Source organism: Streptomyces sp. Tu 3180 (assembly GCF_009852415.1).
In the GTDB taxonomy this organism is placed as follows: Bacteria; Actinomycetota; Actinomycetes; order Streptomycetales; family Streptomycetaceae; genus Streptomyces.
The window spans coordinates 3,905,546-4,362,283 of record NZ_WOXS01000002.1 but is presented as its reverse complement, the minus strand read 5'-3'; the positions used below and the strand labels follow the sequence as shown (position 1 = coordinate 4,362,283).

The 456,738-nt window shown below is 72.7% G+C and carries 403 protein-coding genes, 18 tRNA genes, 3 rRNA genes, 1 other RNA gene, 4 pseudogenes and 2 riboswitches (1 of these 431 running past the window's edge); of the genes and pseudogenes, 203 read left to right on the top strand and 226 right to left on the bottom strand.

Going from position 1 to position 456,738, the window contains the following annotated elements:
- The 4 genes from GL259_RS20540 to GL259_RS20525 all read right to left on the bottom strand — a co-directional run.
- Window positions 1-352, bottom strand: partial view of an ABC transporter substrate-binding protein gene (locus tag GL259_RS20540; RefSeq protein ID WP_159534837.1) — the 5' end (the start) only. The gene continues 2,327 nt to the left of window position 1, outside the view; the window shows 352 of its 2,679 coding nt (coding positions 1-352); the start codon lies at window positions 350-352; the stop codon falls past the left edge of the window.
- Window positions 353-707: 355 nt separating this feature from the next.
- On the bottom strand, window positions 708-1,922 hold the full coding sequence (locus GL259_RS20535; protein WP_159534836.1) for an FAD-dependent oxidoreductase: 1,215 nt from the start codon (window positions 1,920-1,922) through the stop codon (window positions 708-710).
- A 92-nt stretch (window positions 1,923-2,014) separates the two neighbouring features.
- Complete coding sequence (gene sigJ / locus GL259_RS20530) at window positions 2,015-2,959, bottom strand: RNA polymerase sigma factor SigJ (RefSeq protein WP_159534835.1); 945 nt, start codon at window positions 2,957-2,959, stop codon at window positions 2,015-2,017.
- Window positions 2,960-3,079: 120 nt separating this feature from the next.
- Window positions 3,080-3,826, bottom strand: a complete 747-nt coding sequence (locus GL259_RS20525; protein WP_159534834.1) for an SDR family oxidoreductase — start codon at window positions 3,824-3,826, stop codon at window positions 3,080-3,082.
- 146 nt (window positions 3,827-3,972) lie between these two features.
- Here GL259_RS20525 and GL259_RS20520 point away from each other — a divergent pair, with 146 nt between their 5' ends.
- Window positions 3,973-4,767, top strand: coding sequence for a TetR/AcrR family transcriptional regulator (locus GL259_RS20520; protein ID WP_159534833.1), 795 nt, complete (start codon window positions 3,973-3,975; stop codon window positions 4,765-4,767).
- Window positions 4,768-4,823: 56 nt separating this feature from the next.
- Here GL259_RS20520 and GL259_RS20515 read toward each other — a convergent pair whose 3' ends face one another.
- Window positions 4,824-5,507: an ABC transporter ATP-binding protein gene (locus GL259_RS20515; RefSeq protein ID WP_159534832.1), complete on the bottom strand. Its 684-nt coding sequence runs from the start codon at window positions 5,505-5,507 to the stop codon at window positions 4,824-4,826.
- Window positions 5,504-6,589 carry an ABC transporter permease gene (locus tag GL259_RS20510; protein ID WP_159534831.1) on the bottom strand — a complete coding sequence of 362 codons (1,086 nt, stop codon included), beginning with the start codon at window positions 6,587-6,589 and terminating at the stop codon, window positions 5,504-5,506. The genes GL259_RS20515 and GL259_RS20510 overlap by 4 nt, the downstream gene beginning before the upstream one ends.
- A 172-nt stretch (window positions 6,590-6,761) precedes the next feature.
- Here GL259_RS20510 and GL259_RS20505 point away from each other — a divergent pair, with 172 nt between their 5' ends.
- Together GL259_RS20505 and GL259_RS20500 are read left to right on the top strand one after the other, a co-directional pair.
- Window positions 6,762-8,123 carry a sensor histidine kinase gene (locus tag GL259_RS20505; protein WP_159534830.1) on the top strand — a complete coding sequence of 454 codons (1,362 nt, stop codon included), beginning with the start codon at window positions 6,762-6,764 and terminating at the stop codon, window positions 8,121-8,123.
- Entirely contained in the window at window positions 8,120-8,755 is a 636-nt protein-coding gene (locus tag GL259_RS20500) for a response regulator transcription factor (protein ID WP_159534829.1), read from the top strand. Before GL259_RS20505 ends, GL259_RS20500 begins: the two co-directional genes overlap by 4 nt.
- A 324-nt stretch (window positions 8,756-9,079) precedes the next feature.
- Here the strand turns inward: GL259_RS20500 and GL259_RS20495 are convergent, their stop codons facing one another.
- A complete protein-coding gene (locus GL259_RS20495; RefSeq protein WP_159534828.1) occupies window positions 9,080-9,796 on the bottom strand; it encodes a ferritin-like domain-containing protein in 717 nt (238 codons plus the stop codon).
- A 235-nt stretch (window positions 9,797-10,031) separates the two neighbouring features.
- Here GL259_RS20495 and GL259_RS20490 point away from each other — a divergent pair, with 235 nt between their 5' ends.
- Both GL259_RS20490 and GL259_RS20485 read left to right on the top strand, forming a co-directional pair.
- The gene (locus GL259_RS20490) at window positions 10,032-10,661 is read left to right on the top strand and encodes a flavin reductase family protein (protein ID WP_159534827.1); all 630 of its coding nucleotides are present in this window, start codon (window positions 10,032-10,034) and stop codon (window positions 10,659-10,661) included.
- Between the two features lie 113 nt (window positions 10,662-10,774).
- A complete protein-coding gene (locus GL259_RS20485; protein ID WP_159534826.1) occupies window positions 10,775-13,918 on the top strand; it encodes a BTAD domain-containing putative transcriptional regulator in 3,144 nt (1,047 codons plus the stop codon).
- On the opposite strand, the gene GL259_RS20480 is transcribed toward GL259_RS20485, so the two are convergent.
- Window positions 13,896-14,690: an ABC transporter permease gene (locus GL259_RS20480; protein ID WP_159534825.1), complete on the bottom strand. Its 795-nt coding sequence runs from the start codon at window positions 14,688-14,690 to the stop codon at window positions 13,896-13,898. The two genes, GL259_RS20485 and GL259_RS20480, sit on opposite strands and share 23 nt — an antisense overlap.
- A complete protein-coding gene (locus GL259_RS20475; RefSeq protein WP_159534824.1) occupies window positions 14,687-15,658 on the bottom strand; it encodes an ATP-binding cassette domain-containing protein in 972 nt (323 codons plus the stop codon). Before GL259_RS20475 ends, GL259_RS20480 begins: the two co-directional genes overlap by 4 nt.
- Window positions 15,659-15,858: 200 nt before the next feature.
- Between GL259_RS20475 and GL259_RS20470 the strand changes: the two genes are divergently transcribed.
- Window positions 15,859-16,218, top strand: a complete 360-nt coding sequence (locus GL259_RS20470; protein ID WP_159534823.1) for a hypothetical protein — start codon at window positions 15,859-15,861, stop codon at window positions 16,216-16,218.
- A gap of 301 nt (window positions 16,219-16,519) precedes the next feature.
- On the top strand, window positions 16,520-17,446 hold the full coding sequence (locus GL259_RS20465; RefSeq protein WP_159534822.1) for a hypothetical protein: 927 nt from the start codon (window positions 16,520-16,522) through the stop codon (window positions 17,444-17,446).
- Window positions 17,447-17,493: 47 nt separating this feature from the next.
- Here GL259_RS20465 and GL259_RS20460 read toward each other — a convergent pair whose 3' ends face one another.
- On the bottom strand, window positions 17,494-18,984 hold the full coding sequence (locus GL259_RS20460) for a SulP family inorganic anion transporter (RefSeq protein WP_159538806.1): 1,491 nt from the start codon (window positions 18,982-18,984) through the stop codon (window positions 17,494-17,496).
- Window positions 18,985-19,512: 528 nt separating this feature from the next.
- On the opposite strand from GL259_RS20460, the gene GL259_RS20455 reads away from it, so the two are divergent.
- Window positions 19,513-19,839: an antibiotic biosynthesis monooxygenase gene (locus GL259_RS20455; protein WP_159534821.1), complete on the top strand. Its 327-nt coding sequence runs from the start codon at window positions 19,513-19,515 to the stop codon at window positions 19,837-19,839.
- A gap of 71 nt (window positions 19,840-19,910) precedes the next feature.
- Here the strand turns inward: GL259_RS20455 and bla are convergent, their stop codons facing one another.
- Window positions 19,911-20,909, bottom strand: a complete 999-nt coding sequence (gene bla / locus GL259_RS20450; RefSeq protein WP_159534820.1) for a class A beta-lactamase — start codon at window positions 20,907-20,909, stop codon at window positions 19,911-19,913.
- A gap of 151 nt (window positions 20,910-21,060) precedes the next feature.
- Complete coding sequence (locus tag GL259_RS20445) at window positions 21,061-22,686, bottom strand: penicillin-binding transpeptidase domain-containing protein (RefSeq protein ID WP_159534819.1); 1,626 nt, start codon at window positions 22,684-22,686, stop codon at window positions 21,061-21,063.
- An 86-nt stretch (window positions 22,687-22,772) separates the two neighbouring features.
- On the opposite strand from GL259_RS20445, the gene GL259_RS20440 reads away from it, so the two are divergent.
- Together GL259_RS20440 and GL259_RS20435 are read left to right on the top strand one after the other, a co-directional pair.
- On the top strand, window positions 22,773-23,741 hold the full coding sequence (locus GL259_RS20440; protein ID WP_159534818.1) for a LysR family transcriptional regulator: 969 nt from the start codon (window positions 22,773-22,775) through the stop codon (window positions 23,739-23,741).
- A complete protein-coding gene (locus tag GL259_RS20435; protein WP_159534817.1) occupies window positions 23,738-24,625 on the top strand; it encodes a serine hydrolase in 888 nt (295 codons plus the stop codon). The genes GL259_RS20440 and GL259_RS20435 overlap by 4 nt, the downstream gene beginning before the upstream one ends.
- Window positions 24,626-24,727: 102 nt before the next feature.
- Here GL259_RS20435 and GL259_RS20430 read toward each other — a convergent pair whose 3' ends face one another.
- Together GL259_RS20430 and GL259_RS20425 are read right to left on the bottom strand one after the other, a co-directional pair.
- The gene (locus GL259_RS20430) at window positions 24,728-24,931 is read right to left on the bottom strand and encodes a cold-shock protein (protein WP_159534816.1); all 204 of its coding nucleotides are present in this window, start codon (window positions 24,929-24,931) and stop codon (window positions 24,728-24,730) included.
- 242 nt (window positions 24,932-25,173) lie between these two features.
- On the bottom strand, window positions 25,174-25,554 hold the full coding sequence (locus GL259_RS20425; RefSeq protein WP_159534815.1) for a MerR family transcriptional regulator: 381 nt from the start codon (window positions 25,552-25,554) through the stop codon (window positions 25,174-25,176).
- A gap of 552 nt (window positions 25,555-26,106) precedes the next feature.
- Here GL259_RS20425 and GL259_RS20420 point away from each other — a divergent pair.
- Window positions 26,107-26,478, top strand: a complete 372-nt coding sequence (locus GL259_RS20420; protein WP_159534814.1) for a DUF6479 family protein — start codon at window positions 26,107-26,109, stop codon at window positions 26,476-26,478.
- Window positions 26,479-26,569: 91 nt separating this feature from the next.
- Window positions 26,570-26,728, top strand: a complete 159-nt coding sequence (locus GL259_RS20415) for a hypothetical protein (protein ID WP_159534813.1) — start codon at window positions 26,570-26,572, stop codon at window positions 26,726-26,728.
- A 20-nt stretch (window positions 26,729-26,748) separates the two neighbouring features.
- Here GL259_RS20415 and GL259_RS20410 read toward each other — a convergent pair whose 3' ends face one another.
- A complete protein-coding gene (locus tag GL259_RS20410) occupies window positions 26,749-27,537 on the bottom strand; it encodes an Ig-like domain-containing protein (protein ID WP_159534812.1) in 789 nt (262 codons plus the stop codon).
- A gap of 264 nt (window positions 27,538-27,801) precedes the next feature.
- On the opposite strand from GL259_RS20410, the gene GL259_RS20405 reads away from it, so the two are divergent.
- A complete protein-coding gene (locus GL259_RS20405; protein ID WP_159534811.1) occupies window positions 27,802-28,188 on the top strand; it encodes a hypothetical protein in 387 nt (128 codons plus the stop codon).
- Between the two features lie 127 nt (window positions 28,189-28,315).
- Here the strand turns inward: GL259_RS20405 and GL259_RS20400 are convergent, their stop codons facing one another.
- From GL259_RS20400 to thrS, 3 genes are all read right to left on the bottom strand, one after another.
- Window positions 28,316-30,019, bottom strand: a complete 1,704-nt coding sequence (locus GL259_RS20400) for a glycoside hydrolase family 13 protein (RefSeq protein ID WP_159534810.1) — start codon at window positions 30,017-30,019, stop codon at window positions 28,316-28,318.
- 337 nt (window positions 30,020-30,356) lie between these two features.
- Window positions 30,357-31,349 carry a nucleoside hydrolase gene (locus tag GL259_RS20395; RefSeq protein ID WP_159534809.1) on the bottom strand — a complete coding sequence of 331 codons (993 nt, stop codon included), beginning with the start codon at window positions 31,347-31,349 and terminating at the stop codon, window positions 30,357-30,359.
- A 56-nt stretch (window positions 31,350-31,405) separates the two neighbouring features.
- Window positions 31,406-32,659, bottom strand: coding sequence for a threonine--tRNA ligase (thrS, locus tag GL259_RS20390; RefSeq protein ID WP_159534808.1), 1,254 nt, complete (start codon window positions 32,657-32,659; stop codon window positions 31,406-31,408).
- Window positions 32,660-32,960: 301 nt separating this feature from the next.
- Here thrS and GL259_RS20385 point away from each other — a divergent pair, with 301 nt between their 5' ends.
- Window positions 32,961-33,770 (top strand): hypothetical protein, encoded by an 810-nt coding sequence (locus GL259_RS20385; protein WP_159534807.1) that lies wholly within the window; start codon window positions 32,961-32,963, stop codon window positions 33,768-33,770.
- Window positions 33,771-33,829: 59 nt separating this feature from the next.
- Here GL259_RS20385 and GL259_RS20380 read toward each other — a convergent pair whose 3' ends face one another.
- Window positions 33,830-34,600, bottom strand: a complete 771-nt coding sequence (locus GL259_RS20380; protein WP_159534806.1) for a GAF and ANTAR domain-containing protein — start codon at window positions 34,598-34,600, stop codon at window positions 33,830-33,832.
- Between the two features lie 214 nt (window positions 34,601-34,814).
- The gene (locus GL259_RS20375) at window positions 34,815-36,158 is read right to left on the bottom strand and encodes a helix-turn-helix transcriptional regulator (RefSeq protein ID WP_159534805.1); all 1,344 of its coding nucleotides are present in this window, start codon (window positions 36,156-36,158) and stop codon (window positions 34,815-34,817) included.
- A 98-nt stretch (window positions 36,159-36,256) separates the two neighbouring features.
- Between GL259_RS20375 and GL259_RS37725 the strand changes: the two genes are divergently transcribed.
- Entirely contained in the window at window positions 36,257-36,421 is a 165-nt protein-coding gene (locus GL259_RS37725) for a hypothetical protein (protein ID WP_166461535.1), read from the top strand.
- Window positions 36,422-36,533: 112 nt separating this feature from the next.
- Here the strand turns inward: GL259_RS37725 and GL259_RS20370 are convergent, their stop codons facing one another.
- Window positions 36,534-37,619: a hypothetical protein gene (locus GL259_RS20370; protein ID WP_159534804.1), complete on the bottom strand. Its 1,086-nt coding sequence runs from the start codon at window positions 37,617-37,619 to the stop codon at window positions 36,534-36,536.
- A 63-nt stretch (window positions 37,620-37,682) separates the two neighbouring features.
- Window positions 37,683-38,828, bottom strand: coding sequence for a PP2C family protein-serine/threonine phosphatase (locus GL259_RS20365; protein WP_243762586.1), 1,146 nt, complete (start codon window positions 38,826-38,828; stop codon window positions 37,683-37,685).
- Between the two features lie 303 nt (window positions 38,829-39,131).
- On the opposite strand from GL259_RS20365, the gene GL259_RS20360 reads away from it, so the two are divergent.
- The 3 genes from GL259_RS20360 to GL259_RS20350 all read left to right on the top strand — a co-directional run bounded on the left by GL259_RS20360 (window position 39,132) and on the right by GL259_RS20350 (window position 41,821).
- Window positions 39,132-39,629 (top strand): hypothetical protein, encoded by a 498-nt coding sequence (locus GL259_RS20360; protein WP_159534802.1) that lies wholly within the window; start codon window positions 39,132-39,134, stop codon window positions 39,627-39,629.
- A gap of 220 nt (window positions 39,630-39,849) precedes the next feature.
- Window positions 39,850-40,734: a cyclic pyranopterin monophosphate synthase MoaC gene (locus tag GL259_RS20355; RefSeq protein WP_159538804.1), complete on the top strand. Its 885-nt coding sequence runs from the start codon at window positions 39,850-39,852 to the stop codon at window positions 40,732-40,734.
- 85 nt (window positions 40,735-40,819) lie between these two features.
- A complete protein-coding gene (locus tag GL259_RS20350; RefSeq protein WP_159534801.1) occupies window positions 40,820-41,821 on the top strand; it encodes an endonuclease/exonuclease/phosphatase family protein in 1,002 nt (333 codons plus the stop codon).
- A 68-nt stretch (window positions 41,822-41,889) separates the two neighbouring features.
- Here GL259_RS20350 and snpA read toward each other — a convergent pair whose 3' ends face one another.
- Window positions 41,890-42,570 (bottom strand): snapalysin, encoded by a 681-nt coding sequence (gene snpA / locus GL259_RS20345; protein WP_159534800.1) that lies wholly within the window; start codon window positions 42,568-42,570, stop codon window positions 41,890-41,892.
- 195 nt (window positions 42,571-42,765) lie between these two features.
- Between snpA and GL259_RS20340 the strand changes: the two genes are divergently transcribed.
- Window positions 42,766-43,707, top strand: coding sequence for a LysR family transcriptional regulator (locus tag GL259_RS20340; RefSeq protein WP_159534799.1), 942 nt, complete (start codon window positions 42,766-42,768; stop codon window positions 43,705-43,707).
- 66 nt (window positions 43,708-43,773) lie between these two features.
- Here the strand turns inward: GL259_RS20340 and GL259_RS20335 are convergent, their stop codons facing one another.
- Window positions 43,774-45,843: a PhoX family protein gene (locus GL259_RS20335; RefSeq protein ID WP_159534798.1), complete on the bottom strand. Its 2,070-nt coding sequence runs from the start codon at window positions 45,841-45,843 to the stop codon at window positions 43,774-43,776.
- Between the two features lie 278 nt (window positions 45,844-46,121).
- Between GL259_RS20335 and GL259_RS20330 the strand changes: the two genes are divergently transcribed.
- From GL259_RS20330 to GL259_RS39530, 4 genes are all read left to right on the top strand, one after another.
- Entirely contained in the window at window positions 46,122-48,464 is a 2,343-nt protein-coding gene (locus GL259_RS20330) for a VWA domain-containing protein (protein WP_159534797.1), read from the top strand.
- A 133-nt stretch (window positions 48,465-48,597) separates the two neighbouring features.
- Window positions 48,598-50,214: a methionine--tRNA ligase gene (gene metG, locus GL259_RS20325; RefSeq protein WP_159534796.1), complete on the top strand. Its 1,617-nt coding sequence runs from the start codon at window positions 48,598-48,600 to the stop codon at window positions 50,212-50,214.
- A gap of 119 nt (window positions 50,215-50,333) precedes the next feature.
- Window positions 50,334-50,699 carry a PH domain-containing protein gene (locus GL259_RS20320; protein ID WP_159534795.1) on the top strand — a complete coding sequence of 122 codons (366 nt, stop codon included), beginning with the start codon at window positions 50,334-50,336 and terminating at the stop codon, window positions 50,697-50,699.
- A 420-nt stretch (window positions 50,700-51,119) separates the two neighbouring features.
- Window positions 51,120-51,437, top strand: coding sequence for a hypothetical protein (locus tag GL259_RS39530; protein ID WP_347814620.1), 318 nt, complete (start codon window positions 51,120-51,122; stop codon window positions 51,435-51,437).
- Between the two features lie 66 nt (window positions 51,438-51,503).
- Here the strand turns inward: GL259_RS39530 and aspS are convergent, their stop codons facing one another.
- A complete protein-coding gene (gene aspS / locus GL259_RS20310) occupies window positions 51,504-53,267 on the bottom strand; it encodes an aspartate--tRNA ligase (protein WP_159534794.1) in 1,764 nt (587 codons plus the stop codon).
- Between the two features lie 156 nt (window positions 53,268-53,423).
- Between aspS and GL259_RS20305 the strand changes: the two genes are divergently transcribed.
- Window positions 53,424-55,580 (top strand): SpoIIE family protein phosphatase, encoded by a 2,157-nt coding sequence (locus tag GL259_RS20305; RefSeq protein WP_159534793.1) that lies wholly within the window; start codon window positions 53,424-53,426, stop codon window positions 55,578-55,580.
- Between the two features lie 167 nt (window positions 55,581-55,747).
- Here GL259_RS20305 and GL259_RS20300 read toward each other — a convergent pair whose 3' ends face one another.
- The gene (locus GL259_RS20300) at window positions 55,748-56,719 is read right to left on the bottom strand and encodes a pirin family protein (RefSeq protein WP_159534792.1); all 972 of its coding nucleotides are present in this window, start codon (window positions 56,717-56,719) and stop codon (window positions 55,748-55,750) included.
- A gap of 136 nt (window positions 56,720-56,855) precedes the next feature.
- Window positions 56,856-57,320 (bottom strand): SseB family protein, encoded by a 465-nt coding sequence (locus tag GL259_RS20295; RefSeq protein ID WP_159534791.1) that lies wholly within the window; start codon window positions 57,318-57,320, stop codon window positions 56,856-56,858.
- 163 nt (window positions 57,321-57,483) lie between these two features.
- Between GL259_RS20295 and GL259_RS20290 the strand changes: the two genes are divergently transcribed.
- From GL259_RS20290 to GL259_RS20265, 6 genes are all read left to right on the top strand, one after another.
- Complete coding sequence (locus GL259_RS20290; RefSeq protein ID WP_159534790.1) at window positions 57,484-59,310, top strand: acyl-CoA dehydrogenase; 1,827 nt, start codon at window positions 57,484-57,486, stop codon at window positions 59,308-59,310.
- Window positions 59,311-59,433: 123 nt separating this feature from the next.
- On the top strand, window positions 59,434-60,732 hold the full coding sequence (locus GL259_RS20285; protein ID WP_159534788.1) for a M18 family aminopeptidase: 1,299 nt from the start codon (window positions 59,434-59,436) through the stop codon (window positions 60,730-60,732).
- 81 nt (window positions 60,733-60,813) lie between these two features.
- Window positions 60,814-61,065 (top strand): DUF6458 family protein, encoded by a 252-nt coding sequence (locus GL259_RS20280; RefSeq protein WP_159534786.1) that lies wholly within the window; start codon window positions 60,814-60,816, stop codon window positions 61,063-61,065.
- 130 nt (window positions 61,066-61,195) lie between these two features.
- Entirely contained in the window at window positions 61,196-61,537 is a 342-nt protein-coding gene (locus GL259_RS20275; RefSeq protein WP_159534784.1) for a hypothetical protein, read from the top strand.
- Between the two features lie 317 nt (window positions 61,538-61,854).
- Window positions 61,855-62,475 carry a hypothetical protein gene (locus tag GL259_RS20270; RefSeq protein WP_159534782.1) on the top strand — a complete coding sequence of 207 codons (621 nt, stop codon included), beginning with the start codon at window positions 61,855-61,857 and terminating at the stop codon, window positions 62,473-62,475.
- 122 nt (window positions 62,476-62,597) lie between these two features.
- Window positions 62,598-64,928, top strand: a complete 2,331-nt coding sequence (locus GL259_RS20265; RefSeq protein ID WP_159534781.1) for a hypothetical protein — start codon at window positions 62,598-62,600, stop codon at window positions 64,926-64,928.
- Between the two features lie 18 nt (window positions 64,929-64,946).
- Here the strand turns inward: GL259_RS20265 and GL259_RS20260 are convergent, their stop codons facing one another.
- Window positions 64,947-66,770: an NHL domain-containing thioredoxin family protein gene (locus tag GL259_RS20260; protein WP_159534780.1), complete on the bottom strand. Its 1,824-nt coding sequence runs from the start codon at window positions 66,768-66,770 to the stop codon at window positions 64,947-64,949.
- A 247-nt stretch (window positions 66,771-67,017) separates the two neighbouring features.
- On the opposite strand from GL259_RS20260, the gene GL259_RS20255 reads away from it, so the two are divergent.
- Window positions 67,018-67,512, top strand: coding sequence for an LURP-one-related family protein (locus GL259_RS20255; protein ID WP_159534779.1), 495 nt, complete (start codon window positions 67,018-67,020; stop codon window positions 67,510-67,512).
- Between the two features lie 203 nt (window positions 67,513-67,715).
- Here the strand turns inward: GL259_RS20255 and GL259_RS20250 are convergent, their stop codons facing one another.
- Window positions 67,716-68,531: a carbon-nitrogen family hydrolase gene (locus GL259_RS20250; protein ID WP_159534778.1), complete on the bottom strand. Its 816-nt coding sequence runs from the start codon at window positions 68,529-68,531 to the stop codon at window positions 67,716-67,718.
- A gap of 218 nt (window positions 68,532-68,749) precedes the next feature.
- On the opposite strand from GL259_RS20250, the gene GL259_RS20245 reads away from it, so the two are divergent.
- The gene (locus tag GL259_RS20245; RefSeq protein WP_159534777.1) at window positions 68,750-69,574 is read left to right on the top strand and encodes a maleylpyruvate isomerase family mycothiol-dependent enzyme; all 825 of its coding nucleotides are present in this window, start codon (window positions 68,750-68,752) and stop codon (window positions 69,572-69,574) included.
- Window positions 69,575-69,680: 106 nt separating this feature from the next.
- Here the strand turns inward: GL259_RS20245 and GL259_RS20240 are convergent, their stop codons facing one another.
- Together GL259_RS20240 and GL259_RS20235 are read right to left on the bottom strand one after the other, a co-directional pair.
- Window positions 69,681-70,991: an MFS transporter gene (locus tag GL259_RS20240; protein ID WP_159534776.1), complete on the bottom strand. Its 1,311-nt coding sequence runs from the start codon at window positions 70,989-70,991 to the stop codon at window positions 69,681-69,683.
- Window positions 70,988-71,641 (bottom strand): GntR family transcriptional regulator, encoded by a 654-nt coding sequence (locus GL259_RS20235; RefSeq protein WP_159534775.1) that lies wholly within the window; start codon window positions 71,639-71,641, stop codon window positions 70,988-70,990. Before GL259_RS20235 ends, GL259_RS20240 begins: the two co-directional genes overlap by 4 nt.
- A gap of 197 nt (window positions 71,642-71,838) precedes the next feature.
- On the opposite strand from GL259_RS20235, the gene GL259_RS20230 reads away from it, so the two are divergent.
- Window positions 71,839-72,738, top strand: a complete 900-nt coding sequence (locus tag GL259_RS20230) for a D-alanyl-D-alanine carboxypeptidase (RefSeq protein ID WP_159534774.1) — start codon at window positions 71,839-71,841, stop codon at window positions 72,736-72,738.
- Between the two features lie 49 nt (window positions 72,739-72,787).
- Here GL259_RS20230 and GL259_RS20225 read toward each other — a convergent pair whose 3' ends face one another.
- Window positions 72,788-73,810 (bottom strand): helix-turn-helix domain-containing protein, encoded by a 1,023-nt coding sequence (locus tag GL259_RS20225; RefSeq protein ID WP_208026499.1) that lies wholly within the window; start codon window positions 73,808-73,810, stop codon window positions 72,788-72,790.
- 109 nt (window positions 73,811-73,919) lie between these two features.
- Between GL259_RS20225 and GL259_RS20220 the strand changes: the two genes are divergently transcribed.
- Window positions 73,920-74,960, top strand: coding sequence for a saccharopine dehydrogenase NADP-binding domain-containing protein (locus tag GL259_RS20220; RefSeq protein ID WP_159534772.1), 1,041 nt, complete (start codon window positions 73,920-73,922; stop codon window positions 74,958-74,960).
- 138 nt (window positions 74,961-75,098) lie between these two features.
- On the opposite strand, the gene GL259_RS20215 is transcribed toward GL259_RS20220, so the two are convergent.
- The 4 genes and pseudogenes from GL259_RS20215 to GL259_RS20200 all read right to left on the bottom strand — a co-directional run bounded on the left by GL259_RS20215 (window position 75,099) and on the right by GL259_RS20200 (window position 81,208).
- On the bottom strand, window positions 75,099-76,526 hold the full coding sequence (locus tag GL259_RS20215) for a dihydrolipoamide acetyltransferase family protein (protein ID WP_159534771.1): 1,428 nt from the start codon (window positions 76,524-76,526) through the stop codon (window positions 75,099-75,101).
- Between the two features lie 10 nt (window positions 76,527-76,536).
- Window positions 76,537-77,514 carry an alpha-ketoacid dehydrogenase subunit beta gene (locus GL259_RS20210; protein WP_159534769.1) on the bottom strand — a complete coding sequence of 326 codons (978 nt, stop codon included), beginning with the start codon at window positions 77,512-77,514 and terminating at the stop codon, window positions 76,537-76,539.
- A gap of 1 nt (window position 77,515) precedes the next feature.
- A complete protein-coding gene (gene pdhA, locus GL259_RS20205; RefSeq protein WP_159534767.1) occupies window positions 77,516-78,733 on the bottom strand; it encodes a pyruvate dehydrogenase (acetyl-transferring) E1 component subunit alpha in 1,218 nt (405 codons plus the stop codon).
- Between the two features lie 880 nt (window positions 78,734-79,613).
- Window positions 79,614-81,208, bottom strand: a pseudogene (locus tag GL259_RS20200) (protein kinase).
- A 346-nt stretch (window positions 81,209-81,554) separates the two neighbouring features.
- Between GL259_RS20200 and GL259_RS20195 the strand changes: the two are divergent.
- Complete coding sequence (locus tag GL259_RS20195; RefSeq protein ID WP_243762338.1) at window positions 81,555-83,210, top strand: protein kinase; 1,656 nt, start codon at window positions 81,555-81,557, stop codon at window positions 83,208-83,210.
- 109 nt (window positions 83,211-83,319) lie between these two features.
- Here GL259_RS20195 and GL259_RS20190 read toward each other — a convergent pair whose 3' ends face one another.
- A complete protein-coding gene (locus tag GL259_RS20190) occupies window positions 83,320-83,859 on the bottom strand; it encodes a bacterial proteasome activator family protein (RefSeq protein WP_159534763.1) in 540 nt (179 codons plus the stop codon).
- Window positions 83,860-84,561: 702 nt separating this feature from the next.
- On the opposite strand from GL259_RS20190, the gene GL259_RS20185 reads away from it, so the two are divergent.
- Window positions 84,562-84,939, top strand: a complete 378-nt coding sequence (locus GL259_RS20185; protein WP_159534761.1) for a hypothetical protein — start codon at window positions 84,562-84,564, stop codon at window positions 84,937-84,939.
- Between the two features lie 135 nt (window positions 84,940-85,074).
- Here the strand turns inward: GL259_RS20185 and GL259_RS20180 are convergent, their stop codons facing one another.
- The gene (locus GL259_RS20180) at window positions 85,075-86,058 is read right to left on the bottom strand and encodes an NAD(P)H-quinone oxidoreductase (protein ID WP_159534759.1); all 984 of its coding nucleotides are present in this window, start codon (window positions 86,056-86,058) and stop codon (window positions 85,075-85,077) included.
- 181 nt (window positions 86,059-86,239) lie between these two features.
- On the opposite strand from GL259_RS20180, the gene GL259_RS20175 reads away from it, so the two are divergent.
- Together GL259_RS20175 and GL259_RS20170 are read left to right on the top strand one after the other, a co-directional pair.
- Window positions 86,240-87,262, top strand: a complete 1,023-nt coding sequence (locus tag GL259_RS20175) for an ATP-binding cassette domain-containing protein (RefSeq protein ID WP_159534757.1) — start codon at window positions 86,240-86,242, stop codon at window positions 87,260-87,262.
- Window positions 87,259-88,098: an ABC transporter permease gene (locus GL259_RS20170; RefSeq protein ID WP_159534755.1), complete on the top strand. Its 840-nt coding sequence runs from the start codon at window positions 87,259-87,261 to the stop codon at window positions 88,096-88,098. The genes GL259_RS20175 and GL259_RS20170 overlap by 4 nt, the downstream gene beginning before the upstream one ends.
- A 117-nt stretch (window positions 88,099-88,215) precedes the next feature.
- On the opposite strand, the gene GL259_RS20165 is transcribed toward GL259_RS20170, so the two are convergent.
- The 6 genes and pseudogenes from GL259_RS20165 to pdhA (GL259_RS20140) all read right to left on the bottom strand — a co-directional run bounded on the left by GL259_RS20165 (window position 88,216) and on the right by pdhA (GL259_RS20140) (window position 95,323).
- Window positions 88,216-89,313 carry a potassium channel family protein gene (locus tag GL259_RS20165; RefSeq protein WP_208026498.1) on the bottom strand — a complete coding sequence of 366 codons (1,098 nt, stop codon included), beginning with the start codon at window positions 89,311-89,313 and terminating at the stop codon, window positions 88,216-88,218.
- Complete coding sequence (locus GL259_RS20160; RefSeq protein WP_159534751.1) at window positions 89,310-90,704, bottom strand: molybdopterin molybdotransferase MoeA; 1,395 nt, start codon at window positions 90,702-90,704, stop codon at window positions 89,310-89,312. Before GL259_RS20160 ends, GL259_RS20165 begins: the two co-directional genes overlap by 4 nt.
- Window positions 90,701-91,632 (bottom strand): annotated as a pseudogene (locus GL259_RS20155) (NTP transferase domain-containing protein). Before GL259_RS20155 ends, GL259_RS20160 begins: the two are co-directional and overlap by 4 nt.
- 117 nt (window positions 91,633-91,749) lie before the next feature.
- A complete protein-coding gene (locus GL259_RS20150) occupies window positions 91,750-93,180 on the bottom strand; it encodes a dihydrolipoamide acetyltransferase family protein (RefSeq protein WP_159534749.1) in 1,431 nt (476 codons plus the stop codon).
- Window positions 93,180-94,184 (bottom strand): alpha-ketoacid dehydrogenase subunit beta, encoded by a 1,005-nt coding sequence (locus GL259_RS20145; protein ID WP_159534747.1) that lies wholly within the window; start codon window positions 94,182-94,184, stop codon window positions 93,180-93,182. Before GL259_RS20145 ends, GL259_RS20150 begins: the two co-directional genes overlap by 1 nt.
- Window positions 94,181-95,323, bottom strand: coding sequence for a pyruvate dehydrogenase (acetyl-transferring) E1 component subunit alpha (gene pdhA / locus GL259_RS20140; protein ID WP_159534745.1), 1,143 nt, complete (start codon window positions 95,321-95,323; stop codon window positions 94,181-94,183). Before pdhA (GL259_RS20140) ends, GL259_RS20145 begins: the two co-directional genes overlap by 4 nt.
- A gap of 205 nt (window positions 95,324-95,528) precedes the next feature.
- Here pdhA (GL259_RS20140) and GL259_RS20135 point away from each other — a divergent pair, with 205 nt between their 5' ends.
- On the top strand, window positions 95,529-96,014 hold the full coding sequence (locus GL259_RS20135; protein WP_159538802.1) for an Lrp/AsnC family transcriptional regulator: 486 nt from the start codon (window positions 95,529-95,531) through the stop codon (window positions 96,012-96,014).
- 21 nt (window positions 96,015-96,035) lie between these two features.
- On the opposite strand, the gene GL259_RS20130 is transcribed toward GL259_RS20135, so the two are convergent.
- Both GL259_RS20130 and GL259_RS20125 read right to left on the bottom strand, forming a co-directional pair.
- On the bottom strand, window positions 96,036-96,626 hold the full coding sequence (locus GL259_RS20130) for a TetR/AcrR family transcriptional regulator (RefSeq protein WP_159534743.1): 591 nt from the start codon (window positions 96,624-96,626) through the stop codon (window positions 96,036-96,038).
- Window positions 96,623-98,137, bottom strand: a complete 1,515-nt coding sequence (locus GL259_RS20125; protein ID WP_159534741.1) for a 3-hydroxyacyl-CoA dehydrogenase — start codon at window positions 98,135-98,137, stop codon at window positions 96,623-96,625. Before GL259_RS20125 ends, GL259_RS20130 begins: the two co-directional genes overlap by 4 nt.
- 232 nt (window positions 98,138-98,369) lie before the next feature.
- On the opposite strand from GL259_RS20125, the gene paaN reads away from it, so the two are divergent.
- Window positions 98,370-100,061, top strand: coding sequence for a phenylacetic acid degradation protein PaaN (paaN, locus tag GL259_RS20120; protein WP_159534739.1), 1,692 nt, complete (start codon window positions 98,370-98,372; stop codon window positions 100,059-100,061).
- 8 nt (window positions 100,062-100,069) lie between these two features.
- Here the strand turns inward: paaN and GL259_RS20115 are convergent, their stop codons facing one another.
- The 3 genes from GL259_RS20115 to GL259_RS20105 are packed head-to-tail and all read right to left on the bottom strand — an operon-like array spanning window position 100,070 to window position 103,150.
- Complete coding sequence (locus GL259_RS20115; RefSeq protein ID WP_159534736.1) at window positions 100,070-100,819, bottom strand: TrmH family RNA methyltransferase; 750 nt, start codon at window positions 100,817-100,819, stop codon at window positions 100,070-100,072.
- A gap of 10 nt (window positions 100,820-100,829) precedes the next feature.
- Window positions 100,830-102,101, bottom strand: a complete 1,272-nt coding sequence (locus GL259_RS20110; RefSeq protein WP_159534733.1) for an HTTM domain-containing protein — start codon at window positions 102,099-102,101, stop codon at window positions 100,830-100,832.
- A complete protein-coding gene (locus GL259_RS20105; protein WP_159534732.1) occupies window positions 102,098-103,150 on the bottom strand; it encodes a DUF5819 family protein in 1,053 nt (350 codons plus the stop codon). Before GL259_RS20105 ends, GL259_RS20110 begins: the two co-directional genes overlap by 4 nt.
- Window positions 103,151-103,528: 378 nt before the next feature.
- On the opposite strand from GL259_RS20105, the gene paaA reads away from it, so the two are divergent.
- From paaA to GL259_RS20080, 5 genes are read left to right on the top strand one after another with little or no spacing between them, the layout of a single operon-like run.
- Window positions 103,529-104,611, top strand: a complete 1,083-nt coding sequence (gene paaA / locus GL259_RS20100) for a 1,2-phenylacetyl-CoA epoxidase subunit PaaA (RefSeq protein WP_159534730.1) — start codon at window positions 103,529-103,531, stop codon at window positions 104,609-104,611.
- Complete coding sequence (gene paaB, locus GL259_RS20095; protein ID WP_093764322.1) at window positions 104,608-104,895, top strand: 1,2-phenylacetyl-CoA epoxidase subunit PaaB; 288 nt, start codon at window positions 104,608-104,610, stop codon at window positions 104,893-104,895. The genes paaA and paaB overlap by 4 nt, the downstream gene beginning before the upstream one ends.
- On the top strand, window positions 104,892-105,626 hold the full coding sequence (paaC, locus tag GL259_RS20090; protein ID WP_159534728.1) for a 1,2-phenylacetyl-CoA epoxidase subunit PaaC: 735 nt from the start codon (window positions 104,892-104,894) through the stop codon (window positions 105,624-105,626). The genes paaB and paaC overlap by 4 nt, the downstream gene beginning before the upstream one ends.
- Window positions 105,620-106,156 carry a 1,2-phenylacetyl-CoA epoxidase subunit PaaD gene (paaD, locus tag GL259_RS20085; RefSeq protein ID WP_159534726.1) on the top strand — a complete coding sequence of 179 codons (537 nt, stop codon included), beginning with the start codon at window positions 105,620-105,622 and terminating at the stop codon, window positions 106,154-106,156. Before paaC ends, paaD begins: the two co-directional genes overlap by 7 nt.
- Window positions 106,156-107,214: a 2Fe-2S iron-sulfur cluster-binding protein gene (locus GL259_RS20080; protein WP_159534724.1), complete on the top strand. Its 1,059-nt coding sequence runs from the start codon at window positions 106,156-106,158 to the stop codon at window positions 107,212-107,214. Before paaD ends, GL259_RS20080 begins: the two co-directional genes overlap by 1 nt.
- Before the next feature lie 43 nt (window positions 107,215-107,257).
- Here the strand turns inward: GL259_RS20080 and GL259_RS20075 are convergent, their stop codons facing one another.
- The 5 genes from GL259_RS20075 to GL259_RS20055 all read right to left on the bottom strand — a co-directional run bounded on the left by GL259_RS20075 (window position 107,258) and on the right by GL259_RS20055 (window position 112,336).
- Entirely contained in the window at window positions 107,258-107,587 is a 330-nt protein-coding gene (locus GL259_RS20075) for a rhodanese-like domain-containing protein (protein ID WP_159534722.1), read from the bottom strand.
- 53 nt (window positions 107,588-107,640) lie between these two features.
- Window positions 107,641-108,477 (bottom strand): hypothetical protein, encoded by an 837-nt coding sequence (locus GL259_RS20070; protein WP_159534720.1) that lies wholly within the window; start codon window positions 108,475-108,477, stop codon window positions 107,641-107,643.
- Between the two features lie 154 nt (window positions 108,478-108,631).
- Window positions 108,632-110,068 carry a DUF2252 domain-containing protein gene (locus GL259_RS20065; RefSeq protein WP_159538800.1) on the bottom strand — a complete coding sequence of 479 codons (1,437 nt, stop codon included), beginning with the start codon at window positions 110,066-110,068 and terminating at the stop codon, window positions 108,632-108,634.
- Window positions 110,069-110,354: 286 nt separating this feature from the next.
- Window positions 110,355-110,987 carry a response regulator transcription factor gene (locus tag GL259_RS20060; protein ID WP_159538796.1) on the bottom strand — a complete coding sequence of 211 codons (633 nt, stop codon included), beginning with the start codon at window positions 110,985-110,987 and terminating at the stop codon, window positions 110,355-110,357.
- Window positions 110,987-112,336, bottom strand: a complete 1,350-nt coding sequence (locus GL259_RS20055) for a sensor histidine kinase (RefSeq protein WP_159538798.1) — start codon at window positions 112,334-112,336, stop codon at window positions 110,987-110,989. Before GL259_RS20055 ends, GL259_RS20060 begins: the two co-directional genes overlap by 1 nt.
- A gap of 255 nt (window positions 112,337-112,591) precedes the next feature.
- On the opposite strand from GL259_RS20055, the gene GL259_RS20050 reads away from it, so the two are divergent.
- Complete coding sequence (locus tag GL259_RS20050) at window positions 112,592-113,347, top strand: ABC transporter ATP-binding protein (RefSeq protein ID WP_159534718.1); 756 nt, start codon at window positions 112,592-112,594, stop codon at window positions 113,345-113,347.
- Window positions 113,341-115,794: an FtsX-like permease family protein gene (locus GL259_RS20045; RefSeq protein ID WP_159534716.1), complete on the top strand. Its 2,454-nt coding sequence runs from the start codon at window positions 113,341-113,343 to the stop codon at window positions 115,792-115,794. The genes GL259_RS20050 and GL259_RS20045 overlap by 7 nt, the downstream gene beginning before the upstream one ends.
- A 243-nt stretch (window positions 115,795-116,037) precedes the next feature.
- On the opposite strand, the gene GL259_RS20040 is transcribed toward GL259_RS20045, so the two are convergent.
- Window positions 116,038-116,121, bottom strand: a tRNA-Leu gene (locus GL259_RS20040).
- Between the two features lie 537 nt (window positions 116,122-116,658).
- Here GL259_RS20040 and GL259_RS20035 point away from each other — a divergent pair.
- From GL259_RS20035 to pknB, 6 genes are all read left to right on the top strand, one after another.
- Window positions 116,659-117,504 carry a DUF3662 and FHA domain-containing protein gene (locus GL259_RS20035; protein WP_159534714.1) on the top strand — a complete coding sequence of 282 codons (846 nt, stop codon included), beginning with the start codon at window positions 116,659-116,661 and terminating at the stop codon, window positions 117,502-117,504.
- Between the two features lie 10 nt (window positions 117,505-117,514).
- Entirely contained in the window at window positions 117,515-118,024 is a 510-nt protein-coding gene (locus GL259_RS20030) for an FHA domain-containing protein (RefSeq protein ID WP_159534712.1), read from the top strand.
- A gap of 132 nt (window positions 118,025-118,156) precedes the next feature.
- Window positions 118,157-119,689 carry a Stp1/IreP family PP2C-type Ser/Thr phosphatase gene (locus tag GL259_RS20025; RefSeq protein WP_159534710.1) on the top strand — a complete coding sequence of 511 codons (1,533 nt, stop codon included), beginning with the start codon at window positions 118,157-118,159 and terminating at the stop codon, window positions 119,687-119,689.
- Window positions 119,690-119,716: 27 nt separating this feature from the next.
- Entirely contained in the window at window positions 119,717-121,165 is a 1,449-nt protein-coding gene (locus GL259_RS20020; protein ID WP_159534708.1) for an FtsW/RodA/SpoVE family cell cycle protein, read from the top strand.
- Window positions 121,162-122,628, top strand: a complete 1,467-nt coding sequence (locus tag GL259_RS20015) for a penicillin-binding transpeptidase domain-containing protein (protein ID WP_159534706.1) — start codon at window positions 121,162-121,164, stop codon at window positions 122,626-122,628. The genes GL259_RS20020 and GL259_RS20015 overlap by 4 nt, the downstream gene beginning before the upstream one ends.
- A gap of 169 nt (window positions 122,629-122,797) precedes the next feature.
- A complete protein-coding gene (gene pknB / locus GL259_RS20010) occupies window positions 122,798-124,813 on the top strand; it encodes a Stk1 family PASTA domain-containing Ser/Thr kinase (protein WP_159534704.1) in 2,016 nt (671 codons plus the stop codon).
- 247 nt (window positions 124,814-125,060) lie between these two features.
- Here pknB and GL259_RS20005 read toward each other — a convergent pair whose 3' ends face one another.
- From GL259_RS20005 to GL259_RS19985, 5 genes are all read right to left on the bottom strand, one after another.
- Entirely contained in the window at window positions 125,061-125,819 is a 759-nt protein-coding gene (locus GL259_RS20005; RefSeq protein ID WP_159534702.1) for a class E sortase, read from the bottom strand.
- Window positions 125,820-125,832: 13 nt separating this feature from the next.
- Window positions 125,833-127,017, bottom strand: a complete 1,185-nt coding sequence (locus GL259_RS20000; RefSeq protein WP_159534700.1) for a class E sortase — start codon at window positions 127,015-127,017, stop codon at window positions 125,833-125,835.
- Window positions 127,014-127,652: an aminodeoxychorismate/anthranilate synthase component II gene (locus GL259_RS19995; RefSeq protein WP_159534698.1), complete on the bottom strand. Its 639-nt coding sequence runs from the start codon at window positions 127,650-127,652 to the stop codon at window positions 127,014-127,016. The genes GL259_RS20000 and GL259_RS19995 overlap by 4 nt, the downstream gene beginning before the upstream one ends.
- Window positions 127,649-127,810 carry a hypothetical protein gene (locus GL259_RS19990; protein WP_159534696.1) on the bottom strand — a complete coding sequence of 54 codons (162 nt, stop codon included), beginning with the start codon at window positions 127,808-127,810 and terminating at the stop codon, window positions 127,649-127,651. The genes GL259_RS19995 and GL259_RS19990 overlap by 4 nt, the downstream gene beginning before the upstream one ends.
- Window positions 127,811-128,002: 192 nt before the next feature.
- Window positions 128,003-128,782: a DUF881 domain-containing protein gene (locus GL259_RS19985; RefSeq protein ID WP_166461534.1), complete on the bottom strand. Its 780-nt coding sequence runs from the start codon at window positions 128,780-128,782 to the stop codon at window positions 128,003-128,005.
- A gap of 141 nt (window positions 128,783-128,923) precedes the next feature.
- Between GL259_RS19985 and crgA the strand changes: the two genes are divergently transcribed.
- A complete protein-coding gene (gene crgA, locus GL259_RS19980) occupies window positions 128,924-129,178 on the top strand; it encodes a cell division protein CrgA (protein ID WP_159534694.1) in 255 nt (84 codons plus the stop codon).
- 303 nt (window positions 129,179-129,481) lie between these two features.
- On the opposite strand, the gene GL259_RS19975 is transcribed toward crgA, so the two are convergent.
- Window positions 129,482-130,372: a rhomboid family intramembrane serine protease gene (locus GL259_RS19975; RefSeq protein WP_159534692.1), complete on the bottom strand. Its 891-nt coding sequence runs from the start codon at window positions 130,370-130,372 to the stop codon at window positions 129,482-129,484.
- Between the two features lie 105 nt (window positions 130,373-130,477).
- Window positions 130,478-131,005 (bottom strand): peptidylprolyl isomerase, encoded by a 528-nt coding sequence (locus GL259_RS19970; RefSeq protein WP_159534690.1) that lies wholly within the window; start codon window positions 131,003-131,005, stop codon window positions 130,478-130,480.
- Window positions 131,006-131,342: 337 nt separating this feature from the next.
- Between GL259_RS19970 and GL259_RS19965 the strand changes: the two genes are divergently transcribed.
- On the top strand, window positions 131,343-132,041 hold the full coding sequence (locus GL259_RS19965; RefSeq protein ID WP_159534688.1) for a DUF5324 family protein: 699 nt from the start codon (window positions 131,343-131,345) through the stop codon (window positions 132,039-132,041).
- A 122-nt stretch (window positions 132,042-132,163) separates the two neighbouring features.
- Here the strand turns inward: GL259_RS19965 and GL259_RS19960 are convergent.
- Window positions 132,164-132,236 (bottom strand) — tRNA-Ala (locus GL259_RS19960).
- A gap of 182 nt (window positions 132,237-132,418) precedes the next feature.
- Between GL259_RS19960 and GL259_RS19955 the strand changes: the two genes are divergently transcribed.
- On the top strand, window positions 132,419-132,967 hold the full coding sequence (locus GL259_RS19955) for a DNA-binding protein (RefSeq protein WP_159534686.1): 549 nt from the start codon (window positions 132,419-132,421) through the stop codon (window positions 132,965-132,967).
- 129 nt (window positions 132,968-133,096) lie between these two features.
- Entirely contained in the window at window positions 133,097-134,812 is a 1,716-nt protein-coding gene (locus tag GL259_RS19950; RefSeq protein WP_159534684.1) for a serine/threonine-protein kinase, read from the top strand.
- A 56-nt stretch (window positions 134,813-134,868) separates the two neighbouring features.
- Here GL259_RS19950 and GL259_RS19945 read toward each other — a convergent pair whose 3' ends face one another.
- Window positions 134,869-136,101, bottom strand: a complete 1,233-nt coding sequence (locus GL259_RS19945; protein ID WP_243762584.1) for a hypothetical protein — start codon at window positions 136,099-136,101, stop codon at window positions 134,869-134,871.
- 329 nt (window positions 136,102-136,430) lie between these two features.
- A complete protein-coding gene (locus GL259_RS19940) occupies window positions 136,431-136,559 on the bottom strand; it encodes a DLW-39 family protein (RefSeq protein WP_003999697.1) in 129 nt (42 codons plus the stop codon).
- Between the two features lie 337 nt (window positions 136,560-136,896).
- On the opposite strand from GL259_RS19940, the gene GL259_RS19935 reads away from it, so the two are divergent.
- Window positions 136,897-137,268 (top strand): DUF6344 domain-containing protein, encoded by a 372-nt coding sequence (locus tag GL259_RS19935; RefSeq protein WP_159534682.1) that lies wholly within the window; start codon window positions 136,897-136,899, stop codon window positions 137,266-137,268.
- 359 nt (window positions 137,269-137,627) lie between these two features.
- On the opposite strand, the gene GL259_RS19930 is transcribed toward GL259_RS19935, so the two are convergent.
- From GL259_RS19930 to dnaA, 10 genes are all read right to left on the bottom strand, one after another.
- The gene (locus GL259_RS19930) at window positions 137,628-138,248 is read right to left on the bottom strand and encodes a LysE family translocator (protein WP_159534680.1); all 621 of its coding nucleotides are present in this window, start codon (window positions 138,246-138,248) and stop codon (window positions 137,628-137,630) included.
- 169 nt (window positions 138,249-138,417) lie between these two features.
- Window positions 138,418-138,494, bottom strand: a tRNA-Ile gene (locus GL259_RS19925).
- A 121-nt stretch (window positions 138,495-138,615) separates the two neighbouring features.
- Entirely contained in the window at window positions 138,616-139,362 is a 747-nt protein-coding gene (locus tag GL259_RS19920; protein ID WP_159534678.1) for a DUF3566 domain-containing protein, read from the bottom strand.
- A 17-nt stretch (window positions 139,363-139,379) separates the two neighbouring features.
- Entirely contained in the window at window positions 139,380-141,971 is a 2,592-nt protein-coding gene (gene gyrA, locus GL259_RS19915; RefSeq protein ID WP_159534676.1) for a DNA gyrase subunit A, read from the bottom strand.
- Between the two features lie 42 nt (window positions 141,972-142,013).
- Window positions 142,014-144,083: a DNA topoisomerase (ATP-hydrolyzing) subunit B gene (gene gyrB, locus GL259_RS19910; protein WP_159534674.1), complete on the bottom strand. Its 2,070-nt coding sequence runs from the start codon at window positions 144,081-144,083 to the stop codon at window positions 142,014-142,016.
- Between the two features lie 433 nt (window positions 144,084-144,516).
- Window positions 144,517-145,071, bottom strand: a complete 555-nt coding sequence (locus GL259_RS19905) for a DciA family protein (RefSeq protein ID WP_159534672.1) — start codon at window positions 145,069-145,071, stop codon at window positions 144,517-144,519.
- Window positions 145,068-146,189, bottom strand: coding sequence for a DNA replication/repair protein RecF (gene recF, locus GL259_RS19900; protein WP_159534670.1), 1,122 nt, complete (start codon window positions 146,187-146,189; stop codon window positions 145,068-145,070). The genes GL259_RS19905 and recF overlap by 4 nt, the downstream gene beginning before the upstream one ends.
- Before the next feature lie 36 nt (window positions 146,190-146,225).
- Window positions 146,226-147,101, bottom strand: a complete 876-nt coding sequence (gene gnd / locus GL259_RS19895; RefSeq protein ID WP_159534668.1) for a phosphogluconate dehydrogenase (NAD(+)-dependent, decarboxylating) — start codon at window positions 147,099-147,101, stop codon at window positions 146,226-146,228.
- A gap of 224 nt (window positions 147,102-147,325) precedes the next feature.
- On the bottom strand, window positions 147,326-148,456 hold the full coding sequence (gene dnaN, locus GL259_RS19890) for a DNA polymerase III subunit beta (protein WP_159534666.1): 1,131 nt from the start codon (window positions 148,454-148,456) through the stop codon (window positions 147,326-147,328).
- Window positions 148,457-149,329: 873 nt separating this feature from the next.
- Window positions 149,330-151,315: a chromosomal replication initiator protein DnaA gene (gene dnaA / locus GL259_RS19885; RefSeq protein ID WP_159534664.1), complete on the bottom strand. Its 1,986-nt coding sequence runs from the start codon at window positions 151,313-151,315 to the stop codon at window positions 149,330-149,332.
- A gap of 375 nt (window positions 151,316-151,690) precedes the next feature.
- Between dnaA and rpmH the strand changes: the two genes are divergently transcribed.
- The 9 genes from rpmH (at window position 151,691) to GL259_RS19840 (ending at window position 158,704) form a co-directional block, all read left to right on the top strand.
- Window positions 151,691-151,828 (top strand): 50S ribosomal protein L34, encoded by a 138-nt coding sequence (gene rpmH / locus GL259_RS19880; RefSeq protein WP_003956500.1) that lies wholly within the window; start codon window positions 151,691-151,693, stop codon window positions 151,826-151,828.
- A 21-nt stretch (window positions 151,829-151,849) separates the two neighbouring features.
- Complete coding sequence (gene rnpA, locus GL259_RS19875) at window positions 151,850-152,221, top strand: ribonuclease P protein component (RefSeq protein WP_159534662.1); 372 nt, start codon at window positions 151,850-151,852, stop codon at window positions 152,219-152,221.
- On the top strand, window positions 152,218-152,592 hold the full coding sequence (gene yidD / locus GL259_RS19870) for a membrane protein insertion efficiency factor YidD (RefSeq protein WP_159534660.1): 375 nt from the start codon (window positions 152,218-152,220) through the stop codon (window positions 152,590-152,592). The genes rnpA and yidD overlap by 4 nt, the downstream gene beginning before the upstream one ends.
- 3 nt (window positions 152,593-152,595) lie before the next feature.
- Complete coding sequence (gene yidC / locus GL259_RS19865) at window positions 152,596-153,870, top strand: membrane protein insertase YidC (protein ID WP_159534658.1); 1,275 nt, start codon at window positions 152,596-152,598, stop codon at window positions 153,868-153,870.
- 19 nt (window positions 153,871-153,889) lie between these two features.
- On the top strand, window positions 153,890-154,402 hold the full coding sequence (locus GL259_RS19860; RefSeq protein ID WP_159534656.1) for a R3H domain-containing nucleic acid-binding protein: 513 nt from the start codon (window positions 153,890-153,892) through the stop codon (window positions 154,400-154,402).
- A 123-nt stretch (window positions 154,403-154,525) separates the two neighbouring features.
- Window positions 154,526-155,245: a 16S rRNA (guanine(527)-N(7))-methyltransferase RsmG gene (gene rsmG / locus GL259_RS19855; RefSeq protein ID WP_159534654.1), complete on the top strand. Its 720-nt coding sequence runs from the start codon at window positions 154,526-154,528 to the stop codon at window positions 155,243-155,245.
- A gap of 352 nt (window positions 155,246-155,597) precedes the next feature.
- A complete protein-coding gene (locus GL259_RS19850; protein WP_159538790.1) occupies window positions 155,598-156,674 on the top strand; it encodes a ParA family protein in 1,077 nt (358 codons plus the stop codon).
- On the top strand, window positions 156,671-157,768 hold the full coding sequence (locus tag GL259_RS19845; protein ID WP_159534652.1) for a ParB/RepB/Spo0J family partition protein: 1,098 nt from the start codon (window positions 156,671-156,673) through the stop codon (window positions 157,766-157,768). The genes GL259_RS19850 and GL259_RS19845 overlap by 4 nt, the downstream gene beginning before the upstream one ends.
- 318 nt (window positions 157,769-158,086) lie before the next feature.
- Complete coding sequence (locus GL259_RS19840) at window positions 158,087-158,704, top strand: GNAT family N-acetyltransferase (RefSeq protein ID WP_159534650.1); 618 nt, start codon at window positions 158,087-158,089, stop codon at window positions 158,702-158,704.
- 87 nt (window positions 158,705-158,791) lie between these two features.
- Here the strand turns inward: GL259_RS19840 and trxA are convergent, their stop codons facing one another.
- The 7 genes from trxA to GL259_RS19805 all read right to left on the bottom strand — a co-directional run bounded on the left by trxA (window position 158,792) and on the right by GL259_RS19805 (window position 168,625).
- On the bottom strand, window positions 158,792-159,124 hold the full coding sequence (trxA, locus tag GL259_RS19835) for a thioredoxin (RefSeq protein ID WP_010032728.1): 333 nt from the start codon (window positions 159,122-159,124) through the stop codon (window positions 158,792-158,794).
- A gap of 44 nt (window positions 159,125-159,168) precedes the next feature.
- Window positions 159,169-160,137 carry a thioredoxin-disulfide reductase gene (gene trxB / locus GL259_RS19830; protein ID WP_159534648.1) on the bottom strand — a complete coding sequence of 323 codons (969 nt, stop codon included), beginning with the start codon at window positions 160,135-160,137 and terminating at the stop codon, window positions 159,169-159,171.
- 192 nt (window positions 160,138-160,329) lie between these two features.
- Entirely contained in the window at window positions 160,330-161,238 is a 909-nt protein-coding gene (locus tag GL259_RS19825; protein ID WP_159534646.1) for a zf-HC2 domain-containing protein, read from the bottom strand.
- Window positions 161,235-161,960 carry an RNA polymerase sigma factor SigM gene (gene sigM / locus GL259_RS19820; RefSeq protein WP_159534644.1) on the bottom strand — a complete coding sequence of 242 codons (726 nt, stop codon included), beginning with the start codon at window positions 161,958-161,960 and terminating at the stop codon, window positions 161,235-161,237. Before sigM ends, GL259_RS19825 begins: the two co-directional genes overlap by 4 nt.
- Before the next feature lie 24 nt (window positions 161,961-161,984).
- Window positions 161,985-163,706, bottom strand: a complete 1,722-nt coding sequence (locus GL259_RS19815) for a protein kinase family protein (protein ID WP_159534642.1) — start codon at window positions 163,704-163,706, stop codon at window positions 161,985-161,987.
- A 141-nt stretch (window positions 163,707-163,847) separates the two neighbouring features.
- Window positions 163,848-166,193, bottom strand: a complete 2,346-nt coding sequence (gene murJ / locus GL259_RS19810; RefSeq protein WP_159534640.1) for a murein biosynthesis integral membrane protein MurJ — start codon at window positions 166,191-166,193, stop codon at window positions 163,848-163,850.
- A 44-nt stretch (window positions 166,194-166,237) separates the two neighbouring features.
- Window positions 166,238-168,625, bottom strand: coding sequence for a DUF6049 family protein (locus GL259_RS19805; RefSeq protein ID WP_159534638.1), 2,388 nt, complete (start codon window positions 168,623-168,625; stop codon window positions 166,238-166,240).
- Window positions 168,626-168,880: 255 nt separating this feature from the next.
- Here GL259_RS19805 and GL259_RS19800 point away from each other — a divergent pair, with 255 nt between their 5' ends.
- On the top strand, window positions 168,881-170,323 hold the full coding sequence (locus GL259_RS19800) for a CCA tRNA nucleotidyltransferase (protein ID WP_159534636.1): 1,443 nt from the start codon (window positions 168,881-168,883) through the stop codon (window positions 170,321-170,323).
- Window positions 170,324-170,423: 100 nt separating this feature from the next.
- Here the strand turns inward: GL259_RS19800 and GL259_RS19795 are convergent, their stop codons facing one another.
- From GL259_RS19795 to GL259_RS19780, 4 genes are all read right to left on the bottom strand, one after another.
- On the bottom strand, window positions 170,424-170,912 hold the full coding sequence (locus tag GL259_RS19795) for a hypothetical protein (RefSeq protein WP_159534634.1): 489 nt from the start codon (window positions 170,910-170,912) through the stop codon (window positions 170,424-170,426).
- Window positions 170,913-171,034: 122 nt separating this feature from the next.
- Entirely contained in the window at window positions 171,035-172,297 is a 1,263-nt protein-coding gene (locus tag GL259_RS19790) for an MFS transporter (protein WP_159534632.1), read from the bottom strand.
- Between the two features lie 80 nt (window positions 172,298-172,377).
- A complete protein-coding gene (locus GL259_RS19785) occupies window positions 172,378-173,460 on the bottom strand; it encodes an inositol-3-phosphate synthase (RefSeq protein WP_159534630.1) in 1,083 nt (360 codons plus the stop codon).
- Window positions 173,461-173,507: 47 nt separating this feature from the next.
- Window positions 173,508-174,191: a PadR family transcriptional regulator gene (locus GL259_RS19780; protein ID WP_159534628.1), complete on the bottom strand. Its 684-nt coding sequence runs from the start codon at window positions 174,189-174,191 to the stop codon at window positions 173,508-173,510.
- A 397-nt stretch (window positions 174,192-174,588) separates the two neighbouring features.
- On the opposite strand from GL259_RS19780, the gene GL259_RS19775 reads away from it, so the two are divergent.
- Together GL259_RS19775 and GL259_RS19770 are read left to right on the top strand one after the other, a co-directional pair.
- The gene (locus tag GL259_RS19775; protein ID WP_208026496.1) at window positions 174,589-177,270 is read left to right on the top strand and encodes a transglycosylase domain-containing protein; all 2,682 of its coding nucleotides are present in this window, start codon (window positions 174,589-174,591) and stop codon (window positions 177,268-177,270) included.
- Window positions 177,271-177,369: 99 nt separating this feature from the next.
- The gene (locus GL259_RS19770; RefSeq protein WP_159538786.1) at window positions 177,370-178,878 is read left to right on the top strand and encodes a glycosyltransferase 87 family protein; all 1,509 of its coding nucleotides are present in this window, start codon (window positions 177,370-177,372) and stop codon (window positions 178,876-178,878) included.
- A 117-nt stretch (window positions 178,879-178,995) separates the two neighbouring features.
- Here GL259_RS19770 and GL259_RS19765 read toward each other — a convergent pair whose 3' ends face one another.
- The 3 genes from GL259_RS19765 to GL259_RS19755 form a co-directional block, all read right to left on the bottom strand.
- Window positions 178,996-180,027: an alanine racemase gene (locus GL259_RS19765; protein WP_159534626.1), complete on the bottom strand. Its 1,032-nt coding sequence runs from the start codon at window positions 180,025-180,027 to the stop codon at window positions 178,996-178,998.
- Window positions 180,028-180,110: 83 nt separating this feature from the next.
- Window positions 180,111-181,232, bottom strand: a complete 1,122-nt coding sequence (femX, locus tag GL259_RS19760) for a peptidoglycan bridge formation glycyltransferase FemX (protein ID WP_159534624.1) — start codon at window positions 181,230-181,232, stop codon at window positions 180,111-180,113.
- 168 nt (window positions 181,233-181,400) lie between these two features.
- Entirely contained in the window at window positions 181,401-181,715 is a 315-nt protein-coding gene (locus GL259_RS19755; protein WP_159534622.1) for a hypothetical protein, read from the bottom strand.
- A gap of 317 nt (window positions 181,716-182,032) precedes the next feature.
- Between GL259_RS19755 and rpsF the strand changes: the two genes are divergently transcribed.
- The 4 genes from rpsF (at window position 182,033) to rplI (ending at window position 183,716) form a co-directional block, all read left to right on the top strand.
- Window positions 182,033-182,323, top strand: coding sequence for a 30S ribosomal protein S6 (gene rpsF, locus GL259_RS19750; protein ID WP_004985983.1), 291 nt, complete (start codon window positions 182,033-182,035; stop codon window positions 182,321-182,323).
- 76 nt (window positions 182,324-182,399) lie between these two features.
- Entirely contained in the window at window positions 182,400-182,972 is a 573-nt protein-coding gene (locus tag GL259_RS19745) for a single-stranded DNA-binding protein (RefSeq protein ID WP_159534620.1), read from the top strand.
- 42 nt (window positions 182,973-183,014) lie between these two features.
- On the top strand, window positions 183,015-183,251 hold the full coding sequence (gene rpsR / locus GL259_RS19740; protein ID WP_003949403.1) for a 30S ribosomal protein S18: 237 nt from the start codon (window positions 183,015-183,017) through the stop codon (window positions 183,249-183,251).
- Between the two features lie 18 nt (window positions 183,252-183,269).
- Window positions 183,270-183,716 carry a 50S ribosomal protein L9 gene (rplI, locus tag GL259_RS19735; RefSeq protein WP_159534618.1) on the top strand — a complete coding sequence of 149 codons (447 nt, stop codon included), beginning with the start codon at window positions 183,270-183,272 and terminating at the stop codon, window positions 183,714-183,716.
- 176 nt (window positions 183,717-183,892) lie between these two features.
- Here rplI and GL259_RS19730 read toward each other — a convergent pair whose 3' ends face one another.
- On the bottom strand, window positions 183,893-185,230 hold the full coding sequence (locus tag GL259_RS19730) for an MATE family efflux transporter (protein WP_159534616.1): 1,338 nt from the start codon (window positions 185,228-185,230) through the stop codon (window positions 183,893-183,895).
- Window positions 185,231-185,689: 459 nt separating this feature from the next.
- On the opposite strand from GL259_RS19730, the gene dnaB reads away from it, so the two are divergent.
- Window positions 185,690-187,168, top strand: a complete 1,479-nt coding sequence (gene dnaB, locus GL259_RS19725) for a replicative DNA helicase (RefSeq protein ID WP_159534614.1) — start codon at window positions 185,690-185,692, stop codon at window positions 187,166-187,168.
- Window positions 187,169-187,192: 24 nt separating this feature from the next.
- On the top strand, window positions 187,193-188,575 hold the full coding sequence (locus tag GL259_RS19720; RefSeq protein WP_159534612.1) for a serine hydrolase domain-containing protein: 1,383 nt from the start codon (window positions 187,193-187,195) through the stop codon (window positions 188,573-188,575).
- Window positions 188,576-188,641: 66 nt separating this feature from the next.
- Here the strand turns inward: GL259_RS19720 and GL259_RS19715 are convergent, their stop codons facing one another.
- Together GL259_RS19715 and GL259_RS19710 are read right to left on the bottom strand one after the other, a co-directional pair.
- Window positions 188,642-189,094: a GNAT family N-acetyltransferase gene (locus GL259_RS19715; protein WP_159534610.1), complete on the bottom strand. Its 453-nt coding sequence runs from the start codon at window positions 189,092-189,094 to the stop codon at window positions 188,642-188,644.
- Window positions 189,095-189,185: 91 nt separating this feature from the next.
- Window positions 189,186-189,650, bottom strand: coding sequence for a MarR family transcriptional regulator (locus GL259_RS19710; RefSeq protein WP_159534608.1), 465 nt, complete (start codon window positions 189,648-189,650; stop codon window positions 189,186-189,188).
- A 140-nt stretch (window positions 189,651-189,790) separates the two neighbouring features.
- Here GL259_RS19710 and GL259_RS19705 point away from each other — a divergent pair, with 140 nt between their 5' ends.
- Window positions 189,791-190,999, top strand: coding sequence for an MFS transporter (locus GL259_RS19705; protein ID WP_159534606.1), 1,209 nt, complete (start codon window positions 189,791-189,793; stop codon window positions 190,997-190,999).
- Between the two features lie 102 nt (window positions 191,000-191,101).
- Complete coding sequence (locus GL259_RS19700; RefSeq protein ID WP_159534604.1) at window positions 191,102-191,524, top strand: heme-binding protein; 423 nt, start codon at window positions 191,102-191,104, stop codon at window positions 191,522-191,524.
- A 77-nt stretch (window positions 191,525-191,601) separates the two neighbouring features.
- Here GL259_RS19700 and GL259_RS19695 read toward each other — a convergent pair whose 3' ends face one another.
- Window positions 191,602-192,468, bottom strand: coding sequence for a GNAT family N-acetyltransferase (locus GL259_RS19695; protein WP_159534602.1), 867 nt, complete (start codon window positions 192,466-192,468; stop codon window positions 191,602-191,604).
- A gap of 156 nt (window positions 192,469-192,624) precedes the next feature.
- Between GL259_RS19695 and GL259_RS19690 the strand changes: the two genes are divergently transcribed.
- Window positions 192,625-193,254 (top strand): haloacid dehalogenase-like hydrolase, encoded by a 630-nt coding sequence (locus tag GL259_RS19690; RefSeq protein ID WP_159534600.1) that lies wholly within the window; start codon window positions 192,625-192,627, stop codon window positions 193,252-193,254.
- A 10-nt stretch (window positions 193,255-193,264) separates the two neighbouring features.
- Here the strand turns inward: GL259_RS19690 and GL259_RS19685 are convergent, their stop codons facing one another.
- From GL259_RS19685 to GL259_RS19665, 5 genes are all read right to left on the bottom strand, one after another.
- Complete coding sequence (locus GL259_RS19685; RefSeq protein ID WP_159534598.1) at window positions 193,265-193,747, bottom strand: NUDIX hydrolase; 483 nt, start codon at window positions 193,745-193,747, stop codon at window positions 193,265-193,267.
- An 86-nt stretch (window positions 193,748-193,833) separates the two neighbouring features.
- Window positions 193,834-194,739 carry a LysR family transcriptional regulator gene (locus GL259_RS19680; protein ID WP_159534596.1) on the bottom strand — a complete coding sequence of 302 codons (906 nt, stop codon included), beginning with the start codon at window positions 194,737-194,739 and terminating at the stop codon, window positions 193,834-193,836.
- Window positions 194,740-194,965: 226 nt separating this feature from the next.
- The gene (locus GL259_RS19675) at window positions 194,966-196,195 is read right to left on the bottom strand and encodes a cystathionine gamma-lyase (RefSeq protein WP_159534594.1); all 1,230 of its coding nucleotides are present in this window, start codon (window positions 196,193-196,195) and stop codon (window positions 194,966-194,968) included.
- The gene (locus GL259_RS19670; protein ID WP_159534592.1) at window positions 196,192-196,683 is read right to left on the bottom strand and encodes a low molecular weight protein-tyrosine-phosphatase; all 492 of its coding nucleotides are present in this window, start codon (window positions 196,681-196,683) and stop codon (window positions 196,192-196,194) included. Before GL259_RS19670 ends, GL259_RS19675 begins: the two co-directional genes overlap by 4 nt.
- Window positions 196,680-197,066: a phage holin family protein gene (locus GL259_RS19665; RefSeq protein ID WP_159534590.1), complete on the bottom strand. Its 387-nt coding sequence runs from the start codon at window positions 197,064-197,066 to the stop codon at window positions 196,680-196,682. The genes GL259_RS19670 and GL259_RS19665 overlap by 4 nt, the downstream gene beginning before the upstream one ends.
- 60 nt (window positions 197,067-197,126) lie before the next feature.
- Between GL259_RS19665 and GL259_RS19660 the strand changes: the two genes are divergently transcribed.
- From GL259_RS19660 to GL259_RS19645, 4 genes are all read left to right on the top strand, one after another.
- Window positions 197,127-197,444, top strand: coding sequence for a cupin domain-containing protein (locus GL259_RS19660; RefSeq protein ID WP_142194348.1), 318 nt, complete (start codon window positions 197,127-197,129; stop codon window positions 197,442-197,444).
- Window positions 197,445-197,594: 150 nt separating this feature from the next.
- Entirely contained in the window at window positions 197,595-197,807 is a 213-nt protein-coding gene (locus GL259_RS19655) for a DUF5326 family protein (RefSeq protein ID WP_159534588.1), read from the top strand.
- Window positions 197,808-198,103: 296 nt separating this feature from the next.
- Entirely contained in the window at window positions 198,104-198,838 is a 735-nt protein-coding gene (locus GL259_RS19650; protein WP_279578652.1) for an IclR family transcriptional regulator C-terminal domain-containing protein, read from the top strand.
- Between the two features lie 98 nt (window positions 198,839-198,936).
- On the top strand, window positions 198,937-199,371 hold the full coding sequence (locus GL259_RS19645) for an SsgA family sporulation/cell division regulator (RefSeq protein ID WP_159534586.1): 435 nt from the start codon (window positions 198,937-198,939) through the stop codon (window positions 199,369-199,371).
- A 137-nt stretch (window positions 199,372-199,508) separates the two neighbouring features.
- On the opposite strand, the gene GL259_RS19640 is transcribed toward GL259_RS19645, so the two are convergent.
- Window positions 199,509-200,915 (bottom strand): YibE/F family protein, encoded by a 1,407-nt coding sequence (locus GL259_RS19640; protein ID WP_159534584.1) that lies wholly within the window; start codon window positions 200,913-200,915, stop codon window positions 199,509-199,511.
- Window positions 200,916-200,987: 72 nt separating this feature from the next.
- Window positions 200,988-201,178: riboswitch (TPP riboswitch) on the top strand.
- Between GL259_RS19640 and thiC the strand changes: the two genes are divergently transcribed.
- From thiC to GL259_RS19620, 4 genes are all read left to right on the top strand, one after another.
- Window positions 201,171-202,967, top strand: coding sequence for a phosphomethylpyrimidine synthase ThiC (gene thiC / locus GL259_RS19635; RefSeq protein ID WP_159534582.1), 1,797 nt, complete (start codon window positions 201,171-201,173; stop codon window positions 202,965-202,967). Its footprint overlaps the riboswitch before it by 8 nt.
- Window positions 202,968-203,205: 238 nt before the next feature.
- The gene (locus GL259_RS19630; protein ID WP_159534580.1) at window positions 203,206-204,147 is read left to right on the top strand and encodes an aminoglycoside phosphotransferase family protein; all 942 of its coding nucleotides are present in this window, start codon (window positions 203,206-203,208) and stop codon (window positions 204,145-204,147) included.
- Window positions 204,148-204,429: 282 nt separating this feature from the next.
- Window positions 204,430-205,533 (top strand): hypothetical protein, encoded by a 1,104-nt coding sequence (locus tag GL259_RS19625; RefSeq protein ID WP_159534578.1) that lies wholly within the window; start codon window positions 204,430-204,432, stop codon window positions 205,531-205,533.
- A gap of 54 nt (window positions 205,534-205,587) precedes the next feature.
- Entirely contained in the window at window positions 205,588-207,018 is a 1,431-nt protein-coding gene (locus GL259_RS19620; RefSeq protein WP_159534576.1) for a VWA domain-containing protein, read from the top strand.
- 136 nt (window positions 207,019-207,154) lie between these two features.
- Here the strand turns inward: GL259_RS19620 and GL259_RS19615 are convergent, their stop codons facing one another.
- From GL259_RS19615 to GL259_RS19605, 3 genes are all read right to left on the bottom strand, one after another.
- Window positions 207,155-208,015 carry a hypothetical protein gene (locus GL259_RS19615; protein WP_159534574.1) on the bottom strand — a complete coding sequence of 287 codons (861 nt, stop codon included), beginning with the start codon at window positions 208,013-208,015 and terminating at the stop codon, window positions 207,155-207,157.
- A 183-nt stretch (window positions 208,016-208,198) separates the two neighbouring features.
- The gene (locus GL259_RS19610) at window positions 208,199-209,290 is read right to left on the bottom strand and encodes a metallophosphoesterase (RefSeq protein ID WP_159534572.1); all 1,092 of its coding nucleotides are present in this window, start codon (window positions 209,288-209,290) and stop codon (window positions 208,199-208,201) included.
- A 226-nt stretch (window positions 209,291-209,516) separates the two neighbouring features.
- The gene (locus tag GL259_RS19605; protein WP_159534570.1) at window positions 209,517-210,629 is read right to left on the bottom strand and encodes a LacI family DNA-binding transcriptional regulator; all 1,113 of its coding nucleotides are present in this window, start codon (window positions 210,627-210,629) and stop codon (window positions 209,517-209,519) included.
- A gap of 440 nt (window positions 210,630-211,069) precedes the next feature.
- On the opposite strand from GL259_RS19605, the gene hisC reads away from it, so the two are divergent.
- The 5 genes from hisC (at window position 211,070) to GL259_RS19580 (ending at window position 219,708) form a co-directional block, all read left to right on the top strand.
- Entirely contained in the window at window positions 211,070-212,149 is a 1,080-nt protein-coding gene (gene hisC, locus GL259_RS19600) for a histidinol-phosphate transaminase (protein ID WP_159534568.1), read from the top strand.
- A gap of 238 nt (window positions 212,150-212,387) precedes the next feature.
- The gene (locus GL259_RS19595) at window positions 212,388-213,893 is read left to right on the top strand and encodes a cytochrome ubiquinol oxidase subunit I (protein WP_159534566.1); all 1,506 of its coding nucleotides are present in this window, start codon (window positions 212,388-212,390) and stop codon (window positions 213,891-213,893) included.
- Between the two features lie 19 nt (window positions 213,894-213,912).
- The gene (gene cydB / locus GL259_RS19590) at window positions 213,913-214,917 is read left to right on the top strand and encodes a cytochrome d ubiquinol oxidase subunit II (protein WP_159534564.1); all 1,005 of its coding nucleotides are present in this window, start codon (window positions 213,913-213,915) and stop codon (window positions 214,915-214,917) included.
- A 12-nt stretch (window positions 214,918-214,929) separates the two neighbouring features.
- Window positions 214,930-218,463 carry a thiol reductant ABC exporter subunit CydD gene (gene cydD / locus GL259_RS19585; RefSeq protein ID WP_159534562.1) on the top strand — a complete coding sequence of 1,178 codons (3,534 nt, stop codon included), beginning with the start codon at window positions 214,930-214,932 and terminating at the stop codon, window positions 218,461-218,463.
- Window positions 218,464-218,655: 192 nt separating this feature from the next.
- Window positions 218,656-219,708, top strand: a complete 1,053-nt coding sequence (locus GL259_RS19580) for a M23 family metallopeptidase (protein ID WP_159534560.1) — start codon at window positions 218,656-218,658, stop codon at window positions 219,706-219,708.
- Between the two features lie 37 nt (window positions 219,709-219,745).
- Here GL259_RS19580 and GL259_RS19575 read toward each other — a convergent pair whose 3' ends face one another.
- The 5 genes from GL259_RS19575 to GL259_RS19555 form a co-directional block, all read right to left on the bottom strand.
- On the bottom strand, window positions 219,746-220,633 hold the full coding sequence (locus tag GL259_RS19575; protein WP_166461531.1) for a Cof-type HAD-IIB family hydrolase: 888 nt from the start codon (window positions 220,631-220,633) through the stop codon (window positions 219,746-219,748).
- Between the two features lie 109 nt (window positions 220,634-220,742).
- Entirely contained in the window at window positions 220,743-221,645 is a 903-nt protein-coding gene (locus GL259_RS19570; protein ID WP_159534556.1) for an LLM class flavin-dependent oxidoreductase, read from the bottom strand.
- 113 nt (window positions 221,646-221,758) lie between these two features.
- The gene (locus GL259_RS19565) at window positions 221,759-222,217 is read right to left on the bottom strand and encodes a hypothetical protein (protein ID WP_159534554.1); all 459 of its coding nucleotides are present in this window, start codon (window positions 222,215-222,217) and stop codon (window positions 221,759-221,761) included.
- A gap of 6 nt (window positions 222,218-222,223) precedes the next feature.
- On the bottom strand, window positions 222,224-222,772 hold the full coding sequence (locus tag GL259_RS19560) for an RNA 2'-phosphotransferase (protein ID WP_159534552.1): 549 nt from the start codon (window positions 222,770-222,772) through the stop codon (window positions 222,224-222,226).
- Window positions 222,773-222,898: 126 nt separating this feature from the next.
- Entirely contained in the window at window positions 222,899-224,656 is a 1,758-nt protein-coding gene (locus GL259_RS19555) for an SDR family oxidoreductase (protein WP_159534550.1), read from the bottom strand.
- A 296-nt stretch (window positions 224,657-224,952) separates the two neighbouring features.
- Here GL259_RS19555 and GL259_RS19550 point away from each other — a divergent pair, with 296 nt between their 5' ends.
- The 5 genes from GL259_RS19550 to GL259_RS19530 all read left to right on the top strand — a co-directional run bounded on the left by GL259_RS19550 (window position 224,953) and on the right by GL259_RS19530 (window position 228,815).
- Window positions 224,953-225,915, top strand: a complete 963-nt coding sequence (locus tag GL259_RS19550) for an ABC transporter ATP-binding protein (protein ID WP_159538782.1) — start codon at window positions 224,953-224,955, stop codon at window positions 225,913-225,915.
- Window positions 225,905-226,819: an ABC transporter permease gene (locus GL259_RS19545; RefSeq protein WP_159534547.1), complete on the top strand. Its 915-nt coding sequence runs from the start codon at window positions 225,905-225,907 to the stop codon at window positions 226,817-226,819. Before GL259_RS19550 ends, GL259_RS19545 begins: the two co-directional genes overlap by 11 nt.
- Complete coding sequence (locus tag GL259_RS19540) at window positions 226,816-227,727, top strand: ABC transporter ATP-binding protein (RefSeq protein ID WP_159534545.1); 912 nt, start codon at window positions 226,816-226,818, stop codon at window positions 227,725-227,727. The genes GL259_RS19545 and GL259_RS19540 overlap by 4 nt, the downstream gene beginning before the upstream one ends.
- A gap of 10 nt (window positions 227,728-227,737) precedes the next feature.
- A complete protein-coding gene (locus GL259_RS19535; RefSeq protein WP_159534543.1) occupies window positions 227,738-228,457 on the top strand; it encodes an ABC transporter permease subunit in 720 nt (239 codons plus the stop codon).
- A gap of 271 nt (window positions 228,458-228,728) precedes the next feature.
- Window positions 228,729-228,815, top strand: a tRNA-Ser gene (locus GL259_RS19530).
- A 15-nt stretch (window positions 228,816-228,830) separates the two neighbouring features.
- Here GL259_RS19530 and GL259_RS19525 read toward each other — a convergent pair.
- From GL259_RS19525 to GL259_RS19485, 9 genes are all read right to left on the bottom strand, one after another.
- Window positions 228,831-229,643: an HAD family hydrolase gene (locus GL259_RS19525; protein WP_159534540.1), complete on the bottom strand. Its 813-nt coding sequence runs from the start codon at window positions 229,641-229,643 to the stop codon at window positions 228,831-228,833.
- Window positions 229,640-230,917, bottom strand: coding sequence for a serine--tRNA ligase (gene serS, locus GL259_RS19520; protein ID WP_159534538.1), 1,278 nt, complete (start codon window positions 230,915-230,917; stop codon window positions 229,640-229,642). The genes GL259_RS19525 and serS overlap by 4 nt, the downstream gene beginning before the upstream one ends.
- Window positions 230,918-231,466: 549 nt before the next feature.
- The gene (gene pheA, locus GL259_RS19515) at window positions 231,467-232,399 is read right to left on the bottom strand and encodes a prephenate dehydratase (RefSeq protein ID WP_159534536.1); all 933 of its coding nucleotides are present in this window, start codon (window positions 232,397-232,399) and stop codon (window positions 231,467-231,469) included.
- Between the two features lie 81 nt (window positions 232,400-232,480).
- Window positions 232,481-233,779: an iron uptake transporter deferrochelatase/peroxidase subunit gene (gene efeB / locus GL259_RS19510; protein WP_159534534.1), complete on the bottom strand. Its 1,299-nt coding sequence runs from the start codon at window positions 233,777-233,779 to the stop codon at window positions 232,481-232,483.
- 6 nt (window positions 233,780-233,785) lie between these two features.
- Window positions 233,786-235,831: a copper resistance protein CopC gene (locus GL259_RS19505; RefSeq protein WP_159534532.1), complete on the bottom strand. Its 2,046-nt coding sequence runs from the start codon at window positions 235,829-235,831 to the stop codon at window positions 233,786-233,788.
- A 13-nt stretch (window positions 235,832-235,844) separates the two neighbouring features.
- Window positions 235,845-236,342 (bottom strand): copper chaperone PCu(A)C, encoded by a 498-nt coding sequence (locus GL259_RS19500; protein WP_159534530.1) that lies wholly within the window; start codon window positions 236,340-236,342, stop codon window positions 235,845-235,847.
- The gene (locus GL259_RS19495) at window positions 236,339-236,995 is read right to left on the bottom strand and encodes an SCO family protein (RefSeq protein WP_159534527.1); all 657 of its coding nucleotides are present in this window, start codon (window positions 236,993-236,995) and stop codon (window positions 236,339-236,341) included. Before GL259_RS19495 ends, GL259_RS19500 begins: the two co-directional genes overlap by 4 nt.
- Window positions 236,996-237,087: 92 nt before the next feature.
- Complete coding sequence (locus GL259_RS19490) at window positions 237,088-237,849, bottom strand: YcnI family protein (RefSeq protein ID WP_159534525.1); 762 nt, start codon at window positions 237,847-237,849, stop codon at window positions 237,088-237,090.
- Window positions 237,850-238,060: 211 nt separating this feature from the next.
- A complete protein-coding gene (locus GL259_RS19485; RefSeq protein ID WP_159534523.1) occupies window positions 238,061-238,873 on the bottom strand; it encodes a hypothetical protein in 813 nt (270 codons plus the stop codon).
- 220 nt (window positions 238,874-239,093) lie between these two features.
- On the opposite strand from GL259_RS19485, the gene GL259_RS19480 reads away from it, so the two are divergent.
- Window positions 239,094-239,558 (top strand): ATP-binding protein, encoded by a 465-nt coding sequence (locus GL259_RS19480; RefSeq protein ID WP_159534521.1) that lies wholly within the window; start codon window positions 239,094-239,096, stop codon window positions 239,556-239,558.
- 177 nt (window positions 239,559-239,735) lie between these two features.
- Here the strand turns inward: GL259_RS19480 and GL259_RS19475 are convergent, their stop codons facing one another.
- Complete coding sequence (locus tag GL259_RS19475) at window positions 239,736-241,199, bottom strand: aminopeptidase P family protein (RefSeq protein WP_159534519.1); 1,464 nt, start codon at window positions 241,197-241,199, stop codon at window positions 239,736-239,738.
- 150 nt (window positions 241,200-241,349) lie between these two features.
- Window positions 241,350-242,746, bottom strand: a pseudogene (locus GL259_RS19470) (PP2C family protein-serine/threonine phosphatase).
- Between the two features lie 621 nt (window positions 242,747-243,367).
- Here GL259_RS19470 and GL259_RS19465 point away from each other — a divergent pair.
- Window positions 243,368-244,036 (top strand): bifunctional DNA primase/polymerase, encoded by a 669-nt coding sequence (locus tag GL259_RS19465; RefSeq protein ID WP_159534517.1) that lies wholly within the window; start codon window positions 243,368-243,370, stop codon window positions 244,034-244,036.
- A gap of 487 nt (window positions 244,037-244,523) precedes the next feature.
- Here GL259_RS19465 and GL259_RS19460 read toward each other — a convergent pair whose 3' ends face one another.
- The 3 genes from GL259_RS19460 to GL259_RS19445 all read right to left on the bottom strand — a co-directional run bounded on the left by GL259_RS19460 (window position 244,524) and on the right by GL259_RS19445 (window position 247,325).
- Complete coding sequence (locus tag GL259_RS19460) at window positions 244,524-245,489, bottom strand: DUF5926 family protein (protein ID WP_159534515.1); 966 nt, start codon at window positions 245,487-245,489, stop codon at window positions 244,524-244,526.
- A gap of 233 nt (window positions 245,490-245,722) precedes the next feature.
- Window positions 245,723-246,232 (bottom strand): ATP-binding protein, encoded by a 510-nt coding sequence (locus GL259_RS19455; protein WP_243762336.1) that lies wholly within the window; start codon window positions 246,230-246,232, stop codon window positions 245,723-245,725.
- Window positions 246,233-246,497: 265 nt separating this feature from the next.
- Window positions 246,498-247,325 carry a glycerophosphodiester phosphodiesterase gene (locus GL259_RS19445; protein WP_159534511.1) on the bottom strand — a complete coding sequence of 276 codons (828 nt, stop codon included), beginning with the start codon at window positions 247,323-247,325 and terminating at the stop codon, window positions 246,498-246,500.
- Between the two features lie 318 nt (window positions 247,326-247,643).
- Here GL259_RS19445 and GL259_RS19440 point away from each other — a divergent pair, with 318 nt between their 5' ends.
- Together GL259_RS19440 and GL259_RS19435 are read left to right on the top strand one after the other, a co-directional pair.
- Window positions 247,644-249,170: a trypsin-like peptidase domain-containing protein gene (locus GL259_RS19440; RefSeq protein ID WP_159534509.1), complete on the top strand. Its 1,527-nt coding sequence runs from the start codon at window positions 247,644-247,646 to the stop codon at window positions 249,168-249,170.
- Between the two features lie 64 nt (window positions 249,171-249,234).
- A tRNA-Ser gene (locus GL259_RS19435) sits at window positions 249,235-249,321 on the top strand.
- 150 nt (window positions 249,322-249,471) lie between these two features.
- On the opposite strand, the gene GL259_RS39335 is transcribed toward GL259_RS19435, so the two are convergent.
- The 3 genes from GL259_RS39335 to GL259_RS19420 form a co-directional block, all read right to left on the bottom strand.
- A complete protein-coding gene (locus tag GL259_RS39335) occupies window positions 249,472-250,761 on the bottom strand; it encodes a hypothetical protein (RefSeq protein WP_159534507.1) in 1,290 nt (429 codons plus the stop codon).
- A gap of 330 nt (window positions 250,762-251,091) precedes the next feature.
- Window positions 251,092-251,523 (bottom strand): hypothetical protein, encoded by a 432-nt coding sequence (locus GL259_RS19425; RefSeq protein WP_159534505.1) that lies wholly within the window; start codon window positions 251,521-251,523, stop codon window positions 251,092-251,094.
- 83 nt (window positions 251,524-251,606) lie between these two features.
- Window positions 251,607-252,473: a bifunctional DNA primase/polymerase gene (locus GL259_RS19420; RefSeq protein ID WP_159534503.1), complete on the bottom strand. Its 867-nt coding sequence runs from the start codon at window positions 252,471-252,473 to the stop codon at window positions 251,607-251,609.
- Between the two features lie 360 nt (window positions 252,474-252,833).
- Between GL259_RS19420 and GL259_RS19415 the strand changes: the two genes are divergently transcribed.
- The 3 genes from GL259_RS19415 (at window position 252,834) to GL259_RS19405 (ending at window position 255,828) form a co-directional block, all read left to right on the top strand.
- Entirely contained in the window at window positions 252,834-253,157 is a 324-nt protein-coding gene (locus GL259_RS19415; protein ID WP_159534501.1) for a hypothetical protein, read from the top strand.
- 331 nt (window positions 253,158-253,488) lie between these two features.
- Window positions 253,489-254,049, top strand: a complete 561-nt coding sequence (locus tag GL259_RS19410) for a SigE family RNA polymerase sigma factor (RefSeq protein ID WP_159534499.1) — start codon at window positions 253,489-253,491, stop codon at window positions 254,047-254,049.
- A gap of 135 nt (window positions 254,050-254,184) precedes the next feature.
- Window positions 254,185-255,828: a long-chain fatty acid--CoA ligase gene (locus tag GL259_RS19405; RefSeq protein ID WP_159538780.1), complete on the top strand. Its 1,644-nt coding sequence runs from the start codon at window positions 254,185-254,187 to the stop codon at window positions 255,826-255,828.
- Between the two features lie 91 nt (window positions 255,829-255,919).
- Here GL259_RS19405 and GL259_RS19400 read toward each other — a convergent pair whose 3' ends face one another.
- A complete protein-coding gene (locus tag GL259_RS19400; protein WP_159534497.1) occupies window positions 255,920-257,149 on the bottom strand; it encodes an MFS transporter in 1,230 nt (409 codons plus the stop codon).
- 139 nt (window positions 257,150-257,288) lie between these two features.
- Between GL259_RS19400 and GL259_RS19395 the strand changes: the two genes are divergently transcribed.
- Window positions 257,289-257,867: a TetR family transcriptional regulator gene (locus tag GL259_RS19395; RefSeq protein WP_159534495.1), complete on the top strand. Its 579-nt coding sequence runs from the start codon at window positions 257,289-257,291 to the stop codon at window positions 257,865-257,867.
- A gap of 105 nt (window positions 257,868-257,972) precedes the next feature.
- Here GL259_RS19395 and GL259_RS19390 read toward each other — a convergent pair.
- Together GL259_RS19390 and GL259_RS19385 are read right to left on the bottom strand one after the other, a co-directional pair.
- Window positions 257,973-262,783: pseudogene (locus GL259_RS19390) on the bottom strand (PAS domain-containing protein).
- A gap of 262 nt (window positions 262,784-263,045) precedes the next feature.
- Window positions 263,046-263,546 carry an SSI family serine proteinase inhibitor gene (locus tag GL259_RS19385; protein WP_159534493.1) on the bottom strand — a complete coding sequence of 167 codons (501 nt, stop codon included), beginning with the start codon at window positions 263,544-263,546 and terminating at the stop codon, window positions 263,046-263,048.
- Between the two features lie 178 nt (window positions 263,547-263,724).
- Between GL259_RS19385 and GL259_RS19380 the strand changes: the two genes are divergently transcribed.
- Together GL259_RS19380 and GL259_RS19375 are read left to right on the top strand one after the other, a co-directional pair.
- Window positions 263,725-263,815, top strand: a tRNA-Ser gene (locus GL259_RS19380).
- Window positions 263,816-264,013: 198 nt separating this feature from the next.
- Window positions 264,014-264,086: transfer RNA gene (locus GL259_RS19375), tRNA-Arg, on the top strand.
- A 246-nt stretch (window positions 264,087-264,332) separates the two neighbouring features.
- On the opposite strand, the gene GL259_RS19370 is transcribed toward GL259_RS19375, so the two are convergent.
- Both GL259_RS19370 and GL259_RS19365 read right to left on the bottom strand, forming a co-directional pair.
- Window positions 264,333-264,881 carry a potassium channel family protein gene (locus GL259_RS19370; protein ID WP_159534490.1) on the bottom strand — a complete coding sequence of 183 codons (549 nt, stop codon included), beginning with the start codon at window positions 264,879-264,881 and terminating at the stop codon, window positions 264,333-264,335.
- A 48-nt stretch (window positions 264,882-264,929) separates the two neighbouring features.
- A complete protein-coding gene (locus GL259_RS19365; protein WP_159534488.1) occupies window positions 264,930-265,367 on the bottom strand; it encodes a hypothetical protein in 438 nt (145 codons plus the stop codon).
- A 193-nt stretch (window positions 265,368-265,560) separates the two neighbouring features.
- On the opposite strand from GL259_RS19365, the gene GL259_RS19360 reads away from it, so the two are divergent.
- From GL259_RS19360 to GL259_RS19325, 8 genes are all read left to right on the top strand, one after another.
- Entirely contained in the window at window positions 265,561-266,439 is an 879-nt protein-coding gene (locus GL259_RS19360; RefSeq protein WP_159534486.1) for a DUF2797 domain-containing protein, read from the top strand.
- A gap of 70 nt (window positions 266,440-266,509) precedes the next feature.
- Window positions 266,510-267,412: an amidohydrolase family protein gene (locus GL259_RS19355; protein WP_159534484.1), complete on the top strand. Its 903-nt coding sequence runs from the start codon at window positions 266,510-266,512 to the stop codon at window positions 267,410-267,412.
- Between the two features lie 101 nt (window positions 267,413-267,513).
- Entirely contained in the window at window positions 267,514-268,254 is a 741-nt protein-coding gene (locus tag GL259_RS19350) for a response regulator transcription factor (protein WP_166461530.1), read from the top strand.
- On the top strand, window positions 268,251-269,828 hold the full coding sequence (locus tag GL259_RS19345; RefSeq protein ID WP_159534482.1) for a HAMP domain-containing sensor histidine kinase: 1,578 nt from the start codon (window positions 268,251-268,253) through the stop codon (window positions 269,826-269,828). Before GL259_RS19350 ends, GL259_RS19345 begins: the two co-directional genes overlap by 4 nt.
- A 14-nt stretch (window positions 269,829-269,842) precedes the next feature.
- The gene (locus GL259_RS19340; protein WP_159534480.1) at window positions 269,843-271,312 is read left to right on the top strand and encodes a bifunctional glycosyltransferase family 2/GtrA family protein; all 1,470 of its coding nucleotides are present in this window, start codon (window positions 269,843-269,845) and stop codon (window positions 271,310-271,312) included.
- Window positions 271,309-273,450, top strand: coding sequence for a glycosyltransferase family 39 protein (locus GL259_RS19335; RefSeq protein WP_159534478.1), 2,142 nt, complete (start codon window positions 271,309-271,311; stop codon window positions 273,448-273,450). Before GL259_RS19340 ends, GL259_RS19335 begins: the two co-directional genes overlap by 4 nt.
- Window positions 273,451-273,581: 131 nt before the next feature.
- On the top strand, window positions 273,582-275,120 hold the full coding sequence (locus GL259_RS19330; protein ID WP_159534476.1) for an MFS transporter: 1,539 nt from the start codon (window positions 273,582-273,584) through the stop codon (window positions 275,118-275,120).
- A gap of 94 nt (window positions 275,121-275,214) precedes the next feature.
- Complete coding sequence (locus tag GL259_RS19325; protein WP_159534474.1) at window positions 275,215-275,988, top strand: TetR/AcrR family transcriptional regulator; 774 nt, start codon at window positions 275,215-275,217, stop codon at window positions 275,986-275,988.
- Between the two features lie 15 nt (window positions 275,989-276,003).
- On the opposite strand, the gene GL259_RS19320 is transcribed toward GL259_RS19325, so the two are convergent.
- A complete protein-coding gene (locus GL259_RS19320; protein WP_159534472.1) occupies window positions 276,004-276,474 on the bottom strand; it encodes a PPOX class F420-dependent oxidoreductase in 471 nt (156 codons plus the stop codon).
- 60 nt (window positions 276,475-276,534) lie between these two features.
- A complete protein-coding gene (locus GL259_RS19315; protein ID WP_243762335.1) occupies window positions 276,535-276,903 on the bottom strand; it encodes an STAS domain-containing protein in 369 nt (122 codons plus the stop codon).
- A gap of 232 nt (window positions 276,904-277,135) precedes the next feature.
- Here GL259_RS19315 and GL259_RS19310 point away from each other — a divergent pair, with 232 nt between their 5' ends.
- Together GL259_RS19310 and GL259_RS19305 are read left to right on the top strand one after the other, a co-directional pair.
- Window positions 277,136-277,867, top strand: a complete 732-nt coding sequence (locus GL259_RS19310) for an ANTAR domain-containing protein (RefSeq protein WP_166461529.1) — start codon at window positions 277,136-277,138, stop codon at window positions 277,865-277,867.
- A 46-nt stretch (window positions 277,868-277,913) separates the two neighbouring features.
- On the top strand, window positions 277,914-278,615 hold the full coding sequence (locus GL259_RS19305; RefSeq protein WP_159534466.1) for a GAF and ANTAR domain-containing protein: 702 nt from the start codon (window positions 277,914-277,916) through the stop codon (window positions 278,613-278,615).
- Here the strand turns inward: GL259_RS19305 and GL259_RS19300 are convergent.
- The 3 genes from GL259_RS19300 to GL259_RS19290 form a co-directional block, all read right to left on the bottom strand.
- On the bottom strand, window positions 278,598-279,419 hold the full coding sequence (locus GL259_RS19300) for a YceI family protein (RefSeq protein ID WP_159534464.1): 822 nt from the start codon (window positions 279,417-279,419) through the stop codon (window positions 278,598-278,600). The genes GL259_RS19305 and GL259_RS19300 overlap by 18 nt on opposite strands.
- A 91-nt stretch (window positions 279,420-279,510) precedes the next feature.
- Entirely contained in the window at window positions 279,511-282,015 is a 2,505-nt protein-coding gene (locus GL259_RS19295; protein ID WP_159534462.1) for an MFS transporter, read from the bottom strand.
- 13 nt (window positions 282,016-282,028) lie between these two features.
- Window positions 282,029-282,550, bottom strand: coding sequence for a MarR family transcriptional regulator (locus GL259_RS19290; protein WP_159534460.1), 522 nt, complete (start codon window positions 282,548-282,550; stop codon window positions 282,029-282,031).
- 238 nt (window positions 282,551-282,788) lie between these two features.
- Here GL259_RS19290 and GL259_RS19285 point away from each other — a divergent pair, with 238 nt between their 5' ends.
- Entirely contained in the window at window positions 282,789-282,983 is a 195-nt protein-coding gene (locus GL259_RS19285) for a hypothetical protein (protein ID WP_159534458.1), read from the top strand.
- 145 nt (window positions 282,984-283,128) lie between these two features.
- Here the strand turns inward: GL259_RS19285 and GL259_RS19280 are convergent, their stop codons facing one another.
- The 8 genes from GL259_RS19280 to GL259_RS19250 all read right to left on the bottom strand — a co-directional run bounded on the left by GL259_RS19280 (window position 283,129) and on the right by GL259_RS19250 (window position 287,760).
- On the bottom strand, window positions 283,129-284,031 hold the full coding sequence (locus GL259_RS19280) for an RNA polymerase sigma factor SigF (RefSeq protein ID WP_159534456.1): 903 nt from the start codon (window positions 284,029-284,031) through the stop codon (window positions 283,129-283,131).
- Between the two features lie 246 nt (window positions 284,032-284,277).
- A complete protein-coding gene (locus GL259_RS19275) occupies window positions 284,278-285,279 on the bottom strand; it encodes an RNA polymerase sigma factor SigF (RefSeq protein WP_159534454.1) in 1,002 nt (333 codons plus the stop codon).
- Between the two features lie 132 nt (window positions 285,280-285,411).
- Window positions 285,412-285,705: a Dabb family protein gene (locus GL259_RS19270; protein WP_159534452.1), complete on the bottom strand. Its 294-nt coding sequence runs from the start codon at window positions 285,703-285,705 to the stop codon at window positions 285,412-285,414.
- A complete protein-coding gene (locus GL259_RS37715; RefSeq protein ID WP_166461528.1) occupies window positions 285,705-285,881 on the bottom strand; it encodes a hypothetical protein in 177 nt (58 codons plus the stop codon). Before GL259_RS37715 ends, GL259_RS19270 begins: the two co-directional genes overlap by 1 nt.
- Before the next feature lie 103 nt (window positions 285,882-285,984).
- Window positions 285,985-286,069, bottom strand: a tRNA-Ser gene (locus GL259_RS19265).
- 45 nt (window positions 286,070-286,114) lie between these two features.
- The gene (gene tadA, locus GL259_RS19260; protein ID WP_159534450.1) at window positions 286,115-286,546 is read right to left on the bottom strand and encodes a tRNA adenosine(34) deaminase TadA; all 432 of its coding nucleotides are present in this window, start codon (window positions 286,544-286,546) and stop codon (window positions 286,115-286,117) included.
- A 56-nt stretch (window positions 286,547-286,602) separates the two neighbouring features.
- The gene (locus GL259_RS19255) at window positions 286,603-287,148 is read right to left on the bottom strand and encodes a hypothetical protein (protein ID WP_159538776.1); all 546 of its coding nucleotides are present in this window, start codon (window positions 287,146-287,148) and stop codon (window positions 286,603-286,605) included.
- 408 nt (window positions 287,149-287,556) lie between these two features.
- On the bottom strand, window positions 287,557-287,760 hold the full coding sequence (locus GL259_RS19250) for a hypothetical protein (RefSeq protein WP_159534448.1): 204 nt from the start codon (window positions 287,758-287,760) through the stop codon (window positions 287,557-287,559).
- A gap of 137 nt (window positions 287,761-287,897) precedes the next feature.
- On the opposite strand from GL259_RS19250, the gene upp reads away from it, so the two are divergent.
- The gene (gene upp, locus GL259_RS19245) at window positions 287,898-288,533 is read left to right on the top strand and encodes a uracil phosphoribosyltransferase (RefSeq protein WP_159534446.1); all 636 of its coding nucleotides are present in this window, start codon (window positions 287,898-287,900) and stop codon (window positions 288,531-288,533) included.
- Window positions 288,534-288,574: 41 nt separating this feature from the next.
- On the opposite strand, the gene GL259_RS19240 is transcribed toward upp, so the two are convergent.
- From GL259_RS19240 to GL259_RS19230, 3 genes are all read right to left on the bottom strand, one after another.
- Entirely contained in the window at window positions 288,575-289,183 is a 609-nt protein-coding gene (locus GL259_RS19240; protein WP_159538774.1) for a LytR C-terminal domain-containing protein, read from the bottom strand.
- A 145-nt stretch (window positions 289,184-289,328) separates the two neighbouring features.
- Entirely contained in the window at window positions 289,329-289,625 is a 297-nt protein-coding gene (locus tag GL259_RS19235) for a type II toxin-antitoxin system VapB family antitoxin (RefSeq protein WP_004943146.1), read from the bottom strand.
- Between the two features lie 131 nt (window positions 289,626-289,756).
- The gene (locus GL259_RS19230; RefSeq protein WP_159534444.1) at window positions 289,757-290,479 is read right to left on the bottom strand and encodes a siderophore-interacting protein; all 723 of its coding nucleotides are present in this window, start codon (window positions 290,477-290,479) and stop codon (window positions 289,757-289,759) included.
- A gap of 75 nt (window positions 290,480-290,554) precedes the next feature.
- Between GL259_RS19230 and GL259_RS19225 the strand changes: the two genes are divergently transcribed.
- From GL259_RS19225 to GL259_RS19205, 5 genes are all read left to right on the top strand, one after another.
- Complete coding sequence (locus tag GL259_RS19225; RefSeq protein WP_159534442.1) at window positions 290,555-292,696, top strand: penicillin acylase family protein; 2,142 nt, start codon at window positions 290,555-290,557, stop codon at window positions 292,694-292,696.
- Window positions 292,689-293,297, top strand: coding sequence for a GNAT family N-acetyltransferase (locus tag GL259_RS19220; RefSeq protein WP_159534440.1), 609 nt, complete (start codon window positions 292,689-292,691; stop codon window positions 293,295-293,297). The genes GL259_RS19225 and GL259_RS19220 overlap by 8 nt, the downstream gene beginning before the upstream one ends.
- On the top strand, window positions 293,294-293,773 hold the full coding sequence (locus GL259_RS19215; RefSeq protein WP_159534438.1) for a cupin domain-containing protein: 480 nt from the start codon (window positions 293,294-293,296) through the stop codon (window positions 293,771-293,773). Before GL259_RS19220 ends, GL259_RS19215 begins: the two co-directional genes overlap by 4 nt.
- Complete coding sequence (locus GL259_RS19210; RefSeq protein ID WP_208026494.1) at window positions 293,770-294,540, top strand: glucose 1-dehydrogenase; 771 nt, start codon at window positions 293,770-293,772, stop codon at window positions 294,538-294,540. Before GL259_RS19215 ends, GL259_RS19210 begins: the two co-directional genes overlap by 4 nt.
- A 175-nt stretch (window positions 294,541-294,715) precedes the next feature.
- Window positions 294,716-296,539, top strand: coding sequence for a copper resistance protein CopC (locus tag GL259_RS19205; protein ID WP_159538772.1), 1,824 nt, complete (start codon window positions 294,716-294,718; stop codon window positions 296,537-296,539).
- Here the strand turns inward: GL259_RS19205 and GL259_RS19200 are convergent.
- From GL259_RS19200 to GL259_RS19185, 4 genes are all read right to left on the bottom strand, one after another.
- On the bottom strand, window positions 296,513-297,475 hold the full coding sequence (locus tag GL259_RS19200; protein ID WP_159534434.1) for a DUF72 domain-containing protein: 963 nt from the start codon (window positions 297,473-297,475) through the stop codon (window positions 296,513-296,515). The two genes, GL259_RS19205 and GL259_RS19200, sit on opposite strands and share 27 nt — an antisense overlap.
- Before the next feature lie 103 nt (window positions 297,476-297,578).
- The gene (locus GL259_RS19195) at window positions 297,579-297,989 is read right to left on the bottom strand and encodes a four-helix bundle copper-binding protein (protein ID WP_208026620.1); all 411 of its coding nucleotides are present in this window, start codon (window positions 297,987-297,989) and stop codon (window positions 297,579-297,581) included.
- A 158-nt stretch (window positions 297,990-298,147) separates the two neighbouring features.
- Entirely contained in the window at window positions 298,148-298,762 is a 615-nt protein-coding gene (locus tag GL259_RS19190; RefSeq protein ID WP_243762334.1) for a DUF4396 domain-containing protein, read from the bottom strand.
- A 368-nt stretch (window positions 298,763-299,130) separates the two neighbouring features.
- A tRNA-Ser gene (locus GL259_RS19185) sits at window positions 299,131-299,218 on the bottom strand.
- A gap of 72 nt (window positions 299,219-299,290) precedes the next feature.
- Here GL259_RS19185 and ffs point away from each other — a divergent pair.
- From ffs to GL259_RS19155, 6 genes are all read left to right on the top strand, one after another.
- An RNA gene (gene ffs / locus GL259_RS19180) (signal recognition particle sRNA small type) lies at window positions 299,291-299,389 on the top strand.
- Window positions 299,390-299,475: 86 nt separating this feature from the next.
- On the top strand, window positions 299,476-301,770 hold the full coding sequence (locus GL259_RS19175; protein ID WP_159534428.1) for a DNA polymerase III subunit gamma and tau: 2,295 nt from the start codon (window positions 299,476-299,478) through the stop codon (window positions 301,768-301,770).
- Window positions 301,771-301,903: 133 nt separating this feature from the next.
- The gene (purD, locus tag GL259_RS19170) at window positions 301,904-303,199 is read left to right on the top strand and encodes a phosphoribosylamine--glycine ligase (RefSeq protein WP_159534426.1); all 1,296 of its coding nucleotides are present in this window, start codon (window positions 301,904-301,906) and stop codon (window positions 303,197-303,199) included.
- 333 nt (window positions 303,200-303,532) lie between these two features.
- Window positions 303,533-305,311, top strand: coding sequence for a hypothetical protein (locus GL259_RS19165; protein WP_159534424.1), 1,779 nt, complete (start codon window positions 303,533-303,535; stop codon window positions 305,309-305,311).
- 231 nt (window positions 305,312-305,542) lie between these two features.
- Window positions 305,543-307,051, top strand: a complete 1,509-nt coding sequence (locus GL259_RS19160) for a N,N-dimethylformamidase beta subunit family domain-containing protein (RefSeq protein ID WP_159534422.1) — start codon at window positions 305,543-305,545, stop codon at window positions 307,049-307,051.
- Window positions 307,052-307,206: 155 nt separating this feature from the next.
- Window positions 307,207-308,106, top strand: coding sequence for a phosphoribosylaminoimidazolesuccinocarboxamide synthase (locus GL259_RS19155; protein WP_159534421.1), 900 nt, complete (start codon window positions 307,207-307,209; stop codon window positions 308,104-308,106).
- Between the two features lie 46 nt (window positions 308,107-308,152).
- Here the strand turns inward: GL259_RS19155 and GL259_RS19150 are convergent.
- The 8 genes from GL259_RS19150 to GL259_RS19115 form a co-directional block, all read right to left on the bottom strand.
- Window positions 308,153-308,225 (bottom strand) — tRNA-Gly (locus tag GL259_RS19150).
- Window positions 308,226-308,248: 23 nt separating this feature from the next.
- Entirely contained in the window at window positions 308,249-308,869 is a 621-nt protein-coding gene (locus tag GL259_RS19145; RefSeq protein ID WP_159534420.1) for a response regulator transcription factor, read from the bottom strand.
- Window positions 308,866-310,140 (bottom strand): sensor histidine kinase, encoded by a 1,275-nt coding sequence (locus GL259_RS19140; RefSeq protein ID WP_159534419.1) that lies wholly within the window; start codon window positions 310,138-310,140, stop codon window positions 308,866-308,868. Before GL259_RS19140 ends, GL259_RS19145 begins: the two co-directional genes overlap by 4 nt.
- A 29-nt stretch (window positions 310,141-310,169) precedes the next feature.
- Window positions 310,170-310,985 (bottom strand): ABC transporter permease, encoded by an 816-nt coding sequence (locus GL259_RS19135; RefSeq protein WP_159534418.1) that lies wholly within the window; start codon window positions 310,983-310,985, stop codon window positions 310,170-310,172.
- Window positions 310,982-311,938 (bottom strand): ABC transporter ATP-binding protein, encoded by a 957-nt coding sequence (locus GL259_RS19130; RefSeq protein WP_159534417.1) that lies wholly within the window; start codon window positions 311,936-311,938, stop codon window positions 310,982-310,984. The genes GL259_RS19135 and GL259_RS19130 overlap by 4 nt, the downstream gene beginning before the upstream one ends.
- A 132-nt stretch (window positions 311,939-312,070) precedes the next feature.
- Window positions 312,071-312,143 (bottom strand) — tRNA-Gly (locus tag GL259_RS19125).
- A gap of 80 nt (window positions 312,144-312,223) precedes the next feature.
- Window positions 312,224-312,295: transfer RNA gene (locus GL259_RS19120), tRNA-Gly, on the bottom strand.
- A 164-nt stretch (window positions 312,296-312,459) separates the two neighbouring features.
- Complete coding sequence (locus GL259_RS19115) at window positions 312,460-312,777, bottom strand: Lsr2 family protein (RefSeq protein ID WP_159534416.1); 318 nt, start codon at window positions 312,775-312,777, stop codon at window positions 312,460-312,462.
- Window positions 312,778-313,129: 352 nt separating this feature from the next.
- Between GL259_RS19115 and purS the strand changes: the two genes are divergently transcribed.
- From purS to purM, 7 genes are all read left to right on the top strand, one after another.
- Window positions 313,130-313,393 carry a phosphoribosylformylglycinamidine synthase subunit PurS gene (purS, locus tag GL259_RS19110; protein WP_159534415.1) on the top strand — a complete coding sequence of 88 codons (264 nt, stop codon included), beginning with the start codon at window positions 313,130-313,132 and terminating at the stop codon, window positions 313,391-313,393.
- Window positions 313,390-314,070: a phosphoribosylformylglycinamidine synthase subunit PurQ gene (gene purQ / locus GL259_RS19105; RefSeq protein WP_159534414.1), complete on the top strand. Its 681-nt coding sequence runs from the start codon at window positions 313,390-313,392 to the stop codon at window positions 314,068-314,070. Before purS ends, purQ begins: the two co-directional genes overlap by 4 nt.
- Window positions 314,067-316,325 carry a phosphoribosylformylglycinamidine synthase subunit PurL gene (purL, locus tag GL259_RS19100; RefSeq protein WP_159534413.1) on the top strand — a complete coding sequence of 753 codons (2,259 nt, stop codon included), beginning with the start codon at window positions 314,067-314,069 and terminating at the stop codon, window positions 316,323-316,325. Before purQ ends, purL begins: the two co-directional genes overlap by 4 nt.
- Before the next feature lie 163 nt (window positions 316,326-316,488).
- Window positions 316,489-317,286 (top strand): maleylpyruvate isomerase family mycothiol-dependent enzyme, encoded by a 798-nt coding sequence (locus GL259_RS19095; RefSeq protein WP_159534412.1) that lies wholly within the window; start codon window positions 316,489-316,491, stop codon window positions 317,284-317,286.
- A 49-nt stretch (window positions 317,287-317,335) separates the two neighbouring features.
- Entirely contained in the window at window positions 317,336-318,115 is a 780-nt protein-coding gene (locus tag GL259_RS19090; RefSeq protein ID WP_159534410.1) for an META domain-containing protein, read from the top strand.
- 62 nt (window positions 318,116-318,177) lie between these two features.
- A complete protein-coding gene (gene purF / locus GL259_RS19085; protein WP_159534408.1) occupies window positions 318,178-319,704 on the top strand; it encodes an amidophosphoribosyltransferase in 1,527 nt (508 codons plus the stop codon).
- A 33-nt stretch (window positions 319,705-319,737) separates the two neighbouring features.
- The gene (gene purM, locus GL259_RS19080; protein ID WP_159534406.1) at window positions 319,738-320,805 is read left to right on the top strand and encodes a phosphoribosylformylglycinamidine cyclo-ligase; all 1,068 of its coding nucleotides are present in this window, start codon (window positions 319,738-319,740) and stop codon (window positions 320,803-320,805) included.
- 94 nt (window positions 320,806-320,899) lie between these two features.
- On the opposite strand, the gene GL259_RS19075 is transcribed toward purM, so the two are convergent.
- Entirely contained in the window at window positions 320,900-321,148 is a 249-nt protein-coding gene (locus GL259_RS19075) for a DUF3073 domain-containing protein (protein ID WP_159534404.1), read from the bottom strand.
- A gap of 342 nt (window positions 321,149-321,490) precedes the next feature.
- Window positions 321,491-322,579 (bottom strand): Glu/Leu/Phe/Val dehydrogenase dimerization domain-containing protein, encoded by a 1,089-nt coding sequence (locus GL259_RS19070; RefSeq protein WP_159534402.1) that lies wholly within the window; start codon window positions 322,577-322,579, stop codon window positions 321,491-321,493.
- A 221-nt stretch (window positions 322,580-322,800) separates the two neighbouring features.
- On the opposite strand from GL259_RS19070, the gene GL259_RS19065 reads away from it, so the two are divergent.
- Window positions 322,801-323,643, top strand: a complete 843-nt coding sequence (locus tag GL259_RS19065; protein WP_159534400.1) for a hypothetical protein — start codon at window positions 322,801-322,803, stop codon at window positions 323,641-323,643.
- A gap of 530 nt (window positions 323,644-324,173) precedes the next feature.
- Window positions 324,174-324,380 carry a developmental transcriptional regulator BldC gene (bldC, locus tag GL259_RS19060; RefSeq protein WP_003949541.1) on the top strand — a complete coding sequence of 69 codons (207 nt, stop codon included), beginning with the start codon at window positions 324,174-324,176 and terminating at the stop codon, window positions 324,378-324,380.
- 444 nt (window positions 324,381-324,824) lie between these two features.
- On the opposite strand, the gene GL259_RS19055 is transcribed toward bldC, so the two are convergent.
- The 4 genes from GL259_RS19055 to GL259_RS19040 form a co-directional block, all read right to left on the bottom strand.
- Window positions 324,825-325,049, bottom strand: a complete 225-nt coding sequence (locus tag GL259_RS19055; protein ID WP_159534398.1) for a DUF6274 family protein — start codon at window positions 325,047-325,049, stop codon at window positions 324,825-324,827.
- A gap of 205 nt (window positions 325,050-325,254) precedes the next feature.
- Window positions 325,255-325,329 (bottom strand) — tRNA-Asp (locus tag GL259_RS19050).
- Between the two features lie 118 nt (window positions 325,330-325,447).
- The gene (gene hrpA / locus GL259_RS19045; RefSeq protein ID WP_159534396.1) at window positions 325,448-329,431 is read right to left on the bottom strand and encodes an ATP-dependent RNA helicase HrpA; all 3,984 of its coding nucleotides are present in this window, start codon (window positions 329,429-329,431) and stop codon (window positions 325,448-325,450) included.
- A gap of 148 nt (window positions 329,432-329,579) precedes the next feature.
- The gene (locus GL259_RS19040) at window positions 329,580-329,840 is read right to left on the bottom strand and encodes a hypothetical protein (protein WP_159534394.1); all 261 of its coding nucleotides are present in this window, start codon (window positions 329,838-329,840) and stop codon (window positions 329,580-329,582) included.
- Window positions 329,841-330,117: 277 nt separating this feature from the next.
- Here GL259_RS19040 and GL259_RS19035 point away from each other — a divergent pair, with 277 nt between their 5' ends.
- Entirely contained in the window at window positions 330,118-330,318 is a 201-nt protein-coding gene (locus GL259_RS19035; RefSeq protein WP_159534392.1) for a DUF1918 domain-containing protein, read from the top strand.
- 97 nt (window positions 330,319-330,415) lie between these two features.
- On the opposite strand, the gene GL259_RS19030 is transcribed toward GL259_RS19035, so the two are convergent.
- The 4 genes from GL259_RS19030 to GL259_RS19015 form a co-directional block, all read right to left on the bottom strand.
- Window positions 330,416-330,489: transfer RNA gene (locus GL259_RS19030), tRNA-Phe, on the bottom strand.
- A 24-nt stretch (window positions 330,490-330,513) separates the two neighbouring features.
- A tRNA-Asp gene (locus GL259_RS19025) sits at window positions 330,514-330,588 on the bottom strand.
- 37 nt (window positions 330,589-330,625) lie between these two features.
- Window positions 330,626-330,698, bottom strand: a tRNA-Glu gene (locus tag GL259_RS19020).
- A gap of 80 nt (window positions 330,699-330,778) precedes the next feature.
- Window positions 330,779-332,356: a metallophosphoesterase gene (locus GL259_RS19015; RefSeq protein ID WP_159534390.1), complete on the bottom strand. Its 1,578-nt coding sequence runs from the start codon at window positions 332,354-332,356 to the stop codon at window positions 330,779-330,781.
- Window positions 332,357-332,441: 85 nt separating this feature from the next.
- Here GL259_RS19015 and GL259_RS19010 point away from each other — a divergent pair, with 85 nt between their 5' ends.
- From GL259_RS19010 to GL259_RS18995, 4 genes are all read left to right on the top strand, one after another.
- The gene (locus tag GL259_RS19010) at window positions 332,442-332,792 is read left to right on the top strand and encodes a metallopeptidase family protein (protein WP_159534388.1); all 351 of its coding nucleotides are present in this window, start codon (window positions 332,442-332,444) and stop codon (window positions 332,790-332,792) included.
- 73 nt (window positions 332,793-332,865) lie between these two features.
- A complete protein-coding gene (locus tag GL259_RS19005; RefSeq protein ID WP_159534386.1) occupies window positions 332,866-333,408 on the top strand; it encodes a hypothetical protein in 543 nt (180 codons plus the stop codon).
- Window positions 333,409-333,706: 298 nt separating this feature from the next.
- Window positions 333,707-335,881: a DEAD/DEAH box helicase gene (locus tag GL259_RS19000; RefSeq protein WP_166461527.1), complete on the top strand. Its 2,175-nt coding sequence runs from the start codon at window positions 333,707-333,709 to the stop codon at window positions 335,879-335,881.
- A gap of 152 nt (window positions 335,882-336,033) precedes the next feature.
- Window positions 336,034-336,106 (top strand) — tRNA-Lys (locus tag GL259_RS18995).
- Between the two features lie 258 nt (window positions 336,107-336,364).
- On the opposite strand, the gene GL259_RS18990 is transcribed toward GL259_RS18995, so the two are convergent.
- On the bottom strand, window positions 336,365-336,808 hold the full coding sequence (locus tag GL259_RS18990) for a hypothetical protein (protein WP_159534382.1): 444 nt from the start codon (window positions 336,806-336,808) through the stop codon (window positions 336,365-336,367).
- Between the two features lie 221 nt (window positions 336,809-337,029).
- Entirely contained in the window at window positions 337,030-337,329 is a 300-nt protein-coding gene (locus GL259_RS18985; protein ID WP_159534380.1) for a hypothetical protein, read from the bottom strand.
- Between the two features lie 524 nt (window positions 337,330-337,853).
- Here GL259_RS18985 and GL259_RS18980 point away from each other — a divergent pair.
- From GL259_RS18980 to GL259_RS18970, 3 genes are all read left to right on the top strand, one after another.
- Window positions 337,854-338,987, top strand: a complete 1,134-nt coding sequence (locus GL259_RS18980) for a dihydrofolate reductase family protein (RefSeq protein WP_159534378.1) — start codon at window positions 337,854-337,856, stop codon at window positions 338,985-338,987.
- Between the two features lie 62 nt (window positions 338,988-339,049).
- A tRNA-Met gene (locus tag GL259_RS18975) sits at window positions 339,050-339,123 on the top strand.
- Window positions 339,124-339,419: 296 nt separating this feature from the next.
- Window positions 339,420-339,577, top strand: a riboswitch (cyclic di-AMP (ydaO/yuaA leader).
- A gap of 12 nt (window positions 339,578-339,589) precedes the next feature.
- The gene (locus GL259_RS18970) at window positions 339,590-340,621 is read left to right on the top strand and encodes a M23 family metallopeptidase (protein WP_159534376.1); all 1,032 of its coding nucleotides are present in this window, start codon (window positions 339,590-339,592) and stop codon (window positions 340,619-340,621) included.
- A 70-nt stretch (window positions 340,622-340,691) separates the two neighbouring features.
- Here GL259_RS18970 and GL259_RS18965 read toward each other — a convergent pair whose 3' ends face one another.
- From GL259_RS18965 to GL259_RS18950, 4 genes are all read right to left on the bottom strand, one after another.
- A complete protein-coding gene (locus tag GL259_RS18965; protein WP_243762582.1) occupies window positions 340,692-342,068 on the bottom strand; it encodes a PrsW family intramembrane metalloprotease in 1,377 nt (458 codons plus the stop codon).
- A gap of 106 nt (window positions 342,069-342,174) precedes the next feature.
- Entirely contained in the window at window positions 342,175-343,041 is an 867-nt protein-coding gene (trmB, locus tag GL259_RS18960) for a tRNA (guanosine(46)-N7)-methyltransferase TrmB (protein WP_208026493.1), read from the bottom strand.
- Between the two features lie 83 nt (window positions 343,042-343,124).
- A complete protein-coding gene (gene lhgO, locus GL259_RS18955; RefSeq protein ID WP_159534372.1) occupies window positions 343,125-344,366 on the bottom strand; it encodes an L-2-hydroxyglutarate oxidase in 1,242 nt (413 codons plus the stop codon).
- Between the two features lie 104 nt (window positions 344,367-344,470).
- Window positions 344,471-345,898, bottom strand: coding sequence for an MFS transporter (locus GL259_RS18950; protein WP_159534370.1), 1,428 nt, complete (start codon window positions 345,896-345,898; stop codon window positions 344,471-344,473).
- Window positions 345,899-346,614: 716 nt separating this feature from the next.
- On the opposite strand from GL259_RS18950, the gene GL259_RS18945 reads away from it, so the two are divergent.
- Complete coding sequence (locus GL259_RS18945; protein ID WP_159534368.1) at window positions 346,615-348,744, top strand: asparagine synthase-related protein; 2,130 nt, start codon at window positions 346,615-346,617, stop codon at window positions 348,742-348,744.
- A 286-nt stretch (window positions 348,745-349,030) separates the two neighbouring features.
- Here GL259_RS18945 and GL259_RS18940 read toward each other — a convergent pair whose 3' ends face one another.
- Window positions 349,031-349,786, bottom strand: a complete 756-nt coding sequence (locus tag GL259_RS18940) for a TetR/AcrR family transcriptional regulator (protein WP_159534366.1) — start codon at window positions 349,784-349,786, stop codon at window positions 349,031-349,033.
- A gap of 377 nt (window positions 349,787-350,163) precedes the next feature.
- Between GL259_RS18940 and GL259_RS18935 the strand changes: the two genes are divergently transcribed.
- Together GL259_RS18935 and GL259_RS18930 are read left to right on the top strand one after the other, a co-directional pair.
- Entirely contained in the window at window positions 350,164-351,543 is a 1,380-nt protein-coding gene (locus GL259_RS18935; RefSeq protein WP_159534364.1) for an NAD(P)/FAD-dependent oxidoreductase, read from the top strand.
- A gap of 172 nt (window positions 351,544-351,715) precedes the next feature.
- Window positions 351,716-353,371 (top strand): SpoIIE family protein phosphatase, encoded by a 1,656-nt coding sequence (locus tag GL259_RS18930; protein WP_159534362.1) that lies wholly within the window; start codon window positions 351,716-351,718, stop codon window positions 353,369-353,371.
- A 63-nt stretch (window positions 353,372-353,434) separates the two neighbouring features.
- Here GL259_RS18930 and GL259_RS18925 read toward each other — a convergent pair whose 3' ends face one another.
- Window positions 353,435-354,709 carry an MFS transporter gene (locus tag GL259_RS18925; RefSeq protein WP_159538768.1) on the bottom strand — a complete coding sequence of 425 codons (1,275 nt, stop codon included), beginning with the start codon at window positions 354,707-354,709 and terminating at the stop codon, window positions 353,435-353,437.
- Window positions 354,710-354,831: 122 nt separating this feature from the next.
- Between GL259_RS18925 and GL259_RS18920 the strand changes: the two genes are divergently transcribed.
- The 4 genes from GL259_RS18920 (at window position 354,832) to rrf (ending at window position 361,202) form a co-directional block, all read left to right on the top strand.
- Window positions 354,832-355,380, top strand: a complete 549-nt coding sequence (locus GL259_RS18920; protein WP_159534360.1) for a MarR family transcriptional regulator — start codon at window positions 354,832-354,834, stop codon at window positions 355,378-355,380.
- A 675-nt stretch (window positions 355,381-356,055) separates the two neighbouring features.
- Window positions 356,056-357,580, top strand: a 16S ribosomal RNA gene (locus GL259_RS18915).
- A gap of 310 nt (window positions 357,581-357,890) precedes the next feature.
- Window positions 357,891-361,011, top strand: a 23S ribosomal RNA gene (locus GL259_RS18910).
- Between the two features lie 74 nt (window positions 361,012-361,085).
- Window positions 361,086-361,202 (top strand): 5S ribosomal RNA (gene rrf / locus GL259_RS18905).
- The 16S, 23S and 5S rRNA genes sit together here, the layout of an rRNA operon.
- A gap of 50 nt (window positions 361,203-361,252) precedes the next feature.
- Here rrf and GL259_RS18900 read toward each other — a convergent pair.
- Genes GL259_RS18900 through GL259_RS18880 form a run of 5 tightly spaced genes read right to left on the bottom strand, consistent with a single transcriptional unit; the run spans window position 361,253 to window position 365,211 of the window.
- Window positions 361,253-361,456 carry a hypothetical protein gene (locus tag GL259_RS18900; protein WP_159534358.1) on the bottom strand — a complete coding sequence of 68 codons (204 nt, stop codon included), beginning with the start codon at window positions 361,454-361,456 and terminating at the stop codon, window positions 361,253-361,255.
- A gap of 25 nt (window positions 361,457-361,481) precedes the next feature.
- Entirely contained in the window at window positions 361,482-362,189 is a 708-nt protein-coding gene (locus tag GL259_RS18895; protein WP_159534356.1) for a response regulator transcription factor, read from the bottom strand.
- A complete protein-coding gene (locus GL259_RS18890; protein ID WP_243762333.1) occupies window positions 362,186-363,448 on the bottom strand; it encodes a sensor histidine kinase in 1,263 nt (420 codons plus the stop codon). Before GL259_RS18890 ends, GL259_RS18895 begins: the two co-directional genes overlap by 4 nt.
- A 45-nt stretch (window positions 363,449-363,493) precedes the next feature.
- The gene (locus GL259_RS18885) at window positions 363,494-364,294 is read right to left on the bottom strand and encodes an ABC transporter permease (RefSeq protein ID WP_159534352.1); all 801 of its coding nucleotides are present in this window, start codon (window positions 364,292-364,294) and stop codon (window positions 363,494-363,496) included.
- Window positions 364,291-365,211 (bottom strand): ATP-binding cassette domain-containing protein, encoded by a 921-nt coding sequence (locus tag GL259_RS18880; RefSeq protein WP_159534350.1) that lies wholly within the window; start codon window positions 365,209-365,211, stop codon window positions 364,291-364,293. Before GL259_RS18880 ends, GL259_RS18885 begins: the two co-directional genes overlap by 4 nt.
- A 94-nt stretch (window positions 365,212-365,305) precedes the next feature.
- Between GL259_RS18880 and GL259_RS18875 the strand changes: the two genes are divergently transcribed.
- Entirely contained in the window at window positions 365,306-365,881 is a 576-nt protein-coding gene (locus tag GL259_RS18875; RefSeq protein ID WP_159534348.1) for a GNAT family N-acetyltransferase, read from the top strand.
- 39 nt (window positions 365,882-365,920) lie between these two features.
- Here the strand turns inward: GL259_RS18875 and GL259_RS18870 are convergent, their stop codons facing one another.
- From GL259_RS18870 to GL259_RS18840, 7 genes are all read right to left on the bottom strand, one after another.
- Window positions 365,921-367,417 (bottom strand): TraM recognition domain-containing protein, encoded by a 1,497-nt coding sequence (locus tag GL259_RS18870; RefSeq protein ID WP_159534346.1) that lies wholly within the window; start codon window positions 367,415-367,417, stop codon window positions 365,921-365,923.
- Window positions 367,418-367,464: 47 nt separating this feature from the next.
- On the bottom strand, window positions 367,465-368,874 hold the full coding sequence (locus GL259_RS18865) for an ATP-binding protein (RefSeq protein ID WP_159534344.1): 1,410 nt from the start codon (window positions 368,872-368,874) through the stop codon (window positions 367,465-367,467).
- Between the two features lie 13 nt (window positions 368,875-368,887).
- Window positions 368,888-370,447 (bottom strand): SCO6880 family protein, encoded by a 1,560-nt coding sequence (locus tag GL259_RS18860; RefSeq protein ID WP_159534342.1) that lies wholly within the window; start codon window positions 370,445-370,447, stop codon window positions 368,888-368,890.
- On the bottom strand, window positions 370,444-371,766 hold the full coding sequence (locus GL259_RS18855; RefSeq protein ID WP_159534340.1) for a hypothetical protein: 1,323 nt from the start codon (window positions 371,764-371,766) through the stop codon (window positions 370,444-370,446). The genes GL259_RS18860 and GL259_RS18855 overlap by 4 nt, the downstream gene beginning before the upstream one ends.
- Entirely contained in the window at window positions 371,756-372,589 is an 834-nt protein-coding gene (locus GL259_RS18850; RefSeq protein WP_159534335.1) for a hypothetical protein, read from the bottom strand. The genes GL259_RS18855 and GL259_RS18850 overlap by 11 nt, the downstream gene beginning before the upstream one ends.
- Window positions 372,590-372,788: 199 nt before the next feature.
- Window positions 372,789-373,097: a hypothetical protein gene (locus GL259_RS18845; protein ID WP_006136301.1), complete on the bottom strand. Its 309-nt coding sequence runs from the start codon at window positions 373,095-373,097 to the stop codon at window positions 372,789-372,791.
- Between the two features lie 242 nt (window positions 373,098-373,339).
- Window positions 373,340-373,945, bottom strand: a complete 606-nt coding sequence (locus GL259_RS18840; RefSeq protein ID WP_159534334.1) for a TetR/AcrR family transcriptional regulator — start codon at window positions 373,943-373,945, stop codon at window positions 373,340-373,342.
- Window positions 373,946-374,016: 71 nt separating this feature from the next.
- Between GL259_RS18840 and GL259_RS18835 the strand changes: the two genes are divergently transcribed.
- The 3 genes from GL259_RS18835 to GL259_RS18825 all read left to right on the top strand — a co-directional run bounded on the left by GL259_RS18835 (window position 374,017) and on the right by GL259_RS18825 (window position 377,089).
- On the top strand, window positions 374,017-374,931 hold the full coding sequence (locus tag GL259_RS18835; protein ID WP_159534332.1) for an oxidoreductase: 915 nt from the start codon (window positions 374,017-374,019) through the stop codon (window positions 374,929-374,931).
- Window positions 374,932-375,221: 290 nt separating this feature from the next.
- Window positions 375,222-376,169, top strand: a complete 948-nt coding sequence (locus GL259_RS18830; protein ID WP_243762581.1) for a bifunctional lytic transglycosylase/C40 family peptidase — start codon at window positions 375,222-375,224, stop codon at window positions 376,167-376,169.
- Window positions 376,170-376,381: 212 nt separating this feature from the next.
- Complete coding sequence (locus GL259_RS18825) at window positions 376,382-377,089, top strand: phosphatase PAP2 family protein (RefSeq protein WP_159534330.1); 708 nt, start codon at window positions 376,382-376,384, stop codon at window positions 377,087-377,089.
- 59 nt (window positions 377,090-377,148) lie between these two features.
- Here the strand turns inward: GL259_RS18825 and GL259_RS18820 are convergent, their stop codons facing one another.
- On the bottom strand, window positions 377,149-378,714 hold the full coding sequence (locus GL259_RS18820) for an FAD-binding oxidoreductase (RefSeq protein WP_159534328.1): 1,566 nt from the start codon (window positions 378,712-378,714) through the stop codon (window positions 377,149-377,151).
- 226 nt (window positions 378,715-378,940) lie between these two features.
- On the bottom strand, window positions 378,941-379,102 hold the full coding sequence (locus GL259_RS37710) for a hypothetical protein (protein WP_166461526.1): 162 nt from the start codon (window positions 379,100-379,102) through the stop codon (window positions 378,941-378,943).
- Between the two features lie 106 nt (window positions 379,103-379,208).
- Here GL259_RS37710 and GL259_RS18815 point away from each other — a divergent pair, with 106 nt between their 5' ends.
- Both GL259_RS18815 and GL259_RS37705 read left to right on the top strand, forming a co-directional pair.
- Window positions 379,209-380,051, top strand: coding sequence for a hypothetical protein (locus GL259_RS18815; RefSeq protein WP_159534326.1), 843 nt, complete (start codon window positions 379,209-379,211; stop codon window positions 380,049-380,051).
- A 94-nt stretch (window positions 380,052-380,145) separates the two neighbouring features.
- Window positions 380,146-380,325 carry a hypothetical protein gene (locus GL259_RS37705; RefSeq protein WP_208026492.1) on the top strand — a complete coding sequence of 60 codons (180 nt, stop codon included), beginning with the start codon at window positions 380,146-380,148 and terminating at the stop codon, window positions 380,323-380,325.
- 20 nt (window positions 380,326-380,345) lie between these two features.
- Here the strand turns inward: GL259_RS37705 and GL259_RS18810 are convergent, their stop codons facing one another.
- Window positions 380,346-380,777 (bottom strand): metal-sensitive transcriptional regulator, encoded by a 432-nt coding sequence (locus GL259_RS18810; RefSeq protein WP_159534324.1) that lies wholly within the window; start codon window positions 380,775-380,777, stop codon window positions 380,346-380,348.
- A 239-nt stretch (window positions 380,778-381,016) separates the two neighbouring features.
- Between GL259_RS18810 and GL259_RS18805 the strand changes: the two genes are divergently transcribed.
- Both GL259_RS18805 and GL259_RS18800 read left to right on the top strand, forming a co-directional pair.
- Window positions 381,017-381,637: a DUF47 family protein gene (locus GL259_RS18805; protein WP_159534322.1), complete on the top strand. Its 621-nt coding sequence runs from the start codon at window positions 381,017-381,019 to the stop codon at window positions 381,635-381,637.
- Window positions 381,638-381,646: 9 nt separating this feature from the next.
- Window positions 381,647-382,645, top strand: a complete 999-nt coding sequence (locus tag GL259_RS18800) for an inorganic phosphate transporter (protein WP_159534320.1) — start codon at window positions 381,647-381,649, stop codon at window positions 382,643-382,645.
- Window positions 382,646-382,819: 174 nt separating this feature from the next.
- Here GL259_RS18800 and pstB read toward each other — a convergent pair whose 3' ends face one another.
- The 11 genes from pstB to GL259_RS18745 form a co-directional block, all read right to left on the bottom strand.
- Entirely contained in the window at window positions 382,820-383,596 is a 777-nt protein-coding gene (gene pstB / locus GL259_RS18795; RefSeq protein ID WP_159534318.1) for a phosphate ABC transporter ATP-binding protein PstB, read from the bottom strand.
- 51 nt (window positions 383,597-383,647) lie between these two features.
- Window positions 383,648-384,709, bottom strand: a complete 1,062-nt coding sequence (pstA, locus tag GL259_RS18790) for a phosphate ABC transporter permease PstA (RefSeq protein WP_159534316.1) — start codon at window positions 384,707-384,709, stop codon at window positions 383,648-383,650.
- Complete coding sequence (gene pstC / locus GL259_RS18785) at window positions 384,706-385,713, bottom strand: phosphate ABC transporter permease subunit PstC (RefSeq protein ID WP_159534314.1); 1,008 nt, start codon at window positions 385,711-385,713, stop codon at window positions 384,706-384,708. The genes pstA and pstC overlap by 4 nt, the downstream gene beginning before the upstream one ends.
- 133 nt (window positions 385,714-385,846) lie before the next feature.
- A complete protein-coding gene (gene pstS / locus GL259_RS18780; RefSeq protein ID WP_159534312.1) occupies window positions 385,847-386,974 on the bottom strand; it encodes a phosphate ABC transporter substrate-binding protein PstS in 1,128 nt (375 codons plus the stop codon).
- 251 nt (window positions 386,975-387,225) lie between these two features.
- Window positions 387,226-387,711: an NUDIX hydrolase gene (locus GL259_RS18775; RefSeq protein ID WP_279578625.1), complete on the bottom strand. Its 486-nt coding sequence runs from the start codon at window positions 387,709-387,711 to the stop codon at window positions 387,226-387,228.
- A gap of 19 nt (window positions 387,712-387,730) precedes the next feature.
- Window positions 387,731-388,966, bottom strand: a complete 1,236-nt coding sequence (locus tag GL259_RS18770) for a CHAD domain-containing protein (RefSeq protein ID WP_159534308.1) — start codon at window positions 388,964-388,966, stop codon at window positions 387,731-387,733.
- Entirely contained in the window at window positions 388,947-391,181 is a 2,235-nt protein-coding gene (locus tag GL259_RS18765; protein WP_166461524.1) for an RNA degradosome polyphosphate kinase, read from the bottom strand. The genes GL259_RS18770 and GL259_RS18765 overlap by 20 nt, the downstream gene beginning before the upstream one ends.
- Before the next feature lie 279 nt (window positions 391,182-391,460).
- Window positions 391,461-392,327: a hypothetical protein gene (locus GL259_RS18760; RefSeq protein WP_159534304.1), complete on the bottom strand. Its 867-nt coding sequence runs from the start codon at window positions 392,325-392,327 to the stop codon at window positions 391,461-391,463.
- Window positions 392,324-393,352: an ABC transporter permease gene (locus tag GL259_RS18755; RefSeq protein ID WP_159534302.1), complete on the bottom strand. Its 1,029-nt coding sequence runs from the start codon at window positions 393,350-393,352 to the stop codon at window positions 392,324-392,326. Before GL259_RS18755 ends, GL259_RS18760 begins: the two co-directional genes overlap by 4 nt.
- Entirely contained in the window at window positions 393,349-394,245 is an 897-nt protein-coding gene (locus GL259_RS18750; RefSeq protein WP_159534300.1) for an ABC transporter ATP-binding protein, read from the bottom strand. The genes GL259_RS18755 and GL259_RS18750 overlap by 4 nt, the downstream gene beginning before the upstream one ends.
- On the bottom strand, window positions 394,242-394,685 hold the full coding sequence (locus GL259_RS18745; RefSeq protein ID WP_159534298.1) for a GntR family transcriptional regulator: 444 nt from the start codon (window positions 394,683-394,685) through the stop codon (window positions 394,242-394,244). The genes GL259_RS18750 and GL259_RS18745 overlap by 4 nt, the downstream gene beginning before the upstream one ends.
- Before the next feature lie 110 nt (window positions 394,686-394,795).
- Between GL259_RS18745 and GL259_RS18740 the strand changes: the two genes are divergently transcribed.
- The 5 genes from GL259_RS18740 to GL259_RS18720 are packed head-to-tail and all read left to right on the top strand — an operon-like array spanning window position 394,796 to window position 399,320.
- Complete coding sequence (locus tag GL259_RS18740) at window positions 394,796-395,347, top strand: RNA polymerase sigma factor (protein ID WP_159534296.1); 552 nt, start codon at window positions 394,796-394,798, stop codon at window positions 395,345-395,347.
- Entirely contained in the window at window positions 395,344-396,219 is an 876-nt protein-coding gene (locus GL259_RS18735; RefSeq protein ID WP_159534294.1) for a zf-HC2 domain-containing protein, read from the top strand. The genes GL259_RS18740 and GL259_RS18735 overlap by 4 nt, the downstream gene beginning before the upstream one ends.
- 49 nt (window positions 396,220-396,268) lie before the next feature.
- Window positions 396,269-397,141: an ABC transporter ATP-binding protein gene (locus GL259_RS18730; RefSeq protein ID WP_159534292.1), complete on the top strand. Its 873-nt coding sequence runs from the start codon at window positions 396,269-396,271 to the stop codon at window positions 397,139-397,141.
- Window positions 397,138-398,661 carry an ABC transporter permease gene (locus GL259_RS18725; protein ID WP_159534290.1) on the top strand — a complete coding sequence of 508 codons (1,524 nt, stop codon included), beginning with the start codon at window positions 397,138-397,140 and terminating at the stop codon, window positions 398,659-398,661. Before GL259_RS18730 ends, GL259_RS18725 begins: the two co-directional genes overlap by 4 nt.
- Window positions 398,658-399,320, top strand: coding sequence for an ABC transporter (locus tag GL259_RS18720; RefSeq protein WP_243762332.1), 663 nt, complete (start codon window positions 398,658-398,660; stop codon window positions 399,318-399,320). Before GL259_RS18725 ends, GL259_RS18720 begins: the two co-directional genes overlap by 4 nt.
- A gap of 186 nt (window positions 399,321-399,506) precedes the next feature.
- On the opposite strand, the gene mshD is transcribed toward GL259_RS18720, so the two are convergent.
- On the bottom strand, window positions 399,507-400,442 hold the full coding sequence (gene mshD, locus GL259_RS18715; protein WP_159534288.1) for a mycothiol synthase: 936 nt from the start codon (window positions 400,440-400,442) through the stop codon (window positions 399,507-399,509).
- A gap of 158 nt (window positions 400,443-400,600) precedes the next feature.
- On the opposite strand from mshD, the gene GL259_RS18710 reads away from it, so the two are divergent.
- Window positions 400,601-402,430 carry a bifunctional metallophosphatase/5'-nucleotidase gene (locus GL259_RS18710; protein ID WP_159534286.1) on the top strand — a complete coding sequence of 610 codons (1,830 nt, stop codon included), beginning with the start codon at window positions 400,601-400,603 and terminating at the stop codon, window positions 402,428-402,430.
- Window positions 402,431-402,505: 75 nt separating this feature from the next.
- Here GL259_RS18710 and GL259_RS18705 read toward each other — a convergent pair whose 3' ends face one another.
- Together GL259_RS18705 and GL259_RS18700 are read right to left on the bottom strand one after the other, a co-directional pair.
- Complete coding sequence (locus GL259_RS18705; RefSeq protein WP_159534284.1) at window positions 402,506-402,688, bottom strand: DUF1737 domain-containing protein; 183 nt, start codon at window positions 402,686-402,688, stop codon at window positions 402,506-402,508.
- Window positions 402,689-402,982: 294 nt separating this feature from the next.
- On the bottom strand, window positions 402,983-403,243 hold the full coding sequence (locus tag GL259_RS18700; protein ID WP_159534282.1) for a hypothetical protein: 261 nt from the start codon (window positions 403,241-403,243) through the stop codon (window positions 402,983-402,985).
- A gap of 10 nt (window positions 403,244-403,253) precedes the next feature.
- Between GL259_RS18700 and GL259_RS18695 the strand changes: the two genes are divergently transcribed.
- Window positions 403,254-403,904 (top strand): hypothetical protein, encoded by a 651-nt coding sequence (locus GL259_RS18695; protein ID WP_159534280.1) that lies wholly within the window; start codon window positions 403,254-403,256, stop codon window positions 403,902-403,904.
- Between the two features lie 243 nt (window positions 403,905-404,147).
- On the opposite strand, the gene GL259_RS18690 is transcribed toward GL259_RS18695, so the two are convergent.
- The 6 genes from GL259_RS18690 to GL259_RS18665 all read right to left on the bottom strand — a co-directional run bounded on the left by GL259_RS18690 (window position 404,148) and on the right by GL259_RS18665 (window position 411,823).
- Window positions 404,148-406,226 carry a pectinesterase family protein gene (locus GL259_RS18690; RefSeq protein ID WP_159534278.1) on the bottom strand — a complete coding sequence of 693 codons (2,079 nt, stop codon included), beginning with the start codon at window positions 406,224-406,226 and terminating at the stop codon, window positions 404,148-404,150.
- Window positions 406,227-406,311: 85 nt separating this feature from the next.
- A complete protein-coding gene (locus GL259_RS18685) occupies window positions 406,312-407,772 on the bottom strand; it encodes a HAMP domain-containing sensor histidine kinase (RefSeq protein WP_159534276.1) in 1,461 nt (486 codons plus the stop codon).
- Window positions 407,773-407,824: 52 nt separating this feature from the next.
- Entirely contained in the window at window positions 407,825-408,559 is a 735-nt protein-coding gene (locus tag GL259_RS18680) for a response regulator transcription factor (RefSeq protein ID WP_159534274.1), read from the bottom strand.
- Between the two features lie 133 nt (window positions 408,560-408,692).
- Complete coding sequence (locus tag GL259_RS18675) at window positions 408,693-409,784, bottom strand: trypsin-like peptidase domain-containing protein (protein ID WP_159534272.1); 1,092 nt, start codon at window positions 409,782-409,784, stop codon at window positions 408,693-408,695.
- Window positions 409,785-409,908: 124 nt separating this feature from the next.
- Window positions 409,909-410,937, bottom strand: coding sequence for a LacI family DNA-binding transcriptional regulator (locus tag GL259_RS18670; protein WP_159534270.1), 1,029 nt, complete (start codon window positions 410,935-410,937; stop codon window positions 409,909-409,911).
- A 106-nt stretch (window positions 410,938-411,043) separates the two neighbouring features.
- Window positions 411,044-411,823 (bottom strand): response regulator transcription factor, encoded by a 780-nt coding sequence (locus GL259_RS18665; RefSeq protein WP_159534268.1) that lies wholly within the window; start codon window positions 411,821-411,823, stop codon window positions 411,044-411,046.
- Between the two features lie 228 nt (window positions 411,824-412,051).
- Between GL259_RS18665 and GL259_RS18660 the strand changes: the two genes are divergently transcribed.
- The 7 genes from GL259_RS18660 (at window position 412,052) to GL259_RS18630 (ending at window position 417,511) form a co-directional block, all read left to right on the top strand.
- Window positions 412,052-412,972, top strand: a complete 921-nt coding sequence (locus GL259_RS18660) for an alpha/beta fold hydrolase (protein WP_208026491.1) — start codon at window positions 412,052-412,054, stop codon at window positions 412,970-412,972.
- A gap of 40 nt (window positions 412,973-413,012) precedes the next feature.
- Window positions 413,013-413,267 (top strand): MoaD/ThiS family protein, encoded by a 255-nt coding sequence (locus tag GL259_RS18655; RefSeq protein WP_159534266.1) that lies wholly within the window; start codon window positions 413,013-413,015, stop codon window positions 413,265-413,267.
- Between the two features lie 3 nt (window positions 413,268-413,270).
- A complete protein-coding gene (locus tag GL259_RS18650) occupies window positions 413,271-414,503 on the top strand; it encodes a hypothetical protein (RefSeq protein WP_159534264.1) in 1,233 nt (410 codons plus the stop codon).
- A 348-nt stretch (window positions 414,504-414,851) separates the two neighbouring features.
- Window positions 414,852-415,592, top strand: coding sequence for a DUF2993 domain-containing protein (locus tag GL259_RS18645; RefSeq protein ID WP_159534262.1), 741 nt, complete (start codon window positions 414,852-414,854; stop codon window positions 415,590-415,592).
- A gap of 401 nt (window positions 415,593-415,993) precedes the next feature.
- Window positions 415,994-416,839, top strand: a complete 846-nt coding sequence (locus tag GL259_RS18640; RefSeq protein WP_159534260.1) for a sulfurtransferase — start codon at window positions 415,994-415,996, stop codon at window positions 416,837-416,839.
- A 42-nt stretch (window positions 416,840-416,881) separates the two neighbouring features.
- Window positions 416,882-417,169 (top strand): DUF1416 domain-containing protein, encoded by a 288-nt coding sequence (locus tag GL259_RS18635; protein ID WP_004986406.1) that lies wholly within the window; start codon window positions 416,882-416,884, stop codon window positions 417,167-417,169.
- 81 nt (window positions 417,170-417,250) lie between these two features.
- A complete protein-coding gene (locus tag GL259_RS18630) occupies window positions 417,251-417,511 on the top strand; it encodes a DUF3099 domain-containing protein (RefSeq protein WP_159534258.1) in 261 nt (86 codons plus the stop codon).
- 30 nt (window positions 417,512-417,541) lie between these two features.
- On the opposite strand, the gene GL259_RS18625 is transcribed toward GL259_RS18630, so the two are convergent.
- A complete protein-coding gene (locus GL259_RS18625) occupies window positions 417,542-417,904 on the bottom strand; it encodes a DsrE family protein (RefSeq protein WP_159534256.1) in 363 nt (120 codons plus the stop codon).
- Between the two features lie 158 nt (window positions 417,905-418,062).
- Here GL259_RS18625 and GL259_RS18620 point away from each other — a divergent pair, with 158 nt between their 5' ends.
- The 6 genes from GL259_RS18620 to GL259_RS18590 all read left to right on the top strand — a co-directional run bounded on the left by GL259_RS18620 (window position 418,063) and on the right by GL259_RS18590 (window position 422,754).
- Complete coding sequence (locus tag GL259_RS18620) at window positions 418,063-418,782, top strand: hypothetical protein (protein WP_208026490.1); 720 nt, start codon at window positions 418,063-418,065, stop codon at window positions 418,780-418,782.
- Window positions 418,779-419,612, top strand: coding sequence for a hypothetical protein (locus tag GL259_RS18615; protein ID WP_243762331.1), 834 nt, complete (start codon window positions 418,779-418,781; stop codon window positions 419,610-419,612). The genes GL259_RS18620 and GL259_RS18615 overlap by 4 nt, the downstream gene beginning before the upstream one ends.
- Window positions 419,609-420,496 (top strand): hypothetical protein, encoded by an 888-nt coding sequence (locus GL259_RS18610; protein WP_159534252.1) that lies wholly within the window; start codon window positions 419,609-419,611, stop codon window positions 420,494-420,496. The genes GL259_RS18615 and GL259_RS18610 overlap by 4 nt, the downstream gene beginning before the upstream one ends.
- A gap of 229 nt (window positions 420,497-420,725) precedes the next feature.
- The gene (locus GL259_RS18600; RefSeq protein ID WP_159534248.1) at window positions 420,726-421,301 is read left to right on the top strand and encodes an FABP family protein; all 576 of its coding nucleotides are present in this window, start codon (window positions 420,726-420,728) and stop codon (window positions 421,299-421,301) included.
- A 40-nt stretch (window positions 421,302-421,341) separates the two neighbouring features.
- On the top strand, window positions 421,342-421,779 hold the full coding sequence (locus GL259_RS18595) for a transcriptional repressor (protein ID WP_159534246.1): 438 nt from the start codon (window positions 421,342-421,344) through the stop codon (window positions 421,777-421,779).
- Window positions 421,780-421,788: 9 nt separating this feature from the next.
- Complete coding sequence (locus GL259_RS18590) at window positions 421,789-422,754, top strand: folate-binding protein (RefSeq protein WP_159534244.1); 966 nt, start codon at window positions 421,789-421,791, stop codon at window positions 422,752-422,754.
- 21 nt (window positions 422,755-422,775) lie between these two features.
- On the opposite strand, the gene dtd is transcribed toward GL259_RS18590, so the two are convergent.
- Window positions 422,776-423,201 (bottom strand): D-aminoacyl-tRNA deacylase, encoded by a 426-nt coding sequence (gene dtd / locus GL259_RS18585; RefSeq protein WP_159534242.1) that lies wholly within the window; start codon window positions 423,199-423,201, stop codon window positions 422,776-422,778.
- Window positions 423,202-423,378: 177 nt separating this feature from the next.
- Between dtd and GL259_RS18580 the strand changes: the two genes are divergently transcribed.
- The 3 genes from GL259_RS18580 (at window position 423,379) to GL259_RS18570 (ending at window position 426,603) form a co-directional block, all read left to right on the top strand.
- On the top strand, window positions 423,379-424,014 hold the full coding sequence (locus tag GL259_RS18580; RefSeq protein ID WP_159534240.1) for an aerial mycelium formation protein: 636 nt from the start codon (window positions 423,379-423,381) through the stop codon (window positions 424,012-424,014).
- A gap of 78 nt (window positions 424,015-424,092) precedes the next feature.
- Window positions 424,093-425,067, top strand: coding sequence for an asparaginase (locus GL259_RS18575; protein ID WP_159534237.1), 975 nt, complete (start codon window positions 424,093-424,095; stop codon window positions 425,065-425,067).
- 279 nt (window positions 425,068-425,346) lie between these two features.
- Complete coding sequence (locus tag GL259_RS18570) at window positions 425,347-426,603, top strand: GNAT family N-acetyltransferase (protein WP_159534235.1); 1,257 nt, start codon at window positions 425,347-425,349, stop codon at window positions 426,601-426,603.
- Between the two features lie 164 nt (window positions 426,604-426,767).
- Here the strand turns inward: GL259_RS18570 and GL259_RS18565 are convergent, their stop codons facing one another.
- The gene (locus GL259_RS18565; protein WP_159534233.1) at window positions 426,768-426,953 is read right to left on the bottom strand and encodes a hypothetical protein; all 186 of its coding nucleotides are present in this window, start codon (window positions 426,951-426,953) and stop codon (window positions 426,768-426,770) included.
- Window positions 426,954-427,133: 180 nt separating this feature from the next.
- On the opposite strand from GL259_RS18565, the gene GL259_RS18560 reads away from it, so the two are divergent.
- A complete protein-coding gene (locus GL259_RS18560; RefSeq protein ID WP_159534231.1) occupies window positions 427,134-428,042 on the top strand; it encodes a GntR family transcriptional regulator in 909 nt (302 codons plus the stop codon).
- 39 nt (window positions 428,043-428,081) lie between these two features.
- Here GL259_RS18560 and GL259_RS18555 read toward each other — a convergent pair whose 3' ends face one another.
- Window positions 428,082-428,270, bottom strand: coding sequence for a hypothetical protein (locus GL259_RS18555; RefSeq protein ID WP_159534229.1), 189 nt, complete (start codon window positions 428,268-428,270; stop codon window positions 428,082-428,084).
- Between the two features lie 138 nt (window positions 428,271-428,408).
- On the opposite strand from GL259_RS18555, the gene GL259_RS18550 reads away from it, so the two are divergent.
- The 5 genes from GL259_RS18550 (at window position 428,409) to GL259_RS18530 (ending at window position 435,290) form a co-directional block, all read left to right on the top strand.
- Window positions 428,409-429,290: a winged helix-turn-helix domain-containing protein gene (locus tag GL259_RS18550; RefSeq protein ID WP_159538758.1), complete on the top strand. Its 882-nt coding sequence runs from the start codon at window positions 428,409-428,411 to the stop codon at window positions 429,288-429,290.
- Window positions 429,290-430,045, top strand: coding sequence for an HAD family hydrolase (locus GL259_RS18545; protein ID WP_243762330.1), 756 nt, complete (start codon window positions 429,290-429,292; stop codon window positions 430,043-430,045). The genes GL259_RS18550 and GL259_RS18545 overlap by 1 nt, the downstream gene beginning before the upstream one ends.
- Window positions 430,046-430,319: 274 nt before the next feature.
- Window positions 430,320-432,509 (top strand): aminoglycoside phosphotransferase family protein, encoded by a 2,190-nt coding sequence (locus GL259_RS18540; protein ID WP_159534225.1) that lies wholly within the window; start codon window positions 430,320-430,322, stop codon window positions 432,507-432,509.
- 23 nt (window positions 432,510-432,532) lie between these two features.
- Window positions 432,533-433,153: a TetR family transcriptional regulator gene (locus GL259_RS18535; protein ID WP_159534223.1), complete on the top strand. Its 621-nt coding sequence runs from the start codon at window positions 432,533-432,535 to the stop codon at window positions 433,151-433,153.
- Between the two features lie 40 nt (window positions 433,154-433,193).
- On the top strand, window positions 433,194-435,290 hold the full coding sequence (locus tag GL259_RS18530) for an AAA family ATPase (RefSeq protein ID WP_159534221.1): 2,097 nt from the start codon (window positions 433,194-433,196) through the stop codon (window positions 435,288-435,290).
- A 17-nt stretch (window positions 435,291-435,307) separates the two neighbouring features.
- Here GL259_RS18530 and GL259_RS18525 read toward each other — a convergent pair whose 3' ends face one another.
- Complete coding sequence (locus GL259_RS18525) at window positions 435,308-436,195, bottom strand: NAD(P)-binding domain-containing protein (RefSeq protein WP_159534219.1); 888 nt, start codon at window positions 436,193-436,195, stop codon at window positions 435,308-435,310.
- Window positions 436,196-436,245: 50 nt separating this feature from the next.
- On the opposite strand from GL259_RS18525, the gene GL259_RS18520 reads away from it, so the two are divergent.
- On the top strand, window positions 436,246-436,608 hold the full coding sequence (locus GL259_RS18520; protein ID WP_159534217.1) for a helix-turn-helix domain-containing protein: 363 nt from the start codon (window positions 436,246-436,248) through the stop codon (window positions 436,606-436,608).
- A 267-nt stretch (window positions 436,609-436,875) separates the two neighbouring features.
- Here the strand turns inward: GL259_RS18520 and GL259_RS18515 are convergent, their stop codons facing one another.
- Complete coding sequence (locus tag GL259_RS18515; RefSeq protein ID WP_159534215.1) at window positions 436,876-437,475, bottom strand: DinB family protein; 600 nt, start codon at window positions 437,473-437,475, stop codon at window positions 436,876-436,878.
- Between the two features lie 260 nt (window positions 437,476-437,735).
- Here GL259_RS18515 and GL259_RS18510 point away from each other — a divergent pair, with 260 nt between their 5' ends.
- The 4 genes from GL259_RS18510 to GL259_RS18495 all read left to right on the top strand — a co-directional run bounded on the left by GL259_RS18510 (window position 437,736) and on the right by GL259_RS18495 (window position 440,422).
- The gene (locus GL259_RS18510) at window positions 437,736-438,401 is read left to right on the top strand and encodes a maleylpyruvate isomerase family mycothiol-dependent enzyme (RefSeq protein WP_159534213.1); all 666 of its coding nucleotides are present in this window, start codon (window positions 437,736-437,738) and stop codon (window positions 438,399-438,401) included.
- Window positions 438,402-438,629: 228 nt separating this feature from the next.
- Entirely contained in the window at window positions 438,630-439,235 is a 606-nt protein-coding gene (locus GL259_RS18505) for a helix-turn-helix transcriptional regulator (protein ID WP_159534211.1), read from the top strand.
- A gap of 77 nt (window positions 439,236-439,312) precedes the next feature.
- Entirely contained in the window at window positions 439,313-439,948 is a 636-nt protein-coding gene (locus GL259_RS18500; protein ID WP_159534209.1) for a hypothetical protein, read from the top strand.
- Between the two features lie 141 nt (window positions 439,949-440,089).
- Entirely contained in the window at window positions 440,090-440,422 is a 333-nt protein-coding gene (locus GL259_RS18495; RefSeq protein ID WP_208026619.1) for a DUF2516 family protein, read from the top strand.
- Window positions 440,423-440,560: 138 nt separating this feature from the next.
- Here the strand turns inward: GL259_RS18495 and GL259_RS18490 are convergent, their stop codons facing one another.
- The 3 genes from GL259_RS18490 to GL259_RS18480 all read right to left on the bottom strand — a co-directional run bounded on the left by GL259_RS18490 (window position 440,561) and on the right by GL259_RS18480 (window position 444,288).
- Window positions 440,561-441,859 carry a fused response regulator/phosphatase gene (locus GL259_RS18490; RefSeq protein ID WP_159534207.1) on the bottom strand — a complete coding sequence of 433 codons (1,299 nt, stop codon included), beginning with the start codon at window positions 441,857-441,859 and terminating at the stop codon, window positions 440,561-440,563.
- 280 nt (window positions 441,860-442,139) lie between these two features.
- On the bottom strand, window positions 442,140-443,237 hold the full coding sequence (locus GL259_RS18485) for an NlpC/P60 family protein (RefSeq protein WP_159534205.1): 1,098 nt from the start codon (window positions 443,235-443,237) through the stop codon (window positions 442,140-442,142).
- 259 nt (window positions 443,238-443,496) lie between these two features.
- The gene (locus GL259_RS18480; protein ID WP_159538754.1) at window positions 443,497-444,288 is read right to left on the bottom strand and encodes a class I SAM-dependent methyltransferase; all 792 of its coding nucleotides are present in this window, start codon (window positions 444,286-444,288) and stop codon (window positions 443,497-443,499) included.
- A 288-nt stretch (window positions 444,289-444,576) separates the two neighbouring features.
- Here GL259_RS18480 and mshA point away from each other — a divergent pair, with 288 nt between their 5' ends.
- The 3 genes from mshA to GL259_RS18465 all read left to right on the top strand — a co-directional run bounded on the left by mshA (window position 444,577) and on the right by GL259_RS18465 (window position 447,292).
- Entirely contained in the window at window positions 444,577-445,917 is a 1,341-nt protein-coding gene (mshA, locus tag GL259_RS18475; RefSeq protein ID WP_159534203.1) for a D-inositol-3-phosphate glycosyltransferase, read from the top strand.
- Complete coding sequence (locus GL259_RS18470) at window positions 445,910-446,410, top strand: YbjN domain-containing protein (RefSeq protein WP_159534201.1); 501 nt, start codon at window positions 445,910-445,912, stop codon at window positions 446,408-446,410. The genes mshA and GL259_RS18470 overlap by 8 nt, the downstream gene beginning before the upstream one ends.
- A 75-nt stretch (window positions 446,411-446,485) precedes the next feature.
- Window positions 446,486-447,292: a hypothetical protein gene (locus GL259_RS18465; protein ID WP_159534199.1), complete on the top strand. Its 807-nt coding sequence runs from the start codon at window positions 446,486-446,488 to the stop codon at window positions 447,290-447,292.
- On the opposite strand, the gene GL259_RS18460 is transcribed toward GL259_RS18465, so the two are convergent.
- Window positions 447,274-448,122 carry an AraC family transcriptional regulator gene (locus GL259_RS18460; RefSeq protein WP_159534197.1) on the bottom strand — a complete coding sequence of 283 codons (849 nt, stop codon included), beginning with the start codon at window positions 448,120-448,122 and terminating at the stop codon, window positions 447,274-447,276. The two genes, GL259_RS18465 and GL259_RS18460, sit on opposite strands and share 19 nt — an antisense overlap.
- 50 nt (window positions 448,123-448,172) lie before the next feature.
- On the opposite strand from GL259_RS18460, the gene GL259_RS18455 reads away from it, so the two are divergent.
- The gene (locus GL259_RS18455; RefSeq protein ID WP_159534195.1) at window positions 448,173-448,589 is read left to right on the top strand and encodes a DUF2000 domain-containing protein; all 417 of its coding nucleotides are present in this window, start codon (window positions 448,173-448,175) and stop codon (window positions 448,587-448,589) included.
- A gap of 96 nt (window positions 448,590-448,685) precedes the next feature.
- Here the strand turns inward: GL259_RS18455 and GL259_RS18450 are convergent, their stop codons facing one another.
- Window positions 448,686-449,585: a phosphorothioated DNA-binding restriction endonuclease gene (locus GL259_RS18450; protein WP_159534193.1), complete on the bottom strand. Its 900-nt coding sequence runs from the start codon at window positions 449,583-449,585 to the stop codon at window positions 448,686-448,688.
- 96 nt (window positions 449,586-449,681) lie between these two features.
- Here GL259_RS18450 and GL259_RS18445 point away from each other — a divergent pair, with 96 nt between their 5' ends.
- Complete coding sequence (locus GL259_RS18445) at window positions 449,682-450,527, top strand: hypothetical protein (protein ID WP_243762329.1); 846 nt, start codon at window positions 449,682-449,684, stop codon at window positions 450,525-450,527.
- A gap of 87 nt (window positions 450,528-450,614) precedes the next feature.
- On the opposite strand, the gene GL259_RS18440 is transcribed toward GL259_RS18445, so the two are convergent.
- The 4 genes from GL259_RS18440 to GL259_RS18430 all read right to left on the bottom strand — a co-directional run bounded on the left by GL259_RS18440 (window position 450,615) and on the right by GL259_RS18430 (window position 453,718).
- Window positions 450,615-450,860: a hypothetical protein gene (locus GL259_RS18440; protein ID WP_159534191.1), complete on the bottom strand. Its 246-nt coding sequence runs from the start codon at window positions 450,858-450,860 to the stop codon at window positions 450,615-450,617.
- Window positions 450,861-451,070: 210 nt separating this feature from the next.
- Window positions 451,071-452,525: an FG-GAP-like repeat-containing protein gene (locus tag GL259_RS18435; RefSeq protein ID WP_159534189.1), complete on the bottom strand. Its 1,455-nt coding sequence runs from the start codon at window positions 452,523-452,525 to the stop codon at window positions 451,071-451,073.
- Between the two features lie 184 nt (window positions 452,526-452,709).
- On the bottom strand, window positions 452,710-452,841 hold the full coding sequence (locus GL259_RS38810; protein ID WP_243762328.1) for a DUF397 domain-containing protein: 132 nt from the start codon (window positions 452,839-452,841) through the stop codon (window positions 452,710-452,712).
- Window positions 452,804-453,718: a helix-turn-helix transcriptional regulator gene (locus GL259_RS18430; RefSeq protein WP_159538750.1), complete on the bottom strand. Its 915-nt coding sequence runs from the start codon at window positions 453,716-453,718 to the stop codon at window positions 452,804-452,806. The genes GL259_RS38810 and GL259_RS18430 overlap by 38 nt, the downstream gene beginning before the upstream one ends.
- 178 nt (window positions 453,719-453,896) lie before the next feature.
- On the opposite strand from GL259_RS18430, the gene GL259_RS18425 reads away from it, so the two are divergent.
- Entirely contained in the window at window positions 453,897-454,439 is a 543-nt protein-coding gene (locus GL259_RS18425) for an ATP-binding protein (RefSeq protein ID WP_243762327.1), read from the top strand.
- 244 nt (window positions 454,440-454,683) lie between these two features.
- A complete protein-coding gene (locus GL259_RS18420) occupies window positions 454,684-456,027 on the top strand; it encodes an FG-GAP and VCBS repeat-containing protein (RefSeq protein WP_159534185.1) in 1,344 nt (447 codons plus the stop codon).
- Between the two features lie 39 nt (window positions 456,028-456,066).
- Here the strand turns inward: GL259_RS18420 and GL259_RS18415 are convergent, their stop codons facing one another.
- The gene (locus GL259_RS18415) at window positions 456,067-456,492 is read right to left on the bottom strand and encodes a VOC family protein (RefSeq protein ID WP_159534183.1); all 426 of its coding nucleotides are present in this window, start codon (window positions 456,490-456,492) and stop codon (window positions 456,067-456,069) included.
- Window positions 456,493-456,738 lie beyond the last annotated feature (246 nt).

The window sequence follows — 456,738 nt, the reverse complement described above, 5'->3', positions numbered from 1 at the left end:
CGCACATGACGTGGAAGTGCGGGAAGCGGTCGGGGGTCATGTGCTGCGGAGTGGTGCGGTACAGCTGCGTCCCGGCGCTGACGGAGAGCAGCCGGGCGTCGGCCTCCTCGCCGGTGCCGGCCGGCAGGTGGGCGAACGGCACCCGCTGCCGCAGCGCTCCGGTGAGGGCGGCGACGACACGGTCCGCGGCGCTCCGGTACGACGCCCGCGGCACGCGCAGGAGGAACAGCGGCGGACTGGTCCCCAGCCTCGCCCGGTTCTCGTACGCGGGGGCCACGGCGACCCGGAACTCCCGTATGAACTCGATGGACTGGTCGTTGGGGAAGGAAGGGTCGTCGAGAGGTGTGGTCATGCGGAACTCCCCCGTGTTCAGCCTGATCGACACGCGCCGGGAACGACACCGGCTCCTGACTGGCTTCTGACTGATTCCTGACCGACTCGGCCTTCTGCGAGCGGAGTTGAGAGGAAGCGGTTGAGAAGAGAAGGCCGAGAAAAGGAAGTTGAAGGATAGCCGCGACGTGTCAGGGGTCACAACGGGTCGCGGGGGGCGTTCCTCCGGCCCTCGCACGCGCCTCCTGCTCCCCCGCACGCGCCCCTCCGTCCCGGACCGGGCGACCGGCCCGGGCGGGGAGCGCGGGGCCGGTCCCCGGTGTCCGCTCCGGGAGGAGGGCGCGGGGCGGTGGCCGGGGCCTTCTCGTCCGCGCGGTTCAGGCCGACGCCTCGGCCGCCTCGGCCACCGGGACCACCGAGCCCGCCGGGACCGGCTTCCGCACGACGCGGCGGCGCCGGGCCGGCATGCCGAGCGTCGGACGGGCGACGCTCCAGGCCGCGCCCTTGCAGACCAGCTCCTTGTAGACGGCCGCGAGCCGGCCGGTCAGGGCCGCCCGGACGGCGCGGTCGTCGGCGGTGACGTACTGGATCAGGCCCTCCCCGCGGCCCAGCGAGATGCACTGGTTGAAGTAGCGGATCGGCACGTTCGGGAGCTTCCCGCCGGTCAGGCGCGCCACGATGGCGTCGGCCGCCTGCCATGCGGTGGGGCCGCCCGAGGCGCACGACATCCGCAGCGGCTTGCCGCCGGGGCCCATGGCCATGGCCGCGTCGCCGACGGCGTACACGTCCGGGTGCGAGACCGAGCGCATGGTCCCGTCGACCACGATCCGGCCGGTGCCGGTGACCTCCAGGGCGGTGGCCCTCGCGATCGGGTGGACGGCGAACCCGGCGGTCCACACGATGACCGCGGCCGGGACGGATGTGCCGTCGGCGGTGTCGACGCGGTCGGCCCCGACGCCGGTGACGGTGGCGTGCTCGTGCACGGTGATGCCGAGTTCGCCGAAGACCTTCCGCAGGTGCAGGCGTCCCTTGGGCGAGAGCCAGTCGCCGAGGCCGTCGCGGGCGACGAGGGCGACGTCGAGGTCCGGACGGGACTCGGCGATCTCGGTCGCGGCCTCCAGGCCGGTGAGGCCGCCGCCGACCACGACCACGGGCTGTCCGGCGTCCAGGCGGGCCAGGCGCTCGCGCAGCCGGAGCGCTCCGGGGCGGCCGGCGATCTCGTGGGCGTGTTCGGCGGCGCCGGGGACGCCCCGGTCGTTCCAGCCGCTGCCGAGGGCGTACACGAGGGTGTCGTACTCCAGCTCCTCGGCGCCGTTCTCGCCGGTGACGGCGACGGCCCTGCGGTCGACGTCGACGCCGGTGACCTTCGCGAGCCTCAGTGCGACGCCGGTGCCCGCGAACATCTCGTCGAGGGGGCGGGGCCTGAGGTCCTGGCCGACCGCGAGCTGGTGCATCCGGACGCGCTCGACGAAGTCGGGCTCGGCGTTGACCAGGGTGATGGCGACGTCCTCGCGGCGCAGCCGCCTGGCGAGGCGTCCGGCCGCGACGGCTCCGGCGTATCCGGCTCCGAGGACGATGATGCGGTGCTGCATTGCGGTGCTCCTGTCGTCGGCGGTTCGCCCCTTGAACCGGGCGGCCCGCCGTTTCCTGACAGGACTGCGATGTGACGCGCGTCACATGAATGTCAGAAGAAACGGAGCAGGGGTTCTCCGTGGTCGGCGGCCGCCCACCGCCGGGTCGCGCGCTCCAGCTTGTCGGGGTTGACCTGGTTGCGGATCGCGGTGATGCCCCCGGGGGTGACCGCCAGGCACATGACGCCGACGACCCGGCCGTCGAGCACCGCCACGAGGGCGGGGTCGCCGTTGGCGGTCGCGGCGTAGACCCCGGGCGAGCCGCCGATCAGGTCGCGCTTGGCCTTGCCGGGCTTGAACAGGCCCCGCACGAACTTCGCGACCGCCACGGCGCCCTCGAACGCCTTGGTGCGGGCCGGGACCTTGCCGCCGCCGTCGCCGATCGCGACGGCGTCCTGGGTGAGCAGCCGCACGAGCGGCTCGGTCCGGCCGCTGGTGGCGGCCGCGAGGAACTCGTCGACGACCCGCCGGGCGGTGGCCTCGTCGATCTCGGTGCGGGCCTTGCCGGCCGCGACGTGCTTCTTGGCGCGGTGGAAGATCTGCTGGCTGGCGGTCTCGGTGATGTCGAGGATCCCGGCGATCTCCCGGTGCGGGTAGTCGAAGGCCTCCCGCAGCACGTACACCGCCCGCTCGCCCGGGGACAGCCGCTCCAGCAGGGTGAGGACCGCGTACGAGAGCGACTCGCGCTGTTCGGCGGTGTCGGCGGGGCCGAGCATCGGGTCTCCGGCGAGCAGCGGCTCGGGGAGCCATTGGCCCACGTAGGTCTCGCGCCGGGCGCGGGCCGAGGTGAGCTGGTTGAGGCACAGGTTGGTGAGCACCTTCGTCAGCCAGGCCTCGGGCACCTCGATGCGGCGGACGTCGGCGGCCTGCCAGCGCAGGAACGTTTCCTGCACGACGTCCTCGGCCTCGCTCGCGGAGCCGAGGAGGCGGTAGGCGATGGCCTCCAGGCGGGGCCTGGACGCCTCGAACCGGTCCACGTCGTTCACGGTCAGGGCCATGGCCCGGATCCTAGTCCGCGCGGTGCGCGACGGCCGCCGGGCACCGCGGCCCGCGCGGCCCGGCGGGGAGCACGGGGAGAAGGAAAAGGAGGGAAAGGGGACGGGAGGGAGGGGAGGACGTCAGGCCAGGCCGCCGTTGGCGTACAGGACCTGTCCGTTGATCCAGCGCGCCGGGCCGGCGAGGAACGCGACGGCCTCGGCGATGTCCTCGGGCGTGCCCAGGCGCTCCAGCGGGGCCGCCTTGGACAGCTCGTCGACCGTGGCCCGGTCCTTGCCCTCCAGGAACAGGGGCGTGGCGGTGGGGCCGGGGGCCACGGCGTTGACGGTGATGTCCTTGCCGCGCAGTTCGCGGGCCAGGACGAGGGTCATGGCCTCGACCGCGCCCTTGCTCGCCGCGTAGGCGCCGTAGGAGGGGAACCGGAGGCGGGTGATCGAGGTCGAGAAGTTGACGACGGCGCCGCCGGCGCGCACCCGCCGGGCCGCCTGCTGGGAGACGACGAAGGTGCCGCGGACGTTGGTGCGGTGCATCCGGTCCAGGTCGTTCAGGTCCAGCGTGGCGATCGGCGACAGCCGCATGACGCCCGCCGTGTGGACGACCACGTCGATCCCGCCGAACTCCCGCTCCACGGTGTCGAACGCCTCCGCCATGGCGTGCTCGTCGGCGACGTCGCCGCCGACCGCGATCGCCCGGCCGCCCGCCGCGGTGACCGCGGCGACCGTGTCGTCGGCGCGGGTCTTGTTGCCGGCGTAGTGCACGCCGACGGCGAGGCCGTCCCCGGCGAGGCGCTCGACGACGGCGCGTCCGATGCCGCCGGAGCCCCCGGTGACCAGGGCGACGCGGGTGGTGGTGCCGGTGGTGCCGGTCATGGTGATCCGTCCTTCGGTGAGGTGCGGGGAAGCGGGCCGGGGCCGGCGCCCGAGAGGGCGCGACCCGACAGCCGCATCGGTGATAACCGAGCTGACACATCAACGCTAACACATCACCGATGCACCGCAAGTGTTATCGTCGATGCATGGCAACGGTGGGGACGGGGACGGAGCAGCCCCGCGAGCGGATCCTGCGGGCCGCGGCGGCACTGCTCGACGAGGGCGGACGGGAGGCGGTCTCCACGCGCGCGGTCAGCGCGGCCGCCGGCGTGCAGGCGCAGACGATCTACCGGCACTTCGGCGACATGCAGGGACTGCTCGACGAGGTGGCCCGCCGGGGATACGCGTCCTACCTGGCCGCCAAGCGGGCCCCGGACGGGGACGGCGATCCCGTGGCGCGGCTGCGGCGCGGCTGGGACATGCACGTGGCGTTCGGCCTGGCCCATCCGGCGCTCTACCGGCTGCTGTACACCGAGCCGCGGCCCGGCCAGCAGTTCGCGGTCACCGGTGACGCCCAGCAGGTGCTGCTGGGCATCGTCGAGCGGGTGGCCGAGGCCGGCCGGCTGCGCACGGGCGTCGAGGCGGCCGCCGCGATGATCCACTCCGCGGGCATGGGGGTGACCCTCACCCTCATCGCCGCGCAGGCCGACGGCAGGCTCGCCGACTACGACGGCCTGTCCGAGAGCGTCCGGGAGGCCGTGCTGGGCTCCGTGCTCGCCCCGGCCGACGGCACCGGCGCCCCGCAGGGTGCCGGGACCCGCCACGCGGCCGTGCACGCCGTCGCCCTCAAGTCCCTGATGCGCGACGGGGTGCGGTCCCTGACCTCCGGGGAGCGCGCCCTGCTCGGCGAGTGGCTGGACCGCATCGCCGCCGAGGACCGTGCGGGAGCCGGGGACCGGCCGGAAGCCGGGGACCCCGCGGGAGCCGCCGAGCCGGCGTGACCCTCCGGCGCCGGCGGCGTCCCGGGTCGGCGGGGCAGCGGGTCGACGGCGGACGGTCAGCGGGTCGGCGTCGGGAGGCTGAGGCGCCCGTCGTGGACCTCGGCGATCCGGTCGACGGCGGTGAGGTGGGTGCGGTCGTGGGTGACCAGCACGGTGGCGGTGGCCCGCTGGTGGGTGAGGCGGGTGAGCAGGTCGATGACGGCGGCGCCGCGTTCGTGGTCGAGGGCGCTGGTGGGTTCGTCGACCAGGAGGACGGTGGGGTCGTTCATCAGGGCGCGGGCGATGTTGACGCGCTGGCGCTGGCCGCCGGAGAGCTGGTGGGGACGCCGTGCGGCCTGGCCGGTCAGGCCGACGGCCTCGAGCAGTTCCATGGCCCGGCCGCGGGCCTTCCCCGGTGGGCGGCCGTCGATCCGGGCCATGACCTGGAGTTGCTCGGCGGCGGTGAGGGAGGGCAGCAGATTGGGCTGCTGGAAGACGATCCCGATCCTGCGGCGGCGCAGGTCGGTCAGCTCGCCGCGGGTCATGCCGGTGGTGGGGGTGCCGTCGACGGTGACGGTGCCGGCGTCGGGGGTGACGAGGGTGGCGGCCACGGCCAGGAGGCTGGACTTGCCGGACCCGGACGGCCCGATCACGGCGGTCAGGCTGCCCCGGGGCACGTCCAGGGTGACCCGGTCCAGGGCGGTCAGCCGGGTCTCGCCGTCGGGGTAGGTGAGGGTGACACCGGTCAGGTTCAGGCTCATCGGGCGCCCCCCAGGGCGGTCAGCGGGTCGACGGAGGTGATGCGGCGGACGGCCAGGGCGGCCCCGAGCACACCGAGCAGGACCATCACGGCGGCGGGGACCAGGACGGTGCCGGGGGTCAGCAGGAACGGCACCGTGCCACCGGCGGCGAGGGCCCCGAGGACGGCGGCGAGGCCGGTGCCGATCAGGGTGCCGCCGGTCAGCAGGACGGCGGCCTGGCCGAGGGCGTCCCGCAGCAGGCTCCCGGTGGAGGCGCCGAGCGCTTTGAGGACGGCGATGTCCGTACCGCGCTGGATGGTCCAGACGGTGAAGAAGGCCCCGACGACCAGGGCGGAGAGGACGAACAGGAAGCCGCGCATCAGTTGCAGGGAGCCGTTCTCGGAGGCGTAGGAGCCGATCGCGGACAGCGAGTCGTCCCTGGACACCGTCCTCGTGCCGGCGGCCCGGTCGGCGGCCGGCACGTCGGCGCCGGAGGTGGTGGACAGGGCGATCACGGTCGCGGCCGGGTCGCCGCTCCCGGTGGGGGGCGCGGTCTCCCGCCAGGTGTCGAGGCCGGTCCAGATCACGGGTGTGTGGCTGAAGAAGGCGTCGCCCTCGACCGCGGCCACCGTCAGCCTCCGCCCGGCCAGGGCGAAGACGTCCCCGGGCTCGAGGCCGAGGTCGCGGGCGGCCGTGGCGGACACCACCGCCGTGCGCGCGCCGAGCCCGTCGCTGCCGGGGACCAGCGGGGAGCCGGGCCGGACGCCGAAGGCGGACACCCCGGTGCTCCGGTCCCCGGCGGTGGCCTCGGTGGTGGTGATGCCCAGCGGTTCGGCGCCGGTGACACCGGGGGTTTCGGCCCAGTGCCGCCACTGCTCCTCGGTGACGGTGGAGTCGGTGTACGACAGGTCCTGCCCGTCGCCGGGCGCGTCGAAGGCGATGCGGTCGGCGGGCAGGCCGGTGATCGCGGAGACGTTCCGCTGCCCCAGCCCGGCGGTCAGTCCGGACAGCAGCCCGACCAGCAGGGTGATCAGCACGACGACGGCCCCCATCAGGGCGAAGCGCCCCTTGGCGAACCTCAGGTCTCTCCAGGCGACGAACACGGCTTCGGCCTGCCCTTTCCGGTGGTGCGGACGGTGTGCCCCCACCCTCACCGTCACCCTCCTGCGGGGGCATCCGGCGGGCGGCCTCACTTCACGGATCGAAAGGCGCCACCCGGTTTACACCTTTCGATGGAGGCGTCGAGGCCGGTCGCTTCCTTAGGCTGGGAGGACTGTGAACGTCCCCACCCCCGCTCCGACCCCGACCACCCGGACCCTGGACCGGTGTCTGCACCTGCTGGTCGTCGGCCTGCTCGCCCTGACCGCCGGGCGGGCCGTGGCCGACGGCCGCCCGCACGCCGGGGCGGTGGTGGGCACGGCCGCGGCGTGCGCCCTGGTCTACGCGGCCGGCCCGCTCCTGCCCCGCGTCCGCCGCTCCCGGCCGGCCGCCGCCGGGTGGCTGACCGCGGTCGGCGCCGTGTGGGCGGGGCTGCTGGTCCTGTCCGCCGACGGGGTCTGGGTCGCCTTCCCGCTGTACTTCCTCCAGCTCCACCTGCTGCCGCGCCGCGCCGGTCTCGTCGCGGTCGCCGCGACCGCGACGGCCGCGACCACCGCCTTCGCCGCCCACCAGGGCGCCTTCAGCGCGGCCATGGTCCTCGGGCCCGCACTCGGCGCCGCCGTGGCCGTCGCGGTCGTGTGGGGCTACCAGGCCCTGTACCGCGAGAGCGAACGGCGCCGCCGGCTGATCGAGGAGCTCACCGCCACCCGCGCCGACCTCGCCGCCGCCCAGCACACCGCCGGGGTGCTCGCCGAACGCGAACGCCTGGCCCGCGAGATCCACGACACCCTCGCCCAGGGACTGTCCAGCATCCAGCTGCTGCTGCGCGCCGCCGAACGCGCCCTCCCCGACCGGCACGAGGCCGCCGCCCGCCACATCGGGCAGGCCCGCCGGGCCGCGGTGGACAACCTCGCCGAGGCCCGCCGCTTCGTCGCCGCCCTCGCCCCGCCCGCCCTGGAGGGCACCACCCTGGCCGGCGCCCTGCAGCGCCTGTGCGCCACCACCACCGCCCGGCACCGGCTCCCCGTGCGCTTCCACCTCACCGGCGACCCGGTCCCGCTGCCGACCGCGCACGAGGTCGCCCTGCTGCGCATCGCCCAGTCGGCCCTCGCCAACACCGTCCGCCACGCCCGCGCCGGCACCGCCGAGGTCACCCTCAGCCACCCCGGCGGGCACATCGCCCTCGCCGTCGTCGACGACGGCACCGGCTTCGACCCCGAGCGGCTGCCCGCGCCCGACCCCGGGAGCGGCGGCTTCGGGCTGGCCGCCATGCGCGCCCGGACGCACGCGCTCGGCGGCACCCTCACCCTCGTGTCCGCCCCCGGACGGGGCACCGCCCTGACCGCCCGGCTGCCCCTCTCCCCCGCCGGGACCGAGCCGGAGCCGACGGGGAACCCGGAGACCGGGCCGGAGCCGAAACCGGAACCGGAACCGGAGCCGGAGCCGGAGCCGGAGCCCGCTGCCGACGCCGGCCCCGAGTCCGACCCCGCACCCGCACCCGCACCCGCCCCCGCACGCGAACCCGAGGCCCGCCCGTGACCGACACCCCCATCCGCCTCCTCCTGGCCGACGACCACCCCGTGGTGCGGGCCGGGCTGCGCGCCGTGCTGGAGACCGAACCCGGCCTCACCGTGGTGGCCGAGGCGGCCACCGCCGAGGAGGCCGTCGCCCGCGCCGCCGAGGGCGACGTGGACGTCGTGCTGATGGACCTGCAGTTCGGCAGGGGAATGGGCGGCGCCGAGGCCACCGCCCGGATCACCGCCCGGCCGGGCGCCCCCCGCGTCCTGGTCGTCACCACCTACGACTCGGACGCCGACACCCTCCCCGCCATCGAGGCCGGCGCCACCGGCTACCTCCTCAAGGACGCCCCTCCCGAGGACCTGGCCGCCGCCGTGCGCACCGCCGCCGCCGGGCGCACCGCCCTGGCCCCCGCGGTCGCCGACCGGCTCGTGAACCGGCTGCGCACGCCGGGCACCGCACTGACCCGGCGCGAGACCGAAGTCCTCGCGCTGGTCGCCGAGGGCCTGTCCAACCAGGCCGTCGGCCACCGGCTCCACCTGACCGAGGGCACCGTCAAGTCCCACCTGGCCCGCGTCTACGCCAAGCTCGGCGTCGACTCACGCACCGCCGCCGTCGCCACCGCCACCGGCCTCGGCCTCATCCGCCGCTGAACGGCGTTCCGGCCCGGCGCCCCGGCGTCCGGCGGCCTGCCCGCCGGCGTCCACGCCCCGCCGCCCCCCGGTGCCCGCGCAGCGCGGAGCGCTCGGCGGGCGTCAGGGGGCCCTCGCCCCGGGGCTGGGGCCGGACGGACCCGCCGCCCGCGGGGCGGGACCGTTCGGGGGACGAGTTCCACCCGGTCCCGGCCGGTCCGGGGAGGCCCCGGTCCACCCCGCCGGTCCCCGAAGACGCGGGCCACCGGTCCGGCATCCCAGCCCCTCCCCCCCGGGAGGCGGGCGGGAAGCGGTGGGCCGTCCGTGCTGTCGGCCCGTGCCCGTTCACGCGTCCGGGCGGGGCGCCAGCACCGCGGAGACGACCGCACCGGACGAGGCGGCGACCTCGGCCGTGAAGCGCAGGCGCCCGAGGCCGAGTCGTCGCAGCGCCGGACCGTGGTCGACGGCGACGACGAGGGAGACCGCGAGCAGGAGGAGTCGCCACAGGGCCATCACCGGGCGGCGCGCCGCGCGGGGCAGCTCCGCCAGGGAGGCGTGCAGCCGCTCGCAGTGGAACGGGACGTGGCGCTGCTCGTCGGCGAGGATCCGTCCCGCCACGTCCGAGGTGAGCGAGTCGTCGGCGCCCTCGTGCAGGGCCCGGTAGTAACGCAGTGCCACCACTTCCGCGATCATCAGCATCAGCAGTTCCGTGCGCAGGCCCAGGAGGCGCCGCAGCCGTACGAAGACCGTGTCGCTCCAGTGACCGGCCAGCGTCGGTACGCCGCCCGCGGCCAGCAACCGGGCGAGGAGGCGGGCGTGGTTCTGCTCCTCGGCGACGAAGAGCCGGACCGCCCGCGCGTAGTCGCCGTCGCCGGCCTCGTCGGCCTTGCCGACCAGGTTGGCGCCGTCACCGTCCTCGCCGACCTGGAAGCGCTGGACACTGGCCCACACCGCCGGGTGCAGCGTCGCGCCCTGCCCCCAGTCCGGGTCCCCCTGGGCGTGCCTGCGCGCCAGCTCGTCCTCGAACCGCCTTGTCCACTCGGCGAAGCCGCCCGTGCGCACCCGGTCCCCCTCCCCGGGGCACGGCCGCCGCGCCCCTGGAGAGGGACGACGCCGGCGGAGGCGGAACCGTTCCACCGCCACGGCCGCGGCTTCCGGTGCCGCCGTGGGCCCGCTCTCACCCGGCCCTCCGGGCCGCCCGGAGGGCGGTGCCGCTCCACGGGCCGGTCGCCCCTCCGTCACCGGCGGAGGACACTTCGACGGGCACCGAAGTGTTCCGCCCCTAGCGTCCCGGGGCATGACGATCGACACCCACCGAGTGGTCCGGCCGAGCATCCTCTACTTCGGCACCCCCGTGGTCCTGCTGACCACCGAGAACGACGACGGCACCGTCAACCTCGCCCCGGTCTCCTCCGTCTGGGCGCTGGGACAGCACGTCGTCCTGGGGCTGGGCACCGAGAGCCAGACCGCGCGCAACCTCGCCGAGCGCCCGGAGCTGGTGATCAACGCGGCGTCACCGCAGCTGTGGGAGCACGTGGAGCGCCTCGCCCCGCTCACCGGGGCCGACCCGGTGCCGCGGAGCAAGCGGGCGGTCTACCGGCACGAGCGCGACAAGTTCGCCGCGGCCGGGCTCACCCCGGCCGGCTCCGACCTCGTGAGGCCGCCGCGGGTCGCCGAGTGCGCCCTGCAACTGGAGGCGCGCGTCCGCGGCACGACGCCCGGCGGGGCGGGCCTCTTCCTCAGCGTCGAGTGCGACGTGCTGCGGGTCCACGCCGACGAACGCATCGTCGTGCCGGGCACCCACCACATCGACCCCGCCGTCTGGAGCCCCCTCATCTGCAACTTCCGCCACTACCACGGCCTCGCGCCGGAGGTCGGCCGCGGCTTCCGCTCGGAGACCGCGGGGACCACCACCCGGGTGGCATGACCGCGCGGCACCGCCTCGGTGCCGGCGCCCCGGACGGGCCGGACGGGCCGGACGGGCCGGACGGGTCCTCGCCGGCACCGGCGCGTTCGGCGGGCGCTGGCTAACCTTCAGGCGTGACCACCGAGTTGACCCTGCTGTCCCAAGTCGCCTGTCGCGGGCGGGAGATCACCGCACCCCGGTTGCGCGGGCTGCTCGCGTTGCTCGCCGGCGACCTGCGCGCCGGTTGCAGCACGGGGCGGCTGGTGGAGGGGCTGTGGCCGGACGAGCTGCCGGAGCGGCCGGGCAAGGCGGTGCAGGTCCTGGTGTCCCGGGTCAGGGCGCAGCTCGGTGCCGATCTCGTCGAGAGCACGCCGACCGGTTACCGGCTGGCGCTGGACGAGACACAGGTCGACAGTTCCGCGCTGCTGCTGTACGAGGCGGCGAGCGCCGAGCGCGCGAGGGCGGGGGACCCGAAGGGCGCCCTGGCCCAGGCCGAGGCGGGCCTGGCGCTGTGGGACGGAAGCGTGGGCGCCGGGGCGGGTGCGGACCTGCACGATCCGGTGGTGGCGCTGCGCGCCGACCGGGTCCGGGCGCACCGCTCGCTGGTCCGCTCCCGCGCGCTCGCCCTCGCCCGGCTGGGGCGCCGGCAGGAGGCGGCGGCACCGCTGGCCGGACTGGCTGGGGAGTCGCCGCGGGACGAGGAGGTGCTGGCGGAGCTGCTGCGCTGCGACGCCGCCACCGCCGGCCGGGCCGCGGCGCTGACCCGCTACGACGCCTACCGCCGCGCGCTGCGCGACGAGCTGGGCACCGATCCGGGCCCCGGGCTCCGTTCCGTGTACCAGGAGCTGCTGAAAGCGGACGCGCCCCTGGTCCGCCACGGCGTGCCGCACGAGCCGAACCCCCTGCTGGGGCGGGACGCCGACCTGGCCGCCGTGGCCGATCTGCTGCGCGAGGTCCGGGTGGTCACCGTCGTCGGTCCCGGCGGGCTGGGCAAGACCCGGCTCTCCCACGCGGTGGGGCGGGCGGCCGAACAGCCCGTCGTGCACTTCGTCACCCTGACCGGTGTCACCGCGGACGACGACGTGGCCGGTGAGGTGGCCTCGGCCGTCGGCGCCGGCGAGGGCCGGCAGTTCACCGGCGGCCGGGACCCGGTGAGCGGCATCGTCGCCGCGCTGGGTCCCGGGTCCGCGCTGCTGGTGCTGGACAACTGCGAGCACGTGATCGCCGGTGCCGCCGCCCTCGTCCAGGCACTGGTGTCGCGGTCGAAGGAGCTGCGGGTCCTCGCCACCAGCCGGGCCCCGCTGGGCCTCAGCTCGGAGGCCGTGTACGCGCTGCCGGAGCTCTCCCTGGCCACCTCGGTCGAACTCTTCGAGCAGCGGGCGCGGGCGGCCAGGCCCGGCGTCGGTCTGCCCGCCGACCGGGTGGCCGAGATCTGCCGTCACCTGGACGGGCTGCCGCTGGCCGTGGAACTCGCCGCCGCCCGGGTGCGGGTGCTGTCCGTGGCCGACATCTCCCGCCGGCTGCGGGATCGTTTCGCGCTGCTGCGCGGCGGCGCCCGTGACGCTCCCGAGCGGCACCGCACCCTGCAGGCGGTGGTCGAGTGGAGCTGGAACCTGCTGGAGCCCGACGGCCGGGCGGCACTGCGCGCGCTGTCGGTGTTCCCCGGCGGCTTCACCGAGGAAGCGGCGCAGTACGTGCTCGGCGAGACCGGGGACGCGCTGGTCCTGCTGGAGCAGCTGGCCGGCCAGTCGCTGATCAAGGTGGGTGACAGCCCGTCGGGGGTGCGCTTCCACATGCTGGAGACGCTGAGGGAGTTCAGCGCCGCCCGGCGGGCCGAGGCGGGCGAGGAGGAGGTGGTGACCGACCGGTTCCTGGCCTGGGCGCGGGACTTCGGCCGCGAGCACCACGACGTGCTGTTCGGCGGCCACGCGTTGCTCTCCTGGCGCCGTGTCCGGGCCGAGCAGGACAACCTCGTGCTGGCGCTACGGCACGCGCTGGCCCGTTCCGACGGGCCCGCCACCGCGGCCCTCACCGCCGTGCTGTCGTCGTTGTGGGCCACCGACTCCAACTTCGCCCGGCTCGCCGGCCTCGCCACCGAGACCGCCGGGCCGCTGTCCCACTTCCGCCCCGGGCCCGAGAGCCCCGAGGACGTGGAGCCGGCCCGCAGCGCGGCGACGGTGTGTGCCGCCAGCCTCTTCATGGGCCTGGGCCCGCACGCCGTACGCCAGCTCGTCACCCTGCGCCGGCTGCCGCCCGCGCCGCCGGACACGCTGGTGCGGGCGCTGGCCGTCGTGCTGTGTGCCGTCCCGGAGATACGCCCGCCCGAGTACGCGCGGCTGGAGGAACTCTGCGGGGCCGACGCGCCCCTGCTCGCGGGCATCGCGGCCGGCGTCGCCAGTTACGTGTGGGAGTCCGAGCACCAGCCGGAGCGCGCACTGGAGTACGCCCGGCGGATGCTCGACACGCTGTCGCCGGCCGGCAATCCGGCCATGCAACTGCTCGGCCACGGACGGGTCAGTGAGCTGTACCTCCAGGCCGGGCAGGGCGCGAAGGCGTACGACCACCTGCGGGCCGGGCTCGACGCGCTCGGCGAGTTCGACGACTGGCTGGACACGGCCGGAATCCGCTGGGGGCTGGTGCTGGCCAGCCTGCACCGCGGGGACGTCGACGAGGCGGAGTACTGGCTGGGGCTCGCGTCCCTGGACCAGCCGCCGGAGTCGGCCCGGATCTACACGCCCGATCTGGCGGCCCGGGCGGAGATCGCGCTGGCCCGGGGGCTGACGGAGGTCGGGCTGGGGTTGTGGCGGCAGGCCATGGAACGGGCGGGGGAGGACGGCGCGCTGTGTGCCGACGATCCGTTCGTGGTGTCGTGGTTGCTTCGGATGCAGGCGGCGGCGGTGGCGGCGCACGCGCAGCACGGCCGGCTGGAGCCGGTGGCGGGACTGGCCGGGCAACTGCGGGAGCGGCTGCTGGGGATGCTGTCCGTCTCCGGTGAACGGGCTCCGGTGGAACTGCCGGTGTACGGCACGGTCCTGCTGGCCCTCGGCTTCGCCGGGCTCTCCCGGGGCGACACGTCGGCCGTGCGGCTGCTGGCGCTGGCCGAACGGATGCCGGTGGTGCGGGAGTTCCCCACCCTCGCCCTGTCCCGGGCCCGGGAGGCGGCCGAGCGGGCCGACAGGGCGGCGTACGCCGACGCGGGGTCGGAGTACGCCGCCCTGGGGCGGGAGGAGCTGAGGGCGGCGGCCCTGCGGGAACTCACCGCCGGGGCTCACGGTTGAACTGCGACCTGGACCACCAGTAGCCCAGCGCGGTCAGCGCCGCACACCAGACGAGGGTGAGGACGGCGTTCTTGGTGCCGATCCCGGTGCCCATGAGGAGGCCGCGCAGGGTCTCGATGAAGGGCGAGAAGGGCTGGTACTCGGCGAACCAGCGGAACCAGCCCGGCATGGCGTCCAGCGGCACGAAGGCGCTGCCCAGCAGCGGCAGGACCATGAGCGGCTGGGCGGCGTTGCTGGCCCCTTCGGCGTTGGGGGACGCCAGGCCCATGCCGACCGCGAGCCAGATCAGCGCCACGCTGACCAGCGTCAGCAGCCCCGCCGCGGCGAGCCACTCCAGCGGCGACGCGTCGGGCCGGAAGCCGATGGCCAGTCCGACGCCCAGCACCACGACCAGGGCCATCAGCGCCTGGATCACGCTGCCGGCGACGTGGCCGATCAGCACGGAGGCGCGGGAGATCGCCATGGTGCGGAACCGGGCCACGATGCCCTCGGTCATGTCCATGGCCACGGACACGGCGGTACCGATCGCGATGCCGCCGATGGTCATCATCAGGATGCCGGGGACGAGGTAGGCGACGTAGTCGGCGCGGTTCGCCGTGCCGCCGTTGATGCCGGCGCTCATCACGTTGCCGAAGACGTACACGAAGAGCAGCAGCAGGATGACCGGGGTGAGCAGCAGGTTGAGGGTCAGGGAGGGGTAGCGGCGGGCGTGCAGGAGGTTGCGCCGCAGCATGGTGAGGTTGTCGCGGACGGTGTGGGTGGCGGCGCTCATCGGGCGGTCTCCTTGTCGGCGGGCTGAGCGGGAACGGGGCTGCCGGTGAGGGCGAAGAACACGTCGTCCAGGTCCGGGGTGTGCACGGACAGTTCGTCGGCCTCGACGCCGGCGGTGTCGAGCCAGTCGAGGATGGCGCGCAGCTCGCGCTGGCTGCCGCCGCTGGGGATGTGCAGGGTGAGGGCCTGGTCGTCCCGGGTGGTCTCGCGCAGGGCGTTCGCCGCCTGCCCGTAGGCCACCGGGTCGGAGAAGCGCAGCCGCACATGGCCGCCGGGGACGAGCCGCTTGAGCTCCTCGGCGCTGCCCTGGGCGACGAGCTTGCCGCCGTTGAGCACCGCGATGCGGTCGGCGAGCTGGTCGGCCTCCTCCAGGTACTGGGTGGTGAGGAAGACGGTCGTGCCGCCGGAGACCAGTTCGCGGACGATCTGCCACATGGTGTGGCGGGAGCGCGGGTCGAGCCCGGTGGTCGGCTCGTCGAGGAAGATGATCCGCGGGTCGCCGACCAGGGTCATGGCGATGTCGAGGCGGCGCTTCATGCCGCCGGAGTAGGTGGAGGCGGGCTTCTTCGCGGCGTCGACGAGGTCGAAGCGCTCCAGCAGGTCGGCGGTGACCCGCCGGCCCTCACGCTTGGAGAGGTGGTGCAGGTCCGCCATGAGGAGCATGTTCTCCTCGCCGGTGATCAGCCCGTCCACCGCGGAGAACTGCCCGGTGACCCCGATGGCCGCCCGCACCTCGTCCGGTGCCGTGGCGACATCGTGGCCGGCGACCTGGGCCTGGCCGCCGTCGGCGGAGATCAGCGTGGACAGGATGTTGACCGCCGTGGTCTTGCCGGCGCCGTTCGGCCCGAGGAGGGAGAAGACCGTGCCGGCGGGCACCTGGATGTCCACGCCGTCGAGGACGGTCTTGTCCCCGTAGGACTTGTGCAGCCCGGTGGCTGCGATCGCGAGTTCGTGGTCCGTCGTCGTCATGCCGCAGAGCGTGCCGCCGGGGCGGTTCAGCACGGCTTCAACGCGGTTTCAGCGTCCCCGGGAGGGCGTGGGGGTGCTGAAACCCGCGGGCCGGCGGGGCCGGTGCCCCCCGCTCCGGCCCCGGGCGCCGGAAGCGACCGGCACGTCGACGGGGGTCCGGGTCACCCCACCGCGTCCTCGCTCGGCTAGGCTCTTCCACCATGTCGCACCCGGATGGTCTGCTCGTCGGCATCGCCGCGATGGTGGAGACGGAGCAGGACAGTCAGATGTCCCTCACCGTGGTGGTCCCCGGTGCCGTCATCACGGGACGGCTGGCGCCCGAGGCCATGTGGCGGGAGCGCGTGGCCGAGGTGCTGCGGGACTCCGACCGGCTGGGGCACTTCGCCGCGCCGTTCACCGCGTCCGCCGAGCGCCCCGCCCCGCCCACCCACCTCCACTTCCACGTCGCCAAGATCCTCCAGGGGAGCTACGGCATCCCGGACACCGGCGGCATGTACCGCGTCGCGATCGCCGAGGTGAGCGCGTGGACCGTGGGGGCCATCGGCTACTCCGACGAGTGACGGCCGCGGCGCCGGGCCCGTCCCGGCGCACGCCCGCACACGGACGTCCCCGGCGGTGCGGCCGCCGCCCCGGACCACCGGATCCCCGGTGATGTCTCCGGCGTCCCGCCGCGGCCAGGGCCGTGGCGGGGCGACGTGCGGGCTCACGGCATTCCCGCGAGGCGCGCAGAGAATGTGCGCAGGAGTGGCACACGGGCTGCACACAGTGGCGCGTGGGGCTCGTTAGCGTTGCTGTTCCTGCTCCGGTCCCTCGCCCCGCGCCCCCGGCGGGCGTCGGTGTGCCAACCCAGGAAGACAGCGGATGGACTACTGCTCCACGTGTCGCCGGCATCTGAACGGCGCCCTGGTGTGCCCCGGCTGCGGGGCCTACGCCCCGGACATCGCGCCCGGCGTGATCGGCGGCCACGCCGCCCCGGGAGCGGCGGCCTCCACGGCCTCGGCGGTCCCCGCGGCCACGACGGCCGCCGCGGCGCCTCCCGGGCGTACGGACGCCGGCCGTCCCGGTGACGGGACGGCGGTGGGGCCCGCCCCCGTGGAGGAGGTGCCGCCGGGCGACGCGCCGCCGGCGGTGTCCGCACCCACCGGACGGGCGGCGCGGCGGCGGCAGCTGGCCCGGTGGAGGAAGACCCAGCGGCGTGCCCTGGTCGCGACGGCCGTCGCCCTCGTCGGCGGTGGGCTGACCCTCGCCTCGATGGACCGGGGGGCCGGCGACCGCGCCCAGGCCGCCGCGGCACCCGACGTCACGGGCATGGGCGGCGCGAAGGGGCCCGCGGACCGGTACGACGCCCCCGGGTCCGCGACCCCGCCCGGCACCTCCCCGTCCGCGCCGGGGCGTTCCGCGCAGTCGCCCTCGGCCGGTGACGGGGACCGGCGTCCGGACGGTGCCGCGCCGGCGTCCACCGCACCGTCCGGCGCCCGCGCGGACGGCGCGGCCGCCGCGCGCACCCGGGCACCGGCGCCGCCCCGGACCACTGCGCCGGCCTCCGCCCCGGACACGGGCACCGGCCCGGTCTCCGGCACCGGCGCGTCCGGTTCCGGGGACTCCGGCACCGGGGACGCCGGCACGGCGACCCGGCCGACGGCCCCGCCCCCGGCGGCCGACGACACCGGCGGGACCGGCGGCGCGGACCAGAGCGGCTCGCAGCCCGCGCCCTCCGCGCCCTCCGACCCCTCGACGGCCTCACCGGACCCGTCCCGGCTCTGCCTGCTGGTCGTCTGCCTCGGCTGACGCCGGGACGGCGCCCGTGCCCGCGTGCCACCGGGATCCGCGACGCGTCAGTGCCCGCCCACGAGCTCGCCGCTGAGCTTGCCGTGGAGACGGGCACTGGGACCGTTCAGGCCCGTGATCTCGACGGTCTTGCCCCGCTGGGCGTACTTGGTCCCGACGGCGTCCAGGGCGGCCACCGACGAGGCGTCCCAGATGTGGGCGGACGACAGGTCGATGACGACCCGCTCGGGGTCGCCCGCGTAGTCGAAACGGCCGACGATGTCGTTGGACGAGGCGAAGAACAGCTCGCCGGTGACCCGGTAGACCACGGACGTGCCGTCCGGATCGGTGACGGCGGTGACCTCGGCGAGGTGGGCGACCCGCCGCGCGAAGATCACCATGGCGGTGACCGAGCCGACGACGACGCCGACGGCCAGGTTGTGCGTGGCCACCACGGTCACGACCGTGATCACCATGACGGCGGTCTCCCCGGCGGGCATGCGCCTGAGGGTCCTCGGCGCGACGGAGTGCCAGTCGAACGTCGCGAACGACACCATGACCATCACCGCCACCAGCGCGGCCATGGGGATGTCGGAGACGACCGGCCCGAACACGACGCACAGCACCATCAGGAACGCGCCCGCGAGGAAGGTCGACAGGCGGGTCCGCGCCCCGGACACCTTCACGTTGATCATCGTCTGGCCGATCATGGCGCAGCCGCCCATGCCGCCGAGGAAGCCGGTGACGATGTTGGCGATGCCCTGACCGACCGACTCCCGGGTCTTGGAGGAGTGCGTGTCGGTGATGTCGTCGACCAGCTTCGCCGTCATCAGCGACTCCATCAGGCCGACCAGCGCCATCGCGAAGGCGTACGGCGCGACGGTGGTCAGGGTGTCCAGGGTGAACGGCACGTCGGGCAGGCCGGGGACGGGGAGGGCGGACGGCAGCTCGCCCCTGTCGCCGACGGTCGGCACGGCGATCCCCGCGGCGACCGTGACGACGGTGAGGATCACGATGGACACCAGGGGCGCCGGGACCACGGTGGTGACCCTCGGGAAGAGCACCATCAGGGCCAGTCCGGCGGCGATCAGCGGATACACCGGCCAGGGGACGCCGGTCATCTCGGGGACCTGGGCCAGGAAGACGAGGACGGCCAGGGAGTTGACGAAGCCGACCATCACCGAGCGCGGGACGAACCGCATCAGCTTCGCCACGCCCAGCACGCCGAGGACGATCTGGAGGACACCGGCGAGGATCACCGCGGCGACGAGGTGGCCGAAGCCGTGCTCGCGGTTGAGCGGGGCGATGACCAGGGCCACGGCACCGGTGGCCGCGGAGATCATCGCCCGGCGTCCGCCGACGAACGCGAGGGTGACGGCCATGGTGAAGGAGGCGAACAGGCCGACGGCCGGGTCGACGCCGGCGATGATCGAGAAGGAGATCGCCTCCGGGATCAGCGCGAGCCCGACCACCAGGCCGCCCAGGATCTCGGTCCGCCAGACCTTCGGGTCGTTCAGCCAGTCGGGGCGCGCGGCACGCAGCCGTGCGGCGGGGGACAGCGCGGGAGAGGGCAAGGAAGCAGTACCTGTCGTGCTCGGGCACGCCCCCGTGAGGACGGGGGTGGACGTGCGGGCGGGAAGAAGAACGAGGAAGAGGGGGAACACCGGGGCCGGTGGCGGCACGGAGGGGCCGGTCCGGCCCGGTCCGGGGGATCCGGGGTGCTCCGGCGGCTGCCCGGGCGCGTCCGGAGTCCGCGGTCCGGGGTGTGAGGTCCGGGGTCCGGGGTCCGGATCAGAAGCGGGACGTCACGGCGGACAGACGGCGGCGGTGCCGGGCACCATGGTCTCGCGCACGTGGGTCTCCCGCCGGTTCCGGATGAGCTGGGCGATGGGCTTCGCGAGGGGCGTCGCGACGGGCTCCGCCGCGCCGGGGGCGTCGTCGGCCCGGGCGGCACGGCCCTCATCGCCGGACGGCGATTCTACCTTCCGGCCCCGCGGGGGACCGGTCCCGTCGTCCCGCTCCCGGCCCGGGCGGCACGGTGGCCCCCTTCCGTACGGCTCCGGGCGCGCTGCGGAAGAATCACGGGCATGAGCATCGTCAAGATCAACGTACTCACCGTTCCCGAGGAGCAGCGCGAGACGCTGGAGCAGCGGTTCGCCGCGCGGGCGGGGGCGGTGGAGGGCTCGGACGGGTTCGAGTGGTTCGAGCTGCTGCGGCCCGTCGAGGGCACCGACACCTACCTCGTCTACACCCGCTGGCGGACCGAGGAGGACTTCCAGCGCTGGATGGCCGGGCGCGGCCAGGCCGCGCACGGCGGGGGCGGTGAACAGGGCGAGCGGCCCAGGCCGGCGGCCACGGACGCGACGCTGTGGTCCTTCGAGGTGGTCCAGCAGACCGGGCCCAAGCAGGGCTGACGCCGCCGTGACCGGTGCGGGCGGCGTCGGCCCCGCCGGTGCCCGCACCGGTCACGGCCGGAGCGCCCGGGTCAGCTGAGGGCGGCGAGCGTGCGGCGGGTGGCCTCGGCGATCAGCGGCTCGCTGGGGGCGGCCCCCCGGTCGGGGCGGTCGGTCAGGACGGCCAGCACCAGCGGCGCGGCCCGGGGCGGCCAGAGCACGGCGACGTCGTTGGCCCGGCCCCATTCGGCGGTGCCGGTCTTGTCGCCCACCGTCCAGCCCCGGGGCGCTCCGGCCCGGATGCGCCGGTCGCCGGTGGTGTTGCGGACCAGCCAGTCCTTCAGCAGGTCGCGCTTCGCGGCGGGCAGGGCGTCACCGAGCACCAGGGCGCGGTGGTCGGCGGCGACCGCGCGAGGGGTCGTGGTGTCGTGCGGGTCCCCGGGCGGGTTGGTGTTCAGCTCGGGCTCGTAGTGGTCCAGGCGGCTCACCCGGTCGCCGAGTCCGCGCAGGTAGGTGGTGAGCGCGCGCGGGCCGCCGAGGTGGCGCAGCAGCAGGTTGGCGGCCGTGTTGTCGCTGTAGCGGACGGCGGCGTCGCACAGGTGACGGACGGTCATGCCGGTCGCGACGTGCTTCTCCGCGACCGGCGAGTGGGCGGCGAGGTCGTCCCGGGTGTAGGTGATCCGCTGGTCCAGGCGGTCGAGCGGGTCGCGGTCCAGGACCGCGGCGGCGGCGAGCGACTTGAAGACGGAGCAGAGCGCGAAGCGCTCGTCGGCGCGGTGGACCACCGTCGCGCCGGTGTCCGTGGCGACGGCGTACACCCCGACGCGGGCGCCGTACTCGCGCTCGAGGGCGGCGAGGCTCCGGGGGTCCACCGGGGCGGGGGCGCTGCGGCCCGGCGACGCCGACGAGCCGGGGGAGGTGGGGGAGGCGGGGGTCGCCGCGCCCCGGCCGCGCTCGCGCGCGGGAGCGGCGGTGGCGCATCCCGCCACGGGGGCGAGGGCCGCGGCCAGCAGCAGCGCACGGCGGGAGGGGCGGGCCGGTGCTGCGGGACCGGGGGAGCCTGCGGGGCGGGCGGGCGGTTCGGCGGGCACGTGGGGCACTCCGTTCACGGGTTCGCGGGGGTGGTGTCACGGGTTCGTACGGGGCGGGTCCGGGTCCGTGCGGGACGGTCCACGGGTCCGTACCCGGGGAGCGGGGTCCGGGCGGCGCGCGGGTGCGGCGCCGGTCGGGGCACGGGGGCGGTCAGGACGCGGGGGCGGCGGCCAGCAGGTCGCGGAGCACCGGGCCGGCCGAACCGCCTCCGGTGACGCCCTCCTCGACCACGGCCACACCGCCGCGGTGGGCGACCATCCAGCCGTTGTTCTCCTGGTCGTCGGAGACCTCCGCGGTGCCGGTCTTGGCGCCGATCTCACCGGGCAGGCCGGCCAGGACGCGCGCCGTGCCCCCGGTGACCGTCGCCCGCGTCAGCTCGCGCAGCTGGGCCACGACCCGCGGCGGGAGCGGGGTCGTGGCGGTCGTGTCCTCGGTGCCGGCGACCAGCGAGGGCTGGTGGAAGGTGCCGGACACGGCCGTGGCGGTGACCGACGCCATGATCAGCGGGTTGGCCTGGACCCGGCCCTGCCCGATCATCGACGCGGCCTTCTCCGTCTCGTCGCGCGGCACCGGCACGGACCCGTCGTAGGAGGGGACGCCGACGTGCCAGGTCTGGCCGACGCCGAAGTACCTCCTCGCCACGTCCCCGAGCTCGCCGTCGCCCAGCTTGCCGCGCAGACCGATGAACGCCGTGTTGCAGGACTCGGTGAAGGCCTCGCGGAAGGTGGCGCCCCGGTGTTCGGAGGTCTCCACGTTCTGGAACCGCTTGCCGACCGTGAGGTACCTGGGGCAGTCCACGACGTCGTCCGGGGCGACCGCGCCCTTGAGCAGCAGGGCGCTGCTGGTGACGATCTTCCAGGTGGAGCCGGGCGCGTAGGTGCCGGAGAGCGCGCGGTTGAAGCCGGACGCGGGCGTGTTGGCGACGGCGAGGATCTCGCCGTCGTCGACGCGCAGGGCGACCAGCGCGGCGTTCTTCCCGCCGGCCTCGCCGAGGGCGCGTTCCGCGGCCGCCTGCCAGCCGGCGTCCAGGGTGGTGCGGACGGGGCCGTCGTCCTTCGCGGTGGTCCTCCCGCCGAAGGACGCCTCCGTGCGCACCACCTCCCCCGTGGCCCGGTCGACGAGGTGGACGGCGCCGCGCGGTCCACCGCCGTCCGGGCCGCCCGCGAGCCGGGCGAGGACGGGGGCGAGCGAGGGGTGGGTGCCGGCCGACAGGGTCTCCCCGTCGCGGTCGAGGGCCCGGACGGGCCCGGTCTCCTCGCGTTCCAGGCGGAACTTGTGGCCGTCGCCGAGCCGGGGGTGGACGAGCGACAGCCTCCAGTCCACCTTCCAGGCACCGTCGTTCTGCTCCCGCAGCGGCAGTTCGGAGGTGTACGTCCAGGTGCCGAGGCCGGTGACGGGCATGCGCGCGGTGAAGGGCACCGTGACGGTGCCCTCGCCGGTCTCCTCCGGGTCCTCCGCGACGAGCTTCGGCCCGGTGATGTCGAGTCCCGCGGTGAAGCTCCGCAGCACCTGCCGCGCGCGGTCGGGTGCGGTCGTCCGGGCGGCGGCTTCCGGCAGGCGGCCGGCGGCCCAGTCGGCGAGGAACGCGCGGGCCTCGGCCACCGCCTCCGGGTCGGGACCGTCCTCGTCCGCGAAGGGGCCGAGTCCGGCCGCGTACGCCCCGCCCGCCGCGACCGCGGCCACCACCGCCACGGCGGCGAGGGCCCCGGCCGTCCTGCGCGGGCGGCGACGGGGGCGGCCGTAGGGGGTGGGGTCGGCGTGGGTGTGGGTGTCCATGCCCCCGAGGACAGCAGCGTCCGGGGCCGTCCGTCCAAGTCCCGTATCGATCATGAATCGATAAACGCTCGATATGATGACTGGTCGTGGACCTGGTGCGGCACCTGGAGTGCTTCGTGGCTGTTGCAGAAGAGTCACACTTCGGACGTGCCGCGGCCCGTCTGGGGATGGCCCAGCCGCCGCTGTCGCAGCGCATCCGGCGGCTGGAGCGGGAGCTGGGCGTCCGGCTGTTCGAGCGGACCAGCCGTCAGGTGACGATCACCGAGGCGGGAAGCCTGCTGCTGGCGGAGGCCCGTGAGCTCCTCGCCCGCTCCGAGTCCTTCCTGGCCACCGCGCGCCGCGTCCGGGACGGCGAGACCGGGCTGCTGCGGGCCGCGCTGTCCCCGGACCTCTCCGGTGAGACCGTCGCCGCCCTGCTCGCGGACTTCGGGCGGCGCCACCGCGGCCTGGAGCTGGAGCTGCACGAACTGCCCACCGCCCAGCAGCTCGCCCGGCTCGCGGCGCACGAACTGGACGTCGGCGTCGTCAACCATCCGTGTGACGTCTCGGGCCTGGAACTGGGCCCGGTGCTGCGGCGCGAGCTCGGCGTCCTGCTGCCGCGCGGGGCCGCGGCGGCCGGGCTCGACGAGGTCCCGCTGGCCACGCTGAGCGGCTACGACCTGATCCTCTTCCCCCGCACCGCCGCCCCCGCCCTCTACGACGACCTGCTGACCACCTGCGCCCGGGGCGGCTACACCCCCGCCGCCGTACGCCACGGCCAGGGCGCCAGCTTCGTGCGCGGACTGGTGCTCTCCGCCGGGGCCGTCGCCCTGTGCCCGCGCGACGCCCAGCCGCTGCCCGCCGGGGACGGGGACCCGGACGTCGTGTGGCGGCCGCTCACCGGGGCACCGCTGGCCTGGCGGCACTCCGCCGCCTGGCCCGAGGGGCGCGGGGACGCCGCCGTGCAGGCCTTCGCCGAGGCCGCCACGCACGCGTTGCGCACCACCGCCGGCGCGGTCCCCGACGCGCCGACCCGCCCGCTGCACCTGCGTCCGGCATCGGAGTACTGGCTGTGACCGACGCCGTCGCCCGCATCCACGCGGCCTTCGCCGACGCCGGGGTCACCGGCCGGCTGCACGCCGTCGGCATCGACTCCGGCGCGCAGCTCGACGCCGGGGCGGACCGGCCGGTGTGCACGGCCAGCGTCCACAAGCTGTGCCTGCTGGTCACGCTGCACGAGCACGCGGCGGCCGGACGGCTGGACCTCACCGAGCAGGTCGAGTGCCCGCCGGAGGGGCGCGCCGCGGGCCCGACCGGACTGGCCGCCATGCTGGACGCGGCCCGGCTGTCCCTGCGCGACCTGGCGTTCCTGATGATCACGGTCAGCGACAACACCGCCGCCGACCTGCTGCTGCGCCGCGTCGGCCTCGACGCCGTCAACGCCACGACGGCCCGGCTCGGCCTCACCCGGACGCGCGCCGTGCACAGCTTCGGCGAGATGCTCGCCACCATCAAGGAGGACGCCGGTCCCGGCGGCGCCCGGGCGCTCGCCGACCCGCACGTCGTCACCCGGCTCCGGGCGCTCGACCCGGCCCGCACCAACCGCAGCACGCCGCGCGACATGACCCGGCTGCTGGGCGCCGTGTGGCGGGACGAGGCCTGCACGCCGGAGCACGGCGCGGCCATGCGGCGGATCCTGGGGCTCCAGGTGTGGCCGCACCGCCTGGCCTCCGGCTTCCCCTTCGACGACGTCCACGTCGCCGGCAAGACCGGCAGCCTGCCGACCGTGCGCAACGAGGTGGGCGTCGTGGAGTATCCCGACGGGGGCCGTTACGCCGTCGCCGTGTTCACCCGGACCGCGCACACCGCCGCCGTCCTTCCGGCGGCCGACGCGGTCATCGGCACGGCGGCACGGATCGCGGTGGACGCGCTGAGAGCGGAGGAACTGCGGACGGGCTGAGGCCGTCCGCAAAAACCCCGGGCCGTCCCGGGGAAGAGGGAGGGAACACGGAACAGGGGCCCGCACCGAAGTGCGGGCCCCTGTGAAATCCCTGCGTGCGGGTCAGGCGGGGACGATGTTCTCCGCCTGCGGGCCCTTCTGGCCCTGGGTGACGTCGAAGGTCACCTTCTGGCCTTCCTGGAGCTCACGGAAGCCCGTGGTGGCGATGTTCGAGTAGTGGGCGAAGACGTCGGCGCCGCCGCCGTCCTGCTCGATGAAGCCGAAGCCCTTTTCCGCGTTGAACCACTTCACGGTACCGGTGGCCATATCAAATCTCCTGAGACAGTGCTGGGAACTCGCACTTCACGAATCCCCTCATCGTCGCGATGATCACCTGCCCGGAGACCCGGTAGCAAACTGGCAACCACAACTGCAACTGACGTCAGCCTAGCACGGGGAACAGCCGGAACGAGGAGAAGAAAATTACCGGCGAAAAATCGCCGGTAATTTCACGGAGAGAGATCTCCGCGGAGGAAGTTGAATTTCTGCTCCGGCGGGGACAGATTTTTTCACTCCTGTCCGCGGACGACGCCTCCGTCGCCCCGGCGCAGCTCCTCGTTGGCCCGTTCGGCCTGTTCCAGCCGCTCCTCCAGGCCGATGATGCGGCACGCGGCGTCGACCGGCGTCCCCTGGTCGACGAGTTCGCGGGCCCGGGCGGCCAGCCTCAGCTGGTGACGCGAGTAACGGCGGTGACCGCCCTCGGACCTCAACGGGGTGATCAGCCGCGCCTCGCCCAGAGCGCGGAGAAAAGCGGGTGTGGCTCCGACCAGTTCCGCGGCCCTGCCCATGGTGTAGGCCGGGAAATGATCGTCGTCGAGCCGGTCGGCGACGGGGAGTCGGATTTCGTCCGGCTGCCGGCCGTCGGCGTACGGCTGACTCTCCGGGGTCATACGCACCTTCCCGCGGACCGCGAGAGAAACGGTCCGCCGCGGGGACGGGTTCCCCACAGGGGAACTCTAGTCGGCTCGGTGGAAAAACTGCCGCGGCGAGGACAGATGTGCCGCTCCCGCACCGCTCGACCGGGTGAGGCGGTGTGGGTGACGTGGGCGTCGGCCGGTCGGTTCCGCCGGCCCCGGTGGCCTGCCGGCCCCGGCGGTCCGCTGATCCCGGCGGTCCGCCGGCCCCGGTGGCCGGGCCGCCTCTTCCGCGGTCCGTCGCGCACGGGAGCGGACGGTCCCGTCCGGTCCGCCCGGCCCGCGGGGCACCGAGGCGCGGGGCGCGGTCTCCTGGACGGTGCGGGGGCGCGATGCGGGAAGGCCGGACCGGGCCCCGAGCTGCACACGTGGGGACGCGACGGCCCGTCCCGGCCTTCCTCTGGCCGCAATCTGCCATCCCGCGGGACGGGCCGCCCTCCGGGACGGCCGAACGAGGGGGCCGGCGGCTCGCCCCTTCCCCCGGACATTCCGGGCGCTTTATCTCATTTCCTCGTCCATAATCGGACCATGAGCACGGCAGCGTATGAACTTCTGGCCGCAAGTCAGCACGTGTGGAACCTGCTGGCGGCCTTCATCGGCGGGCTGGTGGTGGCCGGCGCACTGATCTGGGCCGTACGTGTCGGTATGCGGGTCATGGACCGCGAGGAGCACCGCCCCACCCCCGAGGAGCAGCCGAAACTGCCGGACGGCGGTGCGGTGCGCGAGATGCGGGAGGTGCGGGAGCCGGACGAGGTGCCGCTTCTGCCGAAGAGCGGCTCACGGCTCATGCCCTACGAGCTCCATCACGCCGGAACCAGGACGGGCAAGGACCAGGTCCGCAAGCGCTGGATGCCCGGCTCCAGCGGCGGCTTCGGCAGCGGCGGTCCCGGACACGTCTGACCGCTCCGTCCCGGGGAGGCCCTTCCCGGGAGGCGACGACACGGCCGGACGGCGACGCGGGCGCGGGGCGGCCGGGGCCGCGGGAGCGACGGTGCGCGCGGCCCCGCCGGCCGTCGGGGCGTCCGGGTGCACCGACGAGGAGCCGGAGCCCGCCGAGCCGCCCGGCGAGTCCGCGAGGGCCGCCGCGCGCAGCACCCACGACCCGCCCGGCGACGCCCGCCCCGAGGTGGAGCGGGCGGTGCGCCACTGACGGGCCGGGCGGGGCGTGCGCTACCGGCGGGGGGTGCGCCGCGGGGCGGGGTCCGTGCCCCCCACCGTGATCTGGATCTGCTCGCTCACCGCGCTCACCCCGTTCAGGACGGCGGTGGCCTGGAGCCGGTCGGGGCCGGCCGGAAGGGCCGGACCGGGCGTGCAGTCCCAGTGGCCGTCGGGCCCGGCGGTGGCGGTGCACACCTCGGCGCCGTCCCGGTCCGAGACGGTGACCTGCGCGCCCGGATGGGCCGTGCCGGCGATCTCCGGTCGCGGGCCGAGCGGCACCCCGGACTCCGGGCGGGTCAGGACCGGCTCGGCCAGCCCCACGGTCACCTGACAGCCGCCGGTGGCCCTGACCGCGCCGTTCGCGTCGGCCAGCCGCAGGACGCAGCCGTCCGGCCGGGTCCCGGGCACGGCGTCCGCGGGCACCGCCAGCACGAAGGGGAAGGCCCCCTCGCGCCACGGCCGCTGTGCCGAGGTCGCGGTGTACGCGGCGGTCCGTCCGCCGGCGGCCACCGAGCCCCGGTAGCCGGGGGCGTCGAGGGGCGCGCCGGTCACCCGGGTCCCGGCGGGGGCCGTCAGGGTGAGCGTGGAACCGGTGCCGGGCAGCGGCCCGGTGAGGCCCGTGACCTCGACGGTGCCCTCCCGCCCGGGCGGGATCGTCACCTCGCCCCACAGGACCGGGGCGCCGTGCGCCGGAGCGGCGCGGTCGTCGGCCGCGGCGTACGGCCCGGCCGCCGGCCACGCGCCCGCGAGGAGGGCGGCCGCGGTCAGCACGGCCGCCGCTGTCTTCCCTGACCTGTTCATCGTCGGCGGGCTCCTTGTACGGACGACGGGGTACGGACGGGCCTCGGGCCGCGGACACGGCTACCGCTGCGTCCGCGGGCGTCACGGACACACCCGGGAGCGATTCTGGCGGGGTGTCCGCGCAGGTCGCCCCCGGTGGTGGCCCGTACGGGTGGCCCTCCGCGCGGGTCCGCCGGTGTCCGGCCGGCGACGGTGTAGCGGCGGGCGGGACATCGCGGCAAGGTGGATGAACCAGGAGGAAGTGGGCACAGGAGGTGTTCCGACGTGATCACCGAGCTTGCCGTCGAACGAGTCGAGTTCACGTGCGGTACCTGCTGGTACCGCTGGAGCGTGGACTACGACGTCCAGCGCAACCTGGACGGACGCGGGGACGAGTGGGAGTACTTCTACCGGGACAACGCCGCCGTCCCGTCCCCGTACACCCCGGAAGGGGCCCCGCCCTGCGAGCACTGCGGACGCCACTGGGTCGGCCACCTGGTCGCCCGGCGCCCCGTCCCCCTGCCGGGCGCCGAGGACGCGCCGCGCAGCCGCGTCCCGGCAAAGGGACTGCTCCGTCCCGAGCGTCACCTGGCCCCGCTGCTGGAGGCCGGCGACCACGCGCAGCCGGCCCCCGGCCCCGCGCCGGGCCCGCGGTCCACGGATCCGGTCTGAGCCGGCCGGTCCCGGCCCGCCCCGCCCGGGACGCCGCGGTCGATCCCGTCCCGGGACGCCGCGGGTGACCCCGCCCGCGGTCCCGCCCGGCCCGGGGAGGGACCGGCCGGGACCGCGCGGTGCCGGCTCAGCGGATCAGCCACGCCGTCGTGTCGGGGCCCAGCCGGCCGTCCTCCAGGGGCGCGCTGGTCAGCAGGACCTCGCCCGCGGGGAGGCCGACCGGGCCAGGGGACAGGTTGGCCACGCAGCGCCAGCCGTCGCCGCGGTCGAACTGGAGGACCCCGTCCGGGGTCTCCTCCGCCCAGGTCAGCGTCTCGCCGTCGATCAGCTTGCGGCGCAGGCGCAGCGCCGTGCGGTACAGCTCCAGGGTCGAGCCCTCGACCCCGTCCTGGGCCTCGACGGCGTACGCGGCGAAGCCGGGCGGCTGCGGCAGCCAGGCACCGCCCGCGCCGAAGCCGTACGACGGTCCGGTGGTCGTCCACGGCAGCGGCACCCGGCATCCGTCGCGGCCCTTGCGGACCCGCCCCGTCTGTTCCCAGATCGGGTCCTGGAGGACCTCGGTGGGCAGGTCGGCGACCTCGGGCAGACCGAGCTCCTCGCCCTGGTAGACGTACGCCGAGCCGGGCAGCGCCAGCATCAGCAGGGTGGCGGCGCGGGCCCGGCGCAGCCCCGCCTCCGGGTCGACGGCGGGGGCCTTGCCGCCGGACAGCAGCCAGGCGTTCTCGTCCGTGCCCGGCGGCAGCATCAGGCGGGAGGCGTGGCGGACCACGTCGTGGTTGGAGAGCACCCAGGTGGCCGAGGCGCCGGCGGCGTGGGCGGTCGCCAGCGACTCGGTGATGACCTGACGGAGCTCGCCGGCGTCCCACGGCGTCTTCAGGTACTCGAAGTTGAAGGCCTGGCCCAGTTCGTCCGGGCGGGCGTACAGGGCGCGGCGGGCTCCGGGGACCCAGGCCTCGGCGACGGCCATGCGGGGCGGGGAGTAGGCGTCGAGGATCTTGCGCCAGTCGCGGTAGATCTCGTGCACCTCGTCGCGGTCGTAGAAGGGGTGGGTGCCGGGCGGGAACTCACCGAGGGCGGTCTCACTGCTCAGCTCGGGGGCTCCGAGGTCGCGCAGCGGCTCGCTCAGGTCCTTGACCAGGGCGTGCGCGACGTCCACGCGGAAGCCGTCCACGCCCCGGTCGGACCAGAACCGCAGGGTGGTGCGCACGTCGGCGCGGACGTCCGGGTGGCCCCAGTTGAGGTCGGGCTGCTCGGCGGCGAACAGGTGCAGGTACCACTGCCCGTCGGGCACCCGCTGCCAGGCGCTGCCGCCGAAGACGGACTGCCAGTCGGTGGGCGGCAGTTCGCCGCCCGGGCCGCGGCCGTCGCGGAAGACGTAGCGGTCGCGGGCCGGTGAGCCGGGGCCGGCGCGCAGCGCCTCCTGGAACCAGACGTGCTGGTGGGAGGTGTGGTTGGGGACGATGTCGACGATCACCTTCAGGCCGAGCCGGTGGGCCTCGGCGACGAGCTCGTCGAAGTCGTCGAGGGTGCCGAGGCGCGGGTCGACGTCGCGCGGGTCGGCGACGTCGTAGCCTCCGTCGGCCAGCTCGGAGGGGTAGAAGGGGCTCATCCACAGGGCGTCCACCCCCAGGGCGGCGAGGTGGGTGAGGCGCCGGGTGATGCCGCGCAGGTCGCCGAGTCCGTCGCCGTCGGCGTCGGCGAAGCTGCGGGGGTAGACCTGGTAGACGACGGCCTGCCGCCACCAGTCGGGGTTCTTGGAGGAGAGGTCGGGGGTGGCGCCGGGGGCGGGGTACGGCGGCCGGGGGTCGGGCGTGGTGGGGCGATCGGTCACGCGGTCTCCTCTGGGTGCGTGCGGGTGACGGGAGGATGTGTCCACAACACCGTAAAAGCGAACACACGGGTGGAGTGGAGCAATTCCCTCCCGGTGTGGCGCGGGAAACCTTCGTCCCGTTGCGCGGAACCCTCCGGGGTGCTCGGCGCGGGAGGAGCGGCGGGAGCGGCCGGCCGGCGGGCGCGGGTCCGCCGAGGCCGCCGGCTCCGGCGGCGAGCACCCCCCGCCGGACGGCGCGGAACCGCACGTCCACGGCGAGAGCCCTGCCCCGGAGCGGTGACCCGCCGTCAGCGCCCCGCCATCAGCGACCCGCCGTCAGCGCCCGGCCCGGCGGACGTCACCCGGCGCCGTTCCCCGGCCCCCCGACCGTCGCCAGGTAGAGCTTCACGTACCGCTCGACGTCCACGTCCAGTCCGACGTCCACCAGCGGCTGCTCACGCGTGCCCTCGTGGATCTCGGACTCGCCGGCGCGCGGCCGGCGGTCGACCACCGTCTGGCCGCGGGTCGGGCCGGGGGCCAGGGAGACCTCGACGGGGAGGCGGTGGGTGGTCAGCCCCTCCGGGTCGACGACCGCGCACAGCGCGCCCGCGTCGCCGAGGCCGCCGGCGTCCTCGGCCGGGTCGCCGGGGCGGCTGCCCGGGGTGGCCGGGCGGTGGGCGAGCAGCTCGCCGGCCAGCCGGGCGCCCGGTTCGGTGCTCGCGCGCAGCCGGCGCACGTCCGCCGCCGGGACGACGACCCGGGTGAACACGTCCAGGCCGTACATCGTGATCGGCACCCCGGCCGTGAGCAGGACCGCGGCGGCCTCCGGGTCGTGCCAGACGTTGAACTCGGCGACCGGCGTGGCGTTGCCGGTGCCCGCCGCACCGCCCATGAAGACGATCCGCTCGAGGTTGCGGGTGACCTCGGGATGGGTGCGCAGCAGCAGGGCGATGTTGGTCAGCGGGGCGGTCGGCACCAGGGTCACCGGGCGCGGGGAGGCGAGGATCTCGCGCCGCAGCAGGGTCACCGCGTCCACGTCGGCCGGGGTGCGGCGCGGGGCGGGCAGACCGAGGTCGCCCATGCCGTCGTGGCCGTGGACGTGGCGCGCGGAGCGCGGTGCCTCGATCAGCGGGCGCTCGGCGCCCCGGGCCACCGGGACGTCGGGCGCGCCCGCCTGCTCCAGCACGGTCAGCGTGTTGCGGACGACGCCGTCCACGTCCGTGTTCCCGGCCACGCACGTCACCGCGCGCAGGTCGATCCCCGGGTGGCGCACGGCGAACAGCAGGGCCAGGGCGTCGTCGACACCGGTGTCGCAGTCGATGACCACCGGGATGGGCTGACCGTTCGTCACGGCGAGGGCTCCTTCCACCGCTCCTGCTGCGGGCCTGCGTGCCTGTGCCTGTGACCCTACGCGGCGTCCCAGAGGCCGGTGCCGCGTCGTGCCGCCCGCTCGGCGATCCGCCGCAGCAGCTCCTCGGCGGGCAGGGTCCCGGGCCGCCGCCCGTCCCTGAGCCGTACGGCGGCCGAACCGTCCGCGGCCTCCCGCTCCCCGAGCACCGCCTGGTACGGCACGAGCCGGGCCCGCCGGATCCGGGCGCCGAGGCTGCCCCGCCCGGGTCCGGCCACCTCGGCCCGCAGCCCCAGCTCACCGGCCCGCCGCACGACGTCGTACGCCCGCTCCTCCTGCGCCTCGCCCACCGGCAGCACCACCAGCTGCACCGGTGCCAGCCACACCGGGAAGGCGCCGCCGTGCACCTCCAGCAGGTGCGCCACCGCCCGTTCCACGCTGCCGACGACGCTGCGGTGCACCATGACCGGGCGGTGCCGGGCGCCGTCGGGGCCGGTGTAGCGCAGGCCGAAGCGTGCGGGCTGGTGGAAGTCGATCTGCACGGTGGACAGGGTGGACTCCCGGCCCGCCGGGTCCGCGATCTGCACGTCGATCTTGGGGCCGTAGAAGGCGGCCTCCCCCTCGACGGCCTCGTACTCCAGGCCGGCCGCGTCCAGCGCCTCGCGCAGGAGCGCGGTGGCCCGGTCCCACAGGGCGGGGCCGGCGACGTACTTGCCGCCGCCGCCCGGCAGGGAGAGGCGGTGGCGGACGGCCCGGATGCCGAGGTCGGCGTAGGCGCGGGAGATGAGGCCGAGGGCGGCGCGGGCCTCCCCGACGGCCTGGTCCGGGGTGCAGAAGACGTGTGCGTCGTTGAGGTGGATGGCCCGTACGCGGGTCAGGCCGCCCAGCACGCCGGACGGCTCGGAGCGGTACATGCCGCCCAGCTCCGCGATACGCAAGGGGAGTTCCCGGTAGCTGCGGGAGCGGGAGCGGTAGATGAGGGCGTGGTGGGGGCAGAGGCTGGGGCGCAGCAGGACCTGTTCGGCGCCGAGTTCCATGGGCGGGAACATGTCGTCGCGGTAGTGGTCCCAGTGCCCGGAGATCTCGTACAGCTCGCGCTTGCCGAGCACGGGCGAGTGCACGTGCCGGTAGCCGGCCGCGCGCTCCGCCTCGCGGACGTACTCCTCCAGGGTGTGCCGCACGAGGGCGCCGTCGGGGAGCCAGTACGGCAGTCCCGCGCCCATCAGCGGGTCGGTGTCGAACAGGCCGAGCTCGCGGCCGAGGCGTCGGTGGTCGTGCACGGTGGTCTCCTCGGGTCGTGAGGCGAGCACCACGCGCGACGAAGCCCCGGGGCACTCGCCCCGGGGCTTCGTCGGTGGTCATCCGTCAGCGCGCCGGGACGTTCTCCGGCGTCGTCGTGAGCGACGGATCGGCGCGCTTCATGCGTCGGACGCTAGCAAGGGGGCCGGGAGACCGGCGAGCGGATTTCCCCGCCCGCGGCCGGTCCGCCGGGGCCGTCTCACCCGGACGGACCGCCGCGCTGGTGGGGCGGCCCGCCCGGTGGTGCCGTAGGAGCACCGATCCGGTCCCGGCCGGCCCGGCCCCAGGCCCCGTGCTCCACCAGGAGGCACCCCGATGACCCACGCCCCGGCCACCGCCCGTGCCCTCCTCGCCTCGGCGTTGTCGGTGACCGCCCTGCTGACCGCGGTGGCCTGTTCCGCCGGCGGGCGGGAGACGGCCCGGTCGGTCCCCGCCCCGTACACCCCCGCCCCGGCACCGTCCTCCTCCCCCGCCGCCCCGGCCGCCGACCAGCCCACGTCCGCGCCGCCGCCCGCGCTGGGCGAGGAGCAGGTCCGGGCGGCGCTGATCACGGAGGTGGACCTGGGGGAGCCGTGGGTGCCGACCCGGGGCGCGGCGACCTGGCGGGACGGCATGCTCAAGGCGGACACGGAGAACGCCGACTGCCGGCGGCTGCTCGACGCCCTCTACACGGAGGAGCTGTACGGCGCGCCGACCGGGCCGCGCGCCGTGGTGACGCTGGACGACTCCTACAACGACAGCCAGCTGCGCTACCAGATCGCCACGCACCCGCCCGCCGACGTGGACCGCGTCCTGACCTGGCTCGGCACGCTGCCGAAGACGTGCGAGCGGTTCACGGCGACGACCTCCCGGGCCGGTGCGCAGGACGTCGAGGTGGAGGAGCTGTCGCTGCCGGAGGTCGGGGACGCGCGGCAGGCCCTGCGGGTCACGATGGCCGGCGAGACGGCCGACGGCGAGCCGACGTACCTCACCGTGGACCTCGCGACGGTCCGGGTCGGCGAGAACGCCGTCGTCCTCACCAACGGGGGGTTCGGTGAGGTGCTGTCCGAGATCACACGGGCGGTGACGCACCTCGGGGCGGACCGGCTGGCGGAGATCGGGCGACAGGCCCGGGTACGGGTCTGACGGCACGGACACGGGCCCGGCACCGTGGACGCGGGCCGGGGGCGCGGGTCCCGGCGTGTTCAGGGGGCGTCGAAGCGTCTGCGGTGCGCCACCACGTCCCGGGCCACGTCCAGGGCGGTGCGGCCGTGGGCGAAGGCGTCGCCGCGCAGGCGGGCCAGGGCCTCGTCGGCGCCGACGCCCAGCTGGGCCATGATCATGCCGACGGCCTGGTAGATCGTGTCCTGGTCGGCGGCCAGTCCGCTCAGCCAGGGCTCGCCGCCCTGGGACTCGTACTCCTCGCCGTGCGGCAGCGCCATCAGCGCCACCGTCATGACACCGGCCACCAGCCGCGCCACGTGCAGCTGGTCGCCGGTGAGTCCGCCGGGGGTGGCGCGGTAGAGGTCGAGCGTGCCGACGCACACGGAGTCGCTGCCCAGGGGGAGCGCGTACACGGCCCGTACGCCGGCGGCGAGGGCCTGCTGGGCGAAGACGGGCCAGCGGTGGGCGCAGGGATCGGCCGCGAGGTCGCGGACGAGCACGGGCTCACGCGTCTGGAGGGCCCGCCGGCAGGGGCCGTCCCCCAGGGTGGCCTGGAGCTGGGCGAGATACGCGGCGTGCGTGCTGCTCGCGCCGAGCTGCACGGGCATGCCGACACTGCGCAGCGACACGCTCGCGCCGTCCACCGGCAGCAGTTCGACGGCCATCGCGCACAGCCGGCCCGGCACCTCCCCCGGCTCGGCACCGCGCACCCGGGCGGCGATCTCCTCGGCCGCCCGCTCGTGACCACGGTCACCAAGCCCCCGGGAGCGGCCCGGATCCGGGTCGCCGCCAGGGTCCTCCCTGGGGCGCACGGCTACCGCCTCCCTCGTACGTCACCGGCCGAACGGTGCCCCGACTACCCTCCCCGACCGGGGCGAAACACACCCCCGGACCGCCCCGGGACCCGGTCGCGCGAGGCGCGGTCGGGCGTGGCGGGAGCCGCGCCGCGCGGCCCGGCGGACGGCCGGTGCGGTGCGCCGCGCCCGGGGGAGGCGGTCGGCCGGTGCGGGCTGCCGCGCCCGCCGGTCACACCGGTGGCTGCGCGGGCGCCGGTCCCAGGGTCGTCGTGCCCGGGGCCGTGCGGTGGCCGAGGCCGGTGCGGTAGGCGTCCAGGGCCGCCTCGACGCGGCCGGTGCGGCGCAGGAGGTCGCCGAGGAGGCGGCACAGGTCGGCCAGGTCGCCGGCGGCGCCCGCGCGTTCCAGCAGGCTCATCGCGCGGACGTAGTGCTCCTCGGCCCGCTCGGTCTCGCGGGCGTCCTCGGCGATGATGCCGAGCAGCCGGTGCGCCGCCGCCGCGTGCACCGCGCCCCGCTCGGGGGAGAGACCGCCGAGCACGTCCCGCAGCAGGTCCGCCGCCTCCCGGGAGCTGCCGCGCCGGTGCAGCACGTCGGCCAGCTCGACGGTGACCTGGCTGCTGTAGAGGGACGCCCGCCTGGCCGACAGCATCCGCAGCGCCTCGCGCAACTCCGTTTCCGCGTGCTCCAGCCGGCCGTTCTGCGCGTACACGTACCCGCGCATCCAGTGGCAGTTGGCCAGCTCGGTGCGCAGCTGCAGTTCCCGGTACAGCTCCGCCGCCTTCGCCAGCGAGGCGTCGGCCTCGGCGACGCGGCCCTCGGCGAGCAGGGTGCGGGCCACCGACCGGTGCATGCGCGCCACCAGCGCGGGGTCCCCGGACTGCGGCGCGAGGGCCAGCGCGAACTCCGCCGCCTGGGCGGCCCGCGCGTGCGCGCCCATGTCCATGTACGGGCCGATCGCGCTGGCGTACAGCAGCAGCAGCGCGTCCGGGTCGTGCAGCCCGCCCCGGTTCAGCTCGTCGAGCGTGGACTCCAGCAGGTAGACCGCGTACCGCAGTTCCCCCGCGAGGTAGTGGGCGACGGCCCGGCCGCGCAGCGCCGGCGCCCGGACGGGCAGCGGCGCGTCGGCGAGGCACTCCTCCGCCCGCTCGAAGTACTGGCGCCCGGCGACCAGCTCCCCCGTCTCCAGCGCGCACTCCCCGAGCCCCAGCAGCGCGGCGGCCTGCTCCTCGGCCAGGCCGTGCGCCTCCGCCTCGGCCAGCAGCGCGGCGTACTCCTCCACCGCGGCCTCGGCCTCCCCGACGGCGAGCGTGCGCTGCGCCCCGGTGAGCCGCAGCCGCAGCTCGGTGACGAGCCGGGCCGAGCGGCCGGTCGCCAGCTCGTCGAACGCGACCCCGAGCCGGTCCGCGAGATGCCGCAGGGCGTCGTCGGAGGGACGCACCCGCCCGGACTCCAGGGTGGAGATGTAGGCGGGCGTGTACACCGGCTCGGCCAGCTGCCTCTGGGTCAGTCCGCGCTCCACGCGCAGCTTCTGCACCCGGCGCCCTATGGTTCCCGGGTCGTCCCGCTCAGCCACGCCCAACTCCCCCAGCCCCCCTTGCCGTTCGCGACCGACAGCCCCTAGGTTAAACCGCGAATTAAGCATGCTTAACCCACCGCTGTTGCGAGGTCGCCGTGCTGGAACGCACACGCATCACCGGGCGTTACGCCAGAGGCTTCGCCGCGGCCGTCGCCGCGGTCGTCGCCCTGGTCCTGGCGGCCAACGCGGGCCCGGCCAAGGCCGTCCACCACGAGCCCGGCACGCGGACCACGGCCCCGGTGGAAGCGGCGGTCCGCTAGGGCCCGCCCGCGCGGACCACGCCGGAGGCGCGCGACGGCCCGCCGGGACGCGGACCCCCACGGACACCGCCCCCGGCCCGTCCGGCCGCGGGCGGACGTCCCGGCCGGCCGCTCAGCCCTGCGTCTGCAACTGCCGCATCTGCCGCTGCACGTGGTCCAGGGCGCCCTCGCGCCGCCCGGGCACCCGGCTCCGCAACTCCGCCAGCGCCGGGCCCAGCTCACGGGCCCGTGCCGGTTCGCCGATCCGGCCCCACTGGTGGTGCGCCCGGTCCACGGCCGCCTCCACGGCGGGCGCGTCCGCCGCCTGGCCGGCGGCCAGCCGTGCGGTGGCCACCGCCAGCCAGGCGCGGCAGCTGCGCACCGCGTCGCCGGCCAGCATCGCCAGGTCCGCCCTGACCTCGGCCCAGTGCAGCGCCTCCTCGGAGGCGGGTCCGTGCGCCAGGCCGGCGGCCTGCTCGAGGCGCGCGGCGAGCGCGTCGGCGTCCGCGTGGCGGCCGGAGCGCACGGCGTCGGTGAGGGCGGCGTGCGGATCGCCCGGGACGGGCCCGCGCTGGGCCAGCACCAGGTCGGCGCCCGCGCTCTCCGGGGCGGTCCGCGTCAGCGCCAGCCGGTGCAGCTCCTCCTCCGGGGGACGCCGTCCGCTGCGCAGGATCGTCGCGACCGCCTTCATGTACGAGGGCTCCGCGACGCCGCGGCGGGACGGCGGCGGCGCGACGCGACCGTAGACGGCGTTGTTGCGGCCGCAGTCGAGGGGGATCCCGGCCGGGCCCGGCGGCCGGGACGAGCACAGCGCCTGCCAGGTCTCCGCGTCGGCGTGCAGGTCGAGGATCAGCGTCGTCGCGCCCGTCGGCCGCAGCCGCAGTTCCTCCCGGAACCAGTGCCAGGGGAACGCCGTGTACCGCACGGTGGACGCGGTCGTCCGGGCCAGCGCCAGGTGCGGCAGCCGCTGGCGGCGGTCGAGCTGGAGCTGGCCGGCGACGTACACGGTCAGCGGTCCGGGGGCGGCGGCCGCCGCGCGCAGCCGGGTCAGCACGGCCTGCGGGTCCAGTGGATCGGCGAGTTCGACGACGTTCGCGGTGTCGGTGCCGGCGAGCACGGCGGGCGGCACCGCCGCGAGGACCGGAAGCACGGACGCCGCGTCCACCAGCCGCCCGCGGCCGAGCGGCGAGGCCGCCAGCAGCAGCACGGTCCCGGGCATGGTCCCTCCCCCTGTCGATCAGCTACGGCAGCACGGTAACCGCTGCGGCTGCGAGAGGGGGCCTCAGGACGGTGAACGTCCCCCTTCGGGGCCTTCGCCCCCCGCCGCGCGCCCGCGCCGCACCGCGAAGGCCGTGGTGTCGTCGACCAGGTGACCGCGGCTGTGCCGCAGCGTCCCGTCCCGCACGAGGGCGACCAGCCGGGCCGGCCGGGTGACGCGCGGATCCTCCACCACCGCCCGCGCCACGTCGGCGGCGAGGCCGTAGAAGGTGCCGTCGGCGTCCCGGGCCTCGGTCACCCCGTCGGTGACCAGCAGCAGGGTCTCGTCGGCGGCGACCGGCACCCGGCGCACGCCCGGCGGGCCCGGCGCGAGGTCGCCGTAGCCGAGCGGGAGCCCCCCGCCGCTGGGCAGGTACCGCACGCCGTCGGGGCCGACGGCCAGCGGGGGTTCGTGGCCGAAGACGACGATGTCCACCACGTCGGTCCGGTCCGCCGGGAAGCCGAGCAGCACGGCGGTGGCGAACCGGTCGCCGTCGCGCCGGCCGAGCGCCGCGGTGTACTCGCGGTGCCGCAGCATCCGGGTCTCCAGGCGGTCCGCGACGCTCGCCAGTTCCGGCTCGTGGTAGCCGGCCTCGCGGAAGGTGCCGAGCAGCACCGACGCCGTCTCGACCGCGCCCAGCCCCTTGCCCTGGACGTCGCCGACGAGGACCCGGGTGCCGTGCGGGCCCGGCTGGATGTCGTAGAAGTCGCCGCCGACGCGGGCCTGGACGTCCGCGGTGAGGTAGACGCCGGCGTGCTCCAGGCCGCCCCAGCCCGGCGGCAGGGGGCGCAGCAGGGTGCGGCGGACGGTGTCGGCGACGTCCCGGATGTGCAGCGCGCGGCGCTCCCCGCGCACCCGCACCGCGCAGGCCAGCGTGGCGAGGGCGCCGCCGACGGTGACGAGGATGAAGTCGGGCAGCCCCGACTGGTACTGGTGCGGCCAGGCGCCGTCCACGAGCGTGTAGGTGACGGCGGCGAGCACCGCGAACACGGCCGTGGTCCACACCCCGCAGATCGCGGCGGCGATGCCCGGGACCAGCACGATCCAGGAGATGGTCCGGAAATCGCCGGTGGTCCGGTAGTCCACCGCGGGGACGACGACCAGCAGCAGCGACGGCGGCAGCCAGGCGATACTGCGGCCCCGCACGCGCAGCGTCTCGTGCCGGTGCACGACGTCACGGCGGCCAGCCCGGGGGTACCGGTCGTGCGGGCCGTGTCCCCCGTCGCCCTGACTCACGGCCCCAGCGAAACACGCGGCCGCACGGCCCGCATCCGGTCCCCCGGGGGGCGGACTCCGGGAGCGGTTCCGGCGGCGGATACGGCAGTGGGCCGGGCCGCGGGTACGGCAGTGAGCCGGGCGGCGGGCACGGCGGCGGGCCGGGCACGGGGGACGAGGGCCGACTTGCCGTCGGCCCCCGGCAGGTGTGCCCTGGTAGGCGGGGGCGAGGAGAGACGAGGAGAGAGGAGTGCTCCCATGGCTCACGCGGTACCCGGACACCGGGGCATGGGGTCCGCGGGCGGGCGGTCCCGCACACCCGACCTCTTCGGGGAACGGACCCACAGGATCGCCAGGGTGGTGACCCCCCTCGTCCTGGGGCTGGTCTTCGGCTTCTGGGCGGCGGCCAACCGGCGCTACGGCGGGCCCATCACCGGCTGGAACCTCCTGTTCGGTTTCCTGTCCGCGCTCGCGTTCTTCGTCCTCTACCTGGCCGTTCAGGCCCTCGCGCCGAAGCTGCGGCGCGGACTGCGGGCGGTGCCCTGGGCCGCCTTCGCCGGCAGCGCGGTCGGCTTCCTGGTCAGTCAGTCCGGCGAGACCGTGCTGCGGTCCATATGGCTGGGGCTGGTGGTCGCGGCGGGCCTCTTCGTGCTCCTGTTCTACCGCTACTACGCACGCGAGGAAGCCGCGAGGACACGGGAGGCCACCGTGCCGCGGGACGACGCGCCCGTGGGACGGGTGGGCCCGTTGGGATGAAGCCCCCCGGCGCGGGCCGTGCCGGGCGTGAGGCGTCCGTTCGGCCCGCCCGGTACACCCGTACGCGCCCCCAGCGCTCGCGCACCGGCTCCCGGGCGCCTTGCCTGGAGTGGTGACACTCCGCGACGAACTCCCCGGTGACGGCTCCTCCGGCGGCGCCCCGCGCCGCGCCGCGCGCCCCTGCGGCGGGCCCCGCTGCCGCGAGCGGCCGCACGCCCGGCTGCGGGCCGCCCTGTCGGCGGCGCTGATCGCCCTGGCGTGCCTGCTCGCCCCGTGCGGCGCGCTCGCGGCCTGGGCGGCGTTCGGACTGGCCGACACCGGGCGGTACGTCAGCACGATGGCACCGCTGGCCGCCGACCCCGACGTGCGCGACGCGGTCGCCGACGCCGTCGGGGACGGAGTCGTGCGGAAGCTGGACGGGGGGCCGGCGAGCAGCGCGCTCGGGCCGTTCGTGCGGGACGCGGTGCGCTCGTTCACCCGCACCGAGGCCTTCCGCACGGCGTGGCGGGAGGGGAACCTGGCCGTCCACGACGCGGTGCTGCGCGCCGTGCGCGACGACGGGGCCGTCCGGGGACCGGTCACCGTCGACCTCGCCCCCGTCGCCGCGCGGGTGAAGGAGCGGCTCGCCGCCGACCACGTGCCGCTGGCCCACCGCATCCCGGTCGAGCACACCGAGGTCGCCGTGGTGCCGGCCGGGGAGGTGGCCGGGCTCCGGAAGGGGTACCACGTGCTGGACGCCGCCGCCTTCTGGCTGCCGCTCGCGGCCGTCGTCCTCGCCGCCGCCGGGATCGCCGTCGCCGCCCGCCGCCGCCGCGCGCTCACCGCGACCGGCCTCGGCACGGCCCTGGGCGGCGCCCTGCTCGCCCTCGCGGTCGCCCTCGGCCGCCGCCTCACCCTGGCCGACCTGCCCGACCGGATCCACCGCCCGGCGGCGGGCGCGGTCTACGACGCCCTCACGGCCGGCCTGAGCACGGTGTCCTGGCTGCTGCTCGCGCTCGGCCTGACGGTGGCCCTGGCCTCCTGGTCGGCGGGCCGCCCCGGCCGCCGCCGTGCCGCACCGTCCGTCGGGACCCCGGCTCCGCCCCCGTCCCGGAGCCACGTCTGACACCGGCCCGGCAACCTCCCGTCGCCCTCCTTCGTCTTCGGGGGAGGATTCGGGCATCGCATCCGCGAGCGGAGGGCCGGGAGCTTTGGACACTGCGACTGCCGAGTGGACGGACGCCGGGGGCGGGACCGGACGGCGAGGCGGCGGGCGGCGGGCGGCCGCCTGGTGCGCCGCCCTGTCGTTCGCCGGGGTGAGCGCGGTCGTCGGCTGCCGGATCGCCGACACCGACGGCGTCACCCCCGTGCCGCAGCTCCTCGCCTTCCTGCCCTGGCTGCTCGTGCCCACCGCCGCCGGGCTGCTGCTCAGCCTGCTCGCCCGGTGGTGGACCGGCGCCGTGTGGGGCGTGGTCCTGCTCGGGCTGCTGGCCTGGTTCATCGAGCCGTACGGGAAGACCGGCGAGCCGGCCGGACGGCCCGTCGCCGGACTGCGGGTGCTGACCTCGAACGTGGAGTTCGGGCGGGGCACCGGCTCCCTGATCGACGCCGTGCGCCGCGAGGAGCCCGATCTCGTGTTCGTCCAGGAGTGCGAGTACACCTGCGACGCCGCACTGAAGCGGGAGCTGACGGACGCCTATCCGCACCGGCGGGCCGTGCCGGGCGGGGGGTCCGAGGGCTCCGTCGTCCTCAGCCGCTTCCCGCTCCGGGACGCCGACGGCGTCCCCGGCACCATGGGCATGCCCGGCGCCGTCGCCGACGTCGACGGGCACACCGTACGGCTCCAGCTCGCCCACCCCATGCCGCCGCTCCCCGGCGGGACGGACCTCTGGCGGCGGGAACTCGACGGGCTGCGCGCCGTGGCCGCCGCCGACCGGGCCACCCCGACCGTGCTCGCCGGGGACTTCAACGCCTCCCAGGACCACGCCGCCTTCCGCCGCATCCTGGACACCGGTCTGCGCGACGCGGCCCGGCTGGACGGAGCCGACCGGACGCCGACCTGGCCGGCCCGCACCACTCCGGCGTTCGGCGTCCAGATCGACCACGTCCTGGTGTCCGAGGAGTTCACCGCGAGCCGGGCCCGCTTCCTCGACCTCGCCGACACCGACCACCGCGCGCTGGTCGTCGACCTCACGCTGCACGGCGGCCGGTGACACACCCGCGGGCCGCCCCCGAACGGGGACGGCCCGCCGTCGTGCCCCGCCGTCGCGGGGACCGGCCGCTACCGTGAGGACTTCTGCAGCGCCTTCTCCGCCTCGTCCAGCGCGGCGGCGAAGCCGTTCGCCCACAGCTGGTTCACCCGGGACCGCTCCGCGGAGTTGGGATAGGCGTTGGTGCAGGACGGACCGGGTCCGCCGCCGGACATCAGCTCGCTGCACGGACCCGAGTAGTGGTCCGGCAGACCGAGCACGTGGCCGGTCTCGTGCGCGGTCACGCGCGTGGAGTCGTAGGTCTGGTTCTGCCGGTAGTCGAGGAAGATGTAGCCGCGGCCGTGGCCGTCGGTGGAGGCGTACGAGCCGCGCGGGTCGTTGCCCTCGTAGTACGAGAAGTCGGCGCCCGAGGTGCCCGCCTGGAGTCTCACGTTCGACACCGAGCTGTTCCAGATCTGCGTGCTGCGGGCTATCTGCGTGGCGAACGAGGGCGCCCGGGAGGCGTTGTAGACGACGGTGACGGCCGCCGTGCTCCTCGGGGCGGCGGCGCGCTTCTCGGCCGCCGACTTCAGTACGGCCTCGAAGAAGGCGCGGTTGGCCGCGTCCTCCTCGGCGGAACCGGCGTAGGCGGCGAACGCGGCGCCGGCGTCCGGGGCGGTGGCCGCCGAGGCCGGTACGGCCGTACCGAGGCCGAGGGCCGCGAGGCTCAGGCCGGCGGCGGTGAGCACGGACAGGGGCATGCGCATGCGCATCGATGACTCCTGGGGGTGGGGGTGAGTCACGTGTCACCGGCGAGTGTCCGCGCCCGTACGGCGGCTGTGATGATGGCAACCGGAGATAGGCCCGCGCTATCCCTTCGGATACGTCGCCGTCTGCCCAACTCCGCCTGTTCGAGCGGCTTTTGTGGATCTGGTGAAACCTGAACTTCCGCTTTACCCTTCCAGGGCATGGAGCTTGAGGTCAGGCACCTCAGGGCGCTGTGCGCCATCGCCGACACCGGCAGCCTGCACCGAGCCGCACGCCAGCTCGGCGTCGCTCAGCCGTCGTTGAGCACCCAGTTGCGGCGCATCGAGCAGGAGCTGGGCGGTGCGCTGTTCGTCCGCGCGCACACCGGCTGCCGCCCCACCCCGCTGGGCCGGCTGGTCCTCAGCCGCGCCCGCCCGCTCGTGGCCGAGCTGGGCTCCCTGGTCACCGAGGCCCGCGCCGCCGCCGTCGGCGGACGGAACCTGCGCATCGGCTCCACCGCCAGCCGGGCGCTGGCGGGCTGGCTGCGCCGACTGCGCCGGCACGTCCGGGAACCCACCCTGCACATGGACGTCTCCGCCAACGCCCTGCTGCGCATGGTGGCCGAGGGCCAGCTCGACGTGGCCTTCGTGCACGAGGTGGAGGGGTGCCCGCTGCACGTCCCCCCGACCCTGCGCACCCGGGTGCTCGTCGAGCGGGAACCGCAGTTCGTCTCCCTGCCGGCCGACCACCCGGCCGCCGCGCACCCGGTCGTCCACCTGTCCGACCTGGCCCGGGACCGCTGGATGATCGACCCGACGGTCGACGGCGAGTGGGACGCCGTGCGCCGCGTCCTGCGCGCCGCCGGCCTCGACCCCCCGGTCCTGCACGGCGACTACCACACCGCCGCGTCCCTGGTCGCCACCGGCGAGGTCGTCACCGTCTGCCAGCCGACCTCGCCCTCCCGCCCCGAGACGGCGGTCCGCCGGCTGCACGGCGACCCGCTCGGGGTGCGGCTGCTGCTGGCGGCCCGGACGGACACGGAGCTGGAGGGCGTCTACCCCGACCTGGCCGAGGCGTACCGGGAAGCGGCGCGTCAGGCGCCGGCGTACCGGGAGTGGCTGGAACGCGGTGGGTCGGGGTCACCCGCTCCAGCCCTCCCGTGACGGCACGCGTACCCCGGCACGGGGCGCGGGAACGTCACGGCGCCGCGGCGCCGTGACGCCCGGGCGTCAGACGCCGATGTCCCGCCCGTCCGCACGCCACACCGCGACCACGGCGGGACGGACGTAGCTGCCGGGACCGTCGGGCCAGGTGCTGGCCGGCTTCTCCACCGACGCGCCGTCGACCTCGCCCGGGTGCTGCACGGCGACCAGGACGCGCCGGTCCTGGATGATCGGACCGCAGGTCTCCGCACCGTTCGGCACGGTCAGGAACTGCTTCAGCTCACCGCGCCGGTCCCCGCGCGTGGCGACGCCGAAGAGGCCGTCGTGGGAGCCGAGGGCGCTGCCGTCGGTGGAGATCCACAGGTTGCCGTGGTCGTCGAAGGCGACGTTGTCCGGGCAGGAGATCGGGCTGACGGACTCCTTCGGGAAGCCGGCGAAGTAGGTCGCCGGGTCCTCCGGGTCGCCCGCGACCAGGAACAGCGACCAGGCGAAGCGGGTGCTCTCCGGCCGGTTCCAGCGCTCGGTCAGCTCCAGCACGTGGCCGTGCTTGTTGGCGTTGCGCGGGTTGGCCTCGTCGGCGGCGGCGTAACCGGCCTTGCCGCGGTTGGAGTTGTTGGTGAGCGCGACGTACACCTTGCCGGTGACCGGGTTGGGCTCGATGTCCTCGGGGCGGTCCATCTTGGTGGCGCCCACCTTGTCGCCGGCCAGCCGCGTGAAGACGAAGACCTCCTCGGCGGTCATGCCCTCGACGTGCGAGACGGCGCCGTCGGCGGTGGCGGTGGCCAGCGGGATCCACTCGCCGCTGCCGTCGAACTCGCCGTCCTTCGGGAGCTTGCCGGTGCCGTCGATCTCGATGGCCGGGGAGTCGCCGGTGAGCTTGGCGACGTACAGCGTGCCCTCGTCGAGCAGCGTCAGGTTGTGCTCGCGCGCCGAGCGGCTGTCGCCGTGCCGCATCCGCTTGCTGCTGACGAACTTGTAGAAGTAGTCGAAGCGCTCGTCGTCACCGGAGTACACGACCGGCCGCCCGTCGTGCGTCAGCCGCACGGTCGCGGCCTCGTGCTTGAACCGGCCGAGCGCGGTGTGCTTGCGCGGGGTGGAGTCCGGGTCGTACGGGTCGAGCTCGACGACGTACCCGAACCGGTGCACCTCGTTCGGCTCCTGGGCGACGTCGAACCGCTTGTCGAAACGCTCCCACTTGCGCTCGGTGGCGCCGGTGCCGATCCCGTACCGCTTGTCGGTGGCGCGGCTGCTGTTCGCGAAGTACTGGTTGAAGTTCTCCTCGCCGTGCAGCGTGGTGCCCCACGGGGTGGTGCCGCCGGAGCAGTTGTTGAGGGTGCCGAGCACCTTGGTGCCGCTCGGGTCGGCGGAGGTCTTCACCAGGTCGGACCCGGCGACGGGCCCGGTGAGCCGGAACTCGGAGGTGGCGGTCAGACGCCGGTTGAGGTGGTGCCGGGTGACGGGCGTCAGGTTCCCGCCGCGACGGTCCTCCTCCACCGCGACCACCGCCAGGCCGTGCGCGGCCCAGGCGATCTCCACCTGCTCCCGGGTGGGGTTCTCCGGGTCGTAGTCCCGGAACATGAGGATCTCGTCGGTGTACTCGTGGTTGGCGACGAGCAGCTGCCGGCCGTGCTCGCCGCGGAGCGGGAGCAGCGCCAGGAAGTCGCAGTTGTACCCGAACTGACCGGCCTGCGCCTTGGCGGTCTGCTTCTCCGGGTCGAAGGCCGGCGCGCCGCGCAGGATGGGCTCGCCCCAGCGGATGACCACGTCCTGCCGGTAGCCCTCCGGCACGGTGACGGCGTCGGCGGTGTTGGGCGCGACGGGCGTGAACCGCAGCCCGCGGGCACCCTCGGGTTTGCGGGGACCGCCCTTGGCGGCGGGGGCCGCCTGCGCCTCGGGCGCGCCCGCGACGCCGACCGCGCCGGCACCGGCCGCGGCGACCGTGACGACGGCGGCGGCCCGCATCATGGACCGGCGGCTGAGGGCGCCGGCGATGACGTCACCGACGTACTCGTTGGAGCTGGTGTTGGGCACCTCGTGGAAGCAGGCGTCACCACACCGGAAACGACAGGTCATGGCGGACCGGCCGCCGGGGTGCGATCCGGACGGCGTTCCGATCAACGGCAGCAGCTTGCGCACGTCTTCTCTCCTTGGGTGCCCGTGGTAGTCAGCGCGACCGTAGGAGCACATATGTGCGGTAGCCGGACACCCGGGTGAACGGAAGGTGAAGCCGCGGCGGCGCTAAGGGAGTTGCGCGGGCCGGCCGCCCCGCCCCGTCGGCAGGCCGGATGCCGCCCTTGACAGGCACGGCGGCGGACCCCCGACCCTGCCCAAGATCGCCCACGAGGGCCGCTAACCTTACGTGTCCGTCCTGGCCAGGGATTGACGGGCATCAACTCACGCGAAGGGTTGCGCACATGGGCATTCTCACTCTCCTGCGGAACGCGTTCGGACGGTCACGCAAAGCGAGGGCCGCCGAAGCGGAGGGTGCGGCGCAGGCCGCCGAGGCGGAGGGTGCGGCCGCCCCGGCCACCTCGGCGTCGCCCGAGCCGGCCGCCCCGGCGTCGCCCGAGCCGGCCCCGGAGCCCGCCGCCGGCACACCCGCGGCCCCGAAGCTGCCGTCCCCGTCCTCCGAACCCACCCCGCCGTCCCGCACGGCCTCCGTCCCGGAACCCCGCGAGGAGCACGACCTCGTCGCGGCGGCCTTCGACAACGTGTCGGTGCCGAGGCCCACCCGATCGGACGACCACCCGGCCCCGGCGGCCCCCACCGCGGAGGCACCGGCCGCGGCGGAGCCGACGGAGCCGGAGAGCACCGCCACGGCCGCCGAAGCACCGGCCACCACCGCGGAGCCGGAGACGGCACCGGAGGCGACCCCGGAGGCGAAGCCCGCACCGGAAGCCGAGGCGGAACCCGAGCCCGAGGCCGAGGTCCAGCCGGAGACGAAGGCCGAGCCCGAGGCCGAGGTCACCCCCGCGCCCGAGGCCGAGGCCCAGCCGGCATCCGAGGTGGAACCCGAGGGCGAGGTCGCCCCCGAGCCCGAGGTGAAGCCGGAAGCCGGGACGACTGCGGAGCCGAAGCCCGAGCCGGAGACCGAGCCCGCCCCCGAGCCGGAGACGAAGGCCGAGCCCGAGGCCGCCGCGAAGCCGGAACCCGAGGCGGAAGCCGAACCCGAAGCCCAGCCCGAGCCCGAAGCGGAAGCCCAGCCCGAGGCGGAGTCGGAAGCCGAGACGAACCCGAAGCCCGAGGTCGAGGCCGAGGCGGAACCGCAGGCCGAGGCGAAGCCGGAAGCCGAGGTCGAGGCGGAGCCCGAGGCACAGCCCGAGCCCGTGAGCGAACCCGAAACCGAGGCACCGGCCGCAGCCGCGGAGACGACTGCGGAGCCGAAGCCCGAGCCGGAGACCGAGCCCGCCCCCGAGCCGGAGACGAAGGCCGAGCCCGAGGCCGCCGCGAAGCCGGAACCCGAGGCGGAAGCCGAACCCGAAGCCCAGCCCGAGCCCGAAGCGGAAGCCCAGCCCGAGGCGGAGTCGGAAGCCGAGACGAACCCGAAGCCCGAGGTCGAGGCCGAGGCGGAACCGCAGGCCGAGGCGAAGCCGGAAGCCGAGGTCGAGGCGGAGCCCGAGGCACAGCCCGAGCCCGTGAGCGAACCCGAAACCGAGGCACCGGCCGCAGCCGCGGAGACGACTGCGGAGCCGAAGCCCGAGCCCGCCCCCGAGCCGGAGACGAAGGCCGCGCCCGAGGCCGCCGCGAAGCCGGAACCCGAGGCGGAAGCCGAACCCGAAGCCCAGCCCGAGCCCGAAGCGGAAGCCCAGCCCGAGCCCGAGGCCGAGACCCAGCCCGAGGTGGAGCCGGAAGCCGAGGTCGAGGCGGAGCCCGAGGTCGAGGCCGAGGCGGAACCGCAGCCCGAGCCCGAGGCGGAACCCGCCCCGGAACCGGCAGCCGAGATCGAGCCCGCCCCCGAGGCCGAGCCCGAGGCCGAAGCCGAGGCCGACCCCGAGCCCGAGCCCGAGCCCGAGCCCGAGCCCGAAGCCGCCCCCGCCGAAAGCGACACCGAAGGCGAAGACGACGGCGAAAGCGACGGTGCGGCCGAAACCTCCGGACCCGCCACCCCCGCGGAGCGGATCCGTTCCGCCGCCCCCGCCCTCGCCACCGCCTACGGGGCCGCCGCCGGCGCCCTCGACAAGCAGGGCCTCACCGGCACCCGGGCCAAGGTCTACCTCGTGCTCGACCGCTCCGCCTCCATGCGCCCGTACTACAAGGACGGCTCCGCACAGGCCCTCGCCGAGCAGACGCTCGCCCTCGCCGCCCACCTCGACCCCGAGGCCGCGGTCAAGGTCGTCTTCTTCTCCACCGAGCTCGACGGCACCGGTGAGCTCACCCTCACCGACCACGAGAACAAGATCGACACCCTGCACGCCTCCCTGGGCCGCATGGGCCGTACGAGCTACCACGCGGCCGTGGCGGAGGTCCTGGCCCTCCACGACAAGGCGGCCCCCGGCACCCCCGCCCTGGTGATCTTCCAGACGGACGGCGCCCCCGACGCGAAGACCCCGGCCACCCAGGCCCTCACCGGGGCCGCCGAGACCCACCCCGCGGTCTTCTTCTCCTTCGTCGCCTTCGGTGACCCGGAGAACAAGGCCTTCGACTACCTCCGCAAGCTCAAGACCCCCAACACGGCCCACTTCCTCGCCGGTGAGACCCCGAAGGAGCTCACCGACAAGGAGCTCTACGAGGCCGTCCTGGCGTCCTGGCGCCCGTAGGGACACGCGCGGCACACACGGAGGAGCACGCGACACCCCCGGGGGGGTGGACGAGGCAGGGAACCGGAGCCCTCTCGTCCACCCCCCGAAACGCGTGTGAGTCGATCTCCCCGCGGCCAGTAGGATTTCGACCATGGCGGCCACTGGATCCGAGAAGCAGGGGGCGAAGGCGTACTACGTCTCGACCCCCATCTACTACGTCAACGACGCTCCTCACCTGGGCCACGCCTATACGACCGTCGCAGGCGACGTGCTCACCCGCTGGCACCGTCAGCGCGGCGAGAAGGTGTGGTACCTCACCGGCACGGACGAGCACGGTCAGAAGATCATGCGCACGGCCGAGGCCAACGGGGTCACCCCCCAGGCCTGGGCCGACAAGCTCGTCACCGAGTCCTGGAAGCCCCTCTGGGAGCACCTCGACATCGCGAACGACGACTTCATCCGCACCACGCAGAAGCGGCACACCGACCGCGTCCAGGAGTTCGTCCAGGATCTCTACGACAAGGGCGAGATCTACAAGAGCAGCTACGAGGGCCCGTACTGCGTGGGCTGCGAGGAGTACAAGCTCCCCGGCGAGCTGCTCGACGGCGAGGGCGAGTACGCGGGCCAGAAGCTGTGCCCGATCCACAAGAAGCCGGTGGAGATCCTCAGCGAGGAGAACTACTTCTTCAAGCTGAGCGAGTACGGCGACAAGCTGCTCGCCCACTACGAGGCCAACCCGGGCTTCATCCAGCCCGAGTCCGCGCGCAACGAGGTCGTGAACTTCGTCCGCCAGGGCCTGCAGGACCTCTCCATCTCCCGCTCGACGTTCGACTGGGGCGTGCCGGTCCCGTGGGACGACAAGCACGTGATCTACGTGTGGGTCGACGCGCTGCTGAACTACGCCACGGCGGTCGGCTACAACGAGAACCCGGAGAAGTTCGGGGCGACCTTCCCGGCCGACGTCCACCTGGTCGGCAAGGACATCCTCCGCTTCCACGCGATCATCTGGCCGGCGATGCTGATGGCGCAGGGTCTCCCCCTGCCCGGGAAGATCGCCGCGAACGGCTGGCTGATGGTCGGCGGCGAGAAGATGAGCAAGTCCAACCTGACCGGCATCAAGCCGCAGGACCTGACCTCGCACTTCGGCGTGGACGCGTACCGCTGGTACTTCCTGCGGGCCATCGCCTTCGGCCAGGACGGCTCCTTCTCCTGGGAGGACTTCTCCGCCCGCTACACCAGCGAGCTGGCCAACGACTACGGCAACCTCGCCTCCCGCGTGGCGGCGATGGTCGGCAAGTACTTCGGCGGCGAGCTGCCGGCGTCGACGGCCGACGGCGAGGCCGAGAAGGCGATCCACGACGGCCTGGCGAAGGCGGTCGCGGAGGCGGACCGGAAGATCGGCGACGAGCTGGACTTCCAGGGGGGCATCCTGGCCGTCTTCGACTTCGTCAAGCAGGTCAACGGCTACATCACCGAGCAGGAGCCCTGGAAGGTCGCGAAGGACACGTCCGACGAGGGCCGGGCCCGCCTCGCGACGATCCTCTACACGGCGGCGGAGTCGCTCCGCGCGGTGGCGGTCCTGCTGAACCCGGTCATGCCGGAGACCTCCCGGAAGCTCTGGGACTCCCTCGGGGCGGAGGCCTCCCTCGGCGCCCTCGCGGACCAGAGGGTCCAGGAGGCCGGCACCTGGGGCCGGCTGCCCGCCGGCTCGACGGTCACCAAGGGCGCGGTCCTGTTCCCGCGTCTCGAGGAGAAGCCGACCGCGTAACGCGCTCGCAACAGCAGGGGCCCGGGAAGCGGTGGAGCCTTCTCCCGGGCCCCTCGTTTTGCGAAGATCACGTGAAGGCGGCCGTCCGGCCGCCGCCACTCACGTGGGGGGTTTCATCCATGGCACTCTTCGGCAACGCGCACACCGTCGACCCGGCGCAGGCGCAGCAGGACTACGCCCGTCTGCTGGGCCACGGCGAGCAGGTGCACGCCGCGTTCCTGCTGATCCGCGACACCATCCTGTTCACCGACCGCCGCCTGATCCTGGTCGACAAGCAGGGCATCACCGGCAAGAAGGTGGAGTACCACTCCGTCCCGTACCGCAGCATCACCCACTTCGCGGTGGAGACCGCCGGCACCTTCGACCTCGACGCCGAGCTGAAGATCTGGATCTCGGGCTCCCCGACCCCGCTCCAGAAGACCTTCACCAAGGGCGTCGACATCTACGAGGTCCAGGCCATCCTCACCCAGTTCGTGGCGCGCTGACCCAACGCCCCCGGTCGGCGGGAACGTTTCTCCCATCCTCGAACGGATGAATGACCCGCATGTGCCGGATGCACTGACCATGAGCGCCGTGGTTTGCGCTCATGGTCACAGCGACACACGAGGCCTCCCACCGGCTCTTCCAGGAGCATCCGGAGGCCCTCGCCCCCGTCTTCGAGGCACTGGGCCTGCCGCCGCCCTCGAAGCCGGACTTCCGCGAGCTCTCCCCCGACGCCACCGAGATCCGGCCGGTCGAGCGCCGCGCGGACACGGTGCTCAGGTTCGAGCCCGAGATGGGAGAACACTTCGTCCTGGCGGTGGAGGCCCAGACGAAGAAGGACCCGGACAAGGCGAAGAGCTGGGCGTACTACATCGCGTACCTGCACGCGAAGCACGCCGAGCGCCACGAACTACTGGTTCGAGGTGGGGGAAGTCGGCCTGGAGGACACTCCGGGCAAGGAGAACCGGAGAAAGCTGATGCAGAACGTCATCACCCATTTCCCTGGGTACAGGACGCTGTTCGAGGAGAAGTACCTCGAAGGCAAGGCCGAGGGCGAAGCCAGAGGCGAGGCCAAGGGAATTCTCCGGGTTCTGGAGGTGCGCGGACTCGCGATCTCCGACGACGTCCGCGAACGCATCACCACCTGCACCGACCTCGACCGCCTCAACGACTGGCTCGACCGGTCCGGCACGGTGGAGCGGGCGGAGGACCTCTTCACCGAGGAGAGCCCGGCTTCCTAGGCCCGCACACGGCGAGGGGCCCGGAACCGATGTGGTCGGTTCCGGGCCCCTCCGCTGCTGCCGGGGTTACTTCGGCTGCGGCTTGCGCACCGTCAGGTGGAGTTCCTTCAGGCGGGCCTCGTCCAGCTCCGTCGGCGCGCCCATCATCAGGTCCTGGGCATTGCCGTTGAGCGGGAAGGCGATGGTCTCGCGGATGTTCGGCTCGTCGGCGAGCAGCATGACGATGCGGTCGACGCCGGGCGCGATGCCGCCGTGCGGCGGGGCGCCGAAGCGGAACGCGCGGAGCATGCCGGCGAACTTCTCCTCGACCGTCTCGCGGTCGTAGCCCGCGATCTCGAAGGCCTTGAGCATGATCTCCGGCTCGTGGTTCCGGATGGCGCCGGAGGACAGCTCGACACCGTTGCAGACGATGTCGTACTGCCAGCCCAGGATGTCCAGCGGGTCCTGGGTCTGCAGAGCCTCCAGGCCGCCCTGCGGCATCGAGAAGGGGTTGTGCGAGAAGTCGATCGTGCCGGTCTCCTCGTCCTTCTCGTACATCGGGAAGTCGACGATCCAGCAGAAGCGGAAGACGTTCTCCTCGAACTGCCCGGCCCGCTTGGCGGCCTCCACCCGCACCGCGCCCATGATCTTCGAGACCTCGTCGAACTCGCCCGCGCCGAAGAACACCGCGTGCCCGGGGGCCAGGGAGAGCCGCTTGGTCAGTTCCGCGACGTTCTCCTCCGTCAGGAACTTCGCGATCGGGCCGGTCAGCGAGCCGTCCTCGCCGACCCGCACCCATGCCAGGCCCTTCGCGCCCTGGGAGACCGCGAAGTCGCCGAGCTGGTCGAAGAACTTGCGGGGCTGGCCGGAGACGTCCGGCACCGGAAGCGCGCGCACGTGCTTGCCGGCGAACGCCTTGAACTCCGAGCCCTCGAAGACGTCGGTGATGTCGACGAGCTCCAGCTTGGCGCGCAGGTCCGGCTTGTCGGAGCCGTACTTCAGCATCGCCTCGCGGAACGGGATCCGCGGGAACGGGGACGTCACGTGACGGCCGTTGCCGAACTCCTCGAACAGCTCGGTCATCAGCTTCTCGATCGGCTGGAAGACGTCCTCCTGCTCGACGAAGGACATCTCCACGTCGAGCTGGTAGAACTCGCCCGGCGAACGGTCCGCGCGGGCGTCCTCGTCACGGAAGCAGGGCGCGATCTGGAAGTAGCGGTCGAAGCCGGAGATCATCAGCAGCTGCTTGAACTGCTGCGGCGCCTGCGGCAGCGCGTAGAACTTGCCCGGGTTGAGGCGCGAGGGGACCACGAAGTCGCGGGCGCCCTCGGGGGAGGTGGCGCTCAGGATCGGCGTCGTCATCTCGTTGAAGCCCAGCGCCGTCATCTTCTGGCGGATCGCCGAGATGACCTGCGTACGCAGCATGATGTTGCGGTGCATGCGCTCGCGGCGCAGATCCAGGAAGCGGTACTCCAGGCGCCGCTCCTCGTTGACACCGTCCTCGGTGTTGATCGTGAAGGGGAGCGGGGCGGCGGCGCCCAGCACCTCCACCGTGCCGACCTCGACCTCGACCTCACCGGTCGGCAGCTCGGGGTTGACGTTCTCCGCGCCACGCGAGACGACCTTGCCGTCGACGCGGACCACCGTCTCCTTGGACAGCTTGTCCAGCGCCTCGTACGCCTCCGTGCCCGGGCGGGCCACGAGCTGCGTGATGCCGTAGTGGTCGCGCAGATCGATGAAGAGGATGCCGCCCAGGTCGCGCCGATTGTGCAGCCAGCCACTCAGCCGGACGTCGGTGCCGACGTCAGAGGCGCGGAGCTCGCCGCAGGTGTGGGACCTGTACCGATGCATCGTCGTTCATCCAGTCTTCGCGGATCGGGGTCTTCGTTTCACGTGAAACTCCCCCAAGCCTACCGGCCGACCCGCGATCACTTCCCCGTCATTCCCGCTCGAGCGCGCGTGCGACTTCAGTAGCACCTTTCGGCACCATCTTCCTAAAGTAGGGCAATGCACATCGCTGAGCCCTTGCCCTCCCTGGAGGACGTCCTCGCCGTTCTCGACACCGGTCTGTGGCACTGGGACACCGCGGCCGGGATGGTCACGGTCGACGCCGTGGCGGCGGAGCTGCTCGGACTGCCCGCCGAACGAACCACCCTCACGGAGGCCCAGGTCCGGGCCCGTCTGCACCCCGTCGACTGGAACGAGATCACCGGGGTCGTCCAGCTCGCCGTCGCCGAGGGCACCCTCGCCGAGGTGCGGATCCGGATCATGGACGACCAGAACCGGATCGTCCGGGTGGTGCGCAGCCGCTCCAAGCCCGTCTTCGACCGCGCCCGCAAGGCCTACGTGCTGACCGGCATCCTTCAGGAGGTCACCGAGCCCGCCCCGGGGACGCCCGCCGGACGCCGTGCGGTCACCGGCGACTGGCGGCGGTCGCGGGAGGCGTTCCTGCTGGACGCGGGCCGGGCACTGGCCGAGGCGCGGTCGACGCAGGAGGTGCTGCGGGTCGCCGCCAATCTGTCGATGCCGGGTTTCTCCCCGGACGGGCTGGCCGTCTTCGGCGTGGAGGGCGACCGGCTCACGATCATCGGCCACCACGGGCAGGAGCCCGGCGACGAGGGCCCCTTCACCTACATGCCGCTGGACACGGACTATCCGGCCGCCGAGGTGGTACGGACGGGCCGCGCGGTCTACATCTCCTCCCCGGAGCAGTACCGGCTGCGCTACCCGCTCACCTGGCCGCTCGCCCAGCGCTTCGGCCGCCGGTCCTGGGCGTTCCTGCCGCTGACCGTGGCCGGGCGCCCGATGGGCGCGTGGATGGCGGGCTTCGCCTACCCGGTGGCCTTCACCCCCGACGAGCGCTCCGTGCTGACCACCGTGGCCCGCATGCTGGCCCAGGCGCTGTCCCGGGCGGGCACGGCCGAGACCGAGCGGGCGCTGACCGACGGGCTGCAGCGCTCGATGCTGCCCAACCTCGGTCCGCAGCGCATCCCGGGCATGAACGTCGCCGCCCGCTACGTCCCCACCGGCGGCGGGCTCCAGGTCGGCGGCGACTGGTACGACGTGATCCCGCTGCCGAGCGAGCGGTTCGCGCTGGTCATCGGGGACGTCCAGGGCCATGACGTACGGGCGGCCGGGCTGATGGGCCAGCTGCGGATAGCCCTGCGGGCGTACGCGTCCGAGGGGCACCGCCCCGACGCCGTGCTCTCCCGCGCCTCCCGCTTCCTGCACGGACTCGGCGGGGCGGACCCCGCCGAGCTGCGCTTCGCCACCTGTCTGTACATCGAGGTCGACCCCGTGACCGGGGTCCTGGAGGTCGCCCGCGCCGGGCACCCGGAACCGATGATCCGCATGCCCGACGCGACGGTGCTGACCCGGCCGACGGCGGGCGGACTGCCGCTGGGCATCGACCCGGACGCCGACTACCCCACCACCCGGCTGATCCTGGAATCCGGCGAGACCCTGCTGGCCTGCACGGACGGTCTGATCGAGACCGGCGGCCACGACACGGACACCGGCCGGCAGCGGCTGCGCGGCATCCTCGAAGGGCACCGGGGCACCCTGGAGGAATTGGCCGACGCCCTGGTGCAGGGGGTGCACGGCCCCTCCTCGCACCACACCACCGGCCCGCTGGCCGACCGCCGCGAGGACGACATCGCCATGCTGCTGCTGTGCCGGCAGGGCGAGGGGTGCGGCTGCGGCGCGGAGACCGACACGGTACGTCCGCTGGTGCGCCGCACGATGCTGACGGTGGCACAGGCCGAGCCCGAACGGGTCGCGGTGGCCCGGCAGCAACTGCGCGAGCTGCTGCACGACTGGTCGTCGCCGGACCAGGTGGACTCGGCGGTGCTGCTGCTGTCGGAGATGCTCACCAACGTCCTCGTGCACACCGACACCGACGCCCTGCTGCTGGCCGAGGTCACCGGCGGGGGGAGCCGCCGCCGGATGCGCATCGAGGTCACCGACGCCGGTGACGACCTCCCGCACAAGCGCAGACCGGGTGAGCTGGCGTCCTCCGGCCGCGGCCTGGTCCTGATCGAGCTCCTGGCCCACGCCTGGGGGGTCGATCCCCGCGGCGAGGGCAAGAGCATCTGGTTCGAGCTGTACGAGACGGACGAGACCGGACCCGACGGCGCCCGGCCCGACGGCGCCGGGCCCGGCTGAGCGACCGGCCCGCGGCCGGGATCACCGCCGGGTCCGGGCGGTCCTCACGCGCCGTCGTCACCGGCGGCGGGCCCGCTCCCGGTCCGGACGCGGCCGCACGCACGCGGACGGGCCCCGTCCGGCCGGGGACGGGGCTCGTCCGGCGTGGTGCCGACGGGGACGCGGGGCTACAGGCCGCCCTCGGACATCCCGTGCACCGCCGGGATCGTCCCGAGCCGGCCCTTCTGGAAGTCCTCGAACGCCTGCTGGAGCTCCTCGCGGGTGTTCATCACGAACGGACCGTAGTGGGCCATCGGCTCCCGGATCGGCTGCCCGCCCAGCAGCACGACCTCGAGGTCCGGCGTGTGGGAGTCCTGCCTCTCGTCCGCGCGGACGGTCAGCGAGGAACCGGCGCCGAAGACGGCGGTCTGGCCGAGGTGGACCGGACGGCGCTCGGTGCCGACCGTGCCGCGTCCGGCCAGGACGTAGGCCAGGCCGTTGAAGTCCTCGCGCCAGGGGAGCGTGACCTCCGCGCCCGGAGCGAGCGTGGCGTGGATCATCGTGATCGGCGTGTGCGTGATGCCGGGGCCCTGGTGGCCGTCCAGCTCGCCGGCGATGACCCGCAGCAGCGCGCCGCCGTCGGGGGAGGTGAGCAGCTGGACGCTGCCGCCGCGGATGTCCTGGTAGCGCGGCGCCATCATCTTGTCCTTGGCCGGGAGGTTCACCCACAGCTGGAGGCCGTGGAAGAGCCCGCCGGACAGGACGAGCTGCTCCGGCGGCGCCTCGATGTGCAGCAGGCCGGAACCGGCCGTCATCCACTGGGTGTCGCCGTTGGTGATGCTCCCGCCGCCGCCGTGGGAGTCCTGGTGGTCGAAGGCCCCGTCGATGATGTAGGTGACGGTCTCGAAGCCGCGGTGGGGGTGCCAGGGGGTGCCCTTGGGCTCGCCGGGCGCGTAGTCCACCTCACCCATCTGGTCCATCATGATGAACGGGTCGAGATGGCGGTAGTTGATCCCGGCGAACGCCCGGCGCACCGGGAAGCCCTCGCCCTCGAAACCGCTCGGCGCGGTCGTGACGGCGAGCACGGGACGTGCCACGGCATCGGTCGGCGCGGTCACGCGGGGCAGCGTCAACGTGTTCTCGACGGTCACTGCGGGCATGTCGGTACCTCCTCGTGTACGACCATTTTAGTTGAGCGTTGAACTTTCTGCCACCCCCAACAGAGAAAGCCCGGAGGGCATTCCCTCCGGGCTCGGTGCGGGCATCACGCGGATCGGCCGTCCGCGCGACCGGCGCCTAGCCGTACATCCGGCGCATCGCGAACTCGACCATCTGCTCCACGGCCTTCGCGTCGAACACCATGCGGTGCTCGCCCTCCATGTCGAGCACGAAGCCGTAGCCGGTCGGCAGCAGGTCGATCACCTCGGCGCCGGTGATCACGAAGTACTTGGACTCCTTGCCCGCGTACCGCCGCAGCTCCTTGAGCGAGGTGAACATCGGGATCACCGGCTGCTGGGTGTTGTGCAGGGCGAGGAACCCGGGGTTGTCGCCGCGCGGGCAGTACACCTTGGACGTGGCGAAGACCTGCTGGAAGTCCTCGGCGGCCATCTGACCCGTGGTGAACGCGCGCACCGCGTCCGCGAGCGAGGGCGGGGACGGCTCCGGGTACAGCGGCGCCTGCTGCCCGTACCCGCCCTGCATCTGCTGCTGCGGCGGGACGTAACCCTGCTGTGCCCCAACGTTCTGGTCGTAGCCGTACATGCCGCACAGACTACTGATCCGGCGGGAGGGCTGGGTCACAGATGTCCGGATCGGGGTTGCTTCTTATTACCGGCGGGTAGCATCATCGTAGCTACTTGTCGGTACGTGAATCAGTTGCGAGGAGTCAGTGCCTCGCCGATCCCTCTCTAACGGAGCCGTCGCCATGGGGCACTACAAGTCGAATCTCCGCGACATCGAGTTCAACCTCTTCGAAGTACTCGGGCGCGACAAGCTGTACGGCACGGGCCCGTTCGAGGAGATGGACGTCGACACCGCGAAGAGCATCCTGGAGGAGCTGACCCGCCTCTCGGAGAACGAGCTGGCCGAGTCCTTCGCCGACGCCGACCGCAACCCGCCGGTCTTCGACCCGGAGACCAACACCGCACCGGTCCCCGCGTCCTTCAAGAAGAGCTACCAGGCCTTCATGGACTCCGAGTACTGGCGCCTCGGCCTGCCCGAGGCGATCGGCGGCACCACCGCTCCCCCGTCGCTGATCTGGGCCTACGCCGAGCTCGTCCTGGGCGCCAACCCGGCCGTGTGGATGTACTCCTCCGGCCCGGCCTTCGCCGGGATCCTCCACGACGAGGGCAACGAGGTCCAGAAGGGGATCGCCCGGATCGCCGTCGAGAAGCAGTGGGGCTCCACCATGGTCCTCACCGAGCCGGACGCCGGCTCGGACGTGGGCGCCGGCCGCACCAAGGCCGTGCAGCAGGAGGACGGCTCCTGGCACATCGAGGGCGTGAAGCGCTTCATCACCTCCGGTGAGCACGACATGTCGGAGAACATCCTCCACTACGTGCTGGCCCGCCCCGAGGGCGCCGGCCCCGGCACCAAGGGCCTGTCCCTCTTCCTCGTCCCGAAGTACCTCTTCGACTTCGAGACCGGCGAGCTGGGCGAGCGCAACGGCGTCTACGCCACGAACGTCGAGCACAAGATGGGCCTGAAGGCCTCCAACACCTGCGAGATGACGTTCGGCGACAAGCACCCCGCCAAGGGCTGGCTGATCGGCGACAAGCACGACGGCATCCGCCAGATGTTCCGCATCATCGAGTTCGCCCGCATGATGGTCGGCACGAAGGCGATCTCCACGCTGTCGACGGGCTACCTGAACGCGCTGGAGTACGCCAAGGAGCGCGTCCAGGGCCCGGACCTGGCCAACTTCATGGACAAGACCGCGCCCAAGGTCACCATCACCCACCACCCCGACGTGCGCCGCTCGCTGATGACGCAGAAGGCGTACGCGGAGGGCATGCGCGCCCTCGTCCTGCACACCGCCTCCGTCCAGGACGCGATCGCGGTCAAGGAGGCCGCGGGCGAGGACGCCTCCGCCGAGCACGCGCTGAACGACCTGCTCCTGCCGATCGTCAAGGGCTACGGCTCCGAGAAGGGCTACGAGCAGCTCGCCCAGTCGCTGCAGACCTTCGGCGGCTCCGGCTTCCTGCAGGAGTACCCGATCGAGCAGTACATCCGCGACTCCAAGATCGACACCCTGTACGAGGGCACCACGGCCATCCAGGGCCAGGACTTCTTCTTCCGGAAGATCGTCCGCAACCAGGGCGCGGCCCTGAACTCGCTCGCCGAGGACATCAAGAAGTTCCTCGCCCTCGGCACCGGCGGCGAGGAGCTGGCCGGCGCCCGCGAGCACCTGGCCAAGGCCGCCGTCGAGCTGGAGGCCATCGTCGGCCTGATGCTCACCGACCTGGCCGCCACCGAGCAGGACGTCAAGAACATCTACAAGGTGGGCCTGAACACCACCCGCCTGCTGATGGCCTCCGGTGACGTGATCGTCGGTTACCTGCTCCTGCGGGGCGCGGCGGTCGCCGCCGAGAAGCTCCAGACGGCCTCCGGCAAGGACCGGGCCTTCTACACCGGCAAGATCGCCGCGGCGAAGTTCTTCGCGGCCAACGTCCTGCCCGGTGTCACCCTGGCCCGCAAGGTGGCCGAGGGCGTCGAGCTCGACCTGATGGAGCTGGACGAGGCGGCCTTCTAGGTCCCGCCCACGGATCGCGCGGATCCGCGCAGGCCCCACGAAGCCCGCGCGGACCGCGCAGACCGCACGAGGGCCCGCTCCCGCACAGGGAAGCGGGCCCTCGCCCTCGTTAAGGTGAGTCCCATGAGCGCACCCTCCCGCTTCGACCGCGGCCACACCGACGACCTGATGTCCTTCCTGGCGGCGAGCCCCACGCCGTACCACGCGGTGGCGAACGCCGCCGAACGGCTGGACAGGGCCGGTTTCCGGCAGGTCGCCGAGACGGACGCCTGGGACGGGACCAGCGGCGGCAGGTACGTCCTGCGCGGCGGCGCGATCGTGGCCTGGTACGTCCCCGAGGGCGCCGAGCCGCACACCCCCTTCCGCATCGTCGGCGCGCACACCGACTCCCCGAACCTGCGGGTCAAGCCCCGCCCCGACAGCGGGGCGCACGGCTGGCGCCAGGTGGCGGTGGAGATCTACGGCGGTCCGCTGCTCAACTCCTGGCTCGACCGCGACCTGGGCCTGGCCGGCCGGCTGACCCTGCGCGACGGCTCCACCCGTCTGGTCGACGTCGCCCGGCCCCTGCTGCGGGTCCCCCAGCTCGCCATCCACCTGGACCGCTCGGTGAACTCCGACGGCCTCAAGCTCGACAAGCAGCGGCACCTCCAGCCCGTCTGGGGCATGGGCGACGACGTCCGCGACGGCGACCTCATCGCCTTCCTGGAGGAGACCGCGGGCATCCCGGCGGGCGAGGTCACCGGCTGGGACCTGATGGTGCACTCCGTGGAGCCGCCGGCCTACCTGGGCCGCGACAAGGAGCTGGTGGCCGGCCCGCGCATGGACAACCTGCTGTCCGTGCACGCGGGGACGGCCGCGCTGGCGGCGGTCGCCACCGACCCGGCCGGACTGTCGTGCATCCCCGTCCTCGCCGCCTTCGACCACGAGGAGAACGGCTCCCAGTCCGACACCGGTGCCGACGGCCCGCTGCTCGGCACCGTGCTGGAGCGCTCGGTGTTCGCGCGCGGCGGGTCGTACGAGGACCGGGCGCGCGCCTTCGCCGGCACCGTCTGCCTCTCCTCCGACACCGGTCACGCCGTCCACCCCAACTACGCGGAGCGGCACGACCCGACGCACCACCCGCGCGTCGACGGCGGCCCCCTCCTCAAGGTCAACGTCAACAACCGCTACGCGACGGACGGTTCGGGCCGGGCCGTGTTCGCGGCGGCCTGCGAGAAGGCGGACGTCCCCTTCCAGACGTTCGTGTCCAACAACTCCATGCCGTGCGGCACCACCATCGGCCCGATCACCGCGGCCCGGCACGGCATCCGGACGGTCGACATCGGCGTGGCCATCCTGTCGATGCACAGCGCGCGCGAACTGTGCGGCGCGAAGGACCCGTTCCTGCTGGCGAACGCCCTCGCGGCGTTCCTCGACGGTTAGTCAAGTCCCCCACGGTGCATGAGGAACGCCCGCCCGGGTACCCGGTGACGACCGGAAGCACCGGACAGGGAGGCGACACTCATGGGCCTCGGCGGATGCATCATCCTCATCGCCGTGGGAGCAATCCTCACGTTCGCGACCGACTGGGACATGCAGGGTGTCAACCTTGACCTGGTCGGCGTCATCTTCATGATCGTCGGTCTGATCGGCGTCGCGACGTTCAGCAGCATCGCCCGGCGCAGGCGGGTCGTCGTACCGCCCGCCACACCGGTCGTCGACGACACCACCCGTCCGCACCACCGCGACGGCTACAGCGACGGCTACGGGGTCTGATCCACGACCGACGGGACGACCGGGCACGAGGGCGCGGGGGAGACGGGTCCCCGCGCCCTCACCGCCGCCCGGACGGTTTTCGAAGAAACACCCGTCCATCTCGGGAACTAACTCAGTAATGTACTGAGTTATGGACTTCACCGTTATCGCGCACGCCGTAGAGGTGGATCACGGCATCAAGCGGCTCTCCATGCGCTTCATCAAGAAGTACGCGGCGCCGGAACGGCAGCGGTTGAGCGCCGAGCTCTGCGAGGAGATCTCGAAGGAGCTCGACAAGCTCGGGCTCATCACGCTGCCCCGGCGGCTGCCGACATCCGAGAACGCGTTCGTGTTCGTGATCGAGAAGAACGGCGCCCTCGGCCAGACTGTGGCCGTTGCCTCGACCCTCGCCGCCCTCGACAAGCTCGGCCAGAGCCCGCTACCCCGGCTCTTCGACAACTACACCGAAGCGCGCGCCCAATTGACCTCCTGATGCCCTGATCGGATCGCCTCTGACCGATAGAGGTCCAGGTTCGACCGGATGCCGGAATCCGCTTGGTGGGACACCTTCGGGTCAGTAGTTTCATCGGTGCGCGAAGCGAGGCGCCTGCAACGCGCGAGCACCGCCGTTGCAGCGGAGGCTCCCTGACATTCCTTGCCATGCAATGGAGTTGAGCCTTGAGCGCTTCCGATGAACCCGCCGTCGTCCCCGCCGCCGGCGGCGGGACGGATCACATACCTTCTTCGTTCGCGAACGCGAACAACCCGCCCCGGAGTGTCTATGTCACCGCCCTGTCCGGAGGTCCGGACATGGCCATCGCCGGGTGGCTCCACCTGTCGTACGAGACCCTGGAATCGAAGGAACCGATCAGCGCCTGGGCCGAGTTCCACGAGGAGCTGTACGCGGACCCCGCACTGAACGTCAGACGCGGTGACATGCTTCGCGCCAGGAAACTCGCGGCCGGACAGGGGAGACCGCGCCTCAGCTCGGCCCGGCGTGGGCCGAGCCGGGCCGAGCAGTGGAGCTACCGGCATGTCCTGCGACGCGGGCTGGAGGTCGTCGCCCGGTTGCCCGGGACCACGGTCGGCACCGCCCTCGGAGCCGGGATGAGCGCCGTCGCGACGACCGAGGCCCTCCTCGACGGGCTGTCGTCTCGCCACCGCGGAGACGGCTCGGCCGCCCTGGCGCTCATCCGCACCCACACGGCCGTCACCCGCTGGTACGAACTCACCCCCCGCCCGGCCCCGGCCGCCCCGGGGCTGGTCCAGGGCCCGCCGTACGCCCTGGCCGCGGCGGGCGGCCTGCTGGAGGCCGCCGAGTTCGTCGCGTACTGCGCCTACCAGCACCACGCCCGGTTCCACAACCGCCGGTTCCTGTGGGAGTGGCTTCCCGAACTGCTCCCGGGCGCCCTGCGTCCCCTCCGGATCTGACGCCCACCGGATCCGACGAGCACTACCGATCGAGCGCCGGGCCCGCGCCGGATTTCCCTCCGGCCGCCGGGCTCGGCTGCCCGCCCCTGTCATTCCGCTCCCGTGTCCCGGAGGACTCACCCATGCCCGTTCACGCCCCCCGCTCCTTCACCGTGCAGTGGGGCTCCGAATCCGTACTGGTTTCCAACGTCGAGCCCGAGCTGCCGGTCGCCACCGCGGACGCGGACCTCGCGAAGGTGGTCGAGGCGGGCCGGGCCAACCCGGTGACGCTGCTGCCGGAAGCCGCCTGGCAGGCCGTCGCCCGTGCCACGACCAGCCCCGACGGCGTCGCCGTGCAGCTGAGGCCCACTGTCGCCGAGCCCGCCGGACTGCTGATGGTGGAGAACGTCGACGGCGCGACCCTGCACTCGGTCGTCACCCGCGTCCACCTCAGCGAGGTGCTGCCCGGCATCCAGCCCCGCACTGGGATGGAGGTCATGGAGATCCCGGACCCCCAGGTCCAGGGAATCACGGACGCCGACCGCCCCTGCGCCATCGTGCGCTACCGGTACCAGGACCTCACCCACCTGCGGAACCACGTGTGGCAGACCATTCACGGCACGCTGTCCCTCAACAGCTACGCACCCTCCATCCTGGCCCGCAAGGTCACCCGCAACCTCATCACGCACCCCGTCGAGATCACCTTCGAGGACGGCACAGAGTCCTTCCACGCCCTGGTCGTACGGGACGGCATCACCCGGCTCGCCAGTGCCTGGGCCGTCCTCGCCGGGCCGGACGCGGACGCGGCGGAGGCCGCCGGGCTCGCGGTCGACTCCCTCTTCGGCAAGAGCGCCACAGCACCGGCCGCGCAGGGCGACAGCCCGCTCGGGCAGCGCCTCGCCGCGAACCGGGAGAAGTGGCGCCGGACGCTCCGGGAGGAGTTCACCCGGGGCATCGCCGAGGAGCAGCCCGGGACGCGCACCGCCCAGATCGCCCAGACCTCCGTCCTCCCGGCCCAGATCGCCGTCGGGGCGGAGGGGCACCCCGGGCATCTGCTCGCCGCCGAGGACATCTTCGATGACGCGATCCGCTCCGTGCTGGCCTCGGTGCACGTCGAGTTCAAGCAGTGGGACACGGCTGCCCAGAACGTCGAGGTCGCCACACGCGCCCTCAAGCGCGTGATCCAACTGGGCGACTCCCTGGTGCCCAAGGACGATCTGCAGATCGTCTACGGTCTGGCCGTCGGCCGCATTCCCGTCGAGGAGTTGCCGAGGGTGTTCGCCGGCGACGCGGGCGCCGAGCCGCCCGGCACCGCCCTGTGGCGCAGCGTCTACCTGGTGCACGCCCTGACCCGACCGGAGCTGCTGGAGCCGCTGAAGGACCAGGCCAAGGCCATTAAGGGCGGAAAGCGCATGGGTCTGAAGGGGTTCGCGGAACTGCTCGGTCCGCTGATCGACCTGCCGTGGCGCTCGTACAAGAAGCACGTCACCACCCAGGCACGCAACGCCTGGAATAACGGCGGTGTCCTGACCTCCGACGTCATCCAGGAGTGGGAGCCCCGCCCCACGGACGACTTCACGAGCCTGGTGAAGCCCGCCCTGGCCGGTGACACCGACGCGCGCTGCACCCTGGCCGTGGCCGGAGGCGTGGCGCTGATCGCCGACAAGCTGCTCACCAGGAACGTCGGTTCGGCCCTCATGGCAGCCAAGGAGAAGGGCGGCGTCCCGTTCCGCGCCGACGTCAACCAGGTCATCGAGGACCTGTCCCAGCAGCACAACGAGCTGGGGCTGTGGACCCTCGCACTGGCCGCGAACCGGTTCCGCAGCGACGCCCTGCCGGAGAACGCCGTGACAATGCGCCAGCTCATCCATAAGCAGAAGACGGAGGGCGAGCCCGGCACGCCGTACGTGCACTTCAAGGTGGACCCGGACAGCCCCGACCGGATCGAGCGTGATGCCGACGGGGTGCCCGTGATGCTGCACCAGTGGGACGTCGTCTGGGCCTCGAACCCGGAACGCGCCCTCAAGGCGCATCCGCCGAAGGCACCCCTCGTGCCGCACCCGTCGGGCCCGGTGACCGGCCCGGCGCAGGGGGCCGTCGGAACCGGATCCCCGGGAGCCGACGGGAGTACGACAGGCGGGGCCGGCGGCGACGGCACGGACACCGGCACGAACGCCCCGCCCACGGACCCGAACGGGCCGCACGCGATGCACCGGCCCGCCAGCCAGCGCGCCGCCGAGCACCGGCAGGTCCTGCGGCAGAGCATCACGGGCGCCCGGGACTCCCTCGACCGGCTGCTCCTCCTCGAACCAGAGGTCGGCAACCACACCCCCATCGTCCCGGTGAACGTCCTGGACGAGCTCCACACACTGCTCATCGGCCTGCAGACGGACGTGGAAAACCTGCGCCGGAAGGCCACCCGGGAGGAGCTGGTGCCGGAGGACGAGGAGGTGCCGGAGGAAGCGGGGGTGTGAACTCCCGCCGGACAGCCCTTAGGCGTCGTTCATCCCGGCGAGGACCAGAGGAAGACGGTCCACGCCCGTCGCGGTGAGGCGGACGGGGACGTCCCAGTCCTGCTGGTGGACGTGACAGGCGGGGTATTCGTTGGCCGCGTCGTCGTCGCAGGAGGCGGCCATGGCGGAGACGTGCAGCACGCCCTCCGTCACGGAGGGGTCGAGTTCGAGGGTGCGGGACAGGTCCGTCCCCGCGCCCTCGCCGCCGCGCAGCAGCTCCGGCGGGGTGGACGAGACAAGCAGGCGGGTCGAGGGACCGTAGCGCGTGTCCGGCTTCCGGCCCGCCGGGACCTGGAAGACGACGTCCAGCCGGAGCCGTCCGGGGGCGACTTCGGCCTCCTCCCACTGAGTGCGGTGGGCCGCGTCCGGCACCTTCACCACCTCCCCCGGCAGCCGAAGCCGGGTCAGCCGGTGCCGGGCCGACTCGACGACCACGATGTCGTCACCGGCCAACACGGCGTCACCGGGCTCGCGCAGGTCCGTGGCCAGGGTGGTCACCTCGCCGGTCGCCGGGTCGTAGCGGCGCAGCGCGTGGTTGTAGGTGTCGCTGACGGCCACCGAGCCGTCGGGCAGCGCTGTCACCCCCAACGGATGCTGGAACAGCGCCTGCCCGGCTGCCCCGTCACGGTGTCCGAAGTCGAACAGGCCCGTGCCGACGGCGGTGTGCACCGACCCGTCCGGCTCCACCCAGCGCAGGGCGGAGGTCTCGGAGTCGGCCAGCCACAACCGCTCCGGCGTCGCCGCGAGCCCCGACGGCTGCGCGAACAGGGCCTCGTCGCCGGGGCCGTCGACCAGTCCCTCGTCGGTCGTCCCCGCGGTGACGGCGACGGTCCCGTCGCCCGGGTCGTACGCCCACAGCTGGTGGATGCCGGCCATCGCGATCCACACCCGGCCCCGCCACCAGGCGACGTCCCAGGGGGAGGAGAGGTTCACCTCGCGGGCCGGCCCCGAGGTGGCGTCCCCCCGTCTCCACGGGAAGCCGGTGCCGGCGAGCGTGGTGACCCTCCCCGTCCCCGGGTCGAACCGCCGCAGGGCGTGGTTGACCGTGTCGGCGACCACCACGGTGCCGTCCGGCAGCAGGGCGAGCCCCTGCGGCTCCTGGAACCGCGCCCGGTCCGGACCCCCGTCCGTCATGCCCCGGCTTCCTTGGCCGATCCGCCGCACGACGGTCTCCCCGTCCTCCGCCAGCTCCACCAGCTGGTGCCGGGCGGTGTCACCGACCAGGAGGTTCCCCGACGGCATCAGCAGCGCCTTCCCCGGGAACCGCAGCGCGGTCGGCTCGGGTTCCGGCGCCACGTACGGCCCGTCGCCCCTCCTCAGCGTGCCCTTCGCCGCGTGCTCGGCCTCCAGCTCCGCCACCAGCCGCCCGAGGGCGGCCACATGCCCCTCACCGGCGTGCTGCGCGACGACGTACCCCTCCGGGTCCACGACCACCAGCGTCGGCCAAGCCCGCACCGCGTACTGCTTCCAGGTCGCCAGCTCCGGATCGTCCAGCACGGGGTGCCCGACCCCGTACCGCTCGACGGCATCGGCCACCGCCCGGTGCTCCGCCTCGTGCACGAACTTCGGCGAGTGCACCCCGATGACGACGACCGTGTCCCGGTGCTTCTCCTCCAGCTCGCGGAGCTCGTCGAGGACGTGCAGGCAGTTGATGCAGCAGAACGTCCAGAAGTCCAGGACGACGATGCGTCCCCTCAGGTCGGTGAGGGCGTACCGCTTCCCGCCCGTGTTCAGCCAGCCGCCCTTGCCGGTCAGCTCGGGAGCCCGGACGCGGGCGCGTCGGCGGGGTGCGGAGTGGTTCATGCGTCCAAGGGTGACACCCGGCACCGGCGATCGGCCGACCGCGTGCCGGAGCTGCCGGACAACGCGTAGCGCGCGGGAAGACCGTCCTCGACGCGATCCGGCGCGCACATACACGTGCGGGGCGCGCCCGTGCCGTCTCGGCTTCCGCACCGGCGCTTCCGCGCGCAGCGGACGGGCACGAGGCGGGGGTCATCCCGTCGGCCCACCGGCGGCGTCGGGGCACGGAGGGCGGGGAAGCCCTGGTGTCATGAGATTCCTCGTACGCGACCGGATCCTCGGGATCGGCGACGACTACTGGATCGAGGACGACCGGGGCAACAGGGTCTTCCTCGTCGACGGCAAGGCCCTGCGGCTGCGGGACACCTTCGAGATGAAGGACGCCCAGGGGCGGGTCCTCATCGACATCCGGCAGAAGATGTTCTCCCTGCGGGACGCGATGGTGATCGAGCGGGGCGGTGAGCCGCTGGCGACCGTCCGGCGCAAGCGGCTGTCCCTGCTGCGCAACCACTACCGGGTGTCCCTGGCGGACGGCGGCACCGAGCTGGACGTCAGCGGACGGATCCTGGACCGGGAGTTCGCCGTCGAGTACGACGGCGAACTGCTCGCGGTGGTCTCCCGCCGCCTGCTGTCCGTCCGGGACACCTACGCCGTCGACGTCGTCCGGGAGGACGCCGACCCGGCGCTGCTGATCGCGGTGGCGGTGTGCGTGATCCACCTGGCGGAGAAGGAACGCGAGGGTTAGGGCCTGTTGTTCGGATCATGCCGCGGACGCGGGGCCCGGCACGCGCGTCCGCGGCGTTGTCGTCACCCGCCGACGCTCCGCGTCGACTCCCTCCCCCGCCTTGCAGCCGCACGCACCAGGCCCCGCTCACGGCGATGACACGTCACCGCCGATGCCCCGCGACCTGATCCACACGACAGCCCCCAGGGCGGAGCCGGGACGGCTCAGCGGCGCGGGCGGTCCAGGCCGAGGACGCGGTCCTTGAGGGCCGGGAAGCGTTCGCGGGTGCCCGCCACCGTCGCCGGGTCGAAGTCGACCGTGAGGACCTGCTCGCCGGGGCCCGCCTCCGCCAGGACCTCGCCCCAGGGATCGACCACGATCGAGTGACCCGCCTGCGGGACCCCCGCGTGCGTCCCGGCCGTCCCGCACGCGAGGACGAACGCCTGGTTCTCCACCGCCCGTGCCCGGGCCAGCAGCGTCCAGTGGGACCGGCGGCGCTCCGGCCAGCCCGCCGGGACGACGAAGGTCTCGGCGCCGGCGTCGACGAGCCCGCGGAAGAGTTCGGGGAAGCGGAGGTCGTAGCAGGTGGCCACGCCCAGGGTGGTGTGCGGCAGGCGCACGGTCACCAGTGCGTCGCCCGCCCCCATCAGCACGGCCTCGCCCTTGTCGAAGCCGAAGCGGTGGATCTTGCGGTAGGCGGCGGCCAGGTCGCCGGAGGGGGAGAAGACGAGCGAGGTGTTGTAGAGGGTCCCCCCGTCCGCGGCGGAGCCGCCGGAGGCAGCGCGCTCGGGGACGGAGCCCGCGTGCAGCCACACGCCCGCGTCGCTCGCGGCCTTGGCCATCGCCTCGTGGGTCGGCCCTTCGAGCGGCTCGGCCTCGCGCCCGAACTCCTCGTAGGCGAAGGCGCCCGTGGTCCACAGCTCGGGCAGCACGACGAGATCGGCCCCGGCCTGGTCCCGGACCATGTCGGCGACCCGGCGCCGACGCGATTCGACCGGTTCGCCCTCGTTCACGGCGACTTGGAGCAAGGAAGCGCGCACACTACCACCGTCCTGGCATTCGGCCCGCGCACACGGGCCTACGATCGTCACACGAAAGCACTGCCGGGGTGCCTCGGAGCAGCGTAACTTGGGGGTCCCCCTTGTTCGAGCGCCGTCGAGAACCTGGGGGCTCCCGAGACGTCCGCCGAGTGCAGCCACCGCCCACTGGCACCGCCGCCACAACCTGCCCGTGTACCGACCGCCGAGGGGTCCCGTTCGTGAGTCTGCATCCCACCCTCCAGCCCTACGCCGACGCCTGGACCCACTCCATCGAAGCGATATCCGAGCTGGTGCAGCCGCTCGTGGAGGCCGACTGGAACCGGCGCACGCCGTGTCCGGGCTGGTCGGTCCGCGACGTGGTCTCGCACGTCATCGGCCTGGACTCCGAGATGCTCGGCGACCCGCGGCCCATCCACACGCTGCCGCGCGACCTGTTCCACGTCACCAACGAGCACCAGCGCTACATGGAGATGCAGGTCGACGTGCGCCGCCACCACACGGCGCCGGAGATGACCGCCGAGCTGGAGTACATGATCATCCGCCGCAACCGCCAGCTGCGCAACGAGTCGCGCGACCCGGGCACGAAGGTCCGCGGCCCGTACGGCACGGACCTCACGCTGGAGGAGTCCATGCGCCGGCACGCCTTCGACGTGTGGGCGCACGAGCAGGACCTGCGCAACGCCCTCGGCCGCCCCGGCAACCTCGACTCCCCCGGCGCGCACGTCGCGCGTGACGTGCTGCTCGCCGAGCTGCCGCGCGTGGTGGCCGAGGACGCGCAGGCGCCGCGCAGCTCCGCCGTGGTCTTCGACGTCCACGGGCCGGTGGAGTTCCTGCGCACGATCCGCGTCGACATCCAGGGCCGGGGCACGCTGGAGACCGCCCCGGCACTGGGCCCGGCCGCCTCCCTCACCCTGGACTGGGAGACCTACGTCCGCCTGGCCTGCGGCCGGGTGACGCCGGAGGCGGTCGCGGACCGCGTGAAGGCGGAGGGCGACCCGGACCTGACGGCGGCGATCCTGCGGCACTTCGCGGTGACGAAGTAGCGCCGGGAGCGCGTCGGCCCGCCCCGGTGGCCGGGGCGGGGCCGCTCCGGCCGGAGCGGGGCCCGGGGGCGGCGGCCCCCGGCACGCCCGCACCGGCGCCGGACGCCTACACGGGCACGTGCACCGTCTCCACCCGGCTGGCGACGAGCCGCTCCCGCTCCCTGCGCGCCGCCCGCCTGCGCAGCCGCAGGATCTGCGTGACGCCCAGCGCCTGGAGCACGAACACGGCCGAGAAGGCGACGGTGTAGTCCTCCCCGGTGGCGTCCAGCAGCACGCCGATCGCGAACAGGGTGGTCATGGAGGCGACGAAGCCGCCCATGTTCGTGATCCCGGACGCCGTGCCCTGCCGCTCCGGCGGGTTCGCCGGACGGGCGAAGTCGAAGCCGATCATCGAGGCCGGTCCGCAGGCCCCCAGCACCGTGCACAGCACCACCAGCAGCCACATCGGCACCGTGTCCGCCGGGTAGGCCAGGGTCACGGCCCACAGCGACGCCGTCGCGCCCACCGTCCCGAGCGCCAGCGGCAGCCGCGCCCCGTGGTGCCGGGCGATGATCTGGCCGTAGACGAGCCCGACGGCCATGTTGGACAGCACCACGAGGGTGAGCAGCTCACCGGCGACCGCCCGGGACAGGCCCTGCGCCTCCACCAGGAACGGCATCCCCCACAGCAGCAGGAACACCATCGCCGGGAACTGGGTGGTGAAGTGCACCCACAGGCCCAGCCGCGTCCCCGGCTCCCGCCAGGAGGCGGCGATCTGGCGCCGTACGTAGGCGGCGCCCTGGTGCGGGACGGGCTCCGGCTCGTGGCCCTCGGGGTGGTCCTTCAGGAACAGCACCAGCAGCACGAACACCACGGCACCGGCGAGCGCGCTGCCCGCGAACGCCGCCGTCCAGCCGATGCCGTGCAGCAGCCGGGCCAGGACCAGCGTGGAGACGAGGTTGCCCGCCATGCCGACCAGCCCCGCCATCTGCGCGACCAGCGGGCCGCGCCGGGCCGGGAACCACCGCGTGCCCAGCCGCAGCACGCTGATGAACGTCATCGCGTCCCCGCAGCCGAGCAGCGCCCGCGAGGCGAGCGCCATGCCGTACGACGGGGAGAAGGCGAACCCGAGCTGCCCCGCCGTGAACAGCACGGCGCCGATGCCCAGCACCTTCTTGGTGCCGAGCCGGTCGACCAGCAGTCCGACGGGTATCTGCATGCCCGCGTAGACCAGCAGCTGGAGGATGGAGAAGGTGGACAGGGCGGAGGCGCCCACGTCGAAGCGGTCGGCGGCGTCGAGGCCGGCCACGCCCAGGGACGTGCGGAAGATGACGGCGACGAAGTAGACCGAGACGCCGATCCCCCACACGGCCAGCGCGCGCCGTCCGCCCGGGGGATCGCCGGGCAGGGTGCCGGCGGCCGCGCCCGTGCCGCTCATCGCACCTCACCCCGGGCCAGGTGGGAGAACCAGCCGACGTGCCGGTGGACCACCTCGACGGCCGCCTCCGCGTCCCCGGAGCGCAGCGCACGGAGGATCTCCTCGTGCTCGGCGAGGGTCTTGGCGATGCGGTCGGGGTGGGAGTGCATCACGGCGACGCCCATGCGCAGCTGGCGGTCGCGGAGCTGGTCGTAGAGGCGGGAGAGGATCTCGTTGCCGCCGCTGCGGACGATCTCGGCGTGGAAGCAGCGGTCGGTGACGGAGGCCGCGGCGAAGTCCCCGGCGGCGGCCTGCTCCTTCTGCCGGGCGAGCAGCAGCTCCAGGCGCTCGATGAGGCCGGGCGGCGCGGGCACGGCCTTTCTGGCGGCGTGCTCCTCGACGAGCAGCCGCGTCTCCACGACGTCGGCGATCTCCTGCGCGGAGACCGGCAGGACGAGGGCGCCCTTCTTCGGGTAGAGCTTGATCAGCCCCTCGGCCTCCAGCCGCAGCAGCGCCTCACGCACGGGGGTGCGCGAGACCCCGACGGCCTCGGCCAGCTCTCCCTCGGTGAGCAGCGTCCCGCCCTCGTAACGGCGGTCCAGGACGCTCTGCTTGACGTGGGTGTAGACGCGGTCGGCGGCGGGCGGTTGCTTCACGGAGGCCACGGTCATGCCGACAGGATAGATACAACACGTACGCATGGAAGCATGCGTCCAGGATGCGGACCGGAAAGTGCCGGAGAAATCACCCCGTCACCCTTACAACCATCCGTGCCGCACACGAGTCGGACTGGTGCGGCCCTTTGTGCGCGGTCGCACCTCAACTCGGCCGGTCCGCACGGCCATCCAAGGTAATCGGGGTAACAGACTTGAAGATCGACATTCAGGGCGTCCGCCTCCGCAGAGCCGTCGGCGCCGCCATGACCACCGGTGCCGTGCTCGCCTCCGGCGCCCTCTACGCCGCTCCCGCACAGGCCGCCGCCGCGCCCACGATCGTCGCCAAGGGCGGCTACGTGATGAACAACGCGAACGGCACGTCGCTGTACACCAAGGCGGCGGACACGCGCCGTTCGACCGGCTCGACGACGAAGATCATGACCGCGAAGGTCGTGCTCGCGCAGAAGAACCTGAACCTGGACGCCAAGGTCACGATCCAGATGGCGTACAGCGACTACATCGTCAGGAACAACGCCTCGTCGGCGCGCCTGATCGTCGGCGACAAGGTCACCGTGCGCCAGCTGCTGTACGGGCTGATGCTGCCGTCCGGCTGCGACGCGGCGTACGCGCTCGCCGACAAGTTCGGCACGGGCACGACGCGGGCGGCCCGCGTGAAGTCGTTCATCGGCAAGATGAACGCGGAGGCGCAGAAGATGGGGCTGAAGAACACCCACTTCGACTCGTTCGACGGCATCGGGAACGGCAGCAACTACTCCACGCCGCGCGACCTGACGAAGATCGCCAGCAGCGCGATGAAGAACTCCACGTTCCGCACGATCGTCAAGACGAAGAAGTACACGGCGAAGACGATCACGAAGACGGGCAGCACCCGCACGATGGCGCCGTGGAACAACACGAACACGCTGCTCAGCAACTACAGCGGCACGATCGGCGTGAAGACCGGCTCGGGTCCGGAGGCCAAGTACTGCCTGGTCTTCGCCGCGACGCGCAACGGCAAGACGGTCATCGGCACGGTCCTGGCGTCGTCCTCGGCCACCCAGCGCGAGACGGACGCGAAGAAGCTCCTGGGCTACGGCTTCGGCAAGATCTGACGCCCGCGCACCCGTGTGACAGGGGCCCACCGGTGCCGGTGGGCCCCTGTCACGTCCGGGCGGCGGCGCCGGTCGTGGTGCGCCCCGCGGCCGGCTCAGGGGCGGTGTGCCGCTCGTCGCCGGGGCCGGGGCGGTTCCTCGAACGGAACGCGCGGCGGTAGGTGTCCGGGGGCACGCCGACCGTGCGGTTGAAGTGCCGGCGCAGCGTCGTGGCGGTGCCCATGCCGACGGCCGCCGCGACGGCGTCGATGCCGTCGTCGGTGGTCTCCAGCAACTCCTGTGCACGGCGGACGCGTTGGGTCAGCAGCCACTGCAACGGGGTGGTGCCGGTCACGGCCCTGAAGTGGCGGCCCAGGTGACGCGGGCTCATCCGCGCCCGGCGGGCCAGGTCCTCCACGGTCAGCGGCCGGTCGAGCCGTTCGAGCGCCCAGGGGAGCAGCCCGGCGAGGGGGTGGTGGTCCGGGGCGGGCACCGGGGTGGTGACGAACTGGGCCTGGCCGCCGTCCCGGTGCGGCGGCACGACCAGGCGGCGGGCGACCGCGTTGGCGACCGACGAGCCGCGGTCGAGGCGGACCAGGTGCAGGCACAGGTCCATGGCGGCGGCCTTGCCGGCGGAGGTGAGCACCCCGCCGTTGTCCACGTAGAGGACGTCCGGGTCCACCTCGACCTCCGGGTGGCGCTCGGCCAGGACCCGGGTGTGCGCCCAGTGCGTGGTCGCGCGGAGCCCGTCCAGCAGGCCGGCGGCGGCCAGCACGAAGGCGCCCGTGCACAGGGAGACCAAGCGCGCGCCCGCCTCGTGGGCCGCGCGCACCGCGTCGACCAGCTCGGCGGGCGGGGCCTCGTCGACGTCGGCCCAGCCCGGGACGATCACGGTGTCGGCACGGGGGAGCCGGTCGAGGCCGTGGTCGGGTTCGAGCAGGAACCGGCCGGCCCGCACCGGGCCCGGCCCGCAGACCACGAGGTCGTACCAGGGGCCCGTCACCCCGGCCGGGGCGGAGCCGAACACCTCCAGCGCCAGGGCCAGTTCGAAGTGAAGCATCCCGTCGGTGACGGCCAGCGCGACAGTGTCCACGTCCGGAATTGTACGGGGCGTGTCGTTCCGGACACTCGTGCGGGGCGCCCGCCCCCGCCAGGATGGTCGCCACGGAGCAGGACGGATCACCGGAGCAGGGGGAGCACTCATGGCGGCGGGTCTCGGGGTCGTGGTGTACGGCGCGTACGGACACACCGGGCGCTTCGTGGTGGAGCGGTTGCGGGAGCGCGGGTTCGTCCCGGTCCTCTCCGGCCGCGACGCCGACAGGCTGAAGGCACTGGCGTACGGCACCGGGTCGGCCGTCCGCCCGGCGGCGGTCGACGACCCCGCCTCGCTCGACCGGGCGCTGGCCGGCGCGGCCGCCGTGATCAACTGCGCCGGTCCCTTCGCCACGACGGCCGCCCCCGTGATCGAGGCGGCACTGCGCGCCGGGATCCCGTACGTGGACGTGGCGGCCGAGATCGAGGCCAACGTCGACACGTTCGCGCACTTCACGGACCGCGCCCGCGCCGCGGGAGCCGTGGTCGTCCCCGCGATGGCCTTCTACGGCGGCCTCGGCGACCTGCTGATCACCGCCGCGATGGGCGACTGGACGGCGGCCGACGAGGCGCACGTCGCCTACGGGCTGAGCGGGTGGCACCCCACCGCCGGGACGCGCGCCGCCGGCGCGGTCTCCCGGCAGCGGCGGGACGGCCGGAGCATCCGCTACCGCAACGGGCGGCTGGAGTACCACCGGGACGACCTGCCCACCCTGGAGTGGCCCTTCCCCGACCCGATGGGTCCCCGGGCCGTCGTCGGGGAGTTCACGATGGCCGACGTCGTCACCGTGCCCAGCCACCTGTCCGTCCCCGACGTGCGCACCTACATGACGGTCGAGGCGGCCCGGGACATCGCGGCCCCGGACACGCCGGAACCGGCCGCGGCCGACGAGCACGGGCGGTCCGGTCAGACCTTCCTCGTCGACGCGGTCGTGCGCTCCGGCGGCGGCGAGCGGCGCGCCGTGGCACGGGGCCGGGACATCTACGCCGTCACCGCGCCGCTCGCGGTGGAGGCGGTCGACCGCATCCTCACGGGACGGACCAGGACGACCGGAGTCGCCTCCGCCGGAGAGGTCTTCGACGCGCCCGGCTTCCTCCGCGCGCTGTCCCCGCACATCGACCTGGAACTGTTCTCCGGGGAACGCTCCTGAGCCCTCCCGGGGGGGCGGGGCCGGGGAGGTGTCTCCGGTGCGCGTGCTCCGTCGGGGCCGGGCCGGTCACGGCAGGAGGGGCGCCGCAACACGGGTTGCGGCGCCCCTCCTGTGCCGGGCCTCACCGGCCCGCGGGACTCACGCCCAGGTGATCAGGCGCTTCGGCTGCTCCAGGATCGCGGCCACGTCGGCCAGGACCTTGGAGCCCAGTTCGCCGTCGACGAGGCGGTGGTCGAAGGACAGGGCGAGCGTGGTGACCTGACGGGGCTTCACCTTGCCCTTGTGGACCCACGGCTGGGGCTTGATCGCGCCGACCGCGAGGATCGCGGACTCGCCGGGGTTGAGGATCGGCGTGCCCGTGTCGACGCCGAAGACGCCGACGTTGGTGATCGTCACCGTGCCGCCCTGCATCGCGGACGGGGAGGTCCTGCCCTCCCGGGCCGTGGACACCAGTTCGCCCAGGGACTCGGCGAGCTGGGGCAGCGTCTTGGCGTGGGCGTCCTTGATGTTCGGGACGATCAGGCCGCGCGGGGTGGCCGCCGCGATGCCCAGGTTGACGTAGTGCTTGACCACGATCTCCTGGGCCGCCTCGTCCCAGGAGGCGTTGATGTCGGGGTTGCGCCTGATCGCGACCAGCAGGGCCTTGGCGATCAGCAGGAGGGGGTTCACGCGCAGGCCCGCGAACTCCTTGTCCTCCTTCAGCTCCTCCACCAGCTTCATCGTGCGCGTCACGTCGACCGTCACGAACTCCGTGACGTGCGGCGCGGTGAACGCCGAACCGACCATCGCCGCGGCCGTGGCCTTGCGGACGCCCTTGACCGGGATACGGGTCTCGCGGGCGGTGTCGTACGCCACCGGCGCGGGAGCCGCCGCCGGGGCGGGGGCGGGCGCCGGGACCGCCGGCTGCTCCGGGGCCGGGGCCGCCGGCGGGGCCGCCACCGCCGCGTGGACGTCCTCGCGGGTGATGATGCCGTCCGGGCCGGTCGGGGTGACCGTGGCCAGGTCGACGCCGAGGTCCTTCGCCAGCTTGCGCACCGGCGGCTTGGCCAGCGGACGCTGCTGCGGAACCGGCTCGGCGACGGGCGCCGGCGCCGGGGCGTGGCCGTTCAGTTCCGTCTGGACGGCCGCCGCCGCCTGCCGGGCGGGCATCTCCGGTGCGGCCTTGCGCGGGCGGCGGCGCGTGGAGGACGTCGCCACGCCGTAGCCGACCAGTACGGGCTGGCGGCCCGAGCCCTCGGCCTTCGGCTCCTCGGGCGCCTGTTCCGGCGCGGCGGGGACGGGTGCCTCCGCCGCGGGCGCCGCGCCGCCCGCGACCTCCACCGCGATGATGGACGTGCCCACGTCCACCGTGGTGCCCTCGGGGAAGCGCAGCTCGCGGACCACACCGTCGTAGGGGATGGGCAGCTCGACGGCCGCCTTCGCCGTCTCGACCTCGCAGACCACCTGGCCGTCGGTGACCGTGTCACCCGGCTGGACGTACCACTTGAGGATCTCGGCCTCGGTGAGGCCCTCGCCCACGTCCGGCATCTTGAACTCGCGTACGGACGCGTTCGTCATCGTCGTCACGACCCTCTCCTCAGTACGCCAGCGAGCGGTCGACGGCGTCCAGCACCCGGTCCAGGTCCGGGAGGTAGGACTCCTCCAGGCGGGCCGGCGGGTACGGGGCGTGGTAGCCGCCCACCCGCAGCACCGGGGCCTCCAGGTGGTAGAAGCAGCGCTCCGTGATCCGCGCGGCGATCTCCGCGCCGGAACCGAAGAACACCGGCGCCTCGTGGACGACGACCAGGCGGCGCGTCTTCTCCACCGACGCCTGGATCGAGTCGAAGTCGATCGGGGAGACCGAACGCAGGTCCAGCACCTCCAGGGAGCGGCCCTCCTCGGCCGCCGCGTCCGCGACCTCCTGGCACAGCTTCACCATCGGGCCGTAGGCCGCCAGCGTCAGGTCGCCGCCCTCGCGCACCACGCGCGCGGTGTGCAGCGGGCCGGGGATCGCCTCGGTGTTCACCTCGGCCTTGTCCCAGTAGCGCCGCTTGGGCTCGAAGAAGATCACCGGGTCGTCGCTCTGGACGGCCTGCTGCATCATCCAGTACGCGTCCGACGCGTTGGAGGGGCTGACGATCTTCAGGCCCGCCACGTGCGCGAACAGCGACTCGGGGGACTCGGAGTGGTGCTCCACCGCGCCGATGCCGCCGCCGTAGGGGATGCGCACGACGACCGGCAGCTTGACCTTGCCCAGCGAGCGGGCGTGCATCTTCGCGAGCTGCGTGACGATCTGGTCGTACGCCGGGAAGACGAAGCCGTCGAACTGGATCTCCACCACCGGGCGGTAACCGCGCAGGGCCAGGCCGATCGCCGTGCCGACGATGCCCGACTCGGCGAGCGGGGTGTCGATGACGCGGCTCTCGCCGAAGTCCTTCTGCAGCCCGTCCGTCACCCGGAACACGCCGCCGAGCTTGCCGACGTCCTCGCCCATGACGACGACCTTCGGGTCCGCGTCCAGGGCACGCCGCAGCGACTCGTTGATCGCCTTGGCCAGGGCCATCTTCTCCGCCATGTCACTTACCCCCGTCTTCGTCCGCGAACGACGCCTGGTAGGCGGCGAACTGTGCCCGCTCCTCGTCGACGAGGGCGTGTCCGTCCGCGTAGACGTTCTCGAAGATGGCGAAGTGGTCCGGGTCCGGCATGGCACGGACCGCTTCGCGCACGCGTTTGCCCAACGCCTCGCTCTCGGCCTCCAGTTCCTCGAAGAACCCCTCGTCCGCGTGGTTCGAGGCCTCGAGGTAGCGGCGAAGGCGCAGGATCGGGTCCTTGGCCTCCCAGGCCAGGCGCTCCTCGTCACCGCGGTAGCGGGTCGGGTCGTCGGAGGTGGTGTGCGCGCCCATGCGGTAGGTGAACGCCTCGACCAGCGTCGGGCCCTCGCCGGCGCGGGCCCGCTCCAGGGCCCACTTGGTGACGGCCAGGTTCGCCAGCACGTCGTTGCCGTCCACGCGCACGCCCGGGAAGCCGAACCCCTGCGCGCGCTGGTACAGCGGCACGCGGGACTGCTTCTCGGTCGGCTCGGAGATCGCCCACTGGTTGTTCTGGCAGAAGAACACCACGGGGGCGTTGTAGACCGCGGAGAAGGTGAAGGCCTCGGCCACGTCGCCCTGGCTGGAGGCACCGTCGCCGAAGTAGGCGATCACCGCGCTGTCCGCGCCGTCCTTGGCGACGCCCATCGCGTACCCCGTGGCGTGCAGGGTCTGGGAGCCGATGACGATCGTGTACAGGTGGAAGTTGTTGCCGTTCGGGTCCCAGCCGCCGTTGTTGACGCCGCGGAACATGCCGAGCAGGTTGGTCGGGTCCACCCCGCGGCACCAGGCGACGCCGTGCTCGCGGTAGGTGGGGAAGACGTAGTCGTCGTCGCGCAGCGCCCGGCCGGAACCGATCTGCGCCGCCTCCTGGCCGAGCAGCGAGGCCCACAGGCCCAGCTCGCCCTGGCGCTGCAGGGAGGTGGCCTCGGCGTCGAAGCGTCGGGTGAGCACCATGTCGCGGTACAGACCGCGCAGCTCCTCGGCGGTGATGCCGTCGACGTACTTGTCGAACTCGGCGTTCTTGACGCGCCTGCCCTCGGGCGTCAGCAGCTGGACGAGGGCGGGCTCGGCGCTCTTCCCGGCGTCCTTCCGGGCGCCGGCGGCCTTCTTCGTGGTGCTGGTGGTGCGCTTGGTGCCGGTGGTGCCGGCCTTCGTTCCGGCGCTGCGTCGCGGTGTGCGCGCGGCAGTGCTCTCCACGGTCACGTGTGCTCCTCCGTCGGTCCGGCCCCCGGGGTTGCCGGTAGGCCAGTGCGGCTCACCTGTTCTCGACCACCGGGCACGGGGTAGGTGCCGCTCGACCGGGAACAGGCGTGACAGGTGCCCCGGCGAGCGCCCTGCAACAAGCACGTTACCCAGTGCTCCACATATCTGTGAAACCTCCTCTGACCTGCGTTTTTGCTTGGATTTCCAAGTAAATCGGCAAGGCCTGGAAGCGCGCTGGTCACAGCCTTGCAGGAGGCCGGAGCAACGGCACGTTATCCCGGTCACCCCGGACACGGGAAGGGTTGAGCCCCGCGATCGGCGTCGATTCGAGCACGCTCGGCGACCGGGAACGACCGTATGTGACAAGACGCAGCTCAGGGGCGCGCGGGATCGCCCCGACATCTTCCGCGTGTCGCGCCTCCGTGGACCACCCCCGTACCGAACGCGTCCCCGCCGGGCGCACCGCTGCGCCTGCCACGACCTGTTACGGCGCGCCACGGTCCGCCGCGGCGGTGCACCGGCCGGCGTCCTGCGTGCGGGGCTGCGGCGGGGCGGGGGCGCGGGGACTTCCACCCGTTCGACGTGCTCCACCGGGGGAGGCGCCACCCGGGCGGTGGCGGCGGTGCGCCGGACGGGGGGAACGGGTGGGAACGCCTCGACGGCTTCCGGGTGCTCCGCCGGCACCACGAGCGCGGCGGCACCCGCACGGCTCCCGGCCGCCGCGGCACCGCAACACTGCGGCACCACGGCACCGGCGGTGCGGTGGCCCCGGGAGCACGACGCGGCGCGTTCAGGGGAGCGCTCGCCAGGGGGATGGTCCGCGAGAGGGGTGATTCGCGGAGGGAGAGGGACCGACGCGGCCGGGCCGACCGGCCGCGCGTCAGCCGCCGATCCCGTCGCCGCCCTCCGAGCCGCCGTTGGTCGAGCCCTCGATCACCCCGGTGCCGCCCGTCGGAGGGGGCGACTGGGTCTCGGGATCCGTCGGCGTCTGCGGTTCCGAGGGCTCACCGCTCGGCTCGCCCGTCGGCTCGTCCGTGGGCTGGTCCGTCGGCTCCTCCGTCACCGTCTGCGGCGGCGTCTGGGACGGCGTGTACGACTGGTTCCAGTCGCCGCCCGTCCCCGTGCCGGTGCCAGGGTCCGTGCCGGGGTCGGTCGGCTCCTCGGTCTCCTCGTCGCTCGGGGACTCGCTGGGCTTCTCCTCCTCGGTGGTCTGCGAGGTGGTCGGCGACTTGGTGGTGTCGCCCCCGCCACCGCCACCGCCGCCGCCGCTGTTCAGCGCCAGCGCGACGCCCGCCGTGATGGCGATCACCGCGAGCACCGCGAGGATCCACAGCTTGCCGCGTCCGCTGCCCTGGTTGCCGTTGCCCTCGAAGCCGCCGTCGTCCCCGCCGCCGTACCCGGTGGGCAGGATCGGCTGCGGGATCGCCGCCGTGCCGGAGACGTCCGGGTGCGGCATCACGGTCGTGCCCGCGAAGCCCGCCGCCGGGGTGTGCCGGCCCTCGTGCGTGTCCACCGGGCCGGTGTTCCAGGTGCCGGTGTGGCCGCCCTGCTCGTAGAGCATCTGCAGCGCGTACTGGACCAGCCCGCGCATCTCCTCGGCCGTCTGGAAGCGGTCGTCGGGGTCCTTGGCGAGGGAGCGCATGACCAGCCCGTCCAGCTCCGGCGGGCAGGCGTCCGAGGCCTCCGACGGGGCGTGGGGATGTCCTGGACGTGCTGGTAGACCACCGACAGCGGCGTCTCACCGGTGAAGGGGGGCCGCAGCGCCAGCAGTTCGTACATCAGGCAGCCGGTGGCGTACAGGTCGGAGCGGTGGTCGACGGCCTTGCCGAGCGCCTGCTCCGGCGAGAGGTACTGCGGGGTGCCCATGACCATGCCGGTCTGCGTCATCGTCGTGGACGCGCCGTGCAGCGCGCGGGCGATGCCGAAGTCCATCACCTTCACGGCGCCGTTGTGGGTGATGATGACGTTGGCCGGCTTGATGTCGCGGTGCACGATGCCGTGCTGGTGCGAGTAGGCCAGCGCCTCCAGGACGCCCGAGACGATGATCAGCGCCTGCTCGGGGCCCGGCGCCTCCGCGTTCATCAGCAGGTCGCGGATGGTGCGGCCCTCGACCAGCTCCATCACGATGTACGGCACCGACTGGCCGCCGACGGCGTCCTCGCCGGAGTCGTACACGGCGACGATGGCATGGTGGTTGAGGCCGGCCACCGACTGCGCCTCGCGCGTGAAGCGCGCCTTGGACACCGGGTCCTCGGCGAGGTCGGAGCGCAGCAGCTTGACGGCCACCGTGCGCCCGAGGCGCACGTCCTCGGCCGCGAACACCTCGGCCATGCCGCCCCGGCCGAGCCTGTGGGTCAACCGGTACCGGCCGTCGCCGACAAGCCCGCCGTTACCCCAGTTGTCCGGCGCGTCCGACATGCCGCCGCCAGTCGCCTCGGGGTCGGACGGGCCCTGAGCGCGCTGCTGCTGTGCCATCAGTCCTCGCCGTCGTTTCTGCCCGCGGTGCGCGCGGTGTTGTTACGGTCTCCGTCGGCCACGCTACAGCCTCCGCGCAAGCCTCCGGTCCGGGACGGGTCGCCAGGACCGGCACGAGACGGACCGGTCATCAAACCCGCACTCCGTACTGTCGTGCAAATTCTGTGTACCGGCCGCACGACCCCTGTAACGCTTCCGCGACGCTTCTTTCGCGTACGGTCACGGAACGGGCACCGCGCTTGACGTGTCAGTGCCCTGGGGCAGACTTGGCCGGGAATAGCACATGGGATCTACGACGGATCGGTCACCGACGGCGGCGCCGGAGAGGCCACGGGGGAAGCGGAACATGAGCCAGGACGGCGCACAGGGCCGAGGCGCGGGACGGGCGCTCGCCGGCGGGCGGTACCAACTGCGGGACCTGCTCGGCCAGGGCGGCATGGCCTCGGTGCACCTGGCCTACGACAGCGTGCTCGACCGCCAGGTCGCCATCAAGACGTTGCACACGGAACTCGGCCGGGAACAGGCCTTCCGCGAGCGCTTCCGCCGCGAGGCCCAGTCCGTGGCGAAACTCACGCACACCAACATCGTGTCGGTCTTCGACACCGGCGAGGACGACGTGGACGGCATGACGATGCCGTACATCGTCATGGAGTACGTCGAGGGCCGCCCGCTCGGCTCGGTGCTCGACGAGGACGTGCGGCAGTACGGCGCGATGCCCGCCGACAAGGCGCTGAAGATCACCGCGGACGTGCTGGCGGCGCTGGAGATCAGCCACGAGATGGGGCTGGTCCACCGGGACATCAAGCCGGGCAACGTGATGATGACCAAGCGCGGTGTGGTCAAGGTCATGGACTTCGGCATCGCCCGCGCCATGCAGTCCGGCGTGACGTCGATGACGCAGACCGGCATGGTCGTCGGCACCCCGCAGTACCTCTCGCCGGAGCAGGCGCTCGGCCGGGGCGTGGACGCGCGCAGCGACCTGTACTCGGTCGGCATCATGCTGTTCCAGCTGGTCACCGGGCGGCTGCCGTTCGACGCGGACTCGCCGCTGGCCATCGCGTACGCGCACGTGCAGGAGGATCCGCCGACGGCGTCCTCGATCAACCGTTCGCTGCCGCCGGCCGTGGACGCGCTGATCTCCCGCGCGCTGAAGAAGAACCCGAACGAGCGTTTCCCCAGCGCGGAGTCCATGCGCGACGAGTGCCTGCGGGTGGCGCAGTCCTTCCACGCGGCCCCGCCGAGCATCGTCCCCGGCACGCAGGCGCCCAGCGGCGCGGGCGTCGGCTCCGCGGTGTTCCCGCCGGTGGACCAGGCGACCCCGGCGCCCACGGGCAACGTCCAGACGCCGTACCAGCCGGCCCCGGCGCCGCACCAGAACCCGTACGGCACCCCGGCACCGTCCGCCCCGTCCCCCGCGTACGGCTACCCGCACCAGGGCGGCTACCAGGCGCCCGCCCCGTCGGCCTACTCCCCGCAGCAGGGACCGTCGACCCCGCCGCCGTACACCATCGCGCCCCACACCCCGGCCCCCGGCGGCTCGGGCGGCGGCCGGAGCAACAAGCCGGTGATCATCGGCTCGGTCGTCGTCTCCCTCCTCGCCGTCGGCGGCCTGGTCGCGGCCCTGACGCTGAACGGCGGCGGTGGCGAGGAGAACCAGGGCAAAGGCGGCGCCTCGGCGTCGGCGTCGGCGAGCAAGGCGGCGGGCTACCGCGGGCCGGACACGACGAAGACGATCGACAAGGAGGAGTGCGAGGAGCCGGAGGAGTCGTACAACGACCCCGAGAAGATCCGGCTCCCCGACTTCAGGTACAAGTACATCAAGTCGGTGAAGGAGTGCTTCCAGGCCGCCGGCTGGGGAAGCTTCAAGATCGTCAAGGTCGACGAGAACACCTACGGCGAGGGCTCCGTCAGGGACCAGTTCCCGCCGGCGGGCACGGACGTGGACCCCGGGAACATGCCCGAGATCACCCTCAAGGTCTCGACGGGCAACCCCCCGTCCTGACCTGACCCCCGGCCGTACCCGCGCGGGGCGCGAGGGCCGTACGGGGCGTGACGGCGTAATGAAGGGGCCCGGCACCGGATGCCGGGCCCCTTCCCGTGGTCAAGGACGCTTACAGGTACGGCCCGCCCGAACGGGGGCCCGGGTGGGCGTCCTCGTGGCCGTCGCCCACGCCCGGCGGGAGGGCGCGGCGCATCTGTTCCAGCTGGGCGCGCGCGGCCATCTGCTGGGCGAAGAGCGTGGTCTGGATGCCGTGGAACAGGCCCTCCAGCCAGCCCACCAACTGGGCCTGGGCGATCCGCAGTTCGGCGTCGCTCGGGGTCGCCTCGTCCGTGAAGGGCAAGGAGAGCCGCTCCAGTTCCTCGACCAGCTCGGGTGCCAGACCGTCCTCCAGCTCCTTCACCGAGCTGGCGTGGATCTCCTTGAGCCGGGCCCGGCTGGCCTCGTCCAGAGGAGCGGCGCGCACCTCCTCCAGCAGTTGCTTGATCATGCTGCCGATCCGCATGACCTTCGCGGGCTGCTCCACCTGCTCCGTCACCGGGGTCTCGCGGGAGTCCTCGTCCCCGGTGCTGCCGCTGAGCGCCATACCGTCCTGGCCGACGACCAGGATCTGCGGGTTCTCCGGCGACCGTTCGTTCCTCGGCATCTCCATGCCGCCATTCTCTCGCACGCCGGTGCCTCCCCACGGCGGTGCCCCCGGAGATGCTCGATCCGCCGTGCCGGAGCGGGCGGACGCGCCACTCGGCCGTGCGGGGTCGGGGGTCGACCCGACGGACGTATCCGGAATGCCGGGATCGTGGCGCGATGGGAGGCTGTTGGCGTCCATCCGGCCCATCTAGCCGGCGGTGCGCACGCGCACCGGCCGGCGCGGGAGGTCACGACCGTGGCTCCAAGGCTGCGCACAAGGGGGGCGACGGGGGCGGGCAACGTCCTGCGGGCGGGGGTCGTCCTGGGGGCGGGGATCGCCCTGGGGACGGGAGCGGTGACGATGCCGTACGGCCCCGTCACGACGCCCTTCGGCATGCCCGCGGCGCACGCGGCGGAGGGACCGCCGGGCGCCGGTGCCGGTGCCGGCGCCGGCGCCGGCGCCGGGCAGAGCGACGGCCTCACGTCCCGTTCTCCCTCTCCTTCCTCCTCCCCCTCCTCTTCCGCCTCTCCCTCCGCCTCCGCCTCTCCCTCCGCCTCCCCCTCGGGCGAGCCGTCCCGGGCCGGGAGCCGGGCCGGTGAGGGGCGGGAACGGCCCGAGCCACGGAGGAAGGCGGCCGAGGAGGCTCCGCACGGCACGGGGAAACGCGGAAAGGGCGAGGCGAGGAAGCACGGAAGGGACGAGGCCCACGACGGGGGCCCCGGCGCCGTGCCGAGGAAACCGGGCGCCCCGCCGAGGAGACCGGGCACCGACGCCGGGATCGAGTGGCCGGACGCGGCGGGCGTCGGCCGTCTGCCCGACGTACCGCGCCGGGAGGACGACGACACCGTGTTCCGGGCACCCGGCAGCGGCGACATCGTCCCCCGGAGACCGAGGGCACCGAGGACGCCGACGTCGCAGGCGGCGGTTCCCGTGTCCTCCTCGCCGTCGCGGACACCCGCGCCGGACTCCGTCACGAGCGCCGAGCGCCCCATGGAGCCCGCCCTGCGGATCCTGCCGCTCGGCGGCGGACTGGTGCTCATCGGCCTCGGCCTGGGCCTCGCCTTCGTCGCGCTGCGCATGCGCCAGAGCAGCGGTCTGTCCTGACCGGGCGCGGAAACGGCCGCCCCTGCGGCGGACGCGGCCGGCGTACCGCGCCGAGCGCGGGACCGGACCCCGCCGTGGCGTCCGGACGGCCGACGCCGGCGCGCCCGGGCCCCGTGCCCGGCGTTCCGGCGCCGCTCAGCGCGGCGTGACCAGCAGCACCTTCCCGATGTGGCCGCTGTCCTCCACGACCCGGTGGGCGGCGGCCGCGTCCGGCATCGGGATCTCGCGGTCGATCACCGGACGGACGTGGCCGTCGGCGACGAGCGGCCACACGTGTTCCCGCACGGCCGCCACGATCGCCGCCTTCTCCTCCAGCGGACGGGCCCGCAGCGAGGTGGCGCTGATGGCGGCGCGCTTGCGGAGGAGGGCGCCGATGTTCAGCTCCCCCTTGACGCCGCCCTGCATGCCGATGATCGCGAGCCGGCCGTTGACGGCGAGGGCCCGGACGTTGCGGTCCAGGTACTTGGCCCCCATGTTGTCGAGGATGACGTCCGCGCCGGCGCCGTCGGTGGCCCGCTCCAGTTCGGCGACGAAGTCCTGCTCGCGGTAGTTGATGAGGATGTCGGCGCCCAGTTCGGCGCACCGCTCCAGCTTCTCCCCGGTGCCCGCGGTGACGGCGACCTTCGCGCCGACGGCCTTGGCCAGCTGGATCGCCATGGTGCCGATGCCGCTGGAGCCGCCGTGCACGAGGAGGGTCTCGCCGGGGCGGAGGTGGGCGACCATGAAGACGTTCGACCAGACCGTGCAGACGACCTCCGGGAGCGCCGCCGCCTGCTTGAGGCCGAGCCCCGCCGGGACGGGCAGCAGTTGCCCGGCCGGGACGGCGACCTTCTCGGCGTAGCCGCCGCCGGCCAGCAGCGCGCAGACCTCGTCGCCGACGGCCCAGCCGCCCACGCCGGGGCCGAGCGCGGTGATCCGCCCGGAGCACTCCAGGCCGGGGTACGGGGACGCGCCGGGCGGGGGGTCGTAGAAGCCCTGCCGCTGGAGGACGTCGGCCCGGTTGACGGCCCCGGCCACCACCTCGACCAGGACCTCGCCCTCACCGGGCACGGGATCGGGGACCTCGTCCCACACCAGCGCCTCGGGCCCACCGGGTTCGGGAATCGTGATCGCATGCATGAGGGGGACGGTACTCCTGGGGGCGGGACCCGGGGCCCCCGGCCGCCCGTCCCGGGTCCGGGGCCGGATCCTCCCCGGCCGCCGGGCCGGTCCGCGGGAAAACCGGGTGCGGGACCGATGAGTTCGCGCGACGGTGAAAGTCCCCCTTGCGTAGCCCACGCCCGCGGAAGGACCCGAAAGCATGAGCACCCAGACGTCCGGCCTGGCGATCGAGACCGCCGGCCTGGTCAAGACCTTCGGTGAGACACGGGCCGTCGACGGGGTGGACCTCGCCGTACCGGCCGGCACGGTGTACGGGGTCCTCGGACCGAACGGCGCAGGCAAGACCACCACCGTGAAGATGCTCGCCACCCTCCTGCGGCCGGACGGCGGCGAGGCCCACGTCTTCGGCCACGACGTCGTGCGCGAGGCCGACGAGGTGCGCGGCCGGGTGAGCCTCACCGGCCAGTACGCGTCCGTGGACGAGGACCTCACCGGCACCGAGAACCTGGTGCTGCTGGGCCGGCTCCTGGGACACCGCAAGCCCGCCGCCCGCAGCCGCGCCGCCCAGCTGCTGGAGGCCTTCGGGCTCACGGACGCGGCCGGCAGGCAGGTCAAGCACTACTCCGGGGGCATGCGGCGGCGCATCGACATCGCCGCGTCCATCCTCAACACCCCCGACCTGCTGTTCCTCGACGAACCCACGACCGGTCTGGACCCGCGCAGCCGCAACCAGGTGTGGGACATCGTGCGCGCGGTCGTCGCCCAGGGCACGACCGTGCTGCTGACCACGCAGTACCTGGACGAGGCCGACCAGCTGGCGTCCCGGATCGCCGTCATCGACCGCGGCAAGGTGATCGCCGAGGGCACCAAGGGCGAGCTGAAGGCGTCCGTCGGCGCCGGCACCGTCCACCTGCGGCTGCGGGACCCCGGACAACGGCCGCTCGCCGCGGACCTGCTGCACCGCGTCCTCGACGCGCAGGTGCAGGCCGAACCGGACCCGGTGGCGCTGACCGCCCGCCTCGGTACGGCCGCCGGCCACGACACCGCCGCCGAGCAGGCCGCCCGCGCACTGGGCGAACTGGCCCGCGCCGGCGTCACCGTCGACGACTTCTCCCTCGGCCAGCCCAGCCTGGACGAGGTGTTCCTCGCCCTCACCGGCCACGACACCCACGTGTCCGGCTCCGACCACACCCACGACCCGAAGGACGAGGTGGCGGCATGAGCACCGCGACGAGCACCGAACTCTCCCCGGTCAGCGCCGACTCCCTCGCCGAGCTGCTGGTCGCCGGGGAACGCCCGCCGCGGCCCAGCGCCTGGTCCGCCTCGCTGACCTTCGGCTGGCGCGCGGTCCTGAAAATCAAACACGTGCCGGAACAGCTCTTCGACGTCACCGCGTTCCCGATCATGATGGTGCTGATGTACACGTACCTGTTCGGCGGGGCGCTGGCCGGGTCGCCGAAGGAGTACATCCAGTTCCTGCTGCCGGGCATCCTGGTGATGTCGGTCGTGATGATCACGATGTACACCGGCGTCTCGGTCAACACGGACATCGAGAAGGGCGTCTTCGACCGGTTCCGCAGCCTGCCGATCTGGCGGCCGTCGACGATGGTCGGCTATCTGCTCGGCGACGCCCTGCGGTACACCATCGCGTCCGTCGTGATGCTGACCGTCGGCATGATCCTCGGCTACCGCCCCGACGGCGGGGTCGCGGGCGTGCTCGCCGGCATCGCGCTGCTGGTGCTCTTCTCGTTCGCGTTCTCGTGGATCTGGACGATGTTCGGGCTCATGCTGCGCACCGAGAAGTCGGTGATGGGCGTCAGCATGATGGTGATCTTCCCGCTCACCTTCCTGTCCAACGTCTTCGTCGACCCGAGGACGATGCCGGGCTGGCTCCAGGCGTTCGTCAACAACAGCCCCGTCACCCACCTCGCGTCCGCGGTGCGCGGACTGATGGCGGGCGACTGGCCGGCGGACGAGGTCGCCTGGTCGCTGGGCTGGGCGGGCCTGTTCGTGCTGGTCTTCGGGCCGGTCACGATGCGGCTCTACAACCGCAAGTGACGCGCCCGCGCGACCGCGAGGGGCACGGAGCCGCGACCGAGGGCGGCGCGGCTCCGTGACCGCCGGGAGCGCACGGGGTGCCGGGTCCGCGGGGTGTACGGGCCCCGCGGACCGTCCTCAGGGGCGGGGGAGCGGGCGGAAGTCGGGCGCGACCTGGGTGCCCGGCGTCGCCCGCACGATCGTGATCAACCGGTCCGTCAGTTCCAGCGTCCCGACGTCCGGATCGTCGTAGCCGAGCACCCGGTGCCCGCGCACGACGCTCACCACCAGGTCGTCCGTCTCGCGAGGCGTCCTGCCCACCTCGGCCTTTATGACCGGCCGTTCGACGATGTCGAGCCCGGAGCCCTGCTGGATGAGGTCCTCCATCACCATGCCGGCCGAGGGGCTGAGCACCGAGAGGCCGAGCAGCCGCCCGGCGGCGCTGGCGCTGGTGATGACCGCGTCGGCACCCGACTGCTTGAGCAGCGGGGCGTTCTCCTCCTCGCGCACCGCGGCGACGATCTTCGCGCCCCGGTTGAGCTGCCGCGCCGTCAGCGTCACGAGGACGGCGGTGTCGTCGCGCTGCGTCGCGATGATGATCTGCCGCGCCTTGTGCACCTCGGCCCGCTTCAGCACCTCGCTGCGCGTGGCGTCGCCTATCACGCCCGCGTAGCCGTCCGCCGCGGCCGCGTCGATCGCCTTCCCGCTGGGGTCGACCACCACGACCAGTTCCTTCTTCAGCCCCGTCGCGCAGACGGTCTTGATCGCGGACCTGCCCTTGGTCCCGAACCCGACGACAACGGTGTGATCGCGCAAGGTGGACCTCCAGCGGTTCAGTCGCCACTCCTCCCGGGTGCGTTCGGTGAGGGCTTCGAGGGTGGTGCCGACCAGAATGATCAGGAACAGCACGCGCAGCGGCGTGACGATGAGGATATTGGTGAGACGGGCGGTGTCGCTGACCGGCGTGATGTCGCCGTACCCGGTGGTGGAAAGGGTGACGGTCGCGTAGTAGAAGGCGTCGAGCAGGTCGAGGGAGCCGTCGGAGTTGTCGTTGTAGCCCTCGTGGTCGGCGTACACGATGAACGCCGTCGCCACGAGCACCACCAGGGCCATCGACAACCGTTTGGCGACCTGGCGGATCGGATGCTCCACCATCTTCCTCGGGAGTTTCACCCGATGGGTCACCAGATGTTCGTCGGCCTGGCGAGCAATCGCGTCCTGGCCCGGAAGTTTCACGTGAAACACACCCCGATTCCCCCGGACGCCCAGGGCAGGTCGAGCAGTTCCGCCTCCTGGCCGGGCCGTGAGCCCCCCGGAGGCACGACGGCGAGCGCGTCGGCCGCCGCGATGCCGCGCAGCATGGCCGGGCCGTTGTAGAGCAACGGCAGGGCCCGGTCGCCGCGCAGGGAGACCGGGACGAGCCGGGTGTCGTACGGGTGCCCCTGCACGGCGTCCCGCAGGGGCAGCGTGTACGACTCAGGGGCCGGGCGGGCGGCGAGGGTCCGCAGCAGGGGCTCGGCGAGCGTGAGCAGGCCGGAGACGGCGGCGAGGGGGTTGCCGGGCAGGCCGACGAGATGCTGGTTCTCCCTGGTGCGGGCCAGGAGCATGGGGTGGCCGGGGCGCACCTGGACGCCGTTCACGAGGAGTTCGGCGCCGATGCGGCGCAGCGTGGGGTGGACGTGGTCGACCGGGCCCGCGGCGGTGCCGCCGGTGGTGACGACGACGTCCGCGCCGGACGCCGTGAGCGCCTCGTACAGCGCGTCCTCGTCGTCGCCGATCCGGCGGACGGCGGTGACCTCGGCGCCGAGCGCGCGCAGCCAGGGCGGCAGCATCGGGCCGAGCGCGTCCCGGATCAGTCCGTCGTGCGGCAGGCCCTCGCTCAGCAGTTCGTCACCGAGGACGAACACGTCGGCGCGGGGACGGGGGACGACGCTGAGCGTGTCGTACCCGGCGGCCGCGGCCATGCCCAGGACGGCCGGGGTCACCTGGGTGCCGACGGGCAGCAGCTGGTCCCCGCTGCGGCACTCCTGGCCGCGGGGGCGGATGTCCTGGCCGTGCGTGACCGTGTGCGGCGCCGCGGCGGCCGCGGCGACGTGCAGACGGCCCGTGGCGTCGGTGCGCCCGTGTTCGCTGCGGAGCACGGCGGTGGTGTCCGGGGGGATGCGGGCGCCGGTGGCGATGCGGACGGCCTCGCCGTCGGTGAGCGGGGCGTGCTCGGCGTGCCCGGCGAGGACCCCCTCGTCCCGTACGTGCCAGGGGCCCGGGCCGGAGACCGCCCATCCGTCCATCGCCGAGGTGTCGAAGGAGGGCAGGTCGGTGAGGGCCATGAGGGGAGCGGCCAGGGTGAGGCCGAGGGCCTCGGTCAGGGGCACGGCCACCGGGGTCAGGTACCCGGTGCGGCCGCCACCGCGGCCGTGGCGTGCGGCGCGCCCGGCGATGGCGCGGGCCTCGGACCAGACGGTGGCCCGGTGGTGGCGGGGGGCGCCGGGGCGCTCGTCGCCGGCGGACCGGCCGTTCGGCGCGTGGGCTCCGGCAACGCGTCCGGTGTCTTCCTTCACGAGAGCGAGCGCCTCCTCGACGTCGAGGTCGTCGGCGTCCTCGTCGGCCCGGGTCGCATGCGCGGTCATCCCGCGTCCGGGCGGGTGTCGGGGCCGCGTCCGGCGCGACGTCCGCGGACCCGGTGCCGGCGGTCTCCTCGTCCGACCAGCGCAGCGCGAGGGCGGCGGCCTTGCGGGCGGCCTCGGCGACGGCCTCCCGGTCACCGCCCGCCCGCGCGGCCGCGTAGCCGACGAGGAAGGTGGTCAGCGGGGCGGCGGGCCTGGCCACGCCGTGGGCGGCGTCCCGGGCGAGGTCGAGCAGCACGCCGGTGTCGACGTCCAGGTCGATGCCCAGCTCGTCCTTGACTGCGGAAATCCATTCGTCCAACACGTACCCATGCTCCCTGATGCGTGACCTGGCGGTGGCGATGTCGTCCCAGGTGTCGCAGTCGAAGGACGCCATCGGGCCGGAGATGCGGGTGAGGTCGAGGGCGGCGGTCAGCCGGCGCAGGGGCAGCCCGCTCAGGCCGCCGTGGCGTTCGGTGAGCGCGGTCAGTTCACGGCGCAGGACCGGACTGCGGTACGCGGCCACGAGCGGCTGGTCCCGGCCCTCGGCGTCGGTCAGCACCACGCCGTCGGCCGTGGAGCGGCGGAGGGTGTCCCCCAGTCCCTCGACGGTGCGCCGGTCGAGGAACGGCAGGTCGGCGGAGAGCAGGACGACGTGGTCCGCCGTGGTGTGCCGCAGCCCGGCGTCGAGCGCGGCGAGCGGTCCGCCGCCCGGCGGCTCCTCGCGGGCCCAGACGACGGGCCGTGCGGTGGGCCGGGGATCGGCGACGACCACCGTGGTCCGGGCGGCGGCACAGGCCGTGAGCACCCGGTCGAGCAGCGCCCGCCCGCCCACCCGCACCCCGGGCTTGTCCGCGCCCCCGAGCCGTCGGGCGGCGCCGCCGGCGAGCACGACGGCGTCGTACGCGGCGCTCTGCGCGGTCCCGTCCGCGGCGCCGTCCGCGACGGGCACCGGGGTCCGGGCGGGGCCGGTGCCGGGGTCGCCGGGGTGCTCGAACTCGGTCACCCCCCGAGTATGCGCGCCCCCGCGATCACGGGGAACGCGGGGGCACGGTCGAAACAGCGGGAATCACAACGTCCGCAACAGCACCGCCGGTTGTTCCACGCAGTCCGCCACGTACCGCAGGAAGCCCCCCGCCGTGCCGCCGTCGCAGACCCGGTGGTCGAAGGTGAGCGAGAGCTGCACGACCTGCCGGACGGCCAGCTCGCCCTCGTGCACCCACGGCTTGGGGACGATGCGGCCGACGCCGAGCATGGCGGCCTCGGGGTGGTTGACGATCGGTGTGGAGCCGTCGACGCCGAAGACCCCGTAGTTGTTCAGCGTGAAGGTGCCGCCCGTGAGTTCCGCGGGCGTCAGCGTCCCGGCCCGGGCCGCCTCGGTCAGCCGGGCGAACTCCGCGGTCAGCGATTCCGCGTCCCGTGCGTGCGCGTCCCGGACGACAGGGACGACGAGTCCCCGGTCGGTCTGCGCGGCGAACCCGAGGTGCACGTCCGCGTACTGGACGATCTCCCTGGCCTCGGTGTCCACGCTGGAGTTGAGCTCGGGGAAGCGGGCCAGCGCGGCCGTGCAGATCCGGGCCAGCAGGGCGATCACGGAGATCTTCGGTCCGCCGGACGCGTTCATGGCGGCCCGCGTGCGCATCAGTTCGGTCGCGTCGGCGTCCACCCAGCAGGTCGCGTCCGGTATCTCGGTGCGGCTGCGGGAGAGCTTGTCGGCGACGGCGCCGCGGATGCCCTTGAGGGGGATGCGGGTGGTGCGGGCGGTCTCCGCGGCGGCGGGGGACGTCCGGGTCCGCGCCGCCTGCCGCTGCGGTTCGGCGGCCGCCCGGTCCGTGCGGCCCTGCGCGGCGGCGGCACGCAGCGCGTACTCCACGTCCGCCCGCAGGATCAGCCCGTCGGGTCCGGAACCCGTCAGCTCCCGCAGGTCCAGGCCGTTCTGCCGGGCCAGCCTGCGCACCAGGGGGGAGATGACGGGGACGGGGCCGTCCTGCGCCGCCCCGGTGGCGGTCCGCCCGTCGGCGGCGGGCAGCCCCCGGGCCGCCGGGGCCGCCCGGTGTCCTCCGTTCACCGCGGGTGCCGGCGACTGCGGGCGCACCCGGCGGCGCCGGGCCGGTGCCTCCGACGTGCCGTAGCCGACCAGGACGTTGCCCGAGCCCTCGGTGCGGGAGCCCTCCGTCCGGGAACCCCCGGTGCGGGAGCCCTCGGTCCGGTCGGCGGGGGCGCCCGGCTCTCCCGCCGGGCGGTCGTCGGCCGGTTCCCCGACCGCCACCGTCAGCAGCGGGGCGCCGACGGGCAGTTCCGTGCCCTCCGCGCCGAAGCGGGCCGTGACCACGCCGCCGTAGGGGCAGGGCACCTCCACCATCGCCTTGGCCGTCTCGACCTCGACGACCGGCTGGTCGACGGTGACGACGTCGCCGACCTCGACCAGCCAGCGCACGATCTCCGCCTCGGTCAGCCCCTCACCGAGGTCGGGCAGCTTGAACTCCAGCACCTGTGCCATCAGCTCTCGGCCTCCCACTGCAGGCGCCCCACGGCGTCCAGAATCCGGTCCACACCGGGCAGGTGGTGGCGCTCCAGCATCGGCGGCGGATACGGCAGGTCGAACCCGGCCACACGCAGCACCGGCGCCTCCAGGTGGTGGAAGCAGCGCTCCGTGACCCGGGCCGCGATCTCCCCGCCCGGGCCGCCGAAGCCACCCGACTCGTGGACGACGACCGCGCGTCCCGTCCGCCGCACCGAGGCGCACACCGTCTCGTCGTCGAACGGCACCAGGGAGCGCAGATCGACGACTTCGAGGTCCCAGCCCTCGGCCCGGGCCGCCTCGGCCGCCTCCATGCAGACGGGTACGGACGGCCCGTACGTGATGAGCGTGGCGCTCCGCCCTGAGCGCCGCACCACCGCGCGGCCTATCGGCTCAACGGTCGCGGGCTCCTCGGGGTTCCAGGAGTCCTTGGACCAGTACAGCCGCTTGGGCTCGAGGAAGACGACCGGGTCGTCGGAGGCGATGGCGGCGCGCAGCAGCCCGTAGGCGTCCGCGACGGTCGCGGGCGTGACGACATGGAGCCCCGGAGTCGCCATGTAGTACGCCTCGGAGGAGTCGCTGTGGTGCTCGACGCCGCCGATGCCGCCGCCGTAGGGGACGCGGATGGTGAGCGGCAGGGGCATCCTGCCGCGCGTGCGGTTGCGCATCTTCGCGACGTGCGAGACCAGCTGCTCGAACGCCGGGTAGGCGAAGGCGTCGAACTGCATCTCCACGACCGGGCGCAGCCCGTACATCGCCATGCCGACGGCCGTGCCGAGGATGCCCGCCTCGGCCAGCGGGGTGTCCGTGCAGCGGTCCTCGCCGAACTCCTTGGCGAGCCCGTCGGTGATGCGGAAGACACCGCCGAGGGTGCCGACGTCCTCGCCCATGACGTGCACGGACGGGTCGGCGGCCAGGGCGTCGCGCAGCGCGCGCGTGAGGGCCTGCGCCATGGTGGCCGGCTTGACCGCGACGGTGGTCATCGCTGCGCCCCTTCCGGCTCGGTCTCGGCCGCCAGCTCCGCCCGCAGCTGCGCCTGCTGTTCCAGCAGCTGGGGGGTGGGCTCGGCGTAGACGTGCGCGAAGAGGTCCATGGGGTCGAGCGCGGGGTCCTGGTTCATGTGGGCGCGCAAGGCGGCGGCCATGGTCTCGGCGTCCTGGCGGGCGGCTTCCACGCCGGTCTCGTCGAGCAGTCCGCGCGCGGTCAGCTCCTGCTCCAGCAGCGTGATCGGGTCGTGCCGCTTCCAGGTCTCCACCTCGGCGTCGCCGCGGTAGCGGGTGGCGTCGTCGGCGTTGGTGTGGGCCTCCACGCGGTACGTGATCGCCTCGACCAGGGTCGGGCCGCCGCCCGCGCGCGCGTGGCGCACGGCGTCGGCCAGGACCTCGTGCACGGCGGCGGCGTCATTCCCGTCGACCAGGCGGCCGGGCATGCCGTAGCCGACGGCCTTGTGGGCCAGCGACGGGGCCGCGGTCTGCTTGGCGAGCGGCACCGAGATCGCGAAGCCGTTGTTCTGGACGAGGAAGACCACCGGCGCCTGCCAGACGGCGGCGAAGTTCAGCGCCTCGTGGAAGTCGCCCTCGCTGGTGCCGCCGTCGCCGACCATGGCGAGCGCGACCACGTCGTCGCCCTTGAGGCGGGCGGCGTGGGCGAGGCCGACGGCGTGCGGCAGCTGGGTGGCGAGCGGGGTGCTCAGCGGCGCCACCCGGTGCTCGTAGGGGTCGTAGCCGGTGTGCCAGTCGCCGCGCAGCAGGGTGAGGGCCTCGACGGGGTCCACGCCGCGGGCGACGACGGCGAGGGTGTCGCGGTAGCTCGGGAAGAGCCAGTCGCGCTCCTCGAGGACGAGCGCGGCGGCGACCTCGCAGGCCTCCTGGCCGGTGCTGGAGGGGTAGACCGCGAGACGGCCCTGCTTGGTGAGGGCGGTGGCCTGCGCGTTGTAGCGGCGGCCCTTCACCAGCTCCGCGTACAGCCGGCGCAGCAGCTCCGGGTCGGCGTTCGCGGCCGCCTCGGTGCCGAGCACGCGGTACGGCTCCGCGTCGGGCAGCAGCGGCGCGGGGTCGGTACGGGGCTGCCAGGCGGGCGGCGGGGTGGGCCGGTAGGCGCCCCGCTGCTCCATGACCGTCATGACGGCACCTCCTCGTGGGATGGCGAGGCGCGGCGTCTGTGACACGCCTCACCAACCGATTGTTCGGTCGTCGGCGCATTTTGGCTACGGGTGGCACCAGGCTGTGGACAAACGGTTCTCCGCGGCCTGAGATGGATGCAGTACGTCCATGGCGGAGAGGTGGGGGCGGGTGGCAGCTGAACAAATGGCCGAGGGGCCGGAGGAAGTGGCCGAGGGCCCGGAGGGGATCGGGCGGCTTCCGCCCCCGCGCCCCCTGGACGCCATCGACCAGGACATCCTGCGCATGCTCCAGGCGGACGGCCGCGCGTCCGTACGCTCGGTCGCCGAACGGGTCCACGTCTCCCGCGCGAACGCCTACGCCCGCATCAACCGGCTCGTGGAGGACGGCGTCATCCGCGGCTTCGGCGCCCGCGTCGACCACGAGCGGGCCGGGCACGGGACGTCCGCCTACATCACCCTGAAGATCGTCCAGAACTCCTGGCGCACGGTCCGCGAGCAGCTCAGGAAGCTCCCCGGCGCCTCCCACATCGCCCTGGTGGGCGGGGACTTCGACGTCCTGCTGCTGGTGCACACGCCGGACAACCGGGCCCTGCGCGAACTGGTGCTCACCCGGCTCCAGGCGATCCCCGAGGTGCTCAGCACCCGCACCCTGCTGGTGTTCGAGGAGGAGGACCTGGAGCCGCAGGGGTGAGGAACCCGGGGGCGAGCACCCTCAGGACGCCTTGCGCAGTCCCCCGAAGGCCAGCTGCGCCACCGCGTCGGCCACCTCGCGCTCGCTCATGCCGCGCCCGTCCGGCCGGTACCACTCGACGATCGAGTTGATCATCCCGAAGACCAGCCGGGTCACCAGGCGCACCTCTATGTCGCCGCGCACGTCCCCGTCGGCCGCCGCGGCCTTCAGCAGCGCGGCGACCCGGTGGTCGAACTCGCGCCGCCGCTCCAGCGCCCACCGCTCGGTGTCCGTGTTGCCGCGCACCCGCAGCAGCAGCGTCACGTAGGGCAGCTCGGCGATCAGCACCTCGACCATCCGCCTCACGACGTACTCCAGCCGCTCGGCGGCCCGCCCCACGCGCGCCTGCTCCTCGTCGAGGATGCCGAAGAGCCCGTCCAGCGCCCGGCTCACCGCGCGGCGCAGCAGTTCCTCCTTGCCGGCCACGTGGTGGTAGATCGACGACTTGGAGATGCCCGCCGCCCGGGACAGGTGCTCCATGGAGGTGCCGTCGTAGCCGCGCTCGTTGAACACCTGCACGGCGACGGACAGCAGCGTCTCCGGGGTGTAGGTGTCGCGCCTGGCGGTGGTCATGGGGTGTCCTCCCGCTTGTCGGAGGCGTAGGCGTGGCGGTACAGCGCGAGGGACGGCGCGTAGCGGCCGGACGGTTCGCACTCGTGCAGGTTGTCCAGCAGGGAGCAGGCCCAGTCCGCACCGAGCCGCCGGCTCCACTCCAGGGGTCCCAGCGGGTAGTTGACGCCCAGGCGCATCGCGGTGTCGATGTCCTCCCCGGTGGCCACGCCCTTGGCGACGGCGTCGTGCGCCAGGTCGATGATCCGGGCCACCGTGCGCGCGACGATCATGCCGGGGACGTCCCCGATGACGCTGACCTTCTTCCCGAGCGCCTGGAACAGGCCGGTGGCCTCGGCGACGGTCCGCGGGGAGGTGTTCTGGGCGTGGGACAGGGCGACGCGGGTGGCCGCGCGGTAGTCGAGGGCGAGGTCGAAGTAGACGACGTCGCGGAACTCCACGGAGGTCTGGCCGTCGGCGAGGACCAGCTGACCGCCGCCGGGCAGCACCAGGCGGGTGCCGTTGTCCTCGTCCTCCTCGCGCACCTGGATCCCGGCCTCGCGGATCAGGGCGAGCAGCTCCGAGGCGGGCCCCAGGCCGCCCTCGGCGACGACGTACGCGGGCGGCTCGGCGGGCTCGGCGGTGTGCGGCTCGGGGCGCTCGGCCCCGTCCCGGTAGTCGTACCAGCCCCGGCCGCTCTTGCGGCCCAGGCGGCCGGACTCGACCAGCCGGCGCTGGACGAGGGAGGGGGTGAAGCGCGCGTCCTGGAAGAAGGACTGCCACACCGAGTGGGTGACGGACTCGTTGACGTCCTGGCCGATGAGGTCGGTCAGCTCGAAGGCGCCCATCCGGAAACCGCCGGACTCGCGCAGGACCGCGTCAATGGTGGCCGGATCGGCGCCCTGGGACTCGTACACCGTGAAGGCCTCGGCGTAGAAGGGCCGGGCGATGCGGTTGACGATGAAGCCGGGGGTGTCGGCGCAGGCGACCGGTGTCTTGCCCCAGGCGCGGGCCGTCTCGTACGCGCGCGTGGCGCAGGTGACGTCGGTGGCGAACCCGGAGACGACCTCGACCAGCGGCAGCAGCGGCGCGGGGTTGAAGAAGTGCAGGCCCACGAAGCGGCCGGGGACGCGCAGGGCGCCGCCGATCGCGGTGACGGAGAGGGAGGAGGTGTTGGTGGCGAGCAGGCAGTCGTCGGCGACGACGTCCTCCAGCGCGCGGAACAGCTCCTGCTTGACGTCGAGGCGCTCCAGGACGGCTTCGGCCACCAGGGCGCAGTCGGCGAGGCCGGTGAGCTCGTCGACGGGCAGCAGGCGGGCTCGCGCCGCGTCCCGCTCGTCGGCGGTGAGCCGCTCCTTCTCCACCAGCCGGTCGAGCCGGGCGCCGATCGCGTCGGCCGCTTCACGGGCCCGGCCGGGGACGGCGTCGTAGAGCCGCACGGGATGGCCCGCGACCAGCGCGACCTGGGCGATTCCCTGGCCCATGGTGCCGGTGCCGACGACGGCCACGGGGCTGCTGAGGTCGAGTGCTGTCATGTGCGCGATCCTCCCGCACGGCGTCTTCCACGGATGCGGCGGACCCCCTTGTCCCGACCGATCGTTCGGTTACCCTAACCCTAACCGCCCACCCGTCGCCCACCACTTCCCGAACGAGGGGCCCCGCACCCGCCTCCCGGTCCTCCCGGCCCCCCCGCCCACGTTTACCGCTCATCTTTCTGCCCGGTCCATGAACTCGACGAAGAGTTCCTGAGACGAGGAGTTGGTCCCCATGGCCGCCGAACTCACCGAGCCCCAGCTGATCGCCCGGCACCGTCCCACCCTGGACCAGGCCCTGGAAGCGATCCGCACGCGCGCGTACTGGTCCCCGCACCCCGAGCACCCCAAGGCCTACGGGGAGAACGGCAGCCTGGACCCGGCGGCGGGCAGGGCCGCCTTCGACGCCCTGCTCGGCACCCGCCTCGACCTCGGCCAGCCCGGCACGGACGGCTGGGTCGACGGCGAGGTCTCCCCGTACGGCATCGAGCTGGGCGTGAGCTACCCGCACGCGGACCTCGACGTGCTGCTGCCGGCCATGCGGGCCGGGATGCGGGCCTGGCGGGACGCCGGCGCGGAGATGCGCGCGGTGGTCTGCCTGGAGATCCTCAAGCGGATCAGCGACCGGACGCACGAGTTCGCCCACGCGGTCATGCACACCTCCGGCCAGGCGTTCATGATGGCGTTCCAGGCGGGCGGCCCGCACGCGCAGGACCGCGGCCTGGAGGCGGTGGCCTACGCGTACGCGGAGCAGGTCCGCACGCCCGGCACCGCCGAGTGGACCAAGCCGCAGGGCAAGCGCGACCCGCTGGCGCTGACCAAGCGGTTCACCCCGGTCCCGCGCGGCATCGGCCTGGTCGTCGGCTGCAACACCTTCCCGACCTGGAACGGCTACCCGGGCCTGTTCGCCTCCCTCGCCACCGGCAACGCGGTCCTGGTCAAGCCCCACCCGCGCGCGGTGCTGCCGCTCGCGCTCACCGTGCGGATCGCCCGCGAGGTGCTCACCGAGGCCGGCTTCGACCCGAACCTGGTCGCGCTGGCCGCCGAGCGGCCCGGCGAGGGCATCGCCAGGACGCTCGCGACCCGCCCGGAGATCCGGATCATCGACTACACCGGCTCCACGGAGTTCGGCGACTGGCTGGAGGCCAACGCCCGCCAGGCGCAGGTGTACACGGAGAAGGCCGGCGTCAACACGGTGCTGGTGGAGTCGACGGACGACTACAAGGGGATGCTCGCCAACCTGGCGTTCTCCCTGTCGCTGTACAGCGGCCAGATGTGCACCACGCCGCAGAACCTGCTGATCCCGCGCGACGGCATCACCACCGACCAGGGCCCGAAGTCCTTCGACGAGGTCGCCGCCGACCTGGCGAAGGCGGTCGACGGACTGCTCGGCGACGACGCCCGCGCCAACGGCCTGCTGGGCGCGATCGTCAACCCGGACGTCAAGGCCCGCCTGGAGGCCGCCGCCGGGCTCGGCGAGGTCGCCCTCGCCTCCCGCGAGGTCGTCAACCCGGAGTTCCCGGACGCGGTGGTCCGCACCCCGGTGATCGTGAAGCTGGACGGCGCCAAGCCGGAGGACGAGGCCGCCTACATGAGCGAGTGCTTCGGCCCGGTCTCCTTCGCCGTCGCGGTCGACTCGGCCGGCGACGCCGTGGAGCTGCTGCGGCGCACCGTCCGCGAGAAGGGCGCCATGACGGTCGGCGCGTACACGACCTCCCCGGAGGTCGAGGAGGCGGTGCAGGAGGTCTGCCTGGAGGAGGCGGCCCAGCTCTCCCTCAACCTCACCGGCGGGGTGTACGTCAACCAGACGGCCGCCTTCTCCGACTTCCACGGCTCCGGCGGCAACCCGGCGGCCAACGCGGCCCTCACCGACGGCGCGTTCGTGGCCAACCGCTTCCGGGTGGTCGAGGTGCGCCGGGAGGCGTAGCGGCGCGCTCAGGCGGGTGCGCCCCCGGTGGCGCTCCAGTGGTACAGCGTCATGGCCACACTGGTCGCGAGGTTGTAACTGGAGACCTGGGGGCGCATCGGCAGCGCGATCAGGTGGTCGGCCCGCGCGCGCAGCTCCGGCGAGAGCCCGCTGCGCTCGGACCCGAAGGCGAGCAGCGCGTCGTCGGGCAGTTCCGTGCCGCGGATGTCCTCGCCCTCCGGGTCGAGTGCGAAGACCGGGCCGGACGGCAGCTCCCCGGCGGTCAGCCGCTCCACGGCGGTGGCGAAGTGCAGCCCGGCCCCGCCGCGCACGACGGTGGGGTGCCAGGGGTCGAGCGTGCCGGTGGTGACCACCCCGGTCACCCCGAAACCGGCGGCCAGCCGGATCACGGCCCCGGCGTTGCCCAGGTTGCGCGGGTTGTCCAGGACCACGACGGGAGCGGTGCGCGGGGTCCGGGCGAGCTTCTCGAGGTTGCCCGCGCGGGAGGGGCGTACGGCCAGGGCGGCCACGGCGGTGGGGTGCGGGCGCGGGACGAGCGAGGCGTACGTCTCGTGCTCCACCTCGGTCAGCAGCGCGGCCAGGGTGTCCCGGACGTCCGGGGCCAGCTCGTCGGCGAGGGCGAGCGCGGCGGCCCGGTCGGCGGTGACCGCGACCAGGACCTCCGCCCGGAAGCGCACGGCGTGCTTGAGCGCGTGGAAGCCGTCGAGCAGCACCGCGGTGCCGCTCCGCCGGTGCCACAGGGCGACGGGATCGGTCATGCCGTGCAGCCTACGTGCGCGGCGTCGGGGGCCCTCCGGGCGCGGGGGCCGCCTTCGCCTCCTCCGCCGCCTCCGCCCCGTCGCCCCGGGCGCCGCCGGCGCGGGGATCCGGGCGCCGCGGCCCGGGGACGGACCTGCCGCCGCCGCGCGGGCGCAGGCGGTCGCGCACGCGTGCCGCCCCGGTGCCCAGGCGGCGCAGGAAGGACGTGGGCAGGAAGACCGCGTCGGCCGCGAGCATCGCCAGGGAGAAGAAGGGCAGCCCGAGGACGACGGCGATCACCGCGTGCTCGGTCATCATGAGGGCCAGCAGGACGTTCTTGACCCGCCGGTTGAACAGCGTGAAGGGGAAGGCGACCTGCACGACGACCGTCCCGTAGGTCACCAGCATCACCACCGTGCCGCTGGCCGACAGCAGGTCGGCGAGGCCCGGCCAGGGGGAGAAGTACTCCAGGTGCAGCGGGTAGTGGACCGCGGTGCCGTCCTGCCAGCGGGAACCCTGCACCTTGTACCAGCCGGCCGTGGCGTAGATCAGGCACACCTCGGCCATGATCACCAGCAGGGCTCCGTTGTGCACGACGTTCGCGACGACGTCCAGCAGGATCCGCGGCTGCCCGGTCCTCGCGAGGCGCCCGGCCAGCCACCACAGCGCCTGGGCCGACCACACGGTCCACAGCAGCACCGGTACGAACCGGTCGCCGTCCGTCCGGCCCGCCAGGGTCGCCACGAGCAGCAGGAACCCGAGCACCCCCCACAGCACCGGGCCGACCCGGTCCCGCGGCCGCTCCCCCCGCGCGCGCACCTCGGCCTCGCGCCGCGCGCGCCGCGCGTCCAGTGACCAGACCCGGCCGCACCGCGTGAACACGAGGTAGATCGACATCAGGTGCAGGACGTTGTCGCCGCCGTCCCCCACGAAGACGCTGCGGTTCTGCAGGGACAGCACCCCCACCATGAACAGCACCGACGCGGTGCGGGTGCGCCAGCCCAGCAGCAGCAGCAGGCTCCACAGCACGCAGAGCGCGTAGAGGGCCTCGAACCAGCCCCGGCCGTCCGACCACAGCAGCGCGGTGAAGGCGCCGTTGCCCCCGACGTGCTGGTCGGCGAGGTCCCAGCTCCAGGGGCCGTCGGGTCCGTACAGCTCCTGCCGGTGGGGGTACTCGCGCAGCAGGAACAGCAGCCAGGTCAGGCTGAAGCCGATGCGTACGAGGGCGCTCTGGCGGGGGCCGAGCGCGGAGTCGGTGACGCGGGCGATGGCGCGGGAGACCGCCAGCGAGAAGCGGTTCACCCGACACCTCCCCGGGCCTCGTCCTCCGGCACCGGCCACCAGGGCAGCGTGCGGTAGACGGGCGTGGTGGAGACCCGCTCCTCGCTCCACTCCGGCGGCGCCACGTTGGTGGTGCGCGAGCGGATCTGGACCCGCTCGACGAGACCGCCCGGGCCGGCCGCGTCCGCCCGGTCCAGGCGCAGCACCGTGATCCGGCGCAGGTACGCCTCGGACAGCGTCCCGCGCGGGCCGGCCGGGCGGTTGTCGCCGTCGTGCGTCGCGAGGAAGAAGTCCCAGGCGCGGCGCAGCTCGTTCTGCTGGGTGTGGCTGGGCAGCGGGTTGCCGTCGATGGCCCGGCCGTCCTGCGCGGACAGGTCGTACCAGCCGGTGGTCCGCACGCCCCCGTCCGCCGTCCGGATCTCGGCGCGCACCTGGACGGCGATGTTCTGCTGCAGCGGGTTCGGCGCGAACAGCTTCCAGTTCTGCTCGAACTCCGGGTAGATCCAGTCCTCGATCGTCTCGCCGTGCTCCTTGCTGACCGTGTTCGCGGGCGCCACGTGCAGGAACGTCATGCCGAGGTGCACACAGACCCCGGCCGCGACGGCCGCGAGCGCCACCGCGGCGCCGATCTGGTAGCGGAGGGAGAGGGCGGCCACGCCGGTACGGGGCTCGTCGGGCGGACCGGCCGGCGGCGGACCGGCCGGGAGGCGGCCGGGGCCGGCGGCGGGAAGGAGCGGCGCGGGCGGGATGTCCGCCGGGGGCGCGGGAGCGTGCGGAGCCGTCCGGCGGCCCGGCGCGTCCACCGGACCGCCGGGGGAATCCGCGAGGTCGTCGGGGACATCCGCCGGGCCGTCGGGGACATCCACCGGATCGTCGGGGGCGTCCGCCGGGCCGTCGGGGACATCCACCGGATCGTCGGGGGCGTCCGCCGGGCCGTCGGGGACATCCACCGGATCGTCGGGGGCGTCCGCCGGGCCGTCGGGGGCGGGCGGGGGGCCGGGCAGGCCGCGGCGCGGGCCCGGCCCGGCCGGCCCGTGCCGGGCGTCCGAGCCCTCGTCGTACGCGTCCATCTCCGCCCCGTCCCCGATCCCGGTCCGTTCCCGGCCCGTCCGTCGCCGCCCTCGCCCGGCCGCGAGGACGTCGTCCCCCCGCCGCTTCCGCACCGCCGCACCACAGCACCGCACCGGCGCACCGGCGCATCGCGTCGCGTCGCGTCGCGTCGCGTCGCACGGAACGGTACTCAGGACCGCCCGTCCGGGCACACCCCCGGCGGGCCACCCGTTCCACGTCCGTCACCCGGCGCACGGCCGTGTCCTTCGCCCACGGCGTTCCCCGCAGGTTATCCACAGCGGTTGACACCTCGCGGCGCCCGTCTCACCATGGAATCGCACGAACCGAACGATCGGTCGGGAGCGTGTTCCGAGAAGAGTCCAGGTCGAGGGGGACCCATGGCGACAGCAGCCGCCCGCGATACGGCCCGCAGCCAGGTGTACGACACACCGGACGGCGCTGGCGGCACCGCCGAGTACACGCGTGCCTTCGACGCGGCCGTCGCCGCCGACGAGCGGATCGAACCGCGCGACTGGATGCCGGACGCCTACCGGGCCACGCTCGTCCGGCAGATCGCGCAGCACGCCCACTCCGAGATCATCGGCATGCAGCCGGAGGCCAACTGGATCACCCGCGCGCCCTCGCTGCGCCGCAAGGCGATCCTGATGGCCAAGGTGCAGGACGAGGCCGGGCACGGCCTGTACCTCTACAGCGCCGCCGAGACGCTCGGCACCAGCCGCGACGAACTGCTCGACAAGCTGCACTCCGGCCGCCAGAAGTACTCCTCGATCTTCAACTACCCCACGCTGACCTGGGCGGACGTCGGCGCGATCGGCTGGCTCGTGGACGGCGCCGCGATCACCAACCAGGTGCCCCTGTGCCGCTGCTCCTACGGCCCGTACGCGCGCGCCATGGTCCGCATCTGCAAGGAGGAGTCCTTCCACCAGCGCCAGGGCTACGAGCTGCTGCTGGCCCTGAGCCGGGGCACCCCGGAGCAGCACGCGATGGCGCAGGACGCGGTGGACCGCTGGTGGTGGCCGTCGCTGATGATGTTCGGCCCGCCCGACGACGAGTCCCAGCACTCCGCCCAGTCGATGGCCTGGAAGATCAAGCGGCACTCCAACGACGAGCTGCGCCAGCGCTTCGTCGACATCTGCGTCCCCCAGGCCGAGTCCCTCGGGCTCACCCTCCCCGACCCGGACCTGAAGTGGAACGAGGAGCGCGGGCACTACGACTTCGGCCCGATCGACTGGACCGAGTTCCGGGAGGTCCTCAAGGGCAACGGCCCGTGCAACGAACAGCGGCTGAGCCGGCGCAGGCGGGCCCACGAGGAGGGCGCCTGGGTCCGGGAGGCGGCAGCGGCCCACGCGGCCAAGCACGCCCGCGGCACCGGCGGCACCCCGCACGGAGCCGACCGGCCCGCCAACGGAACCGACCGGCCCGTGCCGGTGGACGTCGAGACAGGAGCGACGCGAGCATGACCCACACCGACTGGCCCCTGTGGGAGGTCTTCGTGCGCTCGCGCCGCGGACTGTCCCACACCCACGCCGGCAGCCTGCACGCGCCGGACGCGGAGCTCGCCCTGCGCAACGCCCGCGACCTGTACACCCGGCGCGGCGAGGGCGTCTCGATCTGGGTCGTGCCGTCGTCCGCGATCACCGCCTCCTCGCCCGACGAGAAGGACCCGTTCTTCGAACCGGCCGCCGACAAGCCCTACCGGCACCCGACGTTCTACGAGATCCCCGAGGGGGTGCAGCACCTGTGACGACGACCCCCGCGAGGGACACCGCCCTCACCACGGCCGCGCTCGCCCTCGGCGACGACGCGCTGGTGCTCTCCCACCGCCTGGGCGAGTGGGCCGGCCACGCCCCCGTCCTCGAGGAGGAGGTCGCCCTCGCCAACATCGCGCTGGACCTGCTGGGCCAGGCCCGGGTGCTGCTGTCGATGGTCGGCGACGAGGACGAGTTGGCCTATCTGCGCGAGGAACGCGCCTTCCGCAACCTCCAGTTGGTGGAGCAGCCCAACGGCGACTTCGCCCACACCATCGCCCGCCAGCTGTACTTCTCCACCTACCAGTACCTCCTGCACACCGAACTGGCCGCAGGCGACGGCCCGTTCGCGCCGCTGGCCGCCAAGGCCGTCAAGGAGGTCGCCTACCACCGCGACCACGCCGAGCAGTGGACCCTGCGGCTCGGGGACGGCACCGACGAGAGCCACGCGCGGATGCAACGCGCCGTGGACGCGCTGTGGCGTCACACCGGCGAGATGTTCCAGCCGGTCGAGGGCCTCGACGCCGACTGGAGCGGCCTGGAGGCGGCCTGGCTGGAGCGGATCGGAGAGGTACTGCGCCGCGCCACGCTCACCGTGCCCGAGGGCCCGCGGACGGGGGCGTGGACGGCCGGCGCGGGCCGCCAGGGCCTGCACACCGAGTCCTTCGGCCGCATGCTCGCCGAGATGCAGCACCTGCACCGCAGCCACCCGGGGGCGGCATGGTGACCACCCCGCTGGAGGCGGAGCTCCTGGAGCTCGCCGGTTCGGTCCCCGACCCGGAGCTGCCCGTGCTGACCCTGCGCGAGCTGGGTGTCGTGCGCGCGGTGCGCGCGCGGGGGACGGACGCCGTCGAGGTCGAGCTGACCCCCACGTACACCGGCTGCCCGGCCGTCGAGGCGATGAGCCTGGACATAGAGCGGGTGCTGCGTGAGCACGGGGTGCGCGAGGTCACCGTCCGCACGGTGCTCGCACCCGCCTGGTCGACCGACGACATCACCGACGAAGGGCGGCGCAAGCTCCGGGAGTTCGGCATCGCCCCACCGCGCGTGCGGTCGGCGTCCGGACCGGTCCGGGTGGAGCTCGGACCGACCCGCACCCACTCCGCCCCGCCGGAGGAGGACCTCGATCCCGTGCGCTGCCCGCACTGCGGCTCCGCCGGGACCGAACTGCTCAGCCGCTTCTCCTCCACCGCGTGCAAGGCGCTGCGCCGGTGCCTCTCCTGCCGCGAACCGTTCGACCACTTCAAGGAGTTGTGATGGCGCGCTTCCACCGGCTCCGGGTGGCCGCGGTCGACCGGCTCACCGACGACTCCGTCGCCCTCACCCTCGCCGTCCCCCCGGAACTCCGCGAGGAGTACCGCCACGCCCCCGGCCAGCACCTGACCCTGCGACGCACCGTCGACGGCCAGGACGTACGGCGCACCTACTCCATCTGCTCCCCCGCGCCCGACGGCGAGGGACCGGACACGCTCCGGGTCGGCGTGCGGCTCGTCGAGGGCGGCGCCTTCTCGACGTACGCGCTGAAGGAGATCAACGTCGGCGACGAGCTGGAGGTGATGACCCCGGCCGGCCGCTTCACGCTCCGCCCCGCACCCGGTCTGTACGCGGCGATCGTCGGCGGCAGCGGCATCACCCCGGTGCTGTCGATCGTCTCGACCCTCCTCGCGCGCGAGCCCCGTGCCCGCTTCTGCCTGATACGCAGCGACCGGACGTCCGCCTCCACGATGTTCCTGGAGGAGGTCGCCGACCTGAAGGACCGCCACCCCGAGCGGCTCCAGCTGGTGACGGCGCTCTCCCGGGAGGAGCAGCAGGCGGGGCTGCCGTCCGGGCGGCTGGACCGGGAGCGGCTGACCGGGCTGCTGCCGGCGCTGCTGCCCGTGGACCAGGTGGACGGCTGGTTCCTGTGCGGGCCGTACGGACTGGTCGAGGGAGCCGAGCGGGCCCTGCGCGGGCTGGGGGTCGCACGCTCCCGCATCCACGAGGAGATCTTCCACGTGGACGCCGGCACGGCATCGGTCACGGCGGCGCCGGCCCCCGCGCACAGCACGGTCACCGCCCGGCTCGACGGACGCGGCGGCACCTGGCCCGTGCAGGACGGCGAGTCCCTGCTGGAGACGGTGCTGCGCAACCGGCCCGACGCGCCCTACGCCTGCAAGGGCGGGGTGTGCGGGACCTGCCGGGCCTTCCTCGTCTCGGGCGAGGTGCGGATGGACCGCAACTTCGCACTGGAGGCGGAGGAGACCGAGGCGGGTTACGTCCTGGCGTGCCAGTCCCGTCCGGTGACGGAGGCAGTGGAGCTGGACTTCGACCGCTGAGCGCCGCGCCCGGACCCCGGGCGCGGCAGGCACCGCCGACGGGTCACAGCACGTGGCCGGGCGTCCCGTCGTCGGTGACGACGGGACGGCCTGCGGACTCCCACACCTGCATGCCGCCGTCCACGTTCACGGCGTCGATGCCCTGCTGGGCGAGGTACATCGTGACCTGGGCCGACCGTCCGCCGGAGCGGCAGATCACATGGATCCGGCCGTCCTGCGGGGCGGCCTCGGTCAGCTCGCCGTAGCGGGCCACGAACTCACTGATCGGGATGTGCAGCGCCCCTTCGGCGTGGCCGGCCTTCCATTCGTCGTCCTCACGGACGTCCAGCAGGAAGTCGCCGTCCTTGAGGTCCGCGACCGCGACAGTGGGCACACCAGCTCCAAAACTCATACCCCCGACGCTACCCGACCGGACAGGACCGGGGCTCAGGCCAGCAGGGCCGCCAGCTCCGCCTCGCGTTCGGTCACCTGGGCCCGCAGCTGCTCGGCGATCTCCTCCAGCAGCCGGTCGGGGTCGTCCGGGGCGAGGCGCAGCATCGCCCCGATGGCGCTCTCCTCCAGTTCCTTGGCGACCAGCGTGAGCAGTTCCTTGCGCCGGGCCAGCCATTCGAGGCGGGCGTACAGCTCCTCACCGGCGCTCGGGGCACGCTCGAGCTGCGGGCCCGCGGCCCACTCCTCGGCGAGTTCGCGCAGCTCGGCCTCGTTGCCGCGGGCGTAGGCGGCGTTGACGCGGGTGATGAACTCCTCGCGGCGCAGACGCTCCTTCTCCTCCTGCGCCAGGTCCGGGTGGGCCTTGCGGGCGAGGTCGCGGTAGAGCTTGCGGGCCTCCTCGCTGGGCCGCACCCGCTGCGGGGGCCGGACCGGCTGGTCCGTGAGCATGGCCGTGGCCTCCGGGAAGAGGCCGTCGCCGTCCATCCAGCCGTTCAGCAGTTCCTCGACGCCGGGGATCGGCATCAGCCGGGAGCGCGCCTCGTCGGCCCGGCGCAGGTCCTCCGGGTCGCCGGTGCGGGCGGCCCTGGCCTCCAGGATCCGGGCGTCCAGCTCCTCGAGGCGGGCGTACATCGGGCCGAGCTTCTGTTCGTGCAGCCGGGAGAAGTTCTCGACCTCGACGCGGAAGGTCTCCACGGCGATCTCGAACTCGATCAGCGCCTGCTCGGCGGCCCGTACGGCCCGCTCCAGCCGCTCCTCGGGCCGCGGGGCACCACCGTCGCCCGGCGTCCGCGCACCGGCGCCGCCACCCTGCTCACCTTCCGAGGTCGTCACCCGGACAGGGTAGGCCACCGCCCGGGCCGCGCGGACGCCGCGGACGTCACACGCGGACGCCGCGGACGCCACAGAGGTCCCAGGCACCGCGAAGGCCACGGACGTCACGGTCCGCCCGGGCCCCGTGACCGCGGACCGTCCCCCGGGCGCCGCCTCACACCCCCGTCTCCGCCGCGATCCGTCCCGACCGCACCGCGGCCACCAGGTCCGCGTGGTCCGCCTCCGTGCGGTCGGCGTAGGCGACGGCGAAGGCCGCCACGGCCTCGTCCAGTTCGCCGTTCTTGCCGCAGTAGCCGGCGATCAGCCGGGGGTCCGCGCTGTGGGAGTGGGCGCGGGCCAGGAGGGCGCCGGTCATGCGGGCGTAGTCGTCGACCTGGTCGGCGGCCAGCGCGGCCGGGTCGACGCTGCCCTTGCGGTTGCGGAACTGGCGCACCTGGAAGGGGCGGCCGTCGACCGTCGTCCAGCCCAGCAGGCTGTCGCTCACCACCTGCATCCGCTTCTGCCCCAGGACCACCCGCCTGCCCTCGTGCCCGGCCTCCGGGACGTCGAAGCCGGCCGTCGGCAGATGCGGCACCAGGGCCGAGGGGCGGGCCTCCTTCACCTGCAGGACCAGGGGCTCGCCCCGGTGGTCGAGGAGCAGCACGACGTACGAACGGGTGCCCACGCTGCCCGTGCCGACGACGCGGAACGCCACGTCGTGCACCGCGTACCGGGCCAGCAGCGGGAGGCGGTCCTCCGGGAGCGTGCCGAGGTACTGCTCCAGGGAGGCGGCCACCGCGGCGGCCTCGCCGTCCGGGACGCGGCGCAGCACCGGCGGCGCGTCGACGAAACGGCGTCCGCCGTCCGCCACCTCCTCGGTCGACCTGGCCGCGAAACGCCCGCTGGTGTTCGCGCGGGCCTTCTCGGAGACCCGCTCCAGCGTGCCCAGCAGGTCGTGGGCGTCGGTGTGGGAGACCAGTTCCTCGTCCGCGATGGCGTTCCACGCGTCCAGGGCCGGCAGCCTGGACAGCAGCCGCATCGTGCGGCGGTAGGCGCCCACCGCGTCGTGGGCCGCCGCACGGCAGGTGTCCTCGTCCGCGCCGGTCTCCCGGCCCGCGAGCACCAGCGAGACCGCGAGCCGCTTCAGGTCCCACTCCCAGGGGCCCGTCACCGTCTCGTCGAAGTCGTTCAGGTCGATGACCAGCCCGCCGCGCGCGTCGCCGTACAGGCCGAAGTTCGCCGCGTGCGCGTCGCCGCATATCTGGGCGCGTATCCGCGTCGTGGGGGTGCGGGCCAGGTCGTACGCCATGAGGCCCGCCGACCCGCGCAGGAAGGCGAACGGCGTCGCGGCCATCCGGCCCACCCGGATCGGGGTCAGTTCGGGCAGCCGGCCGCGGCCGGACTCCTCGACGGCGCCGACCGCGTCGGGGCGGGAGGCGTCCAGGTCGAGGACGGCGTGTGCGCTGCGCGGTACCGGACCGCGCAGGGCCTTGCCCTCCTCCTTGGGCGTGCCCGCGGCCGGCCACTCGGCGAATCCCGGCACACGCGGCAGCCGCCGCCCCCCGTCCGCACCGCCGGCCCCGGCCGCACCATCCGGTCCGGCCTGCGCCACCGTCTCCGCGCCGAACTCCGTCACAGCAACCGCCTCCCCCCGTACGCACGCCCGCGCGCCTGCGCACGGGTCCCGCGACACGTTCCTCCGGGCCCGGCGCCGACAAGGACATCGGCGCGGGGCATGACATCAACCGTGCCGACCGTACAGCCGGTGGCCGAAACGCGTCAGACCCTGTGGACGACTCCGGCGCTGTGGAAGAGCGGCGCCGCCCCGCCCCGGCCCTCTCCGGTCCGCGGGTCCCGTCCCCTCCGGCCCCCGGTCCGGCCCGCTCCGGCCGCCGCCCTCACGCCCGCAGGTAGGCCAGGACCGCCAGGACCCTGCGGTGGGTCTCGTCCGCCGGGGGCAGGTCCAACTTGGTGAGGATGCTGCCGATGTGCTTGCCCACGGCCGCCTCCGACACCACGAGTTCCCGGGCGATCGCGCCGTTCGACTTCCCCTCCGCGACCAGCGCCAGCACCTCCCGCTCGCGCGGGGTGAGCCGTTCCAGCGGATCGCGGCGCCGGCGCAGCAGCTGCCGCACCACCTCCGGGTCGACGACGGTGCCGCCGTCCGCGACCTCGCACAGCGCCTCGACGAACTCCTCGACCTGGCCGACGCGGTCCTTCAGCAGGTAGCCGACGCCCGTGCCGTCGCCCGAGTCCAGCAGTTCGGAGGCGTACGTCCGCTGCACGTACTGGCTGAGCACCAGCACGGGGAGCGTGGGCCGCTTCTCCCGCAGCCGCACCGCCGCGTGCAGCCCCTCGTCCTGGAAGCCGGGGGGCATACGGACGTCCGTCACCACGACGTCGGGGGTGTGCTCCTCGACCGCGGCGACCAGCGCCCCGGCGTCACCGACGGCCGCGACGACCTCGTGCCCGCAGCGGCCGAGCAGGCCGACGAGCCCCTCCCGCAGCAGCACGCTGTCCTCCGCCAGCACTACGCGCAGGGTTCGGTCGACTCGCAAGGCGCACAAGGAATCTCCACACGCAACAAGGTCGGGCCACCCACCGGGCTGGACAGGGAGAGTCTGCCATCCAGCACCGACACCCGGTCCGCGAGTCCCGTCAGCCCGCTGCCGGCCGCGGCGCCGGCCCCACCCCCCGTTCCGGTCCCGGCACCCGTTCCGGTCCCGGCCTCCGTACCGGGTCCCGCCCCGGCTCCGGCCCGTGCGCCGCCCCGGCCGTCGTCGGACACCTCCAGGAGCAGCCGGCCGTCCCGGTGCCCGCCGCTCACCCGGGCCCGACGGGCCCCGCTGTGCTTGGCGACGTTCGCGAGCGCCTCGCACACCACGAAGTACGCGGCGGCCTCCACCGCCTGGGGCAGCCTGCCCGGCAGCTCCAGTGCCACGTCGACGGGCACGGCGGAGCGGTCGGCGGCGTCGGCGACGGCGGCTTCCAGGCCGTAGTCGGCGAGGACCTTGGGATGGATGCCGTGGACGAGTTCGCGCAGCTCCTCCAGCGCCCTGCCCGCCTCCTCGTGGGCCTTGGCGAGCTGATCGGCGAGCGGTCCGGGCGGCACGTCCAGGCGGGCCAGGCCCAGGGCCATCGTCAGCGCCACCAGCCGCTGCTGGGCCCCGTCGTGCAGATCACGCTCGATGCGCCGCCGCTCCGCCTCGAAGGCGTCGACCAGCCGCACGCGGGAGCGGGTCAGTTCGACCACCCTGGCCCCCAGGTCACCGCCGCGCGGGGCGACCAGCAGCCGGGTCAGCTCGGCGCGCGCGCCGGCGGCCACGCCCAGGAGGTAGGCGCCGAGGGCCACCAGCAGCAGCCCCAGCGCGGCGACCGCGAGCGCCGTCGGCCAGGTGGTGACCGTCCACAGCTTGAGCACCTTGGCCTCCCGGCCGTCCCCGACCGTGGCCATCAGCAGCGGGGTGGCGACCGTGCCCAGCGGCAGGAGCAGGCCGACCGTGAGCGCGAGGACGTCGACCGGCCACAGCAGGACCGCGCACAGCAGGGCGTGGCCGAGCTCCCGCCAGGTGGCCCGCTCCCGCACCCGGGTGACCAGCCACACCCGCAGGCCGGGGGCGGCGGGCGGCCGGTGCAGGTCGTGCGCCGGGTCCCGGTCGACCAGGCGCAGCCTGAGCCGCTCCAGCCGGGCCACCGGAATGCCCGCGAGGGCCGTCGCGCCCAGCAGCGGCAGCCCCACCAGCGCGAGCGCGAGCACACCGCCGGCCGCCACCGAGACCACGAGGCCCACGAGCACGACGGCCCCGGTCACCACGCCGGTGAGGAGGTACCCGGCCGAGCGCCACGGCCACGACGACAGCAGGTAACCGGGGCGGGCCATGGCCTGCCAGGGATTGCGGGGCCCCGCACGGGTCGTCGGCTGCATGCGGATCACCGTAGGAGCCCGCGCCGCCCGGAGCCATCGGCCCGGGCGGAGAACCGGGGGTATGCCTGGCCCTACCCCGGATCTCGCCCCTGCCGTACTGCGCCGACCGGCCCCCGGACGGTTTCGTGGAACCACACGGCCGGCCCGGGACGGACGGGCCGGAGCGGACGACTGGACGAGGGACGGGTGACGGGAAGAGTGGGGGGACACATGGGCGGGACGGGCCGGACGGACGGCGAGGCGATCACCCTGCGCCGCGTGAGCCGGCGCTACGGATCGGGGGACGGCGAGGTGAGGGCGCTGGACGACGTCTCGCTCGCCTTCCCCCGCGGCAGCTTCACCGCCGTCATGGGCCCCTCCGGCTCGGGCAAGTCGACCCTGCTGCAGTGCGCCGCCGGCCTGGACCGGCCCACCTCGGGCTCGGTCACCCTGGGCGGAACCGAACTGACCGGGCTGAACGAGACCGGGCTGACCCTGCTGCGCCGCGAGCGGATCGGGTTCGTCTTCCAGGCGTTCAACCTGCTGCCGTCGCTGACCGCCGAGCAGAACGTGGCGCTGCCGCTGCGCCTGGCCGGCCGGCGGGTGCCCCGGGCCCGGGTCCGCGAGGTGCTCCGGCAGGTCGGCCTCGGCGAGCGGGCCCGGCACCGGCCGACGGAGATGTCCGGCGGCCAGCAGCAGCGCGTGGCCCTGGCCCGTGCCCTGATCACCCGTCCCGAGGTGCTGTTCGGCGACGAGCCGACCGGTGCCCTGGACTCGCGGACCGGCCGCGAGGTGCTGGCGCTGCTGCGCGGCATGGTCGACCACGAGGGCCAGACGGTCGTCATGGTGACGCACGACCCCGTCGCCGCCTCCTGCGCGGACCGGGTGGTCTTCCTGGCCGACGGCCGGGTCGACGGCGAGCTCGTCGGGGCGGGCGCCGCCCGCATCGCCGCCCGCATGACCGGGCTGGAGGGCGCGCCGTGCTGAGCGTCGCCCTGCGCACCCTGCGCACCCGCTGGGTCACCTTCGCCGGCAGCTTCGTCGCGCTGTCGCTGGGGGTCGCGCTGCTCGCCGTCATGGGCCTGGCCCTCGCCTCGTCGCTGGACGCGCCCGAGCGCGGTCCCGAGCGGTTCGCGGCCGCGCCGGTCGTGGTCAGGGGGCAGGACGTCCTGCGCGTGCCGACCCCGGTCGGCGACCGCACGCAGGAGCTCGCCCGGCCGCGGGCCGTGCCCGCCGCGACCGTCGCGGAGCTGGAGGGGCTCGGCACCGTCGTGCCGGACCGGTCCTTCGCCGTGCGGGCGGCAGGCGGGCCGGACGGCCTGGTGGGCCACCCCTGGTCCACGGCCGCGTTCGCCCCGTACGAGATCGAGGCGGGGCGCGCACCGCGCGCCGCCGGCGAGGTCGTGATCAGCGGCGACTGGGCGAAGCCCGGCCGGAGCGTGCGCACCGACCGCGGCACCGTGCGGGTCGTCGGCACCGTCGCCGACCGCGGCTTCGAGCACGCCGTCTTCTACACCGACGCCCAGGCCGCCCGGCTGTCCCCCGCCTCCGTCCAGCTCGTCGTCGACGCCGACCCGGCGGCCGTACGGGACGCGGTGCGCGGCAGCGGTGCCGAGGTCCTGACCGGGAACGCGCGCCGGTACGCCGACGCCGACCCCGACCGCGACCAAGAGGCCCTGACCGCGATGAACGCCCTGTTCGGCACGGCCGGCGGCGTCACCGCCTTCGTGTCGGTGTTCGTGGTGGCCTCCACCTTCGCCTTCGCCGTCGCCCAGCGGCGCCGCGAGTTCGGCCTGCTGCGCACCGCCGGCGCCACGCCCGGCCAGATCCGCCGGACGGTGTTCGCCGAGGCCGCGCTGGTCGGCGTCCTCGCGTCGGCCGCCGGCTGCGTGCTCGGCGCGTACGGCGCGCCGGCACTGGCCGAGTGGGTGGTCGACGGCGGTCTGGCACCGTCCTGGTTCGCCATCGGCGACCACACCTGGCCGTACCACGCGGCCTTCTGGACGGGCCTGCTCGTCGCCCTGTGCGGCGCGTCCGCCGCCTCCTGGCGGGCGGGCCGCACCGGCCCCGCCCAGGCGCTGCGCGAGGCGTCGGTGGACACCGGGACGATGGGCCGGGGCCGCCTGCTGTCCGGCACGGGCCTGCTGCTGACCGCCGGGGTGACCCTCGGCATCGCGCTGGCCGAGGACCCGGGCGACCTGCTGCACCGCAAGACGTACGTGAGCCGGCCGATGCTGCTGATCACCGCGGTGGCACTGCTCGCGCCGGCCGTGGTGCGCCCGCTGACCCGGTTGCTCGCCTGGCTGCCCGCCCGGCTGCCGGGCGCCGCGGGCATGCTGGTCCGGGAGAACGCCGCCGCGGGGGTGCGCCGCACCGCCGCCGTCGCGGCACCGGTCCTGGTCACGGTCGCCCTCGCGGGCTCGCTGCTGGGTGCCACCGCGACGCTGAACGGGGCGAAGACCTCCGAGACGCGGCAGCGGACCGCCGCCGCCTTCGTCGTCACCGCCCCGGGCGGCGCGGGACTCGACGCGCGCACGCTCGACGGACTGCGCGCCGTCCCCGGCGCCACGGTGTCCGCGACCGCGTCGGGCGCCGTGTACGTCCTGGAGGAGGGGGTGGCCCTCATCAGGTCCGACGCGCGCGCCGCCGAGCCCCGGGCGCTGGCGGCCACCACGCGCCTGCCGCTGGTCGCCGGCCGGGTGGCCGGCCTCGACGACGGCTCGATCGTCGTCAACGAGGAGTGGGAGCGGCACACCGTGGGCGAACGGGTCCGGGTGTGGCTCGGCGACGGCACGCCCAGGACGCTGCGGATCGCCGCGGTGACGGCCACCGGCACGGGCGACAACGGCGTCTACGTCACCCCGGCCAACGCCCCCGGCGCGGCGGTCGACCGGGTCGACGTCGCCCTCACCGCCGGGGCCGACTCCGGCGCCGTGGCCGCCGGGCTGCGCGAGGCGGTGCGTTCCTCGGGCGGGGAGGTGTTCACCCGGGACGAGTGGATCGCGGCCGCCTCCCCCGGGACCGACCGCAGGACCCGGGCCGGTTTCCTGCTGGTGCTCGGCATCGCCCTGCTGTACACCGGCATCTCCCTGGTCAACACGATGGTCATGGCGACCTCCGACCGGGTGCGCGACCTGGCCGTGCTGCGGCTGGCCGGGGCCACCCGGTGGCAGGTGCTGCGGCTGGTGGCGGCCGAGGCGCTGCTGGTGGTCGCGGTCGGCGGGCTGCTGGGCCTGCTGGTGGCCGGACTCCACCTGGGCGGGATGCGGGCCGCGCTGGGCCTGCTGTCGGTGCCGGGCGCCGTCGCGCTGCCCTGGACGGCCCTCGGCGTCGTCGTGGCCGCCTGCGCCCTGCTCGCCGTGGTGTCCGCCGTCGTTCCCGCCGCTCTCGCCCTGCGGCGGCGCGCGGTGGATTCGGCCGGCGTACGGGAGTGACGGCGCCCCCGCCGGGCGCCTCGGCCGGGCGCCCCGGCCGGACGTCTCGACCGGTGCCCCGGCCGGACACCCCGGCCGGGGCCCGCGCCGCGGCAGCGGGGGCCGGGGCCCGCGCCGGCGGAGGCGGATTCCGGCCTCGACGGCAAAAATGATCATGAGATGTTCCTCACAGCGACGGCCGTCGCCACCACCCCGGACATGCGGAACGGGCGGCATCCGATGGATGCCGCCCGTCCGACGGTGTGCGCGAGGGGGGAGTTGAACCCCCACGCCCTTGCGGGCACTGGAACCTGAATCCAGCGCGTCTGCCTATTCCGCCACCCGCGCATTGGGTGTGTCCTCGGGCCTTGCCCCTTGGGGCCCGGCGCCTTCCGACATCGAGAACATTAGCACGCTGGCCGGGGTGGATTCACATCCCTTTCCCCGGCCCCCGCTCCCACCTGCCGTGAACAGGGTTACCGGGCCCGCCCGGCCCCCGCCCGCGCCCGGGCCGGCCGAGGGCGCCGCCGCCCCGTCCTCGTATCGACCGGAACTTCATCTCGTATCAACCTCGTACCGGTGGCCCCCGTCTCCCCGGGAGCCGGACGAGTCCACAGCCCGGTGCGGGACACTGGTCTGCGGCCCCCTCTACGATCCATGGCAGAACGACGCGCACCAGCACGGCCGAAGGAGTTCGCCGAAGGAGTTCAAAGAGGAGCCCCGGAGGGAACTTCGTCAGGCGTCGACACCCGTCGACCGGGCGGACAGGGGGAACCAGCCGATCGACCGGCGCGTGGATACGATCAGTAAGCAGTACCAGGTAGACAGTGCACGACCCGGTGCACGGGGCAGTACACAGAACGGCAGCGACGGAGGAGGTGCCCCATGGGAGTCCTGAAGAAGTTCGAGCAGCGTCTCGAAGGTCTGGTCAACGGCACCTTCGCCAAGGTGTTCAAGTCCGAGGTGCAGCCCGTGGAGATCGCGGGAGCGCTCCAGCGGGAGTGCGACAACAACGCCACCATCTGGAACCGCGACCGCACCGTCGTCCCCAACGACTTCATCGTGGAGCTGAGCACGCCGGACTTCGAGCGGCTCAGCCCGTACTCCGGCCAGCTCGGCGACGAGCTCGCCGGCATGGTCCGCGACTACGCCAAGCAGCAGCGCTACACCTTCATGGGCCCCATCAAGGTCCACCTGGAGAAGGCCGAGGACCTGGACACCGGTCTGTACCGGGTGCGCAGCCGTACGCTCGCCTCCTCCAGCAGCCAGGCGCCCGCGGGCCCCGGCGGCGCCCCGCCGGCCGGCGGCTACGGCTACCCGCCGGCCGCCCCCGCGAGTGCGCCGCCCATGCCGTCCGCACCGCCGCCGGGCGGCGGCCGCGGCGGCGGTTACGGCTACCCGCAGCCCGCGGGCGGCCCGCGGCCCCCCGCCGCGCCCGCCCCCACCGGGCGCACGCGCCACTGGATCGAGATCAACGGCACCCGCCACCAGATCTCCCGCGCCACGCTGGTGCTGGGCCGCAGCACCGACGCCGACGTGCGGATCGACGACCCCGGCGTCTCCCGCCGGCACTGCGAGATCCGGACCGGAACGCCCTCGACGATCCAGGATCTCGGATCCACCAACGGCATCGTGGTGGACGGGCAGCACACCACCCGCGCTACGCTCCGCGACGGCTCGCGGATCGTCGTGGGCAGCACCACCGTTATCTATAGGCAAGCCGAAGGGTGAAGCGGGGGCAATGTCAGAGCTGACCCTCACGGTCATGCGGCTGGGGTTCCTGGCCGTTCTGTGGCTGTTCGTGATCGTGGCCGTACAGGTCATCAGGAGTGACCTGTTCGGTACCCGCGTCACCCAGCGCGGATCACGGCGGGACGCCGGCCGGCCGCAGCAGGCCGCCCGTCAGGCGCCTCCGCCGCAGCGCCAGCAGTCCGCCGGCGGCCGCCGCGGCAGGAACACCCCCACCAAGCTGGTCGTGACCGAGGGCACCCTCACCGGCACCACCGTCGCGCTCCAGGGCCAGACCATCACCCTGGGCCGGGCGCACGACAGCACCATCGTGCTGGACGACGACTACGCCTCCAGCCGCCATGCCAGGATCTACCCGGACCGCGACGGCCAGTGGATCGTCGAGGACCTGGGCTCCACGAACGGCACCTACCTGGACCGGACCCGGCTGACGACCCCCACACCGATTGCGCTGGGTGCGCCGATCCGCATCGGCAAGACCGTCATCGAGCTGCGGAAGTAGTACGACAATGAGCGAGCGGAGCGAGCACGCGGTGGGGGTCCTCGACCAGGGTCCCGGCGCGCTCCCGACCGGAGGGTGGGCAGTGTGGCTCGACACGACCGGCTGTACCCGGAGCCGACAGGCGAGGTGCGCATGAGTCTGTCCCTGCGCTTCGCCGCCGGATCGCACAAGGGGATGATCCGGGAGGGCAACGAGGACTCCGGTTACGCCGGTCCGCGCCTGCTCGCCATCGCCGACGGCATGGGCGGCGCCGCCGCCGGAGAGGTCGCGTCCTCCGAGGCGATCTCCACCATCGTCGCGCTCGACGACGACATCCCCGGCTCCGACCTGCTCACCTCGCTCGGTTCCGCCGTCCAGCGGGCCAACGACCAGCTGCGCATGATGGTCGAGGAGGACCCCCAGCTCGAGGGCATGGGCACCACCCTGACCGCGCTGCTGTGGACCGGTCAGCGCCTCGGCATGGTGCACGTCGGCGACTCCCGCGCCTACCTCCTGCGCGACGGCGTCCTCACCCAGATCACCCAGGACCACACCTGGGTGCAGCGCCTGGTCGACGAGGGCCGGATCACCGAGGAGGAGGCGACCACCCACCCCCAGCGGTCCCTGCTCATGCGGGCCCTCGGCAGCGGCGACCACGTCGAACCCGACCTGTCCATCCGCGAGGTCCGGGCCGGCGACCGGTACCTGATCTGCTCCGACGGCCTGTCCGGCGTGGTCTCCCACCAGACCCTGGAGGAGGCCCTGGCCAGCTACCAGGGCCCCCAGGAGACCGTGCAGAACCTGATCGAGCTGGCCCTGCGCGGCGGCGGCCCCGACAACATCACCGTGATCGTCGCCGACGTCCTGGACCTCGACACCGGGGACACCCTCGCCGGGCAGCTGTCCGACACCCCGGTCGTGGTGGGCGCCGTCGCCGAGAACCAGAACCAGCCGCACGACAACGGCATCATGCAGACCCCGGCCGGCCGCGCCTCCGGCCTCGGCCGCCGGCGCCCGGAGGGCGGCGGCGAGTTCGGGCCGCCCGGCAGCGGCGACATCACCGGCTTCATCCCCACCGACGGCTTCGACTACGACGACTTCGAAAAGCCCCGCAAGGACCGCAGGTGGCTCAAGAGGTCCGTCTACAGCCTGCTCGCCCTCGCCGTCATCGGCGGCGGCCTGTACGGCGGCTGGCGCTGGACGCAGACGCAGTACTACGTCGGCACCAAGGACGAGCACGTCGCGCTGTACCGGGGCATCAGCCAGGACCTGGCCTGGGTCTCGTTGTCGAAGGTGGCCAAGGACCACCCCGAGATCGAACTCAAGTACCTGCCGCCCTACCAGCAGAAGCTGGTCGAGGCGACCATCGCCGAGGGCGACCTCGAGGGCGCCCGCGCCAAGATCGAGGAACTGTCCGTCCAGGCCTCCGCGTGCAAGAAGCAGGCCGAGCGGCGCGCCGCCGAGAGCGAGAACAACGCGAAGACCGGTGAGGGCGAGGCCGGGGGCGCCACGGGAACCACTCCCGCCTCCTTCACGTCCAAGGTCACGCCGACGCCGACCGCCTCGGGCTCGGCGAAGGCTCCGCAGCAGTCCACGCCCCCGTCCACCACCGCACCTTCTCCCAACCCCGGCCCCAGCCTCTCGGAGGAAGAGCAGAAGGTCGTCTCGCTGTGCGGTAAGCAGTAGGCAAGCCGTGAGAGGCCCTGTCACACGATGAGCAGTACAACCAACCCGTCGACGCAGCACACGTCCACGATCGGTGCGATCGGCGCGCCCAGCCGCCGCAACACCGAGCTCGCGCTCCTGGTCTTCGCCGTCGTCATCCCGGTCTTCGCCTACGCCAACGTGGGACTGGCCCTCGACGACGAGGTCCCCGCCGGGCTGCTGAGCTACGGCCTGGGCCTCGGCCTGATGGCGGGCGTCGGCCACCTCGTCGTACGGAAGTTCGCCCCGTACGCGGACCCGCTGATGCTGCCGCTGGCCACCCTGCTCAACGGCATCGGCCTCGTCGCCATCTGGCGGCTCGACCAGTCGAAGCGACTGCAGGCGAGCAGCACGTTCGTCGAGGCGGCGCCGCGCCAGCTGATGTACTCCGCGCTCGGCGTCGCCCTGTTCGTGGCCGTGCTGTTCTTCCTCAAGGACCACCGCGTCCTGCAGCGCTACACCTACATCTCCATGGCCGGCGCGCTGATCCTGCTGCTGCTGCCGCTGGTCCCGGGTCTCGGCCACAACGTCTACGGCGCCAAGATCTGGATCAAGATCCCCGGTCTGGGAACCCTCCAGCCCGGCGAGTTCGCCAAGATCGTCCTCGCGGTCTTCTTCGCGGGCTACCTCATGGTCAAACGCGACGCCCTGGCCCTCGCCAGCCGCCGCTTCATGGGCCTCTACCTGCCCCGCGGGCGCGACCTCGGCCCGATCCTCGTGGTCTGGGCGATCTCGATCCTCATCCTCGTCTTCGAGACCGACCTCGGCACCTCGCTGCTGTTCTTCGGCATGTTCGTGATCATGCTGTACGTCGCCACCGAGCGGACCAGCTGGATCGTCTTCGGTCTGCTGATGTCCGCGGTCGGCGCCGTCGGCGTGGCGAGCTTCGAGCCGCACATCCAGACGCGCGTGCAGGCCTGGCTCGACCCGATGCGCGAGTACGAGCTCAGCCGGGCCGGGGTGAGCGACGGCATCGTCCACTCCGAGCAGGCCATGCAGGCCCTGTGGGCCTTCGGCTCCGGCGGCACCCTCGGCACCGGCTGGGGCCAGGGCCACTCCGACCTCATCGGCTTCGCCGCCAACTCCGACTTCATCCTCGCCACCTTCGGCGAGGAGCTCGGACTGGCCGGCGTCATGGCGATCCTGCTGCTGTACGCACTGATCATCGAGCGCGGCGTGCGCACCGCCCTCGCCGCCCGTGACCCGTTCGGCAAGCTGCTCGCCATCGGCCTGTCCGGCGCCTTCGCGCTCCAGGTCTTCGTCGTCGCCGGCGGCGTCATGGGACTGATCCCGCTGACCGGCATGACGATGCCGTTCCTGGCGTACGGAGGGTCCTCCGTGATCGCCAACTGGGCGCTGATCGGCATCCTGCTCAGGATCAGTGACACCGCCCGCCGCCCGGCGCCCGCTCCCGCCGCCAACCCCGACGCCGAGATGACCCAGGTGGTCCGCCCGTGAACAAGCCCCTGCGCCGGGTCGCGCTCTTCTGTGGCCTGCTCATCCTCGCCCTGCTCATCCGGGACAACTGGCTCCAGTACGCCAAGGCCGACGAACTGGCCTCCGACGACGAGAACCGCCGCGTCAACATCGAGCGCTACGCCACCCCGCGCGGCAACATCATCGTCGACGGCAAGGCCATCACCGGTTCCGTCGAGTCCAAGAGCGGCGACTACAAGTTCAAGCGCACCTGGACCGACGGTGCCATGTGGGCACCGGTCACCGGCTACTCCTCGCAGGCCTTCGGGGCCAACCAGCTGGAGAAGCTGGAGGACGGCATCCTCACCGGCAACGACGACCGGCTCTTCTTCCGCAACACGCTCGACATGATCACGGGCAAGCCGAAGGAGGGCGGCAGCGTCGTCACCACCCTCAACGCCGCCGCGCAGAAGGCCGCGTACAAGGGGCTCGGCGACAAGAAGGGCGCCGTCGCCGCGATCGACCCGGCGACCGGCAAGATCCTGGCGCTGGTCTCCACGCCGTCGTACGACCCGTCGAAGTTCGCCGGGACCAGCGATGCGGACGCCAAGGCCTGGCAGGCCGTGCAGAAGGAGAACAACCCCGACGACCCGATGCTGAACCGGGCGCTGCGCGAGACCTACTCGCCGGGCTCCACCTTCAAGGTGGTCACCGCCGCGGCGGCGCTGGAGGAGGGTCTGGTCACCGACATCGACGCCAAGACCGACACGCCCGAGCCGTGGATCATGCCGGACACCACCACGCCGCTCCGCAACCACGGGAACATCCCCTGCGAGAACGCCACCCTGCGCGTGGCTATGCAGTACTCCTGCAACTCCGTCTTCGGCAAGCTCAGCCACGAGGTCGGCAACGAGCAGATGATCGAGTACGCGGAGAAGTTCGGCTTCAACAACCCGGAGCTGGACACCCCGGTCCGCGCCGCCGAGAGCGTCTACCCCGAGGACAACAGGTCGCAGAACGCCATGGCCGGCATCGGCCAGGCCTCCAACCGCGCCACCCCGCTGCAGATGGCCATGGTCACCGCGGCGATCGCCAACGACGGCAAGCTGATGAAGCCGTACATGGTCGACCAGCTCAAGGCCGCGAACCTGGACACCATCGAGACGACCGAACCGCAGGAGCTGTCCCAGCCGCTCTCCTCGGAGAACGCGCAGAAGATCCAGGCGATGATGGAGACCGTCGTCGAGAAGGGCACCGGATCCAACGCCCGGATCGACGGCGTCACCGTCGGCGGCAAGACCGGTACCGCCGAGCGCGGCATCAACAACAGCGAGAAGCCCTACGCCTGGTTCATCTCGTACGCCAAGACCGATCAGGGCTCCCCGGTCGCCGTCGCCGTCGTCGTCGAGGACAGCAACGCGACCGGTGCCGACATCACCGGCGGCGGCCTGGCCGCACCGATCGCCAAGGACGTGATGGAGGCGGTCCTCAAGAGCAAGCAGTGACCCCGCTCACGTCTGCTTCACATCGGTGCACGTTGCGGTACCGGTCCTGTATCGGCTGACGCACTTGGCCAGGTCACACGGAACGAGCCGGGTACGGTAGGCCCGGACGGCAGCCTCCGGCGGCACGCGTGTGCCGCCCGGGACCGACGGAGAGGGCTGGTAGGTAGCTATGGAAGAGCCGCGTCGCCTCGGCGGCCGGTACGAGCTGGGCCCGGTGCTCGGCCGTGGTGGCATGGCGGAGGTTTACCACGCGCATGACACCCGGCTCGGACGCCAGGTGGCGGTGAAGACGCTGCGCGCGGACCTCGCACGCGACCCGTCCTTCCAGGCCCGGTTCCGCCGGGAGGCCCAGTCGGCCGCCTCGCTCAACCATCCCGCGATCGTCGCGGTCTACGACACGGGCGAGGACTACATCGACGGGGTCTCCATCCCGTACATCGTCATGGAGTACGTCGACGGCTCCACCCTCCGTGAGCTTCTTCACAGCGGCCGCAAGCTGCTGCCGGAGCGGGCCATGGAGATGACCATCGGCATCCTCCAGGGCCTGGAGTACGCCCACCGCAACGGCATCGTCCACCGTGACATCAAGCCGGCCAACGTCATGCTGACGCGCAACGGCCAGGTCAAGGTGATGGACTTCGGCATCGCCCGTGCGATGGGTGACGCCGGCATGACGATGACGCAGACCGCCGCCGTCATCGGCACCGCGCAGTACCTCTCGCCGGAGCAGGCCAAGGGCGAGCAGGTCGACGCGCGCTCCGACCTGTACTCCACCGGCTGCCTGCTGTACGAGCTGCTGACCGTCCGCCCGCCGTTCGTGGGCGACTCCCCGGTCGCGGTCGCCTACCAGCACGTGCGGGAGGAGCCGCAGGCGCCGAGCGTCTTCGACCCCGAGATCACGCCCGAGATGGACGCGATCGTCCTGAAGGCGCTGGTCAAGGACCCCGACTACCGGTACCAGTCGGCCGACGAGATGCGTGCCGACATCGAGGCCTGCCTCGACGGCCAGCCGGTCGCGGCCACCGCCGCGATGGGCGTCGCCGGCTACGGCGGCTACCCCGACGACCAGGCGACCACGGCGCTGCGCTCGGACGCCGGCCCCGGTGCCGCCGCGGCGACCTCGATGCTGCCGCCCATGAGCCCGGACGACGGCGGCTACGGCTACGACGACCGCCCCGACCGGCGCCGCCAGAGCCCGCGGAAGAACAACACCTCGACGATATTGCTGGTCGTGGCGGGCGTCCTGGTCCTGATCGGCGCGATCCTGATCGGCCGCTGGGTCTCCAGCGGCAACAGCGGCGTGGGCAACGACGACGTCGCGGTCCCGAACTTCGTGGGCGAGACGAGGGAGGACGCCCAGAAGCTGGCCGAGAACGGCGACCTGAAGCTCTCCTTCGAGAAGAAGCCCTGCGAGGACCAGAGCAGCGGCAAGATCTGCGACCAGACCCCGGACGCCGGCACCGAGGTCAAGAAGGGGTCCACCGTCACCCTGGTGGTGTCCACCGGGGCGCCGAAGGTGGCGGTGCCGGACGTGCAGGGCCTCACCTACGAGAAGGCGAAGTCCCAGCTCGAGGACAAGGGCTTCACGGTCGAGCAGAAGACGGAGGTGTCCGACCAGACCCCGGGTGTGGTCATCGGACAGAGCCCCGAGGGCGACACGGAGCAGGAGAAGGGCAGCACGATCACCCTCACCGTCGCCAAGGAGGTGGACAAGTCCACCGTGCCCGACGTCACCAACAAGACCTGTGACGAGGCCAGGGCGCAGATGACCGCCAACGACCTCGTCGGCAACTGCGTCGAGGTGGAGACGGACAACCCGGCCCTGGTCGGCAAGGTCGTCGGAACCGATCCCCAGCAGGGCACCCAGCTCGCCAAGAACTCGCCGGTGACCGTCCAGATCGGCAAGGCCAAGGAGAACCAGCAGGTCGCGGTCCCGAACATCAACGGCCAGACCCTCAAGGACGCCCGGAAGATGATCGAGGGAGCCGGACTCACGGTCGGCAACGTCGCCGGTTCCCCGGACGAGAACTCCCGCGTCTTCGGCTCCAACCCGCCCCAGGGCACCCAGGTGGAGAAGGGCACGGCGGTCAACCTGTTCACCGCCCCCGACCAGGGCGGCAACAACGGGGGTGACAACGGGGGCGGCATCTTCGGCGGCCTCACGGGCGCCCGCGAGGACGACTGACCCGTAGCGTCCCGCACGACACGAGCCCCGGCACCCTCCGGAGAGGGGGCCGGGGCTCCTGCATGAATCCACACCCCGCGCGCGTCCTCGCCGCGCCCCTGCGCGACAGCGAGCGGCAGCGGCCTCACCCGCCGGGGCGCGCGCACCCGCTCGGCGCGGGGCGCGCGGCCCGTGCACAGCCTGTGGAAAACCCCGCGCCCCGGGCCTTCGCCGCGCCGGGCGGCCGATCCCCCGCGAGGGGGGGCGGTCAGCGCAGTTCCTCCGGCGGCGTCCGGTCGTCGTCGACCTTCTCCGTGCGGACCAGCTCGCCCCAGACGATGTACCGGTACTTGCTCGTGTACACCGGCGTGCAGGTCGTCAGCGTGATGTAGCGGCCGGCCTTCTTCTTCCCGGACTCCTCGGGGACCGGGGCCAGGACGTCGACGTTGTACTTCGAGGTCTCGGGGAGGATGCCGTAGACCTTGTAGACGTACCAGGTGTCCTTGGTCTCGAAGACGATCGGGTCGCCCTTCTCGATCCTGTGGATGCCGTGGAACTTGGCCCCGTGGCCGTCCCGGTGCGCCGCGAGGGAGAAGTTGCCCTTCTTGCCGGAGGTCGGCAGGGTCGCCTCGACGGGATCGGTGTAGTAGCCGGCGACGCCGTCGTTGAGGACCTTCATCGACGTGCCCTTCTCGACGAGGATCTCGTCACCGCTCATCGTGGGCGCGTGCAGGAAGCCGATGCCGTCCTTGCTGTCGAAGGAGACGGGACCGCCGCCGTCGCCGGACTCCCGGGCCCAGGAGTCGCGGACCTCGTCCGCCTGCTTGTCCGCCGCGCGGTCGGCGACGACGTTCGTCCACCACAGCGAGTAGACGACGAACAGGCCCAGCAGCAGGCCCGCGGTGATGAGGAGCTCCCCGAAGACGCTGACCGCGACCGCCACCGGGCCCATGCGGCGGCGTGCCGCGGGCGGCGGTGAGGCGGGCCCGTCGGTGTGCTGTTCGGTGTCGTCGGCGGTCGCTGCCACGTTTCCTCTGCCCTTAACTGACGAGCGCATCCGGCTTGCCCTTGCTGCGCGGCCGTTCCTCGTCCATCTTGCCCCAGACGATCATGCGGTACTTGCTGGTGAACTCCGGCGTGCAGGTGGTCAGCGTGATGTAGCGGCCGGGTGCCCCGAAGCCCGATCCCTTCGGCACCGGGTCGAGGACGCTGATGTTGCTCGGCGAGGTCACCGGCAGGATCGACGCCATCTTGTAGACGAAGTAGGTGTCCTGCGTCTCCACGACGATCGGATCGCCCGGTTCCAGCCGGTTGATGTACCGGAACGGCTCCCCGTGCGTGTTCCGGTGGCCCGCGAGCCCGAAGTTGCCGGTCCTCGCGTCCGGCATCGCCGTCTTCAGCGCGCCCTCCGCGTAGTGGCCCACCATGCCCCGGTCGAGCACCTTCTCGCTGCTGATGCCCTCGGCGATCGGCACCACCACGTCCAGCTTCGGGATGTGCAGCAGCGCGAAGCCCTGCCCCGGCTCGAACGCCCCCGGATTGCGCCTGCCGTTCGCCCAGTCGCTCTGGAGGTCGCTGACCTCCTTGCCGGCCTGCGCCTGCGCCCGCACGTTCGTCCACCACAGCTGGTAGGTGACGAACAGCAGCATCAGCACGCCGGTGGTGATGAACACCTCGCCGATCGCGCGGCTCGCGAGGACCGCGGGGCTCGCCCGGCGCGCCCGGGCCCGCCGGCGCGCCTCCACCCGCGACAGCGGCGCCTCTGACACCCCCTCAGGCTCCCGGACGGCCCGGGAGGCCCCAGGGGCCCCGGCGGCCCTGCGGGAGCCTCCACGGCGCCCGTGGCGTTGTCTGGCGGCCTTTCTACGGGCCGCCCGGCCGCCCGGGACCGCCGTGGTCCCCTCACGGTCCGAGCGCTCCGGCTGTCCGGTCCGCCCGGGCGGCCCGGGGATCCGCAGGGCCACCGTCTCCTCGTCGACGGGCGGCGGGTACGCGGTGCCGTCGGACGCGCCGCCGTGGGAGCCGTGGGAGCCATGAGGACCGTGGGAGCCCTGGGGGTCCTGCGGAGCGTTGTCGTACCAGCCGTCCCCGAAGGCGCCGGGTGCCCCGTACGGCTGCTGCCCGTACGAGGTCCCCTGCCCGCCGCCGGCGCCGTACCCGGAGCCGTCCGTGAAGGACCCCCCGTGTCCGGCGCCGGACTCGCGCTCGGGGCGCAGCGCGGTCACGCCGTGGCCCTGCCCACCACCGGGGCGAGCCCCGCGGACCTCGCCACCGCGCCCTCGTCGCCGCACTCCGCCAGCCAGTTGGCCAGCATCCGGTGCCCGTGCTCGGTCAGCACCGACTCGGGATGGAACTGCACGCCCTCGACCGGGAGTTCACGGTGCCTCAGCCCCATCACGATGCCGTCCGGGGTTCTGGCCGTGACCTCCAACTCCGCGGGAACCGTGGCCGGTTCGGCGGCCAGGGAGTGGTAGCGGGTCGCCGTGAACGGGGAGGGCAGGCCCGCGAAGACGCCCTTGCCCGTGTGCTCGACCGGCGAGGTCTTGCCGTGCAGCAGCTCGGGCGCGCGGTCCACCACCCCGCCGTACGCCACCTGCATCGACTGCATGCCGAGGCAGACGCCGAAGACCGGCACCCCGGTCGACGCGCAGTGCCGCACCATGTCCACGCAGACGCCGGCCTCCTCGGGGGTGCCGGGGCCGGGGGACAGCAGCACGCCGTCGAACCGGTCCTGGGCGTGCGCCGTCGACACCTCGTCGTTGCGCAGGACCTCGCACTCGGCGCCCAGCTGGTACAGGTACTGGACCAGGTTGAAGACGAAGCTGTCGTAGTTGTCGACGACGAGAATGCGCGCGCTCACTGGTTGTCCACCGTCACATCGTTGAAGGGCAGCAGCGGCTCGGCCCACGGGAAGACGTACTGGAAGAGGATGTAGACCACGGCGGTGATCAGCACGAGTGAGAGGAGGGCCTTCACCCATCCGTTCCCCGGCAGATGCCGCCAGATCCAGCTGTACATGCCGTCCCTTCCGTCGTACCACGGCACCAGGCCCACGCCGTGGTCACCAGACTAGCGGCGTGACGCCTCCGGTTTCCCGGTCTCCACAGGCTGTGGAAGCCGGACGGGCCCGGGCGGGCGCACCCGGAAGTACGTGGCGCGGGGGCGATCGCCTCGATGGCCGTGGACACGGTTTCCCGCGGACCCCCGCCGTCACTCGACGGGCTCCGCGTGGTGCAGGTCCACCGCGCCCGAGTAACCGGGCAGCGTCACCCTCCCGTCGTCCTCGACCTTCCAGCCGAGCCCGTAGACGTTGACGTACACCATGTAGTTCTGGATCGCCGGGGAGGAGGCGAGCGCCTTCTTCAGCCTCTCCGGGTCGCCGACCGCCGTGATCCGGTACGGCGGCGAGTAGACGCGGCCCTGGAGGATCAGGGTGTTGCCCACGCAGCGCACCGCGCTGGTGGAGATCAGCCGCTGGTCCATGACCTTGACGCCCTCGGCGCCGCCCTGCCACATCGCGTTCACCACGGCCTGGAGGTCCTGCTGGTGGATGACCAGGTAGTCGGGCTGCGGCTCGGGGTAGCCGGGGAGCTTGGCGGTGGCGTCCGGCGGGGCGTCGTCGAGCGTGACCGTGATCGCCTCGCCCTGGAGTTCCTGGGTGCCCGCGCGCCTCTCCAGCTCGGCGAGCCTGTCGTCCTCCGCCTCGGTGCTGCCGTCGTCGCGCTCGGCGAGGGCCTCCACGTCCTTGCGCAGCGCGCTGTTGGTCTCCTCCAGCCGGCCGTTCTCGCGGCTGCGCTCGTGGATCAGGTCGGTCAGCCTCAGCAGCGAGGCGTCCGTGCGGATGTCGGTGCCCCTGGCGGTGTTGAAACTGGTGAAGAAGATGAGCCCCGCGAGGGCGAAGACACCCGCGGTGAGGACGCGCACGGGCCGGACGCGGCGCCGGCGGGCAGGGCTGGATTCCGTCCCGGGGAAGTCGGCAGAATTGCTCAACGTACCCTTATCTCCTTCGGCGCCGCGGAAGCACTACGCTAACGGACGCCCGGGGGAGCGGTCGGAGTCCCCTTGTACGCTGCTCCGAGCCGACCCACGTTCCCTGCGCGGCCACGCAGCGCATCGACAGGAGAGACCCTCGTGCCGAAGTCACGTATCCGCAAGAAGGCCGACTACACGCCGCCGGCGGCGAAGCAGACGACCGCCCTCAAGCTGACCAACCGCGCCTGGGTCGCGCCGGTGATGCTGGCCCTGTTCCTCATCGGACTGGCCTGGATCGTCGTCTTCTACGTCACCGACGGCTCGCTGCCCGTCGACGCGCTGGGCAACTGGAACATCGTGGTGGGCTTCGGCTTCATCGCCGCCGGGTTCGGCGTCTCCACGCAGTGGAAGTAGGGGACGCCGCGCGGTGAGCGCGACTCTGCCCAGGGCTTGTGGACAAGCCCTGGGCAGAGCTGTCCACAAGCCCTGGGCAAGACTGTCCACCGAGTTATCCACAAGGTTTTCCACATGGGGAAATCGATCCCCGATCTGTGGATAACTCTTCGAAGGCTGACGCCGGTGTGACAAAACCACCGGCGACCGAAAATTTGTTCGCCAACCGTCTGACCTGCATCAACAGGGGTCGGTGACGATGCGAACCGATGTTCTCGCACACTGTGCACAAGATCCGCCACGAACTGTGGACAACCCCCGCGCTCAGGTGAGCTGTGCCGTCCTCAGCAGAACCGTCAGAACCACCGCGGCCAGCACCAGTGCACAGGTGCCGTACTGGATCAGCGCCCTCCGCTCGCGCGGGGCGTGGACCATGGCGTACCCGATCACGACTCCGGCGACGAGCCCTCCGATGTGGGCCTGCCAGGAGATGTTGAAGCCCGGGCTGAAGGTGAAGATCAGATTGATCACCAGCAGGGCGATGATCGGACGCATGTCGTAGTCGAGGCGGCGCATCAGCACGGCCATCGCCCCGAAGAGGCCGAAGACGGCACCGGAGGCACCGAGCGTGGCCGTGGTCCCGGAGGTCAGCAGATACGTCAGCGCGCTGCCCGCCAGCCCGGAGACCAGATAGAGCGCGAGGTAGCGCGCGCGGCCGAGGGCCTGCTCCAGGGGTCCGCCGAGCCACCACAGGCTGAGCATGTTGAAGGCGATGTGCCAGATCTCCTCGTGCGTGAACACCGAGGTGAGCAGGCGGTACCACTCGCCGTCGGCCACTCCCTCGGTGGGCAGGAACGGCGCCGGCGGCCAGACGCCGATGAGGTACAGCTGGTCCAGCAGCGGGGGCCTGACCGTCACGGCGATGAACACCGCGAGATTGATCCCGATCAGGATCTTGGTGAGCAGCCGGGGATCGGCGGCGACGGTGCCGCCGGCGATCGTGCGGGGCAGGGAGGCCGTGGGCGCGTGTCCCGTGCCCGAGCCGCTGCGGACACACTCCGGGCACTGGAAACCGACCGAGGCGTCGACCATGCACTCGGGGCAGATCGGACGCTCGCAGCGGGTGCAGCGGACACCGGTCTCGCGGTCCGGGTGGCGATAGCAGACGGGGACGCTCCGGGCGTCCTGCGGGCTGCCGGCAGCCTGGTCGTCCATGGGATCCCCTAGGTCGTGTGGAAAAGCCCCGCCCCGCCCATCCTTACGGATGGACGGGGCGATTGGTTCCCTTCGAGGGCTTTCGCACTCCGGGGGACGGGGTGCTCAGCCCTCGCGGATCTCGACCGACTCGATCACCACGTCGTTCACCGGGCGGTCGGTGCGCGGGTTGGTCTGCGTGGAGGCGATGGTGTCGACGACCTTCTGGCTGGCGGCGTCGGTGACCTCGCCGAAGATGGTGTGCTTGCGGTTCAGCCACGCCGTCGGGGCGACGGTGATGAAGAACTGCGAGCCGTTGGTGCCCGGGCCGGCGTTGGCCATCGCCAGCAGGTAGGGCTTGTCGAAGCGCAGGTCCGGGTGGAACTCGTCTTCGAACTGGTAGCCGGGACCGCCGGTGCCGTTGCCCAGCGGGTCACCGCCCTGGATCATGAAACCGCTGATCACCCGGTGGAAGACCGTGCCGTCGTAGAGCTTGTCCGTGGACTTCGCACCGGTCTGCGGGTGGGTCCACTCCCGCTCGCCCTTGGCGAGCTCGACGAAGTTCTTGACCGTGATCGGCGCCTGGTTCGGGAAGAGCCGGACCTCGATGTCGCCGTGGTTGGTCTTCAGGGTGGCGTAGAGCTGCTCAGCCACGTTGTGCCTTCCGTTGTCTTTCCGTGACTCCCTGATCCTCGCACGGACGGGACGTGCAGTCGCCCGTCGCCCGTTCACAGGGGGCAACCGGGCCGTTCCGCTTGCGGAAAACCCGTCGAGCGGTCCCGTGGCGAAGGCGCACGGCGGCGATTCGTGGCATGGTCGACAACAGGTCCTGTTGCCCCGGATTCATCCGCCATTGCCCTGGATATCGCCATTGATCAATTCCGACGGCACCCGGATGCCCGTTCGCGCATGCCTCGAGGCCCCGCGGCAGGCATGATCCGTAAAAGGGTGGAAAGTCGAAATACCGTACGCCACCGAGGAGGAGGAACCCGTGACCCGCATCGACAGCGTGCGCGCCGCGACCGGTTCGGCGAAGGAGAGCGTGCTGCACGCCGCGGAAGTGGTGGCGCCCTACGCCGACTCGGCCAAGGTCAGGGCCGCGCACTACGCACAGGAGGCACGCGTACGGCTAGCGCCCAAGGTGACGCAGGCCGCCGGGCAGGCCCGCGTCCAGTACGGCACCCATGTGCAGCCGTATCTGGAGCAGGCCCGGACGCATGTGCCGCCGAAGGTCGACCAGGCCGCCCACGAGGCCGCTCTCCGCACGCGCAAGGCCGCCCGGCAGGCGGCGGAGTACTCCCGGCCGAGGATCGAACAGGCGATGGCCGCCGCCGGACCCGCCAAGGAGGAGGCCGCGGCCCGCAGCGCCGCCGCGCTGGCCGCCCTGCGCGGCCAGGTCCCGGCCCAGCAGATCCAGAAGCTGGTCCGCAAGCAGCAGCGACGCGCGAGGGCCGGCCGGACCGCGAAGAAGGTCCTGGTGCTGACCCTCATCACAGGGGGTGTTGTCGCCGCCTGGAAGTGGTGGGACAAGCAGGCCAATCCGGACTGGCTGGTGGAACCGCCGGCCGCGACGGACGTCTCGGAGTCGGCCACGCTGACGTCGGTGGACGGCAGCGGGTCCACCCTCGCCCCCGATGTCGAGGCGAAGGAGGCCGAGGAGGAGGCCGCCAAGCGCGACGAGCAGTCCTGACGCCCCGCGACAGCAACGGCGCGGTGGGGCAGGAGACTTGAACGTCTCCTGCCCCACCGCGCCGTTTCACGTGAAACAGAACCCCTCCCACCACGTTTCCGCAGGCGGGAGGGGTCCGGGGGTGGAGCCTAGGGGAGTCGAACCCCTGACATCTGCCATGCAAAGACAGCGCTCTACCAACTGAGCTAAGGCCCCGGGAGGGAAGCGTCCACCAGGAAGAAGCACATCCTGGCGAGCGCCGGTGACCAGAGTACCGGGTCACCCCGGGGATTCCGCAAAAAGATTGGGGGTCCCCGTGGCCGACCACTCTCCGTAAGATGCTCGGCGTGGTTCGCTACAGCGAACCACGGTTCATGGGGAAGCGATGGGGAGACGCAATGGACGCCGCACAGCAGGAAGCCACCGCAAGAGCGCGGGAACTGCAGCGGAACTGGTACGGGGAGCCGCTGGGGGCGCTCTTCCGTAGGCTCATAGACGACCTCGGCCTCAACCAGGCTCGTCTCGCGGGGGTACTGGGACTGTCCGCGCCGATGCTGTCGCAGCTGATGAGCGGCCAGCGGGCGAAGATCGGAAACCCGGCGGTGGTCCAGCGGGTGCAGCTGCTGCAGGACCTGGCGGGGCAGGTCGCGGACGGCAGCGTCAGCGCGGCCGAGGCGACCGAGCGCATGGAGGAGATCAAGAAGTCGCAGGGGGGCTCGGTACTGAGCAACACCACCCAGACGACGACCAGTTCGGGCGCTCCCACGGTCAAGCGGGTGGTCCGTGAGATCCAGTCCCTGCTGCGTTCGGTGGCGGCCGCCGGCGACATCATCGAGGCCGCCGACACCCTCGCCCGCACCCACCCCGAGCTGGCGGAGTTCCTCCGGGTCTACGGCGCCGGCCGTACCTCCGACGCGGTCGCGCACTACCAGGCCCACCAGAGCTGATCCCCCGCCCGGGGGCCGAAGGGGGTTCGGCTGCCGGGGACGCGCGCGAGGCGGGGGGAGTCGTATCACTCATCGAGGGGGAGATGAGGGGGCGGGAGGACACCGCAGGGGGAGGAGCGACGCACAGCCATGGGTGAGGTCTTCGCCGGCCGGTACGAACTGGTCGATCCGATCGGACGCGGAGGGGTCGGCGCGGTCTGGCGCGCCTGGGACCACCGCCGCCGCCGCTATGTGGCCGCCAAGGTGCTGCTGCAGAGCGACGCCCACTCCCTGCTCCGCTTCGTGCGGGAACAGGCCCTGCGGATCGATCACCCCCATGTACTCGCCCCCAACAGCTGGGCCGCCGACGACGACAAGGTCCTGTTCACCATGGACCTGGTCGCCGGTGGTTCGCTGGTCCACCTGGTCGGCGACTACGGCCCCCTGCCCCCGGCCTTCGTCTGCACCCTGCTCGACCAGTTGCTGTCCGGCCTCGCCGCGGTGCACGCGGAGGACGTCGTGCACCGCGACATCAAGCCCGCCAACGTGCTCCTGGAGGCCACCGGCACGGGCAGACCGCGGTTGCGGCTGTCCGACTTCGGCATCGCGATGCGGCTGGGCGAGCCCCGGCTGACCGAGACCAACCTGGTGGTGGGCACGCCCGGTTATCTGGCGCCGGAGCAGATGATGGGCGCCGAGCCCGACTTCCCCGCCGACCTGTTCGCCGTGGGCCTGGTCGCGCTGTACCTGCTGGAGGGTGCCAAACCGGACGCCAAGGCACTCATCCAGTACTTCGCCGACCACGGGACGCCAGGCGCTCCCCAGGGGATCCCCGAGCCGCTGTGGCAGGTCGTGGCCACGCTGCTGCAGCCGGACCCGCAGGCGCGGTTCCGCACGGCCACGGGGGCGCGCAAGGCGCTCGCCGCGGCCGCGGAGCTCCTGCCGGAGCCCGGTCCCGACGACGAGCTGATCGAGATCTTCGACCAACTCGGCCCGCTCCCCGAGGGCTTCGCCGCGCACGGACCGCTGAAGAGGGCTCCGGGTGTGGTGCCCGGGCTCGCCGGAGGCAGTGCTCTGCCCTCCGGCACCGGCACCGGAACCGGCCCTCGAGCCGATGCGGCAGCCGCCCCCGGTGACCTGGCCGGCTCCGTGTCCGCCGGGCCGGCCACGCCGGCCGGAACCGGGACCGGCTCGGTGCCGTCCGGTCCGGGAGGGGACAGGGGCCCAGGAAGCGACGGGAGCACAGGAGCCGGGAGCACGGGAAGGGACGGGGGCGGGAACGCCGCGCTCCCCGATCCGCGCCGGGGCACCGCCCCCGCGACGTCACCGACCGCTTCCTCCGCGACGCCGTCCGGCTCCCCGGCGGAACCGTCCGTCCCTCCGCAGCCGTCCGGCATGTCGGACACCGGCAGCTTCCCCCTCCCCCCGCCCCGGGCCACGGTCACCTCCTCCCCCGCGCCCGCTCCACCGGCCCCCTCGTACAGCCCCCAGGCACAGGCACAGGACCGGCACAATGCCCGGCACGGCACACCGCACCAGCCGGCCCACGCGGCCGGCCACGTCTCCCCCCACGACCCCACTCATCCGCTGCGCTCCCCCCTGCCGCCACCGACCGCGCACCCCGGCCCGGCCGCGTTCCCGCGCGCCGACGCCTCTACCGCTGAATACACCGCCCAGGGCCCGCAGGTTCCACCCGTGGGCGAGGCGATGCCGCAGCGCGGATCCGCCCACCGCTACCGGTCCCACCGCAGGCCCCACCGCCGGTCCGGTCGCCGGTCCGGCCCTCCGGCGAAGGTGGCCGTCCCGCTCCTGCTGCTGGCCCTGGCCTGCTACGCCGTGGGGTTCTGGGCCCTCACCCGCATCTGAATCCGAGCGGCCCCTGCCACCGGAACGGTCCCACCGTCCACGGACCGCCCCACCGCCTAGGGAACAGCCCGCCGCCGGGCCATCAGCGTCCACACGCCGAGCCCCACCAGCAACGCGCTCCCGGTGCCGATGCCGCCCACGGCGAGCGCCCTCATCGCGGTGTCGTCGCCCGCCGCCCCGCCCTCGGCCGCCACCTCCCGGTCCTCCTCCGTGACCGTGAAGACGCCCGGGGGCACGGCCTCCCCCGCGTACCCGGGCCCGTCCTGGGCCGTGCCGCTCAGCCTCACCCGCAGCGTCAGCGGAACGGGGCCGTCCCCGAAGCGGTCCGCCACCTCCGTCGCGAGGTGGGCGACGAGGTAGTACGAGCCGGCGAACCGCATCGCCCCGACCCGGCCGTCGGTGGCACGGCGATTGGCGTACGCGACCGGCGGCAGCGGAGCGAGACCCTCCGACTTCTGGCCGCCGTCGTAGCCGACGCCCACGTCCGCGACGTGGCCGCGTGCCGGGTTGTAGAGGTCCAGGTCCAGGGCCGCGGCGACGTAACCGCTGCCGCCCGTGCTCGAACTGCCCAGTTCGGCGGTGACGTGGAGCTGCCGGCCCCAGTCGACCGGAACCTTGTAGAAGAGGGTCTGGCCGGGGCGGATGTCGTCCCGCCAGGCACCCTCGCCGACGGGTGTGGCCCGGGCGAATCCCGCGCCCCCCGCGCGCCGTTCGGGCTCGCCCGCGACGGGCCGGGGCGGGGCGGAGTTCCATTCCTCCGGCGCGCTCGTCGCACCGGCCCTCTCCAGGGGCGGCTCCGACACGGCGGTGAGTTCCGTCTCCCACGGACCGGGGGAGGCGCCCGCGCCGTCCGGGTCGACGCGTTCGACGGCCACGTAGTACGTGCCGGGCTCCTGGCAGAGGGACTTCCTCGGGGAGATCTCCCGCGCCGCCCACGCGGCGACCGGGTGGGGGCTGCCGGCGGCGCCGAAGCTCTCCGTGTCCACACCGCAGGAGCGGCCGTCGCCGTCCTGTACGGACACCTTGACGCCGTCGATGACGGAGGCGGTGCGTCCGGCCGGAGGGACGGCGGTGACGGAGACGTACGTGTTCGAGGTGGCGTCGAGTTCCAGGCGGTAGTACACCTTGCCGCTCGCCGGAAGGGAGCTCCGGTAGGTGCGGCCGGCCCTCAGCCGCACGGCGTCCGCGGTGCTCGCGGCCCCGTCCGCCCTCTGCGCGCCGTCGGCGAAGGCGTACGCGCCGCCGGCCGTCCCGGACGCGGACCGGGGAGCACCGACGGTGTCGGTGATGTCGGTGGCCTCGGCGGCGAGGGCCTGCCGCCCCGGCGGCCCGCCTCCCAGTCCCAGGACCACCGCGGACGCGAGCGCCACCACGCCCAGGCGTCCGGTGGCCGTCCTCCCACCGCGCCCGTCGCGTGCGCGCCCCCGCGCCTTGCCCCACCGTCCCCTCACGCGCCACCCCTCGTCGTCGCCCGGACGTCGCACCGCGGCCCATCCTGCCCTTCGGACGAGGCCCGGACGAGGCCCTTCGACAAGGTCCGCCCTCGAGTCCGCCCCGAACAGAACAAAACCCCGGCCGCGAGGGCGGCCGGGGTCCGTTCAGCGTCGGATGTCGGTACTCACGAACCCGTGGGCACGGAGTCAGTCGCCTCCGTCCACAGATCCTGCTCGGCGCGATCCGCCTGGATCTGGCGGTACACGAGGAGCCCGCCGATGGCGGCCAGTGCGACCAGGAGAAGCTTCTTCACCGCGCGACCTCGTCTTTCCTTGACGTAGGGGACCTCTGGCGCCCGACTATACACACCGGTCGATACCGATCGGTGACCTGCGTCGGCCCGTCAACTGGCCTCCGGCACCGCGCAGTAGGAGGGGCCCCACCGACCCGACCGGAGGGTGATCAGACTCTCACGGAAGGTCACTTTCGCCGCCTCCCTCCGGCTTTCTTCATTTTTCGACCCTCTTGCGCCCATCCGGGTGGTGTTCATCTGAACATCCACGCGCCACGGGCGTCGGTCCACCACTTCGCGCCCCCCATACACATGATGAGGAAAGTACGCAAATCGCCCGACCCGAAAGTGAGGGGCCATGGCCCGGAACAAGGTCATGAAGCTGTGGACCGCCATCGTCACCGCCTTCCTCGCGCTGTGCACGGCGCTCGGACTCATCACCACGGCCTCCTCCGCGGCCGTACCGCAGAGCGAGCCGACGCGCAACAGCGAGAGCCTCCCGGACGCGACCGCATGGGTGCCGGTGCCGTTCCTCAGGCCGCTCCTCACCGCCCTGCCTCCCACGATGAAACAGCGCATCCACGCCGAGGCCCACGGGAAGTCTCCCAGCTGCCGTCACCGCCCGTCCGCGGACACGCCTGCGACCGCGGAACCGGCCGCCTCGGACTGCTCCGAAGCCACGACCTCCTCGGCGGAGCCCCTCCCCGACGACACGCCGCTCCGACGCTGACCCCGGGGCTCAGCTCCTCCTGTGCCGTTGCCCGGTCCTGGAAGTCCCGGCGAACTCGCGTACGGCAGTACGGCACACCACAGGCCCGGCAGCTCGGACGGAGCGGCCGGGCCTTCGCCTGTCCGCGCCCCGGCCACGGGCACACGGGTACGGCACGGGCTCCGGACCGGCTCCCGGGCCGTCGGCCGGAAGGCACGGGGACCTGCGGACGCGTTCCCGGTCCTCGGCGCCCGTGGAAGTCGGAGAAGTCGAAGCCCCCCGGTCAGCGGTGACCGGGGGTCTTCTCGCGGATGGGCCGCCAGGACGTACCCCTGCGGCCCCGTCCTTCTTGACGGACCGGCCCGCCCCTCGGCGAGGGGTCAGGGCTGCGTCGTGGCGACCTTGATGCCGAATCCGATCAGAACGACGCCGGTGACGCGATCCGTCACCCGCCGCACGGCGGGCCTCTCGAAGAACGCACGGGCCTTGGCCAGCAGCAGCACGTAGCTGCCGAGCCAGACGAGGGTGAGCGCGGCGTGCAGGAGGACCAGGAGGGCCATTCCCGCGTGGGGTGCCGTGCCGGAAGGCGCGAGCGCCGGCAGCAGACCCGTGTAGAAGACGGCGATCTTCGGGTTGAAGACGTTGCTCACGAAGCCCGTCCGCCACGGGTTTCCCCGGGGAGCGGGACCGGCCGGTGCGGAGGTGCCGGTACGGTCGCGCCGGCTGTGGAGCAGCGCCTGCACCCCGAGGAAGGCTAGGTAGGCGGCGCCGGCCAGCTTGACCACGGTGTAGGCGGTGGCCGATGCGGCCAGCGTGGCCGCCAGCCCGACCACGGTGAGGACGCCCCAGGTGACCAGGCCGGCGGTGATGCCCCCGACGGTGCGCAGTCCGTCCCGCCAGCCGCACGCCACGGCTCGTTTCGTCACGACGGCCATGTCCGGGCCGGGCACCACGGTCAGGACAGCGAGCACACCGGCTGCGGCGAGGAACTGTACGAACACGCGTTCATCATCGCACTCGGCCACGAGCCCCCCGGCCCGTCCGCCGCTGCCCTCGTCCCTCCCCGAGGGCGCGTCCCGGGGCCGCCCGGGCGGTCCTCCGGCACAGCCGGATCAGCGTGCCCGTGAACGCCGAAGACCCCCGGTTCTGATGAACCGGGGGTCTTCACGATGGTGGGGCTAACAGGATTTGAACCTGTGGCCTCATCCTTATCAGGGATGCGCTCTAACCAACTGAGCTATAGCCCCGCCGCGCTCTGCGGTGTGTGTCCCGCGCGCTGACTCCTGAAGATTAGCGCACGAGGGGGGCAGTCCCAAAATCGGTTGCCGGGTGACCGGCGGCGGAGGCGGGGAACGCGGTCCGCGCCCCTCACTCGTCCTCGGCCAGCGTGAGCTCGACACCGCCCACGAAGCCCGCGGAGAGGTTGTAGATGAACGCGCCGAGCGTCGCGAGGGCCGTCGCCAGGACGACGTCGATGACCGCGATGATCGTCGTGAACATGAGGACGTTGGGCAGCGACAGGAACGACTGGAGGTCGAAGCCGTTCGACTCGCTGGAGCCGGTCGCCTCGGAGATCGTGCCGCCGACCGTCGAGAACACGCCCATGGCGTCCATGACCATCCACAGCACCGCGGACGCGACGATCGTGCAGATGCCGAGCGCGATGGAGAGCAGGAAGCTGACCTTCATCACCGACCACGGGTCGGCCTTCGCCACGCGCAGGCGCGCCTTGCGCACGCGCGGCGTGGTGCGCGCCCCCGTGCGCGGGCGCCGCGCGGAACCGGCCTGGCCTCCTGCCGTGCCGCCCTGCGCCTCGTAGGCCTGCGGCGGGTGGTACGGCCCCGCCTGCTGCTGCGACTGCCGTTCCCCCGGCAGCGGTGAGGCCGTCTGAGCGGCGGCGCCCTGGTGCGGCGCGGCCTGCTGCGGGCCTCGGGTGTCGGTCACCGTTCCCCCCTGGGATCCCTGTGCGCCGGCCGAGGACGCGTCCTTGGCCGGCGCCTTGATCGCTTTGAGATTGGTCGTGTGCGGATCGGCCGCACGCGCGGCGGAGCCACGGCCACCGCCGTCCGTTCCCGTACTGGTACCGGCCGGTCCGGCGCCCGCGGCTCCGCTCACGTGACTCACTCCTCGTGCTACTCGGCCGAGGGCGCCTCACCCTCGTCCGTGCCGACGGTCGCGGCCCCCTCGTCGGACTCGTCCACGACCACGTCGCCGTCGACTTCCTCCGCCTCGCGTCCCGCCTCGGCGTTACGGGCGATGCCGACCACGGCATCGCGCTTGCCCAGATTGATCAGTTGGACGCCCATGGTGTCACGGCCGGTTTCCCTGATCTCGTTGACTCGCGTACGAATCACGCCGCCCGACAGCGTGATGGCGAGGATCTCGTCGGTCTCCTCGACCACCAGCGCGCCGACGAGGGATCCACGGTCCTCGACGATCTTGGCGGCCTTGATGCCGAGACCGCCGCGCCCCTGGACGCGGTACTCGTCGACGGCGGTCCGCTTCGCGTACCCGCCGTCTGTGGCAGTGAACACGAACGTACCGGGTCGGACAACATTCATCGAGAGCAGCTCGTCGCCCTCGCGGAAACTCATGCCCTTGACGCCCGAGGTCGCGCGGCCCATGGGACGCAGTGTGTCGTCCGTGGCGGTGAACCTGATCGACTGCGCCTTCTTGCTGATCAGCAGCAGGTCGTCGTCGGACGAGACGAGTTCGGCTCCGATCAGCTCGTCGTCGGAACCGTCCTCCTGCTCGCGCAGGTTGATCGCGATCACACCGCCCGAGCGCGGGGAGTCGTAGTCCTTCAGCGGCGTCTTCTTCACCAGGCCGGCCTTGGTCGCCAGCACCAGGTGCGGGGCCGCCTCGTAGTCGCGGATCGCCAGGATCTGCGCGATCGCCTCGTCCGGCTGGAAGGCCAGCAGGTTCGCCACGTGCTGCCCGCGCGCGTCCCGCCCGGCGTCGGGGAGCTCGTACGCCTTCACGCGGTACACGCGGCCCTTGTTGGTGAAGAACAGCAGCCAGTGGTGCGTGGTGGAGACGAAGAAGTGGTCGACGATGTCGTCTTCCTTCAGCTTCGTGCCGCGCACGCCCTTGCCGCCGCGCTTCTGGGCCCGGTAGTCGTCGGTCTTGGTGCGCTTGATGTAGCCGCCGCGCGTGACCGTGACGACGATGTCCTCCTCGGCGATCAGGTCCTCGATGGACATGTCGCCCTCGTAGGGGATCAGCTTGGTCTTGCGGTCCTCGCCGTACTTCTCGACGATCGCCGCCAGCTCCTCGCTGACGATGCCGCGCTGGCGGACCGGGGAGGCGAGGATCTCGTTGTACTCGTTGATCTTCGCCTGGAGTTCGTCGTGCTCCTGGACGATCTTCTGGCGCTCCAGGGCGGCCAGGCGGCGCAGCTGCATCTCCAGGATCGCGTTGGCCTGGATGTCGTCGATCTCCAGGAGGTCCCTCAGGCCCCCGCGCGCGATCTCGACGGTCTCACTGCGCCGGATCAGCGCGATGACCTCGTCGATGGCGTCCAGGGCCTTCAGCAGGCCGCGCAGGATGTGCGCCCGCTCCTCGGCCTTGCGCAGCCTGAAGCGCGTACGGCGGACGATGACCTCGATCTGGTGCGTCACCCAGTGGCGGATGAACGCGTCCAGGGAGAGGGTGCGCGGCACGCCGTCGACCAGCGCCAGCATGTTGGCGCCGAAGTTGGTCTGCAGGTCGGTGTGCTTGTAGAGGTTGTTCAGGACGACCTTGGCGACCGCGTCCCGCTTGAGCACGATGACCAGGCGCTGGCCGGTGCGCGAGGAGGTCTCGTCGCGGACGTCCGCGATGCCGCCGATCTTGCCGTCCTTCACCAGGTCGGCGATCTTCTGCGCGAGGTTGTCGGGGTTGACCTGGTAGGGCAGCTCCGTGACCACCAGGCACTGGCGGTTCTGGATCTCCTCGACCTCGACCACCGCGCGCATGGTGATCGAGCCGCGGCCGGTGCGGTACGCCTCCTCGATGCCCTTGCGGCCCACGACGAGCGCGCCGGTCGGGAAGTCGGGGCCCTTGATGCGCTCGATCAGCGCGTCGAGCAGGTCCTCGTGGGACGCCTCGGGGTTCTCCAGGTACCACTGGGCGCCGGCCGCGACCTCGCGCAGGTTGTGCGGCGGGATGTTGGTCGCCATGCCGACCGCGATACCGGCCGAGCCGTTGATCAGCAGGTTCGGGAACCGGGACGGCAGGACGGTCGGCTCCTGGGAGCGGCCGTCGTAGTTGTCCGTGAAGTCGACGGTCTCCTCGTCGATGTCGCGGACCATCTCCATCGACAGCGGCGCCATCTTGCACTCGGTGTAGCGCATGGCCGCCGCCGGGTCGTTGCCCGGCGAGCCGAAGTTGCCGTTGGAGTCCACCAGCGGCATCCGCATCGACCACGGCTGCGCCAGGCGGACCAGCGCGTCGTAGATCGAGGAGTCGCCGTGCGGGTGGTAGTTGCCCATGACGTCGCCGACGACGCGGGCGCACTTGTAGAAGCCGCGCTCGGGGCGGTAGCCGCCGTCGTACATGGCGTACAGCACGCGGCGGTGGACGGGCTTGAGGCCGTCACGGACGTCCGGCAGCGCACGCGAGACGATGACGGACATCGCGTAGTCGAGGTAGGAGCGCTGCATCTCCGTCTCGAGCCCGACGGGCTCGACGCGCAGGACGAGGCCGTCCTCTTCGGACGTGACGGGAGTGTTCTCGTCGGTCATTGCTGGTGAAGGTCCTTCCTGGTGCGGTCAGCTGAGACCGACTCAGATGTCGAGGAAGCGGACGTCCTTGGCGTTGCGCTGGATGAACGCGCGGCGGGCCTCGACGTCCTCGCCCATCAGGACCGAGAACAGGTCGTCGGCCTGGGCGGCGTCGTCCAGGGTGACCTGGCCGAGGACGCGGTGCTCCTGGTCCATCGTGGTGACGCGCAGTTCCTCGGCGTTCATCTCGCCGAGGCCCTTGAAGCGCTGGACGGAGTCCTCGCGGATGCGCTTGCCGGCCTGGCGGCCCATCTCGATCAGCGCGTCGCGCTCGCGGTCGGAGTACGCGTACTCGAAGTCGTCCTTGCCCCACTTGATCTTGTAGAGCGGCGGGCGGGAGAGGTACACGTGCCCGGCCTCGACCAGCGGCCGCATGAAGCGGAACAGGAACGTCAGCAGCAGGGTGTTGATGTGCTGGCCGTCGACGTCGGCGTCCGCCATCAGGATGATCTTGTGGTAGCGGAGCTTCTCGATGTCGAAGTCCTCGTGCACGCCCGTGCCGAACGCGGAGATCATCGCCTGGATCTCCTGGTTCTGCAGGATCCGGTCGATGCGCGCCTTCTCGACGTTGAGGATCTTGCCGCGGATCGGGAGGATCGCCTGGTACTGCGGGTTGCGGCCGGACTTGGCCGAGCCGCCGGCGGAGTCGCCCTCGACGATGAAGATCTCGCACTTGGTGGGGTCGTTCGACTGGCAGTCGGACAGCTTGCCCGGCAGGGACGCCGACTCCAGCAGGCCCTTGCGGCGGGTCAGGTCGCGCGCCTTGCGGGCCGCCACGCGCGCGGTGGCCGCCGCGATGCCCTTGCGGACGATGTCCGCGGCCTCGTTGGGGTTGCGGTCCAGCCAGTCGTTGAGGTGCTCGTAGACGACCTTCTGCACGAAGGTCTTCGCCTCGGTGTTGCCCAGCTTGGTCTTGGTCTGGCCCTCGAACTGCGGCTCGCCCAGCTTGACCGAGATGATCGCCGTCAGGCCCTCGCGGATGTCGTCACCCGTGAGGTTGTCGTCCTTCTCGCGCAGCAGCTTCTTCTCGCGCGCGTACTTGTTGATCAGGGCGGTGAGCGCCGCGCGGAAGCCCTCCTCGTGCGTACCGCCCTCGTGGGTGTGGATGGTGTTGGCGAAGGAGTACACGCCCTCGCTGTACCCGTTGTTCCACTGCATCGCGACCTCGAGCGACAGCAGCCGCTCCTTGTCCTCGGCCTCGATGTCGATCACGGAGGGGTGCACCAGCTCTCCCTTGCGGGAGTTGAGGTACTTCACGAAGTCGACGATGCCGCCCTCGTAGTGGTACGTGACGGACTTGACCTTCTGCTCCTCGGCCAGTTCGTCCGCGCCCGCCTCGTCGGCGCCCGCCGTGGCCTTCGCCGACTCGCGCTCGTCGGTGAGCTTGATCGTCAGGCCCTTGTTGAGGAACGCCATCTCCTGGAAGCGCCGCGAGAGCGTCTCGAAGGAGTACTCGGTGGTCTCGAAGATGTCCGGATCGGCCCAGAAGGTGACCGAGGTGCCCGTCTCCTGCGTCGCCTCGTGCTGGGCGAGCGGGGCCGTCGGCACGCCCATCTTGTAGTCCTGCGTCCAGCGGTGGCCGTCGGTCTTCACCTCGACGGACACCTTGGTCGACAGGGCGTTGACGACCGAGACGCCGACACCGTGCAGACCGCCGGAGACCGCGTAGCCGCCGCCGCCGAACTTGCCGCCCGCGTGCAGCACCGTCAGCACGACCTCGACGGCCGGCTTGCCCTCGGAGGGCACGATGCCCACCGGGATGCCACGGCCGTTGTCGACGACGCGCACCCCGCCGTCGGCGAGGATCGTCACGTCGATGGTGTCCGCGTGACCGGCCAGCGCCTCGTCGACGGAGTTGTCGACGACCTCGTAGACGAGGTGGTGCAGTCCTCGCTCACCGGTCGAGCCGATGTACATACCGGGTCGCTTGCGGACCGCGTCCAGACCCTCGAGGACGGTGATGGCACTGGCGTCGTACGAGGCGGTGCCCTCGCCGTTCGAGGTACTCGCCGCGTTGTCCACGCCGGTCTCGGTGGACGGGATGTTCTCGTTGGGGTTGCCGGAATCGGCCACGAAGCGCCCTTTCTGGCACAGCACGAGCCGGGCTCGTCGGCGGGTTGCCGGAGCGGCTGCGGCATGTTGCGTTGGTAAGCCTTGATCAGCGTTGCTCAGCTTTTCCCGGGCGGTCCCCACGATCGGGGCGGGATTGTCTTCCATTCTACCGGTAGCACTGACATCGATGGGGGTTTGCCGGTACCTGGGTTCGCATGTGCCGCCCTCAACCGGTCTCGTCCGACTCCCGATATGCGGATGGGGGCCCCAAGACGCTCACGAGGGCACTCAGCGCTTCGGGGCGTCAACCCTTGGCTACTTTGGAGTCAGGTGGCGATTCGCACCCTTGTGCGGTCGCACGGCGAAGCGTGTCCCGGCGGCTCGAACCGGCTGCGGAGAAGACCTGTTGTGATGTCGGACACGTGGGGCGGGAGGGCCGGAAAACGGCCTCCGCTCACCCGTAGGTGTCCCCGGGACCCGTGCTTCCGGGGGCGCGCAGCGGGCCGTAGCGGCGGGCGGGACCACCGGGACCGTTGACCTTGATCAGCCTCACGGTGCCGTGTCCGAGGTCCTCGTTGAGGCGGGCCACCAGGGTCGGGGCGAGCAGCCGCAGGTTCGTCGCCCAGGCCGTGGAGTCACAGCGCACGCTCAGGACCCGCTCGTCCTCGTCGTACCGCTCCGGCTCGCAGTGCTTGGCCACGTCCTCGCCGACGATCTCGGGCCAGCGCCCCATCACCCCGCCCACCGCGGCCGGGGCCTCCCAGCCGCGCTCGGACAGCAGGCGGTTGATCGCCGCGCCGAGCGCCATGGGGTCGCGCCGGTCGGCGCGCGCCCCGGAGCGCAGGCCGCCGTGCCGGGCCTGCTTCTTCTGCCGAGCCACGTCCCCCCGCGCGCGGGCCGCCTCCCTGGCCGCCCGCAGCGCCACGCGCGCGAGGTCGACGCCGGACGGCTCGGGGGGCCTTCCGGGCCCGTCCCCGGCTGCGCGGCCGGGCGTGCCGGATTCGCTCATACGCGCTCCACCGTCCCCTCCGCCACCGCGAACCGCGCCCCCGACAGCACATGGGGCACGTCGTCGTCGACGGCCGCGGTCACCAGGACCTGCTCACCGGGCGCGACCAGCTCGGCCAGGCGCTCCCGGCGGCGCGCGTCCAGCTCAGCGAAGACGTCGTCGAGCACCAGCACCGGCTCGTTGCCCTCGGCCCGCAGCAGGTCGTAGGAGGCCAGGCGCAGCGCCAGCGCGTAGGACCAGGACTCCCCGTGGGAGGCGTAGCCCTTGGCGGGCAGCCGGCCCAGCCTGAGCAGCAGGTCGTCGCGGTGCGGGCCGACCAGGGTGACGCCCCGCTCGATCTCCTGCTTGCGGGCCTCGGCGAGGGCGGCCATCAACTGCTCGAACAGGTCCTCGCGCGTGTGGGCCTCACCGGGTGCGGAGGGCCTGTACTCCAGCAGGACCGGTCCGCCGCCGGGGGCGAGCTGCTCGTACGCCTTGTCGGCCATCGGCTGGATCGCGGTGATCAGGTCCAGCCGCTGGGCCAGGAGCTCGGCGCCCGCGCGCGCGAGGTGCTGGTCCCACACGTCGAGGGTGGACAGGTCCAGGGTGCGGCCGCCGTGCCGGCGGGCCAGCGCGGCCGACTTCAGCAGGGTGTTGCGCTGCTTGAGCACCCGGTCGTAGTCGGAGCGGACGCCGGCCATGCGCGGGGAACGCGCGGTGATCAGCTCGTCCAGGAAGCGGCGCCGCTCACCGGGGTCGCCCTTGACCAGGGCGAGGTCCTCGGGGGCGAAGAGGACCGTCCGGACGATGCCGAGCACGTCACGGGGCCTGACCTGCGACGATCTGTTGATACGGGCGCGGTTGGCGCGGCCCGGGTTCAGCTCCAGCTCGATCAGCTGCTGCCGCTCGCCCTGGCGGACCTGGGCGCGGATGATCGCGCGGTCGGCGCCCATGCGGACCAGCGGGGCGTCGGAGGAGACGCGGTGGCTGCCCAGGGTGGCGAGATAGCCGACCGCCTCGACGAGGTTGGTCTTGCCCTGCCCGTTGGGCCCGACGAAGGCCGTCACCCCCGGGTCGAGCGGGACCTCGACCCGGGGATAGGAGCGGAAGTCGGCCAGCGACAGATGCGTGACGTGCATGGTCGTTTCGCCGACCTCCCCACCTTCGGGTGTTGCTTACTTCTTCTCGACCGCGTGGCCGCCGAACTGGTTGCGCAGCGCCGCGATCATCTTCATCTGCGGCGAGTCCTCCTGACGGGAGGCGAACCGCGCGAACAGCGAGGCGGTGATCGCCGGCAGCGGGACCGCGTTGTCGATGGCGGCCTCCACCGTCCAGCGTCCCTCACCGGAGTCCTGTGCATAACCCCGGAGCCCGTCCAGGTGCTCGTCCTCGTCGAGGGCGTTCACCGCGAGGTCGAGCAGCCAGGAGCGGATGACGGTGCCCTCCTGCCAGGAGCGGAACACCTCGCGGACGTCGGTGACCGAGTCGACCTTCTCCAGCAGCTCCCAGCCCTCGGCGTAGGCCTGCATCATGGCGTACTCGATGCCGTTGTGGACCATCTTCGCGAAGTGGCCCGCGCCGACCTTGCCGGCGTGCACCGAGCCGAAGTCGCCCTCGGGCTTGAGGGCGTCGAAGATCGGCTGGACCTTGGCGACGTTCTCCTTGTCGCCGCCGTACATCAGCGCGTAGCCGTTCTCCAGCCCCCAGACGCCGCCGGAGACGCCGCAGTCGACGAAGCCGATGCCCTTGGCCGCCAGCTCCTCGGCGTGCTTCTCGTCGTCCGTCCAGCGGGAGTTGCCGCCGTCCACGACGACGTCGCCGGGCTCGAGCAGCTCGGCGAGCGCGTCGACGGTGGACTGGGTGGGCTCGCCGGCCGGGACCATCACCCACACCACACGCGGGCCCTTGAGCTTGCCCACAAGCTCTTCCAGGCTGTGGACATCGGCGAGGTCCGGGTTGCGGTCGTATCCGAAGACGGTGTGGCCCGCGCGGCGTATCCGCTCGCGCATGTTGCCGCCCATCTTGCCGAGGCCGACGAGACCGAGCTCCATCAGTTGTGTTCCTTAGGTTGCGACGTGACGTGGCGGCACGGCCGTGCCGCGGCACTTACGTACCCGCCCTGAGCCTAATCCCGGACGCTCACGCACATCTGTGGGCATACGCGCTCATCCGCACGCCCCACCTGCGGGTTCGTCCACAGCCGCCTCCGGGGTCCGCACCGGCCCCATCGACCGCCGGGACGTCCGGAAACGGCTGTGCACAGCTGTGGACGACGTCAGCCGCTGAGCCGCACCGGCATGATCAGGTACTTGTAGGCCTCGTCCGCCTCCGCGTCCACCGCCGGCCGGCCGCTGAGCAGCGCGGGCTTGGTGGACGTGGTGAACGACAGCTGGGCCACCGGGGAGTCGATGGCGCTCAGGCCGTCCAGCAGGAAGGTCGGGTTGAAGGCGATCGAGATGTCGTCGCCCTCCAGCTGGGCGTCGACCCTTTCCACAGCCTGTGCGTCGTCGCTGGAACCGGCCTCCAGGATGAGCACGCCCTGCTCGAAGCTCAGCCGCACCGGGGTGTTGCGCTCGGCGACCAGGGCCACGCGCTTGACGGCCTCCACGAAGGGGGCGGTCTCGATCACGGCGATGCTGTTGAACTCGGTCGGGAACAGCGTGCGGTACTTCGGGAGGTCGCCCTCCAGCAGCCGCGTGGTGGTACGGCGGCCGGCGCCCTCGAAACCGATCAGGCCCTCGCCCGCGCCCGAACCGGACAGCGCCAGGATCACCTGGTCGCCGCTGGTCAGCGCCTTGGCGGTGTCCAGGAGCGTCTTGGCGGGCACCAGGGCGACCGCGGAGGCGTCCGGGTTCTCCGGCTTCCACAGGAACTCGCGGACCGCGAAGCGGTAGCGGTCGGTGGAGGCCAGCGTCACGGTGTCGCCCTCGATCTCGATGCGCACACCGGTGAGGACGGGCAGCGTGTCGTCGCGGCCGGCCGCGATGGCGACCTGCTGCACGGCGGAGGCGAAGACCTCGCCGGGGACCGTGCCCGTCGCGTTCGGCATCTGCGGCAGGGCCGGGTACTCCTCCACAGGCAGGGTGTGCAGGGTGAACCGCGAGGAGCCGCACACCACCGTGGCCCGTACACCGTCTGTGGAAATCTCCACCGGCCGGTTGGGGAGGGCGCGGGAGATGTCGGCGAGCAGGCGGCCGGAGACGAGGACGGTGCCCTCCTCCTCGACCTCCGCCTCGACCGACACCCGCGCGGAGACCTCGTAGTCGAAGCTGGACAGGCTCAGCTGGCCGTCCTCGGCCTTCAGCAGCAGGCCGGCGAGGACAGGGGCCGGCGGACGGGCCGGGAGGCTGCGCGCCGCCCAGGCCACTGCCTCCGCGAGTACGTCGCGTTCCACCCGGATCTTCACTGTTGCCGCCTCCTGCTGTTGCCGGCGCTTCTCGGCCTGCCTGGCTTTCGTCGTCTGACTCGGTGTCGTCGGCCCCTGTGGGGGGAAGGACACCGGGGACCAGTCTGACGCACCGCACTGACAGTAGGTGCCCCTCGGGGTCAAGTCGTGACGAGGGGCGGCCGGGGTCGGGACAGCGAGTTGTGCACAGGGCCCCCTTCGAAACGAATTCCTCGCTCTCTCTGGTCGGGAGTAGTAGTAGGGCCTGTGGATACCGTGGATAACCCTGTTTCCCCAGCTCAGCGTGGTTTTTTTATCCACGGGGCCTGTGGGCCGGGGTGGTGGACAACCGGGCGTCTCTGTGGAGAACGGAAAGTTCTGCACACTCCGTGCACAGGGTGGGCCGAGTTCTCCCCAGAGCCGTCCCCAGCTTTGGCAGTCTTTCCCACAGGCCCCTGCGGTACCTCGATGTGACGCCTTTCACTCGTTGCGGTGAGGACGCACGTCGCGTTGCCGAACAGTGGACAGACATGTGGAGAAGACCGTGATCGCTGGGGACAACAGGCCCCGACCTGTGGGTTTCCCGTGGACAACTTGATCCACAGACTGTGGACCGTCACTTTGTCCACAGCCTGTGGAGATCGTTCGTCCACGAATCCACAGCGGGCTGACCTGGCCTGATGATCTCTCGACAGGGGGCGCTGTGGACAGCGTCGGGATAACTTTCCGGTCCCCAGGATGTGGACGGGAAAAAGTCACCGAATCTGTGGAGGACGGCCGTGACCTGGCTGTGTAATCGAACAGCGGTGGCTGCCGACCGCGTCGGCGGCAGACAGAAGGGCGCCCCCGGATGTGCTCCGGGGGCGCCCTCGGGTCTCTGTGCCGCGGCGGGACTCAGCCGGCCTTGATGCGGTTGGTGAGCTCAGTGACCTGGTTGTAGATGGAGCGCCGCTCGGCCATCAGGTTGCGGATCTTCCGGTCGGCGTGCATCACCGTCGTGTGGTCGCGTCCGCCGAACAGCGCGCCGATCTTCGGCAGGGACAGGTCGGTCAGCTCCCGGCACAGGTACATGGCGATCTGCCGGGCGGTCACCAGCGCGCGTCCGCGGGAGGTGCCGCACAGGTCCTCGACCGTGAGCCCGAAGTAGTCGGCGGTCGCGCTCATGATCGCCGTCGAGGTGATCTCCGGGGCCGAGTCGTCGCCCCCGGGCATCAGGTCCTTCAGGACGATCTCGGTCAGCCCGAGGTCCACCGGCTGCCGGTTGAGCGAGGCGAACGCCGTCACCCGGATCAGCGCGCCCTCCAGCTCGCGGATGTTCCGCGAGATCCGGGAGGCGATGAACTCCAGCACCTCCGGCGGGGCGTTCAGCTGCTCCTGCACCGCCTTCTTGCGCAGGATCGCGATGCGCGTCTCCAGCTCCGGCGGCTGGACGTCGGTGATCAGGCCCCACTCGAAACGGTTCCGCAGCCGGTCCTCGAGCGTCACCAGCTGCTTGGGCGGCCGGTCGCTGGAGAGCACGATCTGCTTGTTGGCGTTGTGGAGGGTGTTGAAGGTGTGGAAGAACTCCTCCTGCGTCGACTCCTTGTCCGCCAGGAACTGGATGTCGTCGACGAGCAGGATGTCCATCTCGCGGTAGCGCTTGCGGAAGCTGTCGCCCTTGCCGTCACGGATGGAGTTGATGAACTCGTTGGTGAACTCCTCCGAGCTCACGTACCGCACCCGCGTCCCCGGGTACAGGCTCCGCGCGTAGTGCCCGATCGCGTGCAGCAGGTGCGTCTTGCCGAGCCCGGACTCCCCGTAGATGAACAGCGGGTTGTACGCCTTCGCCGGTGCTTCCGCGACGGCGACCGCGGCCGCGTGGGCGAAGCGGTTGGACGCGCCGATGACGAACGTGTCGAACAGGTACTTCGGGTTCAGCCGCGCGGTCGGCTCACCGGGACCGGTGGCCGGCGCGGGCTGGGCGGCCAGCGGGCCGGGCGCACCGGTGGTGGGCAGGTTCGGTCCGACGGGGCCGCCGCGGTGGACGCGCCCGGCGCCGGAGGGCGGTTCGGGCAGCTCGCGGCGCACGGCGTCGCGCTGGTCGTAGTCGCCGCGCTCGTAGTCCTTGCGCGGGGCGTCGTAGTCCCCGCGTGAGGTGTCGTAGTCGCCGCGCGGCGTGTCGTAGTCGGGGCGCTGCTGGTCGTAGGACGGGCGCTCCAGCGGCTGCGGGCGGTAGTCCTGCGCGGGGGAGCCGCCGTAGGAGTCCTGCGGGCCGTAGGCGTCCTGCGACGGTGAGGCGTACGGGTCCCGCTCCGGGAAGCCGAGGCGCTGCTGCTGCCATCCGTACTCGTCCTGCGCCGGCCGCGGCCAGGAGCCCGGCTCCGGGCGCTGGTACTCGGAGGGGTAGGCGGGACGGGCGGTGGGGAGCTGGTCGCCCGAGGGGCCCGGCTGCTGGTCGGCACGGCGGCGGCCGTAGCCGTCGTAGCCCTCGTACGGCTCGCGGCCCTCGTACGGCTCGCGCTCCGCCCGGTCCTGCCGCTCGGGGCGGTCCTGGCGGACGGCCGGGAGTTCCGGTTCCTCGTAGCGCGGCTGCGGGCGGGGCGCCGGCGGGGCCGGGGGTTCGCCGACGGTGTCGTCGACGGTGATCGCGATCCGGATCGGACGACCGCACTCGCGGCTCAGGGTCTCGCTGACGATGGGCGCGAGGCGGCCCTCGAGCACACCCTTAGCGAATTCGTTCGGAACGGCGAGCAGGGCGGTGTCGGCGACCAGCGCGAGCGGCTGGCAGCGCCGGATCCAGTGCTCGTCCTTGCTCTCGACCCCCTGCCCGCGGCCTTCGCCGAGGAGCTGCTCCAGTACGCGTGGCCACACTGCGGCAAGATCGGCAGGTACGTCAGCCACAGGGCACGCTCTCTCACAGTCCCCTCGAACGTGTGATGCGAGGGACGGGTCGGGATGTAAATCGGGTGGTGGAGGGTCAAGGGAACGAATCGGAGTCAAGCCAAGGTAGTCAGCGCGACCCGTGCGGTTCAAGTTGTTGTCCCCAGGCTGTGGACAAGTGTCTCCCGGTGGCCGCTGGTTTGACCGAACGGCGCAGCCGCGCGTACCGTAACCAGGTCGAGTTGTCGATGGCTGCTGCCGCCTGCCTCCGATGGGCACAGATCGCGCAAGGTGATCGGTCAGCGGTGCACTGGGGCGTAACGCGAGCTACTCGTGGGCGCACGGTGACAGCCAGGACGGCACCCCGCAAACACCGATTTCTTCTGGAGCCCCCGAGTGAGCAAGCGCACCTTCCAGCCGAACAACCGTCGTCGCGCGAAGACCCACGGCTTCCGGCTGCGTATGCGCACCCGTGCCGGCCGCGCGATTCTCGCGTCCCGCCGTAGCAAGGGTCGCGCCCGTCTGTCCGCCTGATCCCGGTCAGGTCATGCCGTCGTGCTGCCCACCGAGAACCGGCTGAGGCGGCGCGAGGACTTCGCGACCGCGGTACGACGAGGGCGCCGGGCCGGAGGTCCGCACCTCGTCGTCCACCTTCGTAGCGGTGCCACGGACCCGCATGCGCCTGGGGAGAGCGCTCCCCCGACGCGTGCGGGTTTCGTCGTGAGCAAGGCCGTGGGCGGCGCGGTGGTGCGCAACAAGGTGAAGCGCAGGCTTCGTCATCTGATGCGCGAGCGAGTCGACCGGCTGCCCCCCGGTAGCCTGGTAGTCGTACGAGCGCTGCCCCCGGCGGGCAACGCCGACCACGCACAGCTGGCCCGAGACCTGGATGCCGCTCTGCAGCGGCTGCTGGGAGGGGGCGCGCGATGAAGTACCCGCTGCTGGCTCTGATCAAGATCTATCAGTGGACGATCAGTCCACTGCTGGGGCCGGTGTGCAAGTACTACCCGTCGTGTTCCCACTATGGCTACACGGCCATCGACCGGCACGGTGCCGTCAAGGGCACGGCGCTCACGGCCTGGCGCATCCTGCGGTGCAACCCGTGGTCGCTGGGCGGGGTGGACCATGTTCCGCCGCGCAAGCGTCCGCGGTGGCACGAAATGCTGCGTAACGCCTGGCGTGCACGCAGGGGCGGGCCCTCCGCCGCCGAACCGGCCACCGAAGGACGGACTTCTCCCACAAGTCAGACGAGCCCTTCGAGCCCGGCCGCAGAGACCTCGTCCCATGCCCAAGGAGCATGATTAGTGGACACGATTGCCAGCCTCTTCAGCTTCATCACGACACCTGTCTCCTGGGTCATCGTCCAGTTCCACAGCGTGTACGGCGCCGTCTTCGGCCCCGACACCGGGTGGGCCTGGGGCCTGTCCATCGTGTCCCTGGTGATTCTGATCCGTATCTGCCTGATCCCGCTCTTCGTGAAGCAGATCAAGGCGACGCGCGCGATGCAGACGCTCCAGCCGGAGATGAAGAAGATCCAGGAGCGCTACAAGAACGACCGGCAGCGCCAGTCCGAAGAGATGATGAAGCTGTACAAGGAGACGGGCACCAACCCGCTCTCCTCGTGCCTTCCCATCCTGGCGCAGTCGCCGTTCTTCTTCGCCCTCTACCACGTGCTCAACAGCATCGCGTCGAACGACACCATCGGCGTGATCAACGAGCGTCTGCTGGAGAGCGCGCAGAAGGCCCACATCTTCGGTGCCCCGCTCGCGGCGAAGTTCACGGACAGCTCGGAGAAGGTCGCAGCCCTCGACTCCTCGCTGACCGATGTCCGCGTCGTCACGGCGATCATGATCGTTCTGATGTCGCTGTCGCAGTTCTACACGCAGCGCCAGCTGATGACGAAGAACGTCGACACCACGGTGAAGACCCCGTTCATGCAGCAGCAGAAGATGCTGATGTACGTCTTCCCCATCATCTTCGCGGTCTTCGGCATCAACTTCCCGGTCGGTGTCCTCGTCTACTGGCTGACCACCAACGTGTGGACCATGGGCCAGCAGATGTACATCATCCACAACAACCCCACGCCGGGTTCCAAGGCCCAGGCCGCGTACCTGGAGCGCCTCTCCAAGCACGTCGCCAAGCACGGCAAGACCCGCAACCGTCGTGAGCGTGCCATCGTCAAGGCCATCGTCGCCAAGGGCCGGGACCGCAACGAGTACGAGCGCAAGTTCATCAACGGCCTGAACAAGGCCGGACTCGCGGCCCAGGGCGACGGCACGGTGATCAAGAGCGAGACCACGGCCGCCGCCCAGGCCGAGGACGGCACGCCGACCACGACCGGCGCCGCCCCCAAGCGCCAGCAGCCCAAGCGGCAGACGAAGGCCCAGCGCCAGACGGGCACCGCCAAAGCGGCCGGTGAGCCCACCTCGCTGACCAAGTCCGACGAGCCCCAGAGCAGCACCAAGCCCGCCGCTGCTGCCAAGAAGGGCAACGCCAAGCCCGCCGGCAGCACCCGCAGCAAGGCCCAGTCCGGACAGCGCAAGGGGCCGCAGCGGCCCAAGTCCCCGTCCAAGAAGTAAGCAAGAAGGAGTCCATCCCGTGACGGAAGGCACCACCTCCGCCGCTGCCGAGGGCACAGACACCCTGACCCGCCTCGAGCAGGAGGGTGAGATCGCGGCGGACTACCTGGAGGGTCTGCTCGACATCGCCGATCTCGACGGCGACATCGACATGGACGTCGAGGCGGACCGCGCCTCCGTCTCGATCATCAGCGACACGGGCAGCCGTGATCTGCAGAAGCTGGTCGGTCGTGACGGCGAGGTGCTGGAGGCGCTCCAGGAGCTCACGCGCCTGGCCGTGCACCGGGAGACCGGGGACCGCAGCCGCCTCATGCTGGACATCGCCGGTTACCGCGCCAGGAAGCGCACGGAGCTGTCCGAGCTGGGCGCGAAGGCCGCCGCCGAGGCCAGGAGCAGCGGCGAGCCCGTGAAGCTCGACCCGATGACCCCGTTCGAGCGCAAGGTCGTGCACGACGCGGTCAAGGCGGCCGGCCTGCGCAGCGAGTCCGAGGGCGAGGAGCCGCAGCGCTTCGTCGTCGTGCTTCCTGCCTGATCGGTTCCTTCGTTTCACCGGCCCCGTCTGTAGCGCAGACGGGGCCGAATTTTGTCAGCCTGATAGTTCTGTGGTTCTGATGTCGGCGCCCCGTGCCGACACGGTACGGAAGGACGGTCCCCCGTGACGGAGGCAGCGGAGCTTCCCCCCGCGCCCGAGCAGGCACGCGAGGTGTTCGGCGACCGCTTCGCGGACGCGGTCCGGTATGCGGAGCTGCTCGCCGAGGCGGGCGTGCAGCGCGGTCTGATCGGCCCGCGTGAGGTGCCCCGCTTGTGGGAGCGGCATCTGCTGAACTGCGCGGTGCTCTCGGAGGTCGTGCCGGAGGGAGTGGTGGTGTGCGATGTCGGCTCGGGTGCCGGCCTGCCGGGCATTCCGCTGGCGTTGGTCCGGGATGACCTCAAGATCACACTGCTGGAGCCGCTGCTGCGGCGCACCACCTTCCTGACCGAGGTCGTGGAGCTGCTCGGCCTGGACCATGTGACGGTCGTACGCGGCCGGGCCGAGGAGGTCATGGGAAAGCTGCCCCCGGTGCATGTGGTGACGGCACGCGCTGTGGCGCCGCTCGATCGCCTCGCCGCGTGGGGCATCCCTCTCCTGCGGCCGTACGGGGAGATGCTCGCGCTCAAGGGCGACACCGCCGAGGAGGAGCTCAAGAGCGCGGCCACGGCATTGAGCAAGCTCGGCGCCGTGGCGACCTCGATCGTCCATGTGGGCGAGGGCGTCGTGGATCCGATGTCCACTGTGGTGCGGGTCGAGGTCGGGGAGAGCCCCGGTGGTGTGCGGTTCGCCGCGAAACGCGCGAAGGCCGCCCGTACGGGGCGGGCTCGTCGGCGACGTGGCTAGAGCGCGGTCCGTCCGCGCACAGAGCACGTCCCCTCTACGGAGGGAGCACGATCCGCCCTGGCGGCCGGACGTACTCCACACAAGCTGCCAAACCCCTGCATGCCGGAGTGTCGCGGCAGCGCGGCCTCGGCCGCTGTGCATCGTGTTTCACGTGAAACGTCGCTCACTGCTGCACGGCATCATCAATCGGGGCCGCGCTGCGGCCGAACCCAGGGACCGTAGGCCTCTCGGTTCCCTCGGAGAGGGTCCGGTGCCCGACGAGACACCGGCCTCCCTCAGGGGCATGGAGATGTCCACAGAGGTGGATTTCTCCACAGAACGACAGGCCTCACTGGTTCGCGACCCCGATGGCATGGGAGGCTCTGTTCATTGCGAGCCTGAAGTCGAGGAGAGTGAATCCTTGCGGTCCGACGCCAACATCGCGGGACCGATGACCGATCCGGTCCCCGGTCCCCGTACCGAATCGATGGGGGCGGATGTTTCACGTGAAACACCGCCTCCCATGGACGACACTCCCATCGGTCGTGCTGCCCAGCTGGCGGTGGAGGCTCTGGGCCGCGCCGGTGAGGGCCTGCCGCGGCCCGCGCAGACCCGTGTCATCGTGGTCGCGAATCAGAAGGGCGGCGTCGGTAAGACGACGACCACCGTCAACCTGGCTGCTTCGCTCGCTCTGCACGGTAGCCGTGTCCTGGTGATCGATCTCGACCCTCAGGGCAATGCGTCCACCGCCCTGGGGATCGATCACCACGCCGAGGTTCCTTCCATCTATGACGTGCTGGTGGAGAGCAAGCCGCTGGCGGGGGTCGTTCAGCCGGTTCCCGATGTCGAAGGGCTCTTCTGCGCACCCGCCACGATTGATCTCGCCGGTGCGGAGATCGAGCTCGTGTCACTGGTGGCACGGGAAAGCCGACTGCAGCGGGCGATCCAGGCCTATGAGCAGCCGCTGGACTACATCCTCATCGACTGCCCGCCCTCCCTCGGCCTGCTGACGGTCAACGCCTTGGTGGCGGGCCAGGAGGTCCTGATCCCCATTCAGTGCGAGTACTACGCACTGGAAGGCCTAGGGCAGCTGCTGCGCAATGTCGACCTGGTGCGGGGACACCTCAACCCGACGCTGCACGTATCGACGATCCTGCTCACCATGTACGACGGCCGGACGCGGCTTGCGTCACAGGTCGCGGAAGAGGTGCGCACCCACTTCGGTGACGAGGTGCTGCGCACGAGCATTCCCCGTTCCGTCCGTATCTCGGAGGCGCCGAGCTATGGGCAGACGGTGCTGACTTACGATCCTGGATCTAGTGGTGCCCTCTCTTATCTTGAGGCGGCACGAGAGATCGCGCTGAAGGGCGTCGGCGTCAGCTATGACGCATCACAGGCGCACATCGGCGCACAGCAGAACGGTCCGAGCATGGTGGAGGGCGTCCAGTGAGCGAGCGACGGAGGGGGCTGGGCCGTGGTCTTGGCGCACTGATCCCTGCTGCCCCGACAGAGAAGACGGTGTCACCGACCGTGGTGGGGGGTGCGTCGACGTCTCCCGCAGCGACTCCGATACTGCCGAACGATCGGGGGGTGGCAGCCGCGAAGGTGACCACCCTGCCGCCTGTTTCACGTGAAACGGAGGAGCCGTCGACGAACGGTGCCCCGGTCACGCCCGCGCCTCCCATCGGTGCCCACTTCGCCGAGATCCCCCTCGACGCCATCACTCCGAACCCTCGGCAGCCGCGTGAGGTCTTCGACGAGGATGCGCTGTCCGAGCTGATCACCTCCATCAAGGAGGTCGGTCTCCTCCAGCCGGTCGTCGTGCGACAGGTGGGCTCAGGACGGTATGAGCTCATCATGGGTGAGCGCCGCTGGAGGGCCTGTCGTGAGGCGGGGCTGGAGGCCATCCCGGCGATCGTGCGGGCCACGGACGACGAGAAACTCCTTCTGGACGCGCTGCTGGAGAACCTGCACCGTGCTCAGCTGAACCCGCTGGAGGAGGCCGCTGCCTACGACCAGCTGCTGAAGGACTTCAACTGCACCCACGACCAGCTGGCGGACCGCATCGGCCGGTCCCGTCCGCAGGTGTCCAACACGCTGCGTCTGCTGAAGCTCTCGCCGGCCGTCCAGCGTCGAGTCGCCGCCGGAGTGCTCTCCGCCGGACACGCACGCGCACTGCTGTCCGTCGAGGACTCGGAGGAGCAGGACCGGCTGGCCCACCGGATCGTGGCCGAAGGGCTGTCGGTGCGGGCTGTCGAGGAGATCGTGACCCTGATGGGTTCACGGCCTCAGAAGACCCAGCGCTCCAAGGGGCCTCGGGCCGGCGCCCGGGTCTCTCCGGCGCTGACGGATCTGGCCACGCGCCTCTCGGATCGCTTCGAGACGCGGGTGAAGGTCGATCTGGGCCAGAAGAAGGGCAAGATCACCGTGGAGTTCGCCTCCATGGAGGATCTTGAGCGCATCCTCGGCACCCTTGCCCCCGGTGAGGGACCCGTACTGCAGAAGAGCCTGGTGGACGACGACTCCGAGGAGACCGAGTCCTGACCGCTCGGCTGGTTCACGTGATCAGCCGACCAGGGCGGACCCTGTCCGGTGTGTACCGGAACACGGTCCGCCCTTTGCTTTTTGGCGGTATCGATGGAATCGCTTCATGGATACGATGCGTTCGGATATGACGCACTCACCCGGCAGTACCTGTGAGACCAAGGCAGGGGCCATGCGAATGACGAGCCGCATCGGACTGGTGAGCGCGGGACTGGGAGTGGGTGCCGTCGGCGGATTCATCGGCAGCCTGCTCAGGGAACGGAGCGCTCTGACAGCCGCCCGCGAGGCAGCGGGCGAAGGAAGCGAGGAACAGCCTTCATGGGGCGTCGGCTTGCACCGCTCACGCTGGACAACCTTCAGGACCTCCCCCAACGCTGCCGTTCGTGTGTCTTCTGGGAACTCGACCCCGTCAGCGGCGAGGCAGCGGTAAAGGCGGGCACATCCGCGTTCGAGAAGGAATCGTGGATCTCGGCCGTTCTCCTGGACTGGGGGTCCTGCGGGAGGGTCGTCTACGTCGATGACGTTCCTGTGGGCTTCGTTCTCTACGCTCCCCCCGCCTATGTGCCCCGCTCCACGGCGTTTCCCACCAGCCCCGTGTCACCCGATGCGGTGCAGTTGATCACCGCGTTCATCGTGCCGGGCTATCAGGGACAAGGACTGGGCCGGGTCATGGTGCAGACCGTCGCGAAGGATCTGCTGCGCCGGGGCTTCAAAGCAATCGAAGCCTTCGGTGACGCCCGCTGGAAGGAACCCGCCTGCGTTCTGCCCGCCGACCATCTGCTGGCCGTGGGTTTCAAGACGGTCCGCCAGCACCCTGCCCACCCTCGGCTGCGGCTGGAACTGAGGACGACACTCTCCTGGAAGGAAGATGTCGAGATGGCGCTGGACCGGCTGCTCGGAGCCGTGCAGAAAGAACCGGCGCTGCGTCCTCTCTGAGGGACCTCACACGAATGGGCCGACCCGTGGGGGCCGGCCCATTCGTGTTTCACGTGAAACATGCACCGCCAGGGAGGCGGTCTGCCCTCACTCGGCGATGAACTCCTCGAGGTCGCGAACGATCGCGGCCTTCGGCTTGGCACCGACGATGGTCTTGGCGACCTCCCCACCCTGGTAGACGTTCAGGGTCGGGATGGACATGACGCCGTACTTGGCAGCCGTACCCGGGTTCTCGTCGATGTTCAGCTTGACGACCTCGATCTTGTCCCCGTACTCCGAGGCGATCGCCTCGAGGGAGGGAGCGATCTGGCGGCACGGACCGCACCAGGCGGCCCAGAAGTCCACCAGGACGGGCTTGTCGCTCTTGAGGACGTCCTGCTCGAAGGAGTCGTCGGTCACATTCTTCAGGGTGCCTGCCACGGCGGGCTCCTTAACTGGTTGGTGCGTGGGGCGGTGGATGGGGGTCAGACAGCGGTCTTCTCGGGCTCAGCCTTCTCCTCGTCCGCGAGGGCGGCGAGGAAGCGCTCGGCGTCGAGAGCGGCGGCACAGCCCGTACCGGCCGCGGTGATCGCCTGGCGGTAGGTGTGGTCGACCACGTCGCCGGCGCCGAAGACGCCGGTGATGTTCGTACGCGTCGAGGGCGCGTCGACCTTCAGGTAGCCCTCCTCGTCCAGCTCCAGCTGGCCCTTGAAGAGCTCGGTGCGCGGGTCGTGGCCGATCGCGATGAACAGGCCGGTCACCGCCAGGTCGGAGAGCTCACCGGTCTTGACGTTGCGCAGCTTCAGGCCCGAGAGCTTCTGGTCGCCCTGGACCTCGGCGACCTCGCTGTCCCAGATGAACGAGATCTTCGGGTCGGCGAAGGCACGCTCCTGCATCGCCTTGGAGGCGCGCAGGGTGTCGCGACGGTGGACGATCGTCACGGACTTGGCGAAGCGCGAGAGGAAGGTGGCCTCCTCCATCGCGGTGTCGCCACCACCGATCACGGCGATGTCCTGGTCCTTGAAGAAGAAGCCGTCACAGGTGGCACACCACGAGACACCGCGGCCGGAGAGGGCGTCCTCGTTCGGCAGGCCGAGCTTGCGGTGCTGCGAGCCCGTGGTGACGATGACGGCCTTCGCCTTGTGGACCGTGCCGGCGGTGTCCGTGACGGTCTTGATCTCACCGGTCAGGTCGACGGCGACCACGTCGTCCGGAACGAGCTCGGCACCGAAGCGCTCCGCCTGGGCGCGCATGTTGTCCATGAGCTCGGGGCCCATGATGCCGTCCTGGAAGCCGGGGAAGTTCTCCACCTCGGTGGTGTTCATCAGCGCACCGCCGGCGGTGACAGCGCCCTCGAACACCAGGGGCTTCAGCGACGCACGGGCGGTGTAGAGCGCCGCCGTGTAGCCGGCGGGCCCCGAGCCGATGATGATCACGTTACGGACGTCGCTCACGGCTTGATTCCTCGTCTCTGGTCTGCGTCGTTCGACCGGGGGAGCTTCTTTCGACCTCTCACCCCACCCAACGGATCCTAAGGGGCGCGCATTCCCGCCGTGCCCGGGTACACGGAGGAGGGCGCAGGACGGGCGCACGGCGGGCTCACACCGCACGGGTTACCACTCAGGAGGCAGGCGAAGCGTCGGCCGTCAGGAGCGCGTGTAGGAGTGCTTCAGCAGAACCTTCGCCGTGGTGTCCGAGGACGTGTTGTCCACGCAGGTCGCCTCGACGATGTATGCGGTCACACGGGTGTCGTCGGAGACATCGGGGAGCACGACGAGCAGCGCGTCCTTCCCCTTGTACGTGCCCTGCTCGGTGGCCAGCGCGGCGTCATTGCGGCCGATGCCTTCGCGGACGCATTCCGGGACCGCAGGCTGGTTGAGGACCCGGGGGCGGGCGGCGCCGGACTCCGACTCCATTCCGAAGGGGTGCGGAGTACGGGAGCCGCCCTTCTGCTGACTCTGCGCGAGAAGGTCGGTGACCTGCTTCTCCAGCTTCCCTTCGGAGAAGGTGTCCGTGGCGGTGGTCCGCTGTTCCTCGTCCGGCTCTTTGCCATCGCCCCAAGGCGACAGCAGCACAGATCCCAGACCGAGCGCGGCGACGGTGAACACGGTTCCCAGGACGGCGACCCGTCGGCGGCCTCCTCGCAGACGACTCTTGCGGCCCGGCCCGGTCGTGGAGGAGCGAGGGCGCCCGGTCGGCCGGCCCGCAGGCGCTGATGTTTCACGTGAAACATGCGTCTGCTCGTCGTCGAACGCCGCGGAAGAAGCAGCGTCCAGAGCGTCCTCGGCGTCCGGCGCGGTGGCGTGGAGCAGGGCCTCCGCCGCGAGCGCGGCGTCGATGCGGCTCGCCACCTCGGCGGGCATGCGGGGCGGGCCCGGCACCGTGCCGAGCAGGCCCCGGATCTCCTCGAGTGAGGTCTGGACGTCCGCGCAGAGCTCGCACTCGTCCAGATGCCGACGTACGTCGGCGGTCCGAGCCTGTGGCAGCAGTCCTTCGATGAGGTCGGAGATCTCCGAGACGTCCGGGTGCTCCGCCCTGTCTGTCGTCGACGTCACGCTCGCCCACCTCCGCCCTTCAGTGCCGCCGGGTCACTCGGTCCTGTGTCCGAGGGGTCTGCTCGATGCGACCCCGCTGCCGGTGGGACGGACGCCTCCTGCGTCCGGTTCCGTTCCGCCCCCTGTTTCCTGCCCTCGACGGAGCCGTCCGGCCTCAGATGGGTGAGCAGGGGCAGGAGTCTGGCTCTGCCGCGGGCGCAACGGCTCTTCACCGTGCCGGTGGGCACGCCGAGGATGCGGGCGGCTTCGGCGACCGGGTAGCCCTGCATGTCCACGAGGACGAGCGCCGCCCGCTGATCGGGCGGGAGGGTCCCCATCGCTTCGATGAGCTGACGGTGCAGATCATTGCGCTCCACGGGCGCCGAGGCGGACTCGTGGGGCTCCAGCAGCTGCTCCAGGCGCTCGGTGTCGTCGACCGGGGCGGTCTTCCGGGAGGCCGCCTTACGCGCACGGTCCAGGCAGGCGTTCACCGTGATCCGGTGCAGCCACGTGGTGACGGCCGACTGGCCGCGGAAGGTGTGGGCGGCCCGGTAGGCGGAGACCAGGGCGTCCTGGACCGCGTCAGCGGCCTCCTCACGGTCACCCAGCGTCCGCAGGGCCACGGCCCAGAGCCGGTCACGGTGCCGGCGCACGAGCTCACCGAAGGCGTCGGGGTCGCCGTCCACGTGGCGGGCGAGGAGGTCCTGATCGCTTGTGTCGCGGTATGCGCTGCCGTCCGCCACCGGACCCCTCCCCTTGATGCGTCGTCAGCCGGTGAATTCCAGGTCGGTGATGGCTTGTTTGTAACCGGCGCTGCTGTAGGCGTCACCGGGCGCCGACGGCAGGGCGGTGAACCAGACCAGCACGTACCGGGTCTTGACTGGCTTGCCCACCTTCACCGCGGCCTGGTCGCCGGTCGTCGTCACGGTACCGAGCTTCTTCATGGAGTCGATCGGGGTCGAGGAACCGGTCGACTCCGTCGCGTACAGGGTGACCGTGGTGTGGTCGCCCGTGTAGCGCAGCCCTATGGTCGACGATTTCACCGTCTGCTCGGATCCGAGGTCGTAGACGATGCCCACACCGGGCTTGAAAGCCGGGTTCATGTCCGGCCCGTCCACGAAGCTCTTGGTGCGCCAGTAGGTCGAGCTGTCACCGTCGTATGTCTTGGCCACGTCCTCGGGTGCCTGGGCATCGCCCTGCGCGACGTACTCCTGAGCACCCTGGATCGCGAGCGGCTTGGGTGCTTCGGTCTTCTTGCTGCTCTTGTCGTTCCCGTCCGTCGTCTGGGTCCTGTTCGTGTCCTCCGCCTTGCCGCCCTGTTCCATGAGGGCGTCCGCGAGCTGCCAGCTGCCCAGGCCGAGCGCGGCGATCAGCAGGGCCGAGACGGCCCACTTCAGTGCCTTGCCGGTGCGGCTCTGCAGCGGGGGAGGCGGTGCCGGCACCGCCTGGGTGACGCCGGGATGCGGCGCCGGGCGGCCGTACGTGCCCTGCTGGTAGGTCGTGCGCTGGTACTCCGGCGGGGTGGTGAACGCCGGCTCCGGCGGACGGATGCGGGGCATCTCGCCGATCGCCTTCACCAGCTCCTCCGGCGTGGTGCACGGCGACTCGTGGCGTGAGGCGGTGGCCCCGTCGTTGGCGAGCGCCCGCATCGCGAGTTCGGACAGACCGCGGTGGACACCGGCCCGCACCTGGTCGGGCGGGATGAGGCCGATGTCCTTCGGCAGGCCGGACATGCCGTAGGCGTCGCTCTCGTACGGCCAGCGCTGGGTGAGGGCGGCGTAGAGGAGGGCACCGATGGACTCGGTGTCGGTGCGCTGCGGGGTGTCGGAGCTGACGCCGCGCAGCGCCGCGTTCACGGCGAGGCCGCGGATGCGCCACTGGCCGGTCGAAGTGCGCAGTACGGCGTTGGGGTTCAGGCGCAGATGGGCGAGGCCCTCGCGGTGGGCCGCGGCCATGGCGGCGGAAACCTGACTGACCATCTGGTAGGCGTCGTACACCTCCAGCGGTCCGGCTGCCAGGAGCGTGGTCAGCTCGGTGGCGTCGGGGAGCCATTCGTGCACGACGTAGACGACGTCGTTCTCCTCGACGGCGTCCAGCACCTGGACGAAGCGGGGGTCGCCCAGCAGGGCGGAGGAGCGGGCCGCGGCCAGCACGGACCGGGCACGCGAGTGGTCCGCCGGCAGGATGTGCACGCCGACGGCACGGCGGAGCTTCTCGTCCACGGCACGCCAACTGCTGAACCCGTCCAGACGGGTGACGCACTCCTCGAGGCGGTAGCGTCTGGCCAGTTTGTGGCCGCTGTGCAGTTCGGGCGGCGAGGGTTTCCCGGAATTGTCGGTCCCGGTGTTCTCCTGTGCCTCGTCGCTGTCCGTGTCCCGCTCCCGGTTCTTGGCCACCCCGTCGGCCGTGGACTGGTCCGCCTGTGCGGTCAGCGACTGCTCGCCGCTGTTGTCTGCCACGTCGACGGCAGCTGTGCTCCGTTCCGCCACCGTCGTTCCCTGCCTCCCCATCCATTGCGCGCCGGACGGCGTCCGTTGCGCGCCGTCCCACGCCGAAACCAATTGTGCCCACAGTCCGCCGCTATGCACGACACACGGTGGCTGACGATGGTTGTGCGCCTACCCCCTGCCTCAGCGTCCCAGGCGCCCGCGGACCATGCCCACCAGGGAGTTGAGCTCCTCGATGCGCATCCGGCGGGCGGCGGCGAAGAAGACGCCGAGCAGAACCGCCCCGCCGCCCAGGATCGCGGCGAACGAGCCCAGGGCGCCCTGACCGAGCGTCTGGCTGATGCCGTAGCAGGCCGCACCACTGAGCAGCGCGGCCGGTACCGACGCGATGCACAGCCGGGCGTACGTGCGCAGCACCCGGGCGCCGTCCAGGTCCCCGCCCAGCCGCTTGCGCAGCCGGCGCCAGGCGACGCCGACGCCGATCGCGTAGGCGACGCCGTACGAGGCGGCCATGCCGACCACGGCCCAGCGGGCCGGGAGCACGAAGAAGCAGACGGCCGAGGCGATCGCGTTGCCCGCGGCCACGATGACCGTGTTGTAGAAGGGGGTCCGGGTGTCCTCGTAGGCGTAGAAGGCCCGCAGGACGACGTACTGCACGGAGTAGGGGATCAGGCCGAGACCGAAGGCCATCAGCATGTAGCCCATGTTGGTGGCCGCGCCGGTGCCCGAGGAGCCGAAGATCAGCGTGCACATCGGGATGCCGAGCGAGACGAAACCGAAGGCGATCGGCACGATCGCGACGGCCGTGGTGCGCAGGCCCTGCGAGATGTCGTCGCGGACGGCGCCGCCGTCGCCCTCGGCCGCCGAACGGGAGATGCGCGGCAGCAGGGCGGCCATCAGGGAGACGGTGATGATGGCCTGGGGCAGACCCCAGATCAGCTGGGCGTTGGCGTAGGCGCTGAAGCCCGTGCCGGCGATCTTCGTGTCGACGACCGACGCGGTGGCCAGCTGGCTGACGACCAGCGCGCCCGCCTGGTTGGCGAGGACGAACAGGATCGTCCACTTGGCGAGCATGGCGGCCTTGCCGAGGCCGTGGCCCTTCCAGTCGAAGCGCAGGCGGATGCGGAACCCGGTCTCGCGGAGGTAGGGGATCATCGCCAGGGCCTGCACCACCAGACCGAGAAGGACACCCACGCCGAGCAGCCGCTCGCCCTCCGGCGGGATGTTCTCGACGGTCATGCCGGAGTCGGCGGCGGTGCCGTAGACCCAGATGAACACACCGAGGGTGACGATGATGACGATGTTGTTCAGGACCGGGGTCCACATCATCGCGCCGAACCGGCCGCGTGCGTTGAGGATCTGTCCCATCACCACGTGGATGCCCATGAAGAAGATCGAGGGCAGGAAGTAGCGGGTGAAGGTGACGGCGACGTCGTTGGCCGCGGGGTCGTTGGCGACCGGGTTCGACAGCGCGCGCACGAGGAGCGGGGCGGCCAGCCACGCGAGGGCGGTGAGCACGGCCAGGGCCACCATGACGAGCGTCAGCAGACGGTTCGCGTACGACTCGCCCCCGTCCTCGTCGTCCTTCATCGCCCGCACGAGCTGCGGCACGAAGACGGAGTTGAGGCCACCGCCGACGGTCAGGATGTAGATCATCGTCGGCAGCTGGTAGGCGATCTGGAACGACTCGCCCAGCAGGGCGAGGCCGAGTGCCGAGACGATCATCGCGGACCGGATGAATCCCGTGAGGCGGGACACCATCGTGCCCGCCGCCATCACGGCACTGGACTTCAGCAGGCCCCCGGCCCGTCCGCCCTTCCTCGGGGCGGGGGCGGGAGCCGGTTCGGGGGCCGGGGCCTCGGCGGCGGGGGACGGCGTGGCCCCCGCGTAGTGGCCGGGTGCCGCGGACGGACCGGGCACCGGCGCGGGTTCGTAGGGCTGCCCGCCGTCCGCCGGCGGGTGGCCGGGATGTCCACCGCCGTGCTGCCGGGGGTACCCGTCGCCCTGCTGCTGGCCGGGGTACCCACCGCCCTGCTGGTCGGGGAAGGTGCCGCTCTGCTGCTGATCGCGGAAGAGGTGGGCGAAGGCGTCCGGCTCGTGGCGCTGTTCCCCGGCCTGGTCCACCAGGTCGTCCACGCCCACGAACTGTGTCGTGCGCGGGTCGTCGCCGTAGGGCAGGTACTGGGTCGCCCCGTCCGGCTCCGGCGCGGGGGGCCGGGCCCACACTCGCGGATCGGGAGCGTACGGCGACTGGGGCGGCTGCCCGTAGAGCGGCTGCTGAGGGGGGTACGTGCCCGGAGGGGGCGGAGGATGCGCGGCGCGGTCGTAGAGCGCCTCGGCTACGGGGTCCTGGGCGGCGATGTCCTGCGCCCGGTAGGGGTCCTGGTCGTAGGCGTCCTGGACGTACGGGTCGGCGGTCGGCTGAGGCACCTGGTCGTGCCCGGGCGGCGGACCCTCGGGGAGGTCCGACTCGGGGTAGCCCGAGTTGCCCGCGGCATGGCCGCGGTCACCGTCGTACGGCGCGTTCATGGTTACCCCACCTCATCGTCCCCGGCCCACCGGCCACGACATCCTCAACGGTCCACTCTCTCACCCGTGCCGGACGGGTCTGCGCTTTCCGGTGCGGTGTCCGGTGCCGGGTCACTCGGCTGCTCCGGGGCGTCTGCCCGTGCGCCTGCCTCGGACTCCTCGGTGAGACGCGCGGCGGGGGCCTCGGGGTTCTGCGGGCCGTCGGCGTCCTCGCCCGCCTCGTCGTTCCGCTCCTCCGCCTCGCGGGCCGCGGCGCGCTTGCGCTGCGTGTACATCCGGAAGCCGGCGAGGACGAGCAGCAGGACACCGCCGCCGATGACCAGCATCACCGTGGCGGTGATCTCGGTGACCTTCACGTCGAAGGTGACGGGGGCACCGTACTTCTGTCCGTCCTGGGTGTACAGCTGGGCGACCACCGTCGCCCGGCCGTTGGCGTTGGCGGACGTGGTGAACTTCACCGACTGGCTGTGCCCGCCGGAGACGGCGATGGGCTGCTCCTCGTAGGAGTCCCCGCCGATCTCGAGACGGGTCGGATTGGTCGAGGTGAGCCGCAGCACCAGGTGCTCGACGCCCTGCACCAGGTTGTTCTGGACCGTCACGGGGATCGTGGCGCTGCGGCCGGAGAGCTTCGTCTCCGACTTGTCGATGAGCTTCACCTGGCCGATGAGCGTGTCGAGGTACGACTCGACACCGCTCCGGTAGATCGCCGCATCGGTCTCCCGGTTCCGCCAGGACACGGACATCGCCCGGTTCAGGGCGCGTCCGAACGGGGTCACCACCCGGGACTGGTCGGAGAGGATCACCTTGAACTTGTCGAGCTTGTCCTGCGTCCTCGCGATCTGCTCGAACGTCGACCGCGGCAGCTCGTGCCTGCGCAGCGAGGAGGGGTACGCGGAGGCCGGGGGAACCTTGGTGGCGGCGGCGGGATCCGGCTTGGTCCTCGCGGCCGCCGCCAGGTCCTGGGACTCGGACCAGGTCCCCTCCTGGAGGACGGTCAGCGCCTCGGCCATCGTCTGGGCCTGACTCGCGGACGGTGTGCGCTGCGGGGCGACGACGACGCTGCGCTGCTTGTCGGTCTGGAGGCCGAGCGTCAGGCTCTGGGCCAGGAACCGCTGCACCGCTTGCGTGGACGTGGAGGCCTTGGTCATGTCGCCCTGGAACGCCGTGGACAGCCGGGCGTCCGCCACGACGGCCGTGGTGCCGCCACCGATGGGGCGGGGCGCGGAGGGCGTGTACGACAGGCCGTCGGTCTCCTCGAAGGTGTCGCTGCGGGCGATCACCTTGTCGGCGCCGGCGGACGTGGCGACCTTGACGATGGAGGGGTCGACCGCACCGTCCACGGGCCAGGCGAAGTCCGTGGTGGGTTTCACGTGAAGGATCGACTCCACCGTGTCCGCGGCGACGTCGGTGGCCTCCTTGAGGTGGCTCAGTGAGCCGGTGACGGCGGTGCCGTTGTGGGCGAGGGAGGCCAGGTCGGGGTCGCCGAACGGCAGGGCGACGACCTCCTCGTCCGCCACCGCCTGCTGCACCTCGGCGAGCCACCGGTCGGCGACCTCCTGGTGGCTGCCGACCGTGTTCTCCTCACCCTCTCCCTGGACCTCGTACCTCTCGGTCATCGCATCGACGGACGCCAGCAGGTCCGGATCGATCACCCAGGTGACGTCGAGGCTCTCGCCCAGCGCCACCATGCGGTCCAGCCGACCGCCCGGGGCGATCTCCTCGGCGAGGTCGTCGTCGCGGAAGACCGGCGTCTGCTGCTCGTCCGAATCCGTCTCCGCCGTCATGTGGGACGTGGAGACCAGCGGCCACAGAAAGGTCGTCTTCGTCCGCGTGCCGGCTTCCTCGGGCTGCCACGGGAGGAAGGTCCGCTGGACGCCGAGAGTCTGCTCCCAGGGCTGCGCGGAGGTCTGCCCGGAGAGCGACACGGCCAGCTGGTAGACGCCGTCCTCCCCGAGGTCCAGCGCGTTGACCGGGACGGAGATGCTGAAGGGCCGAGAGACGCCCGGAGTGAGCCTGGAGAACTTCTCGGAGTACTTGCCGCCGACCTCCGGGCCGACGACGTTCCGGACGTCGCCGCTGTTCCGGGCGACGCTGTCGATCCCCGAGCGGGTGTTCAGCAGCGGACCCACGCGCAGGCCGACGTGGGCGTCGGTGACCGTCTGCTTCCCCTTGTTGGTCACCGTGCCGGACACGGTGACGGTGTCCCCCTCGGTGGGGGCGCTGGGAGTGAGCGAGTCCACGGAGACGGAGACCGGTCCCGCGCCGGAGGCGGCCCGTGGTGCGTCCTGTCCGGCGGCGTCCGCGGGGGGCGCGGCGGGCAGCTGGAGGAGCCCGGCCAGCAGGGGCGCTCCGGCGAGCAGTGCCCCGGCGCGTCGCAGCCGACGGAGGGCAGGTGAGGGAGGGGTCCCCTGGAAGTCTGCCGCCTCGGCCACGCGCTCGCCCGTCCCTCGTCGTCGTCAGTGGTCGTCGGAATGTGCGTCCACGCATGGTAACGATGCTTGCCGAGGGGAAGTGCCGCGGACCGTTCCGCAAGATCGAGGACGGAGCCGGCCCGTCCTGTATGTGTCCGTATGGAGAGGAGTGCGTCCCCACGTCTCAAGGGCAGGCCTTGTGCGGGTATCGGCGGGTGGCCGCGGGCACGGAATGGGGGAGCTTCCGGCCGCCCGCGCCACGTACCCTCTTCTGTTGTGCCGAACGCCAACGAAGAAACCAGTGCCCTGAGCCAGGTGCAGGACCGCGCGGTGAGTGAACTGCTGCGGGTCGCCCCTGTCGCCGACGACCTCGCCCGCCGCTTCCAGGAGGCCGGGTTCTCACTTGCCCTGGTCGGCGGTTCGGTGCGGGACGCACTGCTCGGCCGTCTCGGCAACGACCTGGACTTCACGACCGATGCCCGTCCGCAGGACGTGCTGAAGATCGTGCGTCCCTGGGCGGACGCCGTCTGGGAGGTCGGGATCGCCTTCGGGACGGTCGGCGCGCAGAAGGGCGGCTACCAGATCGAGGTGACCACCTACCGGTCGGAGGCGTACGACCGCACTTCGCGCAAGCCGGAGGTGTCGTACGGCGACTCCATCGACGAGGACCTCGTCCGCCGTGACTTCACCGTGAACGCGATGGCCGTCGCGCTCCCGGAGAAGCGGTTCATCGATCCGCACGGTGGTCTCGGCGACCTCGCGGCGCGTGTGCTGCGCACTCCGGGCACCCCCGAGGAGTCCTTCTCCGACGACCCGCTGCGGATGATGCGGGCCGCGCGCTTCGCCGCCCAGCTCGACTTCGAGGTGGCGCCCGAGGTCGTGGCGGCGATGACGGAGATGGCCGGGCGTATCGAGATCGTCTCCGCCGAGCGCGTGCGGGACGAGCTGAACAAGCTGATCCTGTCCGAGCATCCCCGCAAGGGACTGTCGCTGCTCGTGGACACCGGGCTCGCCCGGTATGTACTGCCGGAGCTGCCGGCCCTGCGCCTGGAACGTGACGAGCACCACCGGCACAAGGACGTCTACGACCACACGCTGATCGTCTTGGAGCAGGCGATGGCCCTGGAGGACGACGGTCCCGATCTGACCCTTCGCCTGGCGGCCCTGCTGCACGACATCGGCAAGCCCCGCACGCGCCGCTTCGAGAAGGACGGTCGTGTCTCGTTCCACCACCACGAAGTGGTCGGGGCGAAGATGACGAAGAAGCGCATGACGGCGCTCAAGTACTCCAACGAGCTCGTGAAGGACGTCTCCCGTCTCGTCGAGCTCCACCTGCGCTTCCACGGCTACGGCACGGGAGAGTGGACGGACTCCGCCGTCCGCCGCTACGTCCGCGATGCGGGGCCGCTCCTCGATCGGCTCCACAAGCTGACCCGTTCGGACTGCACCACACGGAACCGGCGCAAGGCTGCCGCCCTCTCGCGTGCCTATGACGGCTTGGAGGAGCGGATCGCCAAGCTCCAGGAGCAGGAGGAGCTGGACGCCATCCGCCCGGACCTCGACGGCAACCAGATCATGGAGATCCTGGGGATCAAGCCGGGGCCGGCCGTCGGGCAGGCGTACAAGCAGATGCTGGAGCTCCGTCTGGAGAACGGCCCGATGGAGCACGATGCGGCAGTCGCGGCGCTCAAGGAGTGGTGGGCCGGACAGCAGGGCTGAGCGTGGAGAGCGGGGGCATGTTTCACGTGAAACATGCCCCCGCCGACATGACGAAGGGCGGTGTTTCACGTGAAACACCGCCCTCGGCACATCTGAGGCCTTACTTGGTCGAGTAGTCCTCCAGGCAGAGGGTGAAGTCGTCGCTTCCGCCCGTCTCGGTGTACTCGCTGTACTTGGTGCGGTCGCACCCGTCCAGGGTGCCGTCCTTCTTCTCGGCAACCTTGTACTTCGCCTTGGAGTCGCTGCAGTCAACGACCTCGAGCCCCGGGTCGGTGGTGCTGTTCGGGTCGGAGATGCTCATGCAGTCGCCGACCTTCGCGGTGTTGGCGTCGTCCCGGCTGGCGATGTAGCCGCCGACGGCCACACTCACGACGACCACGGCGATGACGATGTTCTTGATCGTCTTGAAGCTCAGCTTGCGACGCGGCTGCTGAGGCGGAACGGGAGCACCCGGCGGGGGGAACCCGGGCTGACCGGCCTGCTGCGGGAAACCGCCCTGGGGCGGGTAGGGGGCCTGGCCCTGGGGCTGGCCGTAGGGCTGCTGCTGGCCCTGTGCGAACGGGTTGCCCTGGGGCGGCGGAGTGGTCACTGGGGGTCCCCCTAGAACTTAGGTGCGTGACGCGCATGGCGCGTTGATAAGACGCACGTAAGCTACCGGCCGCCACTGACAACTCTGTAGCCCTCTGGGGCTCTGTGGCATTGATGTGACACTTACTGACGCTCAAAACGGGCCATAGCCATCGCTACTGCTCCGTAGATAACGGCGATCGTTACCACCAGCGGGACCGACCGGCCGTCGGGCGGCAGCATCAGGGCGGCCACGGCGGCGGCCCCGACGAAGGCCGCGTTGAACAGGACGTCGTAGACGGAGAAGATCCGGCCGCGGAAGCCGTCCTCGACGGAGCGCTGGACGATCGTGTCCGTGGCGATCTTCGCGCCCTGGGTGGTCAGACCCAGGACCAATGCCCCTGCCAGCAGGGGCCCTGAGGCGAAGGGCAGTCCGAGCGCGGGTTCCAGGACGGCGGCGGACCCGGCGCACACGATGATCCAGCGGCCGGGTCCGAGCCGTCCCGTGGCCCACGGTGTCACGACGGCCGCGACGAAGAAGCCGGCGCCGGACACGCCCAACACCAGCCCCAGCAGGGCGAGTCCCTCGTCCGTGGTCGAGGTCAGGGCGTACCGGCACAGCATCAGCAGCATCACGAGCATGGCGCCGTAGCAGAACCGCATCAGCGACATCGCCGTGAGCGCCCAGGCGGCCTCCCTGCGCTGCGGCGCGGCGAGGTGGCGTACGCCTGCCACCAGGTCGCGAGCGGTGCCGGTGAGCGCCGTGGTCAGCCGTGTGCGCACCAACGCCCGGTCGGGGCCGAGCAGTTCCTTCGCGATGCTCAGCGACGCCACGGCCGCGCACAGGTACAGGGCCGCACCCAGGAGCACCACGGCGGCGTCGGAGTCGGCGATGACCAGCCGTACGAGGAAGGCCAGACCGCCGCCCGCGGTCGCGGCGAGTGTTCCGGCCGTCGGGGAGAGGGAGTTGGCGACGACCAGCCGCTCGGTGTCGACCACGCGCGGGAGCGCGGCGGACAGCCCGGCGAGGACGAAGCGGTTGACGGCGGTGACGCACAGGGCGGAGACGAGGAGGAGCCAGTCGGGGACCCGGCCGAGGATGAGGACGGCGGTCACCGACGCCATCAGGGCACGCAGCAGATTGCCGTACAGGAACACCTGCCGGCGCCGCCAGCGGTCCAGCAGGACTCCGGCGAAGGGACCGACCACGGAGTACGGGAGGAGCAGGACCGCCATCGCGGAGGCGATCGCCGCGGCCGACGTCTGCTTCTCCGGCGAGAACACCACGTAGGCGGCGAGCGCGACCTGGAAGACACCGTCGGCGCCCTGGGACAGCAGCCGCACGGCGAGCAGGCGTCTGAAGCCCTGGAAGCGCAGCAGGACGCGCAGGTCACGGACGACGGCCATGGGGCTCAGCCTCACATACGGGGGAGGGTCTCCGGGACGTACGACCCCGGAGACCCTCCCCTGCCCACGGTGAGCGGGTTCTAGCGCTCGACTTCGCCCTTGATGAACTTCTCGACGTTCTCGCGGGCCTCGTCGTCGAAGTACTGCACCGGCGGGGACTTCATGAAGTACGAGGAGGCCGAGAGGATCGGGCCGCCGATGCCCCGGTCCTTGGCGATCTTCGCGGCGCGCAGGGCGTCGATGATGACGCCGGCGGAGTTCGGGGAGTCCCAGACCTCGAGCTTGTACTCCAGGTTCAGCGGGACGTCGCCGAAGGCGCGGCCCTCGAGGCGGACGTAGGCCCACTTGCGGTCGTCCAGCCAGGCGACGTAGTCGGACGGGCCGATGTGGACGTTCTTCTCGCCGAGCTCCCGGTCGGGGATCTGGGAGGTGACGGCCTGCGTCTTGGAGATCTTCTTGGACTCCAGGCGCTCGCGCTCGAGCATGTTCTTGAAGTCCATGTTGCCGCCGACGTTCAGCTGCATCGTGCGGTCCAGGATGACACCGCGGTCCTCGAACAGCTTCGCCATGACGCGGTGCGTGATGGTGGCGCCGACCTGGGACTTGATGTCGTCACCGACGATCGGCACACCGGCCTCGGTGAACTTGTCCGCCCACTCCTTGGTGCCGGCGATGAAGACCGGGAGGGCGTTGACGAAGGCGACCTTGGCGTCGATGGCGCACTGGGCGTAGAACTTCGCCGCGTCCTCGGAGCCCACGGGCAGGTAGCAGACCAGGACGTCGACCTGCTTGTCCTTGAGCACCTGGACGACGTCGACCGGCTCCTCGGCGGACTCCTCGATGGTCTCGCGGTAGTACTTGCCGAGACCGTCGAGGGTGTGGCCGCGCTGGACCGTCACACCGGTGCGGGGGACGTCGCAGATCTTGATGGTGTTGTTCTCCGAGGCGCCGATGGCGTCCGCGAGGTCGAGACCGACCTTCTTGGCGTCCACGTCGAAGGCGGCGACGAACTCGACGTCGCGGACGTGGTACTCGCCGAACTGGACGTGCATCAGGCCCGGCACCTTGGACGCCGGATCGGCGTCCTTGTAGTACTCGACTCCCTGCACCAGCGATGCGGCGCAGTTGCCCACGCCGACGATGGCTACGCGAACCGAACCCATTCCGGTTGCTCCCTGTGTGTACGAGTGAGGCCGCCCTTCGGCGGGCCTCACGTGGCGGTGTCGTCGGGCGTATCCGGCCGGGGGGCGTCCCCGGACCGGGGCAGGTCGCCCGTCGCTCCAGATGTGGTGTCCTGCTGAGCGGACCCCCCGGTGGCGGAACCCTTCAGGTCCCGCCCGGCCCGCTCGCTCTCGATGAGCTCGTTCAGCCAGCGCACTTCGCGCTCCACGGACTCCATCCCGTGGCGCTGGAGCTCAAGCGTGTAGTCGTCGAGGCGCTCCCGGGTCCGGGCCAGGGAGGCGCGCATCTTCTCGAGGCGCTCCTCCAGCCGGCTGCGGCGGCCTTCGAGGACGCGCATGCGCACATCACGGGAGGTCTGGCCGAAGAAGGCGAACCGCGCGGCGAAGGTCTCGTCCTCGTACGCGTCCGGCCCCGTCTGCGAGAGCAGCTGCTCGAAGTGTTCCTTACCTTCCGCCGTCAACCGGTAGACGATCTTGGCGCGGCGGCCCGCGAGCGGGGCGGCGAGGGCGTCCTCGGTGGTGTTCCCCGGCTCCTCGATCAACCAGCCGTTGGCGAGCAGCGTCTTGAGGCAGGGGTAAAGCGTCCCGTAGCTGAACGCACGGAACACACCCAGTGACGTATTGAGTCGTTTGCGCAGCTCGTAGCCGTGCATAGGAGATTCGCGGAGCAGGCCGAGCACGGCGAACTCGAGGATCCCGGAACGTCGGCTCATCGTCGCCTCCCCTCTGCCGCTGTCCTGCCGTGACGGGCTCGGATCCGGCTTGCCGCCGTCCTTATGCCGAGCTGATGTATCGACTCGATACATCACGACGATAGAACGACCTTCCGGATGCGACAAGGGGGGGTGGGGTGAACGGGATCACATCACCGATTCATGGAGGGCAAGTTGCCTGATTTGAGGTGAACTTCTGTGCTCGGAGGGTTTTGGCGGTGCGTAGTCTGTGCGCCATGCACGCCACCGGGAACCAAGTGACGCCCGAGGGGCGTCCCCGTCCCTGGTGCAGTACGGGTGAATGTGGGAAGCACCGCATCCGTACTTCGGGGGGACCGGAAACCAGCCGCCGTTTCCAGGCGCGCAAGGATGCGCCTGCCCGAGGAGTAGTCGTTCGATGAGCGAGCACCGTCGCAAACCGCCGCAGCCGCAGGGAGGCGGACGTGCCGCGGCCCGACGCGGCCAGTCCGGCTCGTCCTCCGGCCGCCGCGCGGCACCGCGAGGCGCCACCGGGTCTCCGTCCGATTCCTATGGGTCGGGCGCCCGCGACTCGGGGAGTGAGGAGCGCACGTACGGCAGCCGCGCCGAAGCACGACGCGCGGCGCAAAGAGGCGGGGGCCGTCGTGCCGGCTCCACCGGGCCCGGACGCGGCAGGGGCCGCGCGGCGCCTCCCGGCAAGAAGCGGATCATCGACTATCCCCGCCACGACAAGGACGGCTGGCGACGCTGGACGCCGTCCTGGAAGCTCGTGTCCGGGTTGTGCATCGCCTTCTTCGGCAGCCTCGTGGCCGTCGCCGGTATCGGGTACGCGATGGTGGACGTGCCCAACGTCGCCCTGACGGCCACGGCGCAGAACAACGTCTACTACTGGTCCGACGGCTCGCAGATGGTCGCCACGGGTGGTGAGCGCAACCGCCAGATCATCAGCCTCGCGCAGATCCCCGAGGAAATGCGGTATGCCGTGATCTCGCAGGAGAACAAGACCTTCTACGAGGACAGCGGCATCGACCCCAAGGGCATCGCCCGGGCCGTGTTCAACATGGCCCGCGGCGGCGAGACGCAGGGCGGTTCCACGATCACCCAGCAGTACGTCAAGAACGCGATGCTGGAGGACCAGTCGCAGACGGTCTCCCGGAAGTTCAAGGAGATCTTCGTCTCGATCAAGGTGGGCGCCACCGAGCCCAAGGACAAGATCCTCGAGGGCTACCTGAACTCGGCGTACTACGGCCGCGGGGCCTACGGGATCCAGGCGGCCTCCCGCGCGTACTTCAACAAGGACGCCCTCGACCTGGACGCGGGCGAGTGCGCCTTCCTGTCGGCGGTGCTCAAGGGCGCCACCTACTACGACCCGGCCGGTGCGAAGTCCATCGACCCGGTCGGCGCCACTCCCGAGAAGAACCAGGAGCGTCTCCTGCGGCAGATGCAGGACACGCTGGACAAGATGGTCGAGTACGGCCACCTGAGCGCCGAGGAGCGGGCCAAGCACACCAAGCTGCCCAAGTGGCAGAACCCCCGGTCCAACACGGCGCTGAGCGGACAGATCGGTTACCTCGTCGACCTGGCCAAGGCGTACATCGTCAACAACAGCGAAGAGACCGGCATCACGGCCGACGACCTGGAGAAGGGCGGCTACTCGATCTACACGACCTTCGACAAGAAGAAGGTCCAGGAACTCGAGAAGTCGGTCAAGAAGGTCTACAAGGAGAACATCAAGCCCAAGGAGCGCCCGGAGACGGACACCCACGTCCAGTTCGGAGGGGCCTCGGTCGATCCCGCCACCGGTGCGATCAAGGCGATCTACGGCGGTGTGGACGCGACCAAGCACTTCACCAACAACGCCGACGCGACCGGTGCCCAGGTCGGTTCGACGTTCAAGCCGTTCGTCCTGGCGGCGGCCATGAAGTGGGGCGTCCGGAACCCGGACCTGGATCCGGTGCAGGCACAGGACGAGCGCACCATCGTCTCTCCGCAGAGCCTCTACAACGGCAAGAACAAGCTCAAGATCAAGGAGTACGACGGGACGATCTGGCAGAACGAGAAGGGCGAGCAGTGGGAGCAGGTCAATGACGGCGACCGGACGTACGGCACGCCGCCCGACTACAAGATCGACCTCCGTGAGGCGATGCGCGAGTCGGTGAACTCCTCCTTCGTGCAGCTCGGCATGGACGTCGGCCTGGACAAGGTGAAGGAGGCGGCGGTCGACGCCGGCGTCCTGGAGAGCAGCCTCGCCGGTACCGACTACCCCTCGTTCTCCATCGGCACCTCCAACCCCAGCGCGATCCGCATGGCGGGCGCGTACGCCACGTTCGCGGCGAGCGGCAAGCAGCGTGAGCCCTTCTCGGTGAAGAAGGTGTCGAGCAAGGACGGCACGATCTTCACCCACAAGACCGAGACCGAGCAGGCCTTCACCTCTCAGGTCGCCGACAACGTCACGGACGTCCTGAAGACCGTCGTCGAAGAGGGAACTGGTACCAACGCCCAGCTTCCCGGCCGCGAGGTGGCCGGAAAGACCGGTACGACGGACGGCAACAAGTCCGCCTGGTTCGTCGGGTACACCCCGCAGCTGTCGACCGCGATCAGCATGTTCCGGTACCCCGACGACGAGAGCATCAAGAACCGGCAGTTCCTGGAGATGTTCGGAACGGGTGGCCAGGAGAAGATCCACGGTGCCTCGTTCCCGTCCGAGATCTTCGCGGACTACATGGGGAAGGCGCTGAAGGGCCAGGCGCCGGAGGCGTTCCCGACGCCGGAGCCCATCGGGGAGATCGTCAACGACGATCCGGCACCGATTCCCACCCCCTCGGTCACCGAGACCGAGGAAGAGACTCCGTCGGCGTCGCCGACGCCCTCGGAGACCGAGACCACTCCGACGCCCTCGGAGACCCCCACGTGCGGGCCGTTCGACCTCAACTGTGAGGGCGAGGGCAACAACTCGGGTGGCACCGGTCCGGGTGGCGCCGACGACGGTGGCACGGACGGAGGAGTGACCTCCTCACCGACAGCCACGGAAAGTGGTGACCCCGGGAACAGCAGAGGCAACAACAACGGCGGTGGTCTCTTCGGAGGCCCGGCCGGTTAGCCGACCCGCCGGCCGACGTGGGCGTTTCACGTGAAACAAGGGCCGCCGTACCCCTCGGGTACGGCGGCCCTCGGCGTGTTCCCAGCCGCGTACGGCAGGATGTGCGGCATGCCCAGTGGAGAATCGACGCAAGCGAGCGCCCACGAGCCCGAGCCGGTGCGGCCGACCGCGGAGGACCGGGTCGCCGCTGCCGGCAGTGAGCTGATCGGCGGTCCGCTCGGGCGGCATGCCCTGCTCGGAACGTCCTGGTGGACCCCGGTCCGGGTCATCGCGCTCGTCGCGATCGGGATGTTCGCCCTCGGCCTGGTGCAGAAAGCGCCCTGCTACGACGGGGCCTGGTTCTTCGGCGCCGGCTCCCAGTACACGCACGCCTGTTACTCGGACATTCCGCACCTCTACCAGGGGCGCGGCTTCGCCGACGGGCTGGTGCCGTACTTCGACGAGCTCCCCGGGGACATGCAGTACCTCGAGTACCCGGTGCTGACCGGAATGTTCATGGAGGTGGCCGCCTGGCTCACGCCGGGCAGCGGCAGCATTCAGGACCAGGCGCAGTGGTACTGGATGGCCAACGCCGGGATGCTGATGGTGTGCGTGGCCGTCATCGCCGTCTGCGTGACCCGTACGCACAGCCGGCGGCCCTGGGACGCCCTGCTGGTGGCGCTGGCGCCGGCCTTCGCGCTGACCGCGACCATCAACTGGGACCTGCTGGCCGTCGCTCTGACGGCCGCGGCGATGCTGATGTGGTCGCGGGGGCGCTCCCTCGCCTTCGGCGTCCTCCTCGGGCTCGCCACGGCCGCCAAGCTCTACCCCGTGCTGCTCCTCGGTCCGTTGCTGGTGCTGTGCTGGCGCGCGGGCCGCTGGCGGGAGTACGGAAGGGCCCTCGGGGGCGCGGTCGTCGCCTGGGCCGTCGTCAACGCGCCCGTCATGCTCTTCGCCTTCGACGGCTGGTCGAAGTTCTACACGTTCAGCCAGGAGCGGGGCGTCGACTTCGGCTCCTTCTGGCTGATCCTGGCCCAGAACTCGAGCGACCCGCTCAGCACCGACACCGTCAACACGCTCGCCATGCTCCTGATGCTGCTCTGCTGCGCGGGCATCGCGGCGCTCACGTTCACGGCTCCGCGCCGGCCGCGCTTCGCCCAGCTCGCCTTCCTGGTCGTCGCGGCGTTCATCCTCACCAACAAGGTCTACTCGCCGCAGTACGTCCTGTGGCTGGTGCCGCTGGCGGCCCTCGCCCGGCCGAAGTGGCGGGACTTCCTGGTCTGGCAGGCCTGCGAGGTGGCGTACTTCCTGGGCATCTGGATGTACCTCGCGTACACGACCAGTGGGGACGCGCACAAGGGACTGCCCACCGACGGCTACCACTGGGCCATCGGCCTGCACCTGCTGGGGACGCTGTACCTGTGCGCCATGGTCGTGCGCGACATCCTGATGCCGGAGCGGGACCCGGTACGGAGGTCGGGTGAGGACGACCCCTCGGGCGGAGTGCTCGACGGGGCCGAGGACGTGTTCGTGTTCGGTCCCGCGGCCCACCCCGCGCGGCACACGGTCCACTTCGAGGGACCGCAGGTCGAGTGGGGCACGACCGGAGCCACCAGCGGTTCGCTCTGAGCGAACAGGCCGGGAAGCGCCGTCGCCGGAGCAAGGAGAAGGCCGTACACGGTCCGACCGTGTACGGCCTTCTCGCCGTCCGCGCGGGGGCGGTTCCCCAGCTGCTCCAGGCGCCGCTCAGCGGTCGACGAGGCGGTCGAACTGCGTCGTGGTGTGCCGGAGATGGGCCACGAGTTCCTCGCCGACCTTGGGCTCCGGCGCGTCCGCCGGCACGAACAGGATCGACACCTGCATGTGCGGCGGCTCGGCGAACCAGCGCTGCTTGCCGCCCCAGACGAACGGGGAGAGGTTCCGGTTCACGGTGGCGAGGCCGGCGCGGGCGACGCCCTTGGCGCGCGGCATGACGCCGTGCAGCGCCTTGGGGGCCTCCAGGCCCACCCCGTGCGACGTACCGCCCGCCACGACCACCAGGAAGCCGTCGGAGGCGGCCTTCTGCTGCCGGTAGCCGAACCGCTCCCCCTTGGCGACGCGCGTGACGTCCAGGACCGCGCCGCGGTACTCGGTGGCCTCGTGGTCCCCCAGCCACAGCCGCGTGCCGATCCGGGCGCGGAAGCGGGTCTGCGGGAACTGCTGCTGGAGCCGGACGAGTTCGTCGGCCTTGAGGTGGCTCACGAACATCGTGTGCAGCGGCAGACGGGCCGCCCGCAGGCGGTCCATCCAGCCGATGACCTCCTCGACGGCGTCCGAGCCGTCGGTGCGGTCCAGCGGCAGGTGGATGGCGAAGCCCTCCAGCCGGACGTTCTCTATGGCGGCGTGCAGCTGGGGCAGGTCCTGCTCGCTGATGCCGTGCCGCTTCATCGAGGACATCACCTCGATGACCACCCGCGCTCCCACCAGCCCGTACACGCCGTCGATCGACGACACCGAACGGATGACCCGGTCGGGCAGCGGCACGGGCTCCTCACCGCGCCGGTACGGCGTCAGCACCAGCAGGTCGCCGCCGAACCAGTCCTTGATCCGGGCGGCCTCGTACGTCGTGCCGACGGCGAGGACGTCCGAGCCCAGCCGGGTGGCCTCCTCGGCCAGCCGCTCGTGGCCGAAGCCGTAGCCGTTGCCCTTGCAGACCGGGACGAGCCCCGGGAACTGCTCCTGCACGTGCTTGTGGTGCGCCCGCCAGCGCGCGGTGTCGACGTAGAGCGTGAGCGCCATGGCCGGACCTGGGACCTTTCTCGTGGCTGCGGTGTATCAGAGGTGGGGGAGCTGTCGGGGGCGTCGGAGCGACGCAGCAGGGGTCAGCGGCGCGACATGTAGATGTCGAGCGCCTTGTGGAGCAGTTTGTTCAGCGGGAAGTCCCACTCGCCGAGGTACTCGGCGGCCTGGCCGCCCGTGCCGACCTTGAACTGGATCAGACCGAAGAGGTGGTCGGTCTCGTCCAGCGAGTCCGAGATGCCGCGGAGATCGTAGACGGTGGCGCCGAGCGCGTAGGCGTCGCGCAGCATCCGCCACTGCATCGCGTTCGAGGGCCGGACCTCACGGCCGATGTTGTCGGAGGCGCCGTAGGAGTACCAGACGTGCCCGCCGACGATCAGCATCGTCGCCGCGGACAGGTTCACGCCGTTGTGCCTGGCGAAGTACAGCCGCATGCGGTTGGGGTCCTCGGTGTTGAGGGCCGTCCACATGCGCTGGAAGTACGACAGCGGGCGGGGCCGGAAGCGGTCGCGCACGGCGGTGATCTCGTACAGCCGCTGCCACTCGGGCAGGTCGTCGTAGCCGCCCTGGACGACCTCGACGCCGGCCTTCTCGGCCTTCTTGATGTTGCGGCGCCACAGCTGGTTGAAGTTCTTGTGGACCTCTTCCAGGGAGCGGTTCGCCAGCGGCACCTGGTAGACGTAGCGGGGCTGGACGTCGCCGAAGCCGGCGCCGCCGTCCTCGCCCTGCTGCCAGCCCATGCGGCGCAGCTTGTCGGCGACCTCGAAGGCGCGGGGCTCGATGAAGTCGGCCTCCAGGTCGCGCAGACGCTTCACGTCCTGGTCCTGGATGCCCTTCTTGATGGTCGAGGCCTCCCAGCGCCGGATGATCACCGGGGGACCCATCTTCACCGAGAACGCGCCCTGCTGCTTCAGGTGGGCGAGCATCGGCTCGATCCACTCCTGGAGGTTCGGCGCGAACCAGTTGATGACCGGGCCCTCGGGCAGGTAGGCGAGGTAGCGCTTGATCTTGGGCAGCTGCCGGTAGAGGACGAGACCGGCGCCGACCATCTCACCGGTCCGGTCGTCGAACCAGCCGAGGTTCTCCGAGCGCCATTCCGCCTTGACGTCAGCCCAGGCCGGGACCTGCATGTGACTCGCCGACGGCAGGCTCTGGATGTAGGCCAGATGCTGCTCTCGACTGATGGTCCTCAGGGTCAGGCTCATTCGGGGCGCTCCTCGGGCTGGTGTGTCCCCATGGGTTCAGGGGCTCCGGCTCTCGCGCGAAGCCTACTGCGCCCGGGGAGCGCCCCGGTTGGGCGCACGGCACCTTCGCCCCGGCCCGCGGCCGGCCGGGGCGTTCGACGGTGTTCGGAAGGGGGTGGTTGCCTGACGTCAGTCGAAGAGCCCGCCGAAGAGGCCACCGTGCGCCATGCCCAGGAAGAAACCGACCGCCGCGGCACCGAGCCCCAGGATGAGGCCGAAGCGCTCGCGCGTGGTCTCCGAGACCCACTGGCCGTACGCGCCGATGAGGATCCCCACCAGGCCCGTCCAGGAGCTGAGCAGGTGCAGATGGTGGAACATCGCCGTGATGAAGGACGTGATCCCCAGCACCAGGGTCACCGCGAGCAGGGCGTCCTGGAGCGGATGGGGCTTGCCGTCCGTGGCGAAGAGGCCTCCGGCGGTGTTGGGTCGCATTGCCTGTGCCATAGGGGCACCTCCTGCGAAAGGCGGCGCATCGTAGCGCCATACACACCCGATGTGTACAGATTGACGGGGACCCCGGCCGGATTTCAACCGGAAGCAGCTGTGCGGGTACTCTGTACCGTCCGCACCGGTGTCCGTCCGGACAGAGCCAGGCGAGGGTCAGGGCAGGACCACGGTCCGTCCCGGCCGGCCCGGCACCGCCGCCCGACCTCGATTGTCAGTGGCGGCTGTTTTACTGACAGACATCGTTGCGCAACGCATCACGACCCTCCTGCCACGGAACGACCGTGGCCGCTGAGTCCAAAGGAGGTGGGTTCCACATGCGTCACTACGAGGTGATGGTCATCCTCGACCCCGATCTCGAGGAGCGTGCTGTCTCCCCGCTGATCGAGAACTTCCTTTCTGTCGTCCGTGACGGCGGCGGAAAGGTCGAGAAGGTCGACACCTGGGGCCGTCGTCGTCTCTCGTACGAGATCAAGAAGAAGCCCGAGGGCATCTACTCGGTCATCGACCTGCAGGCCGAGCCTGCGGTCGTCAAGGAGCTCGACCGCCAGATGAACCTGAACGAGTCGGTCCTCCGGACCAAGGTCCTCCGCCCCGAGACCCACTGAGCCCTCCGCTCAGCCGATCTCGGGACTCGAGTAGCAGCACAAGCAGCCAGCAGCAAACCCGCCGAGAGGTTCCCCCATGGCAGGCGAGACCGTCATCACGGTCGTCGGCAACCTTGTCGATGACCCCGAGCTGCGCTTCACCCCGTCCGGTGCGGCCGTCGCGAAGTTCCGTGTCGCGTCCACTCCCCGCACCTTCGACCGTCAGACGAACGAGTGGAAGGACGGCGAGAGCCTGTTCCTGACCTGCTCGGTCTGGCGCCAGGCGGCGGAGAACGTCGCCGAGTCGCTCCAGCGAGGCATGCGCGTCATCGTGCAGGGCCGGCTGAAGCAGCGGTCCTACGAGGACCGTGAGGGCGTCAAGCGCACGGTCTACGAGCTGGACGTCGAGGAAGTCGGCGCCAGCCTGCGCAACGCCACGGCCAAGGTCACCAAGACCACCGGCCGCGGTGGCCAGGGCGGCTACAGCGGCGGTGGCCAGGGTGGCGGTGGCTGGGGCGGCGGTCCCGGCGGCGGCCAGCAGGGCGGCGGCGCTCCCGCCGACGACCCGTGGGCGACCGGCGCTCCCGCCGGTGGCCAGCAGGGTGGTGGCGGCGGCTGGGGCGGCGGCTCCGGCAGCGGCGGCGGCTACTCGGACGAGCCCCCCTTCTAGGCGGGCCGTACCCACACTTCTTGATCACACAGGAGAAACATCATGGCGAAGCCGCCTGTGCGCAAGCCGAAGAAGAAGGTCTGCGCATTCTGCAAGGACAAGGTCACGTACGTGGACTACAAGGACACGAACATGCTGCGGAAGTTCATTTCCGACCGCGGCAAGATCCGTGCCCGCCGCGTGACCGGCAACTGCACGCAGCACCAGCGTGACGTCGCCACGGCCGTCAAGAACAGCCGTGAGATGGCGCTGCTGCCCTACACCTCCACCGCGCGATAAGGGAAGGGTGACCGACTCATGAAGATCATCCTCACCCACGAGGTCTCCGGCCTCGGTGCCGCGGGCGACGTCGTCGACGTCAAGGACGGTTACGCTCGCAACTACCTGGTCCCGCGCAAGCTCGCGATCCGCTGGACCAAGGGCGGCGAGAAGGACGTCGAGCAGATCCGTCGTGCTCGCAAGATCCACGAGATCCAGACCATCGAGCAGGCCAACCAGGTGAAGGCCCAGCTCGAGGGGGTCAAGGTCCGTCTGGCCGTCCGCTCCGGCGACGCCGGTCGTCTCTTCGGTTCCGTCACCCCGGCCGACATCGCCTCCGCGATCAAGGCCGCCGGTGGTCCCGAGGTCGACAAGCGCCGCATCGAGCTGGGCGCGCCGATCAAGACGCTGGGCGCCCACGAGACGTCCGTGCGTCTGCACCCCGAGGTTGCCGCCAAGGTCAGCATCGAGGTCGTCGCGGCCTGAGTGCCGCGCTCACCGAAGCAGTGAGCACGGGGGCCGCACCCTTCGGGGTGCGGCCCCCGTCGTCGTGCCATGGCCATGAAGGCCGTGCCACGGCCATGAGAGGCGGCCGAACCGGCCGACGGGTGGCCGACGAGTGGTCCATGCGCCACGCGAACACGGTGTTCCACGTGAAACGGTCAGCGCGTCGCGCCCGTGACGATCCAGCGGCCCGAGCGGGTGCGGAGCCACAGGGTCAGCATCCGCACCGTCATCATCAGCGTCATCGCGGCCCACAGGGCGGTGAGCCCACCCCCGAGCACGGGGACCAGAAGGGCGACCGGGGCGAAGACCGCCAGGGTCAGCAGCATCGCCCATGCGAGGTACGGCCCGTCGCCCGCGCCCATCAGGACCCCGTCCAGGACGAAGACGATGCCGCAGATCGGCTGGGACAGCGCCACCAGCAACAGAGCGGGCAGAGCCACGTCCTTGACGGTGGAGTCGTTGGTGAACAGGGGCAGGAACAGCGGCCGGGCGAGCACCACCAGCACGCCGAGGACGACCCCGACCGCGATGCCCCACTCCACCATGCGGCGGCATGCCTGACGCGCACCCTGGGTGTCACCGGCTCCCAGATAGCGCCCGATGATGGCCTGGCCGGCGATGGCGATGGCGTCCAGGGCGAAGGCGAGCAGGCTCCACAGGGAGAGGATGATCTGGTGCGCCGCGATGTCGGAGTCACCGAGGCGGGCAGCGACAGCCGTCGCGATCATCAGGATGGCCCTGAGCGAGAGGGTGCGCACCAGCAGGGGCACGCCGGCCTGGGCGGAGGCCCTGATCCCGGCGGCGTCCGGCCGCAGTGAGGCTCCGTGCTTGCGGGCACCGCGCAGCACCACCGCCAGATAGACCGCGGCCATGCCGCACTGGGCGATGACGGTGCCCCAGGCAGAGCCCGCGATGCCGAGATCCGCGCCGTAGACCAGTCCGACGTTCAGCAGGCCGTTGGCGATGAATCCGGCGATGGCGACGTAGAGCGGTGTCCTGGTGTCCTGGAGTCCGCGCAGGACGCCGGTCGCCGCGAGCACGACCAGCATGGCCGGTATGCCGAGCGCGGAGATCCGCAGATACGTGGTCGCATAGGGCGCCGCCGTGTCCGAGGCACCGAAGAGGTCCACCAGAGCCGGTGCCGTGGGCAGGGTGACGGCGACGACGGCGGCGCCCAGCAGCAGGGCCAGCCAGATGCCGTCCATACCCTGGCGGATCGCTGCCTGGAGGTCGCCCGCCCCGACGCGCCGGGCGACGGCGGCCGTGGTGGCGTAAGCGAGGAAGACGAAGACACTGACGGCGGTCATCAGCAGGGCCGAGGCGACGCCGAGACCGGCGAGCTGCGCGGTGCCGAGATGACCGACGATGGCGCTGTCGGCCATGACGAAGAGCGGCTCGGCGACGAGGGCGCCGAAGGCCGGCACGGCCAGCATGACGATCTCTCTGTCGTGCTGCCGTCGGGCGGCTCGGGGACGCGCGGGGGCCTGTGTCATGTGCACCAATCTAATCGTCCACAGGTAAGAGATGCAAAGCTTCTGTACCCCTTACTTGATGACGTGGTGTGTGGGCTTGCGTACATCACTTGAAGGGATCTTGATCCGACTGGGGAAGTTTTTCTTCTGCACAGGCCGTGGACGGCAAAAGTGCAGGTCACAGTGGTGCTGTCGGCTGTCTTGCGGGCTTGTTCACAGCGCTGTCCACCGGGTCGTGCACAGGTTTGACGGAGTTCTCCACAGCATTGGGGCGGTCGTCCACACGGCCTGTGGATAACCAGATTGGCTGACGCTGCCTACGGGCCTACGGTGGTCCGGCGCTCGCTCCGTCCGCCGGCTTCACAAACGCCACAAAACCGGCGCGGAACAACCGGAGTTGGGCCTCTTATCTGTCAGTGCCGTGCCGTAGAACAGAGGGGCACGGCGAGGTCCGCTCGGCGGACGGGAGGAGGTGGCTCGGTGAGCATTTCCGAGCCCTTGGACGATCCGTGGGTCGGCAGCGGTCCCAGTGATCGTCTGCCCGCCTCCCGCCGGCGCGACGACGGTGGCCGCGGCCGCGACGAGCAGCACGACCGCGGCCGGGACAACGGCGTGTGGGACGGCTCGGGCCCCGCGTTCGAGCGGGTGCCTCCGCAGGACCTCGAGGCCGAGCAGTCCGTCCTGGGCGGCATGCTGCTGTCCAAGGACGCCATCGCCGACGTCGTCGAGATCCTCAAGGGCCACGACTTCTACAAGCCGGCCCACGAGACCATCTACACGGCCATCCTCGACGTCTACGCCAAGGGCGAGCCGGCCGACCCCATCACGATCGCCTCGGAACTGACCAAGCGCGGCGAGATCAACAAGGTCGGCGGGGCCTCGTATCTGCACACCCTCGTCCAGACGGTCCCCACGGCGGCCAACGCGGCGTACTACGCGGAGATCGTGCACGAGCGCGCCGTGCTGCGCCGCCTGGTCGAGGCCGGTACGCGCATCACGCAGATGGGATACGCGGCCGACGACGACGTCGACGAGATCGTCAACCGGGCGCAGGCCGAGATCTACGCGGTCACCGAGCAGCGCACCAGCGAGGACTACCTGCCGCTCGGCGACATCATGGAGGGCGCGCTCGACGAGATCGAGGCGATCGGATCGCGCAGCGGTGAGATGACCGGTGTGCCGACCGGGTTCACCGACTTCGACTCGCTGACCAACGGCCTGCACCCGGGGCAGATGATCGTCATCGCCGCGCGTCCCGCGATGGGCAAGTCGACGCTCGCCCTGGACTTCGCGCGGGCCGCGTCGATCAAGCACAACCTGCCGAGCGTCATCTTCTCGCTCGAGATGGGGCGCAACGAGATCGCGATGCGCCTGCTGTCCGCCGAGGCCAGGGTCGCCCTGCACCACATGAGGTCCGGCACGATGACCGACGAGGACTGGACGCGCCTGGCGCGCCGGATGCCGGACGTCTCGGCGGCACCGCTCTACATCGACGACTCCCCGAACCTGTCGATGATGGAGATCCGCGCCAAGTGCCGCCGTCTGAAGCAGCGCAACGACCTGAAGCTGGTCGTCATCGACTACCTCCAGCTGATGCAGTCCGGTGGCTCCAAACGCGCCGAGAGCCGTCAGCAGGAGGTCTCGGACATGTCCCGTAACCTCAAGCTGCTCGCCAAGGAACTGGAGATCCCGGTCATCGCGCTCTCCCAGCTCAACCGCGGCCCCGAGCAGCGCACCGACAAGAAGCCGATGGTCTCCGACCTGCGTGAGTCCGGCTCCATCGAGCAGGACGCCGACATGGTCATCCTGCTGCACCGCGAGGACGCCTACGAGAAGGAGTCCCCGCGCGCGGGTGAGGCCGACCTCATCGTGGCCAAGCACCGAAACGGTCCGACCGCGACGATCACGGTCGCCTTCCAGGGCCACTACTCGCGCTTCGTGGACATGGCGCAGACCTGATCGTTTTCCTGGTGGACTGAGGGCATGACGACACCTCGGGAAGAACTGCTGCCAGGGACGCGTCGCGCGCTGCTGCACCGGATCGCCGTCGCCCAGGCGGAAGGGCGAGCGCCGTCGCTCGTCGCGGCCGTGGTGCGGGGCGGGGAGACCGTGTGGACGGGGGCACGGACATCGGTGGAGGGGCACGCCCCGGACGGGAACGTCCAGTACCGGATCGGCTCGATCACCAAGACCTTCACCGCTGTCCTGGTTCTCCGGCTCCGCGACGCGGGGATGCTCGACCTCGGAGATCCTCTGGAGAAGCACCTGCCGGGTACGGGCGTGGGCGAGGCGACCGTCGCCGAACTGCTCGCACACAGCGGTGGGCTGGCCGCCGAGACGCCCGGGCCCTGGTGGGAGCGGACGCCCGGCACCCTGCGGCCCGACCTCGCCGACGTGCTGGGTGAGCGGCCCCTCGTGCACCCCGTGGGGCGGCGGTTCCACTACTCGAACCCCGGATACGCGTTGCTCGGCGCGCTGGTGGAGAAACTGCGTGGCGCCCCGTGGGAGGAAGTGCTCCAGCGCGAAGTGCTCGAACCCCTGGGCCTGCGCCGCACGGGTGTGCGCCCCGAGGCGCCGCACGCGGGCGGCTGGGCGGTGCATCCGTGGGCCGACGTGATGCTGCCCGAGCCCACGGAGGATCTCGGGAGGATGGCGCCCGCCGGGCAACTGTGGTCCACCACCGACGACTTGGCGCGTTTCGCGGCCTTCCTGGCCAACGGCGACGAAAGGGTGCTGAGCGCCGAGTCGTTGCGGGAGATGAGGACCCCGGCGGCCCCGGCCGGGACGGTGGACGTGGCGAGCGGCTACGCGTACTGCCTGGGCATGGAGATCCGTCATCAGGAAGGGCGGACTCTCGTCGGGCACACCGGATCACTGCCGGGCTTTCTCGCCTGCCTGGTGATCAGCGTGGCGGACGACGTCGCCGCGGTGGTTCTGGCCAACTGCACCTCGGGCCCGTCGCCGTTCACGGTCGCCGCGGATCTCGTCCGGATCGTCGCGGAGTCGGAACCGCGCATCCCCGCTCCCTGGCGGCCGCTGCCGAAGTCCGAACCGGCGGTACTGGAGCTGGTGGGGCAGTGGTACTGGGGGACCCAGGCCTTCGCGCTGCGGTGGTCGGCCGACGGAATTTCGCTGGAGCCGCTGTCCGGCACCGGCCGGCGCTCGCGCTTCCGCTCGAACGGTGACGGTACCTGGACAGGGCTGGAGGGCTACTACGCCGGAGAACTCCTCAGGCCCGTACGGCGGCCGGACGGATCGGTGAGCCACCTCGACCTCGGTTCGTTCGTGTTCACGCGCCGGCCGTACGACGAAGGGGCTCCCGTTCCGGGTGGAGTGGATCCGGACGGGTGGCGGGGGATCGGATAGAGCACGGCCGTCCGGGAGCCTGTGAGGGGGTCCTGTTCCACGTGAAACAGGACCCCTGCGCATCTGTCACAGCTGCAGCTTGAAGCCCACATGCGAGGCCGTGAAGCCGAGCCGCTCGTAGAAGCGGTGGGCATCGGCGCGAGTGCGGTCGGAAGTCAGCTGGACCAGGTGACAACCGTGGCGGCGGGAGGTGTCGATCGCCCACTCGACGAGCCGGGTCCCCAGACCACTGCCGCGCTCGTCGGCGTGGATGCGGACCCCCTCGATGATCGACCTGGTGGCACCGCGGCGGGACAGTCCGGGAACGATCGTGAGCTGGAGCGTGCCGACGACACGGTCTCCGCGGACGGCGACGACCAGGTTCTGGTTCGGGTCGGCGTCGAGCCGCTCCCACGCGGACAGGTACGGGCCGAGGTCGTCCGGCGACTCGCGCTGCGCCCCCAAGGGATCGTCCGCGAGCATGCCGACGATCGCGGGAACGTCGGCGGCCAGGGCGGCACGTATCTCGAGATCTCCCATGCCGGCACCCTACGCAGGTCCGGCCGGGACGGGCGATCCCGATTCCGGCACGACCGCCGATTCCTGTCCGGCATGATCCGCCGGACAGGACTCAGGCCGGCACCGGCGCCTTCAGTGTCTCCACCGCCCGTACCAGCGGGGCCAGTTCCGGGTCCTTCGCCGCCTCGTCGAGGGCCTCGCGCAGGGCGGTGTCATTGGTCGGCCGGGCCTCCTCCAGGAGTTCGAGGCCGGCCTCCGTCACGTTGGTGTAGATGCCGCGCCGGTCGGTGGGGCACAGGTAGCGCTCCAGCAGGCCGCGGTCCTCGAGCCGCGTGACCAGCCGGGTGGTGGCGCTCTGGCTGAGCACGACCGCGTCGGCGACCTGCTTCATCTGCAGATGGCCCCCGTCGCCGTCGTGCTGCCGGCTCAGCACGTCGAGCAGGGAGTACTCCCGCACGCTCAGATCGTGCCGGGCCTGAAGGGCGCGCTCGATGTGGGCCTCGATCCTCCCGTGCAGCAGGGAGAGGGCGCACCAGCCCTGGGCGAGGGCGGTGAGCGCGGGGTCCGTGGCGGTCATGGGCGTTTCCTCCGTCCAGGAGCTGCTGACACCAGGGTAGAGCAACGCCGCAATATACGGCGCTTGCAAATATCCCGCGCCTGCAATTATTGTCGTGACGCGTAAAGCGCTCCTGCAACTCTTTGGAAGGTCACTCCCTCATGCCTCTCGCGCTTCTGGCCCTCGCGATCGGGGCCTTCGGGATCGGAACCACAGAATTCGTGATCATGGGTTTGCTGCCCGAGGTCGCGGGTGACTTCGGTGTCTCCATCCCCACGGCCGGCTACCTGGTGACCGGCTACGCGCTGGGCGTCGTGTTCGGCGCGCCGCTGATGACCGCAGTCGGTACCAAGGTCTCCCGCAAGCGCATGCTGATGCTGCTCATGGGGCTGTTCATCGCGGGAAACCTCCTCTCGGCGCTGGCCCCGGTCTTCGGCGTCATGCTGATCGGACGGGTGGTCGCCTCGCTGGCCCACGGTGCCTTCTTCGGCATCGGCTCGGTGGTCGCGGCCGATCTGGTCGCCCCGGACAAGAAGGCCGGAGCCATCGCCATGATGTTCACCGGGCTGACCGTCGCCAATGTCGTCGGCGTCCCGCTGGGCACGCTCGTCGGCCAGTCCATCGGCTGGCGCGTCACCTTCGGCATCGTCGCCGCTCTCGGCCTCGTCGGCCTCGTCGGCATCGCCAAGCTCGTCCCCGACATGCCCAAGCCCGAGGGGGTGCGGCTGCGTCACGAGCTGGCCGCCTTCAAGAACGTCCAGGTCCTGCTCGCCATGGCGATGACCGTCCTCGGCTTCGGCGGCGTCTTCGCGGCCATCACCTACATCGCGCCGATGATGACCCACGTCGCCGGCTTCGCCGACGGCTCCGTCACCTGGCTGCTGGTCCTCTTCGGCCTCGGCATGGTCGGCGGCAACCTCATCGGCGGCAGGTACGCCGACCGTGCCCTGATGCCGATGCTGTACGTGTCGCTGGGCGCTCTCGCCGTCGTCCTCGCGCTCTTCACCCTGACCGCGCACAACAAGATCGTCGCGGCCGTCACCATCGCCCTGATCGGTGCCCTGGGCTTCGCCACGGTCCCGCCGCTGCAGAAGCGCGTTCTCGACCAGGCGCACGGCGCCCCCACCCTGGCCTCGGCCGTGAACATCGGCGCCTTCAACCTCGGCAACGCGCTGTCCGCCTGGCTCGGCGGCCTCGTGATCGCCGCGGGCCTCGGCTACACCGCGCCCAACTGGGTCGGCGCCGTCCTCGCCGCCGGTGCCCTGGTGCTGGCCTTCGTCTCGGCCGCCCTCGAGCGCCGCGACAAGGCCACTGACACCGTGCGCGCCGGCTCGGTCCCCGCCGAGCAGCGGACCGCCGTCTCCCACTGACCCGCAGGGCCGTCCGGTGCGGGGCCAGGGCCGTCCCCGCACCCCCGTGTTCCTTCTTCACCGCACAACCGACATCACCTGTTCTTCGAGGAGAACCTCTTCATGAGCACCACCACCGCCGTCGCCCCGCTCACCATCGCGGACGCCGAGGCCCTCATCGCCGCCGCACACCAGGCCGCCGAGGCCGCCGGTGTCAAGGTCAGCGTCACCGTCCTCGACGCCGGCGGGCACCTGCTCGCTTTCCGCAGGGACGACCGTGCCGTGCTGATCTCCGGTGAGACCAGCACCCGCAAGGCGTACACCGCGCTCCAGCTGAACGCGCCCACCGCCGACCTCGTGGACACCGTGCAGCCCGGCGGCCTCTTCCACACCCTGCCCACGGCACTCGACCGGCCGCTGCTGTTCATCGCCGGGGGCGTGCCCATCCGGCGCGACGGCCGGCTGATCGGTGCGATCGGTGTCGGAGGCGGGGCTCCGGAGCAGGACCACGGTTTTGCCACGACCGCCGCGGAGGGCCTCGTCTGACGACGGGCCTCCGCCGATACGGCGACGCCGGCTCCCGAACCTGTCGGGAGCCGGCGTCGCCGTATCGGCGGAGAGCGTCAGCCCGCCGCGACCGTCACCGGGGCGAACCGGCGGCGCCAGTCCCCGGGCAGCTCCGTGATCCCGTACGCCATGACGGCGTTGAACGCGACGGACGTCAGCCCGTGCTCCTTCGCCCAGCCCAGGAACTCCTCGTGCCGCACGTCGATGTCGGTGCGCAGCGGCCGGTCCGTGTGGGCGGCGAGTGAAGCGAGGAGTGCCTGAGCCGTCGGAGTGTCGCGGGCGATCAGCGGACCGACGACGTGCGTGTCCATGTTGGGCCAGGCGGCCGCGTACCCGGTGAGCCGTCCGTCCTCCTCGGCGACCCGCAGCTGATCGGCGAAGGCAGGAAGGCGGGCGAGGATGTGGGTGCGGTCGGCCCCGAACACCTCCTCGTCCAGTCGGAGGATCGCGGGAAGGTCCTCGGCGGTCGCGGCGCGGGTGGCGACCTCGTGCTGTGCCCCCGTGGGGACGAAGTGACCTCGCAGCATCTCCGCCCGGCCGATGGCCTTGAAGCCCAGTTCCTCGTAGAGAGGAAGGCCGTGGGGGGTCGCGTGCAGGGTGAGCGGCGTGGTGCCCATCGACGAGACGATGTGACGCATCAGCCGGCGTCCCACGCCCTGGCGGGCGTGCCGTTCAGCGACCAGAACCATGCCGACGGCTCCCAGGGTGGGACGCTCCTGCGATCCGTACTCGGTGACGACGCAGGCGGTCACCAGACCACCGTCGGGGTCGTCGATGCCGTACCCCTTTCCGGCCGAGAGGAGAAGTCCCCACTTGTGCTCCTCCCGTGGCCACCCCCGGTCCTCGGACAAGTCGGCGCAGGCGGCGAGATCGCGGAGCGTCAGACGGCGGACGGGCAAAGAAGCAAGGGAAGGTGTCGGCACGCAGGTCAGGCTGTCCGACCAGGGGTGTCGGCGTCCACCTGTTTCCGGAGACTCGGCCCGCTTTCGGCCATGCCCCGGCCGGCGGTAGAACGGCCGTTCAAGCCCGGGGCGCGAGCACGGGATGTTTCACGTGAAACCCGGTTAATCTCCTGGCCCATGGCGAGGCTTCATCTCTTCGATCTCGACGGCACCCTGCTGCACGGCAGCACGGCTCCTGTGGAGATATCGCGGCAGCTGGGACGGGAGACCGAGACGGTGGCCCTGGAGCGAGCGATCTCGGCGGGGCTCATCGGGCCACCGGAGTACGCGGCACAGGTGCACGCCCTTTGGGCGAGTCTCACCGAGGCACATGTGGCGGCGGCGTTCGAAGCGGCCCCGTGGCTGGCCCGTATCCGCGAGGTCTGGGCAGACCTCACGCGGAACGGTGACTACTGCGCCGTGGTGTCTCTCTCCCCTTCCTTCTTCGTGGAACGGCTCATCGGCTGGGGGGCGCACGCGGCGTACGGATCACGCTTTCCCGCCGTGCCGTTCACGGAGCCGGTGGACCCGACGGGCGTGCTCAACGCAGCGGCCAAGGTCCGGATCGCCGATCGGCTGTGTGCGGAGTTCGGAGTGACGCGCGCGGACTGCGTCGCCTATGGGGACTCGATGTCGGACAAGGACCTGTTCGGCGCGGTGCCGGTCTCCGTCGCGGTCAACGCGGACCGGCATCTGGAGGGTCTCGCGACCCATTCCTACACGGGGAGGGATCTCTGGGAGGCCTACGAGTTGGTGCGCGCAGCGTGACGGTCGGACGTCAGCCGAGGTCGGGAGCGTGCATCGCGCGCACACCCTCGATGTTTCCGTCCAGGTAGTGCCGCAGCGAGAGCGGTACGAGGTGGACCGAGGCGATGCCGACGCGGGTGAACGGTACGCGGACGATCTCGTACTCGCCCATCGGCTCGTCGACCTCCGGGCCGTGCCGCAGGGACGGGTCCATGGATTCCAGGCGGCAGACGAAGAAGTGTTGCACCTTCACACCGGTGGCGCCGCCGTCCTCGCCGATGTGCTCCACGGTGTCGACGAAGCAGGGCACCACATCGGTGATCTTGGCGCCGAGTTCCTCGTACACCTCTCGGTGCAGGGCGTCGACGACGGTCGGGTCCTTCGGCTCGACTCCGCCGCCGGGGGTGACCCAGTAGGGGTCCACGCCGGGCTTGGTGCGCTTGATCAGGACCAGGTCGTCGCCGTCCAGCAGAACGGCACGAGCGGTGCGCTTGACCACGGGTCGGACGGTCATGGGGGAAATGTGGCCCGACTGGTTCCACGTGAAACATAGCGAAACGTCACCGGTCGGCTTCCCGGAGTGAGGCATCCGCCGGAGGGTCAGCACCAGCCGGTGGCCGCCTGTTGCAACCGCTCGTAGGCGCGGGCGATGGGCGGCATCGCCAGGGTGCCGGTGCGGACCACCAGGAAGTACGTCCGCAACGGGGGCACCGCGGGTTCGTGCAGAGTGATCACCTCTCTCCGCTCGAGCGCCGCCGCGCACAGATAGCGGGGCAGCACCGCCAGCCCCGCGCCCGCCGCGGCGCAGGCCAGCACCGCGCGTAGATCCGGGACGATCACGGTTCCCGGGGTGACGGGACGGGAGTCGAACACCGAGGCCCAGTAGCGGGAGACGAACGGCAGCGACTCGTGCACCTCGATCACCGGGACCCGCTCCAGGACGGAGGCTCCGGCATGGCGGACCGCGCCGGAGCCGATCCGCTCGGCCCAGCTCGGGGCGGCGACCAGCACATGCTCCTCGTCACAGAGCGTGGTCGCCGAGAGCAGGGTGCCGCGGGGCCGGACCGTGCTGATGGCCAGATCATGATGTCCGGCGGCCAGCCCCTCCAGCGCCTCCTCGGCGGTGCCGAAGGAGACCCGCAGGGCGAAGCTCCGGCCGTCCTCGCCGGTCAGCTCCGTAAGGGCGGGCAGCGCCCGCTCGGCGGTGAACTCCGGAGGTCCGGCCAGGTGCAGGGTCCGTAAGGAGGAGTCCTCCTCGATACCGGACTCGGCTATCTCCACGAGTGCGTCGAGGTGCGGTGCCGCCTTGTGCGCGAGCTCGTCCCCGATGGTCGTCGGCGTCACACCGCGGGCCTGCCGCAGGAACAGGGGCCGCCCCAGCTGGCGCTCCAGCGTCCGTATCTGGGAGGTGACGGCCGGCTGGGAGAGGCCGAGCAGGGCGGCGGCGCGCGTGAAGGAACCGGCCCGGTGCACGGTCACGAAGGTCCGCAGCAAGGCCAGATCCACCGCACACCCTCCCCCTGTCAGCCCCGCTGCCGGCTTCGGACGCGCCAACTATAAATAAGTCGATAGGTCGCTGTCGCTGCTGTAATTGGACACTGACATTGAGTCAACTAGCCTAGGTCGCGCGGTTCTTCGCGCGCGGAACCGAGGACGGTCCGAGCCACGAGGGGGGAGGCTCGGACCGTCCGCCGCGAGGCGCGGTGCACCCGGCGATCCACCGCGCAGGCGGTCATCCGGCGGATTCGTCCAGTGCGCGCAGCACGTCCGCCACCAGGTCCTCGGGGTCCTCGGCACCCACGGAGAAGCGGATGAAGCCCTCCGGCACCGCGTCCCCGCCCCACCGGCCGCGCCGCTCCGCGGTGGAGCGCACGCCGCCGAAGCTCGTCGCGTCGTCCACGAGCCGCAGCCTGTCGAGGAAACGGTCGGCCCGCGCGCGTGTGGGCAGGGTGAAGGACACCACGCACCCGTAACGCCGCATCTGCTGCGCAGCGATCGCGTGCGAGGGATCGTCCGGCAGCCCGGGGTAGCGGAGCCCCGTCACCTCGGGCCGCTTCCGCAGCGCCCGGGCGAGCGTCAGAGCGGTGGCGTTCTGCCGGTCGACGCGCAACTGGAGCGTGGCGATGGAGCGGTGCGCCAGCCAGGCCTCCATGGGCCCGGGAATGGCACCGACGATCTTGCGCCAGCGGCGGACGGCGGCCATGGCCTCGGCGTCGCGGCCGGTGACGTATCCCAGGAGGACGTCTCCGTGCCCGGTGAGCTGCTTGGTGCCGCTGGCCACCGCGAAGTCGGCCCCCAGTTCCAGCGGGCGCTGGCCGAGCGGTGTCGCGAGGGTGTTGTCGACGGCGACCAGGGTGCCCTGCGCGTGTGCCGCGTCGGCGAGCCGCCGCACGTCGCACACGTCCAGTCCGGGATTCGACGGCGTCTCGATCCACAGCAGCTTCGCGCCGTCGAGGACCTCGAGCTGGGCGTCACCGCCCGTCGGCGCGGTGCGCACCTCGATTCCGTACGTCTCCAGCTGGGCGCGTACGAGGGGGAGCGCCTGGTAACCGTCGCTCGGCAGGACGACCACGTCCCCGGCGCGGAGCTGGGAGAAGAGCACCGCGGAGATCGCGGCCATGCCCGAGGCGAACACCAGGGCCTCGGCACCCTCCTGGCCGGGCGCCTCCAGCTCGGCGACGGCCCGCTCCAGCAGCGTCCAGGTCGGGTTCTCGTCCCGGCCGTACGTGTACGGGCCGGTGGGATCGCCCGGCAGGTGGAAGTGGGCGGCGAACACGGGACCGGGCAGGGTCGGCTCGTGCTTGACCGGCTCGGGCAGCCCGGCCCGCACCGCGCGGGTGCCGTCCCCCGCACCGCCCGGGAGTCCCGGTTCCGCACCGTGGCCGGAAAGGGGGCCTGCCGCGCCCGTGGCGGAACCGTCCGTGGTGGCCCCGCGACCGCCCTCTGTCGCCGAATCGTTCATGCCGCTCGTCCTTCCACCTGCTCGCGTACCGCGGCGAGCAGACCGTCGCTCGCCGCCTCCACCATCTCAAGACATGCGTCGAAACCGTCCGCCCCCCCGTAGTAGGGGTCCGGCACGTCGAGGTCGTCCCCGGCGGCGGGATCGTAGGAACGCAGCAGGCGCACCTTGTCCGCGTCCCGCTCCGTGGGGGCCAGGCGGCGCAGCGCTTCGAGATGGCCGGAATCGAGCGCGATGACGAGATCGAGGCGGGCGAACCAGGACGGGTCGAACTGCCGGGCCGTGTGACCGGTGCCGTAGCCGCTCTCCCGGAGGACGGCCACCGTGCGGGGGTCGGCGCCGTCACCCTCGTGCCAGCCGCCGGTGCCGGCGCTGTCGACCTCGACCAGGCCGTCCAGACCGGCCTCGGCCACGCGCGCCCGGAAGACGGACTCGGCCATCGGGGAGCGGCAGATGTTGCCGGTGCAGACGAAGCAGACGCGGTAGGTCATCGTGTTCGGTCCCCGTCGGGCAGGACGACGTCGAGCGCCCAGGAGACGACCGAGACGATCAGGCCGCCCAGCACCGCGGTCCAGAAGCCCTCCACGTGGAAGCTCAGGTCGAGCAGGCCGGCGAGCCAGGAGGTGAGCAGCAGCATCAACGCGTTCACCACGAGGGTGAACAGGCCGAGCGTCAGGATGAGCAGGGGCAGGCTCAGGAGCTTCACGACCGGCTTGACCAGGGAGTTCACCAGACCGAAGAGCAGCGCGACCAGGAGCAGGGTGCCTATCTCCTTGCCCGTGCTGTCACCGGTCAGGGTGATCTTGTCGAGCAGCCACACCGCGACCGCCAGGGCGCCCGCGTTGGCGACCGTCTTGACTAGGAAATTCTTCATGTGTCTGATCGTGGCAGACAGGATCGGACATGAGCAGTGAGCCAAGGGGCGGACGAGGCGATGAAGGCATTCCGGCTGGACGAACTGGAGGCGGAGCGCGCCGCCAACGACGGGGCGTACCTCCAGTTCCTGCGGGAGCGGAACATGTCGGTCGGCCTCTACGCCCTGAACGCGGGCGAGCAGGACCCGCAGCAGCCGCACCACCAGGACGAGGTGTACTTCGTCGTCAGCGGCCGGGCGGCGATCACCGTCGGCATGGAGACCACCCAGGTGGCACGCGGCAGCGTCGTGTACGTGCCGGCCGGTGTGGCGCACAAGTTCCACCACATCAGCGAGGACCTGCGGGTCCTGGTGGTGTTCTCTCCCCCGGAGAGCTGAGCCGCGGCCTCGGGGTTCCCTAGGGGACGGGTCAGGGGAGGACAAGGGATCCGAGGCCCCCGCCGGCCCGCCCCCCGGCCCTAGCATCGAGTGCAGGACGTCATCGACACGACCCGGCACTCGGCGGGCGGAGAGGTAGAGGACAAGGCGATGCGAGAGATCTTCGCGGGACTGCCGTGGTGGGTGAAGTGGATCGCGGTGCCGGTCATCGCCCTGGTCGTGTTCGGCGGGCTGATAGCGAACGTGGTCGGCTTCGTGATCGGACTGCTCTTCAAGGTGCTGGTCTTCGTGGCCCTGGTCGGCGGACTGATCTACGTCGTGCGGAAGTTCACGTCGAGTTCGTCGTCGCGCGGCGACTGGTGATCTCAGGGGGACCGGTGGTGCGGTAACAGGAATCACCAGTTCCCTCGGGCGGGGGAAGTTTCCCCGGCGGGCCGTCTGCGTGCGGTGACAGCCGGTTAGAGTCCGGAACTCGACGCGGGGACGATCCCCGCGAGCGGCGACCCCCACCCGTGTTTCCCCGCACGGGCTGCCCCCTCGCGTTTCGGGAGTGACCCTTGGCCACGACTGGCACCGTCCCTGCACACCTGACCGCCGGCGTCCCCCCGCAGCCCCACGCACCGGCGTCCTCCGCACGGCGGCCGCCCACCACCACGCTCATCGGATCCGTCCAGCGCGCCATGCGCCTACTGGAGACCGTCGCCGGACACCCGTACGGTGCCCCCGCCAAGCAACTGGCCCGCGAGGCCGGACTGGCGCTTCCCACCACGTACCACCTGCTGCGCACCCTCGTGCACGAGGGGTATCTGCGCCGGGACAAAGGGCTGTTCTTCCTCGGTGAGGCGACCGAGCGGCTGACCGGAAGCGGCGCCGAGCAGAAACGTCGCAGCACGGTCGTCGACCTGCTGGCCCACTGGCGGGACGCGATCGGGGTGCCCGTGTACTACGCGGTGTACCGGGAGGGCGAGATCGACGTCGTGTGCGTCTCCGAAAGCTCCGCCCATCCCGCGGTACAGGAGTGGGCCGACTTCCGCCAGACCGGCCACGCACACGCCGTCGGGCAGTGCCTGCTCTCCCAGCTCGACGAGGAGGCCCGCCGCGACCATCTCGACCGCCATCCCGTGCTGCCCGTCACGCCGTACACCGTGCGGGACGCGCGGAGCCTGCTGAGGCGTCTGGAGCGGACGCGGCGCACGGATCCGGTGACGGAGCGTCAGGAGTACGTCCTGGGGACGGTCTGTGCGGCGATCCCGATCACCGTCGGCACCATGGCCGCGACGGTGGCCATTTCCCTGCCCGCACACCAGGCCGACCGGTTGCTCCCCGCGGCACGGAGACTGCAGGCCGAGATGGAGCGCCTGGTGGGGTCACTGGCGCTCTCTATCAGTATCTGAAAACTCACTCCTTGTGATCTGCTGTGTACGTTCAGCAAGATTCCACCAGGTGTCAGGGTCCATGCCCGGCCAGTCCGCGGCGAATGACGGGGTAGGCGATGCGCGAATCCGTACAGGCAGAGGTCATGATGAGCTTTCTCGTGTCGGAGGAGCTGTCCTTCCGCATCCCGGTGGAGCTGCGCTACGACACCTGCGATCCCTACGCCGTGCGGCTGACCTTCCACTTGCCCGGGGACGCTCCCGTGACCTGGGCGTTCGGCAGGGAGTTGCTGATCGACGGCGTCGGCCGCCCGTGCGGCGAGGGTGACGTACGCGTCTCACCGGTCGACCCCGAGACGCTGGGTGAGGTGTTGATCCGGCTTCAGGTGGGCAGTGACCAGGCCCTGTTCCGTTCGTCGACCGCGCCGCTCGTGGCCTTCCTCGACCGCACCGACAAGCTGGTGCCGTTGGGCCAGGAGGGGGCGCTCGCCGACTTCGACGCCCACCTCGACGACGCGCTGGACCGGATCCTGGCGGAGCAGGGCGCCGGGTGAAGCGTTACGCCGGTCGGGTGGAACCGGGCGGAACGCTTCACCGCGTTCCGCCACGTCCCGCAGGAACGCTTCCGCGGAGACGGCCCCCGGCGGCACCGGCCGCACCGGCCCGGCCGATGTGACCGGTGCGGTCGGCGTCAGCGCTTACGGCGCCTGCCCCTCCCGCCGCCCGCCGGAGCCGGCCGGCCGCCCTGCGCCGGTGTCCGACCCGCCGGCCGGTCGGCCGAGACCACCAGGGCGGCCAGGGCCGTGGTGACCGGCACCGAGGCGACCAGGCCGATCGAGCCGATCAGGGTCCGCACGATCTCCTCCGCGACCAGCTCGCTGTTCGCGACCGTCCCCACGCTGCTCTGCGCGATGGAGAACAGCAGCAGCAACGGCAGCGCGGCGCCCGCGTAGGCGAGGACGAGCGTGTTGACCACGGACGCGATGTGATCGCGGCCGATGCGGATGCCCGCGCGGTACAGCCCGCGCCGGCCCATCGACGGGTTGGCCTCGTGCAGCTCCCAGACCGCGGAGGTCTGCGTGACCGTCACGTCGTCGAGGACACCGAGCGAACCGATGATGACGCCGGCCAGCAGCAGACCGCTCATGTCGATCTCCGGGTACAGCCCGTGGATCAGACCGGTGTTGTCGTCGGTGTTGCCGGTCAGCGCGGCCCAGCCGATGAAGACCGAGCCGAGGAGGCCGATCAGTACCAGGGAGATCAGCGTGCCGAGCACCGCCACGGACGTACGCGCCGACAGCCCGTGGCACAGATAGAGCGCGACCAGCATGATCGCGCTGGCTCCCACCACCGCCACGACCAGCGGGTTCGAGCCCTGCAGGATCGCGGGCAGGATGAAGAAGTTCAGCACCAGGAAACTGATCGTCAGCGAGATCAGCGCCATCACACCGCGCAGCCGCCCCACGACCACGACGGCGACCGCGAAGATCCCGGCGAGCAGCGCCAGGGGAAGGCGCCGGTTCACATCGGTGACCGAGTACTGCAGGTCCTCGGGCGCTGAGGGCTCGTAGGCGACGATGACCTCCTGACCCTCGCTCAGCTGCCGGGACTGGTCCGGCTGCACGATCTCGGTGAACGTACGGCCCTTGTCCGTGCCGGTGTCGACCCGGATCGTCGCCTTCTTGCAGGTTCCGGTCGCCTGCTGCTGGGCGGAGGAGCCCTCGGCGGTGGAGGTGTCACCGGTCGGAACGCTTCCGGAGGCGTTCACGGACTGGCAGCTCACCTCCACCACCTCGGTGACCGTGGCGTGCTGCGTCTGCCGGTCGAAACCGACGCCGGTGCGCTCGTGCGCCGGGGCACCGCCCGGCCACAGCACGGCGAGGCCGATCAGCACCGCCGCGGCGAACGGGATCAGGATCGCCGCGATGACCTTGCGCAGGTGCTGGGAGACGGGGGCCGCCGGACCGTGCCCGTGTCCGTGCGAGTGGCCGTGTCCGCCTCCGGAGCCACCCCCGTTGCCATGGCCGTCGCCGTTTCCGGCGCCGGATCCGCGGGATGGTTCGGGCGGTGGGTACGGGGGAGGCTGCGTCGAGGTCACCGACCGATCATCGCAAGAACGAGGTGGGCCCTCTGTTCACCGCGCCAGAAAGGACGCTAGCGTGGAGTCACCTTTTGTACACGCGGGAGCTCGGAGCACCGGGCTGAGAGGGCGCTGACCTCCGTCCCAGCGATGTTTCACATGAAACGTCACCGAAGTGCGAGTGATGTTTCACACGGAACGTCGGCAGACGGAAACCGCTGCGTCGACCGCCGAACCTGTTACCGGGTAATGCCGGCGTAGGGAGTAGGTCTCATGACCAACAAGGACGCACGCACGCCTGCCTCCACGCAGAACCCGACGGAGACGTCGGCGGACGCAGAGGCCGGGAAGTCCATCGGCTGGCACAAGGCGTACGTCGAGGGCACACGCCCCGACCTGCGGGTGCCGGTCCGACAGGTGCACCTCACCAACGGGCAGTCGGTCACGCTGTACGACACGTCGGGCCCGTACACCGATCCACTCGTCGACACCGACGTCCGCAGGGGCCTGGCGCCCCTGCGGGAGAACTGGATCATCGCCCGCGGCGACACGGAGGAGTACGCGGGCCGTCCCGTCCGCCCCGAGGACGACGGGATCAAGCACACCTCGCCGCGCGGTGGCCTGCGCAACCTGGACGCCGTCTTCCCCGGCCGGCCGCGTCAGCCGCGCCGGGGCCGCGAGGGACGTGCGGTCACGCAGCTGGCGTACGCGCGCCGTGGCGAGATCACGCCCGAGATGGAGTTCGTGGCGATCCGGGAGAACGTCTCCCCCGAGGTGGTCCGCGAGGAGATCGCGGCGGGCCGGGCGGTGCTGCCGGCCAACGTCAACCACCCGGAGATCGAGCCGATGATCATCGGCAAGCGGTTCCTGGTGAAGGTCAACGCCAACATCGGCAACTCGGCGGTGACCTCCTCCATCGAGGAGGAGGTGGAGAAGATGACCTGGGCGACCCGCTGGGGCGCCGACACGGTCATGGACCTCTCCACCGGCCGCAACATCCACACCACCCGCGAGTGGGTGCTGCGCAACTCCCCCGTTCCCATCGGCACCGTGCCGCTCTACCAGGCCCTGGAGAAGGTCGACGGCAGGGCCGAGGAGCTGACCTGGGAGATCTACAAGGACACGGTCATCGAACAGGCCGAGCAGGGGGTGGACTACATGACGGTCCACGCCGGCGTGCGGCTCGCGTACGTACCGCTCACCGCGAACCGCAAGACCGGCATCGTCTCGCGCGGCGGATCGATCATGGCCGCGTGGTGCCTGGCGCACCACAGGGAGTCGTTCCTGTACGAGAACTTCGAGGAGCTCTGCGAGATCCTCGCCGCGTACGACGTCACCTACTCGCTCGGCGACGGCCTGCGGCCCGGCTCCATCGCGGACGCCAACGACGAGGCCCAGTTCGCGGAGCTGCGCACGCTCGGGGAACTCAACCGGATCGCGAAGCGCTTCCACGTCCAGACCATGATCGAGGGCCCGGGGCATGTCCCGATGCACAAGATCAAGGAGAACATCGACCTCCAGCAGGAGATCTGCGAGGAGGCCCCGTTCTACACGCTCGGCCCGCTGACCACGGACGTCGCGCCGGCGTACGACCACATCACCTCCGGCATCGGCGCCGCGATGATCGCCTGGTGGGGCACGGCCATGCTCTGCTACGTCACGCCCAAGGAGCACCTGGGCCTGCCCAACCGCGACGACGTCAAGACGGGCGTCATCACCTACAAGATCGCCGCTCACGCCGCCGACCTCGCCAAGGGGCACCCGGGTGCGCAGGAGTGGGACGACGCGCTGTCGGACGCCCGCTTCGAGTTCCGGTGGGAGGACCAGTTCAACCTGGCCCTCGACCCGGACACGGCACGCGAGTTCCACGACGAGACGCTGCCGGCCGAACCGGCCAAGACCGCTCACTTCTGCTCGATGTGCGGGCCGAAGTTCTGCTCGATGAAGATCTCGCAGGACATCCGCCGGGAACACGGCGGCAGCCGGGCCGAGATCGAGGAGGGCATGGCGCAGAAGGCGAAGGAGTTCGCGGCGAGCGGGAACCGGGTGTACCTCCCGCTGGCGGACTGACGCGGACACGAGCGCCGCTCCGGGAGGTCTTCCGGGGCGGCGCTCCGGCACAGCCGCTTCCGGCCGGTGCGGACGGTCCGGAACCCCGTGGACCGGGTGGTCACCGTCCCGCGCCACCGGTCCCGGTCCTTGCCGCCGGAGGCCGGTGACCGGTGAGTCCGTGCCGCCGAAGGGTGCTCGGCACGGGGGCGCCGGACGCCACGCACGGCGGGGCACCGTCCGGCTATGGTGGCTCCGCATGGCCCACGCCGAGACCGAGATCACCGCGGAGCTGGTCCGGGACCTGTTGCGCGACCAGCACCCCGACCTGGCCGATCGCCCTGTACGACTCGGTGCGCGGGGCTGGGACAACCAGCTGTGGCGGCTCGGCGACGACCTCGCCGTCCGGCTGCCCTGGGCGACGTCGTCCGCGGACGCGCTGCTGCGGAAGGAGCACGCCTGGCTTCCCGCTCTCGCCCCGCGTCTTCCCCTGCCGGTCCCCGTCCCGCAGCGCCTCGGTGAACCCTCCGAGCGGTTTCCGCGGCCTTGGATCGTCACCACCTGGGTGCCGGGAACACCCGCCGACCGCGCCCCCGCCACGCGCGCCGCGGAATCGGCCGGCACCCTGGCCGCCTTCCTGACCACCCTTCACCGGCCCGCCCCCGAAGGGGCGCCGGCCGGCCGCGACCGCGGGGGCCCGCTGACCGACCGGGCCGAGGGGTTCGCCCGGGCCCTGGCCTCGGCCACCGAGTCGGGGCTGATCGCCGACCCGGACGCCGTCCGCGCGGTCTGGGAGGACGCCGTCGCCGCGCCCGACTGGACGGGGCCGGCGCTGTGGCTGCACGGCGATCTGCATCCGGCCAACGTCCTCACCGCGGACGGCACCTTCTGCGGTGTGATCGACTTCGGCGATCTCTTCGCGGGCGATCCGGCTTGCGATCTCGCCGCCGCCTGGACACTGCTGCCGGACGGCGCCGTCGACCGCTTCCACGCCGCCTGTCGGCCGGTCCCGGACCCGGCGACCCTTCGCCGCGCCCGTGGCTGGGCGGTGTTGAAGGCCCTCGCCTGCCTCCTCATCGGAGAGGCGGGCGTCCGGGGCCGGCCGGGTGGCAAGCGCACCTGGGGCCCGCCCGCCCGCGCCGCGCTGCGGCGCCTCACCACGACGACCCACCGCTCCGGTCCCCCGGCACCGAAGAGGTGACCTGAGCCGCTCGGGCAGGAGGGCGTCACGGCCGTCCCCGGCGTCGGGTCCCGGGACTTCCCACCCGGGGCGGCGGCCGTCGTGAGCTGCGCCTCCGGCGGGAGCCGCGCACACCGGCGGACCGGGACAGGAGTCCGTACGGCTCCAGGAGGAGGTCCGGCCCCCGAGCGCCCGCACGGCGACCGGGCGCAGGCCCCGCGCCTCGTCCGACGAGGCCCGGTCCGGTAACGAAAGGGACACGACGCCGCTTGAGTCGATCAAGGTTCCTAAGGTGTCTCTCCTATGGCCGGGATCGATGTTGCCAACGGAGTGACGGGTGCCGTCATCGGCATGCTGTTCGCCGTGCTGTTCCAGCAGCCGCTGCAGGACGCCTGGTACCGGCTGCGCAGGCGTTCGGTGCGGGCGATCCGCAGCCTGGGCCGCCGGGAGGAGTCGGGACCCGCTTGGCGCACGTTCTCGCTCGGGCCCCTGCAGACCTCTGCCCTGATCGTCGAGGGAGACGGGGAATCCCCCATCCCTCCCGAGAGCGTCTACGTCCACGTGCTCGACGACGAGGTCGAGCTGCCCCCGGGCATGAGGTCCTGGCGGGACGAGATCGCGGTCGAGAGCGAGCGCCTGCGCGCCGAGGGAAACACCCCCCTGTGGAACGGGCCGCGGTACGCGGTCGAATCGTTCGACATCTCCCGGACCGCCCTCGACGAGAGACCCGAAGTCCATCTGCGGCTGCGGCCGACCGACTACTACACCTTCCTGGCCGCCCAGCAGCTCGACCGGCGGCTTCCGGACGGCAGCACACCCCGGTCCCGTTATCTGGACCCGGACGAGCCCCTGAAGGCCCCGTCCTTCCTGCAGTGCAGCTTCGCCGTCAACATCGCGGTCGTCACCGCCGACGACATGCTCGTGGTCAGCCGGCGCAGTGACCGGGTGCGCATGGCCCCGGGCGTCTGGAACTCCTCCGTCAACGAGGGGCTGTCCCGCCACATCGACTCGTCGGGAAGGAGCGCGCCGGATCTCCACGCGGTGGCCCGGCGAGGGATGCGCGAGGAACTCTCCCTGGAGCCGCACGAGTACTCACTCGACCTGCTGGCCTTCGTGCTGGACACGGGCAAGCGCCACTGGAGCGGTCACTTCTACGCCCGGCTGAAGGACCTGAGGAGCACGGACCTCCAGGCACGCATGAGCAGGGGCGTCGCGGACCGGTGGGAGCACCAGGCCATCGACTACGTCCCCTTCCGGCCCGCACCGGTGGTCAGGTACATGCTGCGGGACGATCGCGTCCACCGGTGGGCGCCCCTGGCGCCGGCACTGTTCCACCTCTCGCTCGTCCACGTCTACAGCCGTACGCTCGTCGAACGCGTGGAGGCACAGATCGTCCGGCGGCTGTAGGGCCCGTCGGGAGCCTCCCTCCCCTTCGCGGTGCCGCTCGGCCAGACTGGCCCCATGACAGCGAGAGCGATGAGCAAGGGTTCCAACCTCCCCGTCGACGCCCCCGCGGTGCGCGTCGAGCTCGCTTGGGCGGCCGGGCCCGGTGTGCCCGACATCGATGCCTCGGCCCTGCTCCTCACGGAGAGCGGGCGGGTGCGCGACGACGGTGACTTCGTCTTCTACAACCAGCCGCGGCACGCGTCGGGCGCCGTGGCGCACCTGGGGAAGCGGAGCGCCGCCGGCGCCTCGACCGACACCGTGGAGGTGGATCTGCGCGCGCTGGAACCGGCCGTCGAGCGGATCGTGCTGTGCGCGTCGGCCGACGGCGGGACCTTCGGCCAGGTGCCGGGGCTGGTGCTCCGGCTGCTCGACGCCGGGACGGGCACCGAGGTCGCGCGGTTCGACATGGAGGCAGGGACGGAGACCGCGTTCATCGGCGGCGAGTTGTACCGGCGGCAGGGGAAGTGGAAGTTCCGCGCGGTGGGACAGGGGTACGCCTCCGGGCTCGCCGGGCTGGCCGGCGACTTCGGCATCACCGTGGACGACGCCCCGCCGGCGGCCACCGCCCCGGCGCCCCCGGCCGCACCGGCTCCGCCCTCCTCGCCGGTTCCGCCGGCCCCGCCGGTTCCTCCCGCGGTGCCCACGGCGGCCGCACCGCCCTCCGTCCCCCGGGCGGGCGCCCCGCGGCCGGCCACGGGCGAGGAGCGGCTGCCCGTGGACATGCGCAAGCGGTTGTCCCTGCGCAAGGAGCAGGTGGCGGTCAGTCTGCGCAAGCACGGGGCCACCGGGGTCACCGCACGCGTCGTCCTCGTACTGGACGCCTCCGGGTCCATGTCCTTCCTGTACTCCAAGGGGGTCGTGGCCGACGTCGTCGAGCGCATGGCCGCCGTCGCCGCGCAGCTGGACGACGACGGCGAGATGCAGGCCTGGACGTTCGCCTCGAACCCGGCCAGGCTGCCCGATCTGCGGATCGGCGAGCTTCCCGAGTGGCTGCGGCTGCACGTGCGCGTGGGGGAGATGAGCCTCTTCCGGCGCGGACGGAAGAAGGGGCTGGACCCGCGCCAGGTCGACATGCGGGAGGTGGGCATCCAGAACGAGGAGCAGAAGGTCATCGCGGAGGTGCGCGCGTACGTCCGGGAGAACCCCGCCCCCGTGCCGACCCTCGTGCTGTTCTTCTCCGACGGCGGTGTCTACCGCAACGCCGAGATCGAGCGGCAGCTGCGCGAGGCCGTCGAGGAACCGGTCTTCTGGCAGTTCGTGGGGCTGGGCCGGTCGAACTACGGCGTGCTGGAGCGGTTCGACACGCTGCCCGGGCGCCGCGTCGACAACGTCGGGTTCTTCGCCGTCGACGACATCAGCACCGTGCCGGACCCGGAGCTGTACGACCGCCTGCTGTCCGAGTTCCCGCTGTGGATCGCGGCCGCGGGCCGGGCGGGCATCCTCTGACCGGCGCCCGGCGACGGCCTGCCGCGGCAGGAACCCGCCCGTGCGGCACCCGTCCACGCGGCTCGCGCCCCCGACGCGGAGGCTCCCGGGGGACTCCGCCCGGGAGGGAGCGCAAGCCGGCGGACGGGCCGCCCGGCTACTCCGGCTGGTGTTCCGGTCCGCCGAAGTCCGGGCTCGAGTAGTCCGGGCTCGAATAGCTCGGTCGCGGACCGCCGGCCGGGCCTTCGCCGGGGCTGGTGAAACCCGGCCGGCCGTAACCGAGGTGCGGGATACGGCTGGTCGGCGCGGGGGGTGCCGTGTGACGCAGCGCGGTGGCGGCCGCCGGATCGGTGAGCGCGTCCCGCAGGAACGGCAGGATCCCCCGTTCCAGCAGCGCCTCGCGCCAGGCGTCCCTGGCCCGGGCCAGCTCCTCGTCGAGTTCGTCGTACGAGGTGCCGAGGGCCGAGGGCTTGTTGCGCAGGGCGGTGAGCAGCAGGCCCACCGCGGCGACCAGGATGGTGACCGCCGTCACGGCGCCGAACACCCAGCCGGTGGTGAGCATGGTCCGGGCGAACGCGGCCCCGGGGTCGAGCATCCGCAGGACGTAGCCGACCAGCAGGAATATCGCGGCGGCCGTTCCGGCCAGGACCGGTGCCAGGACGGCGACGACGGCGACGGCGCCCGCGCCGGCGGCCTCCCCCACGGTGGTGGCGAGCCCCACCGCGTTCGTGTCCGGCTCGGCGGAGTCGGACCCGTGGCCGGACGGGGCGGACGACGCCGGCGGCCGGCGCAGTTCCTCGCGGACCTTCACGTAGTGCCGGTACTCGGTCGCCGCGGCCGCCGTGATGATCGCGGAGGCGTTGAGCGCCATCGTGCGCAGTTGTTCGGCGTTGAGCCGCTGTCCGACAGCGGTCAGTTCCGGGTGGTGTGGTGCGGAGCGCAGCGCCTCATCGAGAATCCGCTCGTACTCCTTGCGGTCCTCGCTCAACAGGTACTGCGGAACGCTGTTCATGTGCATCCCCCGATGCTCCGTAGGGCTTGGGGCTCGGCATGCTGACGAGCCGTCGGGCAGAAACGGAGGGGAGCCTGCTACGGATAAGCCGATGGTAGAGCGGTGACGGCGCGCGGTGACAGGGGGTTTACCGAAATTGCCGCGCGCGCGGTGCGGTGGCGGGCCGCCGGACGGCGGTCCCGTGAACGGTCAGGAGCCCAGCGGCAGTTGCTGGACCAGCAGTTTCCCCGCCATCGTGACGCCGCCGTCCATGGCGATGGCGAGACCGTCGGCGTAGACGTGCGGTCCCGTGACCACGGGGCCGGCGTCGTCCCCGCCGTCCTCGGACCCGACTTCGCCCAGCAGGTACGGAATGGGGCTGTGGCCGTGAACGACCCGGGTGCCGCCGTACGTATCCAGCAGGGAGCGCACCGCGTCGGCGCCGCCCTCGTCGCGGAAGGAGAACCGCTTGGTGAACTTGCGGAACAGGTCCCAGACCTCGTCCGCGTCGTTGCGGGTGAGCGTCTCGCGGACGGTGTCGTTGACCTCTTCGATGGAGCGGCCGTAGTCGAGGTAGGCGGTGGTGTCGGAGTGGAGCAGCAGGTGGCCGTCGACCTCCTCGACGGCGTCGAGGCGGGCCATCCACTGCAGGTGGTGGTCCTGGAGGCGGTCCATGTCGCTCTTCTGGCCGCCGTTGAGCAGCCAGGCCGCCTGGAAGGTGGCGGTGCCCGCGCCGGAGTTGACGGGGGTGTCGCCGAACCGCTTGGCGCCGAGCAGCAGCAGCTCGTGGTTGCCCATGAGGGCCTTGCAGTAGCCGCCGGCCGCGGCGGCCTCGGCGGACAGCCGCATCACGAGGTCGATGACACCGATGCCGTCCGGGCCGCGGTCGGTGAAGTCGCCGAGGAACCACAGCCGCGCGGTGCCGGCGCACCACTGGCCCGCGGAGTCGACGAGGCCCTGCTCCTGGAGGGCGGCCACCAGCTCGTCGAGGTAGCCGTGGACGTCACCGACCACGTACAGCGGGCCGGGTCCGGTGGCGGGCTGCGGGGCGGGGACGGACGCGGGGTCGACGGTCACCTGGACGGTGTCACCCCGATTGATGACGGGGAGGTCCCGCTGGGTGGGGGTGTACCCCTCCGGGTAGGCCTCCTCGGAGGGAGGGACGACGTCACCCGGGTGGGTGCTCCGGGCGTACGGACCGGTCTCGTGGACGTACGCGGGTACCCGGAAGTCGCGCAGTGTCGCCGTCCGCTCCACCTCGGGTCCCTGACCGGCCCCCTGAGTCATCGACCCCTCCACCATCGCGCCGCATCTGCACCGCGTCGGACTGCCTGGTCGCAGCGGCCCGCGGTGTCGTGGGCCCATCATAGGAATGCGGATCGCGCCATGTGATGACCCAGGGGTGGTGAATCGGAGCGAGACTCCGGTCCACCGTGACTTTCGCCCCGTTTGGGCCGGGCTTCGACCGGCCTGTGACCTCCCCCGCGCGGCCGCCGCCCGGGGAACCGGCCCGCCGGTCCCCCGGACGTCAGGCCCCCTTCGGCGACCTCGGCGGGCTGACCGTCGTGCGGGGCGGCCGACGCTGCGAGGAGGTGCGCACGATCAGCTCGGTCGGTATCACCTGCTCCACCGGCTGGTCGGGGTCGACCCCCTCGATGGCGTCGATGAGCAGCTGGACCACGGCCGTGCCGATGCGCCGCGGTTTCAGGGAGAGCGTGGTGACGGGCGGCTCGGTGTTGGCGTAGACGGCCGACTCGCTGCAGCAGACGAGCAGCAGGTCGTCCGGGACGCGCAGGCCGTAGCGGCGGGCGGCGGCGAGCAGGTCGGTGCCGTTCGGGTCGAACAGGCCGTAGACGGCGTCGGGGCGGTCCGGGCGGGCGAGCAGCCGGTCGGCGGCGACGGCGCCCGCGCACGGGTCGTGCGCGGGGTAGGCCTCGTACACCGGGTCCTGGCCGACGCGCTCGCACCAGCGCAGGTACGCGGTGGTCGACAGATGGGTGTACGTGTCGGTCGTCGTCCCGGTGAGCAGGCCGATGCGGCGGGCGCCGGCGTCGGCGAGGTGGTCGAGGATGCCGAGGACCGCGGCCTCGTGGTCGTTGTCGACCCAGGCGGTGACCGGCAGTGATCCGGCGGGCCGGCCGTCGGAGACGACCGGTAGGCCCTGGCGGACCAGTTCGCTGACGACCGGGTCCTGGTCGGAGGGGTCGATGACGACCGTGCCGTCCAGGGCGACGTTGGACCACACGTCGTGGCGGGACGTCGCGGGGAGGATGACGAGGGCGTAGCCGCGGGCGAGCGCGGCGGAGGTGGCGGCGCGCGCCATCTCGGCGAAGTACGCGAACTCGGTGAAGGTGAAAGGTTCATCCCCGTAGGTCGTCACGGTCAGGCCGATGAGTCCGGACTTGCCGGTGCGGAGCGTGCGGGCGGCGGCCGAGGGGCGGTACCCCAGTCTGTCGGCCACCTCGCGGACGTGGCGCCGGGTGGCGTCCGGGAGCCGGCCCTTGCCGTTGAGTGCGTCGGAGACGGTCGTGATGGAGACTCCGGCGGCGGCGGCCACGTCCCTGATGCCCGCTCGACCCGGCCGGCTGCCTCTGCGTGAGGTTTCCGCGCGGCTCACCTGGTGCTTCCCTGCTGCTGTCATGGCGAGCCGATAGTAGGGCTCATACGGTGGGGTAGGGCGGGCGCATATGCACGCGTTGACAGGTACGTTTCTGCAAGATCCATCAAGGGTAACCCCCTTGGAAAGCAAGGGTGTTGGGGGCTCCCGTGCCAGTACCTGACGCGGCGGCGCATGCGGGCCTGTCGCGGGTGCGATGTTGCGAAGAGGTCTCAACTCACCTGCACGGGGGACGCGCGCCACGGCGCAAGCCACCGGCGCATAGATATATGTGCGGCGCGCCCCCGGTTCGTGCTCCCTTCGTGCACCTTCGGGTGATGTTGCCCTTGTTGCCGGTGGGGCGGACGGGGCGGCGCGGGCGTCTTCGCCTCCCCTATACGCAGCGGCGCCGAATCCTCATAAGGTGAGCAGTATTGGATGTCGGCGGCGGTCATGGGCCGCCGGTCTTCGCGAGGAGGACTGCGGTGAGCGAGACGAGCCCCAAGCTGCGCGCCGAGCTGGAGGGGATCCCCACGTACAAGCCGGGCAAGCCGGCGGCGTCCGGTGGTCCGGTGGCCTACAAGCTGTCCTCCAACGAGAACCCCTATCCGCCGCTGCCGGGTGTGATGGAGACCGTCACGGCCGCGGCCTCCTCCTTCAACCGCTACCCGGACATGGCCTGCACCGCCCTGACGGCCGAGCTGTCCGAGCGCTTCGCCGTCCCGGCCTCCCACGTGGCCACCGGCACCGGCTCGGTCGGCGTCGCCCAGCAGCTGCTCCAGGCCACCTCGGGCCCCGGCGACGAGGTGATCTACGCCTGGCGGTCGTTCGAGGCGTACCCGATCATCACCCGGATCAGCGGGGCCACGTCCGTGCAGGTGCCGCTGACGCCGGGCGATGTGCACGACCTGGACGCGATGGCCGCGGCGATCACCGACCGGACCCGGCTGATCTTCGTCTGCAACCCCAACAACCCGACCGGCACGGCGGTGCGCCGGGCCGAGCTGGAGCGCTTCCTGGACCGGGTTCCCCGCGACGTCCTGGTGGTGCTCGACGAGGCCTACCGCGAGTTCATCCGGGACACCGAGGTGCCGGACGGCGTCGAGATCTACCGGGAGCGGCCCAACGTCTGCGTGCTGCGGACCTTCTCCAAGGCGTACGGCCTCGCGGGACTGCGGGTCGGTTTCGCGATCGCCCACGAGCCGGTGGCCGCGGCGCTGCGCAAGACGGCGGTGCCGTTCGGGGTGAGCCAGATCGCCCAGGACGCGGCGATCGCGTCGCTGCGGGCCGAGGACGAGCTCATCGGCCGGGTCGGCTCGCTGGTGTGTGAGCGCAACCGGGTGATGGAGGCGCTGCGCGGCCAGGGCTGGACGGTGCCCGAGAGCCAGGCCAACTTCGTGTGGCTGCGGCTGGGGGAGCGCACGGTGGAGTTCGCGCAGGCGTGTGAGCGGGCGGGCGTGGTCATCCGGCCGTTCCCCGGTGAGGGAGTGCGGGTGACGGTCGGCGAGGACGAGGCGAACGACATCTTCCTGAAGGTGGCGGGGGACTTCCACAAGGGGCTCTGACCAGCACGTACGTCCAGGCGGCCGACGGGATCACCCGTCGGCCGCCGTCTTGTGCGCGGGAAGCCCTCGCAAAGGGGTTGACGTCACACGGGACCCCCCTTCCGGGTCTGAAAAGCGGTAGGTCATAATTGCTTGTGAATGTGAACGCGTTCACAAGCTCATCCTGTTTTCCCGAGATGTGGGGGACGAACGGGACCAAAAGGCCGCTGCTGACCACGGCGAAGTAAGGAGCGACGACGTGGATCTGGCTTTGGCGCCGGAGACCCTGGCGCGATGGCAGTTCGGCATCACCACCGTCTACCACTTCCTCTTCGTGCCCCTGACGATCTCGCTGGCCGCCCTCACCGCCGGACTGCAGACCGCCTGGGTGCGCACGGAGAAGGAGAAGTACCTCAGGGCGACGAAGTTCTGGGGCAAGCTCTTCCTGATCAACATCGCGATGGGTGTGGTCACCGGCATCGTGCAGGAGTTCCAGTTCGGCATGAACTGGTCCGACTACTCGCGGTTCGTCGGTGACGTCTTCGGTGCCCCGCTCGCCTTCGAGGCGCTGATCGCCTTCTTCTTCGAGTCCACCTTCATCGGACTGTGGATCTTCGGCTGGGACAAGCTGCCCAAGAAGATCCACCTGGCCTGCATCTGGATGGTCTCGATCGGCACGCTGCTGTCGGCGTACTTCATCCTCGCGGCCAACTCCTGGATGCAGCACCCGGTCGGCTACCGGATCAACGAGGAGAAGGGCCGCGCCGAGCTCACCGACTTCTGGCTGGTGCTCACCCAGAACACCACCCTCAACCAGGTCTTCCACAGCTTCTCGGCGGCCTTCCTGACCGGCGGCGCCTTCATGGTCGGCATCGCCGCCTTCCACCTGATGCGGCGGAAGCACATCCCGGTGATGCGGACCTCGCTGCGGCTCGGACTGGTCACCCTGGCGGTCGGCGGCATCTTCACCGCCGTCAGCGGCGACACCCTCGGCAAGGTCATGTACGAGCAGCAGCCGATGAAGATGGCCGCCGCCGAGGCCCTGTGGGACGGCGAGGGGCCGGCGCCCTTCTCCGTGTTCGCCTACGGCGACGTCGACGAGGGCCACAACAAGGTCGCCCTGGAGATCCCCGGCCTGCTCTCCTTCCTCGCCCACAGCGACTTCGAGTCGTACGTGCCCGGCATCAACGACACCAACGAGGCCCTGCGGGAGCAGTTCGGCCCCGGCGACTACAAGCCCATCGTCCCCGTCGCCTACTGGGGCTTCCGCTGGATGATCGGCTTCGGCATGGCGTCCTTCTCGCTCGGCCTGCTGGGGCTGTGGCTCACGCGGAAGAAGTTCCTGCTGCCACCCGCCCTGCGCACCGGGGAGGACGAGGTGCCGCACCTGGTGCTGCTGCGGCAGCCGCTCGGTGCCCGGCTCACCCGGATCTACTGGCTCCTGGCCCTGTGGACCATGGCCTTCCCGCTGATCGCCAACTCCTGGGGCTGGATCTTCACCGAGATGGGCCGTCAGCCCTGGGTGGTCTACGGCGTGATGCAGACCCGGGACGCGGTCTCCCCCGGGGTCTCCACGGCCGAGGTCATCACCTCGATGACCGTCTTCACCCTGCTCTACGCCGTCCTGGCCGTCATCGAGGTCAAGCTGCTCGTCAAGTACGTCAAGGCCGGCCCGCCCGAGCTGAGCGAGTCCGACCTCAACCCGCCCACGAAGCTCGGCGGCGACCTCCGGGACGCCGACAAGCCGATGGCCTTCTCGTACTAGGCCCAGGGAGCTGCACGCCATGGAACTGCACGACGTCTGGTTCGTACTGATCGCCGTCCTGTGGATCGGCTACTTCTTCCTCGAGGGCTTCGACTTCGGGGTCGGCGTCCTCACCCGGCTGCTCGCCCGTGACCGCGCCGAGAAACGGGTGCTGATCAACACCATCGGACCCGTCTGGGACGGCAACGAGGTGTGGCTGCTCACGGCGGGCGGTGCGACCTTCGCCGCCTTCCCCGAGTGGTACGCCACGCTCTTCTCCGGCTTCTACCTGCCCCTGCTGCTCATCCTGGTCTGCCTGATCATCCGCGGTGTCGCCTTCGAGTACCGGGCCAAGCGGCCGGAGGAGCACTGGCAGCGCAACTGGGAGACGGCGATCTTCTGGACCTCGCTGATCCCCGCCTTCCTGTGGGGCGTGGCCTTCGGGAACATCGTCCGGGGCGTGAGGATCGACGCCTCGTTCGAGTACGTGGGAACCGTCTGGGACCTGCTCAACCCGTACGCGCTGCTGGGCGGCCTGGTCACCCTCACGCTGTTCACCTTCCACGGGACGGTGTTCACCGCGCTCAAGACGGTCGGGGAGATCCGGGAGCGGGCGCGGCGGCTGGCGCTGCGCGTGGGTCTCGTCACGGCGGTCCTGGCGTCGGCCTTCCTGCTCTGGACCCAGGCCGACCAGGGGGACGGCGCGAGCCTGGTCGCGCTGGTCGTCGCCGTCGCCGCGCTGGTCACCGCGCTGGTCGCGAACCAGGCGGGGCGCGAGGGCTGGGCGTTCACGCTGTCCGGCGTCACCATCGTGGCCGCCGTGGCGATGCTCTTCCTGACGCTCTTCCCGAACGTCATGCCGTCCACGCTCGACGCGGACTGGAGCCTCACCGTCACCAACGCCTCCTCCAGCCCCTACACCCTGAAGATCATGACCTGGCTCGCGGTGATCGCCACTCCGGTCGTCCTGCTCTACCAGGGGTGGACGTACTGGGTGTTCCGCAAGCGGATCGGTACCCAGCACATCGCCGACCCCGTGCACTGAGGTGTGTTTCACGTGAAACCAATCGACCCGCGACTGTTCCGGTACGCCCGCGCCACCCGGTTCTTCCTGGTGGCGGTCGTCGGCCTCGGCGCCGTCGGCGCGGGCCTGGTCGTCGCCCAGGCCGTGCTCATCGCCGAGGTCGTGGTGGGGGCGTTCCAGCACGGCCTGCCGGTCGGTGAACTCGGCACCCCCCTGCTGCTCCTCACCGCCGTCGCGGTCGGTCGTGCGCTGGTCGGCTGGCTCACCGAACTGGCCGCCCACCGGGCGAGCGCCGCGGTGAAGTCGGAGCTGCGGGGGCGGCTGCTGGAGCGGGCGACGGCGCTGGGCCCGGGATGGCTGAGCGGACAGCGCACCGGTTCGCTCGTCGCCCTGGCGACCCGCGGGGTCGACGCCCTCGACGGCTACTTCTCGCGCTACCTGCCCCAGCTGGGGCTGGCGGTGGTCGTACCGGTGGCGGTGCTGGCGCGCATCGTCACCGAGGACTGGGTCTCGGCGGCCATCATCGTCGGCACCCTGCCGCTCATCCCGGTCTTCATGGTGCTGATCGGCTGGGCCACCCAGTCCCGGATGGACCGCCAGTGGCTGCTGCTGTCCCGCCTGTCCGGGCACTTCCTCGACGTCGTCGCCGGGCTGCCGACGCTGAAGGTGTTCGGGCGGGCCAGGGCCCAGGCCGAGTCGATCCGGCGGATCACCGCCGAGTACCGGCGGGCGACCATGCGGACGCTGCGGATCGCCTTCATCTCCTCCTTCGCGCTGGAACTGCTCTCCACCCTCTCGGTGGCGCTGGTCGCGGTGACGATCGGCATGCGGCTCGTGCACGGCGACATGGACCTCTTCGTCGGTCTGGTCATCCTGATCCTCGCGCCCGAGGCGTACCTGCCGCTGCGGCAGGTCGGGACGCAGTACCACGCGGCGGCGGAGGGGCTCGCGGCGGCCGAGGAGATCTTCTCGGTGCTGGAGACACCCCTCCCGGCGCCGGGGGCCGGACCCGTGCCGACGGGCGGCCCGTCCTCCGAGGGGGGTGTCCTGTCCTCCGAGGCGGGCGGCCTGTCCTTCGAGGGGGTGACGGTCCGCTACCCCGGCCGCTCCACGGCCGCCGTGTCGGACGTGTCCTTCACCGTCGCCCCCGGGGAGACGGTCGCGCTGGTCGGACCGAGCGGGTCGGGCAAGTCCACGCTGCTGAACGTGCTGCTGGGGTTCGTCGAGCCGGCCGAGGGCCGGGTACGGGTCGGGGGAACGGATCTCGCCGGGGCCGACCCGGCCGAGTGGCACCGCCACGTCGCCTGGGTGCCTCAACGGCCGCACCTGTACGCCGGGACGATCGCGGAGAACGTACGGCTGGCCCGGCCCGACGCGGACGACGACGCCGTGCGGCGCGCCCTGCGGGACGCCGGCGCGCTGGAGTTCGTGGACGCGCTGCCCGAGGGCGCCGGCACCGTGCTCGGCGAGGACGGGGCGGGACTGTCCGCGGGGCAGCGGCAGCGGCTGGCGCTCGCCCGCGCCTTCCTCGCGGACCGGCCCGTCCTGCTGCTCGACGAGCCGACGGCCGCGCTGGACGGCGCGACCGAGGCCGAGGTCGTGGCGGCGGTACGGCGGCTGGCGGCCGGCCGGACGGTGCTGCTGGTGGTGCACCGGCCGGCGCTGCTGGCCGTCGCGGACCGGGTGGTGCGGCTCGCGGAACCGGCTCCCGCCGGCCACGGAGAGCCCGTGCACCGGGAGGCCGGTACCGCGACGGCCCCCGCGGCGGAGCCCGTGCCGGAGGGCGGACCCGCCGGACCCGGCACCGACACGGCCCCGGGAGGCGTCCTCGCCCGCGTCCGTGCCGTGTCCGGCGCCCGGCGGGGGCGGCTCGCCCTCGCACTGCTGCTCGGCAGTCTCGCGCTGGGCAGCGCCGTCGGGCTCATGGCGACCTCCGGGTACCTCATTTCCCGGGCCTCGCAGCAACCGCCCGTGCTGTACCTGATGGTGGCCGTGACGGCGACCCGGGCCTTCGGCATCGGGCGGGCCGTGTTCCGCTACGCCGAGCGCCTGGTGTCGCACGACGCCGTCCTGCGCATGCTGGCCGACCTCAGGGTCGCGGTGTTCCGGCGGCTGGAGCGGCTGGCGCCCGCCGGACTGCGCGATGCGCGCCGGGGCGATCTGCTCTCCCGGCTGGTCGCCGACGTGGACGCCCTCCAGGACTACTGGCTGCGGTGGCTGCTGCCGGCCGGTGCGGCCGTCGTGGTCTCCGCCCTCTCCGTCGGCTTCACGGCCTGGCTGCTGCCCGAGGCCGGGGCCGTGCTCGCGGCCGGGCTGCTGGCGGCGGGGGTCGGCGTGCCCCTGCTCACCGGTGCCGTGGCCCGGCGTGCGGAACGCAGGCTGGCGCCCGCCCGGGGCGTGCTCGCCACCCGTGTGACCGACCTGCTCACCGGGACCGCGGAGCTGACCGTCGCCGGAGCCCTGCCCGCGCGGACCGCCGGGGCACGGCGGGCCGACGGCGCGCTCACCCGGATCACCTCGCGCGCCGCCACGGCCACCGCGCTCGGCGACGGGCTCACCGCGCTGATCTCCGGCCTGACCGTCGCGGCCGCCGCGCTCGTCGGCGTCCAGGCGGTGGCCGCCGGCCGGCTGGACGGTGTGGCGCTGGCCGTCGTCGTCCTCACCCCGCTGGCCGCGTTCGAGGCCGTCCTCGGGATGCCGCTCGCCGTGCAGTACCGGCAGCGGGTGCGCCGGAGCGCCGAGCGGGTGTACGAGGTGCTGGACGCCCCGGTGCCCGTGCGGGAGCCGGAGCGTCCCCGGCAGGCGCCCGCGTCGCCGTTCCCGCTCGCGGTCAGGGGGCTGGCCGCCCGGCACACCGGGCAGGACCGGGACGCGCTCGCCGGGCTGGACCTCACCCTGGAGCGGGGCCGCCGGATCGCGGTGGTCGGCCCGTCCGGCTCCGGCAAGACGACGCTCGCGCAGGTGCTGCTGCGGTTCCTGGACCCGGGCGCCGGCTCGTACACGCTGGCCGGGGTGGACGCGTACGCCCTGGACGGCGACGCCGTACGGCGGCTGGTCGGGCTGTGCGCGCAGGACGCGCACCTCTTCGACAGCACGGTGCGGGAGAACCTGCTGCTCGCGCGGCGGGACGCGACCGAGGACGACCTGCGCGGCGCGCTCGCCCGGGCCCGGCTGCTGGAGTGGGCCGACAGCCTGCCGGACGGGCTCGACACGCTCGTCGGAGAGCACGGGGCGCGGCTGTCCGGAGGGCAGCGGCAGCGGCTGGCGCTGGCCCGGGCACTGCTCGCGGACTTCCCCGTGCTGGTGCTGGACGAGCCCGCGGAACACCTCGACCTGCCGACCGCGGACGCGCTCACCGCCGATCTGCTGGCCGCCACCGAGGGCCGTGCGACGCTGCTCATCACCCACCGGCTGGCGGGCCTGGAGGCGGTGGACGAGGTCGTCGTGCTGGACGGGGGACGAGTGGTGCAGCGCGGCCCGTACGCCGAACTGGCGGCCGTGGAGGGACCGTTGCGGGCGATGGTGCGGCGGGAGGCGGAGTCGGAGCTCCGGGTGGGCGCCGGCTAGCCGGGCGTTCCCGGACGTGACGGAAGGTCAACCGGAACCGGTGGGGACCGGACGTGACGGGAGGTCAACCGGGACCGGCCGGGCCGCCGTTCGGCGGTACGGCGGTATCGCTGGTCCATCCGGGGTGAAGGGGTCCCCCATGCGTACGACCTGAACAGGACCGCGTGCCGGGGCGGGGCAAGGATCGCAGGCATGCGTCTCACCCGCCGCCATCCGCTGCTCGTCGCCGTGCCGCTGTGCGCGCTCGCCGTGCTCGCCGCCCGGCCCGCCGACGGCGACCACGCCCCCGGTCACGGCTCCGCATCCGGCGTCAGCGCGCAGGTGGCGCGGCTGTACGAGGAAGCGGCGGCGGCGACCGAGCGGTACGAGGCGGGGCGCCGGAAGGCCGAGGAACAGAGGGGCGAGGCGCGACGGCTGGAGGAGGAGCTCGACCGCGAGCGGCGGGCGATGGCCGGCATGCACGAGGACCTGGGGCGGATCGCCAGCTCCCAGTACCGGAGCGGCGGCGGGCTGCCGCTCGCCGCGCACATGATCCTCGCGGACGACCCGGAGGAGCTGATGCGCGGTCAGCGGGCCGTGTGGCAGGCGGAACTGTCCCTCGACAGGGCGATCGAGAGGAGCGAGCGGGCCGAGGCACGGCTCGCCCGGGACGAGGCCAGGGCCGCGGCGGCGTGGAAGAAGCTGGAGAAGCGGAACGCGGAACTCGCCGCCCTGAAGAAGAACATCGAGCGGAAGCTCGAGACGGCGCGGTGGCGGCTCCAGGGACAGGCGAACGCCTCGGTCGCGGCAGGCGCCTGCCGCGGTGCGACCCGCCTCGACCAGCCGGAGACGCGGTTCACCACCTCCTGGGTGGCGCCGGTGGAGACCTACGCGCTGTCCGCGTCCTACGGCAGCGGCGGCGCGCGGTGGGCGAACCGGCACACCGGGCAGGACTTCGCGGTGCCGATCGGCACACCGGTCCGGGCCGTGGGCACCGGCACGGTGGTGAAGGTGTCCTGCGGAGGCGCCTTCGGCATCGAGATCGTGCTGAGGCACCCGGGCGGTTACTACACCCAGTACGCCCACCTCGCCGCCGTCGCCGTCGACCAGGGCGAACGGGTCTCCCCGGGGCAGTGGATCGGTCAGTCCGGCACCAGCGGCAACTCCACCGGACCGCACCTCCACTTCGAGGTGCGCGTCACCCCGGAGATGGGCTCGGCGGTGAACCCGGTGTCGTGGCTGGCCCGGCGCGGGGTGTTCCTGTGAACGGCGGCCGGACCGCGGGCCTCGGGACCGGGCAGGCCTAGGAACGCTCCGTCAGCAGCCGCTCGATCACCACGGCCACCCCGTCGTCGTTGTTGGCGACCGTGCGTCCCGACGCGGCGGCGACGACGTCCGGGTGGGCGTTGCCCATCGCGAAGGACCGGCCCGCCCAGGTCAGCATCTCGACGTCGTTGGGCATGTCGCCGAACGCGACGACCTCCTCGTGGGAGATGCCGCGCTCGGCGCAGCACAGGGCGAGCGTGCTGGCCTTGGACACGCCGGGACCGCTGATCTCCAGCAGGGCGCTGGGGCTGGAGCGGGTGACGTTGGCGCGGTCGCCGATGGCGAGGCGGGCCAGGGTGAGGAAGGCGTCGGGGTCCATCTCGGGATGGAAGGCCAGGATCTTCAGCACCGGCTCGTCCGCGGCGGGACCGTCCGGCCCCAGCAACTCCTCGGCGGACCTGAGGACGTCCGGGACCTCCATGTGCAGCTTCGGGTACTCCGGCTCCTGGTTGAAGCCGTACGTCTGCTCCACGGCGTACACCGTGCCCGGCGCGGCGTCGCGCAGCAGCCGTACGGCGTCGAGCGCGTTCTCCCGGGCCAGCTCCCGCACCTTCACGAAGCGGTGTGCGCCGGGGCCGCCGTGCAGGTCGACGACGGCCGCGCCGTTGCCGCAGATGGCGAGCCCGTGGCCGTGGACGTGGTCGCTGACGACGTCCATCCAGCGGGCCGGGCGGCCGGTGACGAAGAAGACCTCGATGCCCGCCTCCTCGGCGGCGGCCAGCGCGGCGACCGTGCGGGGGGACACCGACTTGTCGTCGCGCAGCAGGGTGCCGTCGAGGTCGGTGGCGATGAGACGCGGGGGAAGGGTGCGGGCCGGGGTCTCGGGCTGTCGGATCGCTGAGGTCACCCGGCCATTGTCCCGCATATGCCCGCACGACCGTGCGGCACTCTGCACATCTGAGTGATTACCGCTGTTGACGTCGGCCTTCCCGTGCCTCGGGCCGACCGCGGGCCACGCGCGGGACAACTCCCGTTCACCGCAGTTGTGCGGGCGCCTCCATGGCGATGCGTTCGAAGACCTTCTGGTCCGCGGCGAAGTCCGAGTCGGGAATGGGCCAGTGGATCACGATCTCGGTGAACCCCAGCTCGGCATGGCGGCCCGCGAAGTCGACGAACGCGTTCAGGGACTCCAGCGGCCGGCCCCGGTCCGGGGTGAACCCGGTGAGCAGGATCTTGTCCAGCTCCGTCACGTCCCGGCCGAGTTCGGCGCAGGCGTCGGCCAGCTTCTCCGCCTGACCGCGAATGGCTTGAACCGACTGTTCGGGTGTGCCGTTCTCGTACAGCTTGGGGTCGCCCGTGGTCACCCACGCCTGCCCGTGGCGGGCGGCGAGCCGCAGTCCGCGCGGCCCGGTGGCCGCCACGGCGAACGGCAGCCGGGGCCGCTGCACACAGCCGGGAATGTTGCGGGCCTCGTGCGCCGCGTAGAAGTCGCCCTCGTACGACACCGCGTCCTCGGTGAGCAGCCGGTCGAGCAGCGGGACGAACTCGGCGAAGCGGTCGGCGCGCTCGCGCGGTGTCCACGGCTCCTGGCCGAGTGCGGTGGCATCGAAGCCGGTGCCGCCCGCCCCGATCCCGAGCGTGACGCGTCCGCCGGAGATGTCGTCGAGGGAGATGAGCTCCTTGGCCAGGGTCACCGGATGCCGGAAGTTCGGGGAGGTCACGAGGGTGCCCAGCCGCATCCGGTCGGTGACGGCCGCCACGGCGGTCAGGGTGGGGACGGCGCCGAACCACGGACCGTCCCGGAAGCTGCGCCAGGAGAGGTGGTCGTAGGTGTACGCCGTGTGGAACCCGAGCTCCTCGGCGCGCTCCCAGGCCGCACGGCCGTCCTCGTGCCAGCGGCGATGGGGGAGGATCACGGTGCTCAGGCGCAGACTCATGGCACCGAGCCTATGCGCCCGCGGTGTTTCACGTGAAACAGCCACCAGACGTGTACCAGCTCCCGGTCGCGGAACAGCTCCCGGTCGCGGAACAGCTCCCGGCCGCGGACCGGCTACCGGACGCGGGAGCTCAGCCAGGGAGTGAGGACGACCAACGGGATGAACTCCTTGTGCGTCCGGTCTCCGGGGAGCGGAACGATCAGGAAGTAGCCGGGCGGGAAACGCCGCGCCCGGACGTACGCCAGGCCGTCGAAGAGGGAGCGCAGGAAGGCCGGCACCTCGTCGCGCGGGATGTCGGGGCACTCGACGCCCTCGACGTCGATCAGCGCGTCGTCCTCGGGATAGAGCCGCACGCTCACCCGCGGCAGGCCGCCGAACTCGACGTAGGCCTCGTGGGGGAGGGAGCCGTCGGGGTCGGTGGTGACGCCGACGCCCGCGGCGGTGCGGCGCGAGGTCTGGTCGGCACCGATGTCATGGGTGACCTCGATCTCGCGCTCGTACGCGTCGGCGAGGGCCCGGAGGGCGGTGACGGCGGCCTCGGTGGTGGGCAAGTGGTCCATGTCACCGATCATGCGTCCTCAGCGGCTGCCGGGAAACCGCAGATACCGAGCGGGCACGGCCCGGGTCAGCCACACGCCGTTGGCGCTCACCCGGAAGACGTGGCCGTCGCGGTGCATGGCGGCCGCGTCCACGGACAGCACGACCGGGCGGCCGCGACGGGCGCCCACGCGGGTCGCCGTCTCGCGGTCGGCGGAGAGGTGCACGTCGTGCCGGTCCATGGGCCGCAGCCCCTCGGCGCGGATCGCGTCCAGGTTGCCGGCGACGGTGCCGTGGTACAGGTGCGGCGGTGGCGTGGCCGGCGGCAGTCCGAGGTCGACCGCGACGGTGTGGCCCTGGCTGGCGCGGATCCGGGTGCCCTCGACGGCGAAGCGCCGCTTGTCATTGACGGCGACGACGTGGTCCAGTTCCTCCCGGGTGAGGGGGAAGCCGTGTGCGGCCGCCGCCGCGATCAGCGTGTCGATCTCCACCCAGCCGCCCTCGTCGAGCATGAGCCCGATCCGCTCCGGCCGGTGGCGCAGATGCCTGGCGAGGTACTTCGACACCTTCACGGTGCGTCTTTCGTCCATTCCGCCAGCCTGCCGGGAGAGACGTGAATCACGCGACGGATTTTGTCCACCAGGTTTGATCCACAACCAAGTGCGTTTATCCACAGGAGAGTTGGCAGGACCTGTGGACAACCGGCCCGCCCGGGCTCACACCGAGGGCTTCACCCGCGCGATCCTCCGCAGCGCACCCGGCATCCACCGCGACAGCGCGTACGCCGTCCGCGCCTCCGGGGTGACCGGCACCACCGCCTCGTCGCGCACCACCGCGCGCAGGATCGCGGCGGCGACCTTCTCCGGCGGGTAGTTCCGCAGACCGTAGAGCCGGGCCGCCCGCCGCCGCAGACGCCGCTCCTCCTCGGCGTCCGTGCCCGCGAAGCGCGCGGTGGCGGTGATGCCGGTGCTGACGAACCCGGGGCACACCGCCGTCACGCCGATCCCCCGGCCCGCCAGCTCCGCGCGCAGGCACTCGCTCAGCATCAGCACCGCCGCCTTGGACGTGCCGTAGGCGGGCAGCGCCCTGGACGGCAGGAACGCCGCCGCGGAGGCGACGTTGACGATGTGACCGCCCTGCCCGCGCTCGGCCATGCGCCTCCCGAAGAGCCGGCAGCCGTGGATGACGCCCCACAGGTTGACGTCGAGGACCTTCCGCCACTCCTCCGGAGTGGTGTCGAAGAAGGAGCCGCCCAGGCCGATGCCGGCGTTGTTCACCAGGACGTCCACCACGCCGTACTCGGCGGTGACCCGCTCGGCGAACCTCTCCATGGCCCGTTCGTCGGAGACGTCCACCGTCTCCGCCCAGGCCGCCGGCGCCCCGGCCCGGCGGGCCTCGTCGGCGGTGCGGACCGCGGCCTCGGTGTCCCGGTCGGCGGCCACCACGCGCGCGCCCGCCCCGGCGAAGGCGAGCGCCGTCGCCCGTCCGATGCCGCCGCCCGCCCCGGTGACCAGGACGAGCTGCCCGCCGAAGCGGTCGGCGTGGCGGCCCGGGGCGGCCGCCCGGGTCCGGCCGTCCTCCACGGACGTCACGAAGTCGGTGATCCACGTCGCCAGCTGGTCGGGGCGGGTGCGCGGCACCCAGTGCTTGGCCGGCAGCGTCCGCCGCGTCAGCTGCGGGGCCCACTGCTCCAGTCCGTCGTGGAGCCGCTGCGAGAGGAACGCGTCCCCCAGGGGCGTGACGAGCTGCACGGGCACGTGGGCGTAGGCGTCCGCACGGGGACGGCGCAGCCGGGGCCGTACGTTGTCCCGGTAGAGCCAGGCCCCGTGCGCCGCGTCCGAGGGCAGGGACGAGGTCGGATAGTCGCCGCCGGGGACCTTCTCCGCGTGCTCCAGGACGCGCGGCCAGAGCCTGCCGAGCGGGCCGCGCCAGGCGGCCTCGGGCAGCGCCGGCGTGTGCAGCAGGTACACGTACCAGGACCGGGCGCCCTGGCCGAGCAGCTGGCCGACCCGGCGCGGGGTGGGGCGCCTCAGACGGCGGTCGATCCAGTGCCCGAGGTGGTCCAGGGACGGCCCGGACATCGAGGTGAAGGAGGCGATCCGCCCCTCGGTACGGGCCACCGTGACGAACTCCCAGGACTGCACCGAGCCCCAGTCGTGCCCCACCAGGTGCACCGGCCGGTCCGGGCTGACCGCGTCCGCGACGGCCAGGAAGTCGTCGGTCAGCTTCTCCAGGGTGAACCCGCCCCGCAGCGGCCGCGGAGCCGTGGAGCGACCGTGGCCCCGGACGTCGTACGCCACGACGTGGAAGCGTTCGGCGAGGCGCGGCGCGACCTCGGACCACACCTCCTTGCTGTCCGGGTAGCCGTGCACCAGGACGACCGTCGGCCGCCCCGGCTCGCCCATCTCGGCGACGCACAACTCGACCCCGCCCGTGCGCACCCGGCGCTCCCGCGCGCCTCTCATCCCGGTCACACCGGCGAATGTGGCAGTTGTTAGACCGGTCGTCAATAGTGCCTCGCGGTCCGCCCCCCGGCCCGTGCTCCGCGGCCGCCCCGGCCCGTGTGCCGCGGTCCGCCCCCGGCCCGTGTGCCGCGGTCCGCCCCCGGCCCGTGTGCCGCGGTCCGCCCCCGGCCCGTGCTTCCCGGCCCGTGGACGACCGGCTCCCGGGCGGACCCCCTACGGGCTCGTACGACTCCAGGGGGACCCCAAGACGGCTCTCCGGTCTGACGACCGGGGTGGCGAGGGTCACTACCGTCGAGGACGTGACTGTGATCGCGACCGAAAGCCTGAGCAAGCGGTTCCCCCGGGTGACCGCGCTTGACCGGCTCTCCGTGGACGTCGGACCCGGTGTGACCGGACTCGTCGGAGCCAACGGAGCCGGCAAGTCCACACTGATCAAGATCCTGCTGGGTCTGTCCCCCGCCACCGAGGGCCGCGCCGAAGTGCTCGGCCTCGACGTCGCCACCGAGGGCGCCACCATCCGCGAACGGGTCGGCTACATGCCGGAGCACGACTGCCTGCCGCCGGACGTCTCGGCCACCGAGTTCGTCGTCCACATGGCGCGCATGTCCGGCCTGCCGCCCGCCGCGGCGCGCGAACGCACCGCGGACACGCTGCGCCACGTCGGCCTGTACGAGGAGCGCTACCGCCCCATCGGAGGCTACTCCACCGGCATGAAGCAGCGCGTGAAGCTCGCGCAGGCCCTCGTGCACGACCCGCAGCTGGTCTTCCTGGACGAGCCGACCAACGGCCTCGACCCGGTCGGCCGCGACGAGATGCTCGGCCTGATCCGCCGGATCCACACCGACTTCGGCATCTCGGTCCTGGTCACCTCGCACCTCCTGGGCGAACTGGAGCGCACCTGCGACCACGTCGTCGTCGTCGACGGCGGCAAGCTGCTGCGCTCCAGCTCCACCACGGACTTCACCCAGACCACCACGACCCTCGCCATCGAGGTCACCGACACCGACGAGCACCCGGACGGCACCCGCGCGGTGCGCGACGCGCTGCACGCGCGCGGGGTGACCGCCGAGGACGGCAGCGGACTGCCGGGCGCGGGCCACGTCCTGCTGCTCACCGCGCGGGGCGAGGAGACCTACGACCTGGTCCGGGACGTCATCGCCGACCTCGGCCTCGGCCTGGTGCGCATGGAGCAGCGCCGGCACCACATCTCCGAGGTCTTCAAGGACAACGACGAGCAGCGGAAGGAGGCGGTCGGTCATGGCGGCTGAGCAGTCCACGCGGACACCGGTCACCGCGCCGGGTGACACCCGTATCCACAACATCGGCTACCGCTCCTACGACGGCCCCCGCCTCGGCCGCGCCTACGCCAGGCTCTCGCTGTACTCGCAGTCCCTGCGCGGCTCCTACGGCCTCGGCCGCTCGGTGAAGTCCAAGGTGCTGCCGATGCTGCTGTTCGTGGTGATGTGCGTGCCCGCCACCATCATGGTGGCCGTCGCGGTCGCCACCAAGGCCAACGACCTGCCCCTCGACTACACGCGCTACGCGATCGTCATGCAGGCCGTCATCAGCCTGTACGTCGCCTCGCAGGCCCCGCAGTCCGTCTCGCGCGACCTGCGCTTCAAAACCGTGCCGCTGTACTTCTCGCGGCCCATCGAGACGGCCGACTACGTGCGCGCCAAGTTCGCGGCACTGGCCTCGGCGCTGTTCATCCTCACCGCCGCTCCCCTGCTGGTCCTGTACATCGGCGCGCTGCTGGCCAAGCTCGACTTCTCCGACCAGACCAAGGGATTCGCACAGGGACTCGTCTCCGTGGCACTGCTCTCGCTGCTCTTCGCCGGCATCGGCCTGGTCATCGCGTCGGTCACCCCGCGCCGCGGCTTCGGCATCGCGGCCGTGATCGCCGTCCTGACCATCTCCTACGGCGCGGTCTCCACCCTCCAGGCGATCGCGGACGCCCAGGGCAGCGACGACGCCATCGTCTGGATCGGCCTGTTCTCGCCGATCACCCTCATCGACGGCGTGCAGTCCGCCTTCCTGGGCGCGAGCTCCGCCTTCCCCGGCGGAGTGGGCCCGGGCAACGCCGAGGGCGTGGTCTACGTCCTCTTCAGCCTCGGCCTGATCGCCGCCAGCCACGGCCTCCTGATGCGGCGTTACAAGAAGGTGGGACTGTGACCACGCTCAACATCGACCACGTCTCCCGCTGGTTCGGCAACGTGGTCGCCGTCAACGACATCACGATGACCGTCGGCCCGGGCGTCACCGGCCTGCTCGGCCCCAACGGCGCCGGGAAGTCCACCCTCATCAACATGATGGGCGGCTTCCTCGCCCCCTCCACCGGCACCGTCACCCTCGACGGGCAGCAGGTGTGGCGCAACGAGGCCGTCTACCGGCACATCGGCATCGTCCCCGAGCGCGAGGCGATGTACGACTTCCTCACCGGCCGCGAGTTCGTCCTCGCCAACGCCGAACTGCACGGCCTGGGCGCCAAGGCCGCCCAGCAGGCCCTGGCGACCGTGGAGATGGAGTACGCGCAGGACCGGAAGATCGCCACGTACTCCAAGGGCATGCGCCAGCGCGTGAAGATGGCCTCCGCGCTGGTCCACCAGCCGTCGCTGCTCCTGCTGGACGAGCCGTTCAACGGCATGGACCCGCGCCAGCGCATGCAGCTGATGGACCTGCTGCGGCGCATGGGCGACGAGGGCCGCACCGTGCTGTTCTCCTCCCACATCCTCGAAGAGGTCGAGCAACTCGCCCGGCACATCGAGGTCGTCGTCGCCGGCCGGCACGCGGCCAGCGGTGACTTCCGCCGGATCCGCCGCCTGATGACGGACCGCCCGCACCGCTACCTGGTGCGCTCCAGCGACGACCGCGCCCTCGCGGCCGCGCTGATCGCCGACCCGTCCACGTCCGGCATCGAGGTGGACGTGGCGGAGGGTGCCCTGCGCATCCAGGCCGTCGACTTCGGCCGCTTCACGGCCCTGCTGCCGAGGGTCGCGAAGGAACACGGCATCCGCCTGCTCACGGTCTCGCCGTCCGACGAGTCCCTCGAGTCCGTCTTCTCGTACCTGGTCGCGGCGTAGGAGGCCCAAGATGTACGACCCCACAGTCGCCCGGCTCACCTACCGGGCCCTGCTCGGCCGTCGCCGGGCCCTCATCCTGGGCGCGCTGCCCCTGCTGCTGGTCGCGATCTCCCTGGCGGTGCGCGCCCTCAGCGGCGCCGACGACCAGACCGCGGCCGACGTCCTCGGCGGGTTCGCGCTCGCCACCATGGTGCCGATCATCGGCGTCATCGCGGGCACCGGCGCCATCGGTCCCGAGATCGACGACGGCTCGGTGGTGTACCTGCTGTCCAAGCCGATCAAGCGGCCGACGATCATCTACACCAAGCTGATCGTCGCGATCGCCGTGACCATGGTGTTCTCGGCGGTGCCCACGCTGATCGCGGGCTTCGTCCTGAACGGCAACGGCCAGCAGGTCGCCGTCGCCTACACCGTGGCCGCGTTGGTCGCCTCCATCGCGTACGCGGCGCTCTTCCTGCTGCTCGGCACGGTCTCCCGGCACGCGGTGGTGTTCGGCCTGGTCTACGCCCTGGTCTGGGAGGCCCTGTTCGGCTCCCTGGTGCCCGGCGCGCGCACGCTGAGCGTCCAGCAGTGGTCGCTGGCCGTGGCCCAGAAGGTCTCCGGCGGCGACCTGGTCACCTCGGACGTCGGCCTGACGACCGCGACGATCCTGCTCGCGGCGGTCACCGTCCTGGCCACCTGGTACGCCGGCCGGAAGCTGCGCACGCTGACGCTCGCCGGCGAGGAGTGACGAGGACGCGGCGACCCGGATCAATTCGGTGGCGGCCCGGGCACCCGGCGGGCAGAGTGGACGTGTCCGCACCGCCGGGAACGCCCGGTGCCGTGGTCGGGGAGAGGAGCGGGACGGTGTCCGTGCACGGCAGTACGTTCCGCTCCCGTCAGGGCAGCCCGCGGCGGGCTCCGGAGCAGTCCTCACTCCTCCGTCGAGTCCGCCCCGCACGGGGAGCTGCCCGGGGCGGCCGCTTCGAGCACGCGCGGTGAGGCGCGTGGGCCGCCCACCCGGAGGATTGGCCGAGTGGTAAGGCACCGGTTCGCTGAACCGCGGTCGGGCCGGAGAGCCCGCGCACGTTCGATCCGTGCATCCTCCGCAGCCGCTGGGCGCCTCAGCCCAGCAACCGCTCCAGCACCACCGCGATCCCGTCCTCCTCGTTGGAGGACGTCACCTCGTCGGCCACCGCCCGCAGTTCCTGGTGGGCGTTGGCCATGGCCACGCCGTGCGCGGCCCAGGCGAACATCGGGACGTCGTTGGGCATGTCGCCGAAGGCGATCGTCTCCGCCGCCTTCACGCCCAGCCGGCGTGCCGCCAGCGACAGCCCCGTCGCCTTGGACAGTCCGAGCGGGAGCAGTTCGACGATGCCCTCGCCCGCCATGGTGACCGTGACGAAACCGCCCGCGGTGCGGGTGGCCGCCTCGGCGAGCTCGTCGGAGGTCAGGTCCGGGTGCTGGATGTACAGCTTGTTCAGGGGCGCCGTCCACAGGTCCGACGCGTCCGTGAACGGCGTCGCGGGCAGTCCGCCCACGACCTCGTAACCGGGACCGACCAGCACCTCGCCGTCCAGCCCGTCGCGGCTCGCGGCCAGGTGCAGCGGGCCGACCTCCGCCTCGATCTTGGCCAGCGCCACCCCGGCCAGCTGCCGGTCCAGCGTCACCGAGGTGAGCAGGCGGTGCGCCCCGGCGTCGTACACCTGGGCGCCCTGGCCGCAGACGGCGAGGCCCCGGTAGCCGAGGTCGTCGAGTATGGGCCGGGTCCAGGGCACCGCGCGGCCGGTGACGACGATGTGCGCGGCGCCCGCCGCGGTGGCCGCGGCGAGCGCGTCCCGGGTGCGCCGGGAGACCGAGTGGTCGTCGCGCAGCAGGGTGCCGTCGAGGTCGGTGGCGACGAGCCGGTACGGGAAGGACGACGGGGCGGTGCTCACTTGGCGACCGGCTCCAGGATCTCCCGGCCGCCCAGGTAGGGGCGCAGCACCTCGGGCACGCGCACCGAGCCGTCGGCCTGCTGGTGGTTCTCCAGGATGGCCACGATCGTGCGCGGTACGGCGCACAGGGTGCCGTTGAGCGTGGCCAGCGGGCGCACCGTCTTGCCGTCACGGACGCGGATCTGCAGGCGGCGGGACTGGAACTCGGTGCAGTCCGAGGTCGAGGTCAGCTCGCGGTACTTGCCCTGGGTCGGGATCCACGCCTCGCAGTCGTACTTGCGCGCGGCGGAGGAGCCCAGGTCGCCCGAGGCGACGTCGATCACGCGGAACGGCAGCTCCAGCGAGGTCAGCCACTGCTTCTCCCACTCCAGCAGCCGCTGGTGCTCCGCCTGGGAGTCCTCCGGGGCGACGTACGAGAACATCTCGACCTTGTCGAACTGGTGCACGCGGAAGATGCCCCGGGTGTCCTTGCCGTGCGAGCCGGCCTCGCGGCGGAAGCAGGGCGAGAAGCCCGCGTACCGCAGCGGCAGCCGGTCGGCGTCGATGATCTCGTCCATGTGGTACGCGGCGAGCGCCACCTCGGACGTGCCGACCAGGTACAGGTCGTCCTTGTCCAGGTGGTAGACGTCCTGGGCGGCCTGGCCGAGGAAGCCGGTGCCCGCCATCGACTGGGGGCGCACCAGCGCGGGGGTCAGCATCGGCGTGAAGCCGGCCGCGGTGGCCTGCGCCATCGCGGCGTTCACCAGGGCGAGCTCGAGCAGCGCGCCCACGCCGGTCAGGAAGTAGAAGCGCGAGCCGGAGACCTTGGCGCCGCGCTCCACGTCGATGGCGCCGAGGAGCTGGCCGAGCTCCAGGTGGTCCTTGGGCTCGAAGCCCTCGGCGCCGAAGTCGCGGACGGTGCCGTGCGTCTCCAGCGTGACGAAGTCCTCCTCGCCGCCCACGGGGACGTCGGGGTGGACCAGGTTGCCCAGCTTGAGCAGGAGCTCCTGGGTCTCGGCCGCGGCGGCGTCCCGGTCGGCGTCGGCGGCCTTCACGTCGGCCTTGAGCTGCTCGGCCTTCTTCAGCAGCTCGGCCTTCTCGTCGGCGGCCGCCTTGGGGATGAGCTTGCCGAGCGACTTCTGCTCGGCGCGCAGCTCGTCGAAGCGGACGCCGGACGACCTGCGCCGCTCGTCGGCAGACAGGAGGGCGTCGACGAGCGCGACGTCCTCTCCACGGGCGCGCTGCGAAGCACGCACACGGTCGGGGTCCTCACGAAGCAGGCGAAGGTCAATCACGCGGTCCAGGCTACCGGTGCGGTGCGACGGCCCACGACTCACTATTGCGGCGGGGTGGCCCACTTTCCGTTATGGGGGAATTGCGCTGTGTGTTCCTCGGCGTCAAGGAAAGGGGCGCATCTCCCCGGCGCGGGTGGGAGCGCGGGCCGCCGGTTGACTCGAATTCCTTGGTGCGCACGGCGCTTGGAGCCCGGTTGTCCACAGGTGTCCACACCGTCGGAAAGTTATCCACAGGGTGTGGGGAAAGTCTGTGGACTTCGGAATTGATCCCTCCGGAAGGGGTGACGAACCTCGGGATTCCGCGCACAAACCCCTCTTGACCTCACTTTTGAGTGGAAAGAGTTCACCCCAAAGGATTGATCAGAGGAAAAGAGTGGACGAAAGTGATCTGCGGGACGACGGGCGCGATCATGGTCCACAGGGTGATGTGTCGACCGAAGAGGGCCCATCTGTCGACTTGTCCTCAGGTCGAGAAGTGGGCCTGTGGATAACTTCTGTGGACAACGGCGATCAGCAGGGACGGCCGATACCGCTCGGGCCGGGCCTCCGTCAGAACCGGCCGTCCTGGCAGCGCGCCACCCAGTCCGCCGCGCCCGCGAACTCCTCGTCCGACGTGCCGGGGAGCGGGGGCCGCACCTCTCCCGGCTGCACATTGGCACGCGGATACGAGCCCAGGTAGCGCACCTGAAGGCAGATCCGCTTCAGGCCCATCAGCGCCTCGGCCATCCGGCGGTCGGAGATGTGCCCCTCGGCGTCGATGCAGAAGCAGTAGTTGCCGATGCCGGCCCCCGTCGGCCGGGACTGGAGCAGCATCAGGTTGATGCCCCGCGTGGCGAACTCGCCCAGCAGGTCGCGCAGGCCGCCGGGGTGGTCGTCGCGCTGCCAGATCACGACGGAGGTCTTGTCGGCACCGGTGGGTGCCGCGGGCCGGGCGGGCCGGCCGACCAGCACGAACCGGGTCTGGGCGTTCTCCGCGTCGTGGATCCCGGTCTCCAGGGCCTCCAGGCCGTACCGGGCCGCGGCGAACTCGCCGGCGAAGGCGGCGTCGTAGCGGCCCTCCTGGACCAGGCGCGCACCGTCCGCGTTCGAGGCGGCCGATTCCCAGTGGGCGTCGGGGAGGTGGGCCTTGAGCCAGTTGCGGACCTGGGGCTGGGCGGCCGGGTGGGCGGTGACCGTCTTGATGTCCGACAGTTCGGTGCCCGGGCGGACGAGCAGCGCGAAGGTGATCGACAGCAGCACCTCGCGGTAGATCATCAGCGGGGTGCCCGCGACCAGTTCGTCGAGGGTGGTGGTGATGCCGCCCTCGACGGAGTTCTCGATGGGGACGAAGGCGGCCTCGGCCTCACCGACACGGACCGCGTCGAGCGCGGACTGCACGGACACGTACGGGATCAGCTCCCGGGTGGCGGCCTCGGGAAGCGTGCGCAGGGCGATTTCGGTGAAGGTGCCCTCGGGACCGAGATACGCATAGCTCGCTGGCATGACCTCACCCTAATGGGGTCCGCGCCGACGGCGGTCCCGGATGCGCCCTCAGGCCCCCGGAGGGTGACGCGGGACGGGTTCTCACCCCTCCAGCAGCCGCTGCCCCACATACTCGCCCTCCGCCGCGCCGCCCGGCACCGCGAACAGCCCGCTCGCCTCGTGGCGGATGAACGGGGTCAGGGCGTCGCCCCGGTCCAGCTTGCGCTGCACCGGCACGAAGCCGCGCAGCGGATCGGCCTGCCAGCAGATGAACAGCAGACCCGCGTCCGGCACCCCGTCCGCGTCGATGCCGTCGTGGTACGAGAACGGGCGCCGGAGCATCGCCGCGCCGCCGTTCTGGTCGGGGCGGGTGATCCTGGCGTGGGCATTGAAGGGGACGACCAGATTTCCCTCGGCGTCCGTCTTCTCCAGGTCCATCTCGGACGTCTCGGTGCCCCCGGACAACGGCGCCCCGTCGGACTTGCGGCGCCCGATGACGTTCTCCTGCTCCTCGAGCGGGAGCTTCTCCCAGTCGTCCAGCAGCATGCGGATGCGGCGGACGACGACGTAGGAGCCGTTCGCCATCCAGGCGGGCTCGCCCTTCTCCGGGACGAAGATCCGCCGGCCGAAGTCGGAGTCGGCGGGCTTGGGGTTGCGGGTGCCGTCGACCTGGCCCATCAGGTTGCGGGCGGTCATGGGATGGGCGGTGGCGCCCGGCGAGCGGTTGAAGCCGTTCATCTGCCAGCGCACCCTGGCGGCCGACCCCGCGTCCTTCTGCACGGCGCGCAGGGCGTGGAAGGCCACGAGCGCGTCGTCGGCGCCGATCTGCACCCACAGGTCGCCGTTGCTGCGGGCCTTGTCGAGGTGGTCGGAGGAGAAGTCGGGCAGCGGGTCCAGGGCGGCCGGGCGCTGTTTCTCCAGGCCGGTGCGCGCGAAGAAGCTGTGGCCGAAGCCGAAGGTGAGGGTCAGCGAGGAGGGGCCGGCGTCGAGTGCCACACCGGTGTCGTCCTGCCCGCTCGGCTCGCCCGCCATCAGCCGACGGGCCGTGTCCGACCAGCGGCGCAGCAGGGCGGCCGCCTCCTTGCGACCGGCGCCGGGCGCCAGGTCGAAGGCGACCAGATGGCCGCGGGCCTGGAGCCCTTCGGTGATGCCGGGCTGATGTTTCCCGTGAAACATCGCCCGCCCGGCACCCACCGAGGTCAGCGGGGTGGTCCCGGTGGGTGCCGCCGCGTGCCCCACGGCCGCCCCGCCCGTCGCGCCGAGCACGAGTCCGGTGGCACCCGCGGTGCCGAGCAGCCGGCGTCGGGACATGCCCTTCCCGGTGGCCCCGGTGGTCTGAGCGGTGGCCGTCCCCCCGGGAGCCTCCGGGGTGCGGGTCTGCGGAATGGACTGGTCAGCCATGGTGGTTCAGCCGATCTTGGTGTTCTTGGAGACGGTCACCTGGTCGATGTCGGACGTCCGCACGGTCACCTCGACCTTCCAGTCGCCCGCCATGGGGATCTGTACGCCGCTCGCCGACCAGTGTCCGGTGGTGATGTGGTCGGGGACGACCGGCAGGGGGCCGATGTCCTGGGCGGAGAGGGTGAAGGCGACCTTCACCTCGGGGATGTCGAAGGCCTCGCCGTCCGGACGCTCCACATAGAGGTGCAGGTCGTTGTCGCCCACCCGCGCGGGGTCGAGGTCGATCGTGACGACGCCCTTGCCGTTCTCGCCACCGGTGTCGAACGGCATGTTCAGGGTCACCGCACCGGTGCCCTGGCCGGACGCGGCGGACGACGAGGACGAGGCGACCGCCTCGGCCTCCTGCTCCGTGCGGCCCGGCTCGGTCTGCGTCAGCACGGTGGTGACGGCGAGCAGGACGACGGCGATGCCCGCCTCGGCGAGTACGGAGCGGCGCAGGCCGAAGCGGTTCGGGTCGGCGTCCCGCAACCGCCTCTGCCGGGCGGTCTCCATCGCGGCCCGCTGCCGGGCGAGCTGAGCGGCCCGCGCGGAGTCCTCCCCGGTCTGCTTCCCGTGCCCGGTGCTGTCCCCGGGCCGGTCCGTGTCCGCGGGCCCGGTCCGGTCCCCGGCCTCGGAGGCGTCCCCGCTCCCGGTCTCCCGGGCTCCGGTGGCTCCGGTGGCTCCGGATCCGCCGGACCCGGCCCGCCCGGCGTCGGGCCGCTTCGTGGACACGGCACCCGCGGGCTCCTTCTCCTCTGCTTCCCGGCTCGCTGCCGCCGGCGCCTGGGCCAGCCGCGCCGTCCACCGCCGGGAGAGGGAGGCGATCGCGACCAGCACCGCCACGAGCCCGATCTTGACCAGCAGCAGCTGCCCGTACCGGGTCCCGGTGAACGCCGACCAGGAGCCGAGCTGCCGCCAGGACTGGTAGGTCCCGGTGACGACGAGCACCACCACGCTGCCGAACGCGAGCCGCGAGAACCGCTGCACGGCGACCCGGTCGACCGGGGTGTCGGCGGGCGCCCGGTAGAGCCCGACGAGCAGGGCGGTGAGCCCGCCGAGCCAGGCGGCGACGGCCAGCAGGTGGACGACGTCGACCGGCATGGCGATCCCCGCCTGGAGCCCCTGGGAGGCGTGCTCGGACATGGCCCAGCTCGCGGCGATCCCGGCCGCCACGACCGTCCCGCCGATCGCGAGCCCGAAGGTCAGGTCCCGCTTCTCCTCGCCGTCCTCCCGCTTCTCGTACGCCCCGAACAGCACCGCGATGAACAGCGCCGCCGCGGCGAGCAGCAGCAGCCGGGACACCAGCGCCGCGCCGGTCTTGGTCTGGAGCACCTCCCCGAGCAGCGTCAGGTCGAAGACGTCGCCGATCTGCCCGGAGCGGGTGTACGGACCGCGCAGGAGCAGCAGCGCCAGGGTGGCCGCGGTGAGCGCGAGCCACCCGGAGACGACCAGCCGCTGCACCGCCCGCACCCCGGAGCCGCGCTGCCAGCAGGCGAGGACGAAGGCGGCGCCGCCCACCATGACGACGAACCCGACGTACGACACGTACCGGCCGAGCCCGTACAGCCGGCCCACCGGGCCGTCGTCGGTGGACTGCCCGGAGACCGAGACGGAGGTCTCGGAAGGGGCGCCGATGGAGAAGGTGAAGGCACCGGCGACGGGGTGGCTGTCCGCCGACACCACCTGGTAGGCCACGGTGTACGTGCCGTCGGGCAGCCCGCTGAGCAGCCGCACGGAGTACGTGGTGCCGCTGGGATTGGCCGGGTCGCCCTTGTCGACCCGCGTGCCCTTGGGATCGAGCACGCGAACGGCGTCGTCGCTCACCGCGATCGGTTCGGAGAAGGTGAGCGAGACCTGGGTGGGGGCCCGGTCGACCACCGCCCCCTGACCCGGGTCGCTCCCGGTCAGCGCGGCGTGCGCGGAGGCGGGAGCGGCCCCGGCGAGGAGCGCGCCGGTGACGGCCAGGAACAGCAGCACCAGGGTCCGCACGCGGGGGGCGATGGTCTGGGTCACGGGGGTGTCTCCCTCAGTGTCCGGTCTCGTGTCCGGTCTCGGATCCGGTCGTGCGTCCGGCCTTCGGCGTGTAGGTGGCCGCCTTGACCGGGATCTCGACCGTGACGGGGGCGGAGTGGGCGAAGGCCAGTTCCACGGGGACCTTCTGGCCCTGCCGGGGCTTCCGCTTCAGCTGCTCGAACATCAGGTGGCTGCCGCCGCTCTCCAGCACGAGGCTTCCGTGGGCCGGGATGTCGAGCCCGTCGGCCTCCTGCATGGCGCCGTCGACGGTCTCGTGCACGGTGACCCGGCCGGCGACGTCGCTGCTGACGGAGGTCAGCCGGTCCGCCGCGTCCCCCTCGTTGGTGATGGTGAGGAAGCCGGCCGCCATGTCCGACACCGGCTGCGGCATGTAGGCGGAGCCGACGGACAGGTCCGCCGTGCCGCCGGAGCCCGAACCGCCCGGGCCGTCGCACCCGGCCAGGACCAGCGCTCCGGTCACGGCCAGGGCCGCGGCCGCGCGGCGCCTCACGGGTTCTCGCCCTTGATGATCTTGGGGAGGTCCTCGGTGTAGTCGTCGACGGTGGCGTCCTCGCCGTAGAGGACGTAACCGCCGTCGGTCTTCGGCGAGAAGGCGATGACCTGGGTGCCGTGGTCGGAGACGACCTTGCCCTCGTCGTCCTTGCGCGGCGCGTCGATCGAGATGCCGAGCGTGCGGGCACCGGCCTGGATGGTGGCGAAGTCGCCGGTCAGACCGACGACCTGGGGATCGATGCCCTTGATCCACTTGCCGAGCGCGGCGGGGGTGTCCCGCTCGGGGTCGGTGGTGACGAACACGATCCGCAGCTCGTCCTGCTGGTCCTGGGGCAGCTGCTTCTTGGCCACCGCGATGTTGTTCATCGTCAGCGGGCAGACGTCGGGGCAGTGCGTGTAGCCGAAGTAGATCAGGGTGGGCTTGCCCGCGGTCTCCTTGCGGAAGTCGTACTTCTCGCCACGGGTGTCGGTGAGGACGAGGTCCGGCTTCTCGAACGGCTTGTCGAGCACGGTGGCCGCCTCGGCGGAGCCGGCCTCCTCGGAGACCACGGCGAAGGGCTTGCCGCTGTCACCGCCGCCGCTGCCGCAGGCGGAGAGGGTCAGGGAGGCGGCGGCGAGCAGGGCGGCCGCCGCGAAGGTCTTCTTGCGCATGAAAGGTGTCCTGAAGGTAAGTGCTCCGGCGCGCACCGGGAGGCCACGGGGCCGTGACCGGCCCGGTGCGCGCCGCTGGGAAGCGGACGGGGTCAGGCGGAGGTGCGCCGACGCCCGGCCAGTACGCCGTAGGCGACGCCCGCGGCGCCGACGACGATGCCGACGACGCCCAGGACGCGTGCGGTGGTGTCCGTGCCGCCGGAGTCGCCGGAGTCGGAGCCGGACGCCGTGGTGGACTCGGCGGCGGCGTTCTCGGCGGATCCGGCGCCGTCCTCGGCCTTCTCGTCGTCCGCGGCCCCGTGGGAGTGGCCGTCCTCGGAGGCCTCCGACAGCGCGAGGACGGGAGCCGGGTGCTCGGGCTCCTCCTGGCCCTCCTGCGGCACCTCGATCCAGCGGACGACCTCCTTGTTGGAGTACGTCTGCAGGGCCTTGAAGACGAGTTCGTCCGCGTCCTCGGGCAGCGTGCCGACGGACACCGGGAACTTCTGGAAGAAGCCGGGCTCGATGCCGTCGCCGTCGGCGGTCCAGGTCACCTTGGTGACGGCCTCGTTGATCTTCTTGCCGTGCAGCTCGAGCGGCTTGTCCAGCTCGGACTTGGTGACCTTGATGTCCCAGCCCTCGACCGGCTGCGGCATCACGGAGGCCAGCGGGTGGTCCGTGGGGAAGGTGACCTCGAGCTTGGTGGTCGAGGCGTTGTCCCGCTCGTTGGGGACCTTGAAGTCGACGACCGCGTAACCGCCCTTGGCGGCCTCCCCGTCGGGCTGCACGCTGACGTGCGCGAAGCAGGGGGTGGACACGGCGAGGACGGCGGCACCGGCGACGGCACCGGCGGCTGCGATACGGGAAGCCTTCATGGCAGAAGCACTCCGCTTCGGTTGGGGTTCGGCTGGAGGTGAGGGACGCGCGCCCGTGGCGGGGAGGACCTCGTGGTCCCTCCCGGCCCTCCCGGCGTGCCGGGGGAGGACCCGGGCGCTGCGGAACCGGACGCACACGCGGGTGCCGCACGCCGGCGTCCCTCTCCCCGGCCGGTGAACCCGGTGGTGGCGGAGTGGTGGTCGCGGCGCGTCAGGCGGCGAGGGCGAGTGCGGTGACGGCGGCCGGCGGGCCGCGCCGGATCACCGTGTGCTGGAGCGCGGCGGTGCGCGGCGCGGGCGGCGCGAGCAGAGCGGTGCGCGGCGCGCGCAGGCCCGCCTCCGGCGCTCCGGGGAGCCCGGCGCGCAGGGCGCGCACCAGGGCGAGCGCCACGCGCAGGGACCGTACGAGGGCCCCCTCGGCGACGCCGTGCGCCGACAGCTCGGTGAGCCGCAGCAGGGCCAGGTCGCCGCGGCGCAGCAGCCAGCCCGCGGCCATGGCCGCGAGGACGTGGCCGAGCAGCATGGGCAGCGACGGCAGCAGGGACGCGGGGGAACCCGCGGCGGTGGACAGGGCGTCCGCCGGGGTGTGCGCCGTGCCCGGGTGGACGCCCGCGTCGGCGAGGACGCGGTGGGCCTGCGCGGGGCTGATCGCCGCCGCGGTGGGCCCGCACATCAGCCGGGCGGCCTGTTCGACCAGTGCGGCGTCGGAGAGGGCGGACGACGCACCCGTGAGGGAGGCGTCGGTGCCGTGCTGCCCGAGGCCGAACAAGGTGTGCAGCGCCGTCTGGCCGGCCGCCAGCAGCACCGCGATCCCCGGCGCGGAACGCACGCGTCCGGCGAGCGGCGCGGCGACCGCGACCGCCGCGAGGAACCCGGCGGCCAGCGTCCACAGCGGAACGGCGGCGCAGGAGGCGAGGCTGTGACCCGCCCCGGCCAGCACGACGCAGACCGCGGCGAACACCGCGGCCCGCAGGATCCGGAGCCCTCGTCCGGAGCGCGTCGTGCGCGCGTGGGGGGCAGTCATGGCGGGCTCATCATCGCACTGGCCCCCCGGTCGCCGTACGGCAGGTCCGCAAGATGAGGTACGACCGGAAGATCACCTCTGCCACGGCCTGCCCCACATACACCGATCGGCTTTGCGACACACCCGCCGTATGGGCGGTGTCACGTCAACTTCACGCTTACAAGTGAGTACTCAGGGCAATACGTAACGGTATGTCGAGCCGCGGCCGGGAGGCTGGAGCATGAGCATCTGGTGGTCACTCCATCTGCGGCGCGATCCCGCGAGCGTGCCGCTCGCCCGGCGGCTGCTGCTCGGCACCATGGAGACCGCGGGCGTCGACCCCGAGGTCTCCTACGACCTCTCCGTCGCCCTCAGCGAGGCCTGCGCGAACGCCGTCGAGCACGGCGGGGACGCCGCGCGGGGCGACGGCTCGGGGGAGTACCGGGTGACCGCCTACCTCGACGGGGAGAAGTGCCGCATCGAGGTCACCGACGCGGGCCCCGGCTTCCCCTCCGGCGCCGCGGGCCGCTCCCGCCCGCCGGCCCGCCCCGCGCCGTCCGACGCGGAGCACGGCCGGGGACTCTGCCTCATCCAGGAGCTGGCCGACCACGTCCACATCGGCAACAAGGCGGACCGGGGCGGCGCGGTGGTGAGCTTCGACAAGATCCTGAAGTGGCGCGAGGGCGCCCCGCTGGCCGCGGTGTAGCGACGCCCGGCCGTCCCGCCCCCCCGGCGCGGCGCGCACGAACAGCGGCGGGACACGCACGAACAGTGGCCGGACGCGTACGAACAGCAGTCGGGCACGCGCGAACGACGTCCGGACGCGCACGAACAGCGGACGAGGGGCCGGGCACCCGTTCGTGCCCGGCCCCTCGTCCCGCGGTCAGCCCTTCAGGGAGGCCATCCACGCCTCGACCTCGTCCGACCGCCGGGGCAGCGCGGCGCTCAGGTTCCGGTTGCCGTCCTCGGTGACCAGGATGTCGTCCTCGATGCGGACGCCGATGCCCCGGTACTCCTCGGGCACGGTCAGGTCGTCGGCCTGGAAGTACAGGCCCGGCTCGACCGTGAGCACCATGCCGGGCTCCAGCGTGCCCTCGACGTACGTCTCGGTGCGCGCGGCGGCGCAGTCGTGGACGTCCATGCCGAGCATGTGGCCGGTGCCGTGCAGCGTCCAGCGGCGCTGCAGACCCAGCTCCAGCACCCGCTCCACCGGGCCCTCGACCAGACCCCACTCGACGAGCCGCTCGGCCAGCACCCGCTGGGCGGCGTCGTGGAAGTCGCGGTACTTGGCGCCCGGCTTCACCGCCGCGATGCCGGCCTCCTGGGCGTCGTACACGGCGTCGTAGATCTTCTTCTGGAGCTCGCTGTACCGGCCGCTGATCGGCAGCGTGCGCGTGACGTCGGCCGTGTAGTACGTGTGCGTCTCCACGCCCGCGTCGAGCAGCAGCAGGTCGCCGGAGCGGACCGGGCCGTCGTTGCGCACCCAGTGCAGGGTGGTGGCGTGCGGGCCGGCCGCGCAGATGGAGCCGTAGCCGACGTCGTTGCCCTCCACCCGGGCGCGCAGGAAGAACGTCCCCTCGATGTAGCGCTCGCTGGTCGCCTCGGCCTTGTCGAGGACCTTCACCACGTCCTCGAAGCCGCGCACGGTGGAGTCGACGGCCTTCTGCAGCTCGCCGATCTCGAAGTCGTCCTTGACCAGCCGCATCTCGGAGAGGAAGACGCGCAGCTCCTCGTCGCGCTCGGCGGTGACCTTGTCGGTCAGCGCCGCCTCGATCCCGGCGTCGTACCCGCGCACCACCCGCACCGGGCCGGTGGCCTCGCGCAGCGCGCCGGCCAGCTCGCGGACGTCGGAGGCGGGGATGCCGTACAGCGTCCCGGCCTCGGCGAGGGAGTGGCGGCGGCCGACCCACAGCTCGCCCTGGCCGTCCAGCCAGAACTCGCCGTTCTCCCGGTCGGAGCGCGGCAGGAGGTAGATCGTCTCCTTGTGGCCGTCGGCCGTCGGCTCCAGGACGAGGACGCCGTCCTCGGTCTGGTTGCCGGTGAGGTAGGCGTACTCGACCGACGCGCGGAAGGGGTAGTCGGTGTCGTTCGAGCGGGTCTTCAGGTTGCCCGCGGGGACGACCAGGCGCTCGCCCGGGAAGCGGGCGGACAGCGCGGCGCGGCGGGCGGCGGTCTCGGCGGCCTGGGGGATCGGCTCCAGGTCGCGCAGCTCGGTGTCGGCCCAGCCGCTCTTCATGTTCTCGGCGAGCTCGTCGGACACGCCCGGGTACAGGCCGTTCTTGCGCTGCTTGATCGGCTCTTCCTCAGTGGTCTCCGGGGTCTCCGGGAGCTCTTCGGCCACAGTCATCCTCCTCGGTACGGCACTGGACCTCCCCCGGCTCTCGGCCTCGCCCGAGCAGGGGGACCCCATCATCGTACGGTCGCGCGGAAACGGCCGAAGCGGGGAAGGGCCTGTTACCGAGGGCGCACGGAGGATGACCGCACCGCGGTCCGGCGGCTACTCGAACCGCGCCGCCAGCAGCACCACGTCCTCCGCGGAGTCCGCCGTGTCCGCCCCCGGGGACAGCATCGTGCGCAGGACGTGGTCGGCGATCGCGCCGGGGTCGCGGCGCAGCGCCCTCGGCACCCCGGCCGCCGCCGCGTGCAGCCGGGCGAAGGCGCGGTCGGTGGGATCGCCGGTGCGGCGCAGCAGCCCGTCGGTGTAGAGCAGGACCGTCTCCCCCGGTTCCGCGTGGACCTCCACGCTCGGCGCCTCCCAGCAGGCCAGCATCCCCAGGGGGGCGGAGACGGAGGTCTCCACGAACTCCGTGCGCCGCTCGCCGAGCAGCAGCGGCGGGCAGTGCCCGGCCCCGGCCAGCGTGATCCTGCGCAGCGCGGGCTCGCAGTAGCCGAACAGTGCGGTGGCCGACCGGGCCGGCTCGGTGAGCCGCAGCAGCAGCTCCAGGTCGGACAGGACGGCGACCGGATCCTCGCCCTCCATCACGGCGTACGCGCGCAGGGACGCCCGCAGCCGCCCCATCGCGGCGACCGCGCCGGGCCCCGACCCGGTGACGGACCCCACGGCGAGGCCGAGCGCGGCGTCCGGCAGGGGCAGCGCGTCGTACCAGTCGCCGCCCCGTGCGGTGAGGTGGCGTGCCGGGCGGAGAGCCGGACGCCGGTGACGCGCGGCAGGCGCGAGGGCAGCAGCCCCTCGGACAGGGTGGCCATGCGCGCGCGGGTGCGCTCGAGCTCGAGGAGCCGGGCGAGGTGCTCGGCCGCGTGGCGGACGTACAGGCCGACGAGGTGGCGCTGCCGCTTCGACGGTTCGGCGGGCTCGTCGTAGAACCACACCGCGGCGCCCAGGCGGCCGGCCGTCCCGGTGGTGAGCGGCAGGGCGTAGCTGGCGGCGTAGCCGAGGCGCGCGGCGACCTCGCGGTGCCGGGGGTCGAGCCCCTTCTCGGCGAACAGGTCGGGCTCGGCGACGCCGTCGTCGGCGCCGGGCAGTCCGTCCAGGATCCTGCCGTGGGCCAGGGAGCCGCGCGGCACCGTCTCCATGTGGCCGAGGTCCGCGCGGGCCAGGCCGAGGCCGACGGTGGTGTCCGGACCGAGGCCGTCGGCGGGTTCCAGGGCGACGAGCCCGCGCCGTGCGCCCACCAGCGCGGAGCCCGCGCGCAGCAGTTCCTGCAGCGCCTCGTCCAGCGCGTTCACGCGCGCCAGGCGCTCGGTGAGCTCGTGGAGGGTCGTGAGGTCGGAGACCCATCCGGCGAGACGGTCCTGGAGCAGCGCGCCCGGTGCGTGCTGGGGGTGTGCCGGTGCGGCGGCGGAGGTGCCCGCCGCGGCGGACGCGACAGTGTGTGCGGGCGCCGGAACCGTCGAATCGATTCCGGCCACTTTCGGAGGGTGCGGGGCGTTCATGGTGTCCGGCTTTCCGACCGGTGCGTACTGCTCAAAAGCATCGCAAACCCCCATGTCATTCTGCGTCACCGGCAGTGTCTCCACATGTACACGTACTCGTGAGGAGATGTCCAGCATTGTCCTGCTGGGATTCCTGGTGTCCGTGGGACTGGAGAGAAGTCCCCGCAGACCCCTTGCCGAAATATGAAGTTGGCTTGAAACTGCCTCAGGGGGAGGCGTATTGCGGTCGACTGGGCTTGCTCGACGGAGCGTCACGACGGTCGTGATGGGTACGTACTCGGTGAAGGCCAGGGGTGGTGGAGAGCCACCCGGGAACCTGGTGACGGACCCGGGCGTCTTAACCACCGACGACCCTGCCCCATCCTCCCGTGGCGGAGGCGGAGAGAACCACGCGCGACGGCAAACGCCAGACTTCGCCACCCCCACGCCGCACCCGTACTTCCGACCGACGCGGTAGGGGTGGAACGGCCGCGGAGGCAGCCCTTGCTCGGCCCGTGGGGGCTCCCCCTGCCCGGGGCGGGGGTGTGATGCGCCAACAGGTACGCACAGTGAAGCGATCGACACATGTTGTGATGTGGACCACGGTGTTGCCAGGCGTGCAACGGAAAGGAACGAGCGCTCATGCGCGAGATCCTCGGAAGGCGACGCAGGCTCCTGTCCCGGCGCGGTGACGGAGGGCCGGAACTGATCGGCGCGGCCCTGACGTTCGCCACGGAATGGCAGTGGCCCGTACTCCCGGGCGTGGCGGCGGATCCGCGGGGCGGCAGGTCCCGCTGCGGCTGCCCCGACCCCGAGTGCACGGTGCCGGGCGCCCATCCCTTCGATCCCGGCCTCCTCGCCGCCACGACCGACGCGCGCATGGTGCGCTGGTGGTGGAGCAACCGGCCGGCGGCCCCCGTCATCCTGGCCACCGGGGGCAAGGCCCCCTGCGCGGTCTCGCTGCCCGCCCTGCCGGCCGCCCGCGCCCTCGACGCGCTCGACCGCCGCGGCATGCGGCTCGGCCCGGTCGTCGCCTCGCCGGCCCGCTGGTCGATCCTGGTGAAGCCCTACTCCATGGAGCAGTTGGGCGAGCTGCTGTACGCCAAGGACTTCGTCCCCGGCTCCCTCCGCTTCCACGGCGAGGGCGGTTACCTCGCCCTGCCCCCGTCCGTGACCGCGCAGGGCGGGGTCCGCTGGGAGCGCGCTCCGCTGCCCGGCTCGGCCGCGCCCTGGGTGCCCGACGTCGAGGCCGTGGTGGACGCCGTGGTCGAGGCCCTCACCCGGACGGGTGTGAGCGCTCCCGAGATGTAGGAACGCCGGTGCGCACCGCGCGCCCGGCACGGCCCCGGAAGACACGTCTTCCGGGGCCGTGCCGCGTCGTGCCGGGGCCCGGGCGCCGCACGCCGAGGAGCCCGCCCGCTCGCCCTCGCGGTCTCGCGGCGTCGCGGTGATCCGCGGAGTTCTTGGGGTTCGTGGGTTTCACGGACCGCGCCGGAGGACCGGAGGAGGGCCGTTGCTGCTGCGCTCGGGGGCGACGGGCCCGTGGGAACGGGCGGTCGGCGCGCGATTGCGTTCCGTGAACGGCGACCGGCACGGAAAGACCCGGTTGCTGGCGACGGGGGATGCACCAGCAACCGGGCTACTGGAACGGTAACAAGAGATCGGCGGTTCGCAAATTCGAACTCGGCTTTTCCGGTCACCGACTGGCCTGTACACACCGGGAGTTGCCCCCGGGGCCGGTGGTGCGCGAGGGGTCGGGTTCCACCGGCCGGCGGAACCCGACCCCCCCCGGGGTGCCTCAGTTGAGCGTGACCTGGCGGTTGGTCAGGCCGCCGCGCGCGCGGCGCTCGTCGGCGGTCAGCGGCGCGTCCACGGCCAGCGCGGCGGCGAGCCGCTCGGCGAACTCGGCCGCCGGCTTCTCCACGTCCTCGGCCGTGACCCCGCTGGGCAGGTCCCAGACCGGCACGGTGAGCCCGTGCGCGCGGAAGGAGCCCACCAGGCGGGTGCCCTCGCCGAGGGAGGACCGCCCGGCCGCGTGCAGCCGCGCGAGAGCGTCCAGAAGCCGCTCCTCGGGGTGCGGCATGACCCACCGCAGGTGGTTCTTCTCCGGCGTCTCGCACCAGTACGCGGCGTCCGCGCCCGCGAGCTTGACGGTCGGGATGGCCGCCGCGTTGGCCCGCTCCAGGGAGGCGGTGACGTCCGGCGTGGCGTTCTCCGGGTCCGGGACCCAGAACTCGAACCCGCTGTGCACGACCGGCTCGAAAGCGCCCTCGGGGTCGAGCAGGTCCTGCAGCCGGGGCCCGTCGGCGGGGGCGCGGCGGGCCTGCACCGGGGTGCCGGGCTCGGCGGTGAGCGCCCGCTGGAGGGTGTCGGCCAGGTCGCGGCTGATGTCGCCGGAGGAGGTGTCGTTCTGCAGGCCGAGCAGGACCGAGCCGTCGTCGCGGCGCAGGGCGGGCCAGGCCATCGGCAGCACGGTGGCCAGCGTGACCGAGGGGACGCCCTCGGGCAGGCCGCCCTTGAGCGTCAGCTCGACGGTGGCGGCCGGCACCAGCTCGCGCAGCGCCACCCAGTCGCACTCGCCGGGCAGGCCCTCGAACGGGCGGTGCACCAGCTCGGTCACGGCGTGCGCGGCGGCGCGGCCGTGGCAGGCCTTGTAACGGCGGCCGCTGCCGCACGGGCAGGGCTCGCGGGCGCCGACGACCGGGACCTCTCCGTCCGTGAGCTGCGGGCGCTTGGCCTTCGTCTGGGGTCGCTTCTTGGCCATCGTGGGTGTCTCCCGGTTACGGCTCGTCTCGTACGGGCGCCGAGCCTAGCCGTTCACGCCGCGGCCGACGGGATCCGGTGGCGCGCCGTGCCGTCGCCTTCCCACGGCCAGGTCCGCCTCCCCGGACGCCGGAGCGCGCCTCCCGCTCGCCCCCGGGGGCGGCGCGGGTGCCGCCCCCCGGACGCGGGACACCGGTTCCGCGCGGCCTCGGCCGAGGCCGCCGGCCGCGGCCGTCAGTCGAGGTCGTCGAAGGCGTCCGCGAAGTCCAGCCCGGGTATCGAGGACACCGCGGGGGCCGTCACCCGGGAGGCGAAGTCGTCGCGCCGGTGCCCGGCGTCCGGGTCGTGCACGTCGTTGTGGACGACGACCCACACGGTGACCTCGCCCGGCACCTCGTCGCGCACGCCCCAGTCGTCGGCCAGCGCGGTGACGATGTTCAGCCCCCGGCCGCCGTGCGCGGTGACCGACGGGGTGGCCGGCGCGGGCCGGGTCGGGCCGCCGCCGTCCGTGACCTCGACGACGAGCCGGCCGCAGGGATCCACCCGCCAGGCGGCGCGGACGTCGCCGTCCCCGGCCAGGGCGTCACCGAGGGGCCGGCCGTGTCTGCACGCATTGCTCAGCAGTTCGGACAGGATCAGTACGGCATCGTCGACGACCGCGTCCGCCACGCCCCCGTCGCGCAGCTGCGCGCGCATCCGGCGCCGCGCCTCCCCCACGCCCGCAGGGCCATGGGGTACGGCCATGCTCGACGACGTGGGCACCTCCTGTGCCACCACCAACGCCACCCCCGAGACCTCCTTCGCCCCACGCCACGGTGTGGATGCCCCATCGGCCTGAACCGGAAACCGTCACGCCTTCGTGCGGTGACGCACTCGCAACGATCGAATACGCACCGAACGCGCCGGAGCACTCCCTGTCATCACATGGCTGGATTTCGTCGGTGTGGCCGAGACGTGAGGATGGCCGGGCCGGGGCGCGAGGTCAAGAGTCCTGCGGGAACCGTGCGGGTCAGCGGCCGAGCCGGTCGAGGACCGCGCGGGGCCGGTTGGTGATGATGGCGTCCACCCCGAGGCCGACGCAGAGGTCCACGTCCCGGGGATCGTTCACGGTCCACACGTGCACCTGGTGACCGGACTCCTTCAGGCGCTCGATGTACGCGGGGTGGCCGCGGGCGATCCGCAGGGAGGGCCCCGCGATCCGTACGCCCGCGGGCAGCCGTCCGTCGCGCAGCCGGGGCGAGACGAACTGCGTGAGGTAGACCGTCGGCAGCGTCGGCGACGCGGCGCGCACGCGGTGCAGCGAGCGCGCGGAGAAGCTCATCACGCGCACCGGGGACTCCTCGGCCGTGGCCGGGGCGTCCAGCCCGAACCGCTTGAGCAGGAGCAGCAGCCGTTCCTCCACCTGGCCCGCCCACCGCGTGGGGTGTTTGGTCTCGATCGCCAGCTCCACCCGGCGTCCCGCGTCGAGGACCAGCTCCAGCAACCGCTCCAGGGTGAGGACGGAGGTGGCCTCCCGGTCCTCCGGGCGGTGCTCCCAGTCGGGCTCCTCGGTCCGGCCGCCGAAGGAGTCGCGGGTCTTCCAGGAGCCGAAGTCCAGGGCGGCCAGGTCGGAGAGCTCCAGCGCCGAGACCGCGCCGCGGCCGTTGGACGTACGGTTGACGCGACGGTCGTGGACGCAGACCAGATGGCCGTCGGCGGTCAGGCGCACGTCGCATTCGAGTGCGTCCGCGCCGTCCTCGATCGCCTTGCGGTACGCGGCCAGGGTGTGTTCGGGGGCGTCCTCGGAGGCTCCGCGGTGCGCGACGACTTGGGTCGGGTGCTGTCGTGCGTGGGTCACCGCGTCATGGTGCCACCGCGCGCGGGTACCCGTGCGCCCGGAGGGACGCGGCCGGTCGGCGGATCCGGTCGGAGGCATCGCGGTGGTGCTCCTTTGGTGAGTAATGCCCTGTGTAAAGAATGGCCCCGGACCCACAGGAACGGCTTATGGTGCCCTGACGGCCCGTGGGAAAAGCTGACGTCATACAAAGGGACGTGCACAGCTGCATCGCGCCGGACTCTCGACGAGCGTGAGCGGGCATGAGCGAACGCGACCGAACGTGACCGAGTGAGACCGCGTGGGACCGAGGACAACAGCCGTGGATCGAGGAGAGAAGCTGTGAGCACCGAGAACGAGGGCACCGCGGTACCCCCGGCCCCGCCCGTACCGCCCGTACCGGTGGATGCTCCCGCTGCTTCGGCGCACCAGGAGCGTCCCGCTCCGGACGGGGTCACCTCGACGACCCCCATACCCCCGGTCCCGCCGAGCGCCCCCGGGGCCGCACAGGACCACGGCGCCCCCGGCACCCCGGCGCCGCACGGCGGTCCGCCGGCCGGCCACGGCTCCCCCGGACACGGCTACGGTCACGGCCCGCAGGGCGTGCCCGCCTCCGGGGGGCCCGCGGGACCCCCGTCCCCTCCCGACGCCTCCTGGCCCCCGCCCCCGGCGCCCCCGTCCTACGGCGACGGCGGTGCCGGGCACGGCAGCGGCGGCTGGGGCTCCTCCTACCAGCAGCCGGCGCCGAAGAGCGGCGGCGGACGCGGCCGTCTGCTCGCCGCGGTCCTGGCGGCCGCGCTGGTCGCGGGCGGTGCGGGCGGCGGCCTCGGTTACACCCTGGCCAAGGAGAACGACGCCGGCGGATCGACGACCGTCTCGGCGGCGACCAGCGGCGGAGACATCAAGCGCGAGCCGGGCACGGTCGCCGCCGTGGCCGCCAAGGCGCTGCCCAGCACGGTCACCATCGAGGCCGAGAGCAGCAGCGGCGAGGGCGGCACCGGCACGGGCTTCGTCTTCGACACCCAGGGCCACATCGTCACCAACAACCACGTGGTGGCGGAGGCCGTCGACGGCGGCAAGGTCTCGGTGACCTTCCCGAACGGCAAGAAGTACGACGCCGAAGTGGTCGGCAACGCCCAGGGCTACGACGTCGCGGTCGTCAAGCTCGACGACGCCCCCTCGGACCTGAAGCCGCTCCCCCTGGGCAACTCCGACGAGGTGGCCGTCGGCGACTCGACGATCGCGATCGGCGCGCCCTTCGGCCTGTCCAACACGGTGACGACGGGCATCATCAGCGCGAAGAACCGCCCGGTGGCCTCCAGCGACGGCACCGGCAGCCAGGCGTCGTACATGAGCGCCCTGCAGACCGACGCGTCCATCAACCCGGGCAACTCCGGCGGGCCGCTGCTGGACGCGCAGGGCAACGTCATCGGCATCAACTCCGCGATCCAGTCCACCAGCAACGGCGGCTTCGGCACGGGGCAGGCCGGTTCGATCGGCCTGGGCTTCGCCATCCCGATCAACCAGGCCAAGTACGTGGCCCAGGAGCTGATCAGGACGGGCAAGCCGGTGTACGCCAAGATCGGCGCGTCGGTCTCCCTGGAGGAGACGTCGGGCGGCGCGAAGATCACCGAGCAGGGCGCCGGCGGCTCCGAGGCGGTCGAGGCCGGCGGCCCCGCGGCCAAGGCCGGCCTGAAGCCCGGTGACGTCATCACCAAGCTCGACGACCGGGTCATCGACTCCGGCCCGACCCTGATCGGCGAGATCTGGACCCACAAGCCGGGCGACGAGGTCACGATCACCTACGAACGCGGCGGCAAGGAGCGGACCACGGAGCTCACCCTGGGCTCCCGCGTCGGCGACAGCTGACCTCACCCGCGGGCGCCGAACCCGTTACCCTTGTCCCCGCGCCGCCGATCACCGGCCGGCGCGGGGAGGTGTGCCCGAGCGGCCGAAGGGAACGGTCTTGAAAACCGTCGTGGCAGCGATGTCACCGTGGGTTCAAATCCCACCGCCTCCGCGCAGGTCGTAGACGTTGCAGGCCGGAAGGGGCGTCCCTCGGGGAGGGGCGCCCCTTCCGCATGGCCGGTCCCGTGCCGTTCGGCTCCGCCGGGCCGGACCGGCCGGGCCGTGACGGCCGTGGTGCGGTCCGCCGTCCGGTCGTCCCCGGTCAGGAGCGCTCGCGGGCGGCGGGGTTGTTCAGGCAGAGGGCGATGTTCCGGACCGCGGCGGTGAGTTCCTCGATCACCCGGGCCGCCTGTTCCGCGTTGTGGAAGGCCGGTCCCCCCGCCAGGGCCAGGTCCAGTTCCTGCGCCGACTGGAGGGCCGCTCCGACGCCCTCGGCGGCCGGGGAGGCGACGGGTGCGGGCGCCTCGGCCGCGGGGGGAGGGGCCGGTGCCACCACCGGGTCCGCCGCGGGAGTGCCGGAGGCCGTGGGGGCCGTCGGGGCCGCGGGGGCCGGCCGGTGCGCCGGCTCGGACACGGCCGGGGCCGACGGGCCGGCCGGCGGCGTGCCGGTGCCCGGCTCCCCCCGGTGCCCGTCGAACGGGGCGGGGAAGGCGCCGAAGTCACCGGTCACGGAGGAGCACTCCTCCTCTCCCGGCCGTGGCGGCGTGGCCGACGGGGCCGGCGCGGGCAGCGCGTGATGCGCGGGATGCGGGTCCCGGGAGGTCTGCCGGCCGTGCGCGGGCACGTCCGGCGCGTGACGCGTCCGGGGGAGCACGAAGTGCTCGAAACCCGGGAACGCGAGGGTGGCGGGCCGCGGGGCGGAACGCGGGTTGTACTCGGTCTGCCACTGCATGCGGTAGCAGTCGACCTGGTCGGCGCAGGAGGCGCGGGCGTGGAAGACGGCCGTGTCCTCGCCCAGGTCCGGGTACCAGAGGTTCGGGCCCGGGAAGCGCACGGTCCGCACCCGCGGCCTGATCGGCTCGGCGCACCCCATGCAGCAGCCCTCCGGCACCATGAGCGGGATGCCGCCGTTCTGCTCCGGCCAGCGCGGGCCGCCCTCCCAGCGGTACTCCCCGTGGTGGCAGGGCGGCAGCTCACCGCAGGCGCGGCAGACCGCGTAGTGTTCGGGGAGGACCCGCCAGTCGTGGCTGGCGGGAGCGCACCAGTGCTTCGGTGTGGAGCGGGGCAGGTTCTCGTTGCGCAGCACCAGCACCACCGGGCGCTTGTAGAACTCGGCCCGCTCGGGGGCCGGCTTGACCGCCTGGTTGTTGGCCCGCCGCAGTTCGTTGGCGTGCCACCACAGCTCCACGTGGTCGCGCCACGCCTTCTCGTAGGAGTCCGGCCACCGGTCGCTCGGGTAGCCGTTGATCTCCAGGATCCGCCACGCCTGCCGGTCCAGTACCACGATGGAGCCGGTCCGCAGTCGCATGTGCGTTCCGTTGTCCCCCTCGTCCGGCCAGTCGTGACGGCCGATACGGGTGGGCTGGTCTGGGAGCCACCTGCGAATCTGCATGTCACGCTCCTCGGCAATGAAACTTCATAGTTTCAACTGGGGCAGTGGGCAACATTCTGAACAATCAGCGCGTTTAGGGCGGCGTAGACACGCGCACGCCGCTGATGGAAGGTGACCGGAAACGTCCCCCGCGGTACCGGGTTCTTTCGCCGGAGCCTCTGTCACCAGGCTTTTCGGACTCGCGGGCCGTCATCGGGCCCCGCCCTCCGCGGACTCCGGGGCAGCGGCTCCGTACCCGGGTGCCCGGCCCCGACACTCACCCGTACGTGTGGTGACGTTCGGTTGCCGTCACCCCGTACGTGTGCATCCCTCCGGGCAACCGCCGTACGGTCAGAGCTCCTCGTCCTCGGCCAGCCGTTCCCAGGGCACGTCCCGCAGCGCGGGCTCCGCGTCGCAGCCCGACGGGACGTGCGGGGTGGGCTGGAACCAGACGACGGTGAGGCGGGAGCGGTACAGCACGCGGTCGTGGGCCGGGTCGAGCGCCTCGGAGCGGAAGCTGCCGACGCACGTCACGGCGGGCAGCACCTCCACCGGGCCGAAGGCGCCCGCGTACTGGTCGGGGTACTCGCGCGGGGGCGGGACCAGGTGGACGGGAGCTCCGGCGAAGGCGCGCTCGGCGGACCGGAGCAGCAGGTCGATCCTGCGGTCGTTGAGGGGCTTGCAGGGATACCCCTCGAGCAGCCCGCCGTACGTCGACGACATCCGCAGCTCGGAGAGGTCGACCGAGCGGCCGGAGGCGAGGACGACGCGGGCGAGTGCCATGGTCGGCACCCTGAGGCGGTGGCGCATCGGGGTCTTTCGGTTCTTCGGGGCGGGACGGGAGGGGGTGGGGGCAGGGGGGGCGGTCAGGGCCGGTGTCCCGTCATCCGCGCCGCCGACGCGATCGTGGCGCGGGCCTCGTGCTCGGACAGGCCGGTGCTGCGGGCCGCGTCGACCAGGGGGTCCACCAGGGCGGGGCCGATGCCGTCCTCGTAGGCGCGGCAGGCCGCCCAGAACAGGCGGGTGTTGCGCTGGCCCTCGTGCGCCGCGAGGACGAACTGGACCAGTCCCCGGCCGTGTCCGCCGGCCGGCGGGGGCGTCGGGTGGTGCGCCCGGGGCGGCGGGAGGAGCAGGCGCAGGAGCGCGGGCGGGCAGGCCGCCGGGGGCAGGTGCGCGGTGCCCGGGAGAGTGGTGTACGTGCCGTGGTCGGTACGGGATCCGGGGCCGACGAGGTAGCCACCGGCGCCCCGGATGTCGATGCCGGGGGCGAGGCGGCCCGCGGAGTTGGGGACGACGACGTCCGGCGGGCCGCTCAGCCACAGGTGGCGGCCGCCGCTCGGGGTCAGGACGACCACCGTGGCGGGGATCGTGAACAGGTGACGAAGCGCCAGTTCGCGCAGGGCGGCGGCGGGGTCCGTGCCGGTCTTCGTGTCCAGGTCGACGCCGATGAGGTGGTGCGGGGGCAGTCCGCAGGCGATGCCGTAGCCGGTGGCGCGGGGCGCGGCGGCGAACAGCGCGCGGATGCGGACGGGGTCGGTGGAGGCGTCGTGGACGCCGTGGCCGAAGCGGCCGCACTCGCCGTGGCAGGGGACGGGGTCGGGGTCGTCGCGGTGCGGGGAGCGCAGGGCCGGGAGCTTCGTCCGGGACAGCGGGATGACGGCCAGTCCGCGCTCGGCGGCTGACAGGGCGTGCGCGAGGGCCAGGGTCGCGGCCTGCCGGTCGGTGGTGGCCATACCTCCATGTTCGTACGTGCGTTCGAAAAAGGAAAGGGGGCCGTGGGGCGACGCGCCGGGGCGGCGAGGCGGGCGGAAGAGGTGCCGGAACGCTTCACCCCGTGCGGGGCCCGGGGCGGCGTCGTTCCCGTGCGGCCGCGAGGTGATCCGAGGGGCGTGGAGGGGTTTATCGGCGGGTCGTCACGCTTCCGTGCGAAGAGCGGCTTCCGGGGTGGTCCGCCGCGGATCCGCTGGGCAACCCTGGTCTCGCGACGTCGTGCACAGCGCCGGGCGGATCGGCCGACTCCCCTGGTGGACAGCCGTACTTCACGCACAAGCGGCCATGGGCCGGTGCGTCCTTTGTTCTGGAGGGAACACAACATGGCAAGCATCCGTACCGCCCGCGCCGTCGCCGCCGTCCTGGCCCTTCCGCTCGCGGCCGCCCTCTTCACCGGCGTCGCGACGGCGGACAGCGGCGCCCTCGCGGACGACGGAGCGAACGCGACGGCCACCAGCGCCGACGCGGGTGTCCTCGGCAGCGGGGTCGGCGGCGACAACTTCGGCGACGCGGCCACCACGCAGCAACAGGCCACCGGCGACGACACCTCGAACCAGAGCAGCACCGCCCAGGTCAACGGGTCCGCGGCCACGTCCCTCAACCAGGGCGACGACAACGTGGCCATCAGCTTCAGCCCGCTGTGGTGAGGGGGTGAGAGGGCCGTCGGCCCTCTGACGGTGTGGGTGTGCTTCGTGGGGTGCAGGACGTCCGCGCGGCGGTGCTCCGGTGCCGCCGCGCGGACGTTTCCGGGGTGCCGGGCGGCACCGGGCGGGCGCCGGGCCGCGCCCGGTGGGCGCCGTGCCGCGCGTCCGTGCCGTCCCCGGGAGCCGTCCCCCCAGGGGCGAACCCGCAGTGCTCCTCCCCCTCACCTCCACCTTCAGGAGGTGCGGCGGCCCCCGCCCCTACAACCTGAGGGGGACTCCGCTTCGGGACCTGCGGCCGATCCGTCGGACATGTCCCCGCTCATAGCGTTGAGCCATGACCACACCCGTCTGCACCAGCGCTTCGAACGCCGCCGCCCCGGTGACGCAGACCCTCCCGTACCCGTCGTTCTCCTCGTACATGAGGGCCCGCCAGCCGGTGCTTCTGCGGACCGCCCGGTCGCTGACCGGGAACCCGAGCGACGCGGAGGACCTGCTGCAGACCGCGCTCACCAAGACGTACGTCGCCTGGGAGCGCATCGAGGACCACCGCGCGCTCGACGGCTATGTGCGCCGGGCGCTGCTGAACACGCGGACCTCGCAGTGGCGCAAGCGCAAGGTGGACGAGTTCGCCTGCGACGAGCTGCCCGAGCCGGAACCGGTGCCCGGCGGCGACGACCCGGCCGAGCAGCAGGCGCTGCGCGACGCGATGTGGCGGGCGATCACGCGGCTGCCCGCGCGGCAGCGGGCGATGGTCGTCCTGCGGTACTACGAGGACCTGAGCGAGGTGCAGACGGCCGAGGTGCTCGGAGTGTCGGTGGGCACGGTGAAGTCGGCCGTGTCGCGGGCGCTGGGCAAGCTGCGCGAGGACCCCGAACTGGGGTTTGTTCGGTCCTGAGGGAAATTGTCGCGCCCCGCGGCAAGGTCGATCCCCGCTCCCCTAGTGACATACCGCGCGGTATGTGCGCAGAATCAGCGCAACCCTTACCGCCGCGCAGGCAATGTCGCCCAGGAGGACGCCGTGCTGAGCACCATGCAGGACGTACCGCTGCTGATCTCGAGGATCCTCAACCACGGGTCGACGATCCACGGGACCTCACTGGTGACCACCTGGACCGGCGAGGGCGAACCGCACCGCCGCACCTACGCGGAGATCGGCGCCCGCGCGGCGCAGCTGGCCCACGCCCTGCGCGAGGACCTCGGCGTCGCCGGCGACGAGCGGGTCGCCACCCTCATGTGGAACAACGCCGAGCACGTGGAGGCGTACTTCGCGATCCCCTCCATGGGCGCCGTCCTGCACACCCTGAACCTCCGCCTCCCGGCCGAGCAGCTCGCGTGGATCGTCAACCACGCCGCCGACCGGGTGGTCCTGGTCAACGGTTCGCTGATCCCGCTGCTCGCCCCGCTGCTGCCGCACCTGAAGACCGTCGAGCACGTGGTCGTCTCCGGCCCCGGGGACCGCTCCGCGCTGGCCGACGCCTCCGCGCAGGTGCACGAGTACGAGGACCTGATCGCCGGGAAGCCGGCCGCGTACGACTGGCCGGAGCTGGACGAGCGCGCCGCCGCCGCCATGTGCTACACCTCCGGCACCACCGGCGACCCCAAGGGCGTGGTCTACAGCCACCGTTCGATCTACCTGCACTCCATGCAGGTGAACATGGCCCAGTCGATGGGCCTGACCGACCAGGACACCTCGCTGGTGGTGGTCCCCCAGTTCCACGTCAACGCCTGGGGCCTGCCGCACGCCACCTTCATGACCGGCGTCAACATGCTGATGCCCGACCGCTTCCTGCAGCCCGCGCCGCTCGCGGAGATGATCGAGGGCGAGAGGCCGACCCACGCCGCCGCCGTCCCCACCATCTGGCAGGGCCTGCTCGCCGAGCTGACCGCCAGGCCCCGGGACGTCTCCTCCCTCGGCCAGGTCACCATCGGCGGCTCGGCCTGTCCGCCCTCCCTGATGGAGGCGTTCGACGAGCTGGGCATGCGGGTCTGCCACGCCTGGGGCATGACGGAGACCTCCCCGCTCGGCACCATCGCCCGCCCGCCGGCCCACGCCGCGGGCACCGACGAGGAGTTCGCCTACCGCCTCACCCAGGGCCGCTTCCCGGCCGGCGTCGAGGCCCGGCTCACCGGTCCCGGCGGCGAGCGCCTGCCCTGGGACGGCGAGTCGGCGGGCGAGCTGGAGGTGCGCGGCCCGTGGATCGCGGGCGCCTACTACAACGGCCCCGACGCCGAACCCCTGCGCCCCGCCGACAAGTTCAGCGAGGACGGCTGGCTCAAGACCGGCGACGTCGGCACCATCAGCCGCGACGGCTTCCTCACCCTGACCGACCGGGCCAAGGACGTCATCAAGTCCGGCGGCGAGTGGATCTCCTCGGTGGAGCTGGAGAACGCCCTGATGTCCCACCCGGACGTCGCCGAGGCCGCCGTCGTCGCCGTCCCGGACGACAAGTGGGGCGAGCGCCCGCTGGCCACGGTCGTCCTCAAGGAGGGCGCCACCGCCGACTTCACCACCCTGCGCGCCTTCCTCCAGGAGGAGGGGAAGATCGCCAAGTGGCAGCTCCCGGAGCGCTGGACGGTGATCGCGTCGGTGCCGAAGACGAGCGTGGGCAAGTTCGACAAGAAGGTGCTGCGCAGGCAGTACGCCGAGGGGGAGCTGGACGTCACCCGGCTCTGACGCGGATCCCGGCACCGGGTGCGCCGGGTGGCGGGCCGGCACCGGCCCGCCACCCGGCGCGTCCCCGGTGCGGGGGCGTACGGCGACGGGGTCACCGCCGCCCGCGCGACACCGCCGTGCTCCCCCACCCCAGGGCCAGCCAGACACCGGCCACCGCCGAGACCCCGCTCCAGCCGAAGTGGGCGAAGGCGCTCCCCGCGAGGGCGGAGGCGGTGGCGCCGCCGGCGAAGCCGGAGACGACGTAGGCGGTGTTGGCCGCGGCCGGGCTGGACGTACTGGTCAGGGCCAGGGTCTGGTTGGCGACGTGCGAGGCGACCAGGGCCGCGTGGATCGCGACCGCGGCGACGAACAGGGCCCAGAGGACGTGCCCGCCCAGCCAGAACAGCGGCACGGAGACCGCCGCGAGCAGATACGCCCCCCGCACGACCCGGGCGGCGCCGAAGCGGTCGACCATCCCGCCCGCCAGCGGCGCCACCGCGCTCGCCGCGAGCCCGAGGAGGCCGAAGAGACCGGCGGTGGCGGTGGACAGGCCGTAGGCCGGGCCGGTCAGCAGCAGCGCGAGGGAGGTCCACAGGGCGCTCCACGCACCGAACATCCCCGCCTGGCGCACGGAGGCGCGCCACAGGTCGGGCGAGCGGCGGAGCAGCCCGGGCAGGGCGGCGAGACCGCCGAACAACGAGCCGGCCCGTTCCCGCCGCTCGGCGGGCAGGACGAGGGCCGTGGCCAGCCCGAGGGCGAGGGTGAGCAGGGCGGCGCCCGCGAACACCCAGCGCCAGCCGAAGGCCTGACCGGCGAGCCCGCCGACGACCCGGGCCGCGACGATGCCGGTGAACAGGCCGGCGATCACGGCGGCGACATGGCGGGCGCGGCGTTCGGCGGGGGCGCGTTCGGCGACCAGCGGGACGAGGAGCTGGGGGACGACCGTCGCGGCCGAGGCGACGAACACGGCGCCCGCGAGCGCGCCGGTGCCGGGGGCGGCCGCGCCGGCGACCAGGGCCAGGGCGGTGACCACGGTGAGGACGGCGACCAGCCGGCGCCGGCTGGCGGTGTCACCGAGCGGGGCGAAGAAGAGCAGCCCGACGGCGTAGCCGAACTGGGCGACGGAGGCGATCCAGGCCACGGCGGACGGGGTCGACCCGAAGTCGCGGGCCATCAGGGAGAGCAGCGGGGCGGCGAGGTAGATGTTGGCGGCCGTGACCGCGCTGCAGACGGCGAGCAGGGTGAGGAAGAGCGCGGAACCGGGCCGCCGCGGCGCCCCGGCGGCCCGGGCGGGCGGCTTCCGGCCCTGGTGGGTGGTGGTGTCGGTGGTCGCTGATGACATGAACGGGGAACCCTTCGAGCCTGTTCGAGTCCGCTCCAACAACCAACCGGTTGGTTGGCTGTTGGGTGGAACAGTCTGCGCTCCGTCCGGATTCCCTGTCAACCAAACAGTTGGTTACTTGTCGCGCTACCCTGTCCCCATGGCAGCAAGGGACCCCGAGGCCACCAGGGCCCGGATCTTCGAGGCGGCGGTCGCCGAGTTCGCCCGCCACGGCATCGCCGGCGCCCGCATCGACCGCATCGCGGCCGAGGCGAAGGCCAACAAGCAGCTGATCTACGCCTACTTCGGCAACAAGGCGGAGCTGTTCGCGATCGTCCTCGAGAAGAAGATGCTGGACCTCGCCGAGGCCGTCCCCGTCGACCCGGACGACATCGAGGGCTGGGTCGACCGCCTGATGGACTACCACGCCGCCCACCCCGAACTGCTGCGGCTGCTCTTCTGGGAGGGCCTGGAGTACGGCACCGACGAACTGCCCCACGAGGCCGGGCGCCAGGAGCACTACGTCCGCAAGGTCGCCCTGCTCAGGGACGGCCAGGAGCGGGGCGTCGTCACCGACGCCATTCCGGCCGGGGACCTGCTGTTCCTGCTGACCGCGGTGGCCAACTGGACGGCCGTCGTCCCGCAGATGCGCCGCATCCTGGTCGGCGACGGGGCCGAGGACCGCGACCGGCTCCGGGCCTCGGTGAAGGAGGCGGCCCGCCGCCTGGTGGCCCGCTGACCGACCCGCCCGGCACCGCGCGACGAATCCGCCCGGTGCCGCGCGGTGAACCGGACCGCGCCCCTGGGCCGGAGCCGGCCGGGGCCGGGCGGCTCCGGCCGGGGCTCAGTTGGTGCCGATGCGGGCGAGCAGGTCGACGATCCCGGCCTGCACCTCGGCGCTGGTGGACCGCTCCGCGAGGAACAGCACCGTCTCGCCGGACGCCAGCCGCGGCAGGTCGGCCTGGTCGACGGCGGCGGTGTAGACGACGAGCGGAGTGCGGTTGAGCTGCCCGTTCGCCCGCAGCCAGTCGATGATCCCGGCGGACCCGGCCTGGCGCCGGTGCACCTGCACCAGGTCCATCACCACCAGGTTCGGCCGGAACTGCCCCGCCAGCGCCACCGCGTCGGCGTCGCTCGCGGCCCGCGCCACCTGCATGCCGCGCCGCTCCAGCGTCGCGGTCAGCGCCAGCGCGATCTCCGCGTGCTCCTCGACCAGCAGCACCCGCGGCGGATGCTGCTCGCTGTCCCGCGGCGCGAGCGCCTTCAGCAGGACGGCGGGATCGGCGCCGTACGCGGCGTCGCGCGAGGCCTGGCCGAGCCCGGCCGTGACGAGCACCGGCACCTCGGCCGCCACCGCCGCCTGCCGCAGCGACTGCAGGGCCGTACGGGTGATCGGCCCGGTCAGCGGGTCCACGAACAGCGCGGCGGGGAACGCCGCGATCTGCGCGTCGACCTCCTCGCGCGAGTGCACGATCACCGGCCGGTAGCCGCGGTCGCTCAGCGCCTGCTGCGTGGAGACGTCCGGTGCGGGCCACACGAGCAGCCGGCGCGGGTTGTCCAGCGGCTCCGGCGGCAGCTCGTCGTCCATCGGCTGCGGACGCGGCGTGTCCGACACCTCGACCGCCCCGCCCGGACCGTCCAGCGGCTCGGGCCCCTCGGCGGCGTCCGCGTCCGGCGCGCCTATGGCGTACGAACGCCCGGTGCCCTCGGTGCCCGGTGCGAGCCGGGACTGGCCGGCGAGCGAGTGCTGGGGCTGGTGCTGAGCCGGCACCTGCGCCGACGCGGGCGCCGGGGCCGGGGCCTGCGCCGGCGTCCGGGCGGGGGCGGGCCCCGGCCCCGGCGGGTGCGGGCGCGCGCCCTGCTCGGTGCCCGCGGCCGGGTCGGGACGCGTACCGAGCTTGCGGCGACGGCCCGAGCCGCCCGGCTGCTGCGGGGGCGGCGTGGCCGACGGCAGCGGCTGCTGGACCTGGGCGGCCTGCCGGGTGAACGGCACGCCCTGCCCCAGCGTCCGCACGCTGATCGCCCGTCCCTGCGTGGAGTTCGGGTCCACCGGCACCGCGGTCTCGGCGGGCAGCGGCTGAGCGGCCGTCCGCTGCACCGGCGCCGGCACGGCCTCGGGAGGCAGCGGGGTGCCGGCGGAGGGGGTCGGCTGCGGCGGGGCCGGGTTCGGGGCCGGGGGCACGGGCGTACCGGCGCCGGAGGTGTCCCCGGCGGCGGGCCACTGCTGCGGGGCCGGGGTACCTCCCGGCGGAGTCCCCTGGCCGGGGGGCGCCTCGGCGGGCAGCGGCTGGGCGGCGGCCGGCTGCTCGGAAGCGGCGGGCACGGCCTGGGGCTGAGCGGGTACCGGCGCAGGTGCCGGCACCTGGGCGGGCGGCTGGACCGCCCGCACCTGCGGCGCCTGACCGGGCACGGGAGCGCCCTGCGGGGGAACGGCGGCGCCTTGCGGAGGAACGGGAGCGCCCTGTGGCGGCACGGGGGCGCCCTGCGGGGGAACGGCTGCCGGAACGGCGGTGCCCTGCGGAGGAACCGGAGCGCCCTGCGGGGGGACGGAAACACCCTGTGGCGGTACGGCGGCCCCCTGCGGGGCGACGGCCGCTCCCTGCGGAGGCACGGGGCCACCCTGCGGGGCGACGGGGGCACCCTGCGGGGGAACGGCGGCGCCTTGCGGAGGAACGGGAGCGCCCTGCGGCGGCACGGGAGCGCCCCGCGGCGGCACGGGGGCGCCCTGCGGGGGAACGGCTGCCGGAACGGCGGTGCCCTGCGGAGGAACCGGAGCGCCCTGCGGGGGGACGGAGACGCCTTGCGGCGGCACGGGGGCACCCTGTGGCGGCACGGGGGCGCCCTGCGGAGGCACCGGCACGCCCTGCGGGGGCACGGTCACCCCCTGCTGGGGCACGGATCCCCACTGCGCCGGAGCGCCTTCCCCGGGAACGCCCTGCACCGCACCCGCCTGGGCCGGGGCCTGCACGGGCAAGGGCACGGGCGCGGGTGCGGGCATGGGCGTGGGGACCGGCGCGGGCGGGTTCGCCCCGCCGTCCTCCGCCGGCTGGGCGGCGGCGGCCCGTCGGCGGCGGCCCGTCGGCGCGCTGGTGGGATGCGGCTGCGGCGGGGTGTGGTCGTCGGCCCGGTCGTGCGGGACGGCGTCGTGGCGGCCGTCGTCGGCCGGGGCGTCACCGGGGGCGGCGGGTCCGGACCCGCCCGCGTGCGGCGCCCGGCCCTCCTGCGGGGCCGCGGCCTGACCGAGCACCTCGGCCTGCCCGGTCCGCTCTCCCTGGTCCGCCTCGGCGGGCGGCAGCGCGAACACCGTGCGCGGCGCGGCCTCCTGCGCCGCCGCACGCTCGTTGGCGGCGGCCAGCGCCCGCCGGCGCCGCCCCGTCGGCTGTCCCTGTCCTTGCTCCTGGGCGGCCCGGGACGCGTCGGCCGGCGCACCGTTCCCGCCGGACGGCGCGGGCAGCGCCGGCGGCAGCGCGTGCTGCTCGCCGGACTCGTGCCGGGCACGCGGCCCGGAGGGCGCGGGCACCCCCTGCGGCGGTACGGTCCCGCCCAGTCCCGTGTTCGACGCGGCGGCCCCCGCCGCGTGCTCGGCGGCGGTGACGACGGCCCCCTCGGACACCCCGGCACCACCCGCACCGGCACCGGCGAGCTCCACCGCACCGCCGGTCGCACCCGCGGCCTGCGCGCCCTCGGCCGGCCGTCCGCGCCGCCGTCCGGTACCGCCGGAGACCGCCGCGCCCTCACCGGACGCCGGGGCCGGCGGCTGCGGCGGCGCGGGCTCGGCGGCAGCGACCGCCCGGCGCCTGCGCCGTCCGGTGGGCGCCGCGGCCTCCGTGCCGGAGGCCTCGTTCGCGCCCGGCACCTCGCTCTCCAGGAAGGCGTCCACGGAGGCACGCCGGGCCCGGCGCCGTCCGCCGCCGGGGGCCGCGCGGCGTCGTCGGCCGCGGCGGCCTCCTCGTCCGCCGGAACGACGGGCGCCCCGGCGGCCGGAACGGCCCCCGCCCCGCCCCCGATCGGCACCTCGAGGACGAACGCGCTGCCGCTCATCCCCGGCACCTCGTGCGTCTGCAGCACGCCGCCGTGCGCCCGGACGATCCCGCGCACGATCGGCTCGTGCACCGGGTCGCCGCCGCTGTACGGGCCGCGCACCTCGATGCGGACGACCTCGCTGCGCTGCGCCGCCGCGACCACGACCGTGTTGTCCAGGTAACCGCCCGCCGAGACGGGGGTGTTGCCGGTCGCGTCGACGCCCGCGACGTCCGCGACGAGGTGCGCGAGGGCGGTCGCGAGCAGCCGGGGGTCGACCTCGGCCTCGATGGGCGGCGCGTGCACGGCGAACTGCACCCGCCCGGGCCCGACGAGCTCGACCGCCCCGTCCACACCGGCGGCGACGACGGCGTCGAGCATCACCTTCGTCCGGTTGATGCCCTCGGTCCCGGCGTCGAGGCGCTGGTAGCCGAGGACGTTGTCGATGAGGGTGGTGATGCGGGAGTAGCCGGCCGACAGGTGGTGGAGCACCTGGTTGGCCTCGGGCCACAGCTGCCCGGCGTCGTCCGCGGCCAGCGCGGCCAGCTCACGGCGCAGTTCCTCCAGCGGGCCCCTGAGGGACTGCCCGAGCAGGGTGAGCAGCTGTTCGTGCCGGGCGGCGAGGGCCTCGTAGCGGTCCTTCTCGCGCTCACCGAGGGCGGCGTACCGCTCCTCGTGCGCGGCGAGCTCCTCCGCGTGCTTCTCGCGCAGCTCCTCCACCTCGGTGACGTGGCTCTGGCGCAGGGCGGTGAGCTCGGAGCCGTGCTCCTCGGCGAGGCGCTCCAGCTCCTCGGCGTGCCGCTGCTCGGCCTCCTCCTTCTCCTTGACCAGCGCGTCGTGGGGGCGCCGGTCGGTGAAGGTCATGACGGCGCCGACGAGCTGGTCGCCGTCGCGCACCGGCGAGGTCGTCAGGTCGACCGGGATCCTGTCGCCGTTCTTGGCGTACAGGACCTGCCCGCGCACCCGGTGCTTGCGCCCGGAGCGCAGGGTGTCGGCGAGCGGGGACTCGTCGTAGGGGAAGGGGGAGCCGTCGGCGCGCGAGTGCAGGATGAGCGTGTGCAGTTCGCGCCCGCCGAGCTCGCCGGCCCGGTAGCCCAGTATCTGGGCGGCGGCCGGGTTGACGAGGACGATCCGGCCGTCGGTGTCGGTCCCCACGACGCCCTCGGCGGCGGCCCGCAGGATCATCTCGGTCTGCCGCTGCGAGCGCGCCAGCTCCGCCTCGGTGTCGACGGTGCCGGAGAGGTCGCGGACGACGAGCATCAGCAGCTCGTCGCCGGTGTAGCCGTAGGTGTCGTACGCCTGCTGGCCGGTCTCCAGATTCGCACTGGTGACCTCGACCGGGAACTCGGTCCCGTCGGTCCGCCGGGCGATCATCCGCGTCGGCTTGGTCCGCGCCCGGGGGTCGATGTGGTCGGGCCGCCGCATGGACCCCGGGATGAGCTTGGAGTCGAACTGCGGCAGCAGATCCAGCAGCCCGCGCCCCACCAGAGCCGTGCCCGGGGTCTCGAATGCCTCCAGGGCGATGGTGTTCGCGTTGACGACGGTCCCGTTGGCGTTGACCAGCACCAGGGCGTCGGGAAGCGCGTCCAGTATGGCTGCGAGGCGAGCAGCGCCTCGGGATGGCCTGCTGCTCACGAGACGCTTCCTCCCTGTTACCGCGACGTGCCGACCGCTCGGGCCATCTTGCCAACCTGCCCGCAGCGTGTCACGCGAGGGAGTCTAAGGGCTGAGGTTGCGCTCGCGATGCCGGATGGGACGCAGGTCGCACGAGGAAGTGACGGCGAGGTGACGTCCGGATCGCCCGAAACGCGCGACGGCCTGCACCGACGCCGTCCGAACCTCCGCAGGACCTTTACCTCCCCCGCGCCCCGGTCCGCCGGCGCACGCCCCGGTCCGCTCACGGACGTCCCGCGGAACGCACCTCGGGCAGCAGCGGCACGAGCCGGTCCCAGCGGGCGATCCCGCATCCGTCCCCGCGGTCGAACGTCGCGTCGACGGGTCGCCCGGCCCAGGTGCCGGTGACGCGCGCGGTGGCCGGTCCGCCGTACTGCAGGGTGCACACGGCGTCCCGCGGCACCGGGGCGAAGGCGTCCTCGCCCCACCGCGTGCTCCGGTCGGCGGCGGCACAGGCCCCGGCGGGGTCGGGGTGGCTGCCGCCGCTGGGCCGGCAGCGCAGCTCGTACGTCCCGTCCACCCCCTTCCCCGCGTCGCGCACGGTGACGGTGAGGCGGTCGCCGGCCGGCGGCAGCTCCCGGGCGTACGACGCCGGGGGCGCCGCGGACAGCGAGGCGAGGGCGGCGGCGAGGGCGGCGGCGCCGGCGAGGATCCGCCGCAGCGCGGGGCGGGCGGCGGCCCGGGAGGCGGGACGGTGGATGTCCGGAAGGTTGACCTGCAGCATGACCTGACCAACGCGCGAGGACACGAGACGTTGCGCCACGGCGACCTGCCGGGCGGAAGGGCTTTGCCCTGCGGGCTCCCGGCCTAGTACCGTGGGGGGCGATTGGTGACGGCCCGCGTGGCTGTGTCATCATCGGCACGCACCACCCGCTCGCGCTCGCGCGTGGAAGGTCGTGCGAGGAGGCGTCGCCTAGTCCGGTCTATGGCGCCGCACTGCTAATGCGGTTTGGGCCTTAAAGCCCATCGAGGGTTCAAATCCCTCCGCCTCCGCCTCGATCACGAAGCCCCGGTCCATCGGACCGGGGCTTCGTCGTCACCGCTCCCCGATGAGGGCTCCGGTCTGCATGTGCGCAGGTCACAAGGGGTGGGCCGAACGGATTTCACATGACGGCGGCAGTCATGTAATGTTCTTCCTGTCGCCGCGAGCGGGCCGAAAGGGCCGGGAGCGGCGAGAAAAATGAAGAACAAGCACTCGTAGCTTAACGGATAGAGCATCTGACTACGGATCAGAAGGTTGCAGGTTCGAATCCTGCCGAGTGCACACAGACCAGAGGCCCCGGAGAGATCCGGGGCCTCCGGCGTTTGCGCACCGGCGCACCGGCGCACCGGCGCACCGGCGCACAGAGCCCGGACGGGGCCGGCTCCGACACCGTGGACCCGTGGGTGAACTGGTGGAGCGGGTGGACGAGTTCGACCGGGTGATCGGGCGGTGGGAGTTCGTCCCGGACGGGGTGACGGCGCTCGATCGGTATCCGGCGTCCGGGCGGGACGGGTGACTCGGGGGCACTCAGGGGGCGTCGTTCCGGTGGGTGCTCTCATGGCGGCGGAGGGCGTTGCGCAGGTGGCTGCTCAGGGCGGTGGCCGCCGCGGTGAGGAAGACGAAGGCGTAGAGGATCTGGAGGATGGTGACCAGGCGGGCCGCCTGGCCGTGGGGGGTGATGTCGCCGTAGCCGACGGTGGCGAGGGTGACCACCGTGAAGTAGAGGGCGTCCAGGCGGGTGGTGAGACCGTGGAATTCACCCGGGCGCTGGGCCAGGGCCTGGTAGGCGGTCGCGAAGACCAGGACGGACAGGCAGATCAGCAGGGGGATCACCAGTCCCGGGCGGACCTCCGGGCGGTCGAGCAGGACCTGGACGACCTGCCTCAGCAGCAGGAGCGCGATCAGCGCGAGGGCGAGGCCGAAGAGGGTCCAGCTCAGGGCCGGGTGGCGCGGTCCGAGGTGGTCCAGGGGCAGCAGGAAGTAGGCGGTGACGAGGAGCGTCACGCCGCCGAGCTGGGTGAGCCAGGGCCAGGTGACGCTCCACGCCCCGGAGGACGCCGTGCGGTTGCCTGCCATCGGTGCGCGGGGGCGGGAGAAGACGGCCGGGAGCGGTGAGCGGCGGTCCTAGGCGCGTGACGACTCGCGGCGCGGTGCGCACAGGGCCCAGATGATGAAGCCGTCGATGACGATCAGGGCGATCGACCACACCGGGTAGTAGGGCAGCCACACGAAGTTGGCGATCATGCTCAGTCCGGCCAGTGCGACGCCCGCGACGCGGGCCCAGGTGGCGCCCCGGAACAGGGCGATGCCGGCGGCCGTCACCAGGGCGCCGAGGATCAGGTGCACCCAGCCCCAGCCGGTCAGGCTGAACTCGTACGTGAAGTCGGCGGTCGTGACGAAGAAGTCGTCCTGGGCGATGGCCGCGATGCCCTGGAAGATCGCCATGATGCCGCCGAAGGTCATCAGGGCGGCCGCGGCCGCCGTCCAGCCCGTCGCCCAGGCGCTCTCCGCCTCCCACCCGGCCCGGTGGTGGCGCGTACCGGTGACATTGCTGCTGGCCATGTGCTCACCCTTTCGGTTGTCCCCGAGCGGTGCGGTACCCCTCCAGGCTTGCACCCCCGGTGGCGCTCGGCACCTCGGGTGCGGGGCGTCCCGGGCGGTTCGCCGTCACCTCGTTCGCGCGCCGGAACCGGCCGTGCGGGACGGCGGTCCCCGCGGGGCGCGTTGTCGGTGACGGCCCCTACCCTCGACGGGGATGGCACAGGCGTGGAGGTGCTCGGGGCTGCGGTGGTCCGCGGACGGTCCCGTGCTGGTGTGGGACGGCGGGCGGCGCAGTGCGCTGCCCCGGGGGAAGCGGGTGGCCTTCGGGGTCGAGGAGGGGGGCGCGCGGACCTGCGTGGGGGCTCGGGGGCATCCGTGCCCGCTCGGGGCGGGGGTGCCGGGGCGCAGCAAGGGGGCGCGCTGCACGGAGTGCGCGCGGCTGGACCGGGCGCACTCCGTGGCCGCCGACACCCTGGCGGACGACCCGCGGCCCTACCGCGTCTACCTGGCGTGGTTCGGACCCGGGATGACCAAGGTCGGGATCACCGCGGTGGCGCGCGGTCCGGCGCGGCTGCTGGAGCAGGGGGCGGTCTGCTTCAGCTGGCTGGGGACCGGGCCGCTGATGGCGGCCCGGCGCACCGAGGAGCTGCTGCGCGCCGCGCTCGGGGTGCCCGACCGGATCCCCTCCACCGACAAGCGGGCGGTGCGCGCGGTGCTCCCCGGGACGGAGGCGGAACGGACCGCGGAGATCGCCGGGTTGCACGCGCGGGCGGTGGCGCTGGGCGGCTGGCCGGAGTCGCTCGCCCGGGAGCCGTTCCTGCCCGTCGACCACGCCGGGGTGTTCGGGCTGACGGGGACGCCGGCCGCCGTGGGGGAGGTGACCGAGCTGGTCGCGGGGGGCGCGGTGAGCGGGGAGCTGGTGGCCGCCGCCGGGCCGGACCTGCACCTGGCGACGGGCAACGGGGTGGTGGTGCTGGACACGCGGCTGCTGGCCGGGTGGGGACTGGTGCCGGCCGCGGGCGGGGAGCGGGGGTTCGACGTGCCGGTCAGGAGGCTCGGGGAGAGGCCGGAACCGCAGGACGGGCTGTTCTGAACCGGCCCGGTCCCGGAAAGCCCCTCCCCGGGGATGGACCGAGCGCTTGGTCAGGGGTGATCGTGGCGGCATGAGCGCTCACCCCGGCACGCGTGCCGAAGCCTGCGACGTCCGGCGTTTCTGGGAGGGGCTCGGGCTGCCCGGGCTCGTCGACGTGCACACGCACTTCATGCCGGAGCGGGTGCTGCGCAAGGTGTGGGCGTACTTCGACGGGCTCGGGCCGCTGACCGGCGGGGTCGAGTGGCCGATCACCTATCGCCGGGAGGAGGAGGAACGGGCCGCGCTGCTCAGGGAGTTCGGGGTCCGCGCCTTCACGGCCATGCTCTACCCGCACAAGCCGGGCATGGCCCGCTGGCTCAACGGCTGGGCGGTCGGCTTCGCCCGGCGCACGCCGGACTGCCTGCACACCGCGACGCTGTTCCCCGAGCCGGGGGCCGCGGACTACGTCCGGGAGGCCGTCGGGGCGGGGGCGCGGGTGTTCAAGGCGCACGTGCAGGTGGGCGCGTACGACCCGGCCGACGCGTTGCTGGACGAGGCCTGGGGGCTGCTCGCCGAGGCGGGTGTCCCGGTGGTGGTCCACTGCGGGTCGGGGCCCGCGCCCGGCAAGCACACCGGGCCCGAGCCGGTCGCGCGGGTGCTCGCCCGGCACCCCCGGCTGCGGCTGGTCGTCGCGCATCTCGGGATGCCCGAGTACGAGGACTTCCTGGACCTCGCCGAGCGGTACGGGGAGGTGCGGCTGGACACCACGATGGCGTTCACCGACTTCAGCGAACGCATGATGCCGTTCCCCCGGCGGGCCCTGCCCCGGCTCGCCGCCCTCGGCGACCGCGTCCTGCTCGGCTCCGACTTCCCCAACATCCCGTATCCGTACCTCCACCAGCTCCACGCGCTGGAGCGGCTGGGGCTCGGGGACGGGTGGCTGAGGGCGGTGTGCCACGACAACGCGGCCCGGCTCTTCGGCCTGCCCGGCTGACCCGGGCGCCGGTCCGCGGCCGGACGCCCCCTGCGCGTTTCTCAGCGAAAACACAGATTGCCGAAAGGGCGCTCTCAGAGGCCGCCGACATCGTGTGCGGCATGACCACGATCTCGCCCCAGGGGCGCACCGAACTGCTGAGGCCGGACGGGAGCCCCGTCCGCGTGCTTGTGGTGGACGACGAGCAGTCGATCACCGAACTGCTGTCCATGGCCCTGCGGTACGAGGGCTGGCAGATCCGCAGCGCGGGGGACGGCCAGGGCGCCCTGAGGGCCGCGCGGGAGTTCCGGCCCGACGCCGTCGTCCTGGACATGATGCTGCCGGACATGGACGGGCTGGCCGTCCTCGGGCGGCTGCGCCGCGGACTGCCGGACGTGCCCGTGCTGTTCCTGACCGCCAAGGACGCCGTCGAGGACCGTATCGCCGGGCTGACCGCGGGCGGGGACGACTACGTCACCAAGCCGTTCAGCCTGGAGGAGGTCGTCGCCCGGCTGCGCGGCCTGATCCGGCGCTCCGGCGCGGCCGACCGGCGGTCCGAGTCGATGCTGGTCGTCGGCGACCTCACCCTCGACGAGGACAGCCACGAGGTCACCCGGGCCGGGGAGAACATCCACCTCACCGCCACCGAGTTCGAGCTGCTGCGCTTCCTCATGCGCAACCCGCGGCGCGTGCTCAGCAAGGCGCAGATCCTCGACCGGGTCTGGTCGTACGACTTCGGCGGGCAGGCCAACGTCGTCGAGCTGTACATCTCGTACCTGCGCAAGAAGATCGACGCGGGCCGGGACCCGATGATCCACACCCGGCGCGGCGCCGGATACATGATCAAGTCCGCGGTCTCGTGAGCGGGCGGCGACGACCGCGCCCGCGGACGCTGCGGACGCGGCTCGTCGTCGCGTCCGTGGCGCTGATCGCGGTGGTGTGCGCGGTGATCGGCACGGTGACGACGCTCGCGCTGCGGTCGCACCTGTACGAGCAGCTGGACGGGCAGTTGCACGAGGTCGCGGCCCGGGTGTCCGGCTCCGGGCCGCCCGGCGACCCCGAGGCCGGCGGCGGGGGCGAGGGCCCCCGGTGGATGGACCTCGACGAATTCGTCACGCACGGACCGCAGCCGCGCGGCACGATCGTCGCCGAGGTGCGGGGCGGAGCCGTCGTCGACGCCCGGACCGGCAGGGAGTCCGACGAGAGCACCGACATCAGCGGCATGGAGGCGGTCCCCCTCTCCGGGGCGCAGCGGGCCGTGCTGGGGGCCGTCCCCCGGGACGGCGAGGCGCACACCGCCGAGGTTCCCGGCCTGGGCGGCTACCGCGTGGAGTACCGCACCGGCGCCGACGGCGGCTACTACGCCGCCGTCCCGACCTCCGGCGTCACCGGCACCATCAACACCCTGGTCCTCGTGGAGGCCAGCGTCACCGCCGCCGGCCTCGTCGCCGCCTCCCTGGCCGGAACGGTCATCGTCGGCGTCGCCACCCGGCCCCTGCGCAAGGTCGCCACCACCGCCACCCGCGTGTCCGAACTGCCGCTGCACGCCGGTGAGGTGAACCTCGAGGAGCGGGTCCCGGAGTCCGAGTGCGACCCGCACACCGAGGTCGGCCGGGTCGGCGCGGCGCTGAACCGGATGCTCGACCACGTCCACGGCGCGCTGCACGCCCGTCAGGAGAGCGAGACGCGGGTGCGGCAGTTCGTCGCGGACGCCAGCCACGAGCTGCGCACGCCGCTGGCCTCCATCCGCGGCTACGCCGAACTCACCCGGCGCGGACGGGAGGAGGTCGGCCCCGACACCCGGCACGCGCTGCGGCGGATCGAGTCCGAGGCGGGCCGGATGACCCTGCTCGTCGAGGACCTGCTGCTGCTGGCCCGCCTGGACGCCGGGCGGCCCCTCCGGTTCGAGGAGACGGACCTCGTGCCGCTCGTCGTGGACACGGTCAGCGACGCCCGCGCGGCCGGCCGGGACCACGTCTGGCGGCTGGAGCTGCCCGACGATCCCGCGCCGGTGCTCGCCGACGCCGCCCGGCTCCAGCAGGTGCTCGTCAACCTGCTCGCCAACGCCCGCACCCACACCCCGCCGGGGACCACCGTCACCGCCCGGGTGCGCCGGCACGGCGACCTGCTCCGGGTGGACGTGGCGGACGACGGGCCCGGCATCGCGCCCGAGCTGCTCCCGCGCGTCTTCGAGCGGTTCGCGCGCGGCGACTCGGCACGCACCCGCGCCACCGGGTCGACGGGCCTGGGGCTGGCCATCGTGCAGGCCGTGGCGGCCGCGCACGGCGGTGCCGTGACCGTCGACAGCGTGCCCGGCAGGACCGTGTTCACCCTCCACCTGCCCGCCGTGGCGCCCCGGCCGGACCCCCCGGCGCACCCGGTGCGGTGCTCACAGGCACGGCACAGCGTCACCACACGGGCACGACAGGGCGGTTGAGGAGAGTCGGTTCCATGCGAACCGATTCCTCTCCCGGCACCCTGCCGGCGCGGGAGCACCTCCCGGCCGCCGGAGCCGGTACGCCGGTCCTGGACGTAGTGATCCCCGTCTACAACGAGGAGAAGGACCTCCAGCCGTGCGTCCGCAGACTGCACGAGCACCTCACCCGCACCTTCCCCTACGCCTTCCGCATCACGATCGCGGACAACGCGTCCACGGACAGCACCCCGCACGTGGCCGGGCGGCTGGCGCAGCGGATGGCGGGGGTCAGGTCCGTCCGGCTGGAGCAGAAGGGACGCGGCCGGGCGCTGCGGACCGTCTGGTCGGCCTCGGACGCCCCCGTCCTCGCCTACATGGACGTGGACCTGTCCACCGACCTCAACGCGCTGCTGCCCCTGGTGGCCCCGCTGATCTCCGGCCACTCGGACCTCGCCATCGGCTCCCGGCTGAGCCGGAGCTCCCGGGTCGTGCGCGGCGCCAAGCGGGAGTTCATCAGCCGTTCCTACAACCTGATCCTGCGCGGTTCGCTCCAGGCGCGGTTCTCCGACGCGCAGTGCGGATTCAAGGCGATCCGCCGTGACGTGGCCCAGGTGCTGCTGCCCCTGGTGGAGGACAGCGGCTGGTTCTTCGACACCGAACTGCTGGTCCTCGCCGAGCGGGCGGGGCTGCGGATCCACGAGGTGCCGGTCGACTGGGTCGACGACCCCGACTCGACCGTGCACATCGTGCGGACGGCGACCGACGACCTCAAGGGCGTGTGGCGGGTCGGCAGGGCACTGGCCACCGGCTCGCTGCCGCTGGACCGGCTGGCGCGTCCCTTCGGCGACGATCCGCGCGACCGGGACATCGAGGACGTGCCGCAGGGACTGGCCCGCCAGTTGGTCGGTTTCTGCGTCGTCGGGGCGCTGTCCACCCTCTTCTATCTGCTTCTCTACAGCGGCTTCAGGACCTTCACCGGTTCCCAGACCGCCAACGGGCTCGCCCTGCTGGTCTCGGCGGTCGCCAACACCGCCGCCAACCGGCGGCTCACCTTCGGCGTGCGCGGGCGCGGCGGCGCGGTACGGCACCAGGCGCAGGGGCTGGTCGTCTTCGGCATCGGCCTCGCCCTGACCAGCGGTTCGCTCGCCGCGCTGAACACGGCGACGGCCGAACCCGCCCACTCCACCGAGCTGGCGGTCCTGATCGCCGCCAACCTCGCGGCGACGGTGCTGCGGTTCCTGCTCTTCCGGGCGTGGGTGTTCCCCGAGCGCGGGCACGCCGGGGCGTGCGCACCCGCGGGGACCCCCACGGAGCGGCACCGCACGCCGGACGCCCGGGCGGCCCACGGGACCGGCGCGTCCCCCGCCTGCGCCCCCGTCCCCGACGGTTCCTGGCGGGACACGACCGTGCACCTCCGGCCGGTCCGCCCGGCGCTCCCGACCCGGCCGGCCGGTCCGGCCGGTCCGTCCCGTTCCTCCGACAACGACCCGAGGGGCTCCCGATGACCACGCAGTACGACCGGACGAGTCCCCCGGCGGGGCCGGCCGACCGGGAAGCGCCCGCGGCGGCGCCCGGGCACGCGGCCACCGCGCCGGACGAACCGGGGCGGCCCCCCGCCCGCGGGCCGCGGCGCGGCCGGCCCGGGGACCCCCGCTGGGCGCGGCCGGCCCTCCTCGGCCTGCTGCTGGCGACCGGTCTGCTCTACCTGTACGACCTGAGCGCCTCCGGGTACGCCAACTCCTTCTACTCGGCGGCCGTGCAGGCGGGCAGCCAGTCCTGGAAGGCGTTCTTCTTCGGCTCGCTGGACGCGGCGAACGCCATCACCGTGGACAAGCCCCCGGCCTCGCTGTGGCCGATGGGACTCTCCGTCAGGATGTTCGGGCTGAACTCCTGGGCGATCCTCGTGCCCGAGGTGCTCATGGGCGTCGGCACGGTCGCCGTCGTGCACGCGGCGGTGCGCCGTCGCTCCGGCCCGGCGGCCGCCCTGCTCGCGGGGGCCGTGCTCGCGCTCACCCCGGTCGCGGCGCTGATGTTCCGGTTCAACAACCCGGACGCGCTGCTGGCGCTGCTGATGTCCCTCGCCTGCTACCTCGTCGTCCGGGCCCTGGAGGACGGCCGTACGAAGTGGCTGGTGTGGGCCGGGGCCGTGATCGGCTTCGCCTTCCTCGCCAAGACCCTCCAGGCGTTCCTGATCCTCCCGCCGCTCGCACTGGTCTACGGTCTCTGCGCTCCGGTGCGGCCGGGGAAGCGACTGGGGCAGCTGGCGCTGGCGGCCGTCGCGCTGGTCGTCTCCGGCGGCTGGTGGGTGGCGGTCGTCGAGCTGTGGCCCGCGTCCTCGCGTCCGTACGTCGGCGGTTCGCAGAACAACAGCTTCCTGGAGCTGACCTTCGGCTACAACGGCCTCGGCCGGCTCAACGGCGAGGAGACCGGCAGCGTCGGCGGGGGCGGCGGTGGCACCGGTGGCGGGCAGTGGGGCGAGACCGGCTGGGACCGGATGTTCAGCTCCGAGATCGGCGGCCAGATCTCCTGGCTGCTGCCCGCCGCGCTGATCCTGCTCGTCGCGGGTCTCGTCCTCACCCGCGGGGCCGGGCGGACCGACCCGGCCCGCAGCTCCCTGCTGGTCTGGGGCGGCTCGCTGCTGACGACCACGCTGGTCTTCAGCTTCATGGCGGGCATCTTCCACCAGTACTACACGGTGGCCCTCGCCCCCTACCTGGCGGCCGTGGTCGGCATGGGCGCGGCGGCCCTGTGGGGGAAGCGGCGGGCCGTCCCGGCCGCGCTCACCCTCGCCGCCGCCGTCACGGCCACCGCGGCCTGGGGCTACGTGCTGCTGAACCGCACGCCCGGCTACCTGCCGTGGCTGAAGTGGCTGGTCCTGGTCGGCGGGCTGGTCGCGGCGCTCGGTCTGGTCTTCGCGGGCCGGGCGGGGCGGCCGCTGGCGCTGGCGGCGGCCGGGCTGGGGCTGGCGGCCTCGCTGGCCGGTCCGGCCGCGTACACGGTCAGCACGGTGCAGCAGGGCCACACCGGTTCCATCGTCACGGCCGGTCCCGCCGGGGCGGGCATGGGCGGCATGGGCGGCGGGGGCGGTCCGGGAGGCGGTCCCGGCGGCGGCCCGACGGGCCGGAACGGCCAGACCCCGCCGGGAGCGGGCACCGGCGGCTTCCCCGGCGGCGGCCCGACGGGCCGGAACGGCCAGGTTCCGCAGGACGGCACCGGCAACAGCGCCGAGGCCGGTCCGCCGGGCGGCCGCGCCGGCGGCGGCATGGGCGGGCTGCTCGGCGGCGCGAGCGTCGACTCCGAGGCGAAGGAGCTGCTGGAAGCGGACGCCGGGGACTACACCTGGGCGGCCGCCGCGATCGGCGCCCAGAACGCCGCGAGCTACCAACTCGCCACCGGCGAGCCCGTGATGGCGATCGGCGGTTTCAACGGGACCGACCCGTCCCCGACCCTGTCCCGGTTCCAGCGGTACGTGGCGGAAGGGAGGATCCACTACTTCGTCTCCGGCGGCGCGATGGGCGGCGGAGCGGGCGGGGACGACTCCGGCAGCTCCGCGCGGATCGCCTCGTGGGTGGCGGAGAACTTCGAGGAGGTCACGGCCGGGTCGGCCACCTTCTACGACCTCACGCAGAGGACGAGCGACTGACGGTCGCGCGCCCGGGCGGGGAGAGGGCGGTGGCACGGCCCCGGGCCGGCCACCGCCCTCTCCCGGCTCCGGGCCGTGCCGCGGCGCCGACCGGTTGTACGGTGTATAGGGCCCGTTCTACGCTGTACGGCATGACGACGCCCCCTCGGGAGCACACCCCCGACCGCTTCCCGGACCAGGGCCGGCGGACCCCGCCGCCCGAGCAGCTCCAGGGCCACTCCCGGCGCTGGCTGATCCTCGGTGTCATCTGCCTCGCCCAGCTCACCGTGCTGCTGGACAACACCGTCCTGAACGTGGCGATCCCCTCGCTCACCCGGGAGATGGGCGCGTCGACCGCCGACATCCAGTGGATGATCAACGCGTACTCCCTGGTGCAGTCGGGTCTGCTGCTCACCGCGGGCAACGCCGCCGACCGCTACGGCCGCAAGCGGATGCTGATCGTGGGCCTGACCCTGTTCGGCGCGGGGTCGCTGGTGGCCGGACTGGCCGAGTCGTCCGGCCAGCTGATCGCGGCGCGGGCCGGCATGGGCGTCGGCGGCGCGCTGCTGCTGACCACGACCCTCGCCGTGGTGATGCAGATCTTCACGCCCGAGGAGCAGCCGAGGGCGATCGGCGTCTGGGCCGCCGTCAACTCGCTCGGCTTCGCGGCGGGGCCGCTGGTCGGCGGGTTCATCCTGAACCACTTCTGGTGGGGCGCGATCTTCCTGGTCAACCTGCCGGTCGTGGCCCTCGCCCTGGTCGCCGTGGCGGTCTGCGTCCCCGAGTCCGGGAGCCGGCAGGGCGACCGCCCCGACCTGGTCGGCGCCGTGCTCTCCACCATCGGCATGGCGGCCCTGGTCTACGCGATCATCTCCGGCCCCGAGCACGGCTGGACCTCGGTCCGGGTGTCGGCCACGGCGGCCGCGGCCGTGCTGGTCCTCGGCGCCTTCGCGTTCTGGGAGAGCCGGATCCCGCATCCGATGCTCGACCCGCACTTCTTCCGCAACCGCCGGTTCACGGCGTCGGTCGGCGGACTGGTGCTGATCACCTTCGGCATGGGCGGCGGGCTCTTCCTGCTCACCCAGTACCTCCAGTTCGTCCTCGGCTACGGCCCCCTGGAGGCGGGCCTGCGCACCGCGCCGATGGCCCTGACCGTCGTCGCCCTCAACTTCACCGGCGTGGCCACGAAGTGGTCGGCGAAGTCGGGCGTCCCGGTCTCCATCGCCCTCGGCATGGCGCTGATGGCGGGCGGTCTGGTGTCGATCGCCACGCTCACCGGCCACGGCTACGCCGGCACACTGCTCGGCCTGGTCCTGATCGGGACCGGCACGGCGATCGGCAGCCCGGTGATGTCGCACGCGATCATGAGTTCCATCCCCCGCGAGAAGGCCGGCGTCGGGGCCGGGATCAACGGCACCCTCGCCGAGTTCGGCAACGGGCTCGGGGTCGCCGTGCTGGGCGCGGTGCTCAACGCGCGGTTCGCGGCACTGGTTCCGGTGGCGGCGACCTCGCTCCCGGCGGCGCTGGCCGCGGCGGACTCGGAGGGCGAGCGGGGGCGGATCACCGGCGCGTTCTCCTCCGGACTGGAGACGAGTCTGCTGATGGGGGCGCTGGCCGTGCTGCTCGGCGGACTGATCGCCGCGGCGTTGCTGCACCGGGCGGGCCGGGCAGAATCCGGGGAGAAGGCCTGACGGCCGGCTCCGCCCGGACGGGAGGGGCCCGTCTGCGCGCCCCCGGCGGGGGTACCCAGCACGACCGGCGTCGGCGAGTCGAGGAAGGTGCGCCATGGTGAGGTCAGGCCGGCGGTCCGAGAGGGCGGCGCGGACCAGCGTCTGGCTGGAGGGCGGGGACCGCCGGGGCGGGCGCGGCGGCGGGCAGCCGTCGGGACTGGACCGGCAGCGGATCACCGAGGCCACCGTCCGGCTGCTGGACGCCGAGGGCCTGGCCAGGTTCTCCATGCGGCGGCTCGCGGCCGAGCTGAACGTGACGGCGATGTCCGTCTACTGGTACGTCGACACCAAGGACGACCTGCTGGAACTCGCCCTGGACGCGGCCTTCGGCGGACTCGCGCTGCCCGACCCGGCCGCCGACGAGGACTGGCGCGACCAACTGCGCACGCTCGCGCGGGAGTACCGCACCCTCCTGGTGCGCCATCCCTGGCTGTCGGCGCTGGCCGGGAGCTTCCTCAACATCGGTCCCAACGCGCTGTCGTTCTCCCGGGCGGTCCAGCAGGTCGTCCGCAGGACGGGCCTGCCCGAGCACGAGCTGACCGGGGCCATCTCCGCCGTCTTCCAGTTCGTGTACGGCTACGGCACGATCGAGGGCCACTTCCACGCCCGCGTCGCCGTCACGGGCATGACCCCCGACGAGTACCACCGGCACGCCATGCGCGAGGTGACGCGGTCGCCGGACGCCGCCGAGGTCGTCCAGGGGTCCACGAGGATCATGGAGGCCCGCGGCGGCGACACGGTCGAGGAGATGCTGGAACGGGACTTCGCCTTCGCCCTGGACCTGCTGGTCGCGGGCATCGAGGCGATGGTGGCCCGCAGCCGGGACTGAGGGGCCGGGGCGGGTCTACTCCCCCTCGACCAGCCGGGCCGGGAACCCGCCGGTCGCCACCGGGCCCCACCGCTCGGGGGTGATCCGGATGATCGACTTGCCCTGCTTGACCATGGCCGCCCGGTACTCGTCCCAGTCGGGGTGCTCCCCGGCGATGTTCCGGTAGTACTCCACCAGCGGTTCCACCGAGTCGGGCGCGTCCACGACCTCGGCCGTGCCGTCGATCTGCACCCAGGGGCCGTTCCAGTCGTCGCTCAGCACGATCAGGCTCACCCGCGGGTCCCTCTTGGCGTTGCGGGTCTTGGCGCGCTCCGGGTACGTGGACACCACGATCCGGCCGGAGTCGTCGACCCCGCAGGTCAGCGGCGAGCCCTGGGGGCCGCCGTCGGCCCGCCGGGTCAGCAGGACCGCGCGGTGCCGGGGCCGTACGAAGTCCAGCAACTCGTCCAGGGAGACACGGGTGTTCGTCGCGATGTTCGGTGCCATGGCGCCAGCCTAGGCACACCCGGGCGGACCCGGGCGGAACCGGGCCGTCCACGCGTGCGCCTAGGCCGCCATCGCCTCCGGCAGGTTGTCGTAGACGGGGACGTCGCGGCGCAGGCCGGTCAGCTCCAGGACGCGGCTCGCCAGGCCGTCCGGGAGGGCCACCACGTGCACGCGGGTGCCGGGACGCAGCAGCAGGCGCACCTCGTTGATGAGGCGGACGCCCTGGGAGTCCATGAAGTGGGTGGGGGTCAGGTCGAGGACCAGGACCTGCGGCGGGCCGCCGGGACGGGTGCGGGTCCTGGACACGATCAGCGGCAGCAGGCCGGAGGCGGTGGAGAAGTCGATCTCCGGCGGAAAGGGGAACAGCACGCGCTCGGAGGGATCACGCGGCTCGGAAGGGGAAGGGGAAAGGAAGGTCACGGCACTCACCTGACAGATGTTCGTCCGGATTCCGGTAAGGCCGCTTCCTGACCCGTGCGGCCATTGCACCATGCCGAAGGGGCCGGGCGAAAGCGGACTCCTGGGACGATCACCACCAGGACGTACGCCGCAGGTCCGGGCGTCACCTCCCGGCAAACGAGCGGCTAAAGTTCTGTACGTCCTGTGCTCGCAGTCAGGAATGTGCTGCGGAGCTCTCCTGCGCACGGCCGTGTGGCCGTGCATGCCGAAGAGGTTCGTGGTGGCTGCGTCCGAGTTTCCCGATTCGCCCTGTTTTCCGGTTGGTGTCGACCTGGCGGAAGCACTGACGGAAGCGGCCCGGCGGCTCCACGAGACACCCACCCCGGACTCCACCCTGGACACCGCGGTCCGCCTCGCGGTGGACCTCGTGCCCGGTGCCGAGCACGCCGGCATCTCCCTCATCGAGCGGGACAACCGGCGCCGCACGCTCGCCTGGACCGACGAGATCGTGCTCGCCGCCGAGGACGGGCACCCGGCGGGTGACCACCGGCCGTACTGGCAGCGCCTGTGGACCGCCCCGGTGGTCGAGGTCGCGGACAGCCGGGGCGACGAGAGCGAGGACGCGCTGGCCGGACTGGGCCTGCGGTCGGTGCTGTCGCTGCGGCTGCGCGCCGACCGCCGCCGGCTGACCGTGCTCACCGCCTACGCCCGCAAGCCGCGCGCCTTCGACGAGGCGGCGCTCCGGATCGGCCGGCTGTTCACCGCGCACGTCGGCATCGCCCTGGAGGCCGCCACCGTGCGCGAGCAGCTCACCGAGGCCATGCGCACCCGGGACCTGATCGGACAGGCCACCGGCATCCTCATGGAGCGCCTGGACATCGACGCGGCCGGGGCCTTCGACAGCCTGGTGCGGGCCTCGCAGCGGGAGAACGTGAAGCTGCGCGACCTCGCCCGCCGCATCGTCGACGCGCACGAGTCCCCCGACGCCCGGTGACCCGTCCGCGGGCGTGGGCGGCCGCCCACGGGATATCCGTACGGTCATGAGTTCCGAGAGATCCGACACGCTCGACCAGGCGATGGTGCGCAGCAGTGGTCTCGACACGCTGCTGCGTGATCTGACCGACCGTGCGGTGCGGGAGGTGCCCGGCGCCGCCGCGTGCAGCATCACGGTGCGCCGTGCCGACCGGCTGCTGACCCTGGCGGGCAGCGCGGGCCTGCCGAGCGGACTGGACCAGCGGCAGTACGAGAACGGCGCGGGCCCCTGCGTGGCGGCCGCCGACACCGGTACCGAGCAGTACGCCCCCGACCTGGCCACCGAGACCCGCTGGCCCGCGTACACGCGGTACGCGCTGGCCACCGGGGTGCGCACGGTGCTGGCGGTCCCGCTGGGCGTGGCGGAGGAGTCCGGCGCCGCGCTCAACCTCTACGGCGAGCGTCCCGGCGCGCTCGCCCCCGGACGGGAGGCGGCCCGCGCCTTCGCGGTCCGGGTGACGGACGCCGTCACCACCGCCCTGCGCATAGAGCGCGGCCGGCAGTCCGCCGCCGACGTCCGCACCGCCCTGCTCTCGCGCAGCGTCATCGACCAGGCGATCGGCATCCTCATGGCCCGCGAACGGATCGACGCGGGCCGGGCCCTGGAGCGGCTGCGCCGCGTCTCGCAGGACCGGAACATCAAACTCCGCGATCTGTGCGCCCGGGTGGTGGAGCGCACCGCCGACGGGTCCTCAGACGGCCGGGAGTGACGTCCCCCGCACCGCCTGGACGTCCAGTTCCACCCTGAGCGTCGTGCCGATGGCCGCGATGCCCGCCTGGAGGACCTGGTTGTAGTTCATCGCGAAGTCCTCGCGCCTCAGTTCGGCCGTGGCGCGGAACGCCGCCCGTGTGCCGCCCCACGGGTCCGGCCCGGTGCCGAGGTACGCCAGGTCCAGGTCGACCGGCCGGACGACACCGCGCATCGTCAGCTCGCCGTGGACCGTCCAGCGGTCGGACCCGGCCGCGGTCAGGCCGGTGGACCGGTAGGTGATCTCGGGGTACCGCTCGGCGTCCAGGAAGTCCGCCGAGCGCAGATGGGCGTCGCGCACGCCGTTGCCGGTGTCGATGGAGGCCGCCCGGATCACCGCCTCCACCCGGGACCCGGCGGCCTCCTCCGGCGTGATCTCCAGCGCGGCGGAGAAGTCGGTGAACCGGCCGCGCACGCTGGAGATGCCCAGGTGCCGGGCGACGGCGGCCACGCTCGAGTGCGCGGGGTCCACGGTCCACGGACCGGGCGGCGGCAGCTCGGTGCCGCCCTGCCGGGCCAGGACGACCGTCCCGACCTCGGCCCGCCCGCTCGCCGTGACGATCGCGCTGGCCGCGGCGGGCGCGTGACCGACGGCGGTGACGACGACGGTGTAGGAGCCCGGGGCCAGCGCGGTGGCGTCCCGGACGGCGCCCTCGGCGTCCGCCCCGGCGCGCAGCACCTGCGTGCCGGTCGCGTCGGTCACCGTGACGACCGCGTGCGGCACGGCCCACCCGTCCCGGGTACGGATCCTCGCGGTCAGTGGCATCCCGTTCTCTCCCTGCAAGGCATGACGGATCGTTCGTCGTGGGAACCGGCCCGCGGCGGGACGCGCGCGCCCGCCGCGGGCCGGGGTCCGGCTACTCGCCCGGGTGGGCGAGCTCGATGTCGTGGTCGTCGGCTCCGCCGCCGGCGACCGTCACCGTGGTGGCCACCGGCGGGTAGCCCGTGGCGATGACGGTGTACTCGCCGCCGTCCAGGTCGGCGAAGGCGTACGCCCCGTCCGCGCCGGTCGTCGCCGTGCCGACCACGTTCCCGGCCGCGTCGACCAGGGTCACCCGGGCGTCGGCCAGCGGCCCGTGCGGGGCGCGGACGACGCCCCGCATCCGGGCGCCGGTCTCCAGCTCGACCTCGACCCGGGTCACCCCGGTGCCGCCCACCTCGACCGGCAGCGCGCGCGGCCGGTACCCGGCGGCGTTCACCGCGACGGTCACCGCGCCCGGCACCAGCTCGGTGAAGGAGAAGTCGCCCTGCTCACCGGTGTTCCCGGTGGCCAGCAGGTCCCCGCGCACATCGGTGACGATCACCATCGCGTCCGGCACCGGGAGCCCGCCGTCGGCGGCCCGGACCAGACCGGTCAGACCGCTGGTCCCGCCGAGCAGGACGTCGTGGGAGACGGGCTCGCCGTTCACCACGATCGTGGACGCCTGCGGCTGGTGGCCGTCGGCGGAGGCGATCAGCACGTACGACCCGGCCCCGGGCGCGTCCAGCGCGTAGGAACCGTCGGCCTGCGCCACCGACCGGCCCAGCTGGCGCCCGGACAGCGAGATCAGCGTGACGGCGGCCTGCGGCACGGGCGCGCTCTCGGCGCCCCGCACGACACCGCGCACCGGGATGCCGCCGCCGGCGGACTCCTCGGGGCGGGCGGCGGTGGCGACGGCGAACCGGTCCGGGGCCTCCTCGGCGGCCGGGGCGGCGGCCTCGGCGGCGGCCGGCATCGCGGCGGTGGCGGCGGCGGCCGGAGCCGCGGCCTGGGCGCCGCCCGGAGCGTCGGCCGCCTGGGCCAGGGCGCCCGCGGTGCGCAGCGGGACCTCCTTGATGAACAGGGTCACCAGGAAGCCGAGGAGGGCGATCGGCGCGACGTACAGGAAGATGTCGGCGATGCCGTGCCCGTAGGCGCTCTCCAGCCAGGTGCGGACGGGCGCGGGCAGCAGGTCCATGTCGGGGATCGCGCCGCCGCCGGCGGCCCGGGCGGCCGCCGCCCGGTTCTGCGGACTCAGCGTGCCGATGGTGTCCTCGGCGTAGTGGCTGATCCGGGAGGACATCACGGAGCCGAGCACCGAGACGCCCACCGCGCCGCCGAGGGACCGGAAGAAGGTCACGACCGACGAGGCCGCGCCCAGGTCGCCCGGGGCCACCTGGTTCTGCGTGCAGAGCACCAGGTTCTGCATCATCATGCCGACGCCGAGCCCCATCAGCGCCATGAAGAGCGCGATGTGCCAGTACGGGGTGTCGTAGCGCATGGTGCCCATCAGGCCCAGGCCCGCCGTCAGCAGCACACCGCCGACCAGCAGCCAGCTCTTCCACCTGCCGGTCTTGGTGATGATCAGGCCGGACACCGTGGACGACACGAACAGGCCGCCGATCATCGGGATCGTCATGACGCCCGACATGGTCGGGGACTGCCCCCGGGCCAGCTGGAAGTACTGGCTGAAGTAGACCGTGCCCGCGAACATCGCGATGCCGACGAACAGCGAGGCGAGCGACGCCAGGGTGATGGTGCGGTTCCGGAACAGCCGCAGCGGGATGATCGGCTCGGCGGCCCGGGACTCGACGAGGACGAAGACCAGCGTGAGGACGATCGCGCCGCCGACCATCGTGCACGTCTGCCAGGACATCCAGGCGTACTTGTCGTCGGCGAAGGTCACCCAGACGAGCAGCAGGCAGACGGCCGCGGTGACGAAGAAGGCGCCGGCCCAGTCGACCTTGACCTTGCGCTTGACCACCGGCAGGTCCAGCGTCTTCTGCAGCACGACGAGGGCGATCACCGCGAACGGCACGCCGACGTAGAGGCACCAGCGCCAGCCGAGCCAGCTGGTGTCGGTGATGACGCCGCCGAGCAGCGGTCCGCCGACGGTGGCGACGGCGAACGTCGCGCCCAGGTAGCCGGAGTAGCGCCCGCGCTCGCGCGGGGAGATCATCGCGGCCATGATGATCTGGGCCAGGGCGGACAGACCGCCGGCGCCCAGGCCCTGGATGACCCGGGCCGCGATCAGCGTGCCGGGGTTGTGCGCCATGCCGGCCACCACGGACCCGATGACGAAGACCACCAGGGCCATCTGGACCAGCGCCTTCTTGCTGACGAGGTCGGCGAGCTTGCCCCACAGGGGGGTGGACGCCGTCATCGCCAGCAGCGAGGCGGTGACGACCCAGGTGTAGGCGCTCTGGCCGCCGCCGAGGTCGGAGACGATCTCGGGCAGGGCGTTGGTGACGATGGTGGAGGACAGGATCGCGGCGAACATGCCGAGCAGCAGGCCCGACAGCGCCTCCATGATCTGCCGGTGCGTCATCGGAGAACGGCCTTCGGAGGAGCCTCCCCCGTGCTTGGCATGAGCCCGCACACCGGTCGGTGTGGTCGTTGCCATGGACTTCCTTCTCTTACGTGCTGCGTGTGCTTGCGGGTGTACGGGTGGTCCGTCCGGGTGCGGGAGGCGCCGGGCGGGGCGGCGGGGGAGCCGGACGGGTCGTGGCCCGGCCCTCGTGGAAGCTGTCCCTGAGCCGGGCCATGAGCTGGGTGAGCCGGCCGACCTCCTCGTCCGACCAGTCGCCCAGGCGCTCGGCGAGCAGCTGCGTGGTCCGCCGGAACAGTTCGTCGAGCTGCTCCTGGCCGGCGGGGGTGAGGCGCAGGATGCGGGAGCGCTTGTCGGCGGGGTCGGGGGAGCGTTCGATCCAGCCGCGCTCCGCCACGTGGGTGACGTGGCGGCTGGTGACCGACAGGTCCACGGAGAGCAGTTCGGCGAGCCTGCTCATGCGCATGTCGCCGTGGCGGCCGAGCAGCGCCAGCACGGCGGCGGAGCCGCTGTGGCAGTCGGCCGGCATGATCCGGCTCATCTCCCGCTTCACCGCGCCGAAGGCGCTGAACTGCCGGACCAGTTCCTCGTACTGCGCCTGCCCGGCCATGGCACCTCCCATTTGTTGCTTAGAGCAACCATAGAAGTTGATGGTTGCTACAGGCAATGAAAAAGGGGCGATGCGGCACAAAAACTTGGCAAAGGCAAGTAATCGCAAGAGTAAACACGCAGGTGAGCCGTGCGGAGCCGTCCGCCGGACCCGGCCGGCCCCGTCCGTCCGTGCGTCCGGCCCCGTGCTCCGGACCCCGCTTGGGCGCCCCGCCGGGGATTCGCTAGGGTCTCGGGGCATGGCTAACACCCAGGGCCCGCAGGGCAACCACGACCCCGCCGGCAGCACCCAGATGTTCCGTGCGTTCGTCGACGAGGCCCCGCAGGGGCGGCAGGCCGCCGCTTCGGGCGGTGGGCCGCGGATCGGTCTGATCGTCGGAATCGTCGTCGCCGTGGCGATCGTCGCGGCGGTGGCCTGGCTCGCGCTGAAGTAGCCCGGGCCGGAGGGACCGGAACACACGACGGCCGCCGTTGCGCCCGCGGAAGGAAGCGCCCCGGCGGCCCGTTGCCGTGTCCGGTCGTCGGTGTCCCGGTGCCGGTGCCTCGGCGTCAGTGCCTCGGCGCCGGCGCCTCGGGACCTCAGTCCGAGATGAGGCCCTCCCGCAGCTGGGACAGGGTCCGGGTCAGCAGCCGTGAGACGTGCATCTGGGAGATGCCGACCTCCTCGCCGATCTGCGACTGGGTCATGTTGGCGAAGAAGCGCAGCATGATGATCCGCCGCTCACGGGGCGGCAGCTTGGCCAGCAGGGGCTTGAGCGACTCCCGGTACTCCACGCCCTCCAGCGCCGTGTCCTCGTAGCCGAGCCGGTCCGCGAGCGAGCCCTCGCCGCCGTCGTCCTCGGGTGCCGGGGAGTCCAGCGAGGAGGCGGTGTAGGCGTTGCCGACCGCGAGGCCGTCGACCACGTCCTCCTCCGACACGCCCAGCGCGGTGGCGAGTTCGGTGACCGTCGGGGAGCGGTCCAGCTTCTGGGAGAGCTCGTCGCTGGTCTTCGTCAGCGCCAGGCGCAGCTCCTGCAGCCGGCGCGGCACCCGCACCGACCACGACGTGTCGCGGAAGAACCGCTTGATCTCGCCGACCACCGTCGGCATCGCGAACGTCGGGAACTCCACTCCCCGCTCGCAGTCGAAGCGGTCGATCGCCTTGATCAGTCCGATCGTGCCGACCTGGACGATGTCCTCCATCGGCTCGTTGCGCGAGCGGAAGCGGGCCGCCGCGTACCGGACCAGCGGGAGGTTGAGCTCGATCAGGGTGTCCCGGACGTAGGCACGCTCCGGGCTGTCCTCGTCGAGGACGGCGAGCCGCAGGAACAGGGAACGGGACAGGGTGCGGGTGTCGAGGGCCGCCGTGTCCGGGAGGTCCGGAACGGGCGTGGCCGGGAGGGCCGGGCCCTCGTCGATGGGGCCGAGTGCGTCGAGAGCATGGGGAGCTGTCTCGCTCTCCGCGAGCGTGAGCACCTTCGAGCTGCCCTGTTCTGCGGACATGCCACCCCCTTTGGGTCGCGGGACGGTCGCGGCGGACGCCCCCGTCCGGGGAACGCAGCCATCACCTGGAATACCGGCGCCGAGGCTCCGGCAAACGCGCTTCCCGCAGAATGTCACATGTCGGCAACGCGCTGTAGTGACATGTCGACATCCGAGATGCGAATCAGCCCTGGAAACAGGGGGTCTGACGGTCTTTCGGCCCAGAAACGCACAGAACAGCACTGGTGAGCGATTCGCTCGCGCAGGTTACGCGTCGATCCTGTTTGCGGATCTCAGCCGCTGGAAGCTACGTGCCAGTAGCCGGGACACGTGCATCTGCGAGACGCCGAGTTCCGCACTGATCTGCGACTGCGTCAGATTGCTGTAGTACCGCAGCAACAGGATGCGCTGCTCCCGCTCGGGCAGTTGGACGAGCAGGTGCCGGACGAGGTCGCGGTGCTCGACGCCGTCCAGGGCGGGGTCCTCGTAGCCGAGCCGGTCCAGCAGCCCCGGCATGCCGTCGCCCTCCTGCGCGGCCTCCAGCGAGGTCGCGTGGTACGACCGTCCGGCCTCGATGCAGGACAGCACCTCCTCCTCGGTGATGCGCAGCCGCTCGGCGATCTCCGCGGTCGACGGGGAGCGTCCGAAGGCGGTCGTCAGGTCCTCGGTCGCCCCGTTGACCTGCACCCACAGTTCGTGCAGCCGGCGCGGTACGTGGACGGTGCGGACGTTGTCGCGGAAGTACCGCTTGATCTCGCCGACCACCGTCGGCATCGCGAACGTCGGGAACTGCACGCCCCGGTCCGGGTCGAAGCGGTCGATGGCGTTGATGAGCCCGATGGTGCCGACCTGGACGACGTCCTCCATCGGCTCGTTGCGGGAGCGGAAGCGGGCGGCGGCGTAGCGCACCAGGGGGAGGTTGGCCTCGATGAGCGCCGCGCGCACGCGGGCGTGCTCCGGGCTGCCCGGCTCCAGCTCCTTGAGCTGGCCGAAGAGCACCTGGGTCAGGGCCCGGGTGTCGGCGCCCCGGCGCCTGGCCGGGTTCGGGGCCGGGTCCGGGTCAGGGGCCGGGTCCGGCCCCTGAGCGGAGTCCGGGGCCGAGTGCGCGTGCCGGTCGGTGGTCGGAGTCCGCGCCGGGTCCGGTGGCCGGACCGGAGGCGAAGCCGAAGCCGGGGCCTGGGCGGACGCCTGGTCCTGGGGCGGCGCAGTACTGGCCGACACGGTCAACGCCACCTCTTCATCGGTCAACTCGTTCGTCAACTCGTCCATCAAAAGCGGTCATAGCATCACAAGACAGGCTCACTGTGTGCAAGCACCGCATATTCCGTGTTGGGTGTGAACACGGGCCCCTCCATAGGAAAGCCCCCGCCGTCACGGCGGAGGGCTTCTGGGGGCAGAAGGTCAGAATTCGTAGTCGGCGATCACCCACGTGGCGAACTCGCGCCACAGTCCGACGCCCGCCTGGTGCTCCGGGTGCTCCACGTACCGGGCGAGGGCCCGGGCGTCCTCGAACGCCGAGTTGATGGCGAAGTCGTAGGCGATGGGGCGGTCGCTGATGTTCCAGGCGCACTCCCAGAAACGGATCTCCGGGATCTTGCCGTCGAGCGAGCGGAAGGCCTCCACGCCCTCCACGACCCTCGGGTCGTCCCGCTCGACGCCCTCGTTCAGCCTGAAGAGCACCAGGTGGCGGATCATCACTTTCCTCCGTCCGCGAGCCAGGTCATGAAGTCGCCGACGGCTTTCGCGGCGTCCGATATGCCCTCGAACCCTATCTGGACGTAGTCGGCCGCCCCGGCCGGATCCGTGATGATCACGTACAGCACGAAGACCACAAGGACGTAGACGGCGATCTTCTTCGCATTCACCGCCATCGCGGCCCTCCCCTGTCACTGACGTGCGCCGGTGTCACACGTGCATCGAGCGGGGCCCATGATCGCACGAAGGGCCCCGTCTGACGACAGGGCCCTTCAGGAGCGGTAGCGGAGGGATTTGAACCCTCGGTGACTTGCGCCACACTCGCTTTCGAGGCGAGCTCCTTCGGCCGCTCGGACACGCTACCGAGGGAGACCTTACAGCACAGGGGGGCGTGGTTCGAAATCGGTGTTCACCGCTCGCGGAAGAACTCCGTGAGCGGCCGGGCGCACTCCTCGGCGAGCACGCCCTCGATCACCTCGGGCCGGTGGTTGAGCCGCCGGTCGCGCAGGACGTCCCAGAGGGAACCGGCCGCGCCGGCCTTCTCGTCGCGCGCGCCGTAGACGACCCGGTCCACCCGCGCCTGCTGGATCGCGCCCGCGCACATCGTGCACGGCTCCAGCGTGACCACCAGGGTGCAGCCCGCCAGCCGCCACTCCCCGAGGCGCGCGGCGGCCCGCCGGACGGCGAGCACCTCGGCGTGCGCCGTGGGGTCGCCGCCGGCCTCGCGCTCGTTGTGGCCGCGGGCCAGCACGGTGGTGCCGTCCGGGGCCAGGACGACGGCCCCGACCGGGACGTCCCCGCCCCGGACGGCCCGTTCGGCCTCGTCCAGGGCGAGTCGCATCGCGGACCGCCAGGGGTCGCGCACCGGGTCCGGCGGCCCGGGGGCGGCCGGCGCGGTCAGCGGACGGTCTCCAGGACCTCGGAGGCGCCCAGGGCCTCCGCGATCTCGCTGAGGGCGTCCTCGGTCATCGAACGCAACTCCTTCTCGCTCACGCCCAGGTCCTCCAGGACCTGCGCGTCACCGACCGGTCCGTGCGGCACGGCGTCGGCGGAGCCGACGGCGACCGCGCCGGCCCCGGCGCCGGCGTCCTCGTCGTCGGGTTCACCGTCCTCCGTGCCGTCGAGGTCCAGGGCGTCCAGGTCGGCACCGTCGTCCCCGGGCTCACGGCCCAGCAGCTCGTCGGTGAGCAGGATCTCCCCGTAGCTGCTGCGAGCGGCTGCGGCGGCGTCGGAGACGTAGATCCGGGGATCCTCCTCGCCGTCCACGCGGACGACGCCGAACCAGCCGTCCTCCTGCTCGATCAGCACGAGCACCGTGTCCTCGTCGGGAGAGGCTTCCCGGGCCAGGTCGGCCAGATCCGACAGGGTTTCCACATCGTCGAGCTCCGTGTCGCTCGCTTCCCACCCGTCTTCGGTGCGCGCGAGCAGTGCGGCGAAGTACACCGTGACTCTCCCACTGGTCATAGGCGTGCCGGTTGGGGGTCCCCCCGGCGGAGGCTGCGGGTGGGGAGTGCTCTCCAGAGCCCCACCCATTCGGAATCGTGGCAGAAACAAAGCCATCAGGGGACGTCTTCGGCTCCCTGTGTCCGGCGGTTTCGACCGCAGGCCGCCGAGTGTGCCCGTGAAGGACTCACCAGCGCACTCGTTGCCGCCACGTGCGGATCGTACGCGGCTTTGCCCGTCCTCCCCGCGCGGCCGCTTCGGAAACACGCGCGCGTTACGCGATCTTCCTGTGCGCGCGCCGCGCACGCGCCGTACGCGCGGTCCGCGCCGCCGGCCCCCGCCGTCGGTAAGGGCCACCGGTACGGGCCGCGGGCACGGGCCGCCGACACGCCGTGCATCCGGGTTCGCCTACCAGCGGAAGGTCCGCATGCGCATCGCGTGGCGCAGCCGGGCCGCCTTGGCGCGGCGCGGCTGGACCCGGTCGCGCAGGGCCCGGGCCTCGGCGAGCTCGCGCAGGAACCGGGCGCGGCGCCGCCGCCGCTCGGCCTCCGTCTCGGCCGGGCCGGGCCTCTCGCGCGACGACGGATCGTCTCGGTACTCCTGCTCAGGCATCGGTTCACCACCTCAGTCCGTCCCTCCCACTTTCCCCCGGACGAGCGGTTTGACGCCAGCGAGTGAGTGGCGGGGGGCCGGGCGGCTTGCCGCGCGCGGGGACACCGGGCCCTCCGGGCCCGGTTACTGTTGGGGACATGCGTCTCCACGTCGTCGACCACCCCCTGGTCGCCCACAAGCTCACCACGCTGCGCGACCAGCGCACCGACTCCGCGACCTTCCGCCGTCTCGCCGACGAGCTGGTCACCCTGCTCGCCTACGAGGCCACGCGTGACGTGCGCACCGAGCAGGTCGACATCCAGACGCCGGTGGCGCGGACCACGGGGGTGAAGCTGTCCCACCCGCGCCCGCTGGTGGTGCCGATCCTGCGGGCCGGTCTCGGGATGCTGGACGGCATGGTCCGGCTGCTGCCGACCGCCGAGGTGGGTTTCCTCGGCATGATCCGCAACGAGGAGACGCTGCAGGCCTCGACGTACGCCACCCGGATGCCGGAGGACCTCTCCGGGCGTCAGGTGTACGTCCTGGACCCGATGCTCGCCACCGGCGGCACGCTGGTCGCGAGCATCCAGGAGCTGATCAAGCGCGGCGCGGACGACGTGACCGCCGTGGTGCTGCTGGCCGCGCCGGAGGGCGTCGAGGTCATGGAGCGCGAGCTGGCCGGCACCCCGGTGACGGTCGTGACGGCGTCGGTCGACGAGCGCCTCAACGAGCTGGGTTACATCGTGCCGGGCCTCGGCGACGCCGGGGACCGGATGTACGGGGCGGCCGAGTAGGACCGGTCCGCCCGTTCACCGGGACGGTCCTTTGCCGCCGTTCAGCAGCCCTTCTTCACGGTGGGCGCCGGCTCGGGCTCGGTCAGTGCGGCCAGGGCCCGGTCGGCGTCCGTCTTCTTCGTCAGACCGCGGAACGCGTCGCCGATGATGAGGTCGACCTCGCTCCCCTTGCGGGCGGCGTCGGTGCGGCGTTCGGCGCCGGCGAGCTGGGCGCCGAGCACCGGCAGCGAGGTGTCGAGGGCGGAGTCGGGCCCGAGCAGCACACCGGTGCTCTTGACCTTCTTGTCGTACTCCTTGGTCGCGTTGGCGACCTCGCCGATCCTGAAGCCGCGCTCCTTCAGCTCGTCGGCGGTCTTCTGGGCGAGACCGCCGCGGGTGGTGGCGTTGAGGACGTTGACCGTGATCGTGCCGGGCTCGGGAAGGGCCTTCGGGACGGCCACGGGGCTCGCCTTGACGGCGCAGACGGCCTTGGTGCCGGCCGTGGAGGCGGGGTCGCCGCCGGTGAACACGTCGATGAGCTGCAGCGTGCCCCAGCCGGCGGCGCCGAGCACGGCGAGCGAAGCGGCGGTCAGGACGACGAGCCTGCCGCGCCGCCGGGGCCGGCGCATCCGCGGGTACTTGTCACCCGTGATCCGGTACTGGCCGCCCATGCCGGGAGGAGTGAGCATGCTCATGGGCGCAGCGTAATGCGCCCGGGCGACAATGGATACCGGGTGATCATCCGACTGTGTGCAGGCTGACCCGAAAGGGTCAAACCGGCCGCGACGGGGGTGTCGGCGGGGCGCCGGAGCGGCGTCAGTCCAGCTCGAGGACGCGGGCGTGCAGCACCTGCCGCTGCTGGAGCGCCGCCCGCACCGCGCGGTGCAGCCCGTCCTCCAGGTACAGGTCGCCCTGCCACTTCACGACGTGCGCGAAGAGGTCGCCGTAGAAGGTCGAGTCCTCGGCGAGGAGGGTCTCGAGGTCGAGCTGCTGCTTGGTCGTCACGAGCTGATCGAGGCGGACCGGGCGCGGCGCGACGTCCGCCCACTGCCGGGTGCTCTCCCGGCCGTGGTCGGGGTACGGCCGGCCGTTTCCGATGCGCTTGAAGATCACACGGAAAGCCTACCGGTCAAGACGTTCCGGGCGCAGCCATGGCGCCGGAGTACGACACCGGAAAAATCATCCGGGAACGGGACGGACGGGAACGCGGTCCGGCCGGCCGGACCGCGTCCGCCGCCGCCCGCTCAGCCCGCGCGCCAGTACCCCAGCGCGTGCGTCCGCTGCTTGGGCACGCCCAGTTCCTTGCGGACGAACGCCGACAGCGTCCGGGTGGTCGCGGTGTCGCAGGCGATCCAGACGTACGGGTCCACACTGGCCCGCAGCAGCTCGGGCAGGTCGGCCCGCACCCGCTCGACCAGCGCCGCCCCGGCCTCCCGCCGGGGCACCTCGCGCACCTCGTGCCGCTCCGGGTCGGCCCGCCAGGGCAGCCCGTCGAGCGTGCCCTCGAACCAGACGGTCGCCGGAGCCGAACCCAGCGCGCCGAGCAGCGAGTTGATGGCCGGCAGCGAGGCCGGGTCGCCGACCGCGAAGACGTGGGAGGGGGCGGGGCTGGGCTCCTCGAACCCCGTGCCCTGCACGGTCGCCTCGAGGGTGTCCCCGGGCTTCGCCGCCCGCGCCCAGTCGCTGGCGCACCCCTCGTGCAGCGCGAACTCCAGGCTGAAGGTGCCGGCCGCCGGGTCCGGGTCGACCAGGGTGTACGCCCGCTGGTGCGGCCGGCCCGCGTTGTCGAACCACAGCCGCACCCACATCGTGGGGTGGACCCCGGTCGCCGCCAGCATCCCCCCGTCGGCGAAGCGCACCCGCCGGTACGCGGCGGTGACGTCCTCGGCCCCCGTCACGGTGAACCGGAAGTCCTTCGCGCGCAGCAGTTTGAGGACCGCGCCCTCCCAACCCCGCCCCTGCCCCATCGCGTCTTCACCCTTCGCGTACGATTCCGCCACGATTACTTAGGGGAGCCTAACCTAAAGCGAAATGAGGGCACAGTGGTCGGAGAGATCTTTCGGGACCCCTGGGGCATCCCCCATCTGCGCGCGGCCGACGCGAACGGGCTCGCCCACGCCCAGGGCCGGGTCACCGCCCTCGACCGGGCCTGGCAGCTGGAGGTGGAACGGCACCGCGCGCAGGGCACCTCGGCGTCCTTCCTCGGCCCCGAGGCCCTGCCCTGGGACCGCTTCGCCCGCCGCGCCCGCCTGGCCGACACGGCCCGCCGCTGCTGGGACGAACTGGAGCGCAGGGACCCGGAGACGGCCGACTGGGTCCGGGCCTACACGGCGGGCGTGAACGAGGGGCTGAGCGCCGCCACCGCCCCCGAGTTCGCCCGCGTGTCCCTCACCCCCGGCCGCTGGGAGCCCTGGACCCCCCTCGGGGTCTGGCTCGCCACCCACATCCTCTTCGCCGGGTTCCCCGCCAAGCTGTGGCGCGAGCACGTCGCCGCCCACCTCGGCGCGGACGCCGTCGGCCTGTTCGCCACCGACGGCCCCGGCACCGCGGGCAGCAACGGCTGGCTCGTCGCCGGGGAGCGCACGGTCACCGGGCAGGCGGTCATCGCCGGGGACCCGCACCGCTTCATCGAGGACCCCGGCGTCTACCAGCAGATCCGCCTGTCCTGCCCGGAGTTCGACGTCGTCGGCCTCGCCGTGCCCGGCGTCCCCGGCATCGCCCACTTCGGCCACACCGGCACGGTCGCCTGGGCCATCACCAACGCCATGGCCGACTACCAGGACCTCTACCGCGAGCGGCTGCGCCGCACCGACGGGGGCACCCCCTGCTCGAGCGGAGCCGAGAGCTCGGGGGACGGCGTGGAGGCGCTCGGCCCGGACGGGGCGTGGCACCGCGCCGCCCGGCACACCGAGACCGTCGAGGTGGCGGGCGAGGACCCGGTCGAGGTGGAGGTCGTCGAGACCGACCGCGGCCCCGTCGTCATCGGCGGCCCCGAGGGCCTCGACGACGGGGTGCCCGAGCCCGGCGGACCCCCGCTCGCCGTCGCCCTGCGTCACCCGCCCCGCGTCACCGGCGACCTCGGCTTCTCCGCCCTGCTGCCGCTGCTGCGGGCCCGCCGCGTCGCCGACGTGGACCGGGCCGTCGACCTGTGGGCCGAGCCGGTCAACGTGATCATGGCCGCCGACACCGAGGGCGGCACCCTGCACCGGGTGGCCGGCCGGGTCCCGGTGCGCTCCGAGGCCAACCGCACCCGCCTGGTGCCGGCCTGGGAGCCCGGGCACGAGTGGCGGGGCTGGCACGAGCCGCCGCGCGCCGGACTGACCGACGGCGTCGCCGTGATGGCCAACCAGCGCGGCCCCGCGGCCCCGCTCGGCGTCGAGTTCGCCCCGCCGCACCGCGCCGACCGCATCACCGCGCTGCTGGGCCGGCGGACGCGCTGGTCCGCCGCCGACATGTCCGCGATCCACACGGACACCCACCTCGCCTCCGCGGCCGCCCTGCTGGACCGCCTCGCCGCCCTCGACGGCACGGACCTGAGCGGCCCGGCCGCCGCCCTGCGCGACCGCCTGCTGCGCTGGGACCGCCGCATGGACGCGGACAGCGCCGACGCGGCCGCCTTCGCGGCGGTGCGCGGCGCGGTCGTACGGCACCTCGCGGCGCACCCCGCGTTCGCCGCGACGGCCGCCCCGCCCGCGTACCCGGAGGTCTTCCGGCCCTGGCTCGCGCTGGTCCCGCGCATCGGCTACGCCCTCGAACACCTCCTCACCGCGAAGGAGCTGTTCGGCGTCGACCGTCCGGCGGCCGTCCGCGCGGCCCTGGAGGAGGTGGCCGCCCGGCCGCCCGCCGGCACCTGGGGCGACACCCACCGCCTGGCACCCTGGCGGGCCCTGCCCCTGGAGACGCCCTACGACGAACCCGGTCTGTCCGGCGACCACGACTGCGTGCTGTGCACCTCGCCCGTGCCCGGCCTGACCGACCTCGCCGCGCGCGGCCCGGCCGCCCGGTACGTCTGGGACCTGGCCCGGCGCGAGGACAGCCGCTGGGTGGTGCCGTTCGGCGCCTCGGGCGTCCCCGGCTCACCCCACCACCGCGACCAGCAGGCCCCGTGGCTCGCGGGGGACCTCGTCCCGGTCGTCACCGACTGGGACCGGCTGCACGAGGAAACAGAGGAGACCGATGTCTGACCCGTACGCCTCCCGCCCGTCCGTCCACGAACAGGAGGTCGAGGGCTTCGGCACCGTGCGCGTCCTGCCGCTGGACGCGGCGGCCGACGCGCCCCTGCTGCACCGCTGGGTGAGCGAGGAACGCGCCGCCTTCTGGGGCATGAACGGCCTCACCGAGGAGCGGGTCGCCGAGATCTACGCCCACCTGGACACCCTCGACACGCACCACGCCCACCTCGTCCTCAAGGACGGCACACCGGTCGCGCTGCTCCAGACCTACGAGCCGGGGGCCGACCGGGTCGGCGAGTGCTACCCCGTCGAGCCCGGCGACATCGGCGTCCACCTGCTGCTCGCCCCCACCGGGTCCGACGGGGCGCGTCCCGGCTGGACCGCCGGACTGGTGACCGCCGTCCTCGCGTACGTCCTGCTGGGCCTGGACCGCGAGCGCGTGGTGGTCGACCCCGACGTGGCCAACGACAAGGCGATCGCCCGCTTCCTGAAGCAGGGCTTCACCCCCGGTCCCGAGGTCGTGCTGCCGGAGGTCGACCTGCCCGACGTGTACCTGCCGGAGAAGAAGGCCCGACTCGCCTTCCTCACCCGGGAGGTAGCCTTCGGCGGGTGACTCCCGACGACCTCGTCGCCCACTACGGAATGGAACCGATCCCCCGTGAGGGCGGGCGGTTCCGGCGGACCTGGGCGGGTCCCGAGCGGCCCGACGGCCGGCCCGAGGGCACCGCCATCGTCGCCCTGCTCACCGACGGGCCGGACGACTTCTCCGCCCTGCACCGCCTGCCCGCCGACGAGGTCTGGCACTTCTACCTCGGCGACCCGCTCCAACTGCTCCTCCTCGCCCCCGACGGCAGCGCGCGCACACCCGTGCTGGGCCCGGACGTCCTCGGCGGCCAGCACGTCCAGCTCACCGTGGACGCCGGCACCTGGATGGGGGCACGGGTGGCGCAGGGCGGGAGCTGGACGCTCTTCGGCTGCACGATGGCGCCCGGCTTCACCCCCGAGGGCTACGAGCACGGGGACGCGGCGGAACTGACGGCGCGCCACCCGGACCGGGCGGACCTGATCGCGGCACTGTGCCGGCCGTGAGCCGGCCGGGACTGCTGGAGGGACAGGTCGCCCTGGTCACCGGCGCGGGCGGCGGCATCGGCCGGGGCGTCGCCCTGCGGTTCGCCGAGGAGGGCGCCGCGGTCGCGCTGCACTGCCGCACGGCGGTGCCGTCCGCGCGCGACACCGCCGACCGCATCCGGGAGGCGGGCGGCGAGGCCGTCGTCCTGCGCGCCGACCTGACCGACGAGGACGCCTGCCGCCGCCTGGTGTCGGAGGCGGCGCAGTGGGGCGGGGGCCGGCTGACGGCGTTGGTCAACGGCGCGGGGGTGCAGCCGGTCCGGGAGCTCGCCGGGATGACGGCGGCCGAGTGGAGGGCGGTCGTGGACACCAACCTCACCAGCGCCTTCGCCTGCACCCAGGCGGCGGCGGAGCTCATGCGGGAAGGGGGCGGCGGTTCCGTCACCCACCTCGCCTCCGTCGAGGCGCACCGCCCGGCGCCGGGCCACGCCCACTACTGCGCGTCCAAGGCGGCGGTCGTGATGCACGCCCGCGCGGCGGCCCTGGAGTACGGCCCGTGGGGGGTCCGCGTCAACACGGTCTCGCCCGGCCTGATCGAGCGGGAGGGACTGGAGGACGCCTGGCCGGAGGGCGTGCGCCGCTGGCGCCGGGCGTCCGCCGTGGGCCGGCTCGGCCGCCCGGAGGACATCGGCGACGCCTGCGTGTTCCTGGCCTCCCGGCTCGCGTCCTGGGTGACGGGCCACGACCTGGTGGTGGACGGAGGGGTCTCGGCCCGGCCGACCTGGTGAGGCGGTGGCGAGCGGGCCGCACGGTGAACACACCGCGCCCCGCGTCCGTACCCAACCGGAACCGGACGGCCGGGAGGAGGGGGACGACGTGGGGCGACGGCGCAGCGGGGCGGCGACGGACGGCGGCCGGCGGGCCCGGGCGGCGGACCGCGGGACCCGGCGGCTTCCGCGGCTGGTGCCGCTGGGCGCCGTGCTGGTCCTGCTCCTCCTCGGCGGCGCGGCCCCGGCGAGCGCCCACGCCGCCCTGAGCGGCACCGACCCCGGGGACGGAAGCGTCGTCGGGTCCGCCCCCCGGCGCATCACCCTGACCTTCACGGAGTCCGTCGGCCTGCTCGAGGACTCCTTCCGCGTCTACGGCCCCGACAACCGCCGGGTGCGCCTGGGCGAGCCGCGCCACGCGGACGGCGCCCCCGACACCGCCCGGGTCGGCCTGCCCGGCGGGCTCGCCGAGGGCACCTACACGGTGGCCTGGCGGGTGGTCTCCGCCGACAGCCACCCGGTCTCCGGCGCCTTCACCTTCTCCGTCGGCAAGCCCTCGCCCGCCGCGCCCGCGGTGCCCGCGGAGCGGGCCGGGCACCCGGTCACCACGAGCCTCCACGACACCGCCCGCCACCTCGCGTACATCGCCGCCGCCCTGCTCGTCGGCACGGCGGCGTTCGCGGCCCTGTGCCGTCCGCCGGACACCGCCCCGCTGCGGCTGCCGCTGCTCACCGGCTGGTGGACGCTGCTGACGGCCACGGTCGCCCTCCTCGTCCTGCGCGCCCCGTACGAGGCCGGGACGGCACCGGCCACCGCCCTGGACGCCTCCGCCCTCGCCCGCACCCTCACCGGCCGCCCGGGGACCGCCCTGCTCGTCCGGCTGGCGCTGCTCCTGTCGGCGGCGGCGGTGTTCCTGTGGACCTCCCGGCGCCGTGCGGCGGCTGCGGAACCGGAACCGGGCGGGGCGTCCCGCGCGCACCTGGCGGCGGGCACCGCCCTGTCCGTCGGCCTCGCCCTGACCTGGGCGGCGGCCGAGCACGCCTCCGCCGGGATCCAGGTCCCGGCGGCGATGACGTCGTCCGTCCTGCACCTGCTGGCGATGGCGTGCTGGCTCGGCGGTCTGACGGCCCTGCTGCTCACCCTGTACCGCGCGAAGACCCCGCCGCCCGCCACCACGGTCACCCGCTTCTCCCGGCTGGCCTTCGCCTCGGTGACCGTCCTCGTCGTCACCGGCGTCTACCAGTCCTGGCGCGGCCTCGGCTCCTGGGCCGCGCTCACGGAGACGTCGTACGGCAGGACCCTGACCGTCAAACTGGTCGTGACGGCGGCCCTGCTGGCGGTGGCGGGAGTGTCCCGCCGCTGGACGGCGCGCCTGGCGGCGGCGAAGGCACCGGTGGCGGCGGAGGAGCGGGTGCCGGAACCGGTGGGAGCGGCGGGGGCGGGCCCGGGGCCGGGGACCGGGGAGCCGGGGACCGGGGAGGCACAGGCGGGCCTCGGGAGCCGGCCCGGCCGCCCGTCGGACGGGCCGGACCGCCACCGTCGGGCCCTGCGGCTGTCCGTGCTGGTCGAAGTGGCCGTGGGCGTCGTGGTGCTGCTGATCACGACGGTGCTGACCGGCACCCTCCCGGCCCGTGCGGAGGCCGAGGCCGCCGAGGCGGCCCCGGTGGCCGGGCTCCCCGGCGCGACGGCGGTCACGATCCCCTACGACGTGGGCGTCCCCGGCGGCACGGGCCGGGTGCAGATCACGCTGGACCCGGGCCGGGTGGGCGAGAACGGCGTCCAGGCGGTGGTCTTCGGCGCCGACGGCGGCCTGGTGGCCGTACCGGAACTCCGGCTGTCCTTCACCCTCCCCGCGAAGGACATCGGGCCCCTCGACGCCGGGTTGACCGACCGGGGCGGCTACTGGGCCACCAACGACCTCGACCTGCCCCTCGAGGGCACCTGGACGATGAAGGCGACGATCAGGGTGTCCGAGCTGGACCAGGTGAGCGAGTCACGGAAGGTGCGGATCACCGGGTGACCGGCCGCCCTCGGAGGACGGACCGCCGGCGGACGACCGGCCGACGGGCACTCCGCCGGCGAGGGGCCCGTCGGCGGACGCCCCCTCGGCGGGCCGCCCGAGCAGTCCGTCCATGAGCTCGGCGGCACGCACGGAGGCGTCCCCGCAGCACGTGTTGAACAGCACGTGCACCTGCTCGACCCGTTCGGCCAGCCGGCGCAACCGCGGCACCCACGCCCCGAGTTCGTCCGCCCCGTACGCGTACCGGAACCGGTCCTCCTTGCTGCCCGTGCCCCAGGCGGCGCTGCGTCCGTGGAACCGCACCACGGACAGACGGGGAGAGGTGACGGGCGTGACCGGCGGCACGGACGAGGGCAGCGACTGCACCATGTCGACGCCGACGGCGGCCATCGCGCACCGGGCGAGCAGCGCGGACGTGGCCTCGGCACGCCCCGCCTCCCACCACGAGGGGTGCCGGAACTCCACGGCGAGGGGCCATCCCTCGGCCCGCCGCGCGCACTCCTCCACGACCTCCTCGCCCCGCGCCCCCGCCCGCAGCCACGGCGGGAACTGGAACAGCACGCTCCCCAGCCGCCCGCTCCGGCGCAGCGGCGCGATCCCCTCGGCGAACCGTGCCCACACCTCGTCCAGGACCACCGGGTCGCGCGCGTCGGGCGGCAGCCCGTCGGGCATCACCGCGCTCCGCGTGGGGTGTCCGGTCAGCAGCGAGAACGCCTTGACGTCGAACACGAACCCGTCGGGCGTCCGCTCCGCCCACAGCCGGCTGTTCCGCTCGGAGGGCAGGGCGTAGTACGACGCGTCGACCTCCACGACGGGAAACCGCTCCGCGTAGTACCGCAGCCGCCCCTCGGCGTCCCGCCGCCCCACCGGGTACCAGCCGCTGCCGACCAGTGCCCGGTCGGTCCACGAACAGGTCCCCACGAGGATGTCACCCATGAGGCCCGGCTACCCGCGGCGCCTCCTCGCAGACACCGGCCGGCGTGCCGTCACCCCCCGCACGCCCCGGCGGGCGGGGTGGAGGGGCCCCGGGGCCGGGGAGTCAGCCGAGGGACCGGAGGAGCTCGTCGCACGCCTGCTCGCACGAGCGGCAGGCCTCGGCGCACAGACGGCAGTGCTCGTGCTGGTCGGCGTGCGCGGAGCACTCGTCGGCGCAGGCCCTGCAGGCGGTGGCGCACGCGGTGAGGATCGCGCGGGTGACGTTGGCGTCGTAGCCGGTGTGCCGGGACAGCACGGAGGCGGTGGTGTCGCAGATGTCGGCGCAGTCCATGTCGGTGCGGATGCACTTGGTGAGCTCGCCGACCATCCCCTCGGACAGACAGGCGTCCGCGCACGCCGTGCACGCCTGGGCGCAGGCGACGCACTCCTCGATGCACCGGGTGAGTTTGTCGCGGTCCACCCGCCCCAGGTCGGCCGGGTAGGTCGCGAGCATGTCCCTGACGGTCGTCACGATCGGTCCTCCTTGGTCGCTGCCGGGAGGCGGCGCGGCCGGGCCGGCCGCGCCCCGTGCGTTCCCGGCCCCTGCCGGGTCGGCCCGCTGGGGGAGCGCAAACGCGTCCGGGGCGCTCCGGACTCCTCCGGGCGCCCCGGACGCGAGGTCCGGTCCGGTGCTCAGTGATGGTGGGCGTGGACGACGGCGTGGCCCTTGCCGCGGCCGATCATCCACTTGTTGACCGGAGTGGTGACCAGGAAGGCGACCGCGAATCCGCCGAGCAGGGCCGACCAGAACAGCCCGTCGGACAGGTGGGCGTCCATCGCGCCCGGGGTGAGGGCGATGATCGCGTTGTCGACGAACTCCATCACCGCGATCGAGACGGTGTCGGCGGCCAGCGCCACCTTGACCGCGGACTTGAGGTCCAGGCCCGCCCGGACCACCGCGAACAGGGTGAACGAGTAGCCGAACAGGAACGCCAGCGCGATCGCCAGGACCATGGTGGGCACGTTGCCCCACAGCAGCGCGGTGCCGATGACCATGCCGAGGATCTCGCCGATGGCGCAGCCGGTCAGGCAGTGCAGGGTCGCCTTCGCCGCCATGGACCAGGAGGCCCCGGGACGGGCGCCGTGGTGCGCCGCGTGACCGGCGGGACCGCGCTCGCGGCCGGGGCCGGTCCCGTGATCCGTGTGACCTGCATGACGTCCGTGACTCGCATGACCTTCGTGGCCCGCGTGAGCGGCGTGGTCATGCGTGGTGTCGTCGTGATGACCGGTGTGCTCCATGACCTTCATCCCCTGTCCCGTCCAGTGTGGCCCACCGCAGGGCCTCACCTGCCTTCAATGTATACCCCCAGGGGGTATGCGTCCAGATGTGATCGGCCTCCGTCGTGACCGGGGGGCACCGGTGGCGGGGGCGCGCCGCCGGCGAGGGGCGGACGAGGGGGCGCGCTCGGGGAGCGCCGGAACGCGGGTGCCCGACGGCCGCCGTCCCCCGGTCCGGACGCCGGACGGGCGGAGCGGTGTGCGGCGGCACGGCCGAGGGCCTCGACGCGGGTCCGGCGCGCGTTCCGGGGCCGGCCGGGACGGAAAACGGGGCGGACGACGCCGAAGGGCCCCACCGCAAGCGGTGGGGCCCTTCGACAACGTGCCCGGTGAGGCACTGGCGGAGGATACGAGATTCGAACTCGTGAGGGGTTGCCCCCAACACGCTTTCCAAGCGTGCGCCCTAGGCCTCTAGGCGAATCCTCCGGTGGGAACATTACATGACCGAGAGGAGTGCTCGCGAACTCGTTCCCTCCCCGCCACATGAGGTAGCCTCTCCGTAGCCCCTCACGCGGCGCTATCTGACTGAACTCCCCCAGGGCCGGAAGGCAGCAAGGGTAGGTTGGCTCTGGCGGGTGCGTGGGGGGCGCTTGCGTGTGCGGGCGCGGATCCCGCGGCCCGGGACCCGGGGGCGGTCCGGCGGGCGGGGCCGGCTGTCGGTGGGCGCCTATAACCTCGTAGGCGTGTCGTCTCTCGCGCTGTACCGCCGCTATCGCCCGGAGTCGTTCGCCGAGGTCATCGGGCAGGAGCATGTCACCGACCCGTTGCAGCAGGCGCTGCGGAACAACCGGGTCAATCACGCGTACCTGTTCAGCGGCCCGCGCGGATGCGGCAAGACGACCAGCGCCCGGATCCTCGCGAGGTGCCTGAACTGCGAGAAGGGCCCCACGCCGACGCCGTGCGGCGAGTGCCAGTCCTGCCAGGACCTCGCGCGCAACGGCCCCGGTTCGATCGACGTCATCGAGATCGACGCCGCTTCCCACGGTGGTGTGGACGACGCCCGTGACCTGCGCGAGAAGGCGTTCTTCGGGCCCGCCTCCAGCCGCTACAAGATCTACATCATCGACGAGGCCCACATGGTCACCCCGCAGGGCTTCAACGCCCTGCTCAAGGTGGTCGAGGAGCCCCCGGAGCACCTGAAGTTCATCTTCGCGACCACCGAGCCCGAGAAGGTCATCGGGACGATCCGCTCGCGTACGCACCACTACCCGTTCCGGCTGGTGCCGCCGGGCACCCTGCGGGACTACCTCGGCGAGGTGTGCCGCCAGGAGGACATCCCCGTCGAGGAGAGCGTGCTGCCGCTCGTCGTGCGGGCCGGCGCCGGGTCCGTGCGTGACTCGATGTCCGTCATGGACCAGCTGCTCGCCGGCGCCGGGGAGGAGGGTGTGACGTACGCCATGGCCACCTCCCTGCTCGGGTACACGGACGGTTCGCTGCTCGACTCCGTGGTGGAGGCCTTCGCGACCGGCGACGGGGCAGCCGCCTTCGAGGTCGTCGACCGGGTGATCGAGGGCGGCAACGACCCGCGGCGGTTCGTCGCCGACCTGCTGGAGCGGCTGCGGGACCTGGTGATCCTCGCCGCCGTCCCGGACGCCGCGGAGAAGGGGCTCATCGACGCCCCCGCCGACGTCATCGAGCGGATGCAGGCCCAGGCCGGCGTCTTCGGCGCCGCCGAGCTCAGCCGCGCCGCCGACCTGGTCAACGAGGGGCTCACCGAGATGCGCGGCGCCACCTCGCCCCGCCTCCAGCTCGAGCTGATCTGCGCCCGCGTGCTGCTGCCCGCCGCCTACGGCGACGAGCGCTCGGTCATGGCCCGCCTGGACCGGATCGAGCGCGGCGTGAGCCTCCCGGCGGGCGGCGGCGCGGGTGTGCCCCCCATGGGGTACGCGCCCGGGCCGGACGTCCACGGGGGAGCGGCGGCCGGTCAGGCGCGGGGCCACGCCCCGGTTCCGCCGGGCGGCGGCCCCGCCGCCGCCCGGGCCGCGGTGCGGGCTCCGGTGGGCGGCCCCGGCGGCGCGGCCGCCCCGGCTCCGCAGGCGGCTCCCGCACCGCCCGCGCCCGCACCCTCCGCTCCCGTGCCGTCGGCGCCGGCTCCCGCGCCCGCTCCGGTGCAGGCTCCGCCGGCCGCCGCGCCGAGCGCTCCCGCGACGCCCGCCCCCGGTGCCTGGCCCACCGCCGCCTCCGCCGGCGGAGGCGGCCGTCGGCCCGGCGGCTGGCCCACCGCGGCCCCGGCGGGCGGCGGGGCGGCCCCGTCCCCGGCCGCGCCGGGCGCCCCCGCGCCCCAGGCGGCTCCCGCACCGTCCGCACCATCCGCGCCGTCGGCTCCCGCGCCCTCGGGCGGCGGTGGCCTCGACCCCCGCATGCTCTGGCCGGACATCCTGGAGGCGGTCAAGAACCGCCGCCGCTTCACCTGGATCCTGCTCAGCCAGAACGCCCAGGTGACCGCGTTCGACGGCACCACCCTCCAGCTCGGCTTCGTGAACGCCGGCGCGCGGGACAACTTCCTCAGCAGCGGCAGCGAGGACGTACTGCGCCAGGCGCTGGCCGAGCAGTTCAACGTCCAGTGGAAGATCGAGTCGGTCGTCGACGCGTCCGGCGGCGCGGCGGCCCCCGCCCCGGCCGGACCCCCCGGCGGCCGTCACGGCGGCGGGGGAGGCCACGGCGGCGGGTACGGCGGCACCGGAGCCGGTCAGCGCCCCGCCGCCGCCCAGCCGTCCGCGCACGCCGCCTCCGTGCCGTCCGCGCCGCCCGTGCCGTCCTCCCCGTCCGGTGCCGCGCAGGCGGCCGGCGCCCCGGCGGCACCCGCGCCCGCCCCGGCGCCCCGGCCGTCCGCCCCGAAGCCGCCGCCCCCCGTCTCCCCCGAGGACGACATCCCCGAGGACGACGACCCCGACCTGGACGAATCCGCCCTCTCCGGGCAGGAGCTGATCGTCCGGGAGCTCGGCGCGACGGTGGTCGAGGAACTCACCAACGAGTAGGGCCGCCCCGCCCCGGGCCGTGACCACCGCACCGGCGCGCCGGGGGCCCCTGGAGGAACCCACAAAACCGCGCCGTCCACCCCTTCGGAAGCCCGCACAAAGCGAATCCGCCGCCTCCCGTTAGGCTGACCCCGTGAAGGTCCTCGTCATCGGAAGCGGCGCCCGCGAACACGCCCTGTGCCGCTCCCTGTCCCTCGACCCCGACGTCACCGCGCTGCACTGCGCCCCCGGCAACGCCGGCATCGCCGAGGTCGCCGAGCTGCACCAGGTCGACGCCCTCGACGGCGCGGCCGTGTCCGCACTGGCCACGAGGCTCGGCGCGGACCTCGTGGTGGTCGGCCCGGAGGCCCCCCTCGTCGCCGGTGTCGCCGACGCCGTGCGCGACGCGGGCATCGCGGTCTTCGGCCCCTCCAAGGAGGCCGCACGGCTCGAGGGCTCCAAGGCCTTCGCCAAGGACGTCATGGCGGGGGCGGGCGTGCCCACGGCCCGCTCGTACGTCTGCACGACGCCCGAGGAGGTCGACGCGGCCCTCGACGCGTTCGGCGCCCCGTACGTCGTCAAGGACGACGGGCTCGCCGCCGGCAAGGGCGTCGTCGTCACCGGTGACGTCGAGGCGGCCCGGGCGCACGCCGGTGCCTGCATGGGGACGTCCCCCGCGCCGTCGGGGCAGCGGGGGAGCGTGGTCGTCGAGGAGTACCTCGACGGTCCCGAGGTCTCCCTCTTCGCGATCACCGACGGCGAGACGGTCCTGCCCCTCCAGCCCGCCCAGGACTTCAAGCGCGCGCTGGACGGCGACGAGGGCCCGAACACCGGCGGCATGGGGGCGTACTCCCCGCTGCCGTGGGCGGACCCGAAGCTGGTCGACGAGGTCGTGCAGACGGTGCTCCAGCCGACGGTCGACGAGATGCGGCGCCGCGGCACCCCGTTCTCCGGCCTGCTCTACGCCGGCCTCGCCATCACCTCGCGCGGGGTGCGGGTGATCGAGTTCAACGCCCGCTTCGGCGACCCCGAGACGCAGGTGGTCCTGGCCCGCCTGAAGACCCCGCTGGCCGGCGTGCTGATGGCCGCCGCCACCGGGAACCTCGCCCACCTGGAGCCGCTGCGCTGGAGCGACGAGGCCGCGGTCACCGTGGTCGTCGCCTCGCACAACTACCCGGGCACCCCGCGCACCGGCGACCCGATCACCGGCCTCGACGAGATCGCCGCCGAGGACGCGCCGCACGCGTACGTGCTGCACGCCGGGACGCGGCGCGAGGGCGACGCGGTCGTCAGCGCGGGCGGCCGTGTGCTGTCCGTCACGGCGACCGGCGAGGACCTCGCCGAGGCGCGGGACCGCGCCTACCGCTCGGTGGCCCGCATCCGCCTCGACGGCTCCCAGCACCGCACGGACATCGCGGCGAAGGCGGCGGAGGCGGCACGGGACGCGTGACCGCGACGGGCGCCGTGACCGCGACGGGTGCCGTGACCGGCCCGCCCGCCGGCCCCGGACCCCTCGGCGCCGATGAACCCCGCAGGCCCCGGATCCGTCTCAGGATCCGGGGCCTGACCCTTGCGGTCGGTCATCCAGCTTTCCCCAAAGCCATTCCATCGAGTGAGCGGCGGGCCATCCGGCTGACGGGGGGCGGAGCCCCAACTAGGGTGCCGCGCAAGCGTTCCGGCACTTGGCCCATCGGCATTGCGATGTCGGAGGCGGGTGCCACAGTGGGGGAGTGAGCAACGCCAGGACAGCGTCAGGACCACCAGGAGGGGGTGGGGTCGGGCCATGAGCGCGAGCGGCACGGGAGCGGAGACGGGCACACGGACCGCGCGGTCACGGGCGCTCGCCGTGCTGCGCGTGCGCAGCCGGGCGCTGGCCGTCGCCGTGCTGCCGGCCGCCGGCGCCGTGATCCTGCTCGCCGGCGGCCCCACCGGCCACCTCCCGGGCACCGGCTGGGACCTCGCCCGCTGGATCCTCACGCCGGTCGCGGTGCTCGTCCTGCTCGCCGCCGCCGGGGTCGCCCTGGTCGTCGCCCGGGCCCGGCCCGCCGTGAGCCCGACGGTGCCGATCACCGAGGAGGCGGCCCCCGACCTGTACCGGATGGTGCGCGACCTCGCCGACCGCCTCGACGTCCCCGCGCCGTCCGCGATAGCGCTCACCCCGGACTGCGACAGCTGGCTCGAGGACCGCACCCATCCGGCCCACGGCCCGCCGCCCGCCGAGGAGCACGGCGACCTGGCGGGTGCGGGCCGGCACCCGGGCGCGGCCGCCGCGCCGGTGCTGGTGATCGGCTCCCCGTTCCTGTGGTGGATGCGCGTGGGCGAGCTGCGCGCGGTCCTCGCCCCGGTCGTCGCCGGTACGGGGCCGTCGGCGCACCCGGACATAGCGGCCGCCCGGCGTTTCGTGCGGGGCCTGGACGCGGCGGTGGCCGTGGCCTCGGCGCCCCGCCGGGGGCCGGTGTTCCGCGGGGTGCTCACGGGCGTCGGCTGGGTCGCCCGGGTGCTGCTGCGCGGCTGCCGGGTGCACGCCGCCGAGATGGAGCGCGGGGTCGCCGCCGCGGCGGCCGAACGCGCCCAGGCCGTGGACTACGGGCTGCGCATCGTCGCCCAGGAGCAGGTGGGCCTGGCGTACGCGGGCTGGGACCGGCTGCTCACCCGGGTGGCGCTGCCCGCCTGGCGGATGGGCCGCTGGCCCTCGCGGCTCAACGCCGGAGTGGTGGCGGCGCTCACCGAGCTGTCCCGCCGGGACCGGCTCGCCGAGGGCTTCGCCTCCCGGCTCGGCGAGCGCCCCGCCTGCGACCTGCTCGAGGAGCCCGGCGCGGTGGACGAGGCCGCCTCCCTCCTCGCCGCCCGCCTCTTCCACGGCGGCCCCGCGGAGCCCGGCCCGGCCTGGTCGCCGGTCCGCTGGGCCGACTACCCGGAGGAGGTCGTGGACCGCAAGTGGCGCACCGACGCCGCCCGCCTCCACCGGGTCCTGGACGCCCTGCGGGTGCGCCCCGTCGCCGACGGCGGCGGGCCGCCGGCCCCCGGCGGCCCGACCCTCTCCCGCGTCCTCGACCACCTGACGGCCCCGCCCGCCGATCCGGCCCCGCCCGCCGGTCCCGGGCCGGTCCCGGAGGACGACGAGGACCTGGCCGGCACCACCGCCCGCAGCGCCGCCCTGGCCGCCCGCCTGAGCGCCGAGCTGGCCCGGGAGGAGGCGGCGGCCTCCCGGCGCCCCGCCCCCGCCTCCTCCGCGGGCACCGTCCCCCCCGGCGCGCACGACCCCGTCCCCCTCTGGGACGACCGGGCCCTGCCCCTCTTCCCCCTCCAGCCCCCGCGGACCGCCCGCGAACTTCTCGCCGACCACATCACCGCGATGGTCTGCTGCGCGGCGATGGACACCGCGGGCGCCGCCCCCGGCCTCGACTGGCTCGACGGCCCGACCCTGCTCGTCGGCGGTGAACGGGCCGCGGACCTGTCCCCCCAGGTCCTGACCCTGATCGAGGACGGCGACCCCGCGGCCCTGCACCTGTGGCTGATCCGGCAGGGCATACGCCCGGAGAAACCGGTGCGGCTCGTCTAGCCGGAGACCGCCCCACCGCTTTCGGAGCTCGCCCTTCCGCTTTCGGTCAATTCCAGACGAACGGTGACGGAGCGCGCGCGTAATGTGATGTGCTTGGACCGTTCGCGTTCCCTGGCAAGGGCGCATGACATACGACAAACACATAACTACCGACAGGCACCATCCGTCGGACGACGGCCGAACGGCACCACGCACCGCACCACCACGGGGGCACGAGGGAGGGGAGCGACCATGGGTTCGGAGCACAGCCGCCGCTGGGAGTCGGGAGCGCTGGCGCACGCCGTGAACGATCCCTTCGGGCAGGGCCCCCTCCCGTGGCTGCGCGGCAACGAGACGTACTTCGGCGACACCGGCCAGGTCGTCCCCTGGTACGTGGACCAGGAACCGCCCCCCGGGGCCGTCGCCCGCCTCCCGAGGCAGGGCGCGTCCAGGGTCCCCGCCCCGCGCTCCTCCGGCGGTCCCCGCGCCGCCGACGACGTGCGCCGCCAGATCAAGGGGTTCGCCTCCACCGGCGGGGTCGCCCCCGGTGAGGCCATCGACTTCCACATCACCGTCGACCCGCCCCAGGAGTTCGGCGTCGACGTCTACCGCATCGGCCACTACAACGGCGACGGCGCCACCAAGATCACGTCCAGCCCGCGCCTCTCCGGCATCGTGCAGCCCCCGCCGCTCACCGCCGACCGCACCGTCTCCTGCCACCACTGGTGGCTGTCCTGGCGGCTGCCGATCCCGTCGTACTGGAGCGTCGGCGCGTACGTCGCCGTCCTCACCACGGCCGACGGCCACCGCTCGCACGTCCCGTTCACGGTCCGCGACGACCGCCCGGCCGACCTGCTCCTGGTGCTGCCCGACATCACCTGGCAGGCCTACAACCTCTATCCGGAGGACGGCCGCACCGGCGCCAGCCTCTACCACGCCTGGGACGAGGAGGGCCGCCTGCTCGGCGAGGCCGACGCCGCGACCACCGTCTCCTTCGACCGCCCGTACGCGGGCGCCGGCCTCCCGCTGCACGTCGGCCACGCCTACGACGTGATCCGCTGGGCCGAGCGCTACGGCTACGACCTCGCCTACGCCGACGCCCGCGACCTGCACGCCGGCCGCGTCGACCCCACCCGCTACCGGGGGCTGGTCTTCCCCGGCCACGACGAGTACTGGTCGCGGGCCATGCGCACCGCCGTGGAACGCGCCCGCGAGCACGGCACCTCCCTGGTCTTCCTCTCCGCCAACACGATGTACTGGCAGGTCGAGCTCGCCCCCTCCCCCTCCGGCCCCGACCGCCTGCTGACCTGCCGCAAGCGCAGGGGCCCGGGCAAACCGGCGCTGTGGCGGGAGACCGACCGCGCGGAGCAGCAGCTGCTCGGCATCCAGTACGCCGGTCACGTCCCCGAGCCGCAGCCGCTGATCGTCCGCAACGCCGGCCACTGGATGTGGGAGGCGACCGGCGCGCACGAGGGCGACGCCCTCGAGGGGATGGTCGCGGGCGAGGCCGACCGCTACTTCCCGCGCACCCCGCTGCCCGCGCACGAGGAGCGCGTCCTGCTCGCGCACTCCCCGTACACCGACCGCGAGGGCGTCCGGCGGCACCAGGAGACGTCCCTCTACCGGGCCCCCTCCGGCGCCTGGGTGTTCGCCTCCGGCACCTTCGCCTGGTCCCCGGCCCTGGACCGCCCCGGCCACGTCGACCCCCGCGTCCGGCGCGCCACCGCCAACCTCCTCGACCGCATCTGCAAGCGCGACTGAACCGGCCGGGACCCCGGGCGACGCACCCGCACCGACCCCTGGCCAAGACCGTTCGCCCCATACGGGAGAATCGAGTCATTGGCCCGCCCGTCTCCCGTCACCGCCCTGTGGGAGCCCCGCGGGCGCCCTCTTGTTCCACACCACGGGGAGGAACCGTGTCCGGATTCGTCGAGAAGCCCGAACCCCTCCAGGTTCCGGGCCTGGTACACCTGCACACCGGGAAGGTGCGCGAGCTGTACCGGAACGAGGCGGGTGACCTCGTGATGGTCGCCAGCGACCGCATCTCCGCCTACGACTGGGTGCTGCCGACCGAGATCCCCGACAAGGGCCGGATCCTCACCCGGCTCTCCCTGTGGTGGTTCGACCAGCTCGCCGACCTGCTGCCCAACCACGTCCTGAGCACCGGACTCCCGGCCGGCGCCCCGGCCGACTGGGAGGGCCGCACCCTCGTCTGCAAGTCCCTGGAGATGGTCCCGGTGGAGTGCGTGGCCCGCGGCTACCTCACCGGCTCCGGGCTGGCCGAGTACCAGGAGTCCCGCACCGTCTGCGGCCTCGCCCTCCCCGAGGGCCTGGTGGACGGCTCGGAACTGCCCGCCCCGATCTTCACCCCGGCCACCAAGGCCGCGGTCGGCGAGCACGACGAGAACGTCTCCTACGAGGAGGTCGCCCGCAAGGTCGGCGCGGACACCGCGGCCCGGCTGCGCCAGGCGACCCTCGCCGCCTACTCCCGCGCCCGCGACATCGCCCGCGACCGGGGGATCGTCCTCGCGGACACCAAGTTCGAGTTCGGCTTCGACGGCGAGACCCTGGTCATCGCGGACGAGGTGCTCACCCCGGACTCCTCCCGCTTCTGGCCGGCCGAGCGGTGGGAGCCGGGCCGCGCGCAGCCGTCGTACGACAAGCAGTACGTGCGGGACTGGCTGACGTCCGCCGAGTCCGGCTGGGACCGCCGGAGCGAGCAGCCCCCGCCGCCGCTGCCGCAGCACGTCGTGGACGCGACCCGGGCCAAGTACGTGGAGGCGTACGAGCGGCTGACCGGCACCACCTGGAGCTGAGCGCACGACGAAGGCCCCGGTCCGATGGACCGGGGCCTTCGTGCCGAGCGGACGACGAGGCTCGAACTCGCGACCTCAACCTTGGCAAGGTTGCGCTCTACCAACTGAGCTACGTCCGCGTTGCGCCGTGGCGCGAGGCCAACTATACCCAACCTCGCTCGCGGGCGAGACGCACCGCCGCGTGCCGGTTCTCCGCCCCGAGCTTGGAGACGGCCGAGGACAGGTAGTTCCGCACGGTCCCCTGGGACAGCGCGGCCCGCTCCGCGATCTCCGCCACGGGCGCCCCGTCCGCCGCGAGCTCCAGCACCTCCGCCTCGCGCGCGGTCAGCGGGGAGTCCCCGGCGGCGATCGCGTCGGCCGCCAACTCGGGGTCGACGTAGCGGTTTCCCGCGTGCACCGTGCGGATGATCTCCGCGAGGCGCTGTGCGCTGACGGTCTTGGGGACGAACCCGCGCACACCCGCCGCAAGCGCCCGCTTCAGGTGCCCCGGCCGCCCGTGACTGGTCACGATCAGCACCCGGCAGCCGGGCAGCTCCGCCCGCAGCGATGTGGCGACCTTCACACCGTCCGCGCCGGGCATCTGCAGGTCCAGGACGGCGACGTCGGGCGTGTGCGCCCGCGCCATCGCCAGCGCCTCCGGTCCGGTCGCGGCCTCGGCGACGACCACCAGGTCGTCCTCCAGCGACAGCAGGGTGGCGAGCGCCCCCCGGATCAGGTGCTCGTCGTCGGCCAGCAGCAGCCGCACGGGCCGGGGTTGCGTCATGGCGTGACCTCGCTCACGGGAAGGGGGGCGGGCGCGGCCGCGGACGCCGCGGGGGGAGCCTCGCCGGAACGCGCCGGCAGCGGGACCTCGGCGGTCAGCAGGAACCGCCCGTCCCCGGTGGGCCCGGCCCGCAGCGTCCCCCCGATCTCCGTCAGCCGCTCGCGCAGCCCGACGAGCCCGGACCCCCGGCCCGGACCGCCGGTCCGCGGCACCCCGTCGTTCTCCACCGTCAGCACCACGCGTCCCTCCCGTACTTGCAGCCCCACCGTGCACCGCCGTGCGTCCCCGTGCCGCAGGACGTTCGTGGCCGCCTCCCGCACCACCCAGCCGAGCGCGGACTGCACCGGCGCGGGCAGTCCCGTCACGGAGCCGTCGACCGTGCAGTCGATGCCGGCGGCGCTCAGCACGCCCCGCGCGCCCGTGAGTTCGCCGGCGAGGTCGGCCTCGCGGTAGCCGCGCACCACCTCGCGCACCTCCCGCTGCGCCTCGTGCGCCAGCCGCTGCACCTCGACCATCTGCGTCACGGCCTCCGGCCGCTCCCGCTGGGCGAGCTGGACGGCCAGCTCGCTCTTCAGCGCGATCACGGCCAGGTTTCGCCCCATCACGTCGTGCAGGTCCCGCCCGAACCTGAGCCGCTCCTCGGCGACGGCGAGCCGGGCGCGGGTCTCGCGGGCCTCGTCCAGTTCGTAGACGGCGTTGAGCAGCCAGACGGAGAAGGCGTAGGTGAAGGCGAAGAACCCGCCGCCGACCAGCACCAGCAGGGCGGTGACCAGCGCCACGGGCCCGGGCAGGCCGAGGGGGAGGGACACCGCCCCCGCGCCCGCCGAGAAGCCCGCCACGGCGGCGAACGCCCGCCGCCGGCCGCGGACGCCGACCGCGGCCGCGCCGGCGCCGAAGACCATCACGATCGCGAAGATCCCGCCGGCCGCGCCGTCGACGTCCTCGCCTGCGGGGCCGTGTTCGGCGACGGCGAGGGCGGTGACGGCCACCGTCACGGTGGTGGCACCGAGCACCCACAGGGTGCGGACGGGCTGCTCGCGCTGCCCGCGCAGCCAGTCCAGGGCGCGCGAGGCGGTCACGGCGCAGACCACGCTGTGCGCCGCCGCCATGAGCATCAGCAAGGCCGCCGTTCCCGGTCCGACCTGCCCGATCACCGGGCCGCCGGCACACGCGAGCTCGATCAGCGCGAACGAGTGGAACGACCACCGCGTGTACGTCTCGACCTTCGCCGGTGTGCTCTTGCGCCCCCACCAGCCGCCGGGCCTGCTCATGTCCCCGTGCTCCCCTGCCTCTTCGTACGTCAGCGCCTCGGCTCCCAGCGGAACCACCGCTGCACGGCGAACACCGCCAGCAGGGTCCAGGCCACCGCCGTCGCCAGGGTGCCCAGCGTCTCACCCGCCGACAGGTCGCCGGTGAAGCCCGCGCGCACCAGGGTCATGACGGGGGTGAGCGGCAGCAGCTCGCAGAAGGAGGCGAGCCGGTCGGGAAGGAACTCCAGGGGGATCATCATCCCGGAGCCCATCATGGAGACCAGCAGCAGCGGCATCGAGGTGACCTGGGCGCTCTCGGTGGTCCGGGTGAAGCTCGCGGTGACGGCGGCGAGCGCCGTGCACATCACCAGCCCCAGCAGCAGCCCCAGCACCGCCAGGTGGACCGCCGACGGGGCCGCCATGTCCAGCAGCACCACGCAGCCGGCGGCCAGCAGCAGCGACTGCGCGAGCCCCGTCACGGCGGCCGGGAGCGCCGATCCGGCCAGGATCTCGGCGTCCCGCAACTCACCGGTGCGCAGCCGCTTGAGGACGAGTTCCTCGCGGCGGGTGACGAAGACGCCGACGAGCGACGAGTAGACGGCGAACAGCAGCGAGAAGCCGATCGCGGCCGGCAGGACCACCGCGCCGACGGTGAGCCCGGCCTCCCCGAGATCCATGTCCTCGGCCCACACGCGCACGCTGAACGGCAGCACCAGCGGCACGAACAGCGCGGCGAAGAGGGTGCCCCTGCTCCGCCCCAGCAGCGTCATCTCGGCCCGGGCGAGGGACCCCATGCGCCCCAGGGGCGTCGTGGTCGCCGTGCCCGTGCCGCGCGTCCCCTTCGACGTGGTGACCGTCCCGCTCATGCCGCGTACTCCCGTTCTCCCGTGGCGGACGCCTCCCGGGCGATGCCCAGGAACGCCTCCTCCAGCGATGCGGACCGCACGTCCAGCCCGCGCAGTTCCACCCCGGCCGTCTCCGCCCACACCAGCAGTCTGGTGGCCGCCCGCTGCAGCTCACGGGTCCGCAGCCGGACCGTCCGCCCCTCCGTCTCGTGCCCGCACGCGCCCAGTTCGTCGAGCGGCGGCAGGTCGCCGAGGAAGTAGCCCTCGGGCAGTTCGAAGGTGATCCGGGACGGCTGCGCGGCGGTCACCTCGGCCGGGGTGCCGGTGGCGGCGATGCGTCCCTCGTGCAGGATCGCGAGCCGGTCGGAGAGGTTCTCGGCCTCCTCCAGGTAGTGGGTGGTCAGCAGCACCGTCGTGCCGCGCTCGCGCAGCGCGCTCACCAACTCCCAGGTGTCCCGGCGTCCTTCGGCGTCGAGTCCGGTGGTGGGCTCGTCCAGGAAGAGCACCTCGGGGTCGCCGAGCAGGGCGAGCGCCAGGTCCAGGCGCCGCCGTTCGCCCCCGGAGAGCTGCTTCACCCGCACGCCGGTCTTCTTCTCCAGCCCGACCAGCGCCAGCACCTCCCGCGGCGGGCGCGCCCCGGTGACGCAGCCGGCCCACATCCGCGCGGTCTCCGCGACGGTCAGCTCGGAGGGGAAGCCGCCCTCCTGGAGCATCACCCCGGTGCGGGGGCGCACGGCGGCCCGCTCGGTGTACGGGTCGTGCCCGAGGACGCGCACCCGGCCGCCGGCCGGTGCGGCGAGGCCCTCCAGCAGTTCGACCGTCGACGTCTTGCCGGCGCCGTTGGTGCCCAGCAGCGCGAAGATCTCCCCGTGGCGCACGGAGAAGTCGATCCCGCGCACCGCCTCGAACCCGTCCCCGTACACACGTCGCAGGCCGGTGACCTCTATCACGTGTTCGTGTTCGCTCGCTCGCATGACTCCATCGTCACCGCCCGGCGGGCGGGGCAGCAGTGCGCGCTGTCATTACCGGACATGACAAATGTCAGACGGCGGGGAGCGCGGGCACACGAGAAGGCCCCGGTCCGATGGACCGGGGCCTTCTTCCCGAGCGGACGACGAGGCTCGAACTCGCGACCTCAACCTTGGCAAGGTTGCGCTCTACCAACTGAGCTACGTCCGCATGGCTCCCGACCGGCTTTCACCGATCGGTGCAGTCACAAGCCTACCTGATCCACAGGAGTGGTCCGTACGGCTGTGCAGAGCGGGTGACAGGAATTGCACACTGCGCCTTCCCCCTGGAAGGGGGATGTTCTGCTACTGAACTACACCCGCATGTACTCCGTGAGCTGGGCCTTTCGGCCTCGCCCGGCGGCGTGTTCCAGACTCTAGCCGATCACCTGGGGTGCTGCGCAAGTCGGTTGTGCCGCGGGACGGGTGACCGGCCGTCGAGGCGGCCCTCCGGGCCTCCGGCGGGGCCGGTCACCGTCCGGGCCGGCTCACCGGGCCGCGGCGAACGCCTCGTAGACCTTCTTGGGGATCCGCCCGCGGGCGGGGACGTCCATCCGGTTCGCCTGCGCCCAGGCGCGCACGGCCGCCGGGTCGGGGGCGACCTCCGTCTGCCGGTACGCCTTGCCCGACCGGGACCGCTTGCGGCCGGCCTCCACGTACGGTGCGAGCGCCTTCCGCAGTTCGCCGGCGTTGGCTTCGTTCAGATCGATCTCGTACGACTTGCCGTCGAGTCCGAAGGCGATCGTCTCCGCCGCTTCCGAGCCGTCGATGTCGTCAAAGAGAGTGACCACGACCTTCTGCGCCACGAATATCGGTCCCTTCGTGCGGCATCTCGGTCCGGACGTCCGTGATGACGTGCCGGGACGTCACCGAGATGCCGTCTGTCCGCCTGTAATCGGGCAAAGTATCCGCTAACGGCAATTCATTTGTACAGTGCCCGGCAATGCAATGTGGAGACCGACTAAATCTGCCCGCGTGTCCGCGGCGCAATAGAGATGTGCGAGTGAATGCAGATCTTTCCCGGATCTTTTCCCTGGCGCCTCCCTGCGGTGGCGGACCGTGATCGGGCTCACGTAGATTCCTACAACTCTACTCGCGTAGAAATTTTGTGCGGGTAGTCTGAAGGAACCTGCTCAGCACCACACACCGGGAGTGCCAGTGGCACGCGTCGTAGTCGACGTCATGCTCAAGCCGGAGATCCTCGACCCCCAGGGCCAGGCGGTGCAGCGCGCACTGCCGCGGCTGGGTTTCGAGGGGATCTCGGACGTCCGTCAGGGAAAGCGATTCGAACTGGAAGTTGACGGGCCGGTCGACGAGGCCGTGCTCGCCCGCATCCACGATCTTGCGGAATCCTTCCTCGCCAACACCGTGATCGAGGACTTCACCGTCCGGGTCGAGGAAGTCGCGGAGGCAGCGAAGTGACCGCTCGTATCGGCGTCGTCACTTTCCCGGGCAGTCTCGACGACCGGGACACGCAGCGCGCGATCCGTGTCGCGGGTGCCGAACCCGTCTCCCTGTGGCACAAGGACAAGGACCTCAAGCAGGTCGACGCCGTGGTGCTGTGCGGCGGTTTCTCCTACGGCGACTACCTGCGCGCCGGGGCCATCGCCCGTTTCTCGCCGGTGATGGACACCCTCGTCGAGCAGGCCAGGGCGGGCCTTCCCGTCCTCGGCATCTGCAACGGCTTCCAGATCCTCACCGAGGCGCACCTGCTCCCCGGCGGCATGCTGGGCAACGACCACCTGCACTTCATCTGCCGCGACCAGAAGCTGCGGGTGGAGAACGCGGACACCGCCTGGACCACCGACTACACGGCCGGCCAGGAGATCCACATCCCGCTGAAGAACATGGACGGCCGCTACGTGGCCGACCGGTACACGCTGGACGCGCTGGAGGCCGAGGGCCGCGTCGCCTTCCGGTACCTGGACGTCAACCCGAACGGCTCGCTCAACGACATCGCCGGCATCACCAACGAGGCGGGCAACGTCGTCGGCCTGATGCCGCACCCCGAGCACGCCGTCGAGCCGCTGATCGGTACGGGCCGTACCGACGGCCTCCCGTTCTTCACCTCGATCCTCAAGAAGCTGGTCAACGCATGAGCCGGACGCCTCTGGACACGGTCGAGCACGCGGCCGCGACCCCCGACGTCGAGCTGCCCTGGGCCGAACTCGGCCTGAAGAAGGACGAGTACGAGCGGATCGTGGAGATCCTCGGCCGCCGGCCCACCGGCGCCGAGCTCGCCATGTACTCGGTGATGTGGTCCGAGCACTGCTCGTACAAGTCCTCCAAGGTCCACCTCCGCCAGTTCGGCGAGAAGGCCCCCGAGAACGACGCGATGCTCGTCGGCATCGGCGAGAACGCCGGCGTGGTCGACGTCGGCCAGGGCTACGCGGTCACCTTCAAGGTCGAGTCGCACAACCACCCGTCGTACGTCGAGCCCTACCAGGGCGCGGCCACCGGCGTCGGCGGCATCGTGCGCGACATCATCGCGATGGGCGCCCGCCCGGTCGCGGTCGTCGACCCGCTGCGCTTCGGCGCCGCCGACCACCCCGACACCAAGCGCGTCCTGCCCGGCGTCGTCGCCGGCATCGGCGGCTACGGCAACTGCCTGGGCCTGCCCAACATCGGCGGCGAGGTCGTCTTCGACGCCTGCTACCAGGGCAACCCGCTGGTCAACGCCGGCTGCATCGGCGTGATGCGGCACGAGGACATCCACCTCGCCAAGGCGTCCGGCGCCGGCAACAAGGTCATCCTGTACGGCGCCCGGACCGGCGGCGACGGCATCGGCGGCGCGTCGATCCTGGCCTCCGAGACCTTCGACGACGCCAAGCCGTCCAAGCGCCCGGCGGTGCAGGTCGGTGACCCCTTCCAGGAGAAGCTCCTCATCGAGTGCACCCTGGAGGCCTTCAAGGAGAAGCTGGTCGTCGGCATCCAGGACCTCGGCGCGGCCGGCCTGTCCTGCGCCACCTCCGAGCTGGCCTCCAACGGCTCCGGCGGCATGCGCGTCACCCTGGACGACGTCCCGCTGCGCGACTCCACGCTCTCGCCCGAGGAGATCCTCATGAGCGAGTCGCAGGAGCGCATGTGCGCGGTCGTCGAGCCCGACAAGGTCGACCGCTTCCTCGAGATCTGCGACAAGTGGGACGTCATCGCCACCGTCATCGGCGAGGTGACCGACGGCGACCGCCTGGAGATCTACTGGCACGGCGGCAAGATCGTCGACGTCGACCCGCGCACGGTCGCCCACGAGGGCCCGACCTACGAGCGCCCCTACGCCCGCCCCGAGTGGCAGGACGCGCTCCAGGCCGACGACGCGAACAAGCTGCCCCGGCCGCGGACGTCCGAGGAGCTGAGGGACCAGGTCCTCCAGCTCGTCGGCTCGCCCAACCAGGCCTCCAAGCAGTGGATCACCCAGCAGTACGACCGCTTCGTGCAGGGCAACACCGTCCTCGCCCAGCCCGAGGACTCCGGGATGATCCGCATCGACGAGGAGACCGGCCTCGGCGTCGCGATCGCCACCGACGGCAACGGCCGGTACGCCAAGCTCGACCCGTACACGGGCGCCCAGCTGGCCCTCGCCGAGGCGTACCGCAACGTGGCGACGACCGGCGCCAGGCCGCTGGCCGTCTCCGACTGCCTGAACTTCGGCTCCCCCGAGGACCCGGCGGTCATGTGGCAGTTCGCCGAGGCCGTGCGCGGCCTGGCCGACGCCTGCCGGCAGCTCGGCACCCCGGTGACCGGCGGCAACGTCTCGCTCTACAACCAGACCGGCGAGGCCGCCATCCACCCGACCCCGGTGGTCGCGGTCCTCGGCGTGATCGACGACGTGGCCCGCCGCACCCCCGTCGCCTTCCAGGAGGAGGGCCAGCTGCTCTACCTCCTCGGCGACACCCGCGAGGAGTTCGGCGGCTCGGCCTGGTCCCAGGTGGTCCACGACCACCTCGGCGGTCTGCCGCCCGAGGTCGACCTGGAGCGCGAGCGGCTGCTCGGCGAGATCCTGATCTCCGCCTCCCGCGACGGCATGATCGACTCCGCGCACGACCTGTCCGACGGCGGTCTGATCCAGGCGGTCGTCGAGTCGGCGCTGCTCGGGGGCAAGGGCGCGCGTCTGGTCGTCCCGGACGGGCTCGACGCCTTCACCTTCCTGTTCTCCGAGTCGGCCGGCCGCGCGATCGTCGCCGTGCCGCGCTCGGAGGAGGTCCGCTTCAACGACATGTGCGGCGCGCGCGGCCTCCCGGCCACCCGCGTCGGCGTCGTCGACGGCGACACGGTGGAGGTCCAGGGCGAGTTCGCGCTGACCCTTCAGGAGCTGCGCGAGGCGCACGAGCGGACGATCCCGGCCCTGCTGGCCTGATCACACCGCACCGTTGCGCACGGAGCCCCCGCACCGGTCCGCCGGGCGGGGGCTCCGCCGCGCCCGGCGTCCCGCCCACCCGGCACGGCGCCGGCGGTCCCGGAACGGCGGGGTCCGCGACGCACCCCGGCCGGCGCCCGCCGTCCCCGCATAGGCTTCCGCCATGCCACCGGCCAAGAAGCGCACCCGCTCCTACGACCCCGCCCGGATCCGCGCCGCCGTCCTGGCCCAGTTCGGGAACGTGCGGTCGGCCGTGCGCACCCTCACCCCCGAGCAGCTCGCCCTGCCCACCCGGCTCGGCGACTGGACGGTGCGGGAGCTGGCCGCGCACGTGACCATGGCCGTGGAGGCCGTCAGCCGCGGCCTCGACCGCGAGGAGCCCGCCACGGCCGATCTCGCCCTCCTGGACTGGCCCTCCGCCACCGCCGCCCGCGCGGGCGGCGTCGCCGACGGCACCCGCGAACTGGCCGCCGCCCACCCCGACCTCGACGCCCTCTACGCCGGCGCCGAGGAGCGCCTCGCCGCGTGCCTGGCCGACACCCCCGGCACCCGCCTCCTCGCCACCCGGACCGGCGCCCTCACCCTCGCCGACTACCTGGTCACCCGCACCGTCGAGTTCACCGTCCACACCGACGACCTGAACGCCGCCGTGCCCGGCCTCGGCATCCCGTACGACCGCCAGGCCCTCGCCGCAGCGACCCGGCTGCTGGCCGACGCGCTCGCCGCGAAGGCGCCCGGCGGCTCCACGGAGGTGCGGATCCCGCCGTACGCCGTCGTGCAGTGCGTCGAGGGCCCCCGGCACACCCGCGGCACCCCGCCCAACGTCGTCGAGACCGACCCGCTGACCTGGATCGCTCTGGCCACCGGGCGGCTGGCCTGGCCGGACGCCGTGGCCGGCGCCCGGGTGAGCGCGAGCGGCGAGCGGGCGGACCTCGGGCCGTACCTGCCGCTGACGGCGTGAGTCCCGGGCAGAAGGGGAACCGCCTGCTCCCCGGCTCCGTCGAATGGGCATGTACAGGCAGAAGCACAAGCAGCGCACGACCCTGACGGCCGCCCTGCTCGTCCCGTTCCTGGCGGCCTGTGGCAGCGAGAAGGCGGGCGGCGGCAGCGGCTCCGCCCGGGCGGAGGAACCGGTCACCGGCATCCGCTGGAGCGTCGACAGCGTCACCGTCGACGGGACCACGCACCGCGCCCCCGACGGCGCGCACGTCACCCTGGACGGCGAGGGCCGGGCCGAGGGCAGCTACGGCTGCAACACCTTCAGCGCCCGGGCCGCCCAGGACGGCGACCGGATCACGCTCAGCGACGCCACGTCCACCGAGATGGCCTGCGACGACAAGCCCATGGACTTCGAGCACGCGCTCTCGCGCACCCTCACCGACAGCGCCCTGAGGGCCCGCGTGAACGACGACCGCCTCACCCTCACCACCGACGCCGGCGACACCGTCCGCCTCAGCAGGAGCGAGGACGCCCCCCTGCACGGCACGAAGTGGACCGTCACCACCCCCGCCGCCGACGGCCGTGCCCACCTCACCTTCGACGAGCGCGAGCGCACCGTCTCCGGCAGCCTCGGCTGCAACAGGGTCGAGGCCGGGGCCACCGTGCGCGACGGCCATATCACCCTCGGCACGCCCTCCACGACCCGAATGATGTGCGAAGACTCACTCATGGCCGCCGAGAAGTCCCTGACGAAGCTCTTCGACGGCACGCTCACCTATTCCGTCGACCACCGCACGCTCACGCTGACCAGCGAAAACGGCACCGAGGTGCGCGCCGTCGCCGAGTCCTGACCCGCGAGCGGGGCCGCATCCCGCATTCGGACCAGTGGTCGATCTCGCCTACACTCGAAGACGTGCCACGTGGTGACGGACGACTCAACCACGACCTGCTCCCCGGTGAGAAGGGCCCCCAGGACGCCTGCGGCGTCTTCGGTGTCTGGGCTCCGGGCGAAGAGGTCGCCAAGCTCACGTACTTCGGGCTCTACGCCCTCCAGCATCGGGGTCAGGAATCCGCGGGTATCGCGGTCAGCAACGGCTCCCAGATCCTCGTCTTCAAGGACATGGGCCTGGTCTCCCAGGTCTTCGACGAGACCTCGCTCGGTTCGCTCCAGGGTCACATCGCGGTCGGACACGCCCGCTACTCGACCACCGGCGCCTCCGTGTGGGAGAACGCCCAGCCGACGTTCCGCGCCACCGCGCACGGATCCATCGCGCTCGGTCACAACGGCAACCTGGTCAACACGGCGCAGCTCGCCGAGATGGTCGCCGAACTCCCCAAGGAGAACGGCCGCGCCCCGAAGGTGGCGGCCACCAACGACACCGACCTGATCACCGCCCTGCTGGCCGGCCAGCGTGCCGCCGACGGCGAGCCGGTGACCGTGGAGCAGGCCGCGCACGTGGTCCTCCCGAAGGTCAGGGGTGCCTTCAGCCTCGTCTTCATGGACGAGAACACCCTCTACGCGGCCCGTGACCCGCAGGGCATCCGCCCGCTGGTGCTCGGCCGTCTGGAGCGCGGCTGGGTCGTCGCCTCCGAGTCCGCCGCCCTCGACATCTGCGGCGCCAGCTTCGTCCGCGAGATCGAGCCGGGCGAGTTCGTCGCCATCGACGAGAACGGCCTGCGCACCTCCCGGTTCGCGGAAGCGAAGCCCAAGGGCTGTGTCTTCGAGTACGTGTACCTGGCCCGCCCGGACACCGACATCGCCGGCCGGAACGTGTATCTCTCGCGCGTCGAGATGGGCCGCCGCCTCGCCAAGGAGGCCCCGGTCGAGGCCGACCTGGTCATACCGACCCCGGAGTCGGGCACCCCGGCCGCCATCGGCTACGCCGAGGAGTCCGGCATCCCCTTCGGCGCCGGCCTGGTCAAGAACGCGTACGTCGGACGTACGTTCATCCAGCCCTCGCAGACCATCCGGCAGCTCGGCATCCGCCTGAAGCTGAACCCTCTCAAGGAAGTCATCAAGGGCAAGCGCCTGGTCGTCGTCGACGACTCGATCGTGCGCGGCAACACCCAGCGCGCCCTGGTCCGCATGCTCCGCGAGGCCGGCGCCGCCGAGGTCCACATCCGGATCTCCTCGCCGCCCGTGAAGTGGCCCTGCTTCTTCGGCATCGACTTCGCCACCCGCGCCGAGCTCATCGCCAACGGCATGACCATCGAGGAGATCGGCACCTCGCTGGGCGCCGACTCCCTGGCGTACATCTCCCTCGACGGCATGATCGAGGCGACCACCATCGCCAAGCCGAACCTGTGCCGCGCCTGCTTCGACGGCGAGTACCCGATGGAACTGCCCGACCCCGAGCTCCTCGGCAAGCAGCTCCTGGAGACCGAGCTGGCCGCCGGCACCGCCGCCCCGGCCGCGGTCGACGCGATCCGCCGCCCGTAAGCCCTGACGGACGACACGAAAGCTCTCACAGTCATGTCCCAGAACACTGGTGCCAGCTACGCCGCGGCGGGCGTGGACATCGAGGCGGGCGACCGCGCGGTCGAGCTCATGAAGGAGTGGGTGAAGAAGACGCGGCGCCCCGAGGTCCTCGGCGGCCTCGGCGGCTTCGCCGGCCTCTTCGACGCCTCCGCCCTGAAGAACTACGACCGCCCGCTGCTCGCCTCCGCCACGGACGGCGTCGGCACCAAGGTCGACATCGCCCGGCAGCTCGGCGTGTACGACACCATCGGCCACGACCTGGTCGCCATGGTCATGGACGACATCGTGGTGTGCGGTGCCGAGCCGCTGTTCATGACCGACTACATCTGCGTCGGCAAGGTGCACCCCGAGCGCGTCGCCGCCATCGTCAAGGGCATCGCCGAGGGCTGCGTGCTGGCCGGATGCGCCCTGGTCGGCGGTGAGACGGCCGAACACCCGGGCCTGCTGGGTCCGGACGACTTCGACGTCGCCGGCGCCGGTACGGGCGTCGTGGAGGCCGACCGGCTGCTCGGCGCGGACCGCATCCGCGAGGGCGACGCGGTGATCGCCATGGCGTCCTCCGGTCTTCACTCGAACGGGTACTCCCTCGTCCGGCACGTGCTGCTGGACCGGGCCGGACTCGCCCTGGAGGGCCGGATCGACGAACTGGGCCGCACCCTCGGCGAGGAGCTGCTGGAGCCCACCAGGATCTACTCGCTGGACTGCCTGGCCCTGATCCGCACCACCGAGGTGCACGCCTTCAGCCACGTCACCGGCGGCGGCCTCGCGGCCAACCTGGCCCGGGTCGTCCCGGACGGGCTGCACGCGGTCGTCGACCGCTCCACCTGGACCCCCGCCCCGGTCTTCGACCTCGTCGGCAGGACCGGCTCGGTCGAGCGCCTGGAGCTGGAGAAGACCCTCAACATGGGCGTCGGCATGATCGCGGTCGTGCCGCAGGAGTCCACGGACGTGGCGCTGGCGACGCTGGCCGACCGCGGCGTGGACGCCTGGGTGGCCGGCGAGGTCACCGCCCGCGGTGAGCACACGACCGGCGCGGCCCTCGTGGGCGACTACGCGAACTGAGCACCGCCACGCTGCCCGCGCCTGCGACGGGCGGGCAGCATGAAACCCGGTCGGTGACCGTCAGTCACCGACCGGGCTGATGCTCAGTGCAAGGTCAAGCGCCGCGACGCTGTTGCGGGGACTGGTCGTCCTCGTCCTCGTCGTCGTCCTCGTAGAGGTCGGCGTACCGTGCGTACAGGTCGTCGTCTTGCTCATCGGCCTCGAAGTGGTCACCGTTCGGTGACTGGTTCGATGTCGATGCGCCCAGCTCCTCGGCCAGGCGTGCGAGGTCCGTCCCACCGCTGTTGTACTTCAGCTGGCGGGCGACCTTCGTCTGCTTGGCCTTGGCCCGGCCGCGCCCCATGGCTCGACCCCCTCAACGACGGGGCTCGACGGCCCCAGAGTCTTGACACGCGTTCATGGTCCAGAACGGACTCCCCACGGAGAGGCCGGTCTGTAGAGCTTCCACGGTACCTGAGCCCGCGCCCATACGGTACGTCGCCCGCATGACGTGCCCGCGCCCAGACCTTCGAGACGTCCCGTCCTCGCTGGTCAAACGCGATTTTAACCACTTATCGGCGGTCGACCCGCCGGAAGAAGTGAGAGTTCTCTCCAAGTGCCCCCGGCGGGTACCGGCCGAACACGCGCGGGCGCCCGCTTCCGGGCGCCCGCACACATCTCGTGCACGCCTCGCGTCACCCGGGCGTCACGCCACCGGACGCGCCTCCGCCATCCGCTGCTCGGCGATCCGGTCGGCCGCGGCGGCCGGCGGGATCCCGTCGGCCTTCGCGCGCGCGAATATGGCGAGCGTGGTGTCGAAGATCTTCGCCGCCTTCGCCTTGCACCGGTCGAAGTCGAAGCCGTGCAGCTCGTCGGCGACCTGGATGACGCCGCCGGCGTTCACCACGTAGTCCGGCGCGTAGAGGATCCCGCGGTCGGCGAGGTCCTTCTCCACGCCCGGGTGGGCGAGCTGGTTGTTCGCGGCGCCGCAGACCACCTTGGCGGTCAGCACCGGCACGGTGTCGTCGTTCAGCGCCCCGCCGAGCGCGCAGGGGGCGTAGACGTCCAGGCCCTCCGTGCGGATCAGCGCCTCGGTGTCGGCGACGGCCGTGACGCCCTCGAGGTGCCGGTCGAGGATCCGCCGCACGGCGTCCTCGCGCACGTCGGTGATGACGACCTCGGCGCCCTCGGCCCGCAGGTGCTCCACCAGGTGGTGGCCGACCTTGCCGACGCCCGCGATACCGACCTTGCGGTCGCGCAGCGAGGGGTCGCCCCACAGGTGCTGGGCGGAGGCCCGCATGCCCTGGTAGACGCCGAAGGCGGTGAGCACCGAGGAGTCGCCGGCGCCGCCGTTCTCGGGGGAGCGGCCGGTGGTCCAGCGGCACTCGCGGGCCACGACGTCCATGTCGGCCACGTAGGTGCCGACGTCGCAGGCGGTGACGTAGCGGCCGCCGAGCGAGGCGACGAACCGGCCGTAGGCCAGCAGCAGCTCCTCGCTCTTGGTCTGCTCCGGGTCACCGATGATCACGGCCTTGCCGCCGCCGTGGTCGAGGCCGGCCATGGCGTTCTTGTACGACATCCCGCGCGCCAGGTTCAGCGCGTCGGCGACGGCCTCCTCCTCGGTCGCGTACGGGTAGAAGCGGGTGCCGCCGAGGGCGGGGCCCAGTGCGGTGGAGTGGATGGCGATGACGGCCTTGAGGCCGCTGGCACGGTCCTGACAGAGCACGACTTGCTCGTGGCCTCCCTGGTCCGAGCGGAACAGGGTGTGCAGGACGCCGTCAGATACGTCGGTCACTGTGGTGACTCCTGAGTAAGTAGCGGCGGGTGGGAGTAGCTTCCCGTACGGGTGGCGGGGGCTGTGAGCATGAGATTAGAGCCTGGCGCGCCCACAGGGAGCACCGTGGCGAGGATCACCTCCGACCGGAGTACGCCGTGCGTCGGTTTGCGCGTATTTCCCGCGTGTCCGCGAGCGGGGCCCGCAGGTTTTCGCGACGGCCCACGGGGGAGGGAGCAGGCGTGCCCAAGGTGACCTCGGTGATCGTCCCCTACGCGACCTACCTGCGCGTGTACGAACCGCTGGCCGCCTTCCCCGAGCCGGAGCGCGGCCACTGGGCCCGTTACGCCCGCCGCCCCGACCGCCCCTCCTACCAGGACGAACTCCGCCGGGCACTGGCCGACCTGGCCCCCACGCCGCCCGTACCGGTGCCGGTGCACGAGAGCGACGACGCGTTCGTGCTGGAGATCGACGGCGTGGTGTGCGTGTGCCCCTGGCGCACCCGGCTGCGCGGCTGGCAGGCCCTGGGGGAGGTCGCCGAGGACTTCCCCCCGCCGGTCCTGGACGCGCTGCTCCCTCCGGTCGTACGGCGCCAGGCGGCCCAGGACTACGAGCACTGGCTGGCCGGCCACCCGGACGCCCGGCCCTGGATCCGCACCTCCACCTGGCAGGTGCCGATCAACTGGTTCGTGCTGTTCGCGGACGAGGAGCGCGAGTACGCCGAGGGCGCCGCGGGCGAGGCGCCCGTCCTGCGCTACCGGACGCCCATGGTCCAGGCCCGGCGGCGGGTCGCGCGGGGGCTGCGGGCCCTGCGCGACGCGGTGGGGGAGGGGCTGCTGATCGACGGCCTCGTCGACGTCGGGCGCTGGCTCGAGGAGTTCCACCCGCGCTCGCTGGTCGAGCTGGACTACGGCGGTCTGGTGCACGCCCTGCCGGCCGGCGTGCTGAAGGACGACCACTCGGCGGCGGACGCGGCCGAGGGGATCGCGGCGCTGCGCCGCGGCGACGACGAGGGCGCGGGCGCCGCGTACGGGCGGCTGGTCGAGCGGTGGCGGACGGTGCGGGACCTGCGCTCGGCGAACTGACGTTTGACCAAACGCCCTTCTTGGGGTTTTGTCTTCGCCCTGAGGTTCCGTCAACACGGGCCCGACAACGGACGTAGAAGCCGATCCGGGCGTATGCCCCAAGCGCGCCAAGCGTGACGGACCGCACGTACGCGGCTCTTGCGCCCCTTGCCCTTCCTCATGCCAAAATAGGACAAGGAGTCCGGGGAGGACTCCTCCGTCCCGCTGTGCTCCATTGTGGGCGGAATCTCAGCATTGCACGCTTTGGGGGGTCCGGTGCCTCCTGATCACCGCTGTGACTGATCGTCACAGCGGTGTGACTGTCCGCTATGGCATGGTCCATCGGCTTCCGCGGCTGATGAACACCTGGGAGGGCAATTCCATCGGTTTGGCCGACGCGGCTGGACAGATGGTGTAGTTGTAGTGCCGAGGACAAGCCGTTCGTCCTATAACCGACTCGACTCGCGTCCGCCATTTCGGGCAACGCGGGTCAAGGTGCAGAATTTAGAGGAAAGAACCGAGAAGGTTCGGTTCTCCCGAGGAGGCCGCTCATGACCGCTCGCACCCCTGATGCCGAGCCGCTGCTGACCCCGGCTGAGGTCGCCACCATGTTCCGCGTCGACCCGAAGACGGTCACGCGCTGGGCGAAGGCCGGCAAGCTCACGTCGATCCGCACGCTCGGCGGGCACCGCCGCTACCGCGAAGCCGAGGTCCGCGCCCTGCTCGCGGGCATTCCGCAGCAGCGCAGCGAGGCCTGAACAACTGAACAATCCGGGCGAACCGGCCGGTCCCCCAACTGGTCGAGGCGCCCGAAACCCTAGCTCCAAGCGACGCGGGGACTGCCCCAACAGGCCCCTCGCCCAAGCAGAACAGAGCTCTCCGGGCAACTGAACAAGGGTGCGTCGTCGATCGCGCTGGACTCCGCCGGGTCCAGCGCGATCTTTTTGTGCCCCGACGCGGGCGCACCGGGGCCCGGACGGCCGGCGGGGCGGGCGGGGAGGCTTTGTGCGCGGACTTGTCGGACTCTGGGGCGCCCCTGTGCGGATCACCCGCGCGGGCGTCGGCGCACACCTCTCCGGGTGGTGCAATTGCACATATTAAATTGACCTGTTGTAGGAGAGGTGTAAGTACCGCACTTCTGAAAACTCATACGGTGACACCCGTCACATACCACTCGGCTTGTCGACGCTGTGGCATATGCGCTAGAGGGAAAGGGCGTTGGGGCCGGGCTCGTGTGACGGGGCGTCGGCGGCGCACTCGTCCTCGGCGGGCGCGGCGGGCGCGGCGGGGCGCGGTGCCGAGTCCAGCGCCAGCCGCAGCAGGCGATGGCAGATCGGACAGTGACGGGTCAGGTGCCGGTACGACGACGCGGCCGACAGGTGCGCGCGGAGCAGCGCCCTCGTCTCGTGCCTGGCCGATGCCCCCATACGCCACCTCCACGGGCCGCACGGAGAAGGACCCTGGTTCCTGGGGTACCGACGGAACGTCAGCCCGTCAAGACGCCGGGAGGGCCCCGGGAGGGCGCACGGGCCCGGGAACGCGCCGAACGTGCGGCAGGGGAGGGCCGGCGGCACGGAAGGCCCCGCACAACGCGGAAGGCCCGCCCCACGGGGGCGGGCCTTCCGGCTGTTGCGGTCCTGACGGGATTTGAACCCGCGGCCTCCACCTTGACAGGGTGGCGAGCACTCCAAACTGCTCCACAGGACCAGGTTTCGCAGTGTTCCGGAGACGGATCCGCTGCCGGATTCCGTCTGCGTTGCGCTGCGAGAAGAGACTGTACAGGAGGGGGACCGTCAGGTCGAACTCACCCTGCGTACCGGCCCCGTCACGGCAGCGCCGCGTCGATCGCCTTCACGATGCGCTTGTCGGAGACGGGGTACGCCGTCCCCAGCGCGTGGGCGAAGTAGCTGACCCGGAGCTCCTCGATCATCCAGCGGATGTCCCGCACCTGCTGGGGGACCGGCCGGCCTTGCGGCATCTGCTCCAGCAGCCAGGCGTACTCGTCCCGCATCTCGTGGACCTTCTCCATGCGGGTGGTGTCCCGCTGCACGCCGGTCGGCATCTGCTGGAGGCGACGGTCGGCGGCGACCAGGTAGCGCATCAGGTCGGGCAGCCGCCGCAGCCCCGCCTCCGTCACGAAGCCCGGCTTCACCAGCGCGTCCAGCTGCTCCCGGACGTCCCGCAGGTTCGGCAGCAGCGCAGGGCTGCGCACGGCCTTCAGACGGCGCTCACAGGCCTGCCAGGCGGCCAGCACCTGCTGCACCTGGCCCACCGCGCGGACGGTGGTGTCGACGATCTCCGCGCGCACCTTGTCGTACAGCTTCCGGTACGACTCCTCGTCCCACACCGGTCCGCCGAAGTCCGCGATCAGCTTGTCCGCCGCGGCCGTCGCGCAGTCGTCGAACAGGGCCTGGACGGAACCGTGCGGATTCGCGGACAGCGCGAGCTTCTGGGCGTTCGACAGCTTCTCGGACGCGAACTTCGCGGGGTTCACCGGGATCCCCAGCAGGATCAGCCGGCGCGTGCCCTTCCACATCGCCTCCGCCTGCTCGGCCTCCGTGTCGAAGAGGCGCACGGAGACCGCGTTCCCGTCGTCCACCAGCGCCGGGTACGCCTTCACCGGCTGGCCGGCCCGACGGGTCTCGAACACGCGGGTGAGCGTGCCGATCGTCCACCCGGTCAGGCCCCCGCGCTCCAGGGACTCGCCGCCCCGGCGCTCCGCCGTCGCGGCGGCCGCCTGCGACAGGGCCTTGCGGGCCTTCGGCTTCAGCCGGAGTTTCAGCGCCTCCAGGTCCTTGTCCTCGGCGAGCTTGCGGCGCCGCTCGTCGACGATCCGGAAAGTGATCTTCAGGTGGTCGGGGACCTTCGACCAGTCGAAGTCCTCCGCCTCGAAGGGGACACCGACCATGCGTTTCAGCTCGCGCGCCATCGTCGTGGTCAGCGGCTCCTGGAGCGGGACCGCCTTCTCCAGGAACGCCTTCGCGTAGTTCGGCGCCGGCACGTAGTTGCGGCGGATCGGCTTGGGGAGCGAACGGATCAGCTCCGTGACGACCTCCTCCCGCAGGCCCGGGATCTGCCAGTCGAAGCCCTCGTCGGTGACCTGGTTGAGCACCTGGAGCGGGATGTGGACGGTCACGCCGTCGGCGTCCGCCCCCGGCTCGAACTGGTACGTGACCCGGAACTTCAGCGGGCCCTGCCGCCACGTGTCGGGGTAGTCGGCCTTGGTGACCGCCTCCGCCGACTCGCGGATCAGCATCTCCCGCTCGAAGTCCAGGAAGTCCGGCTGCTCGTGCCGCTTGCGCTTCCACCACGAGTCGAAGTGGGCGCCCGAGACCACGTGCTGCGGGATCCGCTGGTCGTAGAAGTCGAACAGGGTCTCGTCGTCGACCAGGATGTCCCGGCGCCGGGCACGGTGCTCCAACTCCTCGACCTCGGTGAGGAGTTTGCGGTTGTCGGCGAAGAACTTGTGGTGCGTGCGCCAGTCCCCCTCGACCAGCGCGTTGCGGATGAAGAGCTCCCGGGAGACCTCCGGGTCGATCCGTCCGTAGTTCACCTTGCGCTGCGCGACGATCGGGACGCCGTACAACGTGACCTTCTCGTACGCCATCACCGCGGCCTGGTCCTTCTCCCAGTGCGGTTCGCTGTACGTGCGCTTCAGGAGGTGCTCGGCGAGCGGCTCGACCCACTCCGGCTCGATCTTCGCGTTGACCCGGGCCCACAGCCGGGACGTCTCGACGAGCTCGGCCGACATCACGAAGCGCGGGGGCTTCTTGAACAGCGCCGAACCCGGGAAGATCGCGAACTTGGCGTTGCGGGCACCCAGGTACTCGTTGCGGCCGCCGTCCTTGCGGCCGCCCGGTCCGGAGTCCTTCGACTCCTTCACGTCCTTCATGCCGATGTGCGACAGCAGACCGGCCAGGAGGGAGACGTGGATGCGGTCGGCGGGGGCGTCCTGTTCGTCGAGGTGGATCCCCATCTGCTTGGCGACCGTGCGCAGTTGCGTGTAGATGTCCTGCCACTCGCGGATGCGCAGGAAGTTCAGGTACTCCTGCTTGCACATGCGCCGGAACGACGACGAACCGCGCTCCTTCTGCTGCTCCCGCACGTAGCGCCACAGGTTCAGGTAGGCGAGGAAGTCGCTCGACTCGTCCCGGAAGCGGGCGTGCTGCTGGTCGGCCTGCGTCTGCTTGTCGGCGGGCCGCTCCCGCGGGTCCTGGATGGACAGCGCCGCGGCGATGACCATGACCTCGCGCACGCAGCCGTTCCTGTCCGCCTCCAGCACCATGCGGGCCAGCCGCGGGTCCACCGGCAGCTGGGCCAGCTTCCGGCCCGTCTCCGTCAGCCGCTTGCGCGGGTCCTTCTGGGTCGCGTCGAGCGCGCCCAGCTCCTGCAGCAGCTGCACGCCGTCGCGGATGTTGCGGTGGTCCGGCGGGTCGATGAACGGGAACTTCTCGATGTCGCCCAGGCCGGCCGCGGTCATCTGCAGGATGACGGAGGCCAGGTTCGTCCGCAGGATCTCCGCGTCCGTGAACTCCGGACGCGCGAGGAAGTCCTCCTCGCTGTAGAGGCGGATGCAGATGCCGTCCGAGGTGCGCCCGCAGCGGCCCTTGCGCTGGTTCGCGCTCGCCTGCGAGATCGGCTCGATCGGCAGGCGCTGCACCTTGGTGCGGTGGCTGTAGCGCGAGATGCGGGCGAACCCGGGATCGATGACGTACTTGATGCCCGGCACCGTCAGCGAGGTCTCGGCGACGTTGGTCGCCAGCACGATCCGCCGGCCGCTGTGCCGCTGGAAGACCCGGTGCTGCTCGGCGTGCGACAGCCGCGCGTACAACGGCAGCACCTCGGTGAACCGGTACTGCTTCTTCGTCAGCGCGTCCGCCGTGTCCCGGATCTCCCGCTCCCCGGAGAGGAAGACCAGGATGTCCCCGGGCCCCTCCGCCATCAGCTCCTCGACGGCGTCCGTGATCGCGGTGATCTGGTCCCGGTCGGCGTCGTCCGAGTCCTCCTCCAGGAGCGGCCGGTACCGGACCTCCACCGGGTAGGTACGACCACTCACCTCGATGATCGGGGCGTCGCCGAAGTGCCGGGAGAAGCGCTCCGGGTCGATCGTCGCCGAGGTGATGACGACCTTCAGGTCCGGGCGCTTCGGCAGCAGCTGCGCCAGGTAGCCGAGCAGGAAGTCGATGTTCAGGGACCGCTCGTGCGCCTCGTCGATGATGATCGTGTCGTAGGCGCGCAGCTCGCGGTCGGTCTGGATCTCGGCGAGCAGGATGCCGTCGGTCATCAGCTTGATGAAGGTGGCGTCCGGGTTCACCTGGTCGGTGAAGCGGACCTTCCAGCCGACCGCCTCGCCCAGCGGCGTCTCCAGCTCCTCCGCCACCCGCTCGGCCACCGTACGGGCGGCGATCCGGCGGGGCTGGGTGTGCCCGATCATGCCCCGCACCCCCCGGCCCAGCTCCAGGCAGATCTTCGGGATCTGCGTGGTCTTGCCGGAGCCGGTCTCACCCGCGACGATCACCACCTGGTGATCGCGGATGGCCTCGGCGATCGCGTCCTTCTTCTGGCTGACCGGAAGCTGCTCGGGGTAGCGGATCTCCGGCACGCGGACACGCCGCTCGGCCATCCGTTCCTCGGCCCGGGCGACCTCCGTCTCGATCTCGGCGAGCACGGCGGCCCGGGCCTCCGGCTTGCGGATCTTGCGCGCACCCTCCAGCCTGCGCCCGAGCCGGTGCGCGTCGCGCAGCGACAGTTCGGCCAGGCGGGAGGCGAGGGCGCCGAGGGCGGGGGCGGGGGCGGGATGTGTGGACATACGGGATCCAGGATCTCATCCTCGAGAAAATCCTGGCGAACGCTTTTGCCGCGCTCGCCCGTCACCCGCCGTCCGGCACCACGCGCCGACGCCGCGGCCGGTCCCGGACCCGGGGGCGGGCCGGGTGATCGCCCGGCCCGCGGGCCCGCTAGGGGTTCCCACCGGCGGGCGGCCTGTTCGGGGTCCTGCTGGTCACCGGACCGGTGATCCCGAGCCCGACGAGGAACGCCAGCACGGCGGTGACCCACTGGCCGTCGGTGATCGTGTCGAACCCGCTCTGCTCGCCCTGCAACGCGGTGACCAGCGACGACAGGCAAGCGACCAGACCGCTCACCAGGGCCGAGACCACGGCCTTGGCGTGTGAGCGGAGGAAGCCCTTGGCAGGGCCCGGAGCGGAACCATTCACCATCGCCTACTCCCCGCGGTCGGCGCTCTGCGGACGTTGACCGTCACCCAGGGAAGCAGCCGGCGGACCGGGGGGCACGCACACACGCTGAAGCACGGCCGCACGGTGACGCCGATGGAGGAACGGGGCTCGCCGGACTTCGGTGATCCCCTGACCTGCGCGTCCGCCGGATGGCCCTGCCCATACCGGTGATCTTGTCGCCGAACCCCTGAAACCCGTGACCGTAGTCGTCATCGTGGGTGCCGACGGGACGTGGATCTCAGGATGAGGAGGGAGCGGTATGCATGCCGGTAAAGGCGACAGGCTCGTCGTCCACGGACGTGTTGTCGGGCAGCAGGACCATGTGGTGGAGATCGTCGAAGTTCTCGGGCCGGACGGGGCGCCGCCGTACAGGGTGAGGTCGGAGAACGGCCACGAGACGATCATGTCCCCGGGGCCGGACTCCGTCGTCGACCATCGCAGGGCCGGCGACCAGGGCTAGCTGCGGGAGCCGTCGGCGTGCCGGTTGGCGTGGCCGACACGAAAACACCCCCTCCGGAAGACTCCGGAGGGGGTGTTTGCCCTGATGAGGGCTGCGGTGGCTGGGGCCGGGGTCGAACCGGCGACCTTCCGCTTTTCAGGCGGACGCTCGTACCAACTGAGCTACCCAGCCGCGATGTTTCACGTGAAACATCAGCGGTCCTGACGGGATTTGAACCCGCGGCCTCCACCTTGACAGGGTGGCGAGCACTCCAAACTGCTCCACAGGACCAAGCGTGTCGTACGACAGTGTCGCACAGGGTGGTGCGTGCCCCCAACGGGATTCGAACCCGTGCTACCGCCTTGAAAGGGCGGCGTCCTAGGCCGCTAGACGATGAGGGCTATCGGCCCGCCTGGGCGCTTCTCAGCGCGTCGGGGACGTGAGAAGCATATGGGATGGGAGGAGGGTTCGCCAAAACGGTTTACGGAGAGGTCGTCGAGGGGGTGGCCGTGGAAGGGCTCGGGGAGGGGGTCGCGCCGGGCTGGTTCTCCCTGGGGAGGTGGCGGCTGACCTCAGCCGTCGTCAGGCCCAGGCCGCCGAGCTCGATGGAGTCCCAGGCCTGGAGGCGGCGGGTGTCGCGGTCGAAGTAGAGGATCGAGGTCTCGATCGGGTCGGGGTATTCGCCCTCGACGGCGCGCAGGCCGCTGCCGCCGGTGGAGCCCTCGATGCGGAGGCGGGTGCCGTACTTCATGACCTCGGTCTCCTCGTGGTGGAGGTGGCCGGCCAGGACCAGGGGGACGGTGCCGTCGGCCTCGCGGGCCGCGGAGGGCTCGTGGGCGATGGCCACGTCCACCGGGGTGCCGGCGGCGCGCTGGTCGCGCAGGGCGGAGGCGAGGCGGGCGCCCGCGAGTTCCTGGGACTGCTCGGCTCCGGACGTCTTGGAGCGGTCGGGGGTGAACTGCGGGTCGCCGATGCCGGCGAAGCGCAGGCCGGCGATGGTGGTGGCCCGGCCGTCGTCCAGGACGTGGACGTTCCTCATGCGCTCGAGGTAGCGCTGGGTGACGAGGGAGTCGTGGTTGCCGCGGACCCAGACGTAGGGGGCGCCGAGGTCCTCGATGGGGTCCAGGAAGCCGTTCTCGGCGGCCGTGCCGTGGTCCATGGTGTCGCCGGAGTCGACGATCACGTCCACCCGGTACTGCTCCACCAGCGAGGCGATGATCTTCCAGCTGGCCGGGTTGAGGTGGATGTCCGAGACGTGCAGGACGCGGATGGTGGTCGGGTCGGGCTGGTAGGCGGGGAGGGTGGAGGTGGCGTCGTAGAGCTTGGTCACGTTGGTGACGAGGCGGGCCAGCTCCTTCTGGTAGACGTCGAACTCGGTGACGATGCTGCGGGCGTTGCCGACGAGCGAGGGGGCGGAGGAGAGCAGGCCGGAGAACTTGGGCTCCAGGACCGAGTCCGGGTTCCAGGTGGCGTAGGCGGTGCCGCCGGACGCGGCCAGGAGGGCGAGGGCGAGGCCGCCGGCGGCGAGCGCGCGGCGGGGACGGCGGTAGACGGCGAGGCCGAGCGCGGTGGCGCCGGTGACGACGGCGACCCCGGAGCGCACGGCGAGGTCGGCGGTGCCGTGGGCGATGTCCCGGGTGACCTCGTCCTGGAGGCCGGAGAGCCGTTCGGGGTGGTCCACGAGGGCCTGGGAGCGGTCGGGGTCGAGCTGGTCGACGTTGACGTCCAGGCGGACCGGGGCGGTGTGGCTGTCCAGTTGGAGGGCGCCCAGGGGAGAGACGTTGATTTTGGTGCCGCCGGTGAGGGAGGGACGCAGGGTCATGGTGGTGTCCATGGGACCGACGGGGACCCGGACGTTGCCGACGACGAGGAGGCCGAGCCAGGCGCCGAGCACGACCACGGTGACCAGTCCGAGGGCGCGGACCAGGGGGCGGGGCCGTGGGGCGAGGGCGGGCGTCGCGGGGGTGGAGCGGTGCGTGCGGTGGCGGCGGGTGAGGGCGCGCGGGCCCCTTCGAAGACGGTGCCGGACGTTCATGACTGCGGAGGGGACGCGGGCCATTGGTCCCGTATGCCCAAGCGCGGGACCGGATATGCGGGGGGCCCGGCGCATCTCGTACGGACGGCTCGTACCCGAGAATGGCCCTGTGCTGGAGATGACGCGCGAGATGTTCGAGGAACTGGTCGCCGAGGCGCTGGACCGGATCCCGCCGGAGCTGACGCGGTTGATGGACAACGTGGCGGTGTTCGTGGAGGACGAGCCGCCGGCGGACGATCCGGAACTGCTCGGGTTGTACGAGGGGACTCCGCTGACGGAGCGGGGCGAGTGGTACGCGGGGGTGCTGCCGGACCGGATCACGATCTACCGGGGGCCGACGCTGCGGATGTGCGAGTCGCGGGAGGACGTGGTCGCGGAGACGGAGATCACGGTGGTGCACGAGATCGCGCATCACTTCGGGATCGACGACGCCCGGCTGCACGCTCTCGGCTACGGATAGGCCGTGCGCGTGTCCTCTTGCGGGTGACGGGAGTTGGGCATGGCGTCCCAGCACTTCGACCGGAGGTGGCCCCGTGCGCCCCTTGTACGTACCCGCCCGCCTGGCCGCCACGGTCGTGGCCGTCGTCGCCGCCGCCGGTTGCATGAGTGTGGGCGAGGGGGAGGCGGGCGGGAGCGCCGAGCCGTCGCGCTCGGCGGCACGGCCGGGCGGTGAGGAGCCGGACGGGGGACCGGTGGTGTCGGGCGGCGGGGCGGACCGTGGCGCCGCGGTGGCCGGCGGCGAGCGCCGGGGCGGCAGGGGCGAGAAACGCGAGGGCGGGGGGAAGGGGAACAGGGCGGGGAAGCAGGCGTCCGCCGGGGCGTCTCCGTCGGCGGGGGCGAGCCGGTCCGCGCCGCCCGGCGGCGGGCCGGGCGAGCCCGCCGGGCCGACACCGGACGACCGGCCCGTGCCGCCGGAGCCCAGCCGGCCGCCCGACCCGGAGCCCACGCCGGCGCCGCCCGAGCCGTCGGCGCCGCCGGAGCCGACGGAGGCGGAGCCGTCGTCGTCGGCGCACGAGCCGCCGCAGCCCCAGCTGGCACGGCGGGAGCCGGTGCCGGAAGCGGGGGCGCCGGTCTAGAGCCCTCTCCTCCGCCCCGCGCGCCGCCCGCCGTCGTGGCCGACTCGTCCGGGGATCACCGCGCTGACCTGCGGTTCGGTCCTGTGACGAGAACCCGGTTTGCTTTTGGTGGGTCGGGGTGCGTATGGTGGCAGATCGTTTGATCCTATTTGCCCGGCGCCAACGCAGAGCGCGCCGTGTGGCGCGTACTCTCTCCCTTGCCGTGGTGGACCGCATCGAGGCGGTCGTATTGCGAATCGCGAATCACGGAGTTGACGGGCGCGTGCCGAAGAGAGACTCCGGAAGGTTTCGCATTCGTATGCCCATCGCCAGTACTGATCACGTCGTCGTGCCCGAGAACACCGAGGACACCGACACCACCGCCTCCACCGCCCCCGAGACCACCTTCGCCGACCTCGGCCTCCCCGAGGGCGTCGTGCGCAAGCTCGCGCAGAACGGCGTGACCACCCCCTTCCCGATCCAGGCCGCGACCATCCCGGACGCCCTGGCCGGCAAGGACATCCTCGGCCGGGGCCGCACCGGCTCCGGCAAGACCCTCTCCTTCGGTCTGCCGACGCTGGCCACGCTGGCCGGCGGCCGCACCGAGAAGCACAAGCCGCGCGCCGTCATCCTGACCCCGACGCGTGAGCTCGCCATGCAGGTCGCCGACGCGCTCCAGCCGTACGGCGACGTCCTCGGCCTGAAGATGAAGGTCGTCTGCGGCGGCACGTCCATGGGCAACCAGATCTACGCCCTCGAGCGCGGCGTCGACATCCTGGTCGCCACGCCGGGCCGGCTGCGCGACATCATCAACCGCGGCGCGTGCTCCCTGGAGAACGTGGAGATCGCGGTCCTCGACGAGGCCGACCAGATGTCCGACCTGGGCTTCCTGCCCGAGGTCACGGAACTGCTGGACCAGGTCCCGGCGGGCGGTCAGCGGATGCTGTTCTCCGCGACCATGGAGAACGAGATCAAGACCCTCGTCGACCGGTACCTGAACGAGCCGGTCTCGCACGAGGTGGACGCGGCGCAGGGCGCGGTGACGACCATGTCGCACCACATCCTGGTCGTGAAGCCCAAGGACAAGGCGCCGGTCACCGCGGCCATCGCCTCCCGCAAGGGCCGCACCATCATCTTCGTCCGCACCCAGCTGGGCGCCGACCGCGTCGCCGAGCAGCTGCGGGACGCCGGGGTGAAGGCCGACGCGCTGCACGGCGGCATGACCCAGGGCGCCCGGACCCGGACGCTGGCGGACTTCAAGGACGGGTACGTGAACGTCCTGGTGGCGACGGACGTCGCGGCCCGCGGCATCCACGTCGACGGCATCGACCTCGTCCTGAACGTCGACCCGGCCGGCGACCACAAGGACTACCTGCACCGGGCGGGCCGTACGGCGCGCGCCGGGCGCACGGGCACGGTCGTGTCCCTGTCCCTGCCGCACCAGCGGCGCCAGATCTTCCGGCTGATGGAGGACGCGGGCGTCGACGCGACGCGCCACATCATCCAGGGCGGCGCGGCCTTCGACCCGGAGGTCGCCGAGATCACCGGCGCCCGGTCGATGACCGAGGTGCAGGCCGAGTCCGCGGGCAACGCGGCGCAGCAGGCCGAGCGCGAGGTCGCCCAGCTCACCAAGGAGCTGGAGCGGGCGCAGCGCCGGGCGGCCGAGCTGCGGGACGAGGCGGACCGGCTGCTGGCCCGGGTGGCGCGCGAGCGGGGCGAGGACCCCGAGGCGGTGGTGGCCGAGGCGGCCGCCGCGGTGCAGGCCGAGGCGGAGGTCTCGCTGCCGGAGCAGCCGTCCGCACGGGACGTCGAGCGGGCCGAGCGCGCGGAGCGTGCGGAGGCGCCGGCGCCGTACGAGCGGCGTGAGCGCCGGGACGACCGGGGCGACCGCGGCGGTTTCCGCCGGGACGACCGGGGTGACCGGGGCGAGCGCGGTGGGCGTTCCTTCGAGCGCCGTGACGACCGGGGCGGCTTCAACCGCGACCGGGGTGACCGGGGCGGTTTCCGCCGTGACGACCGGGGCGGCTTCGACCGTGACCGTGACCGCGGCGGGCGTTCCTTCGAGCGCCGTGACGGCGACCGCGGCGGTTTCCGTCGCGACGACCAGGGCGACCGCGGCGGTTTCCGCCGGGACGACCGGGGCGACCGCGGGAACTTCCGCCGTGACGACCGGGGCGACCGGGGTGGCTTCCGCCGTGACGAGCGGGGCGGCTTCGACCGTGACCGTGACCGCGGCGGGCGTTCCTTCGAGCGCCGTGACGGCGACCGCGGCGGTTTCCGTCGCGACGACCGGGGTGACCGCGGGACCTTCCGCCGCGACGAGCGCGGCGGCCACCGGGGCAGCGACCGTCCCTTCAACCGTGACCGTCAGGGCGACCGCCCGGGCTTCCGCACCGGCGGCCACGACCGCCCGTACGGCCGTCGTGACGACCACCGGGGCGGCGGCTCCTTCGGCCGCCGCGAGGACAAGCCGCGCTGGAAGCGCAACGGCTGACGCGGTTTCACCGTGCCGTTCCGAAGGGCCCGTGCGACACCTGTCGCGCGGGCCCTTCCGCGTTCCCGCGGGGACACGTCCGGACCCGGCTCCCCGATACCCGATCGGAGACTCGGCCGTGTCCGGCTATGCTCGGGGGGACAACATCGCCGGGGCCCTTAGCTCAATTGGCAGAGCAGTGGACTTTTAATCCATTGGTTGTGGGTTCGAGTCCCACAGGGCCTACGGTCGGCAGGCGGGCTCCGTGCCCTCCGACCTGCCACGCGGCGCCCGGGCCGGCTTCGGCGGCCCGGGCGCCGACTCGTTTCCCCCGTCTGTACGAATCCGCGCGAACCGGCTCGGGGCCCGGCCGGGAGGCCCGGTACGTCCGCGCGGTCCCGGGCCGGACGGGCCCTCCCTCCCACCGGGCCGGGCGGGGCGTCCCGGCGGGCCGGAGGGAACGGCCGGTTCGACGGCCCGGCGGCACGGGACGCGCTTGTCCCGTCAGGAGGCGTGCGGCCACTCGTCCGGTTCCGTGGAGGGCGTGCGGACGGCCGGGGTGACGCGGTGGTGGGCCGCGCGGGCGTGGACCAGGCGGGAGACGGCCGTACCGACGAGTGCGGCGGTGAGCAGGCAGGTGAGCCAGAAGGTGTCGCGGGGGCCGGCCCAGGAGAGGGTGCCCGCGGGCGGAACGGCGAAGCCGTTGAGGAACAGCCAGCACAGGACGGCCGTCCCCGGGGCCGCGGTGAACCGGGCGCACACGCCCAGGGCGGCGGCCAGCAGGGACAGGGCGGTCAGGGCGAGTCCGGGGTGGTCGATGCCCACGAGCGTGTTGAGCAGCGCCACCAGCACCGCCGCACCGCCGAAGGCGCCGGCCCACACCAACGGCGTGGCGACGGGCCGGGGGACCGGCTTCGGTCCGGTGCCGAGGGGCACCCACTCGATCATGCTGACGCTCCCCTTCCGGTCTCCCGCCGCCGGCCGGTGGGAAGGCGGTCGGATGCCCCGGCGGACGAGGCGCTGACCCGAGCGGATCGTCCCACTTTCCGCTCCGCGCGGCTTCGAGAGCCGGTTTCCTGGTTCTGGTCAGGGTGACAGTGGAGGGCGACCGGGCGGAAGCGCCGAACGAGACAGTCGTACGGCCGGGGCGCGGGGGCGGTGACGGGTGTTCAGCGCGGGCGGCGGGGGCCGTCCGTCCGCCGCCGGTCCGGGTCGAGCAGCTGGACGGCGATGCCGCTCAGGACCAGTCCCGCGGCGATGAGCAGCCCGTCGGGCAGGACCACGCCCGCGATCAGCATGACGACCCCGGTCCCCAGCACCCACCAGGCGCGCGCGTGCCGGTACGCGCGGGGGCGGGCGGGCCGGCCGGCGGACCGCGGGCGGGCGGAACGCGGGCGGGCGGAACGGCGGTCCTCCCGCTCGCGTCGGGCCGCGAGGTCGACGAGACGCTCGTCGTCGGACGGGGACACGGCTCCTCCTTCCCGGCCGGTGGCCGCTCGTCGGCGCCGGCCGTCCCCTCGGACACCGCCGGACGCCGGTCCTGTGCCGCCGGGAGGTGGAGGGTGAGCCGTCGGCCTGACGAACTCGGGCCGGTACGAAGGAGTTTGCCCGTATGCCGACGTCGTCACCCGCCCGGTCCGGATGTGCCGGCGGGGCACTGCCACCCGTGCCCGGCGATGCCGTCGCCGGGTCCCACCGTCGCCCGTCGCCGGTGGCTCCCGCCATCGGTCGCAGCGCCCATTCCCCGGGGGGCGCGGGCCGTACGCGGACCGCCGCGGTGCCCGGTGCGGCGGACGGATCATGGGGACCGCGCCGGATGGCGCCCGGCTCGCCCGGCTCGCCCGGCGCACCCGGACGCCCGCCCCCGCCGAGCGCGCCGGACCTGTTGTCAGACTTGACCCGAACCCGAACCCGAACCCGAACCCGAAACCCGCGCCCGCGCCGGCCGCCCCACCGCCCCGCCCGCCGTCCCAGCCCCGCTTGGAGTACGCCGATGCCCCACCCGTACGTCCTGCTGTCCGCCGCCGTCTCCCTGGACGGCTACCTGGACGACACCGGCCCCGAGCGGCTGCTGCTGTCCGGCCCGGCCGACTTCGACCGGGTCGACGAGGTGCGGGCGTCGGTGGACGCGATCCTGGTCGGCGCCGGCACGATCCGTGCCGACAATCCGCGCCTGCTGGTCAACTCGCCCGAGCGGCGGGCCGCCCGGGTCGCCGAGGGCCGGCCCGAGTATCCGCTCAAGGTCACCGTCAGCGGCTCCGGCGACCTGGACCCGGCGGCGCTGTTCTGGCACACGGGGGGCGAGAAGGTCCTCTACACGACCGACGGGGGCGCCGAGCGGGCCCACGCCCACGGTCTCGCGGCCGATGTCGTCCCGCTCGGCCCCGAGGTCGACTGGCGGCGGCTCCTGGAGCACCTGCACGCCGTGCGCGGGGTCCGGCGGCTCATGGTCGAGGGCGGCGGCCTGATCCACACCCAGCTCCTCACCCAGGGCCTCGCCGACGAGCTCCAGCTGGTCCTCGCCCCGCTCTTCGTCGGCGACCCGGACGCCCCCCGCCTCTTCGGCCCCGGCTCCTACCAGGGCGGCCGGCTGCGGCTGCTCGAGACCCGCGCCGTCGGCGACGTCGTCCTGACGCGTTACGAGCCCACCGCACCCGGCACCGGTGCGGTGCCCTCCGCCGCCGACCACCACTGGCTGGCCCTCGCCTGCGACCTCGCGGACCGGTGCCCGCCGTCCCGGACGGCGTTCAGCGTGGGCGCGGTGGTGGTCGCGGCCGACGGTACGGAACTGGCGCGGGGGCACTCCCGGGAGGGCGGGGACCCGGTGGTGCACGCGGAGGAGGCGGCGCTCGCCAAGGCCGACCCCACGGACCCCCGGCTCGCGACCGCCACCGTGTACTCCAGCCTGGAGCCCTGCGCCCGGCGCGCGTCCCGGCCGGCGCCCTGTGCCCGGCTGATCCTGGACGCGGGGGTGCGGCGGGTGGTCACGGCCTGGCGCGAGCCGGACACCTTCGTGCCGGGCGCCGACGGCAGCGGAGTGCTGGCGGACGGGGGCGCCACCGTCGTCGTGCTGCCGGAGCACGAGGAGCGGGCCCAGGCGCCGAACGGCCATCTGATCGGCCGCTGAGGGGCCGGGGACAACGGGTGTGCTGAGTGTCCCGCGCATGGCGTACACTGGTGTCATACCGACGCGGGGTGGAGCAGCTCGGTAGCTCGCTGGGCTCATAACCCAGAGGTCGCAGGTTCAAATCCTGTCCCCGCTACTGAAGGCCGAGGGCCGGAATCCGGAAGGGTTCCGGCCCTCGGTGTTTTCCTCTCCGCGCGCACCGCTCTCACCGAGAGTGACCGGGCCGCCCCGCTGCGCATAACAACTGACACACCGTCAGAACTCGGTGGACATCCGAGGGTGGGTCAACTCGCCCGTTTTTGGCCGCTCGTGGCGGTTAAGTCCACGCGAAAATCGCGAACGATCAAGAGGAACGGCTTGGAATCCGGCCCTCGCGTCTATTAACGTTCGATAACGCAGCGCGGTCGTCCCAGCCGTCACAGAAGTCGGCTCCGTGCGCACGCGCCGAATCCCGCAAGGGAACCGGGGAACCACCACCATGGGGTGAATCGCGTGGATACCGCCGTGGAAGCACGGCTCGTATACGCGCGTAGGAGACCTTCCTGCTCCGAACCCGTCAGCTAACCCGGTAGGCGATGAAGGAAGGAAAGGAGCGCGCCCACGTGGCGTCCAACCGGCCTGCCCCCGAGGCCCCCTTCATGCCGAGCCAGCGCGACGGCGACACCTTCGTCTACGGCGGTGTCCGCGGCGAGGAGGGCCCCTTCGAGGAGTGGAACCCCACCGCGGAGTCCGTCCGCCCGGTACGCGGCCGGCACCGCGTCGCCAAGCAGCGCGGCGGAGGACTCGCCCGCAGCTCCACGGTCCTGGGCGTCGGTGTCATCGCCGCGGTGGGCGCGGGCGGCATGGCCACCGCCCAGACCGGCAAGCCGCCGGTCTCGATCTCCATGCCCGACCTGCCCAACGTGGGTTCCCTCATCTCCGACGAGGAGGAGCCCGCCGGTTCCGCCACGCCGCTCAGCAGCATCGGCGCGACCGCCGACGACACCGGGCAGGGCACCGCCGACGCCGGTGAGGCGCTGCGCGCCCGGATCATGGCGCAGGTCGAGCAGCAGCAGGACCAGGCCGAGAGCAAGGCCGCGGCGGAAGCCGCCGCGGCGGCCGAGAAGGCGGCCGCCGAGGCCGCCGCCAAGGCGGAGAAGGAGGCCGAGGCGAAGGCCGAGGCCGCGAAGAAGAAGGCGGAGGAGGAGGCCAGGAAGAAGGCCGAGGCCGAGCGCCTCGCCGAGCTGGCCAAGCAGTACGCGCTGCCGACCTCCTCGTACACCCTCAGCTCGACCTTCGGCCAGGCCGGCGCCTACTGGTCCTCCGGCTACCACACCGGCCTCGACTTCGCCGCGCCCACGGGCACGCTGATCAAGGCGGTCCACACCGGCACGATCACCTCCGCCGGCTGGGACGGCTCCTACGGCTACAAGACCGTGCTGACCCTCGAGGACGGCACCGAGATCTGGTACGCCCACCAGTCCTCCATCAGCGTCAGCGTCGGCCAGAAGGTCAACACCGGCGATGTGATCGGACGCGTCGGCTCCACCGGCAACTCCACCGGGGCCCACCTCCACCTGGAGGTCCACCCGGGCGGCTCCTCCTCGGGCGTCGACCCGCTGGCGTGGCTGCGCGACAAGGGCCTCACCCCCTGAGACCCACCGCTCCCGAACCCCGGCAGTCCCGACGGCGTCCCCCCGACGTCAGGGCTGCCGGTTCGGTGACTCAGAAGCGGTAAGGGTTCGGCTGGTACGGCGGGTACGGATGCGGCTGCGGCTGCCCGTATCCCTGGGGCCCGTGCGTCCCCCGGGTCCCCTGGACTCCATGGACCCCGTGAGTCCCGTGCACTTCGTGCATCCCGTGTGCTCCGGGCATCCCGTGCACCGGCCACGGCGGGACGGCGACCGGAACCGGCGGCGCGGTGGTGCGGGCCGCGTGGTCCAGCGCCGGGCGGGCCGCCTCCCGGCGGCGCCACAGCTCCAGCAGCAGCTCCCGCTCCCGTTCGACGAAGTCCGTCCCCGCCCGGCCGAGCCGCCCCCGGTGCCGCAGGAACGCCAGCGAGGTCGCGTACGCCTCGTACTGCGCCACCGCCCGCGCCACCTCCTTCCCCCCGTACCGGCGCGCGTACCGCCGGGCGACGCGCCGGGCGCGCATCGAGCCCAGCGCGAACGGCTCCGCCGGCAGCAGCCAGCCGGCCACCGCGTACGCCGGCAGCTCCGTCCGCACCGTCCGCAGCTCGCGCTGCCGCGTCCACACCACCAGCCAGGTCAGCATGCCGAACATCGGCACCATGAACGCCAGGTACACCGCGAGGAAGCCGTAGTCGCCCAGCGTCGAGGAACCGTTCCACAGCGCGTGCATGCCCATCGCGAGCAGCAGCCCGGCCAGCGGCAGCAGCACCCGCCGGACCCGCTGCCGCTGCGGTGAGAGCGCGGAGATCCCGAACCCGATGCCGGTGAACACGGTGAACAGCGGGTGCGCGAACGGCGACATGACGATGCGGACGAAGAAGGTCGCCGCGGTGACCGAGGCGATGCCGCTGTCGCCGGTCAGCTGATCGGCCCCGAAGGCGGTGCCGAGGTAGAGGATGTTCTCGGTGAACGCGAACCCGGTGGCGGTGACCCCGGCTATCACCACGCCGTCGAGGATCCCGGTGAAGTCGCGTCTGCGGAAGAGGAAGACCAGCAGCACGGCGGCGGCCTTCGCGGTCTCCTCCACGACGGGCGCTATGACGGTCGCGCCGAGCGTGTCCGCGCCCGCCGGATCGGCCGTGGCCCTCGCTATCCACCGGGTGGCGAAACTGTTGGCCACGATCGCCATGAGCGCCGCCGCGCAGGCGCCCCAGGCGAAGGAGAACAGCAGGTTCCGCCAAGGACCCGGCTCCACCCGGTCCAGCCACCGGAAGGCGGCCATGAGCAGCGGTACGGGCAGCACCGCGAGTCCCAGGCCGACCAGGAACCCCTCCGTGCCGGTCTGCTCGCGCACCAGCGCGAGGATGACCAGCCCGGACAGCGCGAGCAGGACGGCCGGCGCTCCGTAGCGCACCCACGGCCGCTGCCACCAGTGCGCGTGCCGGAGCGCACCACCGGACCGCGGAGGCAGGCCGGGCTGCGGTGCCGCGCCGGGATACGTCGGGCAGGGAGGGCTGCTGGCCACGGAAGGGACCCTAACGAGACGGGGGCGCTGCCCGCAGGAGCGCGAAGAGGGCTCAGGCGCCGGTGGAGGACGGGTCGGAGTGGAGCGCTCCGGGTCGGTCACCGTGCTGTACGCGACGGAAGAGCAGGTCGTTCACGACATGACCCTTGTCCAGTCCCTGGCCCTCGAAACGGGTCAGCGGCCGGAACGCCGGACGCGGCGCGAAACCGCCGTCGGCCCGGGTGTTCTCGAAGTCGGGGTGCGCGGTCAGCACCTCGAGCATCTGCTCGGCGTACGGCTCCCAGTCGGTGGCGCAGTGCAGCACCACGCCCGGCCTGAGCCGGGTGGCCGCCAGGGAGAGGAACGCGGGCTGGATCAGCCGCCGCTTGTGGTGCCGCTTCTTGGGCCACGGGTCCGGGAAGTAGACGCGCAGCCCGTCGAGGGAGTCGGGGGCGAGCATCTCGCGCAGGAGGATGATCGCGTCGCCGTTGCCGACGCGGACGTTGGTCAGGCCCTGCTGGTCGGCGAGGTTGAGGAGGTTGCCCTGGCCGGGGGTGTGGACGTCCACGGCGAGGATGTTGGTGGCCGGGTCGGCGGCGGCCATCGCCGCGGTGGCCTCGCCCATGCCGAAGCCGATCTCCAGGACCACCGGGTTGTCGTTGCCGAAGAACTCCGCGAGGTCGAGCCGGTGCCGGCCGTCGATGTCGAAGCCCCACCGGGGCCACAGCCGCTGCAGCGCGTCCGCCTGCCCGGCGGTCACCCGGCTGCGGCGCGGCTGGAAACTCCGGATGCGCCGCTCGAAGTGCGACCCGGCCGGGTCGGCCTTCGGCCCGTCCGGGAACCGCGGCTCCCCCTTGGCCCGGGTACGGCGGATCGACACACCGGGCGCGTGCGCGTGCGCGGGGTGCGGGGCTTCGGAGGTGTTCACGGAGTCAGACACAGTGCTGTCGATTTTACGGGGGCACGGACGGCGGCCGGTCGCCGTGCCCGTCACCGCCCCCGTACCGCCGGCTCCCGTCGCCGTCACCGTGCCCGTGCCGCCAGCTCCGCCAGCGCCCGCCGCGCGACCTCCCGCCCGATCGGCAGGGACGCCGTCGCCGCGGGCGAGGGCGCGTTGAGCACGTGGACCGCCCGGGGGCTCTCCTGGATCAGGAAGTCGTCGACCAGGGTGCCGTCCCGCAGCACCGCCTGGGCGCGCACCCCGGCCGGCGCCGGCACCAGGTCCTCCTCCCGCACCGCGGGCAGGAGCCGGCGCACGGCCCGGGTGAAGGCGGCCTTGGACAGGGAGCGGTGCAGCTCGCCGGCGCCGTACCGCCAGTGGCGGCGGGCCAGCCGCCAGGAGCCCGGCCAGGTCAGGGTCGCCGCCAGCTCGCGCGGACGCACCGTGCGCCGGTCGTAGCCCTCGCGGGCCAGGGCCGGCACCGCGTTGGGGCCGACGTGGACGCCGCCGTCGATGCCGCGCGTGAGGTGGACGCCGAGGAAGGGGAACGCCGGGTCGGGCACCGGGTAGACCAGGCCCCGGACCAGCTCCGGCCGGGCCAGCTCGTAGTACTCGCCCCGGAAGGGCACGATGCGCACACCGGGCTCGTCCCCCGTGAGGCGGGCGATCTCGTCGCAGTGCAGCCCGGCGCAGTTCACCAGCACCCGGCCGCGCACGACGTCGCCGGAGGCGGTGCGGACGGCGACCCCGCGCTCGGGCCGGCGGTCGACGCGGGTGACCCGCGCCCCGTGGCGGACCTCCGCGCCCGAGGCCCGGGCCAGGTGCCGGGCCACGGCGGTGAAGTCGCAGATGCCGGTGGTGTCCACGTGGATGGCCGCCAGGCCCTCGACCTCCGGCTCGTACTCCGCGATCTGCGCGGCGCCCAGTTCGCGGACCGTGAGGCCGTTCTCCCGGCCGCGCTGGGCCAGGGCGTGCAGGCGCGGCAGCTCGTCGCGGGTCGTGGCGACGATCAGCTTGCCCGTCACGGCGTGCGGGATGTCGTACTCCGCGCAGAACTTGACCATCTCGGCGGCGCCGCGCACCGCGTACCGGGCCTTGAGCGAGCCGGGGCGGTAGTAGACGCCGCTGTGGATGACGCCGCTGTTGCGGCCGGTCTGGTGCCGGGCGGGGCCGGGCTCCTTCTCCAGCACGGTGACCCGCGTGCCCGGCGCCGCGCGGGTGATCGCGTACGCCGTCGACAGCCCGACGATCCCGCCCCCGATCACCAGCACGTCGCAGTCGTACGTCCGCCGCACCTGCACCACCTCCCGGCTCCGATAGTGCACTGTGCCACTGACAGCGCCTTCAAACCTGCGGGGCGGCCCCGTGACGGCGGCCCGTGACGACGGCCGGTCACGGGGGACCGCCGCGACGGCCCGTCAGGGCGGTGTCACCCGGCCGAGGCCATCAGGAGCGGACGGGCGCGCTCGCGCAGCTCGACCACGCGGGGTTCGTCGCCGTAGGGCTCCAGACGGTGCAGGAGGTCCCTGACGTACTCGGTGGTGCGGGCCGACGAGATGCGGCCCGCCACCTCCACCGCGCGGACGCCCTGTTCGCAGGCCGCGTCCAGGTTGCCCGACTCCAGCTCGGCGACCGCCGAGACGACCAGCCTCAGGCCGTGCGAGCGCACGAACTCCTCCGTCGGCTTCGACAGCGCCTGCTCGGTGAAGCGGCGGACCTGGCGGGGCGCCTTGAGGTCGCGGTAGCACTCCGCGGCGTCGGCGGCGAACCGGTCGTAGCCGTAGAAGCCGAGCCAGGACGGGTCACTGTCACCGGGACGGGAGCGCTCCAGCCACCCCTCCGCCGCCTTCAGCGCGGCGCCGGCGGCCTGGGCGTCTCCCGCACGTGCGTGCGCGCGGGCCTCGACGAGGCGGAAGAAGCTCATGGTGCGGGCGGTGGCCAGGCCCCGGTTGCGCTCCAGCGCGGCCTGGGCGAGGTCCACGCCCTCGTCGCCGAAGCCGCGGTAGGTCGCCTGGAGGGACATGGACGCCAGGACGTAGCCCCCCAGCGGCACGTCCGCCGCGGCGCGGGCCAGGCGCAGGGCCTGGATGTAGTAGCGCTGGGCGGCCTCCTGCTGGCCGGTGTCGAAGGCCATCCAGCCCGCCAGGCGGGTGAGTTCGGCGGCGGCGCCGAAGAGCGAGCGGCCGACGTCGTCGGAGTAGGAGCCGAGCAGCAGCGGGGCCGCCTCGACCCTCAGACACTCGGGGACCATCGACGAACGCCAGTCTCCGCCGCCGTACTTGGAGTCCCAGCGGCGGGCGTCCTCGGCGGCCTCGCGCAGTTTCCGCACATCGCTGTGGCCGACTTTGATCGGTGCGCCGGGGCTCTCGGACGGGTTCGCCTCGCGCGCCACCGAGCTGTCGGCCGGGGTTATCAGCCACCGTGAGGCGGGCGTTGCGTATGCGCTGACCGCGAAGGAGCCGGCCAGCGACTGCCAGATGCCGCCGGATCCCGCTCTGCGGCCGGCGAGGTCCAGGCGGTACAGCTCCGTCGCGGACTTCACCGCCTGCCCGACGTCCCGGGGGAAGGCGAGGCCCACCTCGGGCGCGGGGTCCGCGTCCGCCAGGCCGATCTCGTGGAGCGGCACCGGGCGGCCCAGCTTCTGGCCGATGGCGGCGGCGATCAGGTGCGGAGCCGCGCCCTGCGGCACCATTCCCTTCGACACCCAGCGCGCCACCGACGTCTTGTCGTAGCGAAGCGTCAGTCCCCGCTGCGCGCCGAGGTCGTTGACGCGGCGCGCGAGGCCCGCGTTGGAGATTCCCGCGAGGGCGAGAACGGCGCCGAGTTTTTCGTTCGGCCCGCGTTGCTCCCTGGACATGCGCCACCCCTCGACACAGACGGCTGCCGCGCTGGCATAACCACGCGGCATTCGTAAACCCAGCGTAGTTCGCCGCATCCCAAGCGTTAAGGGGCATTCTTCCGGATGGCGGGATTGTGGTCCGTACTGAAGTGCGGGGCCGACACGCGCAGTTGCGGCGCGCTCCCGGTGTGTGGCCGTGCGCCCGTGCGTGCGCTCTTCTCCGGCCATCACGGGAGCGGTTCCATGGTCCGTGCGTGGGTCGGCCCGCTGTACTGGATCCGGCGGGCTGGGGGACACCGCCGCCTTCATCCCCGCGGGCGGCGGAACGGTCCGGGAGGCGTGCCGCGTCTCCCGGACTGCGCGTCCGCGCAGCGGTGCGCAGAGCCTGTACGGAGCGTGTTCGGGAGGGTGCCCGTCGCTCCGATTTGGCCGAAAGTCGACCCCCTCGTTCCCGGGACATCGCCGCGTCTACCAAGGTAATTGACGGCGCGTTGGGGGTTTTGAGGGCGCACAGCGGGGGCGCATTCGCGTCGCAGCGGTGCGGGTGATCGCGCGGCGGTGTCCGGCGATCTTCTCGTGGAGGGCCGGGTGTTCGCCCCGGGGTGGTGTATCCGCCGGGGCGCATTCGACGGAGCGCACACGGCTCCGGCACGCCTCCTGAGCGCCTCCTTCATGGCAGCATGGGGAACCGGTTCGTGCGGTGCACTGGTTGTCCACAGCCTGTGGAGGCGTCGATGCGGTGGTTGGTGGGATGGAGCAGCGCCGCCGCGGGAGCCGTGGGGTTCGGCTCCGCCGGTGCCACCGGGGCCGACGGCGAGACCGTGCAGCCCGTGGGCTCCCAGCTGTTGTGGGGCGACCCCGACCCGCTGTGGGCGGTCGGCGACTGGCGCCCCGACGAGGTGCGCGTGGTCACCGCCGACGCCCAGACCCGGATCGCCGTCCTCGGCATCTGCGGCGCGTCCGACGAACAGCTGCGCGTCGCGCTGTTCGCCGCGCGCGGCGGGGCGCTGAGGCACCTCACCGCCTGGCCGGGCAGCTACACCGCCGTCGTGCAGGTGGGCCGCCGGATCACCGTCTGCGGCGACCTCGCGGGCGCCCGGCCGGTGTTCCACACCCCCTGGGCCGGCGGCACGGCGTACGCCACCGCCGCGTTGCCGCTCGCCGATCTCGTCGAGGCCAACCTCGACTTCGGGCACCTCGCCGCGCTGCTCGCCGCGCCCGACGTACCGGCCGCGCTGCACGACTCGACCCCGTACGACGGGGTGAAGCGCGTCCCGCCGGGGCACGCGCTGATCCTGCGCGCGGGGGCGCGCGAGGTCGCCGGGTACGAACCCGTCGCCTCGCTCGCGGTCGCGGCGCCTCCCGCCGACCCCGACCGGGCGGTGGACGCGGTGCGGGACGCGCTCGTCGAGGCCGTGCGGACGCGGCTGGCCGCGCCCCGGCACGTTCCGGGGGCGGACATCGACCCCGGCCCCGTCCCGGGGATGGGGCCCGCGGAGCGGCGCGCGGCGCGCGGGATGCCGGTGCCGGGGATCGGGGCCGACCTGTCCGGGGGACCGGCGTCCGGGACGCTGGCGCTGCTGGCGGCGGGACTGCCCGGGATGCCGGGGACCGTGCTGGGGCACGGCACCGGCGCGGGGGAGCGGCTGCTGGCCGTCACCTTCAACGACCTCGCGACGGCGGGCGGCGCGGGCGGGGGGCGGGACGACGACGAACTGGAGCGGGCCGGGGCGCTGGCGGCCAACCCCCGGCTGCACCACGTCGTGGTCGCGGGCGGGGAGGAGACCCTCCCCTACGTCGATCTGGACGGTCCGCTGACCGACGAGCCGGGACCCTCGCTGGTGTCGGCCGCGCGGCACCGGGCGCGGCTGGCGGCGGGCAGCGCCGACCACTTCACGGGGTACGGGGCGAGGCAGGTGCTGGACGCGCATCCGGCTCGCCTCGCCGACCTGCTGATGGACCGCAAGCGGCGGCACCTGGTGCGGCCGGTCGCCGCGCTGGCCAAGGCGGACGGTTCCGTGATGGTCCCCGCGCGCGTGTACGCGGCGGCCCGCCGGCTGGCGCGCACGCCGTACCGGGCGGGGCTGGAGGGCCTCGCGGAGCGGCTGCTGCGCCGGCGGCTGGACGACGACGGCCCCGGGGGCGCGGGGGACGCCTCGCTGGCGGCGCTGACCTGGGGGAGACCCGGGCCGGCGGCGCGGTGGCTGACCGGTGAGGCACTGGCTGAAGTATCGGTTCGCCTCCAGGCGTCCACGTGGCGGTCCGAGGTGGGGCCGGGGCAGCGGCCCGGTGACTTCCGGGCGCGTGCGGCACTGGCCCGGCACGCGGCGGACCTGCGGGTGCTGGAGCAGGCCGCCGAGATCCGGTCCCAGCGGCTGCACGCGCCGTTCCTCGACAACCAGGTCGTGCGGGCGTGCCGGGGACTGCCGGAGGCGCTGCGGGTGCGGCCGGGGGCGCGGGCGTCGATCCTGCGGTCGGTGCTGGAGGGGGCGGGCGTGCGGGAGCTGCCGGCCGGGTGGGGGGCGCCGACGTCCCGGGCCGCCGCGGCGACCGCGGCGCGCACGGGACTGCGGGTGGCGGCGGACGGGCTGATGGCGTTGTTCGACACGCCGCTGCTGGCGGAGGCGGGGCTGGTCGAGGCGCGGGTGGTGCGCAAGGCGCTGCGCGCGGCGGCGGAGGGGGAACCGCTGCCGCTGGACGGACTGGCGGAGCTGGTCGCGCTGGAGCTGTGGCTGCGGCGGCTGCTGGCGCGCAGGGGGACGTGCTGGACGGGGACGCCGGCACGGCAGCGGGCGGTGCCGGGCGGGATCGCGCCGCAGCGGGGGGCGCTGGGGGCGGGAGCCGCCGGAGGACGGCGAGCGTAGGAGGTCCACGGGCGCAGGAGGACGGCGGGCGCAGGAGGCCCACCCGGCCGCGGGCGGCCGTGCCGCTGGGCCGGCGCGGGCGGACGCCGGGATCCCCCTGCCCGAAGAACCCGGCAAAGGCTCCCGGCAGCACCGGGCCGCGTGACCCGCCCCCGGCCCGCACCGGCCCCGGGCAGCAGGGCGGCGCCGGATCACGCCACCCGCCCCGGGGCCCCTTGCAGGCGGTGTCCGGCCTACGGCCGACGGAGGACCACGCCACCCGTCCCGGAGCCCACCGCGGCTCGCCCTACGCCGGGCGCGAGCGCAGACCCTCCAGCAGGATGTCCAGCAGCCGGGCCGAGGCCGCCGCCTGCTGGGCCGCGTCCGGCAGGGAGGGGGCGGCCGTGGCGATCACCAGGAGGACATCCGACACCGACACGTCGGGGCGGAGTTCACCCGCGGCACGGGCCCGTTCCACCAGCTTGCCCACCACGTCGAGGAGCTGCGCCGTGCCGGCGTCCTCGGGCGCGGCGGCCGCCGGCTCCCCGGGCACCAGACGCAGTTCACCCGCGGACGGCTGGGTCCGCTGCTGCGGCACGTGCGCGTGGTCCGGCAGACCGTGCTCCTCCGCCACCCCCACCCGCAGCACCTGCGGCGGCAGCAGCCGCCCGGCGCCGGAGGCGACCGACGTGCGCAGGAAGCGGGACAGCGCCGACCACGGCTCGTCCTCCTGGCCGAGCGCCGCACGCGCCTGGTCGGTCAGCCGGGAGGTCTCCTCCTCGGCGATCCGCCGCACCAGGACGTCCTTGCTCGGGAAGCGCCGGTACACCGTGCCCACGCCGACCCGCGCCCGGCGCGCCACGTCCTCCATCGGCGCGCCGTAGCCCAGCTCGCCGAAGACCTCGCGCGCGGCGCGCAGCACGTGCTCGAGGTTGCGCTGGGCGTCCACGCGCAGCGGTGTCGTGCGCGCGCCGCCCGCACGTCCGCCGCCCGTGGGCGCGCTCATCGCGGCGCCGGTCGCGACAGCGGACGCGGAAGACCAATGAGAGTCCTGAACATGCATGTGTATTCCCCCGGTAATGACGTCTCCCCCCGGAGACTTCTCCCCGCCATTGATGACCGGGGCGTGCGGGACGAACCCGGCTGCCGAATCCGCCCGTCGCGGACCCGATGAGCGCGTCCCCCTGCACCCCGTCGTCACACGAACATAGTTGAGAGGAAGTCAATTCAGAAGAGGCACGTTCCGCACGGAGCGCCCCCCGATCGGAGCACGGGTCGTATACATCCCGTATGTGACCGCGCCCGGTGCCCGGGCCACCCCGTCCGACCTGCGCGGATCCGGCTCACGGCCGGTGAGCCGGCCGACCCCGGGTACCCGGCCCTCCGGTCACACAATGCGTCGAGGCTGTGGACAAACGCAAGCGACGGGTGCGTCATGGGATGGTGAAGGAACGTGCGCGCATTCTCGTTGTCGGCGGCGGCTACGTCGGGATGTACACGGCCCTGCGCCTGCAGCGGAAGCTGAAACGGGAACTCGGACGGGGCGAGGCGGAGATCACGGTCGTCACCCCGGATCCGTACATGACGTACCAGCCCTTCCTCCCCGAGGCGGCCGCCGGCGCCATCTCCCCCCGGCACGTCGTCGTACCGCTGCGCCGCGTCCTCGACCGGTGCCACGTCGTCATCGGCGAGGCCACCGCCGTCGAGCACGCGAGGCGCACGGCGACCGTCACGACGCTCGCCACCGAGGAGGAGGGCACCGGGGGACGGCGGCTCGCGTACGACGAGCTGGTGCTCGCCCCCGGTTCCGTGTCGCGCACGCTGCCGATCCCCGGCCTCGCCGACCACGGCATCGGCTTCAAGACCGTCGAGGAGGCCATCGGGCTGCGCAACCACGTCCTCGAGCAGATGGACATCGCCTCCTCCACCCGCGACCCGGCCCTGCGGGACGCCGCCCTCACCTTCGTCTTCGTCGGCGGCGGGTACGCCGGCGTCGAGGCGCTCGGCGAGCTGGAGGACATGGCCCGCTACGCCACGCGGTACTACCACAACATCCGGCCCGAGGACATGAAGTGGATCCTCGTCGAGGCCTCGGACCGCATCCTGCCCGAGGTCGGCGAGGAGATGGGCCGCTACACGGTCACCGAGCTGCGCCGCCGCAACATCGACGTACGCCTCGAGACCCGCCTGGAGTCCTGCGCCGACCGGGTCGCCGTGCTCAGCGACGGCTCCCGCTTCCCCACCCGCACGGTCGTGTGGACGGCCGGGGTCAAGCCGCACCCCGTCCTCGCCGCCTCCGACCTGCCGCTGAACGACCGGGGGCGGCTGAAGTGCACCGCCGAACTGGCCGTCGAGGGCGCCGCGCACGCGTGGGCGGCCGGAGACGCCGCCGCCGTCCCCGACGTCACCGCCGCGGAACCCGCCCGGGAGTGCGCCCCCAACGCCCAGCACGCCCTGCGCCAGGCCCGGGTCCTCGGCGACAACATCGCGCACTCCCTGCGCGGCGAGCCCCTGGAGACCTACGCCCACAAGTACGCCGGTTCCGTCGCCTCCCTGGGCCTGCACAAGGGCGTCGCCCAGGTCTACGGGCGCAGGATCAAGGGCTACCCCGCGTGGTTCATGCACCGCACCTACCACCTCAGCCGGGTCCCCACCTTCAACCGCAAGGCGCGCGTGGCCGCCGAGTGGACCCTCGCCGGGCTCTTCAAACGGGAGATCGTCTCCCTGGGGTCACTCGAACACCCGCGCGCGGAGTTCGAACTGGCGGCCGGTGAAAAGCCTTCTCAGGACCCCCCGCGCGACCCGAAGGGGTCGTCCTGACCGGACCCAGGAACTCCGCCCGCCGGCCCGGCGTCTGACGGATGTCGGCCCGGTCGCCACCCTGCCAGACTGGTCCACCACCGAGGGCGGGCCGCCACCCGCCCCGGCGCGGCCCCCGGGCCCCGGCCGGTCCCGGTTTCCGGCCGCCGACAACTACACGAGGCAAGGATTCGTGAACTTCACGCGCTGGAGCGCCCGGCTCCCCGGAACGCAGCGCCGCGCCGCAGCGCGGACCGAGCACACGGTCTCCCCGGACCGGCGGGGAGAGGGCTCCGTGCCCGCGGCCCGCGCCGAACGGCCCACCGACGACACGCGGCCCGTGCCGGCCGTCGACGAGCTGCGCGTGCGCGAGGTCCTGGACCACGTCCCCTCCCTCGTCGCCCTGGTCCACGGCCCCGACCACCGCATCGCCTACGTCAACGACGCCTACCGGACGGCCTTCGGCGACCGCCCGGTCGACGCCCCCGCGCGCGAGGCCCTCCCGGAGCTCGGCGAACTCGGCCTGCTGCCCCTCCTCGACCAGGTCCTGCGCAGCGGCAAGCCCCGCACGGTCAAGTCCCGCAAGGCCCCCGACGGCCGCTCCTACACCTTCACCTGCACCCCGGTCACCGGGGGCGGGGACGGCGGCCGCGGCGTGCTGGTCTTCGCCACCGACGTCACCGACCACGCCGAGGCCGCCGCACGCCTGCGCGCCAGCGAGCGCCGCCAGCGCGAGACGGCCGTCACCCTCCAGCGCTCCCTGCTCCCCCAGGAGCTCGAGGAACCCGACGACCTGCGCGTCGCCGCCACCTACCACCCCGGCGGCACCGAGGCGGCCGTCGGCGGCGACTGGTACGACGTGATCACCCTCGGCGGCGGCCGTACCGCCCTGGTCATCGGCGACGTCATGGGCAGGGGCGTGCGGGCCGCCGCGGTCATGGGGCAGCTCCGCACGGCCGTACGCGCCTACGCCCGGCTCGACCTCCCCCCGCACGAGGTCCTCCAGCTCCTCGACGGCCTGGCCACGGAGATCGACGCCAACCAGATCGCCACCTGCGCGTACGCCATCCACGACCCCAACGAGGGCCGCCTGGTGTACGCCTCCGCCGGCCACCTGCCCCTCCTGGTCCGCGACGAGAACGGCACCGTCCGGCGCGCCGACGAACCGACCGGCCCCCCGCTCGGCACCGGCGGCTGGATGCACGCCTCCGGCTCGATCCCCCTCGGCCCCGGCTCCACCGCCGTCCTCTACACGGACGGCCTGGTCGAGCGCCGCAACGAGGACCTGGACGAGGGCATCGCCGCCCTGGAGCGCGCCCTGGCCGGAGCCACCGGCACCCCCCAGGTGGTCTGCGACCGCCTGGTCCGCTCGGCCGGCGTGACCCCCGACCACGACGACGACGTCGCCGTCCTCGTCCTGCAGAACCCCGCCCGCAAGGGCCCGGAGAGCGAGCTGTTCCGCAACGCCGCCCTCGAACTCCTCGGCGGCGTCGAGGCGGCCCCCCGCGCGCGTGCCTTCGCCTCCGGCGTGCTGACCAGCTGGCGCTTCCCTCCCGACCTGCACGACCTGGGCGTCCTGGCCACCAGCGAACTGGTCGCCAACTCCCTCCAGCACGGCACGCCCCCCATGCGGCTGCGCCTGCGCCGCACCGACCGGCGCCTGATCGTCGAGGTCACCGACGGGGACGACCACCTGCCGAGACGCCGCCGCGCGGAGCCCGGCGACGAGTCCGGCCGGGGCATCGCCATCGTCGCGACGATCGCCTCCAACTGGGGCAGCCGACGCACCCCGGGCGGCGGCAAGGCGGTCTGGTGCGAGTTCGTCCTGCCGAAGACCTCCGGCGCCTAGGCCCCGGAAGCCGAGGCCCCCCACGGCTCACCGCGGGGGGCCTCGGCGCGTACGCCGCGTACGTCAGGCGTGTGCGGGAGCCTGCCCCACCGGCGCGCTCCCCTGCGCCACCACGCGGCTCCGCGCCGCCGACGGATGGTCCTGCACGTCGGTGAGCTGCCGCCCCAGCCGCACCGCCAGCACGCTGATCCCCAGCGAGAACAGCAGGAAGGTCACGACGTAGGGACCGTGCAGCGAGGCGCCCATCGGCCCGCCCACCGCCGGGCCGACGGCCAGCGCGAGCTGCTTCACCAGGGCGAACGCCGAGTTGTACTGCCCGGCCATGCCGGTCGGCGCGAGATCGGCGACCAGCGGCGCGAGCGTCGGCGACAGCATCGCCTCCCCGAGCCCGAACAGCGCGTATGTGGAGACGAAGGCGGCGGTCGCCATCTCCTGGCTGCCGTTCCCGAGCCCCGCGTACGCGGCCACGGCCCACGCCACGGCCCAGACCAGTCCCACGGACGCGATCACGCGCGAGCGCCTGCGCCGCTCGACGAACCGCAGCACCGCGAACTGCGCGACCACGATCACCAGGGTGTTCGCCGCCAGCGCCGTCCCCAGCGCGGACGTCGAGATCCCGGCGGCCTCGACCCCGTACGCGCTCAGCCCCGACTCGAACTGCCCGTAGCAGGCGAAGAACAGCACGAAGCCCAGCACGCACAGCTGCACCATGGCCCGGTTGCCCAGCAGCTGCTTCCAGCTGCCCTTGGCCGACTGCGCCGGTGCGCCCTCCATGCGCGGCGCGCGCGGCATCCGCACCGTCGCCATCACCGCGACGAGCAGCAGGAACATCGCCGCCTCGAGCGAGAACAGCAGGGTGAAGGAGCCGGCCCTCGTGGTGTCCACGAGGTGCCCGCCGATCAGCCCGCCGACGCCGAGCCCGAGGTTCTGCAGGAAGAACTGCGTGGCGAACGCCCGCGACCGGGTCTCCGCGGTGGAGCAGTCCACGATCATCGTCGCGAGCGCCGGCTGCATCACGGCCTGCCCGGCGCCGAGCGCCGCCGCCGACAGCAGCACGGTCGCCGCACCGCCGGACAGCCCCAGGCCCATCGCGCCGACCGCGGCCGTGACCAGGGCGGTGAGCAGCACCGGCAGCGGACCGCGCCGGACGATCGCCCGCCCGGCGAACGGCAGCACGATCAGCGCGGCCACAGCGAAGACGGCGAGCACGAGACCCGCCGTCACGGCCCCCAGCCCCCGCACCTGCGCCACGTAGACGTACAGGTACGGGACCGTGAAGCCGAGCCCGAAAGCGCTGAGTGCGTTGCCCACGTGGATCCGGCGCATCGCAGCGCCCATCGCCCTGGTCACGTTCACCTCTCTCACCAGTTAGGAGTGAAGACTTAGAAGCTAAAGTTCGATGCTAAAGAGTACATAGCGAAGGACTTCAAGGCAAAGACGCGGCGTGCCATACTGCGGCCATGGGCGACACCTCCGGCCTCAGTGAGCCGACACTCGAAGAGCAGATCGCCGCGTACCAGCGCGAGTTCCAGGACCTCGACCCCCAGGTCGAGAAGATCGTCAACGCGCTGTCCCGCCTGAACCGCCGGATGAACGTCGCCTACGGCCGCCAGACGGCCGAGCTCGGCATCACCAACGCCGACTGGGAGGTCCTCAAGGCCCTCGTCCTCTCCGGCGCCCCCTACCGCATGGGTCCCAGCGACCTCGCCAAGCGCCTCGGCCTGACCCCGGCCGCCATGACCCACCGGATCGACCGCATGGTCGCCGAGGGTCTGGTCACCCGGGAGCGGGACGAGGCCAACCGCGTTCGGGTGATCGTGGAGCTGACCCCGGCCGGCCGCGAGAAGTGGCTGGAGGCCATGCGCATGGCCTCCGTCTTCGAGGAGGACCTCCTCCAGGACCTCTCCCCGGAGGAGCGGACGGCCCTGGGCGAGGTCCTCACCCGCCTCCTGCGCAGGGTGGAGCATGCCCAGCCCGACGCCGGCGGACGCCTCTCCGACCTGGACTGACACCGGGGCCCCTGCCCGGCCGTAAAGATCTTGACAGGGGGCGCTTGACACCCCCTCGTCCGATCCGTAGAGTTCTTCGGGTTGCCGCGGAGCCGTAACGGTTCTGCGACGGCACCTCCGCCGCAGTAGCGGCACACAAACCACCAGCGCGATCTCCCTGACGGGTGGATTTCGGCATTCCGGAATTCAATTCGTACGGGACTCGACGGCTTGAACGGACCCGAGCGGCTCCGATTTGAGAAGCGCCGAGCGAATCCGCTAGGGTTTGAAACGTCGGAACGGCCCAACGGCCGGGAGGACAGCCCCCTCTGACTGGGAGTCAGGCCCGAAAGGATCTGATAGAGTCGGAACCGCCGGAAAGGGAAACGCGGAAGCGGGAACCTGGAAAGCACCGAGGAAATCGGATCGGAAAGATCTGATAGAGTCGGAAACGCAAGACCGAAGGGAAGCGCCCGGAGGAAAGCCCGCGAGGGTGAGTACGAAGGAAGCGTCCGTTCCTTGAGAACTCAACAGCGTGCCAAAAGTCAACGCCAGATATGTTGATACCCCGTCCATCCGGTTTCGGATGGTCGAGGTTCCTTTGAAAAAACACAGCGAGGACGCTGTGAACGGTTGGGCCTATTCCGCCCGGCCGTTCCGCTCTCGTGATGTGTTCGCCCCGATCACGGGGAAGCATTCACGGAGAGTTTGATCCTGGCTCAGGACGAACGCTGGCGGCGTGCTTAACACATGCAAGTCGAACGATGAACCACTTCGGTGGGGATTAGTGGCGAACGGGTGAGTAACACGTGGGCAATCTGCCCTGCACTCTGGGACAAGCCCTGGAAACGGGGTCTAATACCGGATACGACCATCTTGGGCATCCTTGATGGTGGAAAGCTCCGGCGGTGCAGGATGAGCCCGCGGCCTATCAGCTTGTTGGTGAGGTAACGGCTCACCAAGGCGACGACGGGTAGCCGGCCTGAGAGGGCGACCGGCCACACTGGGACTGAGACACGGCCCAGACTCCTACGGGAGGCAGCAGTGGGGAATATTGCACAATGGGCGCAAGCCTGATGCAGCGACGCCGCGTGAGGGATGACGGCCTTCGGGTTGTAAACCTCTTTCAGCAGGGAAGAAGCGCAAGTGACGGTACCTGCAGAAGAAGCGCCGGCTAACTACGTGCCAGCAGCCGCGGTAATACGTAGGGCGCGAGCGTTGTCCGGAATTATTGGGCGTAAAGAGCTCGTAGGCGGCTTGTCGCGTCGGTTGTGAAAGCCCGGGGCTTAACCCCGGGTCTGCAGTCGATACGGGCAGGCTAGAGTTCGGTAGGGGAGATCGGAATTCCTGGTGTAGCGGTGAAATGCGCAGATATCAGGAGGAACACCGGTGGCGAAGGCGGATCTCTGGGCCGATACTGACGCTGAGGAGCGAAAGCGTGGGGAGCGAACAGGATTAGATACCCTGGTAGTCCACGCCGTAAACGGTGGGCACTAGGTGTGGGCGACATTCCACGTCGTCCGTGCCGCAGCTAACGCATTAAGTGCCCCGCCTGGGGAGTACGGCCGCAAGGCTAAAACTCAAAGGAATTGACGGGGGCCCGCACAAGCGGCGGAGCATGTGGCTTAATTCGACGCAACGCGAAGAACCTTACCAAGGCTTGACATACACCGGAAAGCTCTGGAGACAGAGCCCCCCTTGTGGTCGGTGTACAGGTGGTGCATGGCTGTCGTCAGCTCGTGTCGTGAGATGTTGGGTTAAGTCCCGCAACGAGCGCAACCCTTGTCCCGTGTTGCCAGCAGGCCCTTGTGGTGCTGGGGACTCACGGGAGACCGCCGGGGTCAACTCGGAGGAAGGTGGGGACGACGTCAAGTCATCATGCCCCTTATGTCTTGGGCTGCACACGTGCTACAATGGCCGGTACAATGAGCTGCGATACCGCGAGGTGGAGCGAATCTCAAAAAGCCGGTCTCAGTTCGGATTGGGGTCTGCAACTCGACCCCATGAAGTCGGAGTCGCTAGTAATCGCAGATCAGCATTGCTGCGGTGAATACGTTCCCGGGCCTTGTACACACCGCCCGTCACGTCACGAAAGTCGGTAACACCCGAAGCCGGTGGCCCAACCCCTCGTGGGAGGGAGCTGTCGAAGGTGGGACTGGCGATTGGGACGAAGTCGTAACAAGGTAGCCGTACCGGAAGGTGCGGCTGGATCACCTCCTTTCTAAGGAGCACTTCTCACCGGCCCTCGGGCTGGTCAGAGGCCAGTACATCGGCGAACGTCCGATGCTGGTTGCTCATGGGTGGAACGTTGACTACTCGGCGCACTTGATCGTCTTCTCCTTCTAGTACTGCTCTTCGGAGCGTGGAACGTCGAGGGAAGCGGCGAGGGTGTCGGGCACGCTGTTGGGTGTCTGAGGGCACGGCCGCACGGTCGTCTCTCGGTTGCCGGCCCCGGTAAAGGTCCGCTTCGGCGGGTTGTGACGGGTGGTTGGTCGTTGTTTGAGAACTGCACAGTGGACGCGAGCATCTGTGGCCAAGTTTTTAAGGGCGCACGGTGGATGCCTTGGCACCAGGAACCGATGAAGGACGTGGGAGGCCACGATAGGCCCCGGGGAGTCGTCAACCAGGCTTTGATCCGGGGGTGTCCGAATGGGGAAACCCGGCAGTCGTCATGGGCTGTCACCCGCTGCTGAACACATAGGCAGTGTGGAGGGAACGCGGGGAAGTGAAACATCTCAGTACCCGCAGGAAGAGAAAACAACCGTGATTCCGGGAGTAGTGGCGAGCGAAACCGGATGAGGCCAAACCGTATGCGTGTGAGACCCGGCAGGGGTTGCGCATGCGGGGTTGTGGGATTTCTCTTGATCAGTCTGCCGGCTGGTCGGCGAGTCAGAAACCGTATGGATAGGCGAAGGGCATGCGAAAGGCCCGGCGTAGAGGGTAAGACCCCCGTAGTCGAAATCTGTACGGCTCGCTTGAGAAACACCCAAGTAGCACGGGGCCCGAGAAATCCCGTGTGAATCTGGCGGGACCACCCGCTAAGCCTAAATATTCCCTGGTGACCGATAGCGGATAGTACCGTGAGGGAATGGTGAAAAGTACCCCGGGAGGGGAGTGAAATAGTACCTGAAACCGTGTGCCTACAAGCCGTGGGAGCGTCGGACATCAGCTTGCTGGTGTCTCGTGACTGCGTGCCTTTTGAAGAATGAGCCTGCGAGTTTGCGGTGTGTTGCGAGGTTAACCCGGGTGGGGTAGCCGTAGCGAAAGCGAGTCCGAACAGGGCGCTTCAGTAGCACGCTCAAGACCCGAAGCGGAGTGATCTAGCCATGGGCAGGTTGAAGCGGAGGTAAGACTTCGTGGAGGACCGAACCCACCAGGGTTGAAAACCTGGGGGATGACCTGTGGTTAGGGGTGAAAGGCCAATCAAACTCCGTGATAGCTGGTTCTCCCCGAAATGCATTTAGGTGCAGCGTCGTGTGTTTCTTGCCGGAGGTAGAGCACTGGATAGGCGATGGGCCCTACCGGGTTACTGACCTTAGCCAAACTCCGAATGCCGGTAAGTGAGAGCGCGGCAGTGAGACTGTGGGGGATAAGCTCCATGGTCGAGAGGGAAACAGCCCAGAGCATCGACTAAGGCCCCTAAGCGTACGCTAAGTGGGAAAGGATGTGGAGTCGCACAGACAACCAGGAGGTTGGCTTAGAAGCAGCCACCCTTGAAAGAGTGCGTAATAGCTCACTGGTCTAGTGATTCCGCGCCGACAATGTAGCGGGGCTCAAGCGTACCGCCGAAGTCGTGTCATTGCAGCAACAAGCCCCAACGGGTGCTGTGATGGGTAGGGGAGCGTCGTCTGCCGGGTGAAGCAGCCGCGGAAGCGAGTTGTGGACGGTTGACGAGTGAGAATGCAGGCATGAGTAGCGATTCACACGTGAGAAACGTGTGCGCCGATTGACTAAGGGTTCCTGGGTCAAGCTGATCTGCCCAGGGTAAGTCGGGACCTAAGGCGAGGCCGACAGGCGTAGTCGATGGATAACCGGTTGATATTCCGGTACCCGCTGTGAAGCGTCAAACACCGAGCATCGTGATGCTAAGGCCGTGAAGCCGCCCCGGATCCTTCGGGTGAAGGGGAGTGGTGGAGCCGCCGGCCCAAGCGGTTAGTAGGTGAGTGATGGGGTGACGCAGGAAGGTAGTCCAGCCCGGGCGGTGGTTGTCCCGGGGTAAGGGTGTAGCCCGAGTGGTAGGCAAATCCGCCACTCATGAGGGTGAGACCTGATGCCGAGCCGATTGTGGTGAAGTGGATGATCCTATGCTGTCGAGAAAAGCCTCTAGCGAGTTTCATGGCGGCCCGTACCCTAAACCGACTCAGGTGGTCAGGTAGAGAATACCGAGGCGTTCGGGTGAACTATGGTTAAGGAACTCGGCAAAATGCCCCCGTAACTTCGGGAGAAGGGGGGCCACATCCGGTGACGGCACTTGCTGCCGGAGCTGGGGGTGGCCGCAGAGACCAGCGAGAAGCGACTGTTTACTAAAAACACAGGTCCGTGCGAAGCCGTAAGGCGATGTATACGGACTGACGCCTGCCCGGTGCTGGAACGTTAAGGGGACCGGTTAGCTCACCTTCGGGTGGGCGAAGCTGAGAACTTAAGCGCCAGTAAACGGCGGTGGTAACTATAACCATCCTAAGGTAGCGAAATTCCTTGTCGGGTAAGTTCCGACCTGCACGAATGGCGTAACGACTTCTCGACTGTCTCAACCATAGGCCCGGTGAAATTGCACTACGAGTAAAGATGCTCGTTTCGCGCAGCAGGACGGAAAGACCCCGGGACCTTTACTACAGTTTGATATTGGTGTTCGGTTCGGCTTGTGTAGGATAGCTGGGAGACTGTGAAGCTCGGACGCCAGTTCGGGTGGAGTCGTCGTTGAAATACCAGTCTGGTCGTGCTGGATGTCTAACCTGGGTCCGTGATCCGGATCAGGGACAGTGTCTGATGGGTAGTTTAACTGGGGCGGTTGCCTCCTAAAGGGTAACGGAGGCGCCCAAAGGTTCCCTCAGCCTGGTTGGCAATCAGGTGTTGAGTGTAAGTGCACAAGGGAGCTTGACTGTGAGACCGACGGGTCGAGCAGGGACGAAAGTCGGGACTAGTGATCCGGCGGTGGCTTGTGGAAGCGCCGTCGCTCAACGGATAAAAGGTACCCCGGGGATAACAGGCTGATCTTCCCCAAGAGTCCATATCGACGGGATGGTTTGGCACCTCGATGTCGGCTCGTCGCATCCTGGGGCTGGAGTCGGTCCCAAGGGTTGGGCTGTTCGCCCATTAAAGCGGTACGCGAGCTGGGTTTAGAACGTCGTGAGACAGTTCGGTCCCTATCCGCTGTGCGCGCAGGAGTCTTGAGAAGGGCTGTCCCTAGTACGAGAGGACCGGGACGGACGAACCTCTGGTGTGCCAGTTGTTCTGCCAAGGGCATGGCTGGTTGGCTACGTTCGGGAGGGATAACCGCTGAAAGCATCTAAGCGGGAAGCCTGCTTCGAGATGAGGACTCCCACCCACTTGATGGGGTAAGGCTCCCAGTAGACGACTGGGTTGATAGGCCGGATATGGAAGCACGGTAACGTGTGGAGTTGACCGGTACTAATAGGCCGAGGGCTTGTCCTCAGTTGCTCGCGTCCACTGTGTTGGTTCTGAAACCACGAACAACCCGAAGCCGGTTGTTGATTGTTTCATAGTGTTTCGGTGGTCATAGCGTAGGGGAAACGCCCGGTTACATTCCGAACCCGGAAGCTAAGCCTTACAGCGCCGATGGTACTGCAGGGGGGACCCTGTGGGAGAGTAGGACGCCGCCGAACAATTCTTGATGAAAACCCCCGTGCCGTTCGGCACGGGGGTTTTCTGCGTTTCAGGTCCAGGGTTGTTCGCTGACCGCGCGGGTCGTCGGACGCCCAGGCGATGCGCTGCCGCGTGGTCGAACGTGACGGAGATTGACCGCCGGCATCAGGCCGAGGTCAGTGAGGGCGGTCAGCTCGGGCAGCGCCTGTTCACCCAGTGCCGGGTCCACGACGAGAACCCGGCCGGACGTGTGGTGATCGAGCGTTGTGCGCACGTGTCCCCTCTACCTCTGTTCGTGTCTACCTCTGTTCGTGCCCCGGTCCGTTCTGGGACGGCTCCACCAGTCTGGTGTCGTAGGCCAGGATCACGGCCTGGACGCGGTCCCTCGAGCCCGTCTTCGCCAGGATGCGGCTCACGTGGGTCTTCACCGTCGACTCCGCGAGGTGGAGGCGGGTGGCGATCTCCGTGTTGGTCCAGCCCCTGCCGATGACCGTGAGGATCTCGCGTTCGCGGTCGGTGAGGGCGGTCAGGCGGGGGTCGGGGACGGGGGCGGTGGGCATGGCGGGGTCCGGGGCGGCCGTCGGGAGGTGGTGGGCGTAGGCGTCCAGGAGGCGGCGGGTCAGGCTCGGGGCGACGACCGCGTCCCCGGTGGCCACGGAGCGGATGCCGGAGAGGAGTTCCTCCGGCTGGGCGTCCTTGACGAGGAAGCCGGAGGCGCCCGCGCGCAGGCCGGCGTAGGCGTACTCGTCGAGGTCGAAGGTCGTGAGGATCAGGACGCGGGTGCGGTCGCCGGTGGCGACGATGCGGCGGGTGGCCTCGATGCCGTCCAGGCCGGGCATGCGGACGTCCATCAGGACCACGTCGGGGTGCAGTTCGGCCGTCATGCGGATCGCTTCGGCGCCGTTCGCCGCCTCGCCCAGGACCGTCAGGTCGTCCTGGCTCTCCAGGAGCATCCGGAAGCCGAAGCGCTGGAGGGGCTGGTCGTCGGCGATGAGGACGGTGGTCACTGCGGGGTTTCCTCCGGGAGGTGCAGGCGGACGCGCCAGCCCTGTTCGGGGCGGGGGCGGGGGCCGGCCTCAAGTGTGCCGCCGTACAGGGCGGTTCGCTCGCGCATTCCGGGAAGGCCGCGGCCGTCGGCGGGGGCGGCCGGCCCGGAGGTTCCCGTGTCGGTGACCGTGACCGTGACGGCGCCCTTGTCGCCGTAGGAGAGGGCGATCTCGGCGGTGGCGTTCGGGCCGGCGTGCTTGAGGGTGTTGGTGAGGGCCTCCTGGACGACGCGGTAGACGGTGAGCTGGCGGCCCGGGGGGAGGGCGGGCCGGCCTTCGGCCGTGACGCGGACGGGGAGGCCCGCGGTGCGGACGCCGTCGATGAGCCGGTCCAGGTCGGTGAGGCCGGGCTGGGGGGTCCGTTCGGCGGGGTGGGCCGTCTCCTCGTCCCGGAGGACGTCCAGGAGGCGGCGCAGTTCGCCGAGGGCCTGGCGGCTGGTGGCGGCGATGGCGTCGAGGGCCTGGGCGGCGCGTTGCGGGGACCTGGCGGCCGCGTACTTGCCGCCGTCGGCCAGGCCCGTGATGACGGAGAGGTTGTGGCCGATGATGTCGTGCATCTCGCGGGCGATGCGGGCGCGTTCGGCTGCGGCGGCGATCCGGGCCTGCTGGTCGCGTTCGACCTCGAGGCGGCGGGCGCGGTCCTCCAGGGCCTCGGTGTAGCTCCGGCGGGTGCGGACGGTGACGCCGATGAGGGCCGCCACGACGATGGACGTCAGTTGCGAACCGATCTGCTGGTTCCAGTCGCCCTCCCCGTGGCGGGCGGTGGAGATCGCCACCGGGGTGAGGACCAGGGCCGACGCCCACCACAGGGAGCGCAGGGGCAGGCGCAGGGCGATGTGGTACACGACGACGAGCTGGAGCAGGGCTGCCTGGAGGGCGGCGCCGGACCAGGCGTTGACCAGGGCGAACGGGGCCATGGCGAGCAGGACCGCCGTGGGGTGGGTGCGGCGCCGCAGGAGGGGGAGGGACAGGCCGAGGCTCAGGGCGAGCAGGAGCCAGCCGGGGGTGTCGGGGTTGTGGGTGATGTTGCGCCAGCCGCCGCCCGTGTAGTCGACGAGGGCGGCGGTCACCCAGAAACCGGTGAAGTGCAGGTCCCACAGCAGCGGGTGGCGCCGGTCGAAGGCGCGCGCCCGCTGGGTGAGGCGCTGCATGTGCTGGGTGAGGGGTTCCGTCGGGTGTTCCCCCGCCGGTGACCGTCGGTCGTTCGCCACGGGGTTCATGGTGGTGGGTCCGTCGGGCGGGGGGAACACGGTGGGCGGCATCGGTCAGACGTCCCGGCGGCGCAGGGTCACCGCGGCCACCGCGAGGGAGGCCGCCGCCCACAGGGCCAGGGCGAGCAGGGCGGTGCCGGGGGAGGTGGTGTCCGGGCCGGTCCGGGCGGCGGTGAGGGACTCCAGGGCCTTGGCGGGGAAGTGGCGGACGGCGTCGTCGACGACGGCGTGGGGGAGCATCCGCAGGACCTCCGGGAGGATCATCACGAGGCCGATGTAGGCGCCGGTGGCGAGGGGGATCGAGCGGGCGACGGCGCCGAGGCCGAGGGCCATGACGGTGAGGAGGGTCAGGCCGACCGCGTTGCCGGCGAGGCCGCGCAGGACGCCGGGGTCGCCGAGGGCGGCCGACTGGTCGGTGCCGGTGAGGAAGGACTGGGCCAGCGGGAAGGTGAGCAGGTTGGTCCCCAGGCTGAGGACGAAGGCGACCGCGGCCAGGACGGCGGCCTTGGCCCACAGGACGGGCAGGCGGCGCGGCACGGCGGTCATGGTGGCGCGGATCTGGCCGGTGGAGTACTCGCCGGCGGTGGCGAGGATGCCCAGGACGGCGAGGTTGACGGTGGCGAACTGGGTGCCGAGGAGGACGAAGACGACCGTGTCGAGGCCGCCTTCGCCGGTGCCGTCGTAGGCGGCGCTGATGCCCACGCCCATGGCGAGGGTGAGGGCGCCGGTGAGGACGAGGTTGACCCAGGTGGAGCGGAGCGTCCACAGCTTGTGCCACTCGGAGCGCAGGACGCGGGACGGGGTGACCCGGTACGCCGGGGCGGTGGTGACGGTGGGGGCGGTCGCGGTGCTCATGCCGCCGCTCCTTCCGGGGTGGCGGTGTACTCGACCGCGTCGCGGGTGAGGTCCATGAACGCCTCCTCCAGGGAGGCCGTGCTCGGGGTGAGTTCGAACAGGGGGATGCCGTGGGCGGCGGCGGTGCGGCCGATGTGCTCGGCGTCGGTGCCGCGCACGGTGAGCCGGCCGGGGGCGTCGGCGGTGATGCCGACGCCGGGGGCGGTGAGGTGCCGCACGAGGTCGGCGGCGTCCGGGGTGACGACCTTGACGGTGCCCGTGCCGGAGTGGCGTACGAAGTCGGTGACCGTGGTGTCGGCGAGGAGCCGGCCGCGGCCGATGATGACCAGGTGCTCGGCGGTGAGGGCCATCTCGCTCATCAGGTGGGAGGAGACGAGGACCGTGCGGCCTTCGGCGGCCAGGGACTTGAGGAGGGTGCGGATCCACAGGACGCCCTCCGGGTCGAGGCCGTTGACCGGCTCGTCGAGGACGACGGCGGCCGGGTCGCCGAGCAGGGCGGCGGCGATGCCGAGGCGCTGTCCCATGCCGAGGGAGAAGCCCTTGACGCGGCGGTGGGCGACGTCGGTGAGGCCGGTGAGGCCCAGGACGTGTTCGACGCGGCTCCTCGGGATGCCGTGGGTGAGGGCGAGGGCGCGCAGGTGGTGGTGGGCGGTGCGGCCGGGGTGGACGGAGCGGGCCTCCAGCAGGGCGCCGACCTCGGTGAGGGGTGCGGGGTGGGCGGCGTAGGAGCGGCCGCCGACGGTGGCGTGGCCGCGGGTGGGGGCGTCCAGGCCGAGGACCATCCGCAGGGTGGTGGACTTGCCGGCGCCGTTGGGGCCGAGGAAGCCGGTGACGGTGCCGGGGCGGACGGTGAAGGACAGGTCGGTGACGACGGTCCGGTCGCCGTAGCGTTTGGTGAGTTCCTGTGCCGTAATCATGCTTCGATGCTCGTCCGCCCGGGGGCGGGGGGCGTCGGACCGCGGGCCGTATTCGGGGTGAGGGCCGTGGTACCCCGGTACTACGGTGGCCGGCATGGGGAGCACGTCCTTCGAGGACCACGTGATCAGGCCGGTGCGCGCCGAGGAGTGGGCGGTGGCGAAGGAGTCGCGGCTGAGGGCGCTGCGGGATCCGGTGGCGCACCTCGCGTATCTGGAGACCTACGAGGAGGCGGTGGCCCGGCCCGACTCCTACTGGCGGGAGCGGACGGCGAGGGGCGCGCAGGACGCGGGCGGGGTGCGGCAGTTCGTCGCCGAGGCGGCGGACGGGTCCTGGGCGGGCACGGTCTCCGTGCTGATCGAGGAGGCCGGGTCGACGGACTGGGCGGGGTTCCCCGTCGAGCGGCGGCAGGGGCACCTCGTCGGGGTGTACGTGGCGCCCGGGTACCGGGGGAGCGGGGTGGCCCGGGCGTTGTTCGACGCCGCGCTGGAGTGGGCGTGGGGGCGCGGGACGGAGCGCGTGCGGCTCATCGTGCATCCGCGGAACGCGCGGGCGCTGGGCTTCTACCGCAAGGCGGGGTTCACGGAGAGCGGAGTGACCGTGCCACTGGCGGGGAAGCCGGAGGAGCGCGAGCTGGAGATGGTCGTCGAGCGCCCGCGGCCGGACGCGTAGCTCGTCGTCGCACCGGCGGTCGGTCGTCGGACCGGCGCGTCAGACCGGCAGTTCGTCGTGCGGCCAGCGGGACCGGCCCTGTTCGCGGGACCTGAGCAGGGCCAGGGCGGGCATGCCCCGGTCCGCTCCGGTGGCCAGCAGCTCCGGGAGCTGGGGGAGCGGAGCCACGGCCGCGACGTCGTCCAGGACGAGGGTGAGTGGTGGGTCGAGCCGACCGGAGGATGACCGTTCGGCCATGCGCCGGCCGTGCTCGACCACGTGTGAGGCGAGGGCCGTCAGCAGGGGCATCGCGCCCGGGCTGGTGCGGGGGTCCTCGATGGATTCGCCCACGACATAAAGTGTTCCCCCTTCTTGGACAAAGGAATCCAAGGCGAGGGCATCGGTTCGATTGGGAGTGCACGCCTCGCGGACGTTGACCGTGGACAGGGCGGACAGCGCGCGGGTGGTCAGCTGCTGGGCCATGTCCCGGCGTTCGGGGTGGGCGGTGAGGGCCGCCTCGAGTTCGCCCGCGGCGCCGGGGGCGGCCCTGGGGTGGGTGCGCAGGACGCGTACGGCGTCCTGGACCTGGGCGCCCTGGGCCCAGCGGTGGACGTGGCGGATGGTGCGGCCGTCGATGGCCGCGGCGTGCAGGTAGCTGCGCAGGAGGGTCGTGGCGGTGTCGCTGACCGCCTGGTCCAGGCGGGAGGTGGGGCGTACGGGGGCCAGGAGGGCGGCTGCCCTGGAGGCGGCCGTGTCCTTGTCCTCGCAGGCGGTGGTGGGGGACCAGTGGAGGCGTGCCGGGGTGTCGCAGAGGTGGGTGGGGTCGTAGAGGTGGACGGGGCCCAGTTTGGCCCGGGCGTCCTTGGTGTCCTGCCAGAGGGCCGGGTTCGAGGTGAGGACGAGGGCGGGGCCCTCCGCGTCCCGTACGGCCCGGGCCGCGGTGGTGCGGCGGACGGCCGGCGGGCCGTAGCGCACCGCGCCTTCGGCGCGGGGGGTGTCCCATCCGTCCGCCCGTCCGCCGGTGGACGCGGGCACGGCCACGGGCACGGACGCGGGCACGGTCGTGGGCTTCTCGTGGGCCGGTCGCTCCTCCTCGGACACCCTCGGTGTCGGCACCTCGTGCAGCTGCTGCGGTGCCGGGGGCTCCGGTGCGGCCGTCGCGGTCCGTCCGGCCCGGCGCCGTTTCCGCACCGCCCTCCAGCGGGCCACCGTGCCCACGACGAACACCGCCAGGACGGTCAGCACCATCAGCTGACCGATGAGCAGGCCCCAGAACAGGCCGTAGCCCGAGAGGTCGGACGCGGGAGTACCGGGCCAGGCGCCGGGGATGTCCTGCGGCTGGGCGACGAGGCGGCGCATGGCCAGGGGGGTGCGGGCGAAGGTCACGCCGGACGGCCAGGAGCCGTGGGAGAAGAGGCCCGCGAGGCCCGTGGCCGTCCACACCAGCAGGGTCATGCCGAGCAGGAACGCGATGAGGCCGAGCAGCAGCCCGTCCGGGATGCCGCCCTGGCCGGCCCGGCCGGACCCGCCGGGCCCGCGGTGGTCGTCCGGTCTCACGCGTCCTCCCCGTACACCCTCATCCCTGCGCCGTCCCCGGGCCGTCCCTAGGCCACCGTCGACTCGGAGTCCCCGACGTGCTGCTCCACGAAGGCCGCCGCCCGCTCCTCCGCCTCCAGCTCGGCGGCGCGCAGGGCGTCGTCGGACAGGTCGACGGAGGACTCGGTCATCGCGCGGTCGGTGAAGACCAGCGGGCGTTCGGTCTCGGTGACCAGGTGCTTGACCACCTGGACGTTGCCGTTGACGTCCCAGACCGCGATGCCGGGCGTGAGGGTCGGGATGATCTCCACGGCCCAGCGGGGCAGGCCCAGGACCCGCCCGGTCGCCCTCGCCTCGTCCGCCTTCTGGGCGTAGATGGTGCGGGTCGAGGCCATCTTCAGGATGGCCGCCGCCTCCTTCGCCGCCGCTCCGTCCACCACGTCGGACAGGTGGTGGACGACCGCGACGAAGGACAGGCCGAGCCGCCGGCCGAACTTCAGCAGGCGCTGGAACAGCTGGGCCACGAACGGGCTGTTGATGATGTGCCAGGCCTCCTCGACCAGGAAGATGCGCTTCTTCCGGTCGGGGCGGATCCAGGTGTGCTCCAGCCACACGCCGACGATCGCCATCAGGATCGGCATGGCGATGGAGTTGCGGTCGATGTGGGACAGGTCGAAGACGATGAGCGGGGCGTCCAGGTCGATGCCGACGGTGGTGGGGCCGTCGAACATGCCGCGCAGGTCACCGTCGACCAGGCGGTCCAGGACCAGGGCGACGTCCAGGCCCCAGGCCCGCACGTCGTCTATGGCGACGTTCATCGCCTCCGCCGACTCCGGTTCGGGGTGGCGCAGTTGCTCGACGATGTCGGAGAGGACCGGCTGGCGTTCGACGATCGTCTCGTTGACGTAGGCGTGCGCGACCTTGAGCGCGAAGCCGGAGCGCTCGTCCAGGCCGTGGCCCATCGCGACCTCGATGATGGTCCGCAGCAGGGCCAGCTGCCCGGTCGTCGTGATCGACGGGTCGAGCGGGTTGAGCCGGATGCCGTGGTCCAGGGCGGCCATCGGGTCCAGCCGGATGGGGGTGATGCCCAGCTCCTGCGCGATGAGGTTCCACTCGCCGACGCCGTCCTCGCCCTGCGCGTCCAGGACGACGACCTGGCGGTCGCGGAAGCGCAGCTGGCGCAGGACGTACGTCTTCTCCAGGGCCGACTTGCCGTTTCCCGACTCCCCGAGGACCAGCCAGTGGGGGGCGGGGAGCTGCTGGCCGTAGAGCTGGAAGGGGTCGTAGATGTAGCCCTTCCCGGAGTAGACCTCGCGGCCGATGATGACGCCGGAGTCGCCGAGGCCGGGCGCGGCGGTCGGCAGGTAGACCGCCTGTGCCTGGCCGGTGGACGTGCGCACCGGCAGCCGTGTCGTCTCGACCTTCCCGAACAGGAAGGACGTGAAGGCGTCGGTGACGACGGACAGCGGATCCCGCATATCGGCTCAGCCCCTACCTTCGAATGCCGGTGGCGAACGGGAGTGTGTTCACGAAGGCCCGGTGGTGCTCGCGGTCGCACCACTCCAGCTTCAGGTACGACTTTCCGGCCGAGGCCCGTATGGTCCGCTTGTCACGGGCCAGGGCCTCGGGGGAGCGGGAGGAGACGGTGATGTAGCCGACCAGGTTGACGCCGGCCGCGCCGCTGGCGAGGTCCTCGCCGCGCTGGTCGAGGCGGCTGTGGGCGGCGATGTCGCGCGGGTCGACGGTGCGGTTCATCTTGGCGGCGCGGGACGCCTCCGCCACGTCGTTGGTCTTCTCGGTCAGCATGCGCTCGATGGCGATCTCGGTGGGTTCGAGGTCCATCGTGACGGCGACCGTGCGGATCACGTCCGGGGTGTGGACGAGGAGCGGGGCCAGGAAGTTGACGCCGACCGGGGTCATCGGCCACTCCTTGATCCAGGCGGTGGCGTGGCACCAGGGGGCGCGGGTCGCGGACTCGCGGGTCTTGGCCTGGAGGTAGGTGGGCTCCACGGCGTCCAGCTCGGCCGGCCAGGCGTTGCGCTTGCTCATCGCCTGGATGTGGTCGATCGGGTGGTCCGGGTCGTACATGGAGTGGATCAGCGAGGACAGTCTGCTCTGGCCGAGCGGCTGCCGTACGCGGATGTCGGCCTCCTGGAGCCGGGAGCAGATGTCGGTCAGCTCACGGGCCATGACGACGGCGAGTCCGGCGTCGCGGTCCACCTTGCCGCCGCCCTGGCCGCGCATCGCCCGCGCCATGGCGTTCGCCTCGGCGGCCAGCTCGCGCGTGTAGTGCATGCAGGCGACGAGGTAGGCGCGGTGCTGCTCGCTGCTGGTCGACACCATCGACTGCAGCTGGTCGTACGACTGCTGCAGCCAGACCGGCGACCTGTCGTCGCCGCGGACGGCGACGTCCTTGGCGTGGGCGTCGGGGTCGGCGGGCAGGGTGCGGGCGAGCATCTGGAGGCGGGTGACGAAGCCGTCGCCGTTGGCGACGTGCTTGAGCAGGGTGCCGAAGCGGTCGACGAGGGCCTCCTGGTCCTCGGAGTCGCGCAGTCCGACGCCGGGGCCCTCGATCTCGATGGCGGCGGTGACGGTCTTGCGGTCCGCGTGCAGCAGGACGGCGATCTCGTCCGGCCCGAAGGGCGCGGAGAGCCAGGTGATCCGTCCGATGCCGGGCGGCGGCCCGATCTCCACCTCGCGTCCGTCCAGCCGGGTGCCGGCCTCGGCGGCACCGGAGCGGTAGGCGGTGCCCCGGCGCAGGATGCGCTTGTAACTGCGGTTGATCTCGAACCACTTGTAGAACGTGCGGTGCTTGTACGGCACGTACACCGCGGCCAGCGCCAGCATCGGCAGGCCGACGAGGAGCACGATCCGCACGGACAGGACGGGGACGAGGAGCCCGCACATCATGCCGAGGAACGCGCCCACGACGATCAGCGCGATCTCTCCGGTCTCCCGATTGCGTCCGACGATCGCGTTCGGCCGGGCGCGGCCGATCAGATACGTACGGCGGGGCGTGACCGGATGGGACAGGTGGGACTCGGTCGTCAACGCCCTTCACCTCCCGTGCGGTTGGTACTGCTGTTGCGGGTGCTGCTGGCGTGTGGGGTGTTCACCGGACTGCTGCTCGAGCGGGGTGCGGGGGCGGCGGAGGGGACAGGTCCGCCGCCGTTCGAGGTGCGCGAGCTGTGCGCGGCGACTCCGCCGGAGGCGGGGTTGGAGGGGCGGGGGCCGGTTCCGCCGTTGTTGTGGTCGGTGCGGCCGCTGTGGGTCTTGATGCCCTGCGCGACCAGGGTCGCCGGGGAGCTCATGACGGCGGCGGCCTTGCCCTCGGCGCCCTGCATGAGGCGGTTGTTGCGGGAGTTGGCGAGTTCGTCGCCGAAGCCGGGGACGAAGCGGTAGATCATCGCGGACGCGAAGATGGCGAGCAGGATGATCGCCAGTCCGGAGACGACGGCGGAGAAGGCGTCGGGGCCGTCGCCGGCGGACAGCGCGCCGGCGAGGCCGAGCACGATCACGATCACGGGCTTCACGAGGATCACCGCGATCATGATGCCCGCCCAGCGGCGGACGTGGCCCCACAGGTTCTTGTCGACGAGGCCCGCGTAGACGACGGTGCCGAGGAGGGCGCCGACGTAGAGCAGGGCGGCGCGGATGACCAGCTCCAGCCAGAGGACGCCGGCGGCGAGGATGGAGACCAGGGACACCACGATCAGCATGATCGGGCCGCCGCCGATGTCGTCGCCCTTCTCCAGGGCTGCGGAGAAGGTGCCGAAGAAGGTGTCCGTCTGGTCGCCGGTCGCCTTCGCGAGCACGTCGGTGACGCCGTCGGTGGCCGAGACGACGGTGTAGAGGATCAGCGGGGTGAAGGCCGAGGCGAGCACGGTCAGCCAGAGGAAGCCGATGGCCTCGGAGAGGGCGGTGGTGAGGGGGACGCCCCGCACCGCCCTCTTGGCGACCGCGAGCAGCCAGAGGAGGAGGGTGAGGATCGTCGACGCGGCGAAGACGACGGCGTACTGCTTGAGGAACGTGTCGTTCGTGAAGTCGACGTCCGCGGTCTCCTCCACGGCCTCGCTGAGCTGCTTGACGGTCCAGGAGGCGGCGTCGGCGCAGCCCTGGGCGAGGGAGGCGAGGGGGTCGAGGGTGGAGGTGGGCTCGTCGAGGGTGCTGGAGCCGCCGCCGTCTCCGTCCTCGCCTCGCTCGCAGTACTCCTTGGCGGGGCCGCGGATGAGGTCACAGGGGTCGTTGCTGCCCGTCGGCGTGGGCGTCGGTGTGGGTGCCGCGGCGGCTCGGGTTGCAAACAGCACAGCGGTGGCCTGCACGGCGGTGACCACGGCTGTGAGCCTGAGGAAGCGGTGGCTAGCGCGCATATGTGAACCCTCCGTACTCCTCGACAGCCTTCGTCATGTCGTCGGCGGTGGAGGCCTTCTGGTCGCGCCCGACCGGGACCGGTCCGTCCTTCTGCTGGAAGTCGGTGACCTTCCAGTCGTTGTCGATCCACTTCAGCTGGTATGTGGTGGTGTACCAGCTTTCGGTCACCGGGTTGGTCGAGCCCTCGCCGGACAAACCGAACAGTGAGGTGTACCAGACCTCGACGGTGGCGGTGCTGGAGCCGGAGGCCGTCACCTTGGTGCCCACGGGGACCACCCGTGAGACGAAGGTCTGTCCGGCAGGTGCCCTGCCGTCCTTGTCGAGACCGATGTTGGTGAGGAACTCACCGCTGGAGTAAGCCTTGTCCAGGTCGGCCTGCCGGGCGGCGGCGACGTCCGGGGCGTACACGGTGGTGATGATCTCGCGCCGCCGGCTCTTGTCGAACATTTCGGCGGACCCCAGCGCGACGGAGTAGTTGGCCGCCGCGCTCTGCGCACCCTGAGCGTCATGTGCGTATCCGGTCGGGATCCCCGCCGACTTCGCCCCCACCGGCTTCTTCCCCGACGGGGCCGTCGCCGCCGCCTTGGGGGAGTCGTCGGAGTCGTCCGCCGAGGAGGAGGCGTCGCCCCCGCGGTTCGCGAAGGCGATCGCGGCGATGAGGAGGACCACCACGCCGACGACCGTGACCAGGCTGCGCGACGACGAACGGCCGCCTCTGCGCGCGCCGCCGTACGGGTCGCCGCCTCTTTCCGGCAGGCGGGTGCGGGTCTGGCCCGTGCCGCCGTACCCACCGGAGGTCTCGTGCTCGTCTCCGAGACTCATACCGCGTACGCCCCCTCAGCGTCGTGCGGAAACACCTCGTGCTCCGTGTACTCCACGTACGACGGTAGCCGTGCTGGTTCCCGCGCGGGCGCGGTGTGGTGACTGGACATCAGGGAAACGCAACCTCAGCCGGTGGGCACGACGGGCGGGTGGGGTGGAGGGGGGCCGGGCGTGCCCGGTCGGAACCGATGGGCGGGGCCTACACGGCCATGCCGTACACGATGGTGAACAGCGTGCCGAGCGAGCCGATGATGAAGACGCCCGTCAGCCCCGCGATGATGAGGCCCTTGCCCTGTTCGGCGCTGAACGTGTCCCTCAACGCGGTCGCGCCGATGCGCTGTTTGGCCGCCCCCCAGATGGCGATGCCCAGGCAGATCAGGATGGCGACCGCCATGACCACCTCGATCATCACCTTGGCCTCGTTGCCCAGGCTGCCGAAGGGGCCCCAATCCGGAGCGATCCCGCCGATAATGGTGTTGATGTCTCCCTCGTCGGCCGCAAAGAGCATGTAAGTCACCGCCCCTGTATGGGTAGTTCCGCATCCCCTGCAGGAGTGCAGAGGTCAGGCCTCATTGTCGCCGACATTGTCGCTGTCGTATGTCGACTTGGCGTCATCCGTTGGCGGGTTTCGTACGAATAGCTTGCCACCGGCGCGCGCCGGAGTCCGGGAGGGGCACGATCCGGCGGGTGAAGAGTCGTATCGTCACTCTGTGTATCACGTGAGGTGACGCCGGGCAACGAGGTGTGTGCTCAGCGCGGCTTGAGCCCGTGCAGGAGGAGGTGGACCAACTCCTCCACGCCGCCGTGCTGCGAGGCGTAGGCGGCGGACTTGTCACCGGCCGTGAAGACGGCGAGGCCGTGGAGCACGGCGCCGAGGACGACCGTCAGGTGGGCGGGGTCGCCCTCGACGATCTCGCCCCGCCCCTGTGCCTCGGCGACGACCCGGCCGATCAGGCCCACCGTGCGCTCGACGCCGTCGGCCATCCGCCCGGCGGATTCCGGATCGTGCTTGCGGGCGTACATCAGCTCCAGCAGTTCCGCGTTGTCGGTCGCGAAGCCGAGGTAGGCGCGGGCCAGCGCGGTGAGGCGGGCCTGGAGGGGGAGTGCGGGGTCGTCGGCGGCGTCCAGGGCCTGGGCCAGGCGGTCGTAGCCGCTCAGGGCGAGGGCGTCGAGCAGGGCCTGCTTGTCCTTGAAGTGGCGGCCGGGGGCGGCGTGGCTCACTCCGGCCTCGCGGGCCAGTTCGCGCAGGGAGAGCGCGCCGGCCCCCTTCTCCCGCAGGGTGCGCTCGGCGCCGGCGAGCAGGGTGGAGCGCAGGTCTCCGTGGTGGTAGGGGCGGCTTGCGGGCATGGGTGTCATCGTATCCCGGTGTTGGCGCCGCCAGCTTTGTTGTCATTGACAGCATTGTTGGCGGCGACTACATTCGGGGTATGGCTGAGAAGAGCACGCACGCATGGAACGCGACCCGTCTGCCCGACCTCACCGGCCGGACCGTCGTCATCACCGGCGCCAACAGCGGTATCGGCCGTACGGCCGCGGGCGCGCTCGCGCGGGCCGGGGCGCACGTCGTCCTCGCGGTGCGGGACGTGGAACGGGGGCGGGCCGCCGCCGCGGGCATGTCCGGCAGCACCGAGGTGCGGCGCCTGGACCTGGCCGACCTGGCCTCGGTGCGGGAGTTCGCCGCCGGCTGGAGCGACCCGCTGTACGCCCTCGTCAACAACGCCGGCGTGATGATGCTGCCGAGGCGGCGCACCGAGGACGGCTTCGAGATGCAGTTCGGGACCAACCACCTGGGCCACTTCGCCCTCACGAACCTGCTGCTGCCGTACGTCACCGACCGCGTCGTGACCCTGTCCTCCGCGGCCCATCGCTGGGGCGGCGCGACCATCGAGTTCGACGACCTCGACATGACCGCCCGCTACACCCCGCGGCGCGCCTACGCCCAGTCCAAGCTGGCGAACCTCCTGTTCACCCTGGAACTCCAGCGGCGCCTGTCGGAGGCCGGCTCGCCGGTCCGCGCGTTCGCGGCCCACCCCGGGTACGCCGCGACCAATCTCCAGAGCCATGCCGCGAACCCGGTGATGCGGGGCTTCCTGAAGATCGGCAACCGGTTCCTCGCGCAGGACGACGAGGCCGGCGCGCTGCCCACGCTCTACGCCGTGACCCAGGACCTCCCCGGGGCGAGCTACGTCGGTCCGGACGGGTTCGCGGAGGCCCGGGGGGTGCCGACCCTCGTCGGCCGCTCGCGGGCGGCGAGCGACCCGCACACGGCGCGGCGGCTGTGGGGGGTCTCGGAGGAACTGACGGGCGTGCGGTTCCCCCTGGCCGTGGGGACGAACTCCTGAGCGCTCCGCGGCGGTCGGGGCCGTCGTCCGGCTCCCGGGCGGAGTGGCGCCGAAGGCGGGGCGGGGCCGGCCGCACCGGTCCCTCCGGCTCCGTCCGGCGGGAAGGCGCCGGGGCGGAGTGCGGCCCGACAAGGCCGGGCGGCACTCCCGTCACATGATCACCCCATCCGGCGGGTGCCGCCTCTACACTGACGTGCGGCGGCGTACTTCCCGACGAACAGGGGCGGTTGACGGTGCGTAAGGTGTGGATCGCGACGGGCGTCGCCGTCAGTGCCTCGCTCGCCTTCGTGATGCTGCTCGTCGTCGGGGTCTACGTCGTCGCCGGGAACCTCGTCAACGGGGTCGGCGGCGGGGCGGCGAAGGCGCTCGCCAAGGGGACCGTGCCGGCCGCGTACCAGGCGCTCGTGCAGAAGTGGGGCAACCTCTGCCCGGCCATCAACCCGGCGCTGCTCGCCGCCCAGCTCTACCAGGAGAGCGGGTTCAACCCGAGGGCGCAGAGCCATGCGGCGGCACAGGGCATCGCGCAGTTCATCCCCGGCACCTGGGCCACCCACGGCATCGACGGGGACGGGGACGGGGACCGTGACGTGTGGGACCCCGAGGACGCCATCCCGTCGGCGGCCACGTACGACTGCACGCTCGCGTCCTACGTGAAGGACGTCCCCGGGAATCCGACCGAAAACATGCTGGCCTCGTACAACGCCGGGGCCTACGCGGTGATCAAGTACCGGGGCGTGCCGCCGTACGAGGAGACGCGGAACTACGTCGAGCGGATCACCGCGCTGGAGAAGAGCTTCGCGGCGCCGGTCGGGCGCGTCGACCCCTCCGAGCAGGCCGCCGGCGCCATCGCCTACGCGCAGAAGAAGCTCGGCACCCTCTACCTCTGGGGCGGCAACGGCACCGCTGAGCAGGGCGGACGGTTCGACTGCTCGGGCCTGACCAAGGCGGCGTACGAGAGCGTCGGGATCACGCTGCCGCGCGTGGCCAACGACCAGTACAACGCGGGGCCGCACCCGAAGCGGGACGAACTGCTCCCCGGAGATCTGGTGTTCTTCTCGGACGACCTCACCAATTCCCGGGCCATCCGGCATGTGGGTATTTATGTCGGCGGCGGGTACATGATCGACGCGCCGCGTCCGGGCGCCGTGATCCGATTCGACCCGATCGACACGCCTGACTACTTCGGTGCCACCCGGGTCACCGAAGATGGCGCGAAAGCGCTGCCCACGACGGTGTGAGCGCAGCGTGAACCCACCCCCTGAGCTGCGGGGATGCATCTCTCTTCGATAACGTCTGCGTGATCATTCAGTGGAGTGTGGAACGTATCAGCGGGGACCGTGCGTTCCTGTTGTCGTAGCCGAGCGGACGAGCGGGTCTACAAACCACGGGGGTGGAGAGAACGGCGTGCACGGCGTGCGCCGGGAGAGAGATGACGAAGGGGCCGCGCACCATGGCTGGACTCGCCGATTCCGGGTCGAACCCCGACGTCGACCTGCTGTACGACATCAACGGCCTCGCCAAGGACGCGCCGCCGTGGTTCGACCGGATCATGGAGTTCGTCGGCGAGTACGGGCTGCTGTTCGCCATGGTGCTGCTGGTGCTGTGGTGCTGGTGGGGCGTGCGGCGGCGGGGCGGTGAGGACGCGGCGTCCTCGGTCGCCGCGCTGGTGTGGGCACCGCTCGCGGCCGGTGTCGCCGTCCTGGTGAACGTGCCGATCCGCGGATTCGTGGAGCGGCCCCGGCCGTTCAACGACCACGAGGGGCTCGAGGTCCTCGTCGAGGGCAAGACCGACTACTCCTTCGTCAGCGACCACGCGACGATCACCATGGCGCTCGCGGTGGGACTGTTCCTCGCCAGCCGGAGGTTCGGGCTCGTCGGCCTCGGGATCGCCGTGCTCGAGGGCTTCTGCCGCGTCTACATGGGCGTGCACTACCCGACGGACGTCGTCGGCGGACTCGCGCTCGGCACGGCGGTCGCCCTGCTGCTGTCGCCGCTCGCCATGGCGCTGCTGACGCCGGTCGTGCGGGCGGTGGAGCGGTCGCCGCGGGCCGGGTGGCTGGTCGCGGCGCGGAGGCGGGACGGTGCGGCGCGGGACGCGATGGTCGCGGGGACCCGGAGGGAGACGTCCGGGTCGGAGGAGCGGGACCTGGCGGCCTGACCGGGCCTTCCCCTCCGCTCGCCCTCCCCTCTCCCCTCCCTCTTCGGTCTGCCGGCCGCTCACAGGGCCTGGGGGTAGGTGAAGACGCGGTCGGGGTCGTACCGCTTCTTCAGCCGGGCCAGGCGCGGCGCCGCGTCGCCGTAGTAGGCCCGGCGCCAGTCGGTGAGGGTCGGGTCCGGGTAGTTCTGGTAGGCCGCGCCCGACGCGTGCGGGCGCATGGCCCGGTGAGCCGACGTCAGCCACGACTCGGCGGCGGAGCCGGACGCCCCGGCGCTCCAGGACGCGAGGTACTGGGCCAGCATGCGTGAGCGGCGGTGGACGAACGCCGTGGCCGTCGGCGCGACCCGGTTGACGGCTCCGCCGAGCGCGGTGAACGCGATGCTGCCGGAACCGCCGCGGACGCCGCGGACCTGGGAGAGCAGGGTCCCGATCCCGGCGGCGTCCAGCGGACGGTCGAAGAAGTCCGAGCGGGCGGAGTAGGTCTCGCGCTTCAGGGCGCCCTGCGGGGAGCGGCCCGGCGTCGTGCCCGGGAGGTGGCACTGCGCGTCGTCGGCGAAGGACGAGCAGCCGGCGTACAGCTCCATCGACTCCTGGTACGAGCGGCGCCTGAGCGAGACGCTGCGCGCGGAGGCGCCGACGCGGCCGGCCAGGCGGTCGACGGCGTTCTGGAGTTCGCCGTACGTGCCGAGGGAGAAGACGGTGACGGAGACGGTGGGGGTGCCGCCGGGGGTGTTCGCCAGGTGGAGCGACGACCAGATCTCGTCCGGCTGGGCCGGGCCCCATTCCTGCCAGGCCGCCGTGACGGCGGCGGCTTTCGGCCAGGGCCAGGTCAGGTACCCGGTGACGCTCCGCGGAGCCGGGTGGGTCCGGAAGCGCAGCTCCGTGACGACGCCGAAGTTGCCGTTGCCGGCGCCGCGCAGGGCCCAGAAGAGGTCCTCGTTCTCGGTCGCGTCGGCGGTGAGCCGGGTGCCGTCGGCGGTCACGAGGGCGGCCCGGGTGAGGCTGTCGCAGGTCAGGCCGTAGGCGCGGGAGACCACGCCGTGGCCGCCGCCGAGGGTGAGGCCGGAGACGCCGACGGTGGGGCAGGAGCCGCCGGGGATCGTCACGCCCCTCGCGGCCAGGGCGCGGTAGACGTCGATGAGTTTGGCGCCGGCGCCGATGACGGCGGTGTCCGCAACGACGCGGACGGTGCCGAGCCGTGAGACGTCGACGATCAGGCGGTGGTCGCCGGAGGACCAGCCGGCGTAGGAGTGGCCGCCGTTGCGGATCGCGACGGGGACGCCGTGGGCGCGGGCGTGGGCGAGGGCGGTGCGGATGTCGTCGGCGTGGTCGACGTAGGCGACGGCGGCGGGTGCGAGGCCGTCGAAGCGGGTGTTGTAGAGGCGGCGGGCCGTCCGCCAGTCGGCGTCGCCGGGGCGGAGGAGGGGGCCGTCCAGGTCGCGGGCGAGGGCGTTCCAGTCGGCGGGGGTGGGGGCGGACGCGGTGGCGCGGGTGGGGGTGAGGGCGGGAGGGGTGCGGGAGGCGGGGGTCCGGCGGGGTGGGCCGCCGTCCCCGCCGCCGGTGCAGGCGGTGGTGGCGGTGAGGGCCGCGGCTGCCGCGCCTGCGAGGAAGGTACGTCGTTCCATGGGGGCCTCCCGGGTCCGTGGAACGAGACGGTTGCGGGGACTTGGAGGTTCCATGGCGCGGGGCGCCGGCCGGCTGCCCGGAACCGGTGCGGTGCGGGGAGCGCGGCCCGGCGCCGGAGGGGTGCCTCCCCCCGCTCTTCGAGCGGGGGTTCCTCAAGGGCCCTGAGGCACTCCCCGGGGCCCTCGGGGAACTGCGGGAGGCGGAATGCCGGTCACGGGGGTGCGGTCACTCGGCCGTGTGGTTCTCGGCGTCCGTGCGGGCCTGGCTCCTGGCTCTTCTGGCCGGGCCGCGCCAGCCGCAGGTGCAGCGGGCCACGCAGAAAGGGCCCTGTTCGACGGTGGTCGTGCTGTGCCGGCCGGGGTCCGACTCGTTGTCCTGGTGCGCCACGTCGACCACCGTAGCGCTCCGGTGTGTCGGCGTGACGGGGGCTTCCACCGGTCGTTAACCGGAACGACAGGCGGCCCGTGTCGGACGGAGCGGGGGTAGGCGGACGATGGCTCGACGACGGCAGTACCGGCGGACGGTCGGCATGGTGGCGGCGGCCGGGGTCGTGGGCTGTCTCTGTCTGGGGGCCGCGGGCTGCGCGCGGAGCAGTGCCGTGACCGGGGACGCTCCGGGCGGCGACCCGGTCCGGGTGCTGCGGGGGGCCGCCGACGCGCTGGTGGACGCCGGGAGTTCGAAGGCGCACACCTCCCTGGAGATGGCCGCCGGCGGGACCCGGGTGACCGTCCGGGGCGAGGGCGTGTACGACTACCGCAGGCGGCTGGGGCGGTTGAAGGTGCTGCTGCCGCAGGATCCGGCGGGGGACGCGGTGCGGCGGCCCATCATCGAACTGCTCGCCCCCGGGGCGCTGTTCATGAAGAACCGGGGGGCCGGGGTGCCCGCCGACAAGTGGGTGCGCGTGGACACCGGGACGCTGACCGACGGGAACCTCGTCACCGGCGGGGCCACCGACCCGTTCGCCGCCGCCGAGGTGCTGCGCGGGACGCGCCGGGCGACGTTCGTGGGCCGGACCGAGGTCGCGGGGACGCGGGTGCGGCACTACCGGGGGACGGCGGACCTGGCGGCGGCCGCGCGGGAGGCCTCGGACGCGAACCGCGGTCCGCTGGCCGCGGCGGCGAAAGGGTTCGCCACGGCCGAGGTGCCGTTCGACGCCTACCTCGACGACCAGGGGCGGATCCGCAAGGTCCGGCACCGGTTCAGTTTCGTCAACGGGGGGCAGGACAAACCTGTCGCGGTCGCCTCGACCACGCTGCTGTACGGCTTCGGGGCGCCGGCCGAGGTGCGGCTCCCCGAGGGGGAGGACATCTACGCGGGCCGGATCGCCGAGGGGTGAGCCGAGGAGTGACCGGCCTGAACTAGCCCTTCCGTGCCATGCGCGGTGCGTAGGCCGCTCCCTACTCTAGGAAGCCGGTGACGGCGGAGATGAGGTGAGGCGCGTGGCTCGGCTCAGGGGCGGGACGGTGCAGGACCACGTGGCGCTCGCCGAGATCGAGCTGTGCGGAGAGCTGATCATCGCCGCCTCCGCCGCCGAGGACCGGCTCAGCCTGGAGAGCATCGACGAGGTGCTGCGGGTGGCCGAGGCGCGGGCGGAGTCCTCCAGGGACTGACCGCCCGCCGGGCCGGCCGCTCAGGTCCGCAGCATGCGGGCGATGGCCTGCGTCGCCTCCTTGACCTTCGCGTCGATCTCGTCGCCGCCCTTGACGGCCGCGTCCGCGACGCAGTGGCGCAGGTGCTCCTCCAGCAGCTGCAGCGCGAAGGACTGCAGCGCCTTGGTGGAGGCGGAGACCTGGGTGAGTATGTCGATGCAGTAGACGTCCTCGTCGACCATCCGCTGCAGGCCGCGGATCTGGCCCTCGATGCGGCGCAGGCGTTTGACGTGGTCCTGCTTCTGGTGGTGGTAGCCGTGGATCCCGCGGTCGTGGGCGGTCACGGCGTCCGCCGCGTCCGTCGCGTCCGCCGTGTTCACGGCATCCGCCGCGTTCGGCACGCTCGTCACGTCCGTCACGTCGGCCGCGTCCGGGGAGGAGGGCGCGTCCGCGCCGGTCTCGGTGGTCGTCATCGCGTCCTCCTGGTGTCCTGACGGTCGCTGCATACCCCTGGCGGGTATATGGTACCGAACTTTGCTGGGTATAGGCCTCTTGGCCGATGCCGTGCGCTGCGGCCGGACACGGCCCGCGGACCGCCCCCGTGCTCATCAGCTTGCCTGATGGGCGACACTGGGGGGCGGCCCGTTAGTCGTGGCCGGATGATGCGCCTAGCATCAGCCTGACTGAAACCGATGCATATCGAGGACCCCACGTGCGCTTTCGTCTGACCCCCAGGGAGACGAGCTTCTACGACATGTTCGCCGCATCCGCGGACAACATCGTCACGGGCTCGAAACTCCTGATGGAACTGCTCGGGGCGGACACCTCCGCCCGGGCCGAGATCGCAGAGCGTATGCGGGCGGCGGAACACGCGGGTGACGACGCCACACATGCGATCTTCCACCAGCTGAACTCCTCGTTCATCACGCCCTTCGACCGCGAGGACATCTACTCCCTCGCATCGTCCCTCGACGACATCATGGACTTCATGGAGGAGGCCGTCGACCTGGTCGTCCTCTACAACATCGAGGAACTGCCCCGGGGCGTCGAGCAGCAGATCGAGGTGCTGGCGCGGGCCGCGGAGCTGACCGCGGAGGCCATGCCGCACCTGCGCACGATGGAGAACCTCACCGAGTACTGGATCGAGGTCAACCGCCTGGAGAACCAGGCCGACCAGATCCACCGCAAGCTGCTGGCCCACCTCTTCAACGGCAAGTACGACGCGATCGAGGTGCTGAAGCTGAAGCAGATCGTGGACGTACTGGAGGAGGCGGCGGACGCCTTCGAGCACGTGGCGAACACGGTGGAGACCATCGCGGTCAAGGAGTCCTGAGGCCCGGCCATGGACACCTTCGCTCTGGTCGTGACCATCGGGGTCGCGCTCTTCTTCACGTACACCAACGGCTTCCACGACTCGGCCAACGCGATCGCCACCTCGGTGTCGACGCGGGCGCTCACCCCCCGGGTCGCGCTCGCGATGGCGGCCGTCATGAACCTCGCCGGCGCGTTCCTGGGGTCGGGGGTCGCCAAGACGGTCAGTGAAGGGCTGATCCAGACACCCGAGGGCTCGACGGGGATGGGGATCCTCTTCGCCGCGCTGGTGGGTGCGATCACCTGGAACCTGATCACCTGGTACTTCGGACTGCCCTCCTCGTCCTCGCACGCCCTGTTCGGCGGCATGGTGGGCGCCGCGCTGGCCGGCGGCACGACCGTGTACTGGGACGGGGTGCTGGAGAAGATCGTCATCCCGATGTTCGTGTCGCCGGTGGTGGGTCTGCTCGCCGGTTACCTGGTGATGACGGCGATCATGTGGATCTTCCGGCGGGCCAACCCGCACAAGGCCAAGCGGGGCTTCCGCATAGCGCAGACGGTGTCGGCGGCGGGGATGGCGCTGGGCCACGGCCTCCAGGACGCGCAGAAGACGATGGGCATCGTGGTGATGGCGCTGGTCATCGCCGACGTCGAGGACTACGGCGACCCGATCCCGGTGTGGGTGAAGATCGCCTGTGCGGTGATGCTGTCGGCGGGCACGTACGCGGGCGGCTGGCGCATCATGCGGACCCTGGGACGGAAGATCATCGAGCTGGATCCGCCGCAGGGGTTCGCGGCGGAGACGACCGGCGCGACGATCATGTTCGGGTCGGCCTTCCTGTTCCACGCGCCGATCTCGACGACGCACGTGATCACGTCCGCGATCATGGGTGTGGGGGCGACGAAGCGGGTCAACGCGGTGCGGTGGGGGGTGGCCAAGAACATCGTCCTCGGGTGGTTCATCACCATGCCGGCGGCGGCACTGGTGGCCGCGGCGTCGTTCGGGCTGGTGCACCTGGCGTTCCTGTAGCTCCGTACCCGGGTTCCGCCCCCGGACCCCCGGCCCGTGTCCACCCGCCACCCGGCCCGGCCGGGCGGGAAGGGACGCGGGCACCACGACGAAAGGCCCGCCCCCGGGAGCCAGGGGCGGGCCCTTCTTCGTCCTCGCGGTGGCACCGCCATGCAGCACCGCGAGGAGTTCGGATCAGCCGAAGCGGCCGGAGATGTAGTCCTCCGTGGCCTGGACCGACGGGTTGGAGAAGATGCGCTCCGTGTCGTCGATCTCGATCAGCTTGCCGGGCTGGCCGACCGCCGCCAGGTTGAAGAACGCCGTGCGGTCGGAGACGCGGGCCGCCTGCTGCATGTTGTGCGTCACGATGACGATCGTGAAGCGCTCCTTCAGCTCGCCGATCAGGTCCTCGATGGCGAGGGTGGAGATCGGGTCCAGGGCGGAGCAGGGCTCGTCCATCAGCAGGACGTTCGGCTCGACCGCGATGGCGCGGGCGATGCACAGACGTTGCTGCTGACCGCCGGAGAGGCCCGAACCGGGCTTGTTCAGGCGGTCCTTGACCTCGTTCCAGAGGTTCGCGCCCTTGAGGGACTTCTCGACGACGTCGTCCAGCTCGGACTTCTTGTACTTGCCGTTCAGGCGCAGGCCCGCCGCCACGTTGTCGTAGACCGACATCGTGGGGAACGGGTTCGGGCGCTGGAAGACCATGCCGACCTCGCGCCGCACGGCCACCGGGTCGATGCCCGCGCCGTACAGGTTCTCGTCGTCGAGCATGACCTTGCCCTCGACCCGGCCGCCCGGCGTCACCTCGTGCATGCGGTTGAGCGTGCGCAGGAAGGTGGACTTGCCGCAGCCGGAGGGGCCGATGAAGGCCGTCACGGAACGGGGTTCGACGGTCATCGAGATGTCCTCGATGGCCAGGAAGGAGCCGTAGTAGGCGTTGAGGCCGCTGACATCGATGCGCTTGGCCATGTGAATCACTGCTTCTTTCGTCCGAGTCGCTGACTGTTACCGCTGGCCGCGTCAGCGACCGGTCTTCGGGGCCTTCCAGCGGGCGATGCCGCGGGCCACCAGGTTGAGGATCATGATGAACGCGATGAGCGTCAGGGCCGCCGCCCAGGCACGGTCGTAGGCCGCGCCGGAGCCGCCGCTGTTGGAGTACTGGAGGTAGATGTACATCGGCAGCGACGCCTGCGGGTCCTGGAACGGGTTGGCGTTGATGAAGTTCGTGACCCAGACCAGCAGCAGCACGGGGGCGGTCTCACCGGTGATGCGGGCGATCGCGAGCATCACACCCGTGGTGATGCCGCCGATCGACGTCGGCAGGACCACCTTGAGGATGGTGCGCCACTTCGGCACGCCCAGCGCCAGCGACGCCTCGCGCAGCTCGTTCGGGACGAGCTTGAGCATCTCCTCGGTGGAGCGGACGACCACCGGGATCATCAGGATCGACAGGGCCATCGAGCCGGCGAAGCCGGAGTAGCCCATGCCCAGGATCAGGATCCACAGGCTGAGGATGAACAGGCCCGCGACGATCGACGGGATGCCCGTCATGACGTCGACGAAGAAGGTGACGGCCTTGGCGAGCTTGCCGCGCCCGTACTCGACCAGGTAGATCGCGGTGAGCACGCCGATCGGCACGGAGATCAGGGTGGCGAGACCGACCTGCTCCAGCGTGCCGAGGATGGCGTGGTAGATGCCGCCGCCGGGCTCGGTGTCGGCGACCACGCCCATGGAGTGGGTGAGGAAGTAGCCGTCGAGGACCTTGACGCCGCGCTTGACGGTCTCCCAGATGAGGGACAGGAGCGGGACGACGGCCAGGATGAAGGCGACCCACACCAGGCTGGTGGCGGTGCGGTCCTTGGCCTGGCGGCTGCCCTCGACCTTCGCGGAGATGGCGTAGGAGCCGAGGACGAACAGCAGGGCCGCGATCAGGGCCCACTGGATGTCGCTGTTCAGGCCGGCCGCCGCGCTGATGCCCAGACCGGCGGCGACGGAGCCCGCGGCGACCGCCCAGGCGAACCACTTGGGCAGGGTCGCGCCGCGCAGGGAGCCGTGCTTCGGGGAAAGGGTTGCGTTGCTCATGCGTTGGCCCCCGAGTACTCCTTGCGGCGGGCGATGATCAGGCGGGCCGCGCCGTTGACCAGCAGCGTGATGACGAAGAGGACGAGACCGGAGGCGATCAGGGCGTCCCGGCCCATCTCGGTGGCCTCGTTGAACTTGCTGGCGATGTTCTGCGCGAAGGTGCCGCCGCCCGGGTCGAGCAGGCTGGCGTTGATGTCGAAGGAGGGCGAGAGCACCATGGCCACGGCCATCGTCTCGCCGAGCGCGCGGCCGAGGCCGAGCATCGAGGCGGAGATGACGCCGGAGCGGCCGAAGGGCAGCACCGACATGCGGATGACCTCCCAGCGCGTGGCGCCGAGGGCCAGGGCCGCCTCCTCGTGCATCCGCGGGACCTGGCGGAAGACCTCGCGGCTCACGTTGGTGATGATCGGCAGGATCATGATCGCGAGCAGGATGCCGACGGTGAACAGCGAGCGCGGGGCGCCGCCGTGCCACTCGAAGATGCCGGTCCAGCCGAGGTAGTCGTCCAGCCAGCCGTAGAGGCCGTCCATCTGCGGCACCAGGACGAGCGCGCCCCACAGGCCGTAGACGATGGACGGGACGGCGGCGAGCAGGTCGATCACGTACGCGATGGGGCCGCCGAGGCGGCGCGGGGCGTAGTGCGTGATGAACAGCGCGATGCCGACCGCGATCGGGACCGCGATGACCATGGCGATGATCGACGACACGACGGTGCCGAAGGCCAGGACCGCGATGCCGAACTCCGGCGGGATGCCGCTGGGGTTCCACTCGAAGGCGGTGAAGAAGTTCGCCTCGTTCTCACCGATGGCTATCGAGGCGCGGTAGGTCAGGAAGGCCGCGATGGCGGCCATGAGGACCAGGACGAAGATGCCGGACCCGCGGGAGAGCCCGAGGAAGATCCGGTCACCGGGGCGGGTGGCGCCGCGCGCGGCGCGCTTGGCCTCGGCCTCGGTCGGTGGAGTGGGTGCGGGAGGGGCGGTGAGGTTCTGTGTAGGGGTGTCCATCGGGTTCTCCGGTCTGCGGAGCCGCCGGTCGGGGCGGCTCGGTCGGAGCCGTCCGGGGGCCGGGGGCTCCTGATGGCGGTGCACCGGACGGTGCGGACCGGCCCCGTGGTCGGGGCCGGTCCGCACACTCGGGTCAGCTCAGGCCCGAGATGGTCTCGCGGACCTTGGTGATGATCTCCTCGGGCATCGGGGCGTAGCCGGCCTCGGCGAGCAGGCCCTGGCCGTCCTCGGAGGCCATGTAGTTCAGGAAGGACTTGGTGGCGGGCAGGGTCTCCGCCTTGTTGCCCTTGTCGCAGACGATCTCGTACGTCACCAGGACGATCGGGTAGGCGCCCTCGGCGGACGGGGTGTAGTCCAGCTCCAGCGCGAGGTCCTTGCCGGTGCCGACGACCTTGGCGGCGCCGATGGCGGCGGTGGCGTTCTCGATGGTGGCCTCGACCGGCTCGGCGGCCTCGGTCTTGATGGAGACCGTGCTCATGCCGTCCTTGGCGTAGGACAGCTCCATGTAGGAGATCGCGCCGGAGGTCTGCTTCACCTGCTGGGCGACACCGGAGGAGCCCTGCGCGGACTGGCCGCCCTTGGCCTCCCAGGACTTGCTCGGCTCGTACTTCCAGTCCTTGGGCGCGGCGGCCTGGAGGTAGGTGGTGAAGTTGTCCGTGGTGCCGGACTCGTCCGAGCGGTGGAAGGCCTGGATCTTCAGGTCGGGAAGCTTGGCCTCGGGGTTGAGCTTGGCGATCGCCTCGTCGTTCCAGTTGGTGATCTTGCTGTCGAAGATCTTGGCGAGGGTCGGCGCGTCCAGGACGAGGTTGTCGACGCCCGGGACGTTGTAACCGACGGCGATCGGGCCGCCGACCATCGGCAGGTCGATGCCCTGGCCGTCCTTGCAGATCTTCTTGGACTGCTCGATCTCCTCGGCCTCCAGCGCGGAGTCCGAGCCGGCGAACGCGGTCTGGCCCTGGAGGAACGCGGTGATGCCGGCGCCCGAACCGGTCGGGTTGTAGTTGACCTGGACGCCCTTGCAGGCCGCGGAGTACTGCTTGACCCAGGCGTCGATGGCGTTCTTCTGGGCGGAGGAGCCGGAGGCCTGCAGCTGGCCCTTGGCGTCACCGCAGTCGATGTTGCCGGCCTGCGCGGTGGCGGAGGCGTCGCCGCCGTTCGCGTTGCCGGTGTCATCGGAGCCGCACGCCGTGAGGGCCAGGGCGCCGGAGACGGCGAGAGCACCGAGAGCGAGGGCCCGCCGGTTCTTGCGCTGAAGCTTCACTTGAGTTCCTTCCAGGAGCCGCCGTCCTGCATCGGCGGCGTGCGAAGTGTGAGTGCTGCGGTCTCCCTCTTTACCGGGCGATCCGCATCGCGTAAGGCCGAAATTAGGCAGAACAGGTGACGGCGCCGATGGGCGTAAATGAACGAGGGGTGAACCCCTGTGGACGGTGCGGTGAGGTCACGGAACGCTTACGTCGAGGACACGGGGGGATACCGGGCGACCGGGCCGGAACGGGACAGCCGGGAGCGCGCTCAGGAAACGGCCGGACGCAGGGTGGCGAGCAGGGCGTCCACCAGTTCCGCGTCCCTGGGTTCGGTGAGGCGGGCGCGGGCCGCTCGAGGGGGGAGCCAGAGGATGCGGTCGACCTCGTCGCCCGGGGTGAAGGTGCCGGAGACGGCTTCGGCCGCCCAGTAGCGGACCCGCTTGGGGCGGCCGCCCGCCAGGTAGTGCGCCGGGGGGAGCTCGACGGCCGGCACCGCGGTGTGGCCCGTCTCCTCGGCGACCTCGCGCAACGCGCCGGCCAGCGGGTCCTCACCGCGCTTGAGCTTGCCCTTGGGCCAGGACCAGTCGTCGTACTTCGGCCGGTGCACGAGGCAGAGCAGGAGCTCCCCGTTCACCGGGGAGCGGCGCCACAGGACGCAGCCGGCGGCCTGGACGGTGAGAGTGCGGGTGCGGTTCTCGGCGGAACCGGATTCCGGGCCGGGGCCGGATCCCGGGCTGGAGCCTGGGGAGCTCACCGGGTGCCTCCCTCTTTCCCTATAACGTGCCGACGACGTCCTTCTGCCAGGAGCGCTGGAACGCGTACCGCGCCGCCTCCACCTCATGCCGCTGGTCGGCGTGGAGCACGCCCAGCGCGTACGCCGTGGCCGGGGCGATCCGCGGGGTGCGCGCCGCCTGGGCCGCTGCCGCCGCCGCCTCGGAGGCGTCGCGGTGCCGGTCGAGCGCCTCGCCGGCGGCGAGCAGGCGCACGTCGGCGGGCGGTTCCCCGCCGGCTCCGGCCTGCAGCACCTCGCGGGCGTAGCGGTGCAGGCGCAGCAGCAGGCGGACCTGGTGCCAGGGGGCGTCCTGCGGGTGCGGGGAGGGGTCCGGGGACAGCCCGTGGATCAGCGCCTCCGCGTTGTACGGGCTGCCCGCGGTGAGCAGGGGCAGCGCGGCGACGGCGTCGGCGAGGCGCTCGCGCGCGGCCGCCGCCAGGGGGGCGAGGTCCGCGGCGGACGCGGCCGGCGCCAGCGGGACCTCGCTGGCGAGTACGGCGACCTTGTCGGCGACCGCGTGGAACCGGGAGGACCCGAGGGCCTGGAGGGCGGTGGAGTGCGCCCGGGTACGGGCGAGCGTCAGCTGCCGGTCGAGCAGGGCACCGGCCTTGGCGGCACCCACGGTGAGGTTGCCGCGGTCGACGGCCGAGGCCACGGTGGCGGCTCCCGCGGACGTGCGGGCCGCACGGGCCGCGCCCGCCGTGCCACCGCCCCGGCCCGCCGTCGCGCGCACCGCCTCCGTCGCCGTCGCGGCCGTGCCCGGTGCGCCGTCGGCGACCGTCGCCGGCACGGTGGCCGCGGCACCGTTGGCCCCGCCGGCCGTCCGGCCCGTCGTGGCCGCGCCGCCGCCGGTCATCCCCTGGTCCGGGAAGGCCGTGGCGGCCCCCGACAGCCGGTGCAGGGCCAGCAGCAGCCGCTCCAGGCGGGCCGCGCACGCGTGCTCCAGGGCCAGCGTGCCGGAGACCCAGGCCAGTTCGGGGCGCATCGCCTCCGACCACTCGGGGTCCAGGACCGGCTGGAAGGTGTGGAGGCTGGCGCTGATGCGGCGGGCCGCACGGCGCAGCGCCCGGGCCGCTTCGACGGAGCCCTCCGACCCGGCCGCGCCCGCACCGGTCTCCCGGTGGAGGCGCAGCGCGCGGAGGAACTCGGTCGCCTGGGCCCGCAGGTAGCCGGTCAGGGCGTCCGCCGGTACCGGACCGGCCGTCGGGTCGGTCGGGTCAAGGTGTTGCTGTGCCACGCCGGCGCCTCCGGGCGTCTATGAGCATCTCCTGGACGTTGCGCAGGGGCTGGCCGTCCGCGTCCTTCGCGTGCCGGGTCCACTCGCCGTCCGGGCCGAGGTGCCAGGACGCGGTGGTGTCGGACATACCGGTCTCCAGCAGCCGGTTCAGAGCCGCCCGGTGGGCCGGGTCGGTGACCCGGACCAGCGCCTCTATGCGGCGGTCGAGGTTGCGGTGCATCATGTCCGCGCTGCCGATCCACACCTCGGGCTCGCCGCCGTTGCCGAAGGCGAAGACGCGCGAGTGCTCGAGGAAGCGGCCGAGGACGGACCGGACCCGGACGTTCTCCGACAGGCCCGCCACGCCCGGCCGGATCGCGCAGATGCCGCGCACCCAGATGTCGACCGGCACGCCCGCCTGCGACGCGCGGTAGCAGGCGTCGATGACGGCCTCGTCGACCATCGAGTTGACCTTGATGCGGACGTGGGCGGGACGCCCGGCGCGGTGGTGCTGGGCCTCCTTGTCGATCCGTGAGACCAGGCCGTCCCGCAGGGACTTGGGGGCGACCAGGAGCCGGCGGTAGGTCTCGCGGCGGGAGTAGCCGGAGAGGCGGTTGAACAGGTCGGAGAGGTCCGCGCCGACCTGCGGGTCGGCGGTGAGCAGGCCCAGGTCCTCGTAGAGGCGGGCCGTCTTCGGGTGGTAGTTGCCGGTGCCGACGTGGCTGTAGCGCCGCAGCGTCTCGCCCTCCTGACGGACCACCAGGGACAGCTTGCAGTGGGTCTTCAGGCCGACCAGGCCGTAGACGACGTGGCAGCCGGCCTCCTCCAGCTTGCGCGCCCACTTGATGTTGGCGTGCTCGTCGAAGCGGGCCTTGATCTCGACCAGGACGAGGACCTGCTTGCCGGACTCGGCGGCGTCGATGAGCGCGTCCACGATCGGGGAGTCGCCCGAGGTCCGGTACAGCGTCTGCTTGATGGCCAGGACGTCCGGGTCGGCGGCGGCCTGCTCCAGGAACGCCTGCACGGACGTGGAGAACGAGTCGTAGGGGTGGTGCAGCAGCACGTCGCGGCTGCGCAGCGCGGCGAAGATGTCGGGGGCGGAGGCGGACTCCACCTCCGCCAGGTCGCGGTGGGTGCCGGCGATGAACTTCGGGTACTTCAGCTCGGGCCGGTCCAGGCTGTGGATGCGGAACAGGCCGGTGAGGTCGAGCGGGCCCGGCAGCGGGTACACCTCGGCCTCGCTGACCTTCAGCTCGCGCACCAGGAGGTCCAGCACCTCGCGGTCGATGGACTCCTCCACCTCCAGGCGCACCGGCGGCCCGAAGCGGCGCCGCATGAGCTCCTTCTCCAGGGCCTGGAGCAGGTTCTCGGCGTCGTCCTCCTCGACCTCGAGGTCCTCGTTGCGGGTGAGCCGGAAGGCGTGGTGCTCCAGCACCTCCATGCCCGGGAACAGCTCCTCCAGGTGGGCGGCGATGACGTCCTCGATGGGGACGTAGCGGCCCGGGGAGCTCTCCAGGAAGCGCGACAGCAGCGGCGGCACCTTGACCCGCGCGAAGTGCTTGTGGCCGGTGACCGGGTTGCGGACGACGACGGCCAGGTTCAGCGACAGGCCCGATATGTACGGGAAGGGGTGCGCCGGGTCGACCGCGAGGGGGGTCAGGACCGGGAAGATCTGGTGCCGGAAGAGGGTGAACAGGCGGGCCTGCTCCTTCTCCGTCAGCTCGTTCCAGCGGACCAGGTGGATGCCCTCCTCCGCGAGTGCGGGGGCGACGTCCTCGTGGTAGCAGGCGGCGTGCCGGGCCATCAGCTCGCGGGAGCGGGCCCAGATCATCTCCAGCACCTCGCGCGGCTGGAGGCCGGAGGCGGAGCGGGTGGCGACGCCGGTGGCGATGCGGCGCTTCAGGCCGGCCACCCGGACCATGAAGAACTCGTCCAGGTTGCTGGCGAAGATCGCGAGGAAGTTCGCCCGCTCCAGCAGCGGGGTGTCGGGGTCCTCGGCGAGCTCCAGGACGCGTTCGTTGAACGCGAGCCAGCTGCGCTCCCGGTCGAGGAAGCGGCCCTGCGGCAGCTGGACGCCGTCGGCCGGCGACTCCTCGTAACCGTCGAGGTCCGCGTCGAGGTCGGGGTCCAGATCGGAGACCACTCCCGCCACGGTGTGCGGCCGGTGGGCGGCTATGGAGCCCACGGAGGGCTGCGCGTGCTGTACCTGCTGTGCCTGGGCGTTCGGCTGGCTCATGGCCCCATTGTTCCGCGCCTGCGGCACCGCGGGCGCGTCGGAAAAAGCGGGTGGGAGCGGTGGTGGCCCTGAGGCTTCCCCGTTCCCCCCGTTCCCCCGTCGGGGTGACGAAGACTCTGGCACGGCGGGATGCATTGGCCGAGCGTCGCAAGCCCGTCTGAATCGGCGGTTACGGAGACATGACGTCCCGGATAGCGGGGGGCGGCCCGCGGGGGACGGCGCGCGGGGATCGCGTCCGTGTGTCCCCCTCCCGCGGAGGGGGACACACGGACGCGCCGGTCAGGCCGTGCGGCGGCGCAGCACCGCGAAGGCCGAGGCCGTGGCGAGGACGGCGACGGCGAGGACGACGCCGGTCTCGACGAGGTGCAGGGGCCAGAAGTGGGAGGCGGGGTGGTACGTCGCGTAGCGGCCGGTGCCGGTGCGGCTCCACTCCAGCAGCCAGGCGCTGTGCGGCGGATCGGACTCCCTGCGCAGGAGCAGGCGCTCGGCCGGCCACAGGTGCGGACGGCAGCGCTCCAGGACGACGCCGAGCAGCCACATCGCGGCGACGGAGACGACGAGGGCGGGCAGCGCGCGGCGCAGGAGGAGCGCGGTGAGCGTGCCGACCGCGAGGGCGCACAGCGCGTACGCCACCGTCGCCGGGCCGCGGGCCACGAAGACGTCCGCAAAGGCCCAGGCGTCGGCCATGGGGATGAGGTCGCGGTCGGCCTCCCAGACCCGGCGGAACGCCAGGACCAGGACGGTGCCGCCGGCGGTGAGGGCCAGCGCGGGCACGGCCAGCCCGGCCGCCAGCCAGCGGGCCGGGGTGACGCCCTGGGTCCAGGCCAGTCGCGCGGTGCCGGACTCCAGTTCGCGGCCGATCAGCGCGCCGCCGGCGAAGGCGGCCACGGCGAGGAAGCTGTGGTGGAGGAGGAGGGCGACGTGATCGAGCGGCTGGCTGAAGTCGAGGGCCTCGATGACGTCGACGCAGCCCCACGGGCCGCGTGAGCACGCGGCCTCCGCCGCGCGCACCGCGTCCACGGTGATCTCGCTCAGCCACACCAGCCAGGCGATCAGGCCCGCGACGAACGCGCCCCAGACGATCAGCGCCGTGCGGTGCAGCCGCAGCACCGTGCGGTGCGGCCGCGCGGTCGCGGGGGCGCTCATGCCGGGCCGCCCTTGCGGGCCGGTCCGGCGGTGCGCAGGCGCAGCACGCGGAACGCCGCCAGGGCCAGCAGCGCGGCGACGACGAGCAGCACGCCGGAGGCCGTCAGGTGCAGCGGCCAGTGGTGCGCGGCCGGGTGGACGTCGCGGTAGAAGCCGACGGCGCCCAGGTCGGCCAGCTCCGTGCGGCAGCCCGGGAGCATCTCGGTGCCGCAGGGGGCGGGCAGGCGGTCGCCGTCGGCGGTGAGCACGCCCTCGCCGACGGCGATGCCCGCGCCCGAGGGGCCGTCGCGCAGGCTGCTGACCTCGGTGACCGGGGGCCACAGACGGGGGAGGGCCGTGTGGACGGCCGCCCACAGTCCCCCGAGGGCCACCACGGCGGTGGCGAGTGCGGCCAGGGAGCGGCGCAGCAGCAGGCCCGCGAGGGCGCCGATGCCCAGGCCGGCCAGGGCGAGGGCCACGGGGACGGTTCCGTTGGCGTAGAAGGTGGCGGGGTCGTGCCACGGCTTGGCGGTGTCGATCCGGCCCTCGCCCGCGGTCCAGGCCAGACGGTGCAGCCCGGCCAGCAGACCGGTCGAGGCGGCGACCAGCACCGCCGGGAGGGCGAGCCGGGAGGCCAGCCAGCGGGCCGGGGAGACGCCCTGGGTCCAGGCCAGCCGGGCGGTGCCGGACTCCAGCTCGCGGCCGGTCAGTGAGCCGCCCGCCCACGCGGCGACCAGGAACGGCGCGATCAGCACGGCGGCCGTCGTGCAGGTGTGGACGTCCTTGTAGCGGACGATCGCGTCCTGATCGTAGGAGCAGCGCTCGGAGAAGGCACAGGCGTTGTACTCCTTCCAGGCCGCCGCCGAGGCGTCGGTCAGCGGCCCGCCGAGCCACAGCAGCGCCGCGCCCGCCGCCAGGACGAGCGCCGTCCAGCCGAGCACGGCCGGGCGGTGCAGCCGCAGCAGCCAGCGCAGCTGGCGGGGCGGCCGGCGGGGGCGGCCGGCGGTGGTGGCCGGGGCGGCCGGGACGGTCGGGGCGGCGGTCACGCGGCGGCCTCCGTGGTGTCGTGCGCCGGGACCGGAGCGAGGGCGGGGGCCTCGGGGTTGCGCAGGTGGGACAGGACGAGTTCCTCCAGGGAGGGCGCGCCGGTGCGCCAGTCGCCGGGCAGCGGGCCGGCCGGGCGGACCAGCGCGCTGAGCTGGCGGCCGGTGGTGCGGGACTCGACGACCTCGTGCGGGGCCAGGTCCGTCCCCGCCGGGGCGCGGACGCGGGTGTGGGCGGCCAGCAGGTCGTCGATCTCGCCCGCGAGGCGGACCCGGCCGCCGCCGATCAGCAGCAGGTGGTCGCAGGAGTCCTCCAGCTCGGCGACGACGTGCGAGGACATCACGATCGTCGTGCCGCGCCCGGCGGCCTGCCCCATCAGCACGCCCATCAGTTCGTGCCGGGCCAGCGGGTCGAGGTCGGCCATCGGCTCGTCCAGCAGCAGCAGTTCCGGGCGCTTGCCCAGGGCGAGGGCGAGTGCCACCCGGGTGCGCTGGCCGCCGGAGAGCGAACGGATCCGCTTGCCCGGGTCCAGGTCACCGCCGGCCACGACGCGCCCGGCGGCGTCCGCGTCCCAGCGGCCGGGGTTGAGGTCGGCGCCCATGCGCAGCGTCTCGGCGACGGTGAGCTGCGGGTAGAGCGGCTTGTCCTGGTCGACGAAGCCGACGCGGGGGCGGGCCGACGCCGGGTCGGTGCCGAGGACGGCGACCGTGCCCTCCGTGGGGGTCAGCAGGCCGGCGGCGAGGGCGAGCAGGGTGGACTTGCCCGCGCCGTTGGGGCCGACGACGGCGCAGACGCGGCCGGCGGACAGCCGGAAGGAACAGTCGCGCAGCGCCCACGCCCCGCGTCGGCCGAAGCGCTTGCCGAGCGCGGTCGCCTCGATGGCCGGGTCGGTCATGACGGGTCTCCCTGGGAAGGTGCCTGGTGTGCCTGAGGTGACGGGTGTGCCTGCGGTGGCTGATGCGCCCGGAAGTGCGTCTCGAGCACGGCGGTGAAGAGCGCCGCCACGTCCTCCCGCTCCAGCCCGGACTCCCGGGCCCGGGCCGCCCAGTCCTCCAGCTCCGCGCGCAGCGGGGAGTCGGCGGGGGCCGCGCCCAGCGAACGCCGGACGAAGGTGCCGAGGCCGCGCCGGGCCTCCACCAGGCCCTCGCGTTCCAGCTCGCGGTAGGCCTTCAGCACGGTGTTGGGGTTGACGGCGGTGGCCTCGACGACCTCGCGGGCCGTGGGCAGCCTGTCGCCGGGCACCAGCACGCCCAGGCGCAGGGCCTGTTTGGTCTGCTGCACGATCTGGACGTAGGTGGCCACGCCGCTGTGCCGGTCGATGCGGTAGTCGACCACTCGACAACCACCCTTTCACTAATTGAGTAGTGAAAGGGTGGTGGAAGGATCCCGGAAAAGTCAACCGCGATCCCGTGAACCGATCGGCCGGGCCCGCGCGATGAGGGGACGTGAGCGAAACGAGAAGCGACGGGGAACTGCTGCGCGCCGTCGCGGTGGACGGGGACCGGCGCGCCTTCGAGGAGCTGTACCGGCGGTACGCGCCGTGGCTGACCGCCCGGATGCGCGGCCGGTGCGCCGACGCGGGGATCGTCGACGACGTCGTCCAGGAGACGTTCCTCGCGGTGTGGCGCGGCACGGCCCGCTACCGCGAGGACACGGTCGGCGCGGACGCCGCCGGATGGCTGTGGCGCATCGCCTCACGGCGGCTGGTCGACGCCCTGCGCGGTGCCGGTGCGCGCGGCCGGCTGCGGCAGGCCCTGGCACGGCTGCGGCACCGGGACGAGGTGTCGGCGGAGGAACGCGTGCTCGCGGGGGTGGAGCACGGGGACCTGGCCGGCGCGCTGGTCCGGCTGTCGCCCGAACTGCGGGCGGTGCTCCAGGCCACCGTCGTCGACGGGCTGACCACCCGTGAGGCCGCCGTCCTGCTCGGCATCCCGCCGGGCACGGTCAAGACGCGGGCGATGCGGGCCCGCAAGCAACTGCGGGAGGCGCTGGCATGACGTACGCGAAGACGGGCGGCGCGGCCGGGGGCGGCACCGGCTGGCACGTGCCCGAGGAGGACCTGCGGGCCTACGCGCGCGGTGACCTGGCGGCCCCCCTGCTGTGGTCCGCCGACACCCACCTCGCCGCCTGCGCGCACTGCCGGGGCGTCCTGGCCGGCGCCGTCGACCCGGTCGCCCTCGACGCCGGCTGGGACCGGCTCGACGCCGAACTGGACGCGCCCCGGCCGGGGCCGCTGGAGTCGCTGCTGCTGCGGCTCGGCGTCGCCGACCACACCGCACGGCTGCTCGCGGCCACGCCGGCGCTGCGCCGCTCCTGGCTGGGCGCGGTCGCCGCCGTCCTGCTGCTGACCGTGGCCGTGACCGCGGGGCACACGGCCGGCGGCTCGCCCACCCTGTTCCTCGCCCTCGCGCCGCTGCTGCCGCTGGCCGGGGTCGCGCTGTCGTACGGGCCCGCGCTGGACCCGACGCACGAGATGGCGGTCGTCGCCCCGACACACGGCTTCCGGCTGCTGATGATCCGCACGGTGGCGGTGCTCGCCGTCGGCCTCGGGCTCAACGGGCTGGCGACCCTCGCCCTGCCCGGGTACGGACTGCGGGCCCTGGGCTGGCTGCTGCCCGCCCTCGCGCTCACCACGACCGGGCTCGCGCTGACGGCCCGGCTGGGCCCGGTGCTCGCGCCGTCCCTCGTCGGCGGCGGCTGGATCGCGCTGCTGGTGACGGCGGAGGCGGCCCGGGTGAACGCCGGTGACCCGCTCGCCCCGTTCACCGCGGCCGGGCAGGGCGTGTCGGCGCTGGTCGCCGCCCTCGCCGCCGGGCTGCTCGTCCTGCTGCGCGACCGCTTCGACGCCGGCCGGGCGAACGCGGCGTGACCGCCCCCGGCCCCCACCTCATCCGCGACGACCTCCACGGGAGTGCCGTATGACCCCCACCGTCTCCGCCTCCGGGCTCAGCCTCCGCTACGGCGGCACCCGCGCACTCGACGACGTGTCGCTGCGGCTGTCCGCCGGCGTCACCGGCCTGCTGGGGCCCAACGGCGCGGGCAAGACCACCCTGCTGCGGGTGCTCGCCACCGCCGTGTCGGCCGACCGCGGGTCCTTCACCGTGCTCGGCCACGACCCGGGCACCTCGCGCGGCCGGCAGGAGGTCCGGCGCCGGCTCGGCTACCTGCCGCAGACGCCCGGCTTCCACCCCGACTTCACCGCCTTCGAGTTCGTCGACTACGTGGCGATCCTCAAGGAGCTCACCGACCGCGCCGCCCGCCACCGCGAGGTGCGGCGCGTGCTGGACGAGGTGGGCCTCGGCGACGTGCGCGGCCGGCGGATCCGCAGGCTGTCCGGCGGCATGCGGCAGCGGGTCGCCCTGGCCGCCGCGCTCGTCGGCGACCCCGGTTTCCTCGTCCTCGACGAACCCACCGTCGGACTGGACCCCGAACAGCGCATGCGCTTCCGGGAGTCGATCGCGCGGGCCGGCGAGGGCCGCACGGTGCTGCTGTCCACGCACCAGACGGAGGACGTGGCGATGCTCTGCCACCGGGTCGTGGTCCTGGCCGGCGGCACCGTCCGCTTCGACGGCACCCCCGCCGAGCTGACCGCACGGGCCGCCGGGCGGGTGTGGAGCAGCACGGAGCGGGACCCGGGCGCGAGGGCCGGATGGCGTACGGGGACGGGGTCCTTCCGGAACGTGGGCGACCCGCCCGCCGGCGCCGACCTCCTCGAACCCACCCTGGAGGACGGCTACCTGCTCACCCTCGACGGCGCGGGCACGGGCACGGACACGGAGGTGGCGGCATGACCACGGTGACCACCGTGACCCCGGCCCCGGCGGCCGCGACGGCCGCGCCGCGCGCGTCCTGGGCGGCCGTGTTCGCCCTGGCCCGTTCGGAGGCGCGCCTGCTCCTGCTGCGCGCACCGGTCCTGATCGCCTTCGCCGTGTACGCCGGCTGGACCGTGTGGCGGACCCGCACCTCCTGGGACGGCTTCCCCGCGCTGCAGGACGCCGACCGCGCCACCCAGAACGGCCCCCTGCTGGTCGGCCTCGCCGTCCTGCTGTGCGCCAACCACGCGGTGCTGCGCTCGCGGCGGTACGGCACCGAGCAGCACTTCGCCGTCCTGGTGGTCCCGCCGTGGCGCCGCACGGTCGCGCACCTGCTGTCCGTGGTGCCGGCGGCGCTGCTCGTCGCGGCGTGCGTGGGCGGCCAGTTCGCCTGGGAGGCGCTCAAGCCGGGTGCGGTCGGGCACGGTTCGCCGGGCGAACTGCTCGTGGGGCCGCTGTCGGTGCTGCTGTCCGGGGCGTTCGGGGTGCTCCTCGCCCGGCTGGTCGCCTCGTCGCTGGCGGCCCCGCTGCTGATCGTGCTCCTGTTGTTCTCCTTCCTGTTCGTCGCCGTCCCCACCGACGACGGCTGGACGCGGTGGCTGGCGCCGGCGGTCGGCGAGCACAGCGGCCTCACCCTCCCCTCCGGCCTGCTGGGCCGCCCCGCCGCCTGGCACGCCCTGTACCTCGCGGGGCTCGCGCTGACCGCGGCGCTGGTGGCGGTGCTGGTCTCCGGGGGCGCCCGGCTGTGGGCCGTGCGGGCGGGCGCGGCCGGCGCGGTGGCGCTGACCCTGGTGGGCGCGGTGGCGCAGAGCCGGGGGGTCCCGCCGGAGACGGCCGAGGCGCGGACGCGGATCTCGGTCGCCCCGGAGAAGGAGCAGCGGTGCGCCGAGCGGGCCGGCGCGACGTACTGCGCCTTCCCGGAGTGGACGCCGCGCACCGGTGACTGGGCGGAGGCCGTGGAGTCGGTGCGCGCCCTCGCGGGCGGCACGGCGCAGGACCGGCCGCTGGTCGTGCGGCAGCGGATCGAGGCGCGGTACGGACTGTCCGGCGACGCCGCGCTCCCCGCGCTCACCCGTCCGGGCGAGGTGACCGTCGGCACGGCCTGGGGCGGCAACCGGGTCCCGGAGTTCTCCGTCGCCGTGGCCGGGGTGCTGGTCACGGGCGAGGAGCAGGAGGTGGGCCTGATGTGCGACGGCCGGATGGTCACCGTCATGTGGCTGGCCCTCGCCGGCCGGCCCGACCCGATGTCCGACCTGCGCCGGGTGCGCCTGGACGACAGCGTCTCCGGCTCGGCCGTCGTCATCTCGCAGACGGAGCCGCTGAACATGACGGCCGCCCACACGGAACTCGTGCGCGAGCTGCTGGAGCGGCCCCGGGACCAGGTCGCCGCGAAGGTGAGGGCGCACTGGGACGAGCTGACGGCCCCGAAGGTGACGGCGGGCCGCGTCGCGGACCTGCTGGGCCTGGACGCGCCCGAGGAGGCGGACGAGTGCCTGTGACCGGGAGTTCCGCGGAGGTGTCCGGCAGGCCGGTGGGGCTCGCGCTGGTCCGGCCGGTCGCGCGGGCCGTGCCGTGGCGGGCGGTCGGGACGGCCGGGGCCCTGGGACTGCTGCTCGCCGCGGTTCCCCGGCTGACGGGCGATCAGGCGACCGGCTGGCTGGCGCTGAACGCGCTGCGGTCGTCCGCGCTGGCCTTCGCGCTGGGCCTGGCGTTCCTGCTGGACGACCCGGCCCGGCACACCACGGCCGCCGTCCCCACCCGGCGCCCCGTCCGGCACGCGCTGCGGCTGGCCCTCGTCGCCCCGGTCGCCGCCCTGTGGTGGACCGCCGCGCTGCACCTCGTCCCGCGGGCCGTACGCCCTCCGGAGGCCGGCGTCACCGTCGAGGCGGCGGCGGTCCTCGCCCTCGCCCTGGCCGGGGCGGCCCTCGCGGTCCGCGTCGGCGGGGGCACCGGGCCGGGCCGGGCCGTCGCCGGCGGGCTGCTGGCCTCGGCGGTCCTGGCACCGCTGCTGTGGCCCGGGCGCTGGGCCCTGTTCGTGACGCCGGACGACGAGCGGTGGGCGGCGGCCCACGACCGGTGGACGGTCCTGCTGTGCGCGGCGCTGGTGGTGGCGGCGGTGTGCGCGGCGGAACCGCTGCGGCGGGGCCGCCTCCGCTGAGGAGCCGCTCCTGCCGGGGCCTTCCTGCTGGGGCCGCTCCTGCTGGGGCCGCTCCTGCTGGGCCCTTCTTGCCGGGGGTCCCTCTTACCGGGGGCCGCCCGGGCCGCAGGGCGGCTCAGGGCGAAGGGCGGCCCCGCCGGGGGCGATCCGCCCGGGGGACCCCGCCCAGGGGGCGGCCCGGGCGGGTCAGGTCTCCGTGCGGTACATCAGGTCCGTCTCGTGCGTGACGAACCCCAGCCGCTCGTAGACGGACACCGCCGCCTTGTTGTCGGCGTCGACGTAGAGCATCGCCGTCGGCAGCCCCTTCCCCGCCAGGTGCCGCAGCCCGATCGTCGTGAGGGACCTGCCCAGGCCGCCGCCCTGGGCGTCGGGGCTCACCCCGAGGACGTACACCTCGCCGAGGCCCTCCGCCGCGTGCACCTTGGTCCAGTGGAAGCCGACGATCCGGCCCTCCCGCTCGGCGAGGAAGAAGCCCTCGGGGTCGAACCACGGTTCGGCCTTGCGGTCGTCGAGGTCGCGCTGGGTGAGGGAGCCCTGCTCGGGATGGTGGGCGAAGGCGGCGGCGTTCACCGCGAGCCAGGCCGCGTCGTCCCGGCCCGGGACGAACGTCCGCACGGTCACGCCCTCCGGCAGCACCGGGTCGGGCAGTTCGAACCCGGTCAACGGCCGCCGCATCTGCCGCAGTTCCCGGAACAGCGTGAGCCCGAGCACCTGGGCGAGGTGCCGGGCGGCGGAGTGCCCGCCGTGCGCCCACACCCGCAGCCGCTTCCCGGAGGCGGCGAGCAGCGCGGCGCCGAGCGCCCGCCCGTGCCCCCGGCCCCGGTGCGCGGGGTGCACGACCAGTTCGGCGGCCGGCGGCTCCACCGGGTCGGTGTCCTCCAGTTGCGCGTACCCGACGAGTTCGCCGTCCTCGCCGCCGACGCAGAGCAGCAGGTGCGAGACCCCTTCCCGCTCCCCGCCGCGCAACTGCAGCCGCCCCTGCTCGGACACCGCCTGCTGCCCGTCGGTCCGGGCGGCCTCGGCGAGCAGGGCGAGGACCTCCTCGGTCTGTTCCGGGGAGAGCGCGGCAAGGGTCTGGAGCGAACGGGGGCGTCCGGGCCGTGCGATGTCGTCGCTGGTCATGCGTACGAGGGTAAGCGGAGGGGGCGGAAAGGCGCCGCAGAACGGACGGCAACGGCCGCGACGAAAGATAAACCAGGATGTAACCAGGAACACCCTGTCGCGCTACGCGCGTTGACTCTAGGCTGCGCCGGTACCCACTCAGACCCACAGGGGGGCGTATGCCAGCCATATCCCCGGCGCACCAGCAGCAGCGCCGCAGACGCCGTACGAACCGTCTCCTCGCGACCGCCGCCGGTGTCCTGACCGCCGGTGCGCTGGCCGCCGCGGCCCTGCCCGGCGCGGCGAGCGCGGGCGAGAACGTCGGCAAGGACAATCCGCACGGCCACCACCCGGGCCGCTACCAGGACGTGCAGCTGCTGTCCTTCAACGACCTGCACGGCAACCTCGAACCGCCGACGGGCTCCTCCGGCCGGGTCACCGAACTCCAGCCCGACGGCACGACGAAGACCGTCGACGCGGGCGGCGTGGAGTACCTCGCCACCCACCTGCGCGAGGCCCGCGAGGGCAACCGCTACTCCATCACCGCCGCCGGCGGCGACATGGTCGGCGCGTCCCCCCTCGTCTCCGGCCTCTTCCACGACGAGCCCACCATCGAGGCGCTGAACAAGCTCGACCTGGACGTCACCTCGGTCGGCAACCACGAGTTCGACGAGGGCGCCGAGGAGCTCGGCCGCCTGCAGAACGGCGGCTGCCACCCCACCGAGGGCTGCTACACCGACGAGGAGTTCGAGGGCGCCGACTTCCCGTACCTGGCGGCGAACGTCCTGGACGAGAAGACCGGCAAGCCGATCCTCAAGCCGTACTGGGTGTGGAAGAAGAACGGCGTCAAGGTCGGCTTCATCGGCGTGACGCTCGAGGGCACCCCGGACATCGTCTCCGCCGAGGGCGTGAAGGGCCTGGCCTTCAAGGACGAGGTCGAGACGATCGACAAGTACGCCAAGGTGCTCCAGCGCCAGGGCGTGAAGTCCATCGTCGCGCTCATCCACGAGGGCGGCTTCCCGGCGTCCTCCGCCTACAACTACGACTGCGACTCCCCGGGCGCCGGCGACGGCGTCTCCGGTCCGATCGCGGACATCGCGAAGAACATCACGCCGCAGGTGGACGCGCTGGTCACCGGCCACACCCACAACGCGTACGTGTGCACGATCCCCGACCCGGCGGGCAAGCCCCGCACGGTCACCTCGGCCGCGTCCTTCGGCCGCCTTTACACGGACACCACGCTGACCTACGACCGCGCGACCGGCGACATCGCCCGCACGGCCGTGAAGTCCGCGAACCACGTGGTGACCCGGGACGTCCCCAAGGCGCCCGACATGACCGCGCTGATCGGCAAGTGGAACACCCTCGCCGCCCCCATCGGCAACCGCCCGATCGGCTACATCTCCGGCGACATCGCGCGTGACGGCACCGAGTCCCCGCTCGGCGACCTGATCGCCGACGCGCAGCTGGCGTACGGCAGGACGCTGGACCCGGAGACCGACCTGGCGCTGATGAACCCCGGCGGCATCCGCGCGTCCCTCACCTACGCGGCCGGCGGCGCCGAGGGCGACGGCGTGGTGACCTTCGCCGAGGGCTTCACGGTCCAGCCCTTCGCCAACACGGTCAACCTCCAGGACTTCACGGGCGCCCAGCTGATCCAGGTCCTCAAGGAGCAGGTGAGCGGCGCGAACACGGCCGCGCCCAAGATCCTGCAGATCTCCTCGGGCCTGACCTACACCCTGGACCTGACGAAGACCGGCGCCGACCGGGTCGTCACGGACTCCATCAGGCTGAACGGTGCCGCGATCGACCCCACCGCCACCTACCGCGTCGCGACGAACAGCTTCCTCGCGGGCGGCGGCGACGGCTTCCCGACGCTGGGCCAGGGCACCAACGACCTGGTCGGCCTGGACGACCTGGCGGCCCTGGAGCGGTACCTGACGGCCAACTCCTCGGCCACGTCCCCGATCGCCCCGCCGAAGGCGGACCGCATCACGATCCTGAACTGATCCCGGACACCCGGCGGGGCCGGTACGCGGCGGAGTGCCGCGTACCGGCCCCGCCGCATGTCCGGACGCCCGTTCTCACGCCTCGGGCCACACGACCGCCTGGGCGACGATCACGCGTTCCCCGTCGAACGTGACCGCCGGCCCCTCGTGCAGCCGGTACCCCGCCTCCAGGGCCTCGCTCACCCGGCGGCAGAACGCGGCGTCGTCGGGTCCGGTCAGCAGGCGGTAGACGGGCAGTCCGTCCGGTGGTGTCGTCATGAGCCCCAGCGTGGCACAGCCGCTCCACGGGTCGTCCTCCGGGAGGCGAGCGCGCTGCACCTGTCCCTCTGAAAGGTGTGAGCATCTCGGCCTTCCGTGTCCGCACACCGCTCATGTGAGTGCGTAAGTCGCATTCACCTGCCGTGTGCTCACGCCTTTCGGCGAGGGAAGTGTCACGAGCCCCGGGAGATCGCGCCCCGCCGGGTGGTGCCGCCGGTCGCGTACGCGGAACGCGTGGGGCGCCGCCGCGTCGATGCGGCGCGGGCGGCACCGGGCGGCCGCGCGGCGGGGTGGTCACCCGGCGTCGTACCAGGGCTTGTCCGCCGCCCGGTGCGGGACCCGGCCGGCGAAGCCCGGGGCGGCGGTCGTGCACCCGGACTCCGCTGCGAAGGGAGCGGCGCCGACGTCGCTGACCATCCGGACCTGCCCGCGGTGGGGGCCGCTCACGACCAGGTGCCCGTACCCGCCGCACCCGCCGGTGCCCCGCACGACCGAGCCGTGGTGGCGGTGCCCGGGGGAACGGCCCGTGCTCCGGGTGCCAGTGCCGCTTGGCACGATGGCGCTCATGAGCCACAACATCGCGTACTCCACCGCGGACAGGGCCGACGTCCTCGCCTACCTGGGCAGCGACGGCGATCTGACGGCCGATCAGCGACGCCGCCTCGACGGAATGCGCAAGGACGCCCGGGCCCATCAGGACGACCTCGATCACCAGGGCGTCGACTGGGGCCTGTCCGTCCCCGACGCCCTCGACCACCTCATCGAGGGGCGCGTCGATGCGACAGCCGAGTGCGCGGGCAACGCCTACCACTCCGCCCTGCAGCACATCATCGACCACAACGCGTCGGACCCGTCCCACCTGGGCACCTACTCGAAGCCCTCGACGTTCTTCGGGCTGATGGACGACGAACTGCGCCGCCTCGGCGTGCCCGCCGGCCTGCTGCCCCACGGATACCTCTACGGAGGACTGCCCGCCGAGTTCCCGTTCATCCCGCACCCGGTGGACGGCTACCCGGCCATCGGCCACCTGCCGCTGGCCAGGACCAAGCCCGCCGCGGATGCCTACCGCGCCGTTCTGGACCGGGTGAACCCGGATTTCCGGTACGACCTCCGCGAACTGATCGAGAAGCTCGAGTTCGAGCACGGGGAGTGGGAGTACGCCACGAAGAACATCGGCTGGTACACCCAGGACACGCTCTTCTTCAAGCTCACCTGACGTGCTCTCGGACGCCTTCCGCGGCGCTCCGCCCCTCCTGCGCCGACCACCCGGTGACAGGTCCGAGCACGTGACGGTCACGGGGCCCTGAGCCATTCCGCGGCCGGGGGCCGTACGGCCCCCGGCCGCGTGACGCTCGTCGGCGAGCGGCCTCGGTGGGACCTGGTCCTGCCGTCCCCGGTCACACCGGGACCGGCCGCACCGCCGTCACCGCGGCGCGCGAGAAGGCGGTCGGCGGGGAGATCACCCCGCGGTGGGCGTCCAGCCGCCGAGCCAGTCCGCGACCTCCTGGCCGGCCGCCTGGGCGTCCGTCAGGTGCGGCCGGTCGCCGCTCGCCGCACCCGCGCCGGGGCCGGTGTTCCGGTACTCGGCGAAGCGGTCGTCCTTCCAGGAGAAGCCGCTCATGTCGGTCCACGGTGTGGTGCGGATCGCGGCGCTGAGGGTGGTGTTGCGGACCGTGGTCTGCGGGTCCAGGGAGGCGTCGCCGCCGGCGTGCCAGGGGCGGCCGAGGTGGAAGGTGCGGTCGGAGACGTCGCCGCTGACCGTGGAGTTGGCGATGAGGATGCCCCTGCGGTTCGCGGCCGTGCTCGGGGCCGTGACGTAGCCGCCCGAGGTGCCGTTCCAGCGCTTCTTCAGGGTGATGACGGAGCGGTCGATCACCGCGGTCGCCCGGCCGAAGATGAAGTCGACGTTCCCGACGACGTAGGAGTTGGTGACGTGGACCCGGCCCAGCTTGTCCTTGGCGGCGGTGTCGAGGAGGAGGGTGTCCTGGTCACCCTCGACGATCACGCCGTCCAGGAAGACCCTGTCGGCCGCCGTGCGCAGGGCGACCGCCTGGTGGCCGGAGAGGGACTGGTGGGCGCCCTCGTCGAAGTCGTTGGAGAGGGTGAGGTTGCGGGCCTGGAAGTCGTCGGCCTCGACGGCGACCGTGGCGCTTCCCGACGTGCCGTAGGTGCCCGAACCGTCCGGCTTCGGGGTGCCCGCCGCGTTGTTGAAGACGATCACCGTGTCCTTGCGGCTGCCGCCGGTGCCCTGGAGGGTGACGTGCGGCTTGTCGGAGGGGACCCTGACCGTCTCGCGGTACGTGCCCGGCTTGACGGCGATCACCACGCGGGAGGCGTTGTCCGCGGGGACGGCGTTCACCGCCGCCTGGACGGTCCTGTACTGGCCGGTGCCGTCCTTGGCGACGGTGAGCGTCGTGGCCGCCGCGGCCTTCGTCGACGCCTCCGCCGCCGACGCCGTCGTGCCGATGGACGTGCGCGGCCCCGTGCCCGACCTCAGCAGGGACGGTATGTTCGCCGCGCTGTCGAGGGTGTAGGGGTAGTACGCCTTCGGGTCGAAGGCCGTGCCCCCGCTCTCGTTGCGGCCCGACGTGCCCGAGAAGGCGTTGCCGCGCTGGACGACCGTCGCCGTCGCGTCCTTGATGACCGGGTTCCTCATGCCCTGGAAGTAGCTGTTCTCCAGGACCATCCGGGTGCCGCCGCGCGAGTAGGTGCCGTACGACGAGCTGATGCTCGTGTTCGCGACGTCCTCGAGGAAGTTGTTGTAGAGGTGCGCGTGGGCGGCGTTGTCGGTGGACGGGTTGCGCTGCCCGGTCTCGCGGAACCAGTTGTGGTGGATCGTGATGTCCGTCGTGACGTTCTCGGTCCAGCCGATGCCGAAGGTCTTGTTGTTCTGGCTCAGCCTGTTCCAGGAGACCGTCACGTACGTGCTGTCCTTGCGGACGTCGATCAGTCCGTCCGCCATGTTCCGCAGGTCGTTGTGGTCGATCCAGACGTGGTGGGCGCCGTCCATCTGGACCGCGTCGAAGTCGTGGTCCTTGTCGTTCCAGACGCCCTGGTAGGAGTCCCGGATCGTCAGGTTGCGGATGATCACGTTGTGCACGCCCTGGCCGAGGAAGAAGCCGCCGCCGACGATGTGCCCGGACGTGCCCTGGCCGACGATCGTCTTGTCGGAGGCGACCTCGATCTCCTTGCCGACCGGGTTCATCGTGATCGTCCCGGCCACGACGATGACGTACGGCTCCGCGGCCGTCGCGTACCTCTCCAGCTCGGCCTGCGTCCGCACGGTGACGGTCTTCCCGTCCCGGCCGCCGTACGTGCCGTTCTGGCCGAGGGCGTTCACGGAGGCGAAGCCGTCGGCGACGGCGGTCGCCCAGCCCGGGGCGGCGGTCGCGGCGGACGCCTGCCCGGCACCGGGACCGAGGACGCCGAGATCTGCTCCGTAGACCAGTGTCCCGGCGGCGGTCAGGGCCAGCGGAACCCCGGCCACCAGGGCTTTCCTGCCCTTGCGGTGCCGGGCCTTGCTGCGGTGTGCGCTCATGCGGCGATCCGTTCCGTGCGGGGGAGGGGACGCCGGTCGGTCGCCGCCCGGCACGGAAAGGTTGCCGCCCCCGCCGCGGAACCCGCTACGGAACCCCGGGCGGTGGCGTCGGCGCGCCCGGCAGGCGGATCGTGGCCGCCGTGCCCCCGCCCTCCGCCGGGACCAGGGTCACCTCGCCGCCCGCCTGCTGGACCGTGCGGGCCACGATGGACAGGCCGAGGCCGGAGCCCGGGAGGGCACGGGCGCTCGGGGAGCGCCAGAAGCGGTCGAAGACGTGGGGGAGTTCGTCGGCGGGGATGCCGGGGCCGTGGTCGCGGACGGTGAGGACGCCGTCGGCGAGGCGTACGTCGACCGTGCCGCCGTCCGGGCTGAACTTCACCGCGTTGTCCAGCACGTTGACCACGGCGCGCTCCAGCGCGCTCGGCTCCGCCCGCACGTACCAGGGCCGCACGTCCGCCGTGATGGTCAGCTCCGGGCCGCGCAGCCGGGCACGGCGCAGGGCCGACTCGACGACGTCCTGCCAGGCGACGATCCGCGTCCGGCCGGCGTGCTGGTCCGTGTCCGGGCGGGACAGCTCCTGCAGGTCGCCGATGAGCGACGCCAGTTCGGTCATCTGCGCCTTCACCGAGGCGAGCAGGGCCTTGCGGTCCTCGGCCGGGATCGGCCGGCCGGTCTCCTCGCTGCGGGTGAGCAGTTCGATGTTGGTGCGCAGGGAGGTGAGCGGGGTGCGCAGCTCGTGGCCGGCGTCCGCGATGAGCTGCTGCTGCAGGTCGCGGGAGCCGGCGAGGGCGGAGGTCATGGAGTTGAAGGAGCGGGAGAGCCGGGCGATCTCGTCCTCGGCGTCGTCCTCGACGGGGATGCGGACACCCAGGTCCTCCGTGCGGGCCACGTGCTCGACCGCCTCGGTGAGCCGGTCGACGGGGCGCAGGCCCGCACGGGCCACCGCGAGGCCGGCGGCGGACGCGCCCAGTACTCCGACACCGGAGACCAGGAGCAGGATGAGGGCGAGGTCGTTGAGCGTCGACTCGGTCCCCTTGAGGGGGACCGCCACGAGAACGGCCGCGTTGGTGCTGGTCAGCGTGGTGGGATCGTTGATGACCAGGGGCAGGGTCAGCACGCGGACCTCGTCGCCGTTCTGGTCCGTGCCGTTGCGGAAGATCCCCGACGAGCCGTTCCGCGCGTTCTCGATCACGGCCCGGTCGGACGCGGTGACCCTGATGCTGCCCACCGAGCTGGGGAAGAGGCAGACGGTCCCGTCCTCCTTGACCACCTGGGAGTAGGTGTACCGGAAGCCGCCGGTGTCGCCCTCCCTGGGCGTGTCGGTGCAGTCGGCGAGGGCGCTGCGGATCTCGTCGATCCGTTGGCGGTCCTGCAGCACCGTCGCCTTCTTCAGGTCGTTGTCGACCTGTTCGTACAGCTTCCCCTGCACGATGAACCAGCAGGTGACGGACACCGCCGCCACCGCGAACGCCACCGCCGCCGCCACCAGCAGCGACAGCCGCGCCCGGATCGGAAGGGCGCGGAAGCGGCGCACCAGTGTCCTCACTCCGTTTTCCTCACTCGGCTTTCCTCACGCGGTCCTCCGCACGCGGCGTCCCTCACTCCGCGCCGGTCTGCCGCAGCACGTAGCCCACGCCCCGCACCGTGTGCACCAGGCGCGGCTCGCCGCCCGCCTCGGTCTTGCGGCGCAGGTACATCACGTACACGTCCAGGGAGTTCGACGAGGGCTCGAAGTCGAAGCCCCACACGGCCTTCAGGATCTGCTCCCGCGTGAGCACCTGGCGCGGGTGCGCCATGAACATCTCCAGCAGGGTGAACTCCGTGCGGGTCAGCTCCACCGGACGTCCGCCCCGGGTGACCTCCCGCGTGGCCAGGTTCATGCTCAGGTCGCCGAAGGCGAGGACGTCGTCCGCCTCGGCGGAGGCGGCCACGGCCGCCGCGTACGAGCTGCGGCGCAGCAGGGCGCGGATGCGGGCGAACAGCTCGTCCAGCTCGAACGGCTTCACCAGGTAGTCGTCCGCCCCGGCGTCCAGTCCCGTCACCCGGTCGCCGACCGTGTCCCGCGCCGTCAGCATCAGGATGGGGGTCGTGTCGCCGGTGGCGCGGATGCGGCGGGCGGCGGTGAGACCGTCCATGCGGGGCATCTGGATGTCGAGGACGACCAGGTCGGGCCGGTGGGCCGCCGCCTTCTCCAGGGCGTCCGCACCGTCCACGGCGACCTCGGTGCCGTACCCCTCGAAGGCCAGGCTGCGCTGGAGCGCTTCGCGCACCGCCGGCTCGTCGTCGACGATCAGGATGTGCTGGGGGTCACGGTCGCCTTCTGCGGGGCTCATGGGCTCGGGGTTCCTCCGTCTGCGGGGGCGCTCGGCCGGGGGTCGGGTCTTCAGCCTCGCACGACTCCCTGGGGGCGCGGAAAGGAACGAGCGCCCGGCGACCGCCCGACGATCGCCCGTGGGCGCCCGTGGATCAGCCGGTCGCGCCGGACCGCAGCGCCGGCAGGTCCGCCTTGACCGTGTCGATCGGGATGGCGAAGCCGAGGCCCACGCTGCCCGCGTCGGAGGAGTCCGCGCCGCTCGCCGAGTACATCGCGGAGTTGATGCCGATGATGTCGCCGTTCATGTCGATCAGCGCGCCCCCGGAGTTGCCGGGGTTCAGGGACGCGTCGGTCTGGATCGCCTTGTAGGTGGTCGTGGAGCCGCCCGTGTCGCCGTTGAACTCCCGGCCGCCGTACTCGAACGGCCAGCCGCCGCCCTGCTGCCCCTGCTGTCCCTGGCTCTCGTCCGTCGAGACGGTCACGTCGCGGTCGAGCGCCGAGACGATGCCGCTGGTCACGGTGCCGGTCAGGCCCTCGGGGGAGCCGATCGCCACCACCTGGTCGCCGACCTGCACCCCGTCGGAGTCGCCGAGGGTGGCCGCCCGCAGGCCGGAGGCGTCCTCCAGCCTGATCAGGGCGAGGTCCTTGGAACTGTCGGTGCCGACGACGTCGGCGGTGTACGTCTTCCCGTCGCTGGTCCGCACCTTGATCGACGAGGCGCCGGCGACGACGTGGTTGTTGGTGACGATCTCGCCGTCCTCCGTGATGATCACGCCGGAGCCGGTCGAGGACCCGGAGGCGGAGGTGGCGCTGATCTCGACGATGCTCGGGCTGACCGCCTCGGCGACGCCGGACACCGTGCCCCTCTGGCTCGACGGCACCACGCTGGTGCCGGTGCTCGAGGAGGCGACCGTGTCGTTGCCGGTCAGCTCCTGCACGCCGTAGGCGGTGCCGCCGCCCACGGCCGCCGCGACGATCGCCACGGCGGCGAGCAGGGCGGCCGGGCCGCGGGCGCGCTTCCGCTGCGGGGGCCGTGCGGCGGGACCGGCGGGAGTGCCGGTGCCACCGGGCGTCTCCGCGGCGGCCGGCTGCGGGATGACCGGCTGCGCGGGAGCGTACGCCGGCGGGGGCGGCCACTCGGGGTTCGCGGGGGAGGACCACTCGGGATGCGCAGGGGAGGAGAGGTGCTGCTCGCCCTCGTGGGGGCTCTCGTACTCGCCGCTGCGGCGGAGGCTCTCGGTCATGGCTCCGAGCCTCGCGCCCGACGATGAGAGCATTCTGAGTGCTCGCTGAAAAGCCCGGCAGAACCTCGTATGCCCGATATAAAGGACCGCCCCCGTGAGGGGCCGTCCCCGGTGGGCGGCGCCGCTACGGCTGCCCGCAGCCGCAGGAGTGGCGCACCACCAGCCGGGACGGGAACACCTTCAGGCGTTCGCGGCGCGAGCCGGCCACCCGCAGGCCGTCGTCGAGGACGAGGTCCACCGCCGCGCGGGCCATCGCCGAGCGGTCCGAGGCGACCGTGGTCAGGGGCGGGTCGGTGAGCGCCGCCTCCTTGATGTCGTCGAACCCGGCGACCGCGAGCTCGCCGGGCACGTCGATGCGCAGCTCGCGCGCCGCGCGCAGCAGGCCGATCGCCTGGTCGTCGGTGGAGCAGAAGACCGCGGGCGGGCGGTTCGGCCCGGAGAGGATCTCGAGGCCGACGCGGTAGGCGTCGTAGCGGTTGTACGGGGCCTCGAAGAGGCGCCCCTCGGTCGGGATGCCGGCCTCCTGCATCGCGCGCCGCCAGCCCTCGACGTGGTCGGAGACCGGGTCGCCGACGGCCGGCGTCTCCGCGGTGCCGCCGACGCAGGCGACGTACTCGTTGCCGTGCTCCAGCAGGTGGCGTACGGCGAGCTGGGCGCCGCCGAGGTCGTCGGTGACGACGGCGACGTCGTCGATCGCCTCGGGCCGCTCGTGCAGCAGGACCACCCGGGCGTCCCAGGCCTCGATCTCCGCGGCGGCCAGGTCGTTGAGCGCGTGGCTGACCAGGATCAGCCCCGAGACGCGCATGCCGAGGAAGGCGCGCAGGTAGTGGACCTCGCGCTCGCCGATGTAGTCGGTGTTGCCGACGAGGACCATCTTTCCGCGCTCGGAGGCGGCCTGTTCGACCGCGTGCGCCATCTCCCCGAAGAAGGGCTGGCGGGCGTCCGGGATGATCAGGCCTATGAGGTCCGTGCGCCGTGACGCCATCGCCTGGGCGACGCGGTCGGGCCGGTACCCCAGCTCCTTGATCGCGGCGAGCACGCGCTCGCGCGTGGCCGGGGCGACCGGCCGGGGTCCGTTGTTGATGACGTAGCTGACCACGGCAGTGGACGTCCCTGCCAGCCGCGCCACGTCATCCCTGGTTACCTTGGCCACGCGCGGAGTCTACGCGGATATACCCGCCCCGGGCAGGGCGTGAAGGAGGGCCCGTGCGGCACGGAAAGGGCTCGTCCGTGCGATCGCAACGCTCATGCGTGCGCCTTCACGCCTTCGCCCGCACCCCGGCGCCGTCCGGCGCGGCCGTCTCGTCCGCATCCGACGCCTTTTGCCGGTCGGTCCTGCTCTTGGCCTCCTCGGCGGCGCGTTCCACCTTCTCCGGCGTAACGAATCGATAACCGACGTTCCGGACGGTGCCGATCAGCGACTCGTGCTCGGGGCCGAGTTTCGCGCGCAGCCGCCGTACGTGGACGTCGACGGTGCGGGTGCCGCCGAAGTAGTCGTAGCCCCAGACCTCCTGCAGCAGCTGGGCGCGGGTGAAGACCCGGCCCGGGTGCTGCGCGAGGTACTTCAGCAGCTCGAACTCCTTGAAGGTGAGGTCGAGGACGCGGCCCTTGAGCTTGGCGCTGTAGGTCGCCTCGTCCACCGACAGGTCGCCGTTGCGGATCTCCATCGGGGAGTCGTCGTTGACGATCTGCTGGCGGCCCATGGCCAGCCGCAGCCGCGCCTCGACCTCGGCCGGTCCCGCGGTGTCCAGCAGCACGTCGTCGATGCCCCAGTCCGCGGTGACGGCGGCGAGGCCGCCCTCGGTCACCACCAGGACGAGCGGGCAGCCGGGGCCGGTGGAGCGCAGCAGCTGGCACAGGCTGCGGACCTGGGGGAGGTCGCGCCGGCCGTCGACGAGGATGACGTCCGCGCCGGGGGTGTCGACGAGGGCCGGGCCCTCCGCGGGGGCCACGCGCACGGTGTGCAGCAGCAGGCCGAGGGCGGGAAGCACCTCCGTCGACGGCTGGAGGGCGTTGGTCAGGAGCAGCAGTGAACTCATCGCGCCCCCTCCCCTGCCCGGATCGGGGTCGTCCTGTGTTCGTGCACGGTTCGCTCGCCCATAACGTCTGGTTCCTCCTCGGTCCCTGCGAGGACGTTTACGGCACTGCTGCGTGCGATCGACGGCCCGTACACCGGCGGTTCCCCGCGTCGTATACAACGCTCCCGAAAGCACAAAAGGACCCGGGGGCTTCGCTGCCCGAGTCCTCTTCGCAGCAGAATAGCCGACATGAGCACCGGTCCGGCAGGTCATGTGGCACGTTCCACCGTTCGTCCATATCCCGAGACGCCCGGCGTGACGCGCGGCGGTACGCCTTTGCGGACGTTTCTGCGGACGGCGGACGGCGTGCGGATCGATTCCGTGTACGAACCGGGAGAGGCCGCGCGCGACGGTTCCCGGGCGGCTTCCCGTGATCCGGTCCGCGATCCGGCGTTCGTGATCGCCCACGGTTTCACGGGGGACGCGGACCGGCCGCACGTGCGGCGGGTGGCGCGGGCGTTCGCGCGGTACGGGGCCGTGGTGACCTTCTCCTTCCGCGGGCACGGAGCGTCGGGCGGGCGGTCCACGGTCGGGGACCGGGAGGTGCTGGACCTGGCGGCGGCGGTGTCGTGGGCGCGGGAACTGGGGCACGCGCGCGTGGCCACCGTCGGGTTCTCGATGGGGGGCTCGGTGGTGCTGCGGCACGCGGCGCTCAGCCGTGACGCCGGGGCGGACGCGGACATGGGTGCGGGTGCGGGTGCGGACGAGGGCGTGGGCGCGGGTGCGGACGCCGTGGTGTCCGTGAGCGCGCCCGCCCGGTGGTTCTACCGGGGGACCGCCCCGATGCGGCGGCTGCACTGGCTGGTGACACGGCCCTCCGGACGGCTGGTGGGACGGTACGGGCTGCGGACGCGGATCCACCACCGGCAGTGGGACCCGGTTCCGCTGTCCCCGGTGGAGGCGGTGCCGCGGATCGCGCCGACGCCGCTGCTGATCGTGCACGGCGACAGCGACGGCTACTTCCCGCTCGACCACCCGCGCATGCTGGCGGCGGCCGCGGGTGAGCACGGGGAGCTCTGGGTCGAGCCCGGCATGGGCCACGCGGAGAACGCGGCCCCGGAGGGGCTGCTGCACCGGATCGGGGACTGGGTGGTCACCCGGGCGGGCTAGCCTGACGGTGTTCACCGTCAACCGATTGAGGAACCAGCAGATGGCAAAGGTCACGGTGCGGTACTGGGCCGCCGCCAAGGCCGCGGCCGGTGCGGCCGAGGAGCCGTACGAGGCGGACACGCTCGCCGGGGCGCTCGCCGCGGTGCGCGAGCGGCACCCCGGCGAACTCACGCGCGTCCTGCTGCGGTGCTCGTTCCTCGTCGACGGTGATCCCGTGGGCACCCGCGCACATGAGACGGTACGGCTGGCCGACGGCGGCACGGTCGAGGTGCTCCCGCCGTTCGCAGGAGGGTGAGCGATGACCGACCAGCCGTACGAGGGGTACGAGGGGTACGACCCGTACCAGCAGCAACCGCAGCATCAGCAGTACCAGCAGCAGTCTCAGTACCAGCAGCAACCGCAGCATCAGCAGTACCAGCAGCAACCGCAGTACCAACAGCATCAGCCGCAGGCGTGGCCCGGGCAGCAGGCGTACGACGATCCGTACGCCGACCAGCAGTACACGCAGCAGTGGCAGGGGCAGACCTGGGAGACGTCGGTGCAGCCGCCGGTACCGGCAGCCGCGCCCGCGGAGGAGACGGCGTACCTGCCGCCGCAGGGCGACGCGCGGTACGCGGGTCACCCGGGGTACGGGGAGGCGACCGCGCACGGGGCACCGGCCGGCCCCATGCCTCCGGCCGGACCCGCCGCACCCCCCGCACCTGCCGCATCCGCCCCCGCACCGTCCCCGGCCGGGGACGGTCCCGCGTACGGGCCGGCCACGCTGGCCGGGAACGCGCGTGTCACCGACGCGCAGCGCGCCCGCGCCGAGGGGCGTTCGCCGATCATCGAGCCCGGCATGCAGCCGGCGCTGCTCACCGCACTCCTGGGGCTGCTGCTCGCCGGCGGCGCGGCCCTGGGCACGTACGCCCTGCTGGTGCCGCTGGTGGTGCTGCAGGGGGTCACGGCGGCGGGCTGGTTCCGGTTGAACGGGATGTGGCCGGCGCGGCAGGGCATCGCGCTCGGGTTCCTGGGCGCGCTGGTCGCGGACGCGGCGCTGCTGGCGTCCGACCGCTCGCCCGCGGCCCTGCTGGGGACGCTGGGGGTCTGGGTGCTGCTGTCACTGGTGCTTCAGCTCAGATCGCACGCGGATCCCGACGAGCGGATGTACGGCCTGATGGCGACGGTCGCGGCGGCGGCACTGGCGATCGTGGCGGGCGGACACCTGGCGGCGGACGCCGACGCGGTGACCGTCGGTGCGGTCGCGGTGGCCGCGGCGATCGTGGCGCGGGCGCTGCCGCTGCCGACGCCGGTGTCGGTGGTGGCCGCCCTGCTCGCGGCGGCGGGCGCGGGGCTGGCGGTCGGCGGTCCGACCGGGCTGGGCGCCTCGGGCGCGCTGCTCGGCGCGGGCGCGGCGGTGTGCGCCCTGATCGGCCACCGGGCGGCGAGCTACGACTACCCGTCGCGCTTCGTGCACTTCACGGCGGGTGTGGCGCTGCCCCTGGCCACGGCGGCCCCGGCGGTGTACCTGCTGGGCCGGGCGTTCGTCTGACGGCCCCCGGCGGGAGCGCCCGGGGCGCTCCCGCCGGGCGCCGCTGAGCGCGCCGGCCGCGTCACCGACGGCGCTCCCGCCCGGGAGACCTTCCTCCCGCCGGTGACCGCTCGCGCGCCGTCACGGGCTCCGGGGCGCCGCCCCGTGGGGGCACCTTCCATGGCCGGTCCTCGGCGGACCGGCGCCCCTCCCGGCACCCGTCTCGCGCCCCCTCCGTCCCTCTGCCACCCCTGTCACAGCTGATCGACAATTCCGCGGTTCCCGCCCGCGGCGGGGTTACCCTCGCGCTGGACGGCCGCCCGGTCGTCGGGGAACGCCGTCGGACACGCCTAGGTGGGGAAACACCGCATGCGCGCACTGCGAATACTGCTCGTCGTCACCGTGATACTGGGCGGGATCTTCGTGATCGTGGACCGCGTCGCGGTCAACTTCGCCGAGGGCGAGGCGGCGGACCGGCTGAAGGCGTCCGAGAACCTCGAGACCACCCCCGACGTGTCCATCAAGGGCTTCCCGTTCCTCACCCAGGTCGCCGGCGGCTCCCTCGACGAGGTGCAGGTCGGGATCGAGGGCTACGAGGCCGCCACCGGGGACGGCGCCCAGCGGATCCGGATCGACGACCTGCGCGCCGACATGAGGGGCGTCGAGTTCTCCGGCGACTTCGGCTCCGCCGTCGCCGGCAGTGCCACCGGCACCGCGACCGTCGCCTACGACGAGCTGCTCAAGACCGCCAAGTCCGACGCCACGCAGGTGGCGCCCGGCGTCACGGCCGAGATCGTCGGCCTGTCCGACGGCGGCAACGGGAAGATCAAGGTCGAGGTGAAGGCCACCGTGCTCGGCACCGAGCTGCCCGAGCCGGTCTCCGTGCTCAGCTCGGTGACGGTCGTGGACGGCGACACCGTCCGCGTGAAGGCGGACGCGCTGCCCGAGTTCGGCGGGGTCGAGATCGCCGAGTCCCGCGTGCGGCGGATCACCGACTTCGAGCAGAGGATCGACGGCCTGCCCGGCGGGATCCGGCTGGACAAGGTCGAGGCGGCGCGGGACGGGGTGGACATCACGGTGAAGGGTTCCGACGTCCGTCTGGCCGGGTGAGGGAGGGTTCGACGGGGAGGACGTCCGACAGGCGAGACGGGGGTGTCCGCAGGGCAGATGTGACGGCGGACGCACGGAGGAACCGGGTTCGCGGGAGCGGGGCCCGCGGCTCCTCCGTCCCGCATCGCGGACGATCGTGTCTCATCATTCGACACGCCGGTGACACGCCCGCCCTGCCGTCCCTACGATCGGCCCTATGAAGCGACAGGCGGATCTCACGAAGCGGCGGGCAGTGGACCTGTGCCGTGTCGCCGCCATGCTCTGTCGCCCCTTCTGAGCGGACGCCTCGTCGTCCGCGTTCCCGCCCCGCCCCGCTGAGGGCATCCGTGCGCCGCCCCGGTGCGGCCGCGCGCACCTCTCATTCGCACGCCCCGCCGTACCTGCCCCGGAGGAGAAAGAGCATGAGCCGCAGCGACGTCCTGGTCGACGCCGATTGGCTCCAGGAGCACCTGGACGACCCGACCATCGCCATCGTCGAGGTGGACGAGGACACGTCCGCCTACGAGAAGAACCACATCAAGAACGCCATCCGGATCGACTGGACCAAGGACCTGCAGGACCCGGTCCGCCGTGACTTCGTCGACCAGGAGGGCTTCGAGAAGCTCCTGTCGGACAAGGGCATCGCCAACGACCACACGGTCGTCCTCTACGGCGGCAACAACAACTGGTTCGCGTCCTACGCCTACTGGTACTTCAAGCTGTACGGCCACGAGAACGTCAAGCTCCTCGACGGCGGCCGCAAGAAGTGGGAGCTGGACGCCCGCGAGCTGGTCCCGGGCGACGAGGTGCCGGAGCGGGCGAAGACCGAGTACAGGGCCAAGCCGCAGGACACGTCCATCCGGGCCTTCCGCGACGACGTGGTGGCCGCCATCGGCAACCAGAACCTGGTCGACGTGCGCTCGCCCGACGAGTTCTCCGGCAAGCTGCTCGCCCCGGCCCACCTGCCGCAGGAGCAGTCGCAGCGCCCGGGCCACGTCCCGACGGCCGCCAACATCCCGTGGTCGAAGAACGCCAACGACGACGGCACCTTCAAGTCGGACGAGGAGCTCAAGGAGCTCTACGCCGCCGAGAACGTCGACCTGGCCAAGGACACCATCGCCTACTGCCGCATCGGTGAGCGCTCCGCGCTGACCTGGTTCGTGCTGCACGAGCTGCTCGGCGTGGAGAACGTCAAGAACTACGACGGTTCCTGGACCGAGTACGGCTCCCTCGTCGGCGTGCCGATCGAGCTCGGCCCCGGCAAGTGACCCCTCCCGACCGACCTCTCCCTACCCCTTCAGGAGCAAGACATGTGCGGTGCGAAGGCCGGCGGCCCGGACGCCTCGACGATCAAGCCCGGTGAGACCACCATCCAGGGTCAGGTGACCCGCGACGGCGAGCCGGTGACGGGTTACGTCCGTCTGCTGGACTCGACCGGCGAGTTCACCGCGGAGGTCCCCACCTCCGCCACCGGACAGTTCCGCTTCTACGCGGCGGAGGGCACCTGGACCGTCCGCGCCCTGGTGCCCGGCGGCACCGCCGACCGCACGGTCGTCGCCCAGCAGGGCGGTCTGGCCGAGGTCGCGATCGCGGTCTGAGCCCCTCACCGGAGGGCCGCACCCCACGGGTTGGACGCCCGGGGTGCGGCCCTCCGGCGTGCCCGGACCTACGCTGGACGTATGTACGCGCGCAGGCGCCGCACCTACTTCGTCATGATGGGCACGTGCATCGGGCTGTTCGTCCTGGCCTGGGGCGTCGTGCGGCTGTGGTCGGTGCCGGTGGCCGTGGGCATGTGCGTGGTGGCCATGGTCATCCCGCCGTTCGCCGCGGTGGTCGCCAACCGGCGCGGCCCCGACGACCGCTGGTGGGACGACCCCTCCGGCGACCCCCAGTCCGACGAGTGGTGGGACGAGCTGGACGGCAGGAAACGGCCGCGGTGAGGCCCGGCGGGCCGCCTCCCGTCCGTCGTCTCAGTAGACGAGCGCCTGGGTGTCCTCCGCCAGCGCCTCCTGCACGAACACCTGCGCGCCGGCGATCCGGACCCCCTCGATGACGTCCTCCTCCGTGATGTCGCGGCGGGCCGCGCACTGCGTGCACAGGGTGAGACGGCCGGCGGCCAGGACCGACTCGATCAGGTCGGGCAGCGGCGCGGCGTGCGGCAGTTCGAACTCGGCGGCCCGCCCCGGCAGCGCGAACCACGCCGACTCCCCGGTCAGCCACACGGAGACGTCCACCCCGCTCGCCACGGCCACCGCCGCCACCGTGAACGCCTGCGAGCAGCGCTCGGGGGCGTCCGCCCCCGCCGTCACCTTGATCACGAGCTTCTTCGCCATGGCCGAATCGTAACCAGACCGCGTACATCCCCGGACGTCGGCCGTGAGTCTCCTGTGAAGCGCGCGACGGAACGCGCTTCACGTCTGTGGGGGACGCCTTGGAAGTACGAGAAGCACCGGCTGCACCGGAGACACCGGAGGCACCGGGAACGCCTGGGGTGCCGGAGACACCGCCGCGCCGCCGCGGCGCCACCGCGCTGCTGATCGGCACCGCGGCCCTGTGCGGCCTGGTGGCCGGCGCCTGCGCGGGCTACCTCGTCCAGGCCGACCGCGCGCCGACGAAGCTGCCGCCGCTGTCCCAGCCGGTGCTGCCGCGGGCGACGGGCCCCGCCCCCGAGCCGCTGTCGGCCGCCCGGGACCGGCGGGTGCGGACCGACGGCGACCTGCGCGAGCTGCTGCTGAAGAAGCCGGCCGGGGCGAGGGAGGCCGACTGGCTGTCCACGTCCGACGGCTGGCTGGACATGTCGGCCTACGCCGACAGCTTCACCGAGCCGGGTGAGAAGTTCAGCTCCCTCGTCTCGGACGAGTTCCGCCGGGCCGCCGCCGTCGGCTGGGAGGACGGCCCGCACCAGGTGGAGATCCGGCTGGTGCAGTTCCGCCAGGAGGACTCCCTGGCGGCGGTCGACACCGTCGGCAACCACCAGGGATGGGCGGAGCGCGACCCCGACGCCGAGAGCTGGGGCATCCCCGGCACCGGCGACGGCACGGCCTACGTCCACCCCAGGCCGTACACCGAGCCCGGGTACGAGCCGCAGTACAGGGCCGAGGCGCACGCCTGGCGCGGGGACGTCGCGATGGAGATCTGGGTCTACGGCGACCGGCCGATCCCCAAGAAGACGATCATGGACCTGGCCGAGCGGCAGATGGAGCGGCTGTGAGCGGAACCGATTCACCGGAGGAGCGGCCGGAGACCGGCGCGCCCGGGACGCGGCCGGAGGCGGAGGCGGGCCCACCGGTCCGCAGGCCCGTACGGCGCGGGCGCGTCGCGGCCGTCGCCGGTTGCCTGCTGCTCGCCGGAGCGCTGCTCGCCGGCGTGGGCGCGACCGTCGTGACCGTGCGGGACGCCGACCGGGACGCGGGCGCCCCGCGCTGGCAGTTCCCGAAGGCCACCGCCGGGGACAGGAAGGCGCCGGCCCCCACCGGGCTCGCCGGGATGCTCGTGCCGTACGAGCCCGACGGCTGGGTCCGCGGACCCGACCTCGGGCGGTTCGGCTCCGACGCGCGGCTCAGCGGCGCCCAGGCCGCGGCGCTGCGGAAGGAGTCCCTGCGCGGTCTGCCCCGCTCCCTGCGCAAGCCGCTGGAGAAGGAGATCGACCGGCAGCGCACCAAGGGCATGGTGATGCGCAGCTACTTCAGCGCGGACGCGAAGCCGTACCTGTACGACGAGGAGATCTACTCGGTGAGCATCGTGCTGGCGCAGATGGAGGACAGGGCCGCGGTCCGTGCCCTCTCGGAGTCCCAGAAGCGGCTCTTCGGGGTGTTCGGCGGCCGCAAGGGACCCGGGATCGAGGGTTACGAGGACGCCGAGTGCTTCCGGGCGCCCGAGGGCGACCAGGAGGAGCTCACCGGGATGTTCTGCTCCGCCCACGTCGGCGACGTCCTGGTCACGGCCGTCGCGTACGGCACCGCGACGCTCGACAGCGACGGAGTCGCCACGCTCCTGCGCACCCAGCTCGACCGGATCGCCGAGCCGGGGAAGGCGATATGAACGACCGCACCACCGAACCGCTCACCGAGCTCGAGCCGCCCACCGGTCCCGAGCCGTCCACCGAGCCGACGCAGTCCGCGCAGTCCGCGCAGCCCTCCGGGGTTGCGGCCCCGGCGCCCCGGGACCGCCGCGTCCTGCGGGCCGTGGCGCGCTGGGCCGCCGCCGCGGCCGTGTTCGCGGCCGTCGGCACGGCCACGGCGTACGGGATCGCGGGCCTGGAGCGCACGGACGTCCCGGGCCTGGCCACGGAGTCGGACGGGCGCTGGGACTACCCCGAGCTGACCAGCCCGCCGCTGCCCTCCGGCAGCCCCGGGCCCTTCGCCGCGGGCAACGCGGCCGGCACCCACCACGCCGACCTGCGCGCCCTCGTGCTGCCCGCCCCCGCCGGGGCGAGGGAGGACAAGGCGCTGCGCGGCCCGGACGGCTGGCTGGCGACCAAGGAGTACCTGGCGGAGTACGCGCACGAGGAGGACCGGGAGGCGCTGCGGCAGCAGCTGGTCGACACCGGCCTGCGGCACATCGCCGCCCGCGGCTGGACCACGCCGGACGGCACCCGGACCCGGATCTACCTGCTCCAGTTCGACACCGCGCAGGTCGTGGAGGCGGAGATCGCGAGCCAGGCCGTCGCGTTCACCACCCCGGTGTACTCACTGCGCGGCTCCCACGACGAGGTCTACGACGAGGAGTTCCCGGAGCAGGCCGCGGTCTCCGGCGTCGTCCGCACCGCCTACGCCGAGCCGAAGCCGTACGGCGCCGAGCAGGTCCGCCAGGCCCACCTCTCCGCGGGGGACGTCTACGCCGTGATCCTGCAGTCCCGGAAGGGCGGCGTGGGGGCCGTGCCCTTCCGGCAGACGGTCGTCCTGCAGGGCCAGCTGCTCGGCTGACCCCGGCGGTGGGGACGCACCTCACCCGACGGGGCCGGGCCCCGGCCGCGTAAGCTGGGGTCCGGCCCTGTGCACGCACACCACACTCCCCGCTCAAGGAGCACCCCGTGGAACTCTTCTTCGAAGTCCTGTTGGTCCTGGTTGCCGTCGGCGTCCTCGCCTTCGCCGGGCTGACCGTGAAGAAGCTGTTCCAGGGCCAGCGCTGACCCGACACCAGGAACTTCCACTCATGATCGAGATTCCGTCCGACCTCCACAAGGACCTCGTCCCGCTCGCCTTCCTGCTCGGCGACTGGGCGGGCGCCGGCGTGCACGACTTCCCCGGCGCCGAGAAGTGCAACTTCGGGCAGGAGGTCGCCTTCACCCACGACGGCCGGGACTTCCTGGAGTACCGCTCCCACACCTGGGTGCTGGACGGCGACGGCAACAAGGTCCGGCCGCTGGAGTCCGAGCACGGCTTCTGGCGGATCGACGCCCAGCGCAAGGTCGAGGTGACGATGACCCGCGACGACGGCGTCATCGAGATCTGGTACGGCGAGCTGGCCGAGGGCAAGCCGCAGATCGACCTGGTCACGGACGCGGTCGCGCGCACCGCCGCCTCGCGGCCCTACAGCGGCGGCAAGCGGCTGTACGGCTACGTCAAGAGCGACCTGATGTGGGTCGGCGAGAAGCAGACCCCCGAGGTCGAGCTGCGTCCCTACATGTCGGCGCACCTGAAGAAGGTCGTCACCCCGGAGGAGGTCGAGCGCTGGGCCAAGGCCCTGCCCGACGACCTGCCGGACGACGGGATCGCCTTCTTCAAGTAGGCCTTCCTCGCGCGGGCGCCGGCCGCTCTAGACTCGTGGTGTGGTGAGCACCGACTGGAAGAGCGACCTCAGGCAGCGCGGCTACCGGCTGACGCCGCAGCGCCAACTCGTGCTCGAAGCCGTGGACACCCTGGAGCACGCGACCCCCGACGACATCCTCGTGGAAGTGAGGAAGACGGCGTCGGGGGTCAACATTTCCACCGTCTACCGCACGCTGGAGCTCCTGGAGGAGCTGGGCCTGGTCAGCCACGCCCACCTCGGGCACGGCGCCCCGACGTACCACCTCGCCGACCGGCACCACCACCTGCACCTGGTCTGCCGCGACTGCGACAACGTCATCGAGGCGGACATGGAGGTGGCGGCCGACTTCACGGCCAAGCTGCGGGACTCCTTCGGCTTCGACACCGACATGAGGCACTTCGCGATCTTCGGCCGGTGCGGCGACTGCTCCCTGAAGGCTTCAACTACCGAGTCGTAGGCTAGGCGTATGAAGAGCCCCCTGCTGACCCTGCCCGGCGCCGTCCCCGCCGAGGGCGTGGACGAGGGCGTGGCCGCCCACTACGGCGACCTGTTCCGCGAGCAGCGCGCCCTCGCCGACGGCACCGGTTTCGTCGACCTGTCCCACCGCGGGGTCGTGACCGTCTCCGGAGCGGACCGGCTCGGCTGGCTGCACCTGCTGCTCACCCAGCACGTCAGCGAGCTCCCGCCGCACCAGGCCACCGAGGCGCTGATCCTCTCCGCGAACGGCCACATCGAGCACGCGCTCTACCTGGTCGACGACGGCGAGACGGTCTGGGCCCACGTCGAGCCGGGCACTCAGGAGGCGCTGATCGCGTACCTGGAGTCGATGAAGTTCTTCTACCGGGTCGAGGTCGCCGACCGCACCGCCGACACCGCGGTGGTGCACCTGCCCGCCGGGTCCATCGCGGAGGCGCCCGAGGGCGTCGTCGTCCGCGAGACCCCGTACGGACGTGATCTGTTCCTGCCCCGCGCCGATCTCGAGTCGTACGCCGGGAAGGCCGGGCCGCCCGCCGGGATCCTCGCCCACGAGGCGCTGCGCGTCGAGCAGCACCGCCCCCGGCTCGGCTTCGAGACCGACCACCGCACCATCCCGCACGAGCTGGGCTGGATCGGGAGCGCGGTGCACCTGCAGAAGGGCTGCTACCGGGGCCAGGAGACCGTCGCCCGGGTGCAGAACCTGGGCAAGCCGCCGCGCCGGCTGGTCTTCCTGCACCTGGACGGCAGCGAGGTCCACCTGCCGACGCCGGGCACGGAGATCCGGCTCGCCGACGACGAGCCGGACGGGCGCAAGGTCGGGTTCGTCACGACGTCCGCGCGCCACCACGAGCTGGGGCCGGTCGCGCTCGCGCTGGTCAAGCGGAACGTGCCGGTGGACGCGCGGCTGCTCGCCGGGGAGACGGCGGCGGCCCAGGAGACCGTGGTCGAGCCCTGACCCGCGCCGAGGGGGCCGGGCTCAGATCTCCAGCAGGACGGTGAACGGGCCGTCGTTGGTCAGCGACACCCGCATCCGCGCGCCGAAGCGGCCCGTCGCCACCGTCGCGCCCAGCGCCCGCAGCTGGGCGACCACCTCGTCGACCAGCGGTTCGGCGACGTCACCGGGGGCGGCGGCGTTCCAGGTGGGGCGGCGGCCCTTGCGGGCGTCGCCGTACAGGGTGAACTGGCTGATCACCAGCAGGGGGGCGTCGACGTCGCTGCACGACCTCTCGTCCTGGAGCATCCGGATCGACCAGAGCTTGCGGGCGAGCTGGGCCGCCTTCTCCTTGGTGTCCTCGTGGGTCACGCCGACGAGGACGCACAGCCCCTCGCCCTCGATCGCCCCCACCGTCTCGCCGTCCACGACGACGCTCGCGCCGTCCACCCGCTGCACCACTGCTCGCATACGACCATCATGCCGGTCGGCGAACACCCGGCCGACGGCGGTCCGCGCGGGGCCCCGGCCGGACTATTTTTACTCCTTAACCGCCATCTGGGGTGGATCGGGCGCACTAGGTCACATAGCGGCCGCTTGGGGTGGCACGATGCTGGCACATGCCGGTCGAGGGGACGGTTGAGGCACATGAGCACATCGGGGATTGGGCAGCCGCCCGGGGCTGTCTCGTTGACCCACCCGGGGGCCGGGGAGCGGGAGTTCCACCGTCCCCCCACGCAGCGCACGGACAGCCCCGTGCTGCCCGGGGAGCAGTCCGAGCACGATCTGACCGCACTCAGCCTGCCCGAGCTGCGCACCCTGCGCCGCGACGCCCAGCGCGACGAGGCCGACCTCAGCTACGTGCGGCGGCTGCTGCAGGGGCGGATCGACATCCTGGGGGCGGAGCTGGCCAGGCGCGTCCCGGTGGGCGCCGCCTCGGTCGCCGCCGCGCCGGCGGAGGCGTCCGTGGTGGAGCGGCTGCCGGAGATCCTGCGGGACGCCCCGGCCCGGCACCGGTCCTCGGCCCGCCACGTGACGCTGGGCACGCCGCGGAGCGAGGAGTACCGGCGGCTGGCGGCCGAGATGCTCGCCGAGGTGGAGCTGTCCGACCTGGGCGCCCGCACGGACGGGGAGCTGAACGCCGCGATGGGGCGGCTCGTGCGGTACGAGCAGCAGGTGTCCTGGCGGCGGCAGCGGCTGCAGCGCACGGCCGACGACTGCAGCGCCGAAATCGCACGCAGGTACCGTGAAGGGGAAGCTCAAGTCGACGACCTGCTCGTGTGAGGCGGGGGCCGGCCCGGTGATCCCGGGGCCGCCCCCGTGCCGGGCGGGGCGTGTATCCCGTCCGGAAGGTCACCGCCGATGTCCGCACCGTCCCTGCCCGTCGCACCCCCCGCCGTGCCGCCCGTCCTCGCGGAGGTCGTCCGTTCCGGTTTCGTCGAGGGGCGGCACCGGGGGAGCCTGGTCCTGCTGGACGCGGACGGGGACGTGGAGCTGGCGCTGGGTGACGTGGCGGCGCCCGTCTTCCCCCGGTCCAGCAACAAGCCGATGCAGGCGGCGGGCGTGCTGCGGGCGGGCCTGGACCTGGCGGGGGAGCGGCTGGCGCTGGCCGCCGCGAGCCACTCGGGGGAGGGCTTCCACCGCGACCTGGTGCAGAAGATGCTGGCCGAGTACGGGCTGGGGGAGCGGCAGCTGGGCTGCCCGCCGGACCTGCCGCTGGACGCGGAGGAGCGGGACACCTACCTCGCGGCCGGCGGGGTGCGGGACCGGGTGACCATGAACTGCTCCGGCAAGCACACCGCGATGCTGGCGGCGTGCGCGCTGCGGGACTGGCCGCTGGAGACCTACCTCGACCCGGACCACCCGCTCCAGCGGATCATCCACGAGGGCGTGGAGGCGGCGGCGGGCGAGCGGGTGGCCGCCGTCGGCACGGACGGCTGCGGCGCCCCGCTGATGGCGGTCAGCCTCGTCGGCCTGGCCCGCGCCTACCGCTCCTTCGTCCTCGCCGAGCCCGGCACGCCCGAGCGCCGCGTCGCGGACGCCATGCGCGCCCACCCCGAGTACGTCGCCGGCACCCGCCGTGCCGACACCTGGCTGATGCGGGAGATCCCGGGCGTCCTGTCCAAGATGGGCGCGGAGGCCGTCCAGGCCGTCGCCCTGCCGGACGGCCGCGCCCTCGCCTTCAAGGTGGACGACGGTGCGGTGCGGGCCCTGGGGCCGGTGCTCGCACGGGCGCTGGGACTCATGGGGGTGGACGCGCCGGTGGTCGAGCGGATCGGCCGGGCACCGCTGACGGGCGGCGGGGCGGTCGTGGGGGAGATCCGGGCCGTGTTCTAGGCGCCGGCCTCGGCGGGGACACGCGGACCGGCCTCCCGGGGTGTGCGGACCCGGCCCCGCGAGGGGGTGCGGACCCGGGGCCCCGCGAGGGGGTGCGGACCCGGGGCCCCGCGAGGGCGTGAGGTCCGGCTCCCCGCAGGGGCGTGCCGGACCCGTTTCCCGGGCGTGCGGGACCCCTCCCGGGGCCGCGCGCCTCCGCAGGAGCCTGCGGAGGGGCGTCGGGGAGGCGGCCGGGGAAAACCATGCGACACCCCCCGCCCCGCGACCTACCGTGTGCCCATGACCTCCCGCGCCGACATCGACGTACGCCTGATCACCGAGTCCGAGTTCGCCGACTGGAACAGGGCCCTCAACACCGGGTTCCTGAACGCACCCACCTCCCCGCAGGAGGTCGTCGACGCGCGCCGGCGGCACTTCCTGCCCGGCCGGCTGCTCGGCGCCTTCGACGACGGGCGCTGCGTCGCGACGTTCCGTTCCTTCGCGCAGGAGCTCACCGCCGTCGGCGGCGCGACCGTGTCCGCCGCCGCCGTCACCAACGTCACCGTCACCGCCACCCACCGCCGCCGCGGTCTGCTCACCCGCATGATGACCGGGGAACTCGCCGCCGCGAAGGACAACGGGGACGTCGTGGCGACCCTGATCGCCGCCGAGTACCCGATCTACGGCCGCTACGGCTTCGGCCCCGCCACCTCGGCGACCGAGTGGACGGTCGACGTGCCGCGCACCGGCCTCGACCCGCGCCGGTCGGTCCCGGACGACGGCGGCCGGATCGACCTCGTGGACGGGGAGGACGTGCACAAGCTCGGCCCCGACCTGCACGAGCGGCTGCGCCGGGCCCGGCCGGGCGCCGTCAGCCGCACCGACGTGTGGTGGAGGCTGGCCACCGGAGCCCTGCGCTTCCACCCGACCTGGAGCGAGCCCTGCTTCGCCGTGTACCGGTCGGCGGCCGGCGAGGTCGAGGGCATGGTCGCCTACACGGCGGACGACACGTGGGGCGACGCCAAGCAGCCGCTGAACACGGTCAGCGTGAAATGGCTGATCGGGGTGACCCCGGCCGCCGAGCGGGCGCTGTGGCACTACCTGTGCTCGATCGACTGGGTGGTGAAGGTGAAGAGCGGCTGGCGGGCCCCCGACGACCTGCTCCCGCACTTCCTCCCGGACCCGCGCGCCGCCGCCGTCACCACCCAGGCGGACTGGCTGTGGGTGCGGATCCTGGACGTCGTGAAGGCGCTGGAGGCGCGGACGTACGAGGCGCCGGGTGCGCTGGTGCTGGAGGTGTCCGACGGCGGCGGGCTGGCCGGCGGGCGGTACCGGCTCCAGGCGTCGGAGGACGGGACCGGGTCCTGCACGCCGACCACCGGGAGCGCCGATCTGACGCTGGACGTCGCGGAGCTGGCGACGCTCTGGCTGGGTGACGAGTCGGCGGTGCGGCTGGCGGCCCTCGGCCGGGTGCGGGAAGAACGAGCGGGCGCCGCCCGTCAGGCCGACGCCCTGCTGCGTACGTCCAGGCGACCGTGGTGCCCGGACATGTTCTGAGCGCTGTCGCTCGCGCGCTCCTGCTGCCTGCCTCCCTCCGCCGACGACGGGTGGGCGCTCATCCGTAGCGAGCTGTTCGGTTGTGGTGGTGCGGGTGGTGCCTGCCGACGGGCTCCCGGCTCCCCTCCGGAGGGGAGCCCGGCCGGCGGTCCGTGGGCGTGCTGTCAGCCGGACTGGGCGAGCAGCATCACGAGGATGACCGCGCCGATGCCGCTGATCACGGTGTTCCGCGCCTTGATGCCCACGGTGAGGGCGACGAAGGCGATGATCCCCATCGGCCCGTACTTCCACTGGACGAGCTGCTCGAACCCAATGGCGAGGGCGGCGAGGACGATGGCGATGAGCGGCATGGCGGTCCCCCTTGTCGTCAGTGGTCACCAACCGTCACCCTGGTGGCCAACCTCTTCGGGGGCCGACCATGTTGCTCAAGTTGGTTACCAACTTGTCTTCAGTTATCTCCACTTGGAAGCGGCTCATAACCACCTCTCCGTGAACTGCCCAAAGATGGCGGGAAGTTGTAGGGTTCCGCCGTGGACCCGGAACACGCCTCCGTCCACGGACGGAAGAGGTCGCAGCGGCCACAGAGGACCCATCGGGAGGTGGCCGACGAGCTGCGCGCCCGGATCAGGTCCGGAACGCTGCAGCCGGGCCAGCGCATGCCCACCCAGGCCCGGCTCGCCGAGGAGTTCGGCGTCGAGCGCGGCACCGTCCGCCAGGCGCTGCGCGTCCTGCAGTCGGAGCGGTTGCTCACCAACGTCTCCAAGGGGGCCCCGGCGACCGTCGCCTCCGACGCCGAAAGGGCGCTGACCGGCCCCGCGGCACCCCCGATGCCCACCACGGCGGTCCTCGCGCACCGCATCGCCACCGCCTTCGCGGCCGAGCACGTCGAGATCGACGCCGTCTGCCTGACCGCGGTCTCCCTCACCCTCGCCATCGGTGAGCCGCTGCGCCAGATCCACGCGGGGCGACTGAAACCGGCCAAGGTCGACGTCCGCGTCCTGCTGCCCAGCCGGGAGATCAACCTGGCCTTCCCGGTCCCGGTCGAGGGCCGCGACGACGGCGGCGACCCGGTCCGCGAGCGCTGGCTGGCCCAGCGCAACGCCCAGGGTCAGGTGCTCCGGCACAACCTGCTCGCCCTGCGCGCCACGCACGGCATCGACGTGCGGGTCTCGTTCCGGGCGCTGCCCTTCACCCCGCCGGTGAAGCTGTACCTGCTCAACGGGGAGGAGGCGCTGTTCGCCTACTACACGCTGGCGCGGCGCGAGGCGCTGATCGACCACGAGAGCCTGGAGATGTACGACGCGCAGGGCGTCCGGTCCCTGCTGTTCGCCTTCGGGCGGGACGCCGGTCCGCGGGACACCGCCTTCGTGGAGCAGTCCCGCCGGTGGTTCGACGCACTGTGGGAGACGATCAGCTCCGAGCTGGTGCTCACGGGCTGACGTCTCCCACGGGGACCGGGACACGGGCGGGGCGGTGACTCACAGGGCGGGCCTCGTCACCAGCAGGGCGAGCAGGACCGCGCCGGCGGAGCTCACGCCGGGGCTCTTGGCCTTGATGCCCACGGTGAGCAGCAGCAGACCGAGGAGGCCGGCGGCGCCGTACCTCCACTGGACGAGCTGTTCGAAGGTGACGACGAGGACCGCGGAGAACAGGGCGAGGACGGGCACGGGGTTCCCCCTTCGGAAGCGGAACTTCCGCCAACTTGGCAAAGTTGGCAACCAACTTTTAGTAGGTTGTCCCCACTTGGCTCCTCTCTGTAAACAACTTTCAAACAACGCCCCTCAGATGGATCAGAGTTGTAGCGTCTGGTCGTGGCCCAGGAGAACGTGGCAGTGAACGGCAGCAGAAAGCTCTCGCCCCAGGAGATCGCCGACATCCTGCGGGAACGCATCCGCACCGGTGAGCTCAGGGCCGGTGACCGCCTGCCCACCCAGGCCGAACTCGCCGAGGAGTTCGGCGTGGAGCGCGGCACCGTCCGCCAGGCCCTGCGCGCGCTCCAGGAGGACGGCCTCCTCAGCAACGTCAGCAAGGGCAGCCCGCCGCGGATCGCCGAGCCGTCCCCCGCCCGGGAGGAGCCCCAGCCGACGATGGTGGGGCTGGCGCCCCGCCTGACGGAGGCCTTCTCGTCGGCCCACGTGCGGATCGACGCCGTCTGCCTGACCGCCGAGAGCCTCATGCTGGCGCTGAGCGAACCGGTCCGGCACATCCACGAGGGCCGCCTGCGCCCCGAGTCGGTGCGGGTGCGCCTCCTGCTGCCCTCCCGGGAGATCAACCTCGCCTTCCCGGTCCCGGTCGAGGGCCGCGACGGCGACGGCGACCCGGTCCACGAGCGCTGGCTGACCCAGCGCAACGCCCAGGCCCGCGTGCTCCGGCACAACCTGCTCGCCCTGCGCGCCACGCACGGCATCGACGTGCACGTCTCGTTCCGCGCCCTGCCCTTCACCCCGCCGGTGAAGCTGTACCTGCTCAACGGGGAGGAGGCGCTGATCGGCTACTACATGCTCACCCGGCGCGAGGAGGAGTGGGAGAGCCGGACCCTGGAGATGTACGACGCCCTCGGCTCCCAGTCCCTGCTCTTCTCCTTCGCCGAGCGGGCGGAGCAGCGGGACCGGGCGTTCGTGGAGGAATCCCGCAAGTGGTTCGACGCCCTCTGGGAAACCATCACGACGGACCTGACACTCTCCTAGTGACCTCTGAGACGACACGGACCGACCCGGCGCCGGCCGGGACCGAGAGCGAACCGGCCGACCTGCGGAGTCTGATCACGCGCGCCCGTGTCGTGCTGTGGGACTTCGACGGCCCCGTCTGCCGCCTGTTCGCGGGCCACTCGGCGGAGCGGGTGGCGGGCGACCTGGTGTCCTGGCTCGAGGGGCGCGGCCTGCACGGACTGCTGACCGAGACCGAGCGCGGCTCCCTGGACCCGCACGTCGTCCTGCGCGCCGTCGACCGCGGGCACCCGAACAGCGACCTGGTCACGGAGCTGGAGGAACGTCTCACCCAGGAGGAGCTGCGGGCCGCCGCCTCGGCGATGCCCACCCCGTACGCGGACCCGCTGATCCGCACCTGGAGCGCGGTGGGCTCCCGGCTGGCCGTCGCCACCAACAACTCCCCGCGCGTCGTGCGCAGGTACCTGACCGGCCGCGGCCTCGTCGCCTGCTTCGCCCCGCACGTCTACGGACGCACCCGGGAGCTCCGCCACCTCAAGCCCGACCCCCACTGCGTCGTCCGCGCCCTGAACGCCATGGGCGCCGCCCCCCGGTCCGCCCTGATGATCGGCGACACCCCGTCGGACCTGGCCGCCGCCCGGACCGCCGGCGTGCCGTTCCTCGGTTACGCGCGCACCGAACGCAAGGCCGGGCTGCTGCGGGAGGCGGGCGCCACCACGGTCGTGGACTCGCTGGAACCGGTCCTCGCGGCGGTCCGCGCCGCGGCCCGGGCCTGAAGCCCGGCAGTGGTCCGACCCGGTCCGGGACCCGCTCTCCGGACGACCGGTGTGCTGTAGCATGCGCGCACCGACCGGGCAAGCGCTCGCCCCGGTCCGTACCGGGGGACACGGCGGCCGGCCCGGACGGGCTCCCGCGGTCCCCGGGCGGACGGGTGACACGGCGCCCGACGCGACCGGCTGCGGTACTCCCCGCGCGGTCCTGCGCGTGCGGGACGGGCGGCCGTGTGCCTACCGTCGGTCGTGACTCCCCTCGTACCTCCCGGAGCGGCCAGTGGGCGCACCACCTCTTCCCCGTCCGCCCTCCGGGGAACGCGCCGCGGCTGATCCCCGCCTCCGGGACCTCGTGGAACGGGCCGCACGGTTCGGGACGGCCGGCGGCGGCCACCACCACCGGACCTACGTGCTGCCGCTGACCGGGCCGGAGGCACGGCTGCTGGGACGCGAGGCGGGGACGCCCGTGACGGTGCGGATCCGCCGCACCGGTGTGCTGCCGGCCGTGATCAGGACCTGGCAGGACGAGGACGGGATCCTCGGTGCGGTCAGGGGGGTCCTGCCGCACGTGCCGCGGTGTCTCGCCAAGGGCGACGGCTTCGCGATCCACGACCGTGTGGAGGGCGTGCCGCTCTCCGGCGTCTGCGGCGACGGCAAGCCCGTGGACACCCCGCTCGTCGAGGAGCTGGCCGGGCTGCTGGCCCGGACGGCCCGGGTGCGGCGCGGCGCCCTGCCTCCCCTGCCGCCGGGCTGGCCCCGCGACGACACGGACAGCCGGGGCTTCCTGCGCACGCTGGCGCACCTGGCGGACCGGCAGATCCGCCGGCCCAACCGGGCTGCCTTCGGCGGCCTGTTCGCGGCCCTGGGCGTTCCGGAGGACGCCCTGGTCCGGCTGGCCGAGCGGGTGCCCGTCATGGCGCGGCGGCCGTACGGCCTGCTGCACGCGGACCTGCACCGGGACAACCTGATCGTCCCGTGCGGCGGTGCTCCCCCGCTCGTCTGCGTCGACTGGGAGCTGGCGACCTACGGCGACCCGCTGCACGACCTCGCCACCCACCTGGTGCGGATGCGGTACCCGGCCCACCAGTGGTCCGGGGTGATCGACGCGTGGGCCGGGGCCGTGCGGGAGGTCCGCCCCGCCGCCGTCAACGGGCTGGCGAGGGACCTGCGCCACTACCTGGCCCTCGAGCGGGCGCAGTCCCTCTACCCGGACGTGATGCGGGCCGCGCGGTCCCTGGAGGACGCGTTCACCCAGGAGAACCTGGACGGGGCGACGGCGGAGGTGGGCAGGGCGCTGGAAGCGGCGGCCGAACCGCTGCGGCTCGTGAACGTGCCCGGCGCGCGGGAGATCGAGCGCGCGCTGTTCCGCTGGCTGGTGTCCCGCCGCGACCACGGCCGGGGCGGCCGGGGCACGGTCGCCCGGGTCTTCGGCTGGCGGCCGGACCGGCGGCTGTCCCTGCCCGACGACTTCCCCGAGTCCGCGGTGCGTCAGGCCCTGGCGGTGGAGGGCGCCGCTCCGGCGGACCGGGTGTTCAAGGGGACCGGGCACCTCAACACCGTGGTCCGGGTGCCGGGCGTGGACCGTCCCGTGGTCGTGCGGCGGAAACTGCCCGGGGCCTGTCGGCGGGAGCGCAGCTTCCTGAGCGAGCACGCCGTGCTGCGCGCCGTCGAGCGGGCGCCGGTCGCCGTCGCGGCGCCGAGGGTCCTGGCGCTGGGCGAGAGCCACCCGGACGACCCCTTCGCCATCCACACCTACGTGGGACCGCGCGACATCGGCCGCCCTCCGAGCCATCCCGTGCACGGCCTGCTGCCGCACGAGGCGGACGGCCTGGTGGACCAGCTCTGCGCCCTGACGCGGGTGGACTGCGAGCAGCTCGATCCGCTCGCCGGGACGGAGGGCTTCCACGACCGGCTGAGGGACCGGCTCGTCTCCCTCGTGGCGGGGCTGCCCGCGGCGTCGCAGCGGCTGGCGCGGCACCTGGGGCTGCCGGACGCCGAACGCCTCCGGGAGATCCTCTCCCGTCACCGGGTGAGCCACCGCGAACCCTCCCTGCTGCACGGCGACCTGAACCCGTGGAACCTCGTGCGCCGGGACGACGCCCTCGCCCTCACCGTCATCGACTGGGAGATGGCCCTGGTGGGGGACCCGCTGTACGACCTCGTCAGGCACATGCACCTGACGCCCACCCGCCCGGAGATCCGCGACCGGATGTTCCGCCGCTGGGAGCGCCGGCTGCCCGACGAGCACACCCGCGACTGGCGCCGGGACTGGCAGGTGTACCGCCGGCTGGAGATCGTCCGCTCCGCGTACGTCGACCTGGACCGCATCGTGACCGGCGCGGGCCTGGACGCCCCGAACGTCCGGCGGGCGGTGGACTCCTACGCGGTGACGCTCGCCGTCGCCGCGGGGGCGCTCGGCCTGCCGCTCCGCTCCGCCGCCGCCCCCTTCCCCGCCCGCGCCCCGGTGTGAGCGGGTGTGCGTAGGCTCGCCGCATGAGCGAGATCGGCCTGCGCGAGCGCAAGAAGCGGCAGATGTACCGGACCGTGTCGGACACCGCCATCCGGCTCTTCCTGGAGCGGGGCTTCGACGCGGTGTCCGTCGCCGAGGTGGCCGCCGCGGCCGGGATCTCCAAGCCGACGCTCTTCCGGTACTTCCCGGCCAAGGAGGACCTCGTCCTGCACCGGATCGCCGACCACGAGGACGAGGCCGCGCGGGTGGCCGGCCGGGGGCCCACGCCCGTCGAGGCGCTGCGGCGGCACTTCCTGGACGGGCTCCGGCGGTGCGACCCGGTCACCGGACTCAACGACGACCCCGAGGTGCTCGCCTTCCACACACTGCTGTACGGGACGCCGGCGCTGGTCGCGAGGCTGTACGGGTACCTGGAGCGGTCCGAGGAGGCACTGGCGGAGGCGCTCGGCGGAGGGCTCGGGGCGCGGCTCGCCGCCGGGCAGGTCATCGCCGTGCGGCGGATCCTCGCGCAGGAGAACTGGCGGCGGATCGCGCGGGGGGAGCCGGTCGCGGACGTGCGGGCCGACGCGGTGGCTGCGGCCGAACGGGCGTTCGGCGTGCTGGCGGCGACGCTGCCCCGCCTCGACATCGGTGATACCGAGTAAAAAATGTAACTCGGTCAAGTCATTCGGTACGCTCGGTGGAATGACACCACCCGACCCCGCGCTCCGGCACGCCCTCGCCCGGGAACGCGCCCACCACGACCGCTGCCGCTCCGCCCTCGCCGCCATGGCCGACGGCGCCGGTGAACAGGTCCTCACCGGCGAGGACGTCTCCGCCTCCGGTGCCGACGCCGAGGTCCTCGGGTACCGCCTGCGCAGCCGGGCCCGGGAACTGCGGGAGCTGCCCGAGGGGCCGCTGTTCTTCGGCCGGCTGGACTTCGCCCGGACGGACACCGGCCACGCCGGGCAGCGCTACCACATCGGACGGCTCCGGATCACCGAGCACCCCGCCGCCCCGCCCCTCGTGGTGGACTGGCGGGCCCCCGTCTCCCGCGCCTTCTACCAGGCCTCCGCCCGTGACCCGCAGGGCGTCGCCGTGCGCCGGCGGTTCGGCTGGGCCCCCGGCAGCCGGGGCAAGTCCACCGACCTGACCGGACTGGAGGACGAGCACCTGGAGCAGGGGCGGGAGCAGGCACGGGAACAGGAGCAGGGGCGGGGGGAGACGGGGGTCAGCGCTCTCCTCGTCCGGGAGATCGAGCGGCCCCGCGTCGGGCCCATGCGGGACATCGCGGCCACCATCCAGCCCGAGCAGGACGACCTCGTCCGCGGGGACCTGGGCGTCTCGGTGTGCGTGCAGGGCGCCCCCGGCACCGGCAAGACCGCCGTCGGCCTGCACCGGGCGGCGTACCTGCTCTACACCCACCCGCAGCGCGTCCGGCGCGGCGGACTGCTCGTCCTCGGGCCCAACCGGGCCTTCCTCTCCTACATCTCCGAGGTCCTGCCCGCCCTCGGCGAGACCGGCGTGCGGCAGTCGACCCTCGCCGAGGAGATCGCCCGGCACCCGGTCACCGGCACCGACGACGAGCGCGCCGCCGTCGTCAAGCACGACGCGAGGACGGCCGAGGTGCTGCGCCGGGCGCTGTACGCGCGCGTGCGGGCCGGCGGCGCCGGGGATGGCGCGCAGGACCTCGTCGTGCCCGACGGGTCGTACCGCTGGCGGGTCGCGGGGGACGAGGCGGCACGGATCGTGGCGGAGGTACGGGCCGAGGAGCCGCCGTACGGCGTCGGGCGGGAGCGGGTGAGGGCCCGGATCGTGCGGGCCGTGCGGGAGCGGGCCGAACGGCGCAGCGGGCCGCGCGGCACCGCCTGGGTGCGCCGGATCGAACGGGCGCGGCCGGTGTCGGCGTACGTCGACGCCGTCTGGCCCCGGGTGCACGCGGAGGAGGTCGTGGCCGGGCTCCTCTCCGATCCCGGGGCGCTGGCCGCCGCGGCCGAGGGGGTGCTGGACGCCGACGAGCAGAAGGCCCTGCTGTGGGCGAGGCCGCCCCGGTCGTGGAGGTCGGCGCGCTGGTCGGCCGCCGACCTGGTCCTGCTCGACGAGGTCGCCGGACTGGTCGAGCACCCGGACGGGTACGGCCACGTCGTGGTCGACGAGGCCCAGGACCTCTCCCCGATGGAGTGCCGGGCCATCGCCCGCCGGGCCGCCTTCGGCTCGCTCACCGTGCTGGGCGACCTGGCGCAGGGCACCACCCCGTGGGCGGCCCGCTCGTGGCCGGAGGTCCTGCGGCACCTGGGGAAGCCGGACGCGGCCGTGGTCGCGCTGACCACCGGGTTCCGCGTGCCGCGGGCCGTCGTCGCGCTCGCCAACCGGCTCCTCGAACGGCTCGACGTCGACGTCCCGGCGGCCCGGTCCCTGCGCGGTGACGGGGAGGTGCGCCTGCGGAAGGCCCCGGACCCGGACGGGCTGCCGGCCGCGGTCGTGTCCGCCGTGCGGGACGCGCTCGGGCGGGAGGGCTCCGTCGGGGTCGTCGCGGCGGACGCGGACGTGCCCCGGCTGCGGCGGGCGCTGGCCGGGGCCGGGGTGGAGGCGGCGGGCCCGGAGGAACCGGGCGCGCGCGTCACGGTGGTGCCGGCGAGCCTGGTCAAGGGCCTGGAGTACGACCACGTCGTCGCCGTCGAACCGGCGGCGATCGCGGAGGCGGAGGGGCCCGCGGGGCGGGGGCTGCACCGGCTGTACGTGGTGCTGACCCGGGCGGTGTCCCGGCTGGAGGTGGTGCACGGGCGGCCCCTGCCGTTCTGAGACCGCCCGGGCACCGCTCAGTGGCGGGCGAGCACTTCGGCGACCCGGGTGAACCCGTCCGTGCCGTGCCCGCGCGCGATGACCCGCCGGGCCTGCCCCTCGATCACGCGCATCACGCTCGCGTCGATGCCGTGCGCCTCGGAGGCGTGGACGACGTGGGCCATGGTCGACGCGGCCGAGGTGACCGGGTTCAGCTCGCCCGAGTACGTGCCGGCGTCGGAGTCGGCCGCGAACTCCGTGAACAGCGGCGGGAGGATCGCGGCGATGCCCTGGGCGAAGGGGGCGAGCTCGGCGCCGGTGACGCCCTCCGCGCGGGCCACGGCCAGGGCGTGCACGTAGCCGGCCATCGCCGTCCAGAAGATGTCGAGCAGCGCGATGTCGTACGCCGCCGCCCGGCCGATCTCCTCCCCGAGGTGGGTGTGGCTGCCGCCGAGCGCCGCCAGCACCGGCCGGTACTCCCGGTACGGCTCCTCGGGGCCGCTGAACAGGAACACCGCGTCGTCCGTGCCGATGGCCGGGGTCGGGGTCATGATCGCGCCGTCCAGGTAGCGGATGCCGTGCCGGCCCGCCCACTCGGCCGTGTCCCGGGCCCGCTCGGGGGTGTCGGCGCTCAGGTTCAGGACCGTGCGGCCCTTGAGGGCGGCGGTGACGGCGTCCCGGCGCAGCACGGCGTCCGAGGCGTCGTAGTTCACCACGCAGACGACGGTGAGCGGGGCGGCGGCGACCGCCTCCTCGGGCGAGGACGCCGAGACCGCGCCCCGGGCGACCAGCTCCCCGTCCCGGCCGGGCGTGCGGTTCCAGACGGTGGTGCGCAGCCCCGCGTCCAGGAACGCGTCGGCCAGCGCCCGGCCCATCGGGCCGAGCCCGAGGACGGTGACGGCGGACCGGTCGGTGTGCACGGACATGGTTGAACTCCCGTAATGTCTATGGCAATTGCTGAGGAAAGGGGCACGGCATGGTGCACCGGCGCCACGATCCGGACGTCTGCGGGGTGACCGCCGCGATCGCCGTGATCGAGGGCAAGTGGAAGACCACGCTGCTGTGGCTGCTGGAGTCCGGCCCGCACCGGCCGGCCGAACTGCGCCGGCGGGTGCCCGGCCTCACCGAGAAGGTGCTGACCCAGGCGCTGCGTGAGATGGAGACGGACGGACTGGTCCACCGGGAGGTGTACGACGTCCGGCCGCCGAAGACGGTCTACTCCCTGACCGGCTTCGGCCGCGAGCTGTCCGAGGCCCTGGGGCCCCTGTCCGACTGGGGCCACCGCCGCCTGGAGAAGCTGGCCGGCGACAGGGCCGACGTCACCCGTCGGGCCTCCTGACGGCTGACCGATCCCGCTCCCTTCCCCGTCCGGTGCCCTGCCCGCCGTCCCTCTCAAGGTTCGCCGCGCGGCGCCGGGCTGCCAAGTACGCACAAAAAAGTGGGTGTGGGGGCCTCGGCCGCGCCCGCCGGCGAGGGGAGCCCCGCGGACGCGGGTCCCTGCCGCGGGTGAGGGGCGGGGAGGAGCATCACGGGAGGCAGCGGGAGGCAGCGGGAGACCGCAGGGGGGGCCGCGGGCAGGGGAGCCGCCCTGCGGGCACCGGGGCGCCTACCGGCGCGCGTTCCGCTCGGCCTCCCGGGCCGCGCGTTCCAGCCGGTCGCGGTGGGCCTCCCACCCCGCCGGGTCGTCCGGCGGCACGGCGGGGTTGTCCTTCCTCATCCCCACCGAGCCGTCCAGGAGTTCCCGCAGGATGTCGGCGTGCCCGGCGTGCCGGTGCGTGTCGGCGATCACGCGCGTCACGGCGTGGTGCAGCGTCACCTCGTCCTTGCCGTCGGGCCACCACGGCACCCTGCCGACCGTGTCCAGCGGCAGTGCGTCGACCGTCGCGTCCGCGTGCGCCCACGCCCGGCGGTAGAGCTCCACGACGTGCTCGCGTGACTCGTCGGCGGTGGCCCACATGTCCGCGTTGGGCTCGGCGCCGTCCTCCAGCCAGGGCAGCGGCTCGCCCGACGGGCGTCCGAAGGTGTCGCCGAGGTAGCCCAGTTCCACGCCGGCCGTGTGCTTCACCAGGCCCAGGAGGTTGGTGCCGGTCGGCGTCAGCGGGCGGCGGGCGTCGTACTCCGAGAGCCCTTCGAGTTTCCACAGCAGGGCGTCGCGGGCGGACTGCAGGTAGAAGTGGAGGTCGGCCTTGGGGTCCGTGGCGGTCATGGGGCCAGTCTGCCGCCCGCGCGAACCCCGGCCCACGCCTTTTCCCGTTCCCTTCCGCCCCGCCCCGTCCCGTTCCGGACGAGTCCGGGACGGGACGGGGCGCTTCGGCCGTCTCGGCGGTGGGCCGCACGCAGAGAAGTCGCCCACCGGCGATGACTCCGCACCGCAGTGCCGGTCTCCCCTGCGGACGCCCGTGCCGGATGCCCGAACCGGCCCGGGAGCGACGCTGGAGCACGATCCGTGACAGGAGACCCTTCCCCATGACCGATCCGGCAGTGACGACCGCCCGCAGCCGCAGGACCGGGGACTGGCCCTTGGTCCACGCCGAGCGAGCCGCGCTGGCGGCCGATCTCGCGGACATCACCGACGAGCAGTGGGAAAGGCCGTCGCTCTGCACCGGCCTGACGGTGCGCGAGGTGCTCGCGCACCTCACCGCGGGCGCGAGCCTCAACGCCGTGCGCTGGATGGCGGGGGTGATCCGCTGCCGGTTCGACTTCGACCGGCAGGTGGCCGTGCGGCTGGCCGAGCAGTTGGGCACGACCCCGGCCGAGACCCTCGAGCGGTTCCGGCGCGTCGTCCCGAGCACCACCAAGCCTCCCCTGCCCGTCGTGGCCATGCTGGGCGAGACGATCGTGCACGGGGAGGACATCCGGCGTCCGCTGGGCGTCCGCCGCGCTCACCCGGTCGAGGTCCTCACCCGGGTGGCCGAGTACTACCGGGGCTCGGACCTCGTGGTCGTCGCCAAGGGACGCGTGGACGGGCTGGAACTCGTCGCGGACGACGGCCCTTTCACGACCGGTTCGGGGCCGCTCGTGTCCGGCCCCACCCTGGCCCTGGTGATGGCCATGACCGGACGCGCGGCGCACTGCGACGAACTCGAGGGCGAGGGCGTGGAGATCCTTCGCGGTCGCTGCGGGACGGCGTGACGGCGCCGCCGTTCGGGCCGGTGGCGGCCGGCGGTGGTCCTGCCGGGCCGTGTGCGGCCGGTGCCCCGCCGGACCCGCGGCCCGCCGCGCGGAGCCGGCCGGCCACGACGACCGCGGGCACGGCCGGAGAGGCGTACCCGGAGACCTTCCGTCCGCTCGGAGCACCCGGCGACACACTCCTGCAAGCAGATGCTTGCAATAGTTAGCAGGGTGGGGCAGGGTGGAGGCATGGCATCGCTCAACGTCGGCAATCTCGGTGAGTACCTGCGCGAGCAGCGGCGCAGCGCGCAGTTGTCGCTGCGGCAGCTCGCCGATGCCGCCGGGGTGTCCAATCCGTACCTCAGTCAGATCGAGCGCGGGCTGCGCAAGCCGAGCGCGGAGGTGCTCCAGCAGGTCGCCAAGGCGCTGCGGATCTCCGCCGAGACGCTGTACGTCCGGGCCGGCATCCTCGACGCCGAGCGGGGCGGGGAGGAGGACCGGCGGGAAGGGGCGACGCGGGCCGTCCTCCTCTCCGACCCCACGCTGACCGAGCGTCAGAAGCAGGTGCTGCTCCAGATCTACGAGTCCTTCCGCAAGGAGAACGGGTTTGGGGGCGCCGAGGGCGGTGAGGCGACGACCGGGACCGCCGGGGCGGCCGAGGTCTCCGACGCCGTCGACGGGAGCGACCGTGCGGGGGACGTCCCGGACGGCGGTGCCGCGATACGTCGGAGCCGTACGGCCGGCGGCGAGTCCGCCGGGCGCCACGGCTCCACCGACCAGGGCGGCAGGCCCGCCGAGCGCCGTCCCCGCAGGGGCGGCGGCAGCGACACCGGTCCGCGGCGGACGGCCGGCTGAGCCGGACCAGGGCACCGGACGCCCGCCGCGGACCACACGAACCCTCAGCCGAGAACGAATCCGGGAGGACCATCACCATGGCCATCACCGACGACCTGCGCAAGACCTTCAGCAACCCGACCCCGCTCTACTTCGCCGCGGGCACCGCCGACCTCGCCCTGCAGCAGGCCAAGAAGGTGCCGGCCCTGGTGGAGCAGTTGCGCACCGAGGCGCCGGCCCGCATCGAGGCCGTCCGCAACACCGACCCCAAGGCCGTCCAGGAGAAGGCGACCCTCCGGGTCCGGGAGACGCAGGAGACCCTGCAGGCCAAGGTCGGCGAGTTCTTCGGTTCGCTCGACACCGACCTGAAGAAGTTCGGTGAGACCGCCCAGGGCCTCGCGCTGCGCGGGGTCGGCGTCGCCGCGGAGTACGCGGTCAAGGCCCGGGAGGCCTACGAGAAGGTCGCCGAGCACGGCGAACAGGCCGTGCGGACCTGGCGCGGCGAGGCCGCCGAGGGCATCGAGGACATCGCCGTGGCCGTCGAGCCGTCCGCCGAACCGAAGCACGTGTCCCGGCCCGAGCCGGTCGGGGCCGCGGACGGCAGGCCAGTGGGGGCCAACGGGACCGGGGCCGCCGACGGCACCGAGTCCGCCGAGGAGAAGAAGGCCGCCGCGAGGAAGGCTCCGGCGCGCAGGACCACGCCGCCGAAGAGGACGACCCCGCCCGCCAAGTGAGCGGCGGGACGGATCGGACGGCGCGACGGGCGGGCCGGGCACTCTCGCGGTGCCCGGCCCGTTGTCCGGGTAGCCGGCCGGCGGTTGCGGGTACGGTGACCGCGTAGGGACGAGCCGAGTCGGGTGGTGGACGTAGTGCTGATGCAGGGATTCGCCGGGTTCATGTCGTTGCTGAACATGGCCCTGGTCCTTTTCAGCGGTTTCGCGCTGATCGACGCCGCCACGCGCCGCGAGGACGCCTACCGCGCGGCCGACAAGCAGACCAAGCCCTTCTGGCTGATCATCCTCGGCCTGGCGCTCGTGGTGAGCCTGATCTTCGGCATCCTGTCGTTCCTGCCGATCATCGGGTTGATCGCGACCATCGTGTACATGGTCGACGTCCGTCCCGCCCTGCGCGGCCTCCCCGGTGGCGGACGCAGCCGCAAGGGCTCCAGCAGCGACGGCCCGTACGGCCCGTGGAACGGCGGCCGGTAGGAGGACGGGCAGGGGGCGCGGGGCCGTGTCCCCAGGGCGCGGGGCCGTGTCCCCGTGCGGCTCCGCGGGCGCCGGCCCGACCGGCCGCACGCGACCGCTGCCCGGCGCGCGGCGGAACCCGGAACGGCGGTGTCCCGCTCAGCCCGTCCGGTCCAGCAGCAGCACGGCCACGTCGTCCGTCAGCTCGCCCCCGTTGAGGTTCCGGACCTCGTTGACGGCGGCCCGCAGCAGCGCCTCGCCGCGCAGGCCCTCGGAGAGCTGCCGGCGGACCATCTCCACCATGCCGTCCTGGCCGAGCCGCTCCCCGCTGTCGCCGACCCGGCCCTCGATCAGGCCGTCGGTGTAGAGCATCAGGCTCCACTCGGCGCCCAGCTCCACCTGCATCCGCGGCCAGCGGGCGCCGGGCAGCAGACCGAGCGCCGGGCCGTTGTTGTCGTACGGCAGCAGCCGCGCGGGCAGGTCCGGGCGGGCGAGCAGCGGCGACGGGTGGCCGGCCAGGCACAGGCCGGCCCGGCGGCCGTCCGGGGCGATGTCGACGGTGCACAGGGTCGCGAAGATCTCGTCGTCCGCGCGTTCGTGCTCCAGCACCTGCTGGAGCGTGCCCAGCAGCTGGTCGCCGCACAGCCCCGCCAGGGTCAGCGCGCGCCAGGCGATGCGCAGCTCCACGCCGAGGGCGGCCTCGTCCGGGCCGTGGCCGCAGACGTCGCCGATCATGGCGTGCACGGTGCCGTCCGGGGTGCGGACGACGTCGTAGAAGTCGCCGCCGAGCAGGGCGCGTGAGCGGCCGGGGCGGTAGCGGGCGGCGAAGCGGAGCGAGGAGCCCTCCAGCAGCGGTGTCGGCAGCAGGCCGCGTTCCAGGCGGCGGTTCTCCTGGGCGCGCACGCGCCCCTCGGCGAGCCGGCGCTCGGCCGATTCGGAACGCTTGCGCTCCACCGCGTAGCGGATCGCCCGGCTCAGCAGCCGGCCGTCCAGTTCGTCGCGGACGAGGTAGTCCTGGGCGCCCACCCGTACCGCCTCCGCGCCGCGCTCGGTGTCGTCGGCCCCGGTCAGGGCGAGGACGGCGTGCCGGGGCGCCAGCTCCAGCACGTGCCTGAGCACGGCGAGCTCGTCGTCATCGCCGCCCGGCCGGCCGGGCGCGGACAGCGCGAGGTCGAGCAGGATGCAGTGGACGTCGTCGGTGAGCAGCCGCTCGGCCTCGGTGAGGTTGCGGGCGGTGCGGACGCGGATCGGCTTGCCGGCCTGGTCGAGCAGGTCCGGCACGATCGGCGAGCCGCCGGGGTCGTCCTCGATCAGCAGCAGTGTGAGGTTGGTGTGGGCGGTCGTCTCGGCCCTGTCCGGCGCGGCCCTGGTGGTGTCCGCGGTGTTCTCGGACGGGGCCGGCGCCTGACCGCTCTCCGCGGCCGGGATCGCTCTCTGCCGCGGTACGGGTGCGGGCATGGTTCCGGGTTCCTTCCCTCCCCCCGAGGGCACGGTGGGGGCGAGGGATCTCGGCCCTTCCCTGGGCCCGCACCTCCGTGCGAGCGGGGGATGCCCCTTTTCGATCCGGGACGATAGCGGGTGACGGCGCCGCAGCGGAATGGTGTGGCGCACGTCGGTCCGCCATCGGCCACTGTCATATGCCGCGTTTGCTACCGCAGTTGGACAGGCCGGAGGAGCCGCGGGAATGACGAACGTCACGTCCGCGGGGGGTTTGACGGCAAGATCCATGTGGGCCGGGTCACGACGCCGTGCCCGGGTCCGGGCGCACCACTCCCAGGATCGGCATCGATCCGGCCCCCGCGATCGTCACCGTCCGCCCCGGACGCGGGGCGTGCACGACGGAGCCGTCCCCGATGTACATCCCGACGTGGCTGGCGTCGCCGAAGTAGATGACGAGGTCACCGGGGCGCATGTCCTCGATGCCGACCTTCTCCAGCTGCCGCCACTGCGCCTGCGAGGTGCGCGGGATGCCCCGCCCCGCCGACGCCCAGGCCTGTGAGGTCAGCCCGGAGCAGTCGTACGCCTTCGGGCCCTCGGCGCCCCACTGGTACGGCTTGCCGATCTGCGCGGTGGCGTACGCCACGGCCTTCTCGCCCTGCGCGGTCGCCTCGCCCCGGATCTCGTCGAGGATGCCGGAGCTCAGCCAGGTGGCCTGCGCCTCCTGCGCGGCCCGCTCCTCCAGCCGGGCCAGGCGCTCCCGCTCCTCCTTCTCCAGCGCGGACTCGAGCCTCTCGGCCGCCTCGATCTGCTTCTCGATCTTCTTCTGCGCCTTGGCCTTGGCCTTGCGGCCCGCCTCCAGCTTGCGCCACTGCGCGTCGGCGTCCTCGGCGTACCGCTCCAAGTCCTGCTGGGTGCGGGTCAGTTCGCCGAGCAGTCCCTTGGTCGCGTGCGCGCCCTGGCGCACCCGGTCCGCACCGTCCAGGAACTCCTGCGGGTCGTCGCTCAGCATCAGGTGCGCCTCGGGCGGCAGCCCGCCACCGCGGTACTGGGCGGCGGCCGCGGCGCCCGCGCGCTCCCTCAGCCGGTCCAGCCTCTCCTGGCCCTTGACGATCTTCCTGGCCAGCCGGACGATCTCGGCGGACTGCCTCTTCGCCTTCTCCTCCGCGTCGTTGTACTCGTCGGTGGCGACGGCCGCCGCGCGGTAGAGCCGGTCGAGCTTCTCGCGCACGGCTTCCAGGTCCTCGTCGGTGGCGGCCGGGACGGTCGCGCTCGCGCTCGCGCCCGGGGGCGGCGGGGGAGCGGGTTCCGCGAACGCCGTGCCTGGTGCCGCCAGCACCGTGACCGCACAGACCACGGTCACGGCCACTGTGATCAGCCCGCGCTTGCCCGTCCGCATGGATCCGCCTCCCGCTGGTTAACCACCAGTAACATCCGGTTGCCCGGGGGATGTTGCCACGTCGGCGCGCGAAACGACAGACCCTCTCCTTTCCGCCGTTTCCTCCCGGCGCGGTGATCATCCCGCCGATGTGACGAACGACTCACGGTGATCGTTCCCCTCACCCCGTGATCCCGCGTCCGACCGGGGTACGCGCGGCTGCGGGGGCCGCCGCCTTGAGGGCACCACCGCCACGGCCGCCCCCGGGACCGCCGCCGGGTCAGTTCCGCGGGGCCAGCGCCTCCCAGCGCACCGTGACCTCGCCCTGCCGCCACCGCGCCGGCCCGTCCGTCACCGGCCAGTGGGCCGCGAGGTCCCGCACCGCCCGGATCCAGCGCTGCCGGGCGCCGTACGAGGCGTAGGGCGCGGCGGCCGCCCAGGCGCGGTCGAAGTCGCGCAGGAAGGCGTGCACCGGTTCCCCGGGGACGTTGCGGTGGATGAGCGCCTTCGGCAGGCGTTCCGCCAGGTCCGAGGGGCGCTCCAGCGAGCCCAGCCGGGTCGCGAAGGTGACCGTGCGCGGCCCCTCCGGCCCGAGGGCGACCCACACGTGCCGGCGCCCGATCTCGTCGCAGGTCCCCTCGACCAGCAGCCCGCCGCGCGAGCCCGTCGCCGGGTCGGCCGGCGCGAGCCGCGCGCACAGCCGCCGCCACACGGCGGCGACCTCCGCCTCGTCGTACTGGCGCAGCACGTTCGCCGCGCGGACCAGCACCGGCCGCCCGGGGACCGGGATCTCGAAGCCGCCGTGCCGGAAGACCAGCCCGTCGCGCTCGTACGGCCGCGCGGCCGCGACCCGGGCCGGCTCGATCTCGACGCCCACCACGCGCACGCGGGGCGCCACGGAGCGCAGGCGGTGCAGCAGCTCGACCGCCGTCCAGGGGGCCGCGCCGTAGCCGAGGTCGACGGTGACGGGACGCTCCGCGCGGCGCAGTTCCGCGCCGTGCGTGGCCGCGATCCAGCGGTCCATGCGGCGCAGCCGGTTGGGGTTGGTCGTCCCGCGCGTCACCGTGCCCACGACGGGGGTCCCCCCGCGCGGGCCGGGCCGGGCGTGGGGGAGCGAGGCGGCGCGGACGACTGTCATGCGTACGAGGGTATGCGGGTACCCGCCCGCGCCACCGGCGCGGATGCGGTGCGGGTGCTACGCGTCACCCTCTCGAACGGTTGACCGATGAATGGTAATGATTCGGCAAAAAGGCGGTCCGGGGAGAGCACCCGGAAATGGGAACGGATCCCTCCGGTGTTGACGCCGCGGAGGGGCCGTCCACCCTCCGACGGTCATACCCGCAGCGAGGAGGAACGCCACGTGAGCCAGTACATCGCGAGGCTCGGGCGGCGCTCCCCGGCGGCACCACCGCGGCTGCGCCTGCACCGCAGGCAGCCCCGCCGCGTGGCGATGCTCTCCGTGCACACCTCCCCGCTCCACCAGCCGGGCACCGGCGACGCCGGCGGCATGAACGTCTACATCGTGGAACTCGCGCAGCGCCTCGCCGCGATCGACATCGAGGTCGAGATCTTCACGCGCGCGACCGCCGCCGCCCTCCCGCCCACCGTCGAGCTGGCCCCCGGCGTCCTCGTCCGGCACGTCGACGCCGGCCCCTACGAGGGCCTCGCCAAGGAGGAACTGCCCGCCCAGCTGTGCGCCTTCACCCACGGCGTGATGCAGGCCTGGGCCGGCCACCGCCCCGGCCACTACGACCTGGTCCACTCCCACTACTGGCTCTCCGGCCACGTCGGCTGGCTCGCCGCCCAGCGCTGGGGCGTCCCCCTGGTGCACGCCATGCACACCATGGCCAAGGTCAAGAACGCCAACCTGGCCGACGGCGACACCCCCGAGCCCGCCGCCCGCGTCATCGGCGAGACCCAGATCGTCACCGCCGCCGACCGGCTGATCGCCAACACCGCCGAAGAGGCCGGCGAACTGGTGCGGCACTACGCCGCCGACCCCGCCAAGGTCGCCGTCGTCCACCCCGGCGTCAACCTCGACCGCTTCCGCCCGGCCGACGGCCGCGCCGCCGCCCGGGCCCGCCTCGGCCTCCCCCAGGACGCCCTGATCCCGCTCTTCGCCGGCCGCATCCAGCCCCTGAAGGCCCCCGACGTGCTGCTCCGCGCGGTCGCCGTCCTGCTCGACGAGCGTCCCGAGCTGCGCTCGCGGCTCTGCGTCCCCGTGGTCGGCGGCCCCAGCGGCAGCGGCCTCGCCAAGCCGGAGGGACTGCAGAAGCTCGCCGCGCGCCTCGGCATCGCGGACGTCGTACGGTTCCACCCGCCGGTCGGGCAGGAGCGGCTCGCGGACTGGTTCCGCGCCGCGTCCGTCCTCGTCATGCCGTCCTACAGCGAGTCGTTCGGCCTGGTCGCCATAGAGGCGCAGGCGGCCGGCACCCCGGTGCTCGCCGCCGCGGTCGGCGGCCTCCCGGTGGCCGTGCGGGACGGGCACACCGGCTTCCTGATCCAGGGCCACGACCCGGCCGCCTACGCGCGCGTGCTGCGCGACTTCGCCGACCACCCGCACCTCGCCGGCCGGATGGGCGAGGCCGCCGCCCGGCACGCCCGGTCCTTCGGCTGGGACACCGCGGCCGCCGCCACGGCCGACGTCTACACGGCCGCGACGCAGGCGTACCGCCGTCACGTACGCTCGCACCATGGCTGACGCAGAGAAAGCGGCGCAGGTGATCGAGGCGGCCCTCCGGGACGCCGACCTCGACTGGGAGAGCCCGGCCCCCGGCAACTACGTCGTGAAACTCCCCGGCACCCGCAAGCTGTCGACGACGGTGTCCCTGCTCGCCGGCCGCCACTCGCTGTCGCTGAACGCCTTCGTCATCCGCCACCCCGACGAGAACGAAGCCGGCGTCCACCGCTGGCTCCTGGAACGCAACCTCAAGCTGTACGGCGTGAGTTACGCGGTGGACCGGCTCGGCGACGTGTACGTGACGGCCAAGCTGCCGCTGGCCGCCGTCACCGCCGACGAGATCGACCGCCTCCTCGGCCAGGTGCTGGAGGCGGCGGACGGCGCCTTCAACACGCTCCTGGAGCTGGGGTTCGCCTCGGCGATCCGCAAGGAGTACGCGTGGCGGGTCGCGCGGGGCGAGTCGACGCGCAACCTGGACGCGTTCGCGCACCTCACCCGGCGCTCCGAGAAGTAGCCGCGGCCGTACAACCTCGAGCAGGCCCGGGCGGTCTCAGTCGCTGATCACGCTCCACCAGCGAAGAGGTTGTGCATGCGCACTGGCAGAACCGGCACCGCGGCCGCACTCGCGGGAGCGCTCGCCCTCGTGGCGTTCGCCGCACCGGCCGCGGAGGCGGCGGACACCGGCATCACGGTGACCGACATGGTCGTCAACGACGGCAAGCCCATCGTCGTGGGCATCAGCGAGGAGAAGTTCCCCGGCGTGGACTTCCGGGTGACCTGGCCCCCGGGCCACACGCCCAGCACCATCGACGCGTTCCCGTACCTGTACCACGGCACCACGGCCGAGGCCGGTGCCGAGGACGGCGGCATCCACATGGCGAGCGTCACCCTGTACGACGACAGCCCGACCTCCGCGGACTGCGAGGGTTACCTGTACATCGACCCGCGCCACACCCTGGACTCCAACAACGACGCCACGACCTGGAAGATCGCCGTCACCGCGCGGCTGTGGGACGAGTCGGACACCAGGATCAAGGCCGAGGAGCGTCTGACCGGCTTCGGTTCCGTGCAGGTCAAGCGTGCGGCGCGGGTCGGTGTCAACGCCTCGCCCGAGCCGGTCGCCAAGGGCGGGACGATCACCGTGACGGGCAGCGCCACGCGCGCGGACTGGGGGAGGCACGCGTACGTCGGGTACGGCGACAAGCTCGCCAAGCTCCAGTTCCGCAAGGCGGGCACCAGCACGTACACCACGGTGAAGACCGTGCGGGCGAGCTCGACGGGCGCCCTGAGGACGACGGTCACGGCCGCCGCGGACGGCTACTGGCGCTGGACGTTCTCCGAGACGTCCACCACGGGCGGCGCGACGGCGAAGGGCGACTACGTCGACGTGAAGTGACGCCCGGTGGGCGGCCGCCGGGCGCGGTAACGGCCCGGCGTGACCCCCACCAGCCTCCGGAAGTGCCGGGTGAGGTGGGCCTGGTCGTAGAAGCCGGTGGCGACGGCGACCTCGCCGGGCGAGCCGCCGTCCAGGAGCAGCCGGCGGGCCCGCCCCACCCGGCGGGACATCAGGTACTGGTGCGGCGCGATGCCGTAGGCGGTGCTGAACGCCCGCACCAGATGGGCGGGGTGAGCGGACAGCAGCCCGGCGGCCTCCTTGAGGGTGAGCCCCTCCAGGACCCGCTCGTCGAGCAGTTCCCGCAGCCGCCGCGCGAGGCCGGGATCACGCCGGGGCGGCGCCGTGCCGTCGCCCCGGTCCCGCAGGTGGGCCCGCAGCCGCTGCCCGACGAGAGCGAGCCGGCTCTCCGCCTCCAGCTCGTCACCGGGCCGCACCAGGGCGGCGTGCACCTGGCCGACGCGCAGCCGCAGGAGCGGGTCCCGCAGATCGGGCTCGTCGACCGCCGGCCCGATGAGGTCGTCCCCGAGGTGGGAGCCGTCGAGGTACAGCACCCGCTTGCGGAAACCGTCCGCCGTGGCGGGGGCTCCGTTGTGGGGGACGTGCGGCGGCAGCAGGGACACGGTGTCGTGCGGTGTGCCGTGCTCGTGCCGGCCGAGGTCGTACCGCACGGCGCCGTCGTCGACGATGAGCAGCGTCCAGGCGTCGTGGACGTGCATCGGGTAGGCGTACTCGGTGAAGTGGGCGTGGAACACCTCGACGACGCCGGGGACGCGGGGCCGCCAGGCGCAGACCTGCTGCTCCGGTACCTGCTGCGGTGGCTGGGGGGCCATGCAAACAACGTACAAGACACCCGGCCGCGCCCCCCGGCAGTCTCGGTGCCATGAGCACACGCTTCGACACGAAGATCGCCGTACTGCTGCGCGAGGACCTGGAGTCCTGGCAGCGCCTCAACGTCACCGCGTTCCTGGTCAGCGGCCTGGGCACCCAGGTCCCCGAGGTGATCGGGGAGCCCTACGAGGACGCGGACCAGGTGCCCTACCTGCCGATGTTCCGCCAGCCGGTGCTGGTCTTCGAGGGCGCGAAGGAGACCTTGAGGGCGGCGCACGCGCGGGCGCTCTCCCGCGCCCTGCCGCGCGCGGTCTTCACCGGCGACCTGTTCGCCACGGGCCACGACGAGGCCAACCGCGCGGCGGTCCGGGCCGTGGGCACCTCGGACCTGGACCTGGTCGGCCTGGCGGTGTACGGCCCGAGGAACGCGGTGGACAAGGTCCTGAAGGGAGCGAGGATGCACCCGTGAGCCGCGCGGCCGGGGACGGGACCGTGCGGCCGGGGGCGGGGCCTCGCGGGCGGGCACGAGGACGCGCGGCGGTCGCCGCCCGTGGTGCCGACGGGGTCACCGGGCCGCGGCGGCCGGACGCGGGTCGCCGCGGAACACCTGCGCGGTGTGCCAGGCGCGGTGGGGCGCCGCGACGGGGGCGGCCCCCGGCTGCGGACCGATGAGGGGCCGCCCGGAGAGGCCGGTGACCTGGGCGCGGGCGGCGGGGCCGTGCCCGGCGAAACGCTGCGAGACCAGGATGCGGTGACCGTCGTCGACCCCGAGGACGCCCTTGTCGAAGAGCTTGTGGTGCAGGGAGCACAGACACAGCCCGTTGTCGACGTCGTCCGGACCGCCGAACGCCCACCAGCGCACGTGCGCGGCCTCCAGCCCGACGGGCACCGCATCGATCCGGCCGTCGTAGCCGCAGAAGGCGCACCGGTACTCGTACGCCGTCAGCACCTTCTCCCGCATCCGGCGGTCCCGCTGCCGCCGGGCGGCCGTGAGGGGGACGGCCCGCGCGGGCTCCGGATCCAGGCCGACGGCCTCGCACAGCTCCTCGTGCAGCGAGGGCGGGAAGTTCGCGTCGAGCAGGACCCGTGCCATCCGGCCGAGCAGCGACGGCTCCCGCCGCAGCGCGGCCCGCAGTTCCGGCACGAGCCGCCCGGTGGCGCCGGACGCGCGCAGCTCCCGTACGCCGGTGCCCGGGCTGCCGGCCCCGCGGTCGGTCCGCACCTCCCACACCCCGTCACCGGCCAGGTGGTGGAACGGGTAGGCGGGCGACGTCCTGTGGGGCGGCCCGTACTCGGCCAGCAGCCGCTTCAGGTCCTCCTCCACGGCGCTGTAGCGCAGCTCGCCGTCGTCGCCCTCCCGCTGGAACCGGCCGAGGGCGTACAGCAACAGCAGCGGCTTGTGCGGAGCCCGGGTCGTCCCCTTGCTCCACTGCCTCAACCCGGCTGCGCGCCCCACCCAGTCCATGACGGTGATCGTAGTGACGCCCGGCCTCCCCACCCAGTGGTAGTGTCACGCTCTTCGCCGGTCCCCCTGTGCGGAGTCCTCGTGGCAGGTCGCGCCGTGTCCGATCCCCTCGACGCCGTTTCCCCCGCCTCCCCTGCTTCCTCCGTTCCCTCCGCTTCCTTCGACCCGTACGCGATGTGGCGGGACGCGCTCGCCGGGGCCGACCGGGTCTTCGCCTCGCCCCCCGCGCTCGACCGGCCGGTGGACGGCTGCACGTACTGCACCCCCGAGTCGGAGCTGCTCCTGCTCGGCGGCGACCCCGCCGCCGTGCCGGACGACGTCCTCGGGCACTTCATGCGCGAGACCGCCAGTCACTGGGACGAGGACCAGTACCCCGTCCTGTGGCGCCGCCTCATACCGCGCGCACTGCGTTCCTGGGGCCCGGACGGCCAGTACACCGACCCGTCCCTGGAAATCGGTCACCTCGGCGATGACGGGGCCGGTCTGGCCGGCTGGCCCACGCCCGAACGCGCCGCGGTCGAGCGGGCGTTCCGCGCGCTGCTGGCCGTCGCCCTGGTCGACGGGCGGCCCGCGGAGAAGGTCACGGACCTGGTGGAGGGCGTCGCCCACGCGACGGGGGACCTGCTGCCCTGGCTGGACCACCTCGCCGCCCTCCCCGGTCCCGCGGCGGACGCGGGCCTGGTCCGCCTCGCCTTCGCCTGGGCGACCGACCTCCTCTGGGAGGACTTCCGGTTCTGGTGGTGGTACGACGGCGACCCCGGGGTCGTCGTCGCCTGGCTCCCCACCCAGCGGCCCCGCGTCGCCGCCTTCGCGGCCCGGTACCCGCGGTGCAAGACCGCGTCGGACACCCTGACCGCGATCGACCGCCTCGCCGCCGGCGACCACAGCCCGTGGGCGTACCCGTACGGCATGCAGGACTACTTGGGGCAGGTCACTTCCTGAGCACCCGGCGTCCTGCCGCACGGACCGGCCGGCCGCGCGGCGGACGGGACGCCCTGCCGGGTGCGCGGGAACCGGTCCGGGACGACCTCAGTCCGGCAGCGGGGCGGAGGTCCCGCGGCCCGGCTGCCTGCCCTCCGGCGGGTAGTCGCAGTCGATGCTGGTCACCTCGCGGTCGTCGTCCTCGGAGTCGACCACCGCCACGCCCGTGCAGGCCCGGCCGTGCTCGTCGGTCCACGTGACGATCTCCGTCCGGTCGGGCTTGGTGCAGCCCGCGAGCAGCGACGCGCCCAGCAGCGCCGACGCCGTGAGGACGGCCCTGCGCGGTCTTTTCATGACATCCCCCCGTGGTGACCGGACTGCGACGTACGTGCCTCTCGGTACGGGGATACCCGGCGGAAGTGAACCGTCCGTCAAGCGCAGAGCGCGAAGACGTCACGAAGGGAGCCCGCACCGGTGCGCCGGCGCGCGTGACGACTCGGCGCGACGGGAGGGGCGGCGCCGGAACGCTCCGGCGCCGCCCCTCCCGGCCGTCTGCCCCCGTGCTCAGGAGCCCGACAGGACGTCCCCGAACATGGGGTCCTGCCCCGACTTCCCGATGCCCACGGACGACGCGCCGAAGCTCACCGAGCCGGTGGCCGTGACGCCCCCGGTGGAGCCGCGCAGCACCCACACGGCGCCGTCGTCGCTGTTCTCGCCGGCCGCGCCCACCGACAGATCGGCGCGGCCGTCCTTGTCGTGGTCGGCGAGGTGCACGGCGCCGCCGAAGACGTCCGACGGCTCGTTGGCGCCCGGGACGCCCGAGGTGCCCTGGTCGAAGGACTGGGCGCCGGTCCCGGTCAGGCCGGAGGCACCGCCGCGCAGCACCCAGACGCTGCCCGCGTGGCTCGCGGAGCCGACGGTCTCGAAGCCCGCGCCGACGGCGAGGTCCGGGTAGCCGTCGGCGTTCACGTCGCCCGCGGCGAGCGCGCCGCCGAACAGGTCGTAGGACTCGTCCGCTCCCGGCACACCCGCGGTGTCCTGGGTGAAGACGCCGCTGCGCGTGGTGACGCCCGCCGCACCGCCGTAGAAGACGGTGACGTAGCCGCCCTTCGCCGTCTGGTCCAGGACGGGGGCGGAGTCGGTGCCGACGACCAGGTCGTCGTGCCCGTCGCGGTCGAAGTCGGCCACGGTGAGCGCGCTCGCGTACCCCGTGCCCACCCCGGTCTGCGGTGTGGGTCCGGTCGGGGCGCCCCGGTGGACGAAGTTGCCGGTGGAGGACCCCACCACCACGTCGTCCGTCCCGTCGTCGTCGAAGTCCCCGGCGGCCAGGTGGACGGCGCCCTTGGGGTACGCGCCGGACTCGATCTGCGCGTCGAAGCGCAGCTTCCCGGCCGCGCCGCCGGACTTGGTGAAGCCGCCCTTGAAGATCCACACGTCCTTGCCGGTGGAGCCGACCGCCAGGTCGGCCCTCCCGTCACCGGTGAAGTCGCCGACCGCGAGGGACTGGCCGAACCGGTCGTGGCCCGACGCGTTCGGGTCGCCGATCGACGTGCCGCCCGACAGGCCGGACGAGCCGCCCCACAGGATCGTGACCGAACCGCCGTCGACGTCGCTGCCGACGTCCTCCAGCGGTGCGCCCACGACGAGGTCGCCGTAGCCGTCCCTGTTGAGGTCGCCGTGCGCGAGCTCGGTGCCGAAGCGGTCGGAGGTCTCCGAGGAGCCCGGCACACCGGAGGAATCCTGCGACGTGGTCTTGTGGCGCGCGGCGCTGACGCCGCCCGACGAGCCGTAGTTGACGACCACGGCGCCCGCCTTCGCCTTCCCGCCCGCGACGGCACCCGGGGCGCCGGTCGCCAGGTCGCGGTAGCCGTCGCCGTTGAAGTCGTCGGCGAGACCGGACGCGGCGGCACTCGCCGCACCGGGCAGGGCGATGAGCAGACCACCGGCCAGGGCGGCCGCGACGGCGGTGGCGCCCAGGACGACGGGACGCCGGGAACGCTTGCGAGGGGGCCGGGACATGAGTTCCTCTCCGGGACGTGTGCACGGACTCGGAGAAGACCTCCGACGCGCCCGAAGGGTTGTACGGGAAAAGGGAGTTGAGGTGCCGGCGCGACGCCGTGCCCGGACCGCACGGCCCCGTCCGGGCGCGCCCTCACCGGCCTCGCCCCGCGAGGCCCCGGGAACCCCCGCGGGGCCGGCCGGCTCAGACGCGGTGGCGGCCGGCCTTCAACCCGCCTGTGAACGCCGTCCAGGAGACGGCTCCGAAGGAGAGAGCAGGGCCGTGCGGGACCTTGCTGTCACGGACGGGGACGACGCCGGGGAATCCGTCCGCCACCTCCACGCAGTTGCCGCCCTCCTGATTGCTGTAGCTGCTCCTGCGCCACGCGACGCCGTTCTGATCGGGACGGGACGTTCGCTCCACGGTGGCTGTCCTCCATCACGGATCGGATCACGTCGAGCGACATGAGCGGGGGCAGGGCTGCCGCCCGTAGCCGATCGTAGGCCAGGGCGAAGTTCCTGACCTCGTCCGGATCCTCGACGAGTCGGCCGTGGTGCGCGCCTTCCGTGCAAGCGACGTCCGAGCCGTCGGGGAGCGTGGGAATCGTCAGCGAGCCGCCCATCACGTCGTGCTCACCCTGCTCGAAGGGCAGCACCTGAACAGTGATGTGACGCTCCGACGCGGCGTCGAGCAGCCGCGTCAACTGCTCGCGCATCACGGCGCGTCCACCGACCGGACGCCTCAGCGCCGCCTCGTCCAGAACGACCCAGAGAGCCGGTTTGTCGTCCGGGACGAGCCGTCCCTGCCGTCCCATGCGGGCGGAAAGCCTCTCCTCCAACTGCTCCTCGCTGCTGAGCGTGAGGCCGACACGCAGGACGGCCCGTGCGTACTCCTCGGTCTGCAGCAGGCCCGGCACCACGTGCGCCGCGTACTCCCCGATGGACACCGCCCGCTCCGAGTACGCCATGAACTTCCGTGACCAGTCGGGGAACGCCTCCCGGTACACGTACGGCCACAGGTCGACCAGCAGGCCGTCCGCGCCGAGGGCGGCGTCCAGCGCCCGCGCCAGTTCCCGCGTGGGTTTCGCCCCCGAGGCCCGCTCGATCTGGGTGATCCGGGTGGCCACCACGCGGGTCCTCGCGCCGAGTTCCGCCTGGGTCAGCCCGGCCGCCGTACGGAGCCTGCGCACCCGCGCGCCGAACAGCGCGGCCATGGACGCGCTGGGGTCGATTTCTCCGGCCAAGGCGCCACTTCCGTCCTTTACCAACCGAAAGGTAATGCTGCGTCACCTTCCGGGCGTAGGGGGATCGCGTCATCCTTGAGCACGGAACGTGACGACTCGTACGCAGTGAGAGACGTCTCAGGGCTCACCAGGCAAGGACGGATACGCCGTGCTGACAGGAACGACCACCGCATCGGACGGCAGGCACCCGCGAAGGGACGCCGGAGCAACCCGGCAACGCGAGCTCACGGCACAGTTCGTCTCCTCCCCCAGGGGCGCGCACCTCGCCCGGTGTCTCGCCGTGCGGTGCATGGAGGAGTGGGGACACCCACCGGCGACGGACGGGGCGTGCGCGGTCGCCCTGGTCGTCGGCGAACTCGCCGCGAACGCCGTGCGGCACGGCCGCGTCCCGGGGCGCGACTTCCGTCTCCGGCTCGTCCTCGACGAGGCGTCGGGCCTGGTGCGGATCGAGGTCGCCGACGCCGCCGCCGCGAAACGGCCACCGCAGGCTCCGCCCACCTCGTGTCCCGACGGCGAGTCCGGCCGGGGCCTGCTCCTGGTGGACGTCCTGGCCGAACGCTGGGGCTCGGAGCCCCGCGACCCCGTGGGCAAGACGGTCTGGGCGGAGGTGCCGCTCGCGGGGCCCGCCGACGTACCGGTCCGGGCCGGGGAAGGGCCGGGCGGCCGGCCCGGCGGGAGCGGATCACGCTGACGAGCGGGAACGACGCGCAGAACGGCCCCCGGGAGGGGCCGGCGGACCGGTCGCGTCCGCGCACCCGGTGTTCCTTGTGTGCCCGGCGCGGCGGGGAGCGCGGGGGCGTCCCCCGCGCGGATCTCCCCCCGGCGCGGGCCCGCCGGCCGTGTCCATTGCCGTACGCCGTACAACCATTCGACGTGCGGACGGGTCGAAGACCCCGGTCGAGGGCGCCGGCGCCCTCCTCGGACAACGGAGAATCATGCGCGCTCCCCGCACCGTCCTCGCCACCGCCGCCGTCCTCGCGACAGCGGTCTGCACCCCGCTCCTCACCGCGCCCACGGCGGCCGCGGCCCCCGCCAAGTACACCGACGACTTCAACGGGGACGGTTACCGCGACTACGCGTACGGCTCCAGCGTCACCGACGCGGGCGACGACGGCTCCGGAACGGTCGGCATCATCTACGGCACGGCCACCGGGCCGGACGGCCGCAGGCAGAACATCACGCAGGACAGCCCGGGCATCCCCGGCGCCAACGAGTGGGACGACGGGTTCGGCAACGCGATGGCCGGCGCCGACTTCGACCGCGACGGGTACGCCGACCTCGCCGTCGCCTCCTACGGCGAGGACGTCGACGGCCGCACCGAGCAGGGCGCGGTCATGATCGTCTGGGGGTCCGCGTCCGGTCTGTCCGGCGCCACCACCGTTGCCAACAAGGCGGCCCGGAAGTGGGGGCAGTTCGGCCTCGACCTCGCCGCCGGTGACTTCGACGGCGACGGCAGACCCGACCTGGCCGCGCTCAACGACCACACCGCGCACGTGTACGTCGGCTCGTTCACCAGGTCCGGCTTCAGCGGCAGGGTCACCCAGCTCACCAACGACGCGATGTCCGCCGAGCACCTGACCGCCGGGAAGGTCACCAAGGACAGCGCCTCCGACCTCGTGATCGTCGGCGGGGTGGACGGGAGCGAGCACACCGTCACCGGCGCCTGGTTCGTCCGCGGCGGCGGCACGCTCACCCGGGGCGCGACGTACCGGCTGGGCAGCGGGGAGGACACCAGCGGGGAGGTCGACACCCAGATCGCCGACTTCGACAAGGACGGATACGGGGACATCGCCCTCGGGCACCCCAACGCCAACGGCAGGGGCGGCGTCCTCGTCTGGCGCGGCGGCTCCGGCGGCCCCGGCAGTGTCGCCCGCATCAACCAGGACACCTCGGGCGTCGCCGGCGCCGCCGAGGCCGGTGACCGCTTCGGCGCCCGGATCTCCGTGGGCGACGTCGACCGCGACGGCTATCCGGACCTCGCCGTCGCCAGCCCCGGGGAGAACCTCGACGGGCACGCCGACGCGGGCGCCCTCCACGTCCTGCGCGGCAGCGCCTCCGGGCTGACCGGATCCAAGTCGCAGTACTTCAGCCGCTCCAGCGCGGGTGTGCCCGGGGGCCCGGAGGCGAACGCGACCTTCGGTGAGCGCCTGCGGCTGCGCGACTCCAACCGCGACGGTCACGCCGACCTCTTCACGGACGACCTCCGCCTGCCCGGCACCTCCGGCGGCATCACGGCGTCCGGCGTCCGGCACACGGTCTCGTCCGCCTTCCTGCAGTAGGGCGTGGAGCGGAGCGCCGTCCGCCCGCCGCGGACGCGTTCACACGACGAGCTCGCCGATGCCCAGCAGGTTCCCCTCGCTGTCACGGAACCAGGCGCCGCGTTCGCCCCTGGCGCCCTTGCTCGGGTAGTTCCCCTCGATCTCGGCGATCCCGTCCTTCGTCCGGATGCCCGGCACGTCGACCACCTCGAACACCACGCCGCGCCGCCTCAGCTCCGCCACCACCGCTTCGAGGTCGTCGACCTGCCATCCCATCTGCGTGAAGGTGCCGGGCGAGGCCCCCGTCGACCGGAACACGGCGAACTCCGTGTCGCCGCACCGGTACAGCAGCCCGCCCGGCCGCTCGTCGACGGGCTCCAGACCGAGCTTCTCCGAGTAGAAACGCCGCGCCCGCTCCAGGTCCTGGGCCGGCAGCCTGGTCGCCACGCGTCCCCGGGCCAGAAGGTTCCTGTCGTCTGCCTCCATGCCCCCACTGTGCCCCGGCCGGCGACCGATCCGGCGGAGGCGTGCGGAGGCGGACGGGGGAGGTCGGCCGCACGGCGTCCCGGGCGGTTGCGGCACCGCCCCCGCGTCCGCCGGCACAGGCGCCGCGGCCGGGGCGCCGCCGATGTGGGCCCCCCGGGACGAAGCTAGACTGAAAAAGTCGGAAAAGTCCTGTTCAGGGAGATGTGTGCCATGTCCACACGAGGCAACAAGCGGCGCCGCCGCAAG

Coding starts and splice junctions, on each gene's coding strand:
- GL259_RS20535 (WP_159534836.1), bottom strand. CDS start 1,922: ATGCAGCACCGCATCATCGTCCTCGGAGCCGGATACGCCGGAGCCGTC.
- sigJ (WP_159534835.1), bottom strand. CDS start 2,959: ATGGCCCTGACCGTGAACGACGTGGACCGGTTCGAGGCGTCCAGGCCC.
- GL259_RS20525 (WP_159534834.1), bottom strand. CDS start 3,826: ATGACCGGCACCACCGGCACCACCACCCGCGTCGCCCTGGTCACCGGG.
- GL259_RS20520 (WP_159534833.1), top strand. CDS start 3,973: ATGGCAACGGTGGGGACGGGGACGGAGCAGCCCCGCGAGCGGATCCTG.
- GL259_RS20515 (WP_159534832.1), bottom strand. CDS start 5,507: ATGAGCCTGAACCTGACCGGTGTCACCCTCACCTACCCCGACGGCGAG.
- GL259_RS20490 (WP_159534827.1), top strand. CDS start 10,032: ATGACGATCGACACCCACCGAGTGGTCCGGCCGAGCATCCTCTACTTC.
- GL259_RS20480 (WP_159534825.1), bottom strand. CDS start 14,690: ATGAGCGCCGCCACCCACACCGTCCGCGACAACCTCACCATGCTGCGG.
- GL259_RS20475 (WP_159534824.1), bottom strand. CDS start 15,658: ATGACGACGACGGACCACGAACTCGCGATCGCAGCCACCGGGCTGCAC.
- GL259_RS20470 (WP_159534823.1), top strand. CDS start 15,859: ATGTCGCACCCGGATGGTCTGCTCGTCGGCATCGCCGCGATGGTGGAG.
- GL259_RS20465 (WP_159534822.1), top strand. CDS start 16,520: ATGGACTACTGCTCCACGTGTCGCCGGCATCTGAACGGCGCCCTGGTG.
- GL259_RS20455 (WP_159534821.1), top strand. CDS start 19,513: ATGAGCATCGTCAAGATCAACGTACTCACCGTTCCCGAGGAGCAGCGC.
- GL259_RS20445 (WP_159534819.1), bottom strand. CDS start 22,686: ATGGACACCCACACCCACGCCGACCCCACCCCCTACGGCCGCCCCCGT.
- GL259_RS20430 (WP_159534816.1), bottom strand. CDS start 24,931: ATGGCCACCGGTACCGTGAAGTGGTTCAACGCGGAAAAGGGCTTCGGC.
- GL259_RS20425 (WP_159534815.1), bottom strand. CDS start 25,554: ATGACCCCGGAGAGTCAGCCGTACGCCGACGGCCGGCAGCCGGACGAA.
- GL259_RS20420 (WP_159534814.1), top strand. CDS start 26,107: ATGAGCACGGCAGCGTATGAACTTCTGGCCGCAAGTCAGCACGTGTGG.
- GL259_RS20410 (WP_159534812.1), bottom strand. CDS start 27,537: ATGAACAGGTCAGGGAAGACAGCGGCGGCCGTGCTGACCGCGGCCGCC.
- GL259_RS20385 (WP_159534807.1), top strand. CDS start 32,961: ATGACCCACGCCCCGGCCACCGCCCGTGCCCTCCTCGCCTCGGCGTTG.
- GL259_RS20370 (WP_159534804.1), bottom strand. CDS start 37,619: ATGCCCGGGACCGTGCTGCTGCTGGCGGCCTCGCCGCTCGGCCGCGGG.
- GL259_RS20360 (WP_159534802.1), top strand. CDS start 39,132: ATGGCTCACGCGGTACCCGGACACCGGGGCATGGGGTCCGCGGGCGGG.
- snpA (WP_159534800.1), bottom strand. CDS start 42,570: ATGCGCATGCGCATGCCCCTGTCCGTGCTCACCGCCGCCGGCCTGAGC.
- GL259_RS20340 (WP_159534799.1), top strand. CDS start 42,766: ATGGAGCTTGAGGTCAGGCACCTCAGGGCGCTGTGCGCCATCGCCGAC.
- GL259_RS20330 (WP_159534797.1), top strand. CDS start 46,122: ATGGGCATTCTCACTCTCCTGCGGAACGCGTTCGGACGGTCACGCAAA.
- metG (WP_159534796.1), top strand. CDS start 48,598: ATGGCGGCCACTGGATCCGAGAAGCAGGGGGCGAAGGCGTACTACGTC.
- GL259_RS20320 (WP_159534795.1), top strand. CDS start 50,334: ATGGCACTCTTCGGCAACGCGCACACCGTCGACCCGGCGCAGGCGCAG.
- aspS (WP_159534794.1), bottom strand. CDS start 53,267: ATGCATCGGTACAGGTCCCACACCTGCGGCGAGCTCCGCGCCTCTGAC.
- GL259_RS20305 (WP_159534793.1), top strand. CDS start 53,424: ATGCACATCGCTGAGCCCTTGCCCTCCCTGGAGGACGTCCTCGCCGTT.
- GL259_RS20300 (WP_159534792.1), bottom strand. CDS start 56,719: ATGCCCGCAGTGACCGTCGAGAACACGTTGACGCTGCCCCGCGTGACC.
- GL259_RS20295 (WP_159534791.1), bottom strand. CDS start 57,320: ATGTACGGCTACGACCAGAACGTTGGGGCACAGCAGGGTTACGTCCCG.
- GL259_RS20290 (WP_159534790.1), top strand. CDS start 57,484: ATGGGGCACTACAAGTCGAATCTCCGCGACATCGAGTTCAACCTCTTC.
- GL259_RS20285 (WP_159534788.1), top strand. CDS start 59,434: ATGAGCGCACCCTCCCGCTTCGACCGCGGCCACACCGACGACCTGATG.
- GL259_RS20280 (WP_159534786.1), top strand. CDS start 60,814: ATGGGCCTCGGCGGATGCATCATCCTCATCGCCGTGGGAGCAATCCTC.
- GL259_RS20275 (WP_159534784.1), top strand. CDS start 61,196: ATGGACTTCACCGTTATCGCGCACGCCGTAGAGGTGGATCACGGCATC.
- GL259_RS20270 (WP_159534782.1), top strand. CDS start 61,855: ATGGCCATCGCCGGGTGGCTCCACCTGTCGTACGAGACCCTGGAATCG.
- GL259_RS20265 (WP_159534781.1), top strand. CDS start 62,598: ATGCCCGTTCACGCCCCCCGCTCCTTCACCGTGCAGTGGGGCTCCGAA.
- GL259_RS20260 (WP_159534780.1), bottom strand. CDS start 66,770: ATGAACCACTCCGCACCCCGCCGACGCGCCCGCGTCCGGGCTCCCGAG.
- GL259_RS20255 (WP_159534779.1), top strand. CDS start 67,018: ATGAGATTCCTCGTACGCGACCGGATCCTCGGGATCGGCGACGACTAC.
- GL259_RS20240 (WP_159534776.1), bottom strand. CDS start 70,991: ATGAGCGGCACGGGCGCGGCCGCCGGCACCCTGCCCGGCGATCCCCCG.
- GL259_RS20235 (WP_159534775.1), bottom strand. CDS start 71,641: ATGACCGTGGCCTCCGTGAAGCAACCGCCCGCCGCCGACCGCGTCTAC.
- GL259_RS20220 (WP_159534772.1), top strand. CDS start 73,920: ATGGCGGCGGGTCTCGGGGTCGTGGTGTACGGCGCGTACGGACACACC.
- GL259_RS20210 (WP_159534769.1), bottom strand. CDS start 77,514: ATGGCGGAGAAGATGGCCCTGGCCAAGGCGATCAACGAGTCGCTGCGG.
- GL259_RS20195 (WP_243762338.1), top strand. CDS start 81,555: ATGAGCCAGGACGGCGCACAGGGCCGAGGCGCGGGACGGGCGCTCGCC.
- GL259_RS20190 (WP_159534763.1), bottom strand. CDS start 83,859: ATGGAGATGCCGAGGAACGAACGGTCGCCGGAGAACCCGCAGATCCTG.
- GL259_RS20180 (WP_159534759.1), bottom strand. CDS start 86,058: ATGCATGCGATCACGATTCCCGAACCCGGTGGGCCCGAGGCGCTGGTG.
- GL259_RS20175 (WP_159534757.1), top strand. CDS start 86,240: ATGAGCACCCAGACGTCCGGCCTGGCGATCGAGACCGCCGGCCTGGTC.
- GL259_RS20170 (WP_159534755.1), top strand. CDS start 87,259: ATGAGCACCGCGACGAGCACCGAACTCTCCCCGGTCAGCGCCGACTCC.
- GL259_RS20160 (WP_159534751.1), bottom strand. CDS start 90,704: ATGACCGCGCATGCGACCCGGGCCGACGAGGACGCCGACGACCTCGAC.
- GL259_RS20150 (WP_159534749.1), bottom strand. CDS start 93,180: ATGGCACAGGTGCTGGAGTTCAAGCTGCCCGACCTCGGTGAGGGGCTG.
- GL259_RS20145 (WP_159534747.1), bottom strand. CDS start 94,184: ATGACCACCGTCGCGGTCAAGCCGGCCACCATGGCGCAGGCCCTCACG.
- pdhA (WP_159534745.1), bottom strand. CDS start 95,323: ATGACGGTCATGGAGCAGCGGGGCGCCTACCGGCCCACCCCGCCGCCC.
- GL259_RS20130 (WP_159534743.1), bottom strand. CDS start 96,626: ATGACCACCGCCAGGCGCGACACCTACACCCCGGAGACGCTGCTGTCC.
- GL259_RS20125 (WP_159534741.1), bottom strand. CDS start 98,137: ATGACAGCACTCGACCTCAGCAGCCCCGTGGCCGTCGTCGGCACCGGC.
- paaN (WP_159534739.1), top strand. CDS start 98,370: ATGGCCGCCGAACTCACCGAGCCCCAGCTGATCGCCCGGCACCGTCCC.
- GL259_RS20115 (WP_159534736.1), bottom strand. CDS start 100,819: ATGACCGATCCCGTCGCCCTGTGGCACCGGCGGAGCGGCACCGCGGTG.
- GL259_RS20105 (WP_159534732.1), bottom strand. CDS start 103,150: ATGGACGCGTACGACGAGGGCTCGGACGCCCGGCACGGGCCGGCCGGG.
- paaA (WP_159534730.1), top strand. CDS start 103,529: ATGGCGACAGCAGCCGCCCGCGATACGGCCCGCAGCCAGGTGTACGAC.
- paaB (WP_093764322.1), top strand. CDS start 104,608: ATGACCCACACCGACTGGCCCCTGTGGGAGGTCTTCGTGCGCTCGCGC.
- paaD (WP_159534726.1), top strand. CDS start 105,620: ATGGTGACCACCCCGCTGGAGGCGGAGCTCCTGGAGCTCGCCGGTTCG.
- GL259_RS20080 (WP_159534724.1), top strand. CDS start 106,156: ATGGCGCGCTTCCACCGGCTCCGGGTGGCCGCGGTCGACCGGCTCACC.
- GL259_RS20055 (WP_159538798.1), bottom strand. CDS start 112,336: ATGGCCCGCCCCGGTTACCTGCTGTCGTCGTGGCCGTGGCGCTCGGCC.
- GL259_RS20050 (WP_159534718.1), top strand. CDS start 112,592: ATGGGCGGGACGGGCCGGACGGACGGCGAGGCGATCACCCTGCGCCGC.
- GL259_RS20035 (WP_159534714.1), top strand. CDS start 116,659: ATGGGAGTCCTGAAGAAGTTCGAGCAGCGTCTCGAAGGTCTGGTCAAC.
- GL259_RS20030 (WP_159534712.1), top strand. CDS start 117,515: ATGTCAGAGCTGACCCTCACGGTCATGCGGCTGGGGTTCCTGGCCGTT.
- GL259_RS20025 (WP_159534710.1), top strand. CDS start 118,157: ATGAGTCTGTCCCTGCGCTTCGCCGCCGGATCGCACAAGGGGATGATC.
- GL259_RS20020 (WP_159534708.1), top strand. CDS start 119,717: ATGAGCAGTACAACCAACCCGTCGACGCAGCACACGTCCACGATCGGT.
- pknB (WP_159534704.1), top strand. CDS start 122,798: ATGGAAGAGCCGCGTCGCCTCGGCGGCCGGTACGAGCTGGGCCCGGTG.
- GL259_RS19990 (WP_159534696.1), bottom strand. CDS start 127,810: ATGTACAGCTGGATCTGGCGGCATCTGCCGGGGAACGGATGGGTGAAG.
- GL259_RS19975 (WP_159534692.1), bottom strand. CDS start 130,372: ATGGACGACCAGGCTGCCGGCAGCCCGCAGGACGCCCGGAGCGTCCCC.
- GL259_RS19955 (WP_159534686.1), top strand. CDS start 132,419: ATGGACGCCGCACAGCAGGAAGCCACCGCAAGAGCGCGGGAACTGCAG.
- GL259_RS19950 (WP_159534684.1), top strand. CDS start 133,097: ATGGGTGAGGTCTTCGCCGGCCGGTACGAACTGGTCGATCCGATCGGA.
- GL259_RS19935 (WP_159534682.1), top strand. CDS start 136,897: ATGGCCCGGAACAAGGTCATGAAGCTGTGGACCGCCATCGTCACCGCC.
- gyrA (WP_159534676.1), bottom strand. CDS start 141,971: ATGACCGACGAGAACACTCCCGTCACGTCCGAAGAGGACGGCCTCGTC.
- GL259_RS19905 (WP_159534672.1), bottom strand. CDS start 145,071: ATGAGCGAATCCGGCACGCCCGGCCGCGCAGCCGGGGACGGGCCCGGA.
- recF (WP_159534670.1), bottom strand. CDS start 146,189: ATGCACGTCACGCATCTGTCGCTGGCCGACTTCCGCTCCTATCCCCGG.
- gnd (WP_159534668.1), bottom strand. CDS start 147,101: ATGGAGCTCGGTCTCGTCGGCCTCGGCAAGATGGGCGGCAACATGCGC.
- yidD (WP_159534660.1), top strand. CDS start 152,218: ATGAAGTACCCGCTGCTGGCTCTGATCAAGATCTATCAGTGGACGATC.
- GL259_RS19850 (WP_159538790.1), top strand. CDS start 155,598: ATGGGAGGCTCTGTTCATTGCGAGCCTGAAGTCGAGGAGAGTGAATCC.
- GL259_RS19840 (WP_159534650.1), top strand. CDS start 158,087: ATGGGGCGTCGGCTTGCACCGCTCACGCTGGACAACCTTCAGGACCTC.
- murJ (WP_159534640.1), bottom strand. CDS start 166,193: ATGAACGCGCCGTACGACGGTGACCGCGGCCATGCCGCGGGCAACTCG.
- GL259_RS19790 (WP_159534632.1), bottom strand. CDS start 172,297: ATGGCCGTCGTCCGTGACCTGCGCGTCCTGCTGCGCTTCCAGGGCTTC.
- GL259_RS19785 (WP_159534630.1), bottom strand. CDS start 173,460: ATGGGTTCGGTTCGCGTAGCCATCGTCGGCGTGGGCAACTGCGCCGCA.
- GL259_RS19780 (WP_159534628.1), bottom strand. CDS start 174,191: ATGAGCCGACGTTCCGGGATCCTCGAGTTCGCCGTGCTCGGCCTGCTC.
- GL259_RS19775 (WP_208026496.1), top strand. CDS start 174,589: ATGAGCGAGCACCGTCGCAAACCGCCGCAGCCGCAGGGAGGCGGACGT.
- GL259_RS19770 (WP_159538786.1), top strand. CDS start 177,370: ATGTGCGGCATGCCCAGTGGAGAATCGACGCAAGCGAGCGCCCACGAG.
- GL259_RS19765 (WP_159534626.1), bottom strand. CDS start 180,027: ATGGCGCTCACGCTCTACGTCGACACCGCGCGCTGGCGGGCGCACCAC.
- femX (WP_159534624.1), bottom strand. CDS start 181,232: ATGAGCCTGACCCTGAGGACCATCAGTCGAGAGCAGCATCTGGCCTAC.
- GL259_RS19755 (WP_159534622.1), bottom strand. CDS start 181,715: ATGGCACAGGCAATGCGACCCAACACCGCCGGAGGCCTCTTCGCCACG.
- rpsF (WP_004985983.1), top strand. CDS start 182,033: ATGCGTCACTACGAGGTGATGGTCATCCTCGACCCCGATCTCGAGGAG.
- GL259_RS19745 (WP_159534620.1), top strand. CDS start 182,400: ATGGCAGGCGAGACCGTCATCACGGTCGTCGGCAACCTTGTCGATGAC.
- rpsR (WP_003949403.1), top strand. CDS start 183,015: ATGGCGAAGCCGCCTGTGCGCAAGCCGAAGAAGAAGGTCTGCGCATTC.
- rplI (WP_159534618.1), top strand. CDS start 183,270: ATGAAGATCATCCTCACCCACGAGGTCTCCGGCCTCGGTGCCGCGGGC.
- GL259_RS19730 (WP_159534616.1), bottom strand. CDS start 185,230: ATGACACAGGCCCCCGCGCGTCCCCGAGCCGCCCGACGGCAGCACGAC.
- GL259_RS19720 (WP_159534612.1), top strand. CDS start 187,193: ATGACGACACCTCGGGAAGAACTGCTGCCAGGGACGCGTCGCGCGCTG.
- GL259_RS19715 (WP_159534610.1), bottom strand. CDS start 189,094: ATGGGAGATCTCGAGATACGTGCCGCCCTGGCCGCCGACGTTCCCGCG.
- GL259_RS19710 (WP_159534608.1), bottom strand. CDS start 189,650: ATGACCGCCACGGACCCCGCGCTCACCGCCCTCGCCCAGGGCTGGTGC.
- GL259_RS19705 (WP_159534606.1), top strand. CDS start 189,791: ATGCCTCTCGCGCTTCTGGCCCTCGCGATCGGGGCCTTCGGGATCGGA.
- GL259_RS19700 (WP_159534604.1), top strand. CDS start 191,102: ATGAGCACCACCACCGCCGTCGCCCCGCTCACCATCGCGGACGCCGAG.
- GL259_RS19690 (WP_159534600.1), top strand. CDS start 192,625: ATGGCGAGGCTTCATCTCTTCGATCTCGACGGCACCCTGCTGCACGGC.
- GL259_RS19685 (WP_159534598.1), bottom strand. CDS start 193,747: ATGACCGTCCGACCCGTGGTCAAGCGCACCGCTCGTGCCGTTCTGCTG.
- GL259_RS19675 (WP_159534594.1), bottom strand. CDS start 196,195: ATGAACGATTCGGCGACAGAGGGCGGTCGCGGGGCCACCACGGACGGT.
- GL259_RS19670 (WP_159534592.1), bottom strand. CDS start 196,683: ATGACCTACCGCGTCTGCTTCGTCTGCACCGGCAACATCTGCCGCTCC.
- GL259_RS19665 (WP_159534590.1), bottom strand. CDS start 197,066: ATGAAGAATTTCCTAGTCAAGACGGTCGCCAACGCGGGCGCCCTGGCG.
- GL259_RS19660 (WP_142194348.1), top strand. CDS start 197,127: ATGAAGGCATTCCGGCTGGACGAACTGGAGGCGGAGCGCGCCGCCAAC.
- GL259_RS19655 (WP_159534588.1), top strand. CDS start 197,595: ATGCGAGAGATCTTCGCGGGACTGCCGTGGTGGGTGAAGTGGATCGCG.
- GL259_RS19645 (WP_159534586.1), top strand. CDS start 198,937: ATGCGCGAATCCGTACAGGCAGAGGTCATGATGAGCTTTCTCGTGTCG.
- thiC (WP_159534582.1), top strand. CDS start 201,171: ATGACCAACAAGGACGCACGCACGCCTGCCTCCACGCAGAACCCGACG.
- GL259_RS19630 (WP_159534580.1), top strand. CDS start 203,206: ATGGCCCACGCCGAGACCGAGATCACCGCGGAGCTGGTCCGGGACCTG.
- GL259_RS19625 (WP_159534578.1), top strand. CDS start 204,430: ATGGCCGGGATCGATGTTGCCAACGGAGTGACGGGTGCCGTCATCGGC.
- GL259_RS19620 (WP_159534576.1), top strand. CDS start 205,588: ATGACAGCGAGAGCGATGAGCAAGGGTTCCAACCTCCCCGTCGACGCC.
- GL259_RS19615 (WP_159534574.1), bottom strand. CDS start 208,015: ATGCACATGAACAGCGTTCCGCAGTACCTGTTGAGCGAGGACCGCAAG.
- GL259_RS19610 (WP_159534572.1), bottom strand. CDS start 209,290: ATGGTGGAGGGGTCGATGACTCAGGGGGCCGGTCAGGGACCCGAGGTG.
- GL259_RS19605 (WP_159534570.1), bottom strand. CDS start 210,629: ATGACAGCAGCAGGGAAGCACCAGGTGAGCCGCGCGGAAACCTCACGC.
- cydB (WP_159534564.1), top strand. CDS start 213,913: ATGGAACTGCACGACGTCTGGTTCGTACTGATCGCCGTCCTGTGGATC.
- GL259_RS19580 (WP_159534560.1), top strand. CDS start 218,656: ATGCGTCTCACCCGCCGCCATCCGCTGCTCGTCGCCGTGCCGCTGTGC.
- GL259_RS19575 (WP_166461531.1), bottom strand. CDS start 220,633: ATGCGGGACAATGGCCGGGTGACCTCAGCGATCCGACAGCCCGAGACC.
- GL259_RS19570 (WP_159534556.1), bottom strand. CDS start 221,645: ATGAGTCTGCGCCTGAGCACCGTGATCCTCCCCCATCGCCGCTGGCAC.
- GL259_RS19565 (WP_159534554.1), bottom strand. CDS start 222,217: ATGATCGGTGACATGGACCACTTGCCCACCACCGAGGCCGCCGTCACC.
- GL259_RS19560 (WP_159534552.1), bottom strand. CDS start 222,772: ATGGACGAAAGACGCACCGTGAAGGTGTCGAAGTACCTCGCCAGGCAT.
- GL259_RS19545 (WP_159534547.1), top strand. CDS start 225,905: ATGGCGGCTGAGCAGTCCACGCGGACACCGGTCACCGCGCCGGGTGAC.
- GL259_RS19535 (WP_159534543.1), top strand. CDS start 227,738: ATGTACGACCCCACAGTCGCCCGGCTCACCTACCGGGCCCTGCTCGGC.
- pheA (WP_159534536.1), bottom strand. CDS start 232,399: ATGCCAGCGAGCTATGCGTATCTCGGTCCCGAGGGCACCTTCACCGAA.
- efeB (WP_159534534.1), bottom strand. CDS start 233,779: ATGGCTGACCAGTCCATTCCGCAGACCCGCACCCCGGAGGCTCCCGGG.
- GL259_RS19495 (WP_159534527.1), bottom strand. CDS start 236,995: ATGCGCAAGAAGACCTTCGCGGCGGCCGCCCTGCTCGCCGCCGCCTCC.
- GL259_RS19490 (WP_159534525.1), bottom strand. CDS start 237,849: ATGAAGGCTTCCCGTATCGCAGCCGCCGGTGCCGTCGCCGGTGCCGCC.
- GL259_RS19485 (WP_159534523.1), bottom strand. CDS start 238,873: ATGACTGCCCCCCACGCGCGCACGACGCGCTCCGGACGAGGGCTCCGG.
- GL259_RS19480 (WP_159534521.1), top strand. CDS start 239,094: ATGAGCATCTGGTGGTCACTCCATCTGCGGCGCGATCCCGCGAGCGTG.
- GL259_RS19475 (WP_159534519.1), bottom strand. CDS start 241,199: ATGACTGTGGCCGAAGAGCTCCCGGAGACCCCGGAGACCACTGAGGAA.
- GL259_RS19465 (WP_159534517.1), top strand. CDS start 243,368: ATGCGCGAGATCCTCGGAAGGCGACGCAGGCTCCTGTCCCGGCGCGGT.
- GL259_RS19460 (WP_159534515.1), bottom strand. CDS start 245,489: ATGGCCAAGAAGCGACCCCAGACGAAGGCCAAGCGCCCGCAGCTCACG.
- GL259_RS19455 (WP_243762336.1), bottom strand. CDS start 246,232: ATGGCCGTACCCCATGGCCCTGCGGGCGTGGGGGAGGCGCGGCGCCGG.
- GL259_RS39335 (WP_159534507.1), bottom strand. CDS start 250,761: ATGCAGATTCGCAGGTGGCTCCCAGACCAGCCCACCCGTATCGGCCGT.
- GL259_RS19425 (WP_159534505.1), bottom strand. CDS start 251,523: ATGGCACTCGCCCGCGTCGTCCTCGCCTCCGGCCGCTCGGTCGACCTC.
- GL259_RS19420 (WP_159534503.1), bottom strand. CDS start 252,473: ATGGCCACCACCGACCGGCAGGCCGCGACCCTGGCCCTCGCGCACGCC.
- GL259_RS19415 (WP_159534501.1), top strand. CDS start 252,834: ATGGCAAGCATCCGTACCGCCCGCGCCGTCGCCGCCGTCCTGGCCCTT.
- GL259_RS19410 (WP_159534499.1), top strand. CDS start 253,489: ATGACCACACCCGTCTGCACCAGCGCTTCGAACGCCGCCGCCCCGGTG.
- GL259_RS19405 (WP_159538780.1), top strand. CDS start 254,185: ATGCAGGACGTACCGCTGCTGATCTCGAGGATCCTCAACCACGGGTCG.
- GL259_RS19400 (WP_159534497.1), bottom strand. CDS start 257,149: ATGTCATCAGCGACCACCGACACCACCACCCACCAGGGCCGGAAGCCG.
- GL259_RS19395 (WP_159534495.1), top strand. CDS start 257,289: ATGGCAGCAAGGGACCCCGAGGCCACCAGGGCCCGGATCTTCGAGGCG.
- GL259_RS19385 (WP_159534493.1), bottom strand. CDS start 263,546: ATGCTGCAGGTCAACCTTCCGGACATCCACCGTCCCGCCTCCCGGGCC.
- GL259_RS19370 (WP_159534490.1), bottom strand. CDS start 264,881: ATGGCAGGCAACCGCACGGCGTCCTCCGGGGCGTGGAGCGTCACCTGG.
- GL259_RS19365 (WP_159534488.1), bottom strand. CDS start 265,367: ATGGCCAGCAGCAATGTCACCGGTACGCGCCACCACCGGGCCGGGTGG.
- GL259_RS19360 (WP_159534486.1), top strand. CDS start 265,561: ATGGCACAGGCGTGGAGGTGCTCGGGGCTGCGGTGGTCCGCGGACGGT.
- GL259_RS19355 (WP_159534484.1), top strand. CDS start 266,510: ATGAGCGCTCACCCCGGCACGCGTGCCGAAGCCTGCGACGTCCGGCGT.
- GL259_RS19350 (WP_166461530.1), top strand. CDS start 267,514: ATGACCACGATCTCGCCCCAGGGGCGCACCGAACTGCTGAGGCCGGAC.
- GL259_RS19340 (WP_159534480.1), top strand. CDS start 269,843: ATGCGAACCGATTCCTCTCCCGGCACCCTGCCGGCGCGGGAGCACCTC.
- GL259_RS19335 (WP_159534478.1), top strand. CDS start 271,309: ATGACCACGCAGTACGACCGGACGAGTCCCCCGGCGGGGCCGGCCGAC.
- GL259_RS19330 (WP_159534476.1), top strand. CDS start 273,582: ATGACGACGCCCCCTCGGGAGCACACCCCCGACCGCTTCCCGGACCAG.
- GL259_RS19325 (WP_159534474.1), top strand. CDS start 275,215: ATGGTGAGGTCAGGCCGGCGGTCCGAGAGGGCGGCGCGGACCAGCGTC.
- GL259_RS19320 (WP_159534472.1), bottom strand. CDS start 276,474: ATGGCACCGAACATCGCGACGAACACCCGTGTCTCCCTGGACGAGTTG.
- GL259_RS19310 (WP_166461529.1), top strand. CDS start 277,136: ATGCCGAAGAGGTTCGTGGTGGCTGCGTCCGAGTTTCCCGATTCGCCC.
- GL259_RS19305 (WP_159534466.1), top strand. CDS start 277,914: ATGAGTTCCGAGAGATCCGACACGCTCGACCAGGCGATGGTGCGCAGC.
- GL259_RS19300 (WP_159534464.1), bottom strand. CDS start 279,419: ATGCCACTGACCGCGAGGATCCGTACCCGGGACGGGTGGGCCGTGCCG.
- GL259_RS19295 (WP_159534462.1), bottom strand. CDS start 282,015: ATGGCAACGACCACACCGACCGGTGTGCGGGCTCATGCCAAGCACGGG.
- GL259_RS19290 (WP_159534460.1), bottom strand. CDS start 282,550: ATGGCCGGGCAGGCGCAGTACGAGGAACTGGTCCGGCAGTTCAGCGCC.
- GL259_RS19285 (WP_159534458.1), top strand. CDS start 282,789: ATGGCTAACACCCAGGGCCCGCAGGGCAACCACGACCCCGCCGGCAGC.
- GL259_RS19280 (WP_159534456.1), bottom strand. CDS start 284,031: ATGTCCGCAGAACAGGGCAGCTCGAAGGTGCTCACGCTCGCGGAGAGC.
- GL259_RS19275 (WP_159534454.1), bottom strand. CDS start 285,279: ATGGACGAGTTGACGAACGAGTTGACCGATGAAGAGGTGGCGTTGACC.
- GL259_RS19270 (WP_159534452.1), bottom strand. CDS start 285,705: ATGATCCGCCACCTGGTGCTCTTCAGGCTGAACGAGGGCGTCGAGCGG.
- GL259_RS37715 (WP_166461528.1), bottom strand. CDS start 285,881: ATGGCGGTGAATGCGAAGAAGATCGCCGTCTACGTCCTTGTGGTCTTC.
- tadA (WP_159534450.1), bottom strand. CDS start 286,546: ATGCGACTCGCCCTGGACGAGGCCGAACGGGCCGTCCGGGGCGGGGAC.
- GL259_RS19250 (WP_159534448.1), bottom strand. CDS start 287,760: ATGCCTGAGCAGGAGTACCGAGACGATCCGTCGTCGCGCGAGAGGCCC.
- upp (WP_159534446.1), top strand. CDS start 287,898: ATGCGTCTCCACGTCGTCGACCACCCCCTGGTCGCCCACAAGCTCACC.
- GL259_RS19240 (WP_159538774.1), bottom strand. CDS start 289,183: ATGGGCGGCCAGTACCGGATCACGGGTGACAAGTACCCGCGGATGCGC.
- GL259_RS19230 (WP_159534444.1), bottom strand. CDS start 290,479: ATGGGGCAGGGGCGGGGTTGGGAGGGCGCGGTCCTCAAACTGCTGCGC.
- GL259_RS19220 (WP_159534440.1), top strand. CDS start 292,689: ATGTCTGACCCGTACGCCTCCCGCCCGTCCGTCCACGAACAGGAGGTC.
- GL259_RS19200 (WP_159534434.1), bottom strand. CDS start 297,475: ATGGGTGACATCCTCGTGGGGACCTGTTCGTGGACCGACCGGGCACTG.
- GL259_RS19190 (WP_243762334.1), bottom strand. CDS start 298,762: ATGAAGGTCATGGAGCACACCGGTCATCACGACGACACCACGCATGAC.
- GL259_RS19165 (WP_159534424.1), top strand. CDS start 303,533: ATGAGCGCGAGCGGCACGGGAGCGGAGACGGGCACACGGACCGCGCGG.
- GL259_RS19160 (WP_159534422.1), top strand. CDS start 305,543: ATGGGTTCGGAGCACAGCCGCCGCTGGGAGTCGGGAGCGCTGGCGCAC.
- GL259_RS19145 (WP_159534420.1), bottom strand. CDS start 308,869: ATGACGCAACCCCGGCCCGTGCGGCTGCTGCTGGCCGACGACGAGCAC.
- GL259_RS19140 (WP_159534419.1), bottom strand. CDS start 310,140: ATGAGCAGGCCCGGCGGCTGGTGGGGGCGCAAGAGCACACCGGCGAAG.
- GL259_RS19135 (WP_159534418.1), bottom strand. CDS start 310,985: ATGAGCGGGACGGTCACCACGTCGAAGGGGACGCGCGGCACGGGCACG.
- GL259_RS19130 (WP_159534417.1), bottom strand. CDS start 311,938: ATGCGAGCGAGCGAACACGAACACGTGATAGAGGTCACCGGCCTGCGA.
- purL (WP_159534413.1), top strand. CDS start 314,067: ATGAGCCGGACGCCTCTGGACACGGTCGAGCACGCGGCCGCGACCCCC.
- GL259_RS19095 (WP_159534412.1), top strand. CDS start 316,489: ATGCCACCGGCCAAGAAGCGCACCCGCTCCTACGACCCCGCCCGGATC.
- GL259_RS19090 (WP_159534410.1), top strand. CDS start 317,336: ATGTACAGGCAGAAGCACAAGCAGCGCACGACCCTGACGGCCGCCCTG.
- purM (WP_159534406.1), top strand. CDS start 319,738: ATGTCCCAGAACACTGGTGCCAGCTACGCCGCGGCGGGCGTGGACATC.
- GL259_RS19075 (WP_159534404.1), bottom strand. CDS start 321,148: ATGGGGCGCGGCCGGGCCAAGGCCAAGCAGACGAAGGTCGCCCGCCAG.
- bldC (WP_003949541.1), top strand. CDS start 324,174: ATGACCGCTCGCACCCCTGATGCCGAGCCGCTGCTGACCCCGGCTGAG.
- GL259_RS19055 (WP_159534398.1), bottom strand. CDS start 325,049: ATGGGGGCATCGGCCAGGCACGAGACGAGGGCGCTGCTCCGCGCGCAC.
- hrpA (WP_159534396.1), bottom strand. CDS start 329,431: ATGTCCACACATCCCGCCCCCGCCCCCGCCCTCGGCGCCCTCGCCTCC.
- GL259_RS19040 (WP_159534394.1), bottom strand. CDS start 329,840: ATGGTGAATGGTTCCGCTCCGGGCCCTGCCAAGGGCTTCCTCCGCTCA.
- GL259_RS19035 (WP_159534392.1), top strand. CDS start 330,118: ATGCATGCCGGTAAAGGCGACAGGCTCGTCGTCCACGGACGTGTTGTC.
- GL259_RS19015 (WP_159534390.1), bottom strand. CDS start 332,356: ATGGCCCGCGTCCCCTCCGCAGTCATGAACGTCCGGCACCGTCTTCGA.
- GL259_RS19000 (WP_166461527.1), top strand. CDS start 333,707: ATGCCCATCGCCAGTACTGATCACGTCGTCGTGCCCGAGAACACCGAG.
- GL259_RS18990 (WP_159534382.1), bottom strand. CDS start 336,808: ATGATCGAGTGGGTGCCCCTCGGCACCGGACCGAAGCCGGTCCCCCGG.
- GL259_RS18980 (WP_159534378.1), top strand. CDS start 337,854: ATGCCCCACCCGTACGTCCTGCTGTCCGCCGCCGTCTCCCTGGACGGC.
- GL259_RS18950 (WP_159534370.1), bottom strand. CDS start 345,898: ATGTCCAGGGAGCAACGCGGGCCGAACGAAAAACTCGGCGCCGTTCTC.
- GL259_RS18945 (WP_159534368.1), top strand. CDS start 346,615: ATGCGGTGGTTGGTGGGATGGAGCAGCGCCGCCGCGGGAGCCGTGGGG.
- GL259_RS18940 (WP_159534366.1), bottom strand. CDS start 349,786: ATGCATGTTCAGGACTCTCATTGGTCTTCCGCGTCCGCTGTCGCGACC.
- GL259_RS18935 (WP_159534364.1), top strand. CDS start 350,164: ATGGTGAAGGAACGTGCGCGCATTCTCGTTGTCGGCGGCGGCTACGTC.
- GL259_RS18925 (WP_159538768.1), bottom strand. CDS start 354,709: ATGGGCGCTGCGATGCGCCGGATCCACGTGGGCAACGCACTCAGCGCT.
- GL259_RS18920 (WP_159534360.1), top strand. CDS start 354,832: ATGGGCGACACCTCCGGCCTCAGTGAGCCGACACTCGAAGAGCAGATC.
- GL259_RS18890 (WP_243762333.1), bottom strand. CDS start 363,448: ATGAACCCCGTGGCGAACGACCGACGGTCACCGGCGGGGGAACACCCG.
- GL259_RS18885 (WP_159534352.1), bottom strand. CDS start 364,294: ATGAGCACCGCGACCGCCCCCACCGTCACCACCGCCCCGGCGTACCGG.
- GL259_RS18880 (WP_159534350.1), bottom strand. CDS start 365,211: ATGATTACGGCACAGGAACTCACCAAACGCTACGGCGACCGGACCGTC.
- GL259_RS18875 (WP_159534348.1), top strand. CDS start 365,306: ATGGGGAGCACGTCCTTCGAGGACCACGTGATCAGGCCGGTGCGCGCC.
- GL259_RS18865 (WP_159534344.1), bottom strand. CDS start 368,874: ATGCGGGATCCGCTGTCCGTCGTCACCGACGCCTTCACGTCCTTCCTG.
- GL259_RS18855 (WP_159534340.1), bottom strand. CDS start 371,766: ATGCGCGCTAGCCACCGCTTCCTCAGGCTCACAGCCGTGGTCACCGCC.
- GL259_RS18850 (WP_159534335.1), bottom strand. CDS start 372,589: ATGAGTCTCGGAGACGAGCACGAGACCTCCGGTGGGTACGGCGGCACG.
- GL259_RS18845 (WP_006136301.1), bottom strand. CDS start 373,097: ATGCTCTTTGCGGCCGACGAGGGAGACATCAACACCATTATCGGCGGG.
- GL259_RS18840 (WP_159534334.1), bottom strand. CDS start 373,945: ATGACACCCATGCCCGCAAGCCGCCCCTACCACCACGGAGACCTGCGC.
- GL259_RS18835 (WP_159534332.1), top strand. CDS start 374,017: ATGGCTGAGAAGAGCACGCACGCATGGAACGCGACCCGTCTGCCCGAC.
- GL259_RS18830 (WP_243762581.1), top strand. CDS start 375,222: ATGCTGCTCGTCGTCGGGGTCTACGTCGTCGCCGGGAACCTCGTCAAC.
- GL259_RS18825 (WP_159534330.1), top strand. CDS start 376,382: ATGGCTGGACTCGCCGATTCCGGGTCGAACCCCGACGTCGACCTGCTG.
- GL259_RS18820 (WP_159534328.1), bottom strand. CDS start 378,714: ATGGAACGACGTACCTTCCTCGCAGGCGCGGCAGCCGCGGCCCTCACC.
- GL259_RS18815 (WP_159534326.1), top strand. CDS start 379,209: ATGGCTCGACGACGGCAGTACCGGCGGACGGTCGGCATGGTGGCGGCG.
- GL259_RS18810 (WP_159534324.1), bottom strand. CDS start 380,777: ATGACGACCACCGAGACCGGCGCGGACGCGCCCTCCTCCCCGGACGCG.
- GL259_RS18800 (WP_159534320.1), top strand. CDS start 381,647: ATGGACACCTTCGCTCTGGTCGTGACCATCGGGGTCGCGCTCTTCTTC.
- pstB (WP_159534318.1), bottom strand. CDS start 383,596: ATGGCCAAGCGCATCGATGTCAGCGGCCTCAACGCCTACTACGGCTCC.
- pstA (WP_159534316.1), bottom strand. CDS start 384,709: ATGAGCAACGCAACCCTTTCCCCGAAGCACGGCTCCCTGCGCGGCGCG.
- pstC (WP_159534314.1), bottom strand. CDS start 385,713: ATGGACACCCCTACACAGAACCTCACCGCCCCTCCCGCACCCACTCCA.
- GL259_RS18765 (WP_166461524.1), bottom strand. CDS start 391,181: ATGAGCCAGCCGAACGCCCAGGCACAGCAGGTACAGCACGCGCAGCCC.
- GL259_RS18760 (WP_159534304.1), bottom strand. CDS start 392,327: ATGAGCGCCCCCGCGACCGCGCGGCCGCACCGCACGGTGCTGCGGCTG.
- GL259_RS18750 (WP_159534300.1), bottom strand. CDS start 394,245: ATGACCGACCCGGCCATCGAGGCGACCGCGCTCGGCAAGCGCTTCGGC.
- GL259_RS18735 (WP_159534294.1), top strand. CDS start 395,344: ATGACGTACGCGAAGACGGGCGGCGCGGCCGGGGGCGGCACCGGCTGG.
- GL259_RS18730 (WP_159534292.1), top strand. CDS start 396,269: ATGACCCCCACCGTCTCCGCCTCCGGGCTCAGCCTCCGCTACGGCGGC.
- GL259_RS18725 (WP_159534290.1), top strand. CDS start 397,138: ATGACCACGGTGACCACCGTGACCCCGGCCCCGGCGGCCGCGACGGCC.
- mshD (WP_159534288.1), bottom strand. CDS start 400,442: ATGACCAGCGACGACATCGCACGGCCCGGACGCCCCCGTTCGCTCCAG.
- GL259_RS18710 (WP_159534286.1), top strand. CDS start 400,601: ATGCCAGCCATATCCCCGGCGCACCAGCAGCAGCGCCGCAGACGCCGT.
- GL259_RS18705 (WP_159534284.1), bottom strand. CDS start 402,688: ATGACGACACCACCGGACGGACTGCCCGTCTACCGCCTGCTGACCGGA.
- GL259_RS18695 (WP_159534280.1), top strand. CDS start 403,254: ATGAGCCACAACATCGCGTACTCCACCGCGGACAGGGCCGACGTCCTC.
- GL259_RS18690 (WP_159534278.1), bottom strand. CDS start 406,226: ATGAGCGCACACCGCAGCAAGGCCCGGCACCGCAAGGGCAGGAAAGCC.
- GL259_RS18680 (WP_159534274.1), bottom strand. CDS start 408,559: ATGAGCCCCGCAGAAGGCGACCGTGACCCCCAGCACATCCTGATCGTC.
- GL259_RS18675 (WP_159534272.1), bottom strand. CDS start 409,784: ATGACCGAGAGCCTCCGCCGCAGCGGCGAGTACGAGAGCCCCCACGAG.
- GL259_RS18665 (WP_159534268.1), bottom strand. CDS start 411,823: ATGAGTTCACTGCTGCTCCTGACCAACGCCCTCCAGCCGTCGACGGAG.
- GL259_RS18660 (WP_208026491.1), top strand. CDS start 412,052: ATGAGCACCGGTCCGGCAGGTCATGTGGCACGTTCCACCGTTCGTCCA.
- GL259_RS18655 (WP_159534266.1), top strand. CDS start 413,013: ATGGCAAAGGTCACGGTGCGGTACTGGGCCGCCGCCAAGGCCGCGGCC.
- GL259_RS18650 (WP_159534264.1), top strand. CDS start 413,271: ATGACCGACCAGCCGTACGAGGGGTACGAGGGGTACGACCCGTACCAG.
- GL259_RS18645 (WP_159534262.1), top strand. CDS start 414,852: ATGCGCGCACTGCGAATACTGCTCGTCGTCACCGTGATACTGGGCGGG.
- GL259_RS18640 (WP_159534260.1), top strand. CDS start 415,994: ATGAGCCGCAGCGACGTCCTGGTCGACGCCGATTGGCTCCAGGAGCAC.
- GL259_RS18635 (WP_004986406.1), top strand. CDS start 416,882: ATGTGCGGTGCGAAGGCCGGCGGCCCGGACGCCTCGACGATCAAGCCC.
- GL259_RS18630 (WP_159534258.1), top strand. CDS start 417,251: ATGTACGCGCGCAGGCGCCGCACCTACTTCGTCATGATGGGCACGTGC.
- GL259_RS18625 (WP_159534256.1), bottom strand. CDS start 417,904: ATGGCGAAGAAGCTCGTGATCAAGGTGACGGCGGGGGCGGACGCCCCC.
- GL259_RS18610 (WP_159534252.1), top strand. CDS start 419,609: ATGAACGACCGCACCACCGAACCGCTCACCGAGCTCGAGCCGCCCACC.
- GL259_RS18600 (WP_159534248.1), top strand. CDS start 420,726: ATGATCGAGATTCCGTCCGACCTCCACAAGGACCTCGTCCCGCTCGCC.
- GL259_RS18590 (WP_159534244.1), top strand. CDS start 421,789: ATGAAGAGCCCCCTGCTGACCCTGCCCGGCGCCGTCCCCGCCGAGGGC.
- dtd (WP_159534242.1), bottom strand. CDS start 423,201: ATGCGAGCAGTGGTGCAGCGGGTGGACGGCGCGAGCGTCGTCGTGGAC.
- GL259_RS18580 (WP_159534240.1), top strand. CDS start 423,379: ATGAGCACATCGGGGATTGGGCAGCCGCCCGGGGCTGTCTCGTTGACC.
- GL259_RS18575 (WP_159534237.1), top strand. CDS start 424,093: ATGTCCGCACCGTCCCTGCCCGTCGCACCCCCCGCCGTGCCGCCCGTC.
- GL259_RS18570 (WP_159534235.1), top strand. CDS start 425,347: ATGACCTCCCGCGCCGACATCGACGTACGCCTGATCACCGAGTCCGAG.
- GL259_RS18565 (WP_159534233.1), bottom strand. CDS start 426,953: ATGCCGCTCATCGCCATCGTCCTCGCCGCCCTCGCCATTGGGTTCGAG.
- GL259_RS18535 (WP_159534223.1), top strand. CDS start 432,533: ATGAGCGAGATCGGCCTGCGCGAGCGCAAGAAGCGGCAGATGTACCGG.
- GL259_RS18530 (WP_159534221.1), top strand. CDS start 433,194: ATGACACCACCCGACCCCGCGCTCCGGCACGCCCTCGCCCGGGAACGC.
- GL259_RS18525 (WP_159534219.1), bottom strand. CDS start 436,195: ATGTCCGTGCACACCGACCGGTCCGCCGTCACCGTCCTCGGGCTCGGC.
- GL259_RS18520 (WP_159534217.1), top strand. CDS start 436,246: ATGGTGCACCGGCGCCACGATCCGGACGTCTGCGGGGTGACCGCCGCG.
- GL259_RS18515 (WP_159534215.1), bottom strand. CDS start 437,475: ATGACCGCCACGGACCCCAAGGCCGACCTCCACTTCTACCTGCAGTCC.
- GL259_RS18510 (WP_159534213.1), top strand. CDS start 437,736: ATGACCGATCCGGCAGTGACGACCGCCCGCAGCCGCAGGACCGGGGAC.
- GL259_RS18505 (WP_159534211.1), top strand. CDS start 438,630: ATGGCATCGCTCAACGTCGGCAATCTCGGTGAGTACCTGCGCGAGCAG.
- GL259_RS18500 (WP_159534209.1), top strand. CDS start 439,313: ATGGCCATCACCGACGACCTGCGCAAGACCTTCAGCAACCCGACCCCG.
- GL259_RS18495 (WP_208026619.1), top strand. CDS start 440,090: ATGCAGGGATTCGCCGGGTTCATGTCGTTGCTGAACATGGCCCTGGTC.
- GL259_RS18490 (WP_159534207.1), bottom strand. CDS start 441,859: ATGCCCGCACCCGTACCGCGGCAGAGAGCGATCCCGGCCGCGGAGAGC.
- GL259_RS18485 (WP_159534205.1), bottom strand. CDS start 443,237: ATGCGGACGGGCAAGCGCGGGCTGATCACAGTGGCCGTGACCGTGGTC.
- GL259_RS18470 (WP_159534201.1), top strand. CDS start 445,910: ATGGCTGACGCAGAGAAAGCGGCGCAGGTGATCGAGGCGGCCCTCCGG.
- GL259_RS18465 (WP_159534199.1), top strand. CDS start 446,486: ATGCGCACTGGCAGAACCGGCACCGCGGCCGCACTCGCGGGAGCGCTC.
- GL259_RS18460 (WP_159534197.1), bottom strand. CDS start 448,122: ATGGCCCCCCAGCCACCGCAGCAGGTACCGGAGCAGCAGGTCTGCGCC.
- GL259_RS18455 (WP_159534195.1), top strand. CDS start 448,173: ATGAGCACACGCTTCGACACGAAGATCGCCGTACTGCTGCGCGAGGAC.
- GL259_RS18450 (WP_159534193.1), bottom strand. CDS start 449,585: ATGGACTGGGTGGGGCGCGCAGCCGGGTTGAGGCAGTGGAGCAAGGGG.
- GL259_RS18440 (WP_159534191.1), bottom strand. CDS start 450,860: ATGAAAAGACCGCGCAGGGCCGTCCTCACGGCGTCGGCGCTGCTGGGC.
- GL259_RS18435 (WP_159534189.1), bottom strand. CDS start 452,525: ATGTCCCGGCCCCCTCGCAAGCGTTCCCGGCGTCCCGTCGTCCTGGGC.
- GL259_RS18430 (WP_159538750.1), bottom strand. CDS start 453,718: ATGGCCGCGCTGTTCGGCGCGCGGGTGCGCAGGCTCCGTACGGCGGCC.
- GL259_RS18420 (WP_159534185.1), top strand. CDS start 454,684: ATGCGCGCTCCCCGCACCGTCCTCGCCACCGCCGCCGTCCTCGCGACA.
- GL259_RS18415 (WP_159534183.1), bottom strand. CDS start 456,492: ATGGAGGCAGACGACAGGAACCTTCTGGCCCGGGGACGCGTGGCGACC.